The organism is Hafnia psychrotolerans (assembly GCF_014639435.1).
In the GTDB taxonomy this organism is placed as follows: domain Bacteria; phylum Pseudomonadota; class Gammaproteobacteria; order Enterobacterales; family Enterobacteriaceae; genus Ewingella; species Ewingella psychrotolerans.
Genome location: NZ_BMFZ01000003.1, coordinates 1 through 461,373, shown reverse-complemented (window position 1 = coordinate 461,373; position 461,373 = coordinate 1). Strand labels below are relative to the sequence as shown.

Annotated in this window: 440 protein-coding genes, 4 tRNA genes, 2 other RNA genes, 11 pseudogenes, 1 riboswitch and 2 other annotated features (1 of these 460 only partly in view); of the genes and pseudogenes, 254 read left to right on the top strand and 203 right to left on the bottom strand. The window is 49.5% G+C overall.

Features of this window, described 5'->3' with window-relative positions:
• Both mdoH and IEV89_RS08010 read left to right on the top strand, forming a co-directional pair.
• Positions 1–1,234, top strand: the final stretch of a protein-coding gene (gene mdoH / locus IEV89_RS08015) for a glucans biosynthesis glucosyltransferase MdoH (RefSeq protein WP_188472254.1). Its footprint begins 1,361 nt before the window's first position; only the last 1,234 of its 2,595 coding nucleotides appear in the window; its start codon lies off the left edge, out of view; the stop codon is at positions 1,232–1,234.
• 112 nt (positions 1,235–1,346) lie between these two features.
• Positions 1,347–1,565: a YceK/YidQ family lipoprotein gene (locus IEV89_RS08010; RefSeq protein ID WP_188472445.1), complete on the top strand. Its 219-nt coding sequence runs from the start codon at positions 1,347–1,349 to the stop codon at positions 1,563–1,565.
• 16 nt (positions 1,566–1,581) lie between these two features.
• Here the strand turns inward: IEV89_RS08010 and IEV89_RS08005 are convergent, their stop codons facing one another.
• The gene (locus tag IEV89_RS08005) at positions 1,582–1,989 is read right to left on the bottom strand and encodes a MysB family protein (protein ID WP_188472443.1); all 408 of its coding nucleotides are present in this window, start codon (positions 1,987–1,989) and stop codon (positions 1,582–1,584) included.
• 222 nt (positions 1,990–2,211) lie between these two features.
• Between IEV89_RS08005 and IEV89_RS08000 the strand changes: the two genes are divergently transcribed.
• On the top strand, positions 2,212–2,610 hold the full coding sequence (locus IEV89_RS08000; RefSeq protein WP_188472252.1) for a VOC family protein: 399 nt from the start codon (positions 2,212–2,214) through the stop codon (positions 2,608–2,610).
• A gap of 6 nt (positions 2,611–2,616) precedes the next feature.
• Here the strand turns inward: IEV89_RS08000 and mdtG are convergent, their stop codons facing one another.
• The 4 genes from mdtG to IEV89_RS07980 all read right to left on the bottom strand — a co-directional run bounded on the left by mdtG (position 2,617) and on the right by IEV89_RS07980 (position 6,826).
• Positions 2,617–3,855 carry a multidrug efflux MFS transporter MdtG gene (mdtG, locus tag IEV89_RS07995; protein WP_188472250.1) on the bottom strand — a complete coding sequence of 413 codons (1,239 nt, stop codon included), beginning with the start codon at positions 3,853–3,855 and terminating at the stop codon, positions 2,617–2,619.
• Positions 3,856–4,150: 295 nt separating this feature from the next.
• The gene (locus IEV89_RS07990) at positions 4,151–5,083 is read right to left on the bottom strand and encodes a Kdo(2)-lipid IV(A) acyltransferase (RefSeq protein WP_188472248.1); all 933 of its coding nucleotides are present in this window, start codon (positions 5,081–5,083) and stop codon (positions 4,151–4,153) included.
• Between the two features lie 409 nt (positions 5,084–5,492).
• The gene (locus IEV89_RS07985; RefSeq protein WP_188472246.1) at positions 5,493–6,590 is read right to left on the bottom strand and encodes an NADH:flavin oxidoreductase/NADH oxidase; all 1,098 of its coding nucleotides are present in this window, start codon (positions 6,588–6,590) and stop codon (positions 5,493–5,495) included.
• 56 nt (positions 6,591–6,646) lie between these two features.
• Positions 6,647–6,826 carry a hypothetical protein gene (locus tag IEV89_RS07980; RefSeq protein ID WP_188472244.1) on the bottom strand — a complete coding sequence of 60 codons (180 nt, stop codon included), beginning with the start codon at positions 6,824–6,826 and terminating at the stop codon, positions 6,647–6,649.
• A gap of 35 nt (positions 6,827–6,861) precedes the next feature.
• Here IEV89_RS07980 and trhO point away from each other — a divergent pair, with 35 nt between their 5' ends.
• Positions 6,862–7,917, top strand: coding sequence for an oxygen-dependent tRNA uridine(34) hydroxylase TrhO (trhO, locus tag IEV89_RS07975; RefSeq protein ID WP_188472242.1), 1,056 nt, complete (start codon positions 6,862–6,864; stop codon positions 7,915–7,917).
• Between the two features lie 55 nt (positions 7,918–7,972).
• Here the strand turns inward: trhO and IEV89_RS22070 are convergent.
• From IEV89_RS22070 to pyrC, 6 genes and pseudogenes are all read right to left on the bottom strand, one after another.
• Positions 7,973–8,082: pseudogene (locus tag IEV89_RS22070) on the bottom strand (YceI family protein); the annotation flags it as partial.
• A gap of 199 nt (positions 8,083–8,281) precedes the next feature.
• The gene (locus tag IEV89_RS07970; RefSeq protein ID WP_188472240.1) at positions 8,282–8,941 is read right to left on the bottom strand and encodes a LuxR C-terminal-related transcriptional regulator; all 660 of its coding nucleotides are present in this window, start codon (positions 8,939–8,941) and stop codon (positions 8,282–8,284) included.
• 219 nt (positions 8,942–9,160) lie between these two features.
• Positions 9,161–10,279, bottom strand: coding sequence for an N-methyl-L-tryptophan oxidase (gene solA / locus IEV89_RS07965; protein ID WP_188472238.1), 1,119 nt, complete (start codon positions 10,277–10,279; stop codon positions 9,161–9,163).
• 187 nt (positions 10,280–10,466) lie between these two features.
• Positions 10,467–10,721: a biofilm formation regulator BssS gene (gene bssS, locus IEV89_RS07960; RefSeq protein WP_188472236.1), complete on the bottom strand. Its 255-nt coding sequence runs from the start codon at positions 10,719–10,721 to the stop codon at positions 10,467–10,469.
• 357 nt (positions 10,722–11,078) lie between these two features.
• A complete protein-coding gene (dinI, locus tag IEV89_RS07955; RefSeq protein ID WP_188472233.1) occupies positions 11,079–11,324 on the bottom strand; it encodes a DNA damage-inducible protein I in 246 nt (81 codons plus the stop codon).
• Between the two features lie 124 nt (positions 11,325–11,448).
• A complete protein-coding gene (pyrC, locus tag IEV89_RS07950) occupies positions 11,449–12,498 on the bottom strand; it encodes a dihydroorotase (RefSeq protein WP_188472231.1) in 1,050 nt (349 codons plus the stop codon).
• Between the two features lie 226 nt (positions 12,499–12,724).
• On the opposite strand from pyrC, the gene IEV89_RS07945 reads away from it, so the two are divergent.
• Positions 12,725–13,012 (top strand): putative quinol monooxygenase, encoded by a 288-nt coding sequence (locus IEV89_RS07945; RefSeq protein WP_188472229.1) that lies wholly within the window; start codon positions 12,725–12,727, stop codon positions 13,010–13,012.
• 93 nt (positions 13,013–13,105) lie between these two features.
• Here IEV89_RS07945 and rne read toward each other — a convergent pair whose 3' ends face one another.
• Positions 13,106–16,393, bottom strand: a complete 3,288-nt coding sequence (gene rne, locus IEV89_RS07940; protein ID WP_188472227.1) for a ribonuclease E — start codon at positions 16,391–16,393, stop codon at positions 13,106–13,108.
• A 593-nt stretch (positions 16,394–16,986) separates the two neighbouring features.
• On the opposite strand from rne, the gene rluC reads away from it, so the two are divergent.
• Positions 16,987–17,949, top strand: a complete 963-nt coding sequence (gene rluC / locus IEV89_RS07935; RefSeq protein ID WP_188472225.1) for a 23S rRNA pseudouridine(955/2504/2580) synthase RluC — start codon at positions 16,987–16,989, stop codon at positions 17,947–17,949.
• A gap of 63 nt (positions 17,950–18,012) precedes the next feature.
• On the opposite strand, the gene IEV89_RS07930 is transcribed toward rluC, so the two are convergent.
• Positions 18,013–18,609 carry a Maf family protein gene (locus IEV89_RS07930; protein WP_188472223.1) on the bottom strand — a complete coding sequence of 199 codons (597 nt, stop codon included), beginning with the start codon at positions 18,607–18,609 and terminating at the stop codon, positions 18,013–18,015.
• Positions 18,610–18,750: 141 nt separating this feature from the next.
• Here IEV89_RS07930 and yceD point away from each other — a divergent pair, with 141 nt between their 5' ends.
• The 22 genes from yceD to IEV89_RS07820 all read left to right on the top strand — a co-directional run bounded on the left by yceD (position 18,751) and on the right by IEV89_RS07820 (position 37,828).
• Entirely contained in the window at positions 18,751–19,275 is a 525-nt protein-coding gene (yceD, locus tag IEV89_RS07925) for a 23S rRNA accumulation protein YceD (protein ID WP_188472221.1), read from the top strand.
• Between the two features lie 12 nt (positions 19,276–19,287).
• Positions 19,288–19,455 carry a 50S ribosomal protein L32 gene (gene rpmF / locus IEV89_RS07920; protein WP_002210931.1) on the top strand — a complete coding sequence of 56 codons (168 nt, stop codon included), beginning with the start codon at positions 19,288–19,290 and terminating at the stop codon, positions 19,453–19,455.
• A gap of 60 nt (positions 19,456–19,515) precedes the next feature.
• Positions 19,516–20,553 (top strand): phosphate acyltransferase PlsX, encoded by a 1,038-nt coding sequence (gene plsX / locus IEV89_RS07915; RefSeq protein WP_188472218.1) that lies wholly within the window; start codon positions 19,516–19,518, stop codon positions 20,551–20,553.
• A 6-nt stretch (positions 20,554–20,559) separates the two neighbouring features.
• A complete protein-coding gene (locus IEV89_RS07910; RefSeq protein ID WP_188472216.1) occupies positions 20,560–21,513 on the top strand; it encodes a beta-ketoacyl-ACP synthase III in 954 nt (317 codons plus the stop codon).
• An 18-nt stretch (positions 21,514–21,531) separates the two neighbouring features.
• Positions 21,532–22,461 carry an ACP S-malonyltransferase gene (gene fabD / locus IEV89_RS07905; protein ID WP_188472214.1) on the top strand — a complete coding sequence of 310 codons (930 nt, stop codon included), beginning with the start codon at positions 21,532–21,534 and terminating at the stop codon, positions 22,459–22,461.
• Between the two features lie 13 nt (positions 22,462–22,474).
• Positions 22,475–23,209 carry a 3-oxoacyl-ACP reductase FabG gene (gene fabG, locus IEV89_RS07900; RefSeq protein WP_188472212.1) on the top strand — a complete coding sequence of 245 codons (735 nt, stop codon included), beginning with the start codon at positions 22,475–22,477 and terminating at the stop codon, positions 23,207–23,209.
• A gap of 153 nt (positions 23,210–23,362) precedes the next feature.
• Complete coding sequence (gene acpP / locus IEV89_RS07895) at positions 23,363–23,599, top strand: acyl carrier protein (protein ID WP_188472210.1); 237 nt, start codon at positions 23,363–23,365, stop codon at positions 23,597–23,599.
• A gap of 98 nt (positions 23,600–23,697) precedes the next feature.
• Positions 23,698–24,939: a beta-ketoacyl-ACP synthase II gene (gene fabF / locus IEV89_RS07890; protein WP_188472208.1), complete on the top strand. Its 1,242-nt coding sequence runs from the start codon at positions 23,698–23,700 to the stop codon at positions 24,937–24,939.
• Between the two features lie 162 nt (positions 24,940–25,101).
• Positions 25,102–25,899, top strand: coding sequence for an aminodeoxychorismate lyase (gene pabC / locus IEV89_RS07885; protein WP_188472206.1), 798 nt, complete (start codon positions 25,102–25,104; stop codon positions 25,897–25,899).
• Between the two features lie 25 nt (positions 25,900–25,924).
• Positions 25,925–26,950 carry an endolytic transglycosylase MltG gene (mltG, locus tag IEV89_RS07880; RefSeq protein WP_188472204.1) on the top strand — a complete coding sequence of 342 codons (1,026 nt, stop codon included), beginning with the start codon at positions 25,925–25,927 and terminating at the stop codon, positions 26,948–26,950.
• Positions 26,940–27,590, top strand: a complete 651-nt coding sequence (tmk, locus tag IEV89_RS07875) for a dTMP kinase (protein ID WP_188472202.1) — start codon at positions 26,940–26,942, stop codon at positions 27,588–27,590. The genes mltG and tmk overlap by 11 nt, the downstream gene beginning before the upstream one ends.
• A complete protein-coding gene (holB, locus tag IEV89_RS07870; protein WP_188472199.1) occupies positions 27,590–28,567 on the top strand; it encodes a DNA polymerase III subunit delta' in 978 nt (325 codons plus the stop codon). Before tmk ends, holB begins: the two co-directional genes overlap by 1 nt.
• Positions 28,568–28,648: 81 nt before the next feature.
• Complete coding sequence (locus IEV89_RS07865) at positions 28,649–29,449, top strand: metal-dependent hydrolase (protein WP_188472197.1); 801 nt, start codon at positions 28,649–28,651, stop codon at positions 29,447–29,449.
• A gap of 338 nt (positions 29,450–29,787) precedes the next feature.
• Entirely contained in the window at positions 29,788–31,221 is a 1,434-nt protein-coding gene (gene ptsG / locus IEV89_RS07860; protein WP_188472195.1) for a PTS glucose transporter subunit IIBC, read from the top strand.
• Positions 31,222–31,406: 185 nt separating this feature from the next.
• A complete protein-coding gene (hinT, locus tag IEV89_RS07855) occupies positions 31,407–31,760 on the top strand; it encodes a purine nucleoside phosphoramidase (protein WP_188472193.1) in 354 nt (117 codons plus the stop codon).
• A 26-nt stretch (positions 31,761–31,786) separates the two neighbouring features.
• Entirely contained in the window at positions 31,787–32,158 is a 372-nt protein-coding gene (locus IEV89_RS07850) for a YcfL family putative periplasmic lipoprotein (RefSeq protein WP_188472191.1), read from the top strand.
• 21 nt (positions 32,159–32,179) lie between these two features.
• On the top strand, positions 32,180–32,776 hold the full coding sequence (gene lpoB / locus IEV89_RS07845; RefSeq protein WP_188472189.1) for a penicillin-binding protein activator LpoB: 597 nt from the start codon (positions 32,180–32,182) through the stop codon (positions 32,774–32,776).
• Positions 32,760–33,620, top strand: coding sequence for a phosphotransferase (locus tag IEV89_RS07840; RefSeq protein WP_188472441.1), 861 nt, complete (start codon positions 32,760–32,762; stop codon positions 33,618–33,620). Before lpoB ends, IEV89_RS07840 begins: the two co-directional genes overlap by 17 nt.
• 28 nt (positions 33,621–33,648) lie before the next feature.
• Positions 33,649–34,689, top strand: a complete 1,041-nt coding sequence (nagZ, locus tag IEV89_RS07835) for a beta-N-acetylhexosaminidase (RefSeq protein ID WP_229746408.1) — start codon at positions 33,649–33,651, stop codon at positions 34,687–34,689.
• A gap of 60 nt (positions 34,690–34,749) precedes the next feature.
• Entirely contained in the window at positions 34,750–35,292 is a 543-nt protein-coding gene (gene ycfP / locus IEV89_RS07830) for an alpha/beta hydrolase YcfP (RefSeq protein WP_188472187.1), read from the top strand.
• Positions 35,293–35,621: 329 nt separating this feature from the next.
• Positions 35,622–36,929, top strand: a complete 1,308-nt coding sequence (locus tag IEV89_RS07825; protein WP_188472436.1) for an NAD(P)/FAD-dependent oxidoreductase — start codon at positions 35,622–35,624, stop codon at positions 36,927–36,929.
• 362 nt (positions 36,930–37,291) lie between these two features.
• The gene (locus IEV89_RS07820; RefSeq protein WP_188472185.1) at positions 37,292–37,828 is read left to right on the top strand and encodes a glycine zipper 2TM domain-containing protein; all 537 of its coding nucleotides are present in this window, start codon (positions 37,292–37,294) and stop codon (positions 37,826–37,828) included.
• A gap of 78 nt (positions 37,829–37,906) precedes the next feature.
• On the opposite strand, the gene IEV89_RS07815 is transcribed toward IEV89_RS07820, so the two are convergent.
• Positions 37,907–38,890, bottom strand: coding sequence for an XdhC family protein (locus IEV89_RS07815; RefSeq protein WP_188472183.1), 984 nt, complete (start codon positions 38,888–38,890; stop codon positions 37,907–37,909).
• Complete coding sequence (locus IEV89_RS07810) at positions 38,877–39,491, bottom strand: nucleotidyltransferase family protein (RefSeq protein ID WP_188472181.1); 615 nt, start codon at positions 39,489–39,491, stop codon at positions 38,877–38,879. Before IEV89_RS07810 ends, IEV89_RS07815 begins: the two co-directional genes overlap by 14 nt.
• A gap of 219 nt (positions 39,492–39,710) precedes the next feature.
• Here IEV89_RS07810 and IEV89_RS07805 point away from each other — a divergent pair, with 219 nt between their 5' ends.
• The 3 genes from IEV89_RS07805 to IEV89_RS07795 are packed head-to-tail and all read left to right on the top strand — an operon-like array spanning position 39,711 to position 44,280.
• Positions 39,711–42,500, top strand: coding sequence for a xanthine dehydrogenase family protein molybdopterin-binding subunit (locus IEV89_RS07805; RefSeq protein ID WP_188472179.1), 2,790 nt, complete (start codon positions 39,711–39,713; stop codon positions 42,498–42,500).
• A complete protein-coding gene (locus IEV89_RS07800; RefSeq protein WP_188472177.1) occupies positions 42,497–43,045 on the top strand; it encodes a (2Fe-2S)-binding protein in 549 nt (182 codons plus the stop codon). The genes IEV89_RS07805 and IEV89_RS07800 overlap by 4 nt, the downstream gene beginning before the upstream one ends.
• The gene (locus IEV89_RS07795) at positions 43,045–44,280 is read left to right on the top strand and encodes a cytochrome c (protein WP_188472175.1); all 1,236 of its coding nucleotides are present in this window, start codon (positions 43,045–43,047) and stop codon (positions 44,278–44,280) included. Before IEV89_RS07800 ends, IEV89_RS07795 begins: the two co-directional genes overlap by 1 nt.
• Positions 44,281–44,360: 80 nt before the next feature.
• Here IEV89_RS07795 and mfd read toward each other — a convergent pair whose 3' ends face one another.
• Complete coding sequence (gene mfd, locus IEV89_RS07790) at positions 44,361–47,804, bottom strand: transcription-repair coupling factor (protein ID WP_188472173.1); 3,444 nt, start codon at positions 47,802–47,804, stop codon at positions 44,361–44,363.
• Positions 47,805–48,057: 253 nt separating this feature from the next.
• Between mfd and lolC the strand changes: the two genes are divergently transcribed.
• From lolC to pepT, 5 genes are all read left to right on the top strand, one after another.
• Positions 48,058–49,260: a lipoprotein-releasing ABC transporter permease subunit LolC gene (gene lolC, locus IEV89_RS07785; RefSeq protein WP_188472171.1), complete on the top strand. Its 1,203-nt coding sequence runs from the start codon at positions 48,058–48,060 to the stop codon at positions 49,258–49,260.
• Complete coding sequence (lolD, locus tag IEV89_RS07780; protein WP_188472169.1) at positions 49,253–49,975, top strand: lipoprotein-releasing ABC transporter ATP-binding protein LolD; 723 nt, start codon at positions 49,253–49,255, stop codon at positions 49,973–49,975. The genes lolC and lolD overlap by 8 nt, the downstream gene beginning before the upstream one ends.
• Positions 49,975–51,225: a lipoprotein-releasing ABC transporter permease subunit LolE gene (gene lolE, locus IEV89_RS07775; protein ID WP_188472167.1), complete on the top strand. Its 1,251-nt coding sequence runs from the start codon at positions 49,975–49,977 to the stop codon at positions 51,223–51,225. Before lolD ends, lolE begins: the two co-directional genes overlap by 1 nt.
• Before the next feature lie 36 nt (positions 51,226–51,261).
• A complete protein-coding gene (gene cobB, locus IEV89_RS07770) occupies positions 51,262–52,092 on the top strand; it encodes a Sir2 family NAD+-dependent deacetylase (RefSeq protein ID WP_188472165.1) in 831 nt (276 codons plus the stop codon).
• Between the two features lie 164 nt (positions 52,093–52,256).
• Positions 52,257–53,492 carry a peptidase T gene (gene pepT / locus IEV89_RS07765; RefSeq protein WP_188472163.1) on the top strand — a complete coding sequence of 412 codons (1,236 nt, stop codon included), beginning with the start codon at positions 52,257–52,259 and terminating at the stop codon, positions 53,490–53,492.
• Between the two features lie 92 nt (positions 53,493–53,584).
• On the opposite strand, the gene IEV89_RS07760 is transcribed toward pepT, so the two are convergent.
• From IEV89_RS07760 to rluE, 8 genes are all read right to left on the bottom strand, one after another.
• On the bottom strand, positions 53,585–54,706 hold the full coding sequence (locus IEV89_RS07760) for a ribosomal protein uL16 3-hydroxylase (RefSeq protein WP_188472162.1): 1,122 nt from the start codon (positions 54,704–54,706) through the stop codon (positions 53,585–53,587).
• Between the two features lie 130 nt (positions 54,707–54,836).
• Positions 54,837–56,291 carry a two-component system sensor histidine kinase PhoQ gene (phoQ, locus tag IEV89_RS07755; protein WP_188472160.1) on the bottom strand — a complete coding sequence of 485 codons (1,455 nt, stop codon included), beginning with the start codon at positions 56,289–56,291 and terminating at the stop codon, positions 54,837–54,839.
• Positions 56,292–56,311: 20 nt separating this feature from the next.
• Positions 56,312–56,986: a two-component system response regulator PhoP gene (gene phoP / locus IEV89_RS07750; RefSeq protein WP_188472158.1), complete on the bottom strand. Its 675-nt coding sequence runs from the start codon at positions 56,984–56,986 to the stop codon at positions 56,312–56,314.
• 456 nt (positions 56,987–57,442) lie between these two features.
• Positions 57,443–58,813, bottom strand: coding sequence for an adenylosuccinate lyase (gene purB / locus IEV89_RS07745; protein ID WP_188472156.1), 1,371 nt, complete (start codon positions 58,811–58,813; stop codon positions 57,443–57,445).
• 20 nt (positions 58,814–58,833) lie between these two features.
• Positions 58,834–59,460 (bottom strand): high frequency lysogenization protein HflD, encoded by a 627-nt coding sequence (gene hflD / locus IEV89_RS07740; protein WP_188472154.1) that lies wholly within the window; start codon positions 59,458–59,460, stop codon positions 58,834–58,836.
• Between the two features lie 252 nt (positions 59,461–59,712).
• A complete protein-coding gene (gene mnmA / locus IEV89_RS07735) occupies positions 59,713–60,819 on the bottom strand; it encodes a tRNA 2-thiouridine(34) synthase MnmA (RefSeq protein ID WP_188472152.1) in 1,107 nt (368 codons plus the stop codon).
• A 226-nt stretch (positions 60,820–61,045) separates the two neighbouring features.
• Positions 61,046–61,492, bottom strand: a complete 447-nt coding sequence (locus IEV89_RS07730) for an NUDIX hydrolase (protein ID WP_188472150.1) — start codon at positions 61,490–61,492, stop codon at positions 61,046–61,048.
• Positions 61,485–62,111: a 23S rRNA pseudouridine(2457) synthase RluE gene (gene rluE / locus IEV89_RS07725; protein WP_188472148.1), complete on the bottom strand. Its 627-nt coding sequence runs from the start codon at positions 62,109–62,111 to the stop codon at positions 61,485–61,487. The genes IEV89_RS07730 and rluE overlap by 8 nt, the downstream gene beginning before the upstream one ends.
• 132 nt (positions 62,112–62,243) lie before the next feature.
• On the opposite strand from rluE, the gene icd reads away from it, so the two are divergent.
• Positions 62,244–63,497: an NADP-dependent isocitrate dehydrogenase gene (icd, locus tag IEV89_RS07720; protein WP_188472146.1), complete on the top strand. Its 1,254-nt coding sequence runs from the start codon at positions 62,244–62,246 to the stop codon at positions 63,495–63,497.
• 110 nt (positions 63,498–63,607) lie between these two features.
• Here icd and IEV89_RS21690 read toward each other — a convergent pair.
• Positions 63,608–63,772: pseudogene (locus IEV89_RS21690) on the bottom strand (integrase); the annotation flags it as partial.
• A gap of 504 nt (positions 63,773–64,276) precedes the next feature.
• Here IEV89_RS21690 and IEV89_RS07715 point away from each other — a divergent pair.
• Positions 64,277–64,435 (top strand): hypothetical protein, encoded by a 159-nt coding sequence (locus IEV89_RS07715; protein WP_188472144.1) that lies wholly within the window; start codon positions 64,277–64,279, stop codon positions 64,433–64,435.
• Between the two features lie 375 nt (positions 64,436–64,810).
• On the opposite strand, the gene IEV89_RS22065 is transcribed toward IEV89_RS07715, so the two are convergent.
• Together IEV89_RS22065 and IEV89_RS07710 are read right to left on the bottom strand one after the other, a co-directional pair.
• Complete coding sequence (locus IEV89_RS22065; RefSeq protein WP_444542659.1) at positions 64,811–64,909, bottom strand: YoaK family small membrane protein; 99 nt, start codon at positions 64,907–64,909, stop codon at positions 64,811–64,813.
• Between the two features lie 400 nt (positions 64,910–65,309).
• Positions 65,310–65,525: a hypothetical protein gene (locus IEV89_RS07710; protein ID WP_188472143.1), complete on the bottom strand. Its 216-nt coding sequence runs from the start codon at positions 65,523–65,525 to the stop codon at positions 65,310–65,312.
• A 325-nt stretch (positions 65,526–65,850) separates the two neighbouring features.
• On the opposite strand from IEV89_RS07710, the gene IEV89_RS07705 reads away from it, so the two are divergent.
• Both IEV89_RS07705 and IEV89_RS07700 read left to right on the top strand, forming a co-directional pair.
• The gene (locus tag IEV89_RS07705; RefSeq protein ID WP_229746407.1) at positions 65,851–66,264 is read left to right on the top strand and encodes a GNAT family N-acetyltransferase; all 414 of its coding nucleotides are present in this window, start codon (positions 65,851–65,853) and stop codon (positions 66,262–66,264) included.
• A gap of 183 nt (positions 66,265–66,447) precedes the next feature.
• Complete coding sequence (locus tag IEV89_RS07700; protein ID WP_188472138.1) at positions 66,448–66,846, top strand: hypothetical protein; 399 nt, start codon at positions 66,448–66,450, stop codon at positions 66,844–66,846.
• Positions 66,847–66,860: 14 nt separating this feature from the next.
• Here the strand turns inward: IEV89_RS07700 and IEV89_RS07695 are convergent, their stop codons facing one another.
• From IEV89_RS07695 to IEV89_RS07685, 3 genes are all read right to left on the bottom strand, one after another.
• Positions 66,861–67,079 (bottom strand): YnaE/YdfK family cold shock protein, encoded by a 219-nt coding sequence (locus IEV89_RS07695; RefSeq protein WP_188472136.1) that lies wholly within the window; start codon positions 67,077–67,079, stop codon positions 66,861–66,863.
• 194 nt (positions 67,080–67,273) lie between these two features.
• Positions 67,274–68,914: an ABC transporter substrate-binding protein gene (locus IEV89_RS07690; RefSeq protein WP_188472434.1), complete on the bottom strand. Its 1,641-nt coding sequence runs from the start codon at positions 68,912–68,914 to the stop codon at positions 67,274–67,276.
• Between the two features lie 138 nt (positions 68,915–69,052).
• Entirely contained in the window at positions 69,053–69,244 is a 192-nt protein-coding gene (locus IEV89_RS07685; RefSeq protein WP_188472134.1) for a YdfD/YebW family protein, read from the bottom strand.
• Positions 69,245–69,444: 200 nt separating this feature from the next.
• Between IEV89_RS07685 and IEV89_RS07680 the strand changes: the two genes are divergently transcribed.
• Positions 69,445–69,690 carry a DUF2766 family protein gene (locus IEV89_RS07680; protein WP_188472132.1) on the top strand — a complete coding sequence of 82 codons (246 nt, stop codon included), beginning with the start codon at positions 69,445–69,447 and terminating at the stop codon, positions 69,688–69,690.
• A gap of 56 nt (positions 69,691–69,746) precedes the next feature.
• On the opposite strand, the gene IEV89_RS07675 is transcribed toward IEV89_RS07680, so the two are convergent.
• Positions 69,747–69,983, bottom strand: a complete 237-nt coding sequence (locus tag IEV89_RS07675) for a YobH family protein (RefSeq protein WP_188472130.1) — start codon at positions 69,981–69,983, stop codon at positions 69,747–69,749.
• A gap of 311 nt (positions 69,984–70,294) precedes the next feature.
• On the opposite strand from IEV89_RS07675, the gene mgrB reads away from it, so the two are divergent.
• The 4 genes from mgrB to IEV89_RS07655 all read left to right on the top strand — a co-directional run bounded on the left by mgrB (position 70,295) and on the right by IEV89_RS07655 (position 71,595).
• Entirely contained in the window at positions 70,295–70,420 is a 126-nt protein-coding gene (gene mgrB, locus IEV89_RS22010; protein ID WP_229746421.1) for a PhoP/PhoQ regulatory lipoprotein MgrB, read from the top strand.
• Between the two features lie 108 nt (positions 70,421–70,528).
• A complete protein-coding gene (locus IEV89_RS07665) occupies positions 70,529–70,801 on the top strand; it encodes a YebO family protein (RefSeq protein WP_188472126.1) in 273 nt (90 codons plus the stop codon).
• Between the two features lie 121 nt (positions 70,802–70,922).
• The gene (locus IEV89_RS07660; RefSeq protein WP_188472124.1) at positions 70,923–71,225 is read left to right on the top strand and encodes a phage protein NinX family protein; all 303 of its coding nucleotides are present in this window, start codon (positions 70,923–70,925) and stop codon (positions 71,223–71,225) included.
• A 133-nt stretch (positions 71,226–71,358) separates the two neighbouring features.
• Entirely contained in the window at positions 71,359–71,595 is a 237-nt protein-coding gene (locus IEV89_RS07655) for a DUF4060 family protein (RefSeq protein ID WP_188472122.1), read from the top strand.
• Between the two features lie 111 nt (positions 71,596–71,706).
• Here the strand turns inward: IEV89_RS07655 and IEV89_RS07650 are convergent, their stop codons facing one another.
• The gene (locus tag IEV89_RS07650; protein ID WP_188472120.1) at positions 71,707–71,997 is read right to left on the bottom strand and encodes a hypothetical protein; all 291 of its coding nucleotides are present in this window, start codon (positions 71,995–71,997) and stop codon (positions 71,707–71,709) included.
• Positions 71,998–72,196: 199 nt separating this feature from the next.
• Here IEV89_RS07650 and IEV89_RS07645 point away from each other — a divergent pair, with 199 nt between their 5' ends.
• The 3 genes from IEV89_RS07645 (at position 72,197) to cspE (ending at position 74,488) form a co-directional block, all read left to right on the top strand.
• Positions 72,197–73,186, top strand: coding sequence for an MBL fold metallo-hydrolase (locus IEV89_RS07645; protein ID WP_188472118.1), 990 nt, complete (start codon positions 72,197–72,199; stop codon positions 73,184–73,186).
• A 934-nt stretch (positions 73,187–74,120) separates the two neighbouring features.
• Positions 74,121–74,237, top strand: a complete 117-nt coding sequence (locus IEV89_RS07640; RefSeq protein WP_188472116.1) for a DUF2627 domain-containing protein — start codon at positions 74,121–74,123, stop codon at positions 74,235–74,237.
• A 41-nt stretch (positions 74,238–74,278) separates the two neighbouring features.
• The gene (gene cspE / locus IEV89_RS07635) at positions 74,279–74,488 is read left to right on the top strand and encodes a transcription antiterminator/RNA stability regulator CspE (protein ID WP_188472114.1); all 210 of its coding nucleotides are present in this window, start codon (positions 74,279–74,281) and stop codon (positions 74,486–74,488) included.
• A gap of 50 nt (positions 74,489–74,538) precedes the next feature.
• Here the strand turns inward: cspE and IEV89_RS07630 are convergent, their stop codons facing one another.
• Positions 74,539–75,255, bottom strand: a complete 717-nt coding sequence (locus IEV89_RS07630) for a purine nucleoside phosphorylase YfiH/LACC1 family protein (RefSeq protein WP_188472111.1) — start codon at positions 75,253–75,255, stop codon at positions 74,539–74,541.
• Positions 75,256–75,400: 145 nt separating this feature from the next.
• Here IEV89_RS07630 and rlmA point away from each other — a divergent pair, with 145 nt between their 5' ends.
• Positions 75,401–76,255, top strand: coding sequence for a 23S rRNA (guanine(745)-N(1))-methyltransferase (rlmA, locus tag IEV89_RS07625; protein WP_188472109.1), 855 nt, complete (start codon positions 75,401–75,403; stop codon positions 76,253–76,255).
• On the opposite strand, the gene mntP is transcribed toward rlmA, so the two are convergent.
• From mntP to manX, 5 genes are all read right to left on the bottom strand, one after another.
• Positions 76,238–76,810, bottom strand: a complete 573-nt coding sequence (gene mntP, locus IEV89_RS07620; RefSeq protein WP_188472106.1) for a manganese efflux pump MntP — start codon at positions 76,808–76,810, stop codon at positions 76,238–76,240. The two genes, rlmA and mntP, sit on opposite strands and share 18 nt — an antisense overlap.
• 6 nt (positions 76,811–76,816) lie before the next feature.
• Positions 76,817–77,015, bottom strand: a riboswitch (yybP-ykoY riboswitch).
• A 215-nt stretch (positions 77,016–77,230) separates the two neighbouring features.
• A complete protein-coding gene (locus IEV89_RS07615; protein ID WP_188472103.1) occupies positions 77,231–77,689 on the bottom strand; it encodes a DUF986 family protein in 459 nt (152 codons plus the stop codon).
• 142 nt (positions 77,690–77,831) lie between these two features.
• Positions 77,832–78,689, bottom strand: coding sequence for a PTS mannose transporter subunit IID (locus IEV89_RS07610; protein WP_188472102.1), 858 nt, complete (start codon positions 78,687–78,689; stop codon positions 77,832–77,834).
• A gap of 11 nt (positions 78,690–78,700) precedes the next feature.
• A complete protein-coding gene (locus IEV89_RS07605) occupies positions 78,701–79,501 on the bottom strand; it encodes a PTS mannose/fructose/sorbose transporter subunit IIC (protein ID WP_188472100.1) in 801 nt (266 codons plus the stop codon).
• Between the two features lie 94 nt (positions 79,502–79,595).
• Positions 79,596–80,567: a PTS mannose transporter subunit IIAB gene (manX, locus tag IEV89_RS07600; protein WP_188472099.1), complete on the bottom strand. Its 972-nt coding sequence runs from the start codon at positions 80,565–80,567 to the stop codon at positions 79,596–79,598.
• A 612-nt stretch (positions 80,568–81,179) separates the two neighbouring features.
• On the opposite strand from manX, the gene IEV89_RS07595 reads away from it, so the two are divergent.
• A complete protein-coding gene (locus IEV89_RS07595) occupies positions 81,180–82,736 on the top strand; it encodes a TerC family protein (protein ID WP_188472097.1) in 1,557 nt (518 codons plus the stop codon).
• A gap of 69 nt (positions 82,737–82,805) precedes the next feature.
• Here the strand turns inward: IEV89_RS07595 and IEV89_RS07590 are convergent, their stop codons facing one another.
• From IEV89_RS07590 to pabB, 4 genes are all read right to left on the bottom strand, one after another.
• Entirely contained in the window at positions 82,806–84,386 is a 1,581-nt protein-coding gene (locus tag IEV89_RS07590; protein ID WP_188472095.1) for an EAL domain-containing protein, read from the bottom strand.
• A gap of 328 nt (positions 84,387–84,714) precedes the next feature.
• On the bottom strand, positions 84,715–86,079 hold the full coding sequence (locus tag IEV89_RS07585) for an L-serine ammonia-lyase (protein WP_188472092.1): 1,365 nt from the start codon (positions 86,077–86,079) through the stop codon (positions 84,715–84,717).
• A gap of 204 nt (positions 86,080–86,283) precedes the next feature.
• Positions 86,284–86,904, bottom strand: coding sequence for a CoA pyrophosphatase (locus tag IEV89_RS07580; protein ID WP_373283362.1), 621 nt, complete (start codon positions 86,902–86,904; stop codon positions 86,284–86,286).
• 8 nt (positions 86,905–86,912) lie between these two features.
• A complete protein-coding gene (gene pabB, locus IEV89_RS07575; protein ID WP_188472090.1) occupies positions 86,913–88,280 on the bottom strand; it encodes an aminodeoxychorismate synthase component 1 in 1,368 nt (455 codons plus the stop codon).
• Positions 88,281–88,489: 209 nt separating this feature from the next.
• Here pabB and IEV89_RS07570 point away from each other — a divergent pair, with 209 nt between their 5' ends.
• Positions 88,490–88,669 (top strand): YoaH family protein, encoded by a 180-nt coding sequence (locus IEV89_RS07570; RefSeq protein ID WP_188472088.1) that lies wholly within the window; start codon positions 88,490–88,492, stop codon positions 88,667–88,669.
• 87 nt (positions 88,670–88,756) lie between these two features.
• Here IEV89_RS07570 and purT read toward each other — a convergent pair whose 3' ends face one another.
• Positions 88,757–89,935 (bottom strand): formate-dependent phosphoribosylglycinamide formyltransferase, encoded by a 1,179-nt coding sequence (gene purT / locus IEV89_RS07565; RefSeq protein ID WP_188472086.1) that lies wholly within the window; start codon positions 89,933–89,935, stop codon positions 88,757–88,759.
• A 298-nt stretch (positions 89,936–90,233) separates the two neighbouring features.
• On the opposite strand from purT, the gene dbpA reads away from it, so the two are divergent.
• The 3 genes from dbpA to IEV89_RS07550 all read left to right on the top strand — a co-directional run bounded on the left by dbpA (position 90,234) and on the right by IEV89_RS07550 (position 94,472).
• Positions 90,234–91,616, top strand: coding sequence for an ATP-dependent RNA helicase DbpA (dbpA, locus tag IEV89_RS07560; RefSeq protein ID WP_188472084.1), 1,383 nt, complete (start codon positions 90,234–90,236; stop codon positions 91,614–91,616).
• 275 nt (positions 91,617–91,891) lie between these two features.
• Complete coding sequence (gene yebF, locus IEV89_RS07555; protein ID WP_188472082.1) at positions 91,892–92,257, top strand: protein YebF; 366 nt, start codon at positions 91,892–91,894, stop codon at positions 92,255–92,257.
• Between the two features lie 157 nt (positions 92,258–92,414).
• Positions 92,415–94,472 (top strand): S9 family peptidase, encoded by a 2,058-nt coding sequence (locus IEV89_RS07550; RefSeq protein WP_188472079.1) that lies wholly within the window; start codon positions 92,415–92,417, stop codon positions 94,470–94,472.
• A 58-nt stretch (positions 94,473–94,530) separates the two neighbouring features.
• Here the strand turns inward: IEV89_RS07550 and exoX (IEV89_RS07545) are convergent, their stop codons facing one another.
• Complete coding sequence (gene exoX / locus IEV89_RS07545; protein WP_188472077.1) at positions 94,531–95,193, bottom strand: exodeoxyribonuclease X; 663 nt, start codon at positions 95,191–95,193, stop codon at positions 94,531–94,533.
• A 25-nt stretch (positions 95,194–95,218) separates the two neighbouring features.
• Positions 95,219–95,980: a carbon-nitrogen hydrolase family protein gene (locus tag IEV89_RS07540; RefSeq protein WP_188472075.1), complete on the bottom strand. Its 762-nt coding sequence runs from the start codon at positions 95,978–95,980 to the stop codon at positions 95,219–95,221.
• A gap of 525 nt (positions 95,981–96,505) precedes the next feature.
• On the opposite strand from IEV89_RS07540, the gene pip reads away from it, so the two are divergent.
• Positions 96,506–97,459, top strand: coding sequence for a prolyl aminopeptidase (gene pip, locus IEV89_RS07535; protein ID WP_188472074.1), 954 nt, complete (start codon positions 96,506–96,508; stop codon positions 97,457–97,459).
• A gap of 19 nt (positions 97,460–97,478) precedes the next feature.
• Here pip and IEV89_RS07530 read toward each other — a convergent pair whose 3' ends face one another.
• Complete coding sequence (locus IEV89_RS07530) at positions 97,479–97,709, bottom strand: DNA polymerase III subunit theta (protein ID WP_188472073.1); 231 nt, start codon at positions 97,707–97,709, stop codon at positions 97,479–97,481.
• Between the two features lie 424 nt (positions 97,710–98,133).
• Between IEV89_RS07530 and ftnA the strand changes: the two genes are divergently transcribed.
• From ftnA to IEV89_RS07510, 4 genes are all read left to right on the top strand, one after another.
• Positions 98,134–98,640: a non-heme ferritin gene (gene ftnA / locus IEV89_RS07525; RefSeq protein WP_188472071.1), complete on the top strand. Its 507-nt coding sequence runs from the start codon at positions 98,134–98,136 to the stop codon at positions 98,638–98,640.
• A 200-nt stretch (positions 98,641–98,840) separates the two neighbouring features.
• The gene (gene copC, locus IEV89_RS07520) at positions 98,841–99,224 is read left to right on the top strand and encodes a copper homeostasis periplasmic binding protein CopC (RefSeq protein WP_188472069.1); all 384 of its coding nucleotides are present in this window, start codon (positions 98,841–98,843) and stop codon (positions 99,222–99,224) included.
• A 3-nt stretch (positions 99,225–99,227) separates the two neighbouring features.
• Entirely contained in the window at positions 99,228–100,112 is an 885-nt protein-coding gene (gene copD / locus IEV89_RS07515) for a copper homeostasis membrane protein CopD (RefSeq protein ID WP_188472067.1), read from the top strand.
• Positions 100,113–100,160: 48 nt separating this feature from the next.
• The gene (locus IEV89_RS07510; protein ID WP_229746419.1) at positions 100,161–100,499 is read left to right on the top strand and encodes a YebY family protein; all 339 of its coding nucleotides are present in this window, start codon (positions 100,161–100,163) and stop codon (positions 100,497–100,499) included.
• 314 nt (positions 100,500–100,813) lie between these two features.
• Here IEV89_RS07510 and IEV89_RS21680 read toward each other — a convergent pair.
• The 4 genes and pseudogenes from IEV89_RS21680 to IEV89_RS07495 form a co-directional block, all read right to left on the bottom strand.
• Positions 100,814–100,969, bottom strand: a pseudogene (locus IEV89_RS21680) (integrase); the annotation flags it as partial.
• Between the two features lie 209 nt (positions 100,970–101,178).
• Entirely contained in the window at positions 101,179–101,385 is a 207-nt protein-coding gene (locus tag IEV89_RS07505; protein ID WP_188472063.1) for a hypothetical protein, read from the bottom strand.
• Positions 101,386–101,499: 114 nt separating this feature from the next.
• Positions 101,500–101,913, bottom strand: coding sequence for a GFA family protein (locus IEV89_RS07500; RefSeq protein ID WP_188472061.1), 414 nt, complete (start codon positions 101,911–101,913; stop codon positions 101,500–101,502).
• A gap of 581 nt (positions 101,914–102,494) precedes the next feature.
• Positions 102,495–102,758: a hypothetical protein gene (locus IEV89_RS07495; protein ID WP_188472058.1), complete on the bottom strand. Its 264-nt coding sequence runs from the start codon at positions 102,756–102,758 to the stop codon at positions 102,495–102,497.
• 428 nt (positions 102,759–103,186) lie between these two features.
• On the opposite strand from IEV89_RS07495, the gene IEV89_RS07490 reads away from it, so the two are divergent.
• The 4 genes from IEV89_RS07490 to IEV89_RS07475 all read left to right on the top strand — a co-directional run bounded on the left by IEV89_RS07490 (position 103,187) and on the right by IEV89_RS07475 (position 106,044).
• Entirely contained in the window at positions 103,187–104,377 is a 1,191-nt protein-coding gene (locus IEV89_RS07490) for a cytochrome P450 (protein ID WP_188472057.1), read from the top strand.
• Positions 104,378–104,764: 387 nt separating this feature from the next.
• Positions 104,765–105,229, top strand: a complete 465-nt coding sequence (locus IEV89_RS07485; protein WP_188472055.1) for an STM2901 family protein — start codon at positions 104,765–104,767, stop codon at positions 105,227–105,229.
• Entirely contained in the window at positions 105,223–105,540 is a 318-nt protein-coding gene (locus IEV89_RS07480) for a DUF1493 family protein (RefSeq protein WP_188472053.1), read from the top strand. Before IEV89_RS07485 ends, IEV89_RS07480 begins: the two co-directional genes overlap by 7 nt.
• An 18-nt stretch (positions 105,541–105,558) precedes the next feature.
• Positions 105,559–106,044 carry an Hcp family type VI secretion system effector gene (locus IEV89_RS07475; protein ID WP_188472051.1) on the top strand — a complete coding sequence of 162 codons (486 nt, stop codon included), beginning with the start codon at positions 105,559–105,561 and terminating at the stop codon, positions 106,042–106,044.
• 132 nt (positions 106,045–106,176) lie between these two features.
• Here the strand turns inward: IEV89_RS07475 and IEV89_RS07470 are convergent, their stop codons facing one another.
• Entirely contained in the window at positions 106,177–107,832 is a 1,656-nt protein-coding gene (locus IEV89_RS07470; RefSeq protein WP_188472048.1) for a methyl-accepting chemotaxis protein, read from the bottom strand.
• Between the two features lie 471 nt (positions 107,833–108,303).
• Between IEV89_RS07470 and IEV89_RS07465 the strand changes: the two genes are divergently transcribed.
• From IEV89_RS07465 to IEV89_RS07450, 4 genes are all read left to right on the top strand, one after another.
• Positions 108,304–109,002 (top strand): extensin-like domain-containing protein, encoded by a 699-nt coding sequence (locus IEV89_RS07465; RefSeq protein ID WP_188472047.1) that lies wholly within the window; start codon positions 108,304–108,306, stop codon positions 109,000–109,002.
• Between the two features lie 289 nt (positions 109,003–109,291).
• Positions 109,292–112,063, top strand: coding sequence for a WG repeat-containing protein (locus IEV89_RS07460; RefSeq protein WP_188472044.1), 2,772 nt, complete (start codon positions 109,292–109,294; stop codon positions 112,061–112,063).
• Entirely contained in the window at positions 112,060–114,966 is a 2,907-nt protein-coding gene (locus tag IEV89_RS07455) for a WG repeat-containing protein (protein ID WP_188472042.1), read from the top strand. The genes IEV89_RS07460 and IEV89_RS07455 overlap by 4 nt, the downstream gene beginning before the upstream one ends.
• A gap of 32 nt (positions 114,967–114,998) precedes the next feature.
• The gene (locus IEV89_RS07450; protein WP_188472430.1) at positions 114,999–115,388 is read left to right on the top strand and encodes an ASCH domain-containing protein; all 390 of its coding nucleotides are present in this window, start codon (positions 114,999–115,001) and stop codon (positions 115,386–115,388) included.
• A gap of 66 nt (positions 115,389–115,454) precedes the next feature.
• On the opposite strand, the gene IEV89_RS07445 is transcribed toward IEV89_RS07450, so the two are convergent.
• From IEV89_RS07445 to yebS, 5 genes are all read right to left on the bottom strand, one after another.
• On the bottom strand, positions 115,455–115,697 hold the full coding sequence (locus IEV89_RS07445) for a DUF1480 family protein (protein WP_188472040.1): 243 nt from the start codon (positions 115,695–115,697) through the stop codon (positions 115,455–115,457).
• 156 nt (positions 115,698–115,853) lie between these two features.
• Positions 115,854–117,575, bottom strand: coding sequence for a sensor domain-containing diguanylate cyclase (locus tag IEV89_RS07440; RefSeq protein ID WP_188472038.1), 1,722 nt, complete (start codon positions 117,573–117,575; stop codon positions 115,854–115,856).
• A 278-nt stretch (positions 117,576–117,853) separates the two neighbouring features.
• Positions 117,854–119,338 (bottom strand): 16S rRNA (cytosine(1407)-C(5))-methyltransferase RsmF, encoded by a 1,485-nt coding sequence (rsmF, locus tag IEV89_RS07435; RefSeq protein ID WP_188472037.1) that lies wholly within the window; start codon positions 119,336–119,338, stop codon positions 117,854–117,856.
• A 137-nt stretch (positions 119,339–119,475) separates the two neighbouring features.
• On the bottom strand, positions 119,476–122,106 hold the full coding sequence (locus IEV89_RS07430; protein WP_188472036.1) for a PqiB family protein: 2,631 nt from the start codon (positions 122,104–122,106) through the stop codon (positions 119,476–119,478).
• Positions 122,075–123,322 (bottom strand): membrane integrity lipid transport subunit YebS, encoded by a 1,248-nt coding sequence (gene yebS / locus IEV89_RS07425; RefSeq protein WP_188472034.1) that lies wholly within the window; start codon positions 123,320–123,322, stop codon positions 122,075–122,077. Before yebS ends, IEV89_RS07430 begins: the two co-directional genes overlap by 32 nt.
• Before the next feature lie 253 nt (positions 123,323–123,575).
• Between yebS and msrC the strand changes: the two genes are divergently transcribed.
• The 4 genes from msrC (at position 123,576) to htpX (ending at position 128,116) form a co-directional block, all read left to right on the top strand.
• Positions 123,576–124,073 (top strand): free L-methionine (R)-S-oxide reductase MsrC, encoded by a 498-nt coding sequence (msrC, locus tag IEV89_RS07420; protein ID WP_188472032.1) that lies wholly within the window; start codon positions 123,576–123,578, stop codon positions 124,071–124,073.
• Positions 124,074–124,168: 95 nt separating this feature from the next.
• Positions 124,169–124,861, top strand: a complete 693-nt coding sequence (proQ, locus tag IEV89_RS07415) for an RNA chaperone ProQ (RefSeq protein WP_188472030.1) — start codon at positions 124,169–124,171, stop codon at positions 124,859–124,861.
• Between the two features lie 19 nt (positions 124,862–124,880).
• Entirely contained in the window at positions 124,881–126,950 is a 2,070-nt protein-coding gene (prc, locus tag IEV89_RS07410) for a carboxy terminal-processing peptidase (RefSeq protein ID WP_188472028.1), read from the top strand.
• 284 nt (positions 126,951–127,234) lie between these two features.
• The gene (htpX, locus tag IEV89_RS07405; RefSeq protein ID WP_188472027.1) at positions 127,235–128,116 is read left to right on the top strand and encodes a protease HtpX; all 882 of its coding nucleotides are present in this window, start codon (positions 127,235–127,237) and stop codon (positions 128,114–128,116) included.
• An 81-nt stretch (positions 128,117–128,197) separates the two neighbouring features.
• Here the strand turns inward: htpX and IEV89_RS07400 are convergent, their stop codons facing one another.
• Positions 128,198–129,592, bottom strand: coding sequence for an MFS transporter (locus tag IEV89_RS07400; protein ID WP_188472025.1), 1,395 nt, complete (start codon positions 129,590–129,592; stop codon positions 128,198–128,200).
• A gap of 237 nt (positions 129,593–129,829) precedes the next feature.
• Between IEV89_RS07400 and kdgR the strand changes: the two genes are divergently transcribed.
• Positions 129,830–130,627 carry a DNA-binding transcriptional regulator KdgR gene (gene kdgR, locus IEV89_RS07395; RefSeq protein ID WP_188472023.1) on the top strand — a complete coding sequence of 266 codons (798 nt, stop codon included), beginning with the start codon at positions 129,830–129,832 and terminating at the stop codon, positions 130,625–130,627.
• Positions 130,628–130,705: 78 nt separating this feature from the next.
• Here the strand turns inward: kdgR and IEV89_RS07390 are convergent, their stop codons facing one another.
• Positions 130,706–131,458: an IclR family transcriptional regulator gene (locus tag IEV89_RS07390; RefSeq protein ID WP_188472021.1), complete on the bottom strand. Its 753-nt coding sequence runs from the start codon at positions 131,456–131,458 to the stop codon at positions 130,706–130,708.
• Positions 131,459–131,861: 403 nt separating this feature from the next.
• Between IEV89_RS07390 and IEV89_RS07385 the strand changes: the two genes are divergently transcribed.
• From IEV89_RS07385 to IEV89_RS07360, 6 genes are all read left to right on the top strand, one after another.
• Positions 131,862–132,254 (top strand): RidA family protein, encoded by a 393-nt coding sequence (locus IEV89_RS07385; protein ID WP_188472019.1) that lies wholly within the window; start codon positions 131,862–131,864, stop codon positions 132,252–132,254.
• 135 nt (positions 132,255–132,389) lie between these two features.
• Complete coding sequence (locus IEV89_RS07380) at positions 132,390–133,226, top strand: ABC transporter substrate-binding protein (protein ID WP_188472017.1); 837 nt, start codon at positions 132,390–132,392, stop codon at positions 133,224–133,226.
• A gap of 49 nt (positions 133,227–133,275) precedes the next feature.
• Positions 133,276–134,013: an amino acid ABC transporter permease gene (locus tag IEV89_RS07375; protein WP_188472015.1), complete on the top strand. Its 738-nt coding sequence runs from the start codon at positions 133,276–133,278 to the stop codon at positions 134,011–134,013.
• The gene (locus tag IEV89_RS07370; protein ID WP_188472013.1) at positions 134,010–134,654 is read left to right on the top strand and encodes an amino acid ABC transporter permease; all 645 of its coding nucleotides are present in this window, start codon (positions 134,010–134,012) and stop codon (positions 134,652–134,654) included. The genes IEV89_RS07375 and IEV89_RS07370 overlap by 4 nt, the downstream gene beginning before the upstream one ends.
• Positions 134,651–135,388 carry an amino acid ABC transporter ATP-binding protein gene (locus tag IEV89_RS07365; RefSeq protein WP_188472011.1) on the top strand — a complete coding sequence of 246 codons (738 nt, stop codon included), beginning with the start codon at positions 134,651–134,653 and terminating at the stop codon, positions 135,386–135,388. Before IEV89_RS07370 ends, IEV89_RS07365 begins: the two co-directional genes overlap by 4 nt.
• Before the next feature lie 11 nt (positions 135,389–135,399).
• Positions 135,400–136,671, top strand: a complete 1,272-nt coding sequence (locus tag IEV89_RS07360) for an alanine racemase (RefSeq protein ID WP_188472009.1) — start codon at positions 135,400–135,402, stop codon at positions 136,669–136,671.
• A gap of 81 nt (positions 136,672–136,752) precedes the next feature.
• Here the strand turns inward: IEV89_RS07360 and IEV89_RS07355 are convergent, their stop codons facing one another.
• The 4 genes from IEV89_RS07355 to kduI all read right to left on the bottom strand — a co-directional run bounded on the left by IEV89_RS07355 (position 136,753) and on the right by kduI (position 140,738).
• On the bottom strand, positions 136,753–138,144 hold the full coding sequence (locus tag IEV89_RS07355) for an L-cystine transporter (protein WP_188472007.1): 1,392 nt from the start codon (positions 138,142–138,144) through the stop codon (positions 136,753–136,755).
• Positions 138,145–138,358: 214 nt separating this feature from the next.
• Positions 138,359–138,916, bottom strand: a complete 558-nt coding sequence (locus tag IEV89_RS07350; protein WP_188472005.1) for a metal-dependent hydrolase — start codon at positions 138,914–138,916, stop codon at positions 138,359–138,361.
• Positions 138,917–139,065: 149 nt separating this feature from the next.
• Positions 139,066–139,827 carry a 2-dehydro-3-deoxy-D-gluconate 5-dehydrogenase KduD gene (gene kduD / locus IEV89_RS07345; RefSeq protein WP_188472003.1) on the bottom strand — a complete coding sequence of 254 codons (762 nt, stop codon included), beginning with the start codon at positions 139,825–139,827 and terminating at the stop codon, positions 139,066–139,068.
• A 74-nt stretch (positions 139,828–139,901) separates the two neighbouring features.
• Positions 139,902–140,738, bottom strand: coding sequence for a 5-dehydro-4-deoxy-D-glucuronate isomerase (gene kduI / locus IEV89_RS07340; protein ID WP_188472001.1), 837 nt, complete (start codon positions 140,736–140,738; stop codon positions 139,902–139,904).
• A 306-nt stretch (positions 140,739–141,044) separates the two neighbouring features.
• Between kduI and IEV89_RS07335 the strand changes: the two genes are divergently transcribed.
• Positions 141,045–141,377, top strand: coding sequence for a cupin domain-containing protein (locus tag IEV89_RS07335; protein ID WP_188471999.1), 333 nt, complete (start codon positions 141,045–141,047; stop codon positions 141,375–141,377).
• Positions 141,378–141,430: 53 nt separating this feature from the next.
• Here IEV89_RS07335 and hxpB read toward each other — a convergent pair whose 3' ends face one another.
• Positions 141,431–142,096 carry a hexitol phosphatase HxpB gene (gene hxpB / locus IEV89_RS07330; protein ID WP_188471997.1) on the bottom strand — a complete coding sequence of 222 codons (666 nt, stop codon included), beginning with the start codon at positions 142,094–142,096 and terminating at the stop codon, positions 141,431–141,433.
• Positions 142,097–142,286: 190 nt separating this feature from the next.
• Here hxpB and IEV89_RS07325 point away from each other — a divergent pair, with 190 nt between their 5' ends.
• Positions 142,287–142,835, top strand: coding sequence for a YniB family protein (locus tag IEV89_RS07325; RefSeq protein WP_188471995.1), 549 nt, complete (start codon positions 142,287–142,289; stop codon positions 142,833–142,835).
• Positions 142,836–142,921: 86 nt separating this feature from the next.
• Here the strand turns inward: IEV89_RS07325 and IEV89_RS07320 are convergent, their stop codons facing one another.
• Positions 142,922–143,788, bottom strand: a complete 867-nt coding sequence (locus IEV89_RS07320) for a fructosamine kinase family protein (protein ID WP_188471993.1) — start codon at positions 143,786–143,788, stop codon at positions 142,922–142,924.
• 324 nt (positions 143,789–144,112) lie between these two features.
• Here IEV89_RS07320 and IEV89_RS07315 point away from each other — a divergent pair, with 324 nt between their 5' ends.
• Entirely contained in the window at positions 144,113–144,748 is a 636-nt protein-coding gene (locus IEV89_RS07315) for a transglycosylase SLT domain-containing protein (RefSeq protein ID WP_229746404.1), read from the top strand.
• A 31-nt stretch (positions 144,749–144,779) separates the two neighbouring features.
• Here the strand turns inward: IEV89_RS07315 and IEV89_RS07310 are convergent, their stop codons facing one another.
• Positions 144,780–145,463, bottom strand: a complete 684-nt coding sequence (locus tag IEV89_RS07310; protein ID WP_308420862.1) for a MarC family NAAT transporter — start codon at positions 145,461–145,463, stop codon at positions 144,780–144,782.
• A gap of 289 nt (positions 145,464–145,752) precedes the next feature.
• Between IEV89_RS07310 and thrS the strand changes: the two genes are divergently transcribed.
• From thrS to ihfA, 8 genes and pseudogenes are all read left to right on the top strand, one after another.
• Positions 145,753–147,681: a threonine--tRNA ligase gene (thrS, locus tag IEV89_RS07305; RefSeq protein ID WP_188471991.1), complete on the top strand. Its 1,929-nt coding sequence runs from the start codon at positions 145,753–145,755 to the stop codon at positions 147,679–147,681.
• Positions 147,682–147,684: 3 nt separating this feature from the next.
• Positions 147,685–148,236, top strand: coding sequence for a translation initiation factor IF-3 (gene infC / locus IEV89_RS07300; protein WP_013576136.1), 552 nt, complete (start codon positions 147,685–147,687; stop codon positions 148,234–148,236).
• 95 nt (positions 148,237–148,331) lie between these two features.
• Positions 148,332–148,529 carry a 50S ribosomal protein L35 gene (gene rpmI, locus IEV89_RS07295; protein WP_140471921.1) on the top strand — a complete coding sequence of 66 codons (198 nt, stop codon included), beginning with the start codon at positions 148,332–148,334 and terminating at the stop codon, positions 148,527–148,529.
• A 39-nt stretch (positions 148,530–148,568) separates the two neighbouring features.
• A complete protein-coding gene (rplT, locus tag IEV89_RS07290; protein WP_188471989.1) occupies positions 148,569–148,925 on the top strand; it encodes a 50S ribosomal protein L20 in 357 nt (118 codons plus the stop codon).
• A 119-nt stretch (positions 148,926–149,044) separates the two neighbouring features.
• Positions 149,045–149,169: a sequence feature (Phe leader region), on the top strand.
• A complete protein-coding gene (gene pheM / locus IEV89_RS21550) occupies positions 149,050–149,094 on the top strand; it encodes a pheST operon leader peptide PheM (protein ID WP_106120997.1) in 45 nt (14 codons plus the stop codon). It overlaps the preceding feature by 45 nt.
• Before the next feature lie 99 nt (positions 149,170–149,268).
• A pseudogene (locus IEV89_RS07280) lies at positions 149,269–149,793 on the top strand (tRNA ligase subunit PheS family protein); the annotation flags it as partial.
• Positions 149,794–149,797: 4 nt separating this feature from the next.
• Positions 149,798–152,185, top strand: coding sequence for a phenylalanine--tRNA ligase subunit beta (pheT, locus tag IEV89_RS07275; RefSeq protein ID WP_188471985.1), 2,388 nt, complete (start codon positions 149,798–149,800; stop codon positions 152,183–152,185).
• Positions 152,186–152,189: 4 nt separating this feature from the next.
• Positions 152,190–152,486 carry an integration host factor subunit alpha gene (ihfA, locus tag IEV89_RS07270; protein WP_004717732.1) on the top strand — a complete coding sequence of 99 codons (297 nt, stop codon included), beginning with the start codon at positions 152,190–152,192 and terminating at the stop codon, positions 152,484–152,486.
• A 325-nt stretch (positions 152,487–152,811) separates the two neighbouring features.
• On the opposite strand, the gene IEV89_RS21890 is transcribed toward ihfA, so the two are convergent.
• Entirely contained in the window at positions 152,812–152,940 is a 129-nt protein-coding gene (locus IEV89_RS21890; protein WP_268235649.1) for a lipoprotein, read from the bottom strand.
• Positions 152,941–153,214: 274 nt separating this feature from the next.
• Here IEV89_RS21890 and IEV89_RS07265 point away from each other — a divergent pair, with 274 nt between their 5' ends.
• The 15 genes from IEV89_RS07265 (at position 153,215) to IEV89_RS07195 (ending at position 168,646) form a co-directional block, all read left to right on the top strand.
• Complete coding sequence (locus IEV89_RS07265) at positions 153,215–153,619, top strand: DUF2502 domain-containing protein (RefSeq protein ID WP_188471983.1); 405 nt, start codon at positions 153,215–153,217, stop codon at positions 153,617–153,619.
• 179 nt (positions 153,620–153,798) lie between these two features.
• Positions 153,799–154,797, top strand: coding sequence for a vitamin B12 ABC transporter permease BtuC (btuC, locus tag IEV89_RS07260; RefSeq protein ID WP_188472423.1), 999 nt, complete (start codon positions 153,799–153,801; stop codon positions 154,795–154,797).
• A gap of 106 nt (positions 154,798–154,903) precedes the next feature.
• The gene (locus IEV89_RS07255) at positions 154,904–155,455 is read left to right on the top strand and encodes a glutathione peroxidase (RefSeq protein WP_188471981.1); all 552 of its coding nucleotides are present in this window, start codon (positions 154,904–154,906) and stop codon (positions 155,453–155,455) included.
• Positions 155,456–155,481: 26 nt separating this feature from the next.
• Positions 155,482–156,234 carry a vitamin B12 ABC transporter ATP-binding protein BtuD gene (gene btuD / locus IEV89_RS07250; RefSeq protein ID WP_188471979.1) on the top strand — a complete coding sequence of 251 codons (753 nt, stop codon included), beginning with the start codon at positions 155,482–155,484 and terminating at the stop codon, positions 156,232–156,234.
• Positions 156,235–156,611: 377 nt separating this feature from the next.
• Entirely contained in the window at positions 156,612–157,754 is a 1,143-nt protein-coding gene (gene arnB, locus IEV89_RS07245) for a UDP-4-amino-4-deoxy-L-arabinose aminotransferase (protein ID WP_188471977.1), read from the top strand.
• Entirely contained in the window at positions 157,754–158,734 is a 981-nt protein-coding gene (arnC, locus tag IEV89_RS07240) for an undecaprenyl-phosphate 4-deoxy-4-formamido-L-arabinose transferase (RefSeq protein WP_188471975.1), read from the top strand. The genes arnB and arnC overlap by 1 nt, the downstream gene beginning before the upstream one ends.
• Entirely contained in the window at positions 158,734–160,716 is a 1,983-nt protein-coding gene (gene arnA, locus IEV89_RS07235) for a bifunctional UDP-4-amino-4-deoxy-L-arabinose formyltransferase/UDP-glucuronic acid oxidase ArnA (protein WP_188471972.1), read from the top strand. Before arnC ends, arnA begins: the two co-directional genes overlap by 1 nt.
• A gap of 12 nt (positions 160,717–160,728) precedes the next feature.
• Complete coding sequence (gene arnD, locus IEV89_RS07230) at positions 160,729–161,628, top strand: 4-deoxy-4-formamido-L-arabinose-phosphoundecaprenol deformylase (protein WP_188471970.1); 900 nt, start codon at positions 160,729–160,731, stop codon at positions 161,626–161,628.
• Between the two features lie 2 nt (positions 161,629–161,630).
• The gene (arnT, locus tag IEV89_RS07225; protein WP_188472421.1) at positions 161,631–163,298 is read left to right on the top strand and encodes a lipid IV(A) 4-amino-4-deoxy-L-arabinosyltransferase; all 1,668 of its coding nucleotides are present in this window, start codon (positions 161,631–161,633) and stop codon (positions 163,296–163,298) included.
• Positions 163,295–163,627 carry a 4-amino-4-deoxy-L-arabinose-phosphoundecaprenol flippase subunit ArnE gene (gene arnE, locus IEV89_RS07220; protein ID WP_188471968.1) on the top strand — a complete coding sequence of 111 codons (333 nt, stop codon included), beginning with the start codon at positions 163,295–163,297 and terminating at the stop codon, positions 163,625–163,627. The genes arnT and arnE overlap by 4 nt, the downstream gene beginning before the upstream one ends.
• A 14-nt stretch (positions 163,628–163,641) precedes the next feature.
• Positions 163,642–164,031, top strand: coding sequence for a 4-amino-4-deoxy-L-arabinose-phosphoundecaprenol flippase subunit ArnF (gene arnF, locus IEV89_RS07215; protein ID WP_188472419.1), 390 nt, complete (start codon positions 163,642–163,644; stop codon positions 164,029–164,031).
• Between the two features lie 167 nt (positions 164,032–164,198).
• Positions 164,199–164,678 (top strand): NlpC/P60 family protein, encoded by a 480-nt coding sequence (locus tag IEV89_RS07210; protein ID WP_188471966.1) that lies wholly within the window; start codon positions 164,199–164,201, stop codon positions 164,676–164,678.
• A gap of 287 nt (positions 164,679–164,965) precedes the next feature.
• The gene (gene lplA, locus IEV89_RS07205) at positions 164,966–165,979 is read left to right on the top strand and encodes a lipoate--protein ligase (protein ID WP_188471964.1); all 1,014 of its coding nucleotides are present in this window, start codon (positions 164,966–164,968) and stop codon (positions 165,977–165,979) included.
• 353 nt (positions 165,980–166,332) lie between these two features.
• Positions 166,333–167,061 carry an EAL domain-containing protein gene (locus IEV89_RS07200; protein ID WP_188471962.1) on the top strand — a complete coding sequence of 243 codons (729 nt, stop codon included), beginning with the start codon at positions 166,333–166,335 and terminating at the stop codon, positions 167,059–167,061.
• A gap of 130 nt (positions 167,062–167,191) precedes the next feature.
• Positions 167,192–168,646: a protein adenylyltransferase SelO gene (locus tag IEV89_RS07195; RefSeq protein WP_188471960.1), complete on the top strand. Its 1,455-nt coding sequence runs from the start codon at positions 167,192–167,194 to the stop codon at positions 168,644–168,646.
• Positions 168,647–168,655: 9 nt separating this feature from the next.
• Here the strand turns inward: IEV89_RS07195 and IEV89_RS07190 are convergent.
• The 4 genes and pseudogenes from IEV89_RS07190 to ppsR form a co-directional block, all read right to left on the bottom strand.
• Positions 168,656–169,006: pseudogene (locus tag IEV89_RS07190) on the bottom strand (ATP-binding cassette domain-containing protein); the annotation flags it as partial.
• 141 nt (positions 169,007–169,147) lie between these two features.
• On the bottom strand, positions 169,148–169,348 hold the full coding sequence (hemP, locus tag IEV89_RS07185) for a hemin uptake protein HemP (RefSeq protein ID WP_188471958.1): 201 nt from the start codon (positions 169,346–169,348) through the stop codon (positions 169,148–169,150).
• A gap of 259 nt (positions 169,349–169,607) precedes the next feature.
• On the bottom strand, positions 169,608–170,654 hold the full coding sequence (locus tag IEV89_RS07180; RefSeq protein ID WP_188471956.1) for a 3-deoxy-7-phosphoheptulonate synthase: 1,047 nt from the start codon (positions 170,652–170,654) through the stop codon (positions 169,608–169,610).
• A gap of 127 nt (positions 170,655–170,781) precedes the next feature.
• Positions 170,782–171,603: a posphoenolpyruvate synthetase regulatory kinase/phosphorylase PpsR gene (ppsR, locus tag IEV89_RS07175; RefSeq protein ID WP_188471954.1), complete on the bottom strand. Its 822-nt coding sequence runs from the start codon at positions 171,601–171,603 to the stop codon at positions 170,782–170,784.
• 508 nt (positions 171,604–172,111) lie between these two features.
• Here ppsR and ppsA point away from each other — a divergent pair.
• Complete coding sequence (ppsA, locus tag IEV89_RS07170; RefSeq protein WP_188471952.1) at positions 172,112–174,496, top strand: phosphoenolpyruvate synthase; 2,385 nt, start codon at positions 172,112–172,114, stop codon at positions 174,494–174,496.
• A gap of 158 nt (positions 174,497–174,654) precedes the next feature.
• Here the strand turns inward: ppsA and rprA are convergent.
• Together rprA and ydiK are read right to left on the bottom strand one after the other, a co-directional pair.
• Positions 174,655–174,765, bottom strand: an RNA gene (gene rprA / locus IEV89_RS07165) — antisense sRNA RprA.
• A gap of 223 nt (positions 174,766–174,988) precedes the next feature.
• The gene (gene ydiK, locus IEV89_RS07160) at positions 174,989–176,086 is read right to left on the bottom strand and encodes an AI-2E family transporter YdiK (protein WP_188471950.1); all 1,098 of its coding nucleotides are present in this window, start codon (positions 176,084–176,086) and stop codon (positions 174,989–174,991) included.
• Positions 176,087–176,358: 272 nt separating this feature from the next.
• On the opposite strand from ydiK, the gene ydiJ reads away from it, so the two are divergent.
• Together ydiJ and IEV89_RS07150 are read left to right on the top strand one after the other, a co-directional pair.
• On the top strand, positions 176,359–179,415 hold the full coding sequence (ydiJ, locus tag IEV89_RS07155) for a D-2-hydroxyglutarate dehydrogenase YdiJ (RefSeq protein WP_188471948.1): 3,057 nt from the start codon (positions 176,359–176,361) through the stop codon (positions 179,413–179,415).
• 18 nt (positions 179,416–179,433) lie between these two features.
• Entirely contained in the window at positions 179,434–179,853 is a 420-nt protein-coding gene (locus tag IEV89_RS07150) for a hotdog fold thioesterase (protein WP_188471946.1), read from the top strand.
• A 98-nt stretch (positions 179,854–179,951) separates the two neighbouring features.
• On the opposite strand, the gene IEV89_RS07145 is transcribed toward IEV89_RS07150, so the two are convergent.
• The gene (locus IEV89_RS07145) at positions 179,952–180,356 is read right to left on the bottom strand and encodes a hypothetical protein (RefSeq protein ID WP_188471944.1); all 405 of its coding nucleotides are present in this window, start codon (positions 180,354–180,356) and stop codon (positions 179,952–179,954) included.
• Positions 180,357–180,842: 486 nt separating this feature from the next.
• Here IEV89_RS07145 and sufA point away from each other — a divergent pair, with 486 nt between their 5' ends.
• The 7 genes from sufA (at position 180,843) to IEV89_RS07110 (ending at position 187,868) form a co-directional block, all read left to right on the top strand.
• A complete protein-coding gene (gene sufA / locus IEV89_RS07140) occupies positions 180,843–181,214 on the top strand; it encodes a Fe-S cluster assembly scaffold SufA (RefSeq protein WP_188472417.1) in 372 nt (123 codons plus the stop codon).
• A gap of 44 nt (positions 181,215–181,258) precedes the next feature.
• Entirely contained in the window at positions 181,259–182,782 is a 1,524-nt protein-coding gene (gene sufB / locus IEV89_RS07135; protein ID WP_188471942.1) for a Fe-S cluster assembly protein SufB, read from the top strand.
• Between the two features lie 122 nt (positions 182,783–182,904).
• On the top strand, positions 182,905–183,651 hold the full coding sequence (sufC, locus tag IEV89_RS07130; RefSeq protein ID WP_188471940.1) for a Fe-S cluster assembly ATPase SufC: 747 nt from the start codon (positions 182,905–182,907) through the stop codon (positions 183,649–183,651).
• Positions 183,626–184,927, top strand: coding sequence for a Fe-S cluster assembly protein SufD (gene sufD, locus IEV89_RS07125; protein ID WP_188471938.1), 1,302 nt, complete (start codon positions 183,626–183,628; stop codon positions 184,925–184,927). The genes sufC and sufD overlap by 26 nt, the downstream gene beginning before the upstream one ends.
• On the top strand, positions 184,927–186,147 hold the full coding sequence (gene sufS / locus IEV89_RS07120; protein ID WP_188471936.1) for a cysteine desulfurase SufS: 1,221 nt from the start codon (positions 184,927–184,929) through the stop codon (positions 186,145–186,147). Before sufD ends, sufS begins: the two co-directional genes overlap by 1 nt.
• Positions 186,148–186,176: 29 nt before the next feature.
• Positions 186,177–186,590, top strand: coding sequence for a cysteine desulfuration protein SufE (gene sufE / locus IEV89_RS07115; RefSeq protein ID WP_188471934.1), 414 nt, complete (start codon positions 186,177–186,179; stop codon positions 186,588–186,590).
• Between the two features lie 306 nt (positions 186,591–186,896).
• On the top strand, positions 186,897–187,868 hold the full coding sequence (locus tag IEV89_RS07110; RefSeq protein ID WP_188471932.1) for a L,D-transpeptidase family protein: 972 nt from the start codon (positions 186,897–186,899) through the stop codon (positions 187,866–187,868).
• Between the two features lie 212 nt (positions 187,869–188,080).
• Here the strand turns inward: IEV89_RS07110 and IEV89_RS07105 are convergent, their stop codons facing one another.
• The 5 genes from IEV89_RS07105 to IEV89_RS07085 all read right to left on the bottom strand — a co-directional run bounded on the left by IEV89_RS07105 (position 188,081) and on the right by IEV89_RS07085 (position 192,284).
• Positions 188,081–188,317, bottom strand: a complete 237-nt coding sequence (locus tag IEV89_RS07105) for a major outer membrane lipoprotein (protein WP_188471930.1) — start codon at positions 188,315–188,317, stop codon at positions 188,081–188,083.
• A gap of 293 nt (positions 188,318–188,610) precedes the next feature.
• The gene (gene pykF / locus IEV89_RS07100) at positions 188,611–190,023 is read right to left on the bottom strand and encodes a pyruvate kinase PykF (RefSeq protein ID WP_188471928.1); all 1,413 of its coding nucleotides are present in this window, start codon (positions 190,021–190,023) and stop codon (positions 188,611–188,613) included.
• 488 nt (positions 190,024–190,511) lie between these two features.
• Positions 190,512–190,588: transfer RNA gene (locus IEV89_RS07095), tRNA-Val, on the bottom strand.
• A gap of 40 nt (positions 190,589–190,628) precedes the next feature.
• A tRNA-Val gene (locus tag IEV89_RS07090) sits at positions 190,629–190,705 on the bottom strand.
• Between the two features lie 205 nt (positions 190,706–190,910).
• Entirely contained in the window at positions 190,911–192,284 is a 1,374-nt protein-coding gene (locus tag IEV89_RS07085) for an MATE family efflux transporter (RefSeq protein WP_188471926.1), read from the bottom strand.
• A 262-nt stretch (positions 192,285–192,546) separates the two neighbouring features.
• Between IEV89_RS07085 and IEV89_RS07080 the strand changes: the two genes are divergently transcribed.
• Entirely contained in the window at positions 192,547–193,203 is a 657-nt protein-coding gene (locus IEV89_RS07080; protein ID WP_188471924.1) for a riboflavin synthase subunit alpha, read from the top strand.
• Positions 193,204–193,287: 84 nt separating this feature from the next.
• On the opposite strand, the gene cfa is transcribed toward IEV89_RS07080, so the two are convergent.
• Positions 193,288–194,439 (bottom strand): cyclopropane fatty acyl phospholipid synthase, encoded by a 1,152-nt coding sequence (gene cfa, locus IEV89_RS07075; protein WP_188471922.1) that lies wholly within the window; start codon positions 194,437–194,439, stop codon positions 193,288–193,290.
• Positions 194,440–194,782: 343 nt separating this feature from the next.
• Complete coding sequence (gene punC, locus IEV89_RS07070) at positions 194,783–195,997, bottom strand: purine nucleoside transporter PunC (protein ID WP_188471920.1); 1,215 nt, start codon at positions 195,995–195,997, stop codon at positions 194,783–194,785.
• 168 nt (positions 195,998–196,165) lie between these two features.
• Between punC and punR the strand changes: the two genes are divergently transcribed.
• Entirely contained in the window at positions 196,166–197,071 is a 906-nt protein-coding gene (gene punR, locus IEV89_RS07065; RefSeq protein WP_188471918.1) for a DNA-binding transcriptional activator PunR, read from the top strand.
• A gap of 56 nt (positions 197,072–197,127) precedes the next feature.
• Here punR and purR read toward each other — a convergent pair whose 3' ends face one another.
• Positions 197,128–198,153: an HTH-type transcriptional repressor PurR gene (gene purR, locus IEV89_RS07060; RefSeq protein ID WP_188471916.1), complete on the bottom strand. Its 1,026-nt coding sequence runs from the start codon at positions 198,151–198,153 to the stop codon at positions 197,128–197,130.
• A 293-nt stretch (positions 198,154–198,446) separates the two neighbouring features.
• Between purR and cydH the strand changes: the two genes are divergently transcribed.
• Positions 198,447–198,578, top strand: coding sequence for a cytochrome bd-I oxidase subunit CydH (gene cydH, locus IEV89_RS22005; protein ID WP_373283360.1), 132 nt, complete (start codon positions 198,447–198,449; stop codon positions 198,576–198,578).
• Between the two features lie 182 nt (positions 198,579–198,760).
• Here cydH and IEV89_RS07050 read toward each other — a convergent pair whose 3' ends face one another.
• Positions 198,761–199,603, bottom strand: coding sequence for a C40 family peptidase (locus IEV89_RS07050; RefSeq protein ID WP_188471911.1), 843 nt, complete (start codon positions 199,601–199,603; stop codon positions 198,761–198,763).
• A gap of 508 nt (positions 199,604–200,111) precedes the next feature.
• On the opposite strand from IEV89_RS07050, the gene IEV89_RS07045 reads away from it, so the two are divergent.
• A complete protein-coding gene (locus tag IEV89_RS07045) occupies positions 200,112–200,465 on the top strand; it encodes a Grx4 family monothiol glutaredoxin (RefSeq protein WP_188471909.1) in 354 nt (117 codons plus the stop codon).
• 90 nt (positions 200,466–200,555) lie between these two features.
• Here the strand turns inward: IEV89_RS07045 and rnt are convergent, their stop codons facing one another.
• The 4 genes from rnt to IEV89_RS07025 form a co-directional block, all read right to left on the bottom strand.
• Entirely contained in the window at positions 200,556–201,266 is a 711-nt protein-coding gene (gene rnt / locus IEV89_RS07040) for a ribonuclease T (RefSeq protein ID WP_188471907.1), read from the bottom strand.
• A gap of 88 nt (positions 201,267–201,354) precedes the next feature.
• Positions 201,355–201,762 (bottom strand): lactoylglutathione lyase, encoded by a 408-nt coding sequence (gloA, locus tag IEV89_RS07035; protein ID WP_188471905.1) that lies wholly within the window; start codon positions 201,760–201,762, stop codon positions 201,355–201,357.
• Between the two features lie 141 nt (positions 201,763–201,903).
• Positions 201,904–202,995 carry an alkene reductase gene (locus IEV89_RS07030; RefSeq protein ID WP_188471903.1) on the bottom strand — a complete coding sequence of 364 codons (1,092 nt, stop codon included), beginning with the start codon at positions 202,993–202,995 and terminating at the stop codon, positions 201,904–201,906.
• Positions 202,996–203,143: 148 nt separating this feature from the next.
• Positions 203,144–203,755, bottom strand: coding sequence for a TetR/AcrR family transcriptional regulator (locus tag IEV89_RS07025; protein WP_188471901.1), 612 nt, complete (start codon positions 203,753–203,755; stop codon positions 203,144–203,146).
• Positions 203,756–203,931: 176 nt separating this feature from the next.
• Between IEV89_RS07025 and IEV89_RS07020 the strand changes: the two genes are divergently transcribed.
• From IEV89_RS07020 to slyA, 3 genes are all read left to right on the top strand, one after another.
• Positions 203,932–204,171, top strand: a complete 240-nt coding sequence (locus IEV89_RS07020; RefSeq protein WP_188471900.1) for a DUF1289 domain-containing protein — start codon at positions 203,932–203,934, stop codon at positions 204,169–204,171.
• Positions 204,172–204,278: 107 nt separating this feature from the next.
• Positions 204,279–205,175 carry an aldo/keto reductase gene (locus tag IEV89_RS07015; RefSeq protein WP_188471898.1) on the top strand — a complete coding sequence of 299 codons (897 nt, stop codon included), beginning with the start codon at positions 204,279–204,281 and terminating at the stop codon, positions 205,173–205,175.
• Positions 205,176–205,775: 600 nt separating this feature from the next.
• Entirely contained in the window at positions 205,776–206,210 is a 435-nt protein-coding gene (slyA, locus tag IEV89_RS07010; protein ID WP_188471896.1) for a transcriptional regulator SlyA, read from the top strand.
• A gap of 156 nt (positions 206,211–206,366) precedes the next feature.
• On the opposite strand, the gene IEV89_RS07005 is transcribed toward slyA, so the two are convergent.
• On the bottom strand, positions 206,367–206,837 hold the full coding sequence (locus IEV89_RS07005; protein WP_188471889.1) for an outer membrane lipoprotein: 471 nt from the start codon (positions 206,835–206,837) through the stop codon (positions 206,367–206,369).
• Positions 206,838–207,284: 447 nt separating this feature from the next.
• On the opposite strand from IEV89_RS07005, the gene anmK reads away from it, so the two are divergent.
• The 5 genes from anmK to pdxY all read left to right on the top strand — a co-directional run bounded on the left by anmK (position 207,285) and on the right by pdxY (position 211,964).
• A complete protein-coding gene (anmK, locus tag IEV89_RS07000) occupies positions 207,285–208,406 on the top strand; it encodes an anhydro-N-acetylmuramic acid kinase (protein WP_188471887.1) in 1,122 nt (373 codons plus the stop codon).
• A gap of 81 nt (positions 208,407–208,487) precedes the next feature.
• On the top strand, positions 208,488–208,796 hold the full coding sequence (locus IEV89_RS06995; RefSeq protein ID WP_188471885.1) for an MliC family protein: 309 nt from the start codon (positions 208,488–208,490) through the stop codon (positions 208,794–208,796).
• Positions 208,797–208,911: 115 nt separating this feature from the next.
• Complete coding sequence (gene pdxH, locus IEV89_RS06990) at positions 208,912–209,577, top strand: pyridoxamine 5'-phosphate oxidase (RefSeq protein WP_188471878.1); 666 nt, start codon at positions 208,912–208,914, stop codon at positions 209,575–209,577.
• Between the two features lie 149 nt (positions 209,578–209,726).
• Positions 209,727–211,001 carry a tyrosine--tRNA ligase gene (gene tyrS / locus IEV89_RS06985; protein WP_188471876.1) on the top strand — a complete coding sequence of 425 codons (1,275 nt, stop codon included), beginning with the start codon at positions 209,727–209,729 and terminating at the stop codon, positions 210,999–211,001.
• Between the two features lie 102 nt (positions 211,002–211,103).
• Positions 211,104–211,964, top strand: coding sequence for a pyridoxal kinase PdxY (pdxY, locus tag IEV89_RS06980; protein WP_188471873.1), 861 nt, complete (start codon positions 211,104–211,106; stop codon positions 211,962–211,964).
• An 82-nt stretch (positions 211,965–212,046) separates the two neighbouring features.
• Here pdxY and gstA read toward each other — a convergent pair whose 3' ends face one another.
• The 4 genes from gstA to IEV89_RS06960 all read right to left on the bottom strand — a co-directional run bounded on the left by gstA (position 212,047) and on the right by IEV89_RS06960 (position 216,049).
• Entirely contained in the window at positions 212,047–212,652 is a 606-nt protein-coding gene (gstA, locus tag IEV89_RS06975) for a glutathione transferase GstA (RefSeq protein ID WP_188471871.1), read from the bottom strand.
• Between the two features lie 205 nt (positions 212,653–212,857).
• Complete coding sequence (gene dapA, locus IEV89_RS06970; RefSeq protein WP_188471868.1) at positions 212,858–213,724, bottom strand: 4-hydroxy-tetrahydrodipicolinate synthase; 867 nt, start codon at positions 213,722–213,724, stop codon at positions 212,858–212,860.
• A 113-nt stretch (positions 213,725–213,837) separates the two neighbouring features.
• Positions 213,838–215,511, bottom strand: a complete 1,674-nt coding sequence (locus IEV89_RS06965) for a sensor domain-containing protein (RefSeq protein ID WP_188471866.1) — start codon at positions 215,509–215,511, stop codon at positions 213,838–213,840.
• 265 nt (positions 215,512–215,776) lie between these two features.
• A complete protein-coding gene (locus IEV89_RS06960) occupies positions 215,777–216,049 on the bottom strand; it encodes a hypothetical protein (protein WP_188471864.1) in 273 nt (90 codons plus the stop codon).
• Positions 216,050–216,289: 240 nt separating this feature from the next.
• Here IEV89_RS06960 and IEV89_RS06955 point away from each other — a divergent pair, with 240 nt between their 5' ends.
• Entirely contained in the window at positions 216,290–217,321 is a 1,032-nt protein-coding gene (locus IEV89_RS06955) for a helix-turn-helix domain-containing protein (protein ID WP_188471862.1), read from the top strand.
• Between the two features lie 55 nt (positions 217,322–217,376).
• Here IEV89_RS06955 and dtpA read toward each other — a convergent pair whose 3' ends face one another.
• The 5 genes from dtpA to sapC all read right to left on the bottom strand — a co-directional run bounded on the left by dtpA (position 217,377) and on the right by sapC (position 223,513).
• On the bottom strand, positions 217,377–218,891 hold the full coding sequence (dtpA, locus tag IEV89_RS06950) for a dipeptide/tripeptide permease DtpA (RefSeq protein WP_188471860.1): 1,515 nt from the start codon (positions 218,889–218,891) through the stop codon (positions 217,377–217,379).
• Positions 218,892–219,462: 571 nt separating this feature from the next.
• Positions 219,463–220,671, bottom strand: coding sequence for a CMD domain-containing protein (locus IEV89_RS06945; RefSeq protein WP_188471858.1), 1,209 nt, complete (start codon positions 220,669–220,671; stop codon positions 219,463–219,465).
• Positions 220,672–220,815: 144 nt separating this feature from the next.
• Entirely contained in the window at positions 220,816–221,631 is an 816-nt protein-coding gene (gene sapF / locus IEV89_RS06940) for a putrescine export ABC transporter ATP-binding protein SapF (protein WP_188471856.1), read from the bottom strand.
• Positions 221,631–222,623, bottom strand: coding sequence for a putrescine export ABC transporter ATP-binding protein SapD (sapD, locus tag IEV89_RS06935; RefSeq protein WP_188471854.1), 993 nt, complete (start codon positions 222,621–222,623; stop codon positions 221,631–221,633). The genes sapF and sapD overlap by 1 nt, the downstream gene beginning before the upstream one ends.
• Positions 222,623–223,513: a putrescine export ABC transporter permease SapC gene (gene sapC, locus IEV89_RS06930; RefSeq protein WP_188471851.1), complete on the bottom strand. Its 891-nt coding sequence runs from the start codon at positions 223,511–223,513 to the stop codon at positions 222,623–222,625. Before sapC ends, sapD begins: the two co-directional genes overlap by 1 nt.
• 172 nt (positions 223,514–223,685) lie before the next feature.
• Here sapC and IEV89_RS06925 point away from each other — a divergent pair.
• Positions 223,686–223,913 (top strand): annotated as a pseudogene (locus IEV89_RS06925) (Arm DNA-binding domain-containing protein); the annotation flags it as partial.
• Positions 223,914–224,047: 134 nt separating this feature from the next.
• Here IEV89_RS06925 and IEV89_RS06920 read toward each other — a convergent pair.
• On the bottom strand, positions 224,048–225,586 hold the full coding sequence (locus IEV89_RS06920; RefSeq protein WP_188471849.1) for a methyl-accepting chemotaxis protein: 1,539 nt from the start codon (positions 225,584–225,586) through the stop codon (positions 224,048–224,050).
• 227 nt (positions 225,587–225,813) lie between these two features.
• Between IEV89_RS06920 and IEV89_RS06915 the strand changes: the two are divergent.
• Positions 225,814–226,055, top strand: a pseudogene (locus tag IEV89_RS06915) (transposase); the annotation flags it as partial.
• A gap of 383 nt (positions 226,056–226,438) precedes the next feature.
• Here IEV89_RS06915 and sapB read toward each other — a convergent pair.
• Both sapB and sapA read right to left on the bottom strand, forming a co-directional pair.
• Positions 226,439–227,404 carry a putrescine export ABC transporter permease SapB gene (sapB, locus tag IEV89_RS06910; RefSeq protein WP_188471847.1) on the bottom strand — a complete coding sequence of 322 codons (966 nt, stop codon included), beginning with the start codon at positions 227,402–227,404 and terminating at the stop codon, positions 226,439–226,441.
• Positions 227,401–229,077: an ABC transporter substrate-binding protein SapA gene (gene sapA / locus IEV89_RS06905; protein WP_188472413.1), complete on the bottom strand. Its 1,677-nt coding sequence runs from the start codon at positions 229,075–229,077 to the stop codon at positions 227,401–227,403. The genes sapB and sapA overlap by 4 nt, the downstream gene beginning before the upstream one ends.
• Before the next feature lie 217 nt (positions 229,078–229,294).
• On the opposite strand from sapA, the gene zigA reads away from it, so the two are divergent.
• The gene (gene zigA / locus IEV89_RS06900; RefSeq protein WP_188471846.1) at positions 229,295–230,482 is read left to right on the top strand and encodes a zinc metallochaperone GTPase ZigA; all 1,188 of its coding nucleotides are present in this window, start codon (positions 229,295–229,297) and stop codon (positions 230,480–230,482) included.
• 229 nt (positions 230,483–230,711) lie between these two features.
• Here the strand turns inward: zigA and pspF are convergent, their stop codons facing one another.
• Positions 230,712–231,719 carry a phage shock protein operon transcriptional activator gene (gene pspF / locus IEV89_RS06895; protein ID WP_188471844.1) on the bottom strand — a complete coding sequence of 336 codons (1,008 nt, stop codon included), beginning with the start codon at positions 231,717–231,719 and terminating at the stop codon, positions 230,712–230,714.
• A gap of 228 nt (positions 231,720–231,947) precedes the next feature.
• Between pspF and pspA the strand changes: the two genes are divergently transcribed.
• The 6 genes from pspA to IEV89_RS06865 all read left to right on the top strand — a co-directional run bounded on the left by pspA (position 231,948) and on the right by IEV89_RS06865 (position 236,105).
• Positions 231,948–232,619 carry a phage shock protein PspA gene (gene pspA / locus IEV89_RS06890; protein WP_188471841.1) on the top strand — a complete coding sequence of 224 codons (672 nt, stop codon included), beginning with the start codon at positions 231,948–231,950 and terminating at the stop codon, positions 232,617–232,619.
• A gap of 88 nt (positions 232,620–232,707) precedes the next feature.
• A complete protein-coding gene (pspB, locus tag IEV89_RS06885) occupies positions 232,708–232,935 on the top strand; it encodes an envelope stress response membrane protein PspB (RefSeq protein WP_188471834.1) in 228 nt (75 codons plus the stop codon).
• Complete coding sequence (gene pspC, locus IEV89_RS06880) at positions 232,935–233,294, top strand: envelope stress response membrane protein PspC (protein ID WP_188471825.1); 360 nt, start codon at positions 232,935–232,937, stop codon at positions 233,292–233,294. Before pspB ends, pspC begins: the two co-directional genes overlap by 1 nt.
• A 123-nt stretch (positions 233,295–233,417) precedes the next feature.
• Positions 233,418–233,666: a phage shock protein PspD gene (locus IEV89_RS06875; RefSeq protein WP_229746403.1), complete on the top strand. Its 249-nt coding sequence runs from the start codon at positions 233,418–233,420 to the stop codon at positions 233,664–233,666.
• Positions 233,641–235,038 (top strand): YcjX family GTP-binding protein, encoded by a 1,398-nt coding sequence (locus tag IEV89_RS06870; protein WP_188471823.1) that lies wholly within the window; start codon positions 233,641–233,643, stop codon positions 235,036–235,038. The genes IEV89_RS06875 and IEV89_RS06870 overlap by 26 nt, the downstream gene beginning before the upstream one ends.
• Complete coding sequence (locus IEV89_RS06865) at positions 235,035–236,105, top strand: TIGR01620 family protein (RefSeq protein ID WP_188471821.1); 1,071 nt, start codon at positions 235,035–235,037, stop codon at positions 236,103–236,105. Before IEV89_RS06870 ends, IEV89_RS06865 begins: the two co-directional genes overlap by 4 nt.
• Before the next feature lie 109 nt (positions 236,106–236,214).
• Here the strand turns inward: IEV89_RS06865 and IEV89_RS06860 are convergent, their stop codons facing one another.
• A complete protein-coding gene (locus IEV89_RS06860; protein WP_188471819.1) occupies positions 236,215–236,406 on the bottom strand; it encodes a chemotaxis protein in 192 nt (63 codons plus the stop codon).
• 442 nt (positions 236,407–236,848) lie between these two features.
• Here IEV89_RS06860 and IEV89_RS06855 point away from each other — a divergent pair, with 442 nt between their 5' ends.
• Together IEV89_RS06855 and IEV89_RS06850 are read left to right on the top strand one after the other, a co-directional pair.
• Positions 236,849–238,135, top strand: coding sequence for an HlyD family secretion protein (locus tag IEV89_RS06855; protein ID WP_188471817.1), 1,287 nt, complete (start codon positions 236,849–236,851; stop codon positions 238,133–238,135).
• Complete coding sequence (locus IEV89_RS06850; protein ID WP_188471815.1) at positions 238,122–240,221, top strand: peptidase domain-containing ABC transporter; 2,100 nt, start codon at positions 238,122–238,124, stop codon at positions 240,219–240,221. Before IEV89_RS06855 ends, IEV89_RS06850 begins: the two co-directional genes overlap by 14 nt.
• Before the next feature lie 94 nt (positions 240,222–240,315).
• Here the strand turns inward: IEV89_RS06850 and IEV89_RS06845 are convergent.
• From IEV89_RS06845 to IEV89_RS06835, 3 genes are all read right to left on the bottom strand, one after another.
• Positions 240,316–240,445: non-coding RNA, RtT sRNA (locus tag IEV89_RS06845), on the bottom strand.
• 234 nt (positions 240,446–240,679) lie between these two features.
• On the bottom strand, positions 240,680–241,528 hold the full coding sequence (gene purU, locus IEV89_RS06840) for a formyltetrahydrofolate deformylase (protein WP_188471813.1): 849 nt from the start codon (positions 241,526–241,528) through the stop codon (positions 240,680–240,682).
• Between the two features lie 75 nt (positions 241,529–241,603).
• Complete coding sequence (locus tag IEV89_RS06835; protein ID WP_188471811.1) at positions 241,604–242,068, bottom strand: YchJ family protein; 465 nt, start codon at positions 242,066–242,068, stop codon at positions 241,604–241,606.
• Between the two features lie 136 nt (positions 242,069–242,204).
• On the opposite strand from IEV89_RS06835, the gene rssA reads away from it, so the two are divergent.
• From rssA to IEV89_RS06815, 4 genes are all read left to right on the top strand, one after another.
• Positions 242,205–243,134, top strand: coding sequence for a patatin-like phospholipase RssA (gene rssA / locus IEV89_RS06830; RefSeq protein ID WP_188471808.1), 930 nt, complete (start codon positions 242,205–242,207; stop codon positions 243,132–243,134).
• Between the two features lie 95 nt (positions 243,135–243,229).
• Positions 243,230–244,243, top strand: a complete 1,014-nt coding sequence (gene rssB / locus IEV89_RS06825; RefSeq protein WP_188471806.1) for a two-component system response regulator RssB — start codon at positions 243,230–243,232, stop codon at positions 244,241–244,243.
• Positions 244,244–244,455: 212 nt separating this feature from the next.
• Positions 244,456–245,799, top strand: coding sequence for a UDP-glucose dehydrogenase family protein (locus tag IEV89_RS06820; RefSeq protein WP_188471804.1), 1,344 nt, complete (start codon positions 244,456–244,458; stop codon positions 245,797–245,799).
• A 9-nt stretch (positions 245,800–245,808) separates the two neighbouring features.
• Positions 245,809–246,816: an NAD-dependent epimerase gene (locus IEV89_RS06815; protein WP_188471802.1), complete on the top strand. Its 1,008-nt coding sequence runs from the start codon at positions 245,809–245,811 to the stop codon at positions 246,814–246,816.
• Between the two features lie 282 nt (positions 246,817–247,098).
• On the opposite strand, the gene hns is transcribed toward IEV89_RS06815, so the two are convergent.
• Entirely contained in the window at positions 247,099–247,506 is a 408-nt protein-coding gene (gene hns, locus IEV89_RS06810) for a histone-like nucleoid-structuring protein H-NS (RefSeq protein ID WP_188471801.1), read from the bottom strand.
• Between the two features lie 673 nt (positions 247,507–248,179).
• On the opposite strand from hns, the gene IEV89_RS06805 reads away from it, so the two are divergent.
• Positions 248,180–248,785: a thymidine kinase gene (locus IEV89_RS06805; protein ID WP_188471799.1), complete on the top strand. Its 606-nt coding sequence runs from the start codon at positions 248,180–248,182 to the stop codon at positions 248,783–248,785.
• A 77-nt stretch (positions 248,786–248,862) separates the two neighbouring features.
• Here the strand turns inward: IEV89_RS06805 and adhE are convergent, their stop codons facing one another.
• Positions 248,863–251,535, bottom strand: coding sequence for a bifunctional acetaldehyde-CoA/alcohol dehydrogenase (adhE, locus tag IEV89_RS06800; protein WP_188471797.1), 2,673 nt, complete (start codon positions 251,533–251,535; stop codon positions 248,863–248,865).
• 517 nt (positions 251,536–252,052) lie between these two features.
• Here adhE and IEV89_RS06795 point away from each other — a divergent pair.
• The 6 genes from IEV89_RS06795 (at position 252,053) to oppF (ending at position 259,591) form a co-directional block, all read left to right on the top strand.
• Entirely contained in the window at positions 252,053–252,697 is a 645-nt protein-coding gene (locus IEV89_RS06795; protein WP_188471795.1) for a YchE family NAAT transporter, read from the top strand.
• A gap of 1,158 nt (positions 252,698–253,855) precedes the next feature.
• Positions 253,856–255,493 carry an oligopeptide ABC transporter substrate-binding protein OppA gene (gene oppA, locus IEV89_RS06790; RefSeq protein ID WP_188471794.1) on the top strand — a complete coding sequence of 546 codons (1,638 nt, stop codon included), beginning with the start codon at positions 253,856–253,858 and terminating at the stop codon, positions 255,491–255,493.
• A gap of 179 nt (positions 255,494–255,672) precedes the next feature.
• A complete protein-coding gene (gene oppB / locus IEV89_RS06785; RefSeq protein WP_188471792.1) occupies positions 255,673–256,593 on the top strand; it encodes an oligopeptide ABC transporter permease OppB in 921 nt (306 codons plus the stop codon).
• A 15-nt stretch (positions 256,594–256,608) separates the two neighbouring features.
• On the top strand, positions 256,609–257,517 hold the full coding sequence (gene oppC, locus IEV89_RS06780) for an oligopeptide ABC transporter permease OppC (protein ID WP_188471789.1): 909 nt from the start codon (positions 256,609–256,611) through the stop codon (positions 257,515–257,517).
• Between the two features lie 11 nt (positions 257,518–257,528).
• Positions 257,529–258,554: an ABC transporter ATP-binding protein gene (locus IEV89_RS06775; RefSeq protein WP_229746402.1), complete on the top strand. Its 1,026-nt coding sequence runs from the start codon at positions 257,529–257,531 to the stop codon at positions 258,552–258,554.
• Positions 258,551–259,591: a murein tripeptide/oligopeptide ABC transporter ATP binding protein OppF gene (oppF, locus tag IEV89_RS06770; RefSeq protein WP_188471787.1), complete on the top strand. Its 1,041-nt coding sequence runs from the start codon at positions 258,551–258,553 to the stop codon at positions 259,589–259,591. The genes IEV89_RS06775 and oppF overlap by 4 nt, the downstream gene beginning before the upstream one ends.
• 136 nt (positions 259,592–259,727) lie before the next feature.
• Here the strand turns inward: oppF and IEV89_RS06765 are convergent, their stop codons facing one another.
• Both IEV89_RS06765 and cls read right to left on the bottom strand, forming a co-directional pair.
• Complete coding sequence (locus IEV89_RS06765) at positions 259,728–260,057, bottom strand: HI1450 family dsDNA-mimic protein (protein ID WP_229746417.1); 330 nt, start codon at positions 260,055–260,057, stop codon at positions 259,728–259,730.
• Between the two features lie 58 nt (positions 260,058–260,115).
• Positions 260,116–261,576 (bottom strand): cardiolipin synthase, encoded by a 1,461-nt coding sequence (gene cls / locus IEV89_RS06760; protein ID WP_188471783.1) that lies wholly within the window; start codon positions 261,574–261,576, stop codon positions 260,116–260,118.
• Between the two features lie 275 nt (positions 261,577–261,851).
• Between cls and IEV89_RS06755 the strand changes: the two genes are divergently transcribed.
• Positions 261,852–262,034, top strand: a complete 183-nt coding sequence (locus tag IEV89_RS06755) for a YciY family protein (protein WP_188471781.1) — start codon at positions 261,852–261,854, stop codon at positions 262,032–262,034.
• On the opposite strand, the gene IEV89_RS21670 is transcribed toward IEV89_RS06755, so the two are convergent.
• Positions 262,035–262,196, bottom strand: coding sequence for a YnfU family zinc-binding protein (locus IEV89_RS21670; protein WP_229746401.1), 162 nt, complete (start codon positions 262,194–262,196; stop codon positions 262,035–262,037).
• A gap of 165 nt (positions 262,197–262,361) precedes the next feature.
• Positions 262,362–262,658 carry a YciI family protein gene (locus IEV89_RS06750; RefSeq protein ID WP_188471779.1) on the bottom strand — a complete coding sequence of 99 codons (297 nt, stop codon included), beginning with the start codon at positions 262,656–262,658 and terminating at the stop codon, positions 262,362–262,364.
• Between the two features lie 213 nt (positions 262,659–262,871).
• Between IEV89_RS06750 and IEV89_RS06745 the strand changes: the two genes are divergently transcribed.
• Positions 262,872–263,636, top strand: coding sequence for an energy transducer TonB (locus tag IEV89_RS06745; RefSeq protein ID WP_188471778.1), 765 nt, complete (start codon positions 262,872–262,874; stop codon positions 263,634–263,636).
• Between the two features lie 80 nt (positions 263,637–263,716).
• Here IEV89_RS06745 and yciA read toward each other — a convergent pair whose 3' ends face one another.
• From yciA to IEV89_RS06730, 3 genes are all read right to left on the bottom strand, one after another.
• The gene (yciA, locus tag IEV89_RS06740) at positions 263,717–264,157 is read right to left on the bottom strand and encodes an acyl-CoA thioester hydrolase YciA (RefSeq protein ID WP_188471776.1); all 441 of its coding nucleotides are present in this window, start codon (positions 264,155–264,157) and stop codon (positions 263,717–263,719) included.
• Positions 264,158–264,224: 67 nt separating this feature from the next.
• On the bottom strand, positions 264,225–264,764 hold the full coding sequence (locus IEV89_RS06735) for a septation protein A (protein WP_188471774.1): 540 nt from the start codon (positions 264,762–264,764) through the stop codon (positions 264,225–264,227).
• A 101-nt stretch (positions 264,765–264,865) separates the two neighbouring features.
• Positions 264,866–265,618 carry a YciC family protein gene (locus IEV89_RS06730; protein ID WP_188471772.1) on the bottom strand — a complete coding sequence of 251 codons (753 nt, stop codon included), beginning with the start codon at positions 265,616–265,618 and terminating at the stop codon, positions 264,866–264,868.
• A gap of 341 nt (positions 265,619–265,959) precedes the next feature.
• Here IEV89_RS06730 and ompW point away from each other — a divergent pair, with 341 nt between their 5' ends.
• Positions 265,960–266,592, top strand: coding sequence for an outer membrane protein OmpW (gene ompW / locus IEV89_RS06725; protein ID WP_188471770.1), 633 nt, complete (start codon positions 265,960–265,962; stop codon positions 266,590–266,592).
• A 68-nt stretch (positions 266,593–266,660) separates the two neighbouring features.
• Here the strand turns inward: ompW and IEV89_RS06720 are convergent, their stop codons facing one another.
• The 6 genes and pseudogenes from IEV89_RS06720 to IEV89_RS06690 form a co-directional block, all read right to left on the bottom strand.
• A complete protein-coding gene (locus IEV89_RS06720) occupies positions 266,661–266,975 on the bottom strand; it encodes a BON domain-containing protein (RefSeq protein WP_188471767.1) in 315 nt (104 codons plus the stop codon).
• 225 nt (positions 266,976–267,200) lie between these two features.
• Positions 267,201–268,007 carry a tryptophan synthase subunit alpha gene (gene trpA / locus IEV89_RS06715; RefSeq protein WP_188471765.1) on the bottom strand — a complete coding sequence of 269 codons (807 nt, stop codon included), beginning with the start codon at positions 268,005–268,007 and terminating at the stop codon, positions 267,201–267,203.
• A pseudogene (locus tag IEV89_RS06710) lies at positions 268,007–269,017 on the bottom strand (tryptophan synthase subunit beta). Before IEV89_RS06710 ends, trpA begins: the two are co-directional and overlap by 1 nt.
• Before the next feature lie 44 nt (positions 269,018–269,061).
• The gene (trpCF, locus tag IEV89_RS06705; RefSeq protein ID WP_188471763.1) at positions 269,062–270,426 is read right to left on the bottom strand and encodes a bifunctional indole-3-glycerol-phosphate synthase TrpC/phosphoribosylanthranilate isomerase TrpF; all 1,365 of its coding nucleotides are present in this window, start codon (positions 270,424–270,426) and stop codon (positions 269,062–269,064) included.
• 3 nt (positions 270,427–270,429) lie between these two features.
• Positions 270,430–272,040, bottom strand: a pseudogene (gene trpD, locus IEV89_RS21665) (bifunctional anthranilate synthase glutamate amidotransferase component TrpG/anthranilate phosphoribosyltransferase TrpD).
• A 1-nt stretch (position 272,041) separates the two neighbouring features.
• Positions 272,042–273,604, bottom strand: coding sequence for an anthranilate synthase component 1 (locus IEV89_RS06690; protein ID WP_188471756.1), 1,563 nt, complete (start codon positions 273,602–273,604; stop codon positions 272,042–272,044).
• A 43-nt stretch (positions 273,605–273,647) separates the two neighbouring features.
• Positions 273,648–273,749: a sequence feature (Trp leader region), on the bottom strand.
• Positions 273,750–274,029: 280 nt separating this feature from the next.
• Here IEV89_RS06690 and rnm point away from each other — a divergent pair.
• From rnm to IEV89_RS06670, 4 genes are all read left to right on the top strand, one after another.
• The gene (gene rnm / locus IEV89_RS06685; protein WP_308420861.1) at positions 274,030–274,950 is read left to right on the top strand and encodes an RNase RNM; all 921 of its coding nucleotides are present in this window, start codon (positions 274,030–274,032) and stop codon (positions 274,948–274,950) included.
• A 15-nt stretch (positions 274,951–274,965) separates the two neighbouring features.
• Complete coding sequence (locus IEV89_RS06680) at positions 274,966–275,586, top strand: L-threonylcarbamoyladenylate synthase (RefSeq protein WP_188471750.1); 621 nt, start codon at positions 274,966–274,968, stop codon at positions 275,584–275,586.
• 778 nt (positions 275,587–276,364) lie between these two features.
• Complete coding sequence (gene rluB, locus IEV89_RS06675) at positions 276,365–277,231, top strand: 23S rRNA pseudouridine(2605) synthase RluB (RefSeq protein WP_229746416.1); 867 nt, start codon at positions 276,365–276,367, stop codon at positions 277,229–277,231.
• A 105-nt stretch (positions 277,232–277,336) separates the two neighbouring features.
• Positions 277,337–277,936 (top strand): histidine phosphatase family protein, encoded by a 600-nt coding sequence (locus IEV89_RS06670; protein ID WP_188471746.1) that lies wholly within the window; start codon positions 277,337–277,339, stop codon positions 277,934–277,936.
• A 42-nt stretch (positions 277,937–277,978) separates the two neighbouring features.
• Here the strand turns inward: IEV89_RS06670 and cobO are convergent, their stop codons facing one another.
• Both cobO and IEV89_RS06660 read right to left on the bottom strand, forming a co-directional pair.
• On the bottom strand, positions 277,979–278,584 hold the full coding sequence (cobO, locus tag IEV89_RS06665; protein WP_188471743.1) for a cob(I)yrinic acid a,c-diamide adenosyltransferase: 606 nt from the start codon (positions 278,582–278,584) through the stop codon (positions 277,979–277,981).
• A gap of 13 nt (positions 278,585–278,597) precedes the next feature.
• A complete protein-coding gene (locus tag IEV89_RS06660; RefSeq protein ID WP_188471740.1) occupies positions 278,598–279,359 on the bottom strand; it encodes a YciK family oxidoreductase in 762 nt (253 codons plus the stop codon).
• A 382-nt stretch (positions 279,360–279,741) separates the two neighbouring features.
• Here IEV89_RS06660 and sohB point away from each other — a divergent pair, with 382 nt between their 5' ends.
• Complete coding sequence (gene sohB, locus IEV89_RS06655; protein ID WP_188471738.1) at positions 279,742–280,785, top strand: protease SohB; 1,044 nt, start codon at positions 279,742–279,744, stop codon at positions 280,783–280,785.
• Positions 280,786–280,912: 127 nt separating this feature from the next.
• Here sohB and IEV89_RS06650 read toward each other — a convergent pair whose 3' ends face one another.
• Positions 280,913–281,164 (bottom strand): YciN family protein, encoded by a 252-nt coding sequence (locus IEV89_RS06650; protein WP_188471736.1) that lies wholly within the window; start codon positions 281,162–281,164, stop codon positions 280,913–280,915.
• Between the two features lie 437 nt (positions 281,165–281,601).
• Here IEV89_RS06650 and topA point away from each other — a divergent pair, with 437 nt between their 5' ends.
• From topA to acnA, 3 genes are all read left to right on the top strand, one after another.
• The gene (gene topA / locus IEV89_RS06645; RefSeq protein WP_188471734.1) at positions 281,602–284,202 is read left to right on the top strand and encodes a type I DNA topoisomerase; all 2,601 of its coding nucleotides are present in this window, start codon (positions 281,602–281,604) and stop codon (positions 284,200–284,202) included.
• Positions 284,203–284,529: 327 nt separating this feature from the next.
• Positions 284,530–285,504, top strand: a complete 975-nt coding sequence (gene cysB, locus IEV89_RS06640; protein ID WP_188471732.1) for an HTH-type transcriptional regulator CysB — start codon at positions 284,530–284,532, stop codon at positions 285,502–285,504.
• Positions 285,505–285,784: 280 nt separating this feature from the next.
• On the top strand, positions 285,785–288,460 hold the full coding sequence (acnA, locus tag IEV89_RS06635) for an aconitate hydratase AcnA (protein WP_188471725.1): 2,676 nt from the start codon (positions 285,785–285,787) through the stop codon (positions 288,458–288,460).
• A 95-nt stretch (positions 288,461–288,555) separates the two neighbouring features.
• Here acnA and ribA read toward each other — a convergent pair whose 3' ends face one another.
• Entirely contained in the window at positions 288,556–289,146 is a 591-nt protein-coding gene (gene ribA / locus IEV89_RS06630; protein WP_188471723.1) for a GTP cyclohydrolase II, read from the bottom strand.
• Between the two features lie 358 nt (positions 289,147–289,504).
• Between ribA and pgpB the strand changes: the two genes are divergently transcribed.
• From pgpB to lapB, 3 genes are all read left to right on the top strand, one after another.
• Positions 289,505–290,275, top strand: coding sequence for a phosphatidylglycerophosphatase B (pgpB, locus tag IEV89_RS06625; protein ID WP_188471721.1), 771 nt, complete (start codon positions 289,505–289,507; stop codon positions 290,273–290,275).
• 271 nt (positions 290,276–290,546) lie between these two features.
• Entirely contained in the window at positions 290,547–290,858 is a 312-nt protein-coding gene (locus IEV89_RS06620; RefSeq protein ID WP_188471719.1) for a LapA family protein, read from the top strand.
• Positions 290,859–290,864: 6 nt separating this feature from the next.
• Complete coding sequence (gene lapB / locus IEV89_RS06615) at positions 290,865–292,034, top strand: lipopolysaccharide assembly protein LapB (RefSeq protein WP_188471717.1); 1,170 nt, start codon at positions 290,865–290,867, stop codon at positions 292,032–292,034.
• A gap of 151 nt (positions 292,035–292,185) precedes the next feature.
• On the opposite strand, the gene IEV89_RS06610 is transcribed toward lapB, so the two are convergent.
• A complete protein-coding gene (locus IEV89_RS06610; RefSeq protein WP_188471715.1) occupies positions 292,186–292,467 on the bottom strand; it encodes an Arc family DNA-binding protein in 282 nt (93 codons plus the stop codon).
• Positions 292,468–292,658: 191 nt separating this feature from the next.
• On the opposite strand from IEV89_RS06610, the gene pyrF reads away from it, so the two are divergent.
• Both pyrF and yciH read left to right on the top strand, forming a co-directional pair.
• On the top strand, positions 292,659–293,387 hold the full coding sequence (gene pyrF, locus IEV89_RS06605) for an orotidine-5'-phosphate decarboxylase (protein ID WP_188471713.1): 729 nt from the start codon (positions 292,659–292,661) through the stop codon (positions 293,385–293,387).
• An 11-nt stretch (positions 293,388–293,398) separates the two neighbouring features.
• Positions 293,399–293,728 (top strand): stress response translation initiation inhibitor YciH, encoded by a 330-nt coding sequence (gene yciH / locus IEV89_RS06600; protein WP_188471711.1) that lies wholly within the window; start codon positions 293,399–293,401, stop codon positions 293,726–293,728.
• A gap of 187 nt (positions 293,729–293,915) precedes the next feature.
• On the opposite strand, the gene osmB is transcribed toward yciH, so the two are convergent.
• Positions 293,916–294,122, bottom strand: coding sequence for an osmotically-inducible lipoprotein OsmB (gene osmB, locus IEV89_RS06595; RefSeq protein WP_188472404.1), 207 nt, complete (start codon positions 294,120–294,122; stop codon positions 293,916–293,918).
• Between the two features lie 364 nt (positions 294,123–294,486).
• On the opposite strand from osmB, the gene araD reads away from it, so the two are divergent.
• From araD to kdgT, 3 genes are all read left to right on the top strand, one after another.
• Complete coding sequence (gene araD, locus IEV89_RS06590) at positions 294,487–295,182, top strand: L-ribulose-5-phosphate 4-epimerase (RefSeq protein ID WP_188471709.1); 696 nt, start codon at positions 294,487–294,489, stop codon at positions 295,180–295,182.
• A 96-nt stretch (positions 295,183–295,278) separates the two neighbouring features.
• Entirely contained in the window at positions 295,279–295,944 is a 666-nt protein-coding gene (fsa, locus tag IEV89_RS06585) for a fructose-6-phosphate aldolase (RefSeq protein ID WP_188471707.1), read from the top strand.
• Positions 295,945–296,337: 393 nt separating this feature from the next.
• On the top strand, positions 296,338–297,336 hold the full coding sequence (gene kdgT / locus IEV89_RS06580) for a 2-keto-3-deoxygluconate transporter (protein WP_188471705.1): 999 nt from the start codon (positions 296,338–296,340) through the stop codon (positions 297,334–297,336).
• A gap of 87 nt (positions 297,337–297,423) precedes the next feature.
• Here the strand turns inward: kdgT and IEV89_RS06575 are convergent, their stop codons facing one another.
• From IEV89_RS06575 to spy, 3 genes are all read right to left on the bottom strand, one after another.
• Positions 297,424–297,729: a YbdD/YjiX family protein gene (locus IEV89_RS06575; protein WP_188471702.1), complete on the bottom strand. Its 306-nt coding sequence runs from the start codon at positions 297,727–297,729 to the stop codon at positions 297,424–297,426.
• Positions 297,722–299,788: a carbon starvation CstA family protein gene (locus tag IEV89_RS06570; protein ID WP_188471700.1), complete on the bottom strand. Its 2,067-nt coding sequence runs from the start codon at positions 299,786–299,788 to the stop codon at positions 297,722–297,724. Before IEV89_RS06570 ends, IEV89_RS06575 begins: the two co-directional genes overlap by 8 nt.
• 246 nt (positions 299,789–300,034) lie before the next feature.
• Positions 300,035–300,538: an ATP-independent periplasmic protein-refolding chaperone Spy gene (gene spy / locus IEV89_RS06565; RefSeq protein WP_188471698.1), complete on the bottom strand. Its 504-nt coding sequence runs from the start codon at positions 300,536–300,538 to the stop codon at positions 300,035–300,037.
• Positions 300,539–300,905: 367 nt separating this feature from the next.
• On the opposite strand from spy, the gene IEV89_RS06560 reads away from it, so the two are divergent.
• Positions 300,906–302,339: an aminotransferase-like domain-containing protein gene (locus IEV89_RS06560; protein ID WP_188471696.1), complete on the top strand. Its 1,434-nt coding sequence runs from the start codon at positions 300,906–300,908 to the stop codon at positions 302,337–302,339.
• Here IEV89_RS06560 and IEV89_RS06555 read toward each other — a convergent pair.
• From IEV89_RS06555 to IEV89_RS06530, 6 genes are all read right to left on the bottom strand, one after another.
• Positions 302,336–302,953, bottom strand: a complete 618-nt coding sequence (locus tag IEV89_RS06555) for a KpsF/GutQ family sugar-phosphate isomerase (protein ID WP_188471694.1) — start codon at positions 302,951–302,953, stop codon at positions 302,336–302,338. The genes IEV89_RS06560 and IEV89_RS06555 overlap by 4 nt on opposite strands.
• Positions 302,953–304,590: an FGGY-family carbohydrate kinase gene (locus IEV89_RS06550; protein WP_188471691.1), complete on the bottom strand. Its 1,638-nt coding sequence runs from the start codon at positions 304,588–304,590 to the stop codon at positions 302,953–302,955. Before IEV89_RS06550 ends, IEV89_RS06555 begins: the two co-directional genes overlap by 1 nt.
• A 45-nt stretch (positions 304,591–304,635) precedes the next feature.
• A complete protein-coding gene (locus IEV89_RS06545; protein WP_188471689.1) occupies positions 304,636–305,589 on the bottom strand; it encodes an ABC transporter permease in 954 nt (317 codons plus the stop codon).
• 1 nt (position 305,590) lies between these two features.
• On the bottom strand, positions 305,591–306,580 hold the full coding sequence (locus IEV89_RS06540; protein ID WP_188471686.1) for an ABC transporter permease: 990 nt from the start codon (positions 306,578–306,580) through the stop codon (positions 305,591–305,593).
• The gene (locus IEV89_RS06535) at positions 306,573–308,108 is read right to left on the bottom strand and encodes a sugar ABC transporter ATP-binding protein (RefSeq protein ID WP_188471685.1); all 1,536 of its coding nucleotides are present in this window, start codon (positions 308,106–308,108) and stop codon (positions 306,573–306,575) included. Before IEV89_RS06535 ends, IEV89_RS06540 begins: the two co-directional genes overlap by 8 nt.
• A gap of 285 nt (positions 308,109–308,393) precedes the next feature.
• Positions 308,394–309,380 carry an autoinducer 2 ABC transporter substrate-binding protein gene (locus tag IEV89_RS06530; protein ID WP_188471683.1) on the bottom strand — a complete coding sequence of 329 codons (987 nt, stop codon included), beginning with the start codon at positions 309,378–309,380 and terminating at the stop codon, positions 308,394–308,396.
• A 738-nt stretch (positions 309,381–310,118) separates the two neighbouring features.
• Between IEV89_RS06530 and IEV89_RS06525 the strand changes: the two genes are divergently transcribed.
• The 3 genes and pseudogenes from IEV89_RS06525 to IEV89_RS06515 all read left to right on the top strand — a co-directional run bounded on the left by IEV89_RS06525 (position 310,119) and on the right by IEV89_RS06515 (position 314,692).
• Positions 310,119–311,684, top strand: coding sequence for an MFS transporter (locus IEV89_RS06525; RefSeq protein WP_188471680.1), 1,566 nt, complete (start codon positions 310,119–310,121; stop codon positions 311,682–311,684).
• Positions 311,685–311,773: 89 nt separating this feature from the next.
• Entirely contained in the window at positions 311,774–313,942 is a 2,169-nt protein-coding gene (locus tag IEV89_RS06520; protein ID WP_188471678.1) for a right-handed parallel beta-helix repeat-containing protein, read from the top strand.
• 69 nt (positions 313,943–314,011) lie between these two features.
• Positions 314,012–314,692 (top strand): annotated as a pseudogene (locus IEV89_RS06515) (oligogalacturonate-specific porin KdgM family protein).
• 53 nt (positions 314,693–314,745) lie between these two features.
• Here the strand turns inward: IEV89_RS06515 and IEV89_RS06510 are convergent.
• Positions 314,746–315,921 (bottom strand): oligogalacturonate lyase family protein, encoded by a 1,176-nt coding sequence (locus IEV89_RS06510; protein WP_188471675.1) that lies wholly within the window; start codon positions 315,919–315,921, stop codon positions 314,746–314,748.
• A 676-nt stretch (positions 315,922–316,597) separates the two neighbouring features.
• Between IEV89_RS06510 and IEV89_RS06505 the strand changes: the two genes are divergently transcribed.
• Genes IEV89_RS06505 through astE form a run of 5 tightly spaced genes read left to right on the top strand, consistent with a single transcriptional unit; the run spans position 316,598 to position 322,781 of the window.
• Positions 316,598–317,809 carry an aspartate aminotransferase family protein gene (locus tag IEV89_RS06505; protein ID WP_188471673.1) on the top strand — a complete coding sequence of 404 codons (1,212 nt, stop codon included), beginning with the start codon at positions 316,598–316,600 and terminating at the stop codon, positions 317,807–317,809.
• 29 nt (positions 317,810–317,838) lie between these two features.
• Positions 317,839–318,933 (top strand): arginine N-succinyltransferase, encoded by a 1,095-nt coding sequence (gene astA, locus IEV89_RS06500; RefSeq protein ID WP_188471671.1) that lies wholly within the window; start codon positions 317,839–317,841, stop codon positions 318,931–318,933.
• Positions 318,930–320,408 (top strand): succinylglutamate-semialdehyde dehydrogenase, encoded by a 1,479-nt coding sequence (astD, locus tag IEV89_RS06495; RefSeq protein WP_188471669.1) that lies wholly within the window; start codon positions 318,930–318,932, stop codon positions 320,406–320,408. Before astA ends, astD begins: the two co-directional genes overlap by 4 nt.
• A gap of 31 nt (positions 320,409–320,439) precedes the next feature.
• Positions 320,440–321,783, top strand: coding sequence for an N-succinylarginine dihydrolase (gene astB, locus IEV89_RS06490; protein WP_188471667.1), 1,344 nt, complete (start codon positions 320,440–320,442; stop codon positions 321,781–321,783).
• A gap of 17 nt (positions 321,784–321,800) precedes the next feature.
• Positions 321,801–322,781: a succinylglutamate desuccinylase gene (astE, locus tag IEV89_RS06485; protein ID WP_188471666.1), complete on the top strand. Its 981-nt coding sequence runs from the start codon at positions 321,801–321,803 to the stop codon at positions 322,779–322,781.
• A 907-nt stretch (positions 322,782–323,688) separates the two neighbouring features.
• Here astE and IEV89_RS06480 read toward each other — a convergent pair.
• The 8 genes from IEV89_RS06480 to IEV89_RS06445 all read right to left on the bottom strand — a co-directional run bounded on the left by IEV89_RS06480 (position 323,689) and on the right by IEV89_RS06445 (position 332,652).
• Positions 323,689–324,561 carry a MurR/RpiR family transcriptional regulator gene (locus tag IEV89_RS06480; RefSeq protein ID WP_188471664.1) on the bottom strand — a complete coding sequence of 291 codons (873 nt, stop codon included), beginning with the start codon at positions 324,559–324,561 and terminating at the stop codon, positions 323,689–323,691.
• 1 nt (position 324,562) lies between these two features.
• A complete protein-coding gene (locus tag IEV89_RS06475; RefSeq protein WP_188471662.1) occupies positions 324,563–325,909 on the bottom strand; it encodes an MFS transporter in 1,347 nt (448 codons plus the stop codon).
• A gap of 254 nt (positions 325,910–326,163) precedes the next feature.
• Positions 326,164–326,472, bottom strand: a complete 309-nt coding sequence (locus IEV89_RS06470) for a hypothetical protein (protein ID WP_188471660.1) — start codon at positions 326,470–326,472, stop codon at positions 326,164–326,166.
• Between the two features lie 131 nt (positions 326,473–326,603).
• Complete coding sequence (fhuF, locus tag IEV89_RS06465; RefSeq protein WP_188471658.1) at positions 326,604–327,365, bottom strand: siderophore-iron reductase FhuF; 762 nt, start codon at positions 327,363–327,365, stop codon at positions 326,604–326,606.
• A 225-nt stretch (positions 327,366–327,590) separates the two neighbouring features.
• Positions 327,591–329,696: an EAL domain-containing protein gene (locus IEV89_RS06460; RefSeq protein ID WP_188471656.1), complete on the bottom strand. Its 2,106-nt coding sequence runs from the start codon at positions 329,694–329,696 to the stop codon at positions 327,591–327,593.
• Positions 329,697–330,194: 498 nt separating this feature from the next.
• Positions 330,195–330,932 (bottom strand): carbonic anhydrase, encoded by a 738-nt coding sequence (locus IEV89_RS06455; protein ID WP_188471654.1) that lies wholly within the window; start codon positions 330,930–330,932, stop codon positions 330,195–330,197.
• Positions 330,933–330,976: 44 nt separating this feature from the next.
• On the bottom strand, positions 330,977–331,402 hold the full coding sequence (locus IEV89_RS06450) for a DUF1090 family protein (RefSeq protein ID WP_188471652.1): 426 nt from the start codon (positions 331,400–331,402) through the stop codon (positions 330,977–330,979).
• 218 nt (positions 331,403–331,620) lie between these two features.
• Positions 331,621–332,652: a LacI family DNA-binding transcriptional regulator gene (locus IEV89_RS06445; protein WP_188471649.1), complete on the bottom strand. Its 1,032-nt coding sequence runs from the start codon at positions 332,650–332,652 to the stop codon at positions 331,621–331,623.
• A gap of 269 nt (positions 332,653–332,921) precedes the next feature.
• Here IEV89_RS06445 and ascF point away from each other — a divergent pair, with 269 nt between their 5' ends.
• The 9 genes from ascF to cobA all read left to right on the top strand — a co-directional run bounded on the left by ascF (position 332,922) and on the right by cobA (position 348,335).
• Entirely contained in the window at positions 332,922–334,397 is a 1,476-nt protein-coding gene (gene ascF, locus IEV89_RS06440; protein WP_188471647.1) for a PTS cellobiose/arbutin/salicin transporter subunit IIBC, read from the top strand.
• Between the two features lie 20 nt (positions 334,398–334,417).
• On the top strand, positions 334,418–335,848 hold the full coding sequence (locus IEV89_RS06435; RefSeq protein ID WP_188471645.1) for a 6-phospho-beta-glucosidase: 1,431 nt from the start codon (positions 334,418–334,420) through the stop codon (positions 335,846–335,848).
• Between the two features lie 164 nt (positions 335,849–336,012).
• Positions 336,013–337,245 (top strand): nitrate regulatory protein, encoded by a 1,233-nt coding sequence (locus IEV89_RS06430; protein WP_188471643.1) that lies wholly within the window; start codon positions 336,013–336,015, stop codon positions 337,243–337,245.
• Positions 337,246–337,557: 312 nt separating this feature from the next.
• Positions 337,558–338,820 (top strand): CmpA/NrtA family ABC transporter substrate-binding protein, encoded by a 1,263-nt coding sequence (locus tag IEV89_RS06425; RefSeq protein WP_188471642.1) that lies wholly within the window; start codon positions 337,558–337,560, stop codon positions 338,818–338,820.
• Between the two features lie 12 nt (positions 338,821–338,832).
• The gene (gene ntrB, locus IEV89_RS06420) at positions 338,833–339,741 is read left to right on the top strand and encodes a nitrate ABC transporter permease (RefSeq protein WP_188471640.1); all 909 of its coding nucleotides are present in this window, start codon (positions 338,833–338,835) and stop codon (positions 339,739–339,741) included.
• Between the two features lie 9 nt (positions 339,742–339,750).
• Positions 339,751–340,548 carry an ABC transporter ATP-binding protein gene (locus tag IEV89_RS06415; RefSeq protein ID WP_188471638.1) on the top strand — a complete coding sequence of 266 codons (798 nt, stop codon included), beginning with the start codon at positions 339,751–339,753 and terminating at the stop codon, positions 340,546–340,548.
• A 22-nt stretch (positions 340,549–340,570) separates the two neighbouring features.
• Positions 340,571–344,782 carry a nitrite reductase large subunit NirB gene (nirB, locus tag IEV89_RS06410; RefSeq protein WP_188471636.1) on the top strand — a complete coding sequence of 1,404 codons (4,212 nt, stop codon included), beginning with the start codon at positions 340,571–340,573 and terminating at the stop codon, positions 344,780–344,782.
• Positions 344,779–347,448, top strand: coding sequence for a nitrate reductase (locus IEV89_RS06405; protein ID WP_188471634.1), 2,670 nt, complete (start codon positions 344,779–344,781; stop codon positions 347,446–347,448). The genes nirB and IEV89_RS06405 overlap by 4 nt, the downstream gene beginning before the upstream one ends.
• The gene (gene cobA / locus IEV89_RS06400) at positions 347,445–348,335 is read left to right on the top strand and encodes a uroporphyrinogen-III C-methyltransferase (RefSeq protein WP_188471632.1); all 891 of its coding nucleotides are present in this window, start codon (positions 347,445–347,447) and stop codon (positions 348,333–348,335) included. The genes IEV89_RS06405 and cobA overlap by 4 nt, the downstream gene beginning before the upstream one ends.
• A 91-nt stretch (positions 348,336–348,426) precedes the next feature.
• Here the strand turns inward: cobA and IEV89_RS06395 are convergent, their stop codons facing one another.
• Entirely contained in the window at positions 348,427–349,356 is a 930-nt protein-coding gene (locus IEV89_RS06395; protein ID WP_229746400.1) for a DMT family transporter, read from the bottom strand.
• Between the two features lie 285 nt (positions 349,357–349,641).
• Here IEV89_RS06395 and IEV89_RS06390 point away from each other — a divergent pair, with 285 nt between their 5' ends.
• Entirely contained in the window at positions 349,642–350,067 is a 426-nt protein-coding gene (locus IEV89_RS06390) for a CopD family protein (protein ID WP_188471630.1), read from the top strand.
• 91 nt (positions 350,068–350,158) lie between these two features.
• Here IEV89_RS06390 and ychF read toward each other — a convergent pair whose 3' ends face one another.
• Positions 350,159–351,250, bottom strand: a complete 1,092-nt coding sequence (ychF, locus tag IEV89_RS06385) for a redox-regulated ATPase YchF (RefSeq protein ID WP_188471628.1) — start codon at positions 351,248–351,250, stop codon at positions 350,159–350,161.
• Positions 351,251–351,482: 232 nt separating this feature from the next.
• Between ychF and IEV89_RS06380 the strand changes: the two genes are divergently transcribed.
• Positions 351,483–352,964, top strand: a complete 1,482-nt coding sequence (locus IEV89_RS06380; protein WP_188471626.1) for a SulP family inorganic anion transporter — start codon at positions 351,483–351,485, stop codon at positions 352,962–352,964.
• Positions 352,965–353,018: 54 nt separating this feature from the next.
• On the opposite strand, the gene pth is transcribed toward IEV89_RS06380, so the two are convergent.
• The gene (gene pth, locus IEV89_RS06375) at positions 353,019–353,609 is read right to left on the bottom strand and encodes an aminoacyl-tRNA hydrolase (protein WP_188471623.1); all 591 of its coding nucleotides are present in this window, start codon (positions 353,607–353,609) and stop codon (positions 353,019–353,021) included.
• A gap of 302 nt (positions 353,610–353,911) precedes the next feature.
• On the opposite strand from pth, the gene ychH reads away from it, so the two are divergent.
• Positions 353,912–354,184, top strand: a complete 273-nt coding sequence (ychH, locus tag IEV89_RS06370; RefSeq protein ID WP_188471621.1) for a stress-induced protein YchH — start codon at positions 353,912–353,914, stop codon at positions 354,182–354,184.
• A 125-nt stretch (positions 354,185–354,309) separates the two neighbouring features.
• Here the strand turns inward: ychH and prs are convergent, their stop codons facing one another.
• The 3 genes from prs to lolB form a co-directional block, all read right to left on the bottom strand.
• On the bottom strand, positions 354,310–355,257 hold the full coding sequence (gene prs, locus IEV89_RS06365; RefSeq protein WP_104921955.1) for a ribose-phosphate diphosphokinase: 948 nt from the start codon (positions 355,255–355,257) through the stop codon (positions 354,310–354,312).
• A gap of 189 nt (positions 355,258–355,446) precedes the next feature.
• The gene (gene ispE / locus IEV89_RS06360) at positions 355,447–356,307 is read right to left on the bottom strand and encodes a 4-(cytidine 5'-diphospho)-2-C-methyl-D-erythritol kinase (protein ID WP_188471620.1); all 861 of its coding nucleotides are present in this window, start codon (positions 356,305–356,307) and stop codon (positions 355,447–355,449) included.
• A gap of 1 nt (position 356,308) precedes the next feature.
• Positions 356,309–356,932, bottom strand: coding sequence for a lipoprotein insertase outer membrane protein LolB (gene lolB / locus IEV89_RS06355; RefSeq protein ID WP_188471618.1), 624 nt, complete (start codon positions 356,930–356,932; stop codon positions 356,309–356,311).
• Positions 356,933–357,231: 299 nt separating this feature from the next.
• Here lolB and hemA point away from each other — a divergent pair, with 299 nt between their 5' ends.
• From hemA to kdsA, 6 genes are all read left to right on the top strand, one after another.
• A complete protein-coding gene (gene hemA / locus IEV89_RS06350; RefSeq protein ID WP_188471615.1) occupies positions 357,232–358,494 on the top strand; it encodes a glutamyl-tRNA reductase in 1,263 nt (420 codons plus the stop codon).
• Between the two features lie 31 nt (positions 358,495–358,525).
• Positions 358,526–359,623 carry a peptide chain release factor 1 gene (gene prfA, locus IEV89_RS06345; RefSeq protein WP_188471613.1) on the top strand — a complete coding sequence of 366 codons (1,098 nt, stop codon included), beginning with the start codon at positions 358,526–358,528 and terminating at the stop codon, positions 359,621–359,623.
• Complete coding sequence (gene prmC, locus IEV89_RS06340; protein WP_188471611.1) at positions 359,623–360,477, top strand: peptide chain release factor N(5)-glutamine methyltransferase; 855 nt, start codon at positions 359,623–359,625, stop codon at positions 360,475–360,477. Before prfA ends, prmC begins: the two co-directional genes overlap by 1 nt.
• Before the next feature lie 54 nt (positions 360,478–360,531).
• Positions 360,532–360,924 (top strand): SirB2 family protein, encoded by a 393-nt coding sequence (locus tag IEV89_RS06335; RefSeq protein ID WP_188471609.1) that lies wholly within the window; start codon positions 360,532–360,534, stop codon positions 360,922–360,924.
• 2 nt (positions 360,925–360,926) lie between these two features.
• On the top strand, positions 360,927–361,736 hold the full coding sequence (sirB1, locus tag IEV89_RS06330) for an invasion regulator SirB1 (protein ID WP_188471589.1): 810 nt from the start codon (positions 360,927–360,929) through the stop codon (positions 361,734–361,736).
• A 105-nt stretch (positions 361,737–361,841) separates the two neighbouring features.
• Complete coding sequence (kdsA, locus tag IEV89_RS06325) at positions 361,842–362,696, top strand: 3-deoxy-8-phosphooctulonate synthase (protein ID WP_188471587.1); 855 nt, start codon at positions 361,842–361,844, stop codon at positions 362,694–362,696.
• Between the two features lie 80 nt (positions 362,697–362,776).
• Here kdsA and dauA read toward each other — a convergent pair whose 3' ends face one another.
• From dauA to IEV89_RS06310, 3 genes are all read right to left on the bottom strand, one after another.
• The gene (gene dauA, locus IEV89_RS06320) at positions 362,777–364,462 is read right to left on the bottom strand and encodes a C4-dicarboxylic acid transporter DauA (RefSeq protein ID WP_188471585.1); all 1,686 of its coding nucleotides are present in this window, start codon (positions 364,460–364,462) and stop codon (positions 362,777–362,779) included.
• Between the two features lie 259 nt (positions 364,463–364,721).
• Positions 364,722–364,811: transfer RNA gene (locus tag IEV89_RS06315), tRNA-Ser, on the bottom strand.
• Between the two features lie 234 nt (positions 364,812–365,045).
• Positions 365,046–365,135: transfer RNA gene (locus IEV89_RS06310), tRNA-Ser, on the bottom strand.
• A 334-nt stretch (positions 365,136–365,469) separates the two neighbouring features.
• Between IEV89_RS06310 and ghrA the strand changes: the two genes are divergently transcribed.
• The 3 genes from ghrA (at position 365,470) to IEV89_RS06295 (ending at position 367,891) form a co-directional block, all read left to right on the top strand.
• Positions 365,470–366,411: a glyoxylate/hydroxypyruvate reductase GhrA gene (gene ghrA / locus IEV89_RS06305; protein WP_188472400.1), complete on the top strand. Its 942-nt coding sequence runs from the start codon at positions 365,470–365,472 to the stop codon at positions 366,409–366,411.
• Between the two features lie 99 nt (positions 366,412–366,510).
• Complete coding sequence (locus IEV89_RS06300; RefSeq protein WP_188471583.1) at positions 366,511–367,251, top strand: phosphatase; 741 nt, start codon at positions 366,511–366,513, stop codon at positions 367,249–367,251.
• A 55-nt stretch (positions 367,252–367,306) separates the two neighbouring features.
• The gene (locus tag IEV89_RS06295; RefSeq protein WP_188471581.1) at positions 367,307–367,891 is read left to right on the top strand and encodes a TorD/DmsD family molecular chaperone; all 585 of its coding nucleotides are present in this window, start codon (positions 367,307–367,309) and stop codon (positions 367,889–367,891) included.
• A gap of 73 nt (positions 367,892–367,964) precedes the next feature.
• On the opposite strand, the gene IEV89_RS06290 is transcribed toward IEV89_RS06295, so the two are convergent.
• Together IEV89_RS06290 and grxB are read right to left on the bottom strand one after the other, a co-directional pair.
• Positions 367,965–368,528, bottom strand: a complete 564-nt coding sequence (locus IEV89_RS06290; protein ID WP_188471579.1) for a lipoprotein — start codon at positions 368,526–368,528, stop codon at positions 367,965–367,967.
• 190 nt (positions 368,529–368,718) lie between these two features.
• Positions 368,719–369,366, bottom strand: coding sequence for a glutaredoxin 2 (grxB, locus tag IEV89_RS06285; protein ID WP_188471577.1), 648 nt, complete (start codon positions 369,364–369,366; stop codon positions 368,719–368,721).
• A 353-nt stretch (positions 369,367–369,719) separates the two neighbouring features.
• Between grxB and rimJ the strand changes: the two genes are divergently transcribed.
• From rimJ to murJ, 4 genes are all read left to right on the top strand, one after another.
• Positions 369,720–370,304, top strand: coding sequence for a ribosomal protein S5-alanine N-acetyltransferase (gene rimJ, locus IEV89_RS06280; RefSeq protein WP_188471575.1), 585 nt, complete (start codon positions 369,720–369,722; stop codon positions 370,302–370,304).
• A 9-nt stretch (positions 370,305–370,313) separates the two neighbouring features.
• Positions 370,314–370,970 (top strand): DUF480 domain-containing protein, encoded by a 657-nt coding sequence (locus tag IEV89_RS06275; protein WP_188471573.1) that lies wholly within the window; start codon positions 370,314–370,316, stop codon positions 370,968–370,970.
• A gap of 9 nt (positions 370,971–370,979) precedes the next feature.
• Positions 370,980–371,912: a Gfo/Idh/MocA family protein gene (locus tag IEV89_RS06270; RefSeq protein ID WP_188471571.1), complete on the top strand. Its 933-nt coding sequence runs from the start codon at positions 370,980–370,982 to the stop codon at positions 371,910–371,912.
• Between the two features lie 152 nt (positions 371,913–372,064).
• Positions 372,065–373,600 (top strand): murein biosynthesis integral membrane protein MurJ, encoded by a 1,536-nt coding sequence (gene murJ / locus IEV89_RS06265; protein ID WP_188471569.1) that lies wholly within the window; start codon positions 372,065–372,067, stop codon positions 373,598–373,600.
• Positions 373,601–373,727: 127 nt separating this feature from the next.
• Here the strand turns inward: murJ and argS are convergent, their stop codons facing one another.
• Positions 373,728–375,461, bottom strand: a complete 1,734-nt coding sequence (argS, locus tag IEV89_RS06260; protein ID WP_188471567.1) for an arginine--tRNA ligase — start codon at positions 375,459–375,461, stop codon at positions 373,728–373,730.
• A gap of 297 nt (positions 375,462–375,758) precedes the next feature.
• Between argS and IEV89_RS06255 the strand changes: the two genes are divergently transcribed.
• Positions 375,759–376,313, top strand: coding sequence for a VOC family protein (locus IEV89_RS06255; protein ID WP_188472398.1), 555 nt, complete (start codon positions 375,759–375,761; stop codon positions 376,311–376,313).
• Position 376,314: 1 nt separating this feature from the next.
• On the opposite strand, the gene IEV89_RS06250 is transcribed toward IEV89_RS06255, so the two are convergent.
• Positions 376,315–377,463: a MalY/PatB family protein gene (locus tag IEV89_RS06250; RefSeq protein ID WP_188471565.1), complete on the bottom strand. Its 1,149-nt coding sequence runs from the start codon at positions 377,461–377,463 to the stop codon at positions 376,315–376,317.
• Between the two features lie 112 nt (positions 377,464–377,575).
• Here IEV89_RS06250 and cutC point away from each other — a divergent pair, with 112 nt between their 5' ends.
• Positions 377,576–378,334, top strand: a complete 759-nt coding sequence (gene cutC / locus IEV89_RS06245) for a copper homeostasis protein CutC (protein ID WP_188471563.1) — start codon at positions 377,576–377,578, stop codon at positions 378,332–378,334.
• A gap of 192 nt (positions 378,335–378,526) precedes the next feature.
• Here the strand turns inward: cutC and IEV89_RS22000 are convergent, their stop codons facing one another.
• The 6 genes from IEV89_RS22000 to IEV89_RS06215 form a co-directional block, all read right to left on the bottom strand.
• The gene (locus IEV89_RS22000; protein ID WP_188471561.1) at positions 378,527–379,585 is read right to left on the bottom strand and encodes an acyltransferase family protein; all 1,059 of its coding nucleotides are present in this window, start codon (positions 379,583–379,585) and stop codon (positions 378,527–378,529) included.
• A gap of 1,779 nt (positions 379,586–381,364) precedes the next feature.
• Positions 381,365–381,820: a hypothetical protein gene (locus tag IEV89_RS06235; protein ID WP_188471558.1), complete on the bottom strand. Its 456-nt coding sequence runs from the start codon at positions 381,818–381,820 to the stop codon at positions 381,365–381,367.
• A gap of 169 nt (positions 381,821–381,989) precedes the next feature.
• On the bottom strand, positions 381,990–382,538 hold the full coding sequence (locus tag IEV89_RS06230; protein ID WP_188471557.1) for a 3'-5' exonuclease: 549 nt from the start codon (positions 382,536–382,538) through the stop codon (positions 381,990–381,992).
• Between the two features lie 97 nt (positions 382,539–382,635).
• Complete coding sequence (locus IEV89_RS06225; protein ID WP_188471555.1) at positions 382,636–383,532, bottom strand: AAA family ATPase; 897 nt, start codon at positions 383,530–383,532, stop codon at positions 382,636–382,638.
• Positions 383,532–384,020: an HORMA-1 domain-containing protein gene (locus IEV89_RS06220; protein ID WP_188471553.1), complete on the bottom strand. Its 489-nt coding sequence runs from the start codon at positions 384,018–384,020 to the stop codon at positions 383,532–383,534. Before IEV89_RS06220 ends, IEV89_RS06225 begins: the two co-directional genes overlap by 1 nt.
• Entirely contained in the window at positions 384,017–384,997 is a 981-nt protein-coding gene (locus IEV89_RS06215) for a CBASS oligonucleotide cyclase (RefSeq protein WP_229746399.1), read from the bottom strand. The genes IEV89_RS06220 and IEV89_RS06215 overlap by 4 nt, the downstream gene beginning before the upstream one ends.
• A gap of 136 nt (positions 384,998–385,133) precedes the next feature.
• Between IEV89_RS06215 and IEV89_RS06210 the strand changes: the two genes are divergently transcribed.
• The 6 genes from IEV89_RS06210 to IEV89_RS06185 all read left to right on the top strand — a co-directional run bounded on the left by IEV89_RS06210 (position 385,134) and on the right by IEV89_RS06185 (position 394,441).
• Positions 385,134–386,030: a helix-turn-helix transcriptional regulator gene (locus tag IEV89_RS06210; RefSeq protein WP_188471551.1), complete on the top strand. Its 897-nt coding sequence runs from the start codon at positions 385,134–385,136 to the stop codon at positions 386,028–386,030.
• Between the two features lie 32 nt (positions 386,031–386,062).
• Positions 386,063–387,580, top strand: coding sequence for a phosphorylase family protein (locus IEV89_RS06205; protein ID WP_188471550.1), 1,518 nt, complete (start codon positions 386,063–386,065; stop codon positions 387,578–387,580).
• A gap of 845 nt (positions 387,581–388,425) precedes the next feature.
• Entirely contained in the window at positions 388,426–390,354 is a 1,929-nt protein-coding gene (locus tag IEV89_RS06200; RefSeq protein ID WP_188471549.1) for a hypothetical protein, read from the top strand.
• 34 nt (positions 390,355–390,388) lie between these two features.
• Positions 390,389–392,464 carry a site-specific integrase gene (locus IEV89_RS06195; protein WP_188471548.1) on the top strand — a complete coding sequence of 692 codons (2,076 nt, stop codon included), beginning with the start codon at positions 390,389–390,391 and terminating at the stop codon, positions 392,462–392,464.
• A 2-nt stretch (positions 392,465–392,466) separates the two neighbouring features.
• Entirely contained in the window at positions 392,467–393,048 is a 582-nt protein-coding gene (locus tag IEV89_RS06190; protein WP_188471547.1) for a hypothetical protein, read from the top strand.
• A 166-nt stretch (positions 393,049–393,214) separates the two neighbouring features.
• Positions 393,215–394,441: a tyrosine-type recombinase/integrase gene (locus tag IEV89_RS06185; RefSeq protein ID WP_188471546.1), complete on the top strand. Its 1,227-nt coding sequence runs from the start codon at positions 393,215–393,217 to the stop codon at positions 394,439–394,441.
• A gap of 52 nt (positions 394,442–394,493) precedes the next feature.
• On the opposite strand, the gene IEV89_RS06180 is transcribed toward IEV89_RS06185, so the two are convergent.
• The 5 genes from IEV89_RS06180 to IEV89_RS06160 form a co-directional block, all read right to left on the bottom strand.
• Positions 394,494–394,679: a hypothetical protein gene (locus IEV89_RS06180; protein WP_188471545.1), complete on the bottom strand. Its 186-nt coding sequence runs from the start codon at positions 394,677–394,679 to the stop codon at positions 394,494–394,496.
• A 260-nt stretch (positions 394,680–394,939) separates the two neighbouring features.
• Positions 394,940–395,152 (bottom strand): type II toxin-antitoxin system MqsA family antitoxin, encoded by a 213-nt coding sequence (locus IEV89_RS21660; protein WP_229746398.1) that lies wholly within the window; start codon positions 395,150–395,152, stop codon positions 394,940–394,942.
• Positions 395,153–395,361: 209 nt separating this feature from the next.
• The gene (locus IEV89_RS06170; protein ID WP_188471544.1) at positions 395,362–397,257 is read right to left on the bottom strand and encodes an ATP-dependent helicase; all 1,896 of its coding nucleotides are present in this window, start codon (positions 397,255–397,257) and stop codon (positions 395,362–395,364) included.
• A 1-nt stretch (position 397,258) separates the two neighbouring features.
• Positions 397,259–399,082, bottom strand: a complete 1,824-nt coding sequence (locus IEV89_RS06165) for an ATP-dependent nuclease (protein WP_188471543.1) — start codon at positions 399,080–399,082, stop codon at positions 397,259–397,261.
• A 146-nt stretch (positions 399,083–399,228) separates the two neighbouring features.
• Positions 399,229–399,468 (bottom strand): HTH-like domain-containing protein, encoded by a 240-nt coding sequence (locus tag IEV89_RS06160; RefSeq protein ID WP_188471542.1) that lies wholly within the window; start codon positions 399,466–399,468, stop codon positions 399,229–399,231.
• Positions 399,469–400,091: 623 nt separating this feature from the next.
• Here IEV89_RS06160 and umuD point away from each other — a divergent pair.
• Both umuD and umuC read left to right on the top strand, forming a co-directional pair.
• Positions 400,092–400,457: a translesion error-prone DNA polymerase V autoproteolytic subunit gene (gene umuD, locus IEV89_RS06155; RefSeq protein ID WP_229746397.1), complete on the top strand. Its 366-nt coding sequence runs from the start codon at positions 400,092–400,094 to the stop codon at positions 400,455–400,457.
• Positions 400,457–401,722, top strand: coding sequence for a translesion error-prone DNA polymerase V subunit UmuC (gene umuC, locus IEV89_RS06150; protein ID WP_188472394.1), 1,266 nt, complete (start codon positions 400,457–400,459; stop codon positions 401,720–401,722). Before umuD ends, umuC begins: the two co-directional genes overlap by 1 nt.
• A 378-nt stretch (positions 401,723–402,100) precedes the next feature.
• Here the strand turns inward: umuC and IEV89_RS06145 are convergent, their stop codons facing one another.
• A complete protein-coding gene (locus IEV89_RS06145) occupies positions 402,101–402,790 on the bottom strand; it encodes a VIT1/CCC1 transporter family protein (RefSeq protein WP_188471541.1) in 690 nt (229 codons plus the stop codon).
• 241 nt (positions 402,791–403,031) lie between these two features.
• On the opposite strand from IEV89_RS06145, the gene IEV89_RS06140 reads away from it, so the two are divergent.
• Positions 403,032–403,247 (top strand): hypothetical protein, encoded by a 216-nt coding sequence (locus IEV89_RS06140; RefSeq protein ID WP_188471540.1) that lies wholly within the window; start codon positions 403,032–403,034, stop codon positions 403,245–403,247.
• 104 nt (positions 403,248–403,351) lie between these two features.
• Here IEV89_RS06140 and cmoB read toward each other — a convergent pair whose 3' ends face one another.
• The 5 genes from cmoB to IEV89_RS06115 all read right to left on the bottom strand — a co-directional run bounded on the left by cmoB (position 403,352) and on the right by IEV89_RS06115 (position 407,309).
• The gene (gene cmoB / locus IEV89_RS06135) at positions 403,352–404,323 is read right to left on the bottom strand and encodes a tRNA 5-methoxyuridine(34)/uridine 5-oxyacetic acid(34) synthase CmoB (protein WP_188471539.1); all 972 of its coding nucleotides are present in this window, start codon (positions 404,321–404,323) and stop codon (positions 403,352–403,354) included.
• Positions 404,320–405,063 carry a carboxy-S-adenosyl-L-methionine synthase CmoA gene (gene cmoA / locus IEV89_RS06130; protein WP_188471538.1) on the bottom strand — a complete coding sequence of 248 codons (744 nt, stop codon included), beginning with the start codon at positions 405,061–405,063 and terminating at the stop codon, positions 404,320–404,322. Before cmoA ends, cmoB begins: the two co-directional genes overlap by 4 nt.
• A gap of 153 nt (positions 405,064–405,216) precedes the next feature.
• Positions 405,217–405,615: an MAPEG family protein gene (locus tag IEV89_RS06125; RefSeq protein ID WP_188471537.1), complete on the bottom strand. Its 399-nt coding sequence runs from the start codon at positions 405,613–405,615 to the stop codon at positions 405,217–405,219.
• Between the two features lie 212 nt (positions 405,616–405,827).
• Complete coding sequence (locus IEV89_RS06120) at positions 405,828–406,646, bottom strand: DUF72 domain-containing protein (protein ID WP_188471535.1); 819 nt, start codon at positions 406,644–406,646, stop codon at positions 405,828–405,830.
• A gap of 87 nt (positions 406,647–406,733) precedes the next feature.
• Positions 406,734–407,309 (bottom strand): hydrolase, encoded by a 576-nt coding sequence (locus IEV89_RS06115; RefSeq protein ID WP_188471533.1) that lies wholly within the window; start codon positions 407,307–407,309, stop codon positions 406,734–406,736.
• A gap of 333 nt (positions 407,310–407,642) precedes the next feature.
• On the opposite strand from IEV89_RS06115, the gene aspS reads away from it, so the two are divergent.
• From aspS to ruvB, 6 genes are all read left to right on the top strand, one after another.
• Positions 407,643–409,451, top strand: coding sequence for an aspartate--tRNA ligase (gene aspS, locus IEV89_RS06110; protein WP_188471531.1), 1,809 nt, complete (start codon positions 407,643–407,645; stop codon positions 409,449–409,451).
• Complete coding sequence (gene nudB, locus IEV89_RS06105; protein WP_188471529.1) at positions 409,451–409,897, top strand: dihydroneopterin triphosphate diphosphatase; 447 nt, start codon at positions 409,451–409,453, stop codon at positions 409,895–409,897. Before aspS ends, nudB begins: the two co-directional genes overlap by 1 nt.
• 19 nt (positions 409,898–409,916) lie before the next feature.
• Positions 409,917–410,660, top strand: coding sequence for a YebC/PmpR family DNA-binding transcriptional regulator (locus tag IEV89_RS06100; RefSeq protein ID WP_188471527.1), 744 nt, complete (start codon positions 409,917–409,919; stop codon positions 410,658–410,660).
• A 126-nt stretch (positions 410,661–410,786) separates the two neighbouring features.
• A complete protein-coding gene (ruvC, locus tag IEV89_RS06095) occupies positions 410,787–411,308 on the top strand; it encodes a crossover junction endodeoxyribonuclease RuvC (protein ID WP_188471525.1) in 522 nt (173 codons plus the stop codon).
• Positions 411,309–411,405: 97 nt separating this feature from the next.
• Positions 411,406–412,020, top strand: coding sequence for a Holliday junction branch migration protein RuvA (ruvA, locus tag IEV89_RS06090; protein ID WP_188471523.1), 615 nt, complete (start codon positions 411,406–411,408; stop codon positions 412,018–412,020).
• Positions 412,021–412,028: 8 nt separating this feature from the next.
• The gene (gene ruvB, locus IEV89_RS06085) at positions 412,029–413,033 is read left to right on the top strand and encodes a Holliday junction branch migration DNA helicase RuvB (protein ID WP_188471520.1); all 1,005 of its coding nucleotides are present in this window, start codon (positions 412,029–412,031) and stop codon (positions 413,031–413,033) included.
• A 92-nt stretch (positions 413,034–413,125) separates the two neighbouring features.
• On the opposite strand, the gene znuB is transcribed toward ruvB, so the two are convergent.
• Both znuB and znuC read right to left on the bottom strand, forming a co-directional pair.
• Positions 413,126–413,911 (bottom strand): zinc ABC transporter permease subunit ZnuB, encoded by a 786-nt coding sequence (gene znuB / locus IEV89_RS06080; protein ID WP_188471518.1) that lies wholly within the window; start codon positions 413,909–413,911, stop codon positions 413,126–413,128.
• Positions 413,908–414,666: a zinc ABC transporter ATP-binding protein ZnuC gene (gene znuC / locus IEV89_RS06075; protein ID WP_188471516.1), complete on the bottom strand. Its 759-nt coding sequence runs from the start codon at positions 414,664–414,666 to the stop codon at positions 413,908–413,910. The genes znuB and znuC overlap by 4 nt, the downstream gene beginning before the upstream one ends.
• A gap of 95 nt (positions 414,667–414,761) precedes the next feature.
• On the opposite strand from znuC, the gene znuA reads away from it, so the two are divergent.
• The 4 genes from znuA to IEV89_RS06055 all read left to right on the top strand — a co-directional run bounded on the left by znuA (position 414,762) and on the right by IEV89_RS06055 (position 418,395).
• Positions 414,762–415,706 (top strand): zinc ABC transporter substrate-binding protein ZnuA, encoded by a 945-nt coding sequence (znuA, locus tag IEV89_RS06070; protein ID WP_188471515.1) that lies wholly within the window; start codon positions 414,762–414,764, stop codon positions 415,704–415,706.
• Positions 415,707–415,727: 21 nt separating this feature from the next.
• The gene (mepM, locus tag IEV89_RS06065) at positions 415,728–417,059 is read left to right on the top strand and encodes a murein DD-endopeptidase MepM (RefSeq protein ID WP_188471513.1); all 1,332 of its coding nucleotides are present in this window, start codon (positions 415,728–415,730) and stop codon (positions 417,057–417,059) included.
• Positions 417,060–417,239: 180 nt separating this feature from the next.
• A complete protein-coding gene (gene lpxM / locus IEV89_RS06060) occupies positions 417,240–418,211 on the top strand; it encodes a lauroyl-Kdo(2)-lipid IV(A) myristoyltransferase (RefSeq protein WP_188471511.1) in 972 nt (323 codons plus the stop codon).
• Positions 418,192–418,395 carry a hypothetical protein gene (locus IEV89_RS06055; protein ID WP_188471509.1) on the top strand — a complete coding sequence of 68 codons (204 nt, stop codon included), beginning with the start codon at positions 418,192–418,194 and terminating at the stop codon, positions 418,393–418,395. Before lpxM ends, IEV89_RS06055 begins: the two co-directional genes overlap by 20 nt.
• 47 nt (positions 418,396–418,442) lie before the next feature.
• Here the strand turns inward: IEV89_RS06055 and pyk are convergent, their stop codons facing one another.
• Positions 418,443–419,885 carry a pyruvate kinase gene (gene pyk / locus IEV89_RS06050; protein WP_188471506.1) on the bottom strand — a complete coding sequence of 481 codons (1,443 nt, stop codon included), beginning with the start codon at positions 419,883–419,885 and terminating at the stop codon, positions 418,443–418,445.
• Between the two features lie 75 nt (positions 419,886–419,960).
• Positions 419,961–420,830: a MurR/RpiR family transcriptional regulator gene (locus IEV89_RS06045; RefSeq protein ID WP_188471504.1), complete on the bottom strand. Its 870-nt coding sequence runs from the start codon at positions 420,828–420,830 to the stop codon at positions 419,961–419,963.
• 358 nt (positions 420,831–421,188) lie between these two features.
• Between IEV89_RS06045 and zwf the strand changes: the two genes are divergently transcribed.
• From zwf to IEV89_RS06030, 3 genes are all read left to right on the top strand, one after another.
• Positions 421,189–422,664, top strand: a complete 1,476-nt coding sequence (zwf, locus tag IEV89_RS06040) for a glucose-6-phosphate dehydrogenase (protein WP_188471502.1) — start codon at positions 421,189–421,191, stop codon at positions 422,662–422,664.
• Between the two features lie 10 nt (positions 422,665–422,674).
• A complete protein-coding gene (gene pgl, locus IEV89_RS06035) occupies positions 422,675–423,370 on the top strand; it encodes a 6-phosphogluconolactonase (protein ID WP_188471500.1) in 696 nt (231 codons plus the stop codon).
• A 183-nt stretch (positions 423,371–423,553) separates the two neighbouring features.
• The gene (locus tag IEV89_RS06030; protein WP_188471498.1) at positions 423,554–424,195 is read left to right on the top strand and encodes a bifunctional 4-hydroxy-2-oxoglutarate aldolase/2-dehydro-3-deoxy-phosphogluconate aldolase; all 642 of its coding nucleotides are present in this window, start codon (positions 423,554–423,556) and stop codon (positions 424,193–424,195) included.
• Positions 424,196–424,256: 61 nt separating this feature from the next.
• Here the strand turns inward: IEV89_RS06030 and IEV89_RS06025 are convergent, their stop codons facing one another.
• Positions 424,257–424,601: a RidA family protein gene (locus IEV89_RS06025; RefSeq protein WP_188471496.1), complete on the bottom strand. Its 345-nt coding sequence runs from the start codon at positions 424,599–424,601 to the stop codon at positions 424,257–424,259.
• Between the two features lie 142 nt (positions 424,602–424,743).
• Here IEV89_RS06025 and yoaA point away from each other — a divergent pair, with 142 nt between their 5' ends.
• The 3 genes from yoaA to IEV89_RS06010 all read left to right on the top strand — a co-directional run bounded on the left by yoaA (position 424,744) and on the right by IEV89_RS06010 (position 428,101).
• Positions 424,744–426,645 carry a DNA repair helicase YoaA gene (yoaA, locus tag IEV89_RS06020; RefSeq protein ID WP_188471494.1) on the top strand — a complete coding sequence of 634 codons (1,902 nt, stop codon included), beginning with the start codon at positions 424,744–424,746 and terminating at the stop codon, positions 426,643–426,645.
• Between the two features lie 82 nt (positions 426,646–426,727).
• Positions 426,728–427,429: a tRNA (adenosine(37)-N6)-threonylcarbamoyltransferase complex dimerization subunit type 1 TsaB gene (tsaB, locus tag IEV89_RS06015; RefSeq protein WP_188471492.1), complete on the top strand. Its 702-nt coding sequence runs from the start codon at positions 426,728–426,730 to the stop codon at positions 427,427–427,429.
• Positions 427,430–427,492: 63 nt separating this feature from the next.
• Positions 427,493–428,101, top strand: a complete 609-nt coding sequence (locus IEV89_RS06010; protein WP_188471490.1) for a Slp family lipoprotein — start codon at positions 427,493–427,495, stop codon at positions 428,099–428,101.
• Positions 428,102–428,609: 508 nt separating this feature from the next.
• On the opposite strand, the gene IEV89_RS06005 is transcribed toward IEV89_RS06010, so the two are convergent.
• Positions 428,610–428,990, bottom strand: a complete 381-nt coding sequence (locus tag IEV89_RS06005) for an HVO_A0114 family putative DNA-binding protein (protein WP_188471488.1) — start codon at positions 428,988–428,990, stop codon at positions 428,610–428,612.
• Positions 428,991–429,021: 31 nt separating this feature from the next.
• Complete coding sequence (locus tag IEV89_RS06000; protein WP_188471486.1) at positions 429,022–429,372, bottom strand: toxin-antitoxin system TumE family protein; 351 nt, start codon at positions 429,370–429,372, stop codon at positions 429,022–429,024.
• 548 nt (positions 429,373–429,920) lie between these two features.
• Between IEV89_RS06000 and fadD the strand changes: the two genes are divergently transcribed.
• Positions 429,921–431,618, top strand: a complete 1,698-nt coding sequence (fadD, locus tag IEV89_RS05995) for a long-chain-fatty-acid--CoA ligase FadD (RefSeq protein ID WP_188471484.1) — start codon at positions 429,921–429,923, stop codon at positions 431,616–431,618.
• Between the two features lie 131 nt (positions 431,619–431,749).
• On the top strand, positions 431,750–432,871 hold the full coding sequence (gene rnd / locus IEV89_RS05990; RefSeq protein ID WP_188471482.1) for a ribonuclease D: 1,122 nt from the start codon (positions 431,750–431,752) through the stop codon (positions 432,869–432,871).
• Positions 432,872–433,214: 343 nt separating this feature from the next.
• Here rnd and minE read toward each other — a convergent pair whose 3' ends face one another.
• From minE to minC, 3 genes are read right to left on the bottom strand one after another with little or no spacing between them, the layout of a single operon-like run.
• The gene (gene minE / locus IEV89_RS05985) at positions 433,215–433,484 is read right to left on the bottom strand and encodes a cell division topological specificity factor MinE (protein WP_188471480.1); all 270 of its coding nucleotides are present in this window, start codon (positions 433,482–433,484) and stop codon (positions 433,215–433,217) included.
• Positions 433,485–433,487: 3 nt separating this feature from the next.
• The gene (gene minD / locus IEV89_RS05980) at positions 433,488–434,300 is read right to left on the bottom strand and encodes a septum site-determining protein MinD (protein WP_188471478.1); all 813 of its coding nucleotides are present in this window, start codon (positions 434,298–434,300) and stop codon (positions 433,488–433,490) included.
• A 24-nt stretch (positions 434,301–434,324) separates the two neighbouring features.
• Positions 434,325–435,014, bottom strand: a complete 690-nt coding sequence (gene minC, locus IEV89_RS05975) for a septum site-determining protein MinC (protein ID WP_188471476.1) — start codon at positions 435,012–435,014, stop codon at positions 434,325–434,327.
• 136 nt (positions 435,015–435,150) lie between these two features.
• Here minC and IEV89_RS05970 point away from each other — a divergent pair, with 136 nt between their 5' ends.
• The 4 genes from IEV89_RS05970 (at position 435,151) to IEV89_RS05955 (ending at position 437,967) form a co-directional block, all read left to right on the top strand.
• The gene (locus tag IEV89_RS05970; RefSeq protein WP_188471474.1) at positions 435,151–435,423 is read left to right on the top strand and encodes a YcgL domain-containing protein; all 273 of its coding nucleotides are present in this window, start codon (positions 435,151–435,153) and stop codon (positions 435,421–435,423) included.
• Between the two features lie 121 nt (positions 435,424–435,544).
• The gene (locus IEV89_RS05965) at positions 435,545–436,714 is read left to right on the top strand and encodes a lytic murein transglycosylase (protein WP_188471473.1); all 1,170 of its coding nucleotides are present in this window, start codon (positions 435,545–435,547) and stop codon (positions 436,712–436,714) included.
• Between the two features lie 22 nt (positions 436,715–436,736).
• Complete coding sequence (locus IEV89_RS05960; RefSeq protein ID WP_188471471.1) at positions 436,737–437,393, top strand: fumarylacetoacetate hydrolase family protein; 657 nt, start codon at positions 436,737–436,739, stop codon at positions 437,391–437,393.
• A gap of 124 nt (positions 437,394–437,517) precedes the next feature.
• Positions 437,518–437,967: a YcgN family cysteine cluster protein gene (locus IEV89_RS05955; RefSeq protein WP_140474022.1), complete on the top strand. Its 450-nt coding sequence runs from the start codon at positions 437,518–437,520 to the stop codon at positions 437,965–437,967.
• Positions 437,968–437,993: 26 nt separating this feature from the next.
• Here IEV89_RS05955 and IEV89_RS05950 read toward each other — a convergent pair whose 3' ends face one another.
• The 13 genes from IEV89_RS05950 to IEV89_RS05880 form a co-directional block, all read right to left on the bottom strand.
• Positions 437,994–439,277, bottom strand: a complete 1,284-nt coding sequence (locus tag IEV89_RS05950) for a site-specific integrase (RefSeq protein ID WP_188471469.1) — start codon at positions 439,275–439,277, stop codon at positions 437,994–437,996.
• Positions 439,278–440,033: 756 nt separating this feature from the next.
• Positions 440,034–440,165, bottom strand: a complete 132-nt coding sequence (locus IEV89_RS21655) for a DNA polymerase III subunit theta (protein WP_229746396.1) — start codon at positions 440,163–440,165, stop codon at positions 440,034–440,036.
• A gap of 224 nt (positions 440,166–440,389) precedes the next feature.
• Entirely contained in the window at positions 440,390–441,028 is a 639-nt protein-coding gene (locus IEV89_RS05935) for a hypothetical protein (protein WP_188471465.1), read from the bottom strand.
• A gap of 594 nt (positions 441,029–441,622) precedes the next feature.
• Positions 441,623–441,862 carry a DUF4060 family protein gene (locus IEV89_RS05925; RefSeq protein WP_188471463.1) on the bottom strand — a complete coding sequence of 80 codons (240 nt, stop codon included), beginning with the start codon at positions 441,860–441,862 and terminating at the stop codon, positions 441,623–441,625.
• A gap of 65 nt (positions 441,863–441,927) precedes the next feature.
• A complete protein-coding gene (locus IEV89_RS05920) occupies positions 441,928–442,173 on the bottom strand; it encodes a hypothetical protein (protein WP_188471461.1) in 246 nt (81 codons plus the stop codon).
• Between the two features lie 694 nt (positions 442,174–442,867).
• Positions 442,868–443,371, bottom strand: a complete 504-nt coding sequence (locus IEV89_RS05915) for a helix-turn-helix domain-containing protein (protein WP_188471459.1) — start codon at positions 443,369–443,371, stop codon at positions 442,868–442,870.
• Positions 443,358–443,543 (bottom strand): hypothetical protein, encoded by a 186-nt coding sequence (locus IEV89_RS05910; protein WP_188471457.1) that lies wholly within the window; start codon positions 443,541–443,543, stop codon positions 443,358–443,360. Before IEV89_RS05910 ends, IEV89_RS05915 begins: the two co-directional genes overlap by 14 nt.
• Before the next feature lie 32 nt (positions 443,544–443,575).
• Positions 443,576–444,277, bottom strand: coding sequence for a single stranded DNA-binding domain-containing protein (locus IEV89_RS05905; RefSeq protein WP_188471456.1), 702 nt, complete (start codon positions 444,275–444,277; stop codon positions 443,576–443,578).
• Entirely contained in the window at positions 444,277–444,960 is a 684-nt protein-coding gene (locus IEV89_RS05900) for a DEAD/DEAH box helicase family protein (protein ID WP_188471454.1), read from the bottom strand. The genes IEV89_RS05905 and IEV89_RS05900 overlap by 1 nt, the downstream gene beginning before the upstream one ends.
• Positions 444,960–445,628, bottom strand: a complete 669-nt coding sequence (gene exoX / locus IEV89_RS05895; RefSeq protein ID WP_188471452.1) for an exodeoxyribonuclease X — start codon at positions 445,626–445,628, stop codon at positions 444,960–444,962. Before exoX (IEV89_RS05895) ends, IEV89_RS05900 begins: the two co-directional genes overlap by 1 nt.
• Positions 445,615–445,788 carry a hypothetical protein gene (locus tag IEV89_RS05890; RefSeq protein ID WP_188471449.1) on the bottom strand — a complete coding sequence of 58 codons (174 nt, stop codon included), beginning with the start codon at positions 445,786–445,788 and terminating at the stop codon, positions 445,615–445,617. The genes exoX (IEV89_RS05895) and IEV89_RS05890 overlap by 14 nt, the downstream gene beginning before the upstream one ends.
• Before the next feature lie 148 nt (positions 445,789–445,936).
• Positions 445,937–446,323 carry a hypothetical protein gene (locus IEV89_RS05885; RefSeq protein ID WP_188471448.1) on the bottom strand — a complete coding sequence of 129 codons (387 nt, stop codon included), beginning with the start codon at positions 446,321–446,323 and terminating at the stop codon, positions 445,937–445,939.
• Positions 446,324–446,673: 350 nt separating this feature from the next.
• Positions 446,674–446,880, bottom strand: coding sequence for a hypothetical protein (locus IEV89_RS05880; RefSeq protein WP_188471446.1), 207 nt, complete (start codon positions 446,878–446,880; stop codon positions 446,674–446,676).
• Positions 446,881–446,890: 10 nt separating this feature from the next.
• On the opposite strand from IEV89_RS05880, the gene IEV89_RS05875 reads away from it, so the two are divergent.
• Complete coding sequence (locus IEV89_RS05875) at positions 446,891–447,082, top strand: hypothetical protein (protein WP_188471445.1); 192 nt, start codon at positions 446,891–446,893, stop codon at positions 447,080–447,082.
• Here the strand turns inward: IEV89_RS05875 and IEV89_RS05870 are convergent.
• Complete coding sequence (locus tag IEV89_RS05870) at positions 447,079–447,276, bottom strand: hypothetical protein (protein ID WP_188471443.1); 198 nt, start codon at positions 447,274–447,276, stop codon at positions 447,079–447,081. The two genes, IEV89_RS05875 and IEV89_RS05870, sit on opposite strands and share 4 nt — an antisense overlap.
• A gap of 366 nt (positions 447,277–447,642) precedes the next feature.
• On the opposite strand from IEV89_RS05870, the gene IEV89_RS05865 reads away from it, so the two are divergent.
• Positions 447,643–448,029: a hypothetical protein gene (locus IEV89_RS05865; RefSeq protein WP_188471441.1), complete on the top strand. Its 387-nt coding sequence runs from the start codon at positions 447,643–447,645 to the stop codon at positions 448,027–448,029.
• A gap of 36 nt (positions 448,030–448,065) precedes the next feature.
• Here IEV89_RS05865 and IEV89_RS05860 read toward each other — a convergent pair whose 3' ends face one another.
• A complete protein-coding gene (locus tag IEV89_RS05860; RefSeq protein WP_188471439.1) occupies positions 448,066–448,827 on the bottom strand; it encodes a KilA-N domain-containing protein in 762 nt (253 codons plus the stop codon).
• Between the two features lie 148 nt (positions 448,828–448,975).
• Positions 448,976–449,662, bottom strand: a complete 687-nt coding sequence (locus IEV89_RS05855) for a LexA family protein (protein ID WP_229746395.1) — start codon at positions 449,660–449,662, stop codon at positions 448,976–448,978.
• A 116-nt stretch (positions 449,663–449,778) separates the two neighbouring features.
• Between IEV89_RS05855 and IEV89_RS05850 the strand changes: the two genes are divergently transcribed.
• The 10 genes from IEV89_RS05850 to IEV89_RS05805 all read left to right on the top strand — a co-directional run bounded on the left by IEV89_RS05850 (position 449,779) and on the right by IEV89_RS05805 (position 455,808).
• A complete protein-coding gene (locus IEV89_RS05850) occupies positions 449,779–450,033 on the top strand; it encodes a transcriptional regulator (protein ID WP_188471437.1) in 255 nt (84 codons plus the stop codon).
• Positions 450,034–450,122: 89 nt separating this feature from the next.
• Complete coding sequence (locus IEV89_RS05845) at positions 450,123–450,443, top strand: CII family transcriptional regulator (RefSeq protein ID WP_373283359.1); 321 nt, start codon at positions 450,123–450,125, stop codon at positions 450,441–450,443.
• Between the two features lie 10 nt (positions 450,444–450,453).
• Entirely contained in the window at positions 450,454–450,705 is a 252-nt protein-coding gene (locus IEV89_RS05840; RefSeq protein ID WP_188471435.1) for a hypothetical protein, read from the top strand.
• Positions 450,698–451,051: a replication protein gene (locus tag IEV89_RS05835; protein ID WP_188471433.1), complete on the top strand. Its 354-nt coding sequence runs from the start codon at positions 450,698–450,700 to the stop codon at positions 451,049–451,051. Before IEV89_RS05840 ends, IEV89_RS05835 begins: the two co-directional genes overlap by 8 nt.
• Before the next feature lie 137 nt (positions 451,052–451,188).
• Positions 451,189–451,608 (top strand): hypothetical protein, encoded by a 420-nt coding sequence (locus tag IEV89_RS05830; protein WP_188471430.1) that lies wholly within the window; start codon positions 451,189–451,191, stop codon positions 451,606–451,608.
• A gap of 43 nt (positions 451,609–451,651) precedes the next feature.
• Positions 451,652–453,043 (top strand): replicative DNA helicase, encoded by a 1,392-nt coding sequence (locus IEV89_RS05825; RefSeq protein ID WP_188472384.1) that lies wholly within the window; start codon positions 451,652–451,654, stop codon positions 453,041–453,043.
• The gene (locus IEV89_RS05820; protein WP_188471428.1) at positions 453,043–453,465 is read left to right on the top strand and encodes a NinB/YbcN family protein; all 423 of its coding nucleotides are present in this window, start codon (positions 453,043–453,045) and stop codon (positions 453,463–453,465) included. Before IEV89_RS05825 ends, IEV89_RS05820 begins: the two co-directional genes overlap by 1 nt.
• A complete protein-coding gene (locus tag IEV89_RS05815) occupies positions 453,465–453,821 on the top strand; it encodes a RusA family crossover junction endodeoxyribonuclease (RefSeq protein ID WP_188471426.1) in 357 nt (118 codons plus the stop codon). Before IEV89_RS05820 ends, IEV89_RS05815 begins: the two co-directional genes overlap by 1 nt.
• Positions 453,818–454,501: an antitermination protein Q gene (locus IEV89_RS05810; RefSeq protein ID WP_188471424.1), complete on the top strand. Its 684-nt coding sequence runs from the start codon at positions 453,818–453,820 to the stop codon at positions 454,499–454,501. The genes IEV89_RS05815 and IEV89_RS05810 overlap by 4 nt, the downstream gene beginning before the upstream one ends.
• A gap of 266 nt (positions 454,502–454,767) precedes the next feature.
• Positions 454,768–455,808 carry a DNA-methyltransferase gene (locus IEV89_RS05805; protein WP_188471422.1) on the top strand — a complete coding sequence of 347 codons (1,041 nt, stop codon included), beginning with the start codon at positions 454,768–454,770 and terminating at the stop codon, positions 455,806–455,808.
• 67 nt (positions 455,809–455,875) lie between these two features.
• Here IEV89_RS05805 and IEV89_RS05800 read toward each other — a convergent pair whose 3' ends face one another.
• Positions 455,876–456,061 (bottom strand): ribbon-helix-helix domain-containing protein, encoded by a 186-nt coding sequence (locus IEV89_RS05800; RefSeq protein WP_188471420.1) that lies wholly within the window; start codon positions 456,059–456,061, stop codon positions 455,876–455,878.
• A 59-nt stretch (positions 456,062–456,120) separates the two neighbouring features.
• Positions 456,121–456,180: a type I toxin-antitoxin system Ibs family toxin gene (locus IEV89_RS05795; RefSeq protein ID WP_188470380.1), complete on the bottom strand. Its 60-nt coding sequence runs from the start codon at positions 456,178–456,180 to the stop codon at positions 456,121–456,123.
• 709 nt (positions 456,181–456,889) lie between these two features.
• Between IEV89_RS05795 and IEV89_RS05790 the strand changes: the two genes are divergently transcribed.
• Genes IEV89_RS05790 through IEV89_RS05775 form a run of 4 tightly spaced genes read left to right on the top strand, consistent with a single transcriptional unit; the run spans position 456,890 to position 458,420 of the window.
• A complete protein-coding gene (locus IEV89_RS05790; RefSeq protein ID WP_188471418.1) occupies positions 456,890–457,159 on the top strand; it encodes a phage holin family protein in 270 nt (89 codons plus the stop codon).
• A 1-nt stretch (position 457,160) separates the two neighbouring features.
• On the top strand, positions 457,161–457,691 hold the full coding sequence (locus IEV89_RS05785) for a lysozyme (protein WP_229746394.1): 531 nt from the start codon (positions 457,161–457,163) through the stop codon (positions 457,689–457,691).
• On the top strand, positions 457,684–458,190 hold the full coding sequence (locus IEV89_RS05780; RefSeq protein WP_188471416.1) for a lysis protein: 507 nt from the start codon (positions 457,684–457,686) through the stop codon (positions 458,188–458,190). The genes IEV89_RS05785 and IEV89_RS05780 overlap by 8 nt, the downstream gene beginning before the upstream one ends.
• Before the next feature lie 8 nt (positions 458,191–458,198).
• Positions 458,199–458,420, top strand: coding sequence for a hypothetical protein (locus tag IEV89_RS05775; RefSeq protein WP_188471414.1), 222 nt, complete (start codon positions 458,199–458,201; stop codon positions 458,418–458,420).
• A gap of 11 nt (positions 458,421–458,431) precedes the next feature.
• Here the strand turns inward: IEV89_RS05775 and IEV89_RS05770 are convergent, their stop codons facing one another.
• Positions 458,432–459,463, bottom strand: a complete 1,032-nt coding sequence (locus IEV89_RS05770) for an IS630 family transposase (protein ID WP_188471412.1) — start codon at positions 459,461–459,463, stop codon at positions 458,432–458,434.
• 134 nt (positions 459,464–459,597) lie between these two features.
• Here IEV89_RS05770 and IEV89_RS05765 point away from each other — a divergent pair, with 134 nt between their 5' ends.
• The 3 genes and pseudogenes from IEV89_RS05765 to IEV89_RS21645 form a co-directional block, all read left to right on the top strand.
• On the top strand, positions 459,598–460,056 hold the full coding sequence (locus IEV89_RS05765) for a GNAT family N-acetyltransferase (RefSeq protein ID WP_188471410.1): 459 nt from the start codon (positions 459,598–459,600) through the stop codon (positions 460,054–460,056).
• A gap of 255 nt (positions 460,057–460,311) precedes the next feature.
• On the top strand, positions 460,312–460,743 hold the full coding sequence (locus IEV89_RS05760) for a hypothetical protein (protein WP_188471408.1): 432 nt from the start codon (positions 460,312–460,314) through the stop codon (positions 460,741–460,743).
• A 42-nt stretch (positions 460,744–460,785) separates the two neighbouring features.
• Positions 460,786–460,935: pseudogene (locus tag IEV89_RS21645) on the top strand (terminase small subunit); the annotation flags it as partial.
• A gap of 330 nt (positions 460,936–461,265) precedes the next feature.
• On the opposite strand, the gene IEV89_RS05750 reads toward IEV89_RS21645, so the two are convergent.
• Positions 461,266–461,373: integrase core domain-containing protein (locus IEV89_RS05750; protein WP_188471404.1), on the bottom strand; the 108-nt coding region annotated here is incomplete at its 5' end.

Below are 461,373 nucleotides of genomic sequence, written 5' to 3'. Positions count from 1 at the left end.
TGGTTCCATTATGTCGCATGACTTTGTGGAAGCCGCGTTGATGCGCCGTGCGGGTTGGGGGGTTTGGATAGCTTATGACCTGCCGGGCAGTTATGAAGAGTTACCACCGAACCTGCTCGACGAGCTGAAACGCGACCGTCGCTGGTGTCACGGTAATCTGATGAACTTCCGACTGTTCTTGGTTAAAGGTATGCACCCGGTTCACCGTGCAGTGTTTCTGACCGGTGTTATGTCCTATCTGTCGGCACCGCTATGGTTTATGTTCCTGGCCTTATCTACGGCGCTTCAGGTGGTTCACACCTTGATGGAACCTCAGTACTTCCTGCAACCACGGCAGCTGTTCCCTGTCTGGCCACAGTGGCGGCCTGAACTGGCTATTGCACTGTTCTCCACCACGTTGGTGCTGCTGTTCCTGCCTAAACTCCTCAGTATCGTATTGATCTGTGCAAAAGGCGCGAAAGAGTATGGCGGTAGTATTCGCTTGTTCCTGTCGATGCTGCTGGAAATGCTGTTCTCGGTTCTGCTGGCACCCGTGAGAATGCTGTTCCATACCGTTTTCGTGGTCAGCGCCTTCCTCGGTTGGGAAGTCGTTTGGAACTCGCCGCAGCGCGATGACGACGACACACCGTGGGGCGAAGCCTTTAAGCGTCATGGTTCTCAATTGCTGTTAGGGGCCGTATGGGCAGGTGGAATGGCCTGGCTGGATTTGCGCTTCCTGTGGTGGTTGTCGCCGATCGTCTTCTCACTGATTCTTTCGCCGTTTGTCTCTGTACTGTCGAGCCGTGCAACGTTGGGAATCAAGAGCAAGAAGGCCAAACTTTTCCTTATACCCGAAGAGTACAGCCCGCCGCGTGAGCTGGTGGCAACAGAGGAATACCTCAAGCTTAATCGTTCCCGCTCACTGAACAATGGCTTCATGCACGCTGTGTTTGACCCAAGTTTCAACGCATTGGCAACCGGCATGGCGACATCACGCCACTTGCTGCGCGACAGTGTAGAAAATGGTCGTAAGCAGCGTCTTGATCAGGCATTTAAAACCGGTCCTAAAGCATTGAGCAAGACAGACCGCCTGATTCTGCTCAGTGATCCGGTATTGATGGCACGTCTACACTCTGCCGTGTGGACTCAGCCCGACCAGCATGCCTGGAGCGCGTATTACAGTGAATTACCGCGTAACGTTCAGGCGTTCCCTGAAACGCAAACGCTGGAAATGAGACCCGCGTTAAACGGTTAAAACGGGTAAACTGAATTACGCGAAAAATAAAGGGCAGTATGCTGAGGCATGCTGCCCTTTTTATCGGCTTAAACGGGGAGGTGAAGTGATTAAACGTTCTATATTGCGCTCAATGGTCGTGGTATTTTCGGTGATGGTGTTGACCGGTTGCGGCAGCATTATTAGCCGTATGGTGCCCGGTCAGGGGCACGGTGCTCAATACTATCCGGGGGTACAGTGGGATGTTCGAGACGGTCCCTGGCGGTATGTGACGGTTATCGACGTGCCACTTTCGATGATTGTCGATACCTTCATGCTGCCAATCGACGCTCGCCATGGTCCTTACGAATAAGGTTAAACGTGCAGCGTTAGTCTATATCGCGGCCAGGATAGTCGTCTTCGTCATCCCATTCGCTGGCAGCGGCTTCGCCTTCTTCACTGCCCAGCGGCGGTTCATGTTGATATTCGCCTTCGTCCCACTCATACAACGTGCTCTCTTCCAGCCACTCTTCTTCTAATTCGCGTTTATCGTAGTCGTCATCAAAAATAGCCTGTGCTGCTGCGCCGCTGCGAAAGGTCAGGCTCTCAATCGACTCGCCTTCTTTAGCAAAAAACTCCGCCTGCCACATGATGTCACCATCCTGCAAAATGTACTTTTGCAGATTAAATTGCTCTGGCATCGGTGTTTCGTCACTGTCTGTGGTGTCTTGTACTGACTCAAGAAATTCTTCTCGCGCGGCATCAACAGCTTCTTCCAGGGTTGCATACATGCTCATCATTTTCTCCTGAGTTGATTTCACCGGAGCTCCGGCTTATGTTTAATGAAATCTTTAGTAATTAAGGGGTAAGGTGACGCCGCAAAAAAATCGGCTGACTTTTTCTCTGATTCATTAATTGTTGACGCTATGGCCAAGGATGCAAGTTTTTGACGGTCGATAGCGCAAAAAATTGGCTATTTTTAGCTATTTTCAAAACCAAATACTGATTGAGAGAGCCTTATGATTCCACGCGACTGTGTTTTACGTATTGCTCGTCCGACCGACAATTTGCGACGTATAGCGCAGATGTATTGTGATGGGCTGGGTTTCGAACTGTTGGGGGATTTCGAAGATCATCTGGGCTTTTATGGTGTGATGATAGGGCATCCGCAGCATCACTATCATTTGGAGTTTACCCATCATCAGGGAACAAAGGTTGGCAGGGCACCTACGCAGGATAATTTGTTAGTGTTCTATATGCCGGATGCGCAGCGGTGGCAAACACAGTGCGAGCAGATGCGAGCTGCCGGTTTCATTGACGTCGCTTCATACAATCCATACTGGGATAACACGGGCAAAACGTTTGAAGATACCGACGGTTATCGTGTGGTGCTTGCCCAGCGCGGATGGACCGCCTAATGTGGCCTAGTCGACCATCGCCTGATGTGGCCGGCGTTGCAGACACCAGTAGGAGTAAAGGGTATTGAACAGTACGACCAGCGCGGTAACAATGAATACCGTTCTAAAGCCATAACTTGCAGATACAGCAGCGCCCAGCAGAGGTCCTGTTACGTTGCCAACGTCGCGAAACGATTGGTTATAGCTGAAAACTCTGCCTGCGACCTGATTGGTGCAATTGTAAATCAGCAGCGTTTGGACTGCAGGCAATAAGGCGCCATCTGCCGCACCGAGCATAAAACGCAGGATCCCCAACTGTAGCGGGTTTTGCACAAACGCCATGGGAATCAGTAACAGTACCGAGCAGGCGAGCATCGCAACAAGGATCCTTTCCGGTCCGATTCTGTCCCCCAGTTTCCCAAGCCTCGGCGCACTCATGAGTGCGGCAACACCGGGCACGGAGGCAATCATCCCACTGATAAATGCCAGGTTCTGCGTATTGCCTGCTAACTCACGCACATAGAGTGTCAGGATCGGCGCAATCGAGCCGGTCGCCACCTGGATGATCATGGTGGTTATAAACAAAAACAAGACAAGTCGAGGGTTTTTTAGCGAGGCAAAGACCTGCTTGCGACTCAGCATGTCTTTTTTATGGATTGGAACGAATTGCTCACGGATGCAATACAAGGTCATCAGGAAGCACAAAAACAATACGCTGGCGGTGATGAAAAATACTGGGCGCAATCCGTAACTATCAGCCAACAATCCGCCGACCAAAGGGCCCAACAGCGCGCCGCTAACGCCGCCGGTCGATAGCGTGCCCAATGCCCAGCCACTTTTATTACGAGGGATTTGGGTCGCGATCAGGGCATTGGCATTGGGAACAAAACCACCAAGTAACCCAAGCAACGCTCGCAGGAAGAGAAACTGCCAAATATTTTGCGCAAACCCCATCAGCACCATCACGATAGACATACCCAGCGCCGAACGCAGGAGCATGATTTTACGGCCCTTGCGGTCGGCCAGACTCCCCCAGAATGGGGAGGCGATAGCGGAAAACAGAAATGTAATGCTGAAAACAAGCCCCGACCACATGTTCAGCGACCCCTGGCCAGTAACGCCAAGCGTTTCAACATAAAGCGGCAGGAAAGGCATGACCAAGCTAAATGCAGCACCGGTAAGAAAACAGCCGATCCAAGCGACGAAGAGATTACGTTTCCAATTTATTGGGGAAGGGGCTTTTTCTGGTGCGGGTTCCGACGTCATAAAATACCGATGAAAGTGGTCCATTGACTTTGAGCTGCTGCGGAAAGTAGGACAGAGAAGATTAACAATCACTGAGTTGGATAATTATGCGCCTAATGATCAGCCATATCAATAATGTTACGAGAAAGTTAACGGAGGAAATAAAATACAGGTTCATTAATTTTATGCAGAGTTGGCCTTTCAAAGGGCAAACCAATAGAAGGGCGGAAATAGTGAGCCAAAGGTAGCGGAAGTCGCGTGATTTAGGACCCAAGCTGGCTGCTGTGAAATCAGCCTGGATCCTACCTGGGACTGTCTAATCTACCGTCTGATACAATGAAGGTTCGCCTTCAGGTCGGGTCTTAAAGCGACGGTGTAGCCACATGTATTGTTCAGGTGCCAGACGAATTTCGTTTTCCACCACTTTGTTCATATAAGTAGCCGCGACGACTTCATCATCCAGTGGGAAATTATCGACTGCAGGATGCAGCAATAGCTCATAGCCTTTACCGCCTTCGAGACGACGCGGTGTAAAGGGAATAATCGCGGGTTTACCCATCCGTGCCAACAGGTAGGTGCCGGTCGTGGTGGCGGCTTTATCCACGGCAAAGAAGGGCACAAAAACGCTGCTGCGCGGGCCGTAATCGTGGTCAGGGGCATACCAGATAATATCGCCCTGTTTTAGGCTGCGTATCATCCCTTTCAGGTCTTTGCGGTCAATCATTGCCTTATTAGAACGCATACGACCTTTAGTCTGAATCCAGTCCATCAGCTTATTATCATGTGGGCGATAAACACCAACACCCGGATTATGAATGCCGAAGATGCGTGCACCTAACTCGAGCGTAAGGAAATGTACACCGATTAACAAAACGCCTTGCTGGTTATCGCGAGCTTTCTGAATATGTTCCAGTCCGCTGACTTTAAACCAGCGTGCTATCCGCCGGTCTGGCCAGAACCAAGCCATACCTGTTTCAAATAGACCCATGCCGACTGACTCAAAATTTTTCAGCACCATATGATCTCGCTGTTCACGGTTCATGTCCGGGAAGCAGAGCTCAATATTACGTTGGGCGATATGAAAACGGCGTTTTAAGAAACGCATCGAGAAGCGACCCAGACCGGTACCCAGACGATAAATGACCGGATAAGGTAGAAGCACAAGTAAATAAAGCAACCCTAAGCCAATCCAGGTTAGCCAGTAACGCGGATGCAGTAGGGAAAGTGTAAAGGTCGGTACCTGAGTCATAAGCTCTCTGCGTCAATCTCGAAGTAAGAAAATATAAGCTCTGTCTTAGGCAGTAGCCGCAACGGAAAAACGCTACAACCTGACCAATATGGCCACGATTGATTTCCTGAATCAAAGTGACATATTGTGGCATTTTTTTTGTTTGAGGTGAAAACGAACGGCATTAATAGCTAATTTTATTAATATCTGTATATGAACGGTCTAGATACTGTTCACTTTATAAGTAGATTCGCTAAACATGCCATTATTCTGATCAACTAAATATCGTCAGACAATGGCATTTTGTCAATTGTACGCGTTATTTTATAGAACTCTTCACAGTGAATTAAGGGAGTCTGTGGATAACAAGTTAATAAGTGACGCAATACAATGGGCAACGTGACATTGCCCATTAGACGGTGAATGTGGGTTACTCAGCGAGGAATAGGCCTTTAACGTTATGAGGTTCGCTACGCCAGTATTGTTTAGGCGCACTGATTTTCGCACCCAATTTCGCCGCCGCATGCCACGGCCAGCGTGGGTTATAAAGAATTCCGCGCGCCAGGGCTATCATGTCGGCCTGACCCGTGCTGATGATGGCTTCTGCCTGTTCTGGTTCGGTGATGAGGCCTACTGCGATCACCGGCATTTCTACTTCCTGTTTAATCCTTTCCGCAAAGGGTACCTGGTAGTTAGGGCCGACGTTGATTTCTTGCTGAGGACTTAATCCACCACTCGATATATGAATGTAGTCACAACCCAATTTATCCAGTGCTTTAGACAGAGTGACAGATTGCTCCAGATCCCAACCACCCTCGACCCAGTCAGTTGCTGAGATACGCACACCTATCGGTTTTTTTGCCGGGAAGACTGCACGTAGTTCCTGGAAAATCTCCAGCAGCAGGCGCATGCGGTTTTGCAATGAACCGCCATACTGGTCGGTGCGTTGGTTAGCCAGTGGTGATAGGAATTGGTGCAGTAAATAGCCGTGCGCACCATGCAGTTCTAGCAGATCAAAGCCTAAACGGTCTGCCCGTTTTGCAGAGTCCACATAGGCTTTCTTTAGTTGGGCAATCCGTTCTAAGGTCATGGCTTGTGGCGCAGTATCTGTTTGTGCAAAGGGCGCGGCGGATGGTGCAATAGTTTGCCAACCACCTTGTTCCAGCGTGAGTTGTTTGCCGCCTTCCCACGGCACTTGGCACGAGGCTTTACGGCCCGCATGTCCCAGTTGTAGGCCGAGCGGGATGCGGCTGTTATCACGAATTGACATCACCAGCTTTTTCATTGCAGCTTCGGTTTCATCGTCCCACAGACCTAAATCCTGAGGCGTTATGCCGCCAATTGCTTCGACGGCAGTCGCTTCAAGGATCAGCAACCCTGCGCCGGAAAAAGAGAGTTGGCCTAAATGTGCATGGTGCCACGAGGTCGCTTTGCCATGGTCCGAGGAGTATTGGCACATAGGTGCGATGATTATGCGGTTGGCTAAGGTCAAATCACCCAGTGAAATTGGTGCGAAAAGCTTGCTCATAGTTCCCTCATTGTCGTGATGCATACATGATGGTGAATGAAATAATTCATAGTCACTCACTTTAAAGTACCGTATTTTTGAAATCCTGCATGGGTTGGTGCCTGTGTTTGTCCCTGTTTCGCGGTAATTTTTACCATGGGAGATGTTGCTGTCGCTGCTTTAATGTATGATATTTCCGCTTGAAAAGTTGCGTTTGGGTAACCAGATGCGGTAACACCATCTTTAAAGATGTCCATTAATACAGCCTCCATGAAAGACAGGAACGTACACCATGCCAGTGTTACATAACCGAATTTCTAACGAGGAACTGAAGGCACGCATGCTGGCCGAAACCGAGCCGCGTACCACAGTTTCTTTCTATAAATATTTTCATATTGATGACCCGAAAGCTTTCCGCGATGTGCTCTACGTTTGCCTGACGAAGCTCAACGTATTTGGCCGTATTTATGTGGCCAAAGAGGGCATCAATGCGCAAGTCAGCGTCCCGCAAAGCCAGTTCGAGGCCTTTAAAACTGAGCTTTTTGCCAGCCATCCGGCGCTCGTTCATGTTCGCCTGAATGTTGCGCTGGAAGACGATGGAAAATCTTTCTGGGTACTGCGCCTAAAAGTGCGTGAACGCATTGTTGCTGATGGCATTGACGACGAGACGTTTGACCCATCAAACGTGGGGCAATACCTCAAGGCCGAACAGGTTAATGCCATGATCGATGACCCAGACGCGGTATTTGTCGACATGCGTAATCACTATGAATACGAAGTCGGACATTTTGATCAGGCGCTTGAAGTGCCGTCGGATACTTTCCGCGATCAACTGCCGATGGCTGTCGATCTGCTTCAGGAAGACAAAGACAGAAAAATTGTCATGTATTGCACCGGCGGTATTCGTTGTGAAAAAGCCAGCGCCTATATGCTGCATAAAGGTTTTAAAAACGTATATCACGTGGAAGGTGGCATCATTGAATATGCTCGCCGCGCCAAAGAGCAGGGTTTACCGGTAAAATTTAAAGGAAAAAACTTTGTTTTTGATGAGCGCATGGGCGAGCGAATTTCTGAGGATGTGATTGCGCACTGCCACCAGTGCGGCACAGCCTGTGATGACCATACCAACTGCAAAAACGACGGCTGCCATCTTCTGTTTATTCAGTGTCCAAGCTGTGCTGAGAAATTTGACGGTTGTTGCAGTGAAATTTGCCAGACTGAGCTGAAATTGCCGCGTGAAGAACAGCGGAGTCTGCGTGCCGGACGTGAGAATGGCATCAAGATCTTCAACAAATCTAAAGGATTGTTGCATACCACCATGCATATTCCGGTACCTGAAAAAGAATAATTTTTTAGCGGGTTAGTTTTGGTCAATAAGGGCTCAGAAGATTGAGCTCTTATTATTTCAGCTTAATGCTTCCCGCGGCTTCAAAACCGGCATGGTATCCGCCCCAGGGACCTTTTGACCGAGTACCTTAGCCTGCAAGGTCAGCAGTTTTATGACACCATTCAGGGGCTCTCGTTGCTGTGCAGGTGTTCAGATATCATTCTTGGTCATCAATGATCGTCCGGTCCGATCCAAAACACATAATCGTTAGTGTTCTATTATGGGAAGGCGAAGTGGTGCGGGAAAACGATCATGATTTGACGCAATAAAAGTAAAGGGCCACATCGGGTGACCTTTTGTATATCGTCGAATAAGTACGATGACATTATCTATGCAGCGTCAAGATTTCTTCTTTTTCCTGACGGCTCAGCGGCGGGCGTGACCTCTGATCTATTGGCCAAAAAAGATATTTGATAAAGTTGTAAACAAAGCAGAACTCTAGCCGGTTTCTTACCTTAACTTTCTGTGTCAAATGACGTTTGTGCACGTAAACTGTACGACCGCTTATTTTAAGTATACGGGCTATGCGATAATTAGGCATCTCTGACATCCAATAATTCATGACCAAAATTTCCTGGTCGCTAAAAATAGAACTATTACTATAGGATGTTTCGTTAGTCATATAGAGTTCGGAATGTAATACCATATCTTTTAGTAGGCGAGTCACTAGCTTTTTATTTAAGATGTAAACGTTACGTGTGATTGAAGTGGGAATGTCTGTAACCGGATATTGTACGTCTAAGTAACAATACATTTTTACGTTACATACACATTCAATAAACTCTTTTAATTCACTTGAAAATTCAGAATGCTGGCAGTAACTTGTGGCATTGATGAAAATTATATTGGGTTGAAATGATTTGATTTCTTGCATTGCCAGCGAAATATTTTCGCAGGCAATGATTTGATTTCCTTCATTTTCAAGAAGAAAGGAATATATACCGAGACGGGTGAAACCACAGCATTCTATGACTAAAAATTTCATATTACTTCCTTGTCAATGCGCTTGTGATGCGCGGCAGCTACCACTCCTGTGATAACGGGTTAAAGGATAGATTTTTACTTATAGCGATGTCAATCACAAAAAAAGGATATTGATTAACAATAAGAAGTTCATCATAAAATAATTTCTTAGAATAATAATTAATTTAGTCTTAGCCCATTATCCCGGACAGAGTTTTCCGGGATAATAAGGGTTGAAGACTTACTCGGTAAAGCGTGAAAGCGAGAAGGGTTTAAGGTTAAACTTTTTGGTCTTGTTTTGCCCGAATTCGGAAACAATTTCCCCGAGTACGCTGGCAAACTTAAAGCCGTGACCACTCAATCCCGTGATCACCAAAGTACTGTCGCGTCCCGGCAGGGTGTCGATGATGAAATCTTCATCCGCCGTAACATCATAGGTGCAGGCTGCGCCATGCAGACACACACCAACACCCGGCAGATGGTGGCGAAGAAAGTTGAATAACTCCGTACCATCCTGCTGAACGGCGCCAAAAGGTTTGCGTTGTTCCTGGGAGTCGATCGGCTGACCACCGTTATGCTTACCCAGTTTTAGTTCGTCTTTGACTGAGGGAAAACCATAAAACTGGTCACCCTGTAGCGTTTCAAAGGTAAAGGCGGGAAAGTGATTATCTTCACTGTAGCGGCCATCTGCATGGTGCCAGGCAAAAACCTTTCGAACAGGGCTAACCGGTAATTCCGGTAGCAATTTTTTGACCCAGGTTCCCGCCGTTAACGCTATTTTAGCGGCATGATAAGTCCCTTCATGAGTCGTCACGATAGCGCCTCGATCATCATAATCGATGGATTCAACCGGGCATTTAAACAGCTGAGCACACCCCGCTTCACGCGCGAGGCGGATATAGGCGGCTATGGCAACTTCACTTTGTAAATAGCCTGAATCAGGCTCATAAACCCCGCAATAGTCATCAGAAACACTGATAAGTGGCCATTTTTCTCGAATTTCACTGGCACTCATGGCGACGGTATTCAGAGCATATTCGATAGAGCTGTTTTTCACATTCGTGATGAATTCAGAGCCTTCCGGGCCAATATTGATCACGCCGCTGCGATGAAAAATTTTTTCGCCACTGATTTGCTCCAGTTCATTCCACAGTTGCTGCGCTCGGAGCACCATCGGAACATAGCAGGCACCTTCGCCATAAGCATGGCGTATGATGCGGGTTTCCCCATGATGGCTACCTTCTGTGTGTGGTGGCATGGCGCTGTCAATCATGAGTACTTTCAGACCGGCACGAGTCGCATAATATCCAGCGGCTGAACCGACTGAACCACTGCCAATCACAATGAGGTCATACTCCATTTATTGAGGTTCCTAAGATGACTTTTAACAATTTAGTAATGTTCATGATAGTGAGTTTCGTTGGTCAAAGGCAAGATGTGTACTGTATTTGAAGGGGAGCTAATGGCGTTTAAAGCGTCATAAATGAGAAAGGCACTCTGACGTGAGTCGAGAGTGCCTTCAGAGTGAAGCGCCTAATAAGGCCAAATTAATGTTTGCGATGCTCAATATACTCATACTCGTTGGATTCAATCTTTTCTATGCCAGCTTCAAGAATGTTGATCAATTGCCTTGCAACATCTGTGGTTAACCACAAGGTTCTGTCTACATGTGCATCCTCTGGCGTTTGGCCTTTAGAGGACAGGTAATGAAGACGTATCATCATGGCGTCATAAGAGTCCACAGTACTAATATCCCAACCTACAAGCGGGTGTGTCTGAATAACCTCATCATTTCTTTCCATATAGACCCCTTATTTGTAGTGACTGACACGAGTAACTAACGAGGATCAAGGCGGCTCATTATTTTGTGAGCTTTTTGAGTATAAACATTTAAAAGCGTTTATGGCGAGCAATTGCTTATTTAAATGTGAATAAAGTGTGAGAAAACATTAAGAAAGAGAAACCGTATTGCCCTAACATAAATTTATGGGGATCCAGATGAGTAAATATTGAACAGGCAGGTGTCAAAAAAGCCGGACAGCGACGCCCGGCGAAGATAGCATTGGCTCAAAAAGCCTGGTTTTATCAACCTGATTATTATTAATCTCGGTAAGGCATTAAGTGCCGTTAGCCGCATGTACTGGCTGGTCTAATATTGGTCAGTCAGTGGTGAACCATTCATCGGCACTTTCCCACGTTTCTTGCAAAATTTCTTCAATACGATCGCGGTCTGTCTTGGGCGCACCCATGACTGAAAGATTGTTCGAGCCTGCATAACGCACCTGAATTTTATTATCAGTATCGGAAAACTGCTGGTTGATACGTTTACTTAATTCACCAGACAATGCTTCGATAGCACCGGTTGGCAGAGGTTTGGTTTTATCGATAGTGACTTCAACACGCATAATACCTCCTGAATAAATTTGACTGTATATTTATACAGTTAAATTTGCGGGTAAGCAAGCACAGTCTTTGGGGCCATTGCAAAGTAACAGAGAACAGAATATGACATCCTGTTCTTGTGTTGGTTTAACAGGCGGTCACTGTCCAGTTTAAGGTTTGCCCGGCTAAGAATGGCACTACGGATTCATTGCCGAGGGCTATCTCTTCCGGTTGAACGACGGCGATACGTGTTACTTCGATAAAATCATCGTTAAGGGGTAGGCCGTAGAAACGCGGACCGTTCAGCGAGCAAAACCCCTCGAAATGCTGTAAGGCATTCATCTCTTCAAAAACAGTGGCGTAGGCTGGTATCGCGAGAGGGGCATTGAAACACCCCGCACAACCGCAACTGGATTCTTTACGACCTTTGGTGTGCGGAGCTGAATCTGTACCTAGAAAGAAACGATCCGAACCGCTGGCAATGACTTCACGCAATGCCTGTTGGTGGATGTTGCGTTTAAGGATAGGTAAACAAAATAGGTGAGGTCGAATTCCGCCGACTAACATATGATTTCGGTTGAACATGAGATGCTGTGGGGTAATGGTGGCAGCAAGATACTGATTACCAGCCTGGACATACTGCGCAGCCTCTTTGGTGGTAATGTGCTCAAATACTATTTTCAACTCAGGAAAGTGAAGACGGATAGGCTCCATAACGTCATCGATAAAGCGGGCTTCGCGGTCGAAAATATCTACGTCACTATGGGTTACTTCACCGTGAATTAATAGCGGCATACTGATGTTTTGCATGCGTTCTAAAATAGGGTAAATCGATTTAATGTCAGACACGCCATGCTGGGAATTAGTCGTCGCATTTGCCGGGTAAAGTTTTGCCGCAGTAAAAACACCTTCCAGATAACCACGCTCGACCTCATCAGGATCAAGAGAATCTGTCAGGTAGCAGGTCATCAGTGGTGTAAAACGATGGCCGACAGGAATGGCGGCAATGATGCGGTTGCGGTAAGCGATCGCGGCTTCCACGCTGGTCACTGGTGGCGTAAGGTTTGGCATAACGATAGCCCTGCCAAATATTTCGCTGGTGAATGGCAAGACGGCGCTGAGCATGTCGTCGTCACGAAGGTGAATGTGCCAGTCATCAGGGCGGCGAATTTTCAAAACTTGCGGTGTTGCAGTCATCAGGCAGAACTCCGGCATTGAGAGACATAAAGTTGGGATCAGGTGCGATAATGGGAGCATTAACGGCGGGGAACAAGGATAAGCGCAAATGTGTTTTGGTGCATCTGTTTAATAAAGTTAGCGTTGAAATCAGTGTGGTTGAAGGTCCATAGTAATGGCAGCACATTGTTAACAATTGCTTTCATCCAACCTAACGAAAGCCTGATCTATACCACAGGAGAAGATTATGGAAATCAGAGTTGTTGCTACTGTTATTGTGAAACCCGAGTTTTTGAGTGAGGTCAGTGACGCGTTACACGAAGTGATTGAGCCAAGTCGCCAGGAGGTTGGGTGTCTGCAATATGAATTGCATCGTGACATTGACCATCCAGAGACCTTTGTCTTCTACGAGCGTTGGGCCTCAAAAGAGGCGCTATTGAAGCACAATGATACAAAACACTTTGTGAACTTTGCCCAACATTTGGAGGGGAAACTTGTGGCTCTGGATATAAAACGTCTTAAAAGCGTCGCCTAATTTCTCCGGCATTCTTGTCTAAGAACGCCTGAGAGTAAGGAATAAAAAACCCGCCGAGGCGGGTTTTTTATTACAGAAGTTATGCCGTATTATTTATTCGGTTGGCATGGTCGGTTTAGTTGCTGGTGCAGTCGCTGTACTGGCTGCGGCATGACCGCCCGCGGAACCTTTACCTTCAAAGTCAAACTCTGGGCGGACCCAGTTGCTCTGAGACGTCGGTTCCTGCACGTAATCTGGTGCCGGAGCTTTGGTCATCGGAGCCGCAGCATGATGTTTGAAGCGTGGAGCAAGTTCAGCGGCGGCAGTCACCGGTGCGGGTTTCGCTACAGCAGGAGTGACGACGTCAACCTGAGGTACAGTACCCACCACGACAGGTTCTACAACAACGGGTTGTTGAGATTCTGGCTTCACTTCAACGACTGGGGTTTCTTCAATCGGTTCTGCAGTTTCAGCGTCAACCACAACAGGCTCATCAGCAACAGGTTGTGCAGCCGTGACTTCAGATGGCTGTTCAACTGGCGTGCTAGCAACGGCCGTTTCGACTGTTGCTGGCGCTAAAGCTTGGTCTGCTGCCGCAAACACTACTTCAGGTTCAGCTTGTACGGTTTCATTCACAACGCGGGTCATTTCATTGGCTGTTGGCGTATTCTCTGGAGCAATATCACTCTGATTAGCCAGAACTTCAGTGTTATCAGACACTGTATCCTGGATGTCCTGCTGGTAAGTGACTTGCGCTAATGGATAAGAAATCCACACTTTGCCTGATGCCATTTCTGGAGAGACGAAAGCACCTGCCAATGGCATTGGTGACTGCGCTGGGTAGCGCTCATCACGATAACGGCGACGGCGCTGACCACTAACACGTAGATGACGAGGTGAACGACGTGAACGACGTGGCATGCCACCATCGCGACCATTTTCACTCTGGTTGTCATCATTATCATTGTTAGATACATGTTCAGCCTCAGGAGCCGCTTGGGTAACTTCTTGCGGTTCCTTAGGTGTCACGGCAGATGGCATAATGCCCGTGATTAACTGCTGTGCAGCAGCCTCTGCTTCGTGATCCACTTCAGACTCAAAACGAACCTTCTGAGACAGCTGGCGACGCTGACGTCGTTGTGCTGGCTGACGATCTTCCTGTTCAGTTTCTTCCGCTGCCACTGGGGTAGCAGCAACAACGGTTTCCTGCGCGATCGATTCCTGAGGTTTCTCTTCCTGCTGCGGGCCTTTACGCTTATCGTCTGAACGACGGCGAGAGCGATCACCACGTTCACGACGCGGCTGCTGCTGCGGTTCATCCTGGGAAACTGTTGTATCGACTTCTTGTTCAACAATGACTTCAGAAACAACTGCCGGCTCCTGATTACGACGGTTACGGCGCTGATCTTCACGTGGTTCACGGTTGTTTTCGCGAGTATCACGGCTTTCATTCTGGCTATCACGGTTGTTTTCGCGGCCTTCGCTGCGGTTATCTCGGTTACCACGGTCGTTACGTTCACCGCTACGTTCACGGCGTCCACCGCCCTGACGGCGTTGATTACGGCGTTCACTATTACGGCGATTTTCGCCCTCAGTGGTTTCCTTTTCAACTTTCGGTGCTTCGACAGGTTTAACTTCCACTTGCGGTTCTGAAGCAAACAGACCTTTCAAACCACTAAGGAAACGACTGACTAAACCTGGTTTCTCGACAACAGGCGCATTGATAACTGTTGTGCGAGTTTGTACTGGTTGCTCAACAGCATCAGGCTGTTCGAAAGAAGACGGAGGTGCTTCACTTTGCAAGGCAAAGGCTGCCAGAGCCGGTTGTTCTGGACGTTTACGTTCGCTAGGGGCTTCTTCTGAGGGTTGCAGCATTTCCGCTTCGTGATACTGAGGCAGTAAATAGCTGAGTACAGAAGAATCTTCACCTTTACGTACACGCAGAACAGCGTAATGAGGCGTTTGCATCTGATCGTTAGGGACAATCACCGCACGCACGCCACCTTGACGTTTTTCAATAGCGTTAACTGATTCACGCTTTTCATTTAACAGGTACGAGGCAATAGGTACCGGAACAATGGCGTGAACTTCTTTGGTGTTCTCTTTAAGCGCTTCTTCTTCTATTAGACGCAGAATAGAAAGCGATAGGGATTCGTTATCACGAATTGTCCCAGTCCCCGCACAGCGCGGACAGATATGATGCGTTGACTCCCCCAATGACGGGCTGAGACGCTGACGTGACATTTCCAGTAAACCAAAGCGGGAAATGCGGCCAATCTGAATACGCGCGCGATCCTGACGAACTGCGTCGCGTAGACGGTTTTCCACTTCACGTTGATGGCGCACTGGCGTCATATCGATGAAGTCGATAACAATCAGGCCGCCAAGGTCACGAAGGCGTAATTGGCGTGCAATTTCGTCCGATGCTTCAAGGTTGGTGTTGAAAGCCGTTTCTTCAATATCACCACCACGGGTTGCTCGTGCGGAGTTAATATCGATAGCCGTCAGCGCTTCGGTACTGTCGATAACGATCGAACCACCCGAAGGCAGACGAACTTCACGCTGGAAGGCAGACTCAATCTGAGATTCAATCTGATAATGGCTGAATAGCGGAATTTCACCAATGTAAGGTTTGATTTTGCTACTGAAGTCCGGACGGCCAAGCGCTGCAATGTGTTCTTTTGCAAGTTCGAGGACTTTCGGGTTATCAATCAGGATCTCGCCAATATCTGGACGCAGATAATCACGGAATGCGCGCACAATGACATTGCTTTCCTGATGAATCAGGAAAGGAGCAGGGCGACCTTCGGCTGCTTTCTTAATGGCATCCCAGTGTTTCAGACGGAAAGTCAGGTCCCACTGTAACGCTTCTGCAGATTTACCCACACCTGCCGTACGCACGATAAGACCCATGCCATCAGGTAATTGCAGTGAGGAAAGTGCTTCTTTCAGTTCAGTACGGTCATCACCTTCAATACGGCGGGAGATACCTCCAGCGCGTGGATTGTTCGGCATTAACACTAAATAGCTACCGGCCAGACTGATAAATGTTGTCAGCGCTGCGCCTTTGTTACCGCGTTCCTCTTTATCAACCTGAACAATAACTTCCTGGCCTTCACGCAGAACATCTTTGATGTTAGGGCGACCATGCGAGGAATAATTGCCAGGGAAGTATTCGCGGGAGATTTCTTTGAGAGGGAGAAAACCGTGCCGTTCCGCGCCATAGTCAACGAATGCAGCTTCAAGGCTAGGCTCTATACGGGTAATTTTCCCTTTATAGATATTCGCTTTTTTCTGCTCGTGGCCCGGACTTTCAATATCCAAATCATACAGCCGTTGACCATCTACAAGGGCAACGCGCAACTCTTCTTGTTGAGTCGCGTTAATCAACATTCTTTTCATCTTAACTTACTCGTTATTTTTGCATTATCGATAGAACTGCGGGCAAAAATGACCTCATGACCGGGTAAACCGTTGGCCCCGAGTCTTCTCGCAAAGTCGTCAACCTCACGGTTGTCGCTTGCATAGGGGCGCATTATTTCGGTAAGTCTGCTTTTGCCGTTTTAAAAACACCAGCGTTGTGAAAACAGTACTTTTATTAGGGGAATAGCCTCTGAATTTAGGTTAACAGATCTCATTCCATTTGCCGGCCAAGCTGCAACCCGCAGCCCGCTAATTGCTTGATTTCACATCACGTCTTACGCCATTGCTGCGTTTTTATGTGATCAGGCAAATATATAATTCCTGCGTTTTCCCTAACTTAAGAGAAACAACGCGGAAAGTAACGTCATTATTCCATTGCAGGCCCTGTGATAGCAAGGTGACTTTACCGCTTGCAGTAAAGATTCTTATACTTATGCGAGATGTGCAGCACTGATTTACCACTCACCGCATGCAGTCCGTCGGGTTTTCATTGTCGCTTACTGGTAAGCTATACGTTACGCACATAAAAAACCTGTGGCGCGGAACGTGCCGGATATTTAGAATCGCGAGCCATGAAAACTGAGAATCCATCTGTACAACTAATCTCCATCTCCGAAGACGAAGCCGGGCAACGGATCGATAACTTTTTGCTCAAAATCCTTAAAGGCGTGCCGAAAAGCATGATTTATCGAATTGTGCGCAAGGGCGAAGTTCGGGTTAATAAGAAACGTATTAAGCCAGAATATAAATTACTGGCCGACGATATAGTGCGTGTTCCGCCTGTGCGCGTTGCCGAGCGCGATGAAATACCCGTCTCTGCCAAGTTGGACAAGGTCGCGGCATTGAACGACTGCATTTTATATGAAGACGACCATTTACTGATCCTGAATAAACCCTCCGGTACTGCGGTGCATGGAGGAAGTGGGCTGAGTTTTGGTGTGATTGAAGGGTTACGTGCATTGCGTCCTGATGCTCGTTTCCTCGAACTCGTGCATCGTCTCGACCGTGATACTTCCGGCGTATTGCTGGTTGCTAAAAAGCGTTCGGCATTGCGTTCACTGCATGAGCAGCTACGTATGAAAGGCATGCAGAAAGATTATCTGGCTTTGGTTCGTGGTGAATGGCAGCCACATTGCAAAGTTGTGCAAGCTCCTTTGCTAAAGAATATTTTGCAAAGTGGTGAACGTATTGTGCGTGTGAATGCACAGGGTAAACCTTCCGAAACTCGCTTCAAAATTGAAGAACGTTATGCGTTCGCTACGTTGGTTAAAGCTAGCCCTGTAACAGGAAGAACACATCAGATTCGTGTCCATGCGCAACATGCAGGACATCCCATTGCTTTCGATGACCGCTATGGTGACCGCGAATTTGACGGGCAGCTCGCTGGCACTGGGTTGAATCGCTTATTTTTACATGCAGCAGCCCTGCGTTTTGAACATCCAGGAACAGGCGAAACCATGCGTATTGAAGCGCCGCTTGACCTGAAACTGCGAAATTGTTTGAAAAAACTTCGACTGAAATCCGTAACATCCTGAATATTTTAACATTTTATGAACAAGCGCTGAAAAGGCGCTTAATTCATTTCTTTGAGATGCCAATCAGCCGAGCAATGGGTTGATCCCTTTCGCTCGTAATAATTCGAGCAACGCGATTATTGGCAGACCAATGAGCGTATTGGGATCTCTTCCGTTGAGGCGCTCAAAAAGGGTGATACCCAAACCTTCACATTTAAAACTTCCGGCGCAATCGAAAGGTTTTTCTGCCTGTAAATAACCCCGAATCTCTTCATCTGCGAGGTGACGGAAAGTCACCTCATAGGTTTCACAGAGTGTCAGAGCCTCTCCAGTATCACTGTCAACCAATGATAAACCGGTATAAAAAGTCACTGTCTGCCCGCTGGCAGCGCTTAATTGCTTAAATGCGTTATCGAAGGTATGTGGCTTTCCGGTTATCTGCCCGTTGATAACGCAGACTTGATCCGAGCCGATAATAAAGTGGCCAGCATATGAAACGACCAATGCACGGGCTTTGGCTTGCGCTAATCTTTGCACCAACAACTCAGGGCTTTCCCCCGGTAGCACTGACTCGTCAATGTCTGGGGCGGCGCATGTAAAGCGGATCATCGTTTTTTCCAGTAGGGCGCGCCTATAGGAGGATGTGGAGGCCAGTAAAAGCTTTTTAGGGGAGCGTTCCATAATTTTTTCCACAAAGCATAGCGTTCTTGAATCACACATTTTAAACTGTATGCCGCTGCGGAAGCGAATATTGGTGAAAGGTGCGTTTTTTAGGCCTTTTTCTTTGACTCTATGTCGTTACAAAGTTAATATGCGCGCCCTATGCAAAAAGTAAAATTACCCTTAGCTGTTGATGCGATTCGTACAGCCCAGAAGCGTTTAGATTACTCTGGTATCTACACTGCTAGTCAGGTGACACGAGTAGCTGCATCAGTAGTTAGTGTTGATTCTGATGTACAAACCTCTTTGTCGTTTGATATCGACAATCTGCGTCTGGCTGTTATTAATGGCCAGTCTGATTTGACCGTTACTCTGGAATGTCAGAGATGTGGTAAGACGTTTGAACATCAGGTTCACGCAACGTATTGTTTTAGTCCTGTTCGCAATGATGAACAGGCTGAGGCATTACCGGAAGCGTACGAGCCGATTGAAGTCGACGAGTTTGGCGAAGTCGATCTGCTGGCGATGATTGAAGATGAAATCATTCTTTCATTACCTGTCGTTCCGGTACATGAATCTGAACACTGTGAAGTGTCCGACGCGGACATGGTGTTTGGTAAACTGCCTGCAGAGGTGGAGAAACCAAATCCATTTGCCGTATTAGCGAGTTTAAAGAAAAGTACTTAAGGAGTAAGGTCCATGGCCGTACAACAAAATAAACCAACCCGTTCTAAACGTGGCATGCGTCGCTCTCACGATGCCCTGACCACCGCCACTCTGTCTGTGGACAAAACTTCTGGTGAAACTCACCTGCGTCACCATATCACTGCCGACGGTTTCTACCGCGGTCGCAAGGTAATCGGCTAAGATTTGCTGACTACTTATTTGCGGAGAAACCCTCGTGATAAGTACTAGCAAGGCGATTCCTTGACTCGTCTAACCCTTGCGTTAGATGTAATGGGCGGGGACTTCGGTCCTTCCGTCACAGTGCCTGCTTCATTGCAGGCACTGATCTCTAATTCTGAACTCAATCTTCTTTTAGTTGGCGATCCCGACGCAATCACACCATTTCTTCTCGATAAAGCCGATGCTTCCCAAATGGAAAGAATTCGGATTATTCCTGCTGAATCAGTTATAGCTGGTGACGCTCGTGCATCTCAAGCTATCCGTGCCAGTAAGGGCAGTTCAATGCGTGTCGCGTTGGAGCTTATCAAAAGTGGAGACGCCGAGGCCTGCGTCAGCGCCGGTAATACTGGTGCGTTGATGGGTTTGGCGAAAATGATAGTAAAACCTCTTGAAGGTATAGAACGCCCGGCGTTGATGACGGTTTTACCGAATCAGCAGCGCACTAAAACGGTGATTCTTGACCTCGGGGCGAATGTTGAGTGTGACAGCACAATGCTGGTCCAGTTTGCCGTGATGGGCTCAGTAATGGCTGAAGAAGTCATTGGTATTTCAAATCCACGGGTAGCCTTACTGAATATTGGTGAGGAAGAGTCTAAAGGGTTGGATAACATCCGGGGTGCGGCAGCCATTCTAAAAAATACACATGCAATCAACTATATCGGTTATCTTGAAGGCAATGACCTGTTAACCGGTAAGACGGATGTCATGGTGTGTGATGGTTTTGTAGGTAATGTCACGCTCAAAACCATGGAAGGTGTAATAAGGATGTTTTTGTCACTGTTAAAATCTTCTGGAGAGAGTGGCAAGCAGGCTTGGTGGCTGAAATGGTTAGGTCGTATTTTGCAGAAGAAGTTAGCAAAGCGCTTCAGCCATCTAAATCCAGACCAGTACAATGGCGCATGTTTGTTAGGATTACGGGGCATCGTTATTAAAAGCCACGGCGGAGCAAACCAGCGCGCGTTTGCTGTTGCTATCGAACAGGCTGTGCAGGCGGTGCAGCGGCAAGTTCCTAAACGGATAGCCGCGCGCCTTAAGGCTGTATTACCCAAGAGTGACTGATCGTACATGTATACAAAAATTCTCGGTACGGGGAGCTATTTGCCCGTGCAAGTTCGGACTAATGCCGACTTAGAAAAAATGGTTGATACCTCCGACGAATGGATTGTCACCCGGACTGGTATCCGTGAGCGTCGCATTGCTGCGCCGGATGAGACTGTGGCCACAATGGGCCTGCATGCGGCAGAAAAAGCACTTGAAATGGCTGGTGTCAGCGCAAGCGACGTGGGTTTAATTATTGTTGCGACAACCTCATCTTCCCATGCATTCCCTAGTTCTGCATGCCAAGTGCAGAATATGCTGGGTCTTAAAGATTGTGCGGCATTCGATTTGGCTGCGGCGTGCGCAGGGTTTACCTATGCGTTGAGCGTAGCCGATCAATATATCAAAAACGGCGCAGTGAAATATGCGCTGGTGATCGGTTCCGATGTCTTGTCGCGCAAACTCGATCCTCAAGATCGTGGCACGGTGATTTTGTTTGGTGATGGCGCAGGTGCCGCATTACTTGGTGCATCTGAAGAACCCGGCATTATTTCCACGCACATGCACGCTGACGGCCATTATGGCAACTTGTTGACGTTACCGTATCCAAGTCAGGCTGAGCCGGAAAAACCTACTTATGTGACGATGGCGGGTAGCGAAGTTTTCAAAGTTGCGGTGACTGAACTTGCGCACATTGTTGATGAAACGCTGAAAGCAAATAACATTGATCGCTCCGAACTCGATTGGTTGGTTCCGCATCAGGCGAACCTGCGTATCATCAATGCCACAGCTAAAAAACTGGGCATGGGGATGGATAAAGTGGTTATTACGCTCGATCGTCATGGCAACACGTCTGCTGCATCTGTGCCTGCAGCCTTTGACGAAGCAGTACGTGACGGGCGAATTCAGCGTGGGCAATTGGTATTGCTCGAAGCATTTGGCGGTGGCTTTACCTGGGGCTCGGCGCTGGTACGTTTTTGATTTAACAGGGTGATGAAAATGACAAAAATAGCAGTTGTTTTTCCAGGCCAGGGTTCTCAGGCTCTTGGAATGCTGGCTGATTTGGCCGCAACCTACCCGATTGTGAAAGAAACCTTTGCTGAGGCTTCCGCGACACTGGGTTATGATTTATGGCAGCTGGTACAAGAGGGGCCGGCTGAAGAGTTGAATAAAACCTGGCAAACGCAGCCTGCTTTACTGGCCGCATCAGTGGCTATGTGGCGTGTATGGCAACAGCAGAAAGGTGCTGAGCCAGTGTTTATGGCAGGCCATAGCTTAGGTGAGTACTCTGCTTTAGTGTGTGCTGGCGTGCTGGATTTCAAACAGGCCATCTCGCTGGTTGAGTTACGAGGCAAGCTGATGCAGGAAGCCGTGCCCGAGGGTACTGGCGCAATGTCGGCGATTATCGGTCTCGATAACGCTGCCATCGCTAAGGCGTGTGAAGAGTCTGCGCAGGGTCAGGTTGTTTCTCCTGTGAACTTTAACTCGCCCGGTCAGGTGGTCATCGCAGGGAACAAAGAAGCGGTTGAACGTGCTGGTGCTGCTTGTAAAGCCGCTGGTGCGAAGCGTGCATTGCCTCTGCCTGTCAGCGTGCCGTCTCACTGTGCTTTGATGAAGCCAGCTGCTGATAAAATGGCCGTAGCACTCGAGAATGTTACTTTCAATGCACCCCAATATCCGGTCGTGAATAACGTGGATGTAAAAGTGGAAACGTCTCCGCTAGCCATTCGCAGCGCATTGGTTCGCCAATTGTACAACCCCGTTCGCTGGACTGAGTCAGTAGAGTTCATGGCGGCCCAGGGCGTTGAGCATTTAGTCGAGATTGGTCCGGGTAAGGTATTAACAGGCCTGACCAAACGTATTGTTGACACCCTGACCGCAGCGGCAGTGAACGACTCTGCTAGCCTCTCAGCGGCGCTTGGACAATAAAAAGAGGTACATAATGAGCTTCGAAGGTAAAATTGCCCTGGTCACTGGCGCAAGCCGTGGTATTGGCCGTGCTATCGCAGAGAAATTAGTCGCTGGTGGTGCAACAGTGATCGGTACTGCGACCAGCGAGAAAGGCGCAGAAGCAATCAGCGAGTATTTAGGCGAAAACGGTAAAGGTATCGCTCTAAATGTGGTTGATTCTGCATCGATTGAACAGGTATTGGCTACGATTCGAGCTGAATTTGGCGAAATTGACATTTTAGTTAATAATGCCGGCATCACACGTGATAACCTTCTCATGCGTATGAAGGATGACGAGTGGCAGGATATCCTGGATACGAATTTGACTTCTGTGTTTCGGCTGTCAAAAGCAGTAATGCGGGCTATGATGAAAAAGCGGTTTGGCCGGATCATTACTATCGGTTCTGTTGTTGGAACTATGGGTAACGCAGGGCAGGCGAACTACGCGGCGGCTAAAGCTGGTTTGATTGGTTTTAGCAAGTCTTTGGCGCGTGAAATTGCTTCACGTGGCATTACTGTCAACGTCGTTTCTCCCGGCTTTATCGAGACGGACATGACAAGGGCGTTGACAGATGACCAACGCGCAGGCATTTTGTCATCAGTTCCAGCCAACCGGTTGGGTGATGCAAAAGAGATTGCCAGCGCAGTTGCTTTTTTAGCCTCTGACGAGGCCAGCTATATCACTGGCGAAACATTACATGTCAATGGCGGCATGTATATGATTTAAAAATTACGAAACTATTTGCGTTATTTGCGGTAAAAACCGCAAAATAGAGCAAATTCGTGGTTTGACCAGCCGGGATTTAGTTGCATCTTTTCCAACATTTTATACACTACGAAAACCATCGCGAAAGCGAGTTTTGATAGGAAATTTAAGAGTATGAGCACTATCGAAGAACGCGTTAAGAAAATCATTGTTGAACAGCTGGGTGTTAAACAGGAAGAAGTAGTTAATGCTGCGTCTTTCGTAGACGACCTTGGCGCTGATTCTCTCGACACCGTTGAGCTGGTTATGGCTCTGGAAGAAGAGTTTGATACCGAGATCCCTGACGAAGAAGCTGAAAAAATCACTACTGTTCAGGCAGCTATTGATTTTATCAACGCTAGCCAGGCATAAGCTAATCTGCATTTAGTTTAGATAATTAGGCGGTCACTCGACCGCCTAAGTTTTTTCTGTCCACCGTCTCACTTTTCTCCCTCCCTGGAGTACACAACGTGTCTAAGCGTCGAGTTGTAGTGACTGGACTTGGCATGCTGTCTCCTGTCGGCAATACTGTAGAGTCAACTTGGAGTGCTCTTCTTGCCGGTCAGAGTGGCATTAGCCTAATCGATCATTTTGATACTAGCGCCTATGCAACACGGTTTGCTGGCTTAGTAAAAGATTTTAATTGTGAAGAGTACATTGCGCGTAAAGATGCACGCAAGATGGATGCCTTCATTCAGTATGGTATTGCCGCCGGTATTCAGGCCATGCAAGACTCTGGGCTTGAAGTGACAGCCGAGAACGCGCCACGTATTGGTGCTGCAATTGGTTCCGGTATTGGTGGGCTTGGTTTGATCGAAGAAAACCATACCTCTTTGGTTAACGGCGGGCCACGCAAGATCAGCCCATTCTTCGTTCCTTCCACTATTGTCAACATGATTGCCGGTCATCTAAGTATCATGTTTGGTTTACGTGGTCCGAGCATTTCAATTGCCACCGCTTGTACTTCTGGTGTCCACAATATTGGCCATGCGGCGCGTATCATTGCTTATGATGACGCAGATGTCATGCTGGCTGGTGGGGCAGAAAAGGCTAGCACCCCTTTGGGTGTAGGTGGTTTTGGCGCAGCGCGCGCGCTCTCTACCCGAAATGACAACCCTCAGGCTGCAAGCCGCCCTTGGGATAAAGATCGTGATGGTTTTGTGCTGGGAGACGGCGCAGGCATCATGATTCTGGAAGAGTACGAGCATGCGAAAAAACGCGGCGCGAAAATTTACGCCGAAATCGTCGGATTTGGTATGAGCAGCGATGCCTATCACATGACCTCACCTCCAGAAGATGGCGCTGGTGCAGCTCTGGCGATGGAAAACGCGTTGCGTGATGCGGGTATTCTGGCATCAAAAATTGGCTACATTAATGCGCATGGCACGTCAACGGCGGCTGGTGATAAAGCCGAAACTCAGGCTGTCAAATCAGTATTTGGCCTTGATGCAAAACGTGTACTGGTCAGCTCGACTAAGTCCATGACCGGTCATTTGTTAGGTGCTGCTGGTGCGGTTGAATCAATCTTTACTTTGCTGGCGCTTCGCGATCAGGCTGTCCCACCCACCATCAATCTTGACAATCCCGATGAGGATTGCGATCTGGATTTCGTTGCACACGAAGCTCGGCAGGTCACCAATATGGAGTACACGCTGTGTAACTCGTTTGGCTTTGGCGGTACCAATGGTTCCCTGGTTTTCCGTAAAATCTAGCGAGTCATCGTGCGGTGTCTATTTTCTTAAAAGGTCCGTTTACGGGCCTTTTTGCTGTCTGATATTCCTATCAACATGTTGAAATGCATTACTTGATACAGAGCATAAAATGCATCAGGCTCTCTGTTTGTCATAGCATAAATCGGATACGGGAGCGTGGTAATGTGGATTAATGGCACCCCGGCTAGCTTGTTGGCAGCCAGCGACCGTGCGGCACAATTTGGTGACGGGAGCTTTACTACCGCACGGGTCATCGACGGTGAAATTCAGTATTTTTCCGCCCATATTGAGAGGCTAAAAAAGGCTACTCAACGATTGATGATTGAAGGGGTTGACTGGACGGCTCTGAGCGCGGAAATAACCCATGCTGCTCATCTGCGTGGTGAAGGCGTAGTAAAGGCCATCATCAGTCGGGGAGTGGGAGGGCGCGGTTACAGCCCGCAGGGTTGCAGTACACCGACACGTATTGTTTCCTCTTCTGACTACCCGGCTCACTATCATCAGTGGCGGCAAGAGGGCGTCAAGCTCAAGCTAAGTCCGGTGGCGTTGAGCCAGAATACGTTGTTCGCCGGTATCAAGCATCTTAACCGATTGGAACAGGTGATGATCCGACTACATCTCGACCAGACGGACGCCCATGAGGCACTGGTAGTTGACACTTCGGGGATACTGGTGGAATGCTGTGCCGCGAATATTTTTTGGCGTAAAGGCTATCAGGTCTTTACCCCCGAACTTTCCGGCTCCGGCGTTGCAGGAATAATGCGCAGCCACATCATTTCTTTACTTGAACAATCGGGAATTTATACGATTTCTATTGTCCAACAAACACCTGAAATTCTGCGTGAAGCAGATGAGGTGATTATTTGTAATGCCCTTATGCCCGTTCTGCCGGTCCGACAGGCAGACAACGGGTACTTTACGTCGTCGCAGTTGTACGATTTTTTACATCCGGTTTGCTGAAACCGCGCGTTAAAAGTGAATGTCTATGAAGAATACAAAACGTAAGATTTCCGCCCTTATCCTGATTCTACTCGTCGGTGCTGCTGCTTTTTTCTATCACAAAGTGCAGCGCTTTGCCGACCAGCCGATTAACGTCAGCAGCGAAACTATCTTTACGCTGCCTGCTGGTACAGGACGAGTTGTGCTGGAAACTCTGTTGGTCAAGCATAAACTGATGCAGGAAAATCCTTACTTTTCCTGGCTGTTGCGCATTGAGCCGCAACTCAGTGAGTTCAAAGCCGGGACTTACCGTTTCGAGAAAGGAATGACTGTACGCCAGATGCTCGAGTTGCTCAAAAGCGGCAAAGAGGCACAGTTCAGTATTCGTTTTATTGAAGGTTTCAAACTGAGCGACTGGATGAAACTACTGCAAGATTCAGGGTATCTGAAGCATGAGTTGACCGGGAAAAGTGGGGAAGAGATCGCGAAGGCCATCGGCATAAATGATACCAATAATGCTGAAGGCTGGCTGTATCCGGATACCTATCTCTATACTGCTGGCATGACGGATCTCTCCCTGCTCAAACGAGCTCATCAGCGTATGGTAAAAACCGTTGATACCATCTGGCAAGGTCGTGATAAGTCTCTGCCCTACAAAACGCCCACCGACATGCTGACGATGGCGTCAATTGTTGAAAAAGAGACGGCTGTTAAAGAAGAACGTCCGGAAGTGGCCTCTGTCTTTATCAACCGCTTGCGTATCGGTATGCGGTTGCAGACAGATCCGACCGTCATTTACGGTATGGGTGACAGCTACAACGGCAATATCACCCGTAAAGATTTGGAAACACCGACGCCTTATAACACCTACGTGATTTCTGGTTTGCCACCTTCACCGATCGCCATGCCAAGCGAAGCGTCGATTGAAGCCGCAGCGCATCCGGCAAAAACGCCTTATCTTTACTTTGTGGCCGATGGAAAAGGTGGGCATACTTTTACCACTAACCTCGAAAATCACAATAAAGCGGTGCGTGTGTATCGTGAGGCATTAAAGAATAAGCATGAAAAGTAAGTTTATCGTTATTGAAGGTCTGGAAGGAGCCGGTAAAACAACCGCACGCGACGTCGTCGTCAATACACTGCGTAGCCTGGGTATCGAGGATATTGTCTTCACCCGCGAGCCAGGCGGTACGCCATTGGCCGAAAAGCTCCGGGACCTATTTAAGCGCGGGGTGGGGGATGATAAACCTACCGTCAAAGCCGAAGTGTTGATGCTCTACGCGGCCCGGGTCCAACTGGTTGAAACCGTTATTCTTCCTGCGTTGGCACGCGGTGCCTGGGTGGTAGGGGATCGTCACGATCTTTCATCACAGGCTTATCAGGGCGGAGGACGCGGTATCGATGCCGACCTCATGCGCTCCTTGCGCGATACTGTACTGGGTGACTTCCGTCCGGACTTGACGCTCTATCTCGACTTACCACCGGCAATGGGTCTGCAACGTGCCAGTGCACGCGGTGAATTGGATCGCATCGAAAAAGAAGCCCTGCCCTTTTTCGAACGTACCCGAGAACGCTATCTTAGCCTAGTGGCCGAAGACAGCCGCATCAAAACCATTGATGCCTCGCAATCGCTCGACAAGGTGACCACGTTGATTCACCAGACGCTGTTGCAATGGTTTGAAGCGCAACGACAGCTCGAAGGTGGTCAGTAATGACCTGGTATCCCTGGTTGAGCGGCCCCTATCGTCAGTTGGTGGGACAATATCAGTCTGGCAGAGGGCATCACGCAGTATTGGTGCATGCTGCCAATGGTATGGGGGATGAGGCACTGATTTATGGTCTTAGTCGTTGGTTACTATGCCACCATCAGGCTGGCGAAAAAAGTTGCGGTAATTGCCACAGTTGCCAGTTGATGATTGCAGGTAATCATCCAGACTGGCACGTTTTGTCCCCGGAAAAGGGGAAAAACTCTCTCGGTGTTGAGCCTGTCCGTCAACTGATTGAAACACTCTACAACTATTCTCAGCAGGGTGGCGCAAAAGTGGTGTGGTTGCCTCAGGCAGAATTGTTGACAGAAGCTGCGGCTAACGCCTTGTTGAAAACGCTGGAAGAGCCGCCCGCGAAAACCTACTTTCTGATTGGTTGCCGTGAAACGTCGGGGCTACTTGCCACATTGCGTAGCCGCTGTTTTTACTGGCGTCTGCCGATACCGGATGACGCGCCTGCCGCTCAGTGGATTGGCCGCCAGCTTAGCGCTACTCCTGTGGCAATTAAAACCGCATTGCGTCTTAGCAACGGGACGCCTTTGGCTGCACTTGAACTGTTGCAGCCTGAGCGCTGGAAACAGCGCACCGACCTGTGTCAGCAGTTGTCGAACAGCTGTCAGCAGCGCGATATGCTCTCTTTGCTGGCGCAATTGAACCACGACGATGTGGCTGCTCGCCTGCAGTGGCTTTGTTCTTTACTGCTGGATGCCATCAAATGGCAGCAAAATGCGGGACAGTTTATTATTAATCACGACCAACAACTGTTAATCGCACAAATTGCCGGGTTACAGAGCAATGATTCCCTACAAAAAAGTGTTCAGGCCTGGATGCATTGCCGCCAGCAACTGTTAACAATTATTGGCGTGAACCGTGAACTCATACTGACGGAGCAACTGCTCGAATGGGATTTGTCCCTGCGCTAGTTCCGCTCCGATTATCCCCCAGCAGTACATGGTTTTTACCTGCGTACTGACCTGCAAAACTATCCTAAAGAGTTAAATATTATGTTTTTAGTCGACTCCCATTGTCATCTCGATAGTCTGGATTACAACGAGCTGCACAGCGGCGTGGATGCGGTGTTGGAAAAAGCCCGCGAACGTGATGTGAAATTTATGCTGGCCGTCGCGACCACCTTGCCGGGTTACACCGCCATGACCCAGCTAATTGGCGACCGTCCTGAAGTCGCATTTTCCTGCGGAGTACATCCTTTAAATATTGAAGAGGGATACGACTTCGATGAATTGAGCCGTCTGGCTGCGGATCCTAAAGTTGTGGCTATGGGCGAAACGGGTCTGGATTTCTTTTATCAGAAGGAAGATCACCAGCTCAAACTTCAACAGGCGTCCTTTCGTCATCACATTCGCGTAGGTCGTGAGCTTAACAAACCGGTGATTGTGCATACGCGTGATGCGCGGCAGGAAACGCTGGATATCTTGCACGATGAACAGGCTGGCGAATGTGGCGGGGTATTACACTGTTTTACCGAGGATTTACCAACAGCAGAATTCTTGCTGGATCTGGGTTTTTATATCTCATTCTCCGGCATTGTCACTTTTCGCAATGCCGAACAACTGCGAGAAGTCGCGCGCTACGTACCGTTGGATCGTCTGCTGATTGAGACTGACTCACCCTATCTGGCGCCGGTTCCGCATCGTGGTAAAGAGAACCAACCCGCCTATGTACGCGATATTGCAGAGTACATGGCGGTACTGAAAGGGGTAAGTCTGGAACAGTTAGCTGAAGCCACTACCGCGAACTTCTCACGATTATTCCACCTTGATACCTTCCCTCTCAGATCGTCATAAACTCAATACATCCATGGAGTTTATTTTACAACTCGTAATTAATCGTCGTAACGGGTAATGTGCACACCCGTTATTGGCGAATAATTCGGATGATTTAGCGAAAACTCTTAACATAGAGCAACTTTACGCAGTGTTTCACCCCTGTTTTTCAGAAAAACGTGACTGCCATCAAACATTAACAAAGCGAATTATTTTACCCTTCGTAAAAATTCAAAAGGGGTGCTCAGACACCCTGAATGACAGGTCTTTATGACCTGGCAACGCGGTAGTTCACTGACTTAATCAAGCGGGCGCCGTGATAAGTATCAAAATATCATTACTCAGGAGCACACTTAATTATGTTTAAGAACGCGTTTGCAAACCTTCAAAAGGTCGGTAAATCGCTGATGTTGCCAGTATCCGTACTGCCAATCGCAGGTATCCTGCTTGGTGTCGGTTCTGCAAACTTCAGTTGGCTACCACTGATCGTTTCCCACGTTATGGCGGAAGCTGGCGGTTCAGTCTTTGCCAATATGCCTTTGATTTTTGCCATTGGTGTAGCACTTGGCTTCACCAATAATGATGGTGTATCTGCACTGGCTGCCGTCGTTGCGTATGGCATCATGGTGAAAACCATGTCGGTAGTCGCACCACTGGTTCTGCACTTACCTGTGGAAGAGATTGCTACAAAACACCTCGCTGATACGGGGGTTCTGGGTGGCATTATTGCAGGTTCCATTGCTGCCTATATGTTCAACCGCTTCTACCGTATTAAGCTGCCAGAATATCTGGGCTTCTTTGCGGGCAAACGTTTCGTACCGATCATCTCTGGTATGGCTGCGATCATCATGGGTGTGGTTCTCTCTTTCATCTGGCCACCGGTTGGTAGTGCAATTCAGACCTTCTCCCAATGGGCTGCTTATCAGAACCCTGTGGTTGCATTTGGTATCTACGGCGTGGTTGAACGCGCGCTGGTACCTTTTGGTCTGCACCATATCTGGAACGTTCCATTCCAGATGCAAATTGGCGAATACGTGAACTCTGCAGGTCAAGTGTTCCACGGTGACATTCCACGTTATATGGCGGGTGACCCAACTGCGGGTAAACTGTCAGGTGGCTTCCTGTTCAAAATGTACGGTCTGCCAGCAGCAGCAATCGCAATTTGGCACTCAGCTAAACCTGAAAACCGTGCCAAAGTCGGCGGTATCATGATCTCCGCTGCGTTGACATCGTTCCTGACAGGTATCACCGAGCCAATCGAATTTTCCTTCATGTTCGTGGCGCCGATCCTGTATGTGATCCACGCTATTCTGGCCGGTCTGGCATTCCCAATCTGTATTCTGTTGGGCATGCGCGACGGTACCAGCTTCTCGCATGGTTTGATCGATTTCATCGTGTTGAGCGGTAATAGTAGCCGTATCTGGCTGTTCCCGATTGTTGGTATGATTTACGCGGTCGTTTACTACAGCATCTTCCGTTTCCTGATTGTCAAACTCGATCTGAAAACACCGGGTCGTGAAGACAATGCCAGCGAGCAAACAGCGCAGGGCGGTTCAGAAATGTCGGCTTCTTTGGTACAAGCGTTCGGTGGCAAAGACAACATTACCAACCTTGACGCCTGTATCACCCGTCTGCGTGTCAGCGTGGCTGACATCACTAAAGTGGATCAGGCTGGCCTGAAGAAACTCGGTGCTGCAGGGGTGGTGGTCGCAGGTTCTGGTGTTCAGGCTATCTTTGGTACCAAGTCTGATAACCTGAAAACGGATATGGATGAATATATGCGTAACAGCTGATCCTCAGATCAGCCGTTAACTGTCCCAAAAAGGAGGCTTCGGCCTCCTTTTTGTATGCCTGTCATTTAGGGGATGTCTGTTTCTACGCCATTTGATTCCTAAAATGCGAAAGCAGGTTGAAAGGAATGGAAATTGTCACTCATACTGCGTACACCGCTTTAGATTTTTAAAAGGAGAGAGTCAAGATGGCCGAAGAGACGATTTTCAGCAAAATTATCCGCCGTGAGATCCCCGCTGATGTGGTTTATCAGGATGAACTGGTCACGGCTTTCCGCGATATTTCACCTCAGGCGCCGAGCCACATTTTGATCATTCCTAATATCCTCATTCCTACCATGAATGATGTGACACTGGAGCATGAAGCGACATTGGGACGAATGATGACTGTCGCGGCTAAAATCGCTGAACAGGAAGGCATTGCCGAAAGTGGCTATCGGCTGATAGTGAATTGCAATCGCGACGGTGGTCAGGAGGTTTATCACATCCATATGCATCTGGTGGGTGGCCGCGCGTTGGGTCCGCTGCTTTCACGTCAGTAAGACTTTCTCGTCTAAAAGGAAAGACCATGCGATTTTTGCTGGCATTGTTACCGGTTATACTGTTGATGGGCTGTAGCAGTAGTACGCCACGTATTGCGCTGAACAGCCAGCAAACGGTCATCATGGAATCGCCGGTGTTGACGGCGGGTATTATCCCCAGCGCACCATCAATTTCAGAAGTGAAAGGACGTAAACAGGCTACCAGCGTGTTGAGCAATAGCCAGCCTCACTCAGTAACTCTGCATTATCGTTTTTTCTGGTATGACAAGCAGGGACTGGATTTACTGCCAATTGCTGAAGCGAGGACCATCACCGTTCCCGCTAACACTGATATCGACATATCTTCCCTGAATGGCAATCTCGATGCGTACAGTGTGCGTGTTTACCTTTATCTCTAATTTCGTGTACGGAGAAGGTTGATGAAAAAGTATTTACTCATGGTTGCGATGGCCGCCCTAATCCTTGGCGGTTGTACCTTGCCAACCAAAGAGCAACCTGCAGAATCGCAACAACCGACTGCGCCAGTCACTGTTGAGCCAGGAACCCCGGAAACCTCTGGGCAGCCGCCGGTGGTTGAAACGGTTCCTCAGCCGCCGAAAGTACAAACTATCGACTGGAGTGCGAGCGTTCAGCCCTTGGTGGCGAAAATGCTGCAGGCTGATGGTGTACAGGCGGGGAGTGTGCTGCTGCTCGACAGCGTGAAGAATAGCACCAACGGTTCACTGCAGGTGAGCAAAGCCACCGCTGCACTGCATGATGCACTGGCAACCAATAACAAGTTCCAGGTGGTACCGGCCTCTCAACTGGCCACTGCCAAGCAGGCCCTGGGTTTATCTGTGGATGATAGCCTGGGTTCGCGCAGTAAAGCTATCGGGCTTGCGCGCTACGTCAACGCGCAGTACGTGCTTTATAGCACTGTCACCGGTGACGTGAAATCGCCAACGCTCAAGATGCAAATGATGACTGTGCCGAGTGGTGAAATTGTCTGGTCCGGCAACGGTGCCATTCAATATTAAGGCCGCACTGGAACAGCTTATTGCACAAAAATTCCCGGCGGACTTTTCCGCCGGTTTTTGTTTAAGTCCGGTCGCGGGACTTAGCGGCGAAAGTTGGAAGATTGAAACCCGTACACGCACTTGGCTTGCGCGGATCCAATCTCCGGCCAGAACGGCATTGGGTGTTGAGCGGCAGCGTGAAAAAGCGATTTTACAACACATTGTCCATCTGAATATTGCACCGCGCGTCATGCTGTATTCACCACCTTGGCTAGTAGTCGAATGGCTGGAAGGGCAAACCTGCGAAGAGTATCCGATTGAAATAGTACCGTTGGCAGAACGGTTGGTGCAGCTCCATCAGGCGGGTCCCCATGGTCGCCAATTACAGTTAAAACAGCAGTTTTCGCTGCACTGGCAGCAGATTGACCGCAGGCGATTGTCTCCGGGCTGGCTGCGGCTGCAACATCGTTTCATGCGTCAGTCCCTGCCGGTACCGCTGAAAATGGCGGTGATCCATATGGATGTTCATCCCGGAAACTTAATTATTGGAGAACAGGGATTACAGCTGATTGACTGGGAATACGCCGCTGATGGCGATATTGCACTTGAACTGGCCACTCTGTTTCGAGGCAATGGCTGGCTTGTTGGGCAACAGCAGCGCTTTCTTGCTGGCTATTGTGCCGCCGGTGGCTACCGAGATATAACCGGATTACAGCGTCAAATTTGCCGCTGGTTGCCGTGGGTTGATTACATGATGCTGATGTGGTTCGAAGTCCGTTGGAATCAAACCGGTGATAAAACGTATTTAGACTGGGCGCAGCCACTGCGTGAGCGACTTTTCGCCACTGTGCGCACCAGCAAATAAAACCAAACGAATTAAGGAGAGCATTGACGTGGGTCCAGTAATGCTAGACGTTGCCAGCTATGAGCTGGATGCCGAAGAGCGCGAGATTTTGCAACATCCCTTGGTGGGTGGTCTGATCTTGTTTACCCGTAACTACCACGATGTCGACCAATTGCATGAGCTCATCCGTCAGATTCGCGCAGCATCACGCGAGCGTCTGGTGTTGGCCGTCGATCAGGAAGGGGGACGCGTACAGCGTTTCCGTGAGGGTTTTACCGGTATTCCCGCGGCTCAGTCTTTTGCTGAGATTAACGCAAGCCATGAGGGTTTACGTCTGGCAAAGGAAGCTGGTTGGTTAATGGCGTCAGAGATGATCGCCATGGACATCGATATCAGCTTTGCGCCGGTCCTCGACATCGGCCATGTCAGCGCTGCAATTGGTGAACGCTCTTTTCATGCTGAACCGGAGAAAGCCTTTAGCATGGCTGAGCAGTTCATTCTTGGCATGCAGGGGGCGGGGATGAAAACCACCGGCAAACATTTTCCTGGTCACGGTGCAGTGACGGCTGATTCGCATAAAGAGACCCCGCGTGACGAGCGTCCACTGGAAGTGATCCGCGAGCATGACATGACTATATTCCGTCAACTGATTGACAAAAAACTGCTCGATGCGGTGATGCCGGCGCATGTTATTTACACCCAAGCAGACTCCCGTCCCGCGAGTGGCTCCCCATATTGGCTGCAAAAAATCTTGCGTCAGGAGCTCGGCTTTAAGGGCGTAATCTTCTCCGATGACTTATCGATGGAAGGTGCGGCGATCATGGGAAGCTATGCAGAGCGAGGTCAGGCGTCGTTGGATGCCGGCTGCGATATGATTTTGATTTGTAACCACCGCGCTGGGGCCGTCAGCGTGCTGGATAACCTGTCTCCGGTCAAAGCAGAAAACGTTGCAGGGTTGTACCATCGGGGTAAATATACGGGTAAAGATGCGCGACGGGACTTGTTGAATTCCAGCCGCTGGCAGCTTGCCAACCGGGAGTTATCTGCACTGAACGCCCGCTGGCAGGATCACAAAAGGTCGGCAGGCTAAGTGGCAACCCATCGTCATTAACCTTGATGTTCTCAACGTACAATCAGGACCAGGAAAACGATGATTATTTATTTGCACGGTTTTGACTCAACCAGTCCCGGTAACCATGAAAAGGTGTTGCAACTGCAATTTATTGATCCGGACGTACGGTTGATCAGTTACAGCACGCTTCACCCGCGCCACGATATGCAGCATCTGCTCAAGGAAGTCGATAAAGCGATTCAGCAATCTGGTGATGACAGCGTATTAATTTGCGGCGTGGGTTTGGGGGGCTTCTGGGCTGAGCGCATAGGCTATCTGTGCGGTATACGTCAGGTGATGTTCAACCCTAACCTCGCCCCGCAGGCCAGCATGGCCGGCAAAATCGACCGCCCTGAAGAATATATTGATATCGCCACCAAGTGCGTCAGTGATTTCCGTGAGAAAAACCGCGCTCGCTGTCTGGTGGTGCTGTCGCGTGAAGATGGCGTACTCGACAGCCAGAAAACGGCTGATGCATTGCATCAGTTTTATCCGATTGTGTGGGATGACCAACAGAGCCACAAATTCAAAGATATTTCGACGCATCTGCAACGGATTAAAGCGTTTAAAAATCTCGACTGATCTTTCAGCGAGGGAGACAGAACGGTCACAGGCAAACGTCTGTGGCCGTTTTTTTTGCAAATTGTTCAGGCTAACTTTCTATGATGATGACGTTTTTTCTCATTTCCCTCTTAACTGTCTGATTTAAAAAGGTCAAAAATCGTGCCGTATCAGTAAGTGAATTTGACTGAATGGAATTAAATTGATGCATATCAATTTTGGTATGACCAAATCACCACGCATGTTATTCTCGGGAAAGATATCGATTTGATTGAATCCAACCTTATGTATTCTAAGGATAATAAATTTCACCCTTAGATAACAATTGGTTCACATTTGAGGGGGTTATGTTGACGACAACCATGAAGAAAATTGTGATTATCGGTGGCGGTGCCGGTGGTCTGGAACTTGCCACCAGCCTGGGCCATAAACTTGGTCGCAAGAAACGCGCTGAAATTGTGCTGGTGGACCGCAATCACAGTCACTTGTGGAAACCGCTATTGCATGAAGTTGCCACCGGCAGCCTGGACGACGGTGTGGATGCGCTGAGCTATCTGGCGCATGCCCGCAACCATGGGTTTATCTTCCAGATAGGTTCACTGGTCAACATTAATCGTGAGACGCAGACCATTCAGTTGGCAGAGATTCTCGATGAGAGAAACGGTGAGGTGCTGGTTCCGGCGCGTGATATCGCCTATGACCAGTTGGTCATTGCGCTCGGCAGTGCGTCAAATGATTTTGGTACACCGGGCGTGAAGGAGAATTGCATCTTCCTTGACAACCCACATCAGGCGCATCGTTTCCATAACGAAATGCTTAATTTGTTCCTGAAGTTTTCCGCCAACCCAGACAAGCAAAAGAAAGTGAACATTGCGATTGTAGGCGGCGGTGCGACCGGCGTTGAGCTCTCTGCTGAGCTGCATAATGCGGTAAAACAGCTACATAGCTACGGTTTTGAAGGTCTCAACAGCCAGGCACTAAACGTCACGCTGGTCGAAGCCGGTGAACGTATTCTTCCTGCATTGCCACCGCGAATCTCCAGTGCTGCGCATCAGGAACTGACCAAGCTTGGTGTGCGTGTGCTGACGAATACGATGGTCACCAGCGCAGATCAAAAGGGTCTGAATACCAAAGAAGGTGAGGTGATTGAAGCTGACCTGATGGTATGGGCTGCAGGGATAAAAGCACCTGATTTTATGAAAGATATCGCAGGGCTGGAAACCAACCGGATCAATCAACTGGTGGTTGAACCGACACTGCAAACCACTCGCGACCCGAACATTTTTGCCATTGGCGATTGTGCCTCCTGTCCGCAGAAGAGCGGCGGTTTCGTGCCTCCGCGCGCGCAGTCAGCCCACCAGATGGCATCACGCTGTTTTGGCAACATTATGGCGCAACGCAATGGGCAGAGCCTGAAAGAGTACGTTTATAAAGATCACGGTTCGCTGGTTTCCCTGTCTCGCTTCAGTACGGTGGGTAGCCTGATGGGAAACCTAATGAAAGGCTCGATGATGGTGGAAGGGCGCATCGCGCGTATTGTGTATGTCTCGCTATATCGCATGCACCAGATTGCGTTGCACGGCTATACTAAAACCGGGTTAATGATGCTGGTTGGTGGGATTAACAAAGTCATCCGCCCGCGTCTTAAACTGCATTGATTCCTTTTCTTTCTCGTTGAACCCATTTTTATCAAAAGCCTGTATTGACAGGCTTTATAATTCCGCCAACAAAATACACACATTCAGAATAAGATTTTGCATAAACAACTTCGTTCGCTAAGAATCCTCCCAAATCGCTAATTTCACCAGTCAAAGACGCTTTTTTCGGCCATGCATCTTATTGCGGGAACGTGAAATTATGTGCAGACTTAGCGTGTTTACAGACGGCGATTCACGCACGCCGATCCCTCAATATACGGCTATTTCGTTTGAGGACCTGTTGCCTGATGTGGTATCCCATGCAGGATAACCCGGTATAAAAAGGCCACAGAATGCGTGGTAACATTTCAGGAGGATGTCCTGTGAACAAGTCAATGTTAGCGGGTGTCGGTATCGGAGTTGCAGCAGCGCTCGGCGTTGCTGCAGTAGCAAGTATGAATGTCTTTTCTTCAGGCCCAGAGTACGCACAGGTACTCAGTGCTACGCCTATAAAAGAAACCATTAAAACGCCACGTCAGGAGTGCCGTAACGTGACGGTGACCCATAGACGTCCCGTTCAGGATGAGCATCAGATAGCCGGTTCTGTCTTGGGCGCTGTTGCCGGTGGCGTACTCGGCCACCAATTTGGTGGCGGTCGTGGCCGTGATGTTGCGACGGTTGCAGGTGCACTGGGCGGTGGTTATGCCGGTAACCGTGTACAGAGTAGCATGCAGGAAGGCGACACCTACACGACACAGCAGCAACGTTGCAGCACTGTCTATGAGAAGTCGGAAAAAAACCTGGGTTACGATGTGACCTACAAAATCGGCGGCCAACAGGGCAAAGTGCGCATGGATCACGATCCGGGCACGCAAATCCCGCTGGATAAAAGCGGTCAGTTGCAGCTTACCCGTTCATAATCAACCGGTAAGTCGCAAACCAAAAAGCCTGAGGCGCGAACCTCAGGCTTTTTTTGTGGGTGCCATTTGGATTTGACGTCAGGCCGCCACTCGGTGCGCCTTTCCACCATTTTTGTGGTTGACGATATCCGCCATCACCGCCAGTGCGATTTCCGCCGGCGTTTTGCTGCCGATGGATAACCCGATCGGTGCATGAAGACGGGCGAAATCGTCGGCCGAGAAATCGGCGATGGTTTGCAGACGTTCGCGGCGTCGTGTGCTGTTGCGCTGTGAGCCCATCGCGCCGATGTAAAACGCAGGCGTATTTACCGCTTCCATCAGTGTCAGGTCATCCATACGCGGATCGTGTGTCAGCGCCACAATCGCGGTATTGGCGTGACAACTTTCTTGTTCTAGATACTTTGCAGGGAACGCTTTCTCCAGCCGGATTTCCGCTTTCAGTAACGGGAGAAAGTTTTCCAGCACATCTTCGCGGCATTCGCATACCACCACTTCAAAACCGAGCGCACAGGCAAAGTCGGCGCAATACAGCGCGACGCTCGACAGCCCGGCAATCAGCAAACGCGGCGGCGCAGCCAGATGTAAGCGCACATCGTCACCGTCACGCATGACCTGCGTCGCGCTGTGATACTCCGTCAGCGCCAGATGATCGCAGGCGGCGGGCAGGGTAAGCGATTTATCCAGCGCGTAATGCCCTGCCAGCGCCATGCCCATGCGTTGCAGGTACTTCAAATTACCCGGCGTGGCGGGCAGATATTCGATCAGCACATCCAGCGACCCGCCACAGGGCAGGGCGATGTTCGGCGTCAAACCGCCGTCGCCGTAGCGCACCACCTGGCTGGACTGCTGATAGTCACCGGCGGCTATCCGCTGTAAAAAATCTTCTTCGACACAGCCGCCGGACAGAGATCCGCAATAGCGGCCATCCGCCGTGGCGACCATCAGTGCGCCCGGCGCGCGCGGGGAAGAACCATAGGTGGTCAGTACCGTACACAACCACACCGGCTGACCGGCAAGCCATTCAGTCGCCTGAGAAATAACCTGAGTATCAAGATGCTGCATGGATAGTTCCGTTCAAGGCCAGCAGGGAATGGGAAAGGTCTTCGGGCAAATCAATATCTGTAATCACGCTCGAAGTATTGAAATCGATGCGTAATAGGTCATGGCTGCGAATGAGCTCGTGGGCATCATGATCGCCATGAAGTTGCAACAGCTTGTCGCCCATTTCGCGGGAAAACCCGACCGGATGCCCCGGTTCGTTCTGCCAAAAAGGGCGCACCACCGGTTTGAGATGCAGGGTATCGGCCACGGTAGCAAAAATGTCCGGCGTGACGAACGGCATATCGGCGAGATGGACAAGCCAGCCGTCCCACTCCGGTGTATCGCGTACGCCGGCAGCAATGGAGCCGCCGGTGCCCGCGCTTTCCGTCAGCGTAAAAGGCACGCCTGCACGGCGGCAACTGACTTGCACCTGAATGTTCCCCGTGCGGGTCACAACGTGTACCGCCAGCCCGCTTTTCAGCGCCTGTCCAAGTGTAACGTCAAAAATGCTGGTAGCATTTTCTGCTGTTTCCGTCAGCGTGGCATTCAGCTTGTTACCTTCGCCCCCTGCGGCGATAAACCGGCTCCCCAGCCCGGCCGCGAGAAGTATAATACCTGCCATTTTGCTTCCATTCCTTTTGTACATTGTTTGCGCAACAGAATTAATTATCCCATCATTTTGCGCAAATTTGTGAGAGAAATATTTTAAAAAGCCTTTTTAGTCATAACTTCATTCATCACAACTACCTATAATCACCCGCGTTAAACGGTATTTGCAGCGTTTATGACAAATTGTAAATATAACGGAATATAAGAACGACAATACGAAGCAAGGAAATTTATGAGCAACTTCAACCCGTCCAGACGGCGCTTTGTGAAAGGTGCTGTGATCGCTGGTGTCTCCGTTTATCTCGCGCCTCTGCACAGCCGTGCTTACGCGGCACTCTTCGAAGAAAAGATCCTACAATCGCCGCAGTGGGACGCACAAAACAAACGCGTCCGTTTCCGCATTGACGGAAAGGCCAAAGTCATGGGGCAGAAAGTGTTTGCCCGCGATATCCGTGCCAAAGATATGCCGCACTGGCCGCAGAAACAGGCGCATGCCTTCATCCTGCGCGTGACGCAGGCGGACAGAACCTATGCTGGGCTGGATTTATCACTGCTTGGTGAGGATCTGCAGCCCGATAAACTGGTAACCGCCGACGTGCTGGCGCGCGACGGCCTCGCATTCCCGGCATTCTACGGCGAAGACATGCTGCTGCCGGAAGGCAAAACCCCGGCCTATCTCGGTCAGGCCGTGGCCATTCTGGTGTATCAGGATTTTGCCAAATTTCGCTTTGCGAAAAACGCACTGAAATTTAAAGACAACGTAGTGCGCTACGGTGAGAAAACCGGCCCGCTGGAACGTGATCCATGGGGCACCTTCCGCTTCGTGCGCGTTGGCGGCGAGACCGCGTTTGAAGACGACCGTTTCTCCAGCCTGAAAGATATGTCGGTGTTCCCGACCGGTATGCGCAAACATCTGCCGGTCTGGCCGGAAGGACGTGAAGGCGGCAAGCTCGACGAACAAGGCATGTTTTACGCCGATGAAATGGCCGATGAACTGAAATCCCCACCGCAGGACTGGCTGGTGATGTCGCGTCGTTTCACCACGCAGTCTGTGGATACTTCCGCGCTCGAACCGGACAACGCTAACGGCTGGTATGATGCCGCGACGCAAACCCTGCACATGGTGGTGCCGACGCAGTCGCCGCAGGAGGTTGCGGACGAAATGCCGCGCATGATGGCCAAAGCCCACCGTACGGTGAAAACGCTGATTATGCACCCATGTTATACCGTCGGTTACGGTTCGAAAGATCATTACAACTTCCCGTATTACGGTGCGGTGGCGGCGATGTACGGCGACGGTTCGCCAGTGCGTCTGGCGAATGACCGCTTCGAACAGTTCCAGTCCTCCCTCAAACGCCATGCGTTTGACATGAATTACGACATCGCGGTGAACCGTGAAACCGGGATGTTGCAGTCATTCCATGCGGCGATGACCGCTGATGGCGGCGGGCGTAGCAACTTCACACCGTCGGTGGTGATGGTTGGCGTGACCGCTGCACAGTCGATTTACTACTTCCCGAAAAGTGATTTATCCGCCATCGGGCTGGCCTCGCGGGCGCTGGACGCCGGTTCAGCCCGGGGTTACGGCACACTGCAAAGTATGGCCGCCACAGAAATGATGATGGATGAGTTGGCCGCTGAACTGAAGCTGGACCCGATTGCTTTCCGGATACGCAACGTCTTGAAATCAGGAATGAAAAATACCCAGGGTGCTATCCCGGCCGGTGCAATACGTGCTGATGAAGTGCTGGAAAAAGCCGCCGTTCATCCGTTATGGACGGAGCGTCAGAAACGCAAAGTCGCCTATGAGAGCCAGAATCCGGGCAAACGTTACGGCGTCGGGTTCGGCTGCGTGCAGAAAGACTTTGGCACTGGCGCTGAAACGTCGTTCGCCCGTGTCGAAATCAGCGAAAACGGGCAGATAAGCCTGTGGCACAGCGGTGCGGAAATGGGGACGGGCATGTCCACGTCACAGTCGGTGCTGTGCGCAGAATGGCTGGGCAAACCCGCGGAACAGGCGCATTTCTCGGTGACCGACTGGTCAGTATTGCCAGTGGAAACCAGCGGTGATCCGTTCACCATGTCGCAGGAAGAGCAAGACAAGCTACAAACCAATCCACGCTGGTCGCCGTCCTATTGCTCGGCGTCGAGCGCCAGTAACTCGGCCTATTACTTTTCTCACAGCACCTGCGAAGCGGCGCGTCTGGTCTTCGATCACGGTTTGTGGCCTGCGGCGATGGCTATCTGGCAAACCGGCATTGGCGGCGGACAAGCTGCGCCGTATATCGTGCGCAAAGAAGATGCCCGCTGGGTGGAAGGTGGCCTGACGGCCAACGGCATGCAGACCCTCAGTCTTGAGACGCTGGCGAAAAAAGCCTACGAGATGAAAGGGATGACCGGCGCGGCGGTTCACGTTTTCAACCGCTGGCAGTGGGCAGAAGCAGACTTCACGCTCAACAAGGTGCGGCAGCGCGTGCCGGTTGATGGCATGTCGGTGCGCACCGGCGCGGGTGAGTACCAGACTCTGGCGCGCGACGCGGTCTATTACCCGCCAACACAGCGTAATAACGCCTCAGTGACGTATTACAGCGCGGTCGGCACGCTGGCTGAAATCGCGGTGGATATCGCTACCGGCAACGTTGAATTACTCACGCACCATTCGATTATGGAGTGCGGAAATCTCATCGTTCCTGAACTGGTCTCCGGCCAGCTGCAGGGCGGGCTGGCAATGGGGATCGGCCACGCGTTGCACGAATATTTACCCCTGTACGAAGACGGGCCAGGTAACGGCACCTGGAACTTCAACCGTTACCACCTACCGCGCGCCAGAGACGTGGCGGTCTGGAAACAGACCAGCGATATCCTGCCTGCGCTTTCGGAAACCGATCCGCCGAAAGGCATGGCCGAAGTGGTGATGATCCCGGTCGTGGCCGCGCTGGTCAATGCCATCGCCCATGCTACCGGCCACCGTTTCCGTGATTTGCCCGTCCGTGCTGAAAATATTCGTGAGGTTTTACAATGAGCATCAAAACACAGCCGTTAGCGCTGACCATCAATAATCAACATTACGGTCCGCTGGATGTTCCCGAAGGCCTGATGATGATCGACTTCCTGCACGAATACGTGGCGTTGACCGGTTCACGCCTCGGCTGCGGACAAGGCATCTGTCACGCCTGTGTGGCAATTGTCGATCATGACAGCGACACCAGCGAAGAAGTGCGTACCTGCATCACTGGCGCACATTTCTTCAACGGCAAAAAAGTCCGTACCGTCGAAGGCCACGCCAAAACGGATGATAAAGGCGAGGTCACATTGTCGCCGGTTCAGCAGGCGTTTATGGCGCATTACAGCTTTCAGTGCGGTTACTGCACGCCGGGCTTTGTGAATGCTGCGACGCTGCTGCTTGAGCGGCTGGAAAAGCACCCGATTCCGCTCGCCGACCTGGAAAGCACTATCGAGGCTGCGCTGGAGAATCACATTTGCCGCTGTACCGGTTACGTCCGTTATTACGAAGCGGTGCGTGACGTGGTGATGAAAACACCGGGTCTGATCAGGGAGAACGCGTGATGAAAAAACGTCTTTTCCTCGCGTTGCTGATGGTGATCATCATCGCTGTACTGTGGTGGCGGGAAAACCGCACGCTGGACGCGCCGGTGCAAAAAGTCATGGCAGATACGGCACAAATCGAGCGTGGCCGTTATCTGGTGCAGGCTTCTGACTGCGCCGCGTGCCATACCGCGTCTGGTGGTGCACCTCTGGCCGGTGGCTATTCGCTGGACACGCCGTTCGGCAAGATCTTCGGCAGCAACCTGACGCCGTCCGCTGACGCTGGCATTGGCCGCTGGACGTCGGATGATTTCTATCTGGCGCTCACCGAAGGTGTGGCACCAGGCGGACGTCATCTTTATCCGGCGATGCCCTACACCTCCTATAAAGGTGTGGCGCGTAAAGATTCAGACGATATGTACGCGTTTCTGATGACGCGCCCGGCAGTGAATCAGCCGGTGCCGGAGAACGAGATGCCGTTCCCGTTCAACCAGCGCATGGCGATGATCGGTTGGAATCTGTTATTCCGCACTGCCGACCCAATGCCTGCCAGCTCGCAGGGAAATTCTGCCGAGTGGCAACGCGGAAAGTATCTGACAGACGTTCTCGGTCACTGCGGTGAATGTCATACGCCGCGCGGCATACTGGGGCAGATGGATACGGATAACAACCTGAAAGGTGGCACGCTGGGCCGCATCACTGCGCCGGATATTTCCCCGCAGGCGCTGGCGCAGCGCGGCTGGAACCCGGCCGATCTCAGCCGTTTCTTCGCCACCGACATCGCGCCGCAGGGCTCGGCGTTTGATGAGATGCACAAAGTTATTGATCTCAGCACCCGTCATCTGACCGAAGACGATCATCGCGCCATCGCGACCTATCTGCTGGGCGACAAACCGCCGGTTGCCGTGTCGGTGAAAATCAGGCCGGGCGGCAATGAGGCGGGGCGCATCACTTATCTGGATCAGTGCTCCGGCTGCCATATGGCCGACGGCTCAGGGAAACCGCACGTCGCGGTGGCGATGCAAAACAACGCCACGCTGCGCCAGCCTGATGGCCGTAATCTGATTGTCTCGGTGCTTGATGGCTTACCGGCACAGGCGTTCCCTGATGGTGAAAGTATGCAATCCATGCCGGGCTTTGCGGAGCGGCTGAACGATGCGCAAATCGCCGAAATGGTGAACTATCTGCGCGTCACCTTCGCCGATCTGCCGGGGGACATCACCCCTGAAAAGGTGAAAGCGCTGCGAAAACCCTAGTCACGGTTATAAGCTTGTCACGTAAAAAAGCCCGGTGAAGGATGAATTCACCGGGCTTTTTGTTTTTAGCGTTTACAACCTCAGATCAAATGTTCAGCAAAATCTGCCAGCATATCGCTGACAAACTTCAGGCGCTTTGGCCGGTCGGTCAGGTCCAACATGAATTTGAGCTTGGTCGGCCCGTCGAGGCGGTAAACCTGCGGCTGTTTTTGCAGCAAACCAATTAGGTGACCCGGATCGACGCGGTTTTTATCGCCAAACTCGATAAAGCCGCCGCGGTCGTTACCTTCAATGCGTTTGATGCCCAGATCTTTCGCCTTGAGTCGCAGCACGGCGATCTGGATCAGATTACGCGCACCGTCCGGCAGTGTACCGAAGCGGTCAATCAACTCGACGCGCAGCTCATCCAGTTCACTTTCGCTTTTCGCACTAGCAATGCGTTTATAAAGCGACAGACGTGTGTTGACGTCAGGAATATACTCCTCTGGCAACAGGGCTGGCATGCGCATTTCGACTTCGGTCTGGCTGGTCGTCAGATCCTCCAGCGACGGTTCACGGCCTTCTTTCAGCGCTTCTACCGCATTTTCCAGCAGTTCCATATACAGCGTGAAACCGATGCTGGTCATCTGCCCGCTCTGGCCTTCGCCCAGCAGTTCGCCTGCACCACGAATTTCGAGATCGTGCGTCGCCAGCGCAAAACCGGCACCCAGATCCTCCAGCGAGGCGATAGCTTCCAGACGCTTTAGCGCATCTTTGGACATGGCTTTCGGCGGCGGCGTCAGCAGATAAGCATAGGCTTGATGATGCGACCGCCCGACGCGGCCGCGCAACTGATGCAGCTGTGCCAGACCAAGATGGTCGGCACGCTCGATGATGATCGTGTTGGCACTTGGAATATCGATCCCCGTTTCGATAATCGTGGTACACACCAGTACGTTGAAACGCTGGTGGTGGAAGTCGTTCATCACGCGCTCCAGATCACGTTCACGCATCTGGCCGTGGCCGATGGCAATACGTGCTTCCGGTACCAGTTCCGCTAATTTATCAGCGGCTTTGTCGATATTTTCTACATCGTTGAACAGATAATAAACCTGCCCGCCGCGCAACACTTCACGCAGCATAGCTTCGCGTATCACCAGGCTGTCGTACTCGCGCACGAAGGTCTTGACGGCCATACGGCGTGCCGGTGGCGTAGCAATAATCGATAAGTCACGCATACCACTCATTGCCATATTCAGCGTGCGTGGAATGGGGGTTGCAGTCAGGGTTAGAATGTCCACATCCGCACGCATTGCTTTGATACGTTCTTTATGGCGCACACCGAAGCGGTGTTCTTCATCGACAATCAGCAGGCCCAGATCTTTCCAGTGCAGATTACTTTGTAGCAGCTTGTGGGTACCGATGATGATATCTACCTTGCCATCGAGCGCTTGTTCCAACACGACGCTTTGCTCTTTCGCACTGCGAAAACGTGACATCATTTCGATGCGTACCGGCCAGTTGGCGAAACGGTCTCGGAAGTTGTCGAAGTGCTGTTGTGCGAGCAGCGTGGTTGGCACCAATACAGCGACCTGCTTATTGTTCGAAACGGCAAGAAACGCCGCGCGCATTGCGACTTCCGTTTTACCAAAGCCCACGTCGCCACAGACCAGACGGTCCATTGCCAGCGGTTGTGTCATGTCTGTTAGAACGGCGTTGATGGCCTGCGCCTGATCCGGCGTGGTTTCAAACGGGAAGGTCTGGCAGAACAATTGGTATTGCTGCTTATCATGTTTGAAGGCAAAACCGGTTTTTGCTTCGCGCTGGGCATAAATATCCAGCAACTCTGCCGCTACGTCGCGGACTTTTTCGGCCGCTTTTTGCCGCGCTTTCGTCCAGGCCTCACCGCCCAGTTTATGCAACGGTGCGCTTTCATCGGCGCCTCCGGCATAACGGCTGATCAGATGCAGGGACGACACCGGCACATAAAGTTTGTCTTCACCCGCGTAAGTGAGGATCAGGTACTCGGCTTTGATGCCACCGGTTTCCAATGTAGTCAGGCCGAGATAGCGCCCGACGCCATGTTCCATATGGACCACTGGCTGACCGGTACGCAGCTCGGCTAAATTGCGGATCAGCGTATCGGTATTGATAGCGCGGCGACTGTCCTGGCGGCGACGGGCGACGCGTTCACCCAGCAGATCGCTTTCACATACCAGTGCCAGTTGCTTATCGCTGTCGAGGAAACCGCGCTCACACGCGCCGATCATGATGTAACGTCCGGCGGTCTCCGCTTGTTCGATGCGGGTGATGAGCGTCGGCATCAGCTTGATGCGTGCCAGTAAATCCTGCAACGTTTCGCGTCGTCCCTCACTTTCTACCGAGAACACCAGACTGCCGGCGAAGGATTCATTAAAGCGGCGCAGGTTATCCATCGGCGCTTTGTTTTGTGGCTGAACACTGAGATCCGGCAGGGTTTGGTAACTGAGATTGGTGTTCGCAGCCTTCTTCGGCAGCGAATCGGTGCGCAGCTGAACGCGCGGCCAGGCTTTAAGCTCAGCGAAAAGCGTATCGACGCGCAGCCACAGGTTTTCCGGCTCGAGCAGCGGGCGCATGGGATCCACGCGGCGGCTCTCATAACGCTGAGTGGTGTCGAGCCAGAAACGGTCGGCGGCACTTTCCAAATCACCGGTATTGAGCACCAGCGTATTTTTCGGTAAATAGCTGAATAGGGTGGTCAGGGGCTGGCTGAAGAACAGCGGCTGCCAGTATTCGATCCCCGCAGGGAAAGTCCCTTTGCTCACTTGCTGATAAATATGTTCAGCGTCCCGGCGCACTTCGAACTTTTCACGCCACTGGCTGCGAAACAGTTCGATGGCGGTTTTATCGGTCGGGAACTCGTGCGCGGGTAATAAGTTAATATGGGGGACTTCACTCAGTGTTCGCTGGGTATCAACGTCAAACACCCTCAGACTGTCGATCTCATCATCGAAAAAGTCGATACGGTAAGGCTCATCGCTACCCATTGGGTAGAGATCGAGCAGGGCACCGCGGGTGGCAAACTCCCCGTGCTCCATGACTTGATCAACACTGCGATAACCGGCTTGCTCGAGCTGAGCACGCAGTTTTTCGCGTGACAGCTGCTGGCCTTTTTTCATCACCAGTGCGTGGCCGTGCAGGAATTCATGCGGACACACCCGCTGCATCAGCGTGTTAACCGGCAAAATAATGATGCCGCGCTCCAGCATTGGCAGTTGATAAAGGCTCGACAGGCGGGAAGAAATGATCTCCTGATGGGGTGAGAAGCTGTCGTAAGGTAGCGTCTCCCAATCGGCAATGTTGAGCACTTTCAGTTCAGTAAATTGCTGAATCTCATCACGTAAACGCAAGGCATTTTGCATGTCGGGCGCGATGAGCATAACCGGGCCTGCGTGGCGTTCGCTGATTTCTGCACACTCCAGTGCGCAGGCGGAACCGGTGAGCTGCCCCAATACGCGGGTATCGCCGGGGCGTTCAGGCAAAGAATAACGATGATCTTGAGGCATAGGCTGTAATGTTATCTCGTTGTCGGCGTCCATCTGGACCTGATTGCAGAGCGTATCTTGCGATGGGCCTTAATCGGGGTCAACCCGGATCCCTTTATTATAAAAGATAAAAAGTTATAAAAGATAAAAAGGATAATAAAGCCGGGGAGTAAGGTCGTTAGTGGTTCCATAAAGCGGGACTAGCCTTTATTATCCTTGATCACTTTAGTCTGCGCCATGCACTTAACACGGCCAAGCACGTAAAACGGATGTCATGTATCAACCTGTTGCGTTATTTATAGGCCTGCGCTACATGCGCGGGCGTGCCTCAGACCGCTTTGGGCGGTTTGTCTCCTGGCTTTCTACCATCGGCATTACCCTCGGGGTGATGGCGATGGTGACGGTGTTATCGGTCATGAATGGTTTTGAGAAGGATCTGGAAAGTAAAATTCTGGATCTGATGCCTCAGGCATTAGTGACGACGGCACAGGGTTCGCTGGATCCTCAAAAAATCACCCATGACAGTGTCGCTGCGCTAAAGGGCGTAACGCGTGCCGTGCCGCTGACGACCGGCGATGTGGTGTTACAAAGCCCTGGCAGCGTGGCGGTTGGCGTGATGCTGGGCGTCAATCCTAATGAAAAAGACCCGCTTTCTAACTATATGGTGGCGGTCAATCAGCAGGTGCTGCAACCCGGCCAGTACAACGTCATTCTCGGCGACCAATTGGCACAACAACTGAAAGTTAAACGTGGCGACCAGCTGCGGTTGATGGTCACCAGCGTCAGCCAGTTCACTCCGATGGGCCGCATTCCCAGCCAGCGTCTGTTCACCGTCGCCGGAACCTTTGCCGCTGACAGTGAGGTGGATGGCTACCAGATGCTGGTCAATCAGCAGGATGCTTCCCGGCTGATGCTGTACCCAAAAGGTAACGTGACGGGTTGGCGTCTGTTCCTCGATAAGCCACTGGATGTCGACAGCCTGAGCGCGCAAACTCTACCGAAAGGCACCGAGTGGAAAGATTGGCGCGAACGCCGAGGTGAGCTATTCCAGGCGGTGCGCATGGAAAAAAATATGATGGGTCTGTTGCTGAGTCTTATCGTTGCCGTGGCGGCGTTTAACATCATTACCTCTCTCGGATTATTGGTGATGGAAAAACAGGGCGAAGTGGCTATTCTGCAAACCCAAGGGTTGAGCCGTCGCCAGATTATGGCGGTGTTTATGGTGCAGGGCGCGAGTGCCGGGATCATCGGCGCGCTGCTCGGTGCTGTCTTCGGTGCTGTCCTGGCGACACAATTGAATAACATCATGCCTGCTATTGGCCTGATGCTTGATGGCGCGTCGCTACCGGTGGATATCGAAGCCACCCAGGTTGTGATCATTGCGCTGAGCGCTATGGCGATCGCTTTATTGTCTACGCTTTACCCTTCGTGGCGTGCAGCTGCCGCCCAACCCGCAGAGGCTTTACGTTATGAGTAACTTAGTATCATTGCAGGGCGAATTATTATTGCAGTGCGAAAACCTCTGTAAGACTTACACGGAAGGTAAAATGCATACCGACGTGCTGCGCGATGTCACCTTTGCCATTCAGCCCGGTGAAATGATGGCGATTGTTGGCAGCTCCGGTTCCGGTAAAAGTACTCTGTTGCATTTGTTGGGCGGACTTGATTCCCCGACTTCCGGCGACGTCGTGTTTAAAGGCACCTCGCTCAACACGATGTCTTCTACCGCCAAGGCTGAGTTACGTAACCGTGAACTTGGGTTTATTTACCAGTTCCACCATTTGCTGCCAGATTTTACGGCGATGGAAAACGTCGGTATGCCGCTGTTAATTGGTAAAAGTCAAGCCGCGGAAGTAGAAGAGAAAGCCATGGCGATGCTGGCGGCGGTAGGCCTTCAACATCGCAGCAAACACCGTCCATCTGAACTCTCCGGCGGTGAACGCCAACGCGTGGCGATTGCCCGTGCATTGGTGAATAACCCATCCTTAGTACTGGCTGATGAACCGACCGGTAATCTTGATCAGAAAAATGCCGACAGCATTTTCGACCTGCTGGGTGAGCTGAATGTCCGCCAGGGCACCGCATTTTTGGTGGTCACGCATGCGCTACAGCTGGCGAGTCGCATGAACCGTCAGCTGGAAATGCGCGACGGTAAGTTGCAACAGGACTCGACCCTGCTGGGAGCGAAGTGATGTCAGCTATCCCATTCTCTCTTTTAATCGGCCTGCGCTTTAGCCGGGGACGCCGCCGTAGCGGTATGGTGTCGCTAATCTCGATTATCTCTACGCTCGGTATCGCGCTGGGTGTAGCTGTGCTGATTGTTGGCCTTAGCGCCATGAACGGTTTTGAGCGCGAGCTGAAAGAGCGTGTGCTGGCTGTCGTGCCGCATGGCGAAATACGGCCGGTCAATCAGCCTTTTGAGGGTTGGCAGGGCGTGTTGGAGCGCGTCGAAAAGGTTCCGGGTATTGCCGCTGCTGCACCCTATGTGGAGTTCAACGGCCTGATTGAGCACGGCGCCAAACTGCGCGCCATTAAACTCAAAGGGGTGGATCCACAGCAGGAAGCCCATGTCAGTGCTGCGCCGAGCTTTGTTCTGGGGAATGCCTGGAAAACTTTCAAAGCTGGCGAACAGCAAGTCATTTTGGGTAAAGGTGTCGCCGATGCTATCGGGGTCAAACAAGGTGACTGGGTCACGGTAATGGTCCCAAACAGCGACCCGGAAATGAAACTGTTACAACCTAAGCGCATTCGCCTGCATGTTACTGGAATCTTGCAATTAAGCGGTCAGTTGGACCACAGTTTAGCCATGCTTCCGTTGGCCGATGCCCAGCAGTATCAGGATATGGGCGGCAGTGTCACCGGCATTGATATAAAAGTGAATGATGTTTTTGCTGCGAAAAAACTGGTGCGGGATGCCGGCGAAGTCACTCATGCCTATGTTTACATCAGCAGTTGGATCGGCACCTATGGTTACATGTACCGTGATATCCAGATGGTGCGCGCCATCATGTATATGGCAATGGTGCTGGTGATAGGCGTTGCCTGTTTCAATATCGTTTCCACGCTGGTCATGGCAGTGAAAGATAAAAGCAGCGATATTGCGATTCTGCGCACGCTCGGAGCCAAAGACGGGCTTATTCGTGCGGTGTTCATCTGGTACGGTTTACTGGCCGGGCTGGTGGGCAGCCTCTGTGGTGTGGTCGTGGGCGTGATCGCCTCCTATCAACTGACGAATATCATTAATGTTTTGCAAAAACTCACCGGGCATCAGTTCCTGTCTGGCGATATTTATTTCATTGACTTTTTACCGTCGGAACTTCACTGGTTGGATGTGGCAGGTGTTTTGTTTACCGCGCTGGTGCTGAGTCTACTTGCCAGTTGGTATCCGGCACGGCGCGCCAGTCTTATCGATCCGGCCCGAGTGTTGAGCGGCGGGCAGTAAAACCTTTAACAGACTTGTAAAAAAGCAGGAGCACTTATGCGCACACGCCATCGTTTGTGTCGGTTTCGTAAAAATAAGCGCATACGGCACCAACGTTTTCGCTCAAGCATTTTTCATCGCGACAATATGGCTGCAGCATCACTAAAAAGACCTTTTGTGGTCGTGCTGACCGGTGCCGGGATCTCTGCTGAGTCCGGTATCCGCACCTTTCGCGCTGCTGATGGATTATGGGAAGAGCATAAGGTTGAAGATGTAGCAACGCCGGAAGGATATCGACGCGATCCTGAGCTGGTACAGACGTTTTACAACGCCCGCCGTCAGCAGTTGCAACAGCCGGAGATCCAGCCGAATGCAGCTCATAAAGCGCTGGCAGTGCTCGAAGATGCACTGGGTGACAACTTTATGCTGGTGACGCAAAACATTGACAATTTACATGAGCGTGCGGGCAATAAACGCGTGATTCATATGCATGGCGAATTGCTGAAAGTGCGCTGTACTCAATCCGGTCAGGTGTTTGACTGGCCGGGCGACCTGAGTATTGACGATAAATGCCACTGTTGCCAATTCCCTGCGGCGTTACGCCCGCATATTGTATGGTTTGGTGAAATGCCAATTGGTATGGATGACATTTATCAGGCGTTGGAGAAAGCCGATTTCTTTATTGCTATTGGCACGTCGGGGCATGTCTACCCGGCAGCCGGTTTTGTCCATGAAGCGCGTCAGGGGAACGCTTTTACTATTGAGCTGAACCTCGAGCCAAGCCAGGTCGAAAGTGAATTTGACGAGAAGGTGTACGGCCTTGCCAGTCAGGTTGTCCCCGACTTTATTCACGCTTTTTTGACCAAAGAAGATAATGCCTGGCACTAGCCGGGCTCTTTTTTCGTCTATTTTCCTCTTTTGGCAATATCCCGCAAAAATTGTCCCCGTTCAGAACACTTTGGTGACTAAACGCGGAGAAAACTGACCTGACGCAATATGCGCGGTATTCATGCTGCGCATAATAAAAGTCAGTTGCCAGAGGATAACTAATTATGGATAAGTTGCTCGATCGTTTCTTCTACTACGTCTCATTTGATACCCAATCGAAAGCCAATGTCAGGCAAACTCCCAGCACCGACGGGCAAATGAAGCTGGCGCGTGAATTACGTAATGAACTGATTGAGCTGGGTTTCGACCAGGTTACGCTTAACGATAAGGGATGCGTAATGGGTACATTACCTGGCAACGTCGCCTGGCAAGTCCCGACCATTGGTTTCATTTCTCATCTGGATACGGCGCCGGACTTTACCGCTAAACACGTCAACCCGCAGATCGTCGAGAATTACCGCGGTGGTGATATCGCGCTGGGTAACGGCGACGAAATATTATCTCCCGTTATGTTTCCGGTGCTGCATCAGTTGCTCGGCCAGACGCTGATCACCACCGATGGTAAGACACTACTCGGTGCTGATGACAAAGCCGGTATCGCCGCGATTGTCACCGCAATGGTCAGACTTAAAAACAGTAACCGGCCCCACGGCCCGTTGCGGGTGGCATTTACCCCTGACGAGGAGATAGGGAAAGGAGCACAATCCTTTGATATCCCGGCGTTTGGCGCAGAATGGGCCTACACCGTCGATGGCGGCGGCGTAGGTGAACTTGAGTTTGAGAATTTCAATGCCGCTTCCGCGACCATCAAGATTGTCGGAAACAATGTGCATCCGGGAAGTGCTAAAGGCGTGATGGTCAATGCGCTGTCGCTGGCAGCCCGTTTTCATAGTGAATTACCCGCGGATGAAACGCCGGAAACCACCGAAGGTTATGAAGGTTTTTATCATCTGACCTCGATGAAGGGTTCGGTAGAGCGTGCGGAAATGCACTACATCATCCGCGATTTTGATAAAACCCATTTCGAAGCGCGTAAGCAAAAAATTATTGATGTTGCCCATGTCGTCGGCAAAGGATTGCACCGAGATTGTTATATCGAAGTGACGCTCGACGATCATTATTACAATATGCATGACAACGTCGCAAAACATCCGCACATCATTGAGATTGCCAGGCAGGCGATGCTGGCCTGTGGCATAGAACCGCTGATGAAACCGATCCGCGGTGGCACGGATGGCGCGCAGCTCTCATTTCGTGGTTTACCTTGCCCGAACATTTTCACTGGCGGCTACAACTTCCACGGCAAGCACGAGTTTGTCACCCTAGAGGGAATGGAAAAAGCGGCAGCGGTGATCATGCGTATTGCCGAACTGACGGCTCAACGCGCGGCTAAGCACTGATTCTGTGTCAGGCCGATGGGGATAAGCAAATTTTAAAGAAAGGGTGCATTTTATAACAAAATGCACCCTTTTCTTTTACTGCGGTAATGGGATTAGTCGTTGAAGTACCAGTAACCGCTGTTGACTAGGGCAGAGAGTAGTGCCAGGAAAGACGGGTCTTCCAATGCATCACCCAGCATTTCACGAGTCACCGTCAAATGACGGGTCAGCGCATCAGCGGCGTCTTGATGATCGGTGGTCATCGCTTCACCATTGACATAGCAGACATCGCCAACGCGCAATACGCGCAAGCCGCAGAGACGTTGAAGTGATTCACCGGACTCCATCAGTTCATAGATTTCACCTGCCTGATACGGTGGCTCCGGTGGTGCCAGATCCAGTTCATGACGTGACTGAGAAATAAATTCGCCAAACCAGCTGTTAAAGTGCTCAGGACTTCCGACTAATTCCAGCATCATGCTACGCATGCTGTCGAGTTCTTCCGGTAACACAAGCGCCGGATGCTCACGTTCGACCAGTTCCGGGTCACCATAACGTTTGCTACCAAGTTCGCGGGCCAGAATATAATCAGCATAGCCGCTCACCATCTCACGCGTGTTGGGCGCACGGAAACCAACCGAGTAATTCAGCGAGCTTTCCAGCGAATAGCCTTCGTGAGGGAAACCTGGTGGAATATAGATGATGTCTCCCGGCTCCAGCTCTTCGTCAATGATGGCATCGAACGGTGGGACTTGCAGTAAATCTGGGTGTGGGCTGTGCTGTTTCATCGGGACTTTCTCACCTACGCGCCAGCGACGGCGGCCGGTTCCCTGAATGATGAATACGTCGTACTGATCAAGATGAGGACCAACGCCGCCGCCGGGCACAGAGTAAGAGATCATCAAATCGTCCATGCGCCAGTCAGGAATATGGCGGAAAGGATGCATCAAATGAGAAGAGGGCTCGTGCCAGTGATCGACGGCCTGGACCAGAATAGACCAGTTGTTCTCACCCAAATGATCATAACTCTCGAAGGGACCATGGCTGACTTGCCAGTGCCCGTCCTGATGACTGACCAGACGGCTGTCGACTTCGTTTTCCATCGCCAATCCAGCCAGTTCATCTGGAGATATCGGGTCGACAAAATTTTTGAAGCCACGCTTAAGAACGACAGGACGCTTTTGCCAATAACGCTGTAAAAAGTCGGTCCAGTCTAAGTCGAGTTGATAATCCATAAATATATTCCATGGCGTGAAAGAGATGTCTGGGGAAGATTATAACGGAAGGTGAAGTTGCTGCATTGGGCAATCACCAGCAAATTTCATTTACCGGTGATGCATGCGGTTACAGCGACGTGAATTTTTGTTAATCAATGTCGACATCGTGCTGCCGGCCGAAACACACGCGCATACTGGTGCCACCCAGCGAGCTTTCACCGATGATAATTTCGCCGTCATAATGTTCGATAATTTCACTGGCTAACGAGAGGCCCAACCCCTGGCCTGGGCGCAGTGTATCGGCTCGCTGGCCGCGTTGGAAAATCATGGTGCGCTTGCTCTCCGGAATGCCAGGACCATCATCCTCGATCAAGATGACCAATTGTTCTTCTGCGTGCACTGCGCTGATTTCGACGAACTCCAGACAGTATTTGCATGCGTTGTCGATAACGTTGCCCATGACCTCGATAAAGTCATTTTTCTCGCCAATAAACGTAATTTCTGGCGAGATATCGAGCGTCAGCACCACACCTTTACGCTGATACACTTTATTCAACGCAAAGCACAGGCTATCGAGCAGCGGAGGAACAGAGTGCACTTCGCGGATTTGAATGGTGTGTTCGGATCTCAGCGTAGCACGGTGTAGGTAGTAGCCAATCTGCTGCGAGATCCGACTGATCTGTTCAAGCATCACCGGCTCGGCTTCCTCGATGGTCATCTGTTTGCTACTACGAAGGGAGCGCAGGGTTGACTGCAAAACCGCGAGCGGTGTTTTCAGGCTGTGGGTCAGATCGGCAAGCGTAGTACGGTAGCGATCATTGCGCTCACGCTCGCCTTGTAGCAGGGTGTTAAGGTTGCGTACCAGCCCTTTAAGCTCACGCGGCGGATTCTCGTCCAACGCTTCACGTTCGTGGGTTTCCAGTTCAGCCACCTGGCGGATTAGGGTTTTAATAGGCCGCAGGCTCCAGTACGCCGCCAGCCATAATAGCGGCACGACAAGCAACAGATTGGCGAGCAAGACATAGCTAAACCACTCCCATACCATATCCGAGCGTTGTAGTTCCTGCGGAATAGTATCGACCACCACAATATTCAGCGCCGGCAACCGGTCGGTCATGGCGTAACTATTGACTGCGACGGAGTGAGTCATCGCGTTAGCGTCCGTGTCATCATAGGTTTTTATCTCATCCTGAGCTTTGGGGTTATTACCGACCACTTCACTACTGACTCGAGTGTCGGTATCCAGTTCATAAAAACCGGGTTTATTCATCCATGATTTGTCTATGCGCGCTTCGAGTTCGGCTACATGGCGCTCCTCCCATAACAGATTGCCTTTATCGTCATAGATAAAGACCAATGTGGGGGAGTTGAGGTCTAGCTCCGGCGGAACGTTGATAGTTAGCTTATTATCGTGCCACTGAGCGAGACTGCAAAAAAGATTACTTTCACCGCGCAGCAAACGGTAAGAGGTTTTGTCAAAACTGACCATGTAGCCAACAACGGCCACTAGCCCATAAGCAAGTGACAGCGCAAGAACCACGGCAGCAGTGGCCACCATATAGCGCGAACGGAGCGAGAAGGGTTTATTGTTGCGAAATCTCATTAGCTAGTCGTCAGTAAGCATTACGGTCGAAGGTCGAAACGATAGCCTTGGCCTCGCACTGTCGTTATCACATCAGCCGGATACTCGGCCTGCAATTTCTTGCGTAGTCGCCCCATGAGGACATCAACGGTGTGGCTCTCACGGAGTTCGGCATCAGGATAAAGTTGCAGCATCAGCGAATCTTTACTGACGACTTTGCCCGCATTGCGGATCAGTGTTTCAATGATCGTGTATTCAAAAGCGGTTAGCTTTACCGGGTGTTCGTTAACGGTAATTTCGCGGCGGGAAAGGTCAATCTGGAAAGGCGCCATAGTGATAACCTGTGAAGCCAAACCGCTGTTGCGTCGCATCAGTGCCTGGATTCGCGCCAACACCTCTTCCAGATGGAAAGGTTTGGTGACGTAATCATCGGCACCGGCTTCCAACACCGCGACTTTGTCCTGCCAGCTTTCGCGAGCGGTCAAAACCAGGATTGGCAATTTCACCTGATGACTGCGCCAGCGTTGGATCAAACTCAGACCATCTTCACCCGGCAAGCCGAGGTCAACAATAGCAATATCTGGCGTATTTTCGTGTAAAAAATAGTCAGCTTCTTTGGCGTCTTCTGCCGCATCGACCTGATGGCCCATCTCACGCATTTGTACTGATAGGTGATGACGTAACAGCGCATTGTCTTCGACAACCAGAATTCGCATAGTAACTCCTTGTTTAAGCAGGACAGAACCCTGACCAATTTCTATAAATAATGTCGGGACAACTTTAACGCATTTAGAATGGTTTACTTCAACACCAGATAAACACTCTGAAATGTAGGCTAAACGAAGTATAAACGGTCTTACTAATGAGTCATAGAAAATGTAAGTGAGAGTATTAGGCGTCATGCTAAGGCGACCTACTCGTGAATGAGCAACCCCAGACTTCATTTTTATAATCTAAAAAAGTGATTATATTTTTTTGAGTGTGATCGAGGCGAGCGGCATCGTTAGATGTAACGAAAAACCCCGCGATATCAATGGCGGGGTTTTTCGTTAACGAGAAATCTCAGCGCGGTGAATATAGGGCGTCAACCACCAATAAGTCCTTTTATTACCGTTGACTAGCTCGCATATCACGCGACCATCAGGTTACCTGATATGCGAGTTTGCAAAAACTTACTTCAGTTCATCAACCATTTTCGCAGCACGGCCAATATAGTTGCCTGGCGTCATGGCCTTCAGACGGACTTTCTCATCCTTCGGCAACGGAAGGCTATCGATGAATGCTTGCATACCTGCTGCATCGACGCGTTTGCCGCGGGTGAGCTCTTTCAGTTTTTCGTAAGGCTTTTCGATGCCGTAACGGCGCATCACTGTCTGGATTGGCTCTGCCAGAACTTCCCAGTTGTGATCGAGTTCGAATGCCAGATTGGCTTCGTTAACTTCCAGCTTGCTGATGCCTTTCATGGTGGCTTGATAAGCGATCAGCGCATAGCCCAGACCTACGCCGAGGTTACGCAGTACGGTGGAATCTGTCAGATCACGCTGCCAGCGCGAAACCGGCAGTTTGCTGGCCAGATGTTGCAACACGGCGTTGGACAAACCGAGGTTGCCTTCGGAGTTTTCAAAGTCAATCGGGTTGACCTTGTGCGGCATGGTAGAGGAGCCGATTTCGCCAGCGATGGTGCGCTGTTTGAAGTGGTTTAGGGCAACGTAGCCCCAAATGTCGCGGTCGAAGTCGAGCAAAATGGTGTTGAAGCGCGCCACACAGTCGAACAGCTCTGCAATGTAGTCATGCGGTTCAATTTGTGTGGTGTACGGGTTCCAGGTAATGCCGAGTGAGGTCACGAACTCTTCGCTAAATTTGTGCCAGTCAACTTCCGGGTAAGCCACGATATGGGCGTTGTAGTTACCGACCGCACCGTTGATTTTGCCCAGAATTTCCACCTGTTGCAGTTGCTTGTACTGGCGGTCCATACGATAGGCCACGTTAGCAAACTCTTTGCCAATGGTCGATGGCGTGGCAGGCTGACCGTGGGTACGCGATAACAGCGGAATATCCCGGAACTGATGCGCCAGGCTTTTGATGGAGTCGATGATTTTCAGCCAGTAAGGCGCAACGACATCCTGACGCGCAGTTTGCAGCATCAGGGCGTGAGACAGGTTGTTGATGTCTTCTGACGTACAGGCAAAGTGGATAAACTCGGAAACTGCGTGCAAGGCTGGGACAGTCTCTACTTTTTCTTTTAAGAAATACTCAACCGCTTTGACGTCATGGTTGGTGGTTTTCTCAATGTCTTTAATACGCTGGGCGTCTTTTTCGTCGAAATTCGCCACTAACTGATCGAGGAAAGCGTTTGCGTCGGCGTCAAAAGCAGGGACTTCCTTGATGTCTACACACGCTGCCAGTTTTTGCAGCCAACGTACTTCAACCTGTACACGGAATTTCAGCAGTCCAAATTCACTGAAAATAGTGCGCAGCGCGCTGACTTTATCACCATAGCGTCCATCAACGGGGGAAACGGCGGTCAGTGAGGATAATTCCATCGGTAGCAACTCCTGGGATCTTAACAATGAGCTAAAATATTTTTCGCCTGCTCATGCAGACGATTACGGGAAAACATAAGCTGTAAGCGTCCGCCGCCTACCTGTTGCCATAAAACTGCTGAACGGATACCCGCTAGCAGCACGGCCCGGACTTTGGCCTGCACTTGAGCGTTTTGCAAAATCTCGGGCGATCCGGTGACCTGAATACGCGGGCCGACCGGGCTTACTATATCGACATAAATTGCGGCCAGTGAACTGAGCATTGTTTCTGACTCAAGTTCGAAATGCGCAAGCTGTCGGTCAAGCTGGTCAAGACGTTCGCCGAGCTTGTTCATGGCTGCTTTATTAGCGTTAAGCTTGCGCTCCAGCACCATCAGACTCAATGTATAACGCGTTAATTCAGCGCCCATTCCCTGGCGGTTGGCGTTTAAGACACCAAGAAGGGTTTCGAGGCCCATCTTCAGGTTGGCTTCATTATTGCCGTAAACCGCCAGGGTGGACTCTGGATTCATCACCAGCAGGCTGCGTAACGACACTGACATTTCTTCCTGTGCGCAATGACCATCATGGGCCAATTGCTGAACCAGACGTGCTGATTGACACATTCCGGCCAATGCCAGCGTAATGTCATAATAATTTTTAGCCACGTTTACTCCTGTAAGCGTTATTCGGACAGCAACCGACACGGTAACAAATTAAGCGTCCGCCAGCCGAATCTGAGGCGACAGATAATGCCATAAACCACAGATTAAACCCAGATCCCCGTCGTACTTGGTGCTGATACCGCGTTAGCTACATCTGGACGCCCGAATCGCTGACTGATGCCAGCGATTCGGGACACTTTCGATTGCTGCCTTGCTGCACAATACCCATGATGTCGGGGATAGGTTCGACTTATCCTAAATCAGTGGGTGGCGCTGTTCGATGATGCCACCACCGAGGCAAATTTCACCGATGTAAAACACCGCAGATTGTCCCGGCGTCACCGCTGCGACTGGCGTGTCAAAGCGTACGTCGATACGGTCTTCACCCAGCGGTGTGACCGTGCAGGCTATATCCTGCTGGCGATAACGTGTCTTCACAACGCATGTAAAGGGTTCGGCGATGGGTTTGCGGTCCACCCAGTGCAATTGCTGGGCGATCAGACCGACCGACATCAGGCGAGGATGTTCGCCTCCCTGAGCAACGTAAAGAGTGTTATTTGCCACGTCCTTGTCGACGACGTACCAAGGGTCTTCTCCGCCATCTTTTTGCCCACCGATACCCAGACCTTTGCGCTGCCCGAGCGTGTGGTACATCAGGCCCTGATGCTGTCCCATGTCCTGGCCATCGACACTCTTAATCGGGCCAGGTTGTGCCGGCAAGTAACGGCTCAGGAAGTCTTTGAATTTGCGCTCACCGATAAAACAGATGCCAGTGGAGTCTTTCTTTTTGGCCGTGATGAGATCCAACTCTTCGGCAATTCGGCGAACTTCGGGCTTTTCCAGTTCTCCCACTGGGAAAAGGCTTTGTGCGATTTGCGCGCTCCCCAGCGTATAGAGGAAGTAGCTCTGATCTTTATTGCCGTCAGTACCACGCAGTAAGTGGCTGATGCCGTCAAAATCTTTACGCCGGACATAGTGCCCGGTCGCAATAAAATCTGCGCCCAAGTCTTCTGCGGCAAACTCGAGGAAGGCTTTGAATTTAATTTCTTTGTTGCACAGAATATCTGGGTTTGGCGTACGTCCCGCTTTGTACTCTTCGAGGAATAATTCGAACACGTTGTCCCAATATTCCGCCGCAAAGTTCACGGTGTGCAATTTGATGCCCAGCTTGTCGCACACTGCCTGCGCATCGGCGAGATCGGTGGCAGCGGTGCAATACTCTTCGTTGTCGTCCTCTTCCCAATTTTTCATGAAGAGGCCCTCCACCTGATAGCCTTGCCGCTGTAGCAAATAGGCCGAAACGGAGGAGTCGACACCGCCGGACATCCCGACGATCACTTTTTTCTGGCTGTTGTCAGACATAATAGTCCCGAAAAACATGAGTGAATTGCCCGGCAGGTGGCGCTTTTGACTGGCGTTTCAAAACCAGAAAGTCACACGAGGATGAAGGCCGCGCGCAACAAAAAAGCCACTCCGGACCGGACAGCGTTGTTAGTGCTTTACTTCGTATAAAAAAGTAAGCGCAGAATTTTATCACGTCGGGCGGCGGGCTGCACCGTTGATTGGCGCAGCCCGTCATTGGGGCAGACTATTCTGGTAAGTTGAAGTTGGCCAGTAGATCGAGCGGGTAGCGTGGAGCTTGCTGGTAACAGCGGATACTTTCGCTCACCAGCGGTGAACGCAGCGCTGTAGAGCCAATGATCTCTTCGGCGCTGGCCCAGACGCAGCGATCGATGTCGCTGTCCTGAGGTTCCGTGGCCGGTTGTCGGTCCAGGTCGATCACAAATGAGAATCGCAGGAAAGGCGTGCCGTCCGGTGCCTGCCACTGATGCAATTTAAGAAAGGATTGCGGTTCGGCATGAATACCGGTTTCTTCATACAATTCGCGCTTTGCGGCGCTGAACAGGGTTTCATCGGCTTCAAGATGACCGGCAGGCTGATTCCAGGTTACTTTGCCATTGACGGTTTCTTCGACAATCAGAAATTGCCCTTGCGACTGCACAACGCAGGCGACGGTTACATGCGGTTTAAACATTTGAGATCTCCTTCCATTGACCGGGTTGTAAATCACCGAGCGAATATTCACCCATGCTGAAGCGGATAAGCCGTAAGGTCGGAAAGCCCTGGTGGGCAGTCATACGACGAACCTGCCGGTTACGGCCTTCATATAGTGTGATTTTCAGCCAAGCGGTCGGTATGTTTCTTCGCTCGCGGATAGGTGGATTTCGCGGCCAAAGCCACTGCGGTTCCTCAACCATTTCCACGCCTGCCGGTAAGGTTTTGCCATCTTTTAACTCAACGCCGGTACGTAATGCGTTGATGACAATATCATCCGGTACGCCCTCTACCTGTACAAAATAAACTTTGCCGGTGCGTTTGCCTGGTTGAGTTAACGCCGCCTGCAGTTTGCCATCGTTAGTCAGCACCAGTAAACCTTCGCTGTCTCGATCAAGGCGGCCTGCGGCGTAAATGTCTGTTAATGAGATGTAGTCTTTGAGCGTAGCGCGGCCTGCTTGGTCGGTAAACTGCGGCAGCACGTCAAACGGCTTATTGAATAGCACCAGTTTGCGCGGGGCATTTTGTGCTGGCCGCACCCAGTCAGGCCGCTTGCTGAAACGGTTAACGTGGTGATTTTTAAAAGAGATCGGTTTCATAGGCATTGAAGTCAGAGAGAATTAGCGCATTATACGTGAAAACGGTTTCAGATTGGCGAGCGGACATTATTCAAGTAATATCGATCCGCATCTTACAAATTTTTAACAAAAATGCGCTCGAAGGAGAGGTTAATGGAAAGCAAAGTAGTTGTTCCGGCGGAAGGTAAAAAGATTACAGTTGATGGCCAGGGTAAACTGATCGTTCCTAATAATCCTATTATTCCGTTCATCGAAGGCGACGGTATTGGCGTTGACGTTACCCCTGCCATGATCAAAGTTGTGGATGCCGCGGTTAAAAAAGCCTACAACGGCGAACGTAAAATTTCCTGGATGGAAATCTATACCGGTGAAAAATCGGTAGAATTGTACGGTCAAGATGTATGGTTGCCAGAAGAGACGCTGAATCTGATTCGCGATTATCGCGTTGCCATCAAAGGCCCGCTGACAACGCCAGTGGGTGGCGGTATTCGTTCTCTGAACGTTGCCCTGCGCCAACAGCTTGATCTGTATATCTGTCTGCGTCCTGTTCGTTATTACACCGGAACACCAAGCCCGGTAAAACGTCCTGAAGACACCGATATGGTGATTTTCCGCGAAAACTCTGAAGATATCTATGCCGGTATCGAATGGAAAGCCGGTTCTGCTGAAGCCGACAAACTGATCAAATTCCTGCAAGAAGAAATGGGCGTGAAGAAAATCCGCTTCCCACAGGAATGCGGCATTGGCATTAAGCCTTGCTCAGAAGAAGGCACTAAGCGTCTGGTTCGTGCTGCCATCGAATACACCATTACTAACGATCGTGATTCCCTGACTTTGGTTCACAAAGGCAACATCATGAAGTTCACCGAAGGTGCGTTCAAAGATTGGGGTTACCAGTTGGCGCGTGAAGAGTTTGGTGGTGAGCTTATCGACGGCGGTCCATGGGTTAAAATCAAGAACCCAGGCACTGGCAAAGACATCATCATTAAAGACGTGATTGCGGATGCATTCCTGCAACAGATCTTGTTGCGTCCGGCCGAATATGACGTTATCGCCTGTATGAACCTAAACGGTGACTACATCTCCGATGCCCTGGCAGCGCAGGTTGGCGGTATCGGTATTGCACCGGGTGCAAACATCGGTTCTGATTGCGCACTGTTCGAAGCCACCCACGGTACGGCACCGAAGTATGCAGGCCAGGATAAAGTGAACCCAGGTTCAATTATTCTTTCTGCAGAAATGATGCTGCGTCATATGGGATGGTTCGAAGCGGCTGACCTGATCGTTAAAGCGATGCAAGGTGCGATTGCGGCTAAAACCGTGACGTACGATTTTGAACGCCAGATGGAAGGCGCTAAACTACTGAAATGTTCAGAGTTTGGTGATGCAATGATCGCAAATATGTAATTGCGGTATTGTTAAAATAAACATCGGGGGCATCGCGCTCCCTTTGTTTTTCACCTCTTCAAAAATTCTTCTGCAAAACTCTTCTGCAAAACTGTACAAAAAAACACGAATTAAATTGCCAAAATAATCCAATCCTTTCCTCGGTCATGATTGTAGCGGTTGGTCATTGCTTGAACTTTGTGACCCAATCATTTCTGAGTATCTATATCCTGAGCACGGTAAAGACGTTCTGATAATGAACATTGTTCATGAAATGTTGGCGGTGTCCCTTCTTTTCATTTCAGCCCGTATCGACAACAGTGCAATGGATGGTTAAGGCACGGTTTCCATAGAGGCTACCACTGAACCTGATATAACTTATGACTGGCTCCCAGATATAAACCTAAAGCTAAATTAAGTTTAATTGGTGCTTTGATAGAATTGTACCCAGAGTGAATCGCAGAGTTAAAAAAACCCGCAGACCGCAGGCTAAATAAGGCATGAATATCATCTACAGCAGTTATTCAACAAGGGGTTAGACACATCAAGGTTGATAGTAGTCTGTTCATATGACAGTTGTGAGATTAATAGCGAAAAAATAAAAGGAAGTCTGCGCTGAAAGATGGTTGCAGGGGAAATCCAGGATTAACGAAAAAGCACCGTTGGGGCTAAAGTCACAGAAACCAGATAAAAAGAGGGCTTGGTAGCGAGTTAATCTTCGCTGAATTTACCCGCAAAAATCGCCGTATTCCGCCTAAAAGGCTGCCAAAAGGTGAGCAGCCAATGCAGCAGTTACTGCGATGATGGCGTTGTCCGAGAAGACCGTCCGCCATGAAATTTATTACCAATTAGCTCAGCAGAAGCTTGTTATGATGATGTTTGTGGTTTATCCCGCTGTGGCAATGCTGATTAAGAATCGCCGTGGCTTGCTCTTTAAACGTGTGATGAATTTCATTTGAAACAAATTTAATATAAATCACCAGCCCAAAGAACATAACAAAAGTAAAACCATAAATTAGGTAGCGCATTGTAACCTCGGGAATACGAACTCACAACTTAGTCCACAATAACGCCATAATGTTCCCACAATACACAATGAGTAACGTTAAAAGGTACCAGTATTCATTAGCTATCGAGGGACTCATTGGAATCAATACCCACCCGATCAAGTGCAGTTTAGAGAAGAAATGTCCTTATAGGGTAACTAACTCAATGTGGGGCACATTCAATACAGATTGCATGTTTTCTGCGACCCTACATGGGGGCTCCGGCTGGGATTTCCGGGTTTACCCATGTAGGCGATGCTTATCTTGGTGTGATAATCGAACTTCTCTTCAGCCACCAGGCATAGCCGCGCCGCTAGCAAAGAACCAAATCATAAAGCCTGCGGCACCAAGTAACACGATCACCGGGGGAAGAAATTTAATTTTCATGTGATACAAATCCTTTAACTAACTCAAGTTATCTTTAGGCACGCAGCCAAAGAAGCCGCCATGGGAATCAATACTTATCCGATTAAGTGCTGCTTCGAGAAACGGGCATTCCTCATAGGTTGCCCGCTGCAATGTTGCACGCATCCAATAGGGATTCCATCGTTTCGCCGAGCTTAGCTTTATCTAAAAACATCATAGGCCGAATGGCTTATAACACAAATATGGGTATATAACGAATGACAGTATTGGGGATAAGCCAGCCAACGAAATTGGCCAGGAACAATCGCTATCGTCGAGAAAGATGCAAAGTTTACGCAATATCATATTGTTCAGGGGTGGTTTGAGACCATCGAGTTATAACGCGCATAACAACAGAGGGTTGCTATGCGCGACAAGGCGATTATTTAGCCGCTTCTTTAGTCTGTTCGGCTTTGGCTTTCGCTGCCATATGATGGCCCACAGCGCAGCCGACGACGGCACCGAGAACCGCATGATGCTTGAGATGTCCTGCGACACCGCCAACGACAGCCCCTTTAATGCAACCTGCGGCATGAGCCAGTGAGCTAGCTGAAAGCATCAGTACTAAAGCCAACGTAGAAGCCGTATTTTTTACCATAACCTTTATCCCGCTTTTCATCATGCTAACCCGTAAACCCGAGATCGAAAATGTCACAGCACGCGGTGATATACCATTGAGGTATCTGTAACCAAGTGCGGCGATTGTTACGCATTTTTTTCGGTTTAGCGTCGTAACCCTGAATGTATGGGCGTTTGCCAGGCGGTGGAAAGGAATGCCGCAGTTACAACTCAATCAATTAGTGCAGGGACTCAATGCCTTGTTGAATATTGGTTTAATCAATGCATTGAGAGTAAAGATGATAAATTAAGAATTTAGAGCATACTTGTTCATTATGGAGGATATAACGATGCAGGAATTTCGGGTGTCGACAGATAAAGCGCGGTTGGATCGGGGGCTTATACACCGTTTTTTAAGTGAAGAATCTGCATGGGGAAAAGGTATTTCGACAGCTGTGGTGGACAAATCAATAGAAGGGTCTCTCTGTTTCGGAGGATATCTGGCAGAACAACAAGTTGCCTTTGCCCGCGTTATCACTGATTTTGCGACTTTCGGTAATCTGGTCGACGTTTTTGTTTTACCGCAGTATCGAGGGAAGGGGTATAGCAAAAGGTTAATGGCTGAGATTATGGCTGCACCTGAGCTACAGGGGTTACGCCGTATGACACTGGCAACTAGCGATGCGCATGGTTTGTATGCGCAGTTTGGTTTTGTACCGCTCAGTAAACCCGAAACTTTCATGGAGCGCTATCAGCCGGATATTTACCTCCGAGGGTAGACTTGCGACAAAGCACGTTTTCTGTTTTTCAGGAAAAGGGCACCAGTCTAAATAAGCGGGACGAGTTACGTCGAGGTGTCACTTTTCACTGTGTATCGTTTAATCAATCATTCAAGTCACAAACTATTATCGTCTGGCTATGTTTATGGCCGGAGGTTAAGTACGTACCTACTCGAGGTGGTCATGCAAAATTTCGTTCTTTTTTATAAAATTATTCGGGCCACAATGATCACATCATTACCCCAGCCAGTTGAGTTCGATACGCTGGAAAGCATCAACCTGGTGCTTGCTCAGGGTCAACTGGGCGAAGAGGTGGTTGAATGGCGAATTGATAAAGAAGCCAATGCTGAAGCGCCCAGCAGTATTTTTGTCACTGCAGCGAATTACGACTATTTCTTTATCGATGCACAAGGCGAAAAAATCGTGGAACCGGGGCTGGATGCACGGGAACTGATCGCGGACTTTGAAGCGACACTGCACTGGATGGTGATCAATAGCCACCTCTATGGTGATAAAGGCCACTATGTGGTGCTCGAAAAATGTCTGCGCACTCTGTCGCCTGAGATTGTGCTATCAGTCTGATTTGCTGACGGCGATCAATTACGTATACGGTTAGTTTTCAACATATTAATCGCCGCGTTCAGCAGGATGCGGCGTTTTACCTCGTCGACTTCGCTGAGCTGGTGGCTAAGATACTTGACCAACACCTCCGCGTTAAAGGGTTTGCCGTGGTGATGCAGTTGAATGACGGCATCACCAATAATGCGCGAGACTTCATCCCATAGTGGTTGGATCTCACTTTCCGAGAATTTCATCTTACCTCCCGTTGTGTGATTTATATCCAATCTAACATCTGAAAACGGCGTGGCAAGTTTCGCGAGGCCAGGATGGTTAGCCGGTGATGAAAATAAGGGGTCTGTTGTCATGGGAGCGGATACGGCTTTCTGGTCGTTGAACTCAGCCAGAAAGCCGCATTGAACCAAGCGTTACTCATTATTTAATAATTGGGTTAATGTTTAATGACGTATAAATCTTTGGCGTAGATATATCCCAATGGGCTGTGATTGTCATAGCCTCCCACATAAGGTTTGACCAGCTTGGCACTCACATACTGGTAAATCGGGATCACCGGGACTTGAGTGCTCAGGATATCTTCAGCCTGCTGATAATACTGGCCAACTTGCTGTTTATCCTTCGCGCTTAGGGCGTTATCTAGCGCTTTGTCGTAATCTGGGTCGTTAAATTTGGAGGTGTTTTCGCTGTTATCACTGCGCAACGTGTTGAGGAAGGTTGACGGCTCGTTGTAATCAGCAATCCACGCATAGCGCACGACGTCATAATTACCCTGATGCATAGTATCAAGCATGGTTTTCCACTCCTGATTTTGCAAAGTGGCATCCACGTCCAAATTTTTCTTCCACATCGAGGCTGCCGCAATGGCAATGCGCTGGTGAGATTCGGAAGTGTTATACAACAAGTTGAATTTTAGCGGATGGGAAGGTCCAAACCCTGCTTGTTTCAACAGTTTTTTCGCTTCAGTCACACGCTGTGCCTGTGTCATCTCACTATACTTGTCTTTTTTGAAGACAAAGCCACCGGTTTGATCAGGCGTTAAGTGCCAGGCGGGCTTTTGTCCCTGTCCCAGCACTTTTCCAGCGATGATCTCTTTATCTAGCCCCAGATTCAGTGCCAGCCGGACGCGTGGATCGTTGAAGGGTGCCTTGGTGGTGTTCATCGCGTAATAGTAAACACCCAGTTTCGGGCCAACATGGACCTGCCCGCCCAGTTCTTTCTTCAGCGAGACAAATTGAATTTCCGGGACCGTTGAGGTGATGTCAATCTCACCGGCCTTATAGCGGTTGACCTCAGCAGTACCGGAAGCAATAGGCAAATAGGTCACTTTATTGATAACAGTATGTTCGTTATCCCAGTAGTTTGGGTTTCGTACCGCAGTGACCCGTTCGTTGACCGTCCAGGTATCGAGCTTAAATGGACCACTGCTGACCAGGTTGCCCGGTTGTGTCCACTTGTCTGGATTTTTCGTTACGGCGGCCTGACTGACTGGGAATAGCGATGGGTGAGCCAGCATGCCCAGGAAATAGGAGAGTGGTTGATCCAGTGTGACTTCCACCGTCAGCTTATCCAGCGCTTTCACGCCCAACTGGTCAGGCTGCTTTTTCCCCGCCATGATATCTGCTGCATTGAGCATATGCATGCTGCTCAGATAGCTTTCATAAGGTGAGCCAGTTTTAGGATCCACCAGCCTCCGCCAACTGAAAACCACATCCTGAGCTGTGATCGGTGAACCATCCGACCACTTTAGGTCAGGGCGTAAATGAAAGGTCCACACTTGGTTATCTTTATTGTCCCAGCTTGCAGCCAGAGACGGGTGCGGGTTACCTTCGTCGTCAATAGTAATCAGCCCGGTGAAGAGGTCGCTAAGAATGTTAAATTCAACATCGCTTTCAACTTTGTGCGGGTCCAGCGATGCGGGTTCACTGCCGTTGTTACGCACAATTTCTTGTTTGGCCGCCAGCTCGACACCTGCAGGTACCTGAGCGGCGAACGCCGGGAGAGTGGAAAGAAAAGTACCGGAAAGTAAAAGTGCCAGAGGGATTTTCTTGAAAACCGCTTTAGATCTTTGCTTCATCATTTCCTGCCCTGTCAATATAGTTAAATATCAATAAGTAACAGGTATTCATACCTTTGGTGATTTCTTTTGGCAATGCTTTACTGACATTTATATTATCTGAGAGGCAAGAACAGCATAAAATAAGGGTTCATGCACTCAGAAGTCGGCATTATCGTGAGCAGGAGACCAATAGGCATCAATAAAATCCTCTATTGGATAGCAGTCCGCATGGCGCAGCCCTTCCTGGCGCATGGCCACCATACATTGCTGCTTAGTATCAAAAGCGTCGATGGCTAAATCCTCGCAGCCGCCACCGAGATAACAAATGGTTAATACCAATGCGAACATCGTGTCCCCTTATCCGTTCACTCTGCTAAGCATAGAAGATTTGCCGTTATAACCACAGCAGCGACAGACTGTTTGTCTGATATTTGAGCATATCGTGATTTCTTGAGCTCTGAGCTGGGAGGATGGGGTAAAAATATTGTGCTGCATGTTATTCTGTTGGCCGTGAATTGATGATCAATGCAATAGATAAAGGGATCCGCATGTCTGTACTATTAACAAAAGAGCAGGAGTTTGAATCTGACCTGGTGGCGTGCCAGCTAGTGATAAAGCAGATTCTGGATGTGATTGATGTGATTGCACCGACGGAAGTACGCGACAAAATGTCACATCAGCTAAAAAGTATCGATTTTTCACGTCACCCGGCCGGCACGGATCCGGTCACTAAACGGGCGATCGAAAAGGCTATTTCTCTGATCGACCTCAAATTCACCAAGCATGACAGTTAGACGGTGAATCTTTAAGATTAAGGAAAGGATGCCCGCGCTAGCAGGCATCCTGAGCATTATTTTTTATCAACCACTTCGCCAATCTGTTTGAAAATCGGGCATTTAGCGACGCCAACAACCCCACTGTCTGTATGCAAATATTGAGCATCAACAATGCCCCGTGCAGTCAAATATTGACATTTCAGACCTAAACCAGCGGCATTTTCACTGCTGCCGACTGTTACGCCATAACCCGAAAACAGAAAAACAGCGTAAATAATCGCGACTACAATGATGCCTTTGATAGCGTTCATTAGGGATATTCCTCTTATTGTATTTCCTGAGGGCCTCAGGATGTTGGGGAGTATAGGTGCAATGATTATTTCACCGCTATCCCTTACAGAAAAAACAGTGGATTCTTAGATGAAGAAAATACGTAGAACCCGTGCTGCGTCGAGTACGGACATCATCGACTTGTTATAATTTTGTTTAAGCTCTATGGAGTAGCATCATTAGATTATTATCGACGTGTTGGATGCAGATTTTGAGCCTCAATAAACGCGGATTAACCCGAAAGAGTGATGCCATCAAACTAAAAAAGCGAGTTAGTAACCTAAAGAAAATCATGATGTTATTGGTTTTTTTGCTTACCTGTGTCGCGTTGTATCTTCTTGCCTTGAATAGCTACTGCGACCAGGGCGGTAATTTTACCCTTGGCATTTGTTCCGTGACCTCTTTTATCCCTTGGTGATCGTGACAGACGAGCAGCCAGGTCGGGCTGTTTTTTTGCTAATGGCTTCCATGGACGAGCTGGAATGGTAAGATGCTCGTTCGGAAAAATTAAGCAGTAGGTTAGTCAATGTTTGATGTCGCAATGGGCCAATCCAGCCTGGCCTCATTGGTGCTGTGTGTTCTTTTTGTTTTGCTATTCTTGTTGTTGTGGTTTGTTGTTAATCGGGCCAGCGTCAGGGCTAATCAGCAAATTCAACTTCTGCATGAGATCGCTGACCACCAGCGCCAGCAAACTGAGCTGTTGAAAATTTTAGCGGGACAGGCTGAAGGGAAAATGTCAGTAGAATCTATAGATGATGATTCTGCACTCAGTCTGCGTGGGTTTATCCCCGAAAGATAATCTTGTGTTTGATCATAGCCCGCGGACCGCGGGTTTTTTTTATCAACGTTTGTGCATTCATGAAAGTGTCTTAATTCTGTCGTAGGCTTCATTGCAACAGTGGCTCTTGATGGAATGATTCATGATTAAATGGTCTGAAGAGAATGACAGCGAAGTAAACCATAGTATTGCCCTGCTGACTGGCGAAGAACCCGATAAGTGGTATCCGTATGGCGGCGTTAAGGGTAAGGATTATTGCAACAACCCTTCCGATGCCTGGCCGATCATCTGCGCCAATAATATCAGCCTTAACGCCACCGAAATGCCGGATAACACCTGCTGGTCAGCACAGATCATCCGTGGGCAAGGGCAGTGGCACGCTGATAGTCACAGACCGCTGCGGGCGGCAATGGTTTGCTTCCTGTTAAGTAAAACTTGCGCATAAATAAAGCTGCAGGGATACTCAAGCTGTGACAAAGTTACAAAGAAGTGATTCGAATAAGCATCGTATAGAGCGATGGGTATCAAGTGATTAATGTTTCCTCATTTTGACAGTTGTGTCTAAGGCGGAGTCCATTATGAAGCGCATCATTAAAGGTGATAAAACTCTCTCCCATCTGGTGGTTGCCCATGCAGCCATTGACAGCCACGAAAAAGCTTATGGCACACGACGCCAGGGCTGGCCATCAACTTATCTGATCAAGTACCAAAATTCCCGGGTGGCGGTAGAAGTGGTTACCCGCCGGCAATCCTATGTTGCAACCTTAATGATCGGAGCCAGAAATCTCACTAAACTTTGTGCCGAAGCGGCCTGAGGAATGCTTTAGCGTTGTGGTAGCAGTAAAACGTTGCTCATTTTGATTATCATTAATAAAAACCGCGCTGAGTGTCTATGTTCAGCGCGGTTTTTTACTTTGCCTTTCCGGTTATACATTGGCCCTTAGGGATGTGAAGGGCATGTGTTTTTTGCGTTGAAAAGGTTTTTTGAAAACTGAAACCAACAGGACCACTACATCAAAGGTAACGATAGTCACCATGACGGCACTTAGCGTCGCCGCACTAAGCAGCACGCCTGCCGGGACCATCAATACCTGTTTTAGCGGGTTGCGACGAAGGCGTAATTTGAGCCCTATGGCCGAGTATTGGCGCTGCAGGGTAAAAATAGGGCTGACGCGTTTGAAGAAAGTACTCGAGCGGTTTACGTTGTTCTTAGTCATATTAGATCCTTGAGTTACTGTCGACCATCACAACATTATCACCTTAAGATTTGCTTAAGAAGGGCGTTGTCAGACTCACTCTCACCCTTTTTTGCACTGTGTGATAAGTATTATTAGCCAATCTCGTGTAAAGGAATAGAGACGTACCGACATCGGGGCAAGGAGCAGTCAACGCTATTGTGATGAGCACAGGAGTATTATGGTCTTCAAAAATCGCTATTACGACCCTTTAAGGGCACACCATACACCGGAAGGGTTCACTAATCCTGAACCTCATCAGCGTGAGGAAGGCGACTTTAAACGGTGGCAACGCGAGCGTAAAGCACAGCAGCTGCCGAAACCACCGCAGAGGGGTTATCAGCAATTTATCGCCCAGTGGTGGCAAAAAGCGGATTTTAATGGCACCGAAGATCGGCTCTGGTTTTTAGGTCATGCCTGCCTTTTGCTTCGGGTTGCAGGTCAAACCGTGCTGACGGATCCTGCACTTTCTGACCGTGCCTCGCCGTTAAGATTTTATGGTCCAAAAAGAAAAACGCCCGTTGCTGCCCACGTGGCCGACTTACCTCAGATTGATTATGTCGTACTGTCTCATAATCACTATGATCATCTGGATAAGCCCACGATAAAAAAGCTGCTTAGACGGTTTCCTCAATTGATTTTTATTGTTCCGCTAGGGATGAAACGTTGGCTGGAACGTCAGGGAGCCTGTCGTGTGGAGGAGCTCGACTGGTGGCAACAGCATAAAATCGGTGATCTGACTTTTCATGCTGTTCCCGCGCGTCACTGGAGTATGCGCACACCCTGGGATCGTAACTGTTCTTTATGGTGCGGTTGGGTGGTAGCCAGTCAGGCGCTGCGCTTCTATTTCTCTGGCGACAGCGGTTATAGCGATCAGTTTAAAGAGATTGGTAACCAACTCGGCCCCTTTGATCTTGCCGCTATTCCTATTGGTGCTTATGCACCAAGATGGTTCATGAGTGCGCAGCATATGGATCCACAACAGGCGGTAACAGTATTTTCTGAACTCAAATGCCGAAAAGCGGTGCCGATCCACTGGGGGGTTTTTGAATTAGCGGATGAATCCTTAGACGAGCCTTTGCAAGAATTGGCTCTGGCAAAAGAGGGGCATAATGATGTTGATCCTCATTTTGTTCCCTTGAAAATAGGGCAAAGTATCAAGGTAGATTGAAATAGCTCAGCACGCCAAAAGTGAGCATCACCCGACGAGGGTTCATGACTCAAGGTGAGAGCCGGAGATGGCAGGCCAGCCTGATTTTTCCTTTACATAGTGGTCGGTTAGTAAATAAAATCGTGATGTCTATCACGGTTTTATTTTTATTTTAGCAACACTAAACCTCTAACGTTTAATCAGGAATAAATATAGGGGGGCTTTGGCAGTAATACTGGTCTAATCTTTAGAACATCATTATTTCATTATATTGTTAAAAGCTTACCCTGACCGCTATGATAATATTCTTCAAAAGATTTTGTCCTTGTGATTATTTATCTCATTTATGCGCATTTTTATTAAAAAATGCGCGACGCGACTGCGCGACTGACTGCGCTACTATAGTGCACCTTATCCCTTGAACCGGTGTTTATTGCACCAACGGTAACCGATATGCATTTTGATTAATGAATGATCAGGTAATAATGTGGTTCTTAAAATCACAGCAATACAGTTGGAAAACGAACCAGAGTCCCTCTACAGTTTATGAGATTCCTGCCATACAATGCATGCTAAGCAAGGGGTTGGGTGCGGTGATCACTCGCCAGGCGCTGCGATATCTCATCCGTTTTTCGTAGACACCCAAACCTGCTCATCCGTACTTCCAGGCATAACTTAGAAGATAAAAATTCAAATAAAGTGGATTCTCAGGTTTATCGTTCAGCATTAAAGGCCTAACAATCACGGCGAGGAATTATTGTTTTGAGCAATCAACATATTCTGACGTTAAGCAGAAAAAAGAGTACCTATCAACATATTTTAGCTTAACTGTTGAGTTAGTGCCGTTAGTCGACTCAAATATGTGCGACATGTCCATCACTGATTAAAAATGGCTTGCCATCTAATTCAGAGTATGTGATAACGCATCTGGGTAAAACGAGGTACGGTTCTGTATATGTGTGGCATTTTCAGTAAAGAAGACCAGAGTAAAAACGTTATCGTTGAATACCGCTTCTCTGCCGATTTATATCTTAGTGCCTCAAGCAGTAACGACTCTAGTTTGTCTATGTAAAGCCTCAGGGCAGTTAAAACAATCCAAAGGAAATACTCAAGATGGCAAAGATTAAAGGTCAAGTTAAGTGGTTCAACGAGTCCAAAGGTTTTGGTTTCATTACTCCTGCTGACGGCAGCAAAGACGTGTTTGTACACTTCTCTGCAATCCAGGGTAACGGCTTCAAAACTCTGGCTGAAGGCCAGAGCGTAGAGTTCGAAATCCAAGACGGTCAGAAAGGCCCTTCTGCTGTTAACGTAATGGCAATCTAAGCCGCTTCTGCTGTATAAAAACCCGCCATGCGCGGGTTTTTTTGTCACGATCAGTTTGGAATAATAATCACGCCAGACTGTTGGTTACGGCCGATGATGTCGGGATATGAAGGGTCTTTAACGCGCTGGTGGCTGTTGCGGCGAAAACTGGTGTACTTATAGCTCTCGTTGCCAGAGGCGTCAGTTACGGTGCTGCAAATGGTACAACTGCCAGCACTGTCTACGGAGGCGAAGCCCAACTGGCGAATTTTCGCTTGAGCAATAGCGGCGAGATTCAGATGCCGTGGAGAAGGGATCATCAACCCAGGAGACAGGTCCAGTTCTTTCAGGAAGTCGTCCACTAGCTCTTGGCTGACTTCATAGCAGCAGGGCTGAGCGGAAGGTCCGACAGAGGCCACCCAGTCAGCTGTGGAGCCATCATAATTAATGCGCTCAGCCATTTTCTCAATGATACCGTTCTTCAGTCCGCGCCAACCGGCATGAATGACGCCAATTCGCTTCCCGTCTAGCTTACAGAAGATGATCGGCAGGCAATCTGCGCTGAAAACAGTCAGCAAGATTCCGGGTAAGGCAGTGTAAAAACCATCAGCTTCTCCGCTCTCCTGAGCCGGTTCAACAACGTCAACAATACGCACGCCGTGCACCTGTTTTTTATTCGGGCGAGTGGCCTCAAATGGCTGCAATACGGCAGGTAGCAGGGCGCTTTTATCGCCAAAACCATGATGGATTCCAGGGATGTTGCTAAGTAAGGCCGAAATATCAGTCATATGAAGTCACTTCAGAAGAGAAAACTCTAAGCGCTTAGTGTAGCGGGCTTTTTCACTGTTATACCAGCGGTTGCAACTGACAGACGCCTTCTTTAGACTTGGCACCTTATGCTGTTTCGCGCTCAGACACTGTTTTGGAACCTTCATGAGTTATCAATGCCCTCTTTGTCATCAACCACTGACTCTTACCGAAAAGCAGTGGCGGTGTCCGAAAAATCATCAGTTTGATAACGCGAAAGAAGGATACGTCAATTTGATGCCCGTACAGCATAAGCGCTCGAAACAACCGGGGGACAGTCCTGAGATGATGGTGTCGCGGCGCAACTTTTTAGACGGCGGTCATTACCAGCCTTTACGCGATCGTATCGCTGAATTACTTGATGATGTGCTGTCGGTGAAGGCTGATGCATTGCTGGATATCGGCTGTGGGGAAGGTTATTACACCACGGCGGTGGCCACTCGACTTATGCAGAACAGGGCGATGACTGTTTTTGGTCTGGATGTCGCCAAAGTCGCTATCCGTAATGCCGCTAAACGCTATCACAACGCTAAGTTTTGTGTGGCTTCCAGCCATCGTTTGCCGTTTGCCGCTCAATCCCTCGATGCTGTTCTACGCATTTATGCGCCATGTAAGGCAGAAGAGTTATTCCGTGCACTGAAGCCCGGTGGTTTGGTGCTGACAGTGGCTCCCGGACCGCGCCATCTCTATCAGTTGAAGGCTCGTATTTATTCTGACGTACAATTACATGAAGAGTTAGATGAGCAGTTGGAAGGTTTTGAGCGCATACGTTCCGAGAACCTGGCGTATCCGATGATGTTGAGCGGCGAACAGGCTTTTGATCTCTTGCAGATGACGCCGTTTGCGTGGCGTGCCACTGAAGAGATAGGGGCTGTATTAAAAGATGAAGGTTCATTTTTCTGTGAAACAGACTTCATCATTAGACTACATCAGCGCAAATCTGAAGATGAACCTACCGCTGTATCAACCGATATAGCCTAAATGTTCCAGCAGGATATTAAAGCCAATACCTATCAGCACCACGCCTCCCAGTACTTCTGCCCATTTACCCAACATTGGGCCAATAAACCGACCGAGCATAATACCCAGGGTGGCCATAATCATGGTCGCCATACCAATGGCTAATGCAGTATGGATGATATTAACCTGCAGAAAAGCCAGCCCTACACCGATTGCCATTGCATCCAGACTGGTGCCGATTGCGGTAAGCACCAGTATCCAGAAGCCGTGGCTGCGCTGGTTGGTGCTTGCTTCCTCGGGCTTATTTCTCAGGCCTTCGACAATCATCCGGGCACCGAGGATAAATAGCAGCGTGAATGCCACCCAGTGATCCCAGGCCATAATGTATTTGCTGGCGAATAGGCCAATCCCCCAACCTATCAGCGGTGTGATCGCTTCAATGACACCAAAAATAAGTCCTGTGCGGAGGGCTTCGCGAAAGCGTGGGCGATGAAGTGAGGCTCCTTTACCAATCGACACAGCAAAAGCATCCATCGACATACCAAAAGCCAGAATTAGCGTTGCGGAGATATTCATGAGTGTAACCTCAGCCGGGTTTCCATATAAGCGAAGCACAACCCCCAACCTCACGGCGGTGCTACACGTCTATGGTCTCGCCAACCTCCTGGCTGCCCGCACCACGTTTTATTATTAAAACGAGCATGTTGATACGGGCGTCTTTACACACATTTCGCGCAGGGCAAATTGGTGAAAAACCGGCTACTCCCCAAATGACGGCGGAACCTTAACATGATATTTAAATTGATAACAACAACAAATAAATTGAGGTTTAGAATTTCATCAGACAATATTTTTCATTAAGTACACACATTAATCACATTAGTTAAATAATAAACCCACCGAATGTGGTTTTAATCAGTGATATTAATTTGTGGGCCAATGACATGAAGTAAATATAAGGCTATTAAATATAGCCCATTGCATGATTTATTTAATTTATTGATTTTCAACAATAAAATTATAAATGTTTTGCAAGTCATCGAGATTATTTACCCGGATTAATAATTTTCTTTGTTCCAGGTCAAACACTAAGATGCCATCTTCGGAAAGGTTCATCGCTTTGATGCGGTCATAGGTAATGAAGGCATTGGCGTAAAAAAAACCTGTGGCTTTAAACAACATTTTTGGCCAGCGGATGAAAGAAATATAGAATGCAATCAACGCCAGAGCGATTAATAAATAGTTAGTTATCGCAGTCCCATGAGCATTGATATTGTTGTAGAGCAAAATAAACAACAGACCGATGAAGATAATACAGTCCAATTTATTGCGACGGCGAAGATTAACCTTCAGGAGGGTAGCGCCTTTTTTCATCCCCATCAGAAATTCGTCGTAGATGGCATAAGCCAGAAGCAAAAGAGAAAAAAGGGCGAGGATGATATCGGTGACGGACATGAAACTTCTCCAGCGAACTTACCGGGCGTATGGCCGGCGGGACAACATAATAGCCCAATGACCAAGCCAAAATGGTATTACTTCACTCTACTTAAATGGCATAAAAAAACCGGGGGAGCTTGTCCCCCGGTTTTTGCTGCTATCAAAGACCCAGTAGGCCAATCCAGTAGCCGAAGATACCAATAGCAAAGAAGCCGATGATAATCCACAGGGCATTAACTTTACGGCGCAATAGCCACATACAGCCAAAGGTCAGCAATAGCGGGACCAGACCCGGCATTAACTGATCGAGGATCGTCTGTACTGTTGTCACTGTCGTATGGCCGGTTTGGTCGGTTATCCTCGAGACCACTAATGGAATATTGACGTGCGTCCATTTGTTAACCAAGGCCCCCATGACAAAGAGGCCAAGAATCGATGCCCCCTCGGTCAGCTTTTGCAGGAAACCACCGCCCATATCGTTAACGATATTGACGCCTTTGGTATAGCCATATGCCACGCCGTAATAACGAGTCAGCAGGCGTACCAGGTTAAATAGAATGAAGAACAGCAAAGGTCCGAGCAGGCTTCCGCTCATCGCGATACCGGCACCCAGTGCAGCGAAAACTGGTCGTACTGTACCCCAAAAGATTGGGTCACCGACACCTGCCAGCGGCCCCATAAGACCGACTTTCAGGCCATTGATTGCCGCATCATCAATGGGGGCACCATTGGCACGTTGTTCTTCCATCGCCAGCGTAACGCCAAGCACGGGGGCTGCCACGTAGGGATGGGTATTAAAGAACTCCAGGTGACGCTTGATAGCCGCTTTGCGTGCATCGTTATTTTCAGGATAGAGGCGACGGATCGCGGGCACCATACAATAACAGAAGCCCAATGCCTGCATACGCTCGAAGTTCCATGACCCCTGGAACAAATTGGAGCGCATAAACACACCACGGATATCACCCGGCGTCAGTTTTTTTTCTGGGGTTTGGCTAACTGCAGTTTGATCAACCATTTCTTTCACCCTTAATCCAATTCGTTATCGAGATCGTTAACACCCTGTGCAGGTCCCGCTGCGTTAGCAGACTTGTTGTACTTAGGACTCAACTGGATGTACAGGATTGCCATAACCACACCAATCACACCCAGAGCAACCAGGTTGAAGTTGGTGAAAGCAGCAGTAACGAAACCGAGGTAGAAGAATGGCATCAGATAGCCAGCGCGCATCATGTTGATGACCATCGCGTAACCGACAACCACAATCATGCCACCTGCGATGTTCAGACCATTCGTGACGACTGCAGGAATGGACGAAAGCATGACCTGAACAACTTCGGTACCGACGGAAACAGCCACGATGACAGCAGGAATAGCAATACGCATCGCCTGGAGGATCAGCGCCGAAACGTGGATCCAGGACAGCATACTTAAATTACCGCGTTCTGCCGCACTGTCTGCCGCATGCTGGAAAGCCACGGTGATAGTACGAACGATGATGGTAAGAACCTGGCCTGCTGCCGCCAGAGGGATGGCAAGGGCAATACCCGCACCCACTGACTGACCACCTGCGATAACCAGAATGGTTGAAATAATTGAGGCGAGGGCGGCATCGGGTGCCACGGCGGCCCCAATGTTCATCCAACCCAAAGCAATCATTTCCAACGTACCACCGATAATGATCCCGGTTTTCATATCGCCGAGAATGATACCGATTAAGGTACAGGCCACCAGCGGACGGTGGAATTGAAATTCATCCAAGATGGAGTCCATCCCGGAAATGCATGCAACAATAAATATCAGCACAATCTGTAGTGTGGTGATCTCCATTGCACTTCTCCTATGACCAAAAACGCTGAGTAAAATAAGCTCGTCAAAAACAGATAACGTTGAGGGAATCTGTTGTTTTAATTCGCTGAGTTTATTAATTCATCTTATTAATGAGATCCATCATCTTCAGGCGTGAGTCGGAAGAGACTTTTCGCACCTCAAGCTCAATACCCTTTGCATTCAATTGATTGAATGCTTCGATGTCTTTTTTATCGAGGGAAACGGCATTATTCACTTGAGTTTTACCCTGACGGAATGCCATACCGCCGATATTCACCGAAGTGATGTTGACTCCACCTTCAACAACGCGCAGAACGTCTGTTGGGTTAGTGAATAACAACATGACGCGATCGGCAGCATATTTGGGGTTGTTGTAGACGCGAATAGCTTTATCAACATCAACAACATGTGCTGTGACGCCCGGAGGGGCAACCTGAGTCAGCAATGTTTTACGCATGTGATCAGCCGCAACTTCATCACTCACAACAATAATACGATTCACGTTGGTTTCTTTGGTCCAGCGAGTCGCAACCTGACCATGTATCAAACGGTCATCAATACGGGCCAGACCAATTTTCATATGATCGTTTGGACCTAACGCTTTAGCGGGAGCGGCAGCTTTAGGTTTTGTAGCTGCGGGTTGAGTCACAGCGGCAGGCGCTTCAGGCTCAGGTGTTTTCAGGGCTTTGACACCGATACGTCCAGTTTCAACAGCGATGGCGACTAATTCTGCAAACGTGGGATTGTCATCGCGGGCCATGAAGGTTTCCGTCAACATAGGGATATTGACCCCGGTGACAACTTCATAGTTTTCTTTATCGATAACGATGCGGCTGGCGGCATTGAACGGACTCCCGCCCCAGGTATCCACCAGAAAAAGAACACCGCTACTGGTATCAAGTCCGCCCAGTTTTGCCGTATATTTCTCAATCAATGTTTCGGCATTTTCGCCGGGAACGAAATCAATAAAGGCGACGTTATCCTGTTCACCTAAAATCATTTCCGCCGTTTTCAGAAGCTGTTCAGCTGCTGACCCATGCGTGCCGATGATAATAGCAATACTCACTCGCTACCTCCTCTGTTAACCCATAAAGGGTTATGCACATTAGTGATGGTGCTGATGACATTCGCCGCTTTATATTCCTTCAGCGAACGCTTGCTGTCCTTACATAATGCTCTTTGAGTGGCTGGCTCAGAACTTCCTTGTGTGTAAAGTCTTACTTTCTGATAAACAATAAAAAGTTGTGTGGTAAAACCTCAACAGGTTGTACGACCCGATTTATTTTAGTCTGTGAAAAAATAAATTTTGTGACTTTGGTCTGCTATTGAAAGACCTGCAGTGAGTGCAGTAACACATTGCTGGTAAAAACAGCATAGGTGTTACAAAACGATGCTGCTTGTAAAAAAACACTCTTTTCCGGTTTAATAATTACTGATAGAGTGACTCTCCCAACAATTGAACAGGAGTACCGGGCCCCAGCCCTCCCTATGGACTGTCATCGACGTCACTTATCTTCTCTTTTCTCACCTCTTTTTTCCGACAATTTCACCTCTTCAGGTCGGGTTATCGTCGCATTGAAAACGCTCCCACTGATCTCCGCTGATCATCTTCCTCAGACAATGTCTGATAGGAACGTATTGCGTCGTCTTTCTCCTTCTACTCATAGCGAGGCCTGATATGGAATTTTTAATGGACCCGTCGATTTGGGTCGGTTTATTGACTTTGGTTGTACTTGAAATTGTCTTGGGCATCGACAATTTGGTGTTTATTGCCATCCTGGCCGACAAACTGCCACCGAAGCAGCGCGACAAAGCCCGTATCATCGGTTTGTCTCTTGCTCTGATCATGCGTCTTGGCCTGTTATCGCTTATTTCATGGATGGTCAAGCTGACGACACCGTTGTTTAGCATTGCGCAGTTCAGTTTCTCAGGTCGTGACCTCATTTTGCTTTTGGGGGGCATATTCCTGTTGTTCAAAGCCACGACTGAATTGCATGAGCGGTTGGAAGGGCAGGAAAGCCATGGGGGTCATAATCGTGGTTATGCCAGTTTTTGGTCAGTAGTGGCCCAGATTGTAGTGTTAGATGCTGTGTTCTCGCTCGATGCGGTGATAACCGCCGTCGGGATGGTGAATAATCTGGCGGTTATGATGACGGCGGTGGTGATCGCCATGGGGGTGATGCTATTGGCCTCCAAATCGCTGACGCGCTTTGTGAACAATCATCCGACCGTGGTCGTACTCTGTCTAAGCTTCTTGTTGATGATCGGCCTGAGTCTGATCGCAGAAGGTTTTGGCTTCCATATTCCGAAAGGATACCTGTACGCGGCCATTGGTTTCTCAATTCTGATTGAGTTATTTAATCAGATTGCCCGCAGAAACTTCCTTAAGAGTCAGTCAAACCGTCCTTTGCGTGAACGCACTGCAGAGGCTATTCAGCGGCTGATGGGCGGCAAGCGCCAGAATCAGGATGAGAACCATGCAGAGGAGTCTTCTCAGCGTGCGTCGGAGACCTTTGCCGAAGAAGAGCGTCATATGATAAGCGGTGTTCTGACCCTGGCCTCACGTTCTCTGCGCAGCATCATGACGCCGCGCACTGAGATCTCTTGGGTCGACAGTGAGCGCTCGCCGGCTGAGATTCGATTGCAACTACTGGACACACCTCATAGCTTATTCCCAATTTGCCGCCACTCGCTGGATGACGTAATTGGCGTCGTGCGTGCCAAAGATCTGCTGGTGGCATTGGAAAACGGTGAAAATATTGTGGCATTCGCGGAGAAAACGCCGCCGATTGTTGTGCCGGAAACCATGGATGTTATCAATCTACTGGCGGTATTGCGCAGAGCAAGAGGGCGTTTAGTGGTGGTGGGCAACGAGTTTGGCGTCATTCAGGGATTGGTCACACCGTTGGATGTTCTTGAGGCGATTGCCGGTGAGTTCCCTGATGAGGATGAAACTCCGGATCTGATCGTTGACGGTGATGGCTGGATTGCCAAGGGCGGTACTGATCTGCACTTATTGCAACAACTACTGGATACGGACGATCTGGTCAGCCCAACGGCTGATTATGCCTCTCTGGCCGGTTTCTTACTTGCTCAGTCAGGGCAGATGCCTGAGGCCGGAGAAATTATCTCCTTGCCACCGCTGACTTTTGAAATCATCGACGTATCGGAGTACCGCATTGACCGGGTTCGCATAACCAAAGCCAAAATGAACGAGTGGGATGAAGGTGAGTGAGCCTGATATCTCACGTGTTATCTAGTGCCTGCGGCGACTTCGGTCGCCGTTTTTTTATTCTAATCAGGTTCAGATCACTGGTGAAAAGGCATTCATTTCGTCTTTTTCATAGTGTTCGAGCCATGATGGAAAAATATCAATCGGCATCGGACGGGAAAAATAGTAGCCCTGTAAGGCATCAACTTTGCGCTTACGCATATAATCAGCCTGCTCCAGGGTCTCAACACCTTCGGCAATCAGCTTCACTTTCAGGCGTTGTGCGAGGGTGATTATGGTATCGGTGACGGTGGCATTGATGGCATCCGTTCCGATAGAGGCCGTAAAGGCCTGGTCGATCTTCAACACATCGGGAGTGAGGGTTTTCAGGTAGCTAAGTGAGCTATGCCCAGTGCCGAAATCATCAATTGCCAGCATAATCCCCATCTCTTTGAGTTCGCTGATCTGTTCGGTAGTCAGTTCCTGCAAGTGGGTGCGTTCAGTGAGCTCCAGCATCAGTGATAATCTGGGTTCTGCGGATAACCATAACTGACGAATATCATCGACGATCACCATCTCATTGAAGTGCTGCGCGGCAACGTTAATACTGATGTAGAAATCTGACCGGGCAGGGAACAATGCCAGTTTCTCAACGACTTGTTTGATCAGATAGCGGGTCAGGGGAATAATCAGGCCATGTTGTTCAGCCAATGGAATGAACACATCCGGTGATATCCACTCCTCCCGATGGTTTTTCCAGCGCATCAACGTTTCAATACCGACACAACGACCGTCTGCGCTGTTAATAATGGGCTGACAGTAGACCTGAAATTCCCGGTGAGAAATAGCTTGGCTGATAGGATAAGCAAGGCTGATGCGGCTGCCTGAAAGCAGGTAGATAGCAAAGGCGGTCAGCAGGCTGATGAGCAGTGACAGCGGCAGATGTGTGAGTAATTCACGCCAGGCAAGCGTAGATGCATCATCACCATAAATTGAAACAGAGAAGTCGTATATGCCCGAACGTGTGAAAACGATCGGGGTTTGAGTCATGTCAATGCGCGGCGTGATCTGGTTTTTGCCGTACTCCAGGCTTTTATCCAGGACGTTGAGCACAATACTTTGGGCATACGGTGGCTGAGGTTCAAGCAGAAAATTCGTCAACACGCCGATGTTATATACGAAAAGCAGCCCATTATCTTTATCTGAGCCATCAGGATGCCATAACACCAGTGTTGGGATGGAATCGGCCCCATGCGTTGAAGTGCGAAGCTGGAGATGGCTTGCGCCAAGAGCTAACTGGGGTAATAGCTGATTGAAATCATAACTCACGCTACCTATGAGACTGGAGCAGAGGATTTTGTCATCTCTGACCAGAGCAATAGCCCGCAGTGTCTGTAACAGCGACACCATCCGTTGCAGCGTGGGTTGCTGTGATAAACAATTTTGACCGGGCTGAATGAGTGGGGCGAAGGGGACGGCATTGGCAGGTTGTAACAAGGCTTCCAGTTTTTGAATCGTGTGGCGAGCAATACGTTGTTGGTCCTGACTGATCACCCGAGTTTGTTCATAGATGCGGATACCGAGCGTTAGAATGAGTGTAAGGAGTCCAATCGCTACAGCCAGCGCCAGGCGATAGTAGTGATATTTCGCGAACGAAATCTGGCTGAAAGGCATCGTATTAATCCTTGTATTTCGATGTTTTTCAAAAAAGTGACATCGTCACTTATATCCACTCTTAATTCTTGCTTTTACGGGTTATCACAGCCTATTGGTTTTATATTGACCAGAAAAGATGACGCAACCTCTGTGTTTCCCCAACAGGTCAGAATGCCGCAGCACTGAGGTCAAATGCAAGACCGGAAAATGAATTTTCCGGATAATACAGGGGCTTTTATAGAGATGACCTTAACCGCTACGTCACTGTATTAAACATTTTCTGCAGCAGGATCCCGATTCTGGTTATGGAAACGGGATCCTGCTGAGAGACTAGAAGTGCGACTCATTAGTCACATTGTACTTTGATAGCCAGTCCACCGCGTGAAGTTTCACGGTATTTGGCATTCATGTCCTTGCCCGTTTCGTACATGGTTTCGATAACTTTATCGAGTGAAACCCGTGGTTCACTCGTCCGGCGCAACGCCATACGCGCTGAGTTAATGGCCTTCACCGAAGCAATCGCGTTACGTTCAATACAGGGGACTTGCACCTGACCCGCAACGGGATCGCAGGTCAGTCCCAGATTGTGCTCCATACCAATCTCAGCGGCAATACAGACCTGAACCGGGCTTCCGCCCAGCAATTCGGCTAAACCTGCCGCCGCCATCGAGCATGCAACACCGACTTCTCCCTGGCAGCCAACTTCCGCACCGGAAATTGACGCATTCATTTTATAAAGAATGCCAATAGCCCCACAGGTCAGGAAATAGCGCAGATAAATGTCCGGGCTGACTGACTCTACGAATTGGTCGTAATAGGCTAGCACAGCCGGAACAATACCGCAGGCACCGTTAGTGGGTGCCGTTACCACCCGACCCCCTGCCGCATTTTCTTCATTTACTGCCAATGCAAACATATTGACCCAGTCAATCACGTTCATTGGATCATTGGACAGTTTGTCATTGGAGACTAGCATACGGCGCAGCGCTGAGGCACGGCGTGGAACACGCAGCGGTCCTGGCAATACGCCTTCGGTATTTAGACCACGATCGATACAGGCCTGCATGGTGCGCCAGATGGTTTCGAAATATTGTTCGATATCTTGCTTGCTGTGCTGTGCCAGCTCATTCTGCATCATCAGTGCTGACAGCGATAAACCGGTCTCTTTACATTTTGCCAGCATTTCACTGGCTGAATTGAAGGCGTAAGGCACGCTGACTTCATCAAGAACCGGCTGGCCGAAGTGTTCATCGTCGACGATAAATCCTCCGCCAACGGAATAATATGTTTTGCTGTAAAGCAGGGCATCACCGGCAAACGCGTGGATTTGCATTGCATTTTCATGCTTGGGTAGATTCTCACCACGGAATACCATACCGCTGTCATGCGGAAAATCGACTTCGTGATGCGTCTGACCTAAGGGCAAACGTTCGTGCTGCTCAACATCGCGAATAAAATGCGGAATGCCGTCAATATCTACCGTATCGGGTTTATTACCCGCCAGACCAAGAATGATGGCGATATCCGTGTGGTGGCCTTTACCGGTCAATGAAAGTGAACCATAAACATCTACCGCAACACGTGTCACGTCAGGCATCATGCCCTTTTCAAGCAAGTCATCAGCGAACTGTTTGCCGGCTTTCATGGGACCCAAAGTATGGGAACTGGAAGGGCCAATCCCGACCTTGAACATGTCGAAAACGCTAATCACGTCGAATACTCCTTTTTTGGGGGATGACACTGAAATCTGTGCCATGTACGGATATATTTACTGTGTAATTTGTAATTGATAGTGGATTATCGCAGTTTTACGCGTGACTTAACACACAGTCTAAAAGGGGTTGTGACGGAAAGTTGCTTTTTTCGCATGAAATAAATTAATTTGAATCAAAAATGTGACCAGCTTGTAACTATATTAGTCATAAATGCGTATGTCATCAGGTCGAATCTGTTCGGCGAGTCGCCGAATAATGGTAGCGGTCAGCCCCCAGACAAATTGCTGTTGATACCATGATAGGTAAATGCGGTGATGTGACCCACCACGGTGAATATCGAGTGGGTGATAGCGGGCCAAATTAAACGCCTCTTCAAGAGGGATCTCGAATAACTCCGCAACTTCATCTTGGCAGGGATGTAACGGCACATCCATCGGTAGCAGACCAATTACCGGTGTGACCTGAAATCCGCTGCTGCTATCGAGCGGTGCGAGAGTCCCTAATACATTGACGGCAGCGGGAGGGATCGCGACTTCTTCATGTGCTTCACGCAGTGCGGTATAAATCAGTGAGGGATCCGATGCATCAGCAGCACCGCCGGGGAAAGCGACTTGGCCGGCATGTTTGCGCAGAAAATCTGATCGGCGGGTCAGCAACAGCGTCGGTTGCTCGCGGCAGATAATCGGAATAAGCACCGCCGCATGGCGATGCCCGCACACCGCAAGCGGCGACGTCGGGGGTAACTGTAGCTGAAAGCGTTGGATAAACGCCAATACTGCTGGTGAGTAGCGTGATGGGGCCAGCGGCGTTTCGTTGCTAATCAAGGCTGCTACTCTTCTAATTGCGGTAAAATGCGGGCGATCTTATCGAAAGTTTCCTGATATTCGGCCTGCTCTTCGCTGTCGGCCACGATCCCACCTCCAGCCCAACAATAAATATTTCCACGCTCGGTCAGCAGAGTGCGGATGGTGATATTACTGTCCATGGTGCCGCAGCAACTGATATAAGCGATGCTCCCGCAGTAGGCGTTGCGACGGTGCGGTTCAAGCTCTTCGATAATTTGCATGGCGCGAATTTTAGGTGCGCCAGTAATTGAACCTCCGGGGAAGCAGGCACGTAACAGTTGGCTGGCGTGGCACTCTGGCGGTAATTGAGCCGTGATGGTACTGACCAGATGATGCACTGCGGGGAAAGGTTCAACGACAAACAGTTCAGGCACGCGCACGCTGCCAGGGGTCGCAACGCGCCCGAGATCATTACGCATCAAGTCAACAATCATGAGGTTTTCAGCGCGATCTTTTTCTGAAGCGGCAAGGCGCTGCGCCTGTCGGATATCAGCTTGAGGATCCTCCAGTCTTGGAAGCGTGCCTTTGATTGGCCGGGTTTCTACCTGGTGATCCTCCAGCCACAGGAATCGTTCTGGCGAAAAGCTCATAACCGTATTATCTTCCAGGCGAATAAATGCCGAGAAAGGCGCGCAGTTAGCCGCGTTCAGCCGGAGAAATGCCTGCCATTCATTCCCAGAGTAGCGGCTGGAAAAACGCTGTGCCAGATTGATTTGGTAGCAGTCACCGCTGTGCAGGTATGCTTGGATCTGACGGAATTTTTCGCCGTATTGTTCACGGTTCATGTTTGCCTGCCAGTCACTATTTAACTTAAATGCTTCGGGCTCAGTAGGGATTGAAAATCCTTCCAGCCAGTGTAGCCGCGCCTGAAGATCACCATGGCAAACCAGCGTCAGACGTTGTAAATGATGATCGGCCACCAATGCCCAATCATAAATCCCCACCGCCATGTCCGGTAAGTGAATATCCTGCCTGGCCATGACCGGCAGAGTTTCAATACGACGCCCAAGATCGTAGCCAAACAGGCCGAGTGCGCCGCCTAGAAACGGCAGGTCGGGATGAGGCTCAGCCTGTAAACCGCATTGCGCCAACTGCTGTTCCAGCAACATAAAAGGGTCATCTTCACTGAAGAGCGTGCCCTGCTGCGAGACGATTTCGGTTTTTGCTCCCCGCGTAGTCAGTTTAATCAGCGGATCGGCGACCAGGATATCAAATCGGTTATGCGCATGCTGCGCGGAACCGGAATGCAGGAGCATCGCCCATGGCTGTGAAGCGAGCGGTGCAAACCGCGTGAGCAGGGCGTCAGGCTGGTGATCCAGCGAATAAAATGTAATAGAATGAGCAGGTTGCATGGCAGACTTCACGATTCTGGATAATTGCAGGACAGGTTCTGATCCTAGCATAGATTTCTGCCGCATAGACCAGCGGAAGACGGGGTATACCTTGTATCCTGTACTCAAATGATTTTGGGTATATACTGTCCGGTCAATCATGTTGGTTGTGCTGAGATAGCGCAACTGCCATCCGAATTCATGAAATAACCCAGAAACAGGACACCCCCATGCTTGCAGGTATGCCTTCACTTTCACACAGCGAACAGGAACAGGCCGCCGACCGTATCCGTGAAATGATGGCGGGCGGAATGAGCAGTGGCGAAGCCATTGCCACAGTAGCAGAGGAAATTCGCTCAAAGCATAAAGGCGATCGTGTTACCGCTATTTTTGACGATGAAGACGAATAACCTACACACTTTCTGATTCTACATTCGTTATTTAAAAACGGGCCTTTTGCAGGCCCGTTTTTATGACATTGAGTCTGAGGTGAAAAATCAGCCTTTCACGATCACAGCAGCAGCAGCCAGCTTCGCTGTTTCAACCGCTTGCTCAACGCTGTCTCCAATGGACAACGCCACACCCAGACGGCGTTTACCGTTAATTTCCGGTTTGCCAAATAAACGCACCTGATTTGACCCTACTAGCGCATGTTCCAGCCCGCTAAACGAGACATTGTTGCTGCTCAGTTCTGGCAAGATGACGGCGGAGGCTGCCGGACCAAACTGGCGGATCAGTCCGATAGGCAATCCCAGGAAGGCACGGACATGCAGGGCGAATTCAGACAGATCCTGAGAAATCAGCGTCACCATTCCTGTGTCGTGTGGGCGCGGAGAGACTTCACTGAATATTACGTCATCGCCACAAATAAACAGTTCAACGCCAAACAACCCTTTACCGCCCAGAGCATTCACCACGTTGGCTGAGATCTCTTTGGCGCGCTGAAGTGCCAGTTCACTCATCTGCTGCGGTTGCCAGGATTCGCGATAGTCGCCATCTTCCTGGCGGTGACCGATAGGGGCACAGAAATGAATCCCGTCAATGGCGCTAATGGTCAACAGCGTAATTTCGAAATCAAATTTAACCAGTCCTTCGACGATCACCCGTCCGCCACCGGCACGACCGCCTTGCTGAGCGTACTCCCAGGCTTGCTGTAATGTCTCTTCGCTGCGGATCAGACTTTGGCCTTTACCGGATGAGCTCATCACCGGTTTAATGATGCATGGATATCCTATTTCATTGACTGCGGCACGAAATGAGGTTTCGTCATCGGCAAACTTGTAGGCTGAGGTCGGCAGTTGCAATGTTTCGGCGGCCAAACGACGAATACCTTCGCGGTTCATGGTCAGACGCGTCGCTTGCGCACATGGCACCACGTTGTGGCCCTGTTTTTCCAGCTCCACCAGCATACTGGTAGCGATAGCTTCGATTTCAGGCACGATGAAATCAGGACGCTCACTTTCGATGACTTGTTTCAGGGCTTCGCCGTCGAGCATATTGATCACATAGCTGCGATGAGCGACTTGCATCGCTGGCGCATCGGCATAGCGGTCAACGGCAATGACTTCCAGGCCAAGACGCTGGCATTCGATAGCCACTTCTTTACCCAGTTCGCCGGAGCCCAATAACATCACGCGAGTTGCGCCAGCGCGCAGTGCAGTACCGATGGTTAACATAGATTCGTACCCAGATCTGTGGTGGTGGAAAATGTGTACTGCCGCAGCGGTAAAGGTTGTTAAACGTCCGCTGGGCTGACATAGGTGGGCAGCAGTATATATGAAAACACTAACAACGAAAACGATTGCGCAGCATCCGGCAAGAGGCTGGGGCAAAATCCTGTACGGGTTTTTTTATGCGTCTGGCCCGGTGGATAAGGCAGTGAAGTCAGGTCTCTGTTATCCTTTATACCAAACCATGGCGTCATGTTTTCTGCCGCTGCCTCGAATTTTCTGCCTTATATAAAGAGTTATCGCCTTGAGCACGCATTCATTTTCTGTCCTGACGTTGCCCGCTGAGCAACTTTCTAACCTGTCTGAGCTGGGTTACGCCGAAATGACGCCGATTCAGGCCGCGTCGTTGCCCGCTATTCTGCAAGGGCAGGACGTCCGCGCAAAAGCCAAAACGGGCAGTGGCAAGACCGCTGCCTTCGGTATTGGCCTGTTAGATAAAATTATTGTCGGTCAATTTGTTACCCAGGCGCTGGTTCTCTGCCCGACTCGCGAACTGGCAGACCAGGTGAGTAAAGAGCTTCGTCGACTCGCCCGTTTCACCCAAAACATCAAAATTCTCACTTTATGCGGCGGCCAGTCTATCGGGCCACAGCTCGAATCGCTGGTGCATCCCGCACATATTATTGTTGGCACGCCAGGCCGTATTCAGGAGCACCTGCGTAAAGGCACGCTCAAGCTAGACCAACTGAAAGTGCTGGTCCTGGACGAAGCTGACCGCATGCTGGACATGGGTTTCAGTGAAGATATTGAAGATGTCGTGAGCTACGCGCCACAGGACCGCCAGACATTGCTGTTCTCGGCAACTTATCCGAGCGGCATTGAGCGCATTAGTAATAAATTCCAACGTCAGCCTTTGAACGTTGAAATCGAGGGTGAAGATGACATTGCGGACATCAAGCAAGTCTTTATCGAAACCGATCGTCACCAGCGTTTGACCCTGTTAACGGCTGTGCTTTATCAGCATCAGCCAGCCTCGTGTGTCGTGTTCTGTAACACCAAACGAGACTGTCAGGAAGTACATGAAGCGCTGGCGGGCAAAGGTATCAGTGCACTGTCGCTTAATGGCGATCTTGAACAGCGTGACCGCGATCGTGTACTGGTGCGTTTCTCCAACGGTAGCTGCCGCGTTCTGGTGGCGACCGACGTTGCGGCGCGCGGTCTCGATATCAAACAACTGAGTCTGGTGATTAACTACGAGTTGTCTTTTGATCCGGAAGTGCACGTTCACCGTGTTGGCCGTACCGGTCGTGCGGGCACCAGCGGCCTTGCGGTCAGCCTGGTTACGCCACAGGAAATGGTTCGCGTGCATGCGCTGGAAGACTACACCCACCAAACCGTGGTGTGGCAGCCAGTAGCGCAAGTACTGCCTGCCACACCGGTGGCACTGGATGCGGAAATGGCCACCCTATGTATCGACGGCGGCCGCAAAGCCAAAATCCGTCCGGGTGACATTCTGGGGGCATTGACCGGTGAAGCGGGGCTGACGGCGGCGGAAGTGGGTAAAATTGATATGTTCCCGATTCATGCCTATGTCGCCATCCGTCAGAAGAGCGCCAAAAAAGCGTTGCAGCGTTTGCAGGAAGGTAAGATTAAAGGCAAAAGCTGCAAGGCAATTATCTTACGCTAACCTACCATCATACTTGAATTTGTATGGGGGTTAGCGGTGCTTGTTAGCCCAAATCACCGGCCTGTATAAGCGTATTGGGGCTCATTTGTTTGCTGCCTTGATGCCCACTGCCATCATTTTGGACGTGGGCCAGATGTCCCGTCTTCATGTTAACGTTGTGTTATGTCCTTGTCCGGGATTATTATGTCATTGTTAATGATGGCCCTGCTCGTGATATGGATATTCACCCGTCCGGTGGTCACCAGGGATTGAAAATAGCGTTCAGGAGACGGTACATGAAAAAAGTAATAGTTGGCGCATTAATCGCAGTGGCTGGATTGAGTAGTGTGGTGCATATCGCGCAGGCGGCGGAAACTGAAAACAGAACCGCGACCATCGCGCCGTGTGGCAATGCCAGCAAAGATGAAATCGCGGCGCTGGTGAAACGTGATTTCCTGCAAAACCGTATTACCCGATGGGATGCGGATAAGAAGCTCCTTGGTACCTCAACACCTGTGGTATGGATCACACCTGCCAGTATTACCGGTGATAACGCAAAATGGATCGTTCCGGTAAAAGTCCGTGGTAATAACACTGACAAAACCTATCCGGTTACGCTTAATTGCCAACTGGGGGAAATAACCTACGGTAACCCGCAATAATCTACTCATTAAATAACACATCTGAGCGCCGCCATGGCCTTGCCTGTCGGCGCTTTTTGCATGCTTCGCATTCCCGCCACCTTCCCCTTACCGCTTGGTTTCCCTGCATAAACCTGTCACTCTGACAGTACAATCAAGAACATTGAGATAAGGCGAAATGATGACACCTCCGAAGGCTGAGAAACGGCCTAAAACGCTGACCATACATGGTGAAAACCGCATCGATGACTACTACTGGCTGCGCGATGATGACCGCACCGATGCCGATGTGCTGCACTATCTCACTGCCGAAAATACCTATACTGAACAGGCATTACAGCCACATCAAGCGCTGCGCGAAACCTTATATGAAGAGATGGTGGCGCGCATTGCCCAGCAGGATCACTCCGTGCCTTACGTAAAACGGGGCTTCCGCTACCAGACCCGTTACGAGCCAGGCAATGAATATGCCATTTACCTGCGCCAGCCCGCCGCCGAAAGTGAAGCGTGGTATACGCTGATTGATGGTAATGAACGGGCCCGCGACAGTGAGTTTTATACGCTCGGTGGGCTGGATATCAGCCCGGATAATCAGCGCATGGCGGTGGCGGAAGACTTTCTCTCCCGGCGTCAGTACGACATACGCATCAAAAACCTGGCGGATGACAGTTGGGCCGATGATGTGCTGAAAAACACCTCGGGTAGCAGTGAGTGGGCTAATGACTCACAAACGTTGTACTACGTGCGTAAGCACAAGAAAACCCTGCTGCCTTACCAGGTCTATCGTCATACTGTTGGCTCTCACCCTAAAACTGACCAGCTAGTGTATGAAGAGAAGGATGATACGTTCTATGTTGGGTTGGATAAAACGACCTCAGAAAAGTACATCCTGATCCACCTAGACAGCACGACGACATCAGAAGTTCTCCTGTTGGATGCCAACGATTCGCAGGCTATCCCACAGGTGTTCCTGACGCGACGTAAAGATCATGAATATGCACTGGACCATTATCAGGGGCATTTTTATATCCGCTCCAACCGGGATATCAAAACGAGTAAAGACGGCCAAAATTTTGGGCTCTACAAAAGTGCAGACAACGCGGAGGCTGGATGGCAGACGCTGATCGCGCCGCGTGATGCGGTGATGCTCGAAGGTTTCAGCCTGTTCCGAGACTGGCTGGTGGTGGAGGAGCGCGAGCAGGGGCTGACCCATTTGCGGCAGATTCATTGGCAGACCGGTGAAGAGAAATCACTGGCCTTCGATGACCCGACGTATGTGACCTGGCTGGCCTATAATCCTGAGCCCGATACCTCACTATTGCGCTACGGTTACTCATCAATGACCACGCCAAGTTCATTATTCGAACTGAATCTGGATACCGGCAACCGTACGCTGCTCAAGCAGCAGGAAGTGAAAAATTTTGATGCGGCGAACTACAGCAGCGAACGCGTTTGGGTTGACGCGCGCGACGGTGTAAAAGTGCCGGTTTCGCTGGTATATCGGCGTGATTTATTCAAAGCCAGCGGTAATCCGCTGATGATTTACGGCTACGGTTCTTATGGCAGCAGTATGGATCCTGCCTTCAGCGGCAGCCGTCTGAGCCTGCTTGATCGTGGTTTTGTCTTTGCTTTGGCGCATATTCGCGGCGGTGCTGAACTTGGCCAGCAGTGGTATGAAGACGGCAAACTGCTCAACAAAATGAATACCTTCCACGATTTTATCGACGTGACTAAAACGCTGGTGGAGAAGGGATATGGTAATGCCGGCCAGGTGTATGCGATGGGCGGCAGCGCCGGGGGCTTACTGATGGGCGCGGTGATCAATCAGGCACCAGAACTTTATCGAGGCATTGTGGCGCAGGTACCGTTTGTTGACGTGGTGACCACCATGCTTGATGAGTCCATCCCGCTGACTACCGGAGAATATGATGAATGGGGTAATCCTAACGAGAAAGCCTTCTATGATTATATTCTGCAATACAGCCCATATGATCAGGTCAAAGCGCAGGATTATCCGCACATGTTGATCACCACCGGTTTGCATGACTCTCAGGTGCAATACTGGGAACCGGCCAAGTGGGTGGCTAAGCTACGAGATGTGAAAACGAATGACAATCAGCTGTTGATGTATACTGACATGGATTCAGGGCACGGCGGAAAATCAGGGCGTTTCAAGGCTTACGAAGATATTGCACTTGAGTATGCTTTCGTGCTGGCTCTGGCGGCGAATAAGTAGCTCATTATGATGCTGGCAGCTTTCATGTTGTTATGATGGCTGCCTTATTAAAGACGTTCTACTTTGATAAATAATGTCCGATGCTGAAACGCATATCCCCACTTAAGTCTTTGATGGATTTCAACATCCAGCGCAGATAGTCTGGATCCTGCTCTGCGATATCTTCAATTTTCTGCCCGCGGTATTTGCCAAATTTCAATGTATGCAATAAAACAGGGCGGTTACTGATCTCCACCATTTGCTCAGCGGTCCATCCCGAATCGGCGATAATTCTTTGCAACAATGCTGCGGTGACATAACAGTCATACAACGCTCGATGTGGGTACAAGCCTTCAGGTAAGGTGACATCGAGATTCAGCGCATAGCGCAAATACTGATTGCTGTAGCGAATATTCGGATAAAGCGCCCGTGCCAGTTTCACCGTACAAATCCATTCGCCATGCATCTCCGGCAGCACGCCGCGATCGAAAGCAGCATTATGCGCAACGTAATACGGGCTGCCGTGATATTTACCTATGGCGGAGGCGATGCGCGGTTTGCCATCCACCATCTCTTCGGTGATGTGGTGGATAGCCATCGCATCTATACTGATAGGGCGGTCAGGACTGATGAGATCGCTCATCGGGTTTACAATACCACCGTCAATCAAATCGACAGTCGCAATTTCAACAATGCCGCCATCAAGGCCGCAGGTTTCAGTATCAATAACCCGGAATGTCATACCTGATATCTCCTTCTGGCCGGCATTATACTGCCAGCGTTAAGCGATGTATTTCTCCCAACCAGCCTGCGTCACTTCTTCGGGCAATAGCCAAGGCATCGCCGCTGTCAGGTGCTGCAACAATCCTATGACCCGTCTCATCCCAGATAGCGCTTTGACCCGCTGGCTCCCAGCCACCCGTGGGTGCGCAATGATTCGCTAACATCACAACCATGCGGTGCTTTTCAGCATAACGTTGCAACATGCTGCTTTCCAATGGGTAGCTTTTTTTCGTGATGAGAACACCGGCTGCGTACAGGGTCGCGCCACAGTCGGCGGCATGCTGTGGGTGAGAGTCAGAAAGAATATCGGCACAAATCGCCAGACCAATCTGATGCTGCTGCACCTGCAACAAAGGGCCGCCTTGGCCAGCGGTAAAGATAACCGCTTCCTGGCCATGTAAATGTTGCTTGGTGTAGGAATAAAGCGTGCCATCAGGCGCGAAAACAATTGCACCTATATACAAGGCGTCAGCATCGCTTGATCGCAGCGGTGCGCCGCACACCAACATCATTTGATGTTTGATCGCGCTTTCACGAAGGTCAGCCAGACGCGAGTCCTGAAGTGTTATGGCCAGCTGGTCAGCCAATTGCGGTTCATAACCCGTGAGAGACAGCTCAGGAAATAGCAAAAAATTGACGTTATGCATAGCTGCCTGCTCTGCGGTTTGCAGATGGCGCTGAATATTGTCTTCAATATTACCGGCGGCACAGCGTAGTTGAGCAGCCGCAATAATCATGTCATTCATGGCCTTTTCCTCTTGCCCAAGGGTAAAAACTAAACAAAAAAACCCGCTATAAGCGGGTTTGTCTCAATACGAAGCGCAAAGTCTGCAGATCAAACGTTACGCAGTTGCCTTTTTGGCTTTCTTTTCAGCTTTTTTCTCAGCTGGAGTTTTCAACGGCTTCTTCTTCGCATTCTTTTTGCTATCCATTCCTTTACTCATGATTGCCTCTCTAAAACCAATGGATTGGGTTGCTCACCTATTTACTGCTAAATTCCGTAAACATGCAAGAGATGTCGGGTGAGTTTCGCACAATGAATTGTTTCTATGCGAATTATTGTTCTACGTGCGTATTCTGGCGATGTATTTTTCAGCACTGACTTCATCTCATTGCAACAGTTTGCGTGATTACTGCACGATCAATCGGGAAAATCCCTTTTTTATTTGTTAACAACCTGTTGTTGATTGACCGCCCCGGTACTATGCGCTGTTATGGCTATAAGTGAACAATCGATTCGACACTCTGAAAAATTAATCACAGGAAGGGTCATGACAAAATTCAAAGGGTTATATCCCCCAAGAGAGGCGTACGCCAGCGGAATGTTGGATACTGGCGACGGTCATCAAATTTATTGGGAACGCAGCGGAAATCCGCACGGAAAGCCGGCTGTTTTTATCCATGGCGGACCGGGTGGTGGTTGTTCAGCGGTGCACCGTCAGCTGTTTGACCCGAATGACTATGACGTCATGCTGTTTGATCAGCGAGGTTGCGGACGTTCTAAGCCTCACGCTAGTCTGGATAACAATACGACATGGCATCTGGTCGATGATATTGAACGATTGCGCCAGATAGTGGGTGCGGAAAAGTGGCTGGTATTTGGGGGGTCGTGGGGGGCAACACTAGCGCTTGCCTATGCGCAAACGCATCCTGAGCACGTCAGCGAAATGGTTTTGCGTGGCATTTTCACGCTGAGAAAGCAGGAGCTGGACTGGTATTATCAGGAAGGCGCCTCACGTTTCTTTCCGGACAAATGGCAACGCATGATCTCGATCCTTTCAGACCTGGAACGTCAGGACATCATGGCCGCCTATCGCCTGCGTCTTACTTCACCAGACCGAGCGGTTCAACTACAAGCGGCAAAAATATGGAGTCTGTGGGAAGGGGAGACGGTGACGCTGTTACCGACCGAGGATGCCGCTTCATTTGGTGAGGATGAATTTGCGCTGGCCTTTGCACGCATCGAAAATCATTACTTCACGCATATGGGCTTTATGGACAGTGACGACCAGTTGCTGCAAAACGTTACACGTATCCGACATATTCCTGCGGTGATTGTCCATGGGCGCTACGACATGGCCTGTCAAGTACAAAATGCCTGGGACCTTGCGCAGGCGTGGCCCGAAGCAGAATTACATATCATCGAAGGTGCGGGGCACTCGTTCGATGAGCCTGAGATCCTCGACCAGCTCATCCGGGCCAATCAGCGGTTTGCCCAAGGCTAGAGGCTCGGTTAAACACCGATTATTTTTGTTTAGGTTCGTACGGCAGTCGGGAAAACTGGTGGGACAACGCGCGGTAATGCGCGACACGCTCACGGAAATAGTCCCGCAGGGATTCAGGCTGCTCGCGTTCGATCATTTCGGCCACCACGGGCATGTTGTAGCGTTCTTTAAATGCCACGGCTGAAGCCGCAAGATCAATGTTAATCTTGTCCATCTCTTCTTTTGTTAGTTTTGCCAGATTACTGCTCATTATGCTTTCCCGAGGTCTCTGTTACCGTGTATCGGATCAGCATGTATTGTACCCGACCCTGTGTGCTGGGTGAATGCCGGTGCCGAGGTTTTACTCTCATGACGCAGTTCATATGGAATGAGAAACACTTTGTTTTGATAATGATAACCATTCCAAGAATGGTTAGTTAATTCTCTACAGCATTCTTGATAATAAACAATGTAAGGAACAAGAATGATTCTCTTTTATATTAACTACACTCTGTGAATAGTTCTCAATAAGATTTGATTTTTTTATTAAGTCGAACAATAACAATAGGTTGTAATTATGTGTTATTTAATTTCACCTATGTGTGAAACGGCTGTTTTTATTTTGTTGGATGATCGGCATAATACTTAAAATAAAAAATTCATCCTGCTATTTACGCCGATTTTATGGAGATATCATGCTAAAAAAAGAAATGATTGATCAGCTTAACGAACAGCTGAACCTCGAGTTTTATTCTGCCAACTTATATCTGCAAATGAGTGCATGGTGTAGTGATAAGGGGTTCGAAGGTGCTGCTGCCTTCCTGATGAAACACTCTCAGGAAGAGATGGGCCACATGCATCGCCTGTTTAAATATGTGAGCGACACCGGCGCATTGCCGTTGCTGGGCGCCATTGCTGCGCCGCCAGTAGAATTCGATTCTCTGTCTGACTTGTTCCAGCAGACGTATGAACATGAGCAGCACATCACTAATAAAATCAATGAACTTGCCGATTTGGCGATGACAATAAAAGATTATTCCTCCTTCAACTTCCTGCAGTGGTATGTTGCCGAGCAACATGAAGAGGAAACGCTGTTCAAATCCGTACTCGATAAACTCGGCTTGGTCAGCAATACTGGCAACGGTCTGTTCTTCGTGGATAAAGATCTTAAAACGATGGCCGCTCAGATGCCTGTTGCCTGATAACCTGAATTGAACAGTAAACCGTAGTGTATCTGGGGTGATTAACGTCAGATGGCTGCGGTTTTTTTTATTAAACGTACCAAACGCGACGCGCATCTAGATAATCCTTTTTAACAGCTTAAATTTGACAGACTCACAGGGCTACTTTGCGCTAAAGTTGTGGGGATAAAATCCCGCAACCGGAAAGCTAAGGAAAAATTGTGTCACCAAAATCCTCTTCTCTGTGCCGTGTTCTGGCAACCTCCACCGTTCTTATTGCAGGGTTGATGTCGCCACAGGCTTTCGCCCATGCGCATCTAAAAACGGAGACACCTGCAGCGGACACCATCCTCAAAACTTCGCCGACTGAACTCTCTTTAGGTTTCAGTGAGGGGATCGAGCCTAATTTCAGTAAAGTCACCCTAACGGGCCCAAATAAAAAAGCGGTTTCGACCGGCGCACTCGTGCTTGCTGCTAATGACAACACTCAGGCCATTGTGCCACTGACTTCCGCACTCAGTTCAGGAGAATATAGCGTGTCATGGCAAGTCGTTTCCGTCGATGGTCACAAAACTAAAGGGCAGTACAGTTTCACTGTGCAGTAAGCGATGACTCTGGCCACTCTGTTTATCCTGTGTCGTTTTATTCACTTTGCTTCGTTGATGCAGATTTTTGGTATCAGCGTCATGGTGACAATACTCGCCCCCAGAGCTTTCGCTGTCAGTTTGCTTTGCCAGAATGAACGCCTGCTGACACTCTCCGCAGGTCTGGCAACATTGACATCGGTTAGCATGTTGGCGATTCAGGCTGGCCTGATGGGCAACGGCTGGCAAGACTGCCTGAATCTCAATGTTTGGTTGTTGGTGCTTACCACAACCTTTGGCGAGGTTTGGCGGTGGCATCTGTTACTGACGGCCGTGGTGGTGCTGGTTTGTCTGATGCACTGGCTCCCCGGGCGTGCGGTCATGCTTTTGCTGGCCAGCACCGCGCTTTTATCGAGCCTGGCATTCGTTGGACATGCGGCTATGCATGAAGGCCTGCTAGGCATTGTCCAGCGAAGCAACCATGCCATTCATCTGCTCAGTGCCGCTTATTGGTTTGGCAGCCTGATACCGCTGTTGTGGTGTTTGCACAATGCGGAATACCAGGAAAGACGTCCTTATGCGATCACCACATTGATCCGTTTTTCGACCTGCGGGCATGTTGCTGTGGGACTCGTGATCATCACCGGTCTGCTTAATGTTGCCATCATATTGCAGCGTTGGCCGACGGATTTGTCGTCCCTTTATCAGTTGCTGTTGTTGGGTAAAATTGTGCTGGTAGCCTGTATGGCTGGCATCGCGCTTTACAACCGTTATCGGTTAGTTCCGCTAATGAGACTTAATCCTCAACTAGGACACCGACGTTTGGTTGCCGCGAGCTGGATTGAAATAGGGCTATCACTGGTTGTCTTGTTGCTGGTGAGTTGGTTTGCCACGCTGGCACCGCGTTAAATACCTGACACATTTTCACCCGTAATTTTGAAATAAAATTAAGGAATAATCATGAAAAAATCACTCCTTGTCTGCTTGCTGATGACACTCTCAGCCAGTAGTTTGGCTGCCCCAGAACTGGCAACGGTGACCCGCCAGCAGTATGGCAAAGACTGGGCATTCACCCGTGAAGAAGTCATGCTGCAATGCCGTCCAGGCAAAGCGCTGTTTGTGATTAATGACAGTACACTGGCCCAGTATCCGTTAAATGATGTGGCGAGAGAGCAAGTGAAAGCCGGGCAGGTTCAGGCCGTCCCGTTGGATAAAATTCTGCTAGATGACCCCAAAAAACCAGGGCAGAAAATGAGCCTTACACCTTTTATCACTAAAGCTGAAACGCTATGTTGAAAGGCAAACCAAAGCTGATGCTTTGTTATTAATGCAATACTTTGAGATTGTTGTCACAAAGCTAAATTAATTTAGTGTTGTGATTATCACTTAGTTGCAATTTGGTTGGAAAATAACCAACACTCAACTACGCTTTAAGTTGTACGGCTTAACCGCCTGCATTAATGCCAACTTTTAGCGCACGGCTCTCTCCCAAGGGCCATTTCCCTAGACCGAATATAGGAATCGTATTCGGTCTTTTTTTTGAGTATGTTTAAAATCAATAAGTTATAATTAAAAACAAGCATTTATCCCTGCCTCGGTTCCACATAATTCTACTGATTAGGATCTTCTGCCGCCATTTTGCCGCCACTGAAACGAGCCAATGGATTCAGGTGAATCGCGTCTTCAAGGTGATCGGGAGCGAAGTGCGCATAGCGCATGGTGACCCTGATGTCCGAATGTCCCTGGATGCGCTGGCGTAGAATCACAGGCGAATAAAATTATGCATCAATGTTCATCGAACTGATGTGTTCTAAAGAATCTCGGATAAAAAACGGCGCAGCAACTGGCGCTAGACTTGGGGGTTGGATGTTTTCTTGGAATGGGTCATGCTGATCTTTCCAGGTGCTCCTGACACTAAATGGCCGTCATCGTCACCCCCAACGTATCTGGCGCCTTCATCTGTGGTTTTTCAGCGTCAAATACCATCATCAAATTTGTTAGCGAGCCAGTAAACCGCATAGGCCAAAACGAACCCCACACAAGATATGCTAGCCTTGATGTATCTGTACTCAGAGTCAGACATTAAAAGGAACCAGACTATCAGCCCCAGCGTGGCTATGATGATAAAGTCGCTAATACCAGCCATACCGCGTGAAGCTAATTTTTTAAACAGGTTGATCATAGGCGCACTTTCTGAAGGAAAATGGATGATACTTCATCGAAAAGCGCTCTATTTTGCTGCCAAAGTGATAGCGTTTTTTCAAATGTGAAGTGGTCAACATTTCACGTCCCATTCTCAGGAAGTTGCTTTTCGGTAAGTTAGAACTCCAATAATCCCACCACCGCCATCGCTAGGATGGTTAATACCGTCCATAACGTTCATTGATTCGAAATCAAACGGTGACACACCCTCTAAGCAAGCCACATTGATGCCAAACTGCTTAGGGTTAGATCTACGTTGATGGAAGGTATAGATTCCGCACTTAGAGCAAAAATAATGAGCGGCTTGTTTTGTATTGAAGCGATATTCAGTCAAATATTCCTTTCCATCTAAAACCTGAATTCCCGATAGTTCCGCTGACACGGCAACAGCACCTCTCATACTACAAAAAGAGCAATTACATCTACGAACAGTATTGAAGCTATCTGACAGCTCGACAGAGAAACGAACAGACCCACAGTGGCAACTCGCCAGGAATTTTTTAGACATAAAACACCAATATCCTCAAAAACTGTATTTATCAGTATTTATCATAGTACCTCTCTGGTTTATCACCTGTTTTAGTCCAAAGCGCTAAATGTCCGCTTTTGGCTGTGAGTTCAACCGCAGGAAGAATCCCTCGCTGTTACGAGCGAGATGCGCACTTACCGGCCAATAAGTTTGCGGATTAAATCAACGGGGAGCAAGTTACCGCCATTTTGCCGCCAGGGTGTTTTATAAGTCATTGATTATAAAAGACAGAATAAATATTCGGTTTTTTTTGAGTATATTTAAAATCAACAACTTATAGTTAAAACAAGCAGTTATCCCTGCCTCGGTTCTACATAATTCTACTAGTTCTAATGTTGCAGCCCCTTTCAGCATGTCTGAGAGGTGCAAATAACATGATGAGTTTCCTTTGGCACACTATCGCCACTCTCACCCGATAGAACGTTGATATCTGGAGTACTTGCGGTACCGGTAAGTCTACCCAGGGCGCCTCCTCGTTGAGTGGGCGCTTTTCACCGGCATATCTTACAAGAGAGAGCTCTTTCGTAAATTTTCATTCCAACGCCTCCCGCCTTTCCAAACTAGTCAAATTCCGCCCAATCCTCCAGTGCCTTGAAGTGCATATCGATGTCACCGAACTTGATACGAGCACCGCGCGTTAATGCTTCCAGCTCCCAGCGTTCCGCCGCAATACCGTGTTTTGCCAATTCACTGGATATCATCGGCAACCTCGCACGTTCTGCGGGTGTCAATCTGGCTGATGGGGCGATATCGCGGGCCTTGGTTGGGTCATAACTTCGCTGCGCTCTGTTAATCCGTGGATTTTCTTCACGGATACGCGACACAATCGCCGAGTATCGTTTTCGGTGGTCACTGTGTGCGATTCAGGTCGGTTATGTTGGCTTTTCTGCCTATTTATCCCGGCAGCACCGCTTTTTAAAGTCAAAGTATTAACGTCAAAGGCAAATAAGACTTCGATCTTGTCTGAGAGTCCCAAATGATAACGCATGCTAGTGCATTGGCCTCCAGTTGCAGTCTTTCTTGCCATCAAAATTAACTCCCCTACACACGCCGGCTTCAATTCAGATAGTGAATGACCTGTAGATTCTTCATTTTAGGAATTTAGGAAGGTATTTTGTAACAGAACGGTATTATTTCAAACGTAAGGTGTCTGGGCCACATTGATTGACGCTTAGGAAGCAGAAAATAGCAAAGTAGTGCCACACTATTGCTTGAAAGAAAGTCTTTAATAAATAATATCAATAGGTTAAATATGAAGCTTCATGAACTGATGGACCCGCAATATTCTGAAAATCCCTTTCTTCTCTACCGTAAGCTCCATGAACAGGGTCCGCTTATCAGAGCCGGTGAAAATGTAATGATTAGCGGTAGCCACGCCATTGTGGAGGCTCTGCTGAATGACCGTCGTGCTGGTAAAAACTACATTGAGAGCGTTCGTTTGCGTTTTGGCGATGAATTTGCAGAAATGCCGGTATTCCAGGGGATCAACAGAATGTTTCTCGTTATGAATCCTCCTGAACATGCGCGTTTGAGGGGATTGATCATGAAGTCCTTCAGCACAAAAGAAATTCAGCCTCTCAGGGAGATGACCCTTACTGTGGGTAACGCTCTGGTGGACGCGTTTATTGACCGCGGCTCATGCGATCTGGCAAAGGAATTTGCGTTCCCTTTACCGGTCCAAATCATCTGTCGAATGTTGGATTTGCCTGAGTCCATTGCCCCGGTCCTTGGCGATGCCGCATCGGCACTAGTAAAAATTTTCGACCCACAGATCACGGAAATTGACCTTATGAAGGCCGGTGAAGCCTTCTCAGAGCTCGACGATTATTTCAGCAATTTAATCATTTCCCGTCAGGAAAATATCGGCAATGATCTGGTATCACTTTTCATCGGAAGCGAGAACGATGGCGATAGGCTGCAGCACGATGAAATTATCGCCAACGTAATACTGCTGTTTATCGCTGGGCACGAAACCACATCAAACATGATATGCAACGCTGTGTTGGCCCTGCACAACAATCCTTTAGAGTTGGAGTTGCTGAAGCAGGACGACGCGCTGATCCCCGGAGCTGTTATAGAGTGCCTCCGGTACGACAGCTCGGTCCAGATGTTATACCGCACCGCGCTGGAGGACATTGACGTGCTGGGACATCATATTAAGCGGGGAACTAACCTTTTTCTTATCCTGGGTGCGGCCAACCACGACACAGCTGTATTTTCCTCACCGGAAACTCTGGATATCAGGCGCAAGGAAGGACGCTGTTTGTCTTTCGGGGGCGGCATCCACCACTGCCTGGGATATCGGCTAGCGCTTGCGGAAATGGAGGCTGCGCTGTATATCCTTCTGACCCGCCTGCCGACAATGCAGCCGCTGATGTCCAGCGTCAAACGTAATCTCCGGGCAAACCTGCGTGGCGTTAGCGCGCTGCCTGTTAAGTGGTAAAGGGGGGCTAGATTATTATGGTGAAGAGCTTCCTGTATACCTTCTCACTGGTCATGAAGGCGACGGATAACAGGCAGATTTGAGCGAAATATAGTCATTCGCACTCTGAGCATTACACTTTAAAGTGATTCAGGGTATGCGCTGACTGGTTACGAATATTGAGCGAGAATCATGTGATGATCGCCGTTTTTCTTTCGAAGAGCGCGGAATGCATACCAATCCCCGATGAAAAGGCGTTGGTGATGACTGCGATTAATCAGTTTTCTGGTCATGACACGCGAAGCGTGCGCTGAGGCCCTTCGGACAACTTTCCTTTTTGGTTGTTGTTCATTTTTTCCACTGACATTATGATGCGCAAAGGAATAGAACCATAAAAAAAGGATAGGTATGGATACAGTTGAACAACTAGACGGAACCTACTTTTATGCCGGTCAATCAAATCTGAGCGCCGGTGAGCTGTTCTTCATGATTTTCTGTGAACGCTTTGCCAACCAACTGGGGTTAGGTGCGGAGGGTTTTGTTGCTATCGTGGCCATCTTTTCCGGCAGAAGCAATCTGCCTACCAGAGCAAAACCCATAGGGGCTAAAAAAGGAACTTCTTACGCCTCCAAGGCATCGAGAGCAGTCTTCAAAGAGACCAAATTTCCCTTCGGGCTTCGTTTGCCCTCCGTAATTGGCGGTTATCCTCCTTCCACTTTGCGAATTAAAATGGTGGCCAAGATGGGTACCTTTACTGGTCGCGCCATTCCCGCTATAGGTTGGATCTTAATTGCCAATGACGCCTCACAAATTATTTACGGCTCGATCAGAGACTACAACCTGATCGCTAATGAAAAGGACAGGCTATGGTAGATGCTCTTGAACAGCGAATTCACGAGCTGGTGAGGCGCTATCACGGCGTCTATCTTTTCAAAAAACCGGCTCTGACTTCTAAGACTGATTTTGACACCGACCTCGGTTTGGAAGACCACGAGGCAGAAGAACTGATGAATGCATTTTTCGAAGAATTCGGCGTAGCAAAGGGTAACTTTTCGATTCAAACTTATTATCCGGAAGCCTCTTTTTCCCTGAATATTTTTAAGAAACCCGTTCCTGTACCCGTTCCTGATTTCACCATCGGGATGCTCATAGAATCGGCGAAAGCCGGAAAATGGTTGTATTAACAAAAAGGAGCTTTAACTATGGCAGTACCCGTTCACCTGTGGTTAGCCGACGATGGCGGCGCACATATCAAAGGATCATCAGACGTTCGTGACCGTGAGGGAAGCATTGAGATCAGAGGATTGCACCATAATCTGAGCATTCCCACTGATGGTAATACCGGTAAGCTCACCGGTACACGTCAACATGCTCCCTTCCAGTTTGATAAAGAGGTAGACAGTGCATCCCCCTATCTCTACAAGGCAGTGGCCACTGGTCAAACGCTAAAAAGTGCCGAAATTAAATGGTACCGCATTAATGACGCTGGCCAGGAAGAGGAATACTTCAATATCTTGCTTGAAGGTGTGAAGGTCATTTCTATTTCTCCAATGATGCACGATACCCGGGGATGCCCCGGTACGGGCCATAGGGAATGTGTGGATTTGCGCTACGAGAAAATCACCTGGAAGTATCTTGATGGGAACGTTCAGTACACCGACGCATGGAATGAAAGAACGACAGCTTAAGTCTGCAAGGTAACACTTTCTTGCTAGTGCTCCGAATAATACATAGTCATGACATTGTTGAAGAGGCAGGGACTTATTACTAGCAACCGTTGTTATTCGCCCCTCTCAGAACTGCTGAAAGGGGCTGCAACATTAGAACTTTTCCCATCCGCCCTGTTGTTGGACCGACATCGCGCGATTAACCCGTGTATTCGGTCTGAGAAGAGGACCGGTTGAAGATTGCGGTTCCTTTCCTTCGATTTTAAACACCGAGACAATTTCTGTCAGTTGACGAGCCTGCTCTTCCAGCGAGGCGGCAGCCGCCGCAGACTCTTGCACTAATGCGGCATTTTGCTGCGTCACGCTGTCCATTTGCACCACTGCGGTACCAATCTGGCTGATCCCTTTGCTTTGTTCAGTCGATGCCGCCGCTATCTCACTCATAATGTCATTGACGTGGCTGACTGAACTGACGATTTTTTCCATCGCATCACCTGCGTGCGTCACCTGCTCAGATCCTGATTTAATGTTTTCGACCGATTCATTAATCAGTACGCCAATTTCTTTTGCTGCCTGGGCACTGCGTTGTGCCAAACTTCTTACTTCGCTGGCAACGACGGCAAACCCGCGGCCTTGCTCTCCGGCACGTGCCGCTTCGACGGCAGCGTTTAAGGCAAGAATGTTGGTTTGAAAAGCAATACTGTCGATGACGCCAATGATATCGACGATTTTATGTGAGCTGCTGGTAATTTTGGTCATGGTGGCGATAACGCCGTTGACAATAATACCTCCCTGATTCGCTTCCCGCGTCGCCTGGTCTGCCAGTGTGCTTGCCTGGCTCGCATTATCGGCATTCTGCTGCACGGTTGAACCCAGCTCTTCCATACTGGCGGCGGTCTCTTCCAGTGCTGACGCTTGTTCTTCAGTCCTGGAGGACAGGTCGGTATTGCCGATCGATATTTCAGTGGAGCCTTTATAAATTGAATCTGCGCTGTTGCGGATTTCAAACACCGTTTTGGCCCAGTTCCCCTGCATTTTGTCAATATACGGGGTCAACTGACCAACACAGTTTCTACCCTGGTCAACAATTCTTTTATCAAGTACGCCCACCGCCAGAGATTCAAGATGTGCCTTCACGATGTTCAACGGCTTAACGAGAAAGTTTACCAGATAGCGGTCGCTCAATAACATGATCAGCAGACTAATGGATAGCGCACTTATTAGAATGTACTGACACCACTTCACCCACTGAGTAATTCTGTCATGTGATTCACTATTTAAGGATGCAATTTTTGCATTGTATTTGTCTATTGCAGCACTAAAGTCACGTCTGAGAGGAAGATATTTATCTATTTTTATTTTTTCAAAATTAGTTATATTTTTTTCTGTGGCTGATTTAAACATGGCTGACACAGCATTGTTGTAGAGAGTGAAAGAGCTGTTATAAATATCATCCACGGTCGCTGAGTCAAGATTTCCATGATCAATCGCTTTAAATTGTTCTAGTCCATTTTTCAGGCTGTCCGATTCGACAAGTGTTGCCTTCATTTCAAGGTCGTAAATGCCACTGTCATTTTTTGCCAAACCAGCCATGGCGCGTTCCAATGCCGTTACCGCGCGATAGTACTGTGCATTAGCATCATTGATGATGTCGCCATTTTGTTGTTGGACACTGCTCACCCCTATCTCTTGTTTTAACTGCGTAAGCGAATATAAGGCAAAGCCTGATGCCCCGACCCATAATAAAGAAAAAGTAATGAGAATGAGTACAAGTGCTGTTCTTATTTTAATATTCCGTATAAAGCTCATTTGATAACCCCCTAGAGTCGAAGACGACAAAAATGCATTGGAAATAAAAGTGAAAATTATTTTCATAAAGTTATGAAACGGCTAAGTACTTTATTTTATATTTCACTTCTCTTCTCTTAGTATCGGCTGTTAGGGGTTTCTCTTGAGCTATTTGTGTGTTTAAAGAAAAAATAAACCCCAGCTGATGGGGTTGTTTTTTTAAATAAATGAAAGCGTTGGTTATTAACCGGGCGAGGCCGCTATTTTTTGAAAAATAGCGCGTACCGAAGTGAACTCTTATCGACAACAGTATACAACATGGCTTCTCTTTTTATTAAAACGGCCCGGTGCAGTGTAGTGGGCGCTCAGCCGCAGAGTTGTAAAGTCTGTACGGGATCGCTCTAACGCTTTACTACTATACTAAGGTGATAATTATCCTCAGAAATTGAACAATGTAAGGGATGGAACCTTACAGTGATAAGGCCGGTGCTTATGCGATTCATTGTCGTCAATCTCATTTTTTTGGTTGTTTTGGTTTACTCAGCACCATGGATTAGCCGCATTTTACCGTCTCATTACAATCCATTCACACCATTGTTGATTAGCGATCCGCCGAATTTTATTACCCAATTCAAACTACGGCGTCTGGATAAAAATCCGCAAGCTTGTTTAGCGGCACTAGAACGAGCCAAAGAGGCTGGGGCTGTGTCGTTTATTACAACCGCTGACACAGGAGGAACCTGTCCGCTCTCTTCGCCTGTCCGCGTACAGGGGTTTGGTACCGTTGCATTAAGTTCCAGTTTTCTCGCCAGTTGCAGGCTGGCATTAAGCAGCACAATGTTTATTGTCCAGGTAGCGAAACCTCAGGCACGGACCCAACTGGGGTCAGATCTGATCCGCATCGACCATCTTGGCAGTTATGCGTGTCGTAACGTATATGATCGCCCTGAAGCCAAGTTAAGTGAACATGCCACCGCCGAGGCTCTGGACGTTGCTGGTTTTCGTCTTGCCGATGGAACTGATGTAACGGTTCTCAAAGGGTGGAAAGAACAGAAACCTCGTGGGGACTATATTCGTGCCATCTTTAGAGAGAGTTGCCCCTATTTTGGAAATTCAATCGGACCTGATTACAATGCAGCCCATGCTAATCATTTTCATTTTGGGATGCGCGGGGTGGGATTTTGTCGTTAACTGGCGTTGTTAGTGGCGTGATTTCATCGACAAAAAAAGGTGTGCCGCAGAGAGTGTAAAAATTAACGTTGAGTTTTACGGAAAAGTGCCGTTATAAAAGGTATTCATTGGTGACAGGGTAATAAATTAGCTGCTTTTTCTCTTACAAGCTGACACCCTGTAAGGCGTAGCGCATCAGTGTCATTGAACTTGATTATTATCGGATTTCTACCGTTTAACGCGGCTTCAGCGGATATCCTCAGAGTTTGTGCGCTAAACTTCCTCATTATCAAGCTATTAAGGGAATCGGATGATTTGCTCCGACACATTTAAACATCTCAGAAATTTTAGCGCCTTAGCGTTAGTTCTGAATGCGACATTTAGTTTTCCCGTGCATGCAGAAGATGCATGGTTACGTGCATGCAGCAACGCCAAAACGGCTGAAAAGTGCCAACTGCCTTTTCAGCAAGGGCTGTCACCGGTGTTAATGGGGTCAGCGCAAGATGCCTCGGGACTTTGGGGATATGTTGATCTTACGGGACATATGGTGATCAACCCCGCCTTCCGTGAAGTTCGCGGTTTTGTGAATGATTTGGCTGTTGCAAGAAAAGATGATCTGTTCGGGTATATAGATAAAAAAGGCCATTGGGCAATTGAGCCGCGCTTTACCCACGCGACAGATTTTAACCCTCAGGGTACGGCTTTAGTGGTGACTGATAGCCGCGCCGCGCTGATTGACCGTAAAGGTGCTGTGGTGAAAACCCTGCCTTTTTCCGCCTATCTTAACAGCGAAGGATTTGTCAAAGGCCAGTCTTTAGCCAGTGTTCAGGTTCAGGTATCCCCGGCGTTATGGAATGCTGAAACCGGAAGGTCATTAGCACTCCCTGATGACGTGATGGGGTTAGGGAAACCTCAGTCAGGCTTGATCCCCGCGCAAAAGCGTGATGGTGCAGACAGCGGTTACTGGGGTTTTCTTGATCAGAATGGCGAATGGGCCATTGACCCGATGACGTTAAAAACCCGCAATATGCCGATATTAAATGGCGACACAGTGGCGGTAAAAGGCAAAACAGAATGGGGCTTCTTTGATAAGCAGGGCGTTGCGCTGAGCAAAGAGCAGTACAAATCTGTCTCTGCGCTTAAGTCTGGAAGCTGGCTGGTGACAGACTCTAACAATGTCCTTCAGTTACTGGATAACAAACTTGCAAAGTTGAAGGATATTTTGGCCGAACAGTCCGGGAAGTCCTTAGTCTGGGGCGACTGGGTGATCACCAAAGGTACTAAGGGGATCAACCTTATTGGCCCACAGAATCAGATCATCAATATTAAAGCCAGTAAACCTCAGCTGTTGCAGCAAGGCCAATGGCTTTGGGTGATGCAAACTGACGGAAAGTCGGCGCAGGTTATCCAGATTTATGATAACAACGGTGTGGCTTTATTGGCGGCCCCTGTATTAAGTGCTTTGCGTGACTATCAGGTCCACCCCCTCGACGCTACTGTGTTGCGTGATAATTCTGTCACACCGGTGAAAGAGGCGGCTGATGCTTCCCATAGTTTGCCGTGGGCGCTTCTCAAGCCAAATGACAACAAAAAACCTCCTGCAATCTTGACCTCTCATGGTGAAGTGCTCTCTGACCCTCAATGGGCGACGTTTGACCGTGATCCTCGTCAAGCTCCGTTATTGGTTCACACTGAAAACCATAAAATGGGCGCGATTGACGCCAGTGGTAAATGGGTCATTCAACCTACGTTTACCCAAATCATGCCATTTGAGGGGGAGTACAGTTGGGCGTACACCGGTGATAAAGAGGCTGAAGAAAAACACCTTATCGACCGTGCCGGTAATATTATTGATGTCCCTGCGCCGATCTTACAGAGTAGCCAGCGCATCAGCTCGGGCGTTGTGCTGACGGCACAAGGCGACGGTAAGGATCGTCGTTGGGGCCTGTGGGATATTCAAAGCAAAAGCATCCTGGGGGTGCCTCAATTTAATGAACTGGAGGATTTCCACGAAGGGTATGCACTTGCTAAAGCGGATAATGGCTGGGGTGTGGTTGGGCTGAGTGGCAAATGGGCAATTGCACCTGATGCGAATCGACAGGGTAAACCAGAATATATTGGTGATGCGATGTTCATCATGGCGGATGACGAGCAGCCTGATCAACATACTGATGCAGCTAGTCATTTCAACATCTTCAATGCGGTCAATGGTCAAAATATCGCAACAGGTTTGCTGAATAAGCCGGTGAATGTCGGAAAGGAACACTGGCTGGTACAACCTGCCAGCGGTGGTGTTGCCCTCATTGATAATGATGGTCGTGCTGCGGTCAGTAAAGCGATCGTGCCTTCCTCGACAGATATTGACGGTGAATGGGTATTACTTGGGTTTGGACCACGGTTTGGTGCCATTGATGGTCAGGGTGAGTGGCAGGTACAACCACTCTACTCAGCGGCACTGAATTTTGTACAACCACTTAATTGGGCTAGTGCGGTGAGTGATAACCGTGTGACGCTAATTGATTCCACAGGTGGTGAGCCTCTGACGGGGTTTGAAACCGCAGAACCGCTGCCGTCAATGGCACGTCTGGCCCTGAATGATACCAACACGGGTGAGACGATACTTTTCGACAGTACCGGCCACGAAATTCAGCGCTATGCTGGGGTGGACAGCTTGCAGATTAATCATGCCAGTGAAGGTACCGTACCCTTACGCGACAGTAAGGGTCTTTATGGCTTTATTGACGCCAGTGGTAAAAAAATCATTGGCCCTTATTTTGACAACGTCGGGCCTGTTAAAGATGGTTTGGCCAAAGCCGTGAAGCAATCTACTTACGGTTCAAACTATGGTTTTATCAATCTCGGCGGGCGCTTTGCGATGGCTCCGGCATTCGAATGGGCTGGCGATTTCAGTGAAAAGCGCGTCTGGGCTGGAATGAAAGGTCAGGCACAGTTACTGAACACCAACGGCAGCGTGGTTGTGCAGTTGCAGGTGCGATGCAACCAGCGGATTATCACTGACACGGAAGGCCATCAGTTCTGGCCCGTTAAACCTGTCACCTGTGCTAATGGTGGAACGCAATGATCAGACAAAATACGCCCGTTTCGTTGCCGCGGGTAATAGGATTGGCTCTGCGATCGGGCGGTGCGATGGCGCTATTGGCGCTGGCAGCACCGGCCCTTGCCGCGGAAACCTTCAAATGTTTTGCGCCTGTAGAGCAGAAAGCCGATGAGCAGGTCATGCAGGCATTGCCAATGATGCAGAATCACTGCATCCGTGACGTGCATGAAGGCCGCGCTGCGGTGTTATTACCCGATGCGAGCCGTCCGATTGATGAAGTCGCCGCAGAAAAGGGGCTGAGCGGACACCTCTGGGGTTTCCTGGATGCACAAGGTCAGTTGGTGATTAAGCCTATCTTTGACGCCGTCGGCGATTACCATTTCGGTGCGGCAGCGGCAAAACAGAAGGGTAAGTGGGGTTACATCGACCTTACAGGCAACTGGCTTATCCAACCTACTTTTGATGAGGTACAGAATTTCACGCAGTCTGGTCTCGCCGTTGTGATGCAAAATGGCAAAGTACAAATTATCGATCATAAAGGTGTACAGGTCGGTGAGGCGCTTGATGAACTGGTGGATTCAGCAACGTTAAGCGACGGGGTACCCGCTCGTCTCAGATTGGATTACAAAACTGTTTTGCTTTCGCCAGATGGCGCGCGTCACGTCGCCAGTGACAAGATGGAAATCTTGCAACCTTTCGGCAGTGACGGTTTATTCATCGCCCGTGATGCAGATAAAGGCTATGGCATTGCAGACCAAAACCTGGCCTGGCGAGTGGCTCCACAGTTCAAACGTATTGTGCTTGACCCGCGTAACCACCAGCTCGCCCTGGCAACCTCCGACGATGGGATAACCCTCATTCGTGCCGATGGTTCTCTTGAAGCGCAAAAATATGAGTCAGTCAAAGCCGTGACTCCGCAGTTCTGGTTGGCCAAAAGTGCTGACGCGTTCACATTGCTCGACAACAACAGTGCTGTTATTGCCAAGTTCGACGTCGCCACTGTCAACTCATTAAGTTATCAGGGAGATTACGTCCTTGATAAATCGTCAAAAGAGCAGGTCGCGGTATATGTACCGGGACGAAAACAACCGTTGTCCTTGCCTGCTGGCAGTCTGGCTTTTCAGCAGGACACGGGAAGGTTTTTGATCACCACAAAAGGAGACCAGCAGAAAGTCAACGCCATCGTTGCACCTTCTGGCGGAATGATTGGTGGTGCTCAGTCTGTCGGCTGGCTTGCTCAGGTCGCTGATGCTGAAGTGATTGACGGGCGTTTATGGTTGCGCAACGCTCAGGGCATCACCGTCAATATTGTTGATCCGAACGGTAAGGCACTGCTCACTCAGAAAAGCATGACAACCCTCGACGGCTACCGCATTGACCCGGTGAACAGTGGTGCCACAAATGCGTCAGCGTCTTTGCCCGTTGCTTTGATCCATCCGATTGACTCAACGTCAAAATCAGGCGCGGGTTTTGTTCGTCCCGATGGGAGTCTTCAGCTTGACAGTAAGTGGCTGGATATTCAGCCAGCGGCCGACAGTGATGAGTCTGACGAGGGGATTAAAAATCATTACATCGTGAAAACCGCGCAGGGTACCGGCGTGGTTGACGAGCAGGGTAAAATCCTCATTCCATTGACTGAAGATCATATCTCGCCGTTTGTGCAGGGCTATGCGCTCGATTATCTGAACAAGAAGCTCACTGCGATTGATAAAAATGGCAAGCATTATGACTTACCTAATGCCTTCGAATTTCAATCGTTGGGAAATGGTTGGTTCCGCTATCGAGAAACGGCGGCTGAAGACGCGCTGTGGGGGATTTACGACGTAGTCGATCAAAAACTCATCTCCCAACCTGTATATCAATCAGTTGGGCACTATTCAGGTGCTCAGGTTGATGTTCAACTTCCCAATAATTTATGGGGAATTGTGGACCAGACGGGCAAAACCGTCGTAGAGGCTAAATACGGCAGTGTTAGACGTATCAACGGAGCGCTTTGGTCACTGACTGAGCCAGTGGTTGCAGGTACGCCTGAGTCTTCAGTATTCACTGAAGTCGTTGGGACGGATGCTAAACCCCGCATTGCTTCTACCGCGGGCCTTCATGTTACGCAATTTAATGATGGACGTATTCTGGCGACGTCAGCGAGTGGCCAATCCTGGTTACTGGATCCTCAGGGTAATATTCAACTGCATGAACAGCAGACCAAAATTAGTGCTGTGGGTGACTGGATAAAGCTGTCACGTCAGCCGCAGGAAGGCTATTTGTCGGCGCAGGGTACCTGGCAAATCGCCCCGGTTATTGCGGTACAAAGCTCTGCTTTTGCAAAAGATCGCGCATTACGGACGACCGGTCAGGGTACCGAGTTGATTGACAGTAAAGGTGTACGCATCGCTTCTATGCCGACAGGCCAGTGGTACTTGCCACTCGCCAGTGATATGTCAATCTCCTATGATCCGCAGGACGACATCGCGACGACCCGTTATGTCGATGCGACGGGTAGGCAGGTGTTATCTGTTCAAGGCAAGGGCAGTCAGATGGTCAATGGGCGTGCGGTATTGACACGTGATGATGCCTCTAAAGTCTGGATCGATATGCAAGGTAACGTCGTGCCAGATGTTAACTATTCGGATTTAGGGTTACTGTCTGATGGGCTGGCCTTTGCTGAGGTGGATAATCACTACGGATTTGTCAATGCGCAGGGAAGTTTCGTTATTCCTCCGGTATTTAATGCAGTCTCGCCTTTTGACGGCAATGTCAGTGTTGTTTCAATTGGCAATACTTCAATGTTAATCGATACGGCAGGTAAGCCACTCGCGCGTGTTGATCACGAGTGTGGTATTCAGGTGTTGTATGGGGCAGGAAGTACGCGTCAGTGGCCGCAGGAAAAGCCTGAGCGTTGTTCAAAGCCTGAGGCAGTTAGCAAATAATAAGTACCGATAAATTAAAAGGATAAATCATGATCCCTCAGATCCCACAAAAGTACAGAGCCTCAGAGCGTTGGTCTTTTGGAGACAACGAGGCACAAGCTGATGAGCTTGCCAAACGTGTTATTGATGGTATTAAAACGGCAACTTGCGCCAATCTTGATGACGAACCTGAGCCAGAACCAGGCGAGATTTTCGTCGTAGTCGATGGCCGTAACAAGCCAGTTTGTGCGGTGCAATTGACAGAGGTGAAACAGGTGCCGTTTGATTTGGTCACCGAACAACATGCATGGGAAGAGGGGGAAGGTGATAGAACTCTTGCGTCATGGCGCACAGAACATCAGCGTTTCTTTGAAGAGTATGAGATGTTTTCTCCGAATATGCCTCTTCTATTAATGAAATTTGTTCTGCTCGAAACATTCTGATTTACGTGCAGATATACTGACAAGCCATGTGCTGCATGGCGAACGATTCCTGTTCGCCATGCGTGATCACTCCAGTCTCATAATCCATTCATCTTTCTGGCTATCATATTTCTCTTTGTAAAGTAGCGAGTGGCGACCATCAAGGATTGCTGGCACGCTGGTCTGATCGTCCCAGGCATCAATTTGCATGCACAAATCCGGGTCGGATTTACAAGGAATACGCACATGGTCGCCGCCTTTGGCTTCAGGTGTAGACAACTCGGCGTCATCAATTTCATAACTGCCTATTCGGATAACCGATTTACCCATAAGGATCTCCTTAAAGTGAAAGTCAGATAATCTCAGAGGAGGTATGACCAGTTATGGTCATCTATTGAGAGTAGACGACAGCACGGAAAGCGCCATAATAATTTTCTACTCACCGAGTGTTGATGGCTTTCCGATGATCCAAGGGCAGGGCGGACGCTATATCTGGTTGGGCCGGGCAGAAACCGGCATAGCATTGATCTGATTCCGGCCATTGTTTTTCGACAGATACAGCGCTTCGTCGGCAGCGCTGACGATGTCAGATTGACTGGTCAATTCTGGATCCTGTGCCGGTGAGTAGGTTGCGATCCCTTGGCTGATAGTGACCATGTTGAACTCGCTAAAGCTGTGCTTGATACCCAGACTCTCGATAGACTCCATGATGTGGCGTGAGACTATCCAGGCCCCTTCCTGATCGGTATCTGGCAGGATTGCCGCAAACTCCTCACCACCGAATCTCGTGACGATATCGGTATTACGCTTGAGAGACCTACGTAGTGTTCTGGCAACCAAGCGCAAACAAGCGTCCCCTGACAAGTGACCGTAGTGATCGTTAAAATGCTTAAAATAATCAATATCAATCATGATGACAGACAAGGGTGAGTGGTTACGCTTTGCGCGCATGTACTCATGACTGAGCACCTTTTTAAATTCTCGCCGATTGGGCAGTTTGGTCAGTGAGTCGGTACGAGCCTGGATCTCGAGACGGCGATTGGCCTTCACCAGTTTTAACTCCAGCAGTTTCCGCTCGTGGACATCTTCTGCAGTACCATACCAGCGTTGAATCGAGCCATCCGGTGCGTAACTTGCTGCCGCACGAATTCGCATCCAGTTCCAGCCACGATCGACGTGACAAAAGCGCACCTCAATATCCAGCGGGGCACCGGTTTTTAAGCACTGTTTCCAGATCTGTACTGCATCGCGTTTGTCTTCCCCATGCATGCTCTGGATCCATTTATCCCCCAGAATATCCTGGCGTGTCATGCCGGTAATACGCTGAAAGCGCGAACTGACGTCATTGAGCATGCCTTTTGCATCCGCTGTCCATGGGATCTGCGGGTTAAGCTCAACCATATTGCGATAGTGTTCCTGGCTTTCACGCAATGCGCGCTCCATGCGTTTCAGACTGGTAATATCAGTCATTGCGACAGACAAACCAGACAGCTGGTTTTGCGTATCAAAAGCCGTTTTAATGCGTACGAAGAAAGTTTTATTATTTCCCGGGAGTGAAAACTCTTTGTCGGGTGTTTCTTCGTTTCGCTGCAACAGCTCAAGTGCATTCGTCAACAGAGGGGCAAGGCCAGGCAGAAATGCGCTAACTTTACGGCCAATCGCTTCATAAGGCTGCAAACCAATAATATTGGCCATGGCATCGTTAACAGTGACATAGCGCATTTGGAGATCGATAAAGCACAGTCCCACCGGGGCATTAGAGTAAATGGTTTCTAACTGAAAAAGACGTTGGCCAGGGGCTTGATCGAGGTTCGCCAGATTACGGTCAATGCCCCGGTAACCCTTAAATTCACCGTCGTGGTCAAAAAGCGGGATACCGCTGCTTTCGAGAATGATCTCCGTTCCATCTGCGCGGACGTTGCGATTGAGTAATCCGCCAAACGGAGCCCGCCGCTCAAGAAGGGTGACAAATTGTGCGGCAACGCGCTCAGCTTCATCTGCTGACATGAAGTCCAAAGGCGTCTTTCCCAGTACCTGGTCAGGTGGGATGCCGAGAAATTCAAGGCATTTGTTGGACGCAAAGACGTATCGACCTTGCGCATCAACTTCCCAAATCCAGTCAGAATTGTTGTCGATGATATCCCGAAGGCTAGCGACTTCCCGGAGAAGATTATTCTCCGATAATGGGTACTGAATTTCATCCAACATGTTACTTCTCCGACTGCAAGACTTTACTCAACGACAGGTTATATGCTTTATGCATGGAAATATAAATTTCCAACGTGGCATTCATGTGCGCAATAATACATGGCTGGTTAGGAATATTCCTAGTAATGATTCAAGTCTGAATGCTGGCATTTATATGGAAATATGAATAATTTCCAGAATAAAATATTAATTATGTGATCTCTATGAAGTATTCTTGGATAAAGTGAACCCGTGAATATTTATCCGTAAATATTCACGGTGGTGACCATATTTTTTTATTAACCGTGCGGCGATGAGTCAATACTTTGATTTTGTGGGCGAATAGCGCCGTCCCGCACCAATTCACGTGGCAAACTGTTCTTGATTCTACTGCCAATACGCTTCGCCAGACCAAGCGGTTGCCGTTGCCAGACGACAGTGCATTCATCTGTTTCTGGCATTTGCGGGGGATATATATCGACTCCACGAAACCATGCCTGTGCCAGTTCATCATCAAGGGTGAAATGATTACTGTCTGTCGTGGCGGCGAGCGCCACTATTGCTTCGTGTTGCCAACGGAAACCTTTGGAAAAACGTTCCGCCAGTTTGATGCCAATACGAGAAAAACGGACTTTCCCAAATAACGGTTCCATAATGGCAGGAAACAGCCATAGCTCTTTGTCTCGCTGCCATAGCGTCATATTTTTTTCTTGCCAGGTAATACCCGACGCTTTAGCTGCGACAATGACGTCGGCGCTTTCTTTGCGCGACATGGGAGAGAAGGGAAACTTACCGACTTTATAGCCCGGAGCGGGTAGTCGCTCTGCCGGCGCAGTTTTACGCAACCTCGCCACGAAAAATCCCTCACTGTCATACACCTGCGGGAAAACATGCAAATAGCCTTCGGCGGTCAGTGCGCTTTGTGCGCCTTCAAATAACCCTTCCAGTGATTCGACTTCAACCGCGCCTGGATATTCGCTCAGCAACCATTGGCAAATCTGCTGGTTCTCCTTTGCGTTCAACGTGCAGGTGGAATAGACCATAACCCCACCGGTTTTTAACGCATGGAAAGCGCTGTTGATAAGCTCACGCTGGGTGGCCGCAATCCCGATAATGCTCGCTTCTGACCAGTGACTCATTGCATCCGGATCTTTACGCACCACGCCTTCACCTGAACAAGGAGCATCAAGCAAAATAGCATCGAAGGTTTCCGGCAGGGCTGCACCGAAAACGCGCCCATCAAAATGGGTCAGGGCAGTATTTGCCACGCCACAACGGTTAATGTTGGCGTGCAGTACTTTCACGCGACTGGCGGAATATTCATTCGCCAGGATCCCGCCCTGATTGTTCATCAGCGCGGCGATCTGTGTGGTTTTAGACCCAGGTGCAGCCGCGACGTCCATCACCAGTTGAGGATGGGTCTGATGTGCAAATAGCGCCGTGACCGGCAACATCGAACTGGCCTCCTGAATGTAAAAAAGACCAGCGAGATGAGCGAGCGCATTGCCTAAACGTGTTTCGTCATCATCTTGACGATGGATCCAGAAGCCTTCAGCACACCAAGGGATCGGCATCAATTCCCACTGATAAGTTGCGGCAAGTGCCACAAAGTCTGCCACGCTTATCTTTAATGTATTCACGCGCAAACTTGGGCGGAGTGGCCGGTTACAGGCATCAACAAACTCATCCATGCTCAGTTCGGCAGGCATAATTTCGCGGGTGGCATTCAGGAACTCTGGGGGAAGTTTGGCGGTATGAGTTGAAGCTGGTGCATGTCTGGACAAAGTAGAGGATCTCGCCAATATTAAAACGGATAAAGAGTTGCCGACAGTTTAACACGATCGTTACTGCATGTGCCCTATGCCGAGTTGAACTCATAAAGAGGCCACCGGTCGGTGGCCTCAGTGCAATACGTTTACAATCAGTTTTTCGGGATCGCCGTTCCCCATTGTTGCCAGTCTTTAGGTTCTTCAGGGCTAAGCAGGAAGTGGCGACCCGCGCCCGCTTTCGGCGCAATCGGCGTGGTTGGTGGCGTGGCAAAGGCGATACCGCCCCGGATAAATTGCTGGAAGGTGCCGCTTTTGAACATTCCGCCAGTCAGACCAAACTGCAAGTTATAACCTGATGCCAGCCAGAACATGCTGTTATCACGCACCAGGTATTGGTACTTCTTGCTGATACGCAGTGTGACATTGACCCGGTCTGCCATAGCGCCGAGATAGAAGCCAGTAACCGTACCGACTTCAATACCACGGAATAGCACAGGTGTCCCAATTTGTAATGAACCCACTTCTGCGGCATCGACCACAATACCGAGTCCGTCGGTATAACGTGAATCGGTGATGGTGGACTCTTGCAAGTCGAATGTACGCGCTGCCGGGCCTTTGCCTGCCTCCACATTGATATAAGGCTGTAACAACGTGTCCAGATTGCTGACTCCACCGGCTGAGATCTCAGGCGAAACAATCGAGAAACGGGTTCCCAGCCGAGCAAATGTATCGACATATTCAGGATAGAGCACGGCTTTGGCTGATACCTGATTTAGCCTGGACTCAAGCTTCAGTGATTCCACCTGGCCTATCGTGATACCCAAATAGCGAATCGGCATACCCGGTGACAGTTTGCTGGCATCGAAGGTATTGAGGGTTATTTGGCTGCCTACGGCGCGTGCCGAGGTTTCAGAGGAATACAATGCCCGCTTCGCGCCTTTACTTAGCGAGACACCTTCAAAGTTATCGAAGCTGATTGCCCCTTTCAGTGCGCGATCGAGTGGCGCAGCTTGCACCGTCAGCCCGTTGCCATTGAGTTGCACTTTTGCTCCGCCTTCGGCCCAGAAGATACTTTTCTCGGTGAGGAGTTTGCGATACTCGGGACGGATATAGACATCAATATCAAATTCGTTGGATTTTGGGGTGACGTTAACAATCTGACCAACCTGGAATTTACGATACAACACCACGGAGCCTGTTTGAACATCGGGCAAGCTCTTGGCGGTCAGGGTTAGCGTCGCACCCGGTTGCTCGCCCTGAATGCCTTCAGCTGCCTTTTCCGCGTTACTGAACAAGGGATATTTCTGAGTTGGTGTACCTTTACTGCCAGGTATAATGCGCACACCTCCGTCGATCCATTCCTGTGCACTGGCTCCTAACACCTCCATACCATCAATGCCTAATTTGACATCAACACGGCTGTTCACCACAAATTTGCTGTCTTTATGCAACAGATCTTTATATTCGGATTTAATGGCTACGTTAAACAGAATACCTTCATCTGTTAGTTTACGATCCAGGATTTGGCCGACCACGATACCGTGCAATAACACCGGTTGACCGCCGTCGATACCGAAGGTTTGCGGGGCGGTCAGTTGGACTTTCAGCACACCAGGATCTTGCAGTAGCTTCTGATTACTATTAAGGACCACGAAGTGTTTTTCCGGCGCGCCTTTCCCTGGGATCAACTCCAGCGTGTTGCCCGTGAGCAATTGACTAATTTTTGCATCATTAAGGCTGATTCTTGGGCTGTTCATTTCGATGCGGCTGCCGGTGCGCACCATATCGAGTACCGAAGGATCCACGGTCAGTTTGCCGGTGACTTTGTTGTCAGCCTGTAGCGTGACTTTTGTCAGTGTGCCGACCTGCAAGCCCTGATACATCAACGGCGTGCGGCCTTCATATAGGCCATCGCCGCTTGGCAGGTCGAGATCAATCTCCACACCGCGCTGGCTTTGCGCAAGATCCGGGTAAAGTTCATAGGACTGCTCCTGCTTAGTGGCATTGCCGTCAACCGGCGAGTCCAGCGCAATGGCACCATTAACCAGTGCCGCCAAACTTTCCATTTCGACTTTTGCTCCTCCCAGACTGAAATCGGCTTTGAAGCCAGAGACATTCCAGAAGCGGCTGGTATCTTTGACAAGATGTGCGAAGCGGCGCTCAATGAGCACATCGATAGTGACACCGTCGTTACCGGCTTCAATATCGTAGTCATAGACTTTTCCGATCGGTATTTTACGGTAGTAGACCAGCGAACCCGTGCTCAACGACCCCAAATCACGAGCATGCAGATGAATCATTAACTCGCCCGTATTCAGCCGATATTTAGGTTGGGTATCAAGCGCCACAAAGTGATCTTTCTCTTTGCCAGTGCCTGGCATCATGCCGATGTAATTCCCTCCAACCAATGCATCAAGCCCGGAAACCCCAGCCAATGAAGCTTTCGGTGTCACCAACCAGAACTGAGTGCCATCACGCAGTGAGTCGGCGAGCTCACTCTTAATACTCACCTTGACCATAATGGTACGCAGGTCTTTGCTAAGACTGATCGATTCAACGGTACCGACTTCAACCCCCTGATAGCGCACAGGCGTGCGTCCCGCGACGATGCCCGCCGCTGACTGGAAATCGATAGTCACCGTGGTGCCACGCTCCTGGTAATTGCTATAGATGAGCCAACTGGCAATCAGTAAAGCAATAAACGGCAGTAACCAGAAAGGCGAGATCCGGCGTTTGTTTTTAACCCGCGCTTCAGTCGGTGTATTCGGCGTTTCCTGTTGCATGTGCATCCCAAATCAAGCGGCTATCAAGCCATTCTACGGCAAGTATTGTGAGGATCACGGCGGTCCCAAAGAAGAAGGCCGCCGGTCCCATCGTAAATGACAATAACTGATCGCGGTTGACCAGTGACATCATCAGAGAAATAACAAACAGGTCAAGCATCGACCAGCGTCCAATCCAGGTAACCAGCCGCAGTAAGCGTATCCGCGTTTTTAGTCCCTGAATCGCCTTAAAATGAATGCTGAGCAATAGGGTCAGCATAACGATGACCTTAGTAAAAGGCACCAATACGCTGGCAATGAAAACAATAGCGGCAATAGGAATATTACCGGAAGTCGCGAGTGATACCACACCGGAGAAAATCGTGTCTTCCAGACGCTGCCCGTTGGCATAGACGATAGATATGGGCAACAGGTTTGCCGGGATAAGAAACATAATGGCCGCGAGCAGCGCCGCCCAAGTTTTTTGCAGGCTATGTTTGTAACGTGCACTCATGGGTACGTGACAGCGAGGGCAGCGGCCTTCGGCATCTGCATGGCCGGTAAATTTGCACGATAGGCACAGCTTGAGCGAAGAGGGCGGGCCTTTTGGACGTGGTTGTGGATAAAACTCTTCCCACAACTGTTCAATGTTGAGATTAATTTGTGTGATGATCACTAAAACAGTCATCATCAGGTATGCCACCAGTGCGACCCCCACATCAATATCCGCGTACTCTTTAACTTTAATGCTGGCGACGGCCATCCCCACCAGATAAATGTCGAGCATCACCCAGTCTTTCAGGCGGTCCAACATCAATAGCACCGGCTTAAGGTTCATCCCCCAGCGGCTACCGAAATGAAGATAGAGAATTGAACCGGCGAGTGTCAGTGGAGCACCGATCGTACAGAAGGCCACCATACTGGCGGTCAGCGGCGAACCCTGACTGGACATCTGCCAGATTCCTTCCCACAGACTGGCATCAATTCGTGTACCGAGCAGACGGATACTGATAAGGGGTTCGGTATAAGCAAAAGGCATCAGTAACAGAATACTGATGGCAATAATGATCAGACGCGGCAGAGAGCAGACGCGACCTTTTTCAACTTTTGCATTGCAGCGTGGGCAATGTGCAGTCTGGGTCTTTTTTAGATCCGGAATAGAAAACAGGTAATCGCACTCACTACAGCGCTGGTAGCGTGGTTGAGGTAACGGTCCTGACATTGCGAGTATTTTCATAGGGCCTGAGTGTAATTGTGCCTGTTGTAACAATTGTTCACCCATCTGAAATACATAACAGGGGAGTGATGCTAAGATCTGTCAGGTTTTTTCGATAAAATAACGTATTATGCGGACGACAAACAGTCATTGTAGGACAGTCTTTTTGAAGTCACATAGGATTAACCTTGTTGATATGGGCATTTAATGCTTATTTTATAGAGGTTAAGCACAGCATAATGGCTGCCTGCCCTGGGGTATTATTGGTTATTACATGAATAAAGTAGAATTCTACGCGGAACTGAAACGCGATCTGAACGCACTTATCGCCGGAGAGAATAATTTCATTGCCACTCTGTCGAACACCAGTGCCTTGCTTTTTGAACGTCTTGAAGAGGTTAACTGGGTGGGTTTCTATCTGTTAGATGGCAATTCACTGGTATTGGGACCTTTTCAGGGCAAAATCGCCTGCGTGCGCATTCCTGTTGGAAAAGGCGTCTGCGGCACGGCTGTAGCCGATAATAAGGTACAGCGCGTGGCTGATGTCCATGCCTTTCCGGGACATATTGCGTGTGACGCGTCCAGCAATGCAGAGATTGTATTGCCGGTGACCGTCAGCGGCACAGTGATTGGCGTTCTGGACATTGACAGCACGGTTTATCAACGCTTCGATGAAGCCGATGAACAAGGGCTGTCTGAGTTAGTTGAAGGGCTTTGCCAACATCTGCAAAACTGCGATGTAGCAAAATATGTCAATCTGATCGCAAGTTGATCTACGGATAACGTGGCATTTAATAATGGCGTCATTATAATGACGCCAGTTCATGCCTGCGCCGGTTGGCAAACCCGTTGTAATCAGGAAATTTCATGGAAAATCAACCTAAGTTGAACAGTAGTAAAGAAGTCATCGCCTTTTTGGCTGAGCGTTTTCCGCTCTGTTTTAGCGCCGAAGGCGAAGCAAGACCTTTAAAGATCGGTATTTTTGCGGATTTGGTCGAGCGCTTGCAAGGCGAAGAGAATCTGAGCAAAACTCAGTTACGCTCAGCTCTGCGCCTGTATACCTCAAGTTGGCGCTATCTGTATGGCGTTAAAGTTGGCGCACAGCGCGTTGACCTTGATGGTAATGCCTGTGGCGAGCTGGAAGAGCAGCACGTCGAGCATGCTCGCAAACAGTTAGAAGAAGCGAAAGCCCGCGTTCAGGCACAACGTGCTGAACAACAGGCAAAACGTCGTGAGGCCGGCGAAGCCGAACCACGTCGTCCGCGTCCGGCAGCGAAGAGACCTGCGCCGCGTCGTGAAAATGTGCCTGCAACTGCTCCAGTGGCTGGTCAGGAAAATCGCAAACCACGAACACCTCGCCCACCGCGTGAGGAAAAACGTGAACCGCGTCATGTGCCAGTAACAGATATATCAAAACTGCAAATTGGCCAGGAAATCAAAGTCAGAGCAGGTCAGAGTGCGATGGATGCTACCGTTTTGGAAATTGCCAAAGACGGTGTCCGAGTACAGCTTTCTTCGGGTCTGGCGATGATCGTGCGCGCAGAACACTTGCAGTTCTGATACGGGGGCCAACTCAGGCATGAACAAATTTGTCAGATTAAGCGTTATTGCAGGTCTGTTGTTGTCAGGAGCCAGTCTGGTTAACACCAGTTATGCGAACGATAGTGCACCAGTGACTATCGGTCAGCTCAAGCAATTGACACAAGAACCTCAAGACGCCACGGTGAGTCAGCGTGTTACGGCACGCTTTACCCGTTCGCATTATCGTCAGTTTGATCTTAATGCGGATTTTTCCGGGAAAATCTTCGACCGTTATCTCAACATGCTCGATTATGGCCATAACGTATTAATTGCATCTGATGTGGCCCAATTTTCATCTAAGCGTAATACCTTGGGTGAAGAGTTGAAATCGGGCCAACTGACCACGCCGTATGCTTTGTTCAATATGGCGCAGAAGCGTCGCTTTGAACGCTATAATTATGCGTTACAAGTGCTGGCTCGCCCGATGGACTTCACTGGCAACGATACAATTAATCTCGATCGTTCTAAATCGCCATGGCCGAAAGACCGGGCTGAGCTTGACCGTTTGTGGGATGCAAAAGTCAAATATGATGAGCTGAATCTCAAACTGGCAGGTAAGAACGAGAAAGAAATTCGCGATGTGCTGACTAAACGTTATCACTTTGCGATGAAGCGTTTGACGCAAAGTAATAGCGAAGACGTATTTCAATTGATCATGAATGCCTTTGCGCATGAAATTGATCCGCATACTAACTATTTGTCTCCGCGCGGTACTGAGCAATTCAATACTGAAATGAGCCTGTCTCTGGAAGGTATTGGTGCTGTATTGCAGGGTGACGACGACTATACAGTGATCAACTCAATGGTAGCTGGCGGCCCGGCGGCCAAAAGTAAAGCCATTGCAGTCGGTGACCGAATTGTTGGCGTAGGACAGGTAGCAACCAGTAAAGGCGTTGTTGATGTGATCGGTTGGCGTCTTGATGACGTTGTCGCTCTGATCAAAGGCGCGAAAGGCAGTAAAGTTCGCCTCGAAATTCTGCCAGCAGGTAAAGGCACCAAAACGCGAACCGTTGTTCTGACCCGCGAGAAAATCCGTCTGGAAGATCGCGCGGTGAAAATGACCATCAAGAAAGTGGGCAATGAGAAAGTTGCTGTGATGGACATTCCTGGCTTTTATGTTGGCCTGACGGACGACGTAAAAGTACAGTTACAGAAAATGGCCAAACAGGATGTCAGCAGCCTGGTTATCGATCTGCGTACTAACGGCGGCGGTGCATTAACCGAAGCGGTATCACTTTCTGGTCTGTTTATTCCAAGTGGCCCGGTAGTACAGGTACGTGATAACAATGGTCATATTCGCCAGGATAGCGATACCGATGGCGTGGTTTACTACAAAGGGCCACTGGTTGTGTTAGTTGACCGTTTCAGTGCTTCAGCATCTGAGATCTTCGCGGCAGCCATGCAGGATTATGGCCGTGCTCTGATTGTCGGTGAACCGACCTTTGGGAAAGGCACTGTCCAGCAATATCGCTCACTGAACCGTATTTACGACCAGATGTTGCGCCCTGAGTGGCCAGCTTTGGGTTCCGTACAGTATACGATTCAGAAATTTTATCGTATCAACGGCGGCAGTACTCAGCGTAAGGGCGTAACGCCTGAAATACTGATGCCTACCGGCAATGAAACGATTGAAACTGGCGAGAAATTTGAAGATAACGCCTTGCCATGGGATAGCGTTAATGCGGCGACCTACACGAAAACGGGCGATCTGAAACCTTTCATACCTGAATTGCTGAAAGATCACGATGCGCGTATCGCGAAAGATCCTGAATTCCAATACATCCAGCAAGATATTGCACGCTATAACGCGCTTAAAGACAAACGCGATATCGTCTCCCTGAATTACGCACAGCGTGATAAAGAAGACAAACTGGATGATGCAACACGCCTGACTCGCTTGAATGAGCGTTTCAAACGTGAAGGGAAGAAACCGCTAAAATCTCTCGAAGATTTACCGAAAGATTATGTTGCTCCGGACCCTTATCTGGACGAAGCCGATAACATTGCGCTCGATCTTGCGCGTTTGCTGAAAACCCAGGGCGATCAGGTACCCGCAGGTAGCAAGTAAGCTGACGTTGTCTGAAAAATGAGTTCTTACCAAAGCGCACTCCGGTGCGCTTTTTTATTGCCCCGGATTCGCTACCGACACTGAGAACCCGATACGTTGTTGATAATTTGCACGAGAGAGTGAAATAAAGCACTACATTTTGTAAAGTATTGTGAATTTAGGCGTGTAGTCTTGGCCTACTCTTGAATCTGCAGCAATTGCCCATAGGATCTAAGTCGGCAGGATAGCTTTTACGGCTTTCACCTTGCATAACAATGAAACAACAATGAGGAAGTGAGAATTTTATGATGCGTATAGGGTTATTCCTGATAACTAACCTGGCGGTCATGCTGATCTTCGGTCTGGTACTGAGTCTTACCGGTATTCAGTCGAGCAGTGTACAAGGGCTGATGATCATGGCTGGTCTGTTCGGTTTCGGTGGCTCCTTCGTATCCTTACTGATGTCCAAATGGATGGCGTTGCGTTCAGTTGGCGGTGAAGTCATCGAGCAACCACGTAACGAAACGGAGCGCTGGCTGGTCGAAACGGTTCGCCGTCAGTCCCAACAGGCGGGCATTGCGATGCCGCAGGTCGCGATTTACCACGCGCCGGATATTAACGCTTTTGCTACTGGCGCACGTCGAGATGCATCGCTGGTAGCGGTGAGTACTGGCCTGCTGCAAAGCATGAGTCAAGACGAAGCTGAAGCGGTGATCGCCCATGAAATCAGCCATGTTGCTAACGGTGACATGGTGACGATGACTCTGATTCAGGGCGTCGTGAACACCTTCGTGATATTTATTTCCCGGCTGATCGCTCAGGTTGCATCAGGTTTCCTTTCTGGCAACCGTGATGGTGAAGAAAGCAGTGGCGGTAACCCGATGATTTACTTCGCGGTAGCGACCGTGCTGGAACTGGTCTTTGGGATTTTGGCCAGTATCATCACCATGTGGTTCTCGCGTCATCGCGAGTTTTATGCGGATGCCGGTTCAGCCAAACTGGTTGGCCGTGAAAAAATGATTGCTGCACTGCAACGCTTGAAAACCAGCCATGAACCGCAGGAAGCAGGCAGTATGATGGCGTTTTGTATTAACGGTAAGTCAAAGTCATTCAGCGAATTGTTTATGTCGCACCCGCCGCTGGATAAGCGTATCGAAGCATTGCGGAGCGGACAGTACATCAAGTAACGGATTATCATTATCTGCAAAAGAAAAACCCGGCCTAAATGGCCGGGTTTTTTAATGCCCATGCTTTGTCGAATCAGGTTTTTAGGGTTTTGCTGCTGTTTCTTTCTGACTGGCAGTTGGTTGGGTCAGACGCATAAAGCTGACTAAGGCTCCGGCACCCGCCAGAGTCCCTGCGAGAATCAACGACGCGTGGGTACCATGGTCCGGGAAAAGATTGAGCATCAACGCAACCAGCGCTGCCCCTGTTGTCTGGCCAAGAAGCCTTGCCGTACCCAGCAGTCCACTCGCACCGCCGCTGCGGCTGCGTGGCGCTGAGGTGATGATGGTGTGGTTATTCGGCGACTGGAACAGGCCAAATCCGGCACCACAGATCAACATACGCCAGATGATGTTCAGGTTTGAGGGATCTTGTGGTAGCAATGAGAGCGAATAAAGCCCGAACGATAGGACAATCAGCCCAATGCCGCCCAGCATTCCAGGGTGATAACGCTCAACCAATCGGCCAGCAATAGGTGCCATCACCATGGTGGCCAGTGGCCATGGGGTTAATAGCAAACCGGTGGATACAGAATCCAGTCCCAGCGTATTTTGCAGGAAGAAGGGCAGCGAAACGAAAGCCAACATCTGCGCGCTGAACGAACATAATGACGTACCCAGTGACATCGCAAAAATAGGAATTCGCAGCAGATCGACCGGTAATAACGGAAAGGGACGTGATAACTGGCGACGAACGAAGAACCCACCGATGATAAGCATAGCGACCACTTCGGCTAACACCAGCAGCTTGTTTTGCCCTTGAGCAAAACCGCTGATAGCCGTGATCAGCAGGCCGAAGGTTAAGGCATTCATCAGACTACTGGTGAAATCAAAACGCTGCCCTTGGCTTTTGCTGCTGTTAGCGGGCAAAAACTTCAGCCCCAGCGCCAATGCGGCAATACCAATGGGCAGGTTAATGGCAAATAGCCACTGCCAGGATGCTATCGATAAAATACCTGCGGCGACGGTCGGCCCAGCGGCCGAAGAAACGGCAACGATCAGGGCGTTAATCCCCATCCCTCGCCCGAGGAAGCGCTGAGGGTAGATAATTCGTATCAGTGCAGTGTTGACACTCATGATCGCCGCCGCGCCAAATCCCTGCAATATGCGCGCAATAGTTAGGGTCGTGAGTGAGTCAGATAGGGCGCAAAACAGCGAAGTAATACTGAAGACCAATAGCCCCGTTTGATAGATTCGGCGGTAACCGAAAATATCCCCAAGCGACGCCAGCGAAAGCAGCGAAATAGTGACCGCGAGCTGGTAGGCGTTGACCACCCAGATTGAAGATGCCGGGCTGGCATTCAAATCTTTGGCGATGGTCGGTAATGCCACGTTGGCAATAGCGCCATCCAGCACAGAAACAGTAATGCCGAGAGCGATAGCCAGAATCGCCCCATAGCGTTGAGGAGTAGGAAGCCCGTCATTTGGCGTGAGAGTCATGAATGAGTGCCGACATTAAAGATAATAATAAGAGGGAATATTACCACGCTAATGACTATTGAGTAACAATCGTGACTAATAAGAATCGTGAGAAATATTGTAAGAAAAGTGATGAATATTCGGGGTAAAAACTCAGCTTTTTTTATCGGTGATTGCGGTTCTCAAAAGCTTGCCATTATAATGAAAACTGTGTTCTATTTTTTTTGAAACAAAACTAACGCGGCAGGTAAGAGAGTTATGGCTAACGCAGATCTTGATAAACAACCGGATTCCGTCTCCTCAGTTCTGAAAGTTTTTGGCATTTTGCAGGCTCTGGGAGAAGAAAGAGAGATTGGTATTACTGAACTTTCGCAACGTGTAATGATGTCAAAAAGTACCGTATATCGCTTTTTACAGACGATGAAATCGTCAGGTTATGTCGCTCAGGAAGGCGAGTCGGAGAAGTACTCTTTAACACTGAAGTTGTTTGAGCTGGGCGCGAAAGCTTTACAGAATGTCGATCTTATTCGTAGCGCAGATATTCAGATGCGAGAATTATCCCGTCTGACGCGTGAAACCATTCATCTTGGGGCACTGGATGAAGATGGCGTCGGCATTGTTTATATTCACAAAATTGACTCTATGTACAACTTGCGGATGTATTCACGTATAGGTCGCCGCAATCCTCTTCACAGCACAGCAATTGGTAAAGCGCTGCTAGCGTGGGGTGAGCGCAGTGAAGTCGACGCGTTGCTGTCAGAAATTGAGTTTACCCGCAGTACTGAAAATACTTTGCCTGATGCTCCGGCTTTACACCATGAACTGGTGAAAGTTCGTGAACAGGGCTTCGGTGAAGATATTGAAGAGCAGGAGCAAGGACTGCGTTGTATCGCGGTACCGGTGTTTGATCGTTTTGGTGTGGTTACCGCGGGCCTGAGTATTTCTTTCCCAACTATCCGTTTTTCGGAAGAAAGCAAAAAAGACTATGTCAGCATGCTGCACACTGCAGCGCGCAACATCTCCCAACAGTTGGGTTATCACGACTATCCGTTCTAATGAGCAAAACTCCTAAACTTGCCCCACATGTTGGGCAAGTTTAGGAGGAACCCACGCATTGTCTTCCAGCGGAGAACATCAGGTCAAATCAGAGAGCTTATGCCCTGCGTCGATCAGTTCTTTTAGCAGCATCTGGCGGCGATCTTCTGGGGTGTCTCGACTCACCATAAAGCAGATGGCGGCTACAGCCTGACCGCCACGCGAACGAATCGGTGCGGCCATGCAGCAGGTAAAGCTCTCAGATAAGCCTTCAGTCAGGCAATATCCCAAATGACCGGCATAGTGAATCTCGTTGAGGAAGGTCTGCTTGTCTAACGTTTTACCGTTAGCCAATTGGTAATCTTCTTCGGGGATCAGTTTGAGAATATCGCTATCTGACCAGTTGCTTAGCAGTAAACGACCTGTTGCGGTCCAGGTAATCGGCACCCGTACACCGATATCTGAGGTGATTTTAAAGGGACGCGCGCTACTTTCTGAAAGTACCACGGTGTATTTGTTACCTTCCAACATGCAAAGCTGAACGGTTTCCCCATGTCGCGCTACTATTTCAACCATCAACTGATGTGACCGTCGAATCAGATCGTTATGGGCCATATAGTCCGCACCATAGTAGTGCATCTCACGGCCGAAAAACACGGCACCCTCTGCATCTAACTCAACCAAGCCAGCCTCACCGAGTAAGTTAACCAGATCATATACGCTTGAGCGCGGAGCCCCGGTTGCTTCGATCAAATCCCGCATTGCCATTGGCCGACCCGCAATATGTAGCTGGCGGAAAATATCGATAACCCTGTCAACACCGCGCGCCCGTGATACTTTCTCATCTGGCATAAGCCAACTCTCCTGTTGTTGTGGTGTGAAGGGAATAGATTAAAAAGCATCATACACGGACGCATGAATTTAACCCATCCCCGCCGTTAAAGAATTCATCCTGATGCCTATTTAATATTTAAACTGTACGTTCTATTTGGGGGCCCCATTTTGGCGCGCAGTGATTAATGGCGTCTAATTAAATAAGATAAGGATCACATTTTAATCGGCAGCGTTTGGTTGAGATGTTTATTTATGAGACCCAGAACACATCACGTGGAATTAATTAATCTTGCACATATTGCAAAAGCTCATTTCATATGCAAATCTGAGTGTGTCCGGTATCAGAGATTGCTGTCTTATATATCGGACGGTTGATGTGTCGAAGTGGACGCAGCATTATCTCACACAGGAGCAGTATTGCATGACGATTAAACGTTACGGTGTTGACGGTGGAACGGGCACGGGCGGCCAGAAACTCCCCTTTTCACGTGCTGTTGAGGCCGATGGCTGGTTATATATCTCTGGCCAAACTCCCATGCAGGACGGTGAAGTCGTGGAGGGCGGCATCATTGAACAAACGCAACTGGCGTTCGATAATTGTCTAACGATTATGCGTGAAGCAGGTTATCGGGTGGAGGATGTCGTACACGTCACTGCGGTGTTAACTGATGCGCGTTATTTCAGCTCATTTAATAAAGTATTCAGTGAGATATTTAGCGGCAACCCGCCAGCCCGTATCTGTAGTGTTCAAGATTTAGTTGTTGACTGTAAAGTTGAAGTGGACATGAAATGCTTCCGCGCGGATCGTAAATAGTTATTACCCATTAAGTCAGATTAGCGATTTATTTAATTCTACGACTACACCAGGACAGTATTTTATTCACTACGCTTTTCATTTTTCTGTGAAATTTTATTTTCATATCGTCTCCATTTTATAAAGAGAGAAAAAATGAATACAACATCGCTGAAAGTCAGTGTCAAAGCAGTGGCTGCTACATTGGTATTACTGACGTTGGCTGGCTGTACACCGACCGAAGATAAAAAAGAAGCCGGTGCAGCACCGCAATCCGCCTTGCAAACCGTGCTTCAGCGCGGCACTTTGCGCGTGGGTGACTGCCTGAGTTTCGCCCCGTTCGGTTTTTATGATAAAGACGGTAATGCCGATGGTTATGACGTCGATCTCGCGAAAGCATTAGCAAAAGAGATGGGCGTGAAGCTGGAGATGGTGAATACCACCAGCGCCAACCGAATTCCAAACCTGCAGACGAATAAAGTGGATGTGGTGTTCTGTAACTTCACTCGAAATCTCGACCGTGCGAAAGAAATTACTTTTACCAATCCGTATGTTGTGGCGAGTGAAGCGATGCTGGTTCGCAAAAATAGCGGGATTCAATCGGCACATGATATGGCGGGTAAAACGATTGCCACGGTTAAAGGTTCAACCAACGGCGATGAGGTTCGTAACCTGGGTATTAAGGTGAATATTCAGGAATATGACTCCTCTCAGGCGGCTATCCTCGCAGTAAAACAGGGGCAGGCCGATGCCATGATTGAAGATAACAACTTCCTGGCCTACCAGGCCAAGCTGGATCCCACACTGGTTGTGACCAATGAAGCCTTAGTTCCATTGGAATACAATGCGTTCGCTGTAAAACAAGGTGACCAGGTTTGGGCGAACTACCTTAATGAGTTCCTCTTCGAGATTAACGCATCAGGCGATAATGCCACACTTTATCAGAAATGGTTTGGCAACAAACCACGCTATCCCCTGAACCCGCAGTATTGACAGCATACGGCGCGGCAATTCATGCCGCGCCTCTCGAAGGAGTAAGACCATGAGTTATCAATGGCTAACCCTATGGCGCTATGGTGATACGTTTCTTTCTGCCGCTTGGTTGACACTACAGGTCACCGTTGTTGCCTTTGCACTTGCCGTAGCACTGGGCTTGATCTCAGCATTGGCGAAATCATCCTCCTTGTCCGTAGTGCGTTTGATCAGCCACTGTTATGTAGAATTTATTCGTAATACGCCGGTGTTGCTGCAGATTTTTATCATTTTCTTTGGCTTGCCCTCTCTTGGTATCACGATGAATGCGTTTACTGCAGGTGTATTGGCGCTGGGGATAAATGTCGGGGCATATTTGTCGGAAACCTTCCGAGCGGGCATTCAGTCTGTACCCAAAGGTCAACTCGAGGCTGCTTGGGTGCTTGGGATACCTAAAAGTGAGGTATTTATGAGTGTCATACTGCCGCAAGCCGCGCGAGCAGTATGGCCGGCAATTATTAACAACCTGATTCAGCTCTTGCTGGGGACTTCGTTACTTTCGGCCATTGCGCTTCCGGAACTCACCGGCACAGCAACCGTGATAAATGCACGTACATTGTTGTATATCCAGACCTTCAGCATTGTGACGGTCATATATCTTCTGTTCAGTAATATTTTCTCATGGCTGGGCAATCTCGCTGGTCGGCACATGTTTCATCCGGCGCTGGTGACCTCGAAGAAAAAAGCCAATGGGTGGTGGCCGAAAAAAGGACTCGCTCATTCAGCGAAAGGGGGAAACTCCCAATGAGTGAATTGATCATCAATTCCTTACCGATGTTATTGGAAGGGCTCGGTATTACCTTATTACTTTCCGTCGCCGCGATTATAGGCAGTACGCTGCTCGGTTTGCTGGCGGCAGTAATGCGCACAAGTGGTTTGCCTATTGTTAAGCAGATTGCCGTGCTGTACACCGAACTGTTTCGCGGTACCCCGGTGCTGATAACGCTGATGTTCATCTATTTTGGTGTTGCCTACTTCGGCTATGACATCAACCTTTTTGCTGCGGGGATTATGGGTTTAAGCATTTATCAGGGAGCCTATATTGCGGAAATTTTTCGCGGCGGTATTGAAGCTGTACCAAAAGGACAATGGGAAGTTTCATGGATCCTGGGGCTTTCGAAACGCCAAACTTTTATGAGCGTTGTGTTACCACAAACGCGTGGGATCGTACTGCCGCCTTTAGTCGGCCAATATTTATCGCTGATTAAAGATACGTCGATTGTTAGCATGATCGGTATGTCCGAATTGATGCATCAGGGGCAGGCGATTGTCGATCGCATCGGTCAGCCAGTAGTGATTTACGGTCTTGTCTCCTTGCTCTATTTCGCGGTCTGCTTTCCGCTTTCTCGTTGGGTTCAACATCATCAAACCAGGAGTCAGTTATCATGAGTAAACCCGCCATTATGTTGAATAATGTGACCAAGTCGTTCGGCTCTACACAGGTGCTGAAGGAAATCAGCCTTGATGTCTCACTGGGTGAGGTATTGGTACTGATTGGTGCTTCTGGTTCCGGTAAAAGTACTGTACTGCGTATCATGAGCGGTCTTGAGAAAGCCGACGGCGGTGAGGTTTGGGTGAATCATGTGCCTTTACATGACAATAAACGTTCCCGCGAGATCTGTGGTCACGTTGGCATGGTTTTCCAACAATTTAACTTATTTCCACATAAAACCGCACTTGGCAATGTGACACTGGCGTTGATTAAAGCGCAAAAGTTGTCCGTAGCAGAGGCCAATAAGCGGGGCATGGCTGCCCTGGCGCGTGTTGGCCTGTCGGAACGCTCACATCACTATCCAGCACAGTTATCTGGTGGTCAGCAGCAGCGAGTCGCCATTGCACGGGCGCTGGCCGTTGAACCTAAGATTATGTTTTTTGATGAAGCCACGTCAGCTCTCGATCCGGAATTGGTGGGTGAAGTCATGGAGGTCATGCGCAGTCTGGCGCGCGAAGGCATGACGATGGTGGTCGTCACTCATGAAATGGGTTTCGCCCGCAAAACAGCTGACCGTGTAGTGTTTATGGATCAGGGCGTTATTGCCGAGCAAGGTACGCCGGAGCAGATTTTTGTTAATCCGCAGAATCTACGCACCCAACAATTCTTATCGCGCGTGCTTGAGCACTAATAGGAGGAATGATGTCTCTTCACTTTCCACTGCGAGCCGATGGATTACTCGACCCACAGCAAGCAGCACCACGGTTTAAATCAGTCGCGGGGGCAGGTAATGCACCGTTGCCAAACGGCACGCCGGTATTGAGCAGCGATGATGTATTTTCACCGCTGATGCTTATGAAGCAGTCGGCATTAGACAATAATTTGCGTCAATTGGCCTCTTTCTGCCGCGAAAATGGCGTATTGCTTGCGGCGCACGGTAAAACGTCCATGTCGCCAGCGATCCTTCGTCGTGCGATCACGGAAGGAGAGGCCTGGGGATTGGGGGCCGCCACGCCGTCCCAAGTGCGCGCATTACGCCAGTTCGGCATTCGCAATGTTTTTTTAGCCAATGAATTGGTCGATCCTGCCGGGATACGCTGGATTGCACAGTGGCAGCAAGAGCATCCTGAACACGATTTTCTTTGCTACGTCGATTCGTTGCAGGGCGTGACGCTTTTGGAGCAAAACCTTGGCAGCAGTCGGATCTCCGTACTGATAGAGATGTCTATTAGCGGCGGTCGCACTGGGTGTCGTTCATCGGATGAGGCCATAAAAATTGCAGAAGCTATCGCGACTAGCGAGGTTCTACAACTGGTTGGCGTGGCCGGTTATGAAGGCGCACTGGGAGCCGGGCGTGACGCGTCAGGCATTGCGCGGGTGAAAGATTATTGTGAAATGATGATCGCCACAGCGGCACTTCTGGCGGAGAAGAACCTGTTTAATAGCGATAATATTATTCTCAGCGCTGGCGGTGGTGCCTGGTTTGACGTAGTGACTTCCTGCTTTACTGCGGCAACCCTGCCATTGCCTATTACGCCGCTTATCCGTTCTGGTGCATACATGGCGCATGATAACGGTCTTTACTCACGTATCGCACCTTTTGCCCAGCCAGGCGCTACGCACCATTTCGATGCGGCACTGGAAATCTGGGGACGTGTATTATCCCGTCCAGAACCGGGGTTGGCCTTGGTCGATTTTGGTCGTCGTGATGTGCCGTTCGATCAAGACTTGCCCAACCCGCTGTGGATCCGCAATGCTGATGGAAGTGAACCACGATCTGCAAGCCATCTGCGCATCAGTGACGTTAACGATCATCATGCTTATTTATTGTTGCCAGTGGATGAAAAATTACATCCGGGCGATTGGGTAGGGTGCGGTATTTCTCACCCCTGTACTGCGTTTGATAAATGGCGTTACCTGCCGCTGGTTGATGATGATTATCGCATTACTGACTCGCTGGAAACCGCATTTTAAGCCATAAACATTAGCGATAAAAAAAGGCCGCAACGTCATCCGTTGTGGCCTTTTTCACATGCTCAACTGACAAACGTCACATTAACGATGTGCTAATTCGGCATTGTCATCAGCATTCATTACTGATTTATCTGTTTGACGCAGAAGCTGGCTGGTAAGGGTACCTGCAGTCATTGAACCACTTACGTTAAGTGCAGTACGGCCCATGTCGATCAGCGGTTCAACAGAAATCAGTAACGCAACCAGAGTGACCGGCAAGCCCATCGCAGGTAGCACAATCAGCGCAGCGAAAGTTGCCCCACCGCCCACACCCGCAACGCCAGCGGAACTCAGGGTAACAATGCCGACCAGCGTGGCTATCCAGATGGGGTCAAACGGGTTGATGCCCATCGTTGGCGCGACCATGACTGCCAGCATCGCCGGGTATAAACCGGCACAACCGTTCTGGCCGATGGTGGCACCAAAAGAAGCAGAGAAGCTGGCGATGGATTCGGGAACACCCAGACGACGAGTCTGTGCTTCTATGTTCAATGGGATTGTTGCTGCACTTGAACGACTGGTGAACGCAAAGGTCAGCACTGGCCAGACTTTACGGAAGAACCTGGACGGGTTCACACCGGTGAATGACAGCAGCAGCGCGTGTACCACAAACATGATCGCCAGACCGAGGTAAGAGGCAACCACAAAGCTACCGAGTTTAACAATATCCTGGACATTAGAACCGGCGACCACTTTGGTCATCAACGCCAGCACGCCGTAAGGGGTCAGTTTCATGACCAGACGTACCAGTTTCATCACCCAGGCTTGCAGCGTGTCAATGAACGCCAATACGCGCGGACCTTTTTCCTGATCGTCTTTCACCAGTTGCAGGGCAGCAACCCCCACAAAGGCGGCGAATATCACCACGCTGATAATTGAAGTTGGGCTCGCGCCAGTCAAATCAGCAAAGGGATTCTTTGGAATAAAGGAAAGAATCAGCTGTGGCATTGTCAGATCGGCGACTTTACCCACATAGGTACTTTGCAGTGCAGATAGACGCGCCGTTTCCTGAGTACCTTGTACCAGGCCGTCTGCTGTCAGGCCGAACAAACCGGTTACAAACACACCGACCAGTGCGGCAATCAGCGTGGTAAACAGCAGGGTACCGATAGTCAGAAAACTGATTTTGCCCAGTGAGGAAGCATTATGTAACTTAGCCACTGCACTCAGAATAGAAACGAACACCAACGGCATAACGATCATTTGCAGTAGCTGTACGTAACCGTTCCCGACAATGTTGAACCAGCTAATGGACGCTTTGAGGACAGGATCATCTGAGCCGTAAATCAGCTGCAATGCCAGACCAAAGAGCACGCCGATCACCAGACCCACTAAAACTTTTTTTGCCAGACTCCACTGCTTGTGGCGGGTTTGCGCCAATAGCAAAAGGAGGGCAACGAAGACCACTACGTTAATGACGAGCGGAAGATTCATACCCAGATCTCCAAATTATTCATTATTTGATTATATATTGCTTACCGGTGTTCTCTGCAAGGAGGGCACCGTCTTGTCACGTTAGACAATTTGTCGCGTTAAACAATAGAATATCAGTCGCTATCAGACCTGATTATATTCAAAAGGAATGGTTTATAACTTTTTCCCTTTATTTGTATGCAAAACAAGCAAGCAGAGCATAAGTCAGTCGATATTACGTGATTAAGTTCAAAATTTTGCTGAAAGATTCAGGTTTCATTGCACTAATAATGGGCGCCCAGTTGGGCCAAAACAGGGTGAAACCGACCAATAACAAACATAATGTTCGCTCAAGCTGGTTGCCTTTTTGGCTGTTGATGAGGGGTAATCGAAAACGCCACCGGCATGGCCATAGCAGAGGGACTCCGGCGGGTGTCAGCATATCCGCCAGAATATGACTGATATAACCAATGATCATGGCATGCAGAGCGTCAATGGGGATAACCCAGTCGTGAGGAAAGTGGGTTCGAAATAAAAAGACACTGGCAATGACAGCCAGCAGACTATGGGTAAAACCACGATGACCGAACATGCGAGCCATAGGCTGTGAGACCCACTTTAGGCGCTGGCCTATCAGTGACTTGGGATGGTCAATATCGGGTAGCAGAGAAGTTAGCAGGGACGCCGGGATAATATGCCACCAGTCACCATGCGCCAGCTCTGGAGAGAGCTGTGCTTTTTTGGCAAACACCGCGCAGGCGATGGAGAATATGAGATGGCCTTCCGCCGTCATGACGCTTCCGAACTGAATGACTGTTATTTTATCCAGTATAGGTGAAAGCGCCATAATCATGAAAGTGTTACGCTGTAACTAATTGTCAATATGTTGATAAATAAAAAAAAGGTGACACTCACGTGCCTTTTTTATTACCTTTAGCTTGCTTATCGTGCCAGCCAGCCACCGTCTACAGCGATAGTGTAACCGTTGATATAGTCAGAAGCCCCGGATGAGAGGAACACAACCGGTCCCATAACATCTTCGGGTCTACCCCAGCGCCCGGCAGGAATACGCTCAAGAATTTCTTTACTGCGCCCCTCGTCAGCGCGCAACGCCTCAGTGTTATTGGTCGCCATATAACCCGGTGCAATGGCGTTTACATTGATATTGTGTTTGGCCCATTCGTTCGCCATCAAACGCGTGACACCCACCACTGCGCTTTTTGACGCGGTATAGGAAGGCACACGAATCCCGCCCTGGTAGGAGAGCATGGAGGCAATATTAATAATTTTGCCACCCTGTCCCTGTTTGATGAATTGGCGCGCCACGGCCTGTGACATGAAAAATAGCGTTTTGCTATTCACGTTCATCACGTCATCCCAGTTTTTCTCACTGAACTCGATAGCATCTTCGCGACGGATTATCCCGGCATTATTGATCAGAATATCAATGTGGCCGAATTCACTGACTGCCGTTTCAATCAGTTGCGGTATCCCAGCAATGCTACTGAGGTCGGCACGTAAATCAAGAAAACGGCGGCCTAGTCTGGCGACCTGTTCTGACGTTTCATCCGGGGCGCTGACGTTAACACCGATAATGTCACAACCAGCCTGAGCCAGTCCCAGCGCCATTCCTTGGCCAAGACCAGTATTACAGCCGGTGACAAGTGCCACTTTTCCTGCCAGATCAAATGCATTAAGGATCATGATTTTTCTCACTTTTACCACGGCGATCCTCGCCGTAAAGGGATGCTCCGCCTACTCGAGACAGAGCGGACGGTTTAGCGCAATTCGTTGACTTTTACGTGGTCCATATCATCAAACACCTGGTTTTCACCTACCATGCCCCAGATAAAGGTATAGCGTTGGGTACCCACGCCAGCATGAATGGACCAGCTTGGTGAAATAACTGCCTGTTCGTTGTGAACCAGCAGATGACGAGTTTCCTGCGGCTGTCCCATCATGTGAAATACGGCGGTTTCATCGTCCATATCGAAGTAGAAATAGACCTCCATGCGGCGCTCATGAGTGTGGCAGGGCATGGTATTCCATAAGCTTCCCTGCTCAAGTTTGGTCAGGCCCATGGTTAACTGGCAGGTTTCCAATACATCTGGAACGATAAATTTATTAATCGTGCGGCGGTTGCTGGTCGCGGCATCACCGATAGTTTGTGGGGAAGCCTCGGCTAAGGTGATTTTTTTATTCGGGAAGGTGGTGTGAGCCGGTGCACTGTTGTAGTAAAACTTGGCTGGTTTATCCGAGTCCAGACTGCTGAACTCAACCTGTCTGGCACCTTTACCCACATATAGCGCTTCTTCATGCCCAATGTCATAGGTTGTATCGTCGACGACAATCTGGCCTGGTCCGCCGATGTTAATCACGCCAAGTTCGCGGCGTTCGAGAAAATAGCTCACGCCTAACTGCTTACCCACTTCATCACCGATGGAGACGCTACCCTCAACCGGCATTACGCCACCGACGATGATTCGGTCGATGTGGCTGTAAGTTATGGTGTAAGTATTCCTTTCAAAGATTTTTTCGATTAGAAATTCGCGGCGTAATTCTGATGTATCGAGCTGTTTGGCATGATCGCTATGAATGCTTTGACGGACTTGCATGTCGGTGCCTCTTGTGCGTGTCAGTGTTATGGAAGGAGTCGCCACCGGAGCGAATTTCAGTATGCGTGGCAGTGGCATCACTACAGGGATTCTGTCGCCCGGTTCATCTGTTATACAGGTAGCATAGAGCTATTGGGATGATGATTCAATAAAAATGAAATGATGTTTTATATATTATGAGGGGGTTCAAGTTTTCCAACATTAAGCCGTGGCAATGGCGCTGCGATCGTTAGAATGCTGTGAGGGGTCGCTGCATTTCGCGACGTAATAAGGCGATGCTGCCATCGTCTGTGACGGAGAGCCGTGATGAGAACTTTCTTTATTAATGATGACACGCCCTGGGAAGCGCTAGGGCATGGAATTAAGCGCAAGATAATGACATGGAGTGATGAACTGATGATGGTGGCCGTGCATTTTGACCAGGGCGCCATCGGCGTGGCCCATCAGCATGATATTCATGATCAAATCGCTTATGTTGCGGCAGGGAGTTTTGAAGTGGAAATTGACGGTATAAAAAGAGTGCTTAAGACGGGAGATGCCTACCGCGCAGTAAAAAATGAGATGCATGGTGTGGTCGCGCTTGAACAAGACAGCGTGTTGATTGATACATTTTCCCCTAAACGCGCTGATTTTCTTTAACGCGTGTCAGGCGCTAAAAATGACGGGCAGACCTAACGGTGCGCCCATCATCATTAGCGGATATGTTCTGCCGCGAGTTGTTCAAGCGAAGACAACTTAATATCAGCTAATCCCCAGCGTGAGTCAGCACTGAATTCATGAGCAGGAATAACGATAGAGCGCATACGCGCGGCTTTGGTGGCGATCATCCCGTTGAAAGAGTCTTCTAGCGTCACGCAATTGAGCGGGTCAACCTGCAACTGGGACGCAGCCTGCAAATAGACCTCCGGATGCGGTTTGCTGTACGGCAGGTTTTCAGCTGATGTCCGAACCTGGAAATAGCCGGTGAGATTGAACATTTCCAGCACTTTATCCAGCATATGCAGCGGTGATGCGGAAGCCAGACCAATTTTAAGCTTCTGATCCCGGCACAATTCCAGCGCGTGAGTGACACCTGGAAGGAGAGGGCGTGTCTGTTCTACCAGTTCAATAGCTCGGGCGACAATCTGCTGTGTGACTTCAGCCTGAGTGGGTCCCTGCCACGGCATGGCCTGATACCACATTCTTACCACCTGATCGATACGCAGTCCCAGTGTGTCCGGAAACAAGTGCCGCTGTGACAAATCCAGTCCTAAAACGCCAAAAATGTCCATCTCAGCCTGTGTCCATAATGGTTCTGAATCAATCAACAGGCCATCCATATCAAAAATTGCTGCACTAACAGGGCGTGTGTATGCCATCAGTGATCACTCCGTTGCGAGGGGATTATCACTTTAGCATTGGCAGCGGCGCAGGTGAAATCGCGAAAACCAAAAGCACGGTATCTCTATTTTCTCTGACTTTACGGCTAAGCCGTTAAAACAGTGGGCGGTGTTGAGATTCTGTAGGTAAACTTAGGCGGTAACTGAGACGTCCTTACAAGGGGAATTCATGACGTATCAACAAGCCGGACGCGTTGCTGTGTTAAAGCGGATCATGGGATGGGTGGTTTTCATCCCGACATTGTTGTCAACTGGGATTTCACTGCTGAACTTTGCTTATGAGCACAGTAAGGCCCAGCAGGGGATCAACGCGGTGATGCTTGATTTTGTGCATGTGATGGTCGACATGGTGCGTTTCAACACCTCTTTCCTGAACATTTTCTGGTATAACTCACCAGTACCCGTCCTGGGGCAAGGTGTGACTACCGCCAACATCATGTTTTTCATCATCTATTGGCTGATATTTGTCGGGCTGGCGTTACAGGCGTCGGGTGCAAGAATGTCACGTCAGGTCATGCACATTCGCGAAGGTATTCAAGATCAGTTGATTCTTGAACAGACGAAAGAGAGTGAACGACGGTCGAAACAACAAATTGAAGAGCGTATCGTATTGCCGCGGCATACTATTTTCGTGCAATACTTTCCGTTGTATATTCTGCCAATAATTCTGGCAGTTATTGCCTATTTTATTTTGAAATTGTTGGGTTTATTCGGCTGATATTTGCTGCCAAATACCCTCTTTTTATATTGGTTCCTGACAGGCCTGAGTCGAAAATAGACTCAGGCTTTTTATTTGTTGATTCATCAATCCTCGCTGCGTAACAAGCGTTCAACAGCGCGTTGCGCAACCACCAAATGTTGCCCGCCAAAAAGATTACTTCGATTAAGTAAATAATATAACTGGTACACAGGCTGACGAAGTGCAAAATCTTCAGGAAGGGGATTTCTGCTTTGATAACCCTCATAAATATCAGACGGGACTTTAGGATATAACGGTAACATCGCCAGATCACATTCACGATCCCCCCAGTAACAGGCTGGATCGAAAATCACCGGACCGCTGGGTGCTAAACCACAATTATGTGGCCACAAATCACCATGTAGTAGTGAAGGGCGGGGTTGATGATTATGCAAACGCGCCTCTATCATGGCGGTGATATCATCAATATTACCAAAGCTCATATCTTTTTCCGCCGCGAGCTGTAACTGCCAACCGATGCGCTGCTCTGCGAAAAAGGTCGCCCAACGGCGTTGCCAGGTATTGGGTTGAGGCAGCGTTGCCAGTTCGTTATCGAAGTCGAGGCCAAATTGAAGTTGTTCACTCCACTGGTGAAGGTCGGACAACTGCTGTCCGAAAAGGTAGGCACTGTCTGCATCTAGCGGTACAAGTGGCAAATATTCCAACAGCAGGAAACTGTAGTCGCGGTCGCTGCCGACACCATAAACCTCGGGTACGCGCACCGTCTGGCTGTGGGCAAGGAGCGATAGCTGATCGGCTTCAGCAGCAAAGATTGGCAGCATTTCGCGCGTATTGCATTTAATAAAGACATCCCTGTCGCCATAACTCAGACGCCAGGCCGTGTGGATTTCTCCTCCTGGCAACTCCACCCGTTCACGGATTTCAGCGTTGCCAAAATGTTCACTTAACAGACGATTAACGGCTTGCCACATGGATTCCCCCCTTCTGACTGCCCTGATAATTCATTAAGTTAGCGGTTTTCTCGCTTAAAAAACCCGATCCGGCGCACAGCTAAATCAGGTCGTGGATTAAATGTATACAAGTTAAGTGCTCAGCGCATTGTGTATTTGGTTCAATGAACGACGAGAAAATCAGAATAAGTGAAATAAATTGCCAAATACAAACAGAATCATCCTATCGACGAACGGGTAACATCTTTGTTTAACACAATATTATTGAGCATAGACTAAAAATATATTCAGGTGTGCTCAGAAGATGTATATGCTGACTTCCGTCAACGTCGTGAGAGGCATAATGTGAAACCAAATATTCTTTATTTGATTGTCGCGTTTTTATTAGCAGGTTGTGCTAAAGAAATGCCGGTACAACAACGGACTCATTTTTTGAATCCACCGTCCGCTATCCCGGACTCGTCCCTGATGCATCAGGGACCTTACGGTAGCGTTATCCATCAGGCCGCTAATACCTATGGTGTTGATGAAACACTGGTAAAAGCAATTATCCAGGTTGAGTCAGGATTTAACCCCACCGTTGTGAGTAAGTCTAACGCAGTAGGTTTAATGCAGCTTAAAGCCTCGACTGCAGGGCGTGACGCTTACCGTATGAAAGGGCTCAATGGTCAGCCCAGTACGTATGAATTGAAAGATCCGGCTGTAAATATTGATTTAGGTACTGCCTATCTTAGTATTTTGCAGCAGCAGTTGGCGGGCATCAGTAATCCTCAGACCCGACGATATGCAACCACCGTGGCCTACGTGAACGGTGCAGGTGCCTTGCTGAGAACCTTCTCCAGCGATAGAACCGATGCGGTGGCAAAGATAAACCAGATGACGCCGGAGCAGTTTTATCAGCACGTACAGCAGAAACATCCCGCACCGCAAGCGCCTCGCTACTTGTGGAAAGTGAACAACGCTTATCTGGCGATGCGATAAGCCTTGTTCATTCTGTCCGCCAGCGTGCCTCTCAGGCCGCTGGCGGGTAGTGCGAAATAATTTCCAGAATCCCGTTAATCCCAAACTGTACGCCCATACAGACCAGCAAGAATCCCATCACGCGCGAAATCGCTTCAATCCCGCTCTTTCCTACCATACGCATAATGGCTCCGGAACTACGCAGGCTAACCCAAAGAATCAGGCTAATGAGTAAAAAAACGATCACCGGCGCGACTGTGATAACCCATGCAGGGTATTCCACCCCATCTTTGATAGCAGAGGCGCTACTGATGATCATCGCGATAGTCCCGGGGCCTGCCGTACTTGGCATGGCGAGAGGAACGAAGGCGATGTTGGGTGAGTCTTGCTTCTTCATCTCTTCAGTTTTGTTCTCTACCATGGTTTTTTCTTCAGCATGAGGCTGAGGAAATAGCATGCGAAAACCGATAAAAGAAACAATCAATCCCCCCGCGATGCGTAGGCCTGGAATGGAAATACCAAAGGTGCTCATCACCACCTGACCCGCGTAATAAGTCACAACCATGATCACAAACACATAAATAGAAGCCATCCGGGATTGATGATTGCGTTCTTGTTCGGTCATATTGCCTGATAATCCGAGTAACAGAGCGACCGTCGTCAACGGATTCGCCAGCGGCAGTAAAATCACTAATCCTAAGCCGATAGCTTTAAACAGCAGGCCGATTTCGGTCATAAATTATCACCCATTTGGTTATGTTCTCTTAACGTTAGTGTGCTGGTATGAATTACACGAAAAATATCACCATTAAGCAACCTAGGTGGCTGGAAAAGCGCACTTTACGGATGCTACACTGGTTGGCGTTTTTTACGTCGCATCCTGAAACAATGGAATCAGGGTTTCACAGGTGCATATATTCGGCAAAGTAGAGTTGAATAACGTAACTAATCGATTGAATTCACACTTAAATATTTTTCTATATGTGCTCTGTCGTGTGGGGCACCACTGTAGATAAGGAATCAAAATGCCTGTTATTACTCTTCCTGATGGAAGCCTGCGCTCGTTTGATGCTCCTGTTTCACCTCTTGATGTTGCCCTTGATATTGGTCCTGGTCTGGCGAAAGCCTGTATCGCAGGCCGTGTGAATGGCGAGCTGGTTGATGCAACAGACTTGATCACCGAAGACGCACAATTAGCGATCATCACGACCAAAGACGAAGCCGGTTTGGAAATCTTGCGTCACTCTTGTGCGCACCTTTTAGGCCATGCAATTAAGCAATTATGGCCAAACACCAAAATGGCTATCGGTCCGGTTATCGACAACGGTTTTTATTACGATGTCGATTTAGATCGCACACTGACTCAGGAAGACATTGATCTACTTGAAAAGCGTATGCACGAACTGGCTGAGAAAAATTACGACGTTATTAAAAAGAAAGTCAGCTGGCAGGAAGCGCGCGATACGTTTGAAAGTCGTGGCGAGCAGTACAAAGTGGCGATTCTGGATGAGAACATCAGTCATGATGACCAGCCGGGCCTATATCATCACGAAGAGTACGTGGATATGTGTCGTGGGCCCCACGTCCCCAATATGCGTTTCTGCCATCATTTCAAGTTGCAGAAAACCTCAGGAGCATACTGGCGCGGTGACAGCACAAATAAAATGCTGCAACGTATTTATGGCACCGCCTGGGCTGAGAAGAAACAACTGAACGCTTACCTGCAACGTCTGGAGGAAGCTGGAAAACGTGATCACCGTAAAATCGGTAAGCAGCTCGATCTTTACCACATGCAGGAAGAAGCGCCTGGTATGGTTTTCTGGCACAACGATGGCTGGACTATTTTCCGCGAACTGGAAGCTTTCGTCCGCATGAAACTGAAGTCTTATGACTATCAGGAAGTGAAAGGTCCCTTCATGATGGACCGCGTACTGTGGGAAAAAACAGGTCACTGGGATAACTACAAAGAAGCGATGTTCACTACCTCTTCAGAGAATCGTGAATATTGTATCAAGCCGATGAACTGCCCGGGCCATGTGCAGATTTTTAATCAGGGTCTGAAGTCTTACCGTGATTTGCCACTGCGTATGGCTGAATTTGGCAGTTGTCATCGTAATGAGCCTTCCGGGTCTTTGCACGGTTTGATGCGCGTGCGTGGCTTCACTCAAGACGATGCCCACATCTTCTGTACTGAAGAGCAGGTGCGTGACGAAGTCAACAGCTGTATTCGCATGGTTTACGACATGTACAGCACCTTTGGTTTTGAAAAGATTGTGGTTAAGTTATCAACCCGTCCTGAAAAACGTATTGGTAGCGACGAAATGTGGACCCGTGCTGAAGATGACCTCGCTGCTGCGTTGACAGAAAACAAGATCGAATTTGAATATCAACCGGGTGAAGGGGCTTTTTATGGCCCGAAAATTGAATTCACCTTGCATGATTGTTTGGATCGTGCGTGGCAGTGTGGTACCGTGCAACTCGACTTTTCATTACCCGGGCGCCTGAACGCTTCATATATTGGTGAAAGCAACGATCGTCAGGTACCAGTAATGATTCACCGCGCAATTCTGGGTTCAATGGAACGCTTCATCGGTATTCTTACTGAAGAGTATGCGGGCTTTTTCCCAACATGGATTGCTCCGGTTCAGGTAGTGGTAATTAATATTACTGACAATCAAGCTACCTATGTCGAAGAATTAACTAAAAAACTGCAAGAAGCAGGCATTCGCGTTAAAGCCGACTTGAGAAATGAAAAGATTGGCTTTAAAATTCGCGAACACACGTTGCGTCGTGTTCCTTATATGTTGGTTTGTGGTGATAAAGAGGTCGAATCGGGCAAGGTTGCCGTTCGTACCCGCCGCGGAAAAGATTTAGGAAGCATGGACGTCAGCGTAGTCGTTGACAAACTGCTCGCGGAGATCCGCAGCAGAAGTCTTCATCAACTGGAGGAATAAAGTATTAAAGGCGGAAAACGAGTTCAACCGGCGCGTCCTAATCGCATTAACAAAGAGATTCGCGCGCAAGAAGTTCGCCTCACCGGCGTCGATGGCGAGCAGATTGGTATTGTCAGTCTGAATGAAGCTTTGGAAAAAGCTGAGGAAGCGGGCGTCGATTTAGTAGAAATCAGTCCGAATGCCGAGCCGCCAGTTTGTCGAATCATGGATTACGGCAAATTCCTCTACGAGAAAAGTAAGTCGACTAAAGAGCAGAAGAAGAAACAAAAAGTTATTCAGGTTAAGGAAATCAAATTCCGACCTGGTACCGATGATGGCGACTATCAGGTCAAACTACGCAACCTGATTCGCTTTCTGGAAGATGGCGATAAAGCTAAAATCACTCTGCGTTTTCGTGGACGTGAAATGGCGCACCAACAGATCGGTATGGAAGTGCTTAACCGCGTCCGTAAAGACCTGTGTGAAGATTCTGAATTGGCCGTTGTCGAATCCTTCCCTACGAAGATCGAAGGTCGTCAGATGATCATGGTGCTCGCACCCAAGAAGAAACAGTAAGGCTTCCAAGTAATCCTGCTGCGCGGTGTTCGCACCGCGTATGCTGGATTCGCCTTTCTGATTCATGTTAATAACAATGCGAAGTGGAATGTAAAATGCCAAAGATCAAAACAGTACGTGGCGCCGCTAAACGCTTTAAAAAAACCGGTAGTGGTGGTTTTAAGCGTAAGCACGCTAACCTGCGTCATATTCTGACCAAAAAAGCTACTAAGCGTAAACGTCATTTGCGTCCTAAAGGCATGGTATCCAAGAATGATTTGGGTCTTGTCACCGCATGTTTGCCGTACGCATAAATACACTTTTTTAATCAAGAATAAAACTCAGGAGAGCATATGGCTCGCGTAAAACGTGGTGTGGTAGCACGTGCACGTCACAAGAAAATTTTAAAGCAGGCGAAAGGTTACTACGGTGCCCGTTCGCGCGTATATCGTGTTGCATTCCAGGCTGTTATCAAAGCTGGTCAATACGCTTACCGTGACCGTCGTCAAAAGAAACGTCAGTTCCGTCAGCTGTGGATCGCGCGTATCAACGCAGCAGCTCGTCAGAACGACATGTCTTACAGCAAATTCATTAACGGCTTGAAAAAAGCTTCTATTGAAATTGACCGTAAGATTTTGGCTGATATCGCCGTTTTCGATAAGTTCGCATTTAGCGCACTGGTAGAAAAAGCGAAAGCAGCACTGGCATAAGTCAGCTAAAAAGAGGGAGCTTGCTCCCTCTTTTTTGTTTATAATCAGTGGGATTAGTGGTTTAATCATCGTCACTGATGAACACACTGCAGGTTTCACGTCAAACCAACAAGGTACTGCAAGCATGAATGCTGCTATTTTCCGTTTCTTTTTTTACTTTAGCGCCTGATTCAGGAAGGCTTTCGCGCGTAAGAGAAGAAACGAAAAGTAGCGCCTAAGCCTCCCTCGTGGAGGCTTTTTTGTATCTGTTCTTTATTTACTAAGGTTCAGGGCCAAAATCGCGCCCCTGATTAATAACAGTTATTTCACATCCGGCCGTGCAGGCCAGAAGAAGAGGAAAGCAATGCCACATCTCGCAGAACTGGTTGCCAACGCCAAGGCCGCCGTAGAGTGTGCTCAGGATATTGCCACGCTGGATAATGTGCGTGTCGAATATCTGGGTAAGAAAGGACACCTGACACTCCAGATGACGACTCTCCGTGAACTACCAGCAGAAGAGCGCCCGGCAGCAGGTGCAGTCATCAATGAAGCGAAAGCACAGGTTCAGGAGGCTTTGAATGCGCGTAAGAATACGCTTGAGTCTGCTGTGTTGAATGCTCGCCTGGCTGAAGAGACCATTGATGTTTCCCTGCCAGGTCGCCGTATTGAGAATGGGGGTTTGCATCCTGTGACCCGAACTATCGACCGCATTGAAACCTTCTTCGGCGAGTTAGGCTTTACCGTGGAAACCGGTCCTGAAATTGAAGATGACTACCATAACTTTGATGCGCTGAACATTCCGAGCCACCATCCGGCACGTGCGGACCATGATACCTTTTGGTTCGATGCAACGCGTTTACTGAGAACCCAGACCTCTGGGGTGCAAATTTCACATGAAATTCAGTGAACTCTGGTTGCGTGAATGGGTAAACCCAGCCATCAGCAGCGAAGCTCTATCTGATCAAATTACCATGGCCGGTCTGGAAGTTGACGGTGTTGAACCTGTGGCTGGTGCCTTCCACGGTGTTGTCGTGGGTGAAGTTGTCGAATGTGGCCAGCATCCCAATGCTGATAAGCTGCGCGTCACCAAAGTAAACGTTGGTGGCGAACGCATTCTTGACATCGTTTGCGGTGCACCAAACTGCCGGCAGGGTCTCAAGGTCGCAGTGGCTACCGTAGGAGCAGTACTGCCAGGTGATTTCAAAATCAAAGCCGCTAAACTGCGTGGCGAACCATCAGAAGGGATGCTGTGCTCGTTTTCAGAGCTGGGTATTTCTGAAGATCACGACGGTATCATCGAATTGCCCGCTGATGCACCGATCGGCAGCGACATCCGTGATTTTCTCAAGCTTGACGACAGCACCATTGAAATCAGCGTGACGCCGAACCGCGCCGATTGCCTGGGGATCATCGGTATCGCTCGTGATGTCGCCGTGTTTTATCAGATGCCGTTAACTGAGCCTGACATGTCCCCAGTGGCGGCCACCATCAATGACGTGCTGCCAATCGAAGTGCAAGCAGCAGAAGCCTGTCCGCGCTATCTGGGCCGAGTTGTTAAAGGCATCAACGTAAAAGCCGCGACGCCACTATGGATGCGCGAGAAACTGCGCCGCTGTGGTATTCGTTCTATTGACCCTGTTGTTGATATCACCAACTTTGTGTTGCTTGAACTTGGCCAGCCGATGCATGCCTTTGATCTCAATCGCATTCAGGGCGGTATTGTCGTACGTATGGCACATAAAGATGAAGCGTTAACACTGCTTGATGGTACTAAAACCAAACTCAGCGACGATACGCTAGTGATTGCCGATCACGAAAAGGCGCTGGCGATGGGCGGTATTTTCGGCGGTGAGCATTCTGGCGTCAATGACGATACTCAGGATGTATTGCTGGAGTGTGCTTTCTTCAATCCGCTGTCCATTACTGGCCGTGCGCGCCGCCAGGGCTTACATACTGATGCGTCGCATCGCTATGAGCGTGGTGTTGATCCAGTGTTGCAACATAAAGCGATGGCACGCGCAACGGCTCTTTTGCTAGAGATTTGTGGTGGTGCTGCGGGGCCGGTCATTGATGTTACTTCAGATCAACATTTGCCAAAAGCGGCGACAATTCAACTGCGTCGCGAGAAACTTGACCGCCTGATTGGCCATCATGTTGACGATGCGCAGGTCACTGACATTTTATCACGCCTGGGTTGTCTGGTTGAGCAGCAAACAGATAGTTGGACGGCGGTTGCACCAAGCTGGCGTTTCGATATGCAAATCGAAGAAGATTTAGTTGAAGAAGTCGCACGTGTATATGGTTACAACAATATCCCGGATGTGCCGGTGAAAGCCAACCTGGAAATGACCAAGCATCGTGAAGCCAATCTGTCCCTAAAACGTGTTAAAAATCTACTGGTTGATCGTGGTTTTCAGGAAGCGATTACTTACAGTTTCGTTGACCCAAAAATCCAGAGTTTGCTGCATCCAGACGAAGAAGCCCTGATTTTGCCGAGCCCAATCTCTGTTGAGATGTCTGCCATGCGCCTTTCGTTGTGGACGGGTTTACTGACATCAGCGGTTTACAACCAGAACCGTCAACAGAGCCGCGTGCGCATTTTTGAAAGTGGTCTGCGCTTTGTCCCTGATACTCAAGCGAATCTGGGTATCCGCCAGGACGTCATGCTGTCCGCTGTGATCACCGGCAATAAAAGTGAAGAACATTGGGATCTGGCGAGACAGGCCGTTGACTACTACGATTTGAAAGGCGATCTTGAAGCGATTCTTGAACTTACCGGAAAATTGGATGATATCCAGTTCAAAGCTGAAGCAAATCCGGCGCTGCATCCTGGACAGAGTGCCGCCATTTATTTATGCGGCGAACGTATTGGTTTCATTGGTGTAGTCCATCCTGAACTGGAACGTAAGCTTGATTTAAATGGCCGTACCGTGGTGTTTGAACTGTTGTGGAATAAGGTCGCAGACCGCGTGCTGCCTGATGCGAAAGCCATTTCGCGCTTCCCGGCAAACCGTCGCGACATCGCTGTTGTGGTTGCTGAAAATGTCGCTGCAGAAGATATTTTGGTAGAGTGTAAGAAAGTTGGCGCAAATCAGGTAGTTGGCGTAAACTTATTTGACGTGTATCGTGGGAAGGGCGTGGCAGAAGGTTATAAAAGCTTAGCTATTAGTCTGGTATTGCAGGATACCGCTCGTACACTGGAAGAAGAAGAGATCGCCGCTACTGTTGCAAAATGTGTAGAGGCTCTAAAGCAGCGATTCCAAGCATCCTTGAGGGATTGAACCTATGGCGCTTACTAAAGCTGAAATGTCAGAACACCTGTTTGAAAAGCTTGGGCTTAGCAAACGGGATGCCAAAGACCTGGTCGAACTGTTCTTCGAAGAAGTGCGTCGCGCTTTGGAGAATGGCGAACAAGTTAAATTGTCTGGTTTTGGCAATTTCGATCTGCGTGACAAGAACCAACGTCCGGGACGTAACCCGAAAACCGGCGAAGATATTCCTATTACGGCGCGCCGTGTGGTGACTTTCCGTCCGGGACAGAAGTTGAAAAGTCGGGTTGAGAATGCGACTCCGAAAGAATAAGTGAGTTGGACAAAAAGGTCGCGAAAGCGGCCTTTTTTTTTATGCTTTTCTGCGGATATACCTTTCAAATCTTGCTGAGTATTACAGGCATGAATTAATCGCACTCAAAATGAAAAGATAGTGTTAAGGGGGTTTTTTATTCAGGAGTAGTCTGATAGATTAATTCAAGTCGCGGTGGGTTTTTATTTCAATCATGCTTGGCGTTGCATGGTAAATATAAAAAAAAGGGACCGAAGCCCCTTATTTTATATTTAATCAGGCAATGATTTTTTTACTGAGGCTAGTCAGTACTAACCATAAAAATCAGTCATTAAAACATTAATGATCAATGCCAATAGTGTGGATGACCACCACCACGAGGACCGTCACCATGGCCGTAAGGGCCAGGGAAGATGCAACCACTGAGGCTGACGATAACCAGAGCGACACTAAAGAAAGCTAAGATGCGACGCATAAATATATCCTTTATTTGAATAAACACATTCAGTATAAATAGAATACCGTAAACCTGTTGTCAGGCTTACGTTAAGATATGTTAAGAGCATTATAAGATTAGAATACTTCTTATTACTCCCCAGCGGCCATGCTATCCTGGGGTGCATTTGTATTTTTATTGTAAGCAATATGAAAGTTAACTGAAAAACTCCTTTCCTCTCATGGTCAGCCTTATTTCTGCTTGTTATAAATCCTCTCAAGAGCAGGTTAATAAAATTAATAAGGTGAGTTCTGTGAAAAAATCTCTTGTACTGCTTTATTGCGTACTGGCACTGCCTATCATCGCACAGGCAGGCGTGACGGTTGACGTCAATGTCCCGGGTGTTTCTGTTCACCTCGGAGATCAGGATCATCGCGGTTATTATTGGGACGGTTACGACTGGCGTCCACCACAATGGTGGCATGAGCATCAAGGGCACCATATTGGTGATCGCAACAACCATGGCATGTACTGGCGCGGTGATCGCTGGCAGCCTTCGCCACCGCCAAAACAATACTACGACCGGGCGCATGAGAAGTTCCATCGGCAGGAAAGCCCACATGGTGACCCGCGTCATGATAATAAAGGCCAGCAACGGGGAAATGATAACCCTCAGGGGAAAGGACAACCTATTCCTCCAGACGGGCAACGTTACTAACCTTTATCCTTCTTAAATCAGGCTGGCGCGAAAGCGCTGGCCTTTTTTTATTTATTTTTTTAAGGATATCCGCTAAAAAACTGCTTAATATCGGTAAGATACTGACTCCTTTCCCCTCCGTATTCGCTGACTTGCCGCCATGCAAACGCGTCAGGATGCCTATTTTCATGCAGGACTTGATGAAAAATATCCCAATATTCACCGTGCTTGAACTGAAACAGAAACGCCGTGACCGCCGGCTGCTAGGTTTCTTCAGCGGGCTACTGGTGCTGATTCTCCTTTTTAGCCTGTGCGCAGGTGAAAACTGGATATGGCCAGATACCTGGTTTAGCTCCCAGGGCCAACTCTTTGTCTGGCAGCTACGTCTGCCACGCGCACTCGCTGTGATCCTGGTGGGCGCGGGGCTCGCGGTTTCCGGTGCGGTCATGCAAGCTCTGTTTGAGAACCCGCTGGCTGAACCCGGCCTGCTTGGCGTTGCCAACGGAGCGGGTGTAGCACTGGTGCTGTGCGTTATGCTGGGAAATGAATTACTGCCGGTCTGGGTCATGAGCCTCTCTGCAGTTGCCGGTGCATTGATGATCACGTTTTTTTTGCTACATTTTGCACGGCAACGCTTGCTGACCAATGCCCGTTTGCTGCTGGTGGGCGTCGCTATTGGTATTGTGTGTAGCGCTGTGATGACCTGGTCGGTTTACTTCAGCAGTAACCTGGACTTACGCCAACTGATGTACTGGATGATGGGGGGATTTGGAGGCGTTGACTGGCGGCAAAGTTGGCTAGGCGCTATGCTAATCCCGGCTGTCATCTGGATGACCTTTCAGGGCCGAACACTGAATGTATTATCATTGGGTATTGGACAGGCGCAGCAGCTCGGAGTCTCTATTGCTGTATGGCGGAATCTTCTGGTGCTGGCTGTCGGGTGGGTCGTGGGTCTGAGTGTGGCGATAGCCGGAGTGATTGGGTTTGTCGGGCTGATTATTCCCCATATTCTGCGGTTGTGTGGGATCACTGACCAGCGTCATTTACTCCCCGCCTGCGCCCTTGTTGGTGGGGCCGTGTTGTTGTTGGCTGACGTCCTTGCACGTATCACACTCTACTCTGCAGAACTGCCGATAGGCGTGGTGACAGCCACACTCGGGGCACCTCTTTTTATTTGGCTACTGGTCAAAGCCATCTGAATCAGACAGGATAAATGCACAACATGCCTGGGACAGGCTATCTTTACTGCTCTTCAGTTTACCTTTCGGCCCTATGACATTGGCAAATAACCGCAGGATATAAAAGATGAACAATGCAATTTTTGATCTTCCCCTGAGAAAAATTAACGGTGAGGCAACCACGCTGGGTGCTTACCAAGGCTCAGTACTGCTGGTTGTCAATGTGGCATCACAATGCGGGTTGACCAAGCAGTATGAAGGTTTGGAAAATATCTATCAGGCCTGGCATGAACAGGGTTTTGAGGTTTTAGGCTTCCCATGTAATGAATTCGGTGCTCAGGAACCCGGCACGGAAGAAGAAATTCAACACTTCTGCACCACCAATTTTGGTGTCAAATTCCCGATGTTCAGCAAAATTGACGTTAACGGTGAAAACCGACATCCGTTGTATAAATCGCTGATCGCGGCCTGTCCGCAGGCTATCAAACCGGAGGGCAGTGCATTTTATCAGCGTCTCGCCAGCAAAGGGCGTGAGCCGTTGCATCCGGATGACATTTTGTGGAATTTCGAAAAATTCCTTATGGGTCGTGACGGGAGTGTTATTCAACGTTTTGCACCGGATATGACGCCTGAAGATCCTAAACTGGTGGATGCCATCAAACTGGCACTAGCAAAGTAATCGAACATTGATGCGCAGGGATAGCCATGTTGGAATGCCATAAACTGAGTGTGCCTGGACGGTTGCAGGCGTTTACAACCCATGTGAGCGCCGGTAGCCGTGTCCATGTTATTGGCCCTAATGGCGCAGGGAAAACCAGTCTGTTGGCCCGAATTGCCGGAATGCTGGACGGAGGAGGGAACATTATCCTCGGCGGGCAACCTATTGAAGAGTTAACGGGTATGCAGCTTGCCAGGCTACGAGGCTATCTTTACCAGCAATCGGTCCCGGTGTCGGTGATGCCGGTGTTTCAGTATCTTTCACTGCATCAGCCAGCGGGCGCTGATCCCGGGCGACTAGAACAGACCATCATGATGCTGACATCGGCATTGCACTTGCAGGATAAACTCTCCAGACCTGTGACGCGGTTATCGGGTGGGGAATGGCAGCGCGTGCGTCTGGTTGCCATACTTTTGCAAGTTTGGCCGACGCTAAACCCCTTGTCCAGGCTGCTACTCCTGGATGAGCCAATGAACAGCCTGGACGTAGCCCAACAGCAAGCTCTTGATGAACTCATTACGCAATTTTGTGCCAGCGGTCGTACGGCAATTATCAGCGATCATGATCTCAATCACACGTTGCACTACGCTCATCAGGTGTGGTTAATGGCGAAAGGTCAGGTGGTGGCTGCCGGAAAAAGGCAAGATGTCATGCAGGTAAACGGTTTGAATGCGGTGTTTGACGTCAATTTTCAGCTGCATGACGTCGCGGGGCGGCAGTGGCTGATAACGTTAGTTTAGAATACTAAAGAAAGATGATTTGTTACAGGTAGGTTGGAATAGTTGATGACATGCTTGTTTACACTCTATCTCTCAGTACGAAAATAGATTGCACACTAACAATAAACTCATCTTCGTTGAAGTATTGTCAATAGTATTTCTGGTTTGGTTGCAAAATATACTGTCTATCTACATGATATTACGGGTTATTTATTTTATCTATGCAATGTCTATCACGTGGGTTCTATTTATTATAAATTTATTCTGACGAGCCTTAAGGTTTAATTAAGCTTAAGTTGGCACTGTGCATGGAATATTAAAGTGTGTCGTTTAATAATGGTTCATTGAATCCGTACTAAAGTCTCATTCGAATAAAATACTTCTTGTAGGATTGTGTCATGGAAAATTTTTTGCCTTTCTCCCGTCCATCCATGGGTGAGGAAGAAATTGAGGCAGTGAGTCATGTGCTGCGTTCTGGTTGGATCACAACGGGTCCACAGACGCATCAGCTCGAACAGGATTTTGCTGCGACCTTCGGATGCAAACACGCCATTGCCGTTAGCTCGGCAACTGGTGGTATGCACGTCACTCTTATGGCGCTGGGCATCGGCCCAGGTGATGAGGTTATTACACCTTCACAGACCTGGGTTTCCACCATTAACATGATCGTCCTGCTGGGTGCAGAGCCGGTGATGATTGATGTTGACCCCGACACCCTGATGATTAGCACTGACGATGTCGCTGCTGCAATCACGCCAAAAACCAAAGCGATTATCCCGGTACACTACGCGGGGGCCCCTTTGGATCTTGACCCGCTATACGCACTGGCTGAAAAACATGGCATTGCCATTGTTGAGGACGCTGCGCATGCCGCAGGCACCCGCTACCGCGACCGCTGGATTGGTGCACAAGGCACCGCAATCTTTTCCTTCCACGCAATTAAGAACATGACATGTGCCGAAGGTGGCTTGGTGGCAACCGACGACGATGAACTGGCGCAGAGAGTTCGGGTCTTGAAGTTCCACGGTCTGGCGGTAGATGCATTTGATCGCGAAGTACAGGGCCGTAAGCCGCAGACTGAAGTGGTCGAGCCTGGGTTTAAATACAACCTATCCGACATTAATGCGGCGATTGCCGTGGTTCAGTTGCGTCGTCTGCCTGAAATCAATGCGCGCCGTACGGAACTGGCGAATTTGTATCTACAAAAACTGCAGGGATCGCCGTTTTTGCCGATGAAGGTGCCTGAATACCCACACTTGCATGCATGGCACTTGTTCATGATCCGCGTGGATGAAGCCCGCTGTGGTATCAGCCGTGATGTCCTGATGGAGCGCCTAAAAGCACTCGGTATCGGCACCGGGCTACATTTCCGCGCGGCACATACCCAGAAATATTATCGCGAACGTTATCCTGACCTCAGCCTGCCACACAGCGAATGGAACACCGAGCGTCTGTGCAGTTTACCGCTGTTCCCTGATATGCAGGACAGCGATGTAGACCGCGTTGTTGCTGCACTATTTTCTCTCGTGGAGTTCCAATAGTGGCGCAATTTGAACCTATCAAAAAAGTCTCGATCGTCATCCCTGTCTATAACGAGGAAGAGAGCTTGCCAGCTCTACTTTCCCGTACACAGACGGCTTGTCGTCAACTGACTCAAAAATACGAAATAATCTTAATCGATGATGGCAGCAGTGACCGTTCCGCAGAGATGTTAACTCACGCGGCAGAGCAACCGGAAAACTGCATTATTGCCGTGTTACTTAACCGAAACTATGGTCAGCACTCAGCGATCATGGCTGGTTTCAGCCATGTGTCCGGCGATCTGGTGATCACACTCGACGCTGATTTGCAAAACCCGCCGGAAGAGATCCCTCGTCTGGTGGCAAAAGCCGAAGAGGGCTATGACGTGGTCGGCACTGTGCGTGCTAACCGCCGTGACTCATGGTTCCGTAAGTCCGCGTCAAAGATGATCAACATGATGATTCAGCGGGCGACAGGCAAATCCATGGGTGACTATGGCTGCATGCTACGTGCTTATCGGCGCCACATTATTGAAGCTATGCTGCATTGTCATGAGCGCAGTACGTTTATTCCTATTTTGGCTAATACTTTTGCGCGCAGAACGGCGGAAATCCAGGTGCAGCACTCGGAGCGTGAATTCGGCGACTCAAAGTACAGCCTGATGAAGCTCATCAATCTGATGTACGATCTCATCACCTGCCTGACAACCACGCCTCTGCGTTTGCTTAGTGTGGTGGGGAGTTTGATTGCTCTGTTTGGCTTCGTGCTTGCGGTATTTTTGATTTTGATGCGTTTGATCAACGGTCCTACATGGGCAGCGGATGGCGTCTTTACCCTGTTTGCCCTGTTATTTATGTTTATCGGTGCGCAGTTTGTAGGAATGGGATTGCTCGGTGAGTACATCGGGCGAATCTATAACGATGTGCGTGCACGTCCGCGCTATTTTGTTCAAAAAGTCGTTGGAATGCGTTCTGACGAAAACAGCAAGGAAGAAGAGTGATGAAAGCGATTGTATTTGCGTACCATGATATTGGTTGTGTTGGTCTACAGGCCTTGGTTGACGCAGGTTATGACGTACAAGCGGTATTTACTCATACCGATTCTCCAGACGAAAACAACTTTTTCGCCTCGGTTGCCCGTTTGGGTGCTAACTTAAATCTTCCGGTTTACGCTCCTGAGGATGTGAATCATCCACTATGGGTTGACCGTATCCGTGACTTACAGCCGGACGTTATTTTCTCGTTCTATTATCGCAACATGATTAGCGATGATGTCCTGTCCCTAGCCACCCAAGGTGGCTTCAATCTGCACGGTTCATTATTGCCACGCTACCGCGGGCGTGCGCCAGTTAACTGGGCGCTGCTGAAGGGCGAAAGTGAAACAGGCGTGACGCTGCATAAAATGGTTAGCCGTCCCGATGCTGGCGACATTGTGGCACAGCGCGTCGTGCCAATCAGTGCTGAGGATATCGCGCTGACGTTGCATGCTAAAGTTCGCGATGCTGCGCAGGTCCTGCTGGCGGAAGTCCTGCCTAAAATGAAACAGGGTCAGATCACGCTGACACCACAAGATGAATCTCAGGCTAGCTATTTTGGTCGCCGTACTGCGGCCGATGGTGAAATTCACTGGAACAAACCCGCAACCGAAATCAATAACCTGATTCGTGCTGTGACCGAACCTTATCCTGGTGCATTTACCTATCTTGGTCAGCGTAAAATGACCATCTGGCGTTCGCGTTCGCTGGCAACGGCACATGACAAACAACCTGGTACCGTGCTGTCGAGCGACCCTTTGGTCATCGCTTGTGGTGAAGGTGCACTGGAAATTCAGGCGGGTCAGAGTGAGTCAGGCCTCTATGTGCAGGGTTCGCGCCTGTCACTGGAATTAGGCATCATGCCGGATGTCAGGCTCAGTTCATTGCCGACGTCCGCGATGAAACGCCGCACCCGCGTGCTTATCCTGGGAGTGAACGGTTTTATCGGTAACCACCTGAGCGAACGTTTGCTGCGCGAAGATAACTACGAAATCTTCGGTCTGGACATCAGCTCTGATGCTATCAGCCGCTTCATGGATAACCCACATTTCCACTTCGTGGAAGGCGATATCAGTATTCACTCCGAGTGGATCGAGTATCACATCAAAAAATGTGACGTGATCCTACCGCTGGTGGCGATAGCCACACCAATCGAATATACCCGCAATCCGCTGCGCGTATTCGAACTGGATTTCGAAGAAAATCTGAAAATCGTCCGCGATTGTGTGAAATACAAAAAACGCATCATCTTCCCGTCCACGTCTGAAGTTTACGGCATGTGTGACGACAAAGAGTTCGATGAAGACAGCTCACGTCTGATTGTTGGCCCGATCAACAAACAACGTTGGATTTACTCCGTATCCAAACAGCTGCTCGACCGTGTTATCTGGGCGTATGGCGCTAAAGAAGGCTTGCGCTTCACCCTGTTCCGTCCATTCAACTGGATGGGCCCGCGCCTTGATAACCTCGACGCTGCACGTATTGGTAGTTCACGTGCCATCACCCAGTTGATCCTGAATCTGGTAGAAGGTTCTCCGATCAAACTGGTCGATGGTGGTGAGCAGAAACGCTGCTTTACGGATATTAACGACGGTATCGAAGCGCTGTTCCGCATCATTGAGAACAAAGAAAATCGCTGTGACGGTCAGATCGTTAACATTGGTAATCCGACGAATGAAGCCAGCATCCGTGAATTGGCCGAAATGCTGCTACACAGCTTTGAAGCGCACCCACTGCGTGACCAATTCCCGCCGTTTGCCGGTTTCAAATCTGTCGAAAGCAGCAGCTACTATGGTAAAGGCTATCAGGATGTTGAACACCGTACGCCAAGCATCAAAAATGCTAAACGTTTGTTGAATTGGACGCCTGAAGTCTCGATGGATAAAACCGTCGACAAAACTCTCGACTTCTTCCTGCGCTCGGTTAATCCAGACAACAATCAGGCATAACGGAATTTGTGCATGAAAAAAGTCGGTCTACGAATTGATGTCGACACATGGAGTGGCACCCGAAAGGGTGTCCCTCAATTACTGCGTGTTTTGGAAAAACATCACATCACTGCCAGCTTTTTCTTCAGCGTAGGTCCGGACAACATGGGGCGCCATTTATGGCGCCTCTTACGTCCCCGCTTTCTGTGGAAAATGCTGCGCTCAAATGCAGCGTCACTGTACGGTCTGGATATTCTGCTGGCCGGTACGGCTTGGCCGGGTAAAAAGATATATCGTGATTTTGCCTCTCTGATGAAAGAAACGGCTGAGCGCGGTCATGAAGTTGGCTTGCATGCCTGGGATCACCAGGGCTGGCAGGCGAAAGTGGCGAAATGGTCAAAGCCTCAGTTGGAAAATCAAATCCGTCTCGGTCTGGATGCGCTTCAAAACAGTATCGGCCGAGCGGTTGATTGCTCTGCGGTTGCCGGATGGCGTGCCGATCAGCGGGTTATTGACGTCAAACAAACGTTTGGTTTTCGCTATAACAGTGACTGCCGGGGAAAACGACCCTTCTTACCCATGCTGGAAAATGGTGAAGTAGGCACGGTACAAATCCCAGTAACGTTGCCGACCTACGATGAAGTCATTGGCAATGAAGTGACCACGGCCACGTTCAATGATTTTATTTTGCAGGCCATTAAGGATGACTGCGGTGTACCGGTCTATACCATTCATGCCGAAGTGGAAGGTATGTCGCTGGCGGATATGTTTGATGACTTACTGACCCGCGCTGCCCTACAGGGCATTCAGTTCTGCGCACTGGGTGAATTATTACCTGCTGATCTGACCAGTCTGCCCGTCGGTCGTGTTGTTCGTTCCACGTTCCCTGGGCGAGAAGGGTGGTTAGGTTGCCAGCAAGAAGGATGTTCCTGATGTTGAAAGCGTACAAAGGTATATGGAGCACTGTTCTTCTCCTGTTCTTTGCCTTGGTCTATTTGGTTCCGTTGAATACCCGTCTATTGTGGCAACCCGATGAAACGCGTTATGCCGAAATCAGCCGTGAAATGCTGCAACGGGGTGATTGGGTGGTACCGCATCTTCTCGGCTTGCGATATTTTGAAAAACCGATAGCCGGTTACTGGTTTAATAACATCAGCCAGATGATTTTTGGTGACACCAATTTTGCGGTGCGCTTTGGTTCCGTATTTTGCACGCTACTCAGCACGATTCTGGTGTTCTGGATGGCGATGCTAATGTGGCGTAACCGCCAGACAGCCTGTGTCGCGGCGCTGATTTATCTCTCATCCCTTCTGGTTTTTACTATCGGAACCTACAGCGTTCTTGATCCGATGATAACGCTGTGGATGAGTGCGGCAATGGTCGCGAGTTACTACTGTTTGCGTGTCACCGGTACAAAGCAGAAAGCCCTAAGTTGGATTGCACTCGGTCTGGCATGTGGTATGGGTTTTATGACCAAAGGCTTTCTGGCATTGGCCGTTCCGGTGATCGCCGTGTTGCCGATCGTCTGGCGGGAAAAGCGGTTTAAAACCCTGTTGGGCTGGGGGCCACTGGCCATCCTTAGCGCTATTCTACTGAGTTTGCCCTGGGTATTAGCGATTGCGCATCGAGAACCGGACTTCTGGAATTATTTCTTCTGGGTTGAGCATATTCAGCGTTTTGCCGAACAGAATGCTCAACACAAAGCACCTTTCTGGTATTACGTTCCTGTCATTTTCCTCGGAGCACTGCCATGGATGGGACTATTACCGGGCGCGTTAATTAGTGGTTGGACCAAGCGGGTAATGCGTCCTGAACTGTTTTTCCTGTTGAGTTGGACGGTAATGCCGCTGATCTTTTTCAGTATTGCCAAAGGGAAATTACCGACTTACATTCTGCCGTGTTTTGCTCCACTGGCACTGCTGATGGCTGACTATTTGGACCAGATACGCTTATCTGGGCGTTTAAAAGCGCTCAAGGCTAATGGTATTATTAACATTATTTTTGGGGTGCTAGCGGTCGCTGCACTGGTGGTGATCTCTGGTCGTTTACCGTTGCACATCAAACCCGTCTATACGGCAGGAGAATTTCCGAAAGTCCTGATAGCGATTTTGTGCTTCGCAGTTTGGGCACTTGCGGGGGTAATCAGTCTAACCTCATTGCGTCGTCGCTGGTATTGGGCGGCAGCATGTCCGCTGGTCTTAGCCTTGCTAGTGGGGCAGGTTATCCCACAAAAAGTTATCGACTCTAAACAACCGCAGGTATTTGTTGATGCCAACATCGCATTGTTAAAAGCGAGCAAGTACGTTTTGGCTGATAACGTTGGGATAGCAACCGGCCTCGCCTGGACACTGAAGCGTAGTGATATCTTGATGTATGATGAAAAAGGCGAACTGCAGTATGGTCTGGGTTATCCGGACGCTGAAAATCATTATATTGGTGCTAACAGTTTCCCAGCATGGCTACAAAATGCACGTCAGCAAGGTGCTGTCACTGTTGTTATTAAGCAAGAGAGCATAGGTGCGGATAATTCCAAGCTTCCACGACCAGATAAAGTTGTTGAGATGGATCGCTTATCCCTATTGTTCTACAACAAATTACCATGATCGGTTATTTGCTGGTACTCGTGGTCAGCGTACTGACCTGCGCGGGGCAGCTTTGTCAGAAGCAGGCCGCGCAGATCGGTAAGGGTAACGTTGGCAGTGTGCTCCGATGGCTCGCGTTGGCGGTCTGTCTGCTGGGGTTAGCTATGCTGTTGTGGCTGCGTGTGCTGCAACAGCTACCGCTGAGCATTGCCTATCCGATGCTTAGCCTTAATTTTGTGCTGATCACCCTCAGCGCTCGCTGGATATTCAAAGAGCAGATTGACCGGCGCCACTGGGTGGGTGTCGGTTTTATCATGTTAGGAATAGCGCTGATGAGTGTGACTGCATGAAAACGACAGAATGGATGAAGGGCTATGCCTGGGGAAGCGCCAGTTTGCTACTGGTGACATTGGCGCAACTGCTGATGAAGTGGGGAATGGTACAAATCCCGCTGCTTTCACTCTCTGATATACATTTATCGTGGTTTCTCGATCATCTGCCGCCGCTAATCGCCGTCGCCTGTGGTATCACTGGCTACGTCCTGTCGATGGCTTGCTGGTACTTCACGCTGCAGGTATTGCCCCTGCATCGAGCCTATACGCTGCTCAGCCTTAGCTACGCATTGGTCTACCTGGCTGCAGTGACGCTGCCCTGGTTCAATGAAGACTTGCATCTGTTGAAAACCTGCGGCGGATTGCTGGTGTTGTTTGGGGTCTGGCTTATCCACAGCAAACCAGCTCAGAATGCGCACTGAAGCGATAAACTCTAATGAATTTGCGTTTTTCGATTGGATGACGGATAAAATAGCGTTAGATTCTTTTTATCCTCAAATAACCTGCTCTTAGAGTTCAGTGGTGTGCTCCGACTGCTCTCTGAGCTGATACTGTCACTGTGACTGTCATCCATGAAGGAAGAAGCGCCATGCGTTGGAAGACCGGAACACTCTATTCTCTGCTGATATTCGCTGCGCTGGTGCTCAATGGCTGTAGCAGCCATGCACCACCACCGAGTGGTAAAATGTCGGACTCTATTGCTGTTGTCGCACAGTTAAACGATCAACTTAGCCAATGGCATGGCGCGCCGTATCGCTATGGTGGCCTTCAGCCGAGCGGCGTTGACTGTTCTGGGTTTGTTTTCCGCACTTACCGTGACCGCTTCGGTGTTATCTTGCCGCGCACCACCACTGCGCAGACTAAAATCGGCAATAAAGTCCCCCGTGACGAACTGCTTCCCGGCGATCTGGTCTTTTTCAAAACCGGCAGCGGTGAAAATGGTTTACACGTGGGGATTTACGACACTGACGATCAGTTTATTCATGCTTCCACCAGTCAGGGGGTTACCCGTTCCTCACTCGACAATGTTTACTGGCGGAAGGTCTACTGGCAAGCGCGCAGAATCTAATCCCCGTCATCCCTCAAGCCATCTCGGTATTGATTTTCCTTACTTATGCGGATGCTCCCGGAGGGTTATCTCTTCGCGCTGCAAGCTGCGTGCAACTCTGCTCCTGGCAGGTTTATCACCTCGCCCACTGACTTGAGTGAGCTTGTGAGGTTAATTCGGTTGCTGCCTTGATGTCACTTGCATGCTTTTTGGGCAATCAATGATTTCGATGTCCACGCCGCCTGTGCATATTTAGCTGGCTTTATTACTGCTATCATCCCGTCAGATTTCCTTCAGGATGAAACGTGATGAAACCTCTCAGATTACTGCTTTCCGACTCTTACGATCCTTGGTTTAATCTCGCGGTGGAAGATTGTATCTTCCGTCAAATGACCACTCAGCGGGTGTTGTTCCTGTGGCGTAATGCTGAAACCGTGGTGATCGGGCAGGCACAGAACCCATGGAAAGAGTGCAATACTCGTCGAATGGAACAGGACGGCATCCGGCTTGCCAGACGAAGTAGTGGGGGCGGGGCAGTGTTCCATGATCTGGGTAATACATGTTTTACGTTCATGGCCGGAAAGCCGGAATACGATAAAAGCGTATCAACGGCCATTATTCTCAATGCGCTGAAATCGCTCGGTATCAGTGCCAGTGCTTCAGGGCGCAACGATCTGGTCGCTAATACGGCTGATGGTGAACGCAAGATTTCCGGTTCGGCGTATAAAGAGACTCAGGATCGTGGCTTTCATCACGGTACTTTATTACTCAATGCAGACCTCAGTCGCTTAGCAAACTATCTTAATCCGGATCCGAAAAAGTTACAGGCCAAAGGTATCACCTCGGTGCGTTCGCGCGTCGCCAATCTCAGTGAACTCATGCCTGAGATTAATCATTCGCTAATTTGTGATGCAATTATTAAATCCTTTTTTGAATGGTATGGCTTACAGGTTAAACCGGAAATTATTTCACCGGATGTCTTCCCCAATTTACCCGGTTTTGCCGAGCAATTTGCTAAACAGAGCAGTTGGGAGTGGAATTTCGGTAAAGCACCCGCATTTAGCCATTTACTCAATGAGCGCTTTGTTTGGGGCGGCGTAGATATTCACTTTGATATTTTTAAAGGAAAAATCAGCCGTGTACAGATCTTTACTGACAGTCTCAATCCCGCACCATTAAATGCTTTATCGCTGAAATTGGCAGGCATTTTTTATCGTCCAGAAGACATCGCTATACAATGCCAGCAAATAATCACCCAATATCCGGCACAGTGTTCAGAGCTTAACGAACTGCAACACTGGCTGGTCAGTTGCGTACAGTGATGCCAGGCTCAATTTATGTCATTGGCGTTGATGCACAGCGTCGATAAATTAACGACCCCGCGCGAGTTGACAGAATGGCGGCAATCGGCCACTCGCGATGAGATAAGCAATAACCGCCTTTCCCTTCTAAGCTCCAGTTAAGAGAGAGTACTAAGGGGGTATAATCCTAAAAATATTAATTTCGCTTCCTTTTAGGAAACCCAGACAACATGATTAACATCAGACAGGCACTTTTCGGTATCAGTCAAAGGATTCTTTCGGGAGGGCCCCGAAGCTCTGGTACCTTTTTGATTTGATTGATATGCAAAATTTTTATTAATCATTGCATAGCGTCGGTGATGTTCTGGGAAAAAATGAAAATACAATTCGATGCGGTCTTTAACAGCCGCTACCTATGCCAGCCAATATATTCCGGGGAAGGGAAATTATTAGCGGTTGAGTTAGTTTGTCGATTTGTAAGTATCGACAATAAGCTACTGATGCCGACAGAGCTGGCTTTGAATTCATTAAATACTCAGCAACTGACTCACTTTTTAACTGAGCAATTGTTCTGGGTCAAAGAGCACGCATGCTGGTTTGAGGAAAATCAGGTAGTACTCAATATTCCAATCGAACAAAAGCTGGCAAAAATTATTATAGAGAATGTTCAGATACGTGAGCGCCTTAAGGCTTATTCCTTTATTCATCTCTGTATTGGTGAGACATTTCCCCTGATTTCAGAAGGCCAACGCAATTCACATTTAATGATATTAAAAAGTCATTTCACGTTATGGCTTGACGATTTTGGTTCAGGTAATGCCAATATGGCACCGGTATTCGACCATGTTTTCAGCTGGGTTAAGCTTGATCGTTCTTTTTTCTGGGAGCTTTTTCGGGGTGAAAATTACACCATCGTTCTACCTTTACTAATAAAAAACGTTAATCGATTCTGTCGCAACATTGTGATAGACGGTTTGGACAGTATGGAGTACTTCGAAGCACTAAATAAGAGCGAGGTACAGGGTATGAAAGGGCGGTTATGGCCTGGTGTAGAGGATTCCGCGCTGAATTCTTTGTTACACAAGCCTCCCCAATTTTATTGACTGAGCGTCTCTTTATTTTCCAGCGAAATGCTTTGCTCCGGGTTAATCCGCCGTTCATTTATAATCTCCCTGCTTTCCCTCTGTGTTAATCAATGCCCCAGCGCTCTACACTGAAAGAAAGGGGGGTCTTATGCCAAAATTTGAACATAACTATGCTGACCAGCTTGGTGGTTTTTATACCGAACTCAAACCCACGCCGCTCAAAGGGGCAAAGTTGCTCTATCACAGCGAACCCCTGGCGCAGGAACTGGGGTTGGACGCGAACTTATTTGATGGCACTCACCGCGAATTTTGGTGCGGTGAAGCATTTTTCCCAGGTATGAAACCCCTGGCACAAGTTTATAGCGGGCATCAGTTTGGTGCCTGGGCTGGGCAACTTGGTGATGGACGCGGAATTTTGCTGGGTGAGCAGGTGTTACCTGATGGACGTCATTATGACTGGCATCTAAAAGGCGCCGGATTGACGCCCTATTCGCGCATGGGCGATGGTCGCGCCGTGCTGCGTTCAGTGGTCCGTGAGTTTCTTGCATCAGAAGCACTGCACCATTTATCGATTCCGACCACCCGTGCGTTGACCATTGTCACCAGTGACGAACCGGTATTTCGTGAAAAGCCTGAGCGCGGCGCTATGCTGATGCGCGTGGCTGAAAGTCATATCCGCTTTGGCCACTTTGAGCATTTTTATTACCGTAAACAGCCTGAGCAGGTCAAACAGCTGGCAGATTACGTCATTGCTCATCACTGGCCACATTTACTGGAAAGTGAAAGCGACCCATCACGGCGTTACGCGCTGTGGTTGCAGGAGGTTGTGCAACGCACGGCCAGGCTGATTGCCCAGTGGCAAAGCGTCGGTTTTGCCCATGGTGTGATGAATACCGATAACATGTCGATCCTCGGCCTGACCATCGACTTTGGACCTTACGGTTTCCTCGACGATTATCAGCCCGGTTATATCTGTAATCATTCCGACTACCAGGGACGTTATCGTTTTGATAATCAACCGGCCGTCGCTTACTGGAACCTGCACCGTTTGGCGCAGACGCTCTCAGGTCTAATGAGCGCAGAACAGGTGCAAGGCGCAGTTGACGCTTATGAACCGGCGTTGATGGCGGCCTACGGAAAACTAATGCGCGGCAAGCTCGGTTTCCTGACGGAAGATAAGCAAGACAATGATTTGCTCACAGGTTTACTGAGCCTGATGGCGAAAGAGGGGCGCGATCACACCCGAACCTTCCGTCTGTTATGTGAGGTTGAACAACGGCAGTTTAAGTCATCGCTGCGTGATGAATTCATTGACCGAGAAGCTTTTGACGGCTGGTACAAACAGTATTGCCAGCGATTGCAGCGTGAAGAGCAGGATGATGCCACGCGTCAGCAGGCGATGAAACGCTCTAACCCGCGCATTATTCTTCGCAACTACCTGGCTCAACAGGCAATTGAAAGGGCAGAGCAGGATGACATAAGCCTACTGACCCAGCTACATCAGGCATTGCGTGATCCCTACAGTGATGCACCGCAATACAATGCGATGGCAGCTTTACCCCCGGATTGGGGGAAACATTTGGAAATTTCCTGCTCCAGTTAATTCCCCGCATTACTGCCGCAGGAATACCTGCGGCACAGCCATTTCAGGGTGCCAGGTTACGCCGAGATCGGCCTGATACCCGCGGGCGAGGATCTCTGCGGTCAGGACTTCGGCTGGCGTACCTGATGCCACCACTCTTCCTTCATGCAGCAATATAATCCGGTTGGCATACAGGGCGGCCAGATTCAAGTCGTGCATGACACAACAAACTGATAGCGGGGTTTCGCGCGTAAGCTGGTGTAGCAGTCGTAACGTATGTTGTTGATGATAAAGGTCCAGCGCAGATGTCGGCTCATCGAGAAATAGCCAGCGTGGTGACGGCCGTGGTTGCCACAATTGGCTCAATACGCGGGCCAACTCAGGGATGAAAAACGCAGCCGGGTGTTAAGGGACTTAAGCATGAGGCAATTCTCCGTATGTTTTCACATATCAATAGATTTGCTGGCTGCCTTGATCCTTGGACCTGGGTGGCTGGCGGTAAAGTCGAGAGGGTGTACCGGGTTATTTGGTCAGTATCAGTTTTCCGGCTTTTGTCTGACGCAACTGATAGCGTTGCCCATGATGAAGAATGGTGGCAACGCCAGCATTGCCCAGCAAGTCTGCACTCGAAATAGAGAGTCCGTGGTCAGCAACTTGATCCTGACTTTTCAGCGATAAATCGCCAGCGGCTGTTGGCGTAAGGCGTTCAGGTTGATCATTCATGGTTACAAATGCCAATGGTAATTAATATCAATGTGAGAATTGTTATCAAATCATTATCACTGCACATCAAGAGAAATCTGATATTAAATCACCAGTTATCTGACGCTTAACCACAAATTTTGCGCGGAAAGGGAAAAACCATGAGGAAAATCAGAGGTTGCAAAGACGTGACAGGAAAGTGTTAGAGAAATATGGCATTAAAAAGGGGACAACCTGCGGCCGTCCCCTGAGTCAGCATAAAATACGCGTTGGAATGGGATCAGAAACGGCTGTTAGTCGCCTCAGCCAGCATGGCCAGCAAGGTCTCTGTATCTTCCCAGTTCAGGCATGGGTCAGTAATCGATTTGCCATAAGTCAGCGGCTTACCGGCAACAATCGGCTGGGTGCCTTCTTCCAGGAAACTCTCTGCCATAATTCCGGCGATAGCCGTTGAACCACTGCGAATTTGCTGGCAAATATCTTCTGCCACCTGTAACTGCAAGCGATGCTGCTTCTGACAGTTACCGTGACTGAAATCAACCACCAGACGTTGCGGTAGATCGAATTCAGACAGGTTACAGCAGGCTTCCTGCAAATCATCAGCAGAGTAATTAGGCTTCTTGCCACCCCGCATGATCACGTGACCATAAGGATTACCTGCAGTGCGGTAAATCGTCATCTGACCGGTTTTGTCCGGTGAAAGAAACATATGGCTGGCACGTGCCGCGCGAATCGCGTCAATGGCGATGCGGGTATTGCCGTCGGTGCCATTTTTGAAACCCACCGGACACGAAAGGGCCGAGGCCATTTCACGATGGATCTGACTTTCGGTGGTGCGCGCACCAATAGCACCCCAGCTAATCAGGTCCGCGATATACTGGCCGATCACCATATCCAGGAATTCTGTCGCGGTCGGCATACCCAATTCGTTAATGGCCAAGAGAATTTTTCGAGCCAGTTCGATGCCATGGTTAACGCGGAACGAGCCATCAAGCTCAGGATCGGAGATTAACCCTTTCCAACCCACCACGGTGCGCGGTTTTTCAAAATAGGTACGCATCACGATTTCAAGGCGATCCTGATAACGTTCACGCAGAACGTTCAGTTTCGCGGCGTAATCTATGGCGGCTTCGATATCATGAATAGAGCACGGGCCAATCACGACCAGAAGGCGTGGATCTTCACCATTGATTATTTTTTCAATACGCTTACGTGACGCTGTCACGTTTTGTGCAACCGATGCGGAAACCGGCAGTTTCTCTGCCAGTGCCTGAGGCGTGATCAGGCTATCGATGCGCGTCGTACGCAGTTCATCTGTTTGTGACATGTGATTCTCTAAATTTGTTTCTTCGCTACGGCAGGAATACCGGGAAGTGATGGCGATCACAATAACGCAAAATTAGATGTTTTCAACCTAAGACGACGGGTTATGCCACCTTTGTCAGTAAAACCCGTTAAAACATTCGACGACTCATACCAAAGCTGTCCATTATCTTGGCTGCGATCTCTTCCACAGAATAGTTGGTGCTGTTGATATAGCGGATCTGATTTTTGCGAAAAAGCGCCTCAACTTCCGACACCTCCATGCGGCATTGGCGCATCGATGCGTAACGACTGTTCTCTACACGTTCCTGACGAATAGCGGATAACCTTTCTGGGTCGATCGTTAAGCCGAACAATTTATGCATATGCGGCTTAAGGGCTGGAGGGAGCTGTATGTTATCCATATCATCTGCTGTAAACGGATAGTTTGCAGCGCACAGACCAAATTGTAGTGCCAAATAGAGGCTGGTCGGTGTTTTGCCGCAGCGCGACACGCCCAGTAAAATCACCTGTGCCTGATCAAGATTGCGCAGGGAGATGCCGTCATCATGCGCCAGCGTGTAATCAATAGCGGCGATGCGTGCGTCATATTTACTGATATTACTCGCTGTCAGGCCGTGTGTTCGGTTGACAATCGGCGTAGGGTCAACGCCCAGCTCATTTTGTAGCGGTGCAACCAGAGCCTGCACAATGTCCTGACAGAAACCCTGGCTGCTGACAATAATGTCACGCACTTCACGTGAGATTATCGAATAAAAAACGAGCGGTCTGGCGCCGGTCTTCTCATAGATTTCATTGATTTGCTGGCAAACCGCTTTTGCGCGCCCTTGATTCTCTACGAAGGGAAGCGAAAAGGTCGTCGCATTAACCGGGAATTGTGACAGCACAGCATGCCCCAACACCTCCGCAGTGATTGCAGTACCGTCCGAAATATAAAACACCGTTCTGTCCACACCTGACTCCTGCAAAAGTTCTATTTAGCTGGCTAGCAAAGTCAGCTTTTAGATTTAACACTTCTCTGAGTTAAACATTAATAACTGTATTAATGATAAATAAAAAGCTGAAATTTTTTTTTGCGCAAACTCTGCGAAGTGTTGCGCAAAATCATTCATGAAAATGAAATGCCATTTTATTTTTTCAGAATGAAATTACATTCTTTTGAGGTGCTTCAGCACGGCTTCAGCGGGTTGATGATTTATAGGCGCATTCTTATAAATTGGCCTTTTATCATTGATACATAACGAATTGCTTGTTTTTTTGCTTGTGCGGTGAAATGACGGGGTTAGAATTTTCTTAAACAAAAATACTTTATTTAGCTGGATCGATTCACCTGTCTAAAGATTATGGATCACTATGCTAATCTAAAATAACTGAGCACTCTGAAAATCCCAATTACTTAACTCAACTATTAGCCTACTTGATTAATGAAGTAGCCTACAGAAATTAATAAAGGATTGTTTCATGGTCAATTTCGAAGCCGATTTGCGTAATGTTATCTGGTATAACCAGTTAGGTATGAACGACGTTGACAAGGTCGGGGGTAAGAATGCGTCCCTGGGAGAGATGATCACCAATCTTTCCGACTTGGGTGTTTCGGTGCCGAATGGCTTTGCCACTACCTCCCAAGCATTTAACGATTTTCTCGACCAAAGCGGCGTTAATCACCGAATTCATGACTTGCTGGACAGTGTCGATGTTGATGATATCGCTCAACTGACTAAAGCCGGGTCGCAAATACGGCAGTGGATTGTAGAAACCCCTTTCCAGCCGGAACTGGAAAAGTCGATCCGCGAGGCTTACCTACAGCTCTCCGAAGGCGAAAAAGGTGCCTCTTTTGCTGTGCGTTCTTCCGCGACAGCAGAAGATATGCCGGATGCTTCATTTGCTGGCCAGCAGGAAACCTTCCTTAATGTGCAGGGTTTTGATGCCGTACTGACTGCCGTGAAGCATGTGTATGCCTCGTTGTTTAATGACCGGGCGATCTCTTATCGCGTACATCAGGGCTATGACCACCGTGGCGTAGCCTTGTCCGCAGGCGTTCAGCGCATGGTGCGCTCTGATTTAGGCGCCGCTGGAGTGATGTTCACGATTGATACTGAATCCGGTTTTGATCAGGTGGTTTTCATCACTTCCGCTTATGGTCTTGGTGAAATGGTCGTGCAGGGCGCAGTCAATCCTGATGAGTTCTATGTACATAAACCGACACTGGCTAAAAACAAACCGGCCATTGTGCGGCGTAACATGGGCTCCAAGAAAATCCGTATGATTTATGCGGACAGTCAGGAGCACGGCAAACAGGTGCAAATTGAAGATGTACCCGCTGAACTCTGCGAACGTTTTTCTCTGACAGACGACGAAATTCAGGCACTCGCACGTCAGGCGCTGTTGATTGAGAAACATTATGGCCGCCCGATGGATATTGAATGGGCTAAAGATGGTCACAATGGGAAATTATATATTGTTCAGGCCCGTCCTGAGACAGTGCGTTCAAATGGGCAGGTTATGGAGCGCTACCAGTTGAATGGCAGCAGTAAAGTGCTGGTGGAGGGACGTGCTATCGGCCACCGTATTGGTGCCGGTCCGGTAAAAATCATCCATGACATCAGCGAAATGCACCACGTTAATGCGGGTGACGTTTTAGTGACAGATATGACCGACCCGGACTGGGAACCGATCATGAAAAAGGCGTCGGCGATAGTCACTAATCGTGGTGGTCGTACCTGTCACGCTGCAATTATCGCCCGTGAACTTGGTATTCCTGCCGTGGTGGGCTGTGGTGATGCCACCGAGAAATTAAAAGAAAAACAGAAGGTCACTGTGTCTTGCTCGGAAGGCGATACCGGCTATGTTTACCAAGATGAACTCGATTTCACTATACAAAGTTCTGAAGTCAATGAGCTACCAGAATTGCCGTTGAAAATCATGATGAATATTGGTAATCCCGACCGCGCCTTCGATTTCGCCTGTTTGCCAAACGAAGGTGTTGGGCTGGCGCGTTTGGAGTTCATTATCAACCGTATGATAGGCGTCCATCCTAAGGCTTTGCTGGAGTTTGATCAGCAGGAACCGGCATTACAGGAGGAGATCAGCAAACTGATTAAAGGGTACGACAGCCCGCGTGAATATTACGTCGCACGCTTGACCGAGGGTATCGCTACGCTCGGTGCGGCATTCTGGCCGAAACGCGTCATCGTACGTTTGTCTGATTTTAAATCCAATGAATACGCCAATCTGGTCGGTGGTGAGAAGTATGAACCCCATGAGGAGAACCCGATGCTAGGTTTCCGTGGTGCGGGCCGTTACGTTTCAGATAACTTCCGCGACTGCTTCGCACTGGAGTGCGAGGCGATGAAACGGGTGCGTAATGATATGGATCTCACAAACGTTGAAGTGATGATCCCCTTTGTGCGCACTGTGGCACAAGCCGAAGCCGTGGTGGCCGAGCTTGCGCGTCAGGGCTTGAAGCGTGGGGATAACGGACTGAAAGTGATTATGATGTGCGAGATCCCGTCTAATGCGTTACAGGCTGAGCAGTTCCTCGAACATTTTGACGGTTTCTCTATTGGTTCCAATGATATGACACAGCTGACGCTCGGTCTGGACCGCGACTCCGGGGTCGTCTCTGAGTTATTTGATGAACGTAACGAGTCGGTAAAAATCCTACTCTCAATGGCTATCAAAGCAGCCAAAAAGCAGGGGAAATATGTGGGCATTTGCGGTCAGGGTCCTTCAGACCATGAGGATTTTGCGCAATGGCTGATGGAGGAAGGTATTGACAGTTTGTCCCTCAATCCCGATACCGTCGTGCAAACCTGGCTAGCGTTAGGTGCGAAAAAAACCGCATAATCTAGACTTTAGTTGCAACGATAATCGAAGCCGTGGTGTTGAGCCACGGCTTTTTTTATCGTGTTTTAAGGCGTATTTTATTCCCGGAGAATGCATCCTGGCTAGCTTAAGACCGCGTAAGTTATGACCTGATTTAGCCACATTTCCGCTAATTCAGGACAAAAAAAAGCCCATCATAGGAGATAGGCAAAGACTACACACAGCAATATTGGTTACATAGGGTTAGGGGAAACCTTACATATAAATCAGGGGGTTGAAATCTCAACTGTTAATAATACTAGGGATTTTCGGGGTTTTCGTCTGTAAGATTTGTCTCAATAGCAACGATTACGCTATGTAACGAATTAATGAGATCTATATACAGAGTCAATCGATGATTTAGGCGGAGAGTTCAGGGGCACAAAAAAGTGGATCGCAGTCAAGATCACGCTGCCTGTCTCACGAGGAAATAACGTCATAAAGACAGGTAGCGTGGTAACGGTTATTTAGATCTTATTCATCAAGGGATCTGGCAATCTGATGAAAGTCACGTTCCGGTTCTGGCGCTTCATTGACCCAAAGTGAAATCAGGCGATATGAGACGGCCAGAACGACCGGACCAATGAATAGCCCTATCATCCCGAAGGCAAACAGGCCACCGATAACCCCAGAGAGAATGAGTAACATCGGCAGATCTGCACCCATTCGGATCAGTACCGGGCGCAAAACGTTATCGAGCGATCCAACGACACAGCTCCATACCAGAAGAACGGTGCCAAATGTGTTGTCCCCGGTCCAGTACAGCCAGATGATGGCGGGAATAAGCACCGGTAAGGGGCCGATTTGTGCCACGCAGCAAACAAACATCACTACGGTCAGAACCGTTGCGTAAGGAATACCCGCGATAGCCAACCCGATGCCACCCAGCACTGACTGCACAATCGCGGTCACGACAACACCTAGCGCGACGGCGCGGATCGCCTGACCCGCCAGGATAACGGCGGCATCACCACGCTCTGCGGCCAAACGGACAGCGAAATGGCGGATCCCCATGCCAACGTGTTCACCACGACTGTAAAGCAGGGCGCTAAATAACAGCATCAATGAACAGTGAATAATGAAACGTCCCAGATGACCGGCCTGTATCAGAAACCATGACGCAGTTTGCCCGACATAAGGCTGTACTTTCGTCATTAAGGCATTGCCGCCACCGTTAATGATTGAATGCCAACCGCTGTATAACTTATGACCGACCAGAGGAATAGAGCGCAGCCAGCTGAAGTCAGGCAAATGTAAACTGGATGGGTTACCCGCCAGTTGTACCAACGGTGCGCCATTTTCAATGGCACTGCTCACCAGCGTTGCTATAGGCAGAACAAACAGCAAAATCAGCAGGAGTGTCATCACGATCACCGCGAGAAAGCGTTTACCCCAAAGCAATCTTTGCAGTTTGATCATTAAAGGCCATGTGGCAATCACCACCATTCCCGCCCAGGCAAAACCTAAAATAAAAGGCTGGACGATCCAAATACTGGCTACCGTCATCAGGGCAATAAATAAAACCCCAAACATAATTTGAGGCAAATCATAACGTTTAATCGGGAGGTTCATTCTTCGTTCTCATAGTAGAAACTGGGCAAGGTGACAGAATAGCGCTTTCAATTACTGCAGATTGTCACTTTGGTAAGCATGGAGCATTTAGCCGTTTTTGGACAGCACACCGCGAATTTTGTTATCAGTCAACATGGTGGATTTTCGCTCTTATCAAATTTGAGGATCACTGACAACACTCAGACCAAGCACTGGAAAACGAAGTATGTTAGTTTTTATACTGGGTAAAGAACAGGGCCCGGCAAACAACAACAAAGACAGAGTCAAAATAAATGATCCCACAGATTTCACAGGCACCTGGCATTATTCAGTTGGTGCTCGATTTTTTGGAAGCGTTAAAGAAAGACGGATTTACGGGTGACGTCACGACAACCTATGCCGATCGGCTAACCATGGCGACGGATAACAGCGTTTACCAGTTATTGCCTGATGCCGTATTGTTTCCGAAAGCCACATCGGATGTCGCTTTGCTGGCGAGGCTTGCCGGGCAAGAACGTTTCCGAACGCTAGTCTTCACACCACGCGGTGGCGGTACAGGGACCAACGGGCAGTCACTGAATCGCGGAATAGTGGTGGATATGTCCCGACATATGAACCGCATTCTGGACGTGAATGTCACACAAGGATGGGTAAAAGTTGAAGCAGGCGTTATTAAAGACCAGCTCAATGATTATCTGCGACCGCTCGGTTATTTCTTCTCTCCAGAACTTTCAACCAGCAACCGGGCGACGCTCGGTGGGATGATCAATACCGATGCGTCGGGCCAGGGTTCACTGGTCTACGGTAAAACCTCTGACCACGTTTTGGGGTTGCGCGCCATTGTTATTGGTGGCGATATGCTCGATACCACGGCGATGCCGACGGAGCTTGCCGATAAACTGGGCGAAGAAGATTCGGTCATCGGGCGGATCTATCGCACCGTGCTGAACAGCTGTCGCGACAACCGAGCATTGGTGATCGAAAAATTCCCCAAACTTAACCGCTTTCTCACTGGTTATGACCTGCGCCATGTACTGAGCGATGATCTACAAACCTTTAACCTGACCCGGATTCTCACCGGTTCAGAAGGCTCGCTGGCTTTTATCACGGAAGCGCGACTGAATATTACGCCCATTCCCAAAGTGCGGCGCTTGGTCAATATTAAATATGACTCCTTTAATTCCGCTCTGCGCAATGCACCTTTTATGGTGGAGGCGAAGGCCTTGTCGGTTGAAACGGTGGACTCGAAAGTACTGAATCTGGCCCGTGAGGACATCGTTTGGCATACCGTTCGTGATTATATTACTGATGTTCCCGGCAAGGATATGCAGGGACTCAATATCGTGGAGTTTGCCGGGGACGATGACGTATTGATTGAGCGCCAGTTGGAAGCGTTGTGTGAGCGTCTGGACGGACTGATCAGCGATGGCGAAGGTGGCGTTATCGGTTATCAGATTTGTGCCGATCTTCCCGGTATTGAGCGCATCTATAATATGCGCAAGAAAGCGGTAGGTCTGCTGGGTAATGCGAAAGGTCAGGCCAAGCCATTGCCCTTTGCGGAAGATACCTGCGTTCCGCCCGAATCGCTGGCAGACTATATTGTTGAGTTCCGTGCGTTGCTCGACAGCCATAATCTAAGTTATGGCATGTTCGGTCACGTCGATGCCGGCGTTTTGCATGTCCGCCCGGCGCTGGATATGTGTGATCCACAGCAGGAAGTCTTGCTGAAGCAACTTTCAGATCAGGTCGTGGCGCTGACGGCGAAATACGGCGGCCTTCTATGGGGTGAGCATGGAAAAGGTTTCCGTGCCGAATACAGCCCGGCTTTCTTTGGTGAAGCCCTGTTTAATGAACTTCGTCGCATTAAGTCAGTATTTGACCCGGACAATCGGCTGAATCCCGGCAAAATTTGTGCCCCACTCGATTGCGATGAGCCGATGTTGAAGGTAGACGCTGAAAAGCGAGGTTCGCTGGATCGCCGCATTCCGCTGGAGGTGCGACAGTCATTTCGTGGCGCGATGGAGTGTAACGGCAACGGCCTTTGCTTTAACTTTGATGTGAAAAGCCCGATGTGTCCTTCGATGAAAATCACGGGCAGCCGTATTCATTCGCCGAAAGGGCGTGCCGGCCTGGTGCGCGAATGGCTGCGTTTACTCTCTGAGCAAGGTGTCGACCCGCTGGCGCTGGAAAATGCATTACCGCAGCAAAAAATGAGTTTTCGTCTACTTATCGACCGGACGCGCAACACCTGGTATGCCAAGAAAGGGGAGTACGATTTCTCTCATGAGGTGAAAGAGGCGATGTCCGGCTGTCTGGCCTGTAAGGCGTGTTCAACGCAGTGCCCGATAAAAATTGATGTCCCCGGTTTCCGCTCACGTTTTCTACAGCTTTACCACACCAGATATCTGCGCCCGGCGCGTGACTATTTGGTCGCTGGAGTGGAAAGCTATACGCCGCTTATGGCGAAAGCACCGAAGGTATTTAATTTCTTCTTTAGCCAACCCTGGGTCCGGGAGCTGAGCCGTAAAAGCATCGGTATGGTCGACCTGCCATTACTCTCATCGCCGACTCTACGCCAGCAATTGCTCGGCCACAGTGCAATCAAGATGACGCTGGAGCAACTGGAAGAAATTAGTCCCGAGCAGCGCAGCAACTATGTATTGATTGTGCAGGATCCCTTCACCAGCTATTACGATGCCCAGGTAGTGGCTGATTTTGTCCGTCTGGTGGAGAAGTTGGGGCTGAAACCGATTCTGCTGCCATTTTCGCCAAACGGCAAAGCGCAGCATATCAAGGGGTTTTTACAACAGTTCGCCAAAACGGCTAAGAAAACCTCTTTATTCCTCAACCGTGTTGCTCAGTTAGGCATGCCGCTGGTGGGGGTTGATCCCGCTCTGGTGCTCTGCTATCGCGACGAATATAAAGAAATCCTTGGCGCGACACGGGGTTCGTTCGAGGTCCAATTGGTACATGAATGGCTGGACAAGTTGCTGATGGATCGACCCGAACAGCAACAAAGTGGCGAATCCTGGTATCTGTTTGGGCATTGTACGGAAAGTACGGCATTGCCGGGGAGCAGCAAGCAGTGGAGCGATATTTTCGCCCGCTATGGTGCCAAACTCGAAAATGTCAGTGTCGGTTGTTGCGGCATGGCAGGGACCTATGGGCATGAAAGTAAGAATATTCAAAACTCATTGGGTATCTATGAACTGTCGTGGCACCAGTCTTTACAGCGTCTGCCGCGTCAACGCTGTCTCGCGACGGGTTACTCATGCCGCAGTCAGGTCAAACGCATTGAAGGTAATGGCTTGCGCCATCCTTTACAGGCACTACTGGAATTGATCCCTTAAAGGTTGCAGGAGCAGCACATGGCTTTTTGGAAAAGAGATACCACGCTAGAGGCGCTTAATCACGCTAGCCAAGGATGCATGGTTGGGCATATTGGGATCGAGTTTACTTTGCTGGGCGACGATCATCTCGAAGCCACTATGCCGGTTGACTCACGCACCACGCAACCCTTCGGGCTGTTGCACGGCGGTGCGTCGGTGGTACTCGCGGAGTCGATGGGTTCAATGGCCGGATATCTGTGTACGCGCGGTGAACAGCAGGTCGTTGGGGTGGAAATTAATGCTAACCATCTGCGTGCCGCAACGCAGGGCTATGTCAAAGGGGTATGCCGAGCCTTGCATGTGGGGCGCCGCAATCAGGTCTGGCAGATTGAGATCTTTGATAGCCAGGAAAAGCTGTGCTGCATTTCACGACTGACGACAATGGTGATTGATATTTAAACCGATCACGGATGTTTAATTAGATTCAGAAGGGCAGGGCGGAAGCATTTCAGGTGCTTCCGCTTTTTCATTTGCAGGACAGATTGACGCTTATTTTTTCAAAGCTGAAAAGGTACGCGTTTGACGAAGTCAGTTTGAAAGGCCTTCGCTTTTTCCCAGATACCCAACATGGCATAATAGTGACAGATTAATTTCAAGGTATGACGTGCGAAATGATAACTCTGTACCCGGAAAAGCTCGATGCGGTGGGGCGTGTTGATCTCAAGGATAAGGCGGTTATGCAGTTTACACAGTGCATGCACATAACTATGGTCATCACCGTTTTGTAGGCAGAGATTTGCCATGTCGAGGCAGTGTGTGTTGAAGCGCTTGAGCTGGGCGATGTCGGCGTCTTCGCGGCGTAGGGCGGCTTCCGTCAAATAAAAGTCTACCGTGGCGTCACGAACGGAGAATTTGTATTCGTCGATTTTTTTTTGCAGCCACGCATTAACACATTGAGTCATTCGCTTCGGTCCGATTTTTTTGAATGATAACCATTATCAATTTTAGAATTCATCATATTGGTAAATGAGCGGCGGATCAATCGGGATACTGGCATTATTTTGGATGAGGTTAATGGGCATAACATCCCTTAACTTGGTGTGGATATGGAGCTAAATAAGGCATTTCTTGACTATAAATGAACGAATTCATAAATAGGTATTTCCGATGAATGTTTTATAATAGTTATCAGGAACACTTTTTATCCCGCAGCTGGCGTGGGGAATTGGCTTTTTTTAACAAAAAATTGACAACTTATTCAATGTGTTGATGGCTGCGGTGTTTAAGACCCGCCAGCAGCTCGCTTGAGAAAGCGCAGGCGTTGAGTGACTCTCCTCACGCGAAATCGCTATACCCTCTTAAAACAAGAGGTTGAAGTGATACATGTTATCACTAGAATAGACACAATAGGTCTTGTCTATGACCCTGAAACAATCGAGGTAGGACAGATGCAAACTGAAACTGTCGGTACATTTTCTTTAGATGAAAATATTTGGCAAGGCGTGACGTTGACAGCGTCTGCTGCAAAGCAGGTTAAGACATTGATCACCCAGGATCCCGAGGTCAAAGGCCTACAGATCTCTGTTAAACAGTCGGGTTGCGCCGGTTTTGGCTATGTGCTGGACCTGACCAAGCAACCTGCCAGTGATGATCTGGTGTTTGAGCGCGATGGCGCAAAGTTGTTCATTCCTGTGAAAGCCATGCCTTTCATCGATGGCACCGAGGTAGATTTCGTCCGCGAAGGGCTTAATCAAATATTTAAATTCAATAATCCTAAAGCTCAACATGCCTGCGGGTGTGGCGAAAGCTTTGGTATTTAATTTTATTGTATAAACGAAATTGTAAACGAAGCGATGTAACCAATATGTCACGAAGCAACGTAGAAATTCCAGAGAATGTGCAGTCTTGGGTCGGCGCGGAGACGAAGTACAAGGAAGGGTTCTTCACCCAACTGGCCACCGATGAATTAGCATCTGGCATCAACGAAGATGTGGTACGTGCCATTTCCGCGAAACGCAATGAGCCTGAGTGGATGCTGGAATTTCGTCTGCAGGCTTACCATGCTTGGTTGAAAATGGAAGAGCCTCACTGGTTGAAAGCGTATTACACGCCGCTTGACTATCAAGATTACAGTTATTACTCCGCGCCTTCCTGCGGAAGCTGTGATGACACCTGTGGATCACAGCCAGGTGCAACGCAGCAGTCAACGGCCGACGCTCTGGGTATTCCTGCGACCGACGGTAAAAACTACCTGACCAGCGAAGTGGAGAAAGCCTTCGAACAGCTGGGTGTTCCCGTACGTGAAGGGCAAGAAGTGGCAGTCGATGCCATTTTCGATTCAGTGTCTGTTTCTACCACTTACCGTGAGAAGTTGGCTGAGTCAGGCGTCATTTTCTGCTCATTCGGTGAAGCCATTCACGAATACCCGGATCTGGTTCGCAAATATCTCGGTACAGTCGTCCCTGCACAGGATAATTTCTTTGCTGCACTGAACGCTGCTGTGGCTTCTGACGGCACTTTCGTTTACGTGCCGAAAGGCGTGCGTTGCCCTATGGAGCTGTCGACCTATTTCCGTATTAACGCAGCGAAAACCGGCCAGTTCGAACGTACCATCCTCATTGCCGACGAAGGCAGCTATGTGAGCTATATCGAAGGGTGTTCTGCGCCGGTTCGCGATACCTATCAGCTTCATGCGGCCGTGGTTGAAGTTATTTTGCACAAAGATGCGGAAGTGAAATATTCCACCGTGCAGAACTGGTTCTCCGGTGGCAAAGAGAGCACTGGCGGGATACTGAACTTCGTCACTAAACGCGCACTGTGTGAAGGTGCGGGTTCGAAAATGTCCTGGACACAGTCTGAAACTGGCTCTGCGATCACCTGGAAATACCCGAGCGTTATCCTCAAAGGCGATAACTCGATCGGTGAGTTCTTCTCCGTGGCGCTGACCAGCGGTCAACAGCAGGCTGATACCGGGACCAAGATGATCCATATTGGTAAAAACACCAAGTCGACCATTATTTCCAAAGGTATTTCTGCCGGCCACAGCCAGAATAGTTATCGCGGTCTGGTGAAAATTCTACCGTCGGCGGAAAACGCCCGTAACTTTACCCAATGTGACTCGATGCTTATCGGCCCGGACAGCGCGGCGCATACCTTCCCTTATGTGGAAGTACGCAACAATACTGCCCAGCTTGAGCATGAGGCCACTACCTCGAAAATCGGCGATGACCAGCTGTTCTACTGCCTGCAGCGCGGTATCAGCGAAGATGATGCCATCTCGATGATTGTTAATGGTTTCTGCAAAGATGTCTTTTCCGAGCTGCCGCTGGAGTTTGCTGTCGAAGCACAGAAACTGTTGGCGATCAGCCTTGAACACAGTGTCGGTTAATACACCGGCGAATTTTCCTGCCGTCGCTGTATGGTGTAGCGTCCGTGACGGACAGGTTTGAGTTCAGCACAGTAAAGCATAATCAGAATTATGAGCGCGCAAGCGCAAACTCAAGGATACGTATGTTAAGCATTAAGAATTTAAAGGTCCGTGTCGAAGAAAAGGAAATTCTTAAAGGGCTTGATCTTGAGATCAAACCAGGGGAAGTACACGCCATTATGGGGCCGAACGGTTCCGGTAAAAGTACGCTTTCCGCGACGCTGGCCGGACGCGAGGACTACGAAGTTACCGAGGGTACTGTTGAATTCAACGGTAAAGATTTACTGGATCTCGCGCCGGAAGACCGTGCAGGCGAGGGCGTCTTTATGGCCTTCCAGTATCCGGTAGAGATTCCCGGCGTCACCAACCATTTTTTCCTGCAAACTGCAGTCAATGCGGTACGTAAATATCGTCAGTTGCCGCCAATGGATCGTTTTGACTTCGCTGATTTTATCGAAGAAAAAATTGATATGCTCAAAATGCCGTCCGATTTGCTGACCCGCTCGGTCAACGTCGGTTTCTCCGGCGGTGAAAAGAAGCGTAACGATATTCTGCAAATGGCGGCTCTTGAGCCTAATTTGTGCATCCTCGATGAAACTGACTCTGGTCTGGACATTGATGCGCTGAAAATTGTTTCCGATGGCGTGAATTCCTTACGTGACGGTAAACGTTCATTCATTATCGTTACCCACTACCAGCGTATCCTCGACTACATCAAGCCTGACTACGTGCACGTTTTGTGGCAGGGCCGCATTGTTAAATCCGGCGATTTCACCTTGGTTAAACAGTTAGAGGAGCAAGGTTATGGCTGGCTTACAGAGCAAGAGTAACGCACCAGCGGCGGGCAGTTCGCACGCCATGCAGCAGTTATACCGCCTGTTCGAAAGTGCGGGCGGAGAGCAGTCAGCGCATGCTCATGCCCATTGGCAGCAGGTTTTACGTATCGGCTTTCCCAATGCAAAACTAGAGAACTGGAAATATACACCGGTATCTTCTTTGCTGGGTAAACAGTTCTTTGCACCGCAGCAGCATGGGCTGTCCATTGAACAATTGAACGCCGTAGCCCTGCCGGTTGAGGCTTATCGTCTGGTCTTTGTGGATGGTCGTTACGACGCCAATCTCAGCGATGTTCAGACTGGTGAGTTTGAGATTGAGAAACTGAGTCCGTCCATGCAGCAAACACTGCCGGAACCGATTGAGTCTGAAGTCTTCCTGCATCTGACCGAAAGTCTGGCACAAGACGCTTTGTCTGTACGCTTACCGGCCGGAAAACAGGCAGAGAAACCGCTCTATCTGCTGCACATCAGTAGTGGACGTGAGCAGGAACGTGAAATCAATACCGTGCATCATCGCTATCATCTGGTGATTGAAAGTGGGGCCAATGCAGAGGTAATTGAGCATTATGTCACTCTCGGCGATAAAGGCCATTTCACGGGCGCGCGCTTGACCGTAAATGTTGGCGATAATGCCGATTTTAACCATTACAAACTGGCGTTCGAAAGCCAGGCCAGTTTCCACTTCTCGCATAATGATCTGGTGATTGGCCGTGACGCGCGCGTTGCCAGCCACAGCTTCTTACTGGGCGCGGGCTTGACCCGCAATAACACCAGTGCGCAGTTGAACGGTGAAAACAGTAACCTGAACATTAATAGCCTGGTGTTGCCAGTCGATGCGGAAATTGCCGATACCCGCACCTATCTGGAGCACAATAAGGGGTATTGCAACAGCAACCAGTTGCATAAAGTGATCGTGCGTGACCGCGCTAAAGCTGTGTTTAACGGCATGATTAAAGTGGCAAAGCATGCGCTGAAAACAGACGGTAAGATGAACAACAACAACCTGTTATTAAGTAAGCAGGCTGAAGTGGACACTAAACCGCAGTTAGAAATTTATGCTGATGATGTGAAATGTAGCCACGGTGCAACGGTTGGTCGTATCGATGATGAACAACTTTTCTACCTGCGCGCACGCGGCATCAGCGGCCAGGATGCACAGCACATGATTATTTTTGCTTTTGCGGCTGAGCTGACTGAAGCGATTAAAAATGAAACCCTGCGCGATGTAGTCATTGCCCGTATTGCTGGCAGACTAAACCGAGGTAAGTAATGAGTTTTCCCCTGGAAAGAGTTCGTAGCGATTTCCCCTTGCTAAGCCGTGAAGTCAACGGTCAGCCGCTGGCTTACTTAGACAGTGCAGCCAGCGCGCAGAAACCCCGTCAGGTCATTGAGCGTGAGCTTGGGTTCTATGAGCACGGTTATGCTGCGGTTCACCGTGGCATTCATACCTTAAGTGCTGAAGCCACCGAGCAGATGGAGAATGTCCGTACGCAAGCTGCGCAATTTATCAATGCTGCTTCCGCCGAAGAGATCGTGTTTGTTAAGGGCTCAACCGAGGCCATTAACCTGGTCGCTAATACCTTCGGGCGCACTGCCTTGCATGCGGGCGATCGCATCATCATCACCGAAATGGAGCACCATGCCAACATCGTTCCCTGGCAGATGCTGGCAAAAGAGCGTGATTTGCATATCGACGTCTGGCATTTGACATCGAATGGCGAGTTGGATTTGTCTGAATTGGAAACGCTGATCACACCACGCACCAAGTTGCTGGCATTGACGCACGTTTCCAACGTACTTGGCACTGTCAACCCGATTGAAAAAATCATCCCTCAGGCCAAGGCGGCAGGGCTGACGGTACTGGTAGATGGCGCGCAGGCAGTGATGCACTACAGCGTAGACGTTCAGGCACTGGGCTGTGATTTCTATGTCTGGTCCGGGCATAAGCTCTACGGACCAACCGGCATTGGTATTCTTTATGGTCGTAAAGCGTTGCTGGATCAAATGCCTCCGTGGGAAGGGGGTGGCTCAATGATCAAACACGTTAGTCTGACTGAAGGTACGACCTTTGCGGCAGTACCGTGGCGATTTGAAGCTGGCACGCCAAATACCGGTGGTATCATGGGGCTGGGGGCTGCAATGGAGTATGTGGCTGAACTGGGTCTGGAAAATATCCACGCCTATGAGCAGGAATTGATGTCCTACGCGCTCGATGCTATGACGCAGGTGCCTGACCTTGTGATTTACGGTCCAGAGACTCGTTCAGGCGTCATTGCCTTTAACCTCGGCAAGCATCACGCCTATGATGTGGGGAGTTTCCTCGACCAATATGGTATCGCAATCCGTACCGGGCATCACTGTGCTATGCCATTGATGTCATTCTACGGTGTCCCGGCTATGTGCCGTGCGTCGCTTGCCATGTACAATACCCGCGAAGAAGTCGACCGTCTGGTCGCAGGGCTGCAGCGTATTCACCGGCTGCTGGGCTAACCAGCAAGCTATTATCAGGATTTACTTTTATGGCTTTGCCAGATAAAGAAAAATTAGTTAAAAATTTTTCCCGTTGTCCGAATTGGGAAGAAAAGTATCTTTATGTGATCGAACTTGGGGCGCAGTTAGCACCACTTACTGATGAGTACCGTCAGGATGAAAACCTGATTTCTGGTTGTCAAAGTCAGGTGTGGATTGTCATGCAGACGGCTGAAAACGGTAATCTGAGCTTCCTCGGTGACAGTGATGCGGCGATCGTTAAAGGTTTAGTGGCGATTGTTTTCAGTCTCTATCAGGGACTAACGGCACAGGATGTCGTGACGCTGGATGTGCGACCGTTTTTCACGCAGCTAGAATTGAGCCAGCATTTGACGCCTTCACGCTCGCAGGGGCTGGAAGCGATGATCCGCACTATTCGTGCTCGTGCGCAGCAGCTGATCTGAACGCCAGGTCATCCCTTCATTGCTCATTAGGAATGTTCTGCTAATGAGCAATGCTATTTTTCGCCCATCGTTCAAAGCATCATCATTTAGTGTTGAAATTTCAGCTGCTTAAATCCCCTCCGCTGGTCAAAACATAACGTTGATTTGACTTCGTAAAGTCTTGATTTTAGGCATGTAAATTGCCTTTAAATTCTCTCCTGTTACTATTGATTATTCAAAGGAAAGTTCATTTCGCGAAGGCAATTTCGGCCTTGAGATGGCATCGGGTTTTTATTACCTTTACGATAACAACGAGCAGGATTCAGCATGAAAAGTGCACTACCTCTGATGGGCATGTTATTCGCCGGTTATCTGGCAAGCAGTACCGCTAACGCTGCAGAATACCCCCTCCCGCTGGACAACAGTCGTTTGATTGGTGAGAACACGACTTATGTTGTTCCCAACGATGGAAAGCCGCTGGAAGCGGTTGCGGCAAAATACCAGATTGGTTTGATTGGTATGTTGGAGGCTAATCCGGGTACTGATCCTTATCTGCCCAAGCCCGGCACCGTTCTGACCATTCCTTCGCAAATGCTGCTGCCGGATACCAAGCGTGAGGGGATTGTGGTGAATCTGGCAGAGATGCGTCTCTATTATTATCCGAAAGGCGAGAACAAGGTGATTGTATTGCCGATTGGTATTGGTCAACTCGGACGCAATACGCCAGAAATGGTGACCTCTGTCAGCCAGAAAATCCCCAATCCAACCTGGACCCCCACTGCCAACATTCGTAAGGCTTATCTGAAAGAAGGGGTCAAGCTGCCGGGTATGGTGCCTGCTGGCCCTGAGAACCCGATGGGCTTGTTCGCTATGCGCCTCTCTGCTGGCTCTGGGCAATACCTTATCCACGGTACCAATGCTAATTTTGGTATCGGTATGCGTGTCAGTTCTGGCTGTATCCGTTTACGCCCGGACGATATCGAGGCATTGTTCAATATGGTGCCAAAGGGAACGCGTGTGCAGATCATTAATCAGCCGATCAAATTCGATGTTGAACCTGATGGCAAGCGTTACATCGAAGTACATCAGCCGCTGTCCCACACTGAAAAAGATGATCCCCAGACGAAACCTATTCCTCTCACGGTGGCTGCGAAGAAATTCATCAAGAGCAAAGATACGGATGATGAAGTGGTAAAACAGGCGATCGAGCGCCGCTCGGGCATGCCGGTCATTGTTAGTAAAGGTGTTGACGCGACAGATGCACCGCCTGTGACTGCAGTGGTGTCAACGGGGCAGTAGCCGATGATCGTCATTAAGGGCACTCTATGAGCCATAGCAAGGTCTAAATATTAGGAGCGGCTACCGCTCCTTTTTTATGCCTGTACGTCTGTGAGGGCAAAAGGAAGCGTTTTTAGCCAGTGGAAATCGATAGCGTGAGGCGGGCGTGGGAAAGGAAATCCTAGGAAAAAAAAATGGCGCACTAAGTGCGCCATTGAGCTTAAGAAGTAATATTACTTCTTGTAAGCGTGTGCTTGGTTGTCAAGACGTTGGTTAGCGCGTGCTGCGTCGTCTTTAGCTGCCTGAACGTCAGAACGCATTGCGTTCACGTCGTTGCTCAGTTGATCAACTTTAGAGTTCAGAGTAGAAACGTCTGAAGACAGTTGGTCGATTTTAGCATTGCTTGAACAACCAGCCAGCATAGTTGAAGCCAAGATCACAGCGCCCAGTACCATTTTAGTGCGATTCATTATAAATACCCTCTAGATTAAGTTAATCTCCATGTAGCGTTACAAGTATTACACAAACTATTTTCTAATGAGAATAATTTTTTGCTAGCAAACGCTTTATTTCGACTGTTAGCTCAAAGAAACATCTTATTTTACGAAAAAGCCAAAAATTGCAGCGAAAACAGCCGGATTCCATGAGACTAGTCCCATTTATTTCTTAGTGTTTCTGCATGTTATTTTGGATTTCCAAAATAGGGTCAATAAAAAACGCCGCATTACGCGGCGTTTTGACCTGTAGCGATGCCACATTTTAATTAAACAATGTGTACCGATGCAGTATTGGTGGTGCCGCTTTGGACCAGGGCGCCTGAAACCATCACGACGACATCGCCTTTCTGCGCTAAACCGCTTTCGATTGCCGCTTCTTTACCAATTCGGTAGAAGTCATCAGTTGAAGCGATCTCTTTCACCAACTGAGTCACTACGCCTTTCGTCAGGATTAACTGTCGAGCGGTTACTTCGTTAGTGGTTAATGCCAAAATGATAGCGTGCGGGAAATATTTGCGCACAGCCTTTGCAGATTTGCCTCCATTAGTTGCTACCACGATCAGTGGAGCATCCAGTTTCTCGGCCGTTTCTACTGCGCCGCGGCAAACTGCTTCTGTGATGCGTAGTTTACGGTTGTCGTTCTGAACATCAATACGACTTGGCATAACGCGGTCAGTACGGGCACAAATGGTTGCCATGATGGTCACAGCTTCCAGCGGATACTTACCTTTTGCACTTTCACCTGACAGCATGACTGCGTCAGTACCATCGATGATCGCGTTAGCGACATCTCCAGCTTCAGCACGAGTAGGGCGCGGGTTTTTGATCATGGAATCGAGCATCTGTGTCGCGGTGATCACAACTTTGCGTGCACGGTTACATTTCTCGATCATCATTTTTTGAGCGAAGATGACTTCTTCAACCGGAATCTCAACGCCTAAATCACCACGAGCGACCATGATGCCATCGGAGGCTTCAAGGATTTCGTCAAAGTTGTTCAGGCCTTCCTGATTCTCAATTTTAGAGATGATCTGAATATGTTCGCCACCGTGTGCTTTCAGATGTTCACGGATTTCCAGCACATCGGAACGTTTACGAATAAAGGAAGCTGCAACGAAGTCAACACCTTGCTCACAACCGAAGATAAGGTCACGTTTATCTTTTTCAGCCAATGCTGGCAGAGCGATAGACACACCTGGCAGGTTAACGCCTTTGTTTTCGCCGAGGTCACCGTTGTTGAGTACTTTACAGGTCACTTCAGTTTCTGAAACTTCGATCACTTCCATACCAATCAGGCCATCATCAACCAGAATGGTGTTGCCAATTTTCAGATCGGCAGCAAAGCCAGCGTAAGTCACAGCAACACGCTGAGTGTTACCAATCACTGACTGATCTGTTGTGAAAGTATAATTCTGGCCAGCAACCAGAGAAGCGTCTACGCCGCCCTCCAGTTTCATGGTACGGATTTCTGGGCCTTTGGTGTCTAGCAGGATGCCAGCTTTATGGCCGGTTTTAGCCATGACATTACGGATATTCTTGATGCGCTGGCCATGTTCCTCGTAATCACCGTGAGAGAAGTTCAAACGCATTACATTCATGCCTGCATCAAGCAGTTTGGTCAGCATTTCTTCGGATTCAGTTTTTGGTCCGATGGTACAAACAATTTTGGTCTTTTTCATGACGATTTTATCTACAAGTTGTGATGGAATGGAAATGATTTTGCCTGACAGCGCTGCTGCCCGCGAGGAATTTAGTTACGGCCTGATTGTTACAAATCACTGTTAAGCGTAGGTGACTGGAGAATAAATGGTGTGTAAAGTTCAGCCAAGACGTGGCGATCTGTACGATTGTTAATCGTTTCGGGTGAAGTAATGCTTTTATAAGGCGATATCGACAGATCAAGGGGCTGAGACCATTCAATCGAAGAGACGGTGCATATTATAAGGGCTAAGCGGTGGGAAACAAAATAAAAAACATGATGCTGCGCAAGCTTAGCGCATCTGAGGGGTGTTCGTTGCGCAAATAACCAATATGGGCATGCGCGACATAACCAGTGATACACCGGTCATACAAGCTACTGAGTAATCAAAAGTAATAAGTAGGAAAATTATGCAGGATTAAGCATGTTTGGTTTGAGAAACATATGGGGAGTTGTGATTGTTTCATCTGGTGCGTCCGAATGGACTCGAACCATCGACCCCCACCATGTCAAGGTGGTGCTCTAACCAACTGAGCTACGGACGCACGCCTGATGAAACTGACTGCATAACTTTATATAGAAATATGGTGCGTCCGAATGGACTCGAACCATCGACCCCCACCATGTCAAGGTGGTGCTCTAACCAACTGAGCTACGGACGCATCTATTTCTGTCTGCCAGTGCGGCAGCGGGGACGAATATTAACGACCTACCCGAAGGCTGGCAAGGGAAAAAAAACATTTTGCCCTTTTATTGTGACGCATTGATGCGTGAATGCTCACTGCGTTGATTTTTTGAACATTAATGGCTAAAAAAGTCAGCCATTTTAGCTATAGCAGCCTAAGGCTGACGGGCGACCATAAACCATCAGTGTCCAACCTTATCTAAAATAATGAAGGGTGATTGTTTCTGGATCCAGCGTATACGTAGTGACACCATCACGGCAGCAAAGGTCAGCCCCAAAATGAAGCCCCACCAGAAGCCGCTCGGGCCCATCGCTGGCACCAGATAATCGGTTAGCCCTAACAGGTATCCCACTGGCAGTCCTAATACCCAATACGCCACAAAGGTGATATAGAAGATTGACCGCGTATCTTTATAGCCACGCAGTACACCGGTGCCAATCACCTGAACGGCATCTGAAATCTGGTAGATAGCCGCCAGCAGCATCAGGCTGGATGCCAGTGCCACTACCTGAGGGTTATCGTTATACAATGCGGCGATTTGCTCGCGGAATATCACCGACATCAGTGCCGTAATACATGCCATGACAACACCGGTAAAAATACTGGTATAGGCCGAGACTTTTGCGCCATCAACGGAGGACTCTCCCAGCCGTGAACCGACGCGTATCGTGGCGGCCACACCTAGCGAGAGGGGGATCACAAACATCAAAGAACCAAAATTGAGTGCAATCTGGTGGCTGGCAACCGCCACAATTCCAAGTGGAGAGACCAGCAGGGCGACGATAGCGAATAGTGTTACTTCAAAAAAAAGCGCGAGCGCAATTGGCAAACCTAACTGAGTCAGGCGTTTTAGCGTGACCCAGTCTGGTTTGGCGAAGCGAGTCGGTGCAACAATGTCTCGCATCGAGTAGGTGCGCTTCACATAGACGCGCATCATCAAGAACATTACCCAATAAACCGTACTGGTTGCAACGCCGCAGCCCACGCCTCCCAGTGCTGGGGCGCCAAATTTACCGTAGATGAAAATATAATTAACCGGAATATTCACCAGCAGGCCGATGAAACCAAATATCATCCCCGGTTTGGTTTTAGATAAACCTTCGCACTGCACACGTAAAACCTGGAAAAATAGGTAGCCGGGTGCTCCCCACATGATGGCGTGCAAATAGCCAATGGACTTGGCTTTAAGTTGCGGATCAATATTGTGCATCAGCCCGATGATCTGGTCGCAGTGATACAGCACGGCAATAATAATAAGCGATACGCCCGATGCGAGCCAAAAACCTTGTTGGATTTGATGAGCGATTTTTTCGCGGCGGCCGGCTCCGTTGAGCTGGGCGACGGTGGGTGTCAGGGCTAACAAAAGACCGTGCCCAAATAATATGGCGGGTAACCAAATCGAGGTTCCGACGGCGACGGCGGCCATGTCGGTAGCACTGACGCCGCCGGCCATAATAGTATCCACCACGCCCATTGAGGTTTGCGCAACTTGCGCTAGTATGACGGGGATCGCGAGAGCTAATAACACACGCGCTTCTGTAAGATACTTCTGCACGCCTACCCCTTTAATTGTTTTGAATAAAAAAGCGTCACGCAGGCGTGACGCTAAAATAGCTGTAAATACTTCAAATATTGTACATTGCCAGGTTTTTTAAGCAATCAAAGCGGTGAACGGTGAGTTGCATCGTGTCCTACTTCCAGTGGCGGCTCTTTTGCCCTCATTGATTTGGCTTTCTATTAAATCTGCGGCAAACTGGCAGGCAGAAACGCAATGTATGCAGAGGGTTCACTGCGTAAAAATTCATGAGGCATAGGCTATGTTTACCGGTATTGTTCAGGGCACAGGAACGTTGGTGTCCATTGATGAAAAACCTAATTTTCGTACCCATGTTGTGCAAATGCCTGCGAACATGCTCAAGGACCTTGAGCTTGGCGCGTCTGTGTCACATAACGGTTGTTGTCTGACCGTCACTGGCGTGAACGGTAACTTTGTCAGTTTTGATCTGGTGAAAGAAACGCTTCGACTGACCAATCTCGGTGATTTACAACCAGGCTCGCTGATAAATTTGGAGCGCGCTGCACGTTTTGATGATGAAATCGGCGGGCATCTCATGTCCGGGCATATTATTTGTACAGCGGAAGTCTCGAAAATTATTGCTTCCGAAAATAACCGTCAAATCTGGTTCCGCATGCCACATGAAGATTTAATGAAATATGTATTACATAAAGGTTTTATTGGTATCGACGGAATAAGCCTTACTGTGGGCGAGGTCACTAAAACCCGATTCTGCGTACATTTAATTCCGGAAACCTTGCAGCGAACTACCCTCGGCACCAAACGTTTGGGGGATAAAATTAATATTGAAATCGATCCACAGACACAAGCCATTGTGAATACGGTTGAACGCGTATTGGCAAGTCGCGAAGCGGCAATGGCCACCGCGCAGGCCATGGTGGAACTGCACGAAAAGTAGAGTGAAAGCGCCTCAAAATAGAAATGAAAAGCCGAGCAGGTGACCTGTTCGGCTTTTTTACGACAACGGCTCAAGAGGTTAACGCTAACGTGGCACGCGAATACCACCTTCTACACCCTTAGGGCTGAACAGAACCTGCCAAAGCTGAATGTCACGTGCCCTGAAAGCGCCAGCGCAGGCATTTAGATAGTAGGTGAACATCCGTTCAAACCGGTCAGTGTATTTACCTGCCAGCGATGGCCATGCCTGAAGAAAACGTTCCAGCCAGGCCATCAGCGTACGGTCGTAATCCGCGCCAATATTGTGCCAGTCTTCCATGACAAACAGTGTCTCAGTGGTATGTGCTATCTGTTGAATAGAAGGCAAACAGCCATTGGGGAAAATATACTTATCAATCCAGGGATCGACACTCAGATCCGTTTTATTCGATCCAATCGTATGGAGCAGGAATAAACCATCCGGTTTTATATTACGTTTGGCGACATTGAAGTAGGTTTGATAGTTCTTCGGACCGACATGTTCAAACATTCCGACTGACACAATCCGGTCGAACTGATCATCCAGATCGCGGTAATCCTGTAGCAAAATAGTGACATCAAGATTTTTACAGCGTTCTTGGGCCATTTTTTGCTGTTCAGCTGAGATGGTTACGCCTACCACACTTACGCCATAATTTTTTGCAGCATATTCGGATAGACCACCCCAGCCACAACCAATATCGAGCAAACGCAGGCCCGGTTTTAATTGTAATTTGTCGCAGATAATTTTTAATTTTGCTTCTTGGGCCTGCTCAAGGGTGGTGGCATCCTTCCAGTAGCCGCAGGAATATTGCATATAAGGGTCAAGCATAAGACTGAACAAGTCATTACCCAGATCATAATGCTCTTTACCGACAATCCAGGCGCGTTTTTTGGATTGTAAATTGGTTAGCCGTGCGGCTGCAATGCGGAGTGTGTCTCTGAAATGTCTTGGGAGCCTACTTTCGAGGCCGGCATTCAGGACGCGTTGGAAGAAAATGTCCAGCCGTTCACATTCCCACCAGCTGTCCATGTAACTTTCACCTAACCCCAGAGAGCCTTCCTGTAAAACACGCTTAAAAAAATCAGGATTTTTAACTTTGATATCGAAAGGGCGGCTACCGTTGATCTGCACATCTGCCATGCCCAACATTTCATTGATAATGCGATACCACTGATTATCCTGAACGCTCAGATCTTCTATACACGATGAACTCATAGCTTCTCCATCACATGCTCTTCTGACTTATTAACCTGCTGGAAAACAAGGCAATCTATGCAGGTCATTATGAGAACAGACGATTAATCCGCCTTGTCTGATATACGACTATGAACAGAGGAAATTAGAAGAAAACCGCAACCTGAGAGCGGCCGCGTGAAAAACTTTTTTACAAAACGTGACGCACTACCCGCACTCAGATTTTTTTTGCAAAAAAGCATTGTATAAATATTATTTTTATTGTTTTTTTTGAGTATAAACTTGCCTGCGCGCATTCTCAATAATAAATCATACACGGCAGGCATATTATTTAAGTTACTGTCACGTAAGGTTATTATGACAGTTAGTTAGCATGTTTTACTTCGGCCGGTTCCAATTGCTTTTTTATTGCAACTTCCTGCTTAGTACTTTTCTTCACCATCATGAAGCCAAGCGCGACCAACACCAATGTCCCCAGCATAACGCTAACGGTTGCCAGTAACGGCCAAGCGATAAACGCAGAAACCAACAAGCTGGCAATAAAACACAACCCTAATTGTAGTGTATTTTGCAAAGCAGCCGCTTTCCCTGTGCTAGTAGGGAATGGCATTAACGCGTTAGCGACCACAATTGGGTAACAGGCACCGTTCACCAGCGCCATTAAACAGAACGGGATAAGTAAGGTGATCAGCGTTGCGTTGGTGAATGTAGCCACCAGATAAAGAGCTACTATGCTCAGAGCATATCCGGCGAGCAGCCAGGGAAGTATACGGTTACCCTCGATTTTGCTGATCAATAAGCGACAGCCGAACCCACCAACCAGGAAAGCGATAGTCTGAGGAACATAACTCAGACCGATAATACCAGGGGAATAACCCATATCGCTGAGAATGAAAGGTGAACCGGTCAGCCAAGCGAAGAATCCAGCCGAACAGGCGGCATAAATAAGGACGTTACCGCTGAACACGTATGAAGTCAGAAGGTTGAGAAAGCTAAACCTTCCAGCCTCTTGGCCAACGATCTTTTTTTGAGTTTCACGAATGCGGAAAGAGAAAATTAACAGCAGAACACCAATGATCAGCAGCAGAGTGAAAATGGCTTCCCAATCAAAGTGGTTCAATATCCATGCACCCAGCAATGGGGCAAGGGCGGGGGATAATGCCACCAGCGGCATAATGGTCGCAAAAGTACGTTTGGCTACATCAGGAGAGTAACGGTCAACAACCAGCGCTTGCCAACTGACCGTTGCCGCACACACGCCAATGGCCTGCAGAAAACGGAGTGCTAACAGTAGATAGATATTTTCCACCCATATCATCCCCAGGCAGCCGAGCGCGAAAAGCATTAGGCCGGTGATCAGCACGGGTCTGCGCCCGAGTTTATCAGACAGCGGTCCCCACAGCAGCTGACCTATGGCAAAACCAGCCAGAAAGATACTCAGACTGGCGCTGATAAGACCGGGCGTGGTCGCCAACTTGGTTTGCATAGTACTGAAAGCAGGCAGGTACATATCGGTGGCTAAAAAGCCCAGCATACTCAACCCGGCGAGGTAGAGCATAAATCCAAACGAGGGTTTCATGAATGTCTCTTTTTATTAGCGATGCGTGTTACGCGAAAATAAATCAATAGCGGCACAACGTGCAGAAAGTCTCAGGCGCGAAGTGTAATCGGTTGGCTTACCTCTTGTGAAACGCTAATATTTGCACTTATATATCAAAAAAATTGAAAGCAGATGAGGCGGACGATTATGTGGTCAGAGTATTCACTGGAAGTGGTCGATACCGTTGCGCGTACCGGAAGTTTTAGTGCTGCGGCTCAAGAGTTACACCGGGTGCCTTCTGCGGTCAGTTATACTGTACGCCAACTGGAGCAGTGGCTAGCAGTGCCGCTATTTGAAAGGCGCCATCGCGATGTGGAGTTGACGGCGGCAGGTCAGGTTTTCGTGGAAGAGGCACGCTTGCTTATCAAAAAAATGATAGCCACGCGACGTCAATGTCAGCAAGTTGCCAATGGATGGCGCGGGCAGCTAAATGTTGCAGTGGACCGTATTGTGAAACCTGACCGATTAAGGCGTCTGGTTACTGATTTCTATCGTGCCTTTCCCGATACGGAGTTGATTATCCACTCCGAAGTGTTTAATGGCGTATGGGATGCATTAGTGGATGGGCGCGCGGATGTGGCCATTGGGGCAACGCGCGCCGTGCCCACCGGTGGGCGTTTCAGCTTTAGGGACATGGGTTTTATGGACTGGCACTGTGTTGTCAGCCCGGATCATCCTCTGGCGGCATTAACTGCACCACTCATTGATGAACAACTGCGGGCTTATCCGGCACTGTGCATTGAAGATACTTCACGGAATCTACCTAAACGCGATACCTGGACGCTGGACAATCAGCGCCGTTTAGTGGTTCCCGACTGGATTTGTGCCGTGGATTGCCTGTGTGAAGGTTTATGTGTGGGCATGATGCCTGTGCATCTGGTTGAGGCGTGGATATCACAACAAAAATTAAGCGTTCTGACGCTGGCAACGGCTTTTCCTGAAAGTGCCTGCTGCCTGACCTGGGACCAAAGCAATCAGTCTCCCTCGCTGGCATGGCTTCTGGACTACCTGGGCGATACGTCAACGCTGAATCAAGAGTGGTTGCGCAATTAAAAACGCCTGCAAAAACCGCAGGCGTTACTTGTTGGAAGAGCCAAAATCATTAAAAACTAACGGCGATAGTCGCGGTAAGGACCATCGGCTACCGAGCGACGCTCAATCAGTTTGGGATGAACTTCGATGGTTTGCGACTCTTCACGCTTGCTGATGATGCGATCCAGCAGCATAGTAAATGCCATTTCGCCCAGTCGCTCTTTTGGCTGGTGGATAGTGGTTAATGCTGGGGAAAAATAACGGGCATTGCGCACATTATCATACCCGATCACAGAAATGTCCTGAGGCACTCGCAAACCCATCTCATCGGCGGCACAAATAGCCCCCATAGCCATGACGTCACCACCGCAGAAAACTGCCGTCGGACGCTGCTTTTGCATGAGAATTTTGTGCATGGCCTGATAGCCGGACTCCGGCTCAAAATCACCCTGAACTACCCACTCTTCATGTAGCGGTATATTGGCCTCGTTCAGTGCTTTAACGAAACCCTGGAAACGACCACCACCGGTATTTCTGGCCAGTTGCCCGGGAATCACACCGATATCACGATGACCGCGTTCAATCAGGTAACGCCCGGCCATATAACCGCCTTCAAAGGCATTATCGATAATGCTGTCAGTAAAGTTTTTGCGCGCCTCACCCCAGTCCATCACGACCATCGGAATTGAACGATACTCTTCGAGCATATCGAGGAGGGCATCAGGATATTCTGCGCACATCACTAACAGGCCATCAACGCGCTTTTGCGCTAGCATCGACAGATAGGCCTGCTGCTTATCGAGATTGTTGTGTGAGTTACACAAAATCAATGTGTAGCCTTTGGCATAGCAACTGTTCTCAACGGCTTCGATCACTTCGGCAAAGTAGGGGGCTTCGCTGGACGCCGCCAGTAGACCGATAGATTTGGTGTTGTTGACCTTGAGGCTACGCGCCACCGCGCTGGGTGAATAGTGCAGATCTTTAATCGCGGTCTGCACAGCGGCTTTAGTTTCTTCGGCGACGAAACGTGTTTTATTGATGACGTGCGACACGGTTGTGGTGGAAACGCCAGCCCGTTTTGCGACATCTTTTATCGTTGCCATGAAAAGAAGGACTCCTGGCTAGCGTGCTTTAGCACGTTAGCATTATGTTAATCGTTTGCCTGCGTGGGTTTGACTGCTGAAATAGGGATTAGCAGTCAAATCTTTGGTGGGTTTTTCAGAGAAGCATAACTGTCTGAAAGAACATCGGAATGAATCGACCCGCACGCAGTGTGGTAACCACGAATTTTCTCTTATATCTGGCGAAAGGGGAAGTAAAAAGTCTCTGTAACCTGGTGGATGATCGCGGGATTTTAAAACAAAACTGTGAGAAAATGCGTTGACACACAAACTGTATGGCTTATGTTAAGGCCACATTTGATCCAAAAGGGGTTTTAATGGATACCGATTTGAAATTTGCTCTCATTACTGTGGTAGGCGCACTGGCAATGATCATAGCTTTCAGTTTTACAGCGGTCATGGGCTGAAGCACCTTTCACTTTCATCTGTCCTGAGTGAAAAAAACCAAAGAAAAGGGCGAGTCCTGTAACAGGACTCGCCCTTTTCTTTCATTCTAATAGATGCCCGATAAACAAAGCGTGTTGATTGTCTGAGGTTTCATAAACGTTTCGTTAAATGCTATTCATCGTTGATTAGCGTAACCACTTATTTAACGAATCGTTTTAGGCGTCATAACCCGACGCGCTCCTACGTAGTGACCCTGCCAGTAATCGTCGCCCAGTGAGGTAATTTTAATCTCTTCGCCTGTACGCGGAGACTGAATGAATTTACCGTTGCCAACATAAACACCAACGTGATCGGCTGCACCGCGATTATTGATTCTAAAGAAGACTAAATCGCCACTTTCTAGCTCACTGCGTTTGACCGGTGCTGCATCACGAAGATGATACATTTCGTTGGCAGTACGTGGCATTTTGATACGCATCAGATCTTTGTAGGCGTAATACACTAAGCCACTGCAATCGAAACCGGTATTCGGTGAGGTTCCACCCCAGCGATAAGGTTTGCCGACCTGATGCATCAGCTTTGTCATGGCAGTCTGCTGTGCATGTTGATAACGTTTTTTATGCGCGGCGCTTAATGTCAGCGGTTTACTGCCTTTCGCGAGTAAGTCTTTGGTTTTTCGATGGCGACCATAGGTTTTTTTACTTGTCTCCTTTCTCGCTATCGTTCGGCTTTCTTTCTTCGCTGTCACCTTATTCTTGGTCGTTTTGGCGCTTTTATTGACAGAATGTTGATTGCGTACGAGTTTGGTACTGGTGATTTTTCTTGTTTCTTTAACTTTTGCTTTCCTTTCTTTTACTACCGGCTCTGACTTGGTTTTTTTACTGCTTCGGGCAACGGCTTTGCGCTTTCGCCGATCGTCAGGCTTGGCCTGACTGACATGGCTTTTCCGTTGTTCGGCAGCAACGCTGTTATGTGGCGAAGCATGCGCCATATTCAGAAATAGCTGGGTAAAGAGCAGCACAGAAAGCGTAAACAATAAACGCATGGCGTCGTTACCAATATTGGCCCAAGGTTAAACATCAGAGATGTCAGAGTATTACCTAAAAGAACTCCACAAAACAGCACGAATTGCTTCGATTTTAGATCATATTGTGAGAAAAAGTTAATAGCACTTTAAATGCTGCAAAAATAGTCGTATTCAGTTCTAAAAATCATCTCATTTCAGAAAGACAAAAATGTGCCCTGGTCAAACTCACTCTGTCATAAGAGAGTTAAATTCAACGGTCAAAAATGTTATTCTGAATGGATGTTTATTATTGCGAGACGTTAGACACTTTTATAAAAAAGTGTCGGAGCGTCGGAGCAAGACATTCACACTGATATCGCGGGAAAGACCTTGTAAAAAATGATGTTTTTATCCAAAGGCCTCCATCGTTACAATAGATCTTAAGCGACAGATATTAAGCGACATGTGGCGCGCATTTCAGACAAAGCGCCCAGCGCATCAATGAGTAAAGACCGTGACAGCCAGTTTTGGCTTGAGGAAGCAATAAATGACCACGACCACGATAGAAAAAATTCAGAAGCAGGTTTCCGAAAACCCAATCCTTCTGTACATGAAAGGCTCACCTAAGCTGCCGAGTTGCGGTTTCTCTGCTCAGGCCGTACAGGCACTTTCTGCCTGTGGTGAACGCTTTGCCTACGTTGATATCTTGCAAAATCCAGATATTCGCGCAGAAATGCCTAAGTATGCCAACTGGCCAACCTTCCCGCAGTTGTGGGTTGATGGAGAACTGGTCGGCGGTTGCGACATCGTGATTGAAATGTTCCAGCGCGGTGAGTTGCAGACGTTGATCAAGGAAACGGCAGAAAAGTACAAATCTTCTGAAGAGCCGCAGCCAGAGTAAGCTCTGCCTCTAGGTACTCAAGAAGTCATAAAAAGAGCGGCTCATGATGAGTCGCTCTTTTTTTAAGGAATATGCTGTTTACACCAATAACTACTCTTCGCTGTTGACCGTCTGGCTCTCTTCGTCATCTACGTTGACAGGCAACGGCCAGCCACCAAGGCGCTTCCAGCGATTCACCAGCTCACAAAACAATTCAGCGGTTTGTTCGGTATCATACAACGCCGAATGTGCTTGGCTGCTGTCGAACACCATGCCCGCACTGATACAGGCTTTGGCCAGTACGGTTTGACCGAGAACTAACCCGCTAAGTGCCGCTGTATCAAAAGTGGCAAAAGGGTGGAACGGATTGCGTTTCAATCCAGCGCGTTCCGCCGCCGCCATCAAAAAGCTGTGATCGAAGTTGGCATTATGCGCAACAATAATGGCCCGGTTACAGTTTTGTTCTTTCATCCCTTTGCGAATAGCTTTGAAAATGGCGTGCAGAGCATCGTACTCGCTTACTGCGCCACGCAGGGGATTGGTCGGATCTATACCGTTAAATGCCAAGGCTTCCGGCACCAAAATCGAGCCTTCGAAAGGCTCAACGTGGAAATGCAGCGTTTCGTCGGTTTCCAGCCAGCCATCGTCATCCATTTTCAGGCTGATGGCGGCAATTTCCAGCAGTGCGTCAGTTTCTGCGTTAAATCCCGCAGTTTCTACATCAATAACCACAGGGTAAAAACCACGAAAACGGCCTTTCAGGGCGTTAGTTTCACTATTTTCGGCCATCAGTTTCTTATCTTCATCGAATTCAGCGCGCATTATGGCAAATTTTTACGGAGGTTGCAGGATGCCGGCGGGAAAAGGGCAAGAAAAAGGGCGCATTGACGCCCTTGATATAGAAACAGGATTATTTCCCCAAGCCCTGACCGACATGTTTGGATTCGATCAGTTCGATTTTATAGCCGTCCGGATCTTCCACAAAAGCAATAACAGTAGAACCGCCTTTGACTGGACCCGCTTCACGCGTCACGTTGCTGCCTGCGTTACGAATGTCTTCGCAAGTCTGTGCCACGTTATCGACACCTAAAGCGATATGGCCATAAGCGGTGCCCAGATCGTAGCTGTCAACATCCCAATTGTAGGTCAGTTCTATTACGGCACCTTCACTTTCATCGGTATAACCCACGAAGGCCAGCGAATATTTGTATTCGGTATTTTCGCTGGTACGCAGCAGACGCATACCGAGAACATCAGTGTAGAAATTTATTGAGCGTTGCAGGTCGCCGACGCGGAGCATGGTATGAAGTAAGCGCATAGTGTCCTCTGATTGCAGGGGTAAGTAATGAATAACAGACTAGCTGATTGTCACTGCACAGGCAAAAAACGCGGCCGCTGGAGCAAACGGCGGCCGCATTACCAAGGTTTGGATGACACCTGTTTAGCTGATGAGGCAATCTTACAGCGTTGGATAATCAGTGTAGCCTTGCGCGCCACCGCCGTAAAATAGGTCAGCTTTGGGTTCGTTCAGCGCGGCGCGGTTTTTCAGACGCTCAACCAGGTCCGGGTTGGCAATGTAGCTGCGGCCAAAGGCGACCGCATCGATGTAGCCTTTGGCGAGCAATTCTTCTGCTTTCTCGCCGGTATACGCGCCGGCACCGACAATAACCCCTTGATAGTGGGCGCGAATGGCTGCGCGGAATGCGTCTGTGTACGGCTTGCCGCCAGCCCAGTCTGGCTCGGAAATATGTAGATAAGCCAGTTTGCGTTTGTTCAGTTCATCGAGCAGATATAGCGCGGCTTGTTCCTGATCTTCGCCGTTATCCAGACCGTTGAACGGGCCGAGAGGGGAAATGCGTATACCTACGCGATCGGCACCAATTTCCGCGATGGATGCGTCAACCACTTCCAACGTCAGGCGGGTACGGTTTTCGATGCTGCCACCGTAGATGTCGGTGCGCACGTTAGATGCCGGGGACATGAACTGATGCAGCAGGTAGCCGTGCGCAGCATGGATTTCGATATAGTCGAAATCAGCAACACGAGAATTTGCAGCGGCCTGGCGGAAATCATTAATGATGCCCGGAATTTCACTCAGCTCCAGAGCGCGTGGGGTAGGGCAATCCTCACGCACAGCGTTGCCTTGCTCATCGCGCAGGCTGGTACGGGTATTCGGATTGATGGCCGAAGAAGAGACCGGTGTCTGATTATCCGGCTGCACACTGTGGTGTGAAATGCGACCTGTATGCCACAACTGTACCGCGATATGGCCTTCCTTCTGATGGACACCGGCAACGATTTTTTTCCATGCGGCGATTTGCTCGGAAGTATGTAATCCCGGTGCGCCTGCATAACCTTTCGCCTGGAAAGAGATCTGAGTCGCTTCAGTGATGATCAGGCCTGAACTGTGGCGCTGTGCATAATATTCCGCCATCAGAGGTGTTGGAACATCCCCTGGCTCAATGCTACGCAGACGGGTCAGTGGTGCCATAAATACGCGATTCGGTAAGGTTTGATTACCGACAACAATCGGGGTGAAAAGCTTAGTCATTTTCTTAAACTCCTGGTTAATAGACTGGTCGGTCTGGTTAGGGTGAAACTTTTTAACCAAACGAGCGCAGTTCTGATCGGGCTCGGCTTAACAAATTTTTATGGGAAGTAATACGATTTAAATCAATGCACTAGGTTTCTTAGACTCGTCATTTCGCCTTATCTGGCGGTTGAAGCAGCATTTCAACACTTTCCAGTGCCGCTGCCAGTGGCGTCACTGAACGTTTGATTTTCGCCAGCAAGGAAGCACCCAGCCAGAGTGAATAAAGGGTCGTCGCAGCGATGGCGGGGGATACAGGTACAGTAAGGGAGCCTTCAGCAATCCCTTTTTCAATCGCATCTTTTAAGCGGTTAATCACCCGGGTAGAACCCTGCTCAAGTACGTGGCGCATTGACTCTGAAAGGTCACTAACCTCAGCGGACAGCTTGACTGACAGGCAGGCGTTGTGGCATTCGCTGCTGCAAAAGTTGGTAATATTCTGGGCATAATAACTCAGGATATGATGACGCTGGTCACCCTGAGTTTGGCCAAAAAGCTGTTGTAAGTGCAGATCGTAATGTTCGAAATACCGTTGAATCATCGCTTCACCAAAAGCTTCTTTGGAGCGAAAGTGATGATAGAAGGACCCTTTTGGAACTTCGGCCGTTTTCAGAAGTTCTGTTAGACCCATGCCAGTAAAACCTAAACGCAGGCTGAGTTCTTCACCCGTGGCCAGCAGATGTTCGCGTGTATCACTATGAGGTTGAGCATGTTTGTTCATAGGGCTGAGAATAATAGACCAATCGGTCTAGGTCAAGAGGGCGGTAAAAAAAGGCATTTTTTGTCCGGTGCCATGTTGTAATAAATAAGCCGAAATGTTGCGAGTGTTCAAAAGAGACTTGCGGGATGCCGCCAAAGCGTCTTCAATAAGGATTCAATGATTGATGCGGAGACGTCGTGGCTCAACAGCTCGAGTTTTTTGACATTCCCAGCCCATGTCGCGGTATTTGCCAGGCGGATACTCGCGGTTTTTGCCGTGGCTGCCTACGCAGTCGCGAAGAGCGCTTTGGCTGGATGACAATGACCGATCCTGAAAAACGCCAGGTTCTCCGACTGTGCTATCAGCGGCTTCTGCGTCTACAACGCGCAGGCAAGAAGCCTGATGATCCTCTGCCTGAACAACCCTCTCTTTTTTGACCTTTAGTGCATTCTACTGCAGGCGAAGATCAATACAGCCATTGGCTGATTTCTATATGCTGTCAACGGTTTACAACATCCAATAATGAATAAATTGAGGTAATGACATGGATCCCCGTACCCCACTGTCCGCGCAGGGCCCTGAGTTCTCCCGTATGATTTGCGGCTACTGGCGTTTGATGGAATGGAATATGACACCGCAGGAGTTGCTGGGTTTTATTGAGCAACACGTTGAGCTTGGCATTACTACCGCCGATCACGCCGATATCTACGGCGGTTATGCCTGTGAGGCTGCCTTTGGCGAAGCGATGCGCCTTAAACCAGCACTGCGTGAAAAGATGCAACTTGTGAGCAAATGCGGAATTGCCACGACGGCCAATCCGGACAATAAAATCGGCCACTATATTACCGACAGTCGCTACATTATTGAGCGAGCTGAAAAGTCGCTGAGTCATCTACACACCGACTATCTGGACCTGCTGTTAATTCATCGCCCGGACCCGCTGATGGACGCTGATGACGTGGCCGACGCGTTCACTTCGCTACACAAAAGCGGAAAAGTGAAATATTTTGGCGTCTCTAATTTTACACCGACCCAGTTCACGCTTTTACAATCGCGCCTGCCGTTCTCGCTGGTGACCAATCAATTGGAGATTTCGCCTGTCCACCAACCCGCTATTCTCGATGGTTCACTGGATCTCTGCCAGCAATTGCGCATCAAACCCATGGCCTGGTCATGTCTCGGTGGCGGCAGCCTGTTCAGCGAAGCAAAATTCCAGCCACTGCGTGATGAACTACAGAAAGTGGCAGAAGATATTGGTGCGGAAAATATCGAGCAGGTGGTTTACGCCTGGGTGATGCAACTGCCATCACAACCTCTGCCGATCATCGGTTCAGGCAAAATTGAACGCGTAAAATCAGCCTGGAAATCCCTCTCGCTGAGGCTGACTCGTCAACAATGGTTCCGTATTCGTAAGGCAGCTCTGGGTTACGACGTTCCTTAATTAAGCGCATTGGGATTCACTCATTTACCACATTGCCGCAACGTCAATGACTTTGGATTAAGTCGATTTTCCCCGCATTATTTTTCTCAGGCAGGCTCAGCCGGCTGCCTTCTTCCATACCCAGCACCTAATACGAAGGCAAAAACAATTATAATCGCGCGCTATTTCAGCGCTTCAATTGCATGTTCTTACTCATTGACCAGAATGACAGGGCGCAATAAATAGGAATAAAAATAGACAAATCCATCAATGTCAAATACCAGACCTCGCCGAAATAAACCCAGTTACGTAAAAGGTGATTTATCAAAATCCAGAAAACCGGCCCAAGCAACACAGCCTTGAAATGGGCGAGAAATAAAGCGAAGTACCCAGCAATCAATCTGGTATTGAGGAGCCTGAATGAGACATTTGCGGATCCACAATATTAATCTCTGCGGGTGATTGTGTTATAAAAGATGTCAATTCAGAGAGGCGCAGACGGGTCTCAAACTGACGGTGAAAAAATCCAGTATATATAAAGGCATTTAAACGATTAACATTCCGAAAACTAAGCTAAACTCTGGGGAGTTATCTTAGCATGCTAATTATAAGGAGAGGTAATTGGAATCGAACTTAGGGTCAGATCTCGCACGATTAGTTCGTGCTTGGCGCTCGCTGATTGACGAACGTTTAAAACCGCTCGAATTGACGCAAACGCACTGGGTAACCTTGCACAACATCAATATGTTGCCGACAGAACAATCGCAAATTCAGTTGGCTAAGGCGATAGGGATTGAGCAACCTTCTTTGGTCAGAACGTTGGATCAACTCGAAGAGAAAAAACTCATCACCCGCCAAACATGCGTAAGCGACCGCCGTGCAAAACGTATCAAACTCACCGAGGAAGCGGCACCCATCATCAATGCTATGGAATCGGTTATAGACTCAACGCGCAAAGAGATCCTAACAGGGATGTCTCATTTAGAGACTGAGCAGTTATCTGCAATGCTGGCTCGTCTGGAAAAAAATATCGCGGCACTGCAAAGTAAATCATAATCATGCGTCGATTTGCGGCGTTTTTACGTATTAATTCAGTATTCTTTTTTGCACCCAGTACCCAGATTTCATATCGTTACGATGAGATTTGGGAATAAAAAAGCCGGCAACTTTCGCTGCTGGCTTTTTTGCATTTCGCGAACCCAACATCAGAAATCAGGCGCTTGGGGACACCGTAACGGTGCTGCCACTGGTCGCCATGCTGACGCGCTGACCAACACTAAACTTGGTTGGGCCGGTTTTCTGCACCACCTGTATGGTCGTGCCGTCGTCTCGACGGATTTGCAACTCGACAGCGTTTGAGCGGTTTAGGGTGCTTTGAACCCCTTGACCTGCGACACCACCCAATACTGCACCACCCGCAGTTGCCAGGCTGCGACCAGTACCGCCGCCAATGGTATTACCAAGGAATCCACCCAGTACCGCGCCACCCAACGCACCGATAATGTTGCTTTCATCGCCACCCTGAATCTGTACCGCACGCGTTGAAAGAATGGTGCCGTATGAGACTTGTTGGATCTGTTTGGCCTGAGAAGCGGAGTAGACATCGCCTGATGCGGTGTTGTCATTGACACAACCTGCAAGAGTAACACCCGCAAGGGCGACGACCAGAAAACGCTTAATCATAAATAGCTCCTGTTTAAATTTACGTTGTTGCAGCCCGGTTATGCATTACGCCACGACAACGCAGGTCTAACGTTCCACAGTTTAACATCCTGTCGAGGCTGTCAAGTCGCTTAGAAACTCAGTCTTACACTAAAAGATCATCGCTTGAACCAAATTCTTAACGACGCAAGAGTACATGAGGCCTACTCAACTAATAATAAACGGCGGTTTATGTTTTAGACAGTATTTGCGTTAAATCCTCTCTCACAAACTTTCTAGCCCTTAAGGATAGCCAGTTTCCCGTGCTGTGGGTTTGAAAGGGGCTATTAAGTTGACAAAAAACAAACACACCAATCACATAGCTCAATAAAAAAGGTGTTACTCATGGCGCTACCCGATGAATTCTGTTTTATTTGAACATGAAGCACGATTGATCATTTTTTACCGGAGGTATTAGGGATGTTATCTATGAAGTCAGGACGCTATATCGGTGTGATGTCAGGGACCAGCCTTGATGGTGTTGATGTCGTGCTGGCGGCTATTGACGAAAGAATGGTCGCCCAACAGGCCAGCCATTTGCATCCGATGCCTGTTGAAATAAAAAATGCCATCCTCGGCATGTGCCAAGGTCAAAAGGTTACGTTGGCGCAGGTTGGTGAACTCGATACCCGCCTTGGGATTCTCTTCGGCGAGGCGGTGTTAGCATTGCTGGAAAAAACCGGTATCAGTGCCGATGAGGTAACGGCTATAGGTTGCCACGGGCAGACGGTATGGCATCAGCCGAAAGGTGAAGCGACATTCTCAATGCAACTTGGCGATAACAACCGCATCGCCGCGATCACGGGTATTACCACGGTAGGTGATTTTCGTCGTCGTGATATGGCTTATGGTGGACAGGGCGCGCCCTTAGTTCCTGCATTCCATCAGGCACTGCTGGCAGATACGGTAGAGCGCAGGATGATCCTCAACATTGGCGGTATTGCTAACTTATCGCTCTTACTGCCTGGTCAACCCATTCGCGGCTATGACACCGGCCCTGGCAATATGCTGATGGATGCCTGGATCTGGCGTCACCGGGCATTGCCTTTCGATAAAAATGCAGAATGGGCTAATCAGGGCAGAGTTAATCTGACTCTTTTGCAGCAAATGCTCTCGGATCCCTATTTTGCCGAACCGGCGCCCAAAAGCACCGGACGGGAATATTTCAATATTGCCTGGCTGGAAAAACAGCTGAGCCGTATGCACGAACTGCCGCCGGAAGATGTTCAGTCTACGCTGGCTGAATTAACCTCTGTCAGCATCGCCGAACAGGTACAGTTGGCGGGGGGCAGTGATCGCCTAATGGTGTGTGGTGGTGGGGCGCGTAACCCGCTGGTAATGGCGCGACTCTCGGCCATGTTACCGGGCACTGAAGTTTGCACTACAGATACCTTTGGGATCAGTGGTGATGATATGGAAGCTCTGGCATTTGCCTGGCTGGCATTTCGTACCCTGTCGGGTAAATCCGGTAATCTGCCCTCTGTCACTGGTGCCTGTCGTGAGACGGTTCTTGGTGCAATTTATCCCGCCTCAGTCGAAGGTGTACGATGATATCTCGGCCTAATCCCAATGTGTTTTATTGCTGTGCGTGGTAATAAAAAGGAATAAGCCAGAATCATAAGGAGTGACAGGATGAAAAAAGCGATCTTCGCTTTGGCAGGTTTAACGTTGGCAGGATGCAGCCAGTTCCACCATCAACCAACGGCACCGACTGAACCACTGCATTATCAATGTGGGACGATGCCGCTGACCGTCACGCAGGATCCATCTGAGAAACAGGTCGATCTCCTGCTTGACGGTAAACAGCTGAAACTAAAACAAGTTGAATCGGCATCGGGCACTAAATACAGTGACGGGCAATATACCTTCTGGTCGAAGGGAACCGCAGCGTTTGTGCAGCGAGGTGACGCCATTATCCTTAACGACTGCGTTCAGAAATAATCTTTCACTTTACCCTCCCTTTTATTGCCGACCGCATCTGACTCGCCAGGATGATTGAGATCCTGACGCGTCAGGTGCAGAATACCTGCAACTTACTCTCACGTAATGAACTTATATGGCTGATAACAATGATTTTGATGTGGCAGACTCTCGTCGTGAATACACGCGAGGTGGCCTGCGCCGTGCTGATTTACCCGCTGCGCCTCAGCCATTGTTTGAACACTGGCTGAAACAGGCCTGCGAAGCCAAACTTGCCGACCCGACCGCCATGGTCGTTGCTACGGTTGATGAGCATGGACAACCTTTTCAGCGCATCGTGTTGCTTAAACATTATGACGAAAAGGGGCTGGTTTTTTATACCAACCTCGGCAGTCGCAAGGCACAACAGCTAGCGAGTAATAGCCGCATTAGCTTGCTATTTCCATGGCATATGTTGGACCGCCAGGTGATTGTACTCGGACAGGCCGAGCGTCTCTCCACCTTTGAAGTGGTGAAGTATTTTGCCAGCCGCCCAAAAGACAGTCAGATTGGCGCGTGGGTGTCACATCAATCCAGCCGTATCTCCGCGCGTGGTGTGTTGGAAAGCAAATTCCTCGAACTGAAACAAAAATTCAGCCAGGGTGAGGTCCCACTGCCGAGTTTCTGGGGCGGTTTCCGGGTCAGCGTGGAGTCGATGGAGTTCTGGCAGGGCGGCGAACACCGTCTGCATGATCGTTTCATTTATCAGCGTGACGTGGCTGATAAAGAAAATGGCTGGAAAATAGACCGTCTGGCACCCTAACCACGAAAAAGAGTGCGATTTCCTAGCACTCGGGCGATGAGCGTTTTATTCTATGCCATTCCCCAGAATGGTGAGAGAAACGGCACATTCTCGGCATGATGTCAGACACGAATCTGCACAGATTCAGTAAATAATAAATGGAGTCTTTGATGGCGAGCAGCAACCTGATTAAACAACTGCAAGAGCGGGGCCTCATTGCCCAGGTGACGGATGAAAAAGCGTTAGCAGAGCGACTGGCGCAAGGGCCAATTGCACTCTATTGCGGTTTTGATCCGACCGCAGACAGCTTGCATTTGGGTCATTTGGTGCCTTTGCTTTGCCTGAAACGCTTCCAGTTAAACGGCCACAAACCCGTTGCGCTGGTGGGCGGTGCTACGGGGTTGATTGGTGATCCTAGCTTCAAAGCTGCCGAACGCAAGCTGAACACCAATGAAACCGTAAACGAGTGGGTGGAAAAAATTCGCCACCAGGTTGCTCCATTCCTGGATTTCAACTGTGGTGAAAATAGTGCCATCACAGCCAATAACTACGACTGGTTCGGCGACATGAACGTGCTGACCTTCCTGCGTGACATCGGTAAACACTTCTCTGTTAACCAGATGATCAATAAAGAAGCAGTAAAACAGCGCCTGAACCGTGATGATTCCGGTATCTCTTTCACTGAGTTCTCTTACAACTTATTGCAGGGGTACGATTTCTCTTCACTGTATGACTTGCATCAGGTTGAACTGCAAATTGGGGGTTCTGATCAATGGGGTAACATTACCTCAGGTATTGATTTAACCCGTCGTCTGCATCAGAAACAGGTGTTCGGCCTGACCGTTCCGCTTATCACTAAATCCGACGGCACTAAATTCGGCAAAACGGAAGGCGGTGCAGTGTGGCTTGATCCGAAGAAAACCAGCCCATACAAGTTCTATCAGTTCTGGATCAACACTGCGGATGCTGATGTTTATCATTTCCTGAAATTCTTCACCTTCATGAGCATCGAAGACATCAATGCGTTGGAAGAAGAAGACAAAACCAGTGGTAAAGCGCCACGCGCCCAGTATGTTCTGGCAGAAGAAGTCACGGGGATGGTGCACGGTGCAGAAGGTCTGGCGGCAGCCCGTCGAATCACTGACAGCCTATTTTCAGGCTCCCTGAGTGAGATGACTGAATACGATTTTGAGCAGCTGGCGCAAGACGGCCTTGAATTATTCACGTTAGATCGTGGTGCCGACTTGTTAGAGGCGCTCGTCATTGCCGGCATGGCACCTTCTAAAGGTCAGGCACGTACCATGATTTCTTCTAATGCTGTTTCTATTAACGGCGAAAAACAGACTGATATTGAATACAGCTTCACTGAAAGTGATCGTCTATTTGGTCGATACACTTTGTTGCGTCGTGGTAAAAAGAATTACAGTCTGCTGCTCTGGGCATAAGTTTTACAATCGGTATGATGAGGGGCTGAACAGCCCCTCGTTTTGTTCTGTGAACTCAGTGATTCCGCCATCTCCCGATGACGTTGCTATCGGACATTCCTAATGAAAAACATCCTCTCTATCCAGTCACACACCGTTTTTGGTCACGCTGGTAACAGCGCGGCAGAATTCCCAATGCGGCGCATGGGCGCAAACGTTTGGCCACTCAATACGGTGCAATTTTCTAACCATACGCAATATGGGCATTGGACCGGCTGTGTTATGCCGGCCAGCCATCTGACTGATATCGCACAGGGCATCGCGGATATTGACCGTCTTAAAGACTGTGATGCGGTATTAAGCGGGTATATTGGTTCGCCAGAGCAGGGGCAGAGCATTCTGCACATTGTCCGTCAGGTAAAAGAGGCCAACCCAAATGCCTGGTATTTCTGCGACCCGGTAATGGGGCATCCGGAGAAGGGCTGTATTGTTGCGCCTGGTGTGGCGGAGTTCCATTGCAACCAAGCCTTGACCCACTGCGATATTATGGCGCCCAATCTGCTTGAGCTAGAACTGCTCGGCGGTCATGTTGTTCTCAATGTGGAAGAGGCCGTGGTGACAGCGCGTGAACTGATTGCTAAAGGCCCAAGAATCGTGCTGGTGAAACACCTCAGCCGCGCCGGCTACCAGAGTGACCGCTTTGAGATGTTGCTGGTCACCGTCGATGAAGCCTGGCATATCGACCGCCCGTTGGTGGATTTTGGTGTGCGTCAGCCGGTTGGCGTAGGTGACTTAACCAGCGGTCTGCTGCTGGTTAATTTACTCAAAGGCGAAGCGCTGGATAAAGCCCTGGAACATGTCACTGCGGCCGTTTATGAAGTGATGCTAGCGACGCATGCAATGGGTGAATATGAGCTGCAAGTGGTCGCCGCGCAGGACAAAATGGTGACGCCGGAGCATCATTTCCCTGCCACTAAGCTCTAATAACAGCCTTGATGACCGAATAAATAAAAACGCCCCGTGCGAGATCAGCCGGGGCGTTTTTTACGGTGTGGCAGGCAGAAACTTATTTCAGACCTTCAGCAACCAAAGCGGCATCAACCGCAGGACGTGCTGCTACGCGGTCAAGATAGCGGTTCAGATCACTCAATGCAGAGAGATCAAATTTTAGCGCTTTTGCCCAGCCCATCACGGTGAACAGATAGGCATCGGCTACGCTGAAACGCGCGCCAAGTAGGTACTGGTGGTCTTTCAGGGTGTCGTTAACATAGATGAATTTTTTCGCCAGTGCTTCACGGGTCAGCGATTTATACTCTTCCGGTGTTTTCGGATTGAACAGCGGACTAAAGCCTTTATGCAGTTCGGTCGCAATATAGTTCAGCCACTCTAACGCATGATAACGTGCCAGCGTACCCACTTCTGGCAATAACTGGCGATCCGGCTTCTGGTCAGCCAGATATTGCACAATTGCCACGCCTTCGGTCAGTATGCTGCCGTCGCTCAGTTCCAGCGTTGGAATTTGGCCTTTAGGATTCACAGCAAGAAAGTCTTCATCGCTTTCAGTTTTCTTTGTCGCCAGATCAACTTTGACGATGGTGAAATCCAGACCGGCTTCACGCAGAATAATATGCGGTGAAAGGGAACATGCACCGGCTTTATAATAAAGTTTCATACAAACTCCGTAAATTTAAACCATTGTCACACAGGCCTTAGCAGCTGCGACGTCTACACGGCACGGCCGCACAGGAACAGATATCCTCCCTATCCTAGTGCCGCCGGTGAAAAATGTCAGTGACTAAATCGTGTTGTGGGTGCGAACGCTCAAATAGTGGCAGGCAACCTTTATTGGCCGTCAACCGACCACTCTTGATACATATTCAGCGTGAATATTGATTCAGATGATTCCGCACCGCGCGTTCAACATTTTCTGGCGCGGGAAGTAACGGCGCGCGCAGTTCATTGTGCAGCAGCCCATCCAATGACAATGCATATTTAATTGCTGCAGGGTTGGGGGCGGTGAACATGAGTCGCATCATTGGCAGCAAGGAGAAAAAGGTCTGGCGGGCACCACTGAGATCGTTCATCTTAATCTGCTGAATTAAATTAACAAACTTCTCAGGGAACAGATGCGCGGATGCAGCGATGGCACCTGTTCCACCATGACACAGCGTAGAGAATATCTGCGCATCTTCGCCGCAAAGTACATCCAACTGACCATCGGCAATCAATGACAAGGTGAGCTCGAGACTGCCACCGCAATCTTTAATCGCTACAATCTTGGGGTGGGTGGCCAGTTGACGCAGAGTATCGAGCTCAAGATGGATACCGGTGCGGTAAGGGACATTGTATAAAATGATTGGCACCGAAGAGCGGTCGGCCAGTTCGGTAAACCACGCGACCAGCGCTGCTTGCGAAGGGCGGATGTAGTAAGGGGCGGGGAGCAGGATCCCTGCCACTGGCCGTTGCAAAATCGCTTCCAGCATGCCGCTAACGGTTGGCAGATGTGTCCCGGAAAGCCCCATAACAACCTGATGTCCTGGTATAATTTCCAGCACAGCGTCGAGCACCTGAAGTTGCTCGTCTTTACTGAGCGTCGGCGCTTCACCTGTTGTACCACACACCACAACACCATCAATGCCCTGTTTCAGCAAATGGGTAGAGAGCGCCTGTAAGGCGGGGAAATCAATTTCACCCTGATGAAAAGGCGTGACCAGTGGAACCCAGATACCTGAAAACGATGACATGATAAAACTTCCTTCAACAGCATGATGAATGGCAGCGATCATGTCAGCAAAGTGGGGGATGATGCCAATTGAAAGAATTCATAGTGGGATTTGAGTTATTTACCAGACTTATATCAGCGTTCATGTAGCATATTCGTTTCACTGTTTAGCAGGGCGTGCAAGGTTTCTACCGGCACCGGACGTGAAAAGAGATATCCTTGTAAATGTGTACAACCAGCTGATATCAAAAAAGCTTTTTGCAATTGATTTTCAACACCTTCGGCAATGACGTTCAGCTTCATTTTATTTCCCAACTGTGAGACTGCGGAAACAATGGAGGCAGTATCATTCACTTCTGTGACATATTGCACAAATGAACGATCGATTTTCACGCTGTCGACCGCGATGTCTTTCAGCAAACTCAGGCTGGAATAGCCGGTGCCGAAATCATCGAGTGAAATTTTAACACCGGCTTCTCGCAGGCGAACCAGATGAGTCAGGCTGGTCGAGTTGGCGTTCATGATCGATGTTTCAGTTAGTTCCAGTTCAAGCCTCGTGGCGGGAAATCCTTCTTCATCGAGTAAAGTGAGGATCCTGTCGGCAAAATTGGCTTCCCCCAACTGTACTGCTGAGACGTTGATCGCCAGGTTGAGGTTTTTGAAAATGTTAATTTGCTGACATGCCTGGCGAAAAATAATTTCCCCCAACTGAATAACCATCCCGGTCTCTTCAGACAGCGCAATAAATTGCACCGGAGAGACGGCGCCGAGCACGCTGTGGTTCCAACGCGCCAAGGCTTCCACGCAGACCACTTTTTCGTCAATGCTACGAAGTATCGGCTGATAAACACAGGTCAAGTCCCCTTTCTTCGACAGAGACTCAGCCAGTGCTTTTACCATGATGCGTTTGCTGACGCAGCTGGCATCAAGCAGTTCTGAATAATAAGAGAACATGTTTTTACCGCGCTGTTTAGCCTCAATCAGCGCAGTATTGCCGCGGCGCATGATCTCGCCGGCAGTGATATTTTCAGCACCGAACATCACAATTCCCAGAGAGAGCGTGACCATCGGATTGGCGCGAGTCAGGCGGAAGGGTTGGCGCATCATCACCATAATTTCCAGAGCCAGATTATTCGCCTGCTCTTGCGTCGGACTATTGCGCAAGACAATGGCGAATTCGTCACCCCCAATGCGCGACACGCTGCCCGCATTGCCGGTTTCATTGCGTAAACGTTGGCCAAACTCGCATAAAATTGCATCTCCGGCCTGATAACCATAGATGTCATTGATATAGTTGAATTCATTCAGGTTGAGCAGGAACAAGGCGTAAGGTTCGGGGTGGTACACACGTTGTGCGGCGATCTGATTGAGTTCTTCCTTGAGTGCGGTACGGTTAGGTAAACCTGTCAGCACATCGTGGCGGGCGAGGTAACGAATTTGCGCTTCTGAACTTCGCAGCAACGAAATATCCATTATTGACGTCAGAATATAGTGGCGATTCTTTAGCGTCAGGCGCGTTTTTCGTACCAGTACATTACGGCATTTTCCATTAGCGTCGATGAGCTTTTCTTCATTGACGTTTTTCTTTCCGGTTGTTAACACTTCTATATCGCGTTCGCGCTGGCGGGCGGATTGAATCTCTTCGGTGAAGAACGAGACGTCTTGACCAATAAGCTCCTCCCGGCTGCGGCCAAACAATTCACAAGCTTTTGGATTAAGAAAAACCAATTTGCGCTCATCATCTTTCAAGACTGTCGCCTCTGTAAGCGCGTCGAGAACTGCCTGGCATATCGCAATATCAGTAAGCATAAGCTAATAATCCTGAGCAGAAAATGAGTCTATCAGGGCGATGGGAAAGCGGAGAACCCAACGCAGAATATAAGACAAAAGGGTAGAAATGAAGAATATTATTATTATCACTCACATTATGGTGAGAAGATTGCGGTAGTTTTTAAATTCAAACACTTATCATGCACTAAGTCAGGTAATCGTTATTTTATATGGGGGAATATCGAACAGCTGGTCCTACAAGGCTTTTGATTGCTTTGTTGATCAGAAAAACAAGCCGACACGGTCAAAACATTTTATCTTTATTGTTGTATTTTTCATTCCACTCCCGACGGTATTTACGCGCCCGGTTGCGCCCTTTGATCCATAGAAAAGTACAGACAATACAAACCGCAGCCGAAAAGAGGATATTACGCATATCCTGATCATAGAAAATAACCAGAATGCAATCGAGCGCGGCGATAAACGCAAACCACTTATACATATGCGACTGGCGGCGAGTTTCTGCATTCAAACGTTTTAACTGCCGTCCTTCATCCAGGACTTTTTTTTTATCCATCGTTGATATCCTGCCACATGCGAATGTTAGTGTTATGGAAAGCGTAGTAAAAGTGAAATCTGGCAAAAAAATAACGGTTGCCCAATTCAACACGATTATTGCATTAAAGTGGCCCCAACGTCTGCGGCTCAATGACTGCTTAATGTTTCTGATTCGCTTGAAGCTGACTTTTTTATTCTGTTGATTTCATTGGTCAGGGTAGATTATCTTTTAGGAATATCCCTAATTTATGGTGTGAAAATGACCGATTCGTCTTCGCGAAAAATAGTTGATTCAGCCAATATTTACCAGGATTTCGAAACTCGTTTTTATGAGTGGGAAGATGGCATGTCCAGCGCCGGCTTTAAGTTGGAACTACCCGATAACAATCGTGAATGTTTTGACTGGGGAGTGACCGGTTATAATTTTGGTCGGGTACTGGGAGGCGTACTTACCGTTAGCGAACATGATATCAACCGTCAGTATGGCAATTTATTTTCCATGCCTGACCATATTGTTATTTTTATCGTCATCATCGGCGGGATGGATGTGCAGTGTTTTGGGCGACGGTTCCAGATATCGCAGGGCGATATCCTGATACAGGATATGTCTCAGCCTATCCAGATACGTGTCTATCCAGGGGATCTAAAACCTCGACTCTGTACCTATCAGTACATCATCATGCCTAAGCACAGCCTGCACTTTAATGTTGATATTGCCTCGTTGCACGGCAAGCATATTCCTGCTTCATCGCCGGTAAATATTATTTTGCGTAACCATTTCGCCACCATGGTGGCAGTATTTGACCAGATGACAGAACAGGAAGTGCTGAGTACTGGCGAAGGCGCCGCAGCGGTATTTTTGCAAACGCTTCATCTGGTCGCAGGCAAAAAAATCGAGCATCCGTTTGAGCAAAGCGCTCGTCTGGAGCGTATTTGCCTGCATATCGAAAAGTATATTGCATCTCCGATCAGTGTTGAGGTTTTGTGCAAGAGCTTTGCGATTTCCCGCTCGGGCCTGTACCGGTTATTTGAACCGCTGGGCGGTATTGCTCAGTTTGTCCGCAGTCGCCGCTTATTGCTGGCTAAACGGTTGTTGCGTTCATCCTCAATGTCAGACCAAAGTCTGGCGGCGATAGCACGGCAGTGCGGGCTGGAACTCAGCGTTTTACGTCGGTATTTCAATGATGTACATGGTATGACACCAAAAGAAATGCGTGATCGTTTCCGTCATGCAGGGAAATTGGAGGGAAAAAGTGATGCCACCCATGTGAACTGGGTCAGCTCATTATAATGACGAACGCCTCCATAGGAGGCGTTCGTCAACCATCGTAAAGTCGGTTTAGTCTTTACTTCGCAGCAGCCAGTTCGTGCGCCTTGTCATCGTCTTCACGGTCTAACGTCATTCGATGTAGTTTAGATGCGGTCAGCAGCATCAGCATAGCGATGATGCCGGTGACGATACCAATCTGCAGGAATACGTGGCTGTAAATCGCCAGAGAAGCTTGGCTGTCCTGGATATCAGTAGGCGCGGCGGTCAGGTTGGCAACATAACCGGCAATGATCGCTGCCGCAGCGGTAGTCAGGAACCATGCCCCCATAATAAAGCCCATCAGGCGTTGTGGAACCAACTGTGCCACCATCGCCAGACCCAGACCCGAGATCATCAGCTCACCGATGCTTTGCATGGCGTAGCTCAATACCAGCCAGTTTACGGAAACGATGCCATTTTCATTGGCTAAACTTGCGCCCCACGGCAACACCAGGAATGCGCAGGAACATAACACCATACCGATAGCAAACTTGTGTGGCATTGGCATGCGGTCGCCTACTTTGGTGTAAATTGCCGCCAGAATTGGGCTGGCAACCATGATCCAGAATGGGTTAAGCGCTTGGAATTGTTCTGGCTGGAAGTTAATACCCAGTAGATCGTGGTTAACGTTATGAATAGCGAAGAAGTTCAATGACGTAGGCATTTGGCTATAGAGCACGAAGAACACTACCGCTTCCAGCATCAGCAGGAAAGCGACAATCATTTTACGACGGGCAATGCCTTTCATCGCAAAAGTTTCTTTAGCAAAAATAATAATAATACCGGTAGAGACAACGGCCAGTACCAAACGGGCGATTGTTTGGTTGTGCAGCAACCAGCTGGAAATGCACACCAGCGCAATCACGCCGACCAGCACCATCAGCAATTTATTGACCTGCAATGGCTCGAAGTCTGGTTTAGAACCCTGGCGTTTAACCCATTTGCGGCAGAACATAAAGTTAAGCAGAGTGATCAGCATACCGACGACGCTGAGGGAAAATGCGACGCTCCAGCCATACGTGGCGGCCAACCAAGGCGTAGCCAGCATAGAGAAGAACGAACCGATATTCACCGACATGTAATACATAGTGAATGCGCCATCAAGACGCGGGTCATCTTTTTCGTAGCAGGTTGAAAGCAATGAGGATGGGTTTGCTTTGAACAGACCACTACCGACGGCGATGGTCGCCATACCAAGGTAGACCCAGAAAATATCGTGGCCGGAGTACGCAACGAATGAGTAACCCAGAGCCAAAACTATGGCACCGAGCACGATCACGCGTTTTGAGCCGAGTACTTTATCGCCCAACCAGCCGCCTATGGCAACGAACCCATAAACCAATGCGCTGAAAGACGAGAACAGAGTGATAGAAGCCGCTTCACTCAGGCCAAGCATTTTGACCAGGTAAACCGCCATGATCCCTTGCAGGCCGTAATAACCAAATCGTTCCCATAGTTCTATGGAGAAGATCAGGTAGAACGCTCGGGGTTGTTTGAAAGCATTCAGGCTGATGCTTTCATCCTTTGATGTGTTTTTGTTTGCTGTTGACACGAGTTCCTCTATTTATCACTCCCTGTCCTGAACGACAGGAGATACAAAAGTGGCGCGAATTAAGCACCCTTTGCATTGTTATAAGATGGGATGACGGCGGGTAATGTTCCCTATCTTCGTAAACGAGGCAAGGAGTTTGACATATATCGTTACATATATCTGATTCAGACTGATGAAACTATGTTCGAAATGTTATGCAGAATTAAAAATTATGTTTTTGCTGTACAGCAAATGAATCTATCGTATGAATAATAAACGGTCTGCTTTCTGCAAATTATCTGGTTTATTTCTTTAATTCTAGTGGATGTTATGGTGTATTGGTGAATAAACGGTGCATAAGCGCTGTAAAGTTATTTTAATGCAGAGCTTTATGAATGGCAGGGAATCATGGAAGGGCACAGACCAATGCGCTAGCGATTGTCGTGTGACCAACATCGATTTTTAACACTAAATTTCAGCTACAAAATAAGATTAGTACTCATTTTGTAGGTTAACGGGTAGGGGACGTGATTGGATTGTGCTATCAGCACTGGTGGGAAAGGCTGATAGCCAGATAACATCACAGAATATTCTAGGGTGCAGTCGTCTCGCCTAAAGATTGAGTCAAACGGTTTGACCAAGCAAAAAACGCGCTGATGAGTAGAATATCCAGCGACTGTGCCGCACTGTAGCCCGCATCAGAGAGTGCATGAAGTTCATCTGTGTCAAATCTTTCAGGTGAACGTGCTAGTTTCGCCGTTGCCTGCAATAAGACCTGGTCGGGAGGGATTCTCTTGCCGTTAAAAAATGCTGCATTTGCGGTGCTTTCACCAGCATGGCATCCCTCAAATAACCTATCAATTTGCCGCTTTTCGCCACCCGATTCTAAATATAAGCGCCCATGGATCCCAGCACAGTACAGGCAACCATTCAGCCGTGATGTCGTGACCGCAGCCAGCTCTCGCCAGGTGGCTTCCTTTTGTTCCCCGGCATACATCAAATGGTTAAAAATGGCGGAGAATTTACTGAGGCAGCGGGCATCCTGTAACAGCAGACGGTAAAATGAAGACGAATAGGTGTCGGATGTGGCGAGTCTCAGCACATCAAGCTGGTATTGGCTGGCAGAGGTCAGATCAACCTCAGGCAAACGGGCCTGCCACTGACGTAATGTCAGGGAAAATCCCTGTTGAGAGCAGGGTTCTGGAGAATGAAATCCCGGCAATATAGCGGCTATACGTCCACGCATCGCTCCCAGTAAGGCCAACACACGAGCCTGATAGCTGACAAAACCAATCAACTGAACGAAGGTGACAATATCCTGTGTGCTCAGACCCACAGTGCCAAGCTGTTGTAGCATTGAAGGTGTGATGAGCGTTGGTTGAGTGGCCAACAGGCGTGCAAACTGCATGATGTGGGTCTGTCGGAGGTTACTTTCACGCGAGGCATCTGGACCGGCGAGTGGCGCGAGGCGGGCGGCATAATGGGTACATAACGGCTGTACACCGGTGACCTGGGCCACCGTTAAGGCACTGCTTAGGCGGTCATACAGGGATAATGCGGTGGTACATGACAATGTCACCTTTTTAGGGAGCAGGACGTCGTAACAGGCGCGAGATGCCTGTAGAAGGCCACTACGTTCACTCAGCAATTGGCGTAACGTCGGGTCCAGCTGAGTATCAAGCCCCAGCAAAAAGGGATCCTGCACCCGCTCCGCCTGCGGGTCGCTTGGCAAATGACCCTGCTGACTGGATTGTATTTCGTGATACCAGCTGTTATGAACGGCACGGTGCTGTTGTTCCATGATTGGGTCCTTTGCATCAGGCAAAATTTCAGACCCTATCCTTGCCGATACATGCCGCCAGATAAAATAATGTTAAGCGATAAATAATAGCTAAATAGAATAGTTGAGCTGGAAATATCGGCAGAAACCGATAGGGAAGCCGCGCTAAGGTTTTTTACCATCTCGGCGCCACGCGTCAGCCGTCAGTGCTTCACCAAAGTGACTGGATATTAGCCGCTTGGTTAAATCATGCAACGGGGCAGCCAGTACTTCGGCTGTGTTACCGCGTTCTACCACTTCCCCGTCATGCATCACTATGACCTGATCGCTGATGTGCTTCATCATACCGAGGTGCTGAGTGACGTAGATATACGAGATGCCCTGTTTTTCCTGTAACTCCAGCATCATATTGATGATCTGCGAACGCATCGACATATCCAGCGAGGCAAGGGCTTCATCGGCAATGATCACCTTGGGCTGCAGTATGAGTGCGCGAGCCAGCGCGACGCGCTGTTTTTGGCCGGAAGCCAACATATGTGGATAGTAATAAGCATGATCCGGCAACATGCCCACCAGCCGCAGGGTCTGGTTAATTCGCTGTTCGCGTTGTGGGCCATCGAGCTCACTATTAAGACGCAGCGGCGCTTCTAACAGTTGCCCAATGCGTTGACGTGGGTTGAGTGAGGTACTGGGATCCTGAAAAATCATGCGGATCTGCTGACTGCGAAAACGATAATCGCCATAAGTTAGCGGATGGTCGTCAATCAGGATCTCGCCCTCGGTGGGTTCAATCATTCCTGAAAGCATTTTGGCGAGCGTCGATTTCCCCGAGCCATTCTCGCCGATGATTGCCAGTGTCTGACGTTCGCGCAGCGTGAAGCTGACCGGTTTAACCGCATCGAGATCCATCTTGCGGAAAAGGCCAGTACGATAGCGGAAGGTTTTACTTAGGTTGCGCACTTCGAGCAGGGTTTCAGCCATTATTGCTCCTCCATGTTTAGCGGGAAGTGGCAGGCGAAGGCGTGGGTTTTTACCAGGCGCAGCCGCGGTGTTTCAATACATTTTTTTTGCGCATAGGGGCATCGAGGCCCGAGCCGGCAGCCGATCGGTAGATGCTCTAGCGAAGGGATGGCCCCCGGCAGAGTATTCAGACGGCTTTTATGCGGTAACGAGCGTCCGAAGTCAGGCGTCGCCCGAATCAGTGCCTGAGTGTAAGGGTGATGCGGTGCGGCTAACAGATCTTCGCACGTGGCGCTCTCTACCGTTTGCCCGCAGTACAACACATTAACGCGATTGGCCCACTTGCTCATCATCTGTAGGTCATGACTGATCAGTAAAATAGTCGTGTTGTTATTCTGATTAAGACGTGACAGTAGACGAAAAATTTGCGCCTGGGTGGTGGGCTCCATCGCATTGGTCGGTTCATCAGCAATTAACAAGCGTGGTTGATTGGCCAGCGCAATCGCGATCATCACTTTCTGGCATTCACCTTCGGTCAGTTCGTAAGGGAAACTGGCCATGATGTCTTTATGATCTTTAATTCCAACGCGATGCAGCAGCTCTATAGCCCGACGTCTGCGCCAGTGGAGGCGTTGATACCAGCGCCCTTTGTAAGTCCATCCGGGAATGGCTTGCATTAATTGTTTACCGATACTTTCAGAAGGATCCAGGCAGGATTGGGGTTCTTGGAAGATCATCGAAATATTCTCCCCAATCAGCTTACGGCGTTCGCGCGGAGTAAGTCGCAATAAGTCTATATCATCGAACCGCATTCGGTCAGCCGTGATGCGCCAGTTTTCTTTGGTTACGCCACAAATGGCTTTTGCAATTAAACTCTTGCCTGATCCAGACTCGCCCACCAGACCACGGATTTCACCTGCATTGAGCGTCATGCTTACACGATCAACTGCTTTTACCGGGCCGTCAGCCGTTATAAATTCAATCGTCAAATTGCGGATATCGAGTAACGGCATTATTCCACCCCTGCATTAATTGCCCGACGCATACCGTCACCCAACAGGTTAATCAGTAAGACGCTGACCAGAATTGCGGCACCGGGCAGCATCACTGACCACGGAGCAACGTAAACCAATTCCAGTGAGTCACCCAACATAGCTCCCCATTCTGGCGAAGGTAATTGCGCGCCTAAATCAAGAAAGCCTAGGGCGGCGATGTCCAGCACGGCCATCGACAGAGCGCGAGTGAATTCAGTCACCAGTACGGCCACAATATTCGGCAATACCGCATAGCGCAGAATCTGCCAGGTCGAGGCACCGTCCAGACGAACCGCGATAACATACTCTTTTTCCAGCTCATCATGTACAGCGCTGTAAATGGTGCGTGCAATACGGGGCAACAGCGCTAACCACACCGCCAGCATGGCATGCTCCAGCTTCGGCCCGAGGAAAGCGACGACAATGATTGCCAACAGCAATGAGGGAATAGAGAGCAGGGTATCGAGAATGTGATTGAGTATGGCGGATCTCAGGCCTCGGGTGATCCCTGCCAGGACACCAATGATCAAACCGATAAATGCGGCTAATAATGTAACAACAATCGCGCCACCGATGGTCGGGGCGGCGCCGGTAAGAATGCGGCTGAGCAAATCACGGCCTAGATCATCGGTACCGAGGAAAAATGCGACGTTGCCATTACTCGACCAGGAAGGTGGCAACAATTGAGAGCCGAGGAATTGCTGATCAAGTGCATAAGGTGCCAGTAAATGTCCGAAGATACAGAGAAATAGCAGGCTAAGGACACCATAAAAGCCAATCATAGATAGCGTGTCGCGATAGAAAATGCTCCACATCTGGCGGAACGGGCTAGGCATCTGTTTTTCACGGTATACGTTATCGTAGGGCATCTGTTTTCACTTGAATTCTTTGTTTGTTGGTTTGTTCTGATTTTATTTGTATAATCATATCATTGTCTTAGGTGCATAGCTTGCTTCAAGATGATTTATTGTGATTTGGCTTGTGTACCTTCAATTTGTGATTTTTGTGTACACTCATGTGTATATGAAAGGAGTGTACACATTGCTTACAGATACCAAACTCAGAAAGTCACTTGGAAAGCGCCGAGACAAAGTAGAGGTAATCTCTGATGCACAGGGACTGAACGTCAGGCTTTCAGTGTCCGGTGGTATAACATTTTTCTATCGCTACCGTTGGGAAGATAAACCAGTGCAGTTAAGCATAGGTGATTATCCTTCTATAACACTGTCGCAAGCAAGGGAACGTAGACAGCAATTTCGCGCATGGCTCAACAGGCCCGAATCTCTGATTTATGCTGGCACCGATATTGTGAAGGGATCAGTGCAGTGATGTGCAGAGTGAAAGAAAAAGGCTCAATACCGAGTATACGTATTGAGCCTTTTCAATTTTTAAAAGACTCTAGTTTACAATTTAAAAGAACTAACGTCGGTTAAAAGATTAGCAGCCTGTTGACTAAGAGAATTAGCCGCTGCTGCCATCTGCACTACCATCGCCGCATTTTGCTGTAAATTAGTTTCCATCTGGGTAACCGCAATATTGACTTGATCAATACCATAACTTTGTTCTGTAGATGAATTATTGACTTGATTAATAAGCTGCGTAGTTTCATTCACCACAAGCAGGGCTTCATCCATTCGTGTTGTAACGTTCGCTGCGTATACCACACCCTTACCCACATCTTTAATAGATCCCTCAATCAGGCCGCGTATATCATGGGCAGCAACGGAGGAACGCTGTGATAATGAGCGTACCTCTCCGGCTACAACCGCAAATCCTCTTCCTTGTTCTCCTGCGCGAGCTGCTTCTACTGCCGCATTGAGTGCCAGAATATTAGTCTGGAAAGCGATCCCGTCAATGATTGAGGTGATTTCAGAAATTTTATTTGATGAAACAGCAATATCGTTGATCGAACTCTTTAAATCGCCAAGCTCACGGTTACTTTCAGTGACTATTGACTGAACCTTTCCTATAAAGTTATTGGCTTCTCTTGCGTTTTCCATATTATATTTTACGGTTGCGGACAACTCATTCATACTTGCAGCTGTCTGCTCCAGAGAAGAAGCTTGCGACTCAGTGCGTGATGAAAGATCATCGTTAGTACGGGAAATTTCATTAGACGCTGTATCTACTTCTTTGCTGGCATCCTTGACACCGGATAGCACATCCTTAAATTTCTCTAAGAGACTGTTAAAACTGGTAGCTGTTGCTCCAAGTTCATCATTTTTTTCCAAACTAACACGGAGTGTCAGATCCAGGCTCTCACTGATATTCTTCATACTGATCTGTAAATGTTGAAGCCCTTTTTTGAGGTAATTAAGAATGGAATAAGAGAAAAATCCAGTGAGCAGAACTGCAACAGCAATGATGCCACTCAGGATCCAGATACTCTTCCAATATTGCTTCTGATTCTCCTCTTCAAACTTAGTCACAATTTGATTATTATAAGTTAACAAATTCTTGATGCTTGCGCTCAGAGCCACTGAAGCTGCAGCTGTCGCACCTCCGTCTGATACCAGGAGTCTGGCTGCATCAATCCCGCTGCTTTTATAAACTTTCACCATGTTGTCAACTTGTTTCTTATAATCACTAAAGTCGTCAATGGTCTGTTTTATTGTCTGAGAATCTTTTTCATCTGATACCAAATGTGTTTTGTAATAATCCAGGGCTTCCTGAGTTTGGTTTAAATAATTACTGGCGCTAATCATATGTTTTTCATAGACATCTTTTTCGCTTATGAGTAGCGCCATAAGTATTTGCCGTCTTGCTTCCTCACGATAACGTAAAATATCGGCTATTTTACTTATACTTGGCAGGGAGTTAGTTGAAACATATTCAAACCGCTCCTGAGCTTCCCCCATGGAATTTATGCTTATTAATCCTACTGTTAGAAGAGAAATAAGTGTGAATGCAAATATAAGTGACAATTTCTTCAAGATAGTCATGGCGTGATTTCGAACTCAGAATAGGATGTCCTTATTGTATCGGCCATTTAACCCTTATCTTTATATGTGTTAGTAAATAAATAAATTTTGTTAATCATTCCTCATGAAGCGCAGGGTGTTTTATCAGAGGAAAATTAATGTCCCGGCTGACCCTACCCCAAAATCCTGCTCCATTCAGAAACAGAATTCCGGCATGATAAACACTCCCCTGAACGGAGGTGGTGCCGATGAAAAAGTCACGATTCACCGAAGAGCAGATTGTCTTTGCCCTGAAGCAGGCTGAGCTGGGTACGTCCGTGCCGGATGTCTGCCGCAAGCTGGGTATCTCCGATGTCACGTTTACACCTGGCGTAAGAAATACGGCGGGATTTCCCCTTCTGAGCTGAAGCACATGCGGCAGCTTGAGGAGGAAAACCTGCGGCTGAAGAAGCTGGTTGCCGATCTGAGCCTCGACAAGGCCATGCTGCAGTTCTGCGATCAGCTTCTTGGCTTCACTCAAGCGGATCATCACTTACTGGTCAGGGTAAATTTCGGCTTTAAAGCCGGAGATGCAAGACAGCGTGTCAACGAAAGAGGCTTTCAGAAGAATGAACTCACCAAAAGCACTGTGCGCTGTCTGAAAGTCAGTCAGCAAACGCATGCCACTAAACTCGTCTTTATTTTTCATGTGATGATCGCTTATGCAGATGTACTGGTCATACATACAGTACGTCTGCATAAGGAATTGGTCAAAGAATACTGAAAGACACACAAACATATTGTGTACATGTTTGTGTGTCTTATTTGAATGTATTGAGAATTTATTTTTTTAACTTGCTGTATTTATATGAATAAATAAAAATAATAAATGGTTTATCGTAGGGCATACCATTCCTTATGTTTCAGCGGATTCATTATTGCGCCGAGAATATCCGACAATACGTTCACGACGATCACCAACGTGCCGACTACCATTACACCGGCCGAAATTGCCGCATAATCTTGCTGGCGAATCGCATTAATCATCCAGCGGCCTATTCCCGGCCAGTTGAAAACCATTTCAGTGATCATCGCAAGCGTGAGCATGGTTGAAAACTGTAAACCCAGTTTGGGAATGATAGGAGGCAGGGCGTTACGCAGCACGTGACGGCGAATAATCGTCAGACGCGATAACCCGCGGGTCGCTGCTGCTTTTACATAGTTCTTTTCCAGTACATCATCGGTGCCTATGCGCATCAGACGGATCACTTCCGTCGTTGGTGCGACGGCCAGAGCAGCAATCGGTAAAATCATATGGCGAATGGCGCTTACTATCATTTCATGGCGATAAGGCGAATCTGATAACCAGGCATCGACCAGTGTCAGGCCCGTGACGGTTTTAAGGTGGTAAAGTAAATCAAGTCGCCCTGAAACTGGCAGCCAGCCAAGTTGCAGAGAGAAGAACAGCATCAGCAAGAGTGCCAGCCAGAAAATCGGAATCGAAAAGCCGATCAGCGCGAGCGTGCTGATAGCAACGTCAGGCCATTTCCCCCGCATCATCCCCGCTGTGATCCCCAGAGGGATCCCCACCAGCAATGCAAACGTAAATGCCAGTACGCAGAGCTCCATCGTGGCTGGGAATACCGCTTTCAACTGGGTACTGATGTTCCCTCCGTTGATGTTGGAAACGCCAAAATCAAACTGGAGAAGACCGGAGAAGTAAAAGCGGTATGCATCCCACAACGATGCCCCGCGCAAGGGCGCGTTTGGCGTAAAATAGCTCAGGCTAAACGCGACCATGCTCAAAAGGAACAGGGTGATCAGCAACAGCAATAAACGCCGCAAAATAAAGATGATCATGGCACTTTCCTCTTTTCACTGTCGCGGAATACTCCGGCGAAAGATGAATTGCCGAATGGGCTCAGCACTAACCCTTTGATATCATAACGGTAGGCTTGCAAGCGCAATGAAGAAGCGAGGGGCAAAACAGGCAACTGCTGTTCTAGGATTTTCTGTGCCTGCTGATAATATTCGATGCGCTGGGAAAGTTGTTGCGATAGCAGTCCCTGACGCAGTAACTGGTCAAATTCGGGGTTACACCAATGAGCATAGTTGGTCTGTGAACGGATTGCCGCGCAGCTTAGCATCGGACGAAAGAAGCTGTCCGGGTCGTTACTGTCCGTAGCCCAGCCAACCAGCGTCAGATCATGGTTCATTTCCATCAGGCGCGCTTCCTGAAAACGCCCTTCGACCGGCACGATCACCACTTTTATCCCTACCTGGCCCAGATCTGCCTGCAGTAACTCAGCCGTCTTCAGTGGGCTGGGGTTGTAAGATTGGGACGCGGTGGGCACCCACAAGTGCAGTGTCAGTTTTTCCTGCCCAAGATCTTTAAGGATTTTACGGGCTTTATCTGGATTAAACTCGGTCACTTTGGCATTGCTGTCATAGGCCCAGGAAGCGCGTGGTAAAATAGAGGCCGCGGTTTCGGCTGTGCCGTAGTATATCGATTGCATCAGGCGCTGGTTGTTAATCGACAGCGCAATCGCCTGACGGATGCGTGGATCGTTAAGCGGAGCTTTACTGGTATTAAAGGCCAGATAAGCGACGTTCATACCAGGCCGTAGCGTCAGACGTAGACGTGGATCATCCCGTAAAATTGAGAGCTGGCTGGCCGCCGGATAGGCAAGCACATCACACTCGCCGGTCAGCAGTTTTGACAGACGACCGGTCCCGCCGACGCCCATATCAATCACCACCTGAGACATGCGCGGAATGCCTTTCCAGTAATTACCATTTCGCACCAGACGTACATACTGGCCGGAACGGTATTCGCTTAGTTGGAAAGGCCCTGTACCCACGGGTTCACGGTCGATCTGCTCTTCGTTACCTGTTTTTTGCAAATTATTTGCATATTCCGCCGATAAAACTGGCGCGTAGTGTGTTGCCAGATGCCAAAGGAAAGAGGCGTCGGGATTATTCAGACGAAACTCAACGGTGTAATCATCGAGCTTCTTCACCGTTTTGACTGTATTGGCAAATTGCAGGCTGTCGAAGTAGGGGTATTCATCGCCGTTGACGGCATGATAGTGATTTTTTGAATCGATGATGCGCTGGGTGCTGAAGACCACGTCGTCAGCGTTCATCATGCGCGTAGGCTTAAACCATGGCGTACTCTGGAAAGGTACGTCCTTGCGCAGATGGAAACGGTAGGTTGCGCCATCGTCTAATACTTCCCAGCTTTGCGCCAACTCGGGAACCAGCCGGTAAGTGTAGGGATCAACATCCAGCAGGCGGTCATACAGTTGAGCTGCCAGGGTATCGATAATGAGTCCACTGCTGGCTTTCTGCGGGTTGAACGTATTGATCATCCCGTTGACGCAATAGACAAACCCGCTTTGGCGAATGTCACGGTTTGGCGTGGTGGCCGATGAACGGGCAGTCAGCGGTTTGGTTGGTGGTGCCGTGGGTACGGCAATGGCCGCATGAGCCAGACCACTCAGCAACAGCACCCACAAAGATAAACGACGCATAAAGGCTTCAATGTTAAGTAGCAATGGCTTAAGTGTACCGTACTCTGCCAGCCTGCCCCAATCCATTGCGCAAAACTCCGTTCTATATGTCGAGACTTCACGCACTTTTCTGCAAGCATAGGCAATAAAGGCCTTGAAATTGACAATGAATTGTAATGTTATAATATTACAATTAATTCAAATGTACTCTCTGTGCATCCATCATCTTGAGGTCAACATGCCTTTATTACCCGTAACGGTGCTGTCCGGTTTTCTCGGCGCCGGTAAGACTACCGTGCTTAATCATATTCTTAATAACCGCCAGGGAATGCGCGTAGCCGTGATCGTCAACGACATGAGCGAGGTAAATATCGACGCCGCGCTGGTTTCCAATGAAATAACCCTCGACCGCCAGCAGGAAAAACTGGTGGAAATGAGTAATGGCTGTATTTGTTGCACGCTGCGCGAAGATTTGCTGATTTCAGTGCGTGAGATGGCGCAGACAGGGCGGTTTGACTACCTATTGATTGAATCGAGCGGCATTTCAGAACCGTTACCGGTGGCTGAAACTTTCACTTTCGAAGATGACGATGGGCACAGCTTGTCACAATTCGCCCGACTGGACACGCTGGTGACGGTGGTCGACGGTGTTAATTTCATGCAGCAATATCAGGAAGCACAGAGTGTGCAGGAGGCTGGCGAGAGTCTTGGTGAAGACGATGAACGTAGCGTCACAGATTTGCTGATCGACCAGATTGAATTTTGCGACGTACTCTTAGTCAGCAAAACCGACCTGCTTGATGCGGCTCAGCAGCGGGAAGTCGTGGCGTTACTAAAAAGTCTGAACCCACAGGCGGACATTCTGCCGATTTCGCCGGGGAGTCTGCCGCTGGAACGTGTGCTCAATACCCATCGTTTCGATTTTGCCAAGGCCCAGCAGGCACCGGGCTGGCTGAAAGAGCTACGCGGCGAGCACCAGCCCGAAACCGAAGAGTATGGTATCAGTAGTTTTGTCTACACGGCACGCCGTCCTTTTGATCCGGACAAGTTCTACCGAGTGGTTCACGGTGATTGGGGCGGCGGTACGTTACTCCGCTCGAAAGGTTTTTTCTGGCTGGCAACGCGCCCACGTCATGCGGGTAACTGGAGTCAGGCGGGCGGGATTGCACGCTACGGCATGGCGGGTATTTTTTGGCGCGCACTGCCGGAAAGCGACTGGCCACAGGACCCGGAGACGCGGGCCAGCATTATGGAAAAATGGCAGGAGCCTTTTGGCGATATGCGTCAGGAGTTGGTATTTATCGGTCAGCATCTTGATAAAAATGAAATTATCTTACGGCTTGACGGCTGCCTGTTGAGTGTTGAACAGATGGCTGAGGGGATCGACAGTTGGATGTCAATGGCTGATCCTTTTCCAGAATGGTGACCCACACTGGGTTTAGGACGATGAACCTTTTATAAATAAAGGGTTGCATGCTTTTTGTGGGGATGAGAAATATTCTCAATAAGATCTTTACAAACGATACTGATAACCATTATCATCATCTCGCCGGAAAAAAGGCTCTGCTAGGGGCTGATTAGCCGGTACGACATTGCTCACATTGCTTCCAGTATTACTTAGCCAGCTCGGGTGCTGGCTTTTTTTTACTCTTTTTTCAGTCACCTTCCTGTGCGTTGACCTGGATGCCATGCTTTTTCAACATTCCCCGTAACTGATGATAGGTCAGCGCCAGTAGATCCGCTGCTTTGCGCTGGTTAAATCGCGCCTGCCGCAGCGCCTGTTCAATCAACTGTTTTTCTTGTTCGTTCACCCATAATTTTAAATCCAGCGGTAGATTAGGCATTGCGGTCTGAGTTTCTGGTGGCGGTGATGCTTCCTGAACTGAAGATATTTTTGCAAACGGGTTAAGAATAATTTCATCAAGCTGAAACTCGCTGGTGCCGTGGCGATACATAGATCGCTCAACGACATTTTTCAGTTCACGCACATTGCCCGGCCAACGGTATTGCAGCAGTGTATGGCGGGCGTGGGCGGTGAAACCGGGAAACAGCGGCAAAGAGAGTTCGCGGCACATCTGGATGGCGAAATGTTCGGCCAGCAACATAATGTCCTGCTGGCGTTCGCGCAGAGGAGGCAATTGGACGACGTCAAACGCCAGGCGATCGAGCAGGTCGGCACGGAATTTCCCGGCAGCGGCCAGCGCTGGCAGATCATCGTTAGTCGCGCACACCAGCCGTACGTCAACCTGCAGGGGTTGGCTACCACCGACGCGCTCCAGATGACCGTATTCAATCACTCGCAGTAATTTTTCCTGAACCAGCATCGGCGCGGTGGCCAGTTCATCCAAAAATAGCGTGCCACCATCCGCGCGCTCAAAGCGACCCAAATGGCGTTTCTGCGCGCCCGTAAAAGCCCCCGCTTCGTGGCCGAACAACTCTGAGTCGAGCAGGTTTTCATTCAATGCAGCGCAGTTGAGTGAGATAAACGGACCTTGCCATCGCGGAGAAAGATAATGCAAACGGTGTGCAATAAGTTCTTTACCGCTGCCGCGCTCACCGGTGACCAGTACGGGTTTATTCAGTTTGGCCAGACGGGAGACTTGCTCAAGCACTTCTATAAAAGCATTGGCTTCGCCGAGAAGGTTATCTGTCGTGTTGTTCATGGCATTCCTATCTGGTGAAAAATACCAACCCTTAGTAAATTTAATCATACGACAAAAAAGCGTGAGAGAGGGGAAAATAAAAAAACATTACTATTCAGTTAGATAATGATTTTAAAAAGTTGGCATGAGATTTGATACTGATTCACTGTACAGGAAGCCTTTGGGCTGACTCTTTTAACCGGTAACAGATTGGCCGGTAGTCCACAGAATCAAAGAGGAATTTCGATTATGGGTATTTTTTCTCGTTTCGCTGACATTGTGAATGCCAACATCAATACGCTGTTAGACAAAGCAGAGGATCCGCAGAAACTGGTAAGACTGATGATTCAGGAAATGGAAGACACACTGGTCGAAGTGCGTTCGACTTCAGCCCGTGCTCTGGCTGAGAAGAAACAGTTGAAGCGCCGCATTGAGCAGGGCGAAGCCCAGCAGGCTGAATGGCAGGACAAAGCCGAGCTGGCACTACGCAAAGATAAAGATGACTTGGCGCGCGCTGCGCTGATTGAAAAACAGAAGTTGGCTGATTTGGTTGGCACGCTGAAAAATGAAGTGGTGACGGTTGAAGAGACACTGGACCGTATGAAGTCTGAAATCGTTGAGCTGGAAAACAAACTGACTGAAACCCGTGCTCGTCAGCAGGCGTTGACCTTACGCCATCAAGCTGCGTCGTCATCACGCGATGTGCGTCGCCAGCTCGACAGCGGTAAAATTGATGAAGCGATGGCGCGGTTTGAACAATTCGAGCGCCGCATTGATCATATGGAAGCCGAGGCGGAAACCGTCAGTGTCGGTAAACAGAAAACGCTTGACCAGCAGTTTGCCGAGTTGAAAGCTGACGATGAAATTAGCGCACAAATTGCAGCCCTGAAAGCGAAAATGCAGAACACGCCTGAGGCATAAGTGGTATCGATAAATCTGCCGTTTCTACGTCAGGTTATCACTGGGTTGGGGCCATTCCCGGCAGTAATAAGACTCATAAGGAGAGACAATGAGCTTCCTGTTTTTAGCCATACCATTGACCATTTTTGTGTTATTTGTGGCACCGATCTGGCTTTGGCTTCACTACAGCAACCGTTCACAAAATGGCAGTCAGTTAACACAGTATGAGATGCAAAACCTCACTCAGTTAACACAAGATGCACAACGTATGCGTGAACGAATTCAGGCGCTGGAAGAGATTCTGGACGCAGAGCATCCCAGCTGGAGGCAATCATAATGGCGACAGGGTTATCGGAACGAAAACTTTACCGGGTACCCGAAGAGGGGATGATTAAAGGGGTTCTTGCTGGGCTTGCTCATTATCTCGGGGTGCCGGTCAAGTTGTTACGCATCATGGCCGTGCTGTCGATATTCTTCGGCCTGTTTATGTTTACCTTTGTAGCCTACGTGGTCCTCAGTTATGTGCTGGATCCTGTACCTGCTAATGAGTTTGATAATGATAATACGCCATCGCCACGCAACTTGCTGGACGAGGCCGACCGCGTGCTGAAGGCCAGCGAACTGCGTCTGCGTCAGGTTGAGCGCTATGTGACTTCTGAAACCTTCGGTGTCCGTAGCCGTTTTCGTCAGCTTTAAACTTTTGTCAGCATTCAATTTTTTCAGCATTGAACTACCGTATCAAAACGTTGCCGCAGCGCTTGATTGACAGCATAAGACGGCAACGCTTTCCCGCTCTCCCGCAAAAGGAATCAACTTATTATGCGTTCTCTGACTTCCTCGCTGCCGGGGAGCAATAGCCTGCTGAAAAAGATCTTCAGATTTGTCATTATGCTGGCGTTAACCTTCGGGCCTGCCGGTATGGCAGCTCGTGTGCTGAGAGTGGCAGGAAAAGGTCCTCTGCGTTACGTTTTAGCACTATTATTAGAACCATTATTCAAACGTATTTTGACCGCGCTGTTTGGGCGCTACGCCAGGGAGAGTAATGAAAAGGCTACAAAACGAGTTTAATTCACTGGTCAATCGAGGGATGGACCGGCATTTGCGTCTGGCAGTAACCGGTCTTAGCCGCAGCGGTAAAACCGCTTTCATCACGGCTTTCGTCAATCAACTACTCCATCTTCACAGCGGCGCACGCTTACCCCTTTTTTCCGCTACCCGAGAAGAGCGGCTGCTCGGCGTTAAGCGTATACCGCAGCGCGATCTCGGCGTCTCACGCTTTACCTATGATGAAGGCATGGCGCAGCTCCATGGCACTCCACCTAACTGGCCTACGCCGACGCGTGGCGTGAGTGAAATTCGCCTCGCGCTACGTTACCGCTCCAATGATTCTTTGATGCGACATTTCAGAGATACATCGACGTTGTATCTGGAAATTGTTGATTATCCCGGCGAATGGCTGCTCGACTTGCCCATGCTGGAGCAAAATTATCTTGAATGGTCCCGACAGATGGCCGGGCTGTTGCAGGGTGACCGCGCTGAGTGGGCAAAGCCTTGGTTGACGCTATGCCAGCAGTGTGATCCGTTGGCACCGGCTGACGAAAATCAGTTAGCGGTCATCGCACAGGCTTATACCGACTATTTAACGCGTTGCAAAAAAGAAGGGCTGCACTTTATTCAGCCTGGCCGTTTTGTCCTGCCCGGCGATCTGGCTGGTGCACCTGCGTTGCAGTTCTTCCCGTGGCCTGAAATGCAGCAATACAGCGATGCCCAGTTGGCGCAGGCAGATAAACACAGCAACCTCAGTATGCTACGCGCGCGTTTCGACTATTACTGTCAGTCGATCGTAAAAGGCTTCTATAAGGAACATTTTGTCCGTTTCGACCGGCAGATCGTGCTGGTGGATTGCCTGCAACCGCTCAACAGTGGCCCGCAGGCTTTCAACGACATGCGGCTGGCACTGACGCAACTGATGCAAAGTTTCCACTACGGCAAGCGCACACTGTTTCGCCGTATGTTTAATCCATGCATTGATAAATTGATGTTTGCAGCGACGAAGGCTGACCATATTACCGGCGATCAGCATGCCAATTTGGTATCGCTGTTACAGCAGTTGGTGCAGGAAGCCTGGCAAAATGCTGCCTTCGAGGGGATCAGTATAGATTGCGCCGGTTTGGCGTCGGTGCAGGCCACCGAAACGGGTATCGTGGAATATGAGGGTCAGTCACTTCCTGCATTGAAAGGCCATCGCCTGAGTGATGGTGCACCGCTGACAGTGTTCCCCGGTGAAGTGCCTGCGCGTTTGCCGGGTACGGCTTTCTGGCAGCAGCAGGGTTTTCATTTCGATGAATTCCGGCCGCGTGAAATGAGCGTGGATGCGCCACTACCGCATATTCGCTTAGATGCGGTCATGGAGTTTTTACTCGGAGATAAAATGCGATGAGCGAGCCAATTAAACCGCGTATCGATTTCGAACAGGCATTGAAAGAGTCTGAATCCCCTGTTCTGCGCGCTGGCCAGACATTCAATGGTGCAGCGGCTGAACGCTTTTTTCCTGTGAACTCAAGTGAGTCGGAAATTGAGTATCAGGAAGGGGAAACCGAAGCCGTGATCAGCCGTGTGCTGAAACCGCGTCGCAGTTTGTGGGGCAAGATGGTGCGGCTGGGGATGGCGGTATTGGGTATCAGCGTCGTTGCCCAGGGTGTGCAGTGGATACATAGCGCATGGATGCAGCAAGATTGGGTGGCGCTCGGTGCCTGTACCGCGGGTGCCTTGATTGTCGTGGCGGGCGTTGGGTCAGTGTTGTCTGAATGGCGTCGTCTGTACCGTTTGCGGCAACGCGCTGACGAACGCGACACCGCCAGAGACTTATTGCATAGCCATGGTCTTGGCATGGGGCGTGTATTTTGCGAAAAATTGGCGGCGCAGGCTGGGCTGGACAGTAGCCATCCGGCGTTGCAGCGCTGGCTGGCGTCTTTGCACGAAACACAAAATGATCGTGAAGTGGTCGAGCTTTACGCGCGCTTAGTACAACCTGTTCTGGATGCACAGGCGAGAAGGGAAATCAGCCATTCAGCGGCAGAGTCTGCACTGATGATCGCCGTCAGCCCGTTGGCGCTGGTCGATATGGCGTTCATCGCCTGGCGCAATTTGCGTCTGGTTAACCGGATTGCCGTACTGTACGGCATTGAGTTGGGCTATTTCAGCCGCTTGCGTCTGTTCCGGTTGGTATTGCTTAATATCGCCTTTGCCGGTGCCTCTGAACTTGTGCGCGAAGTCGGTATGGACTGGATGTCGCAGGATCTGGCTGCGCGATTATCCGCCCGTGCGGCACAGGGTATTGGGGCTGGATTACTGACGGCGCGGTTGGGGATCAAAACCATGGAGTTGTGCCGCCCGCTGCCTTGGCTGGAAGGAGATAAGCCTAAGCTCGGAGATTTCCGCAGTGAGTTGATTGGTAAATTAAAGGCCAGTTTACAGAAAACGGATAAGCGCAACGTCGGCGTTTAAGCCGAGCCGTTTTGGCAACAAGAAGGCGTTCGCCAAAGTGAACGCCAGCATGAACATAATTGTAAACTCGGGAAGTGAGATACAAGGTGTTGGCACTACAGGTTCTGGATTAGGTCGTCAGGTAATTTTGTGCGTCCGCCAAACCTTTGGAAATTTGGTTATAGGCTTTATTCACAGCATTACCTGTATCATTGACTGCATCCTGACCGAAGCTCGACAGGCGGTCAGCGACTTTATTAACGTCTTCAGACCAACCCGCACCATTAACCATTTCGACATCACGTTCTGTTAATTGTTTCATCTTAGGTCATCCTCTTAATCGGTTAAAATCAGCCCCCAGATTTCGGGGTGGATGAAAACATTGAGTAATGCTGCACAGATAATTTTACCCAATGTCTTCACTGGGGTTAAGCCTAAATCACCTCGGCTTAAAATTGATTAAGAACAATCTCACTAAACATAAATTTTTTATTATCATGTTGTTTTTTATCTGTTTTTATTTTTATATATAAATAGCTTAATTTATTTTTTAATATAAAAAACGCATCAAAATATATCTCATTCTGTTTTTGGCTAGAAGTTTTTAATTCATACTGCCAACTATCGCCTGATGAAAATATATTTCATCCTGTTTCGGAGTATTCGTGGTGGCAATTGATTTTTTGACTGCTATCTTTCGGATGTTAAATATTCAGAGGTCGGTTTTATGTTCATAGAAATGATGTTCATCCGGGGGCGAAAATATGCTATTCCGTAAAGAAGTTAATGAACATCAACAAAGCCATTGGACAGGAAAGGCATTACTCCTGGCAGGTTGGCCGGTATGGGTTGTGGCCTTACTGACCGCACTTTTTTTAGTCGCACTACTGGCATTTCTAATCTCGGCAAACTATACCCGGCGGATTAACGTTAGCGGGGAGATCATAACTCAGCCACATAGCATCAATCTCTTCAGCCCCGAGCAAGGGGTTATTACCGGGTTATTTGTTGATACTGATAAGCGGGTCAAAAAAGGCCAGCCGCTTTATGAGATTGATGTCAGCCGGGTGACGCAGGCGGGTAATGTCAGCACCACAACGCTTGCGGCGATCAAAAAGCAGCGTGAGCAAATCGACACCATCATCACGCAATTACAGAATAATAAACACGCCACGCTGGAGAATTTACAGCAGCAGTTGGATCAGTACGAAAAAGCGCATCAAGTGTCGCAAAGCATGGTGGATTCAGCGCAGGAAGGGTTGAATGCGATGAAAAGGAGCATGCAAAATTATGGTGCGTATCAGAAGAAAGGGCTTATTAACACCGATCAGTTGAACAACCAGCGCTATCTTTTCTATCAGCAACAAACTTCTTTCCAGAGCCTTAACACCCAGTCGATTCAGGAATCGTTGCAAATCACCAATTTGCGCAGTGAACTGGTGACCAAAGCTGCCGATTTCGATAATCAGATCTCACAATATGGTTATCAGCGTAACGATCTTGAAAGGCAACTGGCGCAGGCTGATGCCAAAGGTTCACTGTTGATCACCGCCCCGACCAATGGAAAAATTTCTTCCCTTAGCGTAACGCCTGGCCAAATGGTCAACGCGGGAGACAGCCTGGCGCAGCTGGTGCCGGCTAAAAATTCCCCGTTCTTCCTGATCGCTTGGTTGCCCAACGAAAGCCTGCCCTATGTCAAACCCGGGGAGTATATCAATATCCGTTATGAAGCCTATCCATTTGAGAAATATGGGCAATTTCCCGGCAAGGTAGAGTCAGTCTCCTCAGCGCCGGTCTCAGAGCAGGAACTGAATTCCTATTCCAGTGCGCCGCGCGACGTCAATGGCAAAGTCAACGGACCCTATTACAAGGTCATGGTATCGCTGGATAAAAACCAACTTAACTGGCATGGAGAGCAACTGAATTTGTCCAGCGGAATGAAGGCCGAATCCACGCTGTTCCTTGAAAAACGTCCGCTGTATCAATGGATGTTGTCACCATATTACAGCATGAAGAAAAGCGTGATGGGGCCAATTAATGAATCTCGATAACGTACGCGAACTGGCTGACCGCCTGCATTTTGGTTTTCGCCATAAAGTACCGCAGATTATCCAGACCGAAGCTGCGGAGTGTGGTTTGGCCTGCCTGGCGATGGTCTGCGGGTATCACGGCAAACACGTCGATTTGCAAAGTCTGCGCCAGCGCTATGGTATCTCATCGCGCGGAGCGACTCTGCGGATGTTGATGGATATCGGCAATGCTAACGAACTTAAATCCCGCGCCCTAAAGTTGGATATCGATGAGCTGAATGCGCTGAAAACTCCCTGCATTCTACATTGGGACCTTAACCATTTCGTGGTGCTGGTGGCCGTAAAACAGGGCAAAGTGGTCATTCACGATCCCGCTTTTGGTCGCCGTTGGTTGAGTATTCGCGAAGTTTCTCAGCATTTCACTGGCGTTGCGCTTGAGCTATGGCCCGACAGCGGCTTTACCTCGGAAAAACCGCGGGTACGGCTAAATCTGCGCAAAATGATGGGCAATGTCAGCGGTCTGATGCCTGCGCTGACCAAGATTTTCTGTCTGTCGCTGATGGTCGAGTCAGTCAATCTGCTGCTGCCGGTTGGGATGCAGTTGGTAATGGACCATGTGATCCCGGCCAAAGACCCAGATTTACTTACCCTTATTTGCCTGGGATTACTGTTCTTTATTATTTTCCGCACCGGCGTCAGTATGCTGCGGGCCTGGACGTCGCTGGTGATGAGTACGCTGATCGACGTGCAGTGGAAAGCACGGCTGTTCGACCATCTGCTCAAATTGCCGCTCGACTACTTCGAAAAACGCAAACTCGGTGACATTCAGTCGCGTTTTTCCTCGCTCGACACGCTGCGCACTACGCTGACCACCAACGTCGTTAACAGTATTATTGACGGAATTATGTCGGTCGGCCTGATTGTGATGATGGTGCTGTACGGCGGCTGGCTGATTTGGGTGATCCTTGACTTTACTGCGCTTTATGTGATTTTCCGTCTCTCGACCTACAACGCTTACCGGCAGGTTTCAGAGGAGCAGATTGTCAAAGGCGCACGTGCAGGCTCTCACTTTATGGAAACACTGTATGGGATCAGCACGCTGAAGGCGCTCGGGTTGTCGAAGGCACGGGCCAATTTCTGGCTCAATATGAATGTCGATAACGCCAATGCCACGGTGCGCAAAACCAAATTCGAGATGATGTTTAGCGGCGGGAATACCTTAATCGCTACCCTCGATCAGGTTGCACTATTGTGGCTGGGTGCTTCACAGGTGATTGACGGACATATGACGTTGGGAATGTTTGTGGCGCTCAATACGTATCGGGGACAGTTTTCCGAGCGTGCGGCCAATCTGCTGGATATGGTGTTGCAACTGCGTATGTTGTCGCTGCACCGTGACCGTATTGCCGATATTGCACTAACTGACACCGAGAAAAGTCTGCCGGAACGCGAGCTACTGCGCCCCGGTGAAGCGGCATCGCTGGACGTGCGGGATCTGGTTTTCCAGTACGACACTCTGTCCGCACCTCTGATTAACGGGTTGAGTTTGTCGGTAGCCGCTGGCGAGAGCGTGGCGATTGTCGGGCCATCAGGGCAGGGTAAAACCACACTGATGAAAATCATGACCGGCTTATTGTCGCCGACTGAAGGTCGGGTCCTGATTAACGGAATGGATATCACCTCCGCAGGACTGAATAACTATCGCAGTTGCATCGCCTGTGTGTTACAGGACGATACGCTGTTTGCCGGATCGATCGGGCAGAATATTGCCAGTTTCGATGAGCAGGAAGATGAGGCACGCATTATTGATTGCGCACAGCGCTGCCATATTCATGCGGATATCGAGAAGATGCCGATGGGCTATGAAACGCTGATCAGCGAACTGGGCAGCAGTTTGTCGGGCGGGCAGAAGCAACGGGTACTGATAGCGCGTGCATTGTATCGCCGCCCGGCCATTTTGTTTCTGGACGAAGCGACCAGTCATCTGGATTTGGATAATGAAGCACGAATCAATAAAGCCATCAGCGAACTGGATATTACCCGCGTGTTCATCGCGCACCGGCCATCGACCATTGAGTCGGCAGACAGGGTGATTAAATTAGGGTAATGAGTTGTTTTTGACGAAGCTTCTCTATCCTTCCCGATCGATATTCTTTTATGAGTAGGTATTTTCTAAGGGAGAATAGCTGAGGTCTTTGAGATGGTGGTGGGGGAAGGATGACTCGGCCTCTGGCCTCGCCCTACGGGTCGTTGCTGCGCAACGCTGTCTCGCTTTCGCTCGGCTCGAACCTTCAATCGAAGCTTCTCTATCCTTCCCGATCGATATTCTTTTATGAGTAGGTATTTTCTAAGGGAGAATAGCTGAGGTCTTTGAAAGTTCGTGGATTTTGAATTGCGTATTACATAAAACGTGAACTTTATTCACTGCGTCAGTGATTGCGGTGAACGGGGCGCATAATACCAAATGAATCACAGCTGTAAAGTGCTGAAACTGATAATAATGTTCGTTTGATGTTTTTTTACCCGTGACGGTGCTTCTCTGTACAAAAAGCACCGTCGGGGAGATTACAAAATAACGGTGCGATTACCATAAACGAAAACGCGCTGAGTAAGCACGCGGTAAAGTGCACGGCTGAGCACGTTCTTTTCAACGTCGCGGCCAGCACGCATCATATCTTCTGCTGTATATGTATGATCGACATTGATCACGTCCTGCATGATGATCGGTCCTTCATCAAGACTGTCATTCACGTAGTGCGCCGTGGCACCGATGATTTTCACGCCTCGCTCATAAGCCTGATGGTAAGGGCGTGCACCAATGAATGCCGGTAAGAATGAGTGGTGGATGTTGATCACCTGGTGTGGATAGTGTTGTACAAAACCCGGTGTCAGGACGCGCATGTATTTCGCCAGAACCACATAGTCAGGCTGATACTGGTCGATTTGCTCGATCATGGCGCTATCGTGTTGTTCACGAGTCAGACCGTCGTGGCTTACCAGATGGAACGGGATATCAAAGCGTTCGACCAACGTTTGCAACGTGTCGTGATTGCCAATAACCGCAGCAATTTCCACATCAAGTCCACCGTAGGCGGATTTCATCAATAGATCGCCCAGACAATGCGCTTCTTTGGTGACCAGAACCACGATACGGCGTCGGCCGGTACTTTGCAGTTCACGTACAGAGCCTTTAGGCAGGGCGCTGTCAAGATCGGCGAGCAACGTGTTGTCATTGAAAATACCTTCCAGCTCCGTGCGCATAAAGAAACGGCCGGTGCGGTGGTCAACGAACTCGTTGTTCTGCACGATATTCAGTTCGTGCTTGTAGCAAATATTGGTGATTTTGGCGATCAGGCCTTTGGCATCTGGGCAAATGGTGCGTAATACCTTGGTTTGTACATTCTGTTGCGGCATGGCGTTGAGGATCCTGTCCTGTGTGTCTTAATTCTGAATGTCGTCGTAAGGGAGCGGAAAATCTGCCAGGCAGAGTTAGCGACCGCAACACTTCTTATATTTTTTGCCAGAACCGCATGGGCAGGTGTCGTTTCTGCCGATCTGCGGTTTGACTCCGTCGATATAGTACCAGCGTTCATTCACACGAAGAAAGCGCGAACGTTCATGTACCAGATGTATCTCTTCAGCGCCTTGTTCCTGGAAACGTGCGGCAAACTCCACATAGCCTTCGTCGCTATTTTTACCCTCTTGCTGGGCGATTACATTCAAGCTAAGCCATTGCGTAGTGGCGAAGCTTTCTTCCAGGTTTTCACGCCAGCGTGCTGGTTGGCAGTCAGGGTGCCAGGTATCAATCAGATAATCGGCATTTTTCATCTCATAAGCACTGTAACGCGAACGCATGAGTGCTGTCGGGTTTGGTGCAGAAAGTGCGTTAAGCAGAAAAGGTTGGCAACACTTTTCAAACGCCGCACCGCTTCCACAAGGGCAGGGAGGTGACAAAGTAACTCCTGAATGGGTAAGAACCGCGCTGGATGCGCTATTGAATGCAATATCGCGATATGTTACCTAACAACCCTACCGGGTGACAACGCACTTGCACTGTCAATCAGAAGCCAACGGGCTGGAGCCATGATTAATGGAAGCGAATAGAGGCACGGGCAGACAATTCAAGATCGGGCTGGCACTTGGCGCAGGAGCCGCGAAGGGGTGGGCGCATATCGGCGTAATTAATGCTCTCAGGGAAATGGGGATCCATATTGACGTAGTGGCAGGATGTTCGGTCGGTGCGTTGGTCGGTGCCGCACATGTTAGTGGCCGTTTGCCTGCGATGGAGAGTTGGGTTCGCTCATTTAGTTACTGGGATGTACTGCGACTGATGGATTTTTCATGGCGTCGCGGAGGTCTGTTACGCGGTGAGCGGGTCTTTAATGCGGTTGCACAACTGATTCGGGTGAATGATTTCGAACAGTGTCACAGTAAGTTTGGAACGGTAGCGACTAACCTCAGTACCGGGCGGGAGCTATGGTTGACCCAAGGGGATTTGCATTTGGCGATTCGGGCTTCGTGCAGTATGCCCGGCCTGCTGGCTCCTGTCTGGTACAACGGTTACTGGCTGGTCGATGGCGCAGTCGTCAACCCGGTACCTGTTTCACTGACACGCGCCTTGGGTGCAGATATCGTCATCGCAGTCGATCTGCAACATGATGCACATCTGATGCATCAGGATCTGCTATCTGCACCACTGACACCTGATAGCTTACAAGATGAAACAGAGTTCGGATGGCGCAAAAAAATTCGTCAGCGGCTGTCACGCCCGCGGATCCGCCGGCCAGATGTGAGCCCGACGGCCATGGAAATTATGTCTACCTCGATCCAGGTTCTCGAGAACCGATTGAAGCGTAACCGCATGGCTGGAGATCCCCCAGATGTTATTTTGCAACCTTACTGCCCACAAATTTCCATACTTGATTTTCATCGTGCAGAGGAATCAATCGAAGCAGGAAGGTTGGCGGTTGAAAAGCAAAGAGAGCAGTTACTTCCATTGGTAAAAAACAAACATTTCTGAACAGCTTAAACACTCCGTAAAGGAATCTGACAATTCTGACAAGCAAAATCAGGCTTTATGAGCCACTATTAAGAGATGAATAATTGGGAGCCCTTATGGATAAACCACTTACGAGCAAGCACATTCTGATCGTTGAAGACGAAGCCGTTTTCCGTTCGGTGCTCGCTGGGTATGTGACGTCATTAGGGGCGACTTTCACCGAAGCGGCCAACGGCCTCGAAGCCTTAGCGCTGTTAGAAGATTATCCACCCGACTTGATTCTATGTGATCTGGCGATGCCGGAAATGGGCGGCATCGAGTTTGTTGAAAACTTACGCCTACAAGGGATAAAAATCCCAGTTTTGGTCATTTCAGCCACTGACAAAATGACCGATGTTGCCACGATGCTGCGTCTTGGCGTTGAAGATGTACTGCTCAAACCTATTCGTGATCTTCAGCGCCTGCGCGATGCACTGTTGGCGTGTTTATTCCCTAAATTATTCACCTCCCAGGCGTTACAGAAAAGTGATCTTATACAGGACTGGGAGGCCCTGTGCCGTAATCCAAAAGAGGCGGCAAGATTACTTCAGGAACTTCAACCTCCCGTACAACAAACTCTGGGAAATTGCCGAATCAATTATCGTCAACTGACGATGGCTGAAAATGCCGGGTTGGTGCTGGATATCGCGGCCCTTTCTTCTAATGATCTGGGGTTTTATTGTCTGGACGTGACGCGCGCAAAAGAAAATGGTGTCTTGGCGGCATTGCTACTTCGAGCCATCTTTAATGGGCTATTACATGAGCATTTAAGCGCTCGGCATCAGAGACTCCCCCAGATGTCGACCTTACTTAGACAGGTGAGTCAGTTGTTTAAGCAGGCCCGGCTTGAAGGACAATTTCCCTTATTACTTGGTTATTATAACGCTACACAAAAAAATCTGATTTTGGTGAGTGCAGGGCTGCATGCCAATGTGAATACCGGCACTCATCAAATTCAGTTGAGTAATGGCGTACCACTTGGCACGACAGGTTCAACCTATTCGAATCAGATAAGCCAGAGATGCGAGGCGTTCCAATGTCAGGTATGGGGAACGGGTGGGCGTCTGAGATTAATGTTGTCTACTGAGTGAGCATATTCTGTATCAACAAGAATAATGCCTTAATAATAATGACAATTTCTTCTGCACAATTTTCTATTCCCTTACTTCATATTCTTATTCTAAGACGTATCTTATGCAAAACTTGCCTTTGCAGAGGTACTTACGCGTGAAACTGGTATAATGCGCTGCAGAATTTTAGCTCATAATTTCACGTTGTTTAAAAACCAAATAGGAATTCGCTGATGAAAGTAACAGTTTTTGGTATTGGTTACGTAGGACTTGTTCAGGCGGCGGTTCTGGCTGAAGTCGGCCATGAAGTTTTGTGTATCGATGTTGACGCAAAAAAGGTAGAAAACCTGAAAAATGGTCACATTCCGATTTTTGAACCAGGCTTGACACCGCTGGTGAAACAGAACTACGAAGCAGGGCGTCTATTATTCAGTACCGATGCCGCAGAAGGTGTGGCTCATGCCACAGTACAGTTTATTGCCGTTGGCACACCACCTGATGAAGACGGTTCAGCAGATCTGAAATATGTCACTGCCGTCGCCCGCACTATCGCTGAATATATGACTGAACCTAAGGTCGTGATCGACAAGTCAACTGTTCCCGTTGGCACAGCGGATAAAGTCCGTGCGGTAATGACTGATATGCTGAAACAACGTGGCGTTGATATCGACTTCAACGTCATCTCAAATCCTGAGTTTCTTAAAGAAGGGGCAGCAGTTTCCGACTGTATGCGTCCCGAGCGTATTGTAATTGGTACAGATAATCCGGATGCGATTGATCCTATTCGTGAGCTTTATGAACCTTTCAACCGCAATCACGACCGTATGATCCTGATGGATATCCGCAGCGCCGAGTTGACCAAATATGCTGCCAACTGCATGTTGGCAACGAAAATCAGTTTTATGAATGAGATGTCGAATCTTGCAGAAATGCTGGGTGCTGATATTGAAAAAGTGCGTCAAGGCATTGGTTCAGATTCCCGTATTGGTTATCACTTTATTTATCCTGGCTGCGGCTACGGCGGTTCCTGCTTCCCTAAAGATGTGCAGGCTTTGATCCGCACGGCAGAACATATTGGTTACCAGCCGAAACTTTTAAAAGCTGTGGAGCAGGTTAATTATCAACAAAAGTATAAATTGCCTGAGTTTATTAATCGTCATTTTGGGCAGAATTTGGAAGGGAAAACCTTTGCTCTGTGGGGGCTGTCATTTAAACCGAATACAGATGATATGCGTGAAGCTTCCAGTCGTGTATTAATGGAGCAATTGTGGGCAGCGGGTGCGAAAATCAAAGCTTATGATCCCGAAGCAATGAATGAAACTCAGCGGATCTACGGTTACCGCGGAGATCTGGAATTGATGGGAACGAAAGAGTCTGCATTGCAAAACGCAGATGCGCTGATTATTTGTACTGAATGGCAAAATTTCCGTGCTCCTGATTTTGATGTCATCAAAAATGCATTAAAAGAACCCGTCATCTTTGATGGTCGTAATTTATTCGATCCTGAGCGTTTGGAAAAACGCGGGTTTACTTACTACGGTATTGGCCGTGGTGCATCAGTCAATCCAGTTCTGTAAGGAATATTCATGAAATATCTGGTTACTGGCGCTGCAGGTTTTATTGGTTTCTATGTGTCACGACTTTTGTTGACAGCAGGTCATACGGTTGTCGGTATTGATAATCTGAATGACTATTATGACGTCAACCTGAAACTTGCACGCCTGGCCCAGCTAGAAAATAAAGACAACTTTCAGTTCATTAAGCTGGATCTGGCCGACCGTGCAGGCATGGCCGCATTGTTTGAGAAACAACATTTTGAACGTGTTATTCATCTAGCCGCTCAAGCCGGTGTTCGATATTCAATCGAAAACCCTTTGGCTTATGCGGATTCAAATCTGATTGGTTTCGTGAACATTTTGGAAGGATGCCGTTATAACAAAGTTGGGCATCTTCTTTATGCGTCCTCAAGTTCTGTTTATGGGCTGAATAACAAACAACCATTCTCAACGGAAGACTCTGTAGATCATCCCATTTCGTTCTACGCTGCAACCAAAAAAGCCAATGAGCTTATGGCACATAGCTATTCACATCTTTATGGCCTGCCAACCACGGGGTTACGTTTCTTCACTGTCTATGGACCATGGGGGCGTCCGGATATGGCCCTCTTTAAGTTCACCAAAGCTATTCTTGCTGGGGACAGTATTGATGTTTATAACCATGGGGAAATGCGCCGGGACTTTACCTATATAGATGATATTGCTGAGACAATAATACGTCTGCAGGATGTCGTTCCCGCAGTTGATGACTCTTGGACGGTAGAGCATGGTTCACTGGCAAGTAGCTCGGCCCCTTACAAGGTCTACAATATTGGCAATAATGACCCCATTAGTCTGATGACGTATATCCAGGCTCTAGAGTCGGCACTGGGTGTTGAGGCACATAAAAATATGTTGCCGATGCAAGCTGGTGACGTACTTGAGACCAGTGCGGATACGCAGCCATTATACGAGGTCATTAATTTTAGGCCTGAGACACCGGTTGAGGAGGGGGTAAAGAACTTCGTCGATTGGTATCGTACATTCTACCCAGGCTAACGCTAACAAGAGGGTGTAGGACGAATCTGGGCTGCTAAGGCAGCCCTTCTTACATCCGCTTTATACTCAGCGTTCTGCAGACGAGTCCTGTATCTCGAATTATTTTGGGTATATACGCTGTTTTTCCCCTGAGTATATAATTGTTGAATGTTTCTACAAATGATAACGACAACTCATCTATTTTCAGCGTTGTCGTCAGCTTTTTCATGAGCAAAGCAAAAAAAAACCCACCGATTAGGGCAGGTTTTATAAGTAGAATTAAGCGAGAGCGGTAATAAACTATTACAGCAGGAAATCATCCAGCTTTTTACCTTGTTCTTCGATTGCTTTCTTGATCACAGCTGGAGTACGGCCCTGACCTGTCCAGGTTTTGTTTTCACCGTTCTCATCGATATACTTGTATTTAGCTGGACGCGCAGCACGCTTTGCTTTTCCTGTGGCTTTAGTCGCCGCCATGGTTTGCAGCAATTCGTTAGGGTCAATGCCATCGGCAATCAGCATTTCACGATATTGCTGTAGTTTACGCGTACGTTCTTCAATATCTTTAGTTGCCTGAGTATCTTCTTCACGACGCTCATTAACTACAACTTCTAATTTCTCAAGCATCTCTTCCAGAGTTTCCAGAGTGCATTCTCTCGCTTGGGCACGCAGAGTACGGATGTTGTTCAGAATTTTTAATGCTTCGCTCATTATACTAGTCTCAATTATATTGGTGGGGGGCGTTGTTAGGGTAATAATAGATTGCTATTTAACGTTCTGCAATAGCCAATTTGTTTACTTGATGGGAATTTACCCTTTATAACTTGAATTTCATTGTGCACTAAAAATATAACGGCCTTAAAGAACCCTATTTATCTTGCGTTTATAAGCTAAATTTCAATATGCGGAGGGTGATTTTTTGTGAGTACAGTCATGAGATCTTATAACCAGAAGCCATATTGTACCCAATTAAATCCTCAGACTTCAGTATCAGAGCCAAGTCGGACTGTAAGCAAATAGCTAAGACTATCTTAGCGTTAAGCAACAGAGTGTGTCGGGGTGAGACTAAAGGTCATGTTGGATATAGCAGCGCTGCAAGGGTTGAATGCTAAGTTCTTAACTTGCTGTTCGATTTATATAGCACCTGCACGCCGATTATAGCTGGCCACACCCCAGTCCACAGTGAGTTAACCGAATAAAACTTATATTTTTAAACTTATTCCTAATATTCGATTGTAAATAACTGTGACGCTACGCAAAAAATGAAATGCTGCATTGTCTGATTTTGTAGCATGTTTATCACCAAGGTTGGCTAGTCTGAACCTTATGATACAATTGATAAAACACCATTTATGTCCCAATATACCTAAGGGGTTGTCTGCCCATGGCACAGCTTTATTTTTACTATTCGGCTATGAATGCCGGAAAATCCACCTCTTTGTTACAGTCTTCTTATAATTATCAAGAACGTGGAATGCGTACGTTAGTATTAACCGCGGAAATTGACCATCGATTTGGTGTGGGTAAGGTGAGTTCTCGAATTGGCCTGTCATCACAGGCACAGCTCTTTAACCAGGAAAGTGAACTTCACTTAATGGTCGCGCAGGAGCACCGCGAGCAGATGGTGCATTGCGTTTTGATTGATGAGAGTCAGTTCCTCACAAAAGCACAGGTTGCCCAATTGACGGATGTTGTCGATGAACTGGACATTCCAGTGCTTTGTTACGGATTACGTACCGACTTTCGGGGGGAATTATTTGAAGGTAGTGAATATTTGTTGGCTTGGGCAGATAAATTGGTTGAACTTAAGACTATCTGCCACTGTGGCCGTAAGGCTAACCGTGTTTTACGACTTGATGAGCATGGTGAACCGCTTCACGATGGCGCGCAGGTGGTCATAGGCGGCAACGAGAGCTACGTTTCCGTTTGCCGCAAGCATTTCAAAGAGGCGATGGCAGGATGCAGTAGTGATACCTTTAAAGAGATGTGAGAGCTTTGATGAGGTGTTGTGGATATAAAAGTAAAAAACCCGCCGAAGCGGGTTTTTACATTTAGCTGATCAGCCAATTATTTCTTGGCGGATTTTTTTTCCATTTTTACCGCGGGAGCAGCCACAACTTCATCACTTTCTTCTTCGCTGAATTTACGACCGTAGTAAGTATCCATCAGAATCTGTTTCAATTCCGCGATCAGTGGGTAGCGCGGGTTAGCGCCGGTACACTGATCATCGAAGGCATCTTCAGAAAGTTTGTCAATTTTAGCCAAGAAATCAGCTTCCTGAACACCCGCTTCACGAATTGAAGCCGGGATACCCAGTTCTGCTTTAATTTCGTCCAACCAAGTCAACAGTTTTTCAATTTTCTGCGCAGTACGATCACCAGGAGCGCTCAGACCTAAGTGGTCAGCAACTTCGGCATAACGACGACGCGCCTGTGGGCGGTCATACTGGCTGAAAGCAGTCTGTTTAGTCGGGTTGTCATTCGCGTTGTAACGAATAACGTTGGAAATTAACATGGCATTAGCTAAGCCGTGTGGGATATGGAACTCAGAACCCAGTTTGTGGGCCATAGAGTGACAGACCCCCAAGAAGGCATTGGCAAAGGCGATACCTGCGATAGTCGCGGCATTATGAACACGTTCACGGGCTACAGGATTTTTTGCGCCATCTTTGTAGCTTGCTGGCAGGAATTCTTTAAGCAGTTTAAGCGCTTGCAGAGCTTGACCATCCGAGTACTCGTTAGCCAGCACGGAAACATAAGCTTCAAGTGCGTGAGTGACTGCATCCAGACCACCGAAAGCGCAGAGTGATTTCGGCATGTTCATTACCAGGTTGGCATCAACAATTGCCATATCTGGAGTTAACGCATAATCAGCCAGTGGATATTTTTGACCTGTTGCATCATCAGTTACAACCGCAAATGGTGTTACTTCTGAACCGGTACCGGAGGTGGTGGTAACCGCTATCATTTTGGCTTTTACGCCCATTTTCGGGAACTTGTAGATACGTTTACGGATGTCCATAAAACGCAGCGCCAAATCTTCGAACTGTGTGTCTGGATGTTCGTACAGAACCCACATGATTTTAGCGGCGTCCATCGGTGAACCACCACCCAACGCGATAATAACGTCAGGTTTGAAGGAGTTCATCTGCTCAGCACCTTTGCGAACGATGCTTAAAGTAGGATCCGCTTCCACTTCGAAGAACACTTCAGTTTCGATACCGTGGCCTTTCAGCACGCTGGTGATTTGGTCTGCATAACCGGCATTGAACAGGAAACGGTCAGTAACGATGAAGGCACGCTTAGCCCCGTCAGTCGCTACTTCTTCCAGAGCGATCGGCAGTGAGCCACGACGGAAGTAGATTGATTTCGGAAGTTTATGCCACAACATGTTTTCTGCTCGCTTAGCTACAGTTTTCTTGTTGATCAGATGTTTAGGGCCAACGTTTTCAGAGATGGAGTTACCACCCCATGAACCGCAACCTAAAGTCAATGATGGGGCAAGTTTGAAGTTGTAGAGGTCGCCGATACCACCCTGAGATGCTGGGGTGTTAATCAGAATACGAGCGGTCTTCATTTTGTCGCCAAAATAGTTAACACGTTCTGGCTGGTTATCCTGGTCAGTGTACAAGCAAGATGTATGACCAATACCGCCCATTTCTACTAGTTTCTCTGCTTTTTCTACCGCGTCTTCAAAATTCTTGGCACGGTACATCGCGAGGGTAGGGGACAGTTTTTCATGAGCGAATGGCTCAGACTCATCGACATTTTTCACTTCACCAATCAACACCTTGGTGTTTGATGGCACTTTAATCCCTGCCATTTCGGCAATTTTAGTGGCTGGCTGGCCAACAATGGCCGCATTCAGGCCACCATTCTTCAGGATGATATCCTGAACAGCCTTCAGATCTTTGCCTTGCAGCATGTAGCCGCCGTGTGAAGAGAAACGTTCACGAACAGCATCATATACAGAATCAACAACGATAATTGACTGCTCTGAAGCACAGATCACGCCGTTATCGAAGGTTTTAGACATAAGAATAGACGCTACAACGCGTTTGATGTCAGCGGTTTCATCCACGACGACTGGAGTGTTACCTGCACCAACACCAATGGCAGGTTTACCGGAACTGTATGCTGCTTTAACCATACCAGGACCACCTGTCGCCAGAATCAGGTTCACATCTGGGTGGTGCATCAGCTGATTAGACAGTTCAACACTTGGTTCGTCGATCCAGCCAATAATATCTTTCGGCGCGCCCGCTGCGATCGCTGCCTGCAACACAATATCTGCTGCTTTGTTGGTCGCGTTTTTAGCACGTGGGTGTGGAGAGAAGATAATGCCGTTACGGGTTTTCAAGCTGATAAGTGCTTTGAAAATAGCGGTTGAGGTTGGGTTGGTGGTAGGGACGATACCGCAAATGATGCCGATAGGTTCAGCAATGGTGATAGTACCGAAGGTGTCATCTTGCGACAGGATGCCACAGGTTTTTTCGTCTTTGTAGGCGTTGTAGATGTATTCGGAAGCGAAGTGGTTTTTAATCACTTTATCTTCAACGATACCCATACCGGATTCTTCAACAGCCAATTTAGCAAGTATGATACGAGCATCAGCGGCAGCCAGAGCGGCAGCGCTGAAAATTTTATCTACTTGTTCTTGGGTGAAGTTAGCATATTCGCGCTGTGCTTTTTTGACTCGTGCTACGAGTGCGTTTAATTCAGCGACATTTGTTACAGCCATAATGCTCTCCTGATAAAGTTAAACTCTTTTAGTAAATAATTCGTCAGAGAAGAGTATAGCTGTGCTAGCGAACACTGTGAAAACAAAGTGATAGTGTTGTTAGCAATGTGTTATCTCTGACTTTTATTTGCTCAAACAGCTTTAATTGGGAAAGAACATCCTGTAGATAAAAACGCTTGGAGTATGGTTTCGTCCTGTATGCGTAACCCAGTGACTATGCGCAAAGCATACCTATTAGTGGCTAGGTCAATTTTGATCTGGATCACACAACCCCTTTGCTGACACCTTTCAGCTTATCGTATTGAGAATTACTATCATCATGTAGTGTGTAGATTAACAAATGTAACGGGTTAAGTACGGTCTAAGTCGATATTTTTTAACAATAGTGATTAAAACTGTTTTTTTTACACTATCTGGTGCTAAATACTACTAAACAACATGGCGTCTAAACTGTAATTCCAGTAGATTAGCGCCAAATCTTGAGCATCCTCTACTGGCGTATTGTGCGGAGTTCTGCGTGAGCCAATCTTTGTTAGATCTTTCAGGTTATATAAAATTTTTTGTGGGTCTTTTTGCCTTGGTTAACCCGGTGGGGATTTTACCGGTATTCATCAGCATGACCAGCTATCAGGCGGCGGCAGGCAGAAATAAAACCAATATGACGGCCAATCTTTCGGTGGCCATTATATTGTGGACTGCACTATTTCTCGGTGACGCGATACTGCATATTTTTGGGATCTCTATTGACTCATTTCGAATTGCTGGCGGTATTCTGGTTGTGAGTATCGCAATGTCGATGATCAGCGGCAAACTCGGTGAAGACAAACAGAACAAGCAAGAGAAGTCAGAAACAGCCATACGCGAAAATGTTGGTGTGGTTCCATTGGCTCTTCCTTTAATGGCAGGGCCGGGTGCGATCAGTTCAACTATTGTCTGGAGTTCGCGTTTTAATGGGTGGCAAAATTTGCTGGGCCTGACAGTCGCGATTGCCTTTTTTGCTTTTTGTTGTTGGCTGCTATTCCGTGCTGCACCTTTGCTCGTAAGGCTGCTGGGTCAAACCGGGATTAACGTCATTACGCGTATCATGGGTCTTCTGTTGATGTCGCTCGGCATCGAGTTCATCGTGACGGGGGTTAAAGCAATCTTCCCTGGTTTGCTTTGACGACGATACTCATTCTCTGCAATTAATTACCAGCCCGCATTTTCTCAAAATTAGTGGTGTTAATTATTAATACCACTAATAACTGTACGCATTAATATAGTGCAACTAATGTGTTATTAGTGACCACATGCACTCAAATGTAGCACAAACCCACTTCCTGAACCTATTTACATCTCAAGCCGCTATTTTTATTAGTTTACTGCTACAAATATTCCCTTTAATGCCCCTTTTATTGCCCGTTTCGACGTTAATTCAATCACATCATTCTGTAGGGCTTGTGCAGGATGTATCGAGATGTTATTAGTGTTTATCTCGCTATAAATAGGTGTTTATTCTTAAAAGACACTGAATGTTGACTTATTGTGTTAATGATTTTTGGGGACGGCAGAACTGAAAGTGTAAACCATTTTTTTTATCTTAACTCATTAATAAATATTAACTTATCGTCAATTTCTTGGGCATGAGTGAAAGCTGTTTGTGTCGTTTGGTAACAGATAAAGGAGAAATGCGTAACATTTCCGTAAAATTTATTGGCGCAGTTAAGCTGCTTCTGATAATTTTCTGGGCGTCTCCACAAATGGAAAGTGGTTAGCATTAATACCGAAGTCAGATTGGATGTGACTAAGAGAATAACTGCTCAGGCATGTCATTTTTTAGAGCGTACCGGGGTTGAAACTGTGCATGTAAAGCAAACCAGACTTCTTTGTGCTTTAGCATCATTCAGTCAATCTATTTGGCACCTTTAATGCATAACGTTGCGGCGGCGCGCCATTCAGCAGGATATTTTTAGAGTCTCTATTTTCTCAGACTGTTTAAAAACGTTGCTTAGCCAGATGATATATAAGCCTGAAAATTTGACATAAATAAAGTCTTAGCCTGCTGTGTTGTCAGAAATATTACATCCTCACGTAGCGTTTTTGGACACGGCAAGCAAAAGGAGAAGATCTTCCTTAAATGATCTTTGAAATTGAAAGACGATTAACAGTCTTAAATTTCTTCAATTAGCAAATGAAGGGGTTAGCCGGCTTCCTCGCATGGCTAAAACATCGGTTTCTCTATGGGTAACTCGTTTCTATCCATGATCAACCGAAAACCTAGCAAGGGTTTATCTTGCTCCACAGTGCGCAAGTTCATAATAAAAACTGGAGTTGAATGACAATGACCAACATCACAAAAAAAACTATCCTCGCAGCCTGCATCATGGCCGCAATGGGTGTGGCTGCAAGCAGCGCATTTGCCGCTGACGTTCCTGCAGGTGTAAAACTGGCTGACAAACAAGAGCTGGTGCGCAACAACGGTTCTGAAGTCCAGTCACTGGACCCACATAAAGTAGAAGGTGTCCCGGAATCTAACGTGATCCGTGACCTGCTTGAAGGTCTGGTCAACACATCGAATGCGGATGGCCACGTCATCCCAGGCGTTGCTGAAACCTGGGAAAATAAAGACTTTAAAGTCTGGACTTTCCACTTGCGAAAAGACGCTAAATGGTCAAATGGCGACCCTGTTACCGCCGAAGATTTCGTATACAGCTGGCAGCGCTTGGCGGATCCTAAAACAGCATCCCCGTACGAAAGTTATCTACAATATGGTCATATCGAAAATATCGATGACATTATCAGCGGTAAAAAAAGCCCTGACACGCTGGGTGTGAAAGCGCTTGATGACCATACTTTGCAAGTTACCCTGACTGAACCCGTCCCATACTTCGTAAAAATGTTGTCCCACACTGCGATGAAACCGGTCAATAAAAAAACCGTTGAGAAGTTCGGCGACAAGTGGACGCAGCCAGAGAACTACGTCAGCAACGGCGCATACAAACTGAAAGCCTGGACTGTCAACGAACGTATTGTTCTTGAGCGCAATCCGGAGTATTGGGATAATGCTAAAACAGTGATCAATCAGGTGACCTACCTGCCAATCTCTTCAGAAGTTACTGATGTTAACCGCTACCGCAGCGGCGAAATCGACATGACGTATAACAATATGCCGATTGAACTGTTCCATAAACTGAAGAAAGAAATCCCAACTGAAGTCCACGTTGATCCCTATCTTTGTACTTATTATTATGAAATCAACAATCAGAAAGCCCCATTCACCGATGCGCGTGTTCGTACCGCACTAAAATTGGGTCTGGATCGCGATATTATTGTTGATAAAGTAAAAGCGCAGGGCGATCTGCCTGCCTACGGTTACACCCCACCTTATACTGACGGTGCCAAATTGACCCCGCCAGCCTGGTTCAAAGAAACCCAGGCTCAACGTAACGCCGAAGGGAAAAAATTGTTGGCAGAAGCCGGTTATACTGATGCTAAGCCATTAACTTTCAACCTGCTTTACAACACGTCTGATTTGCATAAGAAACTGGCTATTGCCGCTGCCGCTATTTGGAAGAAAAACCTGGGCGTGAACGTCAAACTGGAAAACCAGGAGTGGAAAACTTTCCTGGATAGCCGTCATCAGGGCAACTTCGACGTTGCACGTGCAGGCTGGTGTTCTGACTATAACGAACCTTCCTCATTCCTCAACACGATGCTCTCCAACAGCAGCAACAACACTGCTCACTATAAGAGCGCTGCATTTGACAAAGACATTGCTGATACGCTGAATGCGAAGACTGATGATGAACGTGCAGCGCTTTATCAAAAAGCTGAAACCCAGCTGGATAAAGACTCCGCCATCGTTCCTGTTTATTACTACGTGAATGCTCGTCTGGTAAAACCGTACGTCGGCGGCTACACAGGTAAAGATCCACAGGACAACGTCTACGTTAAAGATCTTTATATTATCAAGCATTAATCAGCGTAGAGCAGGGCGTCCCCGAGCCGTCCTGCTCGTTATTTGATCATATCAATGCTCTTGGTGCTGACCTTTTCAGTGCCAGAGCAAAGAGCCACCGCCACGGCACTGATGATTCGCCGTGACGATCAAGCCAAAACTATCAAGCTGTAGTGCAGGCTTAGAAACAGGTACGGGCAATGTTAAAGTTTATTTTACGCCGCTGTCTGGAAGCGATTCCGACGCTATTCATTCTGATCACTATCTCGTTTTTTATGATGCGTCTCGCACCAGGAAGCCCATTTACTGGTGAGCGTAATCTTCCGCCAGAAGTTATGGCTAACATTGAGGCCAAATATCACCTCAATGACCCCATCTATAAACAGTATTTCCATTATTTGGAGCAGATGGTCAAAGGGGATTTCGGCCCGTCATTCAAATATAAGGACTACACCGTTAATGATTTGGTTGCGGCTTCATTCCCGGTTTCTGCGAAACTCGGGCTGGCTGCATTCATCATGGCGATTGTTTTTGGTGTGAGTGCCGGCGTGATTGCCGCACTTAATCAGAACACCAAGTGGGATTACTCGGTAATGGGGGTAGCCATGATCGGCGTTGTCATCCCGAGTTTCGTGGTGGCACCTCTGCTGGTATTGATATTTTCAATCACCCTTAAATGGTTACCGGGTGGCGGCTGGAACGGTGGTGGGCTGAAATATGTGATCCTACCCATGGTAGCCTTGTCGCTGGCGTATATTGCGAGTATCGCACGTATCACCCGTGGTTCAATGATTGAAATTCTTCACTCCAACTTTATTCGCACTGCACGCGCCAAAGGTTTGCCGTTGCATCGCATTATTCTGCGCCATGCGCTTAAACCCGCGCTGCTACCGGTTCTATCTTATATGGGGCCTGCATTTGTCGGCATTATTACCGGTTCAATGGTTATTGAGAGCATCTTCGGATTGCCAGGTATCGGCCAGTTATTTGTTAACGGGGCACTTAACCGTGACTATTCTCTGGTACTTAGCCTGACCATCCTGGTGGGTGCGTTGACCATTTTTTTCAACGCGATCGTTGATGTGCTTTACGCCGTTATCGATCCGAAAATCCGTTATTAATGCTGGAGCTTGTCAATGATGCTAAGTAAGAAAAAAAGTGACGCTCTGGAAAATTTCAGTGAAAAGCTGGAAGTTGAAGGTCGCAGTTTATGGCAGGATGCACGTCGCCGTTTTATGGGCAACCGTGCTGCGGTTACCAGCCTGATTGTGCTGTCGCTCATCGCACTATTTGTGGCCTTTGCGCCCGTGTTGTCGCAATTTTCCTATGCTGATACTGATTGGAATATGATGTCAGCCGCGCCAGATTTCGCCTCTCATCACTATTTCGGTACCGACTCATCTGGCCGCGATTTGCTGGTTCGCGTGGCTATCGGCGGTCGTATTTCTCTGATGGTCGGTGTGTCCGCGGCCTTAGTGGCGGTGATCCTGGGTACCTTATATGGTTCCCTCTCAGGTTATCTCGGCGGCAAAATCGACTCCGCGATGATGCGTCTGCTTGAAATCCTCAACTCTTTCCCGTTCATGTTCTTCGTTATCCTGCTGGTCACTTTCTTTGGGCAAAACATTTTGCTGATTTTTGTGGCGATAGGCATGGTGTCTTGGTTGGATATGGCGCGTATCGTTCGCGGCCAGACTCTTAGCCTGAAACGAAAAGAGTTCATTGAAGCGGCTTTAGTCAGTGGTGTTTCTACCCGAAATATTGTGTTGCGTCATATTGTGCCAAACGTGCTCGGCGTGGTGGTCGTGTATGCCTCTCTGCTGGTTCCAAGCATGATCCTGTTCGAATCCTTCCTTAGCTTCCTCGGGTTGGGTACGCAAGAACCGTTAAGCAGTTGGGGCGCGTTATTAAGTGACGGTGCCAACTCGATGGAAGTTTCACCGTGGTTACTGATGTTTCCTGCAGGCTTCCTGGTTGTGACTCTGTTTTGTTTCAACTTCATCGGCGATGGCCTGCGTGATGCCCTCGACCCGAAAGATCGTTAAGGATTGCAACCATGAGCACCATTAAACATTCCACTTTTGCCGCGGCTGCGGCTGTTGACGGCCAGGTGTCGCCAATTCTGCTTGATGTTAAAGATCTGCGAGTTACTTTTGAGACGCCGGATGGTGATGTCACCGCGGTTAATGATCTCCACTTCGACCTCCGGGCGGGTGAAACATTGGGTATCGTCGGTGAGTCCGGCTCAGGTAAATCGCAAACAGCATTTGCGCTTATGGGTCTGCTGGCCAGCAATGGCCGCATCAGTGGTTCTGCAAAATTCAACGGTCATGAAATCCTCAACCTGCCACCAAAACAGCTCAACAAGCTGCGCGCTGAACAGATTTCGATGATTTTTCAGGATCCCATGACGTCGCTTAACCCGTATATGCGCGTGGGCGAGCAGTTGTTGGAAGTGCTGATGCTGCATAAGCACATGAGCAAAAGAGAGGCTTTTGAAGAGTCAGTACGTATGCTGGATGCGGTGAAAATGCCGGAAGCACGTAAACGCATGAAGATGTACCCGCACGAATTCTCCGGCGGCATGCGGCAGCGTGTGATGGTCGCGATGGCATTACTATGCCGTCCTAAATTGCTGATTGCCGATGAGCCCACCACGGCGTTGGACGTCACCGTTCAGGCGCAGATCATGACGCTACTCAATGAGCTCAAAGCAGAGTTCAACACGGCTATCATCATGATCACGCACGATCTCGGTGTCGTTGCCGGGATTTGTGACAAAGTGCTGGTGATGTATGCCGGACGTACGATGGAATATGGTCAGGCACGTGATGTATTTTATGATCCATGCCATCCGTACTCTATCGGTCTGCTCAATGCTGTTCCCCGCCTTGATGCCGAAGGTGGAATGATGACGACGATTGCGGGTAACCCGCCAAACTTACTGCGTTTACCTAAAGGCTGTCCTTTCCAGCCTCGCTGTCAATATGCGATGGAAATCTGTCACACCGCGCCACCGCTTGAGCGCTTTGGTGAGGGTCGTTTACGTGCCTGCTTTAAGCCGGTCGAGGAGTTGGTATGACAGATCACACAGTTTTGCACAGCCCTTCGGTGAATAATGAAGCGCCGCCAGATAAAAAAGTACTCCTTGAAGTGGCAGACTTGAAGGTTCACTTTGATATCAAAGATGGTAAGCAATGGTTCTGGCAGCCGTCCAAAACCCTAAAAGCGGTAGATGGTGTTACCCTGCGTTTATACGAAGGTGAGACCCTCGGTGTGGTCGGGGAATCAGGCTGTGGTAAGTCGACTTTCGCGCGTGCGATTATCGGCCTGGTGAAAGCGACGGAAGGTAAAGTGGCCTGGCTAGGCAAAGACCTGCTAAATATGTCTGATGCGGAATGGCGCCATACACGCAGTGACATTCAGATGATTTTCCAGGATCCTCTGGCCTCGCTTAACCCGCGAATGACCATTGGCGAGATCATTGCTGAACCGCTAAAAACCTATAATCCGAAAATGCCGAAGTTGCAGGTGAAGGAGAAAGTGAAGGCGATGATGCTCAAGGTTGGCCTGTTGCCTAACTTGATCAACCGCTATCCGCACGAATTTTCCGGCGGTCAGTGTCAGCGTATCGGTATTGCGCGTGCCTTAATCCTTGAACCCAAACTGATCATTTGTGATGAACCGGTTTCCGCACTAGATGTGTCGATTCAGGCTCAGGTGGTTAATCTGCTGCAACAATTGCAGCGGGAGATGGGGCTGTCGCTGATTTTTATCGCCCATGACCTGGCGGTAGTGAAACATATTTCCGATCGCGTGCTGGTGATGTATCTCGGCCATGCAGTAGAGCTGGGTACCTATGACGAGGTTTACCATAATCCGCAACACCCTTATACCCGCGCCCTCATGTCAGCGGTACCTGTACCGGATCCAGATAAAGAGCGTAATAAGGTGATTCAATTGCTGGAGGGCGATCTGCCTTCGCCAATTAATCCTCCGTCAGGCTGTGTATTCCGTACTCGGTGTCCGATTGCGGGGCCGGAATGTGCGATCACCCGTCCGCTGCTCGAGGGCAGTTTCCGCCATGCGGTTTCTTGCCTGAAAGTGGATCCACTTTAATAGTATAGAGCGAATTGGAAGTATAAAAAAACCTGCCATTGGCAGGTTTTTTTATGGAAATTAAAGGGATACCTTACATCCATCGAGTTGTGTCAAGGCAACCGACATAGAGGTCATTCGAGGAATGACGATTAACTTATTCTTTCCAAAGGATATGACACAGCTTGTGGGCTTTTTCACGGCACAAAAGCACGCGGGCAAAAATATCGTTGATAGGCTGGTCTTCGGCATCAGCCAGACCAATTACCACTTCGGCAAAGAAATCTGGGTTTAGGTCGTAATCCACGTGCTCTACCCAATCTTCGGCTGGGTCATAAAGTTCTGCGCCACCGCGTTCTTCAAACTGCAGATTAAAAATCAATATATCCGCAGGATCCAGATTGTCGCCCGCCAGTTCCAGGAAAATATCGTAGGCTTGTTCAAGGGTTTCATCATCGGTCAGGCGATTATTCAGATCCATAAAAATTCTCTTAAATAAAAATAGTGTGTTTCAGGTACATATTTAAACATTCCTGCTGCCAGTTTCACAGCAGTGGACTGAAAAAGTAGAACAACCGCTCAATGATCCGATGCCAGAAGGGACGTTTTAGCCAGGCTTCGACATCCAGCAGATGCGAACGTGCGATGTAATCATCTTGTACCTGCGCTAAATCGTTACCAAAGCCATCATCATCAATCACCAGCGTGATCTCGAAGTTCAGCCATAAACTGCGCATATCAAGGTTGACCGTCCCGACCAGGCTCAATTGTCCGTCAACCAAAATGCTTTTAGTGTGCAGCAGCCCATCTTCGAACTGGTAGATTTTAACGCCGGCTTCCAGCAACTCATTGAAGAAGGCACGGCTTGCCCAGCCGACCATCATAGAGTCATTTTTCATCGGCATCACAATACTGACGTCAACACCACGCTGCGCTGCGGTACAAATGGCGTGCAGCAGGTCATCGCTCGGCACGAAGTAGGGTGTAGTCATCACCAGCTGTTCTCGGGCTGAATAGGCGGCGGTGAGTAGTGCCTGATGGATCATATCCTCCGGGAAGCCCGGACCTGAGGCGATCACCTGAATGGTGTGACCGCTTTCCTTTTCGAAAGGCATCTGATTGAGATCAGGCTCAGGCGGCAAAATACGTTTACCGGTTTCAATCTCCCAGTCACATGAGTAGACAATCCCCATGGTGGTTGCCACCGGGCCTTCCATGCGCGCCATCAGGTCAATCCACTGGCCGACCCCCGCGTCCTGTTTAAAGAAACGCGGATCAACCATATTCATACTGCCTGTATAGGCAACATAGTTATCAATTAAGATAATTTTACGGTGCTGACGTAAATCCATGCGGCGCAGGAAGACACGGAACAGATTGACTTTCAGCGCTTCGACGACTTCAATCCCGGCATTACGCATCATCGCCGGGTAAGGGCTGCGGAAGAAAGCAACACTACCTGCCGAATCAAGCATGAGACGGCAGTGAATGCCGCGGCGCGATGCTGCCATCAGCGACTCTGCCACTTGATCGACCAGGCCACCGGGTTGCCAGATATAAAACACCATCTCGATATTATGCCGCGCCAGTTCAATATCACGCATAATGGCATGCAGCGTGTCATCGCTGGTGGTCAGCAGTTGAAGCTGATTGCCCTTAACGCCTGCGATACCCTGACGGCGCTCACATAGCTGGAAAAGGGAGCTGGCGATTTCACTGTTTTCTGTCGCGAAAATTCGGTGGCAGCCTTTTAGATCATTCAGCCAACGCGCAGTAGAAGGCCACATCGCTTTAGCGCGCTCCGCCCGGCGTTTGCCCAGATGCAGTTCACCAAAGGAAAGATAGGCAATAATACCGACCAGCGGAATGATATAGATAATCAGCAACCATGCCATAGCCGAAGGCACCGCGCGTCTCTTCATTAAAATGCGTAACGTTACGCCAGCAATCAGTAACCAGTAGCCAAAAATCAAAAGCCAGCTAATTACCGCATAAAAAGTTGTCATAATGGCGAAAATCCTGTTCGCAAGCCATGGGATGGAGTGTACGCAGTGTCAATAAAAGGGGGTACTGTTTTAACGAATTTACGCCCTTCAATCAATCAGCTACCTCTGTAAATAGTGCTGGAAGTAAAAACCCTCATCGAACTGTCATCAAGGGTAGCTGAAAACTGGCATTTTAGGGTGAAACAAGGCTGGGATAACAAAGTCAACGGCCTATAATGTCCCCGCATTCTGTGCAGACGTGAGCGCAGAGAAAGTGAACAACGGGAATAATTTGCATGAAACACAGCAGAAATGAAGTCGGTCGCTGGCGTATGTTACGCCAGTCTCAGCGCCGAAGAAGCCGCTGGCTGGAAGGTCAATCCAGACGTTATCGTCATATCTACCGAATCCGGCAGATCCACCATCAGCAGCATCAGCGACTTTCGCTTTATGCGGTAGCCTATGAGTGGTGTTCTTGATCAACGATCTTTGGGCTGGAATAAAGCACCGCATTTCGGGCAAACCAGTGTTGAATTCTTGCGGACCTTAGCGCTTATCTGTTCAGTAACCGCTTTGCATTCGGGGCAGGTCACTTTGGTTTTCTGGCTGGAAAGAAACTTCAATCCGTCGAAGAATGACATAAGAGCGTACCTCTGGGGTAGGGGAACGCATTCTACCATAGAAGCTATGGGGCGACTGTGATTGCTTTAACAGCATTCTGTATGAGCCCCATAAAAACGGACGCAGAGTCGCGGTCTGCTATTTTTGAGATAACATTCTGTACTGTTTCTTGTGCGTGATATGCGTTAAAAAACGCGTTTGAATGGCTTTACAGTCACCTTTTTATACACACCGGCTTCAACATAGGGGTCGGCATCGGCCCATGCTTTCGCCGCTTCCAATGTTTCAAATTCCATAATCAGTACTGACCCGCTCATGCCGGCATTGCCTGGGTCATTACTGTCAATCGCAGGCGTCGGGCCACCAATCAGCACTCGACCCTGTTCATGCAATTTTTGCAAACGTTCAATGTGCGCCGGGCGAGCTGCACGGCGTTTTTCCAGCGAGTCAGCCACATCTTCTGAATAAATGACGTAAAGCATGGGTCACCTTTTAAATTATCAGGTTTTTAAGAAATCACGGAAGTACAGCCATGTCTTGGGCTGTGGCGATCACCATAGCGAAACCTCAGGCGGGAATAAAGCGTTTTACACTGAATCAATAACGCCCTTATTTGAGAATAGTTGTCATCTCGGAGTTGAATATGATTGCTATTTGCATTTAAACTTGCGGCTTCACGGGGAAAATGAATCATTATGCCGCTAAAAAAGTTTAGATTTATTCGCATTACGTTGCCGTTTGTTATCGCCGTCGGCCTGCATGTCGCGGTAATTGGCGCTTTACTGTATGTCACTATGACGGACACGATGACCTTGCCAAAGCAGGAACAGCAGGTGATGAGTGTGACGATGGTCAATCCGGCTGATTTCGCGCCACCACCATCAAAACCTCAGGTTGCACCGGAGCCAGAGCCAGAACCTGAGCCGGAAGTGAAGCCAGAGCCGCCACCGCCACCAGAAGCGGTACCGCTACCAGAGCCAAAACCGAAGCCGAAGCCGAAGCCGAAGCCTAAACCGACCCCTAAGCCGGTGAAGAAGCCGGTTGAAAAAACGAAGCCGAAAGCTAAACCGGTAGAAAAAACGGTCGAAAAATCGGAAAAATCAAAAATTACTGACGATGCTTCGATGTTTAACAACAAGCCTGACGTCAAACCTGCGGCTAAGCCTTCTGTGCCAGCGACGTCGGGCGCTAACACAGGACCAAGGCCGTTAGAACGCTCCAAGCCTCAATATCCGGCCAGAGCCTTTGCGCTGCGTTTAGAAGGGCGTGTACGGGTACAGTTTGATGTGGACAGCGAAGGGCGCGTGGATAACGTGCGGATTCTGTCTGCAGAACCGCGCAATATGTTTGAGCGGGAAGTCAAACAGGCGATGCGGAAGTGGCGCTATGAACCGAAGGCAGCGAACAATCTGGTGGTTAACCTGGTGTTCAAAATCAACGGCGGCAGCTCGGTAGAATAATGTCGTCAATCCATAGTAAAAAGGTCGCCAGAAAAGGCGACCTTTTTACTTTCTATCTTTAATAGAACAAAAAACTAAAATCAGTCTTCGGACATGCCGCCAGATTCCACACTGAAATTACTTCGGCCATCTGGCAGAGTCCGTGATTTACCTTCATCATCGACCGCAACATAGGTAAATACCGCTTCAGTGGCTCTGTAACGCTGTCCGATGGGCTCAGACGAAACTTTCTTAACCCAGACTTCCACATTAATGGTGATGGAGCTGTTCCCGGTACGAATGCATCGCGCGTAGCAGCACACCACATCACCCACGGCGACGGGTTTCAGGAAGGTCATGCCATCGACACGCACCGTGACAACGCGACCTTTAGCGATCTCCTTTGCCTGAATGGCTCCACCCATGTCCATCTGCGACATCAGCCAGCCGCCAAAAATATCGCCATTTGCATTGGTATCTGCGGGCATTGCCAGCGTGCGCAACACCATTTCACCATTGGGTAAGCTCTGTTTATCGTTCATATTGGTCGGCTTCTTGGCTCGTCAAAATTAAGGCCCTTCGAAGAGAAAGGCCTATATAGGAAAATGTTTATTTTTTTTCTTCATCCGGCATATGCCGATAAATATAGACGCCGCTCAGCAGAGTAAATACCAGCGTGAGTGCAGTCAGACCGAACACTTTGAAGTTAACCCAGAGTTCCTGCGGCAACCAGAACGCCACGTAAATATTGGCCAGTCCACATACCAGAAAGAATATGGCCCAACAGAAGTTTAGCCTATTCCAGACATGATCGGGCAGCGTCAGTTCTTTGCCCAACATCCGTTGGATCAATGGCTTCTTCATTACCCACTGACTCACCAGCAGGGCAACAGAGAAAAGCACGTAAATCACCGTCACTTTCCATTTAATGAATTCATCATTGTGGAATACCAACGTCAGTGTGCCGAAAATAGCAACCATCGCGAAAGTGATAAGCGTCATCTTTTCGACTTTACGGTATTTAATCCAGGTGAAAATCAGGGCCAGTGCGGTCGCGGCAATCAACGCGCCGGAGGCGACAAAAATGTCATACATCTTATAAAAAACAAAAAAGACGACTAAGGGAAGAAAATCGAGGAGCTGCTTCATACTTCATTCCATGTTTATTGTATGTTTTGACTATACCGGAATCATTTCACAGACAAAAGAAAAGGGCGCCAGTGCACCCTTTCAAAGACTGCTGATGACATTCAGGCGCGCAATTTGGAGTAGAGACGGAACAGGTAAATCAGCAGTAAGGCTGAAATCAGGTTGCTCAGCGTACTCAATACTACCGAAGCGGCCATGATAGGCAGAATGGTTAGATGGCTTACCGCCAGCAGGACCAGCATTTTGGCCGCCAGCCAGAACATAATCGCCGGAAATAACAGACGGGCATTGGAAAAGGCTAGCTTGCTGCTGATTTTAATTGACTTAAATACGCCCATTTTCTCAGTACTGCTGATGACCGGTGCCATGGAAACCGCTACTGCGATCAGCACGCCAGGAACGATAAACAGCGTCAGACCCAGTTGAACCAACAACGTACATATAAGCATCAGCCCTAATAGACGCGGCAGAATTGGCGCAGAAGCACCGATTGAACGCAGTGCGCTAGTCGTCATGCCGTTTGACACCATTTGAATCAGCGTCAACATCCCACCCACCAGTAATACATTGCCGACGAGTGCAGAGAAGGTTGCTGCACCTGAGACTTTAAGCAGCACCATTTGCTGCTCTGGTGACATGTTCTGAATAAGTTCCTGCAAACTCATGTCTGTCGTGCCTGACAGGTCATCACTGGTCGCGCTGAGCAGGCTCAGTTGATCGCCACCAGGGATTAAGAGTTGATTTAAAATGACGGTAATAAATGCGGTCAACAGAGCCAGCAGCAAAATACTGGTGAGTTGGTTACGCATAAAATTGAAACTGTCACGGTATAACGCACTGGCCGTGATAGGCATGAACGCTCCTTGGCAAAATAATCGAAAGACAATCAGTCGGGGATTGTACCCTGTAATGTTGCATGGTGGCACCCTACCAATGATATCTGATTGATTTCTTATCGCTCAGCCTGATAAACCGCGAGATCGTACCGGGTCAACCATTACAGAAATGAGCAGCGGGATCTTTATCTCTTATTTTGATGTAGATCAATTCCTTCTTTTTTATAGAGTTAGATCGGATTGATGAGGGTGGATTTTCCCGAGAATTATTTTAAAGATGTGATCCCGCATTGATCAAATCCTGACAAAAAGTAGGTATTATTCGCGGGAAAAATTAATCCACATAAAGGAAAGGGATAATGAAAGCAGCATATTGGGCATTAATCGCGGCAGCGGCATTTCCGGCAGTCGCAAGCGCACATGAGGCAGGAGACGTTATTTTTCGTGTAGGGACGGCCACCGTGCGGCCAAACGCAGGCTCAGACAACGTATTGGGCTTGGGTTCGTTTAATATCGACAACAACACTCAGATGGGCATGACTCTCGGCTACATGTTCACCGATAACATCGGAGTGGAGCTGCTGGCGGCCACGCCGTTCCAACATAAAGTCGGTCTGCAAAGTACCGGGACGATCGCGGAAGTGAAACAGTTACCGCCGTCATTAATGGCGCAGTACTACTTTGGTGACAAGCAGGATAAGTTGCGTCCGTACCTTGGCCTGGGTATCAACTATACCACCTTCTACGATACCAAATTCAACCAGACGGGCCGCGACGCCGGACTGTCAGATCTGAGCGTTAAGAGTTCCTGGGGCGTGGCGACACAAGCAGGTCTTGATTACAACCTCGCTGACAACTGGCTGATCAACATGTCTGTGTGGTGGATAGATATTGATACTGAAGTCAAATTCAAAGCCGGTGGTGAGCAGCAAAACATCAACACCCGGATCGACCCGTGGGTCTTTATGTTTGGCGTCGGCTATCGTTTCTAACCTCAGCAAAAGCCTATAAAAAAGAGGCGCTTTTGCGCCTCTTCATTTTTTGTTATATCAATCGAGGATTATTTCACGCGAGTATCATTCTCGATGGATTTCACACCCGCCACGCCGCGAGTGACTTCAACCGCACGGTTTGCTTCAGCCTGTGAGCTAACAAAACCGCTCAACTGTACGCGGCCCTTGAAGGTTTCTACGCTGATTTCACGAGACTTGATGGTTTTATCCGCCAGCAAAGCAGATTTCACTTTGGTGGTGACTACCGTGTCATCCAAATAACCGCCAGTACCTTCTGATTTCTTAGTTGGCGCGCAAGCCGCTACAGCCATGACGACAACAGCTGCCATGCAAAATGCCGACAATGTCTTGAATAGCTTCATAAATAACTCTCCATGCCAAGTTTGAAACTCATCATCTAATGATTAGTAATGCATATTTCCCGCGCGGCAACCATGAAAATGAAATGGCTGCTGGGGAGTTATCAGTGTGGTGTAAGGATCGAGGATATACAAATCAAAAACAGTAAAATAAAAACTTAACTCATCCAATTAAACAACGCCTTATCCGCATCATCAAATAAGGCGTTGGAAAGATTTTCAGCGGAGTCAGGCGCGTGTTGCTGCTTTCATCTCACTGACGAAATGCGAAAGTTGTGCCAGCATTTCTGAGGGTTGATGCAGATTGTTTTCGATGATCCGCACGGTAGCCGATCCAGAGATAGCCCCAGTTGCACCAGCGGCCAGCGTCTCTTTCACCTGAGCAGGATCAGAAATGCCAAAACCCTGCAGTGGTGGTGCGGCATGATATTCACGTAACTTATTGACCAGGTGAGTCAGCGGTGTTGATGCGCGCATCTCCGTGCCCGTTACCCCAGCACGTGACAATAAGTAGGTATATCCGCGGCCATGCGAGGAAATTTCGCGCAATAAATCATCATTGGCGTTAGGTGGACAAATGAAGATCGGCGCAATGCCGTGACGAACAGCCGCAGCGCGGAAGGGGGCGGACTCTTCAAAAGGTGCGTCGGCCACCAGTACAGAATCCACGCCCACTTCGGCACAGCGCTGATAGAAGGCATCAATGCCGTTATGGAAGACCAAATTGGCATACATCAGCAGACCAATCGGGATGTCCGGGTGCTTTTCTCGGATTCGTGCCAGCATGCCAAAGCACTGCGTTGGCGTGACGCCGGCAGCAAATGCACGCAGGTTGGCGTTCTGAATCGTCGGGCCATCTGCCAGCGGGTCCGAGAAGGGTATGCCCAGCTCCAGCGCATCGGCACCCGCTTCAATCATCGTGTCAATAATCGACAATGAGAGCTCAATCCCAGGATCTCCCAGCGTGACGAAAGGAACAAATGCACCTTCTTTTTTGCTTTCCAGACGTTTGAATAATTGCTGATAACGATCCATCAAATTTCTCCCCGGGCAGTCAGAATATCATTAACGGTGAAAATATCTTTATCGCCGCGACCGGAAAGATTCACCACAATAATCTGTTCTTTCTGCGGCGTCTCTTTAATCATTTTCAGGGCATAAGCCAGTGCGTGTGAAGATTCAAGAGCGGGGATAATCCCCTCATGGCGGGACAACTCTTTGAATGCGTCCAGCGCTTCGTCATCGGTGATTGAAACATATTCTGCACGACCAATACTGTTAAGGTAGGCGTGCTGCGGGCCGACAGAAGGAAAATCGAGCCCGGCAGAAATAGAGTATGACTCTTCAATCTGGCCTTCTGACAATCCCAACATGACCGTGTTTCAACGGAGCGCCGTGTTGGCCGGTTTCAATCCCCAGACCCGCAGGCTCGACGCCAATCAGTTTCACGCTGGTATCGTCGATGAAATCTGCAAACATACCTATGGCGTTGGAGCCGCCGCCGACGCAAGCGATGAGCGCATCAGGCAGGCAACCTTCGCGCTCCTGCATTTGCACTTTAGTCTCCTCACCAATCATGCGCTGGAATTCGCGCACAATCGTTGGATATGGGTGCGGACCGGCAGCGGTGCCGAGCATATAGTGTGCTTTTTCATAGCTAGCTGACCAGTCGCGCAGCGCTTCGTTGCAGGCATCTTTGAGCGTAGAAGAGCCGCTGTGAACCGGAATGACTTCGGCACCCATCAAACGCATGCGGAATACGTTCGGTGACTGGCGCTCAATAACCAAGCAGCGCACACGCGAGAGCAGAAGCCACCCCGTTTAAGATACAGTTTGGTCTTAGTACCCGCCGTCAGATTTCTACACAGCGTCAGTGCAGTAGGACGACCCGCATAGTTTTTCAGCAGGTCGATGAACTCGGCCTGAAACTCGGGATCGCGCTGCGCACTGACAAAGGCTTCCTCCAGCTGTGCCAGTGCAGGCATCAGAATTTGTGGCACATACTGGCCGCCAAATTCGCCGAAGTAGGGATTAAGTAAAGTCATGTCATTCCATCCTGTCTGTCAATTTACGGCACTGCCAGCTTAAATCAGTAAGCCCGCAGCGTCTGGAATACGGCGGTGATCTTATCGGCATCTTTAATGCCTGGCTCGCGTTCAACGCCGGAGTTGAAATCCAGCCCCGCGCAACCTAACTGAGCAGCATCAACGATGTTATCGGCACGAAGGCCACCGGCGAGTAAAACGTTGCTCAAATCTTGTCCTGCCAGTTTGCTCCAGTCGAAACTCTGACCGGTGCCGCCTTTGCCATTGTCGAGCACATAGCGGTCAACCTGATTCAGGTCAAGGGCTGGCATTGACTCCTTCACGCTCAGCGCTTTCCAGATCTGACAGCGTTTCGGCAATGCTGCACGGAGTACATCGATATAGGCTTGATCTTCATCGCCATGCAGTTGTATTACGTGCAGTTTTAGTGCTTCGGCGATTTTAACGACGTTATCTACCGGCTCGTCACGGAATACGCCAACATATTTCAACGGCGCGCCCGACTGCACGATGCGAGCTTGTTCAAGCGTGACATAGCGTGGTGAAGTCGGGACAAAAATCAGCCCACCATAAACGGCTCCCTCGCTATAGGCTACGGCGGCATCCTGCTGGCGGGTCAGGCCACAGACTTTGTTGTCACCAAGCATCACGCGGCGAACGGCAGCGGTCAGATCGGTTTCTGACATCAACGCGCTGCCAATCAGGAAGCCATTGGCGAAACGACCCAGTTCGCGGATCTGTGCATAACTATTGATGCCCGACTCACTGATCACTGTCACGCCGTGCGTTACGCGTGGTGCCAACTGGCGGGTACGGTCTAAGTCGATAGACAAATCACGTAGATCGCGGTTATTGATGCCGACGACTTTGGCTTTCAACTGCACCGCGCGTTCCAGTTCTTCTTCGTTACTGGCTTCGGTCAGGATGCCCATACTCAGGCTGTGCGCCACGGCGGCCAGCTGAACGTATTGTTCATCATCAAGGACGGATAGCATCAACAAAATCGCATCGGCCTGATAAAAACGCGCCAGATGAATCTGATAAGGGTCAATAATGAAATCTTTGCACAGCACCGGCTGGGTGACAGTTTTACTCACCAGCGGCAGAAAGTCGAAACTGCCCTGGAAGTATTTCTCGTCGGTTAAAACAGAAATGGCCGAAGCGTAATCTTTATAGACGCTGGCGATTTCCACCGGATTGAAGTTATCGCGGATAATACCTTTAGAGGGAGACGCTTTTTTGCATTCAAGAATGAAGACAGTTTTTGTCCCTCGTAGGGCGTCGTAGAAATTGCGCTGGCTTGGTTCGATGTCGTTTTGAAAACTGGCCAGGGGTTGTTGTTCTTTACGTGCCGCGATCCAAACTGCTTTATCGCGTACAATTTTGTGGAGCACGGTTTCCTGCTGCATCACTTATCCTCTTGCTGCCAATGCGGTTACACGCTGGTAAGCAGCACCGCTGCGTATGACTTCCAAAGCTTGTTGGGCGTTGTGTTTTAAGTTTTCCTGACCGAAAAGACGCAGTAACATCGCCACATTGGCGGCAACTGCGGCTTCGTGGGCAGGATCACCTTTACCTTGTAATAAGCGTGCCAGAATGTCACGATTTTCTTCCGGTTCGCCACCGAGTAGCGCCTCGATCGGATAGTTGTCCAGTCCGAAGTCCTGCGGTGTCAGCTCATAGGTTGAAATTTCGCCATTTTTCAGCTCAGCCACCTGCGTCGGCGCGTGGATCGCCACTTCATCCATGCCGCCACCGTGAACGACGGCGGCACGTTCATAACCCAGTGTCCGCAGTGTTTCAACAATAGGTTTTACCAGCTCCGGGCTGTAAACCCCAATCAGTGCCAGCGGCGGACGAGCGGGGTTAATCAACGGCCCAAGTACGTTGAACAGCGTGCGAGTTTTCAGTGCCTTGCGTACCGGCATTGCGTGGCGAAAACCGGTGTGATATTGCGGGGCAAACAGGAAACAGACGCCCAAATCATCCAGCGCGGCTCGGGACGCTTGTGCGGGCATATCCAGGCGTATACCGAACGCGGCCAGCAAATCGGAGGAACCTGAACGGCTCGACACGCTGCGGTTACCGTGCTTGGCGACGCGTACGCCGCAAGCTGCGGCGACAAAGGCGCTGGCGGTCGAAATATTGATGCTGTTAGTGCCGTCACCACCGGTGCCGACGATATCAGCAAACGGATAATCGGGGCGTGGAAAGGGTTCGGCGTGAGTCAGCAACGCCTGAGCTGCGCCAGCAATTTCCGCCGGTTGCTCACCGCGCACTTTCATGCTTATCAATGCTGCCGCCAACTGGGTCGGTTCAAGTTCGCCATTCACAATGGCGGTAAATAACTGCTGGCTCTCCTCCTGGGTCATCACCTGAGCGCGATACAGGTTTTCAAGGATGCCGGTAATATCTTGAGTTTGCATAGTCAGCTCCTCGTCTTATGCCAAAGCCCAGGTCAGCGTCTGATCTAACAGACGTGCGCCCTGAGAGGTTAAAATGGATTCTGGATGGAACTGAAAACCGCAAACGCGATCTTTATCGTGACGCACAGCCATCACCATGTCGCCGTAGCGGGCGTTGACCGTCAAGCCGTCGGCTGGGATCTTGCTACCAACCAGCGAGTGATAACGCGCCACGGGCAGCGGATTACTCATTCCTGCGAACATGCCTTCACCGTCATGGGTAATAGAAGAAGCCTTACCGTGCAGGATTTCACCCGCCTGGCCAACATAACCGCCGTAGGCTTCAACAATCGCCTGATGACCCAAACAGATGCCAATGATAGGCAGTTGGCCAAGCAGACGTCTCAGTAGCTCCGGCATACAACCCGCTTCTGAAGGCGTGCCCGGGCCAGGGGAAAGCATCAGCACGGGTTTTTCCAGCCGGCTGAGTTTTTCGAGGATCACGTCAGCCGGGATCTGGTTGCGGTAAATTACTACGTTATGACCGCTGGCGCGGAGTTGGTCTACCAGGTTGTAGGTGAAGGAATCTACGTTGTCGATCAATAAAATGTCGGCCATCTTAAAATACCTCTTTGGCATTGTGTGCAGTGGCGATGGCACGCAGCACGGCACGGGCTTTATTGCGAGTTTCGTCAGCTTCAGCCTGCGGTACGGAATCCAGCACAACCCCCCCCCCAGCCTGTACGGTAGCAATACCGTCTTCGACATAGGCGGAACGAATGACAATGCAGGTATCTAAATCACCTTGCGCCGTAAAGTAGCCCACAGCACCGCCATAACTGCCCCGACGGCTTTTTTCAGAACCGGCAATCAACTGCATGGCGCGAACTTTTGGCGCACCGGTCAGCGTGCCCATGTTCATGACGGCCTGATAGGCATGGAGCACGTCGAGGTCGGCACGTAGCGTACCCACCACACGGGAAACCAGATGCATCACGAATGAATAACGGTCAACTTTGGTCAGGTCAGCCACATAGCGGCTGCCCGGCTCACAAATACGGGCCAAATCGTTGCGCGCCAAGTCAACCAGCATAAGGTGTTCTGCCAACTCTTTATGATCGGTGCGCATTTCCAGTTCGATACGGCTGTCGAGATCGCGATCTAGTGAACCGTCAGCGCGACGGCCACGCGGGCGAGTACCGGCAATAGGATAAATTTCAATCTGTCGGTTGGTGGCATCATATTTCAGTGCGCTTTCCGGCGAAGCTCCAAACAGTGTGAAATCGTTGTCCTGCATGAAGAACATATACGGACTTGGATTGTTATTTTTCAGTGTTTCATAGGCTGCCAGCGGAGCAGGGCAAGGCAGTGAGAACCGCCGCGAAGGAACCACCTGGAAGATTTCACCGGCGCGGATGCCTTCTTTCATTTTTTCAACCACGGCACCGAACTCTTCGTCACTCTGGCTGACGCTGAGTTTCATGTCCGTTACGTCTTGATGTGGAATCGTATGTGGCGGCAATTGCAGTTGATGTTGCAGTTGTTCGAGGCGCGAATGCAGGCGCTGTTTCTCATCGTTGTCTGGGGTGAACAGGCTGGCTTGCAAACGGCTGCTACGATTCTGGTGATCAAGAACCAGAAGGGTTTCCGCAAGATAGAAGCAGAAATCTGGGCAGCGCTGATCGGCACGCAACTGCGGCAAATCTTCAAATCCGGCAACTAAATCGTAGGCGAACAGACCGCCCAGCAGTATAGCTTCACGTTCTTCTTCTGGCGTTTCAACCAAATCCAGAATGCTGCGCAGTGCATCAAATACCGAACGCGAACGCAGACGAGCATCCTCTTCCTGCATCTGGTCAATTGCTGGGAAGGTCAGTTCACGGCCGTTAGGACGAACATCATTGAGCACATCACCAGGCAGTGCAGCGTCCATTAGCGGAAGCAGCGATGCACCATTGGCGGTAAGCGCCTGAACCGAGACTTTATTATTCAGCGCCGTGATGCGCAGTGCGCTATCAATGACCAGCAGGCTTTTCAAATTCTGTTTACTGGTGATTTCAGCAGATTCCAGCAATAGGGTGGCCGGGCGTGCACCACAAAGCTGGTGGAAGATGGCGGTGGGATCACCACGGTAATTTCCCTGAGCTGTCAGCAGTTCCAAACGAGGTCGTTGAATCGTCATGTTGGCTCCTAAAATTTGTTCATTGTAATGATGGAATATGGCCACAAAAAAGCCCGCAATCGGCGGGCTTCGGGTATCTGCATGGACTGTTAACAGCTATGCGTGATCACACCGCCCGCGAAGGGAAGTGGCGCCACCAGCTGAGTACAGAAATCATTGAAATTGTCATCATCAGATACCCTTTATTTCTCTTAAACAAAACATTCAACGTGAAAATCGACGCTCTTCTGCGAACTTGCGTACTAGTAAACTAGTTCGCGAGGCGTTAGTCAACCCTCTTTTGGAACTTTGTTGTTGAGAATAAACAATTAAACTTGCGCGGTATCTTGTTATGCCAGTGACATGTGCTCGTCGTCAAGTCAGATAGGGGTAACCGGCATACGGCTAACAGGTTATGATAAAAGCCGTTTTCAGCAACGAGTTTAATGACTACTCTTTTTATGACTTCAATCACCACCGATATTCCAGAACTCAGTTCAGCCTTCACTCTCTATGATCTGCACAGCCATACTACTGCCTCTGACGGCTATTTATCGCCTGAAGCGCTGGTCGACCGTGCAGTAGAAATGCGAGTGGGGGTGCTGGCCATTACTGATCATGACACGACTGAAGGACTGGCTCGTGCGGCGCAGGCCATTGCCGAAAAGAATCACCCTTTGCAATTGGTAAGCGGCGTTGAAATCTCCACATTGTGGGAAAATCATGAAATCCATATTGTCGGGTTAAGGATCGATCCTGCCCATCCGGCGATCAAGACCTTGCTGGCCTCGCAGGCCGCTTTACGCATAGAGCGCGCGCAAGAAATAGGTCGCAGACTTGAAAAGGCCAAGGTGCAAGGCGCTTTGGAAGGGGCTATGCGATTGGCGCAAGGTGGTGCGGTTACTCGCGCGCACTTTGCGCGTTATCTGGTGGAAATCGGCAAGTGTGGCAACATCACGCAGGTCTTTAATAAATACCTCGCTAAAGGCAAGACCGGCTATGTTCCACCACACTGGTGTACAATTGAACAAGCGATTGAAGCCATTCATTACTCAGGCGGGCAGGCCGTTGTCGCTCATCCGGGACGCTATGGTCTGTCAACCAAATGGCTAAAACGTCTGTTGGCTTATTTTGCCGAACAGGGAGGCGATGCAATGGAAGTCGCCCAGTGTCAGCAAGCACCGAATGAACGCAGCCAGCTCGCCGCTTTCGCAAGAGACTATAATTTACTGGCATCGCAGGGATCTGACTTTCATCAACCCTGCTCTTGGATAGAACTGGGGCGAAAACTGTGGCTTCCCGCGGGTGTCGAACCCGTGTGGAAAGAGTGGGCGGAACCCACATGTATTGCCCCTATTACAGAATGAGTTAAGAAGGGAATTATGAGTCAATTTTTCTATATTCACCCCGAGAACCCGCAGCCGCGTCTGATCAATCAGGCCGTGGATATTTTGCGTAAAGGTGCCGTCATTGTGTACCCGACAGATTCCGGTTATGCGTTGGGCTGCCGTCTGGAAGATAAAAGCGCCATGGAGCGTATTTGTCGTATTCGTCAACTGGATGGCAATCATAACTTCACGTTGGTATGCCGCGATCTGTCTGAGCTTTCTACTTATGCTTACGTGGATAACACGGCGTTTCGTCTGATCAAAAACAATACGCCAGGCAATTACACGTTCATTTTGAAAGCGACTAAAGAAGTACCGCGCCGTCTGATGAGTGAAAAACGCAAAACCATTGGTTTGCGGGTGCCATCCAACCCGATTGCGCTGGCGCTGCTGGACGTGCTCGGTGAACCGTTGATGTCCACCACGTTGATGCTGCCAGGTAATGATTTTGCCGAATCTGATCCTGATGATATTAGAGATAATATGGGCAAACTTGTGGATCTGATCATTCACGGCGGTACGATTGGCCAGCAGCCGACCACAGTCGTGGATTTGACCGAGTCTACGCCTGAAGTGGTACGTGAAGGCGCCGGTGATCCCACGCCATTCTTATAGTAATCTGTTTATTATTCAGTCCGCAGATACATACAAAAACAGTATAATTGTGTATAATGGCGGGCTGGCTTTTCATAAGCCTTTGTTTTAATGAGCAATGCTGTTATTGCGACGCGAAGTACCGCCTGTATCACACAGGAATTCCGCAACAGTCACTGACTTATTTACTGATACTAATTCTGGCGGGCAGGCGATGGTTCCCATCGAGCTGCCGGCTCTCCCCGACGCCTGTGAAGGCGACAAATGAGGTTGCTCAATGAGCGAGAAGTATAATTCCCAGAAGCATATAAGCGACAAGTCCAAACCGGGCCGTTCGGCCACTGATAAACCCAAAAGCGGAAGAAACTCTGGCGCAGCCAAAGGCCGTCCTGAGCCAACGCGTGCCGAAAAACGCGGTGAAAAACCTCAGGCTGACAAGGCGCGTACCGATAAGTCACGAACTGATAAACCACGTAACGACAAATCGCGTACTGATAAAGCCCGTCCTGATAAAGCCCGTTCTGACACTGCACGCGGTGATTCCCGGATCGAAAAATCCCGTATAGAAAAACCGCGTAGTGGCAAACCTCGCCCAGAAGGTGCTCGTCCAGAACGTACCGATAGAGCCCGTCCTGACAGCGCGCGCAGCGACAAACCGCGTGGGGATAAATCCCGCAGCGCTAAACCAAAAGCTGTCTCTGCGGTGCTGAACAATGAGGCCGATGCGCCGGAAGACGACGAGCCAAAATACGAAAAACCTAAGAATGCCCTCGACAGCACCGAAGGTCAGAGCGAAAAACTGCAAAAAATTCTGGCCCGCGCCGGTCATGGTTCTCGCCGTGAAGTGGAAGCTATGTTGCAGGCTGGCCGTATCAGTGTTGACGGTAAAATTGCTTCGTTGGGTGATCGCGTAGAAATGGTGGCCGGGACGAAAATTCGTCTTGATGGTCACGTCTTGTCGATTATCGAATCGCAAGACACGGTGTGCCGTGTGCTAGCGTACTACAAGCCTGAAGGCGAATTATGTACTCGCAGCGATCCGGAAGGCCGTCCTACCGTATTTGATCGTCTACCCAAAATGCGTGGTTCACGTTGGGTTGCCGTGGGCCGCCTTGACGTCAATACTTCCGGCCTGCTGCTGTTCACCACTGATGGTGAGTTGGCAAACCGCCTAATGCACCCAAGTCGTGAAGTTGAACGCGAATATGCCGTTCGCGTGTTTGGCCAGATTGACGACGAAAAAATCAAACAGTTAAGCCGTGGTGTGCAGCTGGAAGATGGGCCCGCTGCATTCCGTAGCATCAAATATCAGGGCGGTGAAGGCCTGAACCAGTGGTACAACGTCACGCTGACCGAAGGTCGTAACCGTGAAGTTCGTCGGTTGTGGGAAGCGGTAGGTGTGCAGGTGAGCCGCCTGATCCGCGTTCGCTACGGTGATTTGACCTTGCCTAAGGGCTTACCTCGTGGTGGCTATAAAGAGCTGGAGCTGTCGGAAACTAACTACTTGCGTACGCTGGTGGAGATGCCTGAAGAAACTGTCAGCAAAATGCCAGTTGAACGTGATCGTCGCCGCGTGAAGGCCAATCAAATCCGCCGCGCGGTGAAGCGTCATACTCAGGTTGCACCGGCTCGACGAAGCGGTACACCGTCTAAGCGCAACGGATAAGCTGACAATCGTCGCGCTATCCTAATAAACCGTAGTCCGTGACTGCGGTTTTTTTTGTCTCGATTTTTATAGTACTGCCAGGAATGGGATGCGGATGGAAACGATATGAGGTTATATCTGGTTCGACATGGTCAGACAGACGCCAACGTAAATGGCGTATTCTGCGGAAGCAGTGACGTGGCACTGACGGCGATGGGTGTTACTCAGGCTAAGCACGTCGCGCAACAGTTAGCATCCATAACACTGGATACTATTGTTCATACCGATCTGGCCCGCAGTCGTGCTACTGCAGAAGCGATCGCATTTGGAAGAAGCAGTGAGCTGCACGTTCAGCCTTTATTGCAAGAAATGTGTTTTGGCGAGTGGGAACTGCGCCACCACCGCGACCTACTGGCATCGGGAGCGGCAGGCTACGATTTATGGTGTCGCGACTGGCAAGTTGCCGAAGTGCCACTGGGTGAATCTTTTGCAGCTTTCACCCAGCGTATTCGGCTGGCGATGCGTCAGCTCTATCTTATGCCAACAGAAAGTTGTTTGGCGATCGTCGCTCATCAGGGTTCATTAAGCCTGATGTTGGCGATGATGCTGAAACTGGCACCGGCCGATATGTGGCGCTTCCCGTTCAAACAGGGGTGCGTCAGTGAGATCGAACTCACCAACGGCTCCTGTGTTATTCAGCGTCTTAACGACAGTGGCACTCTCTGAGTAAGCCAATCTGAAAGGAAAAGTGGAATAAGACGGCTAGTATTACCAGTCTATTCCCTGTTGAGCCATAATTCCGGCGTCGAAAGCATGTTTCACCGGGCGCAGTTCGCTCACGGTGTCGGCCAGTTCGAGCAGGTCGCGGTGGCAACCACGGCCCGTGATAATGACTGTCTGAAGAGCGGGGCGAGCCTTGAGAGCATCAACCACTTCCTGTAAATCCAGATAGCCAAAACTGACCATATACGTTAGTTCATCAAGTACAACCAGATCCAGTGAGGCATCAGCAAGCATGCGTTTACCATGCTGCCATACGGCCTGACAGGCGGTGGTATCGGTCTCTTTGTTTTGCGTATCCCAGGTAAAGCCGGTAGCCATCACCTGAAATTCCACGCCATGCGGTTCCAGCAAATTTTTCTCGCCGTTGGGCCACTCACCCTTGATGAATTGGATAACGCCAGCGCGCTGTCCGTGGCCAATGGCGCGTGTCACTGTACCAAACGCCGCCGTGGTTTTGCCTTTGCCGTTGCCCGTAAAAACGATCAGGATACCGCGTCGTTCCTGTGCGGCTTCGATACGTGCATCGACCTGTTCCTTGAGCCGCTGTTGGCGCTGTTTATGTCGGTCATTACTGCTGTGTTCCTCACTCATCAGACCTACCTCATTATTCCGCTGGGCCCGCTTTGCGGCCAGGTTGTGCATCAAAACTGATGCCATTTTTACGGCGGCTATCATCACCCATTAAATAGAGGTACAGCGGCATAATATCTGCTGGGGTTTTCAGCTTTTTGCTGTCTTCATCTGGAAAGGCCGATGCCCGCATACTCGTGCGTGTTCCCCCTGGATTGATGCAGTTAACGCGTAAGTTTGACTGTTTATACTCTTCGGCTAGCACCTGCATCATGCCTTCAGTAGCAAATTTCGACACCGCGTAGGCTCCCCAGCCGCTGCGGCCTTCGCGGCCAACGCTTGACGTGGTAAATACCAGTGATGAGCTGGAAGATTTCAACTGCAGCGGCAACAGGGCCTGCGTGAGCATGAAGGTCGCGTTGACGTTCACTTGCATGACATTGTTCCAGTCTTCGAGTTTAATGTCCGCCATCGGCGTGATTTCACTCAGCAGACCGGCGTTATGGAGTACACCATCAAGATGAGGGACCCATTGTGTGATTTGTTCGGCTACGCGCTGGCAATCCTGCTGGCTGGCAGTCAACAAATCCAGCGTGTAAATCTGTGCCGGGCGATACCCACGCTGCGCGATATCGTGCTGGACTTTTGCCAGTTTGCTTTCAGTGCGCCCCAGTAAAATAAGCTGCGCACCGAAGCGTGCGTAAGTCAGAGCGGCTTCTCGACCGATGCCATCACCCGCGCCGGTGACCAGAATAATGCGTTGGTTGAGAAGGTCTGATTTTGGATGATATTGCACAGGATATCCTCTTGCCTGCTTCGGGATGTGGCGCACATTGGCATCTCACATCGTGTCAAAGCGCTTTGGGCGGGAGCAAGATGAATGAAGAAAGCTGGCTCTACCGCAGGTGGGCACGTTGACTAAAAAGGGTTCATCACGCGGATAAATACTCGGTTTATATGCCTGAAATGCACATCTTTTTCAACGATTAACCTCTATGCAGGTAAGTTCTTTTGTAACAAAAATGGGGCAGGACTGCACCCCTTTTACCAGCCTTCAGGACAAAAAGGGAATAATGCTTTCAATCCTGTTGCCGCGAAACACATTCGAACAAGACGTCCCGACGGTGATTGTCTAGAATAAGCGGCATCTTATTACCACAGTGTAGAAGGCGGTATGTGTGGATTTATTATCTCTTTATGGTCTGTTTCTGGCCAAAGTTATCACCGTAGTTATCGCCATCGGGGCGTTAGTGATTTTAGTGGTCGGTCTGAGGCAACGTAAGTCGCAAGGTAAAGGTGAACTTCATCTTTTGGATTTGGGGGAACAGTATCGCGAAATGCAGCGCGAAATGCGCACCGCGCGGCTTAACCCAAGCGAACAGAAACTCAGTAATAAAGCATTCAGAAAGCAAGAGAAGGTTGAAGCAAAACAGAAAAAATCGCGGGCTAAAACTGGCGTATCCAAAAACAAGCCTTGCCTATATGTTTTGGACTTCAAAGGCAGCATGGATGCCCACGAAGTGACCTCGCTGCGTGAGGAGATATCTGCGGTGTTGGCCGTTGCAACGCCGGAGGATGAAGTTCTGCTGCGCCTGGAAAGCCCCGGCGGTGTGGTTCACGGTTACGGGCTGGCGTCTTCGCAGTTGGCACGCCTGCGACAAGGTGGGATTCGCCTGACCGTTGCCGTGGACAAAGTTGCTGCCAGCGGCGGCTACATGATGGCATGCGTTGCCGACAGGATTGTGGCGGCACCGTTCGCCATTATTGGATCCATCGGTGTTGTGGCACAGATCCCCAACTTCAGCCGTTTACTGAAAAAGAACGATATTGATGTTGAATTACATACTGCGGGTGAGTTTAAACGCACTTTAACGTTGTTTGGTGAAAACACGGAAGAAGGGCGCGAAAAATTCCGTGAAGACCTCAATGAAACGCATGTGTTGTTCAAAGAGTTCGTACATCAGCACCGCCCTTCACTGGACATTGACAGTGTCGCCACCGGTGAACACTGGTTTGGTACGCAAGCGCGTGAGAAGGGGCTGATTGATGCTATTGGTACCAGCGATGATTTACTGATTGCTGAGATGAAAAATCATGAGGTGATTGCGGTGCGTTATAGCCGTCGTAAACGCATGATGGACAGGTTTACCGGCAGTGCAGCAGAAAGCATTGATCGTTTGTTCCTGCGCTGGTTGCAACGCAGCCAGAAGCCGTTGCTCTGAGGCGGCTCTATAAATGAATAAAAGGGACACTTGTCCCTTTTATTGCTCGTCAATCGGGCGATAACGTCTTTCTTATTACACCGTAAATACGACGCCGAAAAATACCACTATATTGGGTATGAAAAGGTTAATCTTCCAGATGGTATTTTTCTGAAAAAAGATGCGCCAGATGTTTGAACATATTAAACACGGCCGTGGTTTTCAACGTAGGTAATCCTTGGTCATCAAGAAAAAATTCCCCGCGAAAAACCAGCACATTTCCTTTCTGTTCAACGTCGCTCGCGACCATCCCGTGAAGATAATCGCCATGCTCACGAATGACTTTATTCGCTTCAACCAGTAAAGCTTCCCGGTTAATTGCCGATGTATTTCCATGCATGTTATTTACTCCCCACTATAATTGCTGCGGTATTGTAATCCTGTCGTGGATAAAACCGCAAATCTGCTAAGGTTATGCAAAATTACAATCGTGTAAATTTTGTACTTGTTGGCTAAAAGCACATTAACGTGCTAATTAAGTTGCGTGGCAATTTTTATCAGGTAGAGTGTGGGATTTTGTGGCTTTAGGTGGAATGTTTTGTTTACGTTTGTTCACTTTACGCTATCGTGAAACGAATTCCTTTGTGCGGTTTTTCCGTGCAAACTTACGAAAAATCAGTGAATTGTGCCTACGAAAGTCAGTTTGAGCGGCGTTTGAAAGAAAAGTGTTGACCTCCTGACTCACTGCCGCAATATAAAAAAAGACGTTACATTGTGCCGCGGCATAACAAGTTAAAATCTTCTTCAACAGAAGCACAAATTAGGTAAAAGGTAATTATGGGCAAAGCTCTCGTAATAGTTGAGTCCCCGGCAAAAGCCAAAACGATTAATAAATATTTAGGCAATGACTACGTGGTTAAGTCCAGCGTTGGTCATATCCGCGATTTACCGACCAGTGGTTCCACCGCTAAAAAAACTGCCAGCTCAACCGAAGAAAAGCCAAAGAAAAAAGTAAAAAAGGATGAGAAAACTGCGCTAGTTAATCGCATGGGCGTTGATCCATTCCACGGTTGGGAAGCCCAATACGAAATACTCCCGGGTAAAGAAAAAGTTGTTGCTGAGTTAAAAGCGTTAGCCGAAAAAGCCGACCATATCTATCTCGCGACCGACCTTGACCGCGAAGGAGAGGCGATTGCCTGGCATTTGCGTGAAGTGATTGGTGGTGATGAAAAACGTTTTAGCCGCGTAGTGTTTAACGAAATCACCAAGAACGCGATTCAGAGCGCGTTTAAACAACCTGGCGAACTGAATATTGACCGAGTTAATGCACAGCAGGCGCGTCGATTTATGGACCGCGTTGTGGGTTATATGGTCTCGCCATTGTTGTGGAAAAAGATTGCCCGTGGTCTTTCCGCTGGTCGTGTTCAGTCTGTGGCTGTACGTCTGGTGGTGGAGCGCGAAAAAGATATCAAAGCTTTTGTGCCGGAAGAGTACTGGGAGCTGCATGCAGATTTGCTGGCGAACAAAGACACCGCGTTGCAAATGGAAGTCACGCATCACCTTGAGAAACCGTTTAAACCGGTCAATAAAGAACAAACGCATGCAGCCGTTTCGTTGCTTGAAAAAGCGCGTTACACCGTGGTGGATCGTGAAGATAAGCCGACCAGCAGCAAGCCAGGCGCACCCTTTATTACTTCCACACTGCAACAGGCTGCCAGTACGCGTCTGAGCTTTGGTGTGAAGAAAACCATGATGATGGCACAGCGTCTGTATGAAGCGGGTCATATCACCTATATGCGTACTGATTCTACGAATCTGAGTCAGGATGCGGTGGAAATGGTGCGGGGGTATATCGGTGATAATTTCGGCGAAAAATACTTGCCGAAAGCCCCTTTGCAGTACAGCAACAAAGAGAATTCGCAAGAAGCGCACGAAGCGATTCGTCCTTCTGATGTCGCCGTGGTCTCCGAGCAACTGAGCGATATGGAAGCGGACGCACAGCGTTTGTATCAGCTGATTTGGCGTCAGTTTGTTGCCTGTCAGATGACACCAGCACAGTACGATTCCACGACGCTGACCGTGAAAGCGGCAGACTACTCGCTGCGCGCTAAAGGCCGTACTTTACGATTTGACGGCTGGACCAAAGTTATGCCAGCGTTGCGTAAAGGCGATGAAGATCGTGTGCTGCCTGTGATTGAAATCGGTACCGAGCTGAGCCTGCAGCAATTGCTGCCCACTCAGCACTTCACTAAACCGCCTGCGCGTTTCAGTGAGGCGTCTCTGGTGAAAGAGCTCGAAAAACGGGGTATTGGCCGTCCGTCTACTTATGCGTCGATCATTTCGACCATTCAGGACCGTGGTTATGTTCATGTCGAGAACCGTCGTTTCTACGCTGAAAAAATGGGCGAAATCGTTACTGACCGCCTTGAAGACAACTTCCGCGAACTGATGAATTACGACTTTACCGCCCGAATGGAAGATGGCCTCGATCAGGTCGCTAACAACAAAGCGGAATGGAAAACGGTACTGGATGAGTTTTTCACCCAGTTCAGCCATCAGTTGGAGATTGCCGAAAAAGATCCTGAAGAGGGCGGTATGCGCCCAAATCAGATGGTATTGACCAGCATCGAATGCCCGACCTGTGGCCGCCCGATGGGTATCCGTACCGCGAGCACCGGTGTCTTCCTCGGTTGTTCCGGCTATGCATTACCGCCAAAAGAGCGCTGTAAAACCACCATTAACCTGATTGCTGATGCCGAAATTCTGAATGTGCTGGAAGGTGACGAAGCCGAAACCAACGCACTGCGAGCCAAACGTCGCTGCGAAAAATGCGGCACGGCAATGGACAGCTACCTGATCGATAACCAGCGTAAATTGCATGTCTGTGGTAATAACCCAGAGTGTGATGGCTACGAAATCGAGCAGGGCGAATTCCGCATCAAAGGCTATGACGGCCCGATCGTCGAGTGCGATAAATGTGGTTCTGAGATGCACCTGAAAATGGGGCGTTTCGGGAAATATATGGGTTGTACCAATGACGAGTGCAAGAACACCCGCAAGATATTACGCAACGGCGATGTAGCGCCACCGAAAGAAGATCCGGTGCCGTTACCTGAATTGCAGTGCGAAAGATCCGATGCGTACTTTGTTCTGCGCGATGGCGCAGCGGGTGTCTTCCTTGCGGCTAATACTTTCCCTAAGTCGCGTGAAACCCGTGCGCCTTTGGTGGAAGAGTTAGCCCGTTTTAAAGATCGTTTGCCGGAAAAACTCAGCTATTTGGCTGATGCCCCACAAACTGATCCAGAGGGTAATAAGGCAATGGTGCGCTTTAGCCGCAAGACCAAGCAACAGTATGTCTCTTCCGAGAAAGAAGATGGCAAGGCCAGTGGCTGGTCAGCGTTTTACGTTGACGGAAAATGGGTCGAAGGAAAAAAATAAGCCTATTATTTTAAGTCGGCCCCAAACCTGCAGAAAACCAGCTCATTGAGCTGGTTTTTTTATTGCATTAAGATCTATCATCGAGACCAGTTAGTACTTTTTATCCGAAGCCGTGCGAGGTTTGTTACTTTGCTGGGTGCTTTTGTTCGACTATACATCGATGAAACAATCGATATAATCGTTATATAAAATTTATTTTTATGCTTAATTATTATTAATAATAACGTACCCGTAAAAAATTTTGCATGAAGAGTCATTTCCAAACCTATAAACCGCAGGGTGGACAGGGGTGGTCGATAGGGTTAATCAACTGGGATGGTGTAACCGATGAAATTGCAGCAACTACGCTACATCGTTGAGGTTGTTAATCACAATCTCAACGTCTCCTCTACGGCTGAAGGCCTTTATACTTCGCAACCCGGTATCAGTAAGCAAGTCCGTATGTTGGAAGACGAGCTGGGTGTCCAGATTTTTGCGCGCAGTGGTAAACACCTGACGCAAGTGACGCCCGCAGGGCTGGAAATTATCCGTATCGCCCGCGAAGTCCTGTCGAAAGTGGATGCCATCAAGGCCGTTGCCGGTGAACATACTTATCCGGATAAAGGCTCGCTTTATGTAGCCACTACCCATACTCAGGCGCGTTATGCCCTGCCAAACGTCATCAAAGGCTTCATAGAGCGTTATCCACGTGTTTCCCTGCATATGCATCAGGGTTCGCCGACGCAAATCGCTGAGGCGGTTTCAAAGGGGAATGCGGACTTTGCCATCGCGACCGAAGCTCTGCATCTCTACGATGACCTGGTCATGCTGCCGTGCTATCACTGGAACCGGACCGTTGTAGTTCAGCCGGATCACCCATTGGCGGGTAAGGCTAAAGTCACCATCGAAGAGTTGGCTGCTTTCCCCATCGTCACTTACACCTTCGGCTTTACTGGTCGTTCTGAGCTCGACACCGCTTTTAACCGTGCGGGCCTGACTCCTCATATCGTCTTTACCGCGACTGATGCCGACGTGATCAAAACCTATGTGCGTCTCGGCTTGGGGGTTGGCGTGATTGCCAGCATGGCAATAGACCCAATACAAGATCCGGATCTGGTCACCGTCGATGTCCGCGATATTTTCACCTACAGCACCACCAAGATCGGCTTTCGTCGCAGTACATTCTTGCGCAGCTACATGTATGACTTCATTCAGCGTTTTGCACCGCATTTGACTCGTGATGTCGTCGATGCCGCTGTTGCACTGCGTTCAAATGAAGATATCGAAGCGATGTTCAAGGACATAAAACTGCCAGTGAAATGATTTAACGTTAAATCATCATTCTTCCCGGTCAGTAAACATTTCAATCCCGAGCGCCATCACCATCACGGCGGTTGGGATTTTTTTATCTGTTCATACTCGCACTCAATAGCGAAGCACAATGGCTTGAACACTTTGTGTTGTTATCAGAATGTTAATCATATTTTGTGTTATGTTTAAGAGTGGACTCATACACTGTCAGGTTATTATATAGACCCTATTGACTGACAACCCATTGAAGTAAAAGTAGTCTGAAAGATAAGCGTGATAATAAGGAGAAGCTATGTCGTCCGATCTTCGAAAGAATAGTCAGGATAAGCTGGCAGCCCTCGATAAGGAATATCACTATTACAGCCTGCCGAAAGCGGCACAAAAGCTGGGTGACATTCAACGCCTGCCTAAATCCCTCAAAGTCCTGTTCGAAAACCTACTGCGTAACATTGATGGTGACACCGTCACTGAAGACGACTTGCGAGCGCTTGTCGACTGGCAGCAAACAGGGCATGCCGATCGTGAAATTGCCTACCGTCCTGCTCGCGTACTGATGCAGGATTTCACTGGCGTTCCCGCCGTGGTCGATCTCGCCGCCATGCGCCAGGCGGTAAAGCGTCTGGGCGGCAATGTTGAACAGGTTAACCCGCTGACTCCTGTCGATTTAGTGATTGACCATTCAGTCACCGTTGATGAATACGGTGATAACCAAGCGTTTGACGAGAATGTCCGTCTGGAAATGGAGCGTAACCATGAACGCTATATATTCCTGCGCTGGGGGCAAAAAGCGTTCAACCGTTTTCGCGTCGTACCACCGGGCACCGGCATATGTCATCAGGTAAACCTCGAGTATCTGGGTCAAACGGTATGGCATGAAGACATCGACGATAAAACCATAGCCTATCCCGATACCTTAGTCGGCACCGACTCCCATACCACCATGATCAACGGCCTCGGCATCCTGGGCTGGGGAGTCGGCGGAATCGAAGCCGAAGCGGCCATGCTGGGTCAGCCGGTATCCATGCTGATACCTGACGTGGTCGGTTTCAAACTCACGGGTAAGCTCAGCGAAGGAATCACCGCTACCGACCTGGTGCTGACAGTTACCCAGATGCTGCGTAAGCATGGTGTTGTGGGCAAATTTGTCGAATTTTATGGTGATGGTCTGGCGGACTTGCCGTTGGCAGATCGTGCGACTATCGCCAATATGTCACCGGAATTTGGCGCTACCTGCGGCTTTTTCCCGGTTGACGAAGTGACATTGAGCTATATGAAGCTCAGCGGGCGTAGCGACGAGCAAATCGCGTTGGTTGAAGCCTACAGCCAGGCGCAAGGCCTGTGGCGACATGAAGGTGACGAGCCGATATTTACCAGCTCGCTGGAGTTGAATATGGCGCGGGTAGAATCTAGCCTTGCGGGACCGAAACGCCCGCAAGACCGCGTTGCACTGCCTAACGTACCTGATGCGTTCAACGCAGCCACCGAGCTCGAAATTGGCAATGCCAAAGGCACGCAGACGCAGTCTGAAAGCTTTACCCTTGACGGGCAGCATCATCAGTTGACTACCGGTGCCGTCGTCATTGCTGCTATTACCTCTTGTACTAACACGTCTAACCCGAGTGTGTTGATGGCTGCCGGACTACTGGCTAAGAATGCCGCTGAAAAAGGCCTGACTAGCAAGCCATGGGTGAAAACCTCACTGGCGCCTGGCTCCAAAGTCGTGACTGAGTACCTCAACGCCGCCGGACTGATGCCGTATCTGGAAAAGCTGGGTTTCAATCTGGTAGGTTACGGGTGTACCACCTGCATTGGTAACTCCGGGCCGCTGGCCGATCCCATCGAAGCTGCGATAAAAGAGGGCGATCTTACCGTCGGTGCCGTGCTCTCGGGTAACCGTAACTTCGAAGGTCGTATTCACCCGCTGATCAAAACCAACTGGCTGGCATCACCACCGCTGGTGGTTGCCTATGCGCTGGCAGGCAATATGAAAGTGGACCTGACGCATGACTCGCTCGGCGAAGGTCTGGATGGACAACCGGTCTATCTGAAAGATATCTGGCCTTCGTCGAACGATATTGCCAAAGCGGTGGAGCAGGTGAAAACCGACATGTTCCACCGGGAGTACGCTGAGGTATTCAATGGTGATGCGAACTGGCAGGCCATTCAGGTCGATGGCACGCCAACCTATACATGGCAGGAAGATTCCACCTATATTCGCCATCCGCCATTCTTTAGCGATATGAAAGCCGAACCGGATGCCGTCGAGGATATCTGCGATGCACGGATTCTGGCGATCCTGGCTGATTCGGTAACGACCGACCATATCTCCCCAGCGGGTAACATCAAAGCGGAAAGCCCTGCTGGTCGCTATCTGACTCAACATGGTGTTGAGCCAAAAGCGTTTAACTCCTACGGTTCGCGCCGTGGTAACCATGAAGTGATGATGCGCGGTACTTTTGCTAACATTCGTATCCGCAACGAAATGGTCCCAGGAGTGGAAGGGGGCTTTACGCGGCATATTCCTTCGCAGGAACAGATGGCAATTTATGATGCAGCGATGCGCTACCAACATGAGAGCGTACCGACAGCTGTGATTGCCGGTAAAGAATATGGCTCAGGCTCCAGCCGTGACTGGGCGGCGAAAGGGCCACGTCTGCTGGGTGTGCGAGTCGTGATTGCCGAATCTTTCGAGCGTATTCACCGTTCGAACCTTATTGGGATGGGTATTCTTCCTCTGGAGTTCCCGCAGGGAGTGACACGCAAAACCCTGAAACTGACCGGTGATGAAACCATCAGTGTCAGCGGCATGCAGTCTCTAAAACCCGGACAGACGGTACCTGTACTCATTACTTTTGCCGATGGTCATACCGAAAGTGTCGAAGCCCGTTGCCGTATCGATACAGGCAACGAGCTGACCTACTTCGAAAACGGTGGTATTTTGCACTATGTGATCCGTAAAATGCTGTGATCGGCAAAATACAGAGAAGCATGAATTGCGAAACAGCCAAATTGAAGGCATAAAAAAGGCACCTAAACGGTGCCTTTGGTCTTTATTGATAGAGGTTACTGACCAAGGAGATGACCCATCTTCGCGGCTTTGGTCGCCAGGTAGCGCTCATTCTTCGGGTTTTTGCCCACGATAAGCGGAACACGTTCGACAATATTGATGCCAGCTTCGCTCAGGATCTCGACTTTTCTTGGATTATTGGTCAGCAGCCGCACAGCCTGTACACCCAGCAGTTTATACATATCGGCACACAGGGTGAAGTCACGCTCATCAGCGGCGAAACCCAACTGATGATTGGCTTCTACGGTGTCATAACCTTGGTCCTGCAACGCATAGGCGCGGATTTTATTCAGCATACCGATATTACGGCCTTCCTGACGGTGATAAATCAGGATCCCACGGCCCTCTTCAGCAATGTGATTGAGTGCCGCTTCCAACTGAAAACCACAGTCACAACGCAGGCTGAATAATGCATCACCTGTCAGACACTCGGAATGAACGCGCGACAGTACTGGCATATCACCGGTGATATCGCCGAAAACTAATGCCAGATGATCGTGACCTGTTGCCAGCTCTTCAAATCCCACCATCAGGAAATCGCCCCATGGTGTAGGCAGTTTGGCTTCTGCCACTCTTTTCAGCTGCATTTTATGCTCCGTTACTCTTCGTTCTTCAAGCTGCAGCGGTGTTAGCTACTTTCATTTACCCGAATCACAGGCCCGAATGAGGTGAGTATTGTTTATTAACGTTTAGTATTTTATTCGCTGTTGCGCATCCTACGTTCAGATGCTGGAATTGACCAGCACAAAAGCTTTTGCATGCATAATTGACAACAATTAAGGCACTATTCTGCCATAAAACCGTCGACTCTTTAGCCTGAATATTTGAATCGAACTTTCAAATATTATGAGGCTTATCCGTTTCTTCAACGGGGATTTGTTATCGGATGTGAAGGCGTTACAAGATTGCTACACTGCCGCTCTTTGACTTTTTTTGAGGGTGTCCATGTACCATATTGTTAGGCGTGTCATTATCGGTATGCTCATTTTATTCGCTATGCCCGCTATGGTATGGGCCAGTGGTTGGCTATGGACCCCCGGTCTGAATCCGTTGATCCTTCGTCCGTTTTTTTGGGTGACTGAAACCGTCAGCAGACCTTGGGGGATCCTCACCACTATCATCCTGTGCGCGTGGTTCCTGTGGTGCCTGCGCTTTCGCTTTAAAGCAGCAGTGGCGCTGGTGATTATTCTGGCTGCTGCCATTCTGGTCGGCCAGTACGTAAAAGATGTCATTAAAGGGCAAGTGAAAGAACCAAGACCCTATGTGGCTTGGCTTGGGACTTCCCATGAAATGGATGTGCTTGAGTTTTATGCCATGAAGGGCAAGGCGCGAGGCCATGAGGTTAAGGCGCTGATTGGTGATGATGCCGGCTTGCCACACTGGCTGAAGAAAAGCTGGCAAAATGATACTGGATACGCGTTTCCTTCTGGGCACACCATGTTTGCTGCCACTTGGGCGCTGTTGGCGCTGGGGCTTCTATGGCCACGTCGCCATTTCAAAACAGTGATTTTTATGATGAGTTGGGCGGTGATCGTTATGGGTAGCCGTCTGATGCTTGGTATGCATTGGCCGCGTGATTTAATGGCATCAGTGGGAATAAGCGGCATACTGGTGATGCTCGCGTGCTGGCTGACTGAACGTTTTATTGGTCCGCTGACGCCTCCGGCGGTGGAAGAGCAGGAAATCGCCCAGCGCGATGCCGATGGGATAAAATAACCGGTGTGATATTCCGGTTTGACACCGTGCCAGATCGGCACGCCCTTTTAAATCAAGGCAGTTGCCCCCATATCTCATGGGTAGGCCATCGATATCAGGCCCGGATATGAATTGAAATCAGCTTCGTGACATGTTTATCCGAACTTTCTCCGAAGTGTGTTTTATCCGTTCTGAGTATTTCCATGCTTTGTGCGGAAATGCTAACTTATTAGGTCAGGACGTGTGTTTTTGGCATAATTCATCCGGTACATCCGGCATTACAGGAATGAATGTGAAATATTTGCTAATTTTTTTGCTTATGCTGGTCGTTGTGGTCATCTCCATCACCCTCGGTGCCCATAACGACCAAGTAGTAACCTTCAACTATTTGTTGGCACAGGGTGATTACCGTGTTTCCACCTTGCTTGCTGTGCTGTTCGCTACCGGTTTCATACTGGGTTGGGTCATTTGTGGCTTGTTCTATTTGCGAGTGCGGCTTTCGCTTGGGCGTGCCCAGCGTAAAATTAAGCGTCTGGAACAACAAATCGCGCCAGTACCTGCGGTGGTTACCCCCGTCGTGCCTTCCGCCGCCAGCAAGGAATAATCCTTTATGTTAGAGCTGCTGTTTCTGTTGTTGCCCGTTGCGGCCGCCTATGGCTGGTACATGGGGCGCAGAAGTTCTCAGCAGGATAAACAGGAAAGTGCCAACCGTCTGTCGCGTGAATACGTTGCGGGCGTTAACTTCTTACTGTCTAACCAGCAAGATAAAGCCGTCGACCTGTTTCTCGAAATGCTTAAAGAGGACAGCAGCACCGTCGAGGCTCATTTAACTCTGGGCAATCTATTCCGATCCCGTGGTGAGGTCGACCGCGCTATCCGAATCCATCAGTCGTTGATGGAGAGTGCCTCGCTGACGTTTGATCAGCGTTTGCTGGCCGTACAGCAACTGGGCCGTGATTACATGGCTGCGGGGCTGTATGACCGTGCTGAAGATATGTTTAACCAACTGGTGAAAGAGCAGGACTATCAGTTGTTCGCGCTGGAACAACTGCTCATTATCCATCAGGCGACCAGCGACTGGCAGAATGCGATAGAGGTTGCCGAACGTTTGGTTAAGCTCGGTAAAGACAATCGGCGCAAAGAGATTGCCCATTTTTGGTGTGAACTGGCGTTGCAGGCGATGGCCTCGGATGATCTGGATAAAGCCACAGGCTTACTTAAGAAAGCCGCCTCATCCGATAAACTCTGTGCCCGGGTTTCAATCATGCAGGGTCGTATCCTGATGGCTCAGGGTGAATATGCTAAAGCCGCCGACGCGCTAAAACGCGTGCTTGAGCAAGACAAAGAAGTGGTCAGCGAAACGCTGGATATGCTGCAAGAGTGCTACCAGCACCTTGGCGAGCAACAGGCCTGGGCTGAGTTTCTCAAACGTTGTGTGGATGAAAACACGGGTGCTAGCGCGGAGTTGATGTTGGCAGAGATTATTCAGTTGGACGAGGGCCGTGAAGTGGCACAAGTCTATATGAACCGACAGCTACAGCGGCATCCTACCATGCGGGTGTTCCATCACCTGATGGACTACCATCTGCTCGATGCAGAAGAGGGGCGAGCGAAAGAGAGCCTGATGTTGCTACGCGACATGGTAGGCGAGCAGATCCGTACAAAACCGCGCTATCGGTGTCATAAATGTGGTTTTACCGCGCATTCCCTTTATTGGCATTGTCCATCTTGCCGGGCGTGGGCGACGGTCAAGCCGATCCGTGGCCTTGATGGCCAATAAATTTCCTCTTCATACTTCGAGCCCTATCAGTGTCGGCTTCCGTTGGGTGCCCCAGTCACTGACTTGAGTCAGGTCCTGGGGACTTACACGGTTGATGTCTTAGTATGACTAGAGTGATTTAGAGGAAATAATTTGGGCGCTAAGCTTAAAGCTATTTTTTCTTACTGATAGTTTTTCGAACAGAAGCGAGCAGGGTACGCAGTTTCTTTAGCTCTTTTTGTGTCAGTGCCGGTTCGGTATTTTCGCTGGTGTGCTGGTTATCGATATCATGTTCGTTGGCTTTTTCGCTTTTCTTCTCCTTGTGACTAAAACTCTCTTCCAGACGTGTGCAGACTTCAACGCTCAGTGAATGTTCTGCCTCGGCGGCGGCAGCACGGATCTGTTCTTTTAATTCCACAGGAATTTTGATAGTCAGGGTGGATATCTCACTCATTTTGCTCTATTTCCTTCAGCTTAAAACTCCACGCTATGCCACGCTGATTACGGCGTCTAGAGGGTCATAAAAAATTCACGAAAATGTAACATTACATGCGGCTAGGATTTGCAACGGATGACGGGTAAAATATTGGCGGCAGAAAATGCCAGACGGCAATAATCCCTGAACACAAACAAGAGGTTGACGAAATGAAGTCTGAAAATAACAACTATAACAAGGACTTAAAATCTTCGCCGATTGTTGTCGCACTCGACTACGCTGATAAGTCCGCGGCGCTGGCCTTTGCTGATCGTATCGATCCCTGTGATTGTCGTCTAAAAGTTGGCAAAGAGATGTTTACTCACTTTGGCCCGCAAATTGTCAAAGATCTGCAATCGCGTGGTTTTGAGGTGTTTTTGGATCTGAAATTCCACGATATCCCGAATACCACGGCGCATGCGGTAGCCGCTGCGGCGGAGCTGGGTGTGTGGATGGTCAACGTCCATGCCAGCGGCGGAGTGCGAATGATGACGGCAGCTAAAGAGGCGCTAAGTTCTTTCGGTAGTGATGCCCCTTTACTGATTGCGGTTACTGTGCTGACCAGCATGGAAAAGAGTGACTTAGCCGATTTAGGTATCCCGCTTTCTCCTGCTGATTACGCAGAACGTCTGGCGAGTCTTGCGCACAATTGTGGCCTTGATGGCGTTGTCTGTTCTGCGCAGGAGGCTACTCGTCTCAAAGCGACACTAGGGCAAGACTTTAAACTGGTCACCCCAGGTATTCGCCCCTTGGGTAGCCAGGCCGACGATCAGCGTCGTGTGATGACACCCCAGCAAGCGCTGGCCAACGGCGTTGATTACATGGTGATTGGCCGTCCAATAACTCAGTCAACTGATCCGGCGCAAACCTTGCGTGATATCCGTGCATCTTTGCGTTAAGGCGAACTCATATGAGAAATGACAGCAACAGCCGCCTGGTGTACTCCACGGATTCCGGCAGAATTGAGCCATCCAAAACGAAAGCGGAACGCCCTAAAGGTGATGGTATTGTGCGCATTCAACGGCAAACCAGCGGCCGTAAAGGTAAGGGTGTTTGCCTGATCTTAGGGCTAAGTCTTGATGATGCGGCATTGGACAAACTGGCCGCAGAGCTGAAAAAAAAATGTGGCTGTGGAGGCTCGGTCAAAGAGGGGGTCATCGAAATTCAGGGTGACAAGCGGGAATTACTGAAGCAACTTCTCGAAGAGAAAGGGCATAAAGTTAAGCTCACAGGGGGTTAATACCTTGCGCAGAGGGAATAATACCGGTCATTGCGTTTGAAAAATGCTGCTTGCTTCTCGAAGCAGCATTTTTTAATAATCGGTTCGTTGTCTTAAACGAAAAGAGGTAAATAAAGAAAGACCTGAAAGTACTGCAAATAACTTTTTTAGTTTTTAACCTTTATTCTATTTCATCTTTCTTTAGCCACTATTTACTCACCTGATGACCGACAATCCCACCAACGGCAGCACCGCCCAATGTACCTAGGGTACTGCCATCAGTCAGCACAGCACCACCTAACGCACCTGCACCCGCGCCAATAGCGGTATTACGGTCGCGTTTGGACCAGTTGCTACAGGCACTGACTGACATCGCCAAAGTCAAAACCAGTGCAACACTGCCAATACGTTTCATTGTACAACTTGAAAATGTCATCATGATAACTCTCCTTAAGAACGATTAGCGCTCATACTCACGGTTAAGTATAGGTAATAATCGATAATTCACTTCTTATCTGGGCGCAACATCGACCCGTTAGAATAAAAGTAGTGGAATTCGCATTTATTCACTAGGTGAATAGTCTTAATTCGCTTTTATGGCCCTGCTTAATGGCACGTTAATCTCACTCCGTATTTATTCTTCCTGCGCTTCTCAGCGCTTTAGCCGACAAACTTGCGGTTGTAGCAGAACCTTACGCACTCTTTAGCTATTTTCCCCATACCTGACAGCCGATTCCACCCAGAGAATAAAGGAAACGTCGACTACTAAGAGATATCTGATGCTCAAGCAACTTAAAGAACAGGTCTTGCACGCCAATCTGGCGCTGCCAAAACACCATCTGGTTACCTTTACCTGGGGGAACGTCAGCGCGGTTGACCGACAGCAGGGACTGATGGTGATTAAACCGTCGGGCGTTGAATACGAAAATATGCACCTTGATGACATGGTGGTGGTCGAACTGGAGACCGGAAAAGTGGTGGAAGGCAGTAAAAAACCGTCATCGGATACCGACACCCATCGGGTACTTTATCTTAATTTCGCTGACGCGGGCGGTATCGTGCATACCCATTCGCGGCATGCCACTATCTGGGCTCAGGCCGGTAAAGACATTCCTGCGTGGGGCACGACGCACGCTGACTATTTCTACGGCAATATCCCCTGTACCCGAAAAATGACCGAGGCAGAGATCGCCGGGCGTTATGAGTGGGAAACGGGGGAAGTGATCGTCAAAACTTTTGCCGAGCGGCAGCTGTCGGCACGCGATGTTCCTGCCATCTTGGTACACTCACATGGGCCATTTGCGTGGGGAAAAGATGCTGAGACCGCCGTGCATAATGCGGTAGTGCTGGAGGAAGTTGCTTACATGGGGATCTTCTCCCGCCAATTGACGCCAGACCTTGCCGATATGCAGCCGCAATTGCTGGATAAACACTTTTTACGCAAACACGGTAAAAATGCCTACTATGGCCAGTAAGGTCTTGTAATTTTTATGACTCTTGACAAAAACTGAGCCTGAAAGAAGAGTATCTTTGATACATTGCATTTGCCCACAGGTTCTAAGGAGAGAGTTATGGAATTATATCTGGACACTGCCGATGTCAGCGCGGTAAAACGCCTGTCGCGTATTTTGCCATTGCAGGGCGTGACAACCAATCCAAGCATCGTCGCCAAAGAGCGCAAATCATTATGGGAAATCCTACCTGCACTGCGGGATGCTTTGGGCGGTACGGGAAAACTCTTTGCGCAGGTGCTGGCGGCTGATGCTGAACAGATGGTGGCTGAAGCCGTCCTGATGACCCAGCGTGTACCGGGCTTGGTGGTCAAAATACCCGCGACGGCAGAAGGATTGGCTGCGATCAAAAAACTCAAACTGATGAACATTCCAACGCTCGGAACGGCAGTTTACGGTGCGGGTCAGGGATTGCTCTCGGCGCTGGCGGGAGCCGAATACGTTGCGCCTTATGTTAACCGCTTAGACGCGCAGGGCGGAGACGGCATTGCGATGGTGACTGAACTACAAACGCTGCTGCGTCTGCATGTGCCCGGGAGCAAAGTCCTGGCCGCCAGTTTCCGTACCCCTCGTCAAGCCGTAGATTGCCTGCTGGCTGGGTGTCAGTCCATCACTTTGCCCGTGGATGTGGCAGAACAGTTTCTGGGGACACCAGCCGTCATTGCCGCTGTCGCGAAGTTTGATGAGGATTGGCAACAGGCCTTCGGAACCTGCTCGCTGAATTAACATCAGTACTCTCTTTCTTTTTTGCCTAAACCTGCACCGGCCTTCCCGATGCGGGTTTTTTTACGTCATCAATTCCACTCCTGCCCACTAACCCTACCAAATAACGCCTAAAAATCTGGTCACTGCTCATGATTGAAATTCAGCGTTTTATTTAAATAAAACCAATGAACCATTAAAAAAGAAACAACGTTTCATTTATATGCATTGGATCACTTTCATAAGCCCCTTAAATAGATATCTTAGCGACCATTGAGTTCGTTTATGAGACATCATCGGCAGTTAAATCAATCGGAAACGGCACTTCATACAATCAGTTATTGTTGTTTAACAACAGCTTGCAGGGCCTTGCATCCAGGTTTCTGCTAATGAGCATAAAAACCAGGTGGAAATAACATGCGTATCAAACGTGCTATAGAAAAAATCCCAGGCGGGATGATGTTAGTGCCGTTATTTATCGGCGCGATTTGCCACACTTTTGCCCCGGATGCCGGAAAGTATTTCGGTTCATTCACCAACGGACTGGTTTCCGGCACCGTGCCCATTTTGGCAGTATGGTTCTTCTGCATGGGTGCTTCCATCAAGCTCAGCGCCACGGGAACAGTACTGCGTAAATCCGGTACGCTGGTGTTAACGAAAATCGCCGTAGCCTGGGTTGTTGCCGCGTTGGCCTCATACTTTATTCCGGAGAATGGCGTAGAGTTTGGCTTCTTTGCCGGGCTATCCACCCTGGCGCTGGTCGCTTCCATGGACATGACCAACGGCGGCCTGTATGCCTCAATCATGCAGCAATATGGTACTAAAGAAGAGGCCGGTGCATTTGTACTGATGTCGCTGGAGTCCGGCCCGCTGATGACCATGATCATCCTCGGTACCGCCGGTATTGCCTCCTTTGAACCGCACGTCTTTGTTGGCGCTGTATTGCCTTTCCTGGTCGGTTTCGCCCTCGGCAATCTTGACCCTGAACTGCGCGAATTCTTCGGCAAAGCCGTACAGACTCTGATTCCATTCTTCGCTTTTGCACTCGGTAATACCATCAATCTGACCGTGATTGCGCAGACTGGTTTGCTGGGTATAGCACTGGGCGTGTCAGTGATCATCGTTACCGGCATTCCGCTAATGCTGGCTGATAAGTATATCGGTGGTGGTGACGGAACAGCCGGAATAGCAGCTTCCAGTTCTGCCGGCGCTGCTGTCGCCACGCCGGTACTCATTGCGGAAATGGTGCCGCAGTTTAAAGCCGTGGCTCCGGCTGCCACTGCGCTGGTCGCAACCTCAGTGATTGTTACCTCGGTACTGGTACCCATCATCACCGCCATGTGGTCTCGTCGGATGCGGAATAAGGCCATCAAAGATAAAGTGAGTCTGGACGACCAAATGGCGAGAATTAAGTAGGTTTCAGGCCGTGAGCATGCATTTTTATATTTAAAATCAATGTATTGAATTTAAATGTCAAAAGACAAATCGCCCTACATTTGCTCATCAACAGGGACATTTCCCCATTTTCCCGCCTTCGCTTGGAAATCTCGCTTCGAGACATCTTCGGTGGAAGTCCCGCTCGGAGAGCGGGACACCGTGCGGGTGGCGGATACGGAAGTGGGCGACGTAGTTGCCGTAATCCTGCACGCCGACCATCAGACGGAAGCTTTGGGCAGTGCGACGGGCGATAAGCTTTAGCCACTGCGTGGTATTCTGCGGTCTGGGTTCGACCACAAACAGCGGTTGGCAGCGGGTAATAGTCAGCGCGCGGACGCGAAGCGGAGTAAATATCAGACGGTTGTCAGACATGGCGGGCCTCCCGGCGCTGGACGAGCGCTGTTTCATGTACCGTCGGGGTGGCTGAATTCAGCGCGCGGCGGATCACAAAGAATGATGAAACCAGCATGGTGACGGCCACCAACATAAAGAAGGCGCACAGCGCTGCGTTGATCTGATTATTCAGCACGATGGTATGCATATCTGCCAACGTTTTGGCCGGTTTGATGATTTCACCGCTGTCGATCCCGGCGGAGAATTTCTTCGCCTGCGCCAGAAAACCAATTGACGGCTTCTCGTGGAAAATTTTCTGCCAACCGGCAGTCATCGACGTAATAAACAACCAGACGGTGGGCAGAATAGTTACCCACGCGTAACGTTGTTTCTTCATCTTAAACAACACCACGGTACCCAAAATCAGCGCCATCGACGCCAGCATCTGGTTGCCGATGCCAAACAGCGGCCACAGCGTATTGATACCGCCGAGTGGATCAACCACTCCCTGATAGACAAAGAAACCCCAACCGGCGACGGCCACCGTGGTCCCGGCAATCGTGCCGACCCATGAGCGGTTATTGGCGAGTGACGGCACCGCGACACCAACCAGATCCTGCACCATAAAGCGACAGGCGCGGGTTCCGGCATCGACGGCGGTCAGGATAAACAGGGCTTCAAACAAAATGGCGAAGTGATACCAGAAAGCCATCATGGCGCGGCTGTTAAACACCTCGGTGATGATGTGCGCCATGCCAACCGCGAAGGTCGGTGCGCCACCTGCGCGGGACAGAATTGAGTTTTCGCCAACGTCTTTGGCGATCATCGCCAGTGCCTCAGGGGTAACCACGAAGCCCCAGTTGTTGATCACCTGCGATGCGCTTTCTACCGTAGTGCCAATCAACGCGGCTGGTGAGTTCATGGCGAAATAGACGCCAGGGTCGATAACCGAGGCACAAATCATCGCCATGATCGCGACAAAAGACTCCATCAGCATCGCACCATAACCGATGAAACGGATATGGCTTTCACGCTCAATCAGTTTCGGCGTGGTGCCGCTGGAAACCAGCGCGTGGAAGCCGGAGATAGAACCACAGGCAATGGTAATAAACAGGAATGGGAACAGGCCACCGGAGAATACGGGACCACTGCCGTCGATAAATTTCGTCACCGCCGGCATTTTCATTTCCGGCATCGCAAACACAATGCCAACGGCTAAGCCAGCAATGACACCGATTTTCAAAAATGTCGAAAGATAATCACGCGGAGCCAGCAGCAGCCAGACCGGCAACACGGAGGCGATAAACCCGTAAATCACCAGCACCCAGGTCAGCGTGGTGCCATGCAGGGTGAAAATCGGCCCCCAGAACGGATCAACAGCCACGTTACCGCCGTAAATAATCGCCAGCATCATCAGCACAAAACCGATGATCGACACTTCGGCAATTTTTCCTGGGCGCAGAAAACGCATATAAATGCCCATAAACAGCGCAATTGGGATCGTCGCCGCAATGGTGAACAAGCCCCAAGGGCTGTCCGCCAGCGCTTTTACCACCACCAGTGCCAACGCTGACAGAATAATGATCATCACGCCGAGTGCGCCGAGCATGGTGACCACACCGGCGAAATTACCTAACTCCTGCTTGGCCATTTCACCCAGCGAGCGGCCATCACGGCGGGTCGAAATAAACAGGATCAGGAAATCCTGTACCGCACCCGCCAGCATCACGCCCACTAAAATCCAGATTGTGCCCGGCAGAAAGCCCATTTGCGCTGCCAGAATCGGACCGACCAGCGGACCCGCACCGGCAATCGCAGCAAAGTGGTGGCCGAACAGGACCCATTTATTGGTCGGCACATAATCCAGACCGTCGTTATGGCGCTCGGCCGGCGTCATGCGCCGGTCATCAAGTTCGAAGACCTTCTCAGCAATAAATCGGCTGTAGAAACGGTAAGCGATGCTGTAACAGGCCAGGGCTGCCACCACCAGCCAGACCGCATTAATGTGCTCGCCACGGCTAAGGGCCAGCATGCCAAAGGCAAAGGCGCCGACTAACGCCACCACCAGCCAGGTTATCCTGGACTTGACGTTTTTCATGATCAACTACTCCTAGAGTAAAGGGCCTACTGCAGGGCAACAGGAAATACATTGCTGTAATGTTAATTTGCTGTTTAAAAATAGTGGTTTCGGCGTGATTGGCGATAAGAAAACGGCAGAAGTGTGATGAGGCTTGTGCTTTCAGTCAGGAGGCGGCGCGATGGTGGTACAAAACGGAGGGAGATGATGAGTAAACATAAAAAAACGGCCAGCAGGGCTGGCCGTCATACAAACTCAGGTTAACGATTATTCAGCGACAACAGGGGCATCCTGACCTTGCATTTTCCCCATTTCATGCATTTTCCCCATTTTATCTGCACGTTCCTGGTAGTTCTCATTGAACTGTTTTTTCTGCTCAGGGGTCAGCAAGTTATACATTTTGTTCTCAGCGCGGGCACGATCCAACATGTGCTGGGACTGCGCCTGAGTGATGGTGTCAATCTGCGACTTCGCTTTAGTTTCGTCGAAGCTTTCAGCGGTGACCAAGCTGTGCATGCTATCTCTCTGCGCTTTCATTGCAGCGCGATCAGGACGTGGGCCGCTGTCCTTCATGATCTCTTTCATCTGAGTTTTTTGTTGCTCAGTCAGATTCAGGCCAGCGAACGGGTTCATACGATGCGGGCCTTTATGCTGCATCATTTTGCCCTGGGGTGCGGCGGTAGGTGCTGGAGTCGTTTCTGCTGCAAAAGCGAAAGAGGCGGAGCTAAGAGCCAAGGTAGAAGCCACAATCATTGCGGTAAATTTACGCATAATATAATTCCTCATAAAATTTCAGGCATGAAGCCCGTTTTGTGTTGACGAAGGAAAGTCTAAACCTATAAATGAATAGTAATACGAGGAAGTTGTAAAACAGTGAAAGGCGTGGCGTTGTTATTTAGACAATAGTGGAGAAAACGTTTAGAAAGCGTAAGGATGCGAACAACGTCCTGCGATTGAGTGAGACGATTCTTAGTGAAAAGTCATTATCAAAAACATTATCAGGCTTAATGAATGATAGCCAGAACCTGAGAATGAAACGCTCTGACCCTTTTCATTCTGTTTAACGCGTATTGAAGTAACCATTGAGCCTATAATAGTTAGCATTCTATTAACAGTATCTATAACAGTGAACTGAACTATGGCACTAACCCGTTACGAAACCCTTGCGCAAACCTTGCGCCGCCAGATTGATACGCAAGTCTGGTTACCCGGCGACAAACTGCCTTCGCTGCGGGAGAGCTGTAAACAGTCGGGTCTGAGTCTGATGACCGTATTACAGGCCTATCAGTTGCTGGAGAGCCAGGGGCTGATTGTCGCCCGGCCACAGTCAGGTTATTACGTTGCACCGAGAAAAGTGCGGGCGATGACCCGCAAGTATGCGCATACACTACATGCCGCTGAACAGGTGGATATCAACGACGCGATTTTCGATATTCTCCAGGCCGGACAAGATGCATCGATAGTTCCGCTCGGCTCTGCGTTCCCCGACCCAACTCTCTTTCCGCAACCCCGGTTGGCGCGCTCCCTTGCCAGCGCTGTGCGCCGTATGTCACCGCACAGCGCTATGGCAAACCTTCCTCCTGGCAACGAAGAACTGCGCCGCAGCATTGCCCAGCGTTACGCGCAAAATGGTATGGAAGTGGCACCCGATGAAATCGTTATTACTTCGGGGGCGATGGAGTCGTTGGGGCTAAGCTTGCAGGCTGTGACCGAACCAGGAGACTGGGTGGCTATTGAGTCTCCGGCTTTTTATGGGGTCTTGCAGGCTATTGAGCGGCGTAAATTGAAAGCCGTGGCGATCCCGACCGATGTACGCACCGGGATCGATCTTGACGCACTGGAGCAGGCTCTAGACACTTATCCCATTAAAGCCTGCTGGCTGATGTCCAATTTCCAGAACCCATTGGGATGTACGTTATCGTCAGCGAAGAAATCGCGGCTGGTGGCTATTTTGCAGAACCATGGCGTGGCAGTGATTGAAGATGATGTTTACGGTGAACTCTATTTCGGTGCAGAGCGCCCAATGCCGCTTAAGGCATCAGAGAACCGTAGCCAGATCCTGCATTGTTCGTCATTCTCTAAATGCCTGGCACCTGGTTTCCGGGTCGGCTGGGTGGCAGCGGGCGCCTATGCCGAGCATATTCAACGTTTGCAGCTTATGAGTACCTTATCGGCCAGCGTGCCGGTACAGCTGGCCTTGGCCGACTTTTTGCAGAAAGGCGGCGCGCCGGGCAGATATGACACGCATCTGCGTCGCCTACGGCGACAACTGGAGCAACGGATGATGTCGATGATCAATGCCATCACCGATGCTTTCCCTGCCTGCGTTTCGATAAGCCAACCCGAAGGCGGCTATTTTTTGTGGTTGGATTTAGGCGAAAAAGTCGATGCAGCCAGAGTCTACCGACGGGCATTAACCCAGGGTGTGAGTATTGCGCCAGGTACCATGTTTGCTGTGGATGACCGTTATCGGCATTGCATTCGCATTAATACCTCATTTGAATGGAGCCCGCAGACCGCACGGGCTATAGAAATTCTGGCTAACCTGGTGAATGAAGAGCTAAGAACTTAAGCGTCATTGCTGCGCAGGCTTTTACCGACATTACCACCAGGATGTACCGCCAGCAGGCTCTGTTTATCAAAGCCGTTACGCAGCATGATGCAGCCGCAAATGGCGTCGAACACAGCGAGCACCAGCACAATAGAGGTGGTTGCTAGCATATTCAACGGGTCAATTTCGCGCTGAATATGGGTTTTAAGCACGAGATTAGACGCGACAGCAATCGCGGAGTCGAGGTTTTCAGTGACACTGATTAAGGCGACTTTTTTGGCAGCCAATGTGGGTAGCAGCCGGGTTAATTCTTCGGAGTTGCCACCTCGCGAGATCATGATCATCACGTCGTCGGCGCGTAAAAATCCCAAATCACCATGAGCGGCGTCGGTCGCATTGAGATAGATCGCTGGCTGTTCAACACAGGCCAGCATATGCGCGACTTTACGGGCCGCGATGCCGGAAGTGCCGACACCGGTCACCGCAATCTTTCCTTTACACCCGGCCAGAGTATTCAGCACCTGCTGCCAGATATGCGGGTCAATATTATGCTGTAGAGCCAGTAATTCCTGGCTATAGGTCTGCCATCCAGCGCAAGCTTGCTGCCACTCTGCCGATTCAGGGGTTAATGACATCAGGCATCCTCCTGCATCAGGCGGTGATATTTCATATGGTCATGATACATCTCATGGAACACCTTATATTTGCGGTCGTAATACTCTTTAATTTTGTTGGTCTGCGGCGTAACCGTCTTGCCGATGCGGCTCATCGCGGCCATTGCTTCCGGCAGAGAATCATAAGCGCCAGCGGCCACCGTACCCATCATGGCACTCCCAAGCAGCATGGCTTCACTCTCTTCGGGCAATAGCATGGCGCAGCCTGTCGCGTTGGAGTGTTCCTGCACAAATACTGGGTTTTTAGTCCCGCCTCCACTGGCCATCATGGTGTCGATGCAATAGCCGCTCTGGTTCATGGTTTCGATGATATGCCGCGTGCCGAGCGCCAGTGCCTGAATCGTCGCCAGGTAGTGCAGCGCCATATCTTCTGGTGTGCGCGAGAGTTTCAGCCCAGTCAGCGTACCCGTCAGCGTCGGATTCGCACGCGGAGAACGGTTACCGTGGAAATAAGGGAGCATGTGAATATCTTTGGTCAGAAACGCGATATTCTCCGGCTCCCCGGCCATTTTTCGCAAAATAGCATTCAGGACTTCATAGATCGTTTTACCGCTATCTTTTCCCTGTTTAAGCAAGTCCTGATAACAGGGATGAGATTGGATCACGTGGTCAATCAGTGCACCCGTGGTGGATTGGCCGCCTTCATTGAGCCAATAATCCGGCAAAATAGCAGAATAATAGGGGCCCCAGATGCCGCCGATATAGCGGGCGCTGCGTGACATCGCCATATGCGCGGTGGAAGTGCCGCCAATGAGGGCGATCCGGTGGTCGAAATCAGCCGTTTCACCGGATGCCCCGCTGGCACCCAGTATGCCGAGACTGCCTGCGTGAGCATCAATGATCGAGACGCTAACGGCAGTGCCGGCCATCAATCCCATTTCGGCGGCCGCTCGCTGTGTAAGCCCGTGCCCCAGAGGCTGGCCCATGGTTTTCACTTCGCTGCCAATTTTTGTCGCATTGTTTTCCAGGAGATCTTCCAGCCCAATCTGCTTGAAGTAGCTCGAGTCCCATTGGTCCTCATGACCAACATAAGTCCATTTACACACCGTCGAGCACAAGGAGCGGGTGGCATCCTGCGTGGCGCGCCAGGTCAGAAAGTCAGGCAGGTCGAACAGATGTCCGACATTGTTCCAGGTCGTCGGCATGTGCTGCTTCAACCAGAGCAATTTTGGTGTCTGCATTTCCGGCGAAATAATCCCGCCGACAAACTCCAGTACCCGGTGACCTGTGGCGTTAATACGTTCCGCCTGAGTAATGGCGCGGTGGTCCATCCAGACAATAATGTTCTGCTCGCTGCGCCCTGAAGGGCTGACAGTCAGCGGTTTGCCCTCTTTGTCGAGCACCACCAGTGAGCAGGTGGCATCGAAACCGATGCCCTTCACCTGAATGGGGTTGATATCTGCCTGATTCATCGCATCTTTTATTGAATTGCACACCGCCTGCCAGATCTCATCTGAGGACTGCTCGACAAAATCGGTCTTGGGGCGGAATAGCGTAATATCACGGCTGGCCTGGCCCACCATGCGGCCCGTCATATCAAACACGCCTGCGCGAGCACTGCCTGTCCCTACATCTACACCGATAAAATAAGTCGCCATGTTGTCTTCCCTTCTTTCTTGTTCAATTCTGTCCGGGGACTCCGGTCAGGACTTACGATTCTGTAAAGCGATAAACAGGATCAGCACACCACCCCATAACGCCATGGTCAAATAACTGCTCACACCCATCAAGTTCAGGCCACTTTCCAACATCTGTAATACGATTAATGCCAGCACCAGCCCTAGCACGCGGCCAAACCCACCGTCTGGATTAATGCCACCCAGCACCGAGGCCAGAATGGTCACCAGCAGATAAGAGTCGCCATAACCGGCCTTAGCTGAATTGAATTTCGACATCATCAGCAGCGCCGCTCCCCAACCGAGTAGGGCGGAGAGCACGTAAACCGCAATAGTGACTTTATGAGTATTGATACCGCTAAAGCGGGTAGCCTGTTCATTAGATCCCATCAAGTAGAAACTGCGGCCAAGCGTCGTGTGTTCCAGCAGTACCCACAGTAAGAGGGCCACCAGTAAAAACAGCAGCAGCGCCACCGGAATACCCAACAGGCTACCGTTACTCAAATATTGGATGGCGGAGGGGAAACCAGAGATCACCGCACCACTGGTGAGGAGGATATTCAAGCCGGCAATCAACGTCATGGTGCCGAGCGTGGCAAGAATCGGTGAGACGCCGATATAGGCGATCAGCGCACCATTGAGCGTACCGATCACCAGGGCAACGCCCAACCCGGCCAGCATCGCCAGAAGGAAGTAGACCGGTTGATCGGGATGCGCTACCAGGATGGCCGCCATTACCAGCGAACAGGCATTCGCTCCGGCGATCACTGACAGATTGATCCCGCCGGTCAGCATGGTGATGCCCATTCCCAGCGCCAGCATGCCTAAAATCGGCAATTGCGATGAAATGGACTGGAAATTACCCAGGCTGAAGAACTGCCCACCAAGCGTAAACGAGAACAGCAGGGCGACGGCCAGGATGATGAGTAACTGCAAACGGATGATGCGGTCACCGGGAAGAAATCGGGTTAAGGTTGTCATATTACATTCCCTTCGCCAGTTTGCGTTTTTCGTTCCACGCGGTGCTGCTGATGCTGACCAGAATGATCACACCGCTGAAAACCTGATGCCAGTAGGAGGAGATACTCAGTAGTGTCAAACCGTTTTGCAAAAATGCCAGCAGCATGACACCCAGTACCGTACCCGTCAGGGAACCGCGCCCGCCGGTCATACTGGTCCCCCCGAGTACGACGGCTGCCAGTACGGTGAGCTCATAACCGAGCAGTGAATTTGGCGCGACGGATTGCGTAATCTGCGCCTGAACCACTGCGGCGATCCCCGCCAGCAGTCCCATAAAACCGTAGACATAAAAGTGCAGTCGCAGGATGTTAAGGCCAAGGCGTGACGCTGCGTCACGATTGCTGCCCATGGCATAGATCTGGCGGCCAATACGGGTGCAATTCATCAAAATCCCGGTGACGACAATCACGCTCAGGAGACTGAGCAGCGGTAGCGTCAAGCCGTAGTCGTAACCGTCTGCACCCTTGAACGAGAACCAGTTGATCCCGTTCATAAACCAGTCCGGAAATCCGTATAACCAGGTCCCGTTGGTCAGATAAACCAGCAAACCGTAGAACAGATTGAGGGTGGCGATGGTGATGATAATGGCCGGAACGCGCAGCCAATAGACCAGAAAACCGTTCACCAGTCCGAGCAGCATACCTACGCCCATCGCCATGGCGAAAGCGAGTGGGAAGCTGCCGCCGTGGTGGATGATGTAACTGGCCATCACGTATTGCCCGATCGACGTCACTGCCGGGAAAGAGATGTCGATACCCCCGGCAATCAGCACCACAAACAGGCCGCAGGCCAAAATGCAGAGAATGGCATAGCTGGTGGCGACGTCAGTCAAATTACCGAGAGTCAGGAACTCTTTGGTACTGAGGCTCAGGCCAATGGCCAGAAGCAGAACCAGTAAACCGAGCCAGAACTCGTGCTGCGCAAAGACTTTACTCAGATGTTTTTTATCCATTTATCACCTCCGCAATCTGTGCTTCGCTGCACTGGTGCGGCGCGAACTCGGCAATCAACTGACCTTTACGCATCACCAGAACACGGTGACTGTTGTAATAGGCTTCGGGAATTTCATCGCAAATCATTAATACCGCCATACCTGACTCAGCCAGATCCCGCGCAATACGATAAATTCCCTCTTTATTGGCAATATCTACGCCTACCGTTGGTGAGTCGAGGATCAGAATGTGCGGATGGGTTGCGACCCATTTAGCAATGGCAATGCGCTGGGCATTGCCCCCGGAAAGCGTCTTCACCGGTAGCGCACTGTCTGAGACTTTAATGTTCAGATCACGGATCAGATCTTTTACCACAGAGGCCGCTTTACGGTGGTCCATCAGTCCACTGCGGGTTTGCAATATGCCGAAAATTGACACCAGCGTATTATCATAAATGGACTGATCCATGATTAAGCCCTGTGTCAGGCGGTCCTCTGACACATACGCAATACCGTGGTCAATAGCATCGCGGTTACTGCGCAGTTTGACTTTTTTACCGTTCACCTTGATATCACCACTGTCGGGCTGGCTCATGCCAAACAGGCTCATGCACAATTCGGTACGTCCGGAACCGAGCAGGCCGATAATGGAGGTGATTTCTCCCTGACGTAGCGACAGCGAAATGTCGTTGTACTGGCCCGCGCGGCTGAGGTGGCTGATTTCCAGTAGAGGCGTGGTGTCGGCCGATGCATGATGTGGCAAGTGGCTGTAACTGAAACGCTGGCCGGTCATCAGAAACGCCAGTTCGCTGCTGTCGAGCTTACTGGCCGGATAAGTACCCACCAGTTTGCCGTCGCGCATCACGCTGATACGGTCGGCAACTTCCATCACTTCGTCGAGACGGTGGCTGACAAACACCACACATATTCCGGCAGCTTTCAATTCGTTCACCACTCGCAACAGGCCATTGACCTCGGTGCGGGTCAAAGAAGCGGTCGGTTCATCCATGATGACCAGGCTCGCGTCAGCAGCGATTGCCCGGCATATTGCCACCAATTGACGGTCGGCGATCGATAGCTTTTCGACTTTACGATCGAGATCCAGAGAGACACCAACACGTTGCATAGCAGCCAGTGCTTTTTTGCGCATTGCCTCGCGATGTACCCAGAAATCACCGCCCGGTAAATAGCGGTGAATGGCAATATTCTCGGCAACCGATAAATTCGGGAATAAAGACAGATCCTGATAAATCACCTGAATACCGTAATAAGAGGAAAGCTGTGGCGTCAGCGAGTGGAATAACTTTCCATCAAGCTGAATAGTTGCGCCTTTTTCTGGCTGATAAACTCCAGAAATCACTTTAATAATGGTGCTTTTTCCACAACCATTCTGACCGGCAAGGCAATGCACCTCGCCTTTATTTAAGGTTAGGGTGACATTATCCAGCGCGAGTACGCCGGGGAATTTTTTACTGATACACTCAAGGCTGATAAACGGCTTGGGTGAACTTAAGGGCGTGGGCGACCTGGAGTTTGATGAAGTATTCATCACATTATCCTTACAGCATGGATTGTTTATTATATTTATAATCATGTTTTTTAGAAAAACAGATACGGTACATCTAATTACGCCGTATCTGTTCCTATTTGCCTGGTGAAGGCGTTGGGAATTAAAAATATTCCCGGTAAAAATAAAGCGTCATTTTCACATCCTCAACATCACTCGAGTAGCCGAAAGCCGGTCACCGAGCGAACCCCGATGAGCTGACTGATATCAGTTATTCGGGTGAACAAGAGCCGTCAACGTCTCTGCGGCGCCAAGAATGATCGAGATTTAGAAACCAAGTGACTTGGCATTCTCTGACGTCACTTCAAGGATCTTATTAAAACGAATGACGTGTTTATCCATATCAACGTCTGCTTTACCCAACCCATCTATGGTTAAATCTTTGGTCACAGGTTTGCCCTGCAACATCTGGTCAGCAACGCTTACCAGTGCGAAACCGGCATCTTTCGGATCCCATAACAGGACTTTCTTAATGTCGCCGCGCATCAGGTAAGGGGCTGCCTGGGCAGGCATCGCGATACCGACCACCGCTATTTTATTTTTTGCACGTTTCTGCTGAACGGCTTGACCGGCTCCAATTGGGCCTAATGAACCAAAGCCGATAATCCCTTTCATATCAGGATACGTTTTCATGAGATCCAGCGTGGTGGAGTAAGACTTATCAATATTCTCAGCCACCGGAAGACGCGAAGTCACTTCATGCATGTCTGGGTATTTTTCTTTCTGATATTTAATGGCCGCATCTGCCCAGGCATTATGTAAAGGTACGGTCAGTGAGCCGACGTAAATAGCGTAACCCCCTTTACTGCCCATATCCTTGGCTAACTCATCCATGTTGGCTTCAGCATATTTTTGGCTATCAATCGTTTCAATATCCCACTGACCGATGTGCTGGTCGGGTGATTCGTGGGTTAATACCACAATCCCTGCGTCACGGGCTTTTTTAAGTACCGGTTCTAATACTTTTGCATCATTTGGAACGACAATAATGGCGTCCACTTTTTTGGCGATTAAGTCTTCAATCACTTTAACCTGGGCTGCTGGGTCGGGTGTCGATGCACCTACCTGATAAGCATTGACATGAAGCTTTTGCGCGGCATCTTTTACACCGACTTCCATGCGGGTAAACCAGGGAATGCCGGTAACTTTGGCAACCAGAGCGATATTGTAGGGTTTGGCGGCAAAACTTGGTGTGGCGATTAACATGCATGCAGAAACCACACATGCGCTGACTAATGCGAGGTTAAATTTCATGGCTATACCTTTTCTTATGATCTGGGTGTAAGGGTAGTGGTGATGTTTTCCACGTACTGAGGTTAACAAAGGAGAAATGGACTGCACGCAGGAAAGTAAATAAAATGTGATCTACGTCCGAAAATGTTAAATAATGGGTAATTTAAGGTTAAATTAATGTTAATTAAAATCAAGGGTGGGCTAAAAAGGCAAAACAAGAGGCGTTAATTGTTAAAAAAATGCCTTTTATGTACCAATTATTTAACAAATAAAATACAACAAAAAACAAAACACCTATCTATCCTAAGATTCTTTGTCCCCTCAGGCGCATTGGTAAAACAGAATGCGTAGAGTGTGAGAACAATCACGTTAGAGGTTTCACTGCCCCAGGTTTCATCATCACTCACTGTAGCAAGCCACAGAGCCAGGGATTGCTCTTTCCCCACGCGTCTTCCTCTTATAGGACAGCCCTTAACCTGATGAGCTCCCTCGTATTTCTGCCAATCCGGGGCTGAAAGAAGTTTGCCAGTAAATCATTCCATGTTGAATTAATTCAACGTAAATAATCGCGCCAATAGTTTGTTTATTTGGGAGAAGAATGATAAGTGCTTCTCAAATTACGCGTTCAGCTATCTGTCTGGTATTTCAAATGTGAACTAATTCACATCTATTCATCAATCCCGCCTATATAAAACGATATCCCTAAAAAAATAAAACACCGGTTCATAAATGTAAGTACCTCTCTGGGCGGGAATCTCAATGAACGCAGAAAAACCAATTTTATTCAGACATCAACTGGCTTATGGCGGCGGTAATTTATTAGGCAGCGGGGCACTGGCCATTGCCGGAATTTGGCTGCTTTACTTTTACACGACCTTTTGTGGTCTGACGCTGTTGCAGGCAGCAGCGATATTCTCCGTCGCGAGCGTTATCGATGCGATCAGCAACCCGTTGATGGGTTATCTTTCCGATAACTTCGGTAAAACGCGCCTTGGTAAACGTTTTGGTCGCCGTCGATTCTTCATTCTGCTCGGCATACCGTTGATGATGTTCTACCCGCTACTGTGGGTCGAAGGCTTCGGCTTCTGGTACTACCTTTCAACTTATGTTGTGTTCGAGTTGATCTACACCTCAGTGATGGTGCCGTATGAAACTCTCGCTACGGAAATGACCACCGACTTCTCCGCGCGCTCCAAGCTGACTGGCTACAAAGCGATTTTCGGTAAAGTCGCGAACTTCCTCGCCGCGTTCATCCCCGGTCAGTTCATTCTGATCTACGGTAAAGACTCCGCCGAGCCGTTTTTCTTCACTGCACTGACCTACGGTGTGATTTTATGTATCGCCATCGGCATGCTGTATTTATCTTCATGGGAACGTCCGACGGAAGAAACCACGCCGATTGATGAGAAAAAGCAAAGCCTTGGCAAAACCATGCTCACGCTGTTGCGCGACATGAAATCCACCTTCCACCTGCGTGTATTCCGCAAACATCTGGGCATGTATCTGTGCGGTTTCGGTGCTGAATGGCTGTTTGCTTCAGCCTTCACTTACTTCATCATTTTCGTACTGCAATATGATCCGACGATGGTTGCCGGACTCAGCAGCTTGAACTCGATTCTGCAACTGTTCTCTACCGCAATCTTCATCGGTATTTGTGTGAAGCACGGCTTCAGCAAGCCTTACATCCTGGCGCTGAGCATTGTGGTGTTCTCGGTCGCCTGTTACAGCCTGCTGCACTTCCTGCATCTGCCGCAACAGTATGCAACGGCCGCGATGCTGACCATCACCGTGATATTCGGTATTGGTACCGGTGGTGTGTATTACATTCCCTGGACGGTTTACACCTTCCTGGCGGACATTGATGAAGCCTTCACCGGCCGTCGTCGCGAAGGTATCTATGCTGGTGCAATGACCTTCTCCGGCAAGCTGACGCGTTCGGTCATCGTGTTCGTGATGGGCGCCGTCCTCAGCTTCTATGGTTTCCAGTCCAAATCACATACCCAACCGGAAAGCGCTGTGATGGCGATCGCGATGGTGTTCGGTATCGGGGTTATCACACTGGCACTGATGGCAATGGTGTTCAGTAATCAGATGAAATTAAACCGCAAAACTCACCTGGTGGTCCTTGGCGAAGTGGCACGTATCAAAGCTGGGGGCGAGATCCGCGGGATCCAACCTGACGTGCGTGCGGTGATGGAAGAACTGATTGGCTATCCGTACGAACAATGCTGGGGTAACAGTGAAGTCTGCCGCAAAATCTTCGATACGCCAGCGGTTGAGCTAACCGAACAGAAACCCATGGTGAGCACCACGCAACACCCGTAAACCTCAGCTTTACCACGTTATTAATTACCTTACCGACTGGCCGGGAAAACCGGCCAGCGACGCCTTACGTTTTTAGGATGAGAACGACTATGTGGGAACGTAACTTGTTTATTGTCGCGCTGTCTCTCGGAGTTAGCGCACATGGCATGGCCGCCGCATTGCCTGCCACCAGCAGCCTGATCTGGCACAGCATCACTTTTGGCCAGTCAACTGATATCAATTTCGCCACTAACGTCTTACCGGAAAAAACCGGCATGAACGAAACGCGTCTGGCGGACGGGAAAAATATCTCGCAAGCTGGTGTGCCACTGACAACACCATTTACCATTGAAAGCCGCGGTGGGAAAGTGGGTAACAGTCACGATGGATTAACCTATTTCTACACCCGCTTACCGGCTGACGTGAACTTCCAGCTGGAAGCCGACATCACGCTTAATCAATTTGGGCCAGAAAATGGCGCAAAACCGGCGGGGCAGGAAGGCGCGGGATTACTGGTGCGCGATATTTTGGGGACACCGCGCGAGCCGGTGACCAAACCGGGTATAGAGGAATTACCGGCAGCGTCCAATATGGTGATGAACAGCGTCATGGCCACAGGCGATAAACCGCCAGTGGTGGCGCTGATTGCCAGGCAGGGCGTGCAGCAACCTTGGGGCAATACGGGTATCGGTATCCTGCGCGAAGGCTATCATCCACTCAGCACACCTCAACATTTCTCATTGCGGCTGACCCGCACGGACAACGGCTTTGACGTCGCCTATGCGCCGCAGGGCCGTGAGCAGTGGACAACCAAAACCGTTGAAGGCGCAGACCGCATCACGCAACTGGATAAAACCGGTTATTACGTGGGGTTCTTTGCCTCACGCAACGCCAGCATCACCGTTAATCACGCGAAGCTAACGCTCAGCGAAGCGCATACTCAGCCTTCAGTACCCTACGTGACACCGTCACTGGAAGCGCGCATCGAAGTGATGTCATCGCCGGTGATATCGCGCCGCGACAGCCTATTCCAGCTGCGCACTAACGGCGACGGTCAGTTGCAGATCGAACAGGGCGGTAAACCGCTACAGCGCCAGCAAACCATGCGCGGCGGAGAAGTGATTGCGGTGCCGTTCCATGCCGATCGGCCTGCAACTTCTTTTAAGGTGACGTTTACCCCGGAAAAGGGTACGCCGGTGACGCAGGAATTCCCGGTCAGCATGACGCTGGTCAGCAACCCTGATGAACTGTATGTCTCACCACAGGGCACAGCGGGCAACGACGGTTCACGCACACATCCACTGGATTTCGCCAGTGCGGCCAATCTGTTAGCGCCGGGCGGTACCCTGTGGATTGCTGACGGTGAGTATCCGGCCAGCATGATCCCGGCAACCGCCAGTGGCACGAACAAAGCCCTGAAAACGCTGCGCGCGCAGGGTGATAACGTGATATTCCACGGTCTGAAACTCGATGCCAGTTATTGGGCTGTGCAGGGCATTAACGTCACGCAGAAAAGCTTTCACGTAGCCGGAAGTTATAACCATATTGACCGCGTCAAAGCGCATCACGCCGACGACACTGGCATCTGGGTGGCCTCGCCAGACGGCATCGGGCGCGCACTGTGGGCCAGCCACAATCTGATCAGTAATTCAGAATCCTGGGGAAATCAGGATACTGGGCGTAAAAACGCTGATGGCTTTGCGGTGAAAATGCGCGTTGGCGAGGGCAACCGGCTGGTGAACTGTTATTCCCACGACAACATCGATGATGGATTTGATCTGTTCAATAAGATTGAAGATGGCCCGAACGGCAGAGTCACTATTGAAAACAGTCTGTCCGTCCACAACGGCAGCAACGGTTTCAAACTCGGTGGGGAAGGATTACCCGTCGCGCACCTTGTCCGCAATAACGTCGCGCTGGAAAACGGCATGGACGGTTTTACAGACAACTTCAACCCTGGCGCACTGGTGATTGAAGGCAACCGCGCGGTGGACAACAAACGCTTCAATTTCCTGTTCCGTCCGTCTCCTTACACCACCGCAGACAAACAGGGCTTCTTCAAAGGCAATATTTCGCTGCGCACCACGGCAGGCAAGTATGACGATGCGATCAGCGGGAATATCGATAACAGTGATTATTTCTATACAAACCATAAAAGTGTGAATAAAGCGGGGAAACAAATAAAGCCTGATGATTTTAAAACACTTCAGTTGCCAAACCCGGTGCTCCGTAAACCGGACGGCGAATTTAATTATAAAGATTTTTTTGCAAAGAAATAAATGAAGTAAAACAAGTTATATAAATGACTCATAAAAACACTGCTCAATATCTCTGGGGTTAATAACAACATGAAAAATAACAGACTGCTGCTCTGCGGTCTGCTGCTGGCCAGTGCCAGCAGTCAGGCCGTGACGATCGATCTTCGCCATGAATGGCTCGATGACAGTAAGTAAAATAAAGACAGGGCGTTAATATCACACCGTTTCGATAACGGGTTTGGTTTCTCGCTGGAAGCCAAGTGGAAATCCGGCGGCGACAATGAAAATAAACCCTTTAATAATCTTGTGGATAATGGCACGGAAAGCACCATTAGCTATCAGTATAAAGTGACACCGGCGTTCTTCTTGCAGCCCGGTTTTACACTGGAATCCAGTTCGGATAGCAGTATCTATAAACCCTATTTAACCGCCGGATATACTTTCGACAGCGGCATTTATTTTAATGCTCGTTATCGTTACGAATACACTCGTTATACCAAAGAGAATACCGAGGACCGTAAAACCAACCGTGGCGAAATCTGGTTGGGCTATCGTCTTGCCGATTGGCGTTTCGAATATAACTATATATATAAACACAGCGACCAAGTGTTATACGACAATGACAAGTGGGATTACGAGCAGGATTTAAAAGTTGCTTATAATATTAATAAGCAATGGACACCCTATGTTGAGGTTGGCGATGTTTCGGTGCGTAAAACCACAGACGAACGCCAGACGCGGTTCCGTATAGGTGTGCAATACAATTTCTGATAAACACCTTGGTTAACCAACGCCGGTCTGTTCACGCAGACCGGCGTTCTGGTTTAGCGATTTAAGCTGAGCAGGGCATCAGGAATTTCAGCCAGATACAGCGCCGGCAATCCTTCATAATCGGTTGTGAACAGAACGTGACGATCGTCCGGCGAGAAAGAAGGGTGCGGATGCGTCACCTGACGGTCGCCATCGAGCACGCGCCATGAGCTGTTATGTGCCGCCAGCGGTGCATATTGGCGAGTTTTAGCGTCGAAAATATACAACCATGGATCGTTTTCAATGGTATGGCTGGCGGTATCTTTCACATCGACCGGCGTTCCCGAACCGTCACCCACCAGCAGCGAACCGTTTTCATTGCTCATGAGATGGGAGCAGGCAGGCATGGTCATCAGGCTGATATCTTCGCCGGTTTGCGGATCAAATCGCCGGATATGACGATCGTGTTGGCCTTTCAGGTACGATACATACATCAATGCGGAACCGTCTGGCACCCAGAACTCATGCGTGCAGCTTTCGCCGTGCGCATGTTCTTTCACCTTGCGCACATGAGTGCCGTCTTCATTAACCAGCCACATACGCGCATCGACCAGATCGTGCGGACCTTCGTGACAAAACGCGACGGTGCTGTCGTCGTACGGACGATAAATCGGATGGCCGAGCCATTCATTCTTCTCATGGATCACGGCGGATTTACCGCTCAGCAAATCTACGCGCAGCAAGCGACAGTGCGGATTGCTGTGGTAGAACTCCTGAAAAATTTTCCAGTCTGACAGCGGCGTCCAATCTTCACGGCTAATTTCGATCCCCACCAGACTGGTGCATTCGCTGTTTGCCACCCACGTCCCGTAGCCGACCCACTCTTCCGGCACCTGATATACGGTGCCTTCGCTGAAATCGGCCAGTTTTACCCTTTGCAGACGGCGTTCATTTTTGACGTAGTAAAGGTATTGATCGTCCGGGGAAAGGAATCCGCCAAAGGTGTTGTCTCCTTTACCTTCGGTAAGCTGCACTGCTTTCTGGGTGTTAAGATCCAGCAGGTAGTAGTTGCGATATCCGTCAAATTCGCCGGCAAACAACACCTTGCTGCCGTCGCGGGTAAAACATTTCTGATAGAAATAGTTACGGTGGCAGAGTACATCGGGAGGCGTCAGACGCGTGACGCGCGCACCGGTCTGGGGATCCTGAACGGTATGAAAACTGAATTGAATCTGAGAGCCTTTCGCCATGATTCACCTCATAAGTGGCAACAAAATTAGCCGTTAAAATGGCTTTACTTTATTAATTGAAATGTCATTTCATTAAATTAAAAACACATTACCACTTGATGTGAAAAATTGACGGCAGACGCTAGCAAAAATGTAAGGTTGATCACATTCTATCCTTCCGCAAAAAACATTGTATCAATGGCATTACGGGGTGCAAGGCACGCTGGTAATGGAACATGTCCTATAACCGACGTCGGTGGTTGACACCGCGATGTAACCTGTAAAAGACCCATTAGGTCGTCATGCCGAGTCCTTACACGACTCATCCTTTGTGCTATATCACCAATAAAGTGCATCTGCCGCCCTAAAACGGGGCATCACATTGCGTAGCACGTTATCTCCGGATGCTGACGATCACAATTCTGAGCGAAAGATTAGAAAATTCACGCCTGCATATTCAGTCGAATGACGTTCATGCTGCAAAAGGGAATTATTTCTATTATTCATTTTTTATGCACTTTAAGTGAATATCGTTCGTTTTTAAGTGATTGTTTTTTCATGACCTGGTGGATTTTATGCATTTTTTCTCTTTGCTGGCACGAACGGTGCAATCTATTATCAAGCCAAGAGAGTTGATTTTTTAACTTTAAAATAACAATTTTGCAGCAGTCCGACCCCCTTTGACTCTGAGGTAGATATGCAACAACAACAAAACGTCAGCCGCCAAAACTTTGATGATTGGATGGTGCCGGTGTATGCACCCGCCACCTTTATTCCGGTTCGTGGTGACGGCTCCTGGTTATGGGACCAGGAGGGCAAAGACTATGTCGATTTCGCTGGCGGCATTGCGGTGAATGCGTTAGGCCACGCGCACCCGGAAATCAAAAAAACGCTGATGGAGCAGGCGGATAAAGTCTGGCACTTAGGCAACGGTTACACCAACGAACCCGTGTTGCGTCTGGCGAAGCAACTGATTGAGGCCACCTTTGCTGACAAAGTGTTCTTCTGTAACTCAGGTGCAGAGGCCAACGAAGCTGCTCTGAAACTGGCGCGTCTCTACGGGCGTAAACAAGGTGGCAACAAGAGCGAGATCATTGCTTTCAACAACGCTTTCCACGGACGCACACTGTTTACCGTTACGGCGGGCGGGCAACCCAAATACTCCGAAGATTTTGCGCCATTGCCGCAGGACATCACCCATCTGCCATTTAACGATCTGGCTGCCGTTGCCAGTCAGATGTCTGACCGCACTTGTGCTGTGATCGTCGAGCCGATTCAGGGCGAAGGTGGCGTACTGCCTGCCGATGCCCACTTCCTGCAAGGCTTGCGTGAATTGTGCGACAAACATCATGCGCTGCTGATTTTCGATGAAGTTCAGACCGGTGTCGGTCGTACCGGCGAGCTTTATGCTTATCAGTGCTACGGCGTGGTGCCGGATATTCTGACCAGTGCCAAGGCGCTGGGTGGTGGTTTCCCGATTGGCGCCATGTTGACACTGGACCGCTACGCTGTGCTGTTCCAGCCCGGCACTCATGGTACGACATACGGCGGTAACCCACTGGCGACGGCGGTTGCAGGCAAAGTATTGGCGCTGATTAATACGCCGGAAGTGCTGAGCGGGGTGCAGAAGCGTCATCAGTGGTTTATCGATGGTCTGAAACGCATTAACGATCAGTTTCACGTATTCCGCGAAGTGCGTGGCGCCGGGCTGCTACTGGGTGCCGTAATGAGCGAACGCTATGCCGGCCAGGCTAAACAGCTTAATACTCTGGCAGCCGAAGAGGGACTCATTGCGTTGATCGCGGGTCCCGATGTACTGCGATTTGCTCCGTCACTGATCATTCCGGGCGCTGACATTGAAGAAGGCCTGAACCGACTCGAACGCGCGGTAAAACGACTCTGTGCGTAAGATCCCACTCAGTTAACGAGGTAAGCACCATGATGTTGATACGCCCTGTGCGGCCCGGCGATCTCGCCGATATCCTGCAGTTGTCAGGCAAAACCGGCATCGGTTTAACCTCTTTGCCAAAAGATGCGTCGCATCTGCGTACGCGCATTGAGCGCTCAGTGGCGACCTGGGAAGGGCGGCTGGACAAAGCTGAACAAGGCTATCTGTTTGTGCTGGAAGATACCGAGTTGAAACGCGTGGTGGGTGTGAGCGCCATTGAGGTGGCGGTGGGACTGAGCGAACCCTGGTACAACTTTCGCCTTGGCACGCTGGTGCACGCTTCAAAAAGTTTGAATATTTATAAGCCAGTACCGACACTATTTCTCAGCAACGATCACACGGGTTACACCGAACTCTGTACGTTGTTTCTCGATCCCGAACAACGCCATGGCAAGAACGGCCAGTTGTTGTCAAAAGTCCGCTTCCTCTTTATGGCGGCGTTCCGAGAGCATTTCTCACGCAAAGTGATTGCAGAAATGCGCGGGATTTCAGATGACAGCGGCCATTCCCCATTCTGGGACAGTGTAGGACGGCACTTTTTTGGTATGGAATTCTCCGAAGCTGACCGCCTGACGGGCATGGGGCAAAAATCATTTATCGCGGAGCTGATGCCGAAACACCCTCTTTATACCGATTTGCTCAGCCCCGAAGCGCGCGAAGTGATTGGACAGGTGCATCCACAAACGGTGCCAGCTCGCGCTGTGCTGGAAGGTGAAGGGCTGCGCTATGCCGGTTACGTGGATATTTTCGACGGCGGCCCAACACTCGAAGGTGAAATTGATGACTTGCGGGCGGTGAAATGCAGCCGTCTGCTGACGGCGAAAATCAGTGAGCAAAGCTTTGACGAAAAGGCGCCGCTCTACCTGGTCGCTAATGAAAATTATCAAGATTTCCGGGCTGTGCTGGTGCCCGGTGGACCGTCACTGAATGAATTGACGATTAACGCTGCAACTGCGCTGGAATTGGGCGTCATGGCCGGGGACAAACTCCGTGCCGTGGCGTTGTTTCCCTTTCAAGCTGGCGGAGGCAACTCCCCCTTAACAGACCAGCACACTGATTCAAGTACAGAGGAAAGTCTCGCATGATGCATCCTGCAATGTTTATAGAAGGCCAGTGGCGTAGCGGACAAGGCACGTTGCTGGAGAAAACCAATCCGGTCGATAACACCGCGCTGTGGTCAGCACTGAGTGCCAGCCCTGAAGATGTGGCGTCGGCCTGTGCCGCCGCCCGTAACGCTTTCCCCGCCTGGGCGCGTAAAACGGTGGCCGAGCGCGCCGTGGTGATCGGCCGTTTTTCCGCGTTACTCACCGAACATAAAAGCCGTTTAGCGGAAGTGATCAGCCTCGAAACCAGCAAACCCTACTGGGAAACGCTGACCGAAATTCAGGCGATGATCGGCAAAGTGGCGATCTCGCTGGAAGCCAATCAGGCGAGAACTGGCGAAAAACACACACCGATGCCCGACGGTGAAGCGGTGCTGCGCCATCGTCCGCACGGTGTGCTGGCTGTGTTTGGCCCGTATAATTTCCCCGGGCATCTGCCCAACGGCCACATTGTTCCGGCGCTGTTGGCAGGTAACACTCTGGTGTTTAAACCCAGTGAACTGACGCCGAAAACGGCGGAAGAGACGGTAAAATTATGGCAACAGGCCGGGCTACCTGACGGCGTGCTCAACCTGGTACAGGGCGGGCGCTCCACCGGTGAAGCGTTGGCGGCGTCTTCGCAGATCGACGGGTTGTTGTTTACCGGCAGCGCAGGAACTGGTTATCAATTACACCGGCAGTTGGCCGGGCAGCCGGAGAAAATTCTGGCACTGGAAATGGGCGGCAATAATGCGCTGATCGTTGAACCGGTGGCGGATATCGATGCGGCAGTCAACCTGACGATTCAGTCGGCTTTCATTTCTGCCGGACAGCGCTGTACCTGTGCAAGACGTCTGCTGGTGAAGCAGGGCGCAGCGGGGGATGCGTTTATCCAACGATTGGTGGATGTGACATTGTCACTTGTTGTTGGCCACTGGAACGATCAGCCTCAGCCGTTTATGGGTGGGGTGATTTCCGATGATGCCGCTCGCGGTATGCTCAAGGCACAGGACGATTTAATGGCGCTTGGCGGCAAACAATTACTGGCGCTGACCCGCCTGGAACCGCACAGCACCTTGCTTAAACCGGGGATTATCGATCTGACCGGTGTGTCCGGCGTGCCGGACGAAGAGTACTTCGGACCGCTGCTCAGTGTTATCCGCTACACCGACTTTGACCAGGCCATTGAACTGGCTAACCAGACCCGGTTCGGTCTGGCTATCGGGCTGATTTCCCATGAGCGTCGGCAGTTTGAACAGTTGCTGATCGAAGCCCGCGCCGGGATCGTCAATTGGAATAAACCCCTGACGGGTGCTTCAAGTAATGCGCCATTTGGTGGTGTTGGGGCATCTGGCAATCACCGTCCGAGCGCCTATTATGCCGCAGATTACTGTGCCTGGCCGATGGCATCTTTGGAAAGTGACAAGGTGGAACTCCCCGTGACGTTGTCACCTGGAATTGATTTCAGCAACGTCTGAATGCCATGACGCAATGCAAAAGGAGAGACGCATGTCAGGATGTGAAGCGAATTTTGACGGGCTAGTGGGGCCGACGCACCACTACGCCGGTTTATCGTTCGGCAACGAAGCCTCAACACGTAATCAACACGCGGTAGCCAACCCCAAATTAGCGGCTAAACAGGGTTTGCAGAAAATGAAATCCCTGGCCGATCTCGGTTTTGCTCAAGGTGTTCTGCCACCGCATGAGCGGCCGCATTTAGCCACGCTACGTCAGATGGGGTTTGGCGGCAGCGATCGCGAGGTATTGGCGCAGGCGCAGGCTTACTCGCCGCGCCTACTGTCATCACTCAGTTCTGCGTCATCGATGTGGGTGGCGAACGCTGCGACGGTTTCCCCTTCAGCGGACAGCGCCGACGGCCGCACGCATTTCACCGTGGCGAATCTTAATAACAAGCTTCACCGTGCCATTGAAGCTGATACAACCTCGGCGATTTTGCGTGCCACCTTTAAGCACGACAGCCATTTTTGCCATCATGATGCTTTGCCGCAGGTGGCAGCGTTGGGCGACGAGGGCGCGGCCAACCATAACCGGCTGTGTGGGGATCACGACCAGCCTGGTGTTCAGGTGTTTGTGTATGGCCGCCATGGATTGTTGGCCGGCGAACATGAACCGGTGCGTTATCCGGCGCGCCAGACCCGCTTAGCCAGCGATGCGGTAGCGAGGTTGCATCAGCTCAGCCCGGCACGCACGGTGTTCGTGCAGCAAAACCCTGAAGCGATTGATCGCGGCGTGTTTCATAACGACGTGATTTGCGTCAGCAATCGGCAGGTGCTCTTTCACCATCAGCAGGCGTTCCTCAATGCTGACTTGGCGCTGGGTGAGATCCGCGACAAAATGGCGGCACTGGCGCTGGATTTTCAGCCCATTGTGGTGCCGCAAAGCAAGGTGTCAATTGACGACGCGGTGGCGACCTACCTATTTAACAGCCAGTTACTGAGCAAAAACGACGGCAAGATGATGATGGTGGTGCCGGAAGAGTCCCGTCAGCATATCGGTGTATGGGATTATCTGTGCGAATTGCAGGAAAGCGGCGGGCCAATCGATCAGATAGAAGTGTTCGACCTGCGCGAAAGTATGCGTAACGGCGGCGGGCCAGCCTGTTTGCGTTTGCGGGTGGCACTGAACCGCGCTGAACTCTCGGCAGTGAATGACGGTTCGTTGATGAATGACGTACTGTTTACGCGTCTCAATCAATGGGTAGACAGGCATTACCGTGACCGAATGCAGGCCGAAGATTTGGCCGATCCGCAACTTCTGACCGAAGTGCGCTACGCACTGGATGAATTGACACAGATCTTGGGGCTTGGTGCCATTTACCCGTTCCAGCGCTGAATGATCATGGAGTATCTATGTTTGATTTTTTAAGCCAGACACTGAGTGGTGAACCCCCTACGGCCACAACGGGTCAGACGGCACAACTTGACTGGATATGGCGGGCTCAGGGGATTCTCGAGCTTTCACCGCACCACGCCTGTGACCGTGCAGTAGTGGTTTCCGCCGGTATCCATGGTAATGAAACTGCACCCATCGAACTGCTTAATCAGCTGGTGTCTGAACTCCTGAGCGGCTTGCTGCCGCTGAAAGTACGGTTACTGGTGTTGCTGGGCAATCCGCCGTCAATGCGGGTGAATAAACGTTTTGTGGATGCCGACATGAACCGCATGTTCGGTGGCCGTCATGCACGCTTTTGTCCGAACGGTGAAACCGGCCGCGCATGCGAACTCGAGCAGGCGATGGCGCTGTTTTACCACACGTCATCCGCTGCCGGTGCCATCCGGCGCTTTCATTATGATCTGCACACCGCGATCCGCGGTTCGCTGCATGTGCGTTTCGGGTTACTGCCGTTGCAGGGCCGCCCACATGGCGCAGAGATGCTCAGTTGGCTGGATGCCGCTGGGCTGGATGCGCTGGTTTTTCACCGTTCTCCCGGCGGCACTTTTACACATTTCAGCAGCGAAGTGTTCCAGGCAGACAGTTGCACGCTTGAACTGGGCAAAGCCTTGCCGTTTGGTAGCAATGACCACCAGCAGTTCGTGGGTATCCGCCATGCGCTGGAAGCATGGGTCAGTGAGGCGCCTTTGTTAGAAAGGCAGGCCAATACTCCCTTGAAACGTTACCGTGTCACGCAGGATATCATCCGCTCACAGGAAGCATTCCAGTTGCATATTCCCGCTGATGCACTCAACTTTACCCCATACCCTAAGGGTTTTGTGATCGCCGAAGAAGCCGGTAAGACTTATCGGGTTGAAGCGGCAGAGGAGTATGTCCTTTTCCCGAATGCGTCAGTCGCGGTGGGGTTAAGAGCGGGGCTGATGTTGGAGCGCTTTTGAAAGCGCTGGAAATGTTTGAATTAAGCTTTTCAACTTTCAACTTTCAACTTTCAACTTTCAACGTCAAGGTCGTGGGCGTCGGCCCACACCGACCAAAGGGTCGCAGTCGCTCGACCCTTTGGAATCCCCGCTTTTTGAGAACAGCAGCTGCGCAAGTTGGGGTGGCCGTGTTTCAGGATCCTGAGTGATAGCCGCAAACTCCGCCGCTGCGCGGTACTCTCTGTTCGGGCTTCAACCCGCGTAAAAACCCACGCGGTTTTACGCCTCTCCCTCGACGTCGTTTTGAACGCGGCCTGGGCTTCTTTAAATTCAAATTCAAAACCTGGTCTGCATTTATCTTTTAAAGAAGTTTTGTCTTTTAAAAAGTGTGGGCCGCATTCAAAAATGACGCTGAACGAGAGGTGGAAAACCGCGGGTCTTTTTACGCGGTTGTAACCCGAAGTGAAGGGACCGCCTAAGCGGCGACATTTTGCGGCTATAACCGCGGTAGCTGAAACACGGCCATTTTGACCCGCGAAGCTGCTGTTTTAAAAAGCTCGGATTCCAAAGGCCCGAGCGACTGCGGGCCTTTGGTCGGTGTGGGCCGACGCCCACGACCTTGATGTTGACGTTGAAAAGCGGAATCGAAACGCAACCTGATACTGTACGGTGCGGGCCGACGCCCACGACCTTGAAGTTGAAAAGCGGAATCGAAACGCAACCCGATACTGTACGGTGTGGGCCGACGCCCACGACCTTGAAGTTGAAAAGCGGAATCGAAACGCAACCCGATACTGTACGGTGTGGGCCGATGCCCACGACCTTGAAGTTGAAAAGCGGAATCGAAACGCAACCTGATACTGTACGGTGCGGGCCGACGCCCACGACCTTGACGTTGACGTTGAAGAGCTAATCGCCCCGCCAGCGACTATCTGCGTCGCTTTGCTGCCACCACATCATGGGTACGTTTCAGTGCATCGCGCGCGGCGGGCAGTCGCTGGGTCACACCAATAAACAGACAGTCAATGATCAACAGCTGACTTGTCCGGCTGGCCATGGCGGCGGCTCGAAAACCCAGCTCGCGGCCGCTGGTCAGTAAGATACAGTCGGCTTTGCGGGCAAGCGGAGAACGGGCATTTGCTGTGATCGCCAGGGTAAAAGCGCCCGCGTTTCTGGCCTGTTGTAGAGCATCTACGGCTTCGCTGGTTTCGCCTGAATGGGAGATAGCCAGCGCAACATCCATGGAGGTCAGCAGACAGGCACTCACCAGACTTTCATCGCCACTGCCATAGGTCTGGCAGGCAATACCGATCCGTCGCAATTTTTGGCAGAAATCCTGTGCGACCAGCCCCGAGGCACCGACGCCATAGACATCAATCCGGCGGGCCTGGCTAAGGGCGTTTATCGCCTGATCTAACCCGTCGCTGGCAATTAACTCTGCCGTGGCTGTAGCGCCTTCCACTTCAAATGCCAGCAGCTTTTGTAAGATCTGCTGCGGACTGTCCTGCTCGGTAATATCGGCCACCAGTGGCGAGGACGAGGTTGTCTGGTCGCGGGAGAGTTCTGCGGCCAGTGCCAGGCGTAATGCGGGATAGCCGTCAAACCCGAGCCGACGGCTGGCACGCACGACAGTAGCCGTGCTGGTCGCCGCCTGTTTCGCCAGCTCAGTAACGCTGATATGGGCGATGCGCCTTGGATCGGCAGCAATCAGGCTGATCACCCGCTGTTCTGCCTGCGAAAAGCTGCCCTGTAGCGCCCGCAGACGAGCTTCGAGCCCCAGGCTGCATGAAAAAGTATTCATATTATTTTTCCAGGTCGCGCAGGTGGTCATCTTTGCGCAGCGTCATCAGCGCTAGCAGGCTGACAATGCAGGTTGCTACCACGTAATAGGCCGGAATATCCAGATTGCCGGTCTCTTTGATCAACCCCGTAATGATGAGCCCCGCACAGCCGGAAAAAACCGCATTGGAGAGCGAATAGGATAAGCCAAGACCGGTATAGCGTACGCGCGTCGGGAACATCTCTGCCAGCATCGCCGGACCGGGACCGGCAATCATGCCGATGGCCGCACCAGCGATCAGTACCGCGATGCCTTTCGCCATCAGGCTGCTTTCGGGGTCCTGCAACAGATGCAGCAGCGGGAAGCTGAGAATAATCACTGCCAGCACCGCGATGATCATGACTTTCTTACGACCTATTTTATCACTGAGGATACCGGCGGGAAGGATAGCCAGCGCAAAGCCAACATTTGCCAGCACCGTGGCGACCAGTGCTTGTAGAAAGGTGGCGTGCAGCGAGGTTTGCAAATAAGACGGCATGACGACCAGGAAGGTGTAACCGCCCGCTGACCAACCCATCATGCGACCGATGCCCAATGCGATGGCTTTGACTGTGGCAATGGCCGAGGCTTTCTCCGCCGCGGTTTTTTTGCCTTTGACCGGCGCTTGCTGGCTGGCCTGAAAACTCGGTGTTTCATCGAGTTTTAGTCGCAACCAGAGGGCTACAAAGCCCATCGGCAGTGCCAGCAGAAAAGGAATACGCCAACCCCACTCTTTCATTTGTTCTGTGGGCAGGGTTTGTACCAACAGCGCCACCAGAGCAACCCCGGTCAGCAGACCCAGTGCGACGGTGAATGACTGCCATGCACCGTACAGGCCACGTTTCCCCTTCGGCGCAAATTCGGTCATGAGCGACACCGCACCGCCGAATTCACCGCCGGCAAATAGCCCCTGAAACATCCGCAGCAGTGTCAGTAACAACGGTGCAGCCACGCCAATTTGTGCGTAGGTGGGTAACAGACCGATCAGCGCAGTGGCGAGGGTCATCAGTAAAACCACGGCAATTAGCGTCGGTTTACGGCCAATACGATCGCCGATGCGACCAAAGATAATCGCGCCAATTGGGCGGCAGAAGAAAGCCAGTGCAAATGAGGCGTAGGTGAGAAGCAGGCCCGTCATGCCACTCTGGCCTTCGAGAGTGAAAAAGTTACCGGCTATCAGCGTCGCCAGGTAGCCGTAGACGCCGAATTCGTACCATTCAATAAAGTTACCGACTGAACCGGCGAGCAGCGCACGGCGTGACTGCCCAGCGCTGATCACGGGTGACAGGCTGTTTTGGTTGAGTGTTGTCGTATTCCCAGGACTGGTCATTAGCTACCTCAAAAGTGGTGAAGGTCGTTTTTTATAGATATAGGTCGGTGATGAAAAAATCTTGTAAACAATTTTCTAAATTTATGTGGATTTAATGTCAATTATTTTCATATTTTGAACAAAATAAAAGCGAAAGATGTGGGGCAGGCAACGTTTTACAGTGGATAGGGCGGGGGAAAGCAAAAAAAACAGGCCGCTCTTTTTAGAAAGCGGCCTGTTTTTAGAAAGGGCTGGATATCTCTTTTAATCGGTGTTCAGAGGGTATGAATATCGATACCGTCACCAATATTGCTGTTTTGATAATAGTTACGCGGGACTTCAACCTGATACTTCAGGTCATCGCAGGCAACTTCCAGAATGTAGCGTTCATTTTCGTAAGCGTCGATCGGGATAAAACCGAAGAAGCCTTCCGCCACGCTGAAAGTGCGCGATGAGGGAATAGCATAACGGTGAACAATCTTTGCTCTGAGCGGCGGCTGCTGGCCGGTTAACATGTTCCATACCCCTTTAACGGGTTGAGACAATGTATTGAGCACAGCTGAGGCCAGCGATTTGATAGTCATAGGGTATGCCTCGTTGGTCTATATAACCTAATAGATATAATTTCCTTCGATTAATATCCAATGTTTTTTTCGCCTAAGCTAATGTGTTATTCATTTATGCGGGTTAAGTCCCCGAGATCACAACGCTTATTTCAGGCTGGGCTTTTTCTTTTTTTTCCGGATTTGCGTTCTGCCAGCAATAACGGGCAGGAAGAGCACATCACGTGATCTGCCAGTTCATAGCGTAAGCAGCACTGTCGGCGGAATTGCGGGCTGTTGTCATCTTGTGGATCTTCCGGGCGCATAGGCTGATACAGGGGATTCTTGCCACCGTAATGCAGTTCACGGGCATCAAGCAGCGCCATGCCGTCGGAAATATCGGCGTTAACCCGTTCAGCCTGTTTAATACCCCAACTGACGCGGACCCCTGCGTTGCTCCAGTAAATCCCCGGTTTCAGGCCAGAGATATCCGCCAGTGCCTGACATACCGGGCGCAAATGCTGTTCGATCATCTGATCAAAGCGCGCCATCGGCTGCGTAGACAGCAATGCTTCGCCGGGACCGTCCAGATATATCTGGTTCGGCAACCCCTCATCCTGTAAGGAGAGATAAACGTTCTCTGTACTGATGGGCAGTTGCCAGCCGTGGCTGAGAGAGACGATCACCCAGCCTGGCAGCAGGTTAGCGAAATACCATTGAGACCACATCGAAATGCGCGCACGGCGCTTTTCTGTCTGGGTAGCGTCATCCGCGTGCAAAGAGAGGTAATGCTCAAGCACACGGCTGCAACCCTTGGCGGTGGTCAGCAAGGACATTGGCAGAGCATTTGTCACCAAGGGCGTCATCGGTTTGAAACTGTCGGCAACCCAGCTTATTGGGGTGTCGCGGAAACGGTTCAGGATTGTCTGCATCATCGCTTTATGAAAAGATTCTATCAATCACGCTAATGAAAACAGGGTAACTAAAAACAACGTGAAATAGTAATGATTTCTATTTGCATTGGCAGTGCTATTTATCCTGTGCGTTGTCAGGGCGCGGTAAGTCACGCCCTGAGTACCCAGACTGAGCGACCAATTAGCCGATAAACGCACATAATTATGCGCTTATTCGGCCATTAAACGCCTCTTTCTTATGGTCTACTATGTGGGCTGACCTGAAGGATCAATGGGTGAGAATCCCATCAACCGTGTCTCAGACGGTTGTGGACGACCAAAAAAATAGCCCTGGAACAGTGAACAGCCTTCTTCTTTCAGGCGACGGAACTGCTCACCCGTCTCAACGCCTTCGGCGGTAATTTGAATATCCATGCTACGGCTCATGCCGGTGATGGCACGGATGATCGCCAGTGCTTCTCTGCTTTCGTGCATGTCATTGATAAATGATTTGTCGATCTTGATTTTGTCGAACGGAAATGAGCGCAGGTAACTCAACGATGAATAACCGGTGCCAAAGTCGTCCAGAGCGATACGGACACCCAATGCTTTAATTTTTTCCAGTGTCGACACGTTGCTGTGGTTATTCTCGAGCAGCACAGACTCTGTGACTTCAACTTCCAGCCGGTGCGGTGCTAATCCAGACTCCTCCAGTGCTGTTTCGATAAACGAAATTAATGCGCTATTTTTGAATTGTACCGGTGAGAGGTTAACCGCAATGGTTTGCTCACCTACCCAACTGGCGGCTTCCTGGCATGCCTCATACAGCGCGAAGGCACCGATGCTGTGAATCAGTCCTGTTTCTTCGGCAATCGGAATAAAATCCATCGGCATGATCAAACCATTCACCGGATGGTTCCAGCGCATCAATGCTTCATAACCCGTGATGTCGTTATGGTCGCTGTCGGTGATTGGTTGATAATAAAGCCGCAACTGTTTACCGGTAATCGCGTCACGTAAGTCCAGTTCGATGTCACGTCGTTTACGGGCTGCTTCGTCCATTTCTACCCGGAACAATTCATAGCGGTTGCGGCCGTTACGCTTAGCTTCGTACAGTGCCATGTCGGCGCAGCGCAGCAGATACTCTGCTGCATCATCACTGTTTTCCGCGATGGCAATCCCTACGCTCAACCCGACGGTGAGAGAATGCCCTTCAATATTAATGGGGGGATTGACGGCCTCGATCAGACGTTGAGCAATCTCGTGGGCTTTTTCGGCATACGGAAGATTGGGCAGAACGATAGCAAATTCATCGCCTCCGACGCGCGCCAGCGTGTCTTCTTCGCGCAGCACAAAGCGTAACCGTTTGGCGATACCGCGCAGCAGCTCATCACCAATCTGATGGCCAAGGGCATCATTGACATTCTTGAAGTTATCCAGATCCAGGCAGAGCGTGGCGGTGAGTCGGTTGGATGATTCCGACAAATGCAGCGCTTCATGCAACCGCTGGCTGAACAACACGCGGTTAGGCAGGCTGGTCAGGTTGTCATGATGGGCCATGTGATGAATCCGTGCATGGGCCGCGTGCTGATCGGTGACATCGTCGGCTATCATCAAAACGTAACTGGTTTGCGCGTCGCTACCGTTGATGACCGATGCGGTGGTCTGCAGGGTGCGTGGACCAATCGGCGTGACCAGCTGTAGCTCACTTTTGTGCCGACCTTCAGAGCGGAGGCATTCGTCGGACTGCTTGTTCAGATAATCACTGATCCCGCGGCTGAGGCAATCCTGCGGACGTTTACCTATCATCTGTTTGCGCGATGTCCCCAGCAGCCGTTCTGCCTGGTGGTTGACCAGCAAAATTTCACGCGAAACAGCATTTTTAACAATAATCGAGGAAGGAATGTTGGCGATCACCGTGTCGAGAAATTGCGACAGCGCTATCATCCGCTCATTGTTGGCTTCGGCGTGAGTTTTGGCTGCCAGTAATTGCTGCTCATACTGACGGCGTTCGGTAATGTCACGGGTCACTTTGGCAAAGCCAATCAGTACACCCGCTTCACGCACGGCTTCAATAATTACATTGGCCCAGAACTGACTCCCATCTTTACGTTGTCGCCAGCCCTCAGTTTCATAACGACCTACGCTGCGGGCGGTTTCCAAACCCTGTGCAGGTGCCCCTTTATTTTGGTCTTCCTGAGTGTAGAAACAGGAAAAATGTTTGCCCACAATTTCATCACGCAGGTAGCCTTTAGTGCGTTGTGCGCCGGTATTCCAGTTGGTGACAACCCCCTCTGGGGTGAGCATATAAATGGCATAATCTTCCACGCTTTGAACCAGTAACCGATACATTACATCAGAATCTACGTTCATTTTATTTGCCTGATAGCGGACCACCATGGTTCAGAATCCTCCCAAACCAAGGTCCGGCTTTGATTTACGTCTGTCCCGACGCATTTTGCTGTGTTGTGTAGCCAGACGTGAGCATAAGAAAGTGCGAGTCGCGCCCGGAATTGGACTGTAAAGTGTTTATATTTAGACTGTCACAGAATCACCCCCTAACTTAAAGGAAATTAACTTCGCCGGGCGTATGTGACAGAAAGAGAGTATCGGCTAATTTCTTAATAACTTTAGGGGTATACAAATTTTTTTCAGATGTCTGGCGAATGAAGATCAAGCAGTGATATATGCAGGATGCACAATACCCTTTTCTCATTGTTATTTATAATATGTCAGATGCCATGCTGGGGCAGGGCGTTTGATAACCGGTGTTAAACTCGACAGCAGGAAATGAGACGACAGTCATGGGGTTACTGTCGTCTTTTGTCTTCGGTCGTTTTGAAAAACCACTAAGATAACGCGCAATACCTGTTAGTCGTCGAGAACCACGCGACCATGTAAGTCTTGCAACGGACGGTTATTAGCATGATTTATGGCAGAAGTGAACCAGGTGAGTTGCTCAGTTGATAGCGTCAGAGGTTGTTTCACCACCATCCAGCGAACGCCTTCAGTACATGGCGGTGTCGTCAGAGATCCAGTGTAACGATAGTGAGCGAGACTCTCGGGTAATAACCGCTTGATATCTACTTTCTGCTTCAGAACCACTGTCTCGCCAATATCATCCGGCAGTTGTCGTGATATTTGTGTCAGCGCAGGGTTGGCTTTGCCGATTTCAAACATCACTGCAACGACAGCAATTTCGCCGTCAGCATCCATATTGACAAAGTGTGCTTCCAGCGGGAAGGATTTACCGTTGATGGTATTTTCACTGGGAGAGTGGAAATGGAATTGCTGCAGGGTAAACTCCTCGCCGTCTAGCCGGATAAAGTCGCCTTCCTGCACGTTGGCCTGAATGCTGTGGCCATTATTGATGAGGCTTATCGGCGGCATTTTGTAATTAATATGCAGAGGTCGTGCATGGACCTTCATCGACTTATGGATATTGATCGGGGACTGATTTTTGCCCTTTTCACACAGCATGTAATCTGGGCTAAGTTTCGACCAATTTTGAGGAGAACCTTCCCCTTCGTATGACCAGTGTGCAGGTTCATTTGCCAATACGTTACTGGTAAATACCACCATACTGATGGCTAATAGTGCTGATTTCATGAAATTTCCCTTTCATCTTTCACAATAAATAAAGCCGCGTTAAATCAATATTTGTTCAGTCTTTTTGCATCATTTTGGGCTTGTTGTAATGCGTCCCTGGCGGCTTTCAATTTGAACTTCTTTTCTTCGACTTTGTGGCGTTTTTGATCAATCTTCGAACTCCGTCCTTGAGCCTTTGCTTCATCAAGCTCATTTTCTGCTGACTGAAGATCATGCTCCGCATTTCTGAGCCTCTGCTCTTTCTGTGAAACTTGCTGTTCTGCTCTTTTTCTTTGCTGAGAATCATTACAATACGTATTGACATCGGACAGGGCCCTTTTTAACCCTCTTTCTGCGTATACATTTCCGCTAGCTTCTGCTGCCTCGATTTTTTGTGTTATATCCGCTTTGCGTTCTGCGCAGCTGTTGGTTGCCGCATAGCTGCTGAAAACAAACCCGAAAAGAACAACTGATAGAAAAGCCTTTTTCATAAATCCTCATATATCCTTATAAAGAGTGCGTATTCTAGGGTTCTATATCCATTTATGCCTAGTGGGAATATTCTGTATTTTTGTTAAAAAGTGGGGCAGTTCACAATAAATGTGTGCATAACTCTTTTATTAATATAAATAATTTAAGATGACGAAGTCTCATCATGCATGCACTTGCTCCACGGCAATACTCGAAGGTTAAACCCATTAACCAGCAGCTATTGGGCTTCAGCCGGCGTGAAAAAGGGACCGTTGTTGACTGAATCTCTGAGCAGCAGTTCTGATATGAACACATTATCGTTAGACAAATACCCACCATCGAGCATCGAAATAATCTGATTAATCACTTCATTGACCATATCGCTGACCGGATCTTTCACACTGGATAGCGCCGGAATAAGAAACGGCGCAGTCGGAATATTATCAAACCCGATCACCGAAACGTCAGCTGGCACGGCTATTCCGGCTTCACTTAATTTCTTCATTACACCAATCGCCATTTCATCGTTGCTTGCCAGCACGGCACTAAAAGGTATGCCTGCCTCCAGCAGCGTGCTGATGGCTGCTGCACCGCTGGCTGGTGACCATTTACCCTGTACGATCAGCGCTTCCTGAACCGGTAAATCGCACGCTGCCAATGCTTCTTTGTAACCGGAAAGACGTTCGATGGCCGTCGGGGAGTCCAGGGAGCCAGTAATAAAGGCTATATCCCGGTGGCCGCGTTCAATTAACGCTTTAGTGGCATTGAAACTAGAGCCCTGGTGGTCACAATAAATACAATGGCTCTGGTGCTTTCTCAGTTTACGGTTCACCACCATGACGGGCTTTTTATATTTATCGATAATAGCGTCCATTTTATCGATAGATAAAAAACGCGGATAAATAATGATGCCGTCACAGCCTAAGTCATGGAGAAACTCAATAGCTTCTTGTTCTTCTGCGGCGCTGTTTTTCCCATCCACCAGGATCAGCTTGCGCCTGTTGGCATCCAGTTTTTTAGCCGCCTGAGAGATCAGTTCACTGAAGTAATTACCGTGATACAACGTATTAGTGACCACCAGCCCAATACACATGGATTTACTGGTTGCCAGGTTGCGAGCCAGTAAATTCGGGCGGTATCCCGTTTCTTCAATGGCCTTAAAAACCTGATCCTTGGTTTCCTGACTGACATAACCTTTCCCGGAAAGCACGCGTGAAACCGTGGCTTTCGAGACGCCTGCTCTGGAGGCCACTTCCTGCATTGTCGACATCCGGCATACCTGAAAGAGAAAAATGATTCGCTATTCTACACATTTCGTCAGTTTTTCGATGATTTCGACATCGAATGCATGCGCATAGGGATCGTCATCACAAAAATGGAATAGCCTTATCAATATTTGTTGAAGTCAGAAAGAGAACTGCACATTCTCGTGTGTAACCGGTTACCTATCATTTCAGAAACAAACTAAAAACCACAAAAAATAGGCATATCGGGAATAGCATAATTCATAACCCTATGAACTTTAGAGAGTTACTACTCATGCCTAAGAATTTTGCAGCAATATCGCAGTTAATTGTCGAAGCTATCGGCGGTGCGGGTAACGTGGCGGCGGTTACGCACTGTATGACGCGTTTACGTTTTGTTCTCAACGACGAATCTTTGGTGGATGGCGATAAACTCAAGGCCATCACCGGCGTCATGGGCGTGGTGCGCAATGACACACAGTGTCAGGTGATCATCGGTAACAACGTGGCACAGGCTTACGCCGAAGTGTTGAAGCTGCTGCCCGACGGGCTGTCTGGCGCAAGCACAGCACCGGTCAAAAACAAAATCACCTTAAAACGCATCGGCGCAGGTATTCTCGACGCGTTAATCGGCACCATGTCACCGCTGATCCCAGCGATTATTGGTGGCTCGATGGTGAAACTGCTGGCGATGATGCTCGACATGAGCGGCCTACTTGAGAAGGGCGCGTCGACTTTGGTGATCCTCAACACCATCGGCGACGGTGCGTTCTTCTTCCTTCCTGTGATGGTCGCGGCCTCGGCGGCGGTAAAATTCAAAACCAATATGTCGCTGGCGATTGCCATCGCGGGGGTGCTGTTGCATCCGGCATTTATCGATCTCATGGCAAAAGCCGCGCAGGGACAGAAAGTCGAATTCATTGGCATTTCCATTACAGCGGTCAAATACACCTATACCGTGATCCCTGCGTTATGCATGACCTGGCTGCTGTCCTACATCGAAAAATGGGTTGACCGCATCACGCCGGTGGTCACCAAAAACTTCCTTAAACCGATGCTGATTATGCTGATTGCTGCACCGATCGCCATCATATTGATTGGTCCGTTGGGCATTTGGATCGGCACCGGGATTTCCGCCGTGGTGTATACCGTTCACAGCTACCTCGGTTGGTTATCCGTTGCCATCATGGGTGCGGCCTGGCCGCTGCTGGTGATGACCGGCATGCACCGTGTATTTACCCCGACCATTATTCAGACCATCGCCGAAACGGGCAAAGAAGCCATGGTGATGCAGTCCGAAATTGGCGCCAATCTGTCTCTGGGAGGCTCATCGTTGGCGGTGGCGTGGCGCACTAAAAACCCTGAACTGCGCCAGACTGCACTGGCTGCGGCGGCGTCGGCCATTGTCGCCGGGATTTCCGAACCGGCGCTGTACGGCGTCGCGTTGCGCTTAAAACGCCCACTGATTGCCTGCTTAATCAGCGGTTTTATCTGCGGCGGCGTTGCCGGTTTCGGCGGGCTCGCCAGCCACTCAATGGCTTCTCCAGGGCTGTTTACCAGCGTTCAGTTCTTCGATCCCTCGAATCCGATGAGCATCGTCTGGGTGTTCGGTGTGATGGTTTTGGCGATTGTCGTCTCGTTTGTGACCACTTTGCTGCTTGGGTTTGAAGATATTCCGGTCGAGACGCCGCAGTCTAAAGACGACAAGGCGACAGACGCCTCAATGTCCACACCCCTGGCCGTTTCGCAAAGCACTGTAAAAACTCATTAAAGACAGAAGAGGACTTTCTCATGGCAGTATCACCATTTCCCGACGGTTTCTTATGGGGCGGCGCAATTGCTGCTAACCAGGCCGAAGGTGCCAGTTTTGAAGGCGGAAAGGGGCTGACGACGGTCGACATGATCCCGCACGGCGCGCATCGGCTTGCCGTTAAAATCGGTCAGGAAAAACGTTTCACGCTCAAAGACGATGAGTTTTATCCGAGCCATCAGGCGATTGATTTTTATCATCGTTATAAAGAAGACATCGCGCTGATGGCGGAAATGGGGTTCACCGTCTTCAGGACGTCAATTGCCTGGAGCCGCCTCTATCCAAACGGCGACGAACTGACACCCAACGCGGAAGGCATCGCGTTTTACCGCGACGTGTTTACCGAATGCAAAAAATACGGTATTGAACCGCTGGTCACACTCTGTCACTTCGATGTGCCGATGCATCTGGTGGTCGAATACGGGTCATGGCGCAACCGCAAAATGGTCGAGTTCTTCTCCCGTTATGCACGCACGTGTTTTGAAGCCTTTGACGGGCTGGTGAAATACTGGCTGACCTTCAACGAGATCAACATCCTGCTGCACAGCCCTTTCTCCGGAGCTGGCCTGGTGTTCGAAGCGGGTGAAAATCAGGAGCAGGTCAAATATCAGGCCGCTCACCATGAGCTGGTCGCCAGCGCACTGGCGACCCAAATTGCCCATGAAGTCAACCCGAAAAATCAGGTCGGTTGCATGTTGGCGGGCGGGAATTTCTACCCGAGAACCTGCGAACCGGAAGATGTCTGGGCTGCGCTGCAAAAAGATCGCGAGAACCTGTTCTTCATCGACGTACAGGCGCGCGGCGCGTATCCGTCCTACACCCGACGCTTCTTCGCCGAGGCGGGCATCACCATCGTGAAAGAAGCGGACGACGACGAAATCCTCAAAAACACCGTCGATTTTGTGTCATTCAGCTATTACGCCTCTCGCTGCGCCTCGGCGGACATGAACGACCACAACAGCAGTGCGGCCAACATTGTTAAATCGCTGAAGAACCCGCACATCGAAGCCAGCGAATGGGGCTGGGGCATCGACCCGCTCGGCCTGCGCATTACCATGAACATGATGTACGACCGCTACCAGAAACCGCTGTTTCTGGTGGAAAACGGCCTCGGCGCGAAAGATGAAATCAACGCACAGGGCGAAATTGTTGATGATTACCGCATCAGCTACCTGCGCGAGCACATTAGGGCAATGGGCGAAGCCATCACCGACGGTATCCCGGTGATTGGCTACACCTCATGGGGCTGCATCGATCTGGTCTCTGCTTCCACCGGCGAGATGAGCAAACGCTACGGCTTCGTCTACGTCGATCGTGACGACCATGGACACGGCACGCTGGAAAGAAAGAGAAAGAAATCGTTTTATTGGTTTAAAAAGGTGATTGCGAGTAACGGGGCGGACTTAGATTAACCTCGTCTGAATACCTTGTTGTTCTTTAGGCTGTTTCTTCAGCAAGGCTGCGTTGAAGACACGGGCTATCAATCGATGGAGCGCATCCTTGCGCTCCTCTTACTCCACTCTCCGGCACACTTCTTGCTTATCTCTTGAACCTCTCCATTGCATCCGGTTCCTCTATGGTCCTTTCTGCGCTTGATTTTGTACTGGCATCGAAGAAACGTGAAATTATCGATCTGCAACAGCTGTTGCAGATGGGCCAACTGGTCGGTGCGGTCAGCCAGCTGATTCACGTCCTGCAACGCGAGCGAGGTAGCTCGAACATTTATCTCTGTTCTCAGGGCGAAATATGGGGCGACCAGTTGAGCGAACGGGCATTGCAGGTTCAACTGGCCGAGCAGGCGGTGAATCAGCATCTGATCGCGCTGGACCTCAGCGGTCATGCACTTAATGGACATACCGTGGCGAACGCGTCACGGTTGTTCAGCCGCATTGCCACCGTGTTGCACAGTCTGAGCACATTGCCACCATTGCGCCAACAGATTCAGACGCTGAATATCAGCCAGCCCGATGCGATGAATCACTATAGCGAGGTGATCCGTACCCATCTGGCGTTGGTATTTGAAGCGGCCGACACCTCGGGTGACCCCACGGTTTCACGTGCCTTGCTGGCGATGTTCAGTTTTATGCAAGGCAAAGAGCTGGCCGGCCAGGAACGCGCGCTGGGCGCGGCGGGTTTTGCGGGGCAGTATTTTGATGAGCATGCACATCAGCAACTTCTGGCGCTGATCGAAGGTCAGGAGCGCTGTTTTCAAACCTTCACGGAGTTTGCCGACCCACGCGCTCTGGCACTGTGGCGGCAGCAGATACGTGCCGACAGCAGTGAGTTCGAGCGTTTCCGACGCATCGCCTGCACCTGCACAACAACTAACGCAGAGGCCTGTGATATGGCACTGCGCTGGTTTGATGTGACCACGGTGCGAATCGACGCCATGAAAACTGTCGAGGATGTGCTGGAGGGTATTCTGATGGAGTGCTGCCGCCAGCGGATCCGTGACGCAGAGGTGTCGTGTGCATTGCAGCAGCAGGAGATCGGACAGATGCCTCAGCAGGATAACCACTATGCGGCGCTGATCCCGCCGCAGCTCAGCCGTGCAATCCTCGAACTGGTTGAGCAGCAATCACGCCAGCTACAGGCGCTCGATGCCGAACTGGCAGGGCTTCGCACCACGCTGGCCGAACGTAAGTTGGTTGAACGTGCTAAAGGCTGGCTGATGCAATATCAGGGTATGACCGAACCGCAGGCACACAAAACCCTGCGCGACATGGCAATGAACCAGAATAAAAAGTTGCCGCAGATTGCCGAAGCGATGCTGTCGGTGGCCGAGGTGTTAGCCAGGAAGGGGATATAGTGCCTCATCAGGCAGGGAAGTCACCAGACTACTCCATTCGGAGTAGTTGCACTGTTTATGTGCCATCAAGGTGTGTGTTAGGTGCTAATCCGGTGCACAAAAAGGGGCAATCGACGGTGTGCCATCACTAATTGATTGATTCTAAAGTGCCAGATCAAGTTGGCATAGGGGTTGCATTATCATTAATACATAAGCACTAAGCCAATGGCGGTTTAGTCAGGATCACGGATAAAGGCGTCCGTTAGCGTTCAGGAAACTGAGCGCTAACTGGACGCTTTTTTTTGCTCATTTTTCAACGTACAGGAAGCCGCAATGAAGCAAGATGATAAGAAACCTCTGGGGCAATTTTCCCGCCGCCGCTTTATTGCCGGCAGCGCGGCACTGGGCGGCAGCATGATGATGCCGGGCTTTATGAATAGCGTTTGGGCCGCGGGTTCTGATGCGCCGGAGAAGAAAGAGATCCGCGTGGGCTTTATTCCATTAACGGACTGCGCCTCGGTGGTGATGGCGGCGGTGAAAAAGTTTGATGAGAAGTACGGCATTAAGATCATCCCCAGCAAAGAATCAAGCTGGGCGTCGGTGCGTGACAAACTCGTCTCCGGCGAGCTCGATGCCGCGCACGTCCTGTACGGGTTAGTGTACGGCTTGCAGCTCGGCGTTTCCGGCCCACAGCATGACATGGCGACGCTGATGACAATCAACAACAACGGTCAGGCGATCACGCTCTCCAACCAGATGAAGCAGGCCGGTGTCACCGATGCGGCTTCGCTGAAACACGTCGTCGATGCCAGCGCCAAAGGCACCTATACCTTTGCGCAAACCTTTCCTACCGGCACGCACGCCATGTGGCTCTATTACTGGCTGGCCAACGCTGGCATTCATCCGTTTAACGATGTGCGCAACGTTGTGGTCCCGCCGCCACAAATGGTGGTGAACATGAAAATCGGCAACATGAGCGGTTTCTGCGTCGGTGAACCCTGGAACCAGCGCGCCATTCTTGACAACATCGGCTTTACTGCAGTCACTTCGCAGGAAATCTGGCCGGATCATCCTGAGAAAGTGCTTGGCACGACCTCTTCCTGGGTCGCGGCTAATCCCAACGCGGCCCGCGCGCTGACCGCTGCCGTGTTGGATGCGTCCCGCTGGATTGACACCTCCGATGCCAACCGCATTGAAACCGCGCAGGTTGTGGCGGCGCGTGCCTACATCAATACCTCCGCAGAAACCATTCAGGGACGGATGCTGGGTGATTACGAAAACGGGTTGGGCAAAAAGTGGAAAGATGCCCACAGCATGCGCTTCTTCAACGATGGCGCGGTCAGTTACCCGTATCTCTCTGACGGTATGTGGTTCCTGACTCAGCACAAACGCTGGGGACTGCTCGATGCCGATCCTGACTATCTGGCGGTGGCCAAAAAGATTAACCGCATCGACGTTTACAAGCAGGCAGCGACGGCGGTGGGTGGCATTAATCTGCCATCCAGCGACATGCGCAGCAGCACATTGCTTGACGGAAAAGTCTGGGATGGCAGCAACCCTGCTGAATACGCCAACAGTTTTGCCATGAAACGCTAAGTGAGGCCGATAATGTCTGTTAACGCCAAAACCAATATTGTCGCACTGGGCGCTGAGCCGGAAAGTGCTGAGATCCTCCCGCTCAAACCCGCTGCTGTGGCCTCGTCGGTCGTGGCGACGTCGCCGTTCGGGGCTAAGCTCCGGGCCATTCTGCGCAGCATGATGCAAAAAATCGTTCCGGGCATTCTGGGTGCGATGGTGCTGATTGCCCTCTGGCAGATTGCCGCCCTTAGCAGTAAAGGGTTTCCGACACCGCTGAAAACCTGGGAAGCGGCGAAAGTGATTTTTGCCGATCCCTTTTACATCGCCGGTCCTAACGATATGGGCATCGGCTGGAACGTGCTGGCGTCGCTGAAACGTGTGGCAATCGGCTTCGGGCTGGCGGCGCTGATCGGTATTCCGACTGGCTTCCTGATTGGCCGCTTCCGCTTTGTCGCCAACATGCTCAACCCGATCATCTCATTACTGCGCCCGGTTAGCCCGCTGGCCTGGCTACCGATTGGCTTGCTGCTGTTTCAGCGAGCCGAACCCGCGTCGGCGTGGACCATTTTCATCTGCTCGATCTGGCCGATGATCCTTAACACCGCTGAAGGTGTGATACGTATTCCACAGGATTACCTCAATGTCGCACGGGTGCTGAAACTCAGTGAATTCACCGTCATGCGCAAAATCCTGTTTCCGGCCGTACTGCCTTACATCCTGACCGGTGCTCGTTTATCGATTGGCATTGCCTGGCTGGTGATTGTTGCAGCAGAAATGCTGACTGGCGGCGTGGGTATTGGTTTTTGGATCTGGAACGAATGGAACAATCTGAACGTGGAGAACATCATCATCGCGATCCTGCTGATCGGCGTGGTGGGCATGTTACTGGAACTGAGCCTGATGGCCATTGCCCGCCGTTTTAGCTATGACAACCGTTAGGAGCCAGAGATGAAAAATGACAAAGCCATTATCCGCGTAGAGAACGTGACGCAGAGTTTTCCGACCGCCAAAGGCCCGTTTCTGGCGCTCGACAACGTCAGTTTTGAGATCGCAAAAGGCGAAACCGTCAGCCTGATCGGCCATTCCGGCTGCGGGAAGTCCACCTTGCTGAACCTGATCGCCGGACTGAGCCGCCCGACCGGTGGTGTACTGCTCTGTGATAATCAGGAAATTAACGGCCCTGGTCCTGAGCGTGGCGTGGTGTTCCAGAACCATTCACTGCTGCCGTGGCTGAGCACCTATGACAATGTCGCGCTGGCCGTCCATCAGGTGTTTAAGGGCCAAATGAGCAAAAGCGAGATGCGCGAGTGGATCGAACACAACCTGGCGCTGGTGCACATGAGCCACGCGATGGACAAACGTCCCGGCGAGATTTCCGGTGGGATGAAACAGCGTGTGGGAATTGCCCGTGCGTTGGCGATGAAACCGAAAGTGTTGCTAATGGACGAACCCTTCGGTGCGCTTGATGCGTTAAACCGCGCCCATTTGCAGGATGCAGTGATGGAAATCCAGTCGCGGCTGAAAACCACTATTTTGTTGATCACTCACGACGTTGACGAAGCGGTGCTGCTTTCCGACCGCGTGATGATGATGACCAACGGCCCGGCGGCGAAAGTCGGTGAGGTGTTGCAGGTGGCGCTGGAGCGCCCGCGATCGCGTCTGGCGCTGGCTAACGATCACATGTTCCACCAGTACCGTCAGCAGGTGCTGCAATTTCTGTATGAAAAACACCAGGCTGTGGTCTGAGTCAACTGGCGGGGTGAGCGCAATGGACAAACCCACTCTGGTGGTGATTGGCAACGGAATGGCGGGCGCGCGGTTGGTTGAAACGCTGTGCGAGCTGGCACCGGCACGTTATCGCATCCTAATGATTGGCGATGAAGCGCATGCCGCTTACAACCGCATCATGCTCACGCCGGTGTTGTCGGGCGAGAAAAGCTTTGATGACATCATGACGCACGATGCGCAGTGGTATGAACGTCACGGTGTCACTTTTATGGCGAGTTCACCGGTGACGGCCATTGATCGCGAAGTTCGCACCGTCTTGGTCCGCGAACAGTCGCTGCGTTACGACCATCTGGTGATCGCCACCGGTTCACGGCCTTTTATGCCGTGTCTGCCTGGCATGGATTTACCGGGTATTTATGGCTTTCGCAACCAACACGACGTCGAAAATATTTTGCGCGGGGATTATGCAGGGCAACCAGCCGTGGTGATCGGGGGTGGCGTGCTAGGCGTTGAAGCTGCGGCGGCGCTGGCATTGCGCGGTATGCAGGTCAGTATTTTGCACCGCGGGCCCTATCTGATGGATCAGCTGCTTGATGAACACGCCGCTGAACTGCTGCGCGTCAGCCTGTTATCGCGCGGCATTGAGACGGTGTTGCAGGCGGAAACCGTCGCCTATCTCGCAAGCGACACCGGCAGCGTTCAGGCGGTTAAACTGCGCGATGACCGTGAGATCCCGGCACTGCGCGTAGTGGTTGCCGCCGGTGTTCGTCCGGATATCGCGCTGGCACAGGCTGCCGGGCTGGAGTGTGCGCGTGGCATTCTGGTCAGCGACAAGCTACACACCTCCGATCCGCATATTTCGGCCATTGGCGAATGCTGTCAGTTAGGTGAACTGACGTTTGGCCTGGTGGCGCCGTGCTGGCAGCAGGCCGACACGCTGGCTGCGCGGCTGGCGGGTGTTGATGCTGAACCCTTTACAGTACAGAACGTACCGCTGCGGCTGAAAGTCACCGGCATTGACTTGTTTTGTGCCGGAGAGCTGCACGGAGATCAGCAAGCACAGATTCACACGACCTTCGACCCGTTCGACGGCCACTACCGTCGCCTGTTGCTGCGCGATAACCAGCTGAAAGGCGTGCTGCTGTGGGGCGATATCAGCGACGGGCCGGACTATTTCTCACGCTTTGGCAATCCATCCATACCGCAGGCGCCGTTGAGCGTTTTCAATCTCACTGAAACCCATCACGGGAAAACGCCTGCGATGACCCTAAAACCCCCAACAGAGTCGTTATCCCACGAGATAGCGAGGAGCGATGCGATGTCTAAACCTGTATTAGTGATAGCCGGACACGGCATGGTAGGTCACCATTTCCTGCAACAGCTGGTCGAACGTGAACTGCATTTGCAATATCAGGTGATTGTCTTCGCAGAAGAGCCATCACCGGCCTATGACCGCGTGCATCTGTCCGAGTTCTTCTCCGGCCGCAGCGCAGAGTCGTTGTCGATGGTGGAAGCGGGGTTCTTTGAATCGACCGGTATAGAACTGCGCCTTGCGCACGGCATTGAGCATATTGATACGCTGCACCGTTTTGTGGTCGACCGTCAGGGGCGACAAACCGCTTACGATTTACTGGTGCTGGCGACCGGCTCTTATCCATTCGTCCCGCCAATTCCCGGCAACGATGCGCCGGGCTGTTTGGTCTATCGCACGCTGGAGGATCTGGTGGCCATTCAGGCCTGCGCGGAACAGGGCACAATCGGCGTGGTGGTGGGCGGCGGTTTGCTCGGGCTGGAAGCGGCCAATGCGCTGAAACATCTTGGCTTGCAAACGCATGTGGTGGAGTTCGCGCCCCGGCTGATGGGGGTTCAGCTTGATGAAGGCGGAGCGGCAATGCTGCGTCGTAAAATTGAAGCGCTGGGCGTACAGGTGCACACCGGTAAAGAAACGCGTGAAATTGTCGCGGGCGAGACGCAACGTTACCGCATGCAATTTGCCGACGGCAGCCATCTGGAGACCGATCTGGTGCTGTTTTCGGCCGGGATTCGCCCGCGCGACCAACTGGCCAGAGAGTGCGGACTGGAGGTCGGACCGCGCGGCGGTATCGTCATCAACGACCAATGCCGCACCTCGGACCCGGCCATTTTTGCCATCGGTGAATGTGCGTTGTGGAACGGTCAGATCTTCGGGCTGGTTGCGCCCGGTTATCAGATGGCGCGCACGCTGGCGGATACGCTGTCCGGCAGTGACGTGGCCTTCAAAGGCGCGGACATGAGCACCAAACTGAAGCTTCTCGGTGTCGAGGTGGCGTCGGTCGGCGATGCGCATGGCCGTACGCCGGGCAGCCAGAGCTACAGTTGGGTGGACGGCCCGGCGGAAGTGTATAAAAAAATTGTGGTCTCGCAGGACAGTAAACGCCTGCTCGGCGCGGTGCTGGTCGGCGATAGCAACCAATACAGTACGCTGCTGCAGATGATACTCAACGACATGCCGTTGCCTGCCAGCCCGGAAGGACTGATTTTACCCGCCAGCGCTGGCGCAGCACCGCACAGTCTTGGCGTCGCAGCCTTGCCGGACGGCGCGCAAATCTGCTCCTGTCACAACGTCAGCAAATCTGATATTTGCGATGCAGTCAAAGGCGGTTGCGGTGACATGGCGGCCATCAAATCCTGCACCAAAGCAGCCACGGGCTGCGGTGGCTGTGCGGCGCTGACCAAGCAGGTCATGGAATTCGCGCTGACCGAAATGGGCATCGACGTAAAAAAAGATGTCTGCGAGCATTTCGCCTATTCGCGGCAGGAGATTTATCACCTCGTGCGGATGGACAACCTCCGCAGCTTTGATGAACTCATCGCCAGGCACGGTCACGGCCATGGCTGTGAAATATGTAAGCCGCTGGTTGGATCGATTCTGGCGTCGTGCTGGAACGATTATCTGCTCAAACCGCAGCATTTGCCGTTACAGGACACCAACGATCGTTACTTCGCCAATATCCAAAAAGACGGGACTTACTCCGTGGTGCCGCGTGTTCCGGCCGGGGAGATCACGCCTGACGGGCTGATCGCCATCGGTCTGGTCGCCAAGCGTTACAATCTCTACACCAAAATCACCGGCGGGCAGCGTGTCGATCTGTTTGGTGCGCGGCTTGAACAACTGCCGGAGATCTGGCAACAACTGGTGGATGCCGGATTCGAAACCGGTCACGCCTACGGTAAATCGCTGCGCACGGTGAAATCCTGCGTCGGCTCCAACTGGTGTCGCTACGGCGTGCAGGATTCGACCGCACTGGCGCTGCAACTGGAGAGCCGCTACAAGGGTCTGCGCTCGCCGCATAAAATCAAAATGGCCGTTTCTGGCTGTACCCGTGAATGTGCCGAAGCGCAGAGCAAAGACGTCGGTGTGATCGCCACCGACAAGGGCTGGAACCTGTATGTGTGTGGTAACGGTGGCATGAAGCCGCGCCACGCTGATTTGCTGGCGCAGGACATGAGCACGGAAGCGTTAATCCGCACTGTGGATCGTTTCCTGATGTTCTACATCCGCACCGCTGATCGTCTGCAACGTACCAGTACCTGGATGGATAATCTCGAAGGCGGCATGGACTATCTGCGTCAGGTGGTGTTGGAAGACAGCCTGAATATCGGCGCTGAGCTGGAAAGCGAGATGAACGCGGTGGTCGGCACCTATCAGTGTGAATGGCAGACCACACTGGCCGACCCGGATCGTCTGGCGCTGTTCCGGCCGTTCGTCAACAGCAATCAACCGGATGAAGCGGTGGTGATGGTCGAAGAGCGTCAGCAGGTTAGACCGGCGAACGCTGAAGAACGCGCCGCACTGAAGCCTGTGGTGGTGAATCAGCCGGTGATCGCGGTGCAGGGCTGGGTTGATGTGTGTGAACTGAGTGAGATTCCTGCCAACGCGGGCATGGCGGCGCGGCTGGCCAACCGGCAGATTGCGCTGTTCCATCTGCCGGATCATCCGCAGCAGGTATTTGCCCTCAGCAACCACGAGCCGGATAGCGACGCCAACGTACTGGCGCGTGGGCTGGTGGGCGACGTAAAAGGCGAACCGGTGGTGATTTCGCCGCTGTACAAGCAGCGGTTCCGGTTGCTCGATGGCCGCAGCATGGACGATGCGCACTCTGCGCTGAGCGTCTGGCCGGTGAAAGTGGACGGTGGTCGCGTCTGGGTACAGGAACAGCCGCTAAACCGCGTTGCCCGTGTTCCTGAGAACATTGAGACGGTCAGCCTATGAAGAAAGCCGCAATTTCTACCACCTGTGCTTACTGCGGCGTCGGCTGTGGTGTCAGCATGCAGCCGCAAGCGGAAGGCTTTAGCGCCAGCGGTGAAGTGTCACATCCGGCTAATTTCGGTCGGCTGTGCGTTAAAGGCCACGCGCTTGGGGAAACACTGTCTTTGGCCGGGCGTCTGCTACAGCCAGAGATTGACCGCCAACCGGTCAGTTGGTCGAAGGCATTAGACGCCGTCGCGAATGGCTTGCAGGACGTGATCCGTGAATTCGGCCCGCATGCCGTCGCGTTTTATGGTTCCGGGCAACTGCTGACGGAAGATTATTACGTCGCCAATAAGCTGATGAAAGGCTTCATCGGCGCGGGAAATATGGATACCAATTCGCGGCTGTGCATGGCGTCGGCGGTGGTCGGGTACAAGCGTGCCTTCGGTGCGGACGCGGTGCCGTGCAATTATCAGGATTTGATAGTGGCCGATTGCGTGATCCTCACCGGTTCGAACACCGCATGGGCACATCCGGTCGCATATCAGCGGTTGGCGCAGGCGAAAAAAGAGCGGCCAGAGATGCGTATTATCGTCATCGATCCGCGTCAGACTGCGACCTGCGACATTGCCGATTTACATTTGCCGCTGCGCCCCGGCAGCGATGCCGCGCTGTTTTGCGGTGCGCTGAACGCCATGGCGCAAAGCGGCAAACTGGATGCGGATTTTCTGCAACATCACACGCAGGGCGCAGATGAAACGCTGTTAGCCGCACAGGACTGGACGCTGGCAAAAACCGCCAGCTTCTGTGGCCTGACGACGGCGCAGTTGCTGACGTTTTATCAGATCATCGCCGATAGCGACCGGCTGGTGACGCTCTATTCGATGGGCATCAATCAGTCCAGTTCCGGCGTGGATAAATGCAACGCCATCATCAATTTGCATCTGGCGACCGGCAAAGTCGGCCGCGAAGGCTGCGGACCCTTTTCGATTACCGGACAGCCGAATGCGATGGGCGGACGTGAAGTGGGTGGACTGGCGAATCAACTGGCGTCGCACATGGGCTTCACACCGGAAGAGATCGATCGCGTCGGACGTTTTTGGATGAGTGACAACGTCACTCAATCCCCGGGTCTCAACGCCGTCGACCTGTTTCGCGCCATTGAAGAAGGCCAGATTAAAGCCGTGTGGATCATGGGCACCAATCCGCTGGTGTCATTGCCCGATGCCGACCGCGTGCGTGCCGGGCTGGCGCGGTGCCCGCTGGTGATCGTCTCTGATATTATGCGCGATACCGATACCACCCGCGCGGCGCATATTTGCCTGCCTGCGCTCGGTTGGGGTGAAAAAAATGGCACTGTCACTAACTCTGAGCGCTGTATTTCGAGACAGCGCGCCTTTCTGCCTGCGCCGGGAGAAGCAAAACCTGACTGGTGGATACTCAGCCAGGTGGCGCAGCGTTTAGGGTTTGCTGACGCTTTTGCCTATCAGCATCCGGCGGAGATATTTCGTGAACACGCGGCACTGTCCGGTTTCGAGAATCACGGTTCCCGCGCCTTTGATATCAGTGGGCTGGCACAATTAACAAATTTTCAATGGGATAGCATGCGACCGTTGCAGTGGCCCGTCAATGCTGCCAATCCGCAGGGTACAGCGCGGCTATTCACCGACCTTCAATTCTTTCATCCTGACGGCAAAGCGCGGCTGATCGCTATCACACCGCAGCTGCCGATGAATCAACCGACGACGGCTTACCCGCTGGTGATGAACACCGGCAGAGTGCGTGACCAGTGGCATACGATGACGCGCACCGGTAAATCGGCGCGTCTGATGCAGCATATCAGTGAGCCGTTTTGCCAGTTTCATCCTGACGATGCGCCACACATACACTCCGGCGATCTGGTGCGCGTTGCCTCATCGCATGGTTGGTTATTGCTGCGCGCTCAGCCTGACAGCCTGCAACCGCGTGGCAGCGTGTTTGTACCGATGCACTGGAACAGCCAGTTCAGCCAGCAAGCCAGGGTCGATGCCTTGATCGAAGCGCATGTCGACCCGCTTTCAGGCCAACCGGAAAGCAAGCATATGCCGGTTAGCCTGCGCCACTGGAAAGCGGCCTGGCAGGCCGAGGTGTTTATGCGTGGCAGTCACGAGGATCACCCCATGCCGCCCGCGACGGCGTACTGGAGCCGTATCACCCAACCGGGCGTCACGCATTACACGCTTGCTGATTCGTCAATGCCGGAAGATTGGATGGCGTGGCTCAGCGAACATGTTGGTACGGATCGCTGGGTATGCCAGTCGGCCCGTCTGGGTGACGAAGGTTTCAACCTGCTGGCATGGTCCGAGGGCGAGTTACAACTGGCGTTTTACGCGCATCGCCAGCATCCGGCCCCTGACAGGCAGGCGGTCGTCGCGGCCTTTACTCAGCCACCGGGTACGGCGCAACATCGTCTGGCGCTGCTGGCAGGCATCGCCGCAAGCGGCAAAGCGCCGACTGGCGCGATGATTTGCAGCTGCTTTGCGGTTGGTGAAAGGGTCATCGCGGACGCCATTCGGCAGGGATGTCACAGCGTGCAACAGCTCGGTGCACAACTAAAATGCGGCACCTGCTGCGGCTCATGCATTCCTGAACTTAAAAAAATCATCGTCGGTCAGCTCGCCACGCTGACAGCAGGAGAAGACCAATGAACATCCTCGAACCGTCATTACAGGTGCAACAGATATCTCAGATCATCGGGCTGGCAAACATGCGCAACCCGGTATGTCGCGGCGAAGTCTGGCTGGTTGGCGCGGGGCCGGGGGATGTGGAACTCCTGACGCTGAAAGCGCTGCGGGTGATACAGCAGGCAGATGTGGTGGTGTTCGACCGGTTGGTGTCTGAACCGATCATGGCACTGATCCCGGCGGATGTAATGCGCATCGACGTCGGTAAATCGACACGCAATCACAGGCTCGGGCAGGCGGAGATCAATCAGCTGCTGGTGGATCTGGCACAGACCGGCAAACGGGTCGTGCGCCTGAAGGGGGGCGATCCGTTTGTGTTCGGCCGTGGTGGCGAAGAGATGGTGCATTGCCAGCAGCACGACGTGGTTTGCCATATTGTGCCGGGCATCACCGCAGCGATGGGCTGCGCCGCCGCCAGTGGTATTCCGCTGACGCACCGTAATCTGGCGCAGTCGGTGCGCTTTGTCACGGGACATGGCGCGCAGGGCGAACCGGATATCGACTGGGCAAAACTCACCATGGCGCGACAGACGCTGGTGTTTTACATGGGTATCGCCAACTGCGGCAATATTCGCCAGCAGCTGATTGCACACGGGTTGCCCGTTACCACGCCGGTGGCGATCATTGAACGAGGAACACAGCCGGAACAGCGAGTGATCACCGGCACGCTGGACGTACTGGCTGACCTCGTTACGGCGAACCGGGTTATGACACCCGCATTGTTGATCGTCGGCGAGGTGGTGGGGATGTATAGAAGGTCCCAGGTTGTGGCTGTATCAGAGAGCTCTGGAGCAAAGGGATTGATCGAAACGATGTCTGTTTCTCAAGACCTGTGCACGCTCAGTGCCTGATGTCGAAACCGCCATTATCTATAGGGTCGTCCTCTCAGTGTCTTTGAACTTTAGCAAGACGATGTCGCTAAGGGCGAAGGACGGGAAAGGCTTAAGCGCTTTCTTTTTCTGTGCGTACCGTGCCAACCCTCTTCACTGGCACGGTAATCAACATCAGGCACCCCAATATCAGCCCGATACCGACCCAGCCCATGACCGGCAGCCTTTCGCCAACAATCACTACGGCGAGCACTGCCGCGACGGCCGGTTCGAGCAGGGTGATGGTGGTGGCCAGACTGGCTGAAATGCGCGCCAGTCCGTATCCGTAACAGACGTAGCCGATAAACATCGGGATTAGCGCCATATAGAGGCCGACAGCGGCGTTGTTGACTGATGCCAGTAGCGGCGAACCGGTTGCAAAGAGTACTGGCATCAACAGAATGCCGCCAATACCGAAGGTTGCGCCCATCGCCGTGCGTGAAGGAATGCCGCGCTGCATCAGGTGACGTGCCGCCCAGGAATAGAGGGCGTAGGTCAGACCAGCGAGTAATCCGAGCGTGATGCCGAGAATCACATCTGATTGCTGCGCCGTTGACGTATGACTTGGGTTTTCGGCCAGGCACAGCAGCATCATTCCCGCGACACCCACCGTCGCGCCAGTCATCCAGCGTCGCGTCAGCCGTTGCCCGTCGAGGCAATATTCTATCAGCGCTGAGAGCAGCGGGGCGGATCCGATGGAAATCACCGTGCCGACTGTAACGCCCGCGAGGTGCATAGAGGCGTAAAACGCCAGCGGGTATATGGCCACGGCCAGCGCGCCGGTCGCTAGCATGCCCCCATTCTGGCTGAGAGTGACGCGGTTTGTGATAATCCCTCTGAGGGCGATTAGCGCCTGTAAAAGGCCGCCGACACCCATTGCGACTGCCCCAATGGCGACCGCACTGACCTCGGGGGCAAAGGTTGCCGCCGTTCCCGTGGTTCCCCACAGTAATGCAGCGATCAAGACTGCGCTGATGCCAAACATGCGATCCCGCTGATTCATCCTTTGAACGTCTCCATCATGTCATCGGCCATCAGGATGAGAAAGTTAACCTTCAGGATCGATTCGACCTGTTCTTTATGTCCCTGCACCGCGGCTCTTCTTTGTTTAATCGAGAGTAGATAGACCAGTCTGCCTACTCATTAACAGTAATGAAAGAGGCTGATAAGGCGCGTTAACCGTGTCTTAATTGTGGGAAAGAGACATAATCAGGCAAAAGCCTTTTCGAGACAGCGGGTTGAAGCTGTCCCTGAGCAACATGTCGTTAACTTTCTAAGGAGTAAAAACATGCTTCATGAGTGGCTGAATGCCTTACACATCATTGCCGGCGTATTGTGGATGGGTGGGATGATGGGGATGGCGATGATTTTCGCAACCAGTGGAAAAACCAGTGCGAATGACAGCAGTCATTCTACCTTGCTCGACTACGCTCGCCAATGGAATCGCTGCGTCACCAGCCCGGCGATGCTGCTGTTGTGGATCGCCGGAATCTGGATGATTGTCAGCTACGGCAAATTTCCCCACGCATGGCTGCTGATCAAAATGGTGGTCGTAGTGCTACTTTCCGCCATTCACGGCATGCTTTCCGGTGAGCTCCGCCGTCGCGCGACGGGCCAGCCTACCAAAGACTTCGCCATTCTGCGTAAAGCCTCCGGGATTATTGTCGCTGCCGTCGTGGTGATTGTGGTGCTGGCGGTGATCAGACCGTTCTGACTCTGGCGTCATCTTTCTGAAAAAAAATCCACGCTTTCGCGTGGATTTTTAATTACTCACTTTTCTGTCAATGCCAACTGGCGTTGGCAGATTAGACGTTGAACAGGAAGTTCATCACGTCGCCGTCTTTAACGATGTAATCTTTGCCTTCTGAACGCATTTTGCCAGCTTCTTTCGCGCCTTGTTCACCTTTGAAATTGATGAAGTCGTCAAAAGCGATGGTTTGGGCGCGGATAAAGCCTTTTTCGAAGTCGGTATGAATTTTACCGGCTGCCTGCGGGGCGGTTGCGCCGACAGGAATCGTCCATGCACGCACTTCTTTCACGCCAGCGGTGAAGTAAGTCTGCAGGTTCAGCAGGTCATAACCGGCGCGAATCACGCGGTTCAGACCCGGCTCTTCCAGGCCCATTTCAGCCATGAACTCTGCACGGTCGGCATCTTCCAGTTCAGCGATGTCAGATTCAACGGCGGCACATACGGCAACCACAACGGAACCTTCAGCTGCGGCAATGTTACGTACGATATCGAGGTAAGGATTATTTTCATAACCATCTTCGTTGACGTTAGCGATGTACATCGTCGGTTTGAGCGTCAGGAAGCTCAGGTAGCGGATAGCCGCTTTGTCTTCATCGGTCAGATCCAGCGCACGCAGCATACCGGCATTAGAAAGCTGAGGCAGACATTTTTCCAGCGCAGCCAGTTCGGCTTTGGCATCTTTGTCACCCCCTTTGGCACGCTTCTGCACACGATGTATCGCGCGTTCACAAGTGTCGAGATCCGACAGAGCCAGTTCGGTATTGATAACATCAATGTCGTCAGCCGGATCAACTCGGTTATTTACGTGGATGATGTTGTCGTTGTCAAAACAGCGCACCACGTGGCCGATGGCTTCGGTTTCACGTATGTTGGTCAGGAACTGGTTGCCCAGGCCTTCACCTTTAGAGGCACCTTTAACCAGACCGGCAATGTCGACGAATTCCATGGTGGTCGGCAGAATACGTTGAGGTTTTACGATTTCGGCCAACTGGTCGAGACGTGAATCAGGCATTGGTACTACGCCGGTGTTAGGTTCGATGGTGCAGAACGGGAAGTTAGCTGCTTCGATACCCGCTTTAGTCAGCGCATTGAACAGAGTTGATTTACCGACGTTCGGCAGGCCCACGATACCGCATTTGAATCCCATGTCGCTCTCACCTTAAATATCTTAATAATCAAGCAATTAACTTTAATTGCACGATGTAATGACCACAATAGGCCGCATTATACACGCAATAACACTTTTTCTCGAATACCCGTCATCCTTAAGGCTAACTCCGTGTCGGAAAGCTGAGGAACAATCAATCCTTGCCTCATTTCGCCCATTTTTAGATACTTATCGCAATTATTTAACTGACTGCAAATAAATCGGATACTTTATGTTTAGCCTGCGTGATTTGAAAATGTCGGAAGTGAAGAATGAAACGCTGGCAGGGTTTGTGGTGGCGGTATCGATGATCCCGGAAGCCGTCGGGTTCTCGCTGGTGGCTGGGTTGTCGCCGATTGTTGGGCTGCATACGGCGTTTATCATTGGGTTTGTGACCGCATTGTTTGGCGGCAAGCCTGGGATGGTGTCGGGTGCCGCTGGCTCTATCGTGGTGGTGTTGATGAGCCTTGCCGCGCAGCATGGCATGGGTTACGTACTGTGGGCGACGATTTTTGCTGGTGTATTTCAGATATTGATTGGCGTGTTTCGGCTGGGTAAATTCATTCGTCTGGTGCCGCTCCCGGCGATCCACGGTTTTGTTAACGGGTTGGCCATTGTCATCATGTTGGCACAGTTACACATGATAGCCGGGCAGGGGCCGCTGATGTACGGGCTGGTGCTGCTGGCGATTTTGGTGGTAGTGGTGTTCCCTAAGTTGACCAAAGTCATTCCGGCCTCACTGGCGGCGCTGATTGCGGTATCGGCAGTGGCGATTGGTTTTAATCTGCACACTCTGCGGGTCGGCGATCTGGCGGATATCGCCGGTGCCTTGCCGCATTTTAGCCTCCCTGTTGCGCCGTTCAATCTTGAGATGATCAAAGTTGTGGTGCCTTATGCCGTCGTGATTGCTTTAGTGGGGCTGATCGAATCCCTGTTAACCATGACAGTACTTGATGAGATGGGCGGGCATAAAGGAAATGGAAATCGCGAAAGTATTGCGCAGGGCGCTGGCAATACTCTATGCGGGCTGTTCGGTTGTTTCGCCGGATGCGCCATGATTGGGCAATCCATCATCAACTTTAGTTCCGGCGGCCGTGGGCGGATCTCCGGCATTGTGGGTGCCGTTCTTCTGATTCTATTCGTGGTTAGCCTGTCTGGCTATATAGGCTTACTACCTGTGGCGGCACTAGCAGGGATTATGTTGGTGGTGTGCTACAACACGTTCGAGTGGAGTTCGCTGCGTCGTTTACGCCGTATGCCTAAAGCCGATGCGTTAGTGATGGTGATCGTCACAGTGATCACTATCTTTACCGATTTGGCCGTGGCGGTGATCAGCGGGGTGATTATCTCGGCGCTGGTCTTTGCCTGGCAACAGGCGCGTATCCGGATCCGCGAGCATAAAACGAAGGGCGAACTGACAGTGTATAAGCTCGATGGGCCGTTGTTCTTTGGCTCTTCGGCCGCCTTTGCAGAGTTGTTTAAACCGCAGAATGACCCCCATAACGTCGTGCTGGATTTTGCAGGTACCCGAGTGATGGACTCAAGTGGGGTTGAAGCCATTGACAAACTAACAGCGCGTTATCTCGAGGCAGGGAAAACCATCCGGCTGCGCCATTTAAGCAGCGACTGTGTGAGTTTGTTGAAGAAAGCCGGGCCATTTTGCAGCCACGAGCTGGATGATCCTGAATATTACGTAGCGGAAGATACGCTCTGATTGGCAGATAAATTGAGAGGGGTTCAACTACGTGAACCCCTTTTTACCGCGGGATTACAGCTGCGCCTTGAAGCTGTGTAGACGCTGAACGGTCTTTTCCAGACCTTCTTTCATTAGCATCTCGGTGCAGCGCAGGGACTCGTCAATGGCATCATCAATCAGTTTTTGCTCGCTGGACGGAGGCTTGCTGAGCACAAATCCTACCACTTTGTTTCTATCACCGGGATGACCAATGCCAATTCGCAGGCGGTAGAAATTCGGGTTATTCCCCAGTTTGCTCTGAATATCTTTCAAGCCATTATGGCCACCGTTGCCGCCACCGAGTTTGATTTTTGCTACGCCCGGCGGAATATCCAGTTCGTCGTGTGCGACAAGAATTTCATCCGGCTCGATGCGATAAAAGTTAGCCACTGCCAGCACCGCTTTACCGCTGAGGTTCATGAATGTCGTTGGGACCAGCAAACGAACATCTTGCCCAGCCAGCGACAGGCGCGCGGTATAGCCGTAAAATTTACTCTCTTCTTTTAATTGCTGATGATGTTGGCGGGCGAGAAGGTCAACATACCAGGCACCTGCGTTATGTCGTGTTTGGGCGTATTCCGCGCCAGGATTGGCAAGACCCACAATTAATTTAATACTGCTCACGTTGGTTTCGCTTCTTCATGAGGTGACGTTCAGGTCGCTAGTTTACCTGCGCAACCCAGTCGTGTGAAACCCATGGCGAGCAATTAACGCTTATTACTTTTGAGGGTGAATAATATCGATGATGTATTATTCATTATTCTAATATAAACGGCGAAAAACCGTAAAGATTTGTCATTTGATATTCCATGCTTGTGATCGTTGCCGCAAAGTCAAATACGGTCATTAACTATACTTTTTAAGTAGGAAAACAGGAAAAGCAGATAAGTTGTGCTGTTTGATAGATGAATTACAGGAGGTAACATATGAAACGTAAAACTGCAGCAGCATTAGGTAATGTGCTGATGATGCTTGGTCTGGTCACTATGGTTGGAGGAGTGGGATACTCTATTCTTAACTTATTGCCTAATCTGGATTTACCGGAACTTTTGGCCCACGGTGCCGTTGCGAGTATCTTTTTTGGCGCGATCCTTTGGCTGGCCGGCGCGAGAATGAGTGGGCGCGAGCACGTTGCTGACCGTTATTTCTGGGTGCGCCACTATGATCCACGCTGTCGTAAAAGCCATCGCCATCCGTAATTGCGGGTAAGCAGATATTGATTATAGATTTTGAATAAAAAATAAACCCGTTATAGCAAAAGCTACAACGGGTTTTTCTTTTATTCGATATTCAATCAACCCTTCAGAGAAAGAAAGGGCAGTGATTAATGCTCGAACATGGCAGAGATAGATTCTTCATTACTGATACGTCGAATGGCTTCTGCCAGCATGCCTGAAAGCGTCAGAGTACGAACTTTTTTCAGCGCACGAATTTCGGCAGACAGTGGAATGGTATCGCACACAATGACTTCGTCAATCACAGAGTTTCTGATATTTTCCACCGCGTTGCCAGAGAAGATCGGATGAGTCGCGTAAGCAAATACACGCTTCGCACCGCGTTCTTTCAGTGCTTCAGCCGCTTTACAAAGCGTACCACCGGTATCGATCATGTCATCAACCAGTACACAGTCACGACCAGCCACATCACCAATAATATGCATCACTTGAGAAACGTTTGCGCGAGGGCGACGTTTGTCGATGATAGCCATATCAGTGTCATTAAGCAGTTTGGCCACGGCACGAGCGCGGACAACCCCACCAATATCCGGGGAAACTACGATCGGGTTTTCCAAATTTTGTTGCAGCATGTCTTCCAGCAGAATTGGACTACCGAACACGTTATCAACCGGGACATCGAAGAAGCCCTGAATCTGTTCGGCGTGTAAATCTACGGTAAGAACGCGGTCAACGCCCACGCTGGAAAGGAAGTCGGCAACGACTTTAGCAGTAATTGGCACACGGGCTGAACGCACCCGGCGATCCTGACGTGCATAACCGAAATAAGGAATGACGGCGGTAATACGGCCGGCGGAAGCGCGGCGTAAGGCATCAACCATTACGACCAGTTCCATCAGGTTATCGTTAGTAGGCGCGCAGGTGGATTGGATAATGAATATATCCCCGCCACGTACATTTTCGTTGATTTGCACACTTACTTCACCGTCACTAAAACGACTGACGGCGGCGTCACCAAGGCTGGTGTATAAACGGTTGGCAATACGTTGTGCTAGTTCCGGGGTGGCGTTACCAGCAAAAAGCTTCATATCAGGCACGAGAAGAACCTCAGGCTTGCGTCCAGGGAAGACATCGGCTTATGGCACCACCGGGCGGTGAGCGGTGCCACAGCATTATGCTTACGAGAAAAAATACTACGGTACATCAAAACGTTAAAGCAAAAATAACTCTGTTGCCCATTGAGAGGCTGGCAAAGAACAGACACAGATAACGGGACTGTGATAGTTCTACGCTTTGCCTGCGGCCCTCAACAGCTCTGCGCGGTAAGAGTGAAGGGGGGAGACGTTAACGCCTTTTGCCACAAAACCCGAAACCCACGGCGGAACCTGACGCAAAACCTCACGGGCTTCATGCTCTGAGTTGAATTCGGCAAACACACAAGCACCCGTGCCAGTCATACGTGACGGCGCGTATTCTAACAGCCAAGAAACAAGCTGTTCAACCTCGCAAAATCGTTTTCTCGCAATCGGTTGGCAATCATTTGTCCAGGCTGTGCTTAAAAGCACATTAATCGGACGTTTTGGCGTATTTCGAATCAGTTCAGGATCACCGAAAATGGTCGGGGTAGGAATATGAATGCCGGGATGGGCAATCAGATACCATTTTTCCTCTGGTTCGACAGGATGTAGCACCTCGCCAATGCCTTCCGCAAAAGCCGCATGTCCCATCACAAACACGGGTACGTCGGCGCCCAACGATTCGCCTAATACTGCTAACTGCTCATCAGCCAAACGACAATTCCACAGGGTGTTGAGCGCAATCAATACGGTGGCGGCATTGGATGAACCGCCACCAAGGCCGCCACCCATCGGGATCCGCTTCGTCAGTGCAATATCCACACCTTGAGTCGTCTGGCTGTGTTTTTGCAACAAACGCGCAGCGCGCACCACTAAATTATTGTCGTCAGCCACACCATCGACCGGCGTAGTGAGGAGAATCTGTCCGTCGGTACGCGTTGTAAAACCGAGGCTGTCGCCAAAGTCGACAAACTGAAACAAAGTTTGCAGTTCGTGGTAACCGTTGGCGCGTTGCCCGGTGATATAGAGGAATAAATTAAGTTTAGCCGGAGAAGGCCACGATTGCGTCATCTCAGTGTAAAGTCCAGCTGTCCATTTTCAATTTAATGCGCTGCTCATCCTGGGTGAGTTCCAGGCGTTCGGGCAACGACGGTTTAACCTCATCGCTGTAGCTCTGATATACCACTTTTCCTTTCAGACCGTGCTGACTGTAGTTAACTTGCGACAGGCGATACTGGCTATCGAGGGTGAAATCGCTTTCATCGCCGGGCAGACCGAGCATCCACAGACGCAGGTTCGCCAGCGGAATCGACATGCCAGTTAGTTTCTGGATCATCTCATCAGGGTTATTGCTGGTATATTTTTTGCCCTGATTGTTTGTTATCTGGGCGATGCCGCTTTGCACTTTAAGCTCCATCTCAGTGCTGCCAAGCGGATTGGTCAGCAGTAAACGATAGCTGTCTGGGGAGTATTGTTGCCAGAAGAAGCGGGCATAGACTTTCTGTTTATCCGAGATATAGGCAAATGAACCGCGAGTCTGATAATGCTCCAGCTTTTTGACCTGCGCTTCGTGCTCACGCCACTGCGGCGAAGTCGGGCTGGTTGCCGGGCCTTTTGGCGGATTGATTGTACAGGCGGCAAGTACCAGGCTGGCAAGAGGGAGAAGGTGACGCAGGTTGGCTTTACGCATTGGCATAACGGATTAAGTCCTTGGGTGCTGAGGCATCAGTGCCTGGGCAGATTCGACGGGCGTCAGTTTAACACACAGGCGCGGCGTACGTTTTCAAAAACAGAAGCATTGTTGTGTTGTTCTATAATAAAAAAAGTAACTTACACGTTGATCATCTTTGAGAAGTCTGTCAGAGGCAATGCTGATTTGTAATCAGATTTAACGGATAATGCTGCTTAGCTTTTATTGATCCCGCGCATCTTGTAGAATGCGCCTCAAGACGTAAATCCATACCAACATAGGTATTATTCGATAATCGCTTCCCTATGACCCTGCTTGCATTAGGAATTAATCACAAAACCGCACCGGTTTCATTGCGCGAACGGGTAAATTTTTCACCCGAGACCATTGAACTTGCGCTATCCAGCCTGCTCCAGCAACCACTGGTGCAGGGCGGCGTTGTGCTGTCCACGTGTAATCGGACTGAGTTATATCTCAGTGTGGAGCAACAGGGAAATCTTCAGGAACAGTTGGTGACCTGGTTATGTGATTATCATCACCTTAGCGTGGATGAAGTTAATAAAAGCCTTTACTGGCATCAGGATAATGCTGCCGTCAGTCATCTGATGCGCGTGGCGAGCGGTCTTGATTCGCTGGTGCTAGGCGAACCGCAAATTTTAGGTCAGGTAAAAAAAGCCTTTGCGGAGTCTCAGCATGGGCAGGCCGTTTCCGGCGAACTTGAACGTTTATTCCAAAAATCCTTCTCCGTCGCCAAGCGTATACGCACTGAAACCGATATCGGTGCCAGCGCCGTATCTGTGGCGTTTGCCGCCTGTACGCTGGCACGGCAAATCTTTGAGTCTCTGTCTGACGTCACAGTACTGTTGGTCGGTGCGGGTGAGACCATTGAGCTGGTGGCGCGTCATCTGCGTGAGCATAAAGTGCGCCACATGATGATTGCCAATCGTACACACGAACGAGCGCAGCTTCTGGCGAATGAAGTCGGTGCTGAAGTGATCACTTTGCAGGATATCGATTCCCGTCTGGCCGAAGCTGACATCATTATCAGTTCCACCGCCAGCCCGTTGCCTATTATTGGTAAAGGCATGGTGGAAAGGTCGCTCAAAGTCCGCCGTAACCAGCCTATGCTGATGGTGGACATTGCGGTTCCACGCGATATAGAGCCGGAAGTTGGCAAGCTTGCTAACGTTTACCTTTATAGCATTGACGATCTGCACAGTATTATTCAAAACAATCTGGCTCAGCGTAAGGCCGCAGCAATTCAGGCGGAATCTATCGTTGAGCAGGAAAGTGCTAATTTTATGGCGTGGTTACGTTCGCAGGGCGCGGTGGAGATTATTCGTGATTACCGCTCCCGCGCCGATCTCGTCCGGGCCGAAGCCGAAACCAAAGCGCTGGCGGCGATTGCACAGGGTGCAGATGTCACCGCAGTTATCCACGAATTAGCGCACAGATTAACTAACCGTCTTATTCACGCTCCCACCCGCTCTTTGCAACAGGCCGCCAGCGATGGTGATGTCGAACGCTTGCAAATTTTACGCGACAGCCTCGGGCTGGATCAGCAATAGTTCTCTTTTCTCACAGGGTTAAACACCACGCATGAAGCCTTCTATTGTTGCCAAACTGGAAGTGTTACAAGAGCGCCATGAAGAAGTCCAGGCGATGCTCGGCGATGCCGCCGTCATTACCGATCAGGATAAATTTCGCAATCTCTCCCGCGAATACGCACAACTGACAGATGTTTCAGAATGCTTTCTGGCCTGGCGTCAGGCACAGGAAGATTTAGCGGCCGCCGAAGAGATGCTTGACGATCCTACGCTGACTGATAAAGAAATGCGTGAAATGGCTCAGGACGAAATCAAAAGCAGTAAAGCCAAATTGGAAGAGCTGGAACAGCAACTTCAATTGCTCCTGTTACCGAAAGATCCTGATGATGAGCGCGGCTGTTTCCTGGAAGTCCGTGCCGGTACGGGGGGTGATGAGGCCGCTATTTTCTCCGGTGACCTATTCCGTATGTACAGCCGTTACGCCGAAGCACGCCGCTGGCGAGTCGAGATTGTCAGCGCTAATGAAGGCGAACATGGCGGTTATAAAGAGGTGATCGCGAAAGTATCGGGCGACGGCGCTTATGGTCAGTTAAAGTTCGAGTCAGGCGGGCACCGTGTTCAGCGTGTACCTGAAACCGAATCTCAGGGCCGTATTCATACTTCAGCTTGCACCGTGGCGGTGATGCCGGAGGTGCCAGAAGCTGAAATGCCGGAGATCAATGCCGGTGATTTGAAAATCGACACCTTCCGTTCATCAGGCGCGGGTGGCCAGCACGTCAACACCACCGACTCCGCGATTCGAATTACCCACTTGCCGACCGGTATTGTGGTGGAGTGTCAGGACGAACGTTCTCAGCACAAAAACAAAGCCAAAGCGATGTCGGTGCTTGGTGCGCGTATTCGTGCTGCGGAGATGGCGAAACGCCATGAGGTCGAGGCATCTACCCGCCGTAACCTGCTGGGGACGGGGGACCGGTCGGATCGTAATCGCACTTATAACTTCCCGCAGGGGCGCGTGACCGACCATCGTATCAACCTGACCATTTACCGTCTGGATGAAGTGATGGAAGGCAAACTGGATATGTTGATCCAGCCGATTGTGCAGGAATATCAGGCCGATCAACTCGCGGCACTGTCCGAGCAGGAGTAATGGATTTCCAGAACTGGCTCACCCATGCCATCCAACGTCTGGCGGCGTGTGAAAGCGGCAAGCGTGATGCGGAAATTTTGTTGGGTTTTGTCACGGGTAAAGCGCGCACCTTTATTATTGCTTTCGGCGAAACCCAACTGACGAACAGCCAGATGGAACAGCTTGAAACTCTGCTGTCGCGGCGTGAGCAGGGCGAGCCTATCGCTTATCTGGTCGGTGAACGCGAATTTTGGTCGCTGTCACTGAGCGTTTCCCCCGCGACGTTAATCCCCCGTCCTGATACTGAATGCCTGGTTGAGCAGGCTTTGTTACGCCTTCCCCTAGCCGAAGCGGTCAATATTTTAGATCTTGGGACAGGCACGGGCGCTATTGCGTTGGCAATGGCCAGCGAGCGTCCAGATTGCCACATCGTTGGTATCGACCTGCAACCCGATGCAGTCAAACTGGCTCAGTATAATGCGCAGAAATTGGGGATCACCAATGCCCGATTCCTGCAGGGCAGCTGGTTTACGCCCGTACCACAACAGCGCTTTGCACTGATCGCCAGTAATCCTCCTTATATTGATGCCGCTGACCCGCATCTCTCTGTCGGTGATGTCCGCTTTGAACCCACCAGTGCATTAGTGGCCGAAAATGCCGGTCTTGCCGATCTGGCGCATATTATTCAGTCGGCAAACGCGTATCTTGAAGACGGGGGTTGGTTGTTGCTCGAACATGGCTGGCAGCAGGCTGTAGCGGCGCAAACATTACTCCGTCAGGCCGGGTATCGTGACGTAAGTACGGTAAAAGACTATGGCGGAAATGATCGGGTTAGTCTGGGGCGATGGCGCGTCGAGTCACACGTTAAAGAATAAAACAGTGACGGGCCAGTGATCAGGCCATTTGCTTTCTTAACAAGGATGCAGGAAATGTCGTCATATTTTTGGGTTAAAAATCTGCATGTGACCACCATTACGCTGAGCATCATCCTGTTCGTGATGCGTTTTTTCTGGAAGTGGGTGGGTTCTGCTATGCTGCAGAAACGCTGGGTAAAAATCATGCCACACGTTGTAGACACATTATTGCTATTAAGCGGTGTGGCACTGATTTTTATTACCCACTTCTATCCGTTCAGTCCACAGGGAACCTGGCTGACCGAAAAGCTTTTCGGCGTTATCATCTATATCCTTCTTGGGTTTGTTGCCCTGAGTAAACGTCCGCGTAGTCAAACGATGCGCTGGCTTGCCTTTATTCTGGCGCTGGGATGCTTATATTTGATCGTGAAGCTCGCCATGACCAAAATACCGCTTCTATTGGGATAATTATGAGTGCCATTGCTGATTTTGAATTTAACACCTCGCCGCTGAGCGCGGGTGTCATCCTGGTGACACAGGCTATTCGCTTTGATTTCAAAGCCGAAGAGGTCAATCGCCAGTTACAGTCACTGGTTGATGAAGCGCGCCGTGTGGTGCCGCAGGATCTCAGCCAAGATCAGCAGCTTGAAGTGTTAATTAAGTTGTTTTACCGCACATGGGGTTTCGGTGGTGCTGGCGGTGTTTATCGCCTGTCTGATGCCATCTGGTTAGATAAAGTGCTGGCGTCGCGGCAGGGAACACCGGTTTCGTTGGGTATCATTTTCCTGCATATCGCCCATCAGTTAGATTTACCCCTGATGCCGGTTATCTTCCCGACTCAACTTATCATGCGCGCCGACTGGCTCGATGAAGAGATGTGGCTGGTGAATCCGATCAACGGCGATACGCTGAGCGAACATATCCTGCATGTGTGGCTGAAGGGGTATCTGGGGGTCAGTGCAGAAATCGAAGATGATGATCTCGAGGAAGCCGAGAATACCGTTATCGTCCGTAAAATGCTTGATACCCTTAAAGCCGCACTGATGGAAGAGAAACAGATTGAACTGGCACTGCGCGCAAGCCAGGCTGTACTGGAGTTTGATCCCGAAGATCCTTACGAAATTCGCGATCGGGGTTTGATTTATGCCTTACTGGACTGCAATCACATCGCGATTTCTGATTTAAATTATTTCGTCGAACAGTGCCCTGAAGATCCGATTTCTGAAGTGATCAAAATGCAGATCCATGCCATTGAACACAAGCAAGTGACACTGCACTGAGTTACAATCTCGACGTGTTTTCGGAAATTGATGACCTAATTATCGTTTTAATACAGCCAATTACCTCTATTATCGTACCTGATTGACTATTAATAAGGCCAAAGCATGAAACAGAAAGTGGTTAGCATTAAGGATATCAACGTCGCCAACGACCTGCCGTTTGTGTTGTTCGGCGGTATGAATGTGCTGGAATCACGCGATATGGCAATGCGTGTCTGCGAGCACTACGTTACCGTCACGCAGAAACTAGGCATTCCTTATGTGTTTAAAGCTTCTTTTGATAAAGCCAACCGCTCGTCCATCCACTCTTACCGCGGGCCAGGTCTTGACGAAGGCATGAAGATTTTCCAGGAGCTGAAAAAAACGTTCGGCGTGAAAATCATCACCGACGTCCATGAGTCTTGGCAGGCCCAGCCCGTTTCTGAAGTCGTTGATGTGATTCAGTTACCTGCGTTCCTGGCACGCCAAACTGATCTGGTTGAAGCGATGGCGAAAACCGGCGCGGTGATCAACGTAAAAAAACCACAGTTCGTCAGCCCTGGTCAGATGGGTAACATCGTCGATAAATTTAAAGAAGGCGGCAACGATCAGATTATTTTGTGCGATCGCGGTAGCAACTTTGGTTATGACAATCTGGTGGTCGACATGCTGGGTATCAACGTGATGATCAACGCAACTGGCGGTCATCCGGTGATCTTCGACGTGACCCATGCACTGCAAACCCGTGACCCATTTGGTGCGGCTTCCGGTGGTCGTCGTGCGCAGGTTGCTGAACTGGCCCGTGCCGGTATGGCGGTGGGGATTGCTGGACTATTTATTGAAGCCCATGAAGATCCAGAACATGCGAAATGCGACGGTCCTTCCGCATTGCCGCTGGCTAAACTGGAACCTTTCCTGGTACAGATGAAAGCTATCGATGATCTGGTAAAAAGTTTCGATGCACTGGATACCAGTAAATAAGCGAAGGTTTTTGGCACTTACAACCGTGCCAAAATAAAAAGGCGACTCGTGAAGGGTCGCCTTTTTGCTTTTAGCGTTGCTTAGCGCGGTTGCGGATCACTCAGTGCTTCGGAAAGCGAACTGTAGAAACTGAGCTGTCCTGAGATAGGTTTTACACCGCCGCGGGCCAGTGTCTTAAGCGGCTGGTAGGGAATATCAGTGATTACCAGCTCCACACCCTTCGGTAATCCTTGAATGTAACTTTGTAGTGCACTCAGACCTCCGGCGTCCAACAGCGCTACACGATCCCAAATCAAAATAATACGTTGTGCGTTGCCACTGCGCGCCGATAACTCAGTAAAAATTCGCTCGGCGGCGGCAAAAAATAGCGGCCCACTGATGCGCAGTACGCACTCGTCGGCTCCGTATTCTCCGGGTACGTCAGTCAGGCGAGTCATTTTAGCGATACTGCGCATAAACAGCAGTGACGCCATCACAATTCCTGCGGTAATGGCTATCACCATGTCGAACAATACAGTGAGGCTCATACAGGTCAGCATCACCAGAATGTCATCCTTAGGCGCACGGCGCAGAAGGTTAATGACTTTGTGCGCTTCACTCATGTTCCACGCGACCATCAGTAGCAGGGCTGCCATCGCGGCCAGCGGCAACCATGAAAGCCAGGGTGCCAGCACCAATAACGCCAGAATGACCAGCAGGGAGTGAATGATGGCGGAGACCGGCGACGTAGCGCCTGCGCGGACATTCGCTGCCGAACGTGCAATGGCTGCCGTGGCGGTGATGCCACCGAAGAATGGGGTGATAATATTCCCCATACCCTGACCGATCAGCTCATTGTTTGAGTGGTGTTTTGTGCCGGTCATACCGTCAAGCACCACCGCACAAAGCAAGGACTCAATGGCGCCGAGTATGGCCATGGAAAACGCGGCGGGCAGCAGTGCCTGAACCAGATTGAGGCTCAACCCGTGGTTGCCAGCTTGTAACCACGGAAGGACAAATTGTGGCAGGATTGCCGGAATACCGAAACCTTGCGAACCGTCCGGCAATAGATAATGAAAGCGTGAGCCGATGGTGGCGACCGGATGACCCATCTGCATGAAAACCGCCATTACCGCACAACCTGCTAATAGCGCCGGTAAATGACCGGGAACGCGTAGGCCAAGTTTAGGCCACAGAACCAATACTCCTAACGTCACAATACCAATCAGTGCATCGCCGATATCTAGCGTAGGCATCGCCTGAACCAATGCCAGTACTTTGCCGACGTAATGTTCTGGCATGGACGTAACGCTCAGTCCGAAGAAATCTTTTATCTGCATTGTGCCGATCGTGATGCCGATCCCGGAGGTGAAACCCAGCGTTACCGGTAACGGAATATATTCAATGAGCTTGCCAAAGCGTGCAAGCCCCATCAGCACTAACATCACCCCAGACATGAATGTTGCCAGCAGCAAGCCTGACAAGCCGTACTGCTGCGATACCGGATAGAGTATAACCACGAAGGCGGCAGTGGGGCCTGAGACGCTGAAGCGTGAGCCGCCGAAAACGGCCACAATGATCCCGGCCACTGCCGAGGTATAAAGACCATATTGTGGAGGAACGCCGCTACCGATAGCGAGTGCCATTGCCAGCGGAATGGCGATGATCCCGACGGTGACACCGGCAGTGGCATCTTTTAGCAGGCGTTGAACGGTATATTTTTCACTGATGCAGGCATCAATGAAGGCGCTGAAGAGACGCAGAGGGCGATTGGTTGAGGTATTCATAGCAGGTGGATCCACCGGACAACTATCATTAAAGAAGGCGGGTCTAGACAGACTCGTCACGGGTTATTGCGCGACAATACGCCTTTTTAGGAAAAATGTTGTAGATATAAATCAACGGGCAACAGAAATGAGCCGAAATAAAAGGTATTTATCTATTCACGGCTGCCGGTCAATTTGTTGAACCCGCGGATATCACCGAGCTACCGCCATATAAAAGCAGAAAGGCCCAGATTTTCATCTGGGCCTTTCTGCTTTTATATGGCGGTGAGAGAGGGGTTCGAACCCTCGATACGCGTTAGCGTATACACACTTTCCAGGCGTGCTCCTTCAGCCACTCAGACACCTCACCGTAGTCGTTACACCGCTGACTGGTGCAACGGGGCGCTACTATAGGGAGAGCAGCCTGATGGGTCAAGAAAAATTTACGGGATCCGATTTGGATGGTTAAGACATCGGCAATCTGCCATCAAAAGCAGGAATTGTGTGGTGTGTTAATGCAATGATGTGGGTTTATCCGCGCTGCCCATCAACCATATAAAAGCCAAAAGGCCTGGATGAAAATCCAGGCCTTTTGGCTTTTATATGGCGGTGAGAGAGGGGTTCGAACCCTCGATACGCGTTAGCGTATACACACTTTCCAGGCGTGCTCCTTCAGCCACTCAGACACCTCACCGTAAGTCACACAACGTCTTAGCACTGCTGACCGGCGCTAATGTAGGGAAAAGCAGCCCCAGCGTCAACACCTCTTTTTCATGATTCGATCCGTTTACTCAAACTTAAAGCAATTTGCTGATTTACAGAGCAAAAAGTGGATTTTGTTTATTCAACCCTCTTCCGGGCTCAATGCCGCAAATACCCGCCGTACGCCAGTCGAAGCCAACCCAGATTACCGCCCGGCGTTCAGTGTACAGGGACGGGGCCTGACGGGACCTGTTCCTTTTTTCATCTTTGGGTTGCATCCTGATGATATTCGGGGAAATCTATCAGGGCTTAGGAGGCCAACCATGATAAACATTATATTTTACCACCCTACATTTGATTCGAAACTGTGGATTGACGGAATAAATAAAAGAGTACCTCAAGCCAACATCCGTGCCTGGCACGATGGAGATACACAACCTGCTGATTATGCCCTGGTCTGGCAACCACCTCGCGAAATGCTGATGTCCCGTACCCGTCTCAAAGGTATTTTTGCCCTTGGCGCTGGCGTCGATGCCATCCTGATGCAGGAGCAGCGTCAGCCGGGTACATTACCCCCTGGAGTGCCGCTACTGCGCCTCGAAGACACGGGCATGTCGTTGCAGATGCAGGAATATGCCTTGGCTACGGTGCTGCGTTATTTCCGCCGCATGGATGAGTATCAGCTACTCCAGCAGCAAAAACAGTGGCGTCCGCTTACGCCGCATCAGCATGATAATTTCACTATTGGCATTATGGGGGCTGGCGTTCTTGGCAGTTGCGTGGCAGAAAAACTGGTCGGTATGCAGTTTCAGGTTCGCAGCTGGAGCCGCAGTGCTAAAGAGATCCCGGGTGTTAAAAGCTACTTTGGTGATGATCAACTGCATGACTTTGCTAACGACTGCAAAATGCTGATTAACTTACTGCCCAACACGCCGCAAACCGCAGGCATCCTGAATAAAAGCCTATTCGAGCACCTGCAGGAGCAGGCCTACCTGATTAACATTGCGCGGGGTATGCATTTGGTTGAGGGCGACTTACTGCGCGCGCTCGACAGCGGGCAGGTCGCCGCGGCGACGTTGGACGTATTTGTTGAAGAACCCCTTCCGGGTATGCACCCTTTTTGGTCACATCCGCGTGTTAGCATGACGCCGCACATCGGTGCTAATACTTTGCCAGAGCAGGCTATGGACAACATCGCCGCCAATATTGTGGCAATCGAAGAGGGGCGCAGACCGGCAGGGTTGGTGGACCTCGACCGTGGCTATTAAGCCTGTTAGCCCGTTGCGTTAGTCAGTACAAGAGTCTGATAAAATTAATACAGCCACAGCGAACATCGCCGCGGTGGCTGACTACTTGAGGGAGCTAACATGCCGTATCCGGTTGATTTACATATGCACACTGTTGCCAGTACACACGCTTACAGCACGCTACATGACTATATAGATGAAGCAAAAGGAAAGGGAATCAGGTTGTTTGCTATCACTGACCATGGGCCTGACATGGCGGATGCTCCACACTACTGGCACTTCATGAATATGCAGGTCTGGCCACGGATGGTTGACGGGGTGGGTATTCTGCGCGGTATTGAGTCGAATATAAAAAATATTACGGGTGATATCGACTGTACGGGTCCGATGCTCAGTGCCATTGACGTCATTATTGCCGGGTTCCACGAGCCGGTGATGCCGCCTTCCGATCAAGAGACCCATACGGCGGCGATGATCGCGGCGATGGCCGGTGGTGAAGTGCATATCATTAGCCATCCGGGAAACCCGCGTTACCCGATTGATATTTCTGCTGTGGCGGTCGCAGCGGCCAAATACAATGTGGCACTCGAACTGAATAACTCGTCATTTACTCACTCCCGCAAAGGCAGTGAATCGAATTGCCGCGCTATCGTAGAGGCTGTAAAAGAGGCTGGCGGCTGGCTGGCCCTTGGATCGGACTCCCATATTGCTTATTCGCTGGGTGGGTTCGAACATTGTGAGCGGATTTTGCGTGATGCAGACTTTCCTGAAGCCCGTATTCTTAACGTCAGCCCTCGACGTTTCCTCGATTTTCTGGAAACCCGAGGCCGAACACCGATTGCTGAATTAAGCGAACTGTGACATTGTCACGGCCGTTTTATCTTTCCCTTTTCCTCAGGCTTAGCAGGTTGCCGATATGAATGAATTTTCCGTTGTTTGCCGGGTACTCGGCACATTGTTTTACCGCCAGCCGCAAGATCCGCTGCTGGAACCGCTTTTCGGCCTGATTCAGCAAGGTAAATTGCTTGAGCATTGGCCGCTGGAGCAAGATGCGCTACTGGTTCGCCTTCAGCAAAGTGCGGATCCGCAGGCATTGGCCGCTGAATTCAACCACCTGTTTGTGGGGGCTGAATGTGCTGTATCGCCGTATCGCAGCGGCTACGTTGAGGGTGCCAGCGAACTGGATGTTCGCACTTTCCTGCAACAGCGCGGTATGCCTTTGGGTGAAGCGCCCGCTGACCATTTTGGCGCTATGCTGCTGGCGGCATCCTGGCTGGAAGATCAGTCAACGGAAGATGAAGTGGCGGCGCAAACGACCTTGTTCGACACGTTTTTATTCCCCTGGTGCGGTAAATTTTTAGGCAAAGTAGAAGCCCATGCGACCAGTGGTTTCTATCGCACGCTGGCTGAAATAAGCCGTGAAGCGCTGCAGGTGATGCGTGATGAGTTGGAAGAAGCCACACCGCAGGAATTGGAAGGCGACGAAGAAGACGAGCAGTAACGCTTCCTCAATATCAAAGTAAAAAGCCCGGCATGAAATTTCATGTCGGGCTTTTTTATACCGTTTAGAGCGCTTAGTCAGTAAACGGGATCACCAATTGACCGGGTTTCACTTCCAGACCTTTAGCCAATTTCTTCGCCATCGCCTCGCCTTTGCTGCGATCGCCATTGAGCACATACGCCGGTGTTTGGTCGAAATAGGATTTCAGCGACTGGTTGAGATACGGCATCAACCCTTTCATCACTGAGTCCATCTTTTCAGGTTTGATGGTGTAATCCACCACTTCCATATCTTTGAGGAAAATCGCCCCTTTCTCTTTATCAAACGAGGGTTGCGCTTTTAACGTCAGTGTCATATCGGCTTTTTGCTGGCCAAATAGTGAGTTGACATCCACGCTGGCATTGCCGGTCAGAGTAACTTTACCCGGTTCAGCACGGCCAATTTGGCTGTTGAGATTGCTCAGAATGATTTTTGCATCAACCAGACCCGGTACGCCCAGTTGTTTCTGAAAATCATTGTGCTTCTGTAAATACTCGTTCACTTGCTGCTCGCTCAGCGTGTATTGCGTGAGCTGGTTACATCCGGCAAGCAGGCCGGCAAACATCAGGGCAGCGGCCCCTAAAAATAACTTTCTCATTGATTCCTCAGCGATATAACGCGTCAATATGCCTGTGCACGACAGACATCAACAATCTTGCCAGCATGGGCTATTAAAAATAGCATGCCTATCAGATAACGCCGATTAGCCTAAGTGCTTGAGGCAAAGATTAAAAGAGGAAAAGATGCGCAAGAGAGGGAGTTGCCGGAGCAGAACTCCGGCTAAAAAATTAACTGGCCATGCTGGTCAGCAGATTCACCTGAGTCTGTTTCGCCATATTATCGCGATACGCTTGTACGCGGGATGGCAACTCAATGCCCTGAACAATGGTCAGCGAACGCAACAGTGGCCACAAGTTGAAGTCATCTTCTGATAACTCACCGTTTACGGCGTTCGGTTCAACAATCAGTTTATCCAGTGCACGCAGATCATTGCTGATTTTTTTGACCAGGCCCTCTGAGTGCAGCAGGTGCTCCTTAAAGTCACCTATTTGAGCCTGTTTTTTATCGCTGAAATATTTGCGGGCTACTGGCGTTGAGAACTCCTCCAGTGGTGCCAGGGCAAAGCGTGGGAGCAGCAATTTCGAGATATATTCCGATACCTGGCGTAGCCATGCAGCAATCGCGGGGTTAGTCCCGCCGGTCAGTAGGGGGGCGCCATTACTTTTATCAATATAATGCACAATATCCATGCTTTCCGGCATAAAGCTGCCATCTTTTTTCTGCAGGATGGGCACCATTTTTTTACCGACCATCGAAATAGGTGTTTTTTCGTCGTCATTTGACAGGACTTTGATCTCAATGGGGATGTTTTTCAGACCGAAAATCATGCGAGCTTTAACACAGAAGGGACAATGTTCGTAGATGTAGAGTTTCATAATGCAGTGCTCCTTTATCCGTGGCAGGCCTGTCGGGTGGGGGATAAGGCCCGCCTGATTACGACGCATTTTGAAGTATGGTTAAAGAATCCAGGGAGATCAAACCGTCGATGCTATAACGAGAGATATCTGAGAGACAGCTATGGCGGCTAAAGCCCACATAACAACCATGATCACTGGCATCTGCCGCAGAAGTAACCCGCATTTGACGCGCGAGATCAGCAATCCTATTTTTTTATCGTCAAGCCGTGCGGAGACTGGCAGAATTGGTCGGTAACAACAAGTGAACCGACCCGATAGTTTATTTCCTATCAATACTTCTTATTGACCCGTGCGGATTGTGGAGGGAAGGGATGTTTGGCTATAAATCTGCCACACCTAGAGTGCGGCTTACTACTGATCGGATGGTCGTGCGTTTAGTCCATGAGCGGGATGCGCACCGCATGGCGGATTACTATGTTGAAAACCGCGAGTTTCTTAAGCCCTGGGAACCTGTCAGGGATGAAAGTCACTGTTATCCGTCCGGCTGGCTTGCTCGTCTTGGGCTTATCACCGAGATGCAAAAACAGGGCAATGCCTATTACTTTATTCTGCTCGACCCTGATGAGAATTACGTGCAGGGCGTGGCTAACTTCAGCAATGTTTTGCGTGGCTCATTCCACGCCTGTTTCCTCGGTTACTCGTTGGGTGAAAAATGGCAGGGGCAGGGCCTGATGTTAGAGGCACTACAATCGTTGATCCGCTATATGCAACGCCAACAGAAAATGCATCGCATTATGGCTAACTATATGCCACACAATCAGCGCAGCGGGGATCTCCTCACCCGTCTGGGATTTGAGCGAGAAGGTTACGCCAAAGATTACTTATTGATCGACGGTAAGTGGCAAGACCACATTTTGACCGCCCTGACTTATCAGGAATGGACTGCCCCACGTTAAGGAGCCCGGATGAAACATGAATTGAGTGCCAAAGAAGCCCGCGTGGTAGGGTGTTTGCTAGAAAAGCAGCTCACCACGCCAGAACAATACCCAATGACGCTCAACGGTCTGACCACGGCATGCAATCAGAAAACCAATCGTGAGCCTGTGATGGATTTGAGCGAAAGTGAAGTGCAACAGACGCTAGATTTACTGCTGCGCAAACACATTATTCGCACCCAAAGCGGCAGTCGGACGATGAAATATGAGCATCGTTTTTGTAATTCAGAATTCGGTGATCTTAAATTCTCACCGCAGGAAGTGGCCGTTGTCACCACGCTGCTGTTGCGCGGCGCACAAACAACGGGCGAACTGCGTACCCGCACCAGCCGGTTGCATGATTTTGCGGATGTCAGCGAGGTGGAACACACACTCACTACTTTGGCGAGTCGTGAAGACGGGCCTTTCTGCGTACGTCTGGCGCGAGAGCCGGGTAAACGTGAAAGCCGCTTCATGCATCTGTTTAGTGGTGAAGTGAGTGATGTCGCCACAACGGCGGGAGACGAGTTGTTCGAGGCGCGAACGACAAGCCAGGCTGTTATTGAAGAGCGCGTCGCCGTGCTTGAAACTGAAGTGGCCGAACTTAAACAGCGATTGGATTGCCTGCTGCAACAGCTGGCGGACTGAGGGACACCGATGACTAAACTACGCGTTGGCCTCGTGGGATTGGGCGGGATTGCGCAAAAAGCCTATCTGCCGGTGCTCAGCCATGAAGAAGATTGGATGCTGGTGGGCGGGTTTTCTCCCAATCAACAAAAAGCGCAGTCAATTTGTAATCGCTACCGCATGCGCTGTTTTTCGCGCCTGGATGAACTGGCGTCGCAGTGTGACGCGGTGTTTGTGCATAGCAGCACCTCCACGCATTTCGAGGTCGTCAGCCAACTCTTGCAGCAGGGTGTTCATGTTTATGTCGACAAGCCGTTAGCAGCAGAGCTGGATCAGGCAGAACGTCTGATTGAACAGGCGCAAAACGCGGGTAAAGTCCTGATGGTCGGTTTTAACCGGCGTTTCGCCCCGCGCTACGTGCAGTTGAAACAGCAACTTGAACAACAACCGGCCGCCTCGTTGCGCATGGATAAGCACCGGTCTGACAGCGTTGGGCCAAACGATCTGCGCTTTACGCTGCTAGATGATTACCTGCACGTGGTGGACACTGCGCTTTGGCTGGCTGGCGGTCAGGCAAACTTGCTCAGCGGCCAGCTCACCGTTAACGATCAAAATCAGCTGATCTATGCTGAACACCACTTTGATTGCCGCGGCAGTATCGTGACGACCTCAATGCACCGTCAGGCGGGCAGTTCGCGGGAAAGTGTGCAAGCGGTAACCCAGGATGCGGTTTATCAACTCAGTGATATGAAACAGTGGCAGGAGGAGAAAAACGACATTATCAGTCAGTTGCCGCTTGCCAGTTGGCAGACCACGCTGGCTGCGCGCGGATTTGAAGGGGCGATAAATCATTTCATAGATTGTGCCGCCAATCACAAAGCCTCGCAAACCAGTTCTGAGGAGGGGATTTATGCTCAGCGTATTATCGAGAATATTCTGAAAAATAACGAGATAACTGCCTGAGCACGGGCAGGTAATATTATATAACAACTGCCAGTGGCTATTGCATTGGGTATGCGTACACTATGGCGCACGTTAGAGCCCTGCTGGTTCTTGCAGCCACGCTTGCTGTTGCAGGCGTGGTTGTTTAATGACTGGCAACTAAGAAAAATAACATGAATCTACTGAAATCTTTGGCCGCCGTCAGTTCAATGACGATGTTTTCACGTGTATTAGGTTTTGCCCGCGACGCCATTGTGGCACGCGTTTTTGGCGCAGGGATGGTGACTGATGCCTTCTTTGTGGCATTCAAACTGCCCAATTTGCTACGCCGTATTTTTGCCGAAGGGGCTTTTTCTCAGGCCTTTGTGCCGATCCTGGCTGAATACAAATCCCAGCAGGGCGAAGAGGCCACGCGAACATTTATCGCTTACGTCTCAGGTTTGCTCACTCTTGTATTGGCCCTGGTGACGATTCTTGGCATGCTTGCTGCCCCGTGGGTAATTTATATTACTGCGCCGGGGTTTGTGGATTCACCGGATAAATTCGCTCTGACCAGTGCACTGCTGCGGGTCACGTTTCCCTATATATTGCTGATCTCACTTGCGTCTCTGGTGGGGGCAATTCTCAATACCTGGAACCGCTTCTCAATCCCGGCTTTTGCGCCTACGTTTCTTAATGTCAGCATGATTGGCTTCTCACTGTTTGCCGCGCCTTATTTCCATCCGCCAGTGATGGCGCTGGCGTGGGCAGTGGTTGCCGGCGGGGTGTTGCAATTAGGCTACCAACTGCCACATCTAAAGAAAATTGGCATGCTGGTGTTGCCGCGTTTGAATCTGAAAGATGCCGGGGTTTGGCGGGTGATGCGCCAGATGGGGCCGGCAATTCTCGGGGTTTCTGTCAGCCAGATTTCTTTGATCATTAACACCATTTTCGCTTCATTTCTGGTATCAGGCTCTGTGTCATGGATGTATTACGCCGATCGCTTGATGGAATTTCCATCCGGCGTACTTGGTGTTGCTTTAGGGACCATTCTGCTCCCTTCTCTGGCACGCAGTTTCTCCAGTGGAAATCATATGGAATATAACCGCCTGATGGATTGGGGCCTGCGTTTGTGCTTCCTGATGGCGCTGCCGAGCTCTGTCGCGTTAGGCATTCTGGCAAAACCCCTGACCATCGCATTATTCCAGTATGGTAAATTCAGTGCTTTCGACGCCCTGATGACGCAGCGTGCATTGGTGGCTTATTCCGTCGGCCTGATGGGGCTTATTGTCGTGAAAGTGCTGGCACCGGGCTTCTATTCTCGTCAGGACATTAAAACGCCGGTTAAGATTGCCATTATTACACTGGCCTCGACACAGGTTATGAATCTGGCGTTTGTCGGGCCGCTAAAACATGCGGGACTGGCTCTGTCGATAGGTCTGGCTGCCTGTTTAAACGCAGGTCTGCTTTACTGGCAGATGCGAAAACAGGATATCTTCCAGCCGCAGCCGGGCTGGCGCATCTTCCTTATCAAACTGGTCACCGCAGTGGTAGTGATGTCTGCCGCGCTGATGGGCATGATTTACCTGATGCCAGCATGGGATGTGGGGGGAATGGCATATCGTCTGGCACGCCTGTTGGCGGTTGTTGTCGTGGGCGTGGTGACCTATTTTGGCGTGCTGGGCCTGCTCGGTTTTCGTGTCAAAGAGTTTGCCCGCCGCCTGGACTAATCTTCAGAATTCCTGTCACGTAAAAATCAATAAAAAAGGGCGATCTCATCGCCCTTTTACTTATGCAAAATCTGCCATTTCACCGTCCATCAAGCAGCATCAAAACAGTGTGATGGATGACGGAATACTACATGCGTTCGACGGTTTCGATACCCAGAGTATCTAACCCGGTTTTCAGTGTGCGCTGCGTTAACAGGGCCAGTTTAAGGCGGCTGTTGCGGCTGGTTTCATCTTCTGCATTCAGGATCGGGCAGTGTTCATAGAAGCTGGAGAACAGACCCGCAACGTCGTACAAGTAGGCACACATGGTGTGGGGCGTGCCTTCACGGGCAACCACAGTCAGAACTTCTTCGAACTGCAAAAGGCGGGTAGCCAGCGCGGCTTCTCTATCTTCGCTAATCACTATTGGCTGCGTCAGGCTGTTTAAGTCAATACCTGCGCGTTTGAAGATTGAAGCAACGCGGGTATAGGCATATTGCATATAGGGTGCAGTATTGCCCTCAAAGGCCAGCATGTTGTCCCAGTCGAAGATGTAATCGGTTGTCCGGCTTTTTGACAGGTCGGCATATTTGATCGCACCGATACCAACTGCATTGACCAACTTCTCCAGCTCTTCGGCGTCTTTCAGGTCTGGGTTTTTCTCGGTGATTAGCTTGCGCGCGCGTTCTATCGCTTCGTCCAGCAGGTCGGACAGTTTCACCGTACCGCCTGAGCGCGTTTTGAAGGGCTTGCCATCTTTACCCAGCATCATGCCGAACATATGGTGTTCAAGCGCTACGGAGTCTGGCACATAGCCGGCTTTGCGTGCGATGGTCCAGGCTTGCATCAAGTGTTGGTGCTGGCGTGAGTCGATATAATATAGGACCCGATCGGCACCCAGCGTTTCATAACGGTATTTCGCGCAGGCAATGTCTGTCGTGGTGTAAAGGTAACCCCCATCCTTTTTACGGATGATGACGCCCATCGGGTCACCGTCTTTATTCTTGTATTCATCAAGATAGACAACGACAGCCCCTTCACTGTCTACTGCCAGACCTTTATCCTGCAGATCAGAGACAATGCCAGGAAGCATGTCGTTGTATAGGCTTTCACCCATGACATCGTCCTGGGTCAGCGTCACGTTCAGACGATTATAAGTGAGTTGGTTCTGCGCCATGGTCACGTCAACCAGCTTGCGCCACATTTTACGACAATACTCATCGCCGCCCTGAAGCTTAACGACGTAGCTTCGTGCGCGGGCAGCGAACTCTTCGTCTTCATCATAGTTTTTCTTCGCAGCACGATAGAATTCTTCAAGGTCAGCCAGGTTCATATCACCGGCGTGCTCGTTCTGCACTTTTTCCAGATAGGCAATCAGCATCCCGAACTGCGTACCCCAGTCACCGACGTGGTTAGCGCGGATCACTTTGTGACCTAGCAACTCATTGGTACGAACTGCCGCGTCACCGATAATGGTGGAGCGTATGTGGCCAACATGCATCTCTTTGGCGACGTTCGGTGCGGAATAATCGATGACGATAGTCTGCGGTTCAACGGGAGAAATGCCCAGTCTGGCATCTATCAGCGCGCTATCAGCGTTAGCGGCAACAAAGCCGCGGTCGAGGAAAATATTGATAAAGCCCGGCCCCGCAATTTCCACTTTGGAAGCAATGCCGCTCAGATCTAACAGTTCAACGACTTTCTCAGCCACTTGTCGTGGCGGCATACCCAGTTTTTTGGCCACTGACATTATGCCGTTAGCCTGATAGTCACCAAACTGTGCCTTGGCAGACTGACGGACTTGCGCTTCGCTGTCAGCAGGCGCACCTGCGGCGGTCATCGCCTGGCTGACTTTATCTGAAAGAAGTGCCTGTATATTCACCGGATTACCTTATAACTGTATACCCGTCATCCTTCTCGTCGCAGAGGCGTTTGCCGCCTTCCTGCAACTTGAGTATTTTAGGGTAAGGAACGTGATTGTTTACTATTCATCCTGCTTCGGATGAACTGAAAAATGATGGGTGTTTATATCATATTAGCCTTGCGGAGTCAGTATTGCCGCATGAAGAGAACAGAGCAAAAAACCATTCTGCGACATGTCTCTGGCAACATAATGAAAGCCTGTGTAAATTAGCCGCCGACAGTGCTGACTAATAAGGAAATAGCAACCATGCTGGAAATGAAACAGATCACTGAGTTGGCCGATCTGGTCAACGATATGCCGCGGTTTGTTGACGCGCTAACCTCATTTTCTGAGCGATTGCAGCTCGATTTATCAGCCTATCACGCGGACCACATTTCATTGCGCTGTCATCAGAACGCCACGGCTGACCGCTGGCGTGAAGGCCTGGCCCAGTGCGCTACGCTGCTCAATGAGACCGAGATAAATGGTCGTCCGATTTATCTGTTTTCACTGGATGCGGCGCTCAGTGTCGGGCCGTTAAGTATTGATCTGGTGGAGTTGCCTTATCCCGGTGAAAAGCGTTATCCGCATGAGGGCTGGGAACATATTGAACTGGTGCTGAGCGGAGGTGAAGAGGGGTTCTATGCCCGGGCACTGGAGCAACTAACCGATCAAGCCTTAATCGCGCCGGGCATTAAAGTAAAACAGAGTTCACCAAAAGGTGAGCATGAACGCTTACCTAACCCAACGCTGGCTATCACGAATGGCACGGTTACCATCAAGTTTCACCCGCACAGTCTGCGGGATATCGTGGCCAGCGAACGGGAGTAAATTAGCGGTCCAGGCCTGAGAGCGCGATGTCCATCCGGTCCAGTGCTTTTTCGAGCAGTGCGCGCTGGCAGCCAAGGTTAATGCGTACAAATCTGTGGTTACCAAAATCTGCTCCGGAAGTGAAACCGACTCCGGCCTCGACAAAGAAGTGGTAAGGGTCTTCTACCGGTAACGCAGAAGCGTCTATCCAGCCGAGGTAGGTCCCTTCAATGGGTAACATGCGTAAACCCGGCATAGCGTTTATACGGTTGGTGACCAACTCACGGTTGCCGCGCAGATAATCGAGTTGCTCCTCCAGCCACGTAGCGCCGTCTCGGTAAGCCGCAATGGCGGCAACATAAGCCAAAATGTTGACGTGGGGAACAATACCATTAGCTGTATCTTTAAATTTCTTGCGCAGCGCAGCGTTGGGAATGATCGCTATGGAGGCGCCAAGCCCTGCCAGATTAAAGGTTTTGGAAGGCGACATTAGGGTGATAGAGCGCTGTTCAGCATCTTCATTCAGTGAGGCAAACGGAATGTGTTGCAGACCGGGCTCCAGTAGCAAGTCGCAATGAATCTCATCGGAACAGACCACTAGATTGTTTTCCTGAGCAAACGCCTGTTGCTGTAACAGTTCTTCCCGACGATACACGGTGCCGCCCGGATTATAAGGATTGCAAAGCATGAGCAGTTTTTCGCTGCCATCCAACTGCTGGCTGGCGTCGCTGACATCGAGCACCCAGCGCTGCTGCTGTTCTTTTACCGGGATGCTTTTAAATTGTCGGCCTTCAGACTGTGCAGCCTGAATAAAGGGCGGATAGATCGGTGAGGGCATCACACTGCTCTCTTGCCGGCTAGTATTCGCGCGAACGGCAACATTAAGCCCGCATACCAATCCGGGCAGCGAGATAATCCATTCCGGTTTGATTGTCCATTGATAACGAACGCTCATGCGTTGTACCAAAAGATCGATCAGCTCCGGCGGCGTGAAACCATAGCCAAAAACGCCCTCGGCCACGCGCTTTTGCAGCTCGGCAATGACTTGTGGAGGAGAAGTAAAGTCGGTGTCAGCCACCCAAAGAGGGATGACATCCTGGTTTTTATATTTATTCCACTTAACACTATCACTGTGACTACGGTCTACCCATTGATCAAAATTGAGTGTCATAGTTAACTTTCCAAAGCAGGTGATTGGGCGGGGATGCTCATGCAGAAGCCTACGCGACATGGCCCGTTACAAACAAGTGTTGTAGCATAATGCCGTTATCAGGAGAGATCACATGACTAAGTTAGAAGTGTGTTGTTATAGCGTGGACTGTGCGTTAACGGCTGAGCAAGCAGGTGCCGACCGAGTTGAACTGTGTGCCAGTCAGGCCGATGGTGGCATCACGCCAAGTTACGGAACCTTAAAACTGGCAAAAGAAAAAGTAGCCATCCCGGTACATCCGATTGTCCGCCCACGGGGTGGCGACTTTTGCTATAGCCAAAGTGAGTTTGAAGTATTGAAAAGCGATGTGGCCTGCATTCGCGATCTCGGTTTTCCCGGTCTGGTCGTTGGCATTCTTGACTCGGAAGGGCATATAGACATGCCTAAAATGCGGGAGATTATGGCACTTTGCAGTGATATGGCGGTGACCTTCCATCGGGCATTTGATATGTGCGTTAACCCGAAGGTAGGTCTGGAGCAATTGACTCAGTTGGGTGTGGCGCGAATTCTGACTTCAGGCCAGCAGCAAAATGCTGAGGTAGGTTTGTCGATGTTGCGTGAACTGAATCAACTGAGTGGCGGTCCAATCATTATGGCAGGTGCGGGCGTGCGTCTGACTAACTTGCAGAAGTTTGTCGACATCGGTTTGAGCGAGTTACACAGCTCTGCTGGCCGTCAGGTTCCTTCTTCCATGCGTTATCGTAAAGCTGGCGTGACCATGAGTTCTGATACCGATTTTGATGAATTCAGCCGTTACTGTGTGGACGGTGATATCGTTGCGGCAATGAAAACGGCATTAGAATTTAGCGACCAGTTATCACGTACCGCGTGACAGGTTCTTAATTGATGAATATGCAGAAGATAGAATTTTTTATGTGTCGTTGATTTAACCGGGTCATAAGACTCTTATTGCATCGCCCTACGCAAGTCGCAGTGGGAATTACTGGGAACAGCCCGATGGAACCCAGACTCACCGCTTAAATTGAAAATGGCAGGCCGCATACGTACGGCCTGCCATAAAGGTTTATTGAGGTCTGACTTTGTTTCTTATTTTCTGTATGGGCTTATCAATTAGGTATAATGAAACCAAACTTATTAGTAATGAAACAATATATCCAGCGATAAAGACTCTCCAGCCTCTAGTGACGCTAGGCATGCCAATTAGATGCCAGCCTATGTAACCACCGACGTATTGAATTAAAAACATCGGGTAGGACAAGTCACCAAGTATTTTACATAACCATCGTAAGTTAGGCGAAGGCCTGGAGTTATGCAACAGCATTATAGAACCCAATGCTATAACTGTGCTTGCATAAAAATATATAGACTTATAAAAGTCAACCGAACGTAATGACAGCCACCAATTTAACATGAACAATGTAACTATTAACACTAGCGAGGCGACTTGTCGTCCCATAGTGAGTTCTAATTTGTAGGCTTTTTCCAAATATTTAGAAAAGAAACAACCAATAGCACCTACGCTAAAGGGCAGCATTGCGGCCATGAATGGGTAATAAATGTAACCTGAGCTCAATGTGCTGTTATTAATGTAAGCATGAAATGCAATTGCCAATAATAAAGTGGTTATTGAGGTGTAGATATTTCTCGCGGTAAATATGAATAATATAAAATAGCAGACTATTTCTACTGCAATAGACCATGTCGAGGGGATGAGTCGAAGCCTTGGAAAGTCTGAATAGAGGAAGTTTGGTATTGAAAGAACAGACTGATCGCTAAGAATCGCCCATGGGAAAATAAAAGCATTACCCAAAAAGTCAAATTCCTGTTGAGTGCCACTCCAGGAAGAGTGGAATATAGAGGAGGTTACTCCGGATATTGGAATGTAAATTAGTATTGCCGATAATATCGCGAATACATAGTAAACAGGGTAAAGCCTTAAGAACCTATTAATTGCGAATTCTTTAAATCTGAATTTATAGGTATCATGAAGAATGAGTGTTATTAAATATCCACTTATCACATAGAAGAAGTTAACGAAAAGCTGTCCTATGTTCGGTATTTTCGCCGAAAGATGAAATACTATGACACAACTCGCCAAGAAAAATCGAAGTATCCCCAGCATTAATAAGTCCCCGTAATAAAATCACACTTCACAACTGCCTCAGTTCTCAGCATAAAACCTCCTATAATTTTTAACATGATAGCCTTATACCCCAGATGTGACAACGAGGTGCCTACCCCTTAATGAGAGTTTTATTACCTTGCGATTCAATACGCTAAGATTTTCATCGCCACGGTCCCTTCACAGGCCAAAGAACCTATGCTTATACTGTATGTATAAACAGTTATGGTGGCGTAAATTATGAAGATCTTTTATCCAATTCCCGAGCCACTCAAGCTCCTGACCCCCTTTTTTCAAGACAAAGTCCAGGCTGGATTTCCTTCACCAGCTGTTTTCCCATTTTATCTTTGTTGTCAATATTGTAATAAGAGAAAATAATTTATTTAATCCAATAGGTTAATTGGAAACATAAAGCATAGCTAAGCATTTTCACTGTTGACAACTATCAATTTTCAAAGTTGCTTTTAGAGCAACAAAGTGGAGGTTCTGCCTGTGGCATACAGTCGAAAAGTGTCTTGATAAACGTTGGCGATGCAATACGCCTCACCTGTTCCCCGTTGATCATCACTAGTAATGTCTTAATCAGCAATATTAGGACACCCAATGAAGAACCGTTTTTCTGACGAACAGACCATCAGTATTCCCTGCGAGGCCTAAGTCGGTTTTTCTGCCCGTGAGCGCTGGTTCCATCATGCGATATCTGACGGTACGTTTTGCAACTGGCGTTAGTGTTTGGTCGCATGGAAGTACCTGAAGTTAAGTGTCTGAAGACTCTCGAAGAAGGTAACGCATGACAGAAGCAGCTGGTTGCTGAAATTAGACTGGATAAGAAGGAGCTTCAGATGGCCTTTGGGGAAAGTACTGACAACAGAACGTTAGTCAATTACTACCTTATGTGCTTAAACTTGGGATTAGCCGACACACTGAATTTGGATTTTTGGGCTGGCTGATAGGCGAGTTCGCCTGACAAAACTTTACGTGCAAGCTCATCATAGCGTTTATGTTGTTCGTCTTTTATTTTTGAAGGTGACATACTTATACGCCCTAATGGTGAATTAGTAATATTAAACATACTTAAACTGCCTGCTTCATGCAATTACTTCCAAGCACCTCGACTCCAAGCGAAAACTCTTACCCTCAAGACTTTTGACGACCCGACCAGATTCGACAGATTTCAGGAAGGAGATGCTTTGATGCTCAGTGAATTGGGTCTAGTACATTGTGATCTTCCGATAGAAATGGGGTTTACTTGGAAGCAGGATACACCCCACATTAAGACTTTTTTTGTACAACTTGATATCCACGATACGTAATGAAGAGTCTTCCTACTGTTCCTAGTTAACTTTGTCGCTGGGTATGTTCGTTACTGTAATAACGGTCTGTCATGCTCCAGATAAGTACTGACGCTCTCCGACCAGTGGCTGGGTTATCAGGCTCGAGACGCATTAAAACATCTAGAGAGGCATTTTTCCCCCTCTCCGTAATGCCTTGCCACCTCAGAACGGATTAGCGCCCATGGGATCTCAGTCATTTACTGTGCATTTTCACCTGATATATCTATTTTAGTGGTCAGGGCCGCCGCAGAGAATTACGTCAAGGTTGCAGAATTCAACCACTTAAGCAATTGCGAGTACTCGTAATTTAATATACTCCGTCACGCTCTATGTCACAGAGTCGTTCAAATATTTAGTATGTATAAGTAATATCGACATATCTGGCAGATATTCTTTTGTAAGTCGAAATGCTTAAATTAAAAGTAAAGACCTGACATAAAATAGCTTAAAATTCTAATATTTTTATAAAAAATGGCGTAACTGAAAGTATTGCCCCTGTAATTCCGACTATGATAAATGAAATGCGAAAACATTTCCCATAAGTCCAGACGGACCGTACCCCTAGGTTTAACAAGTTGTTATCATTGTCTTTAGTGATTATTCTTAATTTTGTATTAACAAATTGACTTTCAAGATCTTGCAAAGCCAGCTCGGAATTTTTTATTAGCATAGATACACGCTGATCCAACTTCCAAAAAACAAATGAGATAAATGAAACGAATATACTCATTAGCGACGTGAAAAGTGCGTACTTTCCTCCCTGCTGAAGGGTAAATCCAATGCCTGCTGCAAGAAGGCCTGTAGTTGCAATGTAAAAGTTGAAAACAGTCATCCTTTGCTGAGCGTGTAACTCGAAATATCGCCATACATGTTCGTTAGCACGATTTAAATCTTCATTCATATTTAATTGCTCTTAAGTGGATGGTAAAATCCAGGAAAAAATCTTATTTATCGAATGCATATGATTGAGTAATTTTTAATTTTTCATATGGTCAAAAAATAAAAACCACAGGAATTTTTAACATCTAAAAAACCATCGAATAGTTGACGAGAAATATTAAAAAAAAGCTTTACTTTCTGCCCAGATCATAGATAAGACGGAATAGTTCCGCTTGGTACTGTGCATCATGTAATGCATCATGATCACCGGATGTTTCGGGTTTTACAATTTTTGCAATCTCACTGGAACGAGTCGATTTCCACGAAACTTGTGATGTCCCAAAATACATTGACTTAATATCCAGCGCTGCAATCCCGAAAGGATTTTCACCCAAGTAAGTGTGGAAATAGTAATTGATAAAGCTCCAGTCAAACGATGCATTGAAACCAACAAAAACTACAATTTCCTCATTACTGACTAATGAATCAACCCAATTTTTAAGCTGCAGCATTGCATCAGCTGGCTCCAGCCCATCATGATGCAACTGCTCAAGTGATAGGCCCGTCACTTCCATAGCTTCAGGAATAAATTCATCAGATATCGGTTTGAGATAACACGAAAAATGAGTTGATGGATCAAAAACCACGCATGCACCTATCGACAGCATGCTGTACTTACCTGGAACAGGACCTGAAGCTTCTACATCGACCGAAACAAATATTTCTTTATTGGTTCTCATATAACACCCTACGGTAAGCGGCACACATCGCACCCACAAATGTACCTGAACTGGAATGATTTTACCGCCGGTAAATCAGGCGGTCTAAATGTATGATTTATTTATCTTCCATAACAGGAGAAGGCCGCATTAACTTTAGCGGTTCAATCAAATCATTAAAGCTCAAAGGCCGTTCAGGGAAAGCTCGAGACATTGCCGCAGGATAAAGGCGAGTGCGAATATCTGAGTATGTCCAAGCCGGTTGGTTGCCTCGTTCAGCCGTTGCAGCAGCTAATTGACTATATTGAGTGTCTGATAGCCCCATCCCTTCAAGATCCATACGGAAAAGTGCCTCTCGTTCTGTGGTTCCGGGGCGAGTAAACTCTTCTACTATAGCCGCTCGCCTGCGGAGTGCTGCATCCAGAACGGAGAGTCGATTGGTGCATAAAATCACCACAACTCGGCCGCCAAATTTTCGTAAGTCATCCACGCCCTGAATTAAAGTATTTACCGCTACTTTATCTTCGTGATGGCTATGACTTTGCGAGCGAGAAGCTGCAATTGAGTCACCCTCATCAATAATTAGTATTGCTCTGCGATTTTTGCCCGCCGCCTCGCATACTTCTGTCCATGCCTGAGTCAGCAGCGTCCCCATTTCCCCCACCTTCCCGGAACCGCGAACTCGGTTGCTGAGCTTAAAGAGAGCTGAATCTTCAGTGCGTGACTCACGAACAATACGATTCGCGATGCACTCGGCTGTTGCCGTTTTACCTGTACCAACATCACCATGGAAAATAACAAGCGGGTACTGTTCAGCAACGAGCTTGCAGACTGGCAAAACGCCCTTATGGTGTTTTTTACTCCATTCAAGAAGCTGTCCCTGATTAAGAAGCAGGCTGAGTTGGTTTTGGACCCTTTGATAGCGATTTTCAAACCCAAGTAGAACCTTCTCTCGCTCTGTCAGCTCGCGCTGTGGTAAATCAATCACCGACTCAAAAACACTGCTCTTGCTCATCAGTTGTAGTCCTTACGTTGCATACCATAACCATTGCTGGAATATTCACGGCCAGCCTTCTGGGTCAAACCTGAATGGCTAATATCGTCACTGCATGGCGACCAAGATATATTCATTTTGCTTGTAAGCCTTTGTTTCGCAGCCTGATCGTACGTACTCAGATAAGTCAGAACAATTCGCAAATGAGCACCCTGAATTTTCGGCCAACGGGCATCGCCTGGCCTCTCATTTGCCAGACCTCCGGAATCGTTAACATAAAACCGGGTTGCTCTCTGTTCAACGCCATTGCTCATGAGGGTCAAATCGACATAATTCAGATAGCCATTTTTTGCCAGAAGTTCTATGTCATGAGCCCACTCACGTGCGCGAGTTTCAGTGATCGCTCCGGTACTGGCAGCAATCATTACTAAGTCAGCAGTGGTGCGTCTCATTACTGCTTCAACGTCTGTCGTAGTATAAGTTGATGTTTCTGTTGAAGAGTAGCTCATGCTGCATCCTCCACTTTAAAGGAGCGACCAAATAATTCCTTCCAGAGATCAAAATCTCCTTCAGTAGATGCGAAGTTCGCTGTTGCCCAACTTTCATCTGCAAGCCGAACAATCTCTTTTCTCTCATCCTCGGTAATACGACTGGTAACGTTGTTGGTATCACAAACTGGATCTAGTATGACAACTGGATGGGTAAATGCCGGTACAGTGTGATTTTCAGGGAATGTGATAACTTCCTTTAACTCTGATTCAGCAACATATAATAGGAAATCCCTGAACCGTTTTTCGAGTAGCCCATCCTTTCCATTGACTTCCATCACATGGGCCATGATCAGTTCGATATGAAATGACTTAAGTGGGCATTCCACATTGGTACGCCAACGTTTAGCTAAACGCACTAAGGTACGAAAGTCTGGGTCCAGATCTTTGCGATCCTTAACAAACTTGATCTGGCAGGGAGCACAGGTCTCTGTCTTCGAACCATCAAAACGGTCAAACTGCCACCCGTAACCTTCTTTATCCTGATTTTCGATTACTGGTACAATATCGACATCCAATCCTGTCCCGACGAAGGAAACGGTCGCTGCCTTACGCTGAATCTCGAAATCCTCTACAGCTTTGTTGGGATATACTTTCAGCAAGGCCTCGTAAATTTTTTCGCTCAGGCTTGCGAATGATTCCTCAGCAACCTTCTTACCGCTAACGTAAAACACAACATCCACATCGACCTTACTGTCCGAAGTTTTGCGTAAAATTGTATGTTTGGCAAAAGAACCTGCTTTAACAACACGCTTAATGCTTATTTTGTCCTGTTCTTTCAATTTCTTACGTAGCGCTGCAATAAGCCGATCTACCTGAGCATTGTAGGTTTCACGTTTATCTTTAGGTAAACGCAGCACATTACTGTCGTAGTACCGGACCTGAGTATTGGTGAGCGACATTCGCATCTCTCCGAAAATCATTGATAAAAACTGCAACAGTCTTCCTCGGTATCTTTTGAGGTGATGGTTGCACCTTAACAGCTCTATAGCGTATTATTATTATACGATTAGTTTTAATATTGCATCTACTTTTTATACTGTATCTATTTTTTATATGTTATTGGGAACCAAGATGTCAGATAAGTTCAGAGAAGGGGATGAGCGAGTAAGCCAAAAAGGACGGCTGGGAGCACGTTGGGGCCAAGAGCGTCGGCTTGAATTCATTGACTATCGGCTTCGGTGGGATGGGCAAATCAACCGTAGTAGTATCACTGACTTTTTTGGTATTTCAGTGCCTCAAGCTTCGCTGGATCTTAACGAATACACAAAATTAGCTCCTGATAATCTTCAGTACGATATGAGTGCCAGAGTGTATCGTTCAACTGGGTTGTTCCAGCCCGTCTTCGCGACCAGTTCCTTGGAATGCTATCTGGATAACTTACTGAGTGTTGCTGTTAAGTCAGAGCTTCAGTATGGCAACTTCCTAGGCTGGCGAACTCCTGTTGCGGCTGTTCCACGACTTTTACGTAGGCTGGACTCTGATGTAGTGATTCAAATACTGCGAGCGATACGAGAGGGTGAGGCCGTTCAGGTCATTTACCAATCGATGAGTGATCCTGAAGGTAGCGAGCGCACAGTAACACCTCACTCATTGGTCCATGATGGTTATCGTTGGCACACCAGAGCATGGTGCCATAAGCGTAAAGAGTTTCGGGACTTCTTATTATCGCGGATTGTACAGGCTCACAATGCTGGCCCGGATGAAGAACGAACTAATTGTGATACGGCGTGGAATACTTACATCAAAGTTATTCTTTTTGCTCACCCTGGACTGCGCCCTGCCCAGCGGAGCCTAATTGAAACTGATTACGCAATGGTCGATGGAGAAATTCATCTGGAATGCAGGCAAGCGCTACTGCACTACCTTCTCTTCCAGCTAAACTTGACTGAAGCTCAATCAAATCAGGCTCCGGAAGCATTGCAGCTAGCATTAAAAAACAAGGACGAAATCTATGCCTTGCTCAAATGATAACAAGTAATAAATCCTCAGGAATAATTGCGATGGTAAATACTACTAACGAATACGTTCTTATAGCCGGCAGCATTTCAGAAAAAACAGAGAAACAATATATTGACCGAGCGCATAGCTTTGTTCGTACACTTACGAAAAGCATTCTTGATGCGGAGGTGGGTTTGGTCGTCTACCTAGCAGGGGAACCTGTTAATGAAAACGGGGATCCTCTAACCTTCGACTGGACCGTGGTAAATGAAGCAGAGAAGTTGATGGGAAATTATACGCCAGCTCAACAACTCCGTATCATCACGTCACGTTCAGCAATGCAGGAAAAGATGTCAGAGGAGAGACGAAGGCTTATTCGTAAACTCCAGGCAGCTAATATTGCTGATGTAAGTTATCTGGATGATGATCTTATAACTGGTGGAAATATAGGGGATGAACAGGTTGATGCAGCCACGGCCATGATTGCATTAGGTGGTGGGAAAGGCGTTTCCGATCGCGCGAAAAAAATGCGTAAGGATAAACATCCCATATTACCGTTTGACTTGCAGCTTGGTGGAATTTGCGGGGATGGGAAAGGTGCTTTAGGCCTATATGACCAATTTTTCAAAGAACCGCTGACAATGTTTCCTTGTACAGGAGAGAACGTAAAAAAACGTCTTAATACTTTATCATTGCAGGAACCTTGTTATGAATTGGGGCAACTATCAGAAATCTCAGTTGGACTGCTCAAAGCTGAATGGGTGACAAAACTGTCATTACGTTCTCCAGATGTACTGATTCTTACAGCATTACCGGTTGAACTTGCAGCAGCTAAAAAAGCCTTTGATATCGCTGATGATATTCCACCTCGTGTGACATCAAACGGAATCCATTTCTGGCCCACAGTGATCCAACGTTCAGATGGTCCTATTACAGGCATAGTGGCATCATTTGCCGGTGCCGGAAATGTAAATGCATCAGCCATTACCACCATTTTATTGTCGGAGTTCAAACCCAAAAAAGTCATCATGATGGGAATTGCTGCAGGGTCGAGAGAGAAAATGGTGCTGGGTGAAGTCATCGTCTCAGATCGTATCGTCTATTATGAGAGTGCAGCTGCACTGGAAGGTGGAGGGCTTGCTTACAGGCCTGAAATATTACGTCCCCACATGTCAACTCAGCAAAACCTCAACAGCTATTTTGCAACATCATCGCTATCTGCACGCCTCGGTGAACGAGCGCAGATTATGGGATTTGAGATGCCAGCAAGCTCTCAGGCTGGCAATGTAGCCGCAGGAATAACCGTTTCCTCTGCCACTATCGCGTCAGGAGAACTTCTCATAAGGGATCCTGCTCTGCTGGAGAGCTTCAGATCGCTTCATGACAAAGCCTATGTTGCCGAAATGGAGGCGTATGGCGTGTTTGATGCCTGCGAGAAACAAAGAGTGCCAGCTCTGATTGTGAGAGGTATCAGTGATTTCGGCGACGATACCAAAGACGATGCCTTCCATACAATTGCTTCGATAGCTGCGGCTATCATCACAAGTGATTACTTAATCCACGGGTGGGTACGTGCATGACTTTATATGCTTTGCAGCCTATGACAAAATTGCTTGAAGATGGTCTGTTTATGGTTTGAAACGCAGCACTACACTTGAATATCTCACGTCCGCACTTATGGGTTCATTCTAAAACTGAAACGAACCCTTATAAAAACTTCATACTTTCAACTAATTTGTAGTAAGTACAAAAAAGTACGCCATTTCATATAAATGGCCCGCCCATTTGTCGAAAGTCATTATGCGATGGTAAAACTGTAGCCCTATTTGGGGCGTTTAATTTAGCAGACTGATTAACTTTGTCTGTATAAAAAAACACCGCATGTTATGATTTGGTTGTCGAGTAGAGATAAGTAGTTAACTGTAATAGCTCCAGAGATTTAATATTCCAAGAAATATTCCCGCTCCCAAACCAGGCAGAATGAGGTCTCTTGATGAGTCAGGTTTCTTCAAACAGTTATCCTCAAGGTATCATCGCTAAAGGCCACATAGAGAAAGATTTCAAGTTTCTTATCCTATCGGGTAGCGCTTTGGATCTAATTCAAACTCAACTTACTAGTCTCCCCCTATCCCAACGTCGAAGCGCAAACAGGGCTCTGTTTTACTTCGAGTGTTTTCTGTGGATAACCCATCATCCCCCTCTAACAACCGCCCTAGATCTTCGAACCACCGCCTTCCTGAATATTCAGCACCTTTTCTATGGGGCTCTTTGCTCAACCTGCTTTCTATCCGCTGAGGTTAAGCACTCTGGCAGGAGGAAGCTTGCTCAGTGTTTCTTTAAGTTACTGATTAAGTTGTCCGAATTGTATCCTGTTAACGTTTTTGCATATTCAGACCTTACAGATGACCAAACGAAACAATGCATCATGCAATTCGAAGCGATTCATATTGACCCTCTGCGCGTATCCAGGCTCACAGGATGGCATGTAGTCGACCGAAACTCGGGTTCATATCGATTAAAGATGGGAGCGATATTCGACGTTATGGGGCGTGATTTTACCAATGTCCTATATCAGGAAAGTCAGAAACACGCTTTAACCCATAGCCACTATGGTAATTATACAAATGTGGTTTCCCGATTAGATAATTTCGTACGCTGGTATGACGAAGAGTCCAAGGAAAGACAACAGCTACAGCCAGAATTATTTCAAGACCCAATGTTTGTTTATCAGTTTTTCTGGAGCTTCCAGCGCTGGCATTTTGAAAGTTACGCCAAACGGAACCAAAATCAACCAACGGGACGAGTGCTGGCAAACCTTCAACGTCAATGGATCAGAATCATCTGTTGGGCGAAAAATGTTCTTGTCAGCAGCAGACTTATGCAACCACCGCTTGGTGAAGTGTGGCCTCAGGGAAGCAAGAAACTCGCCCGGCCTCTCCACGAAGTAGGCCACCATAGGTACGGCGATGGTGAAGCGCTTGTGTCCCAGAAACTTCTGACTCAGGTCCCGCTGTCTGTCAGTGACAAAGAGGCGACTGAGCTTCTTTTCAAGCGTATTAAAGATGACTTTAACAAAGTCGTTCTATGGGCCCGGCATCAGATCGATCGCATAATTTACCGGCTTGACTCTGCCGTGTGCGCCTGCGACAAAGGGGAACTGATAACGCGAGGGGCGCGAATATCTTCTCAAGCATATGGTCGACCTGAAATGGCAATGAACAGCCTTATCAAGACCATTAAAGAGAGCCATAGCGGATTTATACCTATTGATCATGTCTTGCGTGGCCACTTGGTTAGCGCAACGGGAATCAGCTTCTCAACAGCGGAATTAGCTCAAAATCTTGTATTACCAACAAAGTATGTGATTGCTCCAATGGCTATTTGGCTGGTGGCGCAGCACCCTGTTCTGACCGATGCATCTTTGCTTGGGTGCGAGTTGTTTGACCGAAACGGTAAGCGAACCGGTTTTATCTCAACCGACTCGGGGCCTGTGCTTGTAATAAAGAAGAATCGCAAAGGAAGTCAGCAGGAGGTTGTACTTAGCCCCGAAGCAGGTTCCGTGGTTGAATTTCTTATACAAATTACAACCCCCCTCAGAAACTATCTAAAAAAGAAAAACGATGATGGGTGGCGGCGACTATTTATTGTCGCAGGTGGTCAAGGTTTTCAGGAACCCTATATTTTTACGAACCAAATTAGTTTCGCCAAGACTCTCAGGCAAAAGGCATTTGTTCAAACTCATTCTGCTGAGTTAGGAGAGCTAATCAACACGTTATCACTGGCCAGGATACGGGCTACGGCGGGTGTTCTCGTCTATCTCAACACACTCAGCATCGACAAAATGGCTGAGTCGCTTGGTAATTCGAAACGCGTTGCTATGAATCATTATCTGCCGCCTACGATCATGCAATTTTTCCAGGAACGCTGGGTGCGAATATTCCAAAATGCGGTGATTGTCTATGCCATGAAAGATTCCCATTTTTTACTCAAAGCAACTGACTTCGACAGCATGAGCGAGCTCAATCAGTTTCTTGAAAGACATGCTCTCCGGGCACCCCCTGAGGTAACAGATTCACTCAATAATTCCGTTGAACAAGGGTTAGATGCTCTTGGCTCAGAGATCATAATCTCTATTGATGAAGAGATTCTTACCGTGCTTATCTCGCTCAGGCTCGCAGTGGAAAATGCTGGTCCATGTGCAGCGGGGACAGCTATATATTGGAGTGAGTTCACTGCAAGGGTTGAATCTCATATTGAATCTGATGATTTTCCAGACCCATACCTCCGCAGCTGTCTAATTAAGGCCAAAATGTTAGCAAATCCTCAACAATTTGCGAGTCTGGTCTATGTCTGATAGTAACTCACTGCCTCATGAACTGGACTTTATAATGCGCCCTTTCGATGCTAGCTCAAGGTTGTTTCGCAGCACCGAGTGGTTCAATTCGAAATTTGATGATCCAGTGTGGACCACCCACATTGGCCAAAATGGCAAGAAAGACACTGTTATTGATTTCAGAGTTAGGCTTGACGATGGGCTGTTACTCACACACCCAAAGCACCAAAGCCTTCTGGAGATCATAAAATCTTACTTATGCCTTTCCTCCCATTCGCTGCCGGTCGGGAGTATCCAGCTTGCCCCAAACACAATAGGGCACAGAGTCCATACAACTATAGGTATTATTGACTACTTCCTACTGAGGGCCGAACGCTTTCAATTATCATCCCATGGGTTCAAGTTAATAACGCCCCATGAGATAACCGAGTTCATGGTTGTGTTGGCCAGTAGCCAATATCTGAAGAATAATCTCTATGCAGCGCATGAAGAGCTTCGGGATTTCCTTCGACTCAAAATCCATCAGGTCACAAAACAGCAAACAAAGAGCGTTCTCTCTAAAGTTCCTGGTATTACTGTTATTGATAGTTCCGATGAGCACAGCCTTGGCTTATCTGAGTCGGAGATTATTGCAGCACGGATTTTCCTATGGATTAATGGAAACTATAAACGCGTGCCGATTAAAGCGGGCAATGACGGACATTCATTTTTTACTCACCAAATTTCTCCGAATAGCATCTATTCTGAGATTTACCATGAGCGGACTTTAGTAACACCCAAATTTCGAGGTGTGGTCCTGGACGAACTCCACTTCAGTCCATCTGAGAAAACTTTTCGGGAATATCCCATGATTTCGTCCATGGTTCTTCTTGACGACCCACTGCCTTCTGAAAGTGGGATTAATACTTATCTGCAAGGGCTTAAGCGGATGGAGTTTCTCAAGCTCTGTGGGCTGGATCATATTAGTCATCACTCACTTTCAGCTCTGGATAACAAGGTTTTTGTCAGGCAACTGGAGATGAAAAATAAAGGACGTTATCGGTCGTTGCCCCAGGAGGTCATATTTTCATCATTTAGGAAGGCTGTTGAGTTCTATTTCGATGTGGGCCAACTACTCATCGACGGTTATGTTGCATTGGCACAAGAGGCTGATTCACGTGGGTGTACACTCAGGGACTTAAGTCCGGCTGAAATAAGAGAGCTCATTCCCAAGAAGTTGAGTGATATCGGAGTCAAGGTTTGGGACCTCTCGTCAGATTTTCGAGGACGGAGTCGAAGCGGCGGAAGTGTTACATTTTTTAAACGATTCAGGGCGAATGAGGGCCTGATACAGCTAATCGAAGTTCTATATGGCGCTATCTGGATAATCCTTTCCGCTCTCAGCGCCCGGCGTTCAGGAGAGATAAGAGATCTTGTGGAAAATACCTGCCTTGTTAAAAAAAACCATGGTTACTACTTACAGTTCGCCTTACGAAAACGAAACTTCGGCAAGGCTCGTGAACAGGTCCTTCGCCCCATCCCCAATGTCGCAGCCCTATGTATTCAGAGTTTAAAAGATCTCCATCAAAATTTGTCCTTGCTTAGTTCTGCTAGAGCTTCACATCGACTCTTCAGTAAACCTCGACATCGTGAAATCGGTCTGGCCGCGATGAGTTCAGTAGATGCCGCAAAGGTACTGAATCGCTTCTCTGACTATTTTGAAACACAACTGAACTCTACTGGGCGGCGCTATTACATTCGCACTCACCAAATGAGACGTTTCTTCGCTATGACTTTTTTTTGGAACGGTGGGTTTGGCGGACTGGATACTCTTCGGTGGTTTTTAGGGCATACAGACCTTGAACACGTTTATCACTACATCACTGAGACTGTGCCAGGTGAAGTATTGCGCAGAGTCAGTGCCGAATATGCATCTGGAGCGTTGATCTCGGGGCAGAGTAACTCAAAGAATTTAAGGGCACTTCTGGAAGAGCGCTACGGGGTTTCATCTTTTTCAATCATGCAGTCAGATGAAGTCGCTGACTATATTGAAGACCTGATGATTGAGGGAATATTAAAGATCGAGCCAGTCTTCCTCGACACTCCAAATGGAAAGCGTTATGAAATTCTCTTTAAAATAACGGGCGATTAATCATGAAGAAAGACACACATCAAGCGCCTTCTCAGTTGGATATTAACAACCGCTCTGTGCTTGCTCGTGTTAGGTATCTGGAATCGATTATTAAGTCACCTGGCATGCATCGCGAAAACACGGACCTTTTGATCGCTTTGAAGAGCCAAGGCGGCCTTGCAAAGCTATCGGTAAGAGAATCGTTAATTTCTCCTATGTCGCTCAATACACTTAAAAACAGGGCGAATGACCTTCTTCCCGGTGGTTTTACTGCATTTGATAATCTGAGATGCCTGGCTTCCAAAGCCATTCACGATTCCCGTACAACCAAGCCAGCAAAGTCTTCTTCAGTGACTAAGCAGGAGCTAAAAGCTAAGGTTAAGGCTCAGGACAAGATAATCTCCCAACTCTGGGATGAAATTGCATTGGTAACGAATATTTTCAGAGAGTCCATCACCCTTGCCCAGCAATTTGCCGAAAAATGCCATGACCCGGCAGACCTGAGTCTTTTCAAAAAACGCCGTAGAGAGCTATTTTCAATGCTATCGCTAAGCAAACAGTCTCTGGCACCCTCCCATGAGGCTCAATCCCTTGCAGAGCGATGAGAAACTGTACCATCTAACAAGCAGCGTCTTTCGGTTACCTTTCGGGGTTGATCGGAACAGTCATGTTCTCAGCGTTAAAGCGGATAACATACCTCTCCTTTGTTGGCCTGATGGTAGGCCTTGCACAGAAGGGAATCTGTATCTGCTGTATTGTTTCGAACGCGGGTTGTCCCGTAAGGAAGCCGGTGGCACGCTCACACAATATGCCAAGCTTCTGTCACATCTTATTCGCTTTTGCTTCAACAATAACTACTTGTTTATTGACCTGACTGACTCTCGTTTCTCATTGTTCATCAGAACACTACAGGGAGAAATGGATCCAAGAAAGCCTGGGCAAAGAAAACGACAAGGAGCTCACGTAGCAAACATTGGCAGGATCTGCCTTGGCTTTTTGGGTTATGTCGGAGAACTTTATCTTGATCCGTCCTTCATCGGAGCTACTGGAACAATCAGAGCTGAAACGAAAGAGAGCAAGTTAGTAAACCATGGGAAGCAGATCGTTCGCACTTATTGGCATCACCATTCTTTTCCCCATCCCGAGCCTCAGACACGGCGCTTACCTATCAATTCGAACAATATCGCAAAGCTCATTGAGGTCATCCCGCACGTGAGCAGAACAACTTATCAGAGAAGGCGTCGCTTCATTCTGGTCAAACTTTTGGAAATCACAGGGGCAAGGCGGATTGAAGTCGCGAACATCAGAATCGAAGATATTTATAATGCAAGGCAGATGAAGCAAGAGCCGGTACTTAAGGTCTTCACAGCCAAACGACTAGGAGGAAGAGAAGAGTATAGATATTTGCCTATTTCCAAAACGGATCTTGAACTCATCGTGAACTTCATCGAAAAATTCCGGCGTAGGATCATTAAGCAAACGGTCGGCACCAAAGATGATTTAGGCTATTTACTGATTTCGGAAACCAGTGGGCAAAGACTCGCCACCGAGACTCTGACTAATGAGTTACTCCTGCTTGCCAAAGCAGCTAAGATCGAAGAGCAAGCATGCGCACATATGTTCCGCCATAGATTCATTACCAAGCTTTTTGTAGCGTTGATTGAGCAGCATGAATATGAGAATGGAGACGATTTCCGACGCGCTCTCCTGGATGGTGAGACACTCAAAAGGAAAGTCCAGGAATATACAGGTCATACATCAATCAGCAGCCTAGAACCTTATATTCATTTGGCATTTGAGGAAGTGGCGAATTTTGGAACCACTTTGGATTTAATTAAAGTAAGGCTAGCTATTGAATCCTTGCAGTCCAATCTCAAGGATGTTGTTTTCGAACTTATTCAGGGCAGAAATCCCGCTGAACTGAGCCTCCTATTAAGTGATTACGTTAATACGACGTTAGACGAATTGAGTAACGCCTCAACGGCTATCGAACGATGATGCTCTGCTTACAGGGGAGTTAATACGGCTTAGCGTGAAAATCATACTCGTTTTACCCTGTCAAATCAGCCGGTGAAAGGCGCAGCTTTTCACGCAAGGCTTTCAATTGTTCCGGTGAACATGTTGATATTTTTTTCGGTGACTCGCTATGAGTCTTCAACGTTATTCTTCCCGAGTTGTAATCGCTCCAGTCCCGCATCCCTTGAGACAGTTCATCAAAAAAACTGCGTTCGGCCATTAGATATCCCCCTTATTTGATTTTTTAAAATTTTAAGCACAACCAAAACCTACGCGATTGTTCCCTTTTCCCTGCTATGCAGGTTTGGGGACTTCAGCCAAAAACTCGGGATGATGATCAAGCACAGGAAGTAACTTGATAACCACGGGAGCAGTTTTGTCTTACCATTCTCATCATGGGAAAAGGCATTCATACCTCCACCAAAAAGGCTCTGGCTTCTTTCTGCATAGGGGCAAGTATTTGCGTACCGGAATTATACATCAAGGTTCGATAGTTTTCGCCATGGCCTCAGCTTTAAACTCCTTTACCTTTGCCATGTAAATCACTGACTGTTCTCGATTCATTACGACTTCACCACAAGCCGGACAATGCTCACCTTCAGCCTCAATAAGTGTTTTGTGACCCTGGAATGAGTAAGGGACATTTTTGATACTAAACTTAAGTTCTGCAATGCCACAAACTGAGCATTTCATATTACTTTTCCTTGAATAAAACGATCAAAACATCGTTGCTGGGCGTTAGTTTCAAACAGGTAACTGTAACTGATCGGAATGCATACAGTCAGCAGCGCTGCAAGCACAGCGCCCTTGAAGTGGACAAATAATAACGTATTAACCCAAGTCAGTTTGAAAAAACTGCACCATACGATTTTGGGGCACACTTTTGTGCTGGCCTACATTGTTCATGATTCTATTTCCGTTACAAAGCGAGATTTCCGCTGAAACTTTCTATCGCCCCATGGCATCATTCGTTGCTTAGGATAAGATACGTAGAGCCATCGCTTTGCTCTTGTTACGGCAACAAATGCATTATTTCTCTCTTCATCAAGTTCCTTTGCAGTATTCGCTCTATAGTCTGGGAAAACTCCTTCGCACATACCAATTAAAAATACGATATCCTTTTCTAGCCCCTTCATGGTGTGGACTGTACTTAATGTTAAGCCATCCTCAAGAATATCGTGCGACAGTTGCCCAAGAGCTAATGCATTACGAAATGTAACCAACGAATCTCCGATTCCCTTTCGCTTAAAGCGTGTCCAAGTCCGATTAAATTCCTCAAGCTCTTCAATACTCAGTTTAATGTCTTCGATTTTATCATCTGAGATACCGCTATGCTTTTCAACCAATGAGGTTAGTAGACTGTTAAAATCCTTTACAAGCTTAGGGATTTTTGGGCTTTCAACATCCAATACATCTACAGCAGAAAGAAGATTTGCGAATACATCAGAGTACTCGTCAGTTGATGATGAAATTTGAATTGCCATTTCCCGTAATACATTAACCGTCCAATTTTTGGGCTCAGAAATATTCAGTACCTGACATAACTTTTTCCCATCCACCCAATCTTTAGAATTCAGCTTCACGCGAATGGCATAGTCTAATACTTTACCGAATCTAGTTGAAGGCTCTAGTTGTCTCTCACCTTTTCTCAAAGAGAATGGTATTGAGTTTTCTTTAAGACAACTTTCAAGTTTGCCAAAAACAAAACGATTACGGCCAATTATCACCATATTGCTCAATGAAATTTCACCTTCAATTTCATCGTTAACTTTCAAGTCCAAAAGGTTTTTAATCGTAGAAACAACCGCAGCAGCCTCATCCTCTTCCGTATCAAATTCTGAAATCCATACACCACCTTCTAAGGCATAATTAATTTCTGCTTGTGAGCCTGGCCGCAACTTGTTTGCTGCACGTATAACAGCTTTAGTGCTACGATAATTTTCTTTAAGTTCAAATCGTTGCGGGGTGAAGTCATCTACAAATCTGGTGCAGAGATAGTCTTTCGAGGACCCGTTAAACCCATAAATCATTTGATTAGGATCACCTACCATTAAAATGCTTTTTATAGCATCACCGCAAAGTACCCTGATAAACTCATACTGCGCTTTATTAAGATCTTGAGCTTCATCAACGCAAATATGTTTATACTGGGCTCGGTATATTTTTGCGATCCAATCATGTGTTAGTAGGATTTTATGTGCATATACCAAAATATCATCATAGTCGATACCGCCACTATTAAGCAACGCAGATTGATAGTCTTGATATATTTTCCAGATGTTATTATCTGGATATAGTTCGGCCACCTCAAGATCTGTCAGTAACTCTCGCTTGATTTTCGAGAATATATCCATAAAGGATTGCAGGTTTTTCTCTCTGCTTTTTAACTCTCTTGAATCAGTGATATTTAGATACTCATCTATATTAATGCCATCTTCACGTAAAGATTGTATGAAGACCTCCATTCGGTCTTTATCTCTATCATATATGTGTAACTCCGTGGGTAAACCAACGGTGTGTCCATATTTCTCTAAAATACGCTGTGCGACCGAATGTATTGTAGCGATCCAAACCCTATCTTCTACTTGTTCGAAGTCAGCTAAACGTGCACTCATTTCCTCCGCTGCTTTATTCGTGAAGGTAAGTGCGATGATGCCTTCTTTTTTAGTTTTATCCAAAATATGACGAACACGCTCTGTTAACACACGTGTTTTACCTGAACCGGCTGATGCAAGCACCTGGACAGCTGAATTCATGGGAGCTTCAATAATCTGACGCTGAGCATTTGATAGATTCATATCAGACTCCAGACTCAATTTTTTTGAATAATTCAATAATCTTCTCAGGAAACTTATCTGCTGACAATTTAATCAGATTATCTGTAATTGCCTTAGCATAAAGCGGTTTACTTGAATCAAGAATTTCAAGGATTGCGCGAACTCGCCCAGCATCACCTTTGTAATCTCGTAGCACATCCTCAAAAATAGGCTGACTACAGGTTTGACAACTTGGCTTATCAGTTTTGATTCGTTTTAAAAGCACTCCATCTTTTTTCTCAATCCACTTGTCTATGGTATCTTCACCATCAACTTCATTGATAGTTTCTTCTATCAAATCGCCAAGGCCCTGACTTAAGAGATATCCCTCAAAATCAGTCCCGTCAAGTATTGTGATATTATTGGCTTTCTCGATGTCAGTAGCTCCGAAAACTTTTTCATAATTTTTCTTGAGATCTTTAATAGTTTTAGGCTCTCCATCACTAAATATAAATACTGGAATGTTGAGATCTTTCGCCAAAATGAGAAATGGACGATACTTTGCCCCTGAACCATTGACACCAACAAAATTAATTCCGAGTGAGAAGGGGTGTTTTCCAGCATAGGCTCCAAACAGCTCTGGTAGGGCTTGCTCTTCGGTTTCTCCTTCAGAAAGGACTATTGCTTTGGAAAATAAGAGCTCACCACGGGAGTGGACTACCTCTCTTTTCAATCTCCTCAGATCATCATCTTCAAACTCATCTCTCAACTGATATACTTGAACTGAATTCTTCCGTTTGCTCAGAGATCTAATTTCGTGCAACTCGGCTAGGCCAGCAATATACGGCGAGTGAGTGCTTATAATCACTTGTCCTGGCACATCTACGAGTTGCCTATACAATGTTCTTTGCGCGTTCGGGTGCAGATGTGCTTCTGGTTCCTCAGCGGCCATAATTGGGAAAAATGGCTCGGCTTCCTCTTCGTGATTTTTGGCCAACAGTTCGGTAAAGGCCTTTACTGTCAACATGGACGCCCAGCTGCGTGTACCCATGCCGTGGTATTCCATAGAAAATGAGCTTTTATCAGTTTCACCGAAATTCACACTAAACCGCTTTGACAGGTCACGAATCTTCTTCGGAAACGGGGTAAGCTCTGTTTGTCCTGAGCCCTCAAACGATTGATTCATGTTATCCAGATGAGTCTTCAATCGCTTAAGCGGCTCGCTTTTTTCTATGGCCTCTTTATTAACTTCGGCTACCATCCGCTCTAGTTCAGCCACGTCTTTTTCGTCATACTCAACACTGGATAAAACACGGCCAACAAAAGAAGATTTTTCTTTTAGTTCATTATGGATGTCTCTTTGTGCATCAATCGAAATGAAAGGTACAGACTCCAATCGTTTGCCCAATCTGTTCTTGCTGCTAACCCGAACATCTTGCCACCCACTAAGTTCTGGCCACACATCCAAATGAAGCCGATCAACAATATAGCCGCCTTTCACTCGATCTGGTTTTGCAACAGTTCGTATCGCTACGAATTGCTTCCCATCAGGCTCTGACTGAATTTTATCGCCAAATACCTGTTGCCAACTCTCTGAAAACTCTCTCGCTCTCGCATCACTATCAACAGCTATAAACCGAAGATCGACTGTAATAGTTTCTTGGCGTTTTTCATCTTCGCCTATATGAAAATCTTCGTCAGCTAAGTACCTTGAGTAGTCCCCCATGGCTAGTTGTAGAGCTTTTATAATCGATGTTTTACCTGCATTATTTTGCCCAAGCAATACGGTAACTCTCGGTAAAGCTATTTCGATATTAGATATGCCCCGAAAGCCACTGATACGAACAATATCTATTTGGATACTCATATGGCTTCATCCTTTGAATTAATAGCAATCATCCAACCTAGCAGCTCATCGCTGCTACCCCTGAGAGAAGTGTAAAGATCAGCTTTTTCAATGGCCATCGTTATTCCTTACTGTACCGAGTGCCCGCCTGATAAGTATATAAATAGTTAAAGCTTGGCTGTATCAAGTCCTGCAGCTTTCAAGCGTTGGGTCAAGTTGCGCATTTTGCTGAACTCTGTGCCGAAGCTGCTTCGTAGACCAACCCCTTCGCAAAACTCTTTTGAGGTGATGCTTTTTAGCTCATCCGCATATTTGATCATTTGCAGGTGCATCTCGGCGGTATATTGATTGCGAGGCGCGTCGTCCAAGACTTGCTTAATACGCGCATAAATCTCAATTTCGTTCATTTTTAGCCTGTACAAAATGAGTTAATAGATAATTTAGCTAAATTATCTAAAGAATCACACAAAAGCAAATTAAGTCGTTTTACTGCCTACTGGCACTCTAAGCACTGTAACTGGCCGGAAGGAATGCAGTCAGCAGCGCTGCAAGCACAGAGCCCTTAAAGTACACGAATAAAAACGCGCTACCCGCTCCAAAGTCGAGCGGCATGTGGGGAGGAAAATGCTCTATACCTTCCACTGCGTCAATGCGAAGGAGTCGGATAACGCTCTCATCCTGCTCAGGAGATGCGAGCACAAGTTTTTTTCAAGGGCAATGTTTAATCATTTGAGTTGCAGATTATTCATCGTTCGATCTGTTCATTTCGTGCCCAAGGAGTGGAAGCAAGCCTGTCTAAAACGCACACAAGCAATCAGAAAAGAGATCTAACTTTTTCTACCAACTAAATCCCCCCAAACTTCAAAGCGTTTTGAGTACCGCCCAAAAAACACCTTGATCCATGTCGGCGACTCGAACTACTGTACATAAATACAGTTAAATTAATTCAGTGGTCAATTATGTATAAAACTCCTTCCAGTGCTGCTTTGGTAAACCAAAACAGCTGCATTTTCTCTAGGACTGACAAGATATGGCCAGAATGAGTTCATATGGGAATCCTGCACAAGATTACATAGAAAAAGGGATTGATTTAAATACACTTTGCGTAAACCACCCGGCAGCGACGTACTTTGTCAGAGCGACGGGTATGAGTATGTTCGATGCCGGGATTTATGAAGGCTCGTTACTGGTCGTTGATCGCAGCCTGCAGGCTAAACACGGAGATATCATTATCGCGGCTCTGGCAGGCGAATATACCGTCAAGCGCCTGTGCACACACCCGGTTTTCCAACTCGAACCCATGAATCCGGATTTCCCGCCAATTATCTTGCATGACGGTGGTGAAGATTTGGAGGTCTTCGGCGTCGTGACTTTCAGCATTAATGGGTTTCAATGATGTTTGCATTAGCGGATGTGAACTCGTTCTACGCAAGTTGCGAGACAGTTTTTCGTCCCGACTTGAAGGGGCGACCCGTTGTGGTCCTAAGCAACAACGATGGCTGTGTAATAGCCAGGAATGCTGAAGCAAAATTACTGGGTGTTCCGATGGGGGCTCCATATTTCAAAATGCGGGCTCAGTTTGAACGGCAAAATATAGTTACCTTCAGCAGCAACTATGCCCTGTATGCGGATATGTCTAACCGAGTAATGACTATTTTAGAAGAAATGTCACCTGGTGTTGAAATATATTCGATTGACGAGGCATTTATTGATTTACAAGGTGTTAAGCACTGTAAAAGCTTAGAGGGATTTGGGCGAGAGGTGAGAGCGAAAGTTTTACAGTGGACGGGGCTGACGGTAGGAGTGGGTATTGGGCCGACAAAAACGCTGGCAAAGTTAGCTAATCATGCCGCCAAAAAATGGACAAAAACAGAAGGGGTCGTTGACCTTTCTCTATTAGCCAGGCAGAGACAATTGATGACCCTCGTTGATGTTAGCGATGTCTGGGGCGTTGGCCGCCGCATATCAAAAAAACTCAGCGATATGGGCATTAAAACGGCACTGCAGCTTGCTGATGCTCCGAAAGTACTCATTAGAAAGCATTTCAGCGTAGTTCTGGAACGTACTGTTCGGGAATTGTGCGGTGAATCATGCTTTGAACTCGAGGAATTTGCCCCGACGAAACAGCAGATCATCTGCTCACGTTCATTCGGTGACAGGGTGAGTGAATATGAATGGATGCGTGAAGCTATTTGCAGCCATGCTGCACGAGCCGCAGATAAGTTGCGTGGTGAACACCAATTCTGCCGTTACATTTCAGCATTTGTTAAAACCAGCCCATTTGCCGAAAATGAAATCTATTATGGCAAAGCCGCCGGAACGAGAATTCAGATCCCGACGCAAGACAGTCGCGATATTGTTGCCGTAGCGACAGAGTGTCTTGATGCGATCTGGCAGGATGGCCACCGGTTTCAAAAGTGCGGCGTCATGCTGGGTGATTTTTATAGCCAGGGCGTTGCACAACTCGGGTTGTTTGACGAATACAAACCGCGCTCTCACAGTGAGCAACTGATGGCCGTCCTCGATGGTATTAACCACAGTGGAAAAGGGCGGGTATGGTTTGCTGGCCAGGGAATACAAAAGAGCTGGGATATGAAACGCCAGATGCTTTCTCCCGCGTACACGACACGCTTTAGCGACCTCATGAGGGTCAAGGTGTAAACGAATCTATGGGGCATGGATATTTCATGGAAGGGCATTGCCGTGAACAGAAGCGGGAAAGCGACTCGTCTAAATTACTGAAAAATAAAGCATGTGCATTGATGTGCATGATTTGAACAAGAAGCTTAATACAGAGTATATGTATTGAGTCGCTTTCTTATAAAAAATTAATTGGCAGGCGCTTTCTGGCTGTCACTGGAGAGTGGCAACCAACGTCAATACGCACGCAAAAAACCGGCAACGCGTGTGCCAGCCTGCATCTTTGCAGAAACATCAGTCCTTACTCGCGAGGATTAACATATCGCTAACATGATGGTAGGCCTCTGAGTTCAGATAGATACCTAAAACGAAATTAAGTTTGAGTTATGGGTTGTAGGGTCACGCGATGGCTAAACCGAAAAGTGCGCCAACGCCGGATGATACCCCCATGGCGAGTGCACTCCAGAAGGTCACACGGACAATACCTGGGACCAACGGTGCGCCTCCGGTCCTTGCGGCAATTCCGCCGAGAACCGCAAGAGACGCTAAAGCAGAAATGGCGATTGCCGGTAGTGCCCACTGTGTCGCCACGACGATCGCCACCATCAGAGGCAATACTGCCCCCGCAGAAAAACTCAACGCAGACGCCCATGCAGCCTGAAAGGGACGCGCGGTCGTGATCTCAGAAATCCCTAGTTCATCACGCGCATGTGCGCCCAAGGCATCATGGTTCATCAACTGATGTGCAACCTGTCGAGCCAATGTGACGTCCAGCCCTCTGCTGATATAAATAGAGGTGAGTTCGTGAAGCTCGCCATGATAATCGGTGTTCAACTCATCCAGTTCCTCGGCTAGCGCCGCCTTTTCAGTATCTGACTGAGAGGAGACAGAAACATACTCACCGGTCGCCATCGACATCGCTCCAGCCACCAGACCGGCCACGCCTGTTAACAGAATATTCTGATGAGTTGCATTCGCCGACGCCACACCCAGCAATAAACTGGCGGTTGAGACAATTCCGTCATTGGCACCAAGAACCACTGCTCGAAGCCAACCGATTCTATCAATGCTATGTCGTTCTTTTTGCATCACATGATCCTTTGGAGTTCAGTGTGTAACCGGAGTGATAGCCCTTCTGACAGTGCGACCTGCGACAAGGCCAAGTGTAAGGGCAAAACAGGACATATCAATAAAATTGAGGTTTAAATGCTCTTAAGACGCATTCAGCCTTCAGTTACTCGCATTTCCCCAACACTTTAGCTATCTTGATGGAAGGGAACCATTGATTTTTTTGAGGCTGCAATAGGCATAGTCCTAATGCGGAAAAAATATGCCTGATATGCAAATTTATTGTGACCACTGTGGATGTGGTCGTTTTATGGTAAATAAAACCAAACCGATGGATGTGGTGGTGGAATCGCTCATCTGCCATGCCTGCGGAACCGTGACCGGTGCAGAAAGCGTGGTTGTTTTCACTGAACGCACCTGGTTAAGCCAATTGACTGTCGTTGATCACGATCCTGGCGATGCCCTGCTGGTGGGTTAATCGCTCGAACATGGTTTACACGGGTATCGAACATATAAAAAATGGCGGTTATATAAACCGCCATTTTTGTGAGATGAATTGACTGGCCGGAATAGCGGTATTATTTAAGGTTTTCGGGCGATCAGTAGAGCACGTCGCGGAGCCGGATACCCTTCAATGGTTTTGGTCATGTCTTTCGGGTCGAGGAATTCAGCCAATGACTCGCTGGTCATCCAGTCTGTACGGTGCTGCTCTTCCGCCGTGGTTACGCTGACGTCGGCAATACGGACGTCGACAAAACCACATTTTATCAACCATTCTCTCAATGCTTCTGCAGATGGAATAAAGTAGATATTGCTCATCTGCGCGTAGCGGTCACCCGGAACCAGCACCTGCTGGCTGTCTCCTTCTACGACCAGCGTTTCCAGCACCAGTTCTCCTCCATTCACCAGTTGGTTTTTCAACTGATACAAATGGTCCAGCGGTGAGCGACGGTGGTACAACACTCCCATCGAAAAGACGGTATCAAAGGCGTTCAGCTCGGGAAGCTGTTCAATACCCAACGGCAACAAATGCGCACGCTGATCACCACCCAGGAGTTTGCGGACCGCTTCGAACTGGCAGAGGAAAAGTTGCATTGGATCTATACCAATCGCCAGATGTGCGCCTGCACCAATCATCCGCCACATGTGATAGCCACTGCCACAGCCCACATCTAAAATGGTGCGACCCGCCAGCGGTGAGATGTGAGGTAAAACGCGATCCCACTTCCAGTCAGAGCGCCACTCGGTATCAATCTCTACACCATAAAGCGAGAACGGACCTTTGCGCCATGGCATCAGGTTGCGCAGCAGGTTTTCAACGCCTTCGCGTTGGCCTTGTGGCAGAGGCTCGAGCATGCTGGCGCTGACGCTGTGTAATAGATCCCGTTTTTCCGGTTGCAACAATGGCAGACGCTCAACGGCGTTGAACCACATTTTGAACTTGCCGTGCAGTGACTCTTTCTGCCAGGCAGTCAATTGTGAAGGTAAGGTATTCAGCCATGGGCTGAGCGGGCCTTTGGCGATGCGTTGGTAGAAATCACCAAATTCAATCATTTTGCCTCTCCAGCTTTCACAGCCACCAGCGAACCAAAGTTGAAGCACTGGAACCACACTTCGGCATGCTCAAAACCGGCATGTTTTAACCGCGCTTTATGGACTTCAACCGAGTCCGTCAGCATCACATTTTCCAGCATACTGCGTTTCTGGCTTATTTCGAGTTCGCTGTAGCCGTTAGCGCGCTTGAAGTCGTGATGCATGCTATAGAGCAGCTCACCGACGTTGTTGTCTTCAAAGCTGAATTTCTCCGACAGTACCAGTGCAGCACCGGGACGCATGCCCTGATATACCTGATTGAGTAGGCGCTGACGATCGTCGGGTTGCAGAAATTGAAGAGTAAAATTGAGCACGACCATGGACGCATTGTTCAGTTCTATATCCAGAATATCGGCTTCGATGATGCTCACTGGCGTATCGGCCCTGAATGCGTCGATGTGGCGGCGGCAGCGTTCAACCATGGCTGGGGAGTTGTCGACAGCAATAATTTCGCAACCCGTTACTTTAATGTTTCGACGCATCGAAAGCGTGGCGGCACCCAGCGAACATCCCAGGTCGTAGACCCGGCTGTCAGGTTGTACAAAGCGCTCGGCCAGCATACCAATCATTGAAATAATATTGGAATAACCCGGTACGGAGCGCTGGATCATGTCGGGAAAGACTTCGGCAACGCGCTCATCAAACGTCCAGTCGCCTAGTTTGCCTATTGGTGCAGAAAAAAGAGTGTCGTGGTTAGCCATATTGCTGAGTCAGACCAAAAAATTGAAGGGGCGAAATTTCGAGGGCATATTTTAACAGAGTCCACCATTAGCAGATACTGATAAAACGTGCCCATTGTTGCGCTGGTGCAGGGTTATCACGCAATTACCCCGCACTATGATGCCGGTAAACCGTTACCAGCGAATATTTAAAAACTGTGACCACGGCAGATAAAAAATATTCACCACCACCATTAACAACAGGGAGATATAGGTGGCCGCCATACCGTTGCGACGCCAGGTGAATTCACGATTTTTCAAACCGTAATAATGGAACAGGCGGCCAACGATCAGCATCAATCCGCAGATATGTACCATCCAGGCCTCAGCACCGTTCATTTCCATCATAATCAGTAATAAACAGCCGATTGGCAGATATTCCACCGCATTTCCATGGACACGGATCGCGGTTTGCAATTCATACGAGCCGCCGTCACCTGTGGCAATCCGGTATTGCATACGCAGTCTGACAACGTCAAAAGATAATTTAATTAATAAAACTGCGGCGAGCACGACATATAACGCGCTGATCATTTTACAACCTCGATATTACAGGAGTAGCTGAGTGCCCCGGCCACGTGATCTTGACAGCGAAAAAGTGACCATGCAGGCAACTACTCAGGCGATGGAAAAATGTTGTCTGCAAAAATGCACACCAATGATAACTGTGCAACAAATCACTGTCGCGACGAATAAAGAGATGAGCCGAAAAAACGCATCAAAAAGCTGGAGGTGAAAGAGGTTGCTCAGAAGAGGGAGTCCTGTTCCGGCCAGTCGGGTGCCGGTTGGACGGAGGGTATCTGCTGACATAGTTGCTGCCATAGGCTGCGTGCTTGTTGTGGGGCATCCGTGCAGTCCGGTGTGTGGATAAACAAATAGGGCGATAAGCCCTGAGATTCCCACGCACTGAGTTTCTTGATCCACTGTGCAAACAGAGGACGGTTATCCTCCAATACATCCCCGCCAATAAAACGAACGATAGGACAGGAAGCCGTTGCCAGCGCGTGCAGCGGCAGAACAGGCTTCTTACGCTTGGCTTCGAGCACCGCCTCGGTAACGGATGTCGAACTATGAACCGGACGGCTGTCGAGGATCGCGCGGTTAATGCCCCGCTGATGCAATCCCTGATTGAGCATCCGTTCTTCCTCGCCTTTGGCAAAAAACTGCGGATGTCGTACTTCAACGCCGTAATCAAAGCCAGAAGGCAGCGCATCAAGAAATGGCCATAAGCGTTCCAGATGCTGCGGCGCAAAGGTGGCGGGTAGCTGTAACCACAGCTGTCCGATGCGTTCACCGAGCGGTTCTATCGTGCGGTAAAAGGTGTCGACATCTTCCTGACAGTTAGCCAGCGCGGCTTGGTGGCTAATGGCGGAGGGAAATTTGAAACAGAAGCGGAAAGTCTCAGGCGTCATATCGCGCCAACGCATCACGATGTCCTGTTTGGGAAGGGCATAAAATGTGGTGTTTCCTTCGACACAATTGAAATACCGCGCGTAGTCAGCCAGGTCGCGCAACCCAATACGTGCCCATGCGCTGTGATGCCATTGCGGTAAACCAATATACATGCCGATGATCCTCTTAATGGTGTTCCTATTAATAGAGAAACGCCGCCTCGCGGGCGGCGTCAGGAAACGTTAAAAAGCAGGGTAGCGTTACTCGGACAGAGCGGCAAGCACTTCGGCAGTGGAACGCACACGGCTAATACGTGGAAAAATAAACTGCATACTGGACTGATGATGTTCGTTATTGTGTGCGCTGCATGCATCTTCGGCGATCACCAGCTCATACCCGTGTTCCCAGGCGTTACGTGCAGTAGATTCTACACCGATGTTGGTGGAGATACCTGCCAGCACGATGCTTTTAATGCCGCGGCGGCGCAACTGAAGATCCAAATCTGTCCCATAGAATGCGCCCCACTGGCGTTTCACCACCAGTAAGTCTTTATCCGTTACCGCCAGTTGCTCCGGGAATTCCCACCAGTTGGCAGGTAAACCGCCTTTCGGTGCTGCCGCCGGGATATCAACCGGTTGTTTCAGCGCTTCGTCGAAGGAGTCTGACCAGCCTACGCGGACCATGACGACCGGTGCGCCCAGTTTGCGGAAACGGTTTGCCAGTTCAGTGGCGTTGTCCAGCACCTGCTGCGCAGTGTGCGGGCCGCCCGCGAACGGCAGGATCCCTTTCTGTAAATCGATCAGTACCAGTGCGGTGGTTTTAGGGTCAAGTTTCATGGCGTAGAGCTCCCGGTTATCTCATTAATAGCGAAAGGAATAATGAACAGCGTGTACAAAGGGGAATGCGCGAGTCTATGCTAACGCGTGGGTCAATTTGGGGATAATTTTGTTAAATTATGTGTAGCAGGCAACATGAGTCAATTTCCGCGCCAGCCTTGACGTGTTCGCACTTATCCTGCGAAAGAAATTCCTTTATAATAGCCGCCTTTTTCGACCCGTATAAAACCTATTCCGCGTGCCGCAGTTTTTTGCGAGTGGGCGACCAGAGTGAATAACCGTTTCTGTACCCGAGTGCATAAGACCGGGTAGTGGGATCAAAAGGATACCGTTATGCGTACTGTATATTGTGGAAAGCTGAATGCGTCCAATGTGGGCCAGGAAGTGACATTGTGTGGCTGGGTTAACCGTCGACGCGATTTGGGTGGTCTGATTTTCATCGATATGCGTGACCGCGAAGGCATCGTTCAGGTTTTCTTCGATCCGGATCAGGCTGAAGCCTACAAATTGGCGTCTGAACTGCGCAATGAATTCTGTATTCAGCTGACCGGCACCGTGCGTGCGCGTCCTGAAAGCCAGTTCAATAAAGACATGGCAACCGGTGAAGTGGAAGTGTTCGCAAGCGGCCTGAACATCATCAACCGTTCAGAATCCCTGCCGCTGGACTCCAACCATGTCAACTCTGAAGAAGCGCGTCTGAAATATCGCTATCTGGATCTGCGTCGCCCTGAAATGGCAAACCGCCTGAAAGCGCGCGCAAAAATTACCAGCTTCGTGCGCCGCTTCATGGATGGTCATGACTTCCTCGACATCGAAACCCCGATGTTGACCAAAGCCACGCCGGAAGGTGCGCGTGACTACCTGGTTCCAAGTCGTGTACACAAAGGGAAGTTCTACGCGTTGCCACAGTCACCGCAACTGTTCAAACAGTTGCTGATGATGTCCGGTTTTGATCGTTATTATCAGATCGTCAAATGCTTCCGTGACGAAGATTTACGCGCTGACCGTCAGCCTGAGTTCACCCAGATCGATGTGGAAACCTCTTTCATGAGCGCCGAGCAAGTGCGTGAAGTGATGGAGAAACTGGCCCGCGAACTGTGGCTGGAAATTAAAGGCGTGGATCTGGGAGACTTCCCCATCATGACCTTCGCCGAAGCCATGCGCCGTTACGGTTCAGACAAGCCCGACCTGCGTAACCCGATGGAAATGGTCGATGTGGCAGACCTGATGAAAGACATCGAGTTCAAAGTGTTTGCCGATCCGGCCAACGATCCGAAAGGCCGCGTGGCTGCGCTGCGCGTACCGGGCGGAGCATCCCTGAGCCGTAAGCAGATTGACGAATACGCGAAGTTCATCGAAATTTACGGCGCGAAAGGTCTGGCTTACATCAAAGTGAACGACGTGGCGAAAGGTCTTGAAGGGATCCAAAGCCCGGTGGCTAAGTTCCTGAACACCGATCTGCTGTCTGCTCTGATCGAACGTACTGGCGCACAAGACGGCGACATGATCTTCTTCGGCGCAGCCAGCGCTAAGATTGTAACTGACGCGATTGGCGCACTGCGTCTGAAAGTTGGCCGTGACCTGAAAATCACCCAAGAAGACATGTGGGCACCGCTGTGGGTGATCGACTTCCCAATGTTCGAAGACACCGACGAAGGTGGCCTGAGCGCGATGCACCATCCATTCACCGCACCGAAAGACATGACAGCCGAAGAGCTGGCCGCAAATCCAGTTTCTGCGATCGCCAACGCCTACGACATGGTCATCAACGGTTACGAAGTCGGTGGCGGTTCCGTGCGTATCCACCGCAGCGAAATGCAGCAAACCGTGTTCGGTATTCTGGGAATCAACGAACATGAACAACGCGAGAAGTTTGGTTTCCTGCTTGATGCCCTAAAATACGGTACACCTCCGCATGCGGGTCTGGCGTTTGGCCTTGACCGTCTGGTGATGCTGCTGACCGGTACCGATAATATCCGTGACGTCATTGCCTTCCCGAAAACTACCGCCGCGGCGTGTCTGATGACCGAAGCCCCTAGCTTTGCCAACCCTGCATCGCTGTTGGAACTGGGTATTGCGGTTGTTGCGAAAAAAGACGCAGCCAAAGAAGTGAAGCCGGACACAGATTTAGAGAATATCTAATGAGTTATAAGCGTCCTGAGTCGATACTGTGCGTCATCTACGCCAGCAACACCGGCCGGGTGCTGATGCTTCAACGGCGGGATGACCCGAATTTTTGGCAGTCGGTGACCGGCAGTCTGGAAGGAGAAGAGTCCCCGGAAGACACCGCGCAGCGTGAAGTGATGGAGGAGGTCGGTATTGATATTGCCGGTGAGAATCTGCCGTTACTGAACTGCCTGCGCTGCGTGGAGTTTGAGCTGTTTGCTCATTTGCGTTATCGCTATGCTCCCGGGGTGACCCGTAACAAAGAACATTGGTTCTGCCTGGCACTTCCTGAAGAGCGTGATGTGGAAATCACAGAACATCTCGCCTATCAGTGGCTCGATAAACCCGCCGCGGCGACGTTGACTGTGTCACCGAGTAACCAGCGGGCGATTGAAGAATTTGTAACTATTGAGTCTGATTAGACTAACTGGAGATATTTTTATGGCAGGTCACAGTAAGTGGGCCAACACTAAGCACCGCAAAGCGGCGCAAGATTCAAAACGCGGTAAAATTTTTACTAAGATTATTCGTGAGCTGGTGACTGCTGCAAGACTGGGCGGCGGCGATCCGGGCGCTAATCCACGTCTGCGTGCTGCAATTGACAAAGCGCTTGCCAACAACATGACCCGCGACACCCTTAACCGTGCGGTTGCGCGTGGCGTTGGCGGTGACGATGATACCAACATGGAAACCATCATTTACGAAGGTTATGGTCCTGGTGGTTCAGCCGTTATGGTGGAATGTCTGAGTGATAACCGTAACCGTACCGTGGCGGAAGTGCGTCATGCTTTCAATAAAACCGGCGGTAATCTGGGCACTGACGGCTCGGTTTCTTACTTGTTCACCAAGAAAGGGGTGATCACTTTCGCTCCGGGTCTGGATGAAGACACGGTGATGGAAGCGGCTTTGGAAGCGGGTGCAGACGATATTGTGGCTTATGATGATGGCGTAATAGATGTTTTCACCGCCTGGGAAAACCTGGGTGATGTGAAAGATGCGCTGGAAACTGCAGGCTTCAAAGCCGATTCCGCAGAAGTCACCATGATCCCATCGACCAAGGCCGACATGGATGCAGACACTGCACCAAAGCTATTGCGTCTGATTGACATGTTGGAAGATTGTGATGATGTGCAGGAGGTTTACCATAACGGTGAGATCTCTGACGAAATTGCAGAAACGCTGTAACGCTCTTCTACAGCCGGTGATCGCTTCACCGGCTGGCTACTAATTTACCCTCGCTGCAACTCGAATTATTTTAGGTATATACTCCCCACCATTCAGACAAAACGAAACACAAGGCGTTGATTGGCTATGGCTATAATTCTGGGGATTGACCCCGGTTCGCGTGTTACCGGCTATGGCATTATCCGCCAGACAGGGCGACAGCTGAGTTACCTCGGCAGCGGGTGTATTCGCACGGTCGTGGATGATATGCCGACACGCCTGAAACTGATTTATGCAGGCGTTAGCGAAATAATCACCCAATTTCAGCCTGATTTTTTTGCCATTGAATCGGTTTTTATGGCCAAAAACCCTGACTCAGCACTCAAGCTTGGGCAGGCTCGCGGAGCGGCAATTGTGGCCGCGGTGAATCAGGACTTACCCGTGTTCGAATACGCCGCTCGGCAAGTGAAACAAACAGTGGTGGGCACCGGCGCAGCAGAAAAGTCTCAGGTACAGCATATGGTTCGTTCGTTGCTGAAATTACCGGCTAATCCTCAGTCGGATGCTGCCGATGCGCTGGCAATCGCCATTACGCATTGTCATATGAGCCAGAACGCGATTCGCCTCAGCAGTGACAAATTACAAATGACGCGTGGCAGAATGCGATAGCTGTCTGAAAGCGAATAGGCTGTATATTCATCCAGTTTTTTTTATGGTATAAACAGCGCTGTATTCAGTCAGGTTAAATCAACAGAGGAAGGTGAAAGTGATAGGTCGACTCAGAGGTATTATTCTGGAAAAACAGCCACCGCTGGTGCTGTTGGAAACAAACGGCGTCGGCTACGAAGTACACATGCCGATGACCTGTTTTTATGAATTACCGGATCTGGGTAAAGAAGCTATCGTTTTCACACAGTTCATCGTTCGCGAAGATGCACAGCTATTGTACGGTTTTAACGACAAACAGGAGCGTGCGCTTTTTCGTGAACTGATTAAAGTGAACGGTGTGGGGCCAAAATTGGCTCTGGCGATCCTGTCCGGAATGTCTGCGCAGCAGTTCGTCAGCGCCGTTGAGAAAGAAGAAATAACCACGCTGATTAAATTACCGGGAGTCGGTAAGAAAACCGCAGAGCGGCTGGTGGTCGAAATGAAAGATCGTTTTAAAGGATTAAACGGGGATCTATTCAATAATAGTACTGATATCACACTGCCTGCATCGTCGTTGCAAGTAAAAGAGTCTGATGCAGAAGGCGAAGCCGTTTCAGCACTAATCTCTCTGGGTTACAAACCCCCTGAAGCCAGCCGAATGATCAGTAAAGTTGCCAAACCGGGTGTGGATTGTGAAACGTTGATTAGAGACGCTTTACGCGCGGCTCTGTGAGGTAAGAGATGATAGAAGCAGACCGCCTGATTTCACCGGATGTGATCAACGAAGAAGAGGTTATCGACCGGGCAATACGCCCCAAGATGCTTTCCGAATATGTCGGTCAACCTCATGTTCGCTCGCAGATGGAAATATTTATACAGGCGGCAAAACAGCGTGGTGATGCACTCGATCATCTGCTGATTTTTGGTCCACCTGGCCTTGGTAAAACGACGTTGGCAAATATTGTGGCCAATGAGATGGGTGTGAATTTGCGCACCACGTCGGGCCCTGTGTTGGAAAAGGCCGGCGATCTGGCGGCCATGCTCACTAATCTTGAACCGCATGACGTATTGTTTATCGATGAAATCCACCGTTTATCACCGGTCGTCGAAGAGATTCTATATCCGGCGATGGAAGATTATCAGTTGGATATCATGATTGGCGAAGGTCCGGCAGCACGCTCGATCAAACTTGATCTCCCTCCCTTTACACTGATCGGTGCCACCACCCGCGCCGGTTCTCTGACATCGCCACTGCGTGACCGCTTCGGTATTGTGCAGCGTCTCGAATTTTACCAGGTCGCGGATTTACAGCACATCGTTGGGCGCAGCGCCAACTGTCTGGGCTTGCAGCTTTCAGAAGAGGGTGCACATCAGATAGCCCGTCGCTCGCGGGGGACACCGCGTATTGCCAACCGTTTGTTGCGCCGTGTGCGTGACTTCGCTGAAGTCAAAGGTGACGGTACCATTAATGGCGATACCGCTAACGGTGCGCTTGATATGCTGGATGTCGATGCTGAAGGCTTCGACTATATGGACCGTAAGCTGCTGCTGGCGATTATAGATAAGTTCACCGGTGGCCCGGTCGGTCTCGATAATCTTGCCGCAGCGATTGGCGAAGAGCGCGAAACCATCGAAGATGTCATTGAACCCTTTCTGATCCAGCAAGGCTTTATTCAGCGTACGCCACGTGGACGTATGGCAACCAATCATGCCTATAAGCACTTTGGTATGACGCGTCCTGAATAGCTTAAGAGACTGCTCACCATAAAAAACGGACGCTCAATGTGGCGTCCGTTTTTTATGGTGCTCAACCGGCATAAATATTGATTCAGCCGAGATTAAACCACCTGTTTTTTGGTCAGGCTTAATATAAACATGATCGCTGCACTCAGCACCACTGATGGTCCGGCTGGTGTGTCGTAAAATGCTGAGAAGGTTAACCCGCCGGTAACGGCCAGAATGCCGACGACAATGGCAACCAGGGCCATCTGTTCCGGGGTTTTGGCAAAACGGCGAGCCGTAGCCGCCGGAATAATCAACAGTGACGTGATGATAAGCGCCCCAACAAACTTCATCGCAAGGCCAATAGTCAATGCGGTCACCAGCATCAGGATAATGCGTGTACGTTGGAGGTTTACACCATCAACGTGTGCCAGTTCCGGGCTGATGGTCATCGACAACAACGAACGCCATTGCCAACAAAGTACGGCAATCACTACCGCGACCCCAATGCCAATCATCCAGATATCGTTTAATGTCACTGACAGCAGATCGCCGAACAGATAAGCCATCAGGTCCACACGTACATTCGACATCAGGCTGACCACCACCAGACCCAGCGACAGTGCGCTGTGCGCCATGATGCCGAGCAGGGTATCGACGGCCAGATGTGGCTTGCGTTCAAGCATGACCAGTATGAGGGCCAGTAATAAGGTAACGACGATCACCGCATAAAAGGGATTGATATTTAATAACAGGCCGAAGGCTACGCCGAGTAACGAGGCGTGGGCGAGCGTATCACCGAAATAAGACATGCGTCGCCAGACCACAAACGAACCTAACGGACCTGCCGCCGTTGCCAGCAAAATACCGGCCAGCCAGCCGGGCAGTAATAACTCAATCATGCGTCACGGCCTCCACGATTACGTAAAATCACTTTTCCCTTTAAATCATGACGGTGATTGTGATGATGGCGGTAAATGGCCAGTTGCTCCGCACCGCGGTTGCCAAACATGGCAATAAACTCAGGATGCATCGACACCACTTCAGGTGACCCAGAGCAGCAGATGTGTTCGTTCAGACACAGAACTTCATCCGTTTTTGCCATCACCAGATGGAGATCATGAGACACCATCAACACCGCGCAACCGAGTTCGCAGCGCAAGCTGTCGATCAAGTTATACAGCGCCAGTTGTCCATTGACGTCAACCCCTTGGGTGGGTTCATCGAGGACCAGCAATTGCGGGCTATTCATCAATGCACGGGCCAGCAAAACGCGCTGATTTTCACCACCGGAAAGTTTTTGCATCGGCTGGTCAATCAAATGAGCGGCTTGCACGCGTTTCAGCGCGGGTAAAATATCCTGACGTTGCACGCCGGGTTTCAGGCGCATAAAGCGGCTGACGGTTAATGGCATGGTGGCATCAAGATGTAATTTTTGCGGCACATAGCCGATGCGCAGGCCGGGCTGTCGGGTGAGGGTACCGCTGGTGGGGGAAATGAGGCCAAGCACCACGCGTACCAGCGTGGATTTCCCTGCGCCGTTGGGACCGAGCAAGGTAAGAATTTTTCCGGGTTGCAGCGTTAGTGAAATATCCGACAATACGTGTCGGGAGCCGAAAGTGACCGAGATATTGTCTAGTGTGGCTAAAGTGGGCATGTCAGTGATGTCTTGCAGAACGAATCGAATGTTATAATATTGCGTTTTCGCATAAATAACCAGTTCTCAACCTAATGATGAAGAGTTAACGCCCTATGATACAACACACTAAGACCTTTAACCGGATGTTATTAGCCGCTGCGTTAGTCTCCGGTTGTGCTATCACAACAGCACAGGCGTCAGTGGTCGCCTCCATGCGCCCGCTGGGGTTTATCGCCTCAGCCATTGCTGATGGCGTAACACCGACAGAGATTTTGTTACCTGATGGTGCTTCACCGCATGATTTTGCCCTTCGCCCATCAGATTTACAAAAAATCCGCCGTGCCGATTTAGTGGTGTGGGTCGGCCCGGAGATGGAAGCCTTTATGGCCAAATCCGCTGCGCAGTTGCCGCTAAATCGCCAGGTGGAAATCGCCACGTTAAGCACCGTCAAGCCTCTTCTTCAGAAAGGTGATGAAGATGAGGATGAGCACAAACAGGGTCATGATGAAGCACCGGATCAGCATGCTAATGAGCATCATCACGGTGAATATAATATGCATGTGTGGATGTCGCCTGAGATTGCAAAACAGACTGCGATCGCAATTCATGCAAGATTATTGGAACTTATGCCGCAGAAGAAAGACAAATTAGACGCCAACTTAGAACAGTTTGAAGATAGCTTGACAAAAGTTGACGAAAACCTTGGTAAGATGCTGCAGCCTGTGCAGGGTAAGGGATATTTTGTTTTTCATGACGGCTACGGTTATTTTGAAAAACATTTCGGTCTTTCGCCACTTGGCCACTTTACGGTCAACCCCGAGATCCAACCCGGTGCGCAGCGATTACATTTCATTCGAACTCAGTTGGTTGAGCAGAAAGCAGTTTGTGTTTTTGCTGAGCCACAATTCAGGCCGGCCGTAATTAATTCCGTTGCCCAGGGAACAACAGTGCGTATGGGCACATTGGATCCGCTGGGGAGCGGGATCGCATTGGGTAAGGACAGTTATGTGAACTTCCTGTCACATCTGACTAGCCAGTACGTGAGCTGCCTGAAGTAAGATTAAAAGGACAGTATCAAAGTGCAGTTGATAGCCCGTTCTATCGCTCTGGCGTATAGCAACCTTCCACGGCCCCACCGCGTTTTGCTGGGGTCGCTCACCGTCGTCACTCTTGCCGTGGCTGTCTGGCAACCGTTTGTTTATCATCCAGAATACGATTCTTATGGTGATAAGCCTACCGTTAAACATATTCAGCTCGATAACGCGCAAGTCCGTTCGCTCCTTCCTGAAGCCAGTGAACCTATCGATCAACCCGCGCCTGCTGAAGACATTCCGCAAGACGATCTCGACGAAAAAGTAGGCTCTGAAACCGGCGTACATGAATATGTGGTTTCGAGTGGTGATACGCTGAGCAGTATTCTCAATCAGTATGGTGTTGATATGTCAGAGATCGCGGCGTTGGCGTCAGCCGACAGCGATCTACGTAATCTGAAAATCGGCCAACAACTATCGTGGACCCTCAATGACGATGGTGAGTTACAGCGTATAACCTGGGAGAAATCCCGCCGCGAAACTTATACCTATGATCGTTCCGGCAACGGATTTAAATCCAGCCTGGAAACGATAAAGGGCGAATGGAAAGACAGTGTTCTCAAAGGGCAACTGGACGGTAGTTTTATCACCAGCGCCAGAGCGGCAGGCCTTACCAGCGGCGAAATCAGTTCGGTAGTAAAGGCCTTGCAGTGGCAGCTTGATTTTAAAAAATTGCGTAAAGGTGATGAATTCTCTGTGCTGATGTCACGCGAAATGCTTGATGGTAAAAGTGAACAAAGCCATTTGCAGGGCGTAGGCATACGCAGCGGCGGTAAAGATTATTACGCTATCCGCGCCGAAGACGGAAAATTCTATGATCGTAACGGCAGTGGGCTGGCGCGCGGGTTCCTGCGCTTCCCGACCATCAAACAGTACCGCGTTTCCTCTAATTTCAATCCTCGCCGTCTCAATCCGGTGACTGGCCGCATTGCACCGCACCGTGGGGTCGATTTTGCTGTGCCTGTTGGTACGCCAGTGCTGGCCGTGGGTGATGGTGAAGTGATCGTCGCTAAACATGATGGGGCTGCCGGTAACTATGTGGCAATCCGCCACGGGCGCCAGTACATGACCCGTTATATGCACCTACGTAAAATACTGGTGAAACCGGGTCAGAAGATTAAACGCGGTGATCGTATTGCATTGTCTGGGAATACCGGTCGCTCTACCGGCCCACATCTGCACTTTGAAATATGGATTAACCAGTTAGCGGTCAATCCACTGACGGCCAAACTGCCACGTTCTGAAGGACTCACCGGCAAAGATCGCAGCGCCTACCTCGCGGTCGTTAAGCAGGTTATTCCTCAATTGAAACTCAACTGAGCGGTGGACTCCATAGTTTCCCCATTACGCTAACGGGCAAAAAGGCACTGTGTATTCGTGTCTTTTTGCCCGTTTTTGGTGTTTATCCATTAACACAACATCGTGAGTTTCTTTGCAAATGAGTGCGTTGCATTTATCATTGAACGATTGTTGTCTTAAAATTTGTATTCAGAGCCGTTTATGCAGCCAGAGAAAAAATCGACCGCCGTATTTGTTCCGCAATTTCAGAAAGCCTTTTATTACCCGCGTTATTGGGGAGTGTGGCTGGGCGTGGGCGCTATGGCTGGAATGGCTTATGTTCCCGCAAAAATCCGTGATCCTATTCTTGGCACACTCGGTCGCCTGGCCGGCAAGCTGGCTAAAGGCGCCCGCCGTCGTGCGCTGATCAATCTGCTGTACTGCATGCCCGAAGTGCCAGAGGCCGAACGCGAACATATCATTGATGAAATGTTCGCCACCGCTGCGCAGTCGATGGTGATGATGGCTGAACTGGCTTGCCGAAAACCTGAAAAGGTTCTGAGCCGGGTTCACTGGCATGGTAGAGAAATTATCGACCAGATGCAGGCCGACGGTAAAAATGTCATTTTTCTGGTGCCTCACGGGTGGGCAGTGGATATTCCGGCTATGTTGTTGGCGGCCAGTGGCCAGCCCATTGCCGCGATGTTCCATAATCAGAAGAACCCTTTGACCGACTATTTGTGGAATACCGTTCGTTGCCGCTATGGTGGCCGACTGCATGCCCGTAATGATGGTATTAAACCTTTTATTAGTTCGGTTCGTCAGGGGAACTGGGGATACTATTTACCCGATCAAGATCATGGCGCTGAGCATAGCGAATTTGTTGATTTTTTCGCCACCTATAAAGCCACGTTGCCCGCGCTCGGGCGATTGATGAAAGTCTGTCGTGCTGCGATCGTGCCGATGTTCCCGGTGTATAACGGGCGTGAACATCGTCTGGATATCTATATTCGTGCGCCAATGGATGATTTAGAGAATGCTGATGACCATCAGGTCGCGCGGCGAATGAACGAAGAGGTCGAAATGCTGGTTCGTCCCAATCCTGAGCAGTACACCTGGATCCTTAAATTGCTGAAAACCCGTAAGCCAGGCGAGACTGAGCCCTATTCGCGGGATGAGCTATATCCCAAGTGATTTGGCCAGCGGGCCAAGTCCGTTTTTAAATTCAACTTCAACTTCAACTTCAACTTCAACGTTGTGGGCCTCGGCCCACACTGCCCAAAGGGGCGTTGTTGCTCAGCTCTTTGCAATAGAAGCAGCAGAGAAGGGAGATGAAAAAGAAATAAAAATGCCCGTTCATATGAACGGGCATTTTTAATGCTGGGCAAAAGAAAAATAACGTGCCCATTTTATATCAACATCGGATTAATCAACCCGTAATACGCGGCTGGTATTGGTGGTGCCGATGGTGCTCATGACATCACCTTGCGTCACAATAACCAGATCGCCGGAGAGCAGGTAACCTTTGTCACGCAGTAAAGTAATGGCATCGTGTGCGGCGGCTACACCGTCATTGTTACTGTCAAAGAACACCGGCGTCACACCACGGTAGATAGCGGTGAGGTTTAGTGTATGTTCATGACGGGACATGGCGAAAATCGGTAAACCTGAGCTGATGCGTGACATCATCAAAGCGGTGCGACCCGATTCTGTCATGGCAATAATCGCGGTAACACCTTTTAGGTGGTTGGCGGCATACATAGAAGCCATAGCAATGGCTTCTTCTACGTTGTCGAACTCCACATCCAGTCGGTGTTTTGACACGTTAATACTGGGGATCTTCTCAGCACCCACACAAACACGCGCCATGGCCGCTACGGTTTCAGCCGGGTACTGACCGGCAGCCGTTTCTGCAGAAAGCATGACGGCATCGGTGCCATCAAGGACGGCATTGGCGACGTCCATGACTTCGGCGCGGGTTGGCATCGGGTTGGTGATCATCGATTCCATCATTTGTGTCGCCGTGATAACCGCACGGTTGAGTTGCCGGGCACGACGGATCAGCTTTTTCTGGATCCCGACCAGTTCTGGGTCGCCAATTTCTACACCCAAATCACCGCGGGCTACCATTACCACATCTGAGGCCAGAATAATGTCATCCATGGCTTCGTCTGAGGCGACGGCTTCGGCGCGTTCTACTTTAGAAACGATTTGCGCATTACAGCCTGCATCACGTGCCAGACGGCGGGCATAGTTCAGATCTTCTCCAGTGCGTGGGAAAGAGACAGCCAGATAGTCGACGTCAATTTTAGCTGCAGTGACGATATCCGCTTTGTCTTTTTCGGTCAGCGCTTCTGCAGACAGACCGCCGCCCAACTTGTTGATGCCTTTATTGTTGGACAGCGGGCCACCCACGGTCACTTCGGTAAACACTTTCATGCCCTGAACTTCGAGCACTTTTAGCTGCACGCGGCCGTCATCAAGCAGCAGAATATCGCCAGGCACAACGTCAGCAGGTAAACCTTTATAGTCAATGCCGACCTTTTCTTTATCGCCTTCGCCTTTACCCATGTTGGCATCGAGCAGGAATTTGTCACCGATATTAAGGAAGACTTTGCCTTCTTTAAAGGTTGAAACGCGAATCTTAGGACCCTGTAGGTCACCGAGGATCGCCACGTGGCGGCCAAGACGCGCTGCGATTTCACGCACTTTATTGGCGCGAATGACGTGGTCTTCAGCGGTGCCGTGGGAGAAGTTCATACGAACGACATTGGCGCCGGCAGCAATGACCTTTTCCAGATTATTGTCGCGATCAGTAGCAGGGCCGAGGGTACAAACAATTTTGGTTCTTCTGAGCCTTCTGGACATGTATTACTCCGTTGACTGGTGAACAAGTGTGTTGCAAAAAAAACAGTAAGAACTTCTTTACCATTAAGACTACGCTTAGTCGAAAACATTGGAAACGTGCGCGCCTTTATCAAAGCGTGATTCTTTCAGTGCGTCTTTGACCCGCTTCAGGTTATCCCTGAATTTTGCACCGCGACGTAAAGTAAAACCCGTCGCCAGTACGTCAATCAGGGTCAGTTGTGCGATACGCGAGACCATCGGCATATAGACGTCAGTGTCTTCAGGGACGTCCAGCAGCAAAGCCAGCGTGGCTTCATGGGCTAGCGGGGTATTTTGTGAGGTAATTGCGATCACGGTTGCGTCATTTTCTCGGGCCAAATGCGCAAGTTCAACCAGATTCTTGGTGCGGCCAGTGTGAGAAATGAGCACCACCACATCCCCTTCACTACAGTTCATACAGCTCATACGTTGCATGACGATGTCATCAAAGTAGACGACCGGAATATTAAAGCGGAAAAACTTGTTCATGGCATCATGCGCCACGGCTGCCGAGGCACCCAGCCCAAAGAAAGAGATTTTTTTTGCCTGGGTGAGCAGGTCCACCGCGCGATTAATCATGCTGATATCCAGAGTGTTTTTCACCTGATCCAGCGTCGCCATAGTGGATTCGAAAATCTTGCTGGTATAAGCCTCTACACCATCACTTTCTTCAACATTACGGTTCACATAAGGTGTGCCATTTGCCAGACTCTGAGCCAGATGCAATTTGAAATCAGGAAAGCCTTTGGTATCAAGCCGGCGGCAAAACCGGTTTACTGTCGGTTCACTGACACCGGCCATGTGGGCCAGTGTGGCAATACTGCAATGGATAGCGGTCTGCGGTGAGGCAAGAATTGCCTCGGCAACTTTTCTTTCAGACTTGCTTAGAATGTCCAGATGGCTTTGGATTTTTTCCAATGTATTCATTCGCGTGCCACTCATAGGTTTCAACGATTTCTATGAAAAGAGGAAATCATGTCGGTTTGATGAAAATATACTACGAGCCTGATTGGGTTGGCAGAAGCAATGTGGTGAATTTTAAGCTTTTCTCCTCAGAGTTTGACCAGTGTCTAAATTTCAGTATGGTAAATCCTTTCCATATTTGTCATAAAATTACAAAATCAGCCTTTTTTTACGACACATTTAACATCTGTGACAAAATATGTGGTTTTTATTCGTTTATTAAGGTTTTAGATCGAGGTTTACTGGCGCTAACTAATCAGAGTACATTATTGCTGAAATAAAATTACAATATATCCTGCACTCTTGCATGAAGGAGAAGAACATGGCGGTAACCCAGACAGCCCAGGCCTGTGACCTGGTTATTTTCGGTGCGAAAGGCGATCTTGCTCGCCGTAAACTGTTGCCTTCCCTGTACCAGCTAGAAAAAGCTGGACACATTCATCCTGATACCAAAATTATCGGTGTCGGTCGTGCTGAGTGGGACAAAGCGGCGTATACCGAAGTCGTCAAAGACGCGCTAACCACCTTCATGAAGGAAAAAATGGAGCCAGAGTTGTGGGATAAACTCAGCGCTCGTTTAGATTTCTGTAACCTTGATGTTAACGATCTAAAACATTTTAAAGTGCTGGGCAAAATGCTCGACCAGAAGAATCGCGCCACCATTAACTATTTTGCGATTGCGCCAAGCCACTTTGGGGCAATCTGCCGTGGCTTGGGTGAAGCAGGACTTAATAAAGAACCTGCGCGCGTGGTGATGGAAAAACCACTGGGGCACTCACTGGAGTCTTCTCAGGTGATTAACGATCAGGTGGCGGAATACTTTGCCGAGTCTCAGGTTTACCGTATCGACCATTATCTGGGTAAAGAAACGGTTCTTAACCTGTTGGCGCTGCGTTTTGCCAACAACCTGTTTGCCAGTAATTGGGACAATCGCACCATCGATCACGTACAAATCACCGTTGCTGAAGAGGTGGGTATCGAAGGCCGTTGGGGTTACTTCGATGATGCGGGTCAGATGCGCGACATGATCCAGAACCACCTACTGCAAATTCTGACGATGATCGCCATGTCGCCGCCGGCCGACCTGAGTACCGATCGTATCCGTGATGAAAAAGTGAAAGTGCTGCGTTCTTTGCGCCGGATCGATCAAACCAACGTACGCGAAACCACCGTGCGTGGCCAATACACCGCCGGTTTTGTTCAAGGCAAAAAAGTGCCTGGCTATCTGGAAGAGGAAGGTGCGAAAAAAGCCAGTACCACTGAAACCTTCGTTTCTATCCGCGTTGATATCGACAACTGGCAGTGGGCTGGCGTACCGTTCTACCTGCGTACAGGTAAACGCCTGCCGACTAAATGCTCAGAAGTGGTGGTCTACTTCAAAACCCCAGCGCTGAACCTGTTCCGTGATTCCTATCAGCAGTTACCGCAGAACAAACTGACTATTCGTCTGCAACCGGATGAAGGTATCGAGATCGAAGTCCTTAACAAAGTCCCTGGCCTGGAACACAAGCATCGCCTGCAAACCACCAAACTGGATCTGAGCTTCTCCGAGACATTCAACGAGCAGCACATCGCTGATGCTTATGAACGTTTGCTGTTGGAGACGATGCGTGGTATTCAAGCACTGTTCGTTCGTCGTGACGAAGTAGAAGAAGCCTGGAAATGGGTCGACTCCATCATGAATGCCTGGGCTGCCGAAAGCGAATCACCAAAACCTTACCAGTCCGGAACTTGGGGGCCTGTCGCGTCAGTGGCTATGATCACCCGTGATGGTCGCTCCTGGAGCGAGTTCGAGTAAAGGGAAACTGATGGCCAATTTTGTCGAATTTTCCGGCGCAGTGGCGCTAACCCAAAACTTCGCTGGAAAGATTGCGGATGCCCTTCGTCAGGGGATTGCGGCAAACGGCAAAGCCAGTTTGGTGGTCTCGGGCGGTCATACACCGCTCGACCTGTTTATACAGCTCACGCGTCAGGAGCTTGAATGGAACAAGGTGGTCATTACGCTGGCCGATGAGCGCTGGGTAAGCCCGGACAATGATGCCAGCAATGAAAAGCTGGTGCGTGATCATCTGTTACAAGGTCTGGCCGCGTCAGCCACCTTTATTAGCTTGAAAAATGAGGCCGTCTCTCCCTTTGAAGGCGCGGCTGCAACCGAGATGGCACTAAAAGATTTACCGCGTCCTATCGATGTGGTGATCCTCGGCATGGGGGATGACGGTCATACCGCGTCGCTGTTCCCTGGTGCTAAGAATCTATCCGCTGCGCTGGCGCTTGATTCAGGCCGAAGTTGTATAGGGATGACACCGCTAACTGCACCGCTCGACAGGCTCACTCTGACGCTACCGTTGCTGCTCGACAGCCGTAATATCTATTTGCATCTGATGGGCGAGGCAAAGCGCGAAGTGTATGAGCGCGCTGAAAAAGGCACCGACGAGAATGAAATGCCGGTGCGAGCCGTACTCAACCAGCAACAAACACCGGTCAGTGTTTATTGGAGAGCGTGACCGAAAAATTGAAAACCGTCGCTTACGCGGCGTTTTTCAATTGAATCGCTTTATTACTTGTTTTACTCGCAATACAGCCAGTTCGGCTAATGGGTGTGGTCGGTAACCTGCATATTTGCAGGCCCTGTGGCAGGGGCTCGCCATCAATCACAACGATGCCCACGGGCATGAATGGAGACAAAGATGAAAAATTGGAAAACGAGCGCGGAACAAATTTTGACGTCCGGCCCGGTCGTTCCTGTGATCGTTATAAACAAACTCGAACACGCGGTTCCACTAGCGAAAGCGCTGGTTGCTGGCGGTGTTCGCGTTCTGGAAGTCACTTTGCGTACTGCCTGTGCAATTGACGCTATCCGTGCCATTGCAAAAGAAGTCCCGGATGCCATTATTGGCGCGGGTACCGTACTCAATCCGGAGCAACTGGCACAAGTTACCGAAGCCGGTGCCCAGTTTGCTATTAGCCCAGGTCTGACGGACGCGCTGTTGAAGGCGGCAAATGCCGGTTCCATTCCACTGATCCCGGGTATCTGTACCGTGTCTGAATTGATGATGGGTCTGGATGCAGGTCTGCGTGAGTTCAAGTTCTTCCCAGCGGAAGCCAATGGTGGCGTGAAAGCCTTACAGGCTATCGCTGGCCCGTTCTCGCAGGTACGGTTCTGCCCAACGGGTGGCATTACGCCGAACAACTACCGTGACTATCTGGCACTGAAAAGTGTGCTGTGTATCGGCGGTTCCTGGTTGGTTCCGGCTGATGCACTGGAAAGCGGTGATTATGATCGCATCACCAAACTGGCACGTGACGCTGTAGCCGGTGCCAAGGCATAAGGCTTCTGCCAGACCTAAAAAAACCTCCCTCGGGAGGTTTTTTTAGGTCTGAAATCAGGGTTTAACGGGCGGCGATAATTTTGATTTCAATTTTATATTTCGGGTTCATTAGGTTGGCTTGCACCGTGCAGCGAACCGGTGCGTTGCCCGGAGAGACCCAGGCGTCCCAAGCTTCGTTCATTGCACTGAAGTCTTCCTTGTGAACCAGAAACAGCGTCACATCGAGGATTTTGCTTTTGTCAGAGCCCACTTCGGTCAGCACGGTATCGATGATGGCCAGCGTTTCAGCGGTCTGATCTTTAGCGCCCGCATCCAAATTTTCTGGCACCGCGGTGTAGTAAATGGTTTCGTTGTGAATAACAACATCTGACATCCGCGGCTCGGGCCGGATACGTTCGATACTCATCGTGTTCGCTCCTTCAGTCACTTTCTAATGATGGTGCTAAGGGTAACACAAAGACGGATTACATAGGATTGGCAGATGGCGGTAGCCGTGGAGGCGTTGGATTGGCATAATCACTGCTGATCCGTACAGGTAGAGAGACAGCGTGATAGACGATTTTGCACCAGACGGCGCGTTAGCGCAGAAAATTGACGGGTTTAAACCGCGTGAACCTCAGCGTCTAATGGCGCAGGCCGTCAGCAAGGCGATCAACAACAAACAGGGGCTGGTGGTGGAAGCGGGCACGGGTACGGGGAAAACCTATGCTTATCTGGCACCGGCTCTCCGCTCTGGGAAGAAAGTAATTATTTCTACCGGTTCCAAAGCTCTGCAGGACCAACTGTATTCACGCGATTTACCCAAAGTTGCCAGCGCACTGAAATTCAAGGGCAAACTGGCGCTGCTGAAAGGGCGTTCTAACTACCTGTGTATTGAACGCCTTGAGCAGCAGTCCTTGTCAGGCGGGGATCTTGCCAGCCAGTCATTGAGCGATTTAGTTCATCTGCGAAACTGGTCAAGCATGACCGAAGAGGGTGACATTAGCACCTGTGCCGTGGTGGCCGAAGACAGTTATGTCTGGCCGCTGGTGACCAGCACTAATGATAACTGCCTCGGCAGCGACTGCCCCGCGTACAAAGAGTGCTTCGTCGTCAAAGCCCGCCGCAGGGCAATGGATGCCGATGTCGTGGTGGTCAATCATCATCTATTTATGGCTGATATGGTCGTCAAAGAGGGCGGTTTCGGTGAGTTAATCCCGACTGCCGACGTGATGATTTTCGACGAAGCCCACCAAATTCCCGATATCGCCAGTCAGTATTTCGGTCAGCAGATCACCAGCCGTCAACTGTTGGATATGGCAAAAGACATTACTATTGCTTACCGCACAGAAGTTCGTGATTCGGTCCAGTTGCAAAAGAGTGCTGACCGTCTGAGTCAAAGCACCATGGATTTTCGTCTGGCATTGGGCGAACCTGGGTTTCGCGGCAATCTACGAGATGTTCTCAACCAACCCGCTATTCAGCGCGCACTGTTGCTGCTCGATGACGCACTCGAGTTGTGCTACGACGTGGTGAAACTGTCGCTCGGTCGTTCGGCGCTGTTGGACGCGGCATTTGAACGGGCGACGGTTTACCGCAACCGTCTCAAGCGCCTGAAAGATGTCTCTATTCCCGGCTATAGCTACTGGTATGAATGCAATTCTCGCCACTTTGTGCTGGCGTTAACCCCGCTGTCGGTGACCGATAAATTCAGTGAAATGATGGCCGACAAACCGGGGGCATGGGTTTTCACTTCGGCCACACTTTCGGTGAACGATCAGCTCCATCATTTTACTGCTCGTCTCGGGCTGGATAACGCAGAGACGTTATTGCTGGCGAGTCCTTTTGATTATGCTAATCAGGCGCTGCTGTGCGTGCCACGCTTTCTGCCGTCACCCAATGAACGTGGCGGTTCGCGACAACTGGCCAAAATGCTGTTGCCGTTGATCGAAGCCAACCAAGGCCGCTGCTTCTTTCTCTGTACATCGCACCTAATGATGCGTGAACTGGCTGAAGAGTTTCGTGCCAGCACGACGCTACCGGTGTTGCTACAGGGAGAAACCAGTAAAGGGCAATTGCTGGCCCAGTTTGTCGAAGCCGGTAATGCTTTGTTGGTGGCTACCAGCAGTTTTTGGGAAGGGGTAGATGTACGTGGGCAAGCTCTCTCCTGCGTGATAATTGACAAACTACCCTTTACTTCACCCGATGACCCGCTACTGAAAGCGCGTATTGAAGATTGCCGTCTGCGCGGTGGTGATCCCTTTAACGAGGTGCAATTACCCGATGCAGTGATCACTCTCAAACAGGGCGTCGGGCGCCTAATCCGGGATACCGACGACCGTGGTGTGATGATTATCTGTGATAACCGTTTGGTGATGCGCCCGTACGGTGAAGTGTTCCTGAAAAGTTTGCCTCCGACACCACGCACCCGCGATTTAGCCAAGGCGATCCGGTTTCTGCAGAATGGCTAACAGCAGAAATAGACCACTGGCTATGCTAGAATAACGTCTCGAAAAAGGCTTTTAACTTACTATTTTCCGCCTGAGGTTTGGCATGTCCACGCGAATTTTAGCAATTGATACGGCGACAGAAGCCTGTTCGGTTGCGCTTTACAATGAAGGCGAGACGCTCGCCCATTTCGAACTCTGTGCGCGCGAACATACGCAGCGTATTCTGCCTATGGTGCAGCAGATATTATCCGAAGCGGGGCTAACGTTAAAACAACTGGACGCGCTGGCTTTTGGCCGCGGTCCAGGCAGTTTCACCGGTGTACGCATCGGCATTGGTGTTGCTCAGGGTTTGGCATACGGTGCTGAACTGCCACTGTTGCCGGTTTCTACCCTCGTGACCATGGCCCAGGGAGCGCACCGCCTGACGGGGGCTGAGCGAGTATTAGCCGCTATTGATGCTCGCATGGGTGACGTTTATTGGGGGGAATATTATTACAGCGAAGATGGCGAGTGGCAGGGTGAACAGAGCGAAGCGGTGATCAAGCCGGAGCAGTTGCAACTGTGCGCGGCTGACTTCACCGGCCGTTTTGCCACCGTAGGCACTGGCTGGGAAACGTATCCGCATTTATTGGGAGAGTCATCCGCCGCCGAATTATATGATGGCAGCATGCGTCTGCCACAGGCTGAAGACATGCTGCCACTGGCTCTGCAAATGTGGCAACGCGGTATCCGCGTCACTCCGGAACACGCTGAACCTGTTTATTTACGCAATGAAGTGACCTGGAAAAAGCTTCCTGGCCGTTAAGTTATAGCAACTTGTACAGTAAGTCGTGGTCAAAATTAACAGTCTCTACCAGGAGTTATTGCTATGCGTAAGTGGTCAGTTATTCCACGGTTTTCGGCTCTGCCTTTAAGTGCCATTGGCCTCAGTGTTTTATGGTTGTCTGGTTGTGTCACCGTTCCCGATGATATCCGCGGAACAACGGATACACCGCAAATGAATCTGCAAGTGGTGCAGGGCGCGCCACAGTTGTATGTCGGTCAGGAGTCACGTTTTGGTGGTAAAGTTGTAGGTATTACCAACCAGCAAAACAAAACGCGTCTTGAGATTGCTACCATGCCGCTTGATGACGCAGCAAGACCGATTCTCGGCGCGGCTTCTATGGGGCGTATTCACGCTTATCTTAATGGCTTCGTCGATCCGGTGGATTTCAAAGGTCAATTAGTGACCGTTGTCGGCCCAATTACCGGTGCTGAAGAGGGCACTATTGGCCAGACGTCGTATAAATTTGTTACGGTGAATGTTAACAGTTTTAAACGCTGGCGCCTTATCCAACAGGTGGTGATGCCGCCACAACCGATGGGGCCGTGGGGCTGGGGATACGGAGGTCCTTTTGATCCTCGCTGGGGAAGAAGCTATGGACCGGGTTGGTATGACGCCCCACCGGCGCGGGTCGAGACCATCGTCACCGAATAAACCACTACTGTGTGAAAAAGAAGTGAATAATTTGCAGGCGGCCTTGGCCGCCTTTTTTAGTGTGTTAATCTATTGTTTTATAAGAATATTATTTTCATCATGACCATATGGTGACCACTCTTGATCAGTGTGCTCGTCTTAACTTAATCAGTCGCAGAAATCTTATCCATATTCCTGGTCGTGCCTGTTTACACTTCTCGCAATACTCTTCCGTCTTGTCGTCGTAATTCTCCGTTTCATCAATCCACAGCCCGCATCCTTTGCAGAAAACCATATTCATTCTTAAAATCCCTTTATTAATTTGTGGGTTAAGTCTAAGTGCATGAAAAATTGAGATCTAATTGATTTGGGTGATTAATTAGAATTTATCAATCGTCAAAATCAATCTTGCCTGATGTGACGAAAACTTGAATGAAACACTTCGGTCAGGATACGAGTGAGTTAAATGTGTCAACGCTATATAGGCTGGGTCAGTCCGTACAAAAAAACCGCCTGAGCGGTTTTTTTGTTATGCAGCAGCTTGTTGTTCTTTGGCGGGGAATCGTTCGGTTCTAATTTCAAACTCCGTAAACAGAGCAATCGGTTTAACGGAATTTTTCACTTTCACTTTTCTAATAAACCCATATTTTTCAAGAGTTGTAAGTGTGCTGGAAAGGTTGCTAACTTCTCGCCCCGACATTCTGGCAAGTTCACTGATACTCTCAGGCTTCTCACTGTCCATTTGGCATAGCAGTGCTATGTTGTCGTTGTTAAGAATTTGGCCCAGTGCAACCAGTGAAGAAAACCAAACTTTAGGTTCTCCTTCTGCCGGTAGGTATTGACCTCTGGCGATAGCCATCAGACGCTCGCGGAACATGCTTTCTGGCATAATACCGATGAGTGCTTTCATAATTACCTCTGTGACGTGATATCATTTACTTTTAGATCTCAGCGATAATTTTCTCTATCGCTGAGAAAAAATCTTCAATGAGTTGTGCGGCATTAACAAATTCATATGGAGTGCCTTTGTCGCTGATTGACTGGTGTAGATGGTCCCATTCTTGGATTCTGCCTCTGCACATTCCTTGCTTAGTAGCGGCGATAGCATGAGCATTGTCCATTCCAAAGATGCGTTGATTGTGATGGTCATGAAAAGTTAGCGAGTAGCGAATACCATGCGGTCTAGATTGGTTTACTTCAACTTGGTAAGCCACTATCTCAAACCAGTAGCCACATTCGTAAGTAAATTTAGTGCCATGCATGCTCAGTAACGTATCTAAATCATGATCCATCTAAGAGTTCCTGCGACTTATGACCAGAGCATAACCCCCATAAAGGTTCCTTTCAAGTCAAGAGAAGTAAATGTTTCTTTTATCGGCTAATGCTTAAATCAATCACAGTATACCGTGCGCCTATTTAACTGGGATAATTCAACTTCTTATAGCATGACCTGAATCCTACATCGGTACTAAGTCCAATAAACTAAAAATTTTGCTGCTTCAACGAAGATGGATACGCCATCGCTTTTCTGGATGAGTAAAGCTGCCATGATCCACAACCTGCTCCAAACACCTTAGTTACACCATGTTTTGTCATGTAGTTTCATGCTTACATAGTGGATAAAATTCAGTAAATTATTGAATTTAAAGGGCTTATGCTTTGCGGCCTTGGCCGCCTTTTTCTTTTTCGATCGATGAAAGCTCAGCAAAATTAGTGACCAGCCTCTCAACCTGGATATTGTTTAAAACGCAACTGGTATGCTGAGTTAAAATATTGTTAAAGTCGTGATTAATCTCGTCACATTGAAATGGCAATAACACATGATTTCAGGAGTATTACCTTGGAAAAGGTTTGGCTAAAACGTTACCCGTCAGATGTTCCTGAGAACATCGATCCTGATCGCTACAGCTCGCTGGTTGAGATGTTTGAAAATGCTGTACTACGTTATGCAGACAGTCCGGCGTTCATCAATATGGGCGAGGTGATGACGTTTCGTAAACTTGAAGAACGTAGCCGTGCATTTGCCGCTTATTTGCAGAATGAATTAGGGTTGAAGAAGGGCGATCGCGTTGCGTTGATGATGCCGAATCTTTTGCAGTATCCGATAGCTCTATTTGGCGTGTTGCGTGCAGGCATGGTGGTTGTCAACGTGAATCCGCTGTATACGCCGCGTGAACTTGAGCATCAGCTCAACGACAGCGGAGCGAGCGCGATAGTTATTGTGTCGAATTTTGCTCATACGCTGGAGAAAGTCGTTTTCAAGACGCAGGTTAAGCATGTGATCCTCACCCGAATGGGCGATCAACTTTCAGCCGCGAAAGGCACTCTGGTGAATTTCGTTGTCAAATATATTAAACGGCTGGTGCCGAAATACCATCTTCCTAATGCCATTTCATTTCGTAGCGTGTTACAAAAAGGCCGTCGGATGCAGTATATCAAGCCAGATGTCGTTAATAGTGATTTAGCTTTCCTGCAATATACTGGCGGCACTACAGGTGTAGCAAAAGGAGCGATGCTTACTCACCGTAATATGCAGGCAAATCTCGAACAGGCTAAAGCCGCGTATTCGCCTCTGCTCATACCCGGCCATGAACTGGTGGTCACGGCGTTACCTCTCTACCATATATTCGCGCTCACGGTGAATTGCCTGCTGTTTATTGAACTGGGTGGCCGCAGTCTTCTCATCACCAATCCGCGCGATATTCCCGGCATGGTAAAAGAGCTGGCGAAATATCCGTTCACCACTATTAGCGGCGTAAACACATTGTTCAACGCGCTACTTAACAATGAAGATTTTCGTGAACTGGATTTCTCGACGTTGCGCCTGTCGGTCGGCGGAGGGATGTCGGTGCAGAAATCGGTGGCGGATAAATGGGAAAAACTCACGGGTAAGCATTTACTTGAAGGCTATGGGCTGACAGAGTGTTCTCCGTTGGTGGCTGGTAATCCTTATGATTTGAAACATTACAGTGGCAGTATTGGCTTGCCGGTGCCCTCTACAGAGGTGAAACTGATTGACGATAATGCTAATGAAGTGGCCACGGGTGAACCCGGTGAGTTGTTAATACGCGGCCCACAAGTGATGCTAGGTTATTGGCAACGCCCGGCCGCTACCGACGAGGTACTAAAAGATGGCTGGCTCTCAACCGGTGATATCGTTACAGTGGACGAGCAGGGCTTTTTACGCATCGTAGATCGTAAAAAAGACATGATACTGGTTTCAGGTTTCAATGTTTATCCTAATGAGATTGAAGAAGTCGTCTCTCAGCACGACAAAGTGCTTGAAGTGGCAGCTATCGGTATTGCCAGCGAATCATCTGGCGAAGTCGTCAAGATTTGTGTGGTGAAGAAGGATCCATCGCTCACCTCCGAAGAGTTGCTGGCACACTGCCGTCGTATGCTGACGGGCTATAAAGTGCCTAAAATTGTTGAGTTTCGCGATGAACTACCAAAATCAAACGTGGGCAAAATTCTTCGTCGCGAACTTCGTGATGAACAGAATAAACCTAAGTCTGATAAGGCGCAGAATGCAGCGTAGCGCTGAACAAATGCAGTATTCGCGAGCAGACTCTCACAACGCCGGCAATGTCCGGCGTTGTTACGTAATAACCCAATGATATCCGGTTCATTCAAACAGGATGACGGGTATATTCTGAAGAGAACTAAAGTTTGAATTATCAGTTAATCACCACCAACGATGCTCTGGAACAAGTTTGTCTCCAGGCGCGGACACATAGCCATATTGCCCTCGATACCGAATTCGTCAGAACCCGCACCTACTACCCGCAGTTGGGACTGATCCAATTGTTTGACGGTGAAACACTTACCCTGATTGACCCGCTGCCAATCACGTCCTGGCAACCCTTTATCGATCTGCTGACCAATCCGGATGTAGTGAAGTTTCTCCACGCCGGCAGCGAAGATCTTGAAGTGTTTCTTAATGCCTTTGCCGTGATGCCCGTCCCATTGATTGATACCCAAATCCTGGCTGCCTTTAGCGGTCGACCTCTTTCCTGCGGCTTTGCTCGTTTAGTACAGGAAACAACGGGCGTTGAGTTGGATAAAAGCGAATCACGCACAGACTGGATCGCCCGTCCGCTAAGCGAAAAACAGTGTGTGTATGCCGCCGCAGATGTCTGGTATTTGTTGCCTTTGGCTACGCAGTTGATGCATGAAACCGAACAAGCGGGTTGGATGGATGCCGCTTTGGACGAATGTCTGGCGCTGTGTCGCCGCCGTGCTGAAGTGCTGCAACCTGAGCAGGCTTATCTGGAAATTACTAACGCCTTCCAGTTGCATCCACGTCAGTTAGCCTGTTTGCAGAAGCTCGCATCCTGGCGCTTAACTCATGCCCGCCAACGGGATTTGGCCGTAAACTTTGTGGTTCGCGAAGAAAACCTCTGGCAAGTTGCGCGTTACCAACCCACATCGCTTGGTGAGCTTGAATCTCTGGGCTTAAGTGGGCCTGAGATCCGTTACCATGGACGTACACTGCTTGCACTGGTCGCTGAAGCCAATGAAATGGATGAGAGCGAACTGCCTGAACCCTTGTCAAACCTGATTGACCATTCTGGTTATCGCAAGGTGTTTAAGGATATTAAGGCGCTGATCCAGGCCGTCAGTGAAGAGAGTAAGCTTAGCGTGGAATTATTGGCGTCGCGCCGCCAAATTAATCGGTTGTTAAGCTGGCATTGGCAAATGGCAACCAAAGAGCATCAGCCTGAACTTATCAGTGGATGGCGTGGAAAAATACTGGCCGATAAATTAAGTAAAATATTAGAAGAATATTAAAATCCGGTCAGGGCTTTATGCGAAAGTAGCTTGAAGTAGGCAGAAGGGCAGACAACGGGTCTGCCTTTTTTATTGTTTTTTATTCAATTGAGTATCAAATATATGGATAAGAGACTCAGTATTACATCGACAATAGCCGGGTGTTGAAATATTGACGACAGTAAATGGGATGAATCTTAAACCCTATTTTCTCTATTTAACGGTGAGTCGTAGCAGTAAAGAAATAAATACAGTAGGAGCGATAAGTATGCGGGTATTGTCTGTTTACACTGTCACTCCCCTGAAAATCAGGGGAGTGACTATTTTGAATTAAACACCTTCAAGGAGAACGATGCTATTACTGTCATTTAGGTGTTTCTTCTGATTCCGGTAATGTCACATTCAGTTCAAGTACCGAAATATCATCTCCTTTTTGCTCGAACTGCACCTGGAGCATTTCAGGATCAATCTTGATGTACTTGCAAATCACCGCAAGAATATCGCGCTTGAGCTCGGGTAAATAGGAAGGCTCACTGTCTCCCCTGCGTCGCTCTGCTACGATAATTTGTAGCCGTTCCTTGGCTATATTGGCTGTCGGCTTTTTGCGGGACAGAAAGAAATCTAACAAGGCCATGGTTTATCCCCCAAAAAGGCGTTTCAGGAAACTCTTCTTCTCTTCTTCAATAAAACGGAACGCGCGTTCTTCACCAAGCAGACGGCTGACGGTGTCGTCATACGCTTTGCCCGCATCGGATTCCTGATCCAGAATGACTGGTTCGCCTTGGTTGGAGGCGCGCAGTACAGACTGATCTTCAGGGATCACACCCAACAACGGAATGCGAAGAATTTCAAGGACATCTTCCATGCTGAGCATGTCCCCGCGGCTAACGCGGCCCGGATTATAACGAGTAAGAAGCAGGTGTTCTTTAATTGGTTCTAAACCTTGTTCTGCTCTGCGCGATTTTGATGACAAAATGCCCAAGATGCGGTCGGAGTCACGAACTGAGGAGACTTCAGGGTTAGTGGTGATAACCGCTTCATCAGCGAAATACAACGCCATCAACGCGCCGGTTTCAATACCCGCAGGTGAATCACAGACCACGAAATCGAACCCCATATCGTTAAGTTCGTTGAGTATTTTTTCTACTCCAGCGTGGGTCAATGCGTCTTTATCACGGGTTTGCGAAGCAGGTAGAATAAACAGATTATCAGTGCGTTTATCTTTGATAAGCGCCTGGTTCAGCGTGGCATCACCTTGGATCACATTGACGAAATCATAAACAACCCGGCGTTCACAGCCCATGATCAGATCGAGGTTACGCAAACCGATGTCAAAATCGATGACCACGGTCTTCTTACCTTTTTGAGCTAAACCGGTAGCAATGGCTGCGCTTGAAGTGGTTTTGCCAACGCCCCCTTTACCCGATGTAACAACTATAATGCGTGCCATGAAAGGATTCCTTGTCAAAAGGGCTTAGTTTAAAGGTTGTATGGTTAACACGTTATTCAACAGGCTGAGGCGTGCTGCCTGTCCGGAATAGTCGGACGGGATTTGATCACTCAACCAGTACTGCCCTGCGATTGAGACTAGCTCAGCGCCAAGGTGCGTGCAAAAAATTTGACAATTTGCATCCCCGGCGGCCCCAGCTAGCGCACGGCCTCGCATCATGCCATAAATATGGATGTTGCCATCGGCAATAAGTTCCGCACCGGCGCTCACACTACTTGTGACGATGAGATCGCTGTTGCGGGCATAAATTTGTTGGCCAGACCGGACGGGTGTGCTAATTATCCGGGTTTTCGCTGGCGCATTGTCCGGCACTACAGGTACCAGCGCCTCGGCGGCGATACGCTGTGCGCGGCCTTCACTCAACAACGGTAAACCGGTGCGGGAGATGGCGCGTTTCTGACTTTCATCTTTGCAACCACTGATACCAACAACGCGAAAACCAGCAGAAGCGACAGCCTGTTGAATGTCTTTCCAGTTCGCTTCGCCCGTTAGGGCTGCGACGTTGATAACAACAGGGGCATTTTTGAGAAAAGCAGGGGCTTGCTCCACTTTGTCCTGCAATGCCTGATGAATAACCTCAGGTTGTGAACTATGTAAATGAACAACCGATAAGGTGAAACTGCTGCCTTTTAGTTCTATTGGCGATTGTGACATCTATCCTGACTCAGTATCAGCAACTTTTAATCCCCAGAATACCACTCGGGGGGCGATATTCCGATCTACGATAAGCATGTTATAGTTACAGTTATATCTAGGCAAGCCGCCGTTTCAATAAATTAGAGTTAAAAAAATGCTTTGTGCCATCTATAGAAGTAACAAACGCGATCAGACTTACCTGTATGTCGAAAAAAAAGACGATTTCTCCCGCATCCCTGAAGAGTTAATGCAAGGTTTTGGTAAGCCGCAGTTCTCAATGGTGATAAATCTCGGTCTACGCGAAAAGTTAGCGACTGCGGATATTGAAAAAGTAAAACAGTCCCTCAATGAACAGGGTTATTATTTGCAAGTCCCACCTCCGATGGAAAACTTATTGAATATGCACCTGGAAAACGGTGAAAAATAAACCGAAGGTGCGCGTTATTCGTGTGTTCTTGTAAATTCAGAGCTGTCGTCTTGCATTCATCGCTGTGCTCCTTCAGGTTGATGAAAACCCCAAAGTCATAGAAAGAACAAGGAGCAGAGTGATGAAATTGTCGATATTGGCCGTTGTAGTAACTAGCGTGGTCCTGAGCGGTTGTGTCAAGGAAAGTGTAGCCAATGAAACTCAGACGACCACCGTGGCGAAACCTGTGCAGACACCTGCCACCGAAAATGTCACTAAAACGACGTTGGCCCAACAGGGGCGCGATCCTACCGAGTTTCCATCTTATGTTGATCAACTCAAAATTGAGGCCCGTCAACAGGGCATTAGTCAGCAGACTATCGACAGTGCTTTCGCCAAAATTCATTTTATCGACCGGGTGATTAATTTAGACCGTAATCAATTGGAAAATAAAACGACGCTTGACGACTACCTGGCGCGAGTTCTGACGGAACGTAAAATCGCCGAGGGGAAAACCCAGTATCAAACCAATCTGCCTGCCCTGACGCAAGCCAGTGATCGCTATGGCATACAACCCCAATATATCGTCGCGCTGTGGGCCATGGAGAGTAACTTTGGCAAGATACAGGGTAAGGAAGATGTTTTCTCCGCGCTGGCGACGCTGGCCTTTGAAGGTCGTCGTGAAGCTTTCTTTACCAAAGAATTTATGGCGGCTCTGAAAATCGTCGATTCTGGTCATGCAACCAGCGACATGATGCAAGGCTCCTGGGCGGGAGCCATGGGGCAGTCACAGTTTATGCCGACGTCCTATCTGAACTATGGTGCCGACGGCGATGGTGACGGGAGGATTGATATCTGGGGAAATACCAGTGACGTCTTTGCTTCTACCGCTAATTATCTGTCGACTGAGGGTTGGAAAGGGAATCAAAGCTGGGGCCAGGAAGTGAAACTGCCCGCCGGTTTTGATGCCAATCTGGTTGGTTTAAAAAACGACCAGATGCATACGGCAAGCTTTTGGCAGCAAAAAGGTGTGAAACAGAGTGATGGCAGCGTGCTTACATCAACAGCCACTCATGCTTGGATTATCACTCCCGACGATCTACAAGGCCGTGCGTTCCTGGTTTATGATAATTTCCGCACCATCATGCACTGGAATCGCTCGACCTATTTCGCACTGAGCATCGGTATGATGGCTGATGCTATTATGGCTGATCAGACTCAAGCACAGGCGCCCACATTGAGTGAACCCCTGAAGCAAGTTGAGCCTGTTGCCCCTTTGGCACCGACGGGTAAAAACCCCTTCGGTGGATGACTGACATTTTCAGGAGTTTCACATGTATCAACATAGAGATTGGAACGGTGCGCTGCTTGATTTTCCGGTGAATAAAGTGGTGTGTGTTGGCAGCAATTATGCTGACCACATTAAAGAGATGGGCAGCCAAGTGGCAGCTGAACCGGTAATATTCATTAAGCCGGAAACAGCACTGTGCGACATCCGTCAGCCTATCGTCATTCCAGCCAATCTGGGTTCGGTTCATCATGAGGTTGAGCTGGCGGTGTTGATTGGAACACCGCTTAAGCAGGCGAGTGAGGATCGGGTGGCTAACGCTATCGCGGGTTACGCTCTGGCACTGGATTTGACATTACGCGACCTGCAGGCGGGATTTAAAAAGGCCGGACAGCCCTGGGAAAAAGCCAAAGGTTTTGACGGTTCTTGCCCGATCAGCGGTTTCATTCCTGTCAGCGAGTTCGGTGATGCTCAGTCCGCTGAGTTGCAGCTAATCGTTAATGGTGAAGTGCGTCAAAGTGGTAACAGCCGGGATATGCTGACCAAAATTCTGCCGCTGATAGCCTATATGAGCCGTTTCTTTACGCTGCGTGCCGGAGACATCATACTTACGGGTACCCCGCAGGGAGTCGGCCCAATGGCCGCTGGTGATACAATTCAGGCTTCGGTCAATGGCCAAAGTATAACGACACGCGTTATCTGATCTATCGTAAGCCGCATCATTCAATAGATAAAGCTGTCCGGGAGATTTTCGGGCAGCTTTACTTGCATCTCTGCACTAAAGTGTTTATATAAGCCCCCTCGTTTTACTTAACCTGGATGCCAACATGACTGAACCCAATTTTTGGCAGCAAAAAAAACTGTCTGAGATGACAGACGAAGAGTGGGAAGCGTTGTGCGATGGCTGTGGGCAATGCTGCTTACATAAGTTGATTGACGAAGATACGGAGGAAATTTACTTCACCAACGTAGCCTGCAATCAGCTAAATATTAAGTCCTGCCAGTGCCGTAATTATGAACGTCGTTTCACTCTGGAAGAAGACTGCATCAAGCTGACTCGTGAGAATTTAACCACTTTTGACTGGTTGCCGCCAACCTGCGCGTACCGACTGGTTGGTGAGGGGAAACCATTACTTCCCTGGCACCCACTGCTGAACAAGTCATCCAAGTCAGCGATGCATACCGAACGGATTTCAGTCCGTTATATCGCCGTACGTGAGGATGATGTTGAAGATTGGCAGGACCACATCATGAATAAGCCGAGTTGGGCGAAGTAACTATTTGAAGTAAAGGGAAATTTTCATCACTGTGATATGGCACGGGGCATATGCGGGGCATCACCCGCAAATCCTGCGTTTAAAATGTCCATCTGGTTGTTGTTGTTTTCGCTCATCCACTTCCCGTAAACGCTGTACACCATCTGTGAAGATGTGTGGCCCATTTGGTTTGCAACAAAGTTCGGATTCGCTCCGGCGCTCAACGCCCAGCACGCGAAAGTATGCCGAGTTTCATATGCTTTCCTATGGCGAATGCCTGCCTTCTTCAATGCGAAATTCCACGTTCCGCTGAATACCCCTGGTGAGTACCAGTCTCCTCCCATCCCGTTACGAGCGGAAAGGCGAGGGGAGAATACAAAGGTGCAATCATCTTTTCGAATTCTGCCAAATTCGCGAAGGTGAACATCAACCTTAATTTGCTTACCCATTCTTGTCAGTGCCATCTGCGCCTTCAAAGCCTCAATGGCTGCGTTCGTCAACTTAATCGTCCGATTCCCACTTTCTGTCTTCGGTGGCGTGAAGTGGTTAACCACGGCCATATTGCGACTGACGGTTATTGTCCATTCCTGCAAGTCAATGTCCTCCCATGCCAGTGCGCATATTTCTCCGTGCCTCATCCCTGTATTCACCGCCAGACGCCAGATGTTCTTTATCTGAAGTGACGGTGCAACTTCTATCAGCCGGGCATACTCATCTCTGGTTAGAGGGTCTGGCTCTGACTTGCTCTTCTTCAGTGGCGAGATCCCTTTCAATGGCGAGCGTTCCACATAGCCATTTGCCACGGCAAATTCCATCATTCCCGCAAAGCATGACATATAGACGTTTACCGTTCTTACTGATCTCCCTTTCTTCAATTGCCTGGTCTTCTGATGAATGCCTGCCAGTTGAAAACCTGTTAGTAGCTCCCGCCTTAGGCCAAGTACCATTTCATTTGTTATAGATGAAACGAGCCTCTCCTCTCCGATAATTTCAGAACATATCTTTATATAAGACCGATACCTGTTAATCGCGTTCTTAGTTATCTCCATCGCCTTCAGTGTCAGCCATTTTTCAGCGAGTTGAGTCACAGTCACATTTTGTTGAGCCACCCCAAATTTATGCAGATTCTTCGACCCGGGAAATTGTGCTGCATAATTGAAATTGCCTATCTTTATGGCATAGCGAACCGATTCCCTTAGTTCACCGGCCATGCGCCTGTTCTTTGCTGTGTCCGGGACGCCAAGGTTTTCCCTAACCCTTTGCCCCTGATAGATGAACCACACGCGAAGTAATCCGCAGTGGTTCTCTACCCCAGTAGGATAATCAGCCATCCTCATTTCCTCATTTGTTGATAGGAGATTGGGTTGCCGCGAATGATGAGGTGCATGGTTTTCTCCAGGCGTAAAAAAGGCCACCGATTGGCAGCCTATTTGTATTCAGTTGTTCTCAACGAGTTACAAAGTGATATTCGGTAGGTGTCTCATCAATAAGAAAGTAATCACCAGAGCATCCATCGTTACTTGAGAAGTAAACTCCAGTATCTTGCCTCCACCCAGTGAAAATTTCTGTACTTTGCTTTGTTTTCGGGACTACTAAGCTTGTTATGGTCGTAAAAGCCCCATTGCTCGGCCTTGTGGATTTCGAAACGGAAGCATCCAGTAAGAGTCCAAATGCCTCAACCAATACTTTAGTCATTTATATTCCTATTTTTTCGTAAGCTAAAATGGGAAACCATTTATTGGGAATTATACGTGCGCGATTAATAGCCTTAGGTTCATGCAATCGTGCTTAATTGCATTCTGTGCGGCCATTTAAATCATTTTAAAATCCCATCGAAACGAACTGTAGATATATTCACCACCGTCCTCTCGATCAGTCAGCTTTGCGAGTATTTCAAATCTGGTTCCTACGGGATAATTCTTGGATAGTTTTTTTGAACATTCGACTTGTAGCATCTCGGCTGCCCATTGATTAGGAAGTGGCCTAATGTGAATTTTGCCTCTCTTACCTGATGTGCTTTTCACTTCATAGCTTTCTACCTTTAACCACCGATAAGGTTCTTCGGGTTTAGCCACACGACCTCCTAATCATTTAGGCTGCTCAACATCCATCTTACCCAGCATTGCCTTCTTCGCTCTGTGATGTGCGAAACGTTCCCTGAAGTATTTAAGCAGATGCTCAGGTTGCGCACGCTCTATAATCTCAGCTAGCACTGGCATCTTGTATGGCTCTTTAAAGACAAAGCCACCTGCAGCTAAGTTACGTTGATTTTGTTCATATCTTCGCGTGGTGGGTCAGAAAGGTTGTAAGACAAATGCCCACCATTATTGGGAGAAATATGCCACTAGCGTTAAGGATCGGTAGGGGTAAAATCCTCAGATTAGTGGTTTTTATGTGTCAACTCTGGCGAAAATACGCACATAATTAAATTTGAGTTGAAAAATTAAAGCTGCCGTTTAGTTTCTAAATACTTGCATTCAAATTGTAATTCTATCGCCAGCTTAGCATGATCAATGTCAACGTCTGCGCTTGGTTTTTCTGATAAGCTGTTTTCAGCATGTCTGTAAGCCGAAGCAGCCAACCACATTAGATACTCGTAACCATATAATATTTCATCTTGAGTACGGTTAGTTAAATTATCAATAAAGCCTGTGTCGTTGTTGTATTCAGACATTTGAGCATAAGATTCCATTATACTCCTGCGTTTATTTTCTTCCATAGTGAGAGCGATGCGAAAGAAGTAATTGTCATAAAATGTACGCTGAATTGGTGTTGGAACTAAGAACTTTGTTGCATCCCTGTTGGGATGATTATCTAGCAAGTAACTGCTTGCTTTAATTGCTGTTTTAGCATCTTCAAGGATGTTTTTCAATTCGATATCAATAAGTTTACTTGCTTCTCTTGTTGTCTCGTTGCGAGATGCGTTCTCCTTGTACCACTGCACTCCAAATCCAAGTAAAACCCCAGAAATACCACTTATACTAGATATGATTATTGCAGCATTTGTTGATGGTGAAGCACTTATACTGTCGGCCAGTTTATGAAAAGAATCATATATAGTTAGTAAGGTCATATCGTCCATTATTTTATTTTTCTCATTTGTTATACGGGGGAATAAATCATACTACTTTATTCAATGAATACGACATTTCTCATTAGTAGATTTTCTAATGCCAATTTCACTTAATCTGCTGGGGTCGGGTGAGTTGTGATAACAAGTAACCCGTTGGCGATTACTTGGCACCTGGCGCTTCGATCGGCTTGATGGAGTCCAGCAGCAATCTTGCCCGACCGTGCCCGCCGCCGCGCTGGCCGGTGTCGCGGTAGTAAAACTACGGGCCACGTCGTTGCGGTCATGTGTATTTTCACGCACTTCTGGCCGTCGTTACGCACGACGATAGCGGTTTGTGTTTTGGCTTTAGGCATGGTGATAGCCTCTATAGAAAGGGGAATGACCAGCCCTGAACGGGCTGGCGCCGCTCGCGCTAGAACGGAATGTCGTCGTCGAAATTGCCGGTATGCCACATCGCAAGTACCGCTCTGTCTGCGGCGATAGACCAGACTGGTAGGCGATTGATGTCTTCCAGAGTCATGGTGTTGTAATGAACTCCAGCGGCACCGTTGCTGATTTTGTTGCTTTACTGCCACGGCGGACCTACATAGATGAGCTGATACATCAGGCCGGTACCTCGCAAATTTTCGATAGTGAGCGATGGTGATTCATGACCGTGGCCACATAAGACGCTTTACGGTTCATCACCTCGATTGAATAGGTTCGGTCAGCGACGCTAACCTGGTACGTTTCGCAATTTTTAGATCGGGCGTAATCGCCGTATTTCTGCTGGTGGGCAGTGAGAGCAGCATCGGCCGCGCACTGTTCGGCAAGCGTGGGCTGGCCGCGAATGATGTGTCGCATGGCTTTCTCCAGGCATAAAAAAACCGCTATTAAGCGGCTTTGAAAGGAGTTAATTAGAAATTAATTTAAGAAGGGGTAGCCTTGAAAAAATATTCTCCGTTTTCCAATCCTTCAAAAATAAATCTACCCTCCCCAGTGCTTTTAAATCTGAACTTGAATGAATGTCCAATTAAACCATTGCATAGCATGAACATTCTTTGGTCTGTGATTATTAAACGATCAACAAATCCTTTTGAATTTTCTGAATATTTTGCATCCATATACCCCTTCAATAGGGCAGGGTCAATCATCTCTACCGCATCGATATTCATATTTTTTCTCAATGGTTAATCGAGTTTTTATTATACCATTTTAAAAATTTCTTCGTTGGTGCCTCATTATTTTTCAATTTCTCCATTAATTGCAGCGTAATGTTCAAGCTTATCTACGAGCATGACGACATCAACGCCTAGGGCTTTTCCGATTTACAGAAAAAGAACTGTCGTTTGGTTGGTTTCTCGGGTGATTGTTGAAATGCCTTCATATCCGTGTCCGAGCGATATTTTGCAGGTCATGCCGCAATGCGGGTCCAGATTTTCAAGCCCAGTGATTACCAGTTGCTTTAATTAGGAGGTCTCAATTTTCATGAATTTTCACCTACGCACAGGCCAGAGCGGTCCGTTCGTTAATGGAGCGGAAATTAATGATCGATCATCTAATTGATGAATCAGTGCGGTAACTTGATTTGGTAGTCGGCGCAGAAGTCCAGCACGTATAGGCATTCAGCCGGGCTTTCGGTTTCGTTAATTACATCGCAGCCATCGGAGTGAAGGCAGTTGCAGCCCTGACAGGTGAGGCGGTTTTCGAAGCAGTTTTTCGCCATGTGGTAGCCGTTACATCTGCCGCCGGTGAACCTGTGAGGGAAATCATAAGAGGGACATCGGCAAGTAACTTGCCTGCCGTCCCAATAGGCGCTCACGCCGCCCATGACTAATGAAACTGGGGGCTCTTTCATGGATGGTCTCCCTATAAAAGCTTCGCATTTCTCATTATTGTGGGGTAAGGACGGTCTAAAACTGCGGCAATGCGCTTAAGCGACAGGCGTCCCCGTGATTTCTGGATAAAGGCCCTATCTTCATCTGAGAGATGGAAGCTGCCGTGACCACCGCGAATATTTCGACGCTTTGGTCCTGCGATACATGTCGTTAAATCAATCTGGGCGCTGAGTGCTGGCATGCTGAGTTGAATGAACGTGACGGTCATCAATTCTGAAAGTTTGGCGAGGCGGCCATTGATCATTAATTCAGTCCACTCTTCCCAGTTTTGAACTACGGCACGCCATTCGCGGGAATACATGGCCATTCTCTTAAGCTCAGTTGCCAGTAGCGGGAAGTCTTTCAGCATGTTGTAGCAGTTGCTGAACTCCCTGGCGTTGAGCGGGTGAACGTTAGGGAATGGGCAGGTCAATATCCCTTGGCTTAGCACCCATGACATGAACATTGCTGCTGAATAGCTGTTAGTTCGCATCATCTTTTTCCTGTTTTAGCTTCGCCCGTCGTTCTATCTCGTCGAGCGTGTCGAGATAAAGCCAGCCCGGACGCCGGACTGGCTTACCTGCTTTCAACCCTTCGAACTGGGCGACGGCATACTCGACGGCCTCCGCTTTTGTTTTGCATTGGTGGTTGTCAGCGTATTTTTTCATTGCCAGCGCTTACGCCCGGACGGGCGGGTGGGTCAGAAGGGGATGTCGTCGTCGAAGTCTGGAACCTGCTGCTGAGGTACGTTGTTTTGGCGATTAGCTGCGGCTTGCTGCAGGCGTGAGGTCTGCGTCTGATTAGCCTGCTGTGCGTAAGGGTTGGCCGGTGGTTGGCCGCTGGTTGTGCGCTGACCAGTAGCGGCGGCATTCGGATCCCGCTCATCACGATCTTTCAATAGGGCGACTAACTTATCGACTGCTTCAGGTGGGGAGCTTTCCGCGTGCTCAGCGTAGGTTTTACGCGTGCCACATTTGAATACCTGGCGGATCTCCATTTTGTAGCCTTCGCCGCCGTCGTTCTTGGTATAGAGCGTTTTTTGCAGAACAAGACCAGCGGGTTTACCTTCCAACGCTTGGTTATGCCATTCAGGACCATCAGGCCCCTGGATTTGAATAGGTGCGGCTTCTTTAATGCCCGCAGACCAGAGTAGCGCGGAGATAAGGCCCATACCGAAGGTAGGCTCGCCATCGCGGCCGAGGAAGTTGATGCGCAGGTAATTTGCTTTCGCGCCGTGAGAATCGAAGCTGATTTCCAGCCCCTGCGACTGGCTGCCATCTTTACCGAAGGTGTAAATAGCGGAGGTGATGACGCCTTCGTAGGCACCATTCTCGGAAATACCCATGCCTGCGCCAGCTTTCTTAGCGGCTTCTGCGTCGAATTTAAAACTCATTGGTTGCATCAGATTGTTGCTCCTAAAGAATCAGACATGAAGTCGCAGATCGCGACGTCCACAGCTTTGAGGTCATTGTCCATTTCGGACAGGTCAGGGAATAAATCGGGTGGTGCTTTGGCGGTATCGTTGTCGTCACCCTTGATCAGAAAGACGTGCTTGCCGTCCTTCTTAATGGCGCGCAGAACGATGGAGAAGTACCCCTCCGGTGTCAGCTTTTCGTTGAGCATCTTCCCAGCGGTCTTCATGCGGATTTTGCCTTCGCTCTCTTCTGTGTGAGCCAGAAAGTAAACACGAACGTCGTCCGGCAGCTGCGTGGCCGCCGTGATGATCCGCCAGACGTGATCCGCCATTTCAGTGAACTTGGTGTAGCCCGTTTGGTAGGCGCGCATCATGTTTTCGTGCTGCATCACCACCTGGAAGTCATCGATGATGAGCACCTTCCGCGTTTTTGACAGAACCATGCGCTGGATTTTGTCCTGCACTTCGTTCCAGTCGTCGGTTCGAAACACGTTCCCGCGCTGGGCCACGCCGTCGGCATCAGGCTGGCCGTTGATGCGCCAGCCTTTCGAGCGGAACGGGAGAAGTTTGGGGATGCATTGGATCAGAAGGCATTCTTCTGGCACAAAGTTGCGCAGGCTGTACGACTTACCCGCGCCGGAGTCCCCGAGTATCAATACTGGAGTACCCATCAGAACATTGCTCCCATGGCTTGCTTAACAGTGAACGCCAGATCCTCAGATACATCTGACTGGCCGAGCAGCCAGCGGAAGTAACCGGCATCAATGGCGGCGATATCGACAAAGGTTTTTCCTTTGTGCTTGCCGAACGGCATCACGTGGAGCAGAGACGGGCTATTTGTGATTTCCCGCATCTGCGAAATTGTCCAGCGCGCCTCTTTATTCATCCGCAGCAGAATCGCAGCGGTGACGTAGCAGTCATAAAGCGCGCGGTGAGGGTAGAGGCCCTCAGGCACGTAAGGGTTGATGTCCTTTGCGTAACGTAAGTACTGGTTACCGTGACCGCCTTCCGGCCAGAGCTTTCTGGACAGTTTCAACGTGCAAATCCATGGTCCGGCGATCATTGGCAGTTTTTCACGGTCGAATGCGGCGTTGTGCGCAACGTAGACGTCAGCACCGAGATACTTATCAATCACAGCGTCGAGCGGCGGCGCGTCTGCGACCATTTCCTCTGTGATGTGATGGATTGCCATAGCCTCAAAACTGATAGGCTCAGAAGGCCGTACAAAGTCGCTGGTGGGGTTACAAATTTCACCGTTTACGATGTCTACACTGGCGATTTCAACAATGCCGCCCTCGAACGAAGTTGTTTCCGTGTCGATCACTCTAAATGTGAGCATGCTGATTTCCTGCGTCGGTTTGGGCATCAAGAATTGCCTCAATGTGAGCCAGTCGAATAGCTAGTCGTTCAAGGCTTGCCGGAGATATGCGTCGGGCGACGCACAGTGAGAGGATCAGGTCCTCGGTTACCTGCGCCTCATCGGGCGCGTTTTGAGTCATTGGCATACTGCATCGGCCAATAACAGGACAACCGTTACGATCAGAAGCATCGCAGCAGGGAACCAGAACCCGCGAGCTGTCAGTGGGTGCCAGTTGCGGACGTCCTCACCAGTCAGCTTGTGACGGTACTGCACCTTTTTTGCTGTGTTCATTTCCATGATGTCTTACCTCTGGCGCCGCGCATCGTTGGTGCCGGTTTTGTGCGTTTCTGCATCTGCAACATGTAGGCGCAAAGACCTTCTTTGCAGACGGTGTGAGTTTTCGAACCGCGATACTGCTCAACAACTATCAGCTGTAAATCGGCCGGCAGCCGGAACTTGCCGCAGTAGTCGCACATCTGTGACTCGACATGTTCAGTCGCTGAGGCGCAGATAATGGCTTCAGCAAACTGGCGTGGCGTGCCTGCCTGGTCGGTATAGAAAACGGTATCAGCGCGGCATTCATTGAACGTCACTAACTGACGGCCAATTCGCAGCGGTGTACCTGGCGGTAGCGCGGCGAGGCGTTCTCTCGATAACTTGGGGATAATCTGCATAGCAGCTCCTTTTTTGGCCCATGACAAAACGCCCGCGGTGAATGGCAGGCTTCTTTGCGATGGATGAAAAAAAGCCCTCGAGGAGAGGGCAAACACACAGCATGGAGAGTTGTTAGAGAGTCGTGCGGCTGGAGTCGAACCAGATCCGGGGTAGGGAACCCCGCGCATTGCCTTTTATGCTACCGACACAACGGCCATGCCCACTCACCTGTATCCACGGATACGCACGAACAATGAGTAAGGGAATGAATGGGCATGCCGTTGTGTGCTGGGATGATGCCCAGCTATCCACCGCCTTTACTTTTAAGCCCAATGAACTGCTGCGGTACTCCGGGCTTTATTGCCGTTATTTATTGAGGGAGTGATGGGATGAATGGGAATTTCGCGGCATTGCCAAAACGGTTCTTAATGATGACGTTTTTGTAAATCATGACCTCTGCATCAAGAGATGCCTTATCGACATTTTCTTTTAAAGCGCCGGACCCGATCGTAACATTGGGGTTTTGGAAATCGTCGTCCTCAAGAAATAAGACGGTTAAATTTTTTACTTCGTACATGGAAACCTCGATGGAAAATTCTGATCCTCACCAGAAATTAGCCCAAGAATTGACACTCGCCTTTTTGAGCACTCAAAAAGGGCTAGATACACCTAATCTGTTCTTCTGGAAGTACGATGAGGTTTACCCAGAATTTTATTGGCTGGTCAGCAATAAATATGGTGAATTGCGGAAGAAAAACCCGCCCAGAACAGACTTCTAACGGTTCTTAAAAAACAGCTCATACGCATCTTTTATCGGCATGTCGAGCATCTGTGTTTTCCCGTTGTTCAATACAAGCAGGGTGAACTCACCTTGCTGTTCAGTTTTTTTCGCTATCAGATAACTGATTGATGAATGCGGAATTACCAATAATTCATTCGTTTCATCATCTTCAATAAGAAGCATGTTTTTCAATCTATCCTCCTACCTTTACGTTGTGACAATGGTCTTGCCAAAGCCCCCGAGATTCAGGGGCAGTGGTAAAAACACTTCTTCCTTAAAGAGCTAATTTTCGGTCGATCCCTCTCGGGGCCGGAAGTGATTACATCGCTCACCTCATCGCGTGCTGCTTAGTTGGCGTCCTGCCGTCTTGATGGAGTGACTTTATCTAAATGATAAATTATTGGCAATAGCAAAATGATAAATTTCTTAATCGGTAAAATTATCTTTATGATTAATTTGATAATTTATTTTTGATTTTCTTCAGACGTAACTCATCACACCTAGCAAAAATCAGAGGTACGGACGTAAGATTGAGTGAGTTTTGTAAGGAGGGCGCGAATGGAACTACAGGAATGGTTGGGCAAGTTGAAGGGGCTTTCGAGCGAGCAGTTAATCAAAACCCATTTTGGATTGCAGGAAAAAATCAAGAAACACTACAAGCTAAGGGGGGAGGGTAATAACCTGAAGAAAGCGATAAGCCTCTGCGAGCAGCAAATAGCTATGGCTCCTTTAGTTATAAAGGCTATGCGCGATAAGCACCATGAAGATCTGAAAGTGCTGAGTGAAATAAATCGAAATATTAGTGAGCCTGATATATCAGATGAATTCTACGCTCCGGCGCACCATGGATATCGTCAACTATGCGTGATCTTAAGAAAATTAAAGCAGTTTGAAAGAGTGGCAGAGTTGGAAGTTAAGCGAAATGCAGAGGGATGGTCTAAATGACAGGCACAAAAAACCCGGCGACGTGGCCGGGTGGATTCACTTGCTCAGATCAGGAAGAAGTATTCTTTCAATGAGTGTTAAAGCTTTGGCATCGCGTTCGCTAAAGTACTTAGGAGCATGTTTCGGTAACCAGACTGAGTTAAAGTGTTCTTTAAAGTCAGCTAGATATTCGTTTGGATACAATCTTGCTGGGAATTTTCTACCATCAGGATATTCATGTTCGTAATTAGGGAAGCTTTTAGGTTCTACGCCTCGGTTATCCCTTAACCATTGAGAAAATACGCGGCCTTGGGATATGTCCGGAACCATTTTTTCAGGAAGTGTATAACCAGCTTGTTCTAAGGGGGCTACTAAGTTGAACGTTAATTCATTTAGGATTGAGAAATGAGTGTGCGGAATTCTTGGCCTGTTAACCATGTACCTTTTCAAATGTACCGGTAATTCTGTTGGCCCCCTCCCGCCGGTCATCCATTCTCTTACCCATCTGGATATTTGAACAGCAAATCTCGGTGATAGCCACTGCGCCAAATTAATAGCAATATCAGGGTGTACCCAAGTTCCCTGATTTTCCAGCCTTCCTCCGGTAAATGATTGAATTAATTCCGTTATGGGAATTCCCATATCGGAAGACAACTCGTTCAAAAATGCTCCGGTCGTTTTCAACCTTGTATAGTCAGCAAATAATTTACCTGCTGATTTACACATTGAAGTGGCGTTTATGTATCCATCTTTTGCTCGAAGATGAATAACATTCCCTTCAATTTCATGTGCTATCAATGCTAAAGGAAATTGCTCCATGTTTTTCTCCAACCCACCTGGCTAAACGTATAAGCGCCCCGATCTTTGCCAGGTGCACGGATGCTGTATATAACCCACCGGCAAACGCCGTAAAACCTTCAGCCGCATCTCTGCGACCTCTCACCCGAAAGCCTTTTCAGACCAATGGCTAGGGGATGTGTTCCCACTTAACATCCACCACAACGCCGATTATCTTGCAGTTACCGTTGACAATCGTCGGCGGGTGATGGGGATTCAATGCTTTGAGGTACTTGCGACCAGCATCGACCATGAACTGCTTGAATGTGGCTTCGTTTTCGTTTTCAAGTTTCGCAACGACCAACTTACCGCTTACAGCTTCTTTGCCCGGATCAACCAGGATGATCACCCCTTCGGGCACGGTAAAGCCTACCGGTGATGTCATTGAATCACCTTTTACTCGAAGCCAAAAAGAACCCTCACTAGCGTCTACGGTCGTTTCGGGCCAAACTTCAATTTCTTCTTTTCTATATGGCTCGACCGCCTCCAACCAGCTTCCTGCGCTTACCCAGCTGATTAGTGGGAAATTTCCCTTATTTTCTCTGACGCCAATGTAAGAGATATTATTTTTATTTTCAGGAATTTCAGTTCTTAGCGAGTCTAGCCAACCAGTTTGAAGTCCAAGAGAATCCTCAATTTTCCTCGCCAAGTTTCCGCCAATATTTCGAAAGTTTTTCTCTCCCGTTAACTGACTAAGTTGAGCTGGTGCAAGCCCGCACAACTCTGCAAATTCAGCTCGAGTTGATCCCGGGTTCTTATCGAGATGGGTTTTCAAAAGGGCTGCAAGATTTGCTCGCCGAATATCTTTAGTTTCCATATATCAATCTTCACATTATTTAGCAATGCGATAAATATGCAAAATGATAAATACAAGTTGCAGTAAATTTATCATAAAGATAAACTTGCCTCTAATTCAATCATGAGGACAAGACCATGAGTAACGATTTGCTCCGATGGAGAAAGGAAGCCAGCTCTGATGAATGGTCAAGGCTAGCCCTCCTGGCAAATACCTCTGTTGGTTACCTTGACCAGATTGCTTACGGGTTTCGCCGTGCTTCACCGGGAAAGGCGAAACAGATTGAAGCAGCAACACAAGAGTTTTTGACTATCCCGCCCGTAACCAAAGAGAACTTGGTATTCGCCGCTGTGCGTGCTTCAGCCTCGTGGGTGCAGGCTATTAATAATTAGTATCTCACGGAACGCAAAGCTATTAGTCCAGAGCCAGGCCATGCGGTCTGAATTTGAAAGCGCATTAATAAACAACAAGGAGATGATAAGTGGAAACAACTGCAACAACACGCAATTCAGAGATGCCGAAACTCAAGCCTCGTGAAATGGAGCTGCTTGTTTTGAGGCAGTTACAACTGCATGGGCAGAAGCCTATTGCTGATCAACTCGGGATTGATGAATCGACCATTAGTCGCTGGAAGCAGGGGCATATAGAGCAGTTCTGCAAGTTCCTTGCAGCGCTGGGTATTCAGTTGGCGCCACCCGAGGCCGTGCTGGTCCGTCGGGATTATCTGTTCTCAATGGAAACCCTGGCTGAGATCGGGATGAAGGCTGAGCGCATGCGCCCGGAACCCATCGGATTTAATTGAGGGCGTGGGGATGGGGTATTTCGAACCAAAAGAAAAGCCGCACTGCGCGAACAGTACGGCCATCACTTCTTTAAAAACCACTGAGGTTTTATCCATTATGCACAAGAACAAGCGTTCAGCGCAACCAGCAAGAGAAGTTACTCGCTATGACTTTGTCAGACCTGCTGACCCCATCGGGGCGGCCCCTAAAGCTTTCCAGAAACGCCTTGCAGCCGAGTGGCGCAAGGTGCTGGCGCAACATGAGGTCAAGGCAGATGAATAGCACGGCTGAAATCCTTCAATTTCGCGCTAAAGAACAGCGTGAGGAGCGTCGCGTGGCTGATACCGAAGATGGGTATTTCCGGCTGGCAAATATGCTCTTAGAAGAATACGCAGGCGCTGATTTAACCAAGCGTCAATTCAAAGTGCTGCTGGCCGTTTTAAGGCTGACTTATGGCTGGAATAAAAAAATGGACCGGATCAGCGATTCGCAAATTTCTGAGATAGCACGGCTACCTGTGAAGCGCTGCAACGAAGCAAAACTTCAACTGGTTGAAATGAATGTTCTTCTTCAGCAAGGGCGCCAGTTTGGTCCTAACAAAAACGTCTCTTTATTCCAAAGACAGTAAAAACAGATCCCCCTAAAGCCCCCGAGGGGCAAAACGGGAAGGCGTTTTCAGAACAGGTTCTGGCAGAAGCAAAACAGGCTCTGGAGTATTACAACGAACTCACCGATGGCAGTTGCCGTTCTGCTGAACCCTTCGCCGTGCTGCTGACTGAAACCAAGTCTCGCAACGCCTACACCCTGCAAGACCTGCAGTTGGTCGTTCGCTGGGTAGTGATGTCGTGGAAGCGCCGAAATAACACCGTGGCGAAGCCTGCCAACATCTGCCGCGTGAGCCGGTTTGAAGCTACCTGTCAGACGCCACGCTGTGGCAGAAAACCTTTGTCGATATCGACTGTCAGGCTGTCATCGATGCCTACAACGAAGTTACAGCAGGTCATCTGGCACCAGCAGAGCTGTATCGCGACCGTGAAATTGCTATCCGCGAACTGGCCGGTTACCTCGCTAAAAAAACACCTCAGGGATTCAGGGCATATTTCGCTGCATTTCTGGCAAATGCGCGCCAATTCCATTACGGCGGGGCGGACGGAGCGGGTTTTCGCGCCAATTTTGATTACCTGATCAAACCGGAGACGCTGCGCAAGGTACGGGAGGGGACGCTGTGATTAATACGGATATCGAAGCGAGCGTGGTCGGTGGGCTGTTGCTAAACGGCTATACCCCAGACGCGGCGGATGTGCTGGCCACTCTCAGCCATGAGGCTTTCTCTGTGCCGTTCTATCGTGAAACGTACAAAGAAATTAAGCGCCAGGCCAACAATCGCGGCCTGATCGACAGCTTGCTGGTGGCCGAGGCAATGGGAAATGACCAGTTCGCTAACGTTATGGAAACCATGCGGCAATGCCCGTCCGCGGCAAATCTGAAAGGCTATGCGCGCATCGTCGGCGAGTTTTCTCAGATCCGTCAGTTCTCCCAGCTGATGGAAACCTATTATGACCAGATCACCGGCGCGAATAACCATGAGCGGGCGATTGATACCATTCAGGAATTTGTCAGCCAGGTGATGAGCATCAACCGGCCGGCGGATGAGGTTCAGCCCGTTCACATCGATGAGCTGATGGGCTCATATGCCGAATTGCTCGAGCATCGCCTCCTGAACGGCGAGGAGTCGGACACACTGAAAACCGGCATTCCTGAGTTGGATGAAATCACCGGTGGCCTGAACAACGAGGATCTGATCATCGTTGCGGCGCGTCCTGGTATGGGCAAAACCGAGTTTGCTTTGACCGTGGCCGAAGGCGTGGCGGAAAGCACCATTCGCATCGGGGAAGAGGAAATCCCACGCGGCGTGTTGATTTTCAGCATGGAAATGAGCGCGCAGCAGGTCATAGAGCGTCAGTTGGCTGGCGCTGCCAACATGCCTGTTTCCTCACTGCGTAAGCCGTCACGGATGGACGACGAGGATTGGGCGCGCATATCGATGGGCATTAAGCGCCTCTCTGGCCTGCAGGTGTGGGTGGTTGATGCGTCGAAACTGACCATTGAGCAGATCCGGGCGATTGCTGAACGGCACAAACGGAAATATTCAAATCTATCACTCATCCTGTGCGACTACCTCGGCCTGATCGAGAAGCCGCGCGCTGAACGAAACGATCTGGCCATCGCCCACATATCCGGCGGCATGAAACGTATGGCGAAAGACCTGAAGACGCCGGTGATGTCTCTCAGCCAGCTGTCCCGTGACGTGGAGAAACGGCCGAAAGGCCAGAAGCGGCCGGTTAACTCTGACCTCCGCGACGGTGGGAGCATCGAGCAGGACGCCGATGGGATTTATATGCTTTACCGTGAAGGGGTGTATGACCCGGAAAGTCCTGCCGCGCCGTTCGCTGAAATCATTGTGACCAAGAACCGTTTTGGTGAGCTCGGTACCGTTTACCAGCAATTCAAAAACGGCCACTTCAAGCCAACGGATCAGGCGCACGCTGCCGAGATGTGCAAACAGCGCCAGTCATCGCCAGCAGCTGCAGGCCGACGCTATGGGAAGGAGGATTTTTGATGGATGACTTCTGCTTGCACGAAACCACTAAGGCGCAGCTCTGGCCTGTGCTGAAGGAGCTTGTCTCATCTGGTAAGCGCTATCGCGTCAGCATCAAAGAGTGGCATGACAAACGTTCACTCAGCCAGAACGCGCTGCTCTGGAAATGGAACGGTGAAATCGCTGGCCAAGTGGCGAAAGCCGGAAAGGGCACGTTCACGGGTGAGCAGTTGCACGAATACCTGAAAGAGATTTACTGCCCGCCAAAGGCGATCACGGTAATGGGCGAAACCCGGTACGTGAAATCAACCAAGTTGCTCGATACCGGTGAAATGACTATGTACCTCGAGCAAGTCGATGCCTGGGCGCATCAGCGCGGTTTCCGGCTGACCATTCCGGCGCGCTGTGAATACCAGCAACTTAGAGCACAACAGGGAGCCTGATGAAAACCTACGCGATAACGCCCATTCCAAAGCCTCGAATGACGCAGAGAGACCGCTGGAAACAGCGGCCGCCTGTGCTGCGTTATCGCGCGTTCTGTGACGAGGTGCGACTCAATAAGATTTCACTGCCTGATTGCGGCTGGCACGTCACGTTTGTTTTGCCGATGCCCGCCAGCTGGAGCAAAAAGAAAAAGACAGAAATGGCTGGCAAGCCTCACCAGCAGAAGCCAGACAAAGACAATCTGGAAAAAGCATTGCTTGATGCGATTTTCGAAGACGACTGCCGGATCTGGGACGGCCGTGTCTCAAAGGTTTGGGGTGAAACCGGTCAGATAATTATTGGAGAAACAGCATGAATCTCGAAGCAGCTATAAAGCATTTTTCACCGAAAAGTCTGATGATCAGTGACTCATCGCGCGCGACAGCATCTGCTGCCCTGACCGGTACCGATGTGATGGCTGCTCTGGGTATGGCGCAGGCACGCGCTGAACTGGGATTTGCTCTGTTCTTCGCAAAACACATGAAAGACCGGCAGAGCAGGGATAAGGCCGTGAAGCTGCTGGCGCAGATCGCCATGAAGATAGCGCCTGTGACGATCGGGAAAGTGGCTGGCCGACGTATGGCGCAGGCCATGCTGGTCCTCTGTGGTCAGGCGGTGGAAGTTTATTGCCGTACGGCAGATGATCCTCACGCGCGCTGCCCGCAATGCAAGGGCCGCCGGAAAGTCGCTGCCATTGCGCTGGCGAACGGCGGGGGAGTCGTTTGCGATTATGCCTTGATGGGGTTTGCAGAGGAGCAATTCAGCGAGCCTGATGAACGTGAATGTCCGCGTTGCCATGGCACTGGCTTGAAAGCCTCCCCGTCATCGCGCGCCTATCGGGCGGTAAATGCATTGCTGCCTGAGTTGCCTCAGCGCACATGGTCGCTGAATTGGAAACCTTTATACGAAGAGCTGATCAGCCGCTGTGAGGCCGAGGAATCCCAAGCAGATGCGCAGTTCATGAGAATCACTCGCGGCGATACGATGGCCGCATAATTTGCATTTATCGTCAATTTTAGCGACGTGTTAGTTGCATTCTTGCCAAAATTGTAATAGATTTCTCCTAATGATGGGGTTTTAATAACCCAATGATTTTAAGCCTCGGCACTCGCCGGGGCTTTTTTGTTTGTGGAATGGGCGGCGTACAGGATGCTGATACATCCTGCACGCCATTCGCCCGTTACTTGGTCACGAGCGAACCGAGGCCCATTGCTGATGTGCACACAGCAAATGGAGCCTATCAAAAAGGGCGTCTCTGATCTATGAAAAACACTGTTAATTTAAACAGTATAAATTTAATTTGTGCTGACTCACTCCAATACATCAAAACCTTGCCGGATGACTGCATTGACCTGATAGCAACGGATCCCCCGTATTTCAGGGTTAAGTCATATAAGTGGGACAATCAGTGGCCAGATGAATCAGCTTACATTGCCTGGCTTGATGAAATGTTAGCTGAGTTCGGGCGAGTATTGAAACCCGCTGGCAGCCTGTATGTGTTTTGCGGATCACGGTTAGCGGCTGACACCGAGCTGCTTATGCGTGAGCGCTTTAAAATCCTCAATCACATCATCTGGGCCAAGCCTTCCGGTCCTTGGAACAGGCAACACAAAGAAGACTTGAGGGCATATTTCCCGGCCACTGAGCGGATCCTCTTCGCGGAACATTACAGCGGGCCGTATAGAGGCAAAGCTTCAAGCTATTACGCAAAGTGCCAGGAACAGCGCAAGAATACCCTCAAACCGCTGGTCGACTATTTTAGCAATGCCCGGAAAGCGTTGGGGATCACGTCGAACGATATTCACCAGGCTACCGGTAAACAGATGGCATCGCACTGGTTCAGTGAAAGCCAGTGGCAGTTACCCAGCGAGAAGGACTACTTGGCGCTTCAGGGGTTATTTGAGCGTATAGCGCGGGAAAAACATGTCCGGCAAGAGTTGGCCCTTCCTCACCATCAGTTGAATGAGGAATATCATTCCTTATCTCGGCAGTATGCGGAGCTGGTGGAAGAACATAAGCGATTGCGCCGACCATTCACCGTTTCGTCAGCAGTGCCGTTTACCGACGTATGGACCTATAAGTCAGTTCCTTATTACGTGGGCAAGCATCCATGCGAAAAGCCTGCAGAGATGATGAGAGATATCATCAACGCCAGCAGTAGACCGGGAGACGTAGTGGCTGATTTTTTCATGGGGTCAGGTTCCACGATAAAAGAAGCTATTAAGCTTGGCCGTTTCGCGTTGGGTGTGGAGTTGGAAAAAGAACGATACAACCAAACGTGGCGAGAAATTTACGGTAAATGAAAAGCATAATAAGAAGCCCCGATCATCACTGGTCAGGCAAATCCCTTTGCCATGCCATGTACCAGCATTACTTTTTCAGACTTTCAGCGAATAGCTCGACAGCTTTTGATATCACTGCTGATTGTGGTGTTCCCGTCTCTTTAGACAATGCCTCTATCAGCTCAATAGTTGATACTGGTAGCTTGTATGATTTTGCGCGAACACCGCGCTTATCGTCGCTTTTCTGCTGAATGTCGACTCTTGACTGTGCCATGAAAAACTCCTAAATTTGTGGTTAGGGTGGAGGGGATTTCTCCCCTCCTTCTGACTGTCTTAGTAAGCGGCGAAACTTACAACTAAGAGAACAATCAGAATGATGATTAACTTCATCATAACCCTTTCCTCATACTGGCCTCGCTTCGGTGAGGCCTTTACTGTTTCAGCGTCTTGCTGATGCAATCATTATAGGTGTTCCTACTTATTTAAGTAAACACCATTTCACTGAAAAAAGTAAAAATATCAAATTATTAGGCTCACTTAGGTGGGCCTTTTTTATGCCCTCGATTCGTGTAGGGCAGCAACAGCGATAAGGTTTCTTCGTTTCAACGTCCGATGATTGCATCACCCTGATACCAGGAACCGCAACTCATTACTTGTCCGTTTGATATCGAACAACTGCGGTAGCTACCCTCTCGCATAATGGCGGCTGATCCCTGATACCATCCTCTGCAACTGGTTACTTGCCCATTACTTATAGTGCATTCGTGATAAGAGCCATCAGCTTGTAGCACCGGTTCAGAGCCTGACTGAGCCCAGCCGGCACAGCTCATTACCGATCCGTTAGCCACTCTGCAATTTTCATAGGCAGCTGCGCTTGAGAAGCTGGCTAACATTAGTGCCACAAAGATAATTTTCTTCATTTGATATCCATATATTGATTATTAACGTCAATATAAATGACTTATGTAAGGCTGCCAAATTGGCGGCCTTTTCTCGTTTTGGCGGCCAGTTAATCAGCAAACCACTCATCCTTTCGCAAACGGACTGCGCCGCTAAATTCCTCTCGACTACGCACCCAACCGGATGACCGGAGGGGGAGACTATGAAAATGGACGAAAAATACAGTAACGCTACATACGGTGGTGCTGGAATTACGGCCTTCTTTGCAAGCTTATCCCTTCAGGATTGGGGCTTTATCGCTGGCGTGCTCATAGGGGCGCTCTTTACTGCTTTGACGTATTTCCTGAATCGTCGCGAACAGATGAAGCGTACCCGGATACTCCAAGAAATCGCCGATAAGGTCGATGCGAAAAACCCATCAGCAACCGCTCAGGTAGTTAACGACCTCTCTCAGAAAACCAGCGAGGTCTGATGTGGCAAACCTAAAGACGAAACTTAGCGCAGCCATGCTGGCGCTGATTGCTGCAGGTGCTTCAGCTCCAACCATGATGGCTCAGTTTCAGAAAGAAAAAGAAGGTATCAGGCTGATTGCTTATCCGGATCAGGGCGGTGTATGGACAATATGTGGTGGTGTGACGCGAGTTAATAATCAGCCAGTCGTTAAGGGCATGAAATTGACGCAGACACAGTGCGACGCCATTGACAAGGTAGAGCAAGCCAAAGCGCTGGCGTGGGTTGATAAAAACATTCACATCCTGCTGACAGCCCCACAGAAAGTCGGGATCGCGTCATTCTGTCCTTGGAACATAGGTCCCGGCAAATGCTTTCCCTCGACGTTCTACCGCAAAATTAACGCAGGTGACCGCCTCGGGGCGTGCGCGGAAATTAAGCGATGGATCTGGGACGGCGGGAAGGATTGCCGAATTCGGTCGAATAACTGCTCAGGCCAAGTCATCCGGCGTGATCAGGAAAGTGAACTGACATGCTGGGGGCTGGATGAATAACAACTTTTCGATTGCACTGGCTTTCATCGCGGGTCTGGCACTGGCCTGGTGGATTGAAGGCATGCGCTGGGATACTGACGTGGCCACTCTGAAACAGTCCCACACCGCAGAGCTGAGGAAGATCAGCGATCAGGCCTTGATTGACCTGACCAATCAGAAGAAACGCACCGAAGCGGCACAGGTTGCGCTGGCGGCGCTTGATGCCAAGCACACAAAGGAATTAGCAGATGAACAGGCCGAAAATGAGAAGTTGCGCGCTGATGTCGCTTCTGGTGCTCGCCGGGTGCGCATCGCAGCAGCAAATCTCGCCACCAGTCAGCTCATCAGGAACAGCACTTCCGGCACCTGCGGCGTGGGCGATGCAGCACAAGTCGAACTCTCTGGCGCTGGTGGACGGGCTGTTCTCGATCTCCGAGCCAGCGCCATCAAAGACGACCAAGTGATCCAGTACCTTCAGGGCTACATCACGGATGTGGTGAAGCAGTGCAAACTCAAATAGGTGGAGCGATGGACGTTAAGAATTTAAGCCAGGCGCACGGTTTGTTGCAGAAGATAGGCGAACTTAAGCGTGAGCATGACATTGTTGCTGCTGGCGGCGGGTTAGGGGTAACGGTTCAGTCGCAGTATCAGGACAATGAATTTGTCAATGCTATTCGCCCTCACTTATTAGCCGAGCTCAATAAGCGTATTCAGGCCAAGCAGGATCACCTTAAACAGCTAAATAAGTGATCCTAATACCGCTACACTTTTGTCAGTCCATGTTTTCCACCAGGGAACGGACTGACGGTATCCATAAAGTGACGGACTTTTTTCAACAATTGCCACATTGAGCGGCACTGGTGATTACGGGTAATAGTTTCGTGCAATGCCAGCCACAGGCGTTCAACATGATTCACCCATGGTGAGTAAACCGGCTGGTAAATCACCCTGAACTTCGGGTTCTCTTTTAGCCAGCCCAGTGTTTTACGACTTTTATGGATGATGTAGTTATCAACGATGAGCGTGATCGTTTTTGCCCGCCTGTAAGTCGCCTTCAGATGTTGCAACAGGCTGATAAAAAGCCATGAACTCTTGCTGCTGCCTCCCACATAGCTGACTCTGCCCGTGCCACTGTGCAGTGCGCCTGCCAGATAGTATTTTTCATTCTGACCCGGCGTTATCACGCGTTTTTGTTGACCCCGTAGTTGCCAGTCTGCGCCGGTTTTAGGATTAAGATGGATGTCCACCTCGTCTTCGTAAAACACAGGGTGATCCTGGCTGCACTGTGCCAGTGCCTCGTTTATCGTCGCCAGTTTTTCATCTTTGTGCGGATCACGGATACGCAGTGTGGGGGCAGCTCTGCGCCATACCAGACCAGCAGCGGGCAGCCAGCGACGAACCGTAGAGGAATGTAACGGACATCCGGTTATATCCCTGATTTTTATCGCCAGCAGTTCCGTGCTCCAGCGTGAACGCTGATAACCAAAATCGCCCGGAGAATATTTTACAAGTTCACGCAGCAGTGCAGAGATATGTTCAAACGGCCAGCGGCGGCCACGCCCTGCGGGTAAGGATTTCAGGCCTTCCACACCATATAACGTAAACCAGTTAATCCATCGCCCCACGGATGAGCGGGCGCAACAGAGTGTTCTGGCAACATGGCTGACACTGTCGCCCCGGTGCAGCATCAGCATGGCGGTCAGTCTGCGGGCATGGTTTTTATCCTTTGTTCTGTGAATAGTTTTCTGCATCATGCATCGTTCAGTACGGGAAATGAAAGCTATAATTGGCATTGCTCAGTCCGGCTGGTGATTTGGAGTCTCTGACGATTGGTCAGATCCCGCAACCGGGACTGAGTTCCTGAAAAAATACGCTACTGCCTGAATATGGGCAGCCATATAAGCAAACTCACAGGAGCGGTGCTGGAATGCAAAACATCAGGGTTGAACGTCTTTCATCAGTAACTGAGACTCTGGTTTCCGATTTGACGAATTTACTGTCTGAGCTGTCAGAAACAGCATCAGATCTGGAAATCCATGTTCTTAAAGGAATTATTAACTCTGAACCGGTACAAATATTTGTGGCTTATGACGATGCAATACCAGCACCAGCGGGTATGTTGACATTAGTTTGCGTAACACTGCTGTCGGGTAAGAAGTGTATTATTGAAGACGTGATTGTCGGTACCCGGTTCAGACGAAGAGGGATCGCCTCTGAATTACTTCATTCTGCTATTGTTTACTCACGTACCTACGGAGCACGTTATATTGATCTGACGTCCCGTTCAGAACGTGTAGCAGCAAATGAGCTTTATAAAAAGACAGGCTTCATCAAACGGCAGACTAATGTGTACAGACGAATATTGCTGGAAAAGCTGGATCTTTGATTGTCGTTTAAACACTTCAATATTGAGGGGTACCTTCAATTTGGTGTAAGTTCCGGAAGTGATCTACTATTAGGAACAATTATTTAGGTGTGATATTTGCGGGGCAGTGAAATATAGACAAATCGAGGATCAGAAAGATAAAAAATCATATAAACAATTAATTTTTTAAGTCCCTCTAAAAAATGAGGGATTACGCTGTTTTGAGCGTTGCTAACACGGTAACCTGTGTATTCAATAATATACAAGGAGTTTGATATGCCGTGCTTTGTTACACACTCCGTTATAAACGGCGAGGATACAGTCCAAAATCGTGACCTTGCTGTAAAAAAAGGCCTTGCAATGTCCCATCAACTTGCTAAGAAAATTGGTGGAGAAATCTTAGTTATTGTTCCTAACATCCAGCATTTGGAAAATGGCCATGTCCTCAGCGCACTTGGCGATGCCTTTGCTAAACAGCTCAAGAAAACAGCGCCATTCGATATCCAGGGAATCACAATAAGCCGAACCTCAAAGATACCTTCTCATGTGGGAGCAGAGACAGTAGTTTGGATGCTTTGGCCTAGCTTAGTTACAGCAGAGTCTGTAAGTAAAGCATGTCAAGGAACAATAAACATTGTGGCTACTGAATGGGTTCCTTTTGATGAACTTCATCGCTGGAGATTGGACAATAAGGCCAAATCTTTCTGATAAATCTAAGCCGCCTACGGGCGGTTTTTTTATGGAGTAAATATGGCAAAACCGGATTGGGGGGCCATTCAGAAACAGTTCCTCGCCGACCATGCCATAACGAACATATCCCCCAAAGACTGGTGTGAGGCGAAGGGTATAAACTACGCCACGGCGCGCCGTTACGTCAAAAAACCATCCTCTGATGTTTCTGCTGGTCGTAAGCGGCTGCAAATCAATGCAACATGTCAGCGAACGGACAAATCCCCCGGCACCGTCAGCCTGGATAATGGCAATAATCGACATCAGTACAAAGCAAATAGAAGGGTTGTAGGAATACATTACCAACATTTGTCTGAGATAAAATAGTGTTCCTCAGGACTTTTCCTTCCTAGAGCATCGACAACTTCAATGAAGAAATGATGAAAGGGGTAGAGTTAGCTGAGAAGTTTGCAAAAGTATTAACATGAAGTGATTATCAAGCGTCATTAACGTGGGCTTGATAGTAATGCGTAACAGGTAGAACTGTAGTCCCTCCGGTTTTTAGTACCACCGCCAATGAGGATCTCCGGCCAGTTTTTGCCTCGCATAGATAACGGGTGGCATATCACCGAGTGAGCTATGCGGACGTTCTTCGTTATATTCTGCGCG

Coding starts and splice junctions, on each gene's coding strand:
- pepT (WP_188472163.1), top strand. CDS start 52,257: ATGGATAAGTTGCTCGATCGTTTCTTCTACTACGTCTCATTTGATACC.
- IEV89_RS07455 (WP_188472042.1), top strand. CDS start 112,060: ATGATCAGACAAAATACGCCCGTTTCGTTGCCGCGGGTAATAGGATTG.
- IEV89_RS07025 (WP_188471901.1), bottom strand. CDS start 203,755: ATGAACAAACATGCTCAACCTCATAGTGATACACGCGAACATCTGCTG.
- anmK (WP_188471887.1), top strand. CDS start 207,285: ATGAAGTCAGGACGCTATATCGGTGTGATGTCAGGGACCAGCCTTGAT.
- pyrC (WP_188472231.1), bottom strand. CDS start 12,498: ATGACTGCAACACCGCAAGTTTTGAAAATTCGCCGCCCTGATGACTGG.
- IEV89_RS06210 (WP_188471551.1), top strand. CDS start 385,134: ATGTCAGATAAGTTCAGAGAAGGGGATGAGCGAGTAAGCCAAAAAGGA.
- IEV89_RS06195 (WP_188471548.1), top strand. CDS start 390,389: ATGCGCCCTTTCGATGCTAGCTCAAGGTTGTTTCGCAGCACCGAGTGG.
- IEV89_RS07570 (WP_188472088.1), top strand. CDS start 88,490: ATGCTTGCAGGTATGCCTTCACTTTCACACAGCGAACAGGAACAGGCC.
- IEV89_RS06170 (WP_188471544.1), bottom strand. CDS start 397,257: ATGAATCTATCAAATGCTCAGCGTCAGATTATTGAAGCTCCCATGAAT.
- znuB (WP_188471518.1), bottom strand. CDS start 413,911: ATGATTGAGTTATTACTGCCCGGCTGGCTGGCCGGTATTTTGCTGGCA.
- IEV89_RS07430 (WP_188472036.1), bottom strand. CDS start 122,106: ATGCAACAGGAAACGCCGAATACACCGACTGAAGCGCGGGTTAAAAAC.
- IEV89_RS07385 (WP_188472019.1), top strand. CDS start 131,862: ATGACGATTAAACGTTACGGTGTTGACGGTGGAACGGGCACGGGCGGC.
- sirB1 (WP_188471589.1), top strand. CDS start 360,927: ATGAGTGCCATTGCTGATTTTGAATTTAACACCTCGCCGCTGAGCGCG.
- sufB (WP_188471942.1), top strand. CDS start 181,259: ATGTCACGAAGCAACGTAGAAATTCCAGAGAATGTGCAGTCTTGGGTC.
- fhuF (WP_188471658.1), bottom strand. CDS start 327,365: ATGATGCAGACAATCCTGAACCGTTTCCGCGACACCCCAATAAGCTGG.
- ihfA (WP_004717732.1), top strand. CDS start 152,190: ATGGCGCTTACTAAAGCTGAAATGTCAGAACACCTGTTTGAAAAGCTT.
- kduI (WP_188472001.1), bottom strand. CDS start 140,738: ATGCAAGTCCGTCAAAGCATTCATAGCGATCATGCCAAACAGCTCGAT.
- rluC (WP_188472225.1), top strand. CDS start 16,987: ATGAAAACTGAGAATCCATCTGTACAACTAATCTCCATCTCCGAAGAC.
- tmk (WP_188472202.1), top strand. CDS start 26,940: ATGAAAAGTAAGTTTATCGTTATTGAAGGTCTGGAAGGAGCCGGTAAA.
- copD (WP_188472067.1), top strand. CDS start 99,228: ATGACTCTGGCCACTCTGTTTATCCTGTGTCGTTTTATTCACTTTGCT.
- IEV89_RS06750 (WP_188471779.1), bottom strand. CDS start 262,658: ATGCTTTACGTCATTTATTCAGAAGATGTGGCTGACTCGCTGGAAAAA.
- IEV89_RS06470 (WP_188471660.1), bottom strand. CDS start 326,472: ATGACTATCAAATCGCTGGCCTCAGCTGTGCTCAATACATTGTCTCAA.
- IEV89_RS07730 (WP_188472150.1), bottom strand. CDS start 61,492: ATGTTTAAACCGCATGTAACCGTCGCCTGCGTTGTGCAGTCGCAAGGG.
- IEV89_RS07645 (WP_188472118.1), top strand. CDS start 72,197: ATGGTCTTCAAAAATCGCTATTACGACCCTTTAAGGGCACACCATACA.
- pdxY (WP_188471873.1), top strand. CDS start 211,104: ATGAAAAACATCCTCTCTATCCAGTCACACACCGTTTTTGGTCACGCT.
- IEV89_RS06690 (WP_188471756.1), bottom strand. CDS start 273,604: ATGACGATTCAACGACCTCGTTTGGAACTGCTGACAGCTCAGGGAAAT.
- rnm (WP_308420861.1), top strand. CDS start 274,030: ATGACTACTCTTTTTATGACTTCAATCACCACCGATATTCCAGAACTC.
- IEV89_RS07530 (WP_188472073.1), bottom strand. CDS start 97,709: ATGAGCAGTAATCTGGCAAAACTAACAAAAGAAGAGATGGACAAGATT.
- trpA (WP_188471765.1), bottom strand. CDS start 268,007: ATGGATCGTTATCAGCAATTATTCAAACGTCTGGAAAGCAAAAAAGAA.
- lpoB (WP_188472189.1), top strand. CDS start 32,180: ATGAAAAAGTATTTACTCATGGTTGCGATGGCCGCCCTAATCCTTGGC.
- IEV89_RS06435 (WP_188471645.1), top strand. CDS start 334,418: ATGGCAGTATCACCATTTCCCGACGGTTTCTTATGGGGCGGCGCAATT.
- IEV89_RS07810 (WP_188472181.1), bottom strand. CDS start 39,491: ATGGCAGGTATTATACTTCTCGCGGCCGGGCTGGGGAGCCGGTTTATC.
- purT (WP_188472086.1), bottom strand. CDS start 89,935: ATGTTAACCATCGGTACTGCACTGCGCGCTGGCGCAACTCGCGTGATG.
- IEV89_RS07355 (WP_188472007.1), bottom strand. CDS start 138,144: ATGAATCTTCCGCTCGTCATTAACGTAGTGGTCTTCGTTGCCCTCCTT.
- IEV89_RS07675 (WP_188472130.1), bottom strand. CDS start 69,983: ATGAACGCTATCAAAGGCATCATTGTAGTCGCGATTATTTACGCTGTT.
- IEV89_RS06445 (WP_188471649.1), bottom strand. CDS start 332,652: ATGTCGACAATGCAGGAAGTGGCCTCCAGAGCAGGCGTCTCGAAAGCC.
- mntP (WP_188472106.1), bottom strand. CDS start 76,810: ATGAATATCTCCGCAACGCTAATTCTGGCTTTTGGTATGTCGATGGAT.
- IEV89_RS06575 (WP_188471702.1), bottom strand. CDS start 297,729: ATGTCTGACAACCGTCTGATATTTACTCCGCTTCGCGTCCGCGCGCTG.
- purR (WP_188471916.1), bottom strand. CDS start 198,153: ATGGCAACGATAAAAGATGTCGCAAAACGGGCTGGCGTTTCCACCACA.
- IEV89_RS06460 (WP_188471656.1), bottom strand. CDS start 329,696: ATGAACGTAGATTCTGATGTAATGTATCGGTTACTGGTTCAAAGCGTG.
- IEV89_RS05760 (WP_188471408.1), top strand. CDS start 460,312: ATGCCGTGCTTTGTTACACACTCCGTTATAAACGGCGAGGATACAGTC.
- IEV89_RS07110 (WP_188471932.1), top strand. CDS start 186,897: ATGAAAAGTGCACTACCTCTGATGGGCATGTTATTCGCCGGTTATCTG.
- rplT (WP_188471989.1), top strand. CDS start 148,569: ATGGCTCGCGTAAAACGTGGTGTGGTAGCACGTGCACGTCACAAGAAA.
- rluE (WP_188472148.1), bottom strand. CDS start 62,111: ATGAAACCGATCTCTTTTAAAAATCACCACGTTAACCGTTTCAGCAAG.
- IEV89_RS06680 (WP_188471750.1), top strand. CDS start 274,966: ATGAGTCAATTTTTCTATATTCACCCCGAGAACCCGCAGCCGCGTCTG.
- solA (WP_188472238.1), bottom strand. CDS start 10,279: ATGGAGTATGACCTCATTGTGATTGGCAGTGGTTCAGTCGGTTCAGCC.
- IEV89_RS05885 (WP_188471448.1), bottom strand. CDS start 446,323: ATGCAGATTATCCCCAAGTTATCGAGAGAACGCCTCGCCGCGCTACCG.
- grxB (WP_188471577.1), bottom strand. CDS start 369,366: ATGAAACTCTACATCTACGAACATTGTCCCTTCTGTGTTAAAGCTCGC.
- IEV89_RS05770 (WP_188471412.1), bottom strand. CDS start 459,463: ATGCCAATTATAGCTTTCATTTCCCGTACTGAACGATGCATGATGCAG.
- IEV89_RS07465 (WP_188472047.1), top strand. CDS start 108,304: ATGCGATTCATTGTCGTCAATCTCATTTTTTTGGTTGTTTTGGTTTAC.
- IEV89_RS06300 (WP_188471583.1), top strand. CDS start 366,511: ATGCCGTATCCGGTTGATTTACATATGCACACTGTTGCCAGTACACAC.
- IEV89_RS07370 (WP_188472013.1), top strand. CDS start 134,010: ATGAGTGAATTGATCATCAATTCCTTACCGATGTTATTGGAAGGGCTC.
- exoX (WP_188472077.1), bottom strand. CDS start 95,193: ATGACATTCCGGGTTATTGATACTGAAACCTGCGGCCTTGATGGCGGC.
- oppB (WP_188471792.1), top strand. CDS start 255,673: ATGTTAAAGTTTATTTTACGCCGCTGTCTGGAAGCGATTCCGACGCTA.
- IEV89_RS07795 (WP_188472175.1), top strand. CDS start 43,045: ATGAAAAAACGTCTTTTCCTCGCGTTGCTGATGGTGATCATCATCGCT.
- IEV89_RS06045 (WP_188471504.1), bottom strand. CDS start 420,830: ATGAATACATTGGAAAAAATCCAAAGCCATCTGGACATTCTAAGCAAG.
- ruvC (WP_188471525.1), top strand. CDS start 410,787: ATGGCTATAATTCTGGGGATTGACCCCGGTTCGCGTGTTACCGGCTAT.
- ptsG (WP_188472195.1), top strand. CDS start 29,788: ATGTTTAAGAACGCGTTTGCAAACCTTCAAAAGGTCGGTAAATCGCTG.
- ychH (WP_188471621.1), top strand. CDS start 353,912: ATGAAACGTAAAACTGCAGCAGCATTAGGTAATGTGCTGATGATGCTT.
- znuC (WP_188471516.1), bottom strand. CDS start 414,666: ATGCCCACTTTAGCCACACTAGACAATATCTCGGTCACTTTCGGCTCC.
- IEV89_RS06815 (WP_188471802.1), top strand. CDS start 245,809: ATGAAATATCTGGTTACTGGCGCTGCAGGTTTTATTGGTTTCTATGTG.
- IEV89_RS06120 (WP_188471535.1), bottom strand. CDS start 406,646: ATGTATATTGGTTTACCGCAATGGCATCACAGCGCATGGGCACGTATT.
- IEV89_RS06920 (WP_188471849.1), bottom strand. CDS start 225,586: ATGACTATCTTGAAGAAATTGTCACTTATATTTGCATTCACACTTATT.
- astA (WP_188471671.1), top strand. CDS start 317,839: ATGATGTTGATACGCCCTGTGCGGCCCGGCGATCTCGCCGATATCCTG.
- IEV89_RS05920 (WP_188471461.1), bottom strand. CDS start 442,173: ATGAATATCGATGCGGTAGAGATGATTGACCCTGCCCTATTGAAGGGG.
- topA (WP_188471734.1), top strand. CDS start 281,602: ATGGGCAAAGCTCTCGTAATAGTTGAGTCCCCGGCAAAAGCCAAAACG.
- btuC (WP_188472423.1), top strand. CDS start 153,799: ATGAAAAATATCCCAATATTCACCGTGCTTGAACTGAAACAGAAACGC.
- IEV89_RS06670 (WP_188471746.1), top strand. CDS start 277,337: ATGAGGTTATATCTGGTTCGACATGGTCAGACAGACGCCAACGTAAAT.
- zigA (WP_188471846.1), top strand. CDS start 229,295: ATGCCTTTATTACCCGTAACGGTGCTGTCCGGTTTTCTCGGCGCCGGT.
- IEV89_RS07500 (WP_188472061.1), bottom strand. CDS start 101,913: ATGTCTAAAAAATTCCTGGCGAGTTGCCACTGTGGGTCTGTTCGTTTC.
- prfA (WP_188471613.1), top strand. CDS start 358,526: ATGAAGCCTTCTATTGTTGCCAAACTGGAAGTGTTACAAGAGCGCCAT.
- IEV89_RS06145 (WP_188471541.1), bottom strand. CDS start 402,790: ATGCAAAAAGAACGACATAGCATTGATAGAATCGGTTGGCTTCGAGCA.
- pip (WP_188472074.1), top strand. CDS start 96,506: ATGACAAAATTCAAAGGGTTATATCCCCCAAGAGAGGCGTACGCCAGC.
- pheT (WP_188471985.1), top strand. CDS start 149,798: ATGAAATTCAGTGAACTCTGGTTGCGTGAATGGGTAAACCCAGCCATC.
- cmoB (WP_188471539.1), bottom strand. CDS start 404,323: ATGATTGAATTTGGTGATTTCTACCAACGCATCGCCAAAGGCCCGCTC.
- IEV89_RS06960 (WP_188471864.1), bottom strand. CDS start 216,049: ATGGATAAAAAAAAAGTCCTGGATGAAGGACGGCAGTTAAAACGTTTG.
- IEV89_RS07460 (WP_188472044.1), top strand. CDS start 109,292: ATGATTTGCTCCGACACATTTAAACATCTCAGAAATTTTAGCGCCTTA.
- yebF (WP_188472082.1), top strand. CDS start 91,892: ATGAAAAAAGTAATAGTTGGCGCATTAATCGCAGTGGCTGGATTGAGT.
- IEV89_RS05900 (WP_188471454.1), bottom strand. CDS start 444,960: ATGGGTACTCCAGTATTGATACTCGGGGACTCCGGCGCGGGTAAGTCG.
- IEV89_RS07760 (WP_188472162.1), bottom strand. CDS start 54,706: ATGGATTATCAACTCGACTTAGACTGGACCGACTTTTTACAGCGTTAT.
- rssB (WP_188471806.1), top strand. CDS start 243,230: ATGGATAAACCACTTACGAGCAAGCACATTCTGATCGTTGAAGACGAA.
- IEV89_RS06180 (WP_188471545.1), bottom strand. CDS start 394,679: ATGGCCGAACGCAGTTTTTTTGATGAACTGTCTCAAGGGATGCGGGAC.
- IEV89_RS05800 (WP_188471420.1), bottom strand. CDS start 456,061: ATGGCACAGTCAAGAGTCGACATTCAGCAGAAAAGCGACGATAAGCGC.
- IEV89_RS07710 (WP_188472143.1), bottom strand. CDS start 65,525: ATGGTAAAAAATACGGCTTCTACGTTGGCTTTAGTACTGATGCTTTCA.
- cobA (WP_188471632.1), top strand. CDS start 347,445: ATGAACATCCTCGAACCGTCATTACAGGTGCAACAGATATCTCAGATC.
- IEV89_RS06230 (WP_188471557.1), bottom strand. CDS start 382,538: ATGAGAACCAATAAAGAAATATTTGTTTCGGTCGATGTAGAAGCTTCA.
- rssA (WP_188471808.1), top strand. CDS start 242,205: ATGGAAGCGAATAGAGGCACGGGCAGACAATTCAAGATCGGGCTGGCA.
- IEV89_RS06530 (WP_188471683.1), bottom strand. CDS start 309,380: ATGAAATTTAACCTCGCATTAGTCAGCGCATGTGTGGTTTCTGCATGC.
- IEV89_RS06250 (WP_188471565.1), bottom strand. CDS start 377,463: ATGACACTCAATTTTGATCAATGGGTAGACCGTAGTCACAGTGATAGT.
- IEV89_RS21660 (WP_229746398.1), bottom strand. CDS start 395,152: ATGAAATGCTCAGTTTGTGGCATTGCAGAACTTAAGTTTAGTATCAAA.
- prmC (WP_188471611.1), top strand. CDS start 359,623: ATGGATTTCCAGAACTGGCTCACCCATGCCATCCAACGTCTGGCGGCG.
- IEV89_RS06520 (WP_188471678.1), top strand. CDS start 311,774: ATGTGGGAACGTAACTTGTTTATTGTCGCGCTGTCTCTCGGAGTTAGC.
- IEV89_RS06735 (WP_188471774.1), bottom strand. CDS start 264,764: ATGAAGCAGCTCCTCGATTTTCTTCCCTTAGTCGTCTTTTTTGTTTTT.
- yciA (WP_188471776.1), bottom strand. CDS start 264,157: ATGAACGATAAACAGAGCTTACCCAATGGTGAAATGGTGTTGCGCACG.
- pyk (WP_188471506.1), bottom strand. CDS start 419,885: ATGTCCAGAAGGCTCAGAAGAACCAAAATTGTTTGTACCCTCGGCCCT.
- IEV89_RS06275 (WP_188471573.1), top strand. CDS start 370,314: ATGAAACATGAATTGAGTGCCAAAGAAGCCCGCGTGGTAGGGTGTTTG.
- msrC (WP_188472032.1), top strand. CDS start 123,576: ATGAATAAAGTAGAATTCTACGCGGAACTGAAACGCGATCTGAACGCA.
- htpX (WP_188472027.1), top strand. CDS start 127,235: ATGATGCGTATAGGGTTATTCCTGATAACTAACCTGGCGGTCATGCTG.
- lapB (WP_188471717.1), top strand. CDS start 290,865: ATGTTAGAGCTGCTGTTTCTGTTGTTGCCCGTTGCGGCCGCCTATGGC.
- IEV89_RS05965 (WP_188471473.1), top strand. CDS start 435,545: ATGAAATTGTCGATATTGGCCGTTGTAGTAACTAGCGTGGTCCTGAGC.
- icd (WP_188472146.1), top strand. CDS start 62,244: ATGGAAAGCAAAGTAGTTGTTCCGGCGGAAGGTAAAAAGATTACAGTT.
- IEV89_RS06555 (WP_188471694.1), bottom strand. CDS start 302,953: ATGTCATTAACCCCTGAATCGGCAGAGTGGCAGCAAGCTTGCGCTGGA.
- prc (WP_188472028.1), top strand. CDS start 124,881: ATGAACAAATTTGTCAGATTAAGCGTTATTGCAGGTCTGTTGTTGTCA.
- mltG (WP_188472204.1), top strand. CDS start 25,925: ATGAAGAATACAAAACGTAAGATTTCCGCCCTTATCCTGATTCTACTC.
- pspA (WP_188471841.1), top strand. CDS start 231,948: ATGGGTATTTTTTCTCGTTTCGCTGACATTGTGAATGCCAACATCAAT.
- IEV89_RS06870 (WP_188471823.1), top strand. CDS start 233,641: ATGAAAAGGCTACAAAACGAGTTTAATTCACTGGTCAATCGAGGGATG.
- IEV89_RS06775 (WP_229746402.1), top strand. CDS start 257,529: ATGAGCACCATTAAACATTCCACTTTTGCCGCGGCTGCGGCTGTTGAC.
- IEV89_RS06000 (WP_188471486.1), bottom strand. CDS start 429,372: ATGGATCATGATTTAGATACGTTACTGAGCATGCATGGCACTAAATTT.
- sufS (WP_188471936.1), top strand. CDS start 184,927: ATGAGTTTTCCCCTGGAAAGAGTTCGTAGCGATTTCCCCTTGCTAAGC.
- IEV89_RS06955 (WP_188471862.1), top strand. CDS start 216,290: ATGACCGATTCGTCTTCGCGAAAAATAGTTGATTCAGCCAATATTTAC.
- pykF (WP_188471928.1), bottom strand. CDS start 190,023: ATGAAAAAGACCAAAATTGTTTGTACCATCGGACCAAAAACTGAATCC.
- IEV89_RS05925 (WP_188471463.1), bottom strand. CDS start 441,862: ATGCGACACATCATTCGCGGCCAGCCCACGCTTGCCGAACAGTGCGCG.
- IEV89_RS07015 (WP_188471898.1), top strand. CDS start 204,279: ATGGATCCCCGTACCCCACTGTCCGCGCAGGGCCCTGAGTTCTCCCGT.
- IEV89_RS07505 (WP_188472063.1), bottom strand. CDS start 101,385: ATGATCAACCTGTTTAAAAAATTAGCTTCACGCGGTATGGCTGGTATT.
- IEV89_RS07150 (WP_188471946.1), top strand. CDS start 179,434: ATGGCTTTTTGGAAAAGAGATACCACGCTAGAGGCGCTTAATCACGCT.
- IEV89_RS05820 (WP_188471428.1), top strand. CDS start 453,043: ATGGATGACTTCTGCTTGCACGAAACCACTAAGGCGCAGCTCTGGCCT.
- IEV89_RS07690 (WP_188472434.1), bottom strand. CDS start 68,914: ATGAAGCAAAGATCTAAAGCGGTTTTCAAGAAAATCCCTCTGGCACTT.
- nirB (WP_188471636.1), top strand. CDS start 340,571: ATGGACAAACCCACTCTGGTGGTGATTGGCAACGGAATGGCGGGCGCG.
- umuC (WP_188472394.1), top strand. CDS start 400,457: ATGTTTGCATTAGCGGATGTGAACTCGTTCTACGCAAGTTGCGAGACA.
- IEV89_RS07390 (WP_188472021.1), bottom strand. CDS start 131,458: ATGCCAGATGAGAAAGTATCACGGGCGCGCGGTGTTGACAGGGTTATC.
- spy (WP_188471698.1), bottom strand. CDS start 300,538: ATGCGTAAATTTACCGCAATGATTGTGGCTTCTACCTTGGCTCTTAGC.
- IEV89_RS06805 (WP_188471799.1), top strand. CDS start 248,180: ATGGCACAGCTTTATTTTTACTATTCGGCTATGAATGCCGGAAAATCC.
- IEV89_RS06730 (WP_188471772.1), bottom strand. CDS start 265,618: ATGCCTATCACGGCCAGTGCGTTATACCGTGACAGTTTCAATTTTATG.
- IEV89_RS05840 (WP_188471435.1), top strand. CDS start 450,454: ATGGGGTATTTCGAACCAAAAGAAAAGCCGCACTGCGCGAACAGTACG.
- IEV89_RS06225 (WP_188471555.1), bottom strand. CDS start 383,532: ATGAGCAAGAGCAGTGTTTTTGAGTCGGTGATTGATTTACCACAGCGC.
- astE (WP_188471666.1), top strand. CDS start 321,801: ATGTTTGATTTTTTAAGCCAGACACTGAGTGGTGAACCCCCTACGGCC.
- osmB (WP_188472404.1), bottom strand. CDS start 294,122: ATGAAACGTATTGGCAGTGTTGCACTGGTTTTGACTTTGGCGATGTCA.
- IEV89_RS06480 (WP_188471664.1), bottom strand. CDS start 324,561: ATGAATACTTTTTCATGCAGCCTGGGGCTCGAAGCTCGTCTGCGGGCG.
- IEV89_RS07200 (WP_188471962.1), top strand. CDS start 166,333: ATGAAAATACAATTCGATGCGGTCTTTAACAGCCGCTACCTATGCCAG.
- IEV89_RS06115 (WP_188471533.1), bottom strand. CDS start 407,309: ATGAAACTTGACCCTAAAACCACCGCACTGGTACTGATCGATTTACAG.
- mgrB (WP_229746421.1), top strand. CDS start 70,295: ATGATGTTATTGGTTTTTTTGCTTACCTGTGTCGCGTTGTATCTTCTT.
- sapD (WP_188471854.1), bottom strand. CDS start 222,623: ATGCCGTTACTCGATATCCGCAATTTGACGATTGAATTTATAACGGCT.
- IEV89_RS05970 (WP_188471474.1), top strand. CDS start 435,151: ATGCTTTGTGCCATCTATAGAAGTAACAAACGCGATCAGACTTACCTG.
- tsaB (WP_188471492.1), top strand. CDS start 426,728: ATGTCCACGCGAATTTTAGCAATTGATACGGCGACAGAAGCCTGTTCG.
- IEV89_RS07595 (WP_188472097.1), top strand. CDS start 81,180: ATGGAATTTTTAATGGACCCGTCGATTTGGGTCGGTTTATTGACTTTG.
- IEV89_RS06380 (WP_188471626.1), top strand. CDS start 351,483: ATGTTTAGCCTGCGTGATTTGAAAATGTCGGAAGTGAAGAATGAAACG.
- yebS (WP_188472034.1), bottom strand. CDS start 123,322: ATGAAAATACTCGCAATGTCAGGACCGTTACCTCAACCACGCTACCAG.
- IEV89_RS06165 (WP_188471543.1), bottom strand. CDS start 399,082: ATGAGTATCCAAATAGATATTGTTCGTATCAGTGGCTTTCGGGGCATA.
- IEV89_RS07380 (WP_188472017.1), top strand. CDS start 132,390: ATGAATACAACATCGCTGAAAGTCAGTGTCAAAGCAGTGGCTGCTACA.
- rpmI (WP_140471921.1), top strand. CDS start 148,332: ATGCCAAAGATCAAAACAGTACGTGGCGCCGCTAAACGCTTTAAAAAA.
- IEV89_RS08010 (WP_188472445.1), top strand. CDS start 1,347: ATGGTCGTGGTATTTTCGGTGATGGTGTTGACCGGTTGCGGCAGCATT.
- IEV89_RS07590 (WP_188472095.1), bottom strand. CDS start 84,386: ATGCCTTTCAGCCAGATTTCGTTCGCGAAATATCACTACTATCGCCTG.
- sapB (WP_188471847.1), bottom strand. CDS start 227,404: ATGATCATCTTTATTTTGCGGCGTTTATTGCTGTTGCTGATCACCCTG.
- IEV89_RS07350 (WP_188472005.1), bottom strand. CDS start 138,916: ATGACGGCGGAAGGCCATCTCATATTCTCCATCGCCTGCGCGGTGTTT.
- dapA (WP_188471868.1), bottom strand. CDS start 213,724: ATGTCATCGTTTTCAGGTATCTGGGTTCCACTGGTCACGCCTTTTCAT.
- znuA (WP_188471515.1), top strand. CDS start 414,762: ATGATACAACACACTAAGACCTTTAACCGGATGTTATTAGCCGCTGCG.
- trhO (WP_188472242.1), top strand. CDS start 6,862: ATGCCAGTGTTACATAACCGAATTTCTAACGAGGAACTGAAGGCACGC.
- IEV89_RS05950 (WP_188471469.1), bottom strand. CDS start 439,277: ATGGCTGATTATCCTACTGGGGTAGAGAACCACTGCGGATTACTTCGC.
- oppC (WP_188471789.1), top strand. CDS start 256,609: ATGATGCTAAGTAAGAAAAAAAGTGACGCTCTGGAAAATTTCAGTGAA.
- lplA (WP_188471964.1), top strand. CDS start 164,966: ATGAAACCTCTCAGATTACTGCTTTCCGACTCTTACGATCCTTGGTTT.
- IEV89_RS07255 (WP_188471981.1), top strand. CDS start 154,904: ATGAACAATGCAATTTTTGATCTTCCCCTGAGAAAAATTAACGGTGAG.
- IEV89_RS07980 (WP_188472244.1), bottom strand. CDS start 6,826: ATGGACATCTTTAAAGATGGTGTTACCGCATCTGGTTACCCAAACGCA.
- IEV89_RS07360 (WP_188472009.1), top strand. CDS start 135,400: ATGTCTCTTCACTTTCCACTGCGAGCCGATGGATTACTCGACCCACAG.
- IEV89_RS06200 (WP_188471549.1), top strand. CDS start 388,426: ATGCAATTCGAAGCGATTCATATTGACCCTCTGCGCGTATCCAGGCTC.
- bssS (WP_188472236.1), bottom strand. CDS start 10,721: ATGGAAAGAAATGATGAGGTTATTCAGACACACCCGCTTGTAGGTTGG.
- ascF (WP_188471647.1), top strand. CDS start 332,922: ATGCCTAAGAATTTTGCAGCAATATCGCAGTTAATTGTCGAAGCTATC.
- IEV89_RS06395 (WP_229746400.1), bottom strand. CDS start 349,356: ATGAATCAGCGGGATCGCATGTTTGGCATCAGCGCAGTCTTGATCGCT.
- IEV89_RS06425 (WP_188471642.1), top strand. CDS start 337,558: ATGAAGCAAGATGATAAGAAACCTCTGGGGCAATTTTCCCGCCGCCGC.
- IEV89_RS07145 (WP_188471944.1), bottom strand. CDS start 180,356: ATGACTCAATGTGTTAATGCGTGGCTGCAAAAAAAAATCGACGAATAC.
- IEV89_RS07970 (WP_188472240.1), bottom strand. CDS start 8,941: ATGAAATTTTTAGTCATAGAATGCTGTGGTTTCACCCGTCTCGGTATA.
- thrS (WP_188471991.1), top strand. CDS start 145,753: ATGCCTGTTATTACTCTTCCTGATGGAAGCCTGCGCTCGTTTGATGCT.
- IEV89_RS07310 (WP_308420862.1), bottom strand. CDS start 145,463: ATGACCGAAATCGGCCTGCTGTTTAAAGCTATCGGCTTAGGATTAGTG.
- nudB (WP_188471529.1), top strand. CDS start 409,451: ATGAGTTATAAGCGTCCTGAGTCGATACTGTGCGTCATCTACGCCAGC.
- rnt (WP_188471907.1), bottom strand. CDS start 201,266: ATGCGCGCTGAATTCGATGAAGATAAGAAACTGATGGCCGAAAATAGT.
- IEV89_RS06205 (WP_188471550.1), top strand. CDS start 386,063: ATGGTAAATACTACTAACGAATACGTTCTTATAGCCGGCAGCATTTCA.
- sufD (WP_188471938.1), top strand. CDS start 183,626: ATGGCTGGCTTACAGAGCAAGAGTAACGCACCAGCGGCGGGCAGTTCG.
- IEV89_RS06140 (WP_188471540.1), top strand. CDS start 403,032: ATGCCTGATATGCAAATTTATTGTGACCACTGTGGATGTGGTCGTTTT.
- pspC (WP_188471825.1), top strand. CDS start 232,935: ATGGCGACAGGGTTATCGGAACGAAAACTTTACCGGGTACCCGAAGAG.
- IEV89_RS06610 (WP_188471715.1), bottom strand. CDS start 292,467: ATGAGTGAGATATCCACCCTGACTATCAAAATTCCTGTGGAATTAAAA.
- cobO (WP_188471743.1), bottom strand. CDS start 278,584: ATGAGTGAGGAACACAGCAGTAATGACCGACATAAACAGCGCCAACAG.
- IEV89_RS06965 (WP_188471866.1), bottom strand. CDS start 215,511: ATGCTTACTGATATTGCGATATGCCAGGCAGTTCTCGACGCGCTTACA.
- fabG (WP_188472212.1), top strand. CDS start 22,475: ATGAGCTTCGAAGGTAAAATTGCCCTGGTCACTGGCGCAAGCCGTGGT.
- IEV89_RS05875 (WP_188471445.1), top strand. CDS start 446,891: ATGGAAAATTCTGATCCTCACCAGAAATTAGCCCAAGAATTGACACTC.
- IEV89_RS07080 (WP_188471924.1), top strand. CDS start 192,547: ATGTTTACCGGTATTGTTCAGGGCACAGGAACGTTGGTGTCCATTGAT.
- IEV89_RS07715 (WP_188472144.1), top strand. CDS start 64,277: ATGATGGCGTTGTCCGAGAAGACCGTCCGCCATGAAATTTATTACCAA.
- punR (WP_188471918.1), top strand. CDS start 196,166: ATGTGGTCAGAGTATTCACTGGAAGTGGTCGATACCGTTGCGCGTACC.
- IEV89_RS07650 (WP_188472120.1), bottom strand. CDS start 71,997: ATGACTAAGAACAACGTAAACCGCTCGAGTACTTTCTTCAAACGCGTC.
- IEV89_RS05780 (WP_188471416.1), top strand. CDS start 457,684: ATGAATAACAACTTTTCGATTGCACTGGCTTTCATCGCGGGTCTGGCA.
- IEV89_RS07490 (WP_188472057.1), top strand. CDS start 103,187: ATGAAGCTTCATGAACTGATGGACCCGCAATATTCTGAAAATCCCTTT.
- IEV89_RS06875 (WP_229746403.1), top strand. CDS start 233,418: ATGCGTTCTCTGACTTCCTCGCTGCCGGGGAGCAATAGCCTGCTGAAA.
- aspS (WP_188471531.1), top strand. CDS start 407,643: ATGCGTACTGTATATTGTGGAAAGCTGAATGCGTCCAATGTGGGCCAG.
- IEV89_RS06390 (WP_188471630.1), top strand. CDS start 349,642: ATGCTTCATGAGTGGCTGAATGCCTTACACATCATTGCCGGCGTATTG.
- IEV89_RS06030 (WP_188471498.1), top strand. CDS start 423,554: ATGAAAAATTGGAAAACGAGCGCGGAACAAATTTTGACGTCCGGCCCG.
- IEV89_RS06270 (WP_188471571.1), top strand. CDS start 370,980: ATGACTAAACTACGCGTTGGCCTCGTGGGATTGGGCGGGATTGCGCAA.
- lpxM (WP_188471511.1), top strand. CDS start 417,240: ATGCAGCCAGAGAAAAAATCGACCGCCGTATTTGTTCCGCAATTTCAG.
- IEV89_RS06505 (WP_188471673.1), top strand. CDS start 316,598: ATGCAACAACAACAAAACGTCAGCCGCCAAAACTTTGATGATTGGATG.
- exoX (WP_188471452.1), bottom strand. CDS start 445,628: ATGCTCACATTTAGAGTGATCGACACGGAAACAACTTCGTTCGAGGGC.
- IEV89_RS06125 (WP_188471537.1), bottom strand. CDS start 405,615: ATGATCAGCGCGTTATATGTCGTGCTCGCCGCAGTTTTATTAATTAAA.
- IEV89_RS05850 (WP_188471437.1), top strand. CDS start 449,779: ATGAGTAACGATTTGCTCCGATGGAGAAAGGAAGCCAGCTCTGATGAA.
- kduD (WP_188472003.1), bottom strand. CDS start 139,827: ATGATCCTTAATGCATTTGATCTGGCAGGAAAAGTGGCACTTGTCACC.
- sufE (WP_188471934.1), top strand. CDS start 186,177: ATGGCTTTGCCAGATAAAGAAAAATTAGTTAAAAATTTTTCCCGTTGT.
- yceD (WP_188472221.1), top strand. CDS start 18,751: ATGCAAAAAGTAAAATTACCCTTAGCTGTTGATGCGATTCGTACAGCC.
- pspF (WP_188471844.1), bottom strand. CDS start 231,719: ATGAACAACACGACAGATAACCTTCTCGGCGAAGCCAATGCTTTTATA.
- IEV89_RS05890 (WP_188471449.1), bottom strand. CDS start 445,788: ATGACTCAAAACGCGCCCGATGAGGCGCAGGTAACCGAGGACCTGATC.
- fsa (WP_188471707.1), top strand. CDS start 295,279: ATGGAATTATATCTGGACACTGCCGATGTCAGCGCGGTAAAACGCCTG.
- IEV89_RS22000 (WP_188471561.1), bottom strand. CDS start 379,585: ATGCTGGGGATACTTCGATTTTTCTTGGCGAGTTGTGTCATAGTATTT.
- minD (WP_188471478.1), bottom strand. CDS start 434,300: ATGGCACGCATTATAGTTGTTACATCGGGTAAAGGGGGCGTTGGCAAA.
- phoP (WP_188472158.1), bottom strand. CDS start 56,986: ATGCGAATTCTGGTTGTCGAAGACAATGCGCTGTTACGTCATCACCTA.
- ppsA (WP_188471952.1), top strand. CDS start 172,112: ATGGTCAATTTCGAAGCCGATTTGCGTAATGTTATCTGGTATAACCAG.
- IEV89_RS07195 (WP_188471960.1), top strand. CDS start 167,192: ATGCCAAAATTTGAACATAACTATGCTGACCAGCTTGGTGGTTTTTAT.
- IEV89_RS06850 (WP_188471815.1), top strand. CDS start 238,122: ATGAATCTCGATAACGTACGCGAACTGGCTGACCGCCTGCATTTTGGT.
- acnA (WP_188471725.1), top strand. CDS start 285,785: ATGTCGTCCGATCTTCGAAAGAATAGTCAGGATAAGCTGGCAGCCCTC.
- IEV89_RS21890 (WP_268235649.1), bottom strand. CDS start 152,940: ATGCGTCGCATCTTAGCTTTCTTTAGTGTCGCTCTGGTTATCGTCAGC.
- IEV89_RS06455 (WP_188471654.1), bottom strand. CDS start 330,932: ATGAAATCAGCACTATTAGCCATCAGTATGGTGGTATTTACCAGTAAC.
- lolD (WP_188472169.1), top strand. CDS start 49,253: ATGAGTAACTTAGTATCATTGCAGGGCGAATTATTATTGCAGTGCGAA.
- IEV89_RS06995 (WP_188471885.1), top strand. CDS start 208,488: ATGAAAAAAGCGATCTTCGCTTTGGCAGGTTTAACGTTGGCAGGATGC.
- IEV89_RS06550 (WP_188471691.1), bottom strand. CDS start 304,590: ATGGCGACTTATTTTATCGGTGTAGATGTAGGGACAGGCAGTGCTCGC.
- IEV89_RS07680 (WP_188472132.1), top strand. CDS start 69,445: ATGTCTGTACTATTAACAAAAGAGCAGGAGTTTGAATCTGACCTGGTG.
- arnB (WP_188471977.1), top strand. CDS start 156,612: ATGGAAAATTTTTTGCCTTTCTCCCGTCCATCCATGGGTGAGGAAGAA.
- hinT (WP_188472193.1), top strand. CDS start 31,407: ATGGCCGAAGAGACGATTTTCAGCAAAATTATCCGCCGTGAGATCCCC.
- IEV89_RS07695 (WP_188472136.1), bottom strand. CDS start 67,079: ATGAAATTCTCGGAAAGTGAGATCCAACCACTATGGGATGAAGTCTCG.
- IEV89_RS21670 (WP_229746401.1), bottom strand. CDS start 262,196: ATGTCATTCTTCGACGGATTGAAGTTTCTTTCCAGCCAGAAAACCAAA.
- arnF (WP_188472419.1), top strand. CDS start 163,642: ATGAAGGGCTATGCCTGGGGAAGCGCCAGTTTGCTACTGGTGACATTG.
- adhE (WP_188471797.1), bottom strand. CDS start 251,535: ATGGCTGTAACAAATGTCGCTGAATTAAACGCACTCGTAGCACGAGTC.
- IEV89_RS06450 (WP_188471652.1), bottom strand. CDS start 331,402: ATGAAAAAGGCTTTTCTATCAGTTGTTCTTTTCGGGTTTGTTTTCAGC.
- minC (WP_188471476.1), bottom strand. CDS start 435,014: ATGTCACAATCGCCAATAGAACTAAAAGGCAGCAGTTTCACCTTATCG.
- IEV89_RS07605 (WP_188472100.1), bottom strand. CDS start 79,501: ATGGAGATCACCACACTACAGATTGTGCTGATATTTATTGTTGCATGC.
- astD (WP_188471669.1), top strand. CDS start 318,930: ATGATGCATCCTGCAATGTTTATAGAAGGCCAGTGGCGTAGCGGACAA.
- sapC (WP_188471851.1), bottom strand. CDS start 223,513: ATGCCCTACGATAACGTATACCGTGAAAAACAGATGCCTAGCCCGTTC.
- IEV89_RS05790 (WP_188471418.1), top strand. CDS start 456,890: ATGAAAATGGACGAAAAATACAGTAACGCTACATACGGTGGTGCTGGA.
- IEV89_RS07700 (WP_188472138.1), top strand. CDS start 66,448: ATGCAAAATTTCGTTCTTTTTTATAAAATTATTCGGGCCACAATGATC.
- IEV89_RS07610 (WP_188472102.1), bottom strand. CDS start 78,689: ATGGTTGATCAAACTGCAGTTAGCCAAACCCCAGAAAAAAAACTGACG.
- pyrF (WP_188471713.1), top strand. CDS start 292,659: ATGAAGTCTGAAAATAACAACTATAACAAGGACTTAAAATCTTCGCCG.
- IEV89_RS06415 (WP_188471638.1), top strand. CDS start 339,751: ATGAAAAATGACAAAGCCATTATCCGCGTAGAGAACGTGACGCAGAGT.
- rpmF (WP_002210931.1), top strand. CDS start 19,288: ATGGCCGTACAACAAAATAAACCAACCCGTTCTAAACGTGGCATGCGT.
- IEV89_RS07655 (WP_188472122.1), top strand. CDS start 71,359: ATGAAGCGCATCATTAAAGGTGATAAAACTCTCTCCCATCTGGTGGTT.
- IEV89_RS06560 (WP_188471696.1), top strand. CDS start 300,906: ATGGCACTAACCCGTTACGAAACCCTTGCGCAAACCTTGCGCCGCCAG.
- oppF (WP_188471787.1), top strand. CDS start 258,551: ATGACAGATCACACAGTTTTGCACAGCCCTTCGGTGAATAATGAAGCG.
- ompW (WP_188471770.1), top strand. CDS start 265,960: ATGAAAGCAGCATATTGGGCATTAATCGCGGCAGCGGCATTTCCGGCA.
- ycfP (WP_188472187.1), top strand. CDS start 34,750: ATGATTATTTATTTGCACGGTTTTGACTCAACCAGTCCCGGTAACCAT.
- phoQ (WP_188472160.1), bottom strand. CDS start 56,291: ATGAGATTTCGCAACAATAAACCCTTCTCGCTCCGTTCGCGCTATATG.
- hemA (WP_188471615.1), top strand. CDS start 357,232: ATGACCCTGCTTGCATTAGGAATTAATCACAAAACCGCACCGGTTTCA.
- ntrB (WP_188471640.1), top strand. CDS start 338,833: ATGTCTGTTAACGCCAAAACCAATATTGTCGCACTGGGCGCTGAGCCG.
- dauA (WP_188471585.1), bottom strand. CDS start 364,462: ATGAATACCTCAACCAATCGCCCTCTGCGTCTCTTCAGCGCCTTCATT.
- arnD (WP_188471970.1), top strand. CDS start 160,729: ATGAAAAAAGTCGGTCTACGAATTGATGTCGACACATGGAGTGGCACC.
- hemP (WP_188471958.1), bottom strand. CDS start 169,348: ATGAATGATCAACCTGAACGCCTTACGCCAACAGCCGCTGGCGATTTA.
- IEV89_RS05810 (WP_188471424.1), top strand. CDS start 453,818: ATGAATCTCGAAGCAGCTATAAAGCATTTTTCACCGAAAAGTCTGATG.
- IEV89_RS07470 (WP_188472048.1), bottom strand. CDS start 107,832: ATGAGCTTTATACGGAATATTAAAATAAGAACAGCACTTGTACTCATT.
- IEV89_RS05865 (WP_188471441.1), top strand. CDS start 447,643: ATGGAACTACAGGAATGGTTGGGCAAGTTGAAGGGGCTTTCGAGCGAG.
- IEV89_RS06405 (WP_188471634.1), top strand. CDS start 344,779: ATGAAGAAAGCCGCAATTTCTACCACCTGTGCTTACTGCGGCGTCGGC.
- IEV89_RS07050 (WP_188471911.1), bottom strand. CDS start 199,603: ATGCGTTTATTGTTTACGCTTTCTGTGCTGCTCTTTACCCAGCTATTT.
- IEV89_RS06540 (WP_188471686.1), bottom strand. CDS start 306,580: ATGGATAAAAAACATCTGAGTAAAGTCTTTGCGCAGCACGAGTTCTGG.
- kdsA (WP_188471587.1), top strand. CDS start 361,842: ATGAAACAGAAAGTGGTTAGCATTAAGGATATCAACGTCGCCAACGAC.
- IEV89_RS07030 (WP_188471903.1), bottom strand. CDS start 202,995: ATGACTAAGCTTTTCACCCCGATTGTTGTCGGTAATCAAACCTTACCG.
- purU (WP_188471813.1), bottom strand. CDS start 241,528: ATGCCGCAACAGAATGTACAAACCAAGGTATTACGCACCATTTGCCCA.
- arnE (WP_188471968.1), top strand. CDS start 163,295: ATGATCGGTTATTTGCTGGTACTCGTGGTCAGCGTACTGACCTGCGCG.
- fabD (WP_188472214.1), top strand. CDS start 21,532: ATGACAAAAATAGCAGTTGTTTTTCCAGGCCAGGGTTCTCAGGCTCTT.
- IEV89_RS06475 (WP_188471662.1), bottom strand. CDS start 325,909: ATGACCAGTCCTGGGAATACGACAACACTCAACCAAAACAGCCTGTCA.
- IEV89_RS07180 (WP_188471956.1), bottom strand. CDS start 170,654: ATGTCACAAACAGATGAACTGCGTACGACGCGCATCGATAGCCTGATC.
- IEV89_RS06860 (WP_188471819.1), bottom strand. CDS start 236,406: ATGAAACAATTAACAGAACGTGATGTCGAAATGGTTAATGGTGCGGGT.
- acpP (WP_188472210.1), top strand. CDS start 23,363: ATGAGCACTATCGAAGAACGCGTTAAGAAAATCATTGTTGAACAGCTG.
- IEV89_RS07850 (WP_188472191.1), top strand. CDS start 31,787: ATGCGATTTTTGCTGGCATTGTTACCGGTTATACTGTTGATGGGCTGT.
- cutC (WP_188471563.1), top strand. CDS start 377,576: ATGACTAAGTTAGAAGTGTGTTGTTATAGCGTGGACTGTGCGTTAACG.
- IEV89_RS07445 (WP_188472040.1), bottom strand. CDS start 115,697: ATGGGTAAATCGGTTATCCGAATAGGCAGTTATGAAATTGATGACGCC.
- IEV89_RS05935 (WP_188471465.1), bottom strand. CDS start 441,028: ATGGACGATATGACCTTACTAACTATATATGATTCTTTTCATAAACTG.
- punC (WP_188471920.1), bottom strand. CDS start 195,997: ATGAAACCCTCGTTTGGATTTATGCTCTACCTCGCCGGGTTGAGTATG.
- astB (WP_188471667.1), top strand. CDS start 320,440: ATGTCAGGATGTGAAGCGAATTTTGACGGGCTAGTGGGGCCGACGCAC.
- IEV89_RS06745 (WP_188471778.1), top strand. CDS start 262,872: ATGCCGCTAAAAAAGTTTAGATTTATTCGCATTACGTTGCCGTTTGTT.
- IEV89_RS06055 (WP_188471509.1), top strand. CDS start 418,192: ATGAGCTATATCCCAAGTGATTTGGCCAGCGGGCCAAGTCCGTTTTTA.
- IEV89_RS07615 (WP_188472103.1), bottom strand. CDS start 77,689: ATGTCCGTCACCGATATCATCCTCGCCCTTTTTTCTCTTTTGCTTCTG.
- IEV89_RS06525 (WP_188471680.1), top strand. CDS start 310,119: ATGAACGCAGAAAAACCAATTTTATTCAGACATCAACTGGCTTATGGC.
- IEV89_RS07365 (WP_188472011.1), top strand. CDS start 134,651: ATGAGTAAACCCGCCATTATGTTGAATAATGTGACCAAGTCGTTCGGC.
- IEV89_RS07485 (WP_188472055.1), top strand. CDS start 104,765: ATGGATACAGTTGAACAACTAGACGGAACCTACTTTTATGCCGGTCAA.
- arnA (WP_188471972.1), top strand. CDS start 158,734: ATGAAAGCGATTGTATTTGCGTACCATGATATTGGTTGTGTTGGTCTA.
- IEV89_RS05860 (WP_188471439.1), bottom strand. CDS start 448,827: ATGGAGCAATTTCCTTTAGCATTGATAGCACATGAAATTGAAGGGAAT.
- IEV89_RS07640 (WP_188472116.1), top strand. CDS start 74,121: ATGTGTGGCATTTTCAGTAAAGAAGACCAGAGTAAAAACGTTATCGTT.
- IEV89_RS06535 (WP_188471685.1), bottom strand. CDS start 308,108: ATGAATACTTCATCAAACTCCAGGTCGCCCACGCCCTTAAGTTCACCC.
- IEV89_RS07475 (WP_188472051.1), top strand. CDS start 105,559: ATGGCAGTACCCGTTCACCTGTGGTTAGCCGACGATGGCGGCGCACAT.
- btuD (WP_188471979.1), top strand. CDS start 155,482: ATGTTGGAATGCCATAAACTGAGTGTGCCTGGACGGTTGCAGGCGTTT.
- lolB (WP_188471618.1), bottom strand. CDS start 356,932: ATGCCAATGCGTAAAGCCAACCTGCGTCACCTTCTCCCTCTTGCCAGC.
- IEV89_RS05835 (WP_188471433.1), top strand. CDS start 450,698: ATGAATAGCACGGCTGAAATCCTTCAATTTCGCGCTAAAGAACAGCGT.
- IEV89_RS06005 (WP_188471488.1), bottom strand. CDS start 428,990: ATGAAAGCACTCATCGGTATTATGCCAGAAAGCATGTTCCGCGAGCGT.
- IEV89_RS06100 (WP_188471527.1), top strand. CDS start 409,917: ATGGCAGGTCACAGTAAGTGGGCCAACACTAAGCACCGCAAAGCGGCG.
- IEV89_RS07105 (WP_188471930.1), bottom strand. CDS start 188,317: ATGAATCGCACTAAAATGGTACTGGGCGCTGTGATCTTGGCTTCAACT.
- IEV89_RS06650 (WP_188471736.1), bottom strand. CDS start 281,164: ATGCATGGAAATACATCGGCAATTAACCGGGAAGCTTTACTGGTTGAA.
- IEV89_RS07325 (WP_188471995.1), top strand. CDS start 142,287: ATGACGTATCAACAAGCCGGACGCGTTGCTGTGTTAAAGCGGATCATG.
- rlmA (WP_188472109.1), top strand. CDS start 75,401: ATGAGTTATCAATGCCCTCTTTGTCATCAACCACTGACTCTTACCGAA.
- pabC (WP_188472206.1), top strand. CDS start 25,102: ATGTGGATTAATGGCACCCCGGCTAGCTTGTTGGCAGCCAGCGACCGT.
- IEV89_RS05960 (WP_188471471.1), top strand. CDS start 436,737: ATGTATCAACATAGAGATTGGAACGGTGCGCTGCTTGATTTTCCGGTG.
- rne (WP_188472227.1), bottom strand. CDS start 16,393: ATGAAAAGAATGTTGATTAACGCGACTCAACAAGAAGAGTTGCGCGTT.
- murJ (WP_188471569.1), top strand. CDS start 372,065: ATGAATCTACTGAAATCTTTGGCCGCCGTCAGTTCAATGACGATGTTT.
- hns (WP_188471801.1), bottom strand. CDS start 247,506: ATGAGCGAAGCATTAAAAATTCTGAACAACATCCGTACTCTGCGTGCC.
- cfa (WP_188471922.1), bottom strand. CDS start 194,439: ATGAGTTCATCGTGTATAGAAGATCTGAGCGTTCAGGATAATCAGTGG.
- cysB (WP_188471732.1), top strand. CDS start 284,530: ATGAAATTGCAGCAACTACGCTACATCGTTGAGGTTGTTAATCACAAT.
- cspE (WP_188472114.1), top strand. CDS start 74,279: ATGGCAAAGATTAAAGGTCAAGTTAAGTGGTTCAACGAGTCCAAAGGT.
- kdgT (WP_188471705.1), top strand. CDS start 296,338: ATGCGTATCAAACGTGCTATAGAAAAAATCCCAGGCGGGATGATGTTA.
- mdtG (WP_188472250.1), bottom strand. CDS start 3,855: ATGACGTCGGAACCCGCACCAGAAAAAGCCCCTTCCCCAATAAATTGG.
- IEV89_RS06335 (WP_188471609.1), top strand. CDS start 360,532: ATGTCGTCATATTTTTGGGTTAAAAATCTGCATGTGACCACCATTACG.
- kdgR (WP_188472023.1), top strand. CDS start 129,830: ATGGCTAACGCAGATCTTGATAAACAACCGGATTCCGTCTCCTCAGTT.
- yciH (WP_188471711.1), top strand. CDS start 293,399: ATGAGAAATGACAGCAACAGCCGCCTGGTGTACTCCACGGATTCCGGC.
- IEV89_RS07985 (WP_188472246.1), bottom strand. CDS start 6,590: ATGAGCAAGCTTTTCGCACCAATTTCACTGGGTGATTTGACCTTAGCC.
- IEV89_RS06855 (WP_188471817.1), top strand. CDS start 236,849: ATGCTATTCCGTAAAGAAGTTAATGAACATCAACAAAGCCATTGGACA.
- oppA (WP_188471794.1), top strand. CDS start 253,856: ATGACCAACATCACAAAAAAAACTATCCTCGCAGCCTGCATCATGGCC.
- hxpB (WP_188471997.1), bottom strand. CDS start 142,096: ATGGCATACACACGCCCTGTTAGTGCAGCAATTTTTGATATGGATGGC.
- ruvB (WP_188471520.1), top strand. CDS start 412,029: ATGATAGAAGCAGACCGCCTGATTTCACCGGATGTGATCAACGAAGAA.
- IEV89_RS06510 (WP_188471675.1), bottom strand. CDS start 315,921: ATGGCGAAAGGCTCTCAGATTCAATTCAGTTTTCATACCGTTCAGGAT.
- dinI (WP_188472233.1), bottom strand. CDS start 11,324: ATGCGTGTTGAAGTCACTATCGATAAAACCAAACCTCTGCCAACCGGT.
- rimJ (WP_188471575.1), top strand. CDS start 369,720: ATGTTTGGCTATAAATCTGCCACACCTAGAGTGCGGCTTACTACTGAT.
- ribA (WP_188471723.1), bottom strand. CDS start 289,146: ATGCAGCTGAAAAGAGTGGCAGAAGCCAAACTGCCTACACCATGGGGC.
- IEV89_RS07440 (WP_188472038.1), bottom strand. CDS start 117,575: ATGTTGGATGAAATTCAGTACCCATTATCGGAGAATAATCTTCTCCGG.
- IEV89_RS07910 (WP_188472216.1), top strand. CDS start 20,560: ATGTATACAAAAATTCTCGGTACGGGGAGCTATTTGCCCGTGCAAGTT.
- IEV89_RS07630 (WP_188472111.1), bottom strand. CDS start 75,255: ATGACTGATATTTCGGCCTTACTTAGCAACATCCCTGGAATCCATCAT.
- araD (WP_188471709.1), top strand. CDS start 294,487: ATGCTCAAGCAACTTAAAGAACAGGTCTTGCACGCCAATCTGGCGCTG.
- pabB (WP_188472090.1), bottom strand. CDS start 88,280: ATGCAACCTGCTCATTCTATTACATTTTATTCGCTGGATCACCAGCCT.
- trpCF (WP_188471763.1), bottom strand. CDS start 270,426: ATGCAGCAGGAAACCGTGCTCCACAAAATTGTACGCGATAAAGCAGTT.
- IEV89_RS22065 (WP_444542659.1), bottom strand. CDS start 64,909: ATGAAAATTAAATTTCTTCCCCCGGTGATCGTGTTACTTGGTGCCGCA.
- IEV89_RS06025 (WP_188471496.1), bottom strand. CDS start 424,601: ATGAGTATCGAACGTATCCGGCCCGAGCCGCGGATGTCAGATGTTGTT.
- IEV89_RS07665 (WP_188472126.1), top strand. CDS start 70,529: ATGTTTGATGTCGCAATGGGCCAATCCAGCCTGGCCTCATTGGTGCTG.
- IEV89_RS08005 (WP_188472443.1), bottom strand. CDS start 1,989: ATGAGCATGTATGCAACCCTGGAAGAAGCTGTTGATGCCGCGCGAGAA.
- IEV89_RS06820 (WP_188471804.1), top strand. CDS start 244,456: ATGAAAGTAACAGTTTTTGGTATTGGTTACGTAGGACTTGTTCAGGCG.
- IEV89_RS07865 (WP_188472197.1), top strand. CDS start 28,649: ATGTTTTTAGTCGACTCCCATTGTCATCTCGATAGTCTGGATTACAAC.
- IEV89_RS06430 (WP_188471643.1), top strand. CDS start 336,013: ATGGTCCTTTCTGCGCTTGATTTTGTACTGGCATCGAAGAAACGTGAA.
- IEV89_RS07375 (WP_188472015.1), top strand. CDS start 133,276: ATGAGTTATCAATGGCTAACCCTATGGCGCTATGGTGATACGTTTCTT.
- IEV89_RS06010 (WP_188471490.1), top strand. CDS start 427,493: ATGCGTAAGTGGTCAGTTATTCCACGGTTTTCGGCTCTGCCTTTAAGT.
- mnmA (WP_188472152.1), bottom strand. CDS start 60,819: ATGTCTGACAACAGCCAGAAAAAAGTGATCGTCGGGATGTCCGGCGGT.
- purB (WP_188472156.1), bottom strand. CDS start 58,813: ATGGAATTATCCTCACTGACCGCCGTTTCCCCCGTTGATGGACGCTAT.
- IEV89_RS06545 (WP_188471689.1), bottom strand. CDS start 305,589: ATGACAACCTTAACCCGATTTCTTCCCGGTGACCGCATCATCCGTTTG.
- mfd (WP_188472173.1), bottom strand. CDS start 47,804: ATGCCTCAAGATCATCGTTATTCTTTGCCTGAACGCCCCGGCGATACC.
- IEV89_RS06945 (WP_188471858.1), bottom strand. CDS start 220,671: ATGGAACAACAGCACCGTGCCGTTCATAACAGCTGGTATCACGAAATA.
- tyrS (WP_188471876.1), top strand. CDS start 209,727: ATGGCGAGCAGCAACCTGATTAAACAACTGCAAGAGCGGGGCCTCATT.
- IEV89_RS06220 (WP_188471553.1), bottom strand. CDS start 384,020: ATGAGCTACTCTTCAACAGAAACATCAACTTATACTACGACAGACGTT.
- IEV89_RS07045 (WP_188471909.1), top strand. CDS start 200,112: ATGACCACGACCACGATAGAAAAAATTCAGAAGCAGGTTTCCGAAAAC.
- ychF (WP_188471628.1), bottom strand. CDS start 351,250: ATGGGATTCAAATGCGGTATCGTGGGCCTGCCGAACGTCGGTAAATCA.
- IEV89_RS06190 (WP_188471547.1), top strand. CDS start 392,467: ATGAAGAAAGACACACATCAAGCGCCTTCTCAGTTGGATATTAACAAC.
- minE (WP_188471480.1), bottom strand. CDS start 433,484: ATGGCCTTGTTAGATTTCTTTCTGTCCCGCAAAAAGCCGACAGCCAAT.
- IEV89_RS07660 (WP_188472124.1), top strand. CDS start 70,923: ATGATTAAATGGTCTGAAGAGAATGACAGCGAAGTAAACCATAGTATT.
- cydH (WP_373283360.1), top strand. CDS start 198,447: ATGGCTTATGTTAAGGCCACATTTGATCCAAAAGGGGTTTTAATGGAT.
- IEV89_RS07945 (WP_188472229.1), top strand. CDS start 12,725: ATGGAAATCAGAGTTGTTGCTACTGTTATTGTGAAACCCGAGTTTTTG.
- IEV89_RS06755 (WP_188471781.1), top strand. CDS start 261,852: ATGAAACACAGCAGAAATGAAGTCGGTCGCTGGCGTATGTTACGCCAG.
- IEV89_RS06160 (WP_188471542.1), bottom strand. CDS start 399,468: ATGAACGAAATTGAGATTTATGCGCGTATTAAGCAAGTCTTGGACGAC.
- IEV89_RS07400 (WP_188472025.1), bottom strand. CDS start 129,592: ATGACTCTCACGCCAAATGACGGGCTTCCTACTCCTCAACGCTATGGG.
- IEV89_RS07800 (WP_188472177.1), top strand. CDS start 42,497: ATGAGCATCAAAACACAGCCGTTAGCGCTGACCATCAATAATCAACAT.
- sufA (WP_188472417.1), top strand. CDS start 180,843: ATGCAAACTGAAACTGTCGGTACATTTTCTTTAGATGAAAATATTTGG.
- pdxH (WP_188471878.1), top strand. CDS start 208,912: ATGGCTGATAACAATGATTTTGATGTGGCAGACTCTCGTCGTGAATAC.
- IEV89_RS07210 (WP_188471966.1), top strand. CDS start 164,199: ATGCGTTGGAAGACCGGAACACTCTATTCTCTGCTGATATTCGCTGCG.
- proQ (WP_188472030.1), top strand. CDS start 124,169: ATGGAAAATCAACCTAAGTTGAACAGTAGTAAAGAAGTCATCGCCTTT.
- ispE (WP_188471620.1), bottom strand. CDS start 356,307: ATGACGCAATCGTGGCCTTCTCCGGCTAAACTTAATTTATTCCTCTAT.
- sapA (WP_188472413.1), bottom strand. CDS start 229,077: ATGCGTCGTTTATCTTTGTGGGTGCTGTTGCTGAGTGGTCTGGCTCAT.
- IEV89_RS07990 (WP_188472248.1), bottom strand. CDS start 5,083: ATGACTCAGGTACCGACCTTTACACTTTCCCTACTGCATCCGCGTTAC.
- IEV89_RS07335 (WP_188471999.1), top strand. CDS start 141,045: ATGAGAACTTTCTTTATTAATGATGACACGCCCTGGGAAGCGCTAGGG.
- pgl (WP_188471500.1), top strand. CDS start 422,675: ATGGCCAATTTTGTCGAATTTTCCGGCGCAGTGGCGCTAACCCAAAAC.
- zwf (WP_188471502.1), top strand. CDS start 421,189: ATGGCGGTAACCCAGACAGCCCAGGCCTGTGACCTGGTTATTTTCGGT.
- IEV89_RS21655 (WP_229746396.1), bottom strand. CDS start 440,165: ATGCCAGTGCTAGCTGAGATTATAGAGCGTGCGCAACCTGAGCATCTG.
- IEV89_RS05815 (WP_188471426.1), top strand. CDS start 453,465: ATGAAAACCTACGCGATAACGCCCATTCCAAAGCCTCGAATGACGCAG.
- IEV89_RS06865 (WP_188471821.1), top strand. CDS start 235,035: ATGAGCGAGCCAATTAAACCGCGTATCGATTTCGAACAGGCATTGAAA.
- lolC (WP_188472171.1), top strand. CDS start 48,058: ATGTATCAACCTGTTGCGTTATTTATAGGCCTGCGCTACATGCGCGGG.
- IEV89_RS06295 (WP_188471581.1), top strand. CDS start 367,307: ATGAATGAATTTTCCGTTGTTTGCCGGGTACTCGGCACATTGTTTTAC.
- IEV89_RS05910 (WP_188471457.1), bottom strand. CDS start 443,543: ATGAAAAAATACGCTGACAACCACCAATGCAAAACAAAAGCGGAGGCC.
- IEV89_RS06720 (WP_188471767.1), bottom strand. CDS start 266,975: ATGAAGCTATTCAAGACATTGTCGGCATTTTGCATGGCAGCTGTTGTC.
- IEV89_RS07685 (WP_188472134.1), bottom strand. CDS start 69,244: ATGTTCGCATTGGTATTAACCATTTGTTATCTCGGTGGCGGCTGCGAG.
- IEV89_RS07480 (WP_188472053.1), top strand. CDS start 105,223: ATGGTAGATGCTCTTGAACAGCGAATTCACGAGCTGGTGAGGCGCTAT.
- pspB (WP_188471834.1), top strand. CDS start 232,708: ATGAGCTTCCTGTTTTTAGCCATACCATTGACCATTTTTGTGTTATTT.
- lolE (WP_188472167.1), top strand. CDS start 49,975: ATGTCAGCTATCCCATTCTCTCTTTTAATCGGCCTGCGCTTTAGCCGG.
- sufC (WP_188471940.1), top strand. CDS start 182,905: ATGTTAAGCATTAAGAATTTAAAGGTCCGTGTCGAAGAAAAGGAAATT.
- cobB (WP_188472165.1), top strand. CDS start 51,262: ATGCGCACACGCCATCGTTTGTGTCGGTTTCGTAAAAATAAGCGCATA.
- IEV89_RS05765 (WP_188471410.1), top strand. CDS start 459,598: ATGCAAAACATCAGGGTTGAACGTCTTTCATCAGTAACTGAGACTCTG.
- IEV89_RS07540 (WP_188472075.1), bottom strand. CDS start 95,980: ATGAATGACATGATTATTGCGGCTGCTCAACTACGCTGTGCCGCCGGT.
- IEV89_RS07805 (WP_188472179.1), top strand. CDS start 39,711: ATGAGCAACTTCAACCCGTCCAGACGGCGCTTTGTGAAAGGTGCTGTG.
- IEV89_RS06255 (WP_188472398.1), top strand. CDS start 375,759: ATGAAACAGATCACTGAGTTGGCCGATCTGGTCAACGATATGCCGCGG.
- IEV89_RS05855 (WP_229746395.1), bottom strand. CDS start 449,662: ATGGAAACTAAAGATATTCGGCGAGCAAATCTTGCAGCCCTTTTGAAA.
- IEV89_RS08000 (WP_188472252.1), top strand. CDS start 2,212: ATGATTCCACGCGACTGTGTTTTACGTATTGCTCGTCCGACCGACAAT.
- ydiJ (WP_188471948.1), top strand. CDS start 176,359: ATGATCCCACAGATTTCACAGGCACCTGGCATTATTCAGTTGGTGCTC.
- IEV89_RS05915 (WP_188471459.1), bottom strand. CDS start 443,371: ATGATGCGAACTAACAGCTATTCAGCAGCAATGTTCATGTCATGGGTG.
- IEV89_RS07930 (WP_188472223.1), bottom strand. CDS start 18,609: ATGGAACGCTCCCCTAAAAAGCTTTTACTGGCCTCCACATCCTCCTAT.
- umuD (WP_229746397.1), top strand. CDS start 400,092: ATGGCCAGAATGAGTTCATATGGGAATCCTGCACAAGATTACATAGAA.
- IEV89_RS07320 (WP_188471993.1), bottom strand. CDS start 143,788: ATGTGGCAAGCCGTTAATCGTCTGTTAAGTGAACATTTTGGCAACGCT.
- IEV89_RS05880 (WP_188471446.1), bottom strand. CDS start 446,880: ATGTACGAAGTAAAAAATTTAACCGTCTTATTTCTTGAGGACGACGAT.
- IEV89_RS05905 (WP_188471456.1), bottom strand. CDS start 444,277: ATGCAACCAATGAGTTTTAAATTCGACGCAGAAGCCGCTAAGAAAGCT.
- IEV89_RS06570 (WP_188471700.1), bottom strand. CDS start 299,788: ATGAAAAACGTCAAGTCCAGGATAACCTGGCTGGTGGTGGCGTTAGTC.
- cls (WP_188471783.1), bottom strand. CDS start 261,576: ATGACAACTTTTTATGCGGTAATTAGCTGGCTTTTGATTTTTGGCTAC.
- IEV89_RS05775 (WP_188471414.1), top strand. CDS start 458,199: ATGGACGTTAAGAATTTAAGCCAGGCGCACGGTTTGTTGCAGAAGATA.
- IEV89_RS07005 (WP_188471889.1), bottom strand. CDS start 206,837: ATGATTAAGCGTTTTCTGGTCGTCGCCCTTGCGGGTGTTACTCTTGCA.
- gloA (WP_188471905.1), bottom strand. CDS start 201,762: ATGCGCTTACTTCATACCATGCTCCGCGTCGGCGACCTGCAACGCTCA.
- ftnA (WP_188472071.1), top strand. CDS start 98,134: ATGCTAAAAAAAGAAATGATTGATCAGCTTAACGAACAGCTGAACCTC.
- IEV89_RS07550 (WP_188472079.1), top strand. CDS start 92,415: ATGATGACACCTCCGAAGGCTGAGAAACGGCCTAAAACGCTGACCATA.
- ydiK (WP_188471950.1), bottom strand. CDS start 176,086: ATGAACCTCCCGATTAAACGTTATGATTTGCCTCAAATTATGTTTGGG.
- IEV89_RS06235 (WP_188471558.1), bottom strand. CDS start 381,820: ATGAATGAAGATTTAAATCGTGCTAACGAACATGTATGGCGATATTTC.
- pgpB (WP_188471721.1), top strand. CDS start 289,505: ATGTACCATATTGTTAGGCGTGTCATTATCGGTATGCTCATTTTATTC.
- gstA (WP_188471871.1), bottom strand. CDS start 212,652: ATGAAACTTTATTATAAAGCCGGTGCATGTTCCCTTTCACCGCATATT.
- IEV89_RS05955 (WP_140474022.1), top strand. CDS start 437,518: ATGACTGAACCCAATTTTTGGCAGCAAAAAAAACTGTCTGAGATGACA.
- IEV89_RS05805 (WP_188471422.1), top strand. CDS start 454,768: ATGAAAAACACTGTTAATTTAAACAGTATAAATTTAATTTGTGCTGAC.
- IEV89_RS06290 (WP_188471579.1), bottom strand. CDS start 368,528: ATGAGAAAGTTATTTTTAGGGGCCGCTGCCCTGATGTTTGCCGGCCTG.
- cmoA (WP_188471538.1), bottom strand. CDS start 405,063: ATGGCTAACCACGACACTCTTTTTTCTGCACCAATAGGCAAACTAGGC.
- IEV89_RS07815 (WP_188472183.1), bottom strand. CDS start 38,890: ATGCAGCATCTTGATACTCAGGTTATTTCTCAGGCGACTGAATGGCTT.
- sapF (WP_188471856.1), bottom strand. CDS start 221,631: ATGGCTGAAACCCTGCTCGAAGTGCGCAACCTAAGTAAAACCTTCCGC.
- holB (WP_188472199.1), top strand. CDS start 27,590: ATGACCTGGTATCCCTGGTTGAGCGGCCCCTATCGTCAGTTGGTGGGA.